Consider the following 459920-nt stretch of genomic DNA (forward strand, 5'->3'; position numbering starts at 1 on the left):
CAGATTCAGACACCGAACGCGATCATTTTTTGGAGTCGCCATCCGTCAAACGGCACAATCATTTGATGTGGCTGGATTTGCCGAACGAAGCGGCGTATTTCGAAGAACGCATGAGCGGCGGGAAAAGCTTGTACAACCCGTCGGAACTTGCGGAAATCAGCCGCCTCTTGGTGGAGCTCAACGATGCCGTGGCTGAAGCGAAAGCAGCCGGGCGGATCCCAGCGGACGAGTTGAAAACCGTCGGTGTCATTTCGTTCTACGGCGAACAAGTGAAGCGGCTGCAGCGCATGATCGACCAGGAATTGCGCTTGCCGCATTTATTGGTCCGCACCGGCACGGTCGACCGGTTCCAAGGCAGCGAAATGGAGATCATTCTCTTAAGCATGGTGCGCAATAACCAGAATGAACGCGGCGATATCGGGTTTGCAAAAGATTACCGCCGGTTGAACGTCGCGTTGTCGCGCGCCAAGCAATTGCTCGTGATGGTCGGCAGTTCCGATATGTTCACGAAGCGTGCGAAACAGGAACAGACGAAACGGATGTATCGGCACGTACTCGATGTGGCCGAACAAAATCAAGGCGTAAAAGTGCTGCAGAAGGGGTGAGCAAATGGACAAACTGATCAACAGGCTGCGCGCGGAAGTGGCATCGAACAAAGAAGTGACGATCATCCAAGAACTTTCGTGGCATGTGCCGCTGGTTGCTTATGAAGTGTCGTTTGAACGCGTCAAGCGGCTCAAGATGGACATTCTGATGAAGATGCTCTTGCTGGCGTTCCAGGAAGCGGACATCCGCTGCCCGGCAGCGCTTGCGGAGATGCTGTTTGTTGAAGAGCTGTTCATCCGCGATTTGATCGATAAAATGCACAGCACGCAGCTGATCCACCTCGATGCAACAGGCTACCGCCTGACCGACAAAGGCCGTAGCCACTTGGAGGAAGGCATTTTTGAAGAAGCGATGGAAGACGGCGAGACAATCGTCTCCTTTAACGCCGTGCACGATGAGTATCAGGTAGTGGAAGAACTGTTTGAAGAAAAGGCAGATGATTTGCCCGCTTACCGCTATGCAAGGGATCAGAAAGCTGAAACGGTCCGCATCCATGAAGTGCTTAAGCAAGAAAAAAATAGCGCAGAAGAGGGTTATCAAGTGATCGTTACGGGTATTTCAACTTGTGATGAACTGGGGGTGGAATATATTCCTTGCCTCGAGTTTCAATTATATGACCGGAAACAGGATCTCTTCTACGCCCGTGTCTGGAACACAAGGCTTGGCACTTGGGACGAGGCGCTTCAGCTGGAAATCGAAGAAAAGGAACTCATCGAATGGCGGGAAGCGATGAAACATGCGGCAACGCCCTAGAAATGTGCTTTTAGCTTTGAATTCCTAATAAATGGGAGTACAATGGAGTTTGTTTCTTTTAACGGGCAGGCATGTTGATACTGCTTTCAGATAAATGATGAAAAGGTGTAATGCAAATGAATAAGAATAATAAGATGAAAATGAATACATTCATGCCCGTATTTCTCGTGGCGGTGGCCATGTTGTGGGCAAAAACCTATATTACGCAAAAGACCCAATTCACGCTGGGAGTGGAAGGGACGCTGCAGGAATTCCTGCTGGCGATCAATCCTCTTGGATCGGCGCTGCTCTTGCTAAGTTTCTCGCTGTTCTTCAAAGGAACGCGGAAATACTGGGCACTGTTGATTATCTACCTCGGCATGTCGATCCTGCTGTATGCAAACGTCGTCTATTACCGGTTCTTCAGCGATTTCATCACTTTGCCGACATTATTCCAAACACAGAATTTCGGCGATTTGGGCGGCAGCGTCCTGACCTTGATCCAGCCGCTGGATTTCCTGTTCTTTGTAGATGTGGTGTTGCTTGGCGCACTGGTCATTTCCAAGCGGATGGAGAAAGACATGCGTACGGTCAAGAAGAGAATGGCCCTGCCATTGATCGCGGCAGCGTTATTGATTTCCTTCTTTAACTTGTCGCTTGCGGAATCAGACCGTCCGGACTTATTGACGCGCGGTTTTGACCGCGCATACATCGTCAAATATTTGGGGATGTACAATTATGCGCTGTATGACACGGTGGAGAGCGCGAAAGCCTCTTCCCAACGGGTCATGGCGGACAGCGACGACAATACGGAAGTGTTGAACTACACGAAATCCAATTACGCGAAACCGAATGAAGCCTATTTCGGTGCAGCGGAAGGCATGAACGTCGTCTATTTGCATCTGGAATCTTTCCAGACCTTCCTGATGGATTATGAACTCGACGGGGAAGAAGTTACGCCGTTCCTGAATTCGATGATGGATGACCCGAACACATTGTACTTCGATAATTTCTTCCACCAAACGGCGCAAGGCAAGACTTCGGATGCCGAATTCATGCTGGAGAACTCGCTGTTCGGATTGCCGAAAGGCTCTGCGTTCATCACCAAAGGCCAGAATACGTATCAATCGGCGCCAGCGATCCTGAAAGACCAAGGTTACACCTCGGCTGTATTCCACGGCAATAACGGGACTTTCTGGAACCGCTCTGAAATCTATAAAGCGTTCGGCTATGACCATTTCTTCGATATCGAATCGTATCCGAATACGACAGCCGCCGACATGGCAGAATATGGCTTGATGGACAAACCGTTCTTCGAGCAGTCGGCCCCGATCTTGGAGTCGCTGCCGGAGCCGTTCTACACGAAATTCATCACCGTGGCGCATCATTTCCCTTATAAAATGGACCAGCAACTGGCGACCATCGAAAAAGGGACGACAGGGGATGCGAGCGTCGATAATTATTTCCAGACGGCGCGCTATGCAGACGAAGCGATCAAGCAGTTTTTCGAACAGCTTGAAGCGTCGGGCCTCGCGGACAATACGATGATCGTCATGTACGGCGACCATTACGGCATTTCCGATAACCATAACGAAGCGATGTCTGAAGTGTTGTCAAAAGACATCACGCCGGTTGAAAACGCCAAGCTTCAGCGCGTGCCGTTGTTCATCCACGTGCCGGGAATGGAAGGCGGCATCAACCATACGTATGGCGGCCAGATCGACCTGTTGCCGACCGTGATGCATCTGCTCGGGGTGGAAACGCAGAAATACGTCCATTTCGGCACCGATTTATTGTCGGAAGAACATGAAGAACTGGTCATGTTCCGAAACGGCGATTACGTCAGCCCCGGTGCCTATTCAATCGGTGAAACATTCTATGACCCCGAAACCGGCTTGCCGCTGGAAGGTGAACAAGAGCTCGAACAAGCGGAAACCTTGAAGCAGCACGGAACATATGAATTGCAGTTGTCGGACGGAGTGGTCAATGGCGACCTGTTAAGGTTCTATACGCCGAAAGGATTCACGCCGATCGACCCGTCGGATTATTACTACCAATCTTCGACAGATATAAATGAATAAGAAAAAAGATGCCCGCTAACCGAAAATCCGGTTGGCGGGCATCTTTTTTTAGAAAACAAATAATATATTGCATACGTCAGAATAGTATGATAAATTTAACGAAATAATAAATGAAGTGTAAACTTCAAAAAAACTTAAAAAGATGCCTAAACTTTAAGGGTGAGACTATGAACATTAAGGAATTAATCAACAGCCATTTTAATAAGTTATCGAAATCACAAAAAAAGGTGGCAGCCCATGTGCTGGATCATCCGCGGCAAGTCGCACTGAAATCAGCGCAGGAACTGGGTGCAGAGATACAAGTCAGCGAAACGACAGTGATCCGCTTTTGCTATAGCCTGCAGCTAGGTGGATATAAAGAGTTGCAGAAAATAATCCGTGAGCAGTTATTGAACCAGGAAAGCAGCCTGGCTGCTTATCGGCAATCGAAGGTGGAACTTCAAGAAGGGCCGCATTTTCTCTCACAGGTGATGGAACAGGACAGGCATATGATTGCACAAACGATGGCCGGAATTCAGGAAGAGGAATATGACAAAGCGATTGAACGCCTCTCTTCTGCAAAGACGATTTACGTCTTGGGCATGCGGTCTTCTTTTGCTGCAGCCAGTTGGCTGTCTTATGCACTGACACTTGTCAGGCCGGATGTACGGCTGATTCGGCCAGAGTCGGAAGACGTTATCCAAACGGTCAGTGGAATGGATGAAGACACGGTATTGGTCGTTATTTCGTTTCACCGTTACTTGAAAGAACCTATTCACATTGCGGAGCTGGCAAAAAAGCAGCAGAGCTTTATCGTCGGCATCAGTGATTCGCAAATAGCACCGATCCATGCAATAGCTGATGTTTTGTTTCCGGTCTATTCGCCGAATAAATCCACTTTGGATGCGACAGCTTCTTTATTCTCATTCATGAATGCAGTGGTTGCGGGCTTGATTGTAGAAGAAAAAGACGGCTTCGAAAAAAGGCAGGAACGCTATCGTGAATTGAATAGCGATTTCTTATTTACAGAAGGGACGGAAATGAAATGAAAGAAGTCATCGATGAAATAAAGCCTAAAGTAGAAGAAGTATTCGACCATCTTCATAGCCATCCCGAAATCAGCTGGAAAGAAGTCGAGACGACCAAGTATTTGAAGGATTTGCTGGAACGGGAAGGAATCGCAGTGGAAACTTTTGAAGATTCGACCGGACTGGTCGCTGTAGTAGGGGAAGGAAATCCTTGCATTGGGCTGCGGGCGGACATCGATGCGCTTTGGCAGGAAGTTGATGGTGAATATAAAGCCAATCATTCCTGCGGCCATGATGCCCATATGACATTAGCCATCGGCACATTCCTTGCGCTGAAAAAAATAGGGGTACCTTCACACGGCCGCCTGAAATTGATTTTCCAGCCAGCTGAAGAAAAAGGAACGGGTGCTTTGTCTTTCGTTGAAAAAGGGATTGTCGATGATGTGGATTATTTGTACGGCGTGCATTTGCGCCCTGCCCAGGAAGTTCAGGATGGCTATGCCTCACCGGCGATTTTGCATGGCTCCGCGAAAATGCTGTCTGGCCGCATCATCGGAACGGATGCCCATGGCGCCCGCCCTCACGAAGGGCAGAATGCTATTGAAGTGATGGCGCTGCTGGTCCAATCGATTCGTTCGATCCATGTAGATCCGATGGTCCCGCATTCAGCTAAAATGACCATGTTCCAGTCAGGTGGGGAATCGGCCAATGTCATTCCAGGAACAGCCACATTCAGCATTGACATCCGTGCCCAGACGAATGAGGTGATGGGCCAATTGTTCGTGAAAGTGAAACAGGCAATCGAGTCGATTGCAGAACTCACAGGCGTGGAAATCCCGATCGAAGTCAAAGCGGAAATAGCGGCTGCACAAGTGGATGCTACGGCGGTAGAAATCATGTCGCAAGCGATCGGGGAAACTTTAGGGACAGAATATCTAGAACCTCCGATCGTCACGCCAGGCGGTGAAGACTTTCATTTCTATACGTTAAAGAGGCCGGCAGTGAAGGCGACGATGTTAGGTTTAGGCTGCGGGTTGACTCCAGGGCTTCATCACCCGGCTATGACATTCAACCAGGAAAGCCTATTTGGCGGAATTGAAATTCTTGCCCGGACTATCCAGCATACTTTCAAGCGCTTGGAACAAGAGGGGTGATTCAGGTGGAAAAGAAGTTTACGATACGGAAATTGGAAACAAACGACGATATGCGGCTCATCCAAATTCTAGAACGTGAAGTTTGGGATATGGATCCGGTTCCAACGCATCAAACCTTTACTGCTTCCAAAAACGGCGGCATTCTCGTCGGCGCTTTCCATGAAGAAAAGTTAATTGGCTATAGTTATGGATTTGCAGGATTTAAAGAGGGGAAAGCCTATTTATGTTCTCATATGATGGGCATCCATCCTGATTTCCAATCTAGCGGAATCGGCAGAATGCTGAAGGAAGAGCAACGGAAAGCAGCCAAGGAAATCGGATATGATTTGATCCAATGGACGTTCGATCCGCTGGAGAGCCGCAATGCCTATTTGAATACAACCCGGCTTAACGGAATATGCTCGACGTATTTGGAGAATTGCTACGGGAAAATGGATGATGGGCTGAACAGAGGCCTCCCGACTGATCGCCTTCAAATCGAATGGTGGATTTCAAGTGTCCATGTCGAAAATAAATGGCGCCCTGAAGGCATGCATTTCGAAAACCCTTATCGTACGCATCTGTCGGAACTTGGCCATCCGGCCCTTGAAGTGGATGGCAACGAACTGGAAGGTCGTGCGGAAGCATATGAAGTGCCTGTTCCTAAAGCTTTCCAAACGATCAAGAAAGAAGAGCCGGATTTGGCGCTGGACTGGCGTTTGAAAATCCGGGAAATTTTCCAAACGCTATTCGCCAGAGGCTATGCCCTTATAGGGGTCCGGAAAACTGAAGATGCTGTCCAATATTATCAGTTCATCCCGAAAGAGATGATGTCATTAGAAAAAACAGAAAGAGGAGAAGCCGTATGAAAATCATGGAAGTGAATGTGCGAAAACTTAAAATGGTACTGAAACATCCTTTCACCACAAGTTTCGGGACGTTCCAGGAAAAAGAATTTCTTGTCGTCGAAGTGAAAGATGAAAAAGGCAATTCAGGATGGGGGGAATCGGTTGCTTTCCATTCACCCTGGTATAGCGAGGAAACGGTTGAGACCAATCTCCATATCATCCGTGATTTCCTTGTGCCGATCGTCTTGGAGAATGACATCATTCATCCAGAAGAAGTGAATGGGCTGTTTGCGCATTTGCGAAAAAACAATATGGCGAAATCGGCAGTTGAGGGTGCGGTTTGGGATTTGTACGCGAAACGGGAACAGATTCCACTTGCCCAAGCATTGGGTGGCCAGCTTGAGAAAATCGAAGTCGGTATCAGCATCGGCATTAATGAGAATATGCAGGAGCTTATCGAAACAGTCCGCGGATTTGTGGAGGAGGGCTATAAGCGCATCAAAGTGAAAATCAAGCCGGGCTTTGACGTTGGCGTGATGCGGGAATTGCGCAAACAATTTCCAGATGTCCCGATGATGGCTGATGCCAATTCAGCATATCGCCTTGAAGACACGGAATTGCTGAAAGAACTTGATGAATTCGGCTTAACGATGATTGAGCAGCCGCTCGCATCAGACGACATTATCGACCATGCAAAACTGCAGTCACAATTGAAGACACCGATTTGTCTGGATGAAAGCATACATTCACTCGAAGATACAAGAAAAGCCATTGAATTGGGCAGTACGAAAATCATCAATATTAAAATCGGCCGTGTCGGCGGCTTGACGGAAGCGAAGAAGATCCATGATTATTGCCTCGAAAAAAATGTGCCGGTATGGTGTGGCGGAATGCTGGAGTCTGGAATCGGGCGCGCACATAATGTTGCGCTGACGACTTTGCCGAACTTTGTATTGCCGGGCGATACGGCGGGATCTTCAAGATATTGGGAACAGGATATCATCTTGCCCGAAGTGACGGTGGAGGACGGTTATATCACCGTGCCGAAAGGAAATGGCATCGGATACGAAGTCGACCGCCAGGCATTGGAACGCTACACGGTAGACAAATGGCATTTCTCGAAACAGGAAGAACCGGTCCAATAAAGTAGGAATAACATTATGAAAAAGCGGGGGGAAGAATGATGAAGAAGAGTTTTCAAATTGGTGCTGCGTTCATCGGCGTTATTGTGGGAGCAGGATTTGCATCTGGCCAGGAAGTATTGCAGTTTTTCACTAGTTTTGGCGCGTGGGGTATTTTAGGGTCGGTCATTGCAGCCGGATTGTTCGCATTTCTGGGCATGAATTTGACTCAACTCGGAAGCCGGTTGCAGACGAAATCCCATGAAAGTGTGGTTTATCATATTTGCGGAAAGTATTTTGGAACTGCAGTCGACTTTATCATTACATTCTTCCTTTTCGGTGTAACGGTGGTCATGTTCTCGGGATCAGGCGCAATTTTTGAACAGCAATTCGGCATTCCAAGCCTTGTCGGCAATATTCTAATGGCTGTTTTGGTCATCGGTACGGTTTTGCTGAATGTGAACATAGTGATTTCACTCATCAGTATGTTTACGCCGATCTTGCTTTTGGTCGTCATCGCATTGACGATTTATTCGCTGGCGATGTTCGACTTTTCGACGGCTGATTTCGGTGCAGCGGCCGGAAGCCAGGCAGCTCCACATTGGCTGCTTGGCGCTTGCCTATACGTTTCTTATAACCTAGCTGCAGGCGCAGCAATGATGACGGTTATGGGAGGCACGGTGAAAGATGAGAAAGTTGCAGGATGGGGCGGCCTGATCGGAGGACTCGGGCTTGGGCTGTTGATTCTCCTGATCAATGTCACTATGCTGACGCAATTAAAAGCAATTGCAGCCGTGCCGATGCCGACATTGTTCCTCGCGAACAATATCAGTCCGGTGATGGGCGTTCTCATGTCGGTCATCCTCTTGGGCATGATTTACAATACAGCCGTTGGAATGCTATATGCTTTCACGGCGAGATTGGTAAAACCGGGCACTCAAAAATTCAAAGCATCTGTTGGCATCTTTGGAGTGGTGGCATTTGCTTCAAGCTTTGTCGGCTTTGTAACCTTGGTTGGCACAGTCTATCCTGTAATGGGTTATTTGGGCTTTGTGCTAATTGCGGCAATCGTGATTGCTTGGTTCCGGACAAAAAAAGCGGCAAAACAGAAAAAGGCAGCAAAAGTATTGAGTTTTTAACATAAGCCATCAGCATGACAAGCAAGTTTTGCCTTAGCAAGGACGTCAAAGCCAGAATGGACATCACTTTCCAGTGATATCCATTCTGGCTTTTTAAAGCTGTTTTCAGCTGGCAGTGATGATGGAATAAAAGTATGGGATAGCTTGATTGCGAAAAAATTACCCAAATCTTATCGCAGGAGGGATAATGGGGAAAGCAGAGTTGCGTTTCTATTAAAGGAGGATGCACATGGCACAGAAACTGACGATTTTCGGAGCAATCGCTGTGTTTTTCTACGTTTTCCACGTCTTGCTTGGCGGATGGCTGTGGGAAGGTTACCGCCATCTGCATCAGCCGATCAGCGATTTGACGGCTCAAGGGGCGCCGGACCGCGGGATGTTGACGGCCATTACGTTTTTGTACGGTATCTGTTCGATTGTGTTCGCGGCGAGTGGCTATCTAGTCTTTAAACGCTTTGCGCCGAAAATTTCACGCGCAGGCATGCTGGTTTTTCTGGCGATGCATATCGTGTCGATTACGTATGGCTTGTTTCCTCAAAATGCCCCGGGAGCACCGTTGAGCTTTACCGGCGTGATGCATTTGGCGGTAACGGCATTGATCGTCCCGCTGACGATTCTGGCACCGCTGCTGATCGGGATTGGGTTGAGAAAAGACCATGATTTCAAAGTATACGGACAGTATTCCATCGCAACAGGATTGTTCATCTTGATTGCCGGGGGAACGACCGCAATCTTTTTCGCCCAGGGCTGGCCGTATTTCGGGCTGGTTGAACGGCTCAATATTGGTGCGCTGCAGCTATGGATGCTCGTTAGTTCCCTTCTGCTTTTTACTATGAAACAATAAAGGTACCTGGAATCTAAAATCAAAGGAGCGACAGGATATGTTCTCGTTTTTCAAGAAGAAATGCGCGGTGTGCAAACAAAAAGCGCGGGAGCCACGGAAATACTATAACGATTGTGATGAAGCGGTCGTCGTCTGTGCGCAATGCGCCATATACGCCGAACGGCGCGCGTTCCGGAAACGCAGTGCCTAAACGGAAAGCCTGCCGGGTCATCGGCAGGTTTTTTCTATATAAAAGGAGTTATATTTTCCGTTATAATTAAAAGAAACCGTGTATACAGAAAGGGACACTCATGAACCATAAAATTGAACTTAAATCCGAAAATCTCCACTCTTCGTTCAATAAAGAATACAAACCGATTTTGACAATCCAATCAGGTGATACGATCGAAACGCGGACACCGGATATCCAATGGGGCTACTCAGCGCATCAGGATGAAGAACGGGTCATTTACAGTTCGCGCGAAAACGAAGAACAGCTCGGCCATCCGCTCATCGGCCCGATTGCCATTGAAGGCGCAAAGCCTGGAATGGTGATCGAAGTGCGCATTAACCAAAATGTGCCTGGCTGGTACGGGCGCAATTGGGCGGGCGGTACGCCGGCTTGGCAAAACGAAAAGCTCGGCATCGTGGACAGCGAACGCCTCCAAGTGGACTGGACGCTGGATCGTGAGCAGATGACCGGCAACTGCACAATGTCCGGCAGGCAATTCAGCGTCGCCTTGTCGCCGTTTCTTGGGCTCATCGGCCTGGCGCCTGGAGAGGCGGGAACGCACCGCACTTCGCCGCCGTACCGGACGGGCGGCAATATCGATTGCAAGGAACTGGTCGAAGGCAGCTCGCTGTTTTTGCCGGTCGAAGTGGAAGGGGCGCTCTTGTCGTTCGGCGATGGTCATGCGCTACAAGGCGATGGCGAGAACTCCGGAACGGCAATCGAATGTCCGATGGATCTCGTCAATTTGACAGTCGTGCTCCATGAAGAAATGGAACTTGCCATGCCGAAAGCTAAAACGCCCGACGGCTGGGTGACATTCGGTTTCGATGTAGACTTGAACGAAGCCGCAGCGACGGCTCTCGACGAAATGGTCGGCTTGATCCAGCAGTTTCATTCGCTATCAAAAACGGAAGCGGTGGCGCTCGCGAGCGTCGCTGTCGACATGCACGTCACACAGATTGTCAACGGCGTCAAGGGGGTGCACGCCATTTTGCCGCACGGTGCGATTCGTTAAACAATAAAAAATGCCAGGGAAGAGGAGTTGCCTCTTTCCTGGCATTTTTCTATTAGACGACGCCGACCAATACGGAGACAGCGAGCAAGACGATGCTGAAGCCCCACATAATCGGAAGGGAGTAGCGGATATGGCGGCCCATCTCGAGCCCTGCCAAGCCAAGTGCGAGCCAAAGGGCAGGTGAGAACGGGCTGACGAATGTGCCGATGATATTGCCGATGATCATGGCGTAGGCAGCTGTCAGCGAGGACACGCCGGCGCCTGTGACGACTTGTTCGACAATCGGGAACAAGGCGAAATAATAAGCGTCGGTACTGAGCAATAAATCGAACGGCACGCCGAAGAATCCGATGATCAAGTGCAGGTAAGGAATGACGAATGCCGGCAGGATCGTGACCAAATCACTGGCGATCGAATCGAGCATCAAAGTGCCTTCCAGGATGCCGAGGAACGAACCGGCAGCCAAAATGATTGCCGCCATGAGAAGCGCATTCGGCGCATGGTCTTTGATGCGATCCATTTGGTCTTTCATGTCCGGGTAGTTGAGCGGCAAGGCGATGCTGACGCCGATCATAAAGGCAAGGCCTGCTGGAATGACGCCCCATACGAGCACGCCGATGACGGCCAGCGCCAAGAGAGTGTTTGCCCATAAGAGCTTCGGCCGGCGAAGGGCGGCGGCTTTTTGTGACTTTTCGTCTTGAGCCGTCATATCGAGCGGGTCAGCTTCTTCGAAGATTTCCTTGTTAAAATCACCGCGTCTTGCGATGAGTCGCTTTTCACGCATTGCGAGCAAAACAGCCAGGGCGATCAATAGGATGAGCCCGATCACTTGGACTTTGATCAACGGGCGCCATAATTCGGTTACGTCCATGCCAAGAACGGCAGCGGTGCGGCCGAGCGGTCCAGCCCACGGCAGCATGTTCATGATGCTCGCCGAAGTACCGACCAGCAATAGCAGGAGGTAAGGGTTCATTTTCAAGCGCTTATAGAGCGGAAGCAGTGCTGGGATGGTGATCAGGAAAGTGGATGCGCCCGATCCATCAAGTTGGGCAACCGCGGCGATGACGACGGTGCCGACAGCGACAGCGATGACGTTTCCTTTCGAGACAGCGATCATTTTATTGATCAATGGGTCGAACAAACCGACATCTTGCATGATGCCGAAGAAGAGAATCGCGAAGATGAACATGATGACGACGCTGATGACCGATTCGACGCCGCTATTGAAGAAGTCGCCGATTTCCGCGAAGCTGAATCCTGCGACAAAGGCAGCCACAATCGGCACAAGCACAAGTGCGACGATTGGCGTGATTTTATTGCTGATAAGAAGTGCCACAATGATGATAATCGTAAATAAGGCAATAATGCTTAACATACTGGATTCCCCCTAGGTGCAAAATAGCGCGGAGGATTATTTTGTAAACGCATACATATTGGCGCAAAAAATAAATCCCCCGGTTCAAGTTATAAATAACAACTTATCACAGAGGGATTTGAAAAATAAGATTATTCACTTAAGGCGACTAAAGAGCGTTTTGGGGGTTTTGTTCATTTTGTCCACGGGACGTAACGCCGTTCAGGACGGCCGATTTCCCCGTAATTCAATTGCGCTTTCGCATCACCGCTTGCGACCAGATGCTCCAGGTAGCGCCTTGCGGTGGAGCGGCTGATGCCGACAGCTTTGCCGGCTTCCATGGCGTTGGCCCCTTCAGGTGGAGAAGCGTTCAAAAAGTCGCGGACGCCGTCCAAAGTCAATTGGTCGATGCCTTTCGGAAGCTCTTCGCCATTGTCTTCTGTTTGGGCCATTTGTGCAGCGGTCACGCCGAACAGGCGGTCGAGCTCGCTTTGCTGCCAGTCTCGCGGCTCAGTGAGCAACAACCGCTGATCACGGAAGCGTTCCAAGGCTTGCGCAAACCGCCCGAAGTCGACAGGTTTCAATAAATAATCGAATATGCCGCCGCGAACGGTTGCTGCAATCGTTTCAATTTCATTGGCGGCAGTCACCATGATGATGGCGATTTGAGGATACTTAGTGCGGATTTCCCAAAACAGTTCCAGCCCGAGCGGTCGGGGATGAAGACATCGAGCAGGATCAGATCCGGAAGCGGCGCTGCCTTCTCTAAATAGGCCATGGCTTCATCTCCTGATTTGGCAATCGAGGCAGCTGCATACCCAGCGACTTGCCCGGCGAGTTCGGCGTTGATGCCGGCCACGCGGAAATCGTCTTCGATAATCAATACGTGAAGTGGTGTGTTCATGGGTGTATTCCTTCTTTCGGTAAAGTCAGTACAAAACAAGCGCCTCCGAGTTCACTTTCTTCGATCAGCACTTCGCCGCCAGCCGCTTTGGCGAGGCGATTCGTCGTACTCAAGCCGAAGCCACGGCCAGCAGTACTTTTCGATGATGTGCCTTCATTAAAGATACCGCTCGCAATGGCCGGGGAGATCCCGGAACCGGAATCATCGATTTCAAAAATGATGTCATCTCCGATATCGGTAAATGTCAGGGAGATGAGCCGCTCTGATATTGGCTGTTGCTTGACGGCTTCAAAGGCATTATCGAGCAAGTTGCCGATGGCGGTCAAGAGGGCTTGTCGCTGCGGTTCAGCTACAGCTTGCTGGAGGCTGCTATCCTCGCCGATTGTCAGCTGCACTTGCTGTTCACGTGCTTGATGGATCTTGCCGAGCAACAAGCCGCTGATGAGCGGGTCTTTCACTTTGCCGATCAACTGTCGCGACCATTCGAGCTGGATATGATGTTCGGTCCGGATGAATTCAAGGGCGTCTTTTCTTTTGTCCAAATGAAGCAATCCGGAAATCGTATAGAGTTTATTCGAAAATTCGTGAGTTTGGGCGCGCAGCGCATTGGCGTATTGTTTTACTTGGGCAAGTTCTTTCGCCAACTGGTCGATTTCCGTTTTGTAGCGGAAAGTCGAAACCGCCCCGACCAATGCCCCTTCGAAATGGATCGGGCTTGAGTTGACGTAGACCGGATGCTCGCCGTAAAGCCGTTCCTGGTCGAAATGGCTCGTGCCGCTCGCCAAAATTTCAGGCAGATCGGAAGAAGGCAGCACTTCGGTGACCGGTTGGCCGATCAATGACTGTTCGTCTTTCTCATTTCCGAACAATAATTGCTTGGCCTGGTGATTGAGCAAAGTGATGTGGCCCAGGCGATTAACGGCGATGATGCCTTCATGGGTCGATTGCAGAATGGTTTCTTTTTGGAATAGCAGATGGGCAATTTCTTCGGGCTCAAGGCCGTGAAGTTTGCGCTTGATATACGAAGCAATGGCGATTGCCATCAAGAAAGCGACAGCGCCGATGATGAGCAGCATAAGCCAGACTTCCTGCGTATAATCGCCGATCAAGCTCTGGACGTCGGTCGAAAGAAAGCCGACTGAGACGACACCGATAATTTGCCCGTCGGAATAGATGGGCACTTTCGCGCGCAGCGAATCACCGAGGGTGCCGGCTGCTTTCGAGACATAGGATTGGCCTTTATTAAGAGCCCGTTCGTTGTCTTCGCCGACCATCCGCCCGCCGATCTGTTCGGGATTCGGATGGGAATAGCGGATTTCTTCGCGGTTCCCCACCACGATGAATTCCGCTTCGGTTGCTTGCTGCACGGGGGTGACGAGCGGCTGGATGACGGCTGCCGGGTCTGGTGCATCGAATGCTTCGATGATATCGGGGTTAAGGGCGATGGCTTCTGCGACACTGAGCGCTTGTTCCCCGAGCTGGTCTTCGGTCACGGTGCGCACAAAATAATTCGAAAACAAGCCGATCACCAAGAGAACCGCTGCGATCAACAGCGCAATCAAGGCGACCATTTTAGTTTTTAATGAAAGCGCACGGCCCGGTTCATCGTTCCAGCTGCGCTTCTTGGCTGTCTTTTGTAGAAACATGTAGCAGGCTCCTTGTGGATAATTTCTGTAGACATCATACCATAGCGGGCAAGGCGTAGAGGGTGCAGTTCCATCAACCGGGCATGCAAAAAGCCTTGCCGGATGAATGGGCAAGGCTTCGGTAGATTTTACATTTTGATTGTGACGCGTTTGGTCAATAATCGCATCAACGAGAAAAGAAGCAGGACTAGGATGGACGATCCGAGTGCTGTCAGCCAAAAATTTGCTTCGAGCGGGTCGTATGGCAGCCATTCCATTGCATCGGCCGTATTCGGTTTCCATAGATAATCATTCAAGCCAAAGATGATGAATGATAAGGCGATAAAGCCGAAGCCGGCAATCCAGCCAAAGCGGTAATAGCCGATACTGATGATCCAACCGGCTAAATAGAAAGTCAGAGTATTTAGGAACAGCGCAATCGCAGCAGCAAACCAGCCGCCTGTCGTCTCGAAAGCAGAGGCTGTATCCAACTCGACAGGCAGTGAGATCGATTCAGCAAGCAAGTGTTGAAGACCGTTGATGACGAGTGGAACCAAGGTAGCGAATGCAGACAACGCGAGTGCTGCCAGGGCAGTGCCGAGATAAGAATCTTTGCGGCTGACGCCTTGCTGGATGTGGCGGCTCATGAATACATAAGCGGACATGATGCCGACGACCAACATGAAAATATTCACAGAATACTGGGAAAAGACGAAGAAACCTTCAATTTGATTGGTGTCGCCATTCAACCAAAACACTCTTATCACATGGATCGTCAAAAGAATGGAGAAAAACCACAAACTCCATTTGAACATATCGGAAAAGACAGCGGCTGCAACTCTTCTATAGCGCGGGGATGTCATATTATATTGCCTCCTCGGTTAAATGAATAAACAAATCTTGAAGTGAAACCGGCCCGATTTCAAGCCCTAGCGCACGTGCTTCTTGTCGTTTGGCATCGTCGAGTTCGCCATAGACCATGACGGATTTGGTCCCGCCCAACTGCTGTTCGTTCAAGCGTTTCATATCAGATGTGAATGCCTCGACTTGCTCGGCAGATCCCGTGATGGACGCGCCGTGTGCTGACACGGTTTCATAGGGCTCGTTCAATAACAATTTGCCTTGGTCGATAATGACGACATGGTCGAATAAATAATCCATTTCCGACACCAGATGGGTGGAGAGGATGAATGTGCGCGGATGCTCCGCTTGATCATTCAGCAATTCCTTGTAGAAAATTTCGCGTGCCGGTGCGTCCATGCCGAGATAGGCTTCATCGAAAATGGTCAGTGGCGCGCGGCTGGCAAGGCCGATCACGACGTTCATCGCCGATTGCATCCCTTTGGACAGTTTATTGACCGGCTTGTTAAGCGGCAGTTTAAAGCGTTTGAGCAACTGATCGGCAAACTCCTGGTCGAAGTTCGGGCGGTAATAGGCAGCTCCTTCGACTAGCTTTTTCACTTTCTCGGTTTCTTCCTTATAGTCCTTATCGTAAATGAACGCCACTTGCTCCATCTTCTCGGGATTTTCGAACACCGGGGAGCCGTCGACAAGCACTTCGCCAGCCGTCGGTTCACGGAAAGCGGCGATCAACGACAACAAGGAGGTCTTGCCGGCGCCGTTTCGGCCGATGAGGCCATGGATTTTGCCTGCTTCCAATGTCAGTGTTACATCTTCCAAGGCTTCAAATTTTTTGAATTTCAATGTTACGTGATTGAGCTGGACTGAGGCTGCCATCATGCATCACGCCCCTTCGTGGATTTGATCAATTCGATGATTTCTGCTTCCGTAATGCCGAGTTTTTCCGCTTCCTGGACCAGGCCAGTGACATAATTATCGACAAATGCCTTTTTCCGCTGCTGGACTAAAGTTTTCTTTGCGCCTTCTGCTACAAACATGCCAATCCCTCGTTTCTTAAAAAGTATGCCTTCGTCGACGAGCTGGGTGATGCCTTTGGAGACGGTTGCGTGATTGATTTTGTAAAAATTGACCAATTGATTTGTCGATGGAGCTTGGTCGCCTTCTTTCAATTGATCGTTGACGATCTGGTCTTCGATCAATTCGCGAATCTGTAAAAACAGAGGCTTCGCTGAATCGGATGGGTTGACCATGAAAACACCTCCTTGGGTGATTGGGTAATATGGTTATATACTTGTGTGTATAACCATATAACGGTGAACGGATTTTGTCAATGAAGTTGCCGGAAAAATTTCGGGCATAAAAAAGAAGCCGCACTAGAGGCGGCTTTTAAAGGGAAGGAGTGAATTCAACTAAGGAATGTTCAACGACCTCAAGGAATCGATCGATGTCTTGGGTGCTTGTTTCCCGGTGGAATGAAATGCGGATGAATTTTTTCGCGGCGTCGCTTTCCACTCCCATCGCAAGCATCGCGGACATCGCTTCGCCATAGCCGATCTTGCAGGCGGTGCCGGTGGAGATGGCGATCTGTGCGCGGTTGCAGGCGAGCATCATCCATTGCCCTTCGACATGAGGCAAAACAAGTCCGTGAATGAACGGGGATTTTGACTTTATGTCGCCTGTCGCCGTCACGCCATCCGGCAAGTGTTCAAGCAAATATTCCTGAAGCTTGCGCGCGTGTTCAAAGCTTTCAGGCTGTTCCGCGACAGCGTGTTTTGCGGCGATGGTCGCGGAGACGATGCCCGGCACGTCGATTGTACCGGCACGGAAACCGCCTTGGTGAGTCGTGCCTTCATACACCGATTGCCAGTGGATCGATGGGTCAAGGTAGGCGATGCCAACGCCTTTGGGGCCGCCGATTTTATGTGCTGAACAAACAGCCGAAGCGACGCCCCATAAGCCGATATCGACCGGCAGCTTCCCGAAGCCCTGGACGATATCCGAGTGAAGCGGCACGCCGAAGCGGCGGGCGATTTGTGCGCATTGTTCGACCGGCTGCACGGCGCCCATCTCGGAGTTGACGAGCTGCATGACGACGAGCGCCGTTTGTTCGTTGACCGATTGTTCGTAGATTTCCATGTCGACAAGCCCGAACCGGTCGACCGGAACGTAGTTAATCTCATAGCCTTCACGTTCGAGTTCATGAAGCGCCGATAGCACGGAAGCGTGTTCGAGTTGCGTCGACACGATCGACCGGCAATGGCCAGGACGCCCTTTCAATAACGAGCGGATGGCGAGCTGGTTCGCTTCTGATGCGTTGCCGGTGAAATATATGCCGTCTTGCCGCACGTTGAGAAACTGTCCCCATAATTTCCGGCACGAGGCGAGATAGTCTGCTGCGAGAGATCCTGCATCATGCAAACTTTGCGTATTGCCGAATGCGTTTGTAGCCGTTTCCACATAAGCATCGATCGCTTCTTTACTCATCGGGGCGGTTGCCGCTGAATCCAGGTAGATCATCATTTTCCATCAACTTCTTTCCGTTGCTGACTTTATTCTTGTAATCACTTTATCTTTATGTCATTAATAGTGTCAAGACACTTGTAAAGAAGGTGTAAAGTTTGTTCGATGTTTGCATCATCGGGGGAGGCGTCGCTGGGCTTATGCTCGCGCGCTCGCTCCCTGATTCTTATTCCATCGCTGTCGTCACGAAAGAACATGCCGGGACGGGAAATACGAGCCTCGCACAAGGCGGAATCGCCGCGAGCTTGAGTTTCGATGACCGGCCGGAATCCCATGCCACGGACACTTTGCTCGCATCGGCAAATCATGCAGATGCCGAGCGCGTCGAAATTCTGGCCACTGAAGGTTCTGCCATCATGAAGCATCTAATGGCGCAAGGATTGCCTTTCGATACCGATGAGTTCGGAATGCCGAAGCTTGGGATGGAAGGCGCCCACAGCATGCGCCGGATTGTGCATACAGGGGGTGACCAGACCGGCAAGCTGCTCATGCGGTATCTAATGGAGGAAACGTCCGGAAAAATCACGCGTTTCGCTTTTCATCAAGCATTGGAATTAAGGATGGAGAGCAGCCGCTGCACCGGCGTGCTCGTTTCGGATCTGTCTGGAAAACGTTCGGTCGTTCAAGCACGCCACGTCGTCCTCGCGACAGGCGGCATCGGCCAATTGTACAGCGAAACTTCCAATTCATCCGTTGCGACAGGCGACGGGTTATCGTTGGCATATCACGCAGGCGCCGTACTAGAAGATCTCGAGTTCGTCCAATTCCATCCAACCATCCTGACGCTCGAAGGCAAGTCGCGCGGGCTTATTTCGGAAGCGGTGCGCGGGGAAGGTGCTTTATTGGTAAATGGAGACGGCAAGCGCATCATGGAAGGCATCCACCCGTTCATAGAACTTGCGCCGCGTGATATTGTGGCGAGGGCGATTGAGCGGCATTGGCAAGCCGAAGGGCCGGTCTTTCTCGATGCCAGGCAATTGGCTGATTTCAACCAGCGTTTTCCGTCGATTTATAAAAACTGCCGGAATCACGCAGTCGACCCTACAGAAGAGTTGTTGCCGGTCCGGCCAGGTGCCCATTTCCATATGGGTGGCGTGAGGACGGATAGTTACGGTCGGACGTCGGTTCCGGGGCTGTATGCCGTCGGGGAAGTTGCATCGACCGGCGTCCACGGCGCCAACCGCCTGGCGAGCAATTCCTTGTTGGAAGGGCTGGTATTTGCCAAGCGTCTTGCACAGTGGATTGGCGAAGAGCCCGGGCATAGAAAAGAGGCTGGCTTAGTGGAAAGTGATGCGCCCTCGCCTTTTGCATCTTTCGAGAAGGTTGAAGAAGGCAAGCTGCGACAGGAAATGACGGAAGTGGCTGGGATCCTGAGAGAACCGCGAGCCTTGAAGAGATTCCTCGCGGAGCATCCTTTAAAGACATATAGGATCCAGGATTATCCGGATGATCTCATTGCCCTTATCCATCGCCAAACCGCAAGGAGTCTTATCGCATCCGCTGCGTTATTGCGGGAAGAGAGCAGGGGCGGCCATTACCGGATCGATGCACCTGAACCGAAAGCCGAGTGGTCCGGGCAAGTCATCGGGCTCTCGACTAGCGGCGTTCATCTGTCCATGCGAAAAACTGAACTCAAGGAGATTATGCTATGAATCGTTTGAAAGCAGAACAAGCATTAAAGCAATTTTTACTTGAAGACATCGGAGACCGCGACGTGTCCTCCGTGTTATTTGATCGAACGGATACAGGCGAAGCAATTGTCCGCATGAAAGAAAGCGGCGTCGTAGCCGGGCTTGAGTGCTACAAATGGGGCTATCGCCTGCTTGACGAGTCAGTGCAAGTGGAGTTATTGAAACAAGACGGCGAGCGGGTGGAGGCAGGCGAGGCAATCGTGAAAATCACGGGGCCTGTCGCATCGCTTCTTGCAGGCGAACGGGTGCTGTTGAATCTGGTCCAGCGCATGAGCGCGGTGGCAACATTGACCGCGAAATGTGTGGCAGCGCTCGATTCAGAGCACACGCGCATCGTCGATACCCGCAAAACGACGCCCGGACTGCGCATGTTCGAAAAATACGCGGTCCGTGCAGGCGGCGGTTTCAATCACCGGATTGGCCTATACGATGCCGTCATGCTGAAAGACAATCACATCGCGGCGGCCGGATCGATTGCGGAAGCAGTGAAAAAAGTACGCGGCTCGCTCGGCCATATGACGATGATCGAGGTGGAAGTCGAAACGGAACAGCAGTTGATGGAGGCGATTGATGCACATCCCGATACGATCATGTTCGACAACCAAACTCCAGATATCATTCGGCGCTGGGTACAGCTTGTTCCGGAGACAATCCGCACGGAAGCGTCCGGGGGCATCGACCTCGAGAAATTGGCACGTTACCGCGACACCGGTGTCGATGTCATTTCCATCGGCGCCTTGACCCATAGCGTGTCGAATCTCGACATCAGCATGAATCTATCCATATCCCCTAAGGAGGTACTTGCCTAATGGCTTCATTGCTCGAAGAACTGCAAATGGCGGATGCCATGCCAAAAAGTTATTTAACAGCGTCCACGGAAGAATTGCATGAGCGCGCGAAACTTGCACGGGTAGCGCTCGGCGACCGGTTATACATTCTGGGCCATCATTACCAGAAAGACGAAGTGATCAAATATGCCGATGTGACCGGCGACTCGCTACAATTGTCGCAAATCGCAGGGAGGCAGACGGCGGACTACATCTTGTTCTGCGGCGTCCATTTCATGGCGGAGACCGCGGATATCCTGACCGAACCGCATCAAGCGGTCATCTTGCCGGATATGCGTGCGGGCTGTTCGATGGCGGATATGGCCAATATCGACCAAACCGAACGCGCCTGGGCAGAGCTGCAGGAACTTTTCGGCGACACGATCATCCCGCTCACTTACGTCAATTCGACAGCGGCCATCAAGGCGTTTGTCGGCCGCAACGGGGGGGCGACGGTGACTTCCTCGAACGCACAGGAAATGGTCGAATGGGCATTATCCCAAAAGCAGCGCATGCTGTTTTTGCCAGACCAGCATCTCGGGCGCAATACCGCCGTAAAGCTCGGCATCCCGCTCGAGCACATGGCGGTTTGGGACCCGATCAAGCAAAAGCTTGAACGTGCTTGTGCGATAGAAGACGTGCAAGTGATTCTCTGGAAAGGGCATTGCTCAGTACATATGAACTTCCTGCCGAAACACGTCGACAATTTGCGCGAAAAAGAACCGGACCGCAATATCCTTGTACATCCCGAATGCACCTATGAAGTCGTCAGCGCCTCCGATTTCGCCGGCTCGACGAAATACATCATCGATATGATCGAAGCGTCCGAACCCGGCTCGAAATGGGCGATCGGCACGGAGATGAATCTCGTCAACCGGCTCATCCAGGATTTCCCGGACCGCGACATCGTTTCCTTGAATCCGTATATGTGCCCGTGCTTGACGATGAACCGGATCGACTTGCCGCATTTCACGTGGATCTTGGAAGAACTGGTGGAAGGGCGTGTCCTCAACCGCATCCAAGTGGATGAACAAACGGCAGTTGAAGCAAAGATGGCTCTGGAGAAAATGTTGTGACAAGAAATCCCGCTGCCCATTTCCAGGGCATCGGGATTTTATGTGTCTTCAATAGATTGAATCTTGAAACAATTATACTTACAATTGAAGAGTGGGAAAATAAAAGAATGAGGTGCTTCTTTTTAACGACTTATTGTTAATGAGGCCAGTATCGTAAAAGACCGAAATGGAGTGGATGATGTGTCGAGCAAACTTACATTCATGCCGATCAGCCATACCGGCTGGGGCGCATTGGAACAATTAACGGACGAAGCGGAACGGCTGAATGCGAGCAATGTCCTCATCGTCACCGACCCGTTTCTCGAAGAATTGGGGATGACGAAAAAAATCGTCGAACCGCTTGAAGCAAAAGGGTGGAAAACAAGCATCTATACAGAAGTCGTGCCGGAGCCGCCGCTTGAAGTCGGGGAAAAACTGGTCGCCTATACGAAGGAAAATAAATTTGATTTGGTCATCGGACTTGGTGGCGGAAGCGCACTCGACCTTGCGAAATTAGCAGGCGTCCTCGCGACGCATGAAGGAAATGTGGCTGACTACTTGAATCTGACGGGTGAACGGGCGCTAGTCGATAAAGGCATCCCAAGAATTTTAATTCCGACGACTTCCGGAACGGGTTCCGAAGTGACCAATATTGCTGTATTGTCGCTGGAATCCTCAAAAGACGTAGTCACTCATGATTATTTATTGCCGGACGTGGCGATTGTCGACCCAGAATTGACGGTTTCCTTGCCGCCGAAAGTGACGGCTGCGACAGGTATCGACGCGTTGACGCATGCAGTGGAGGCGTATGTGTCGAAGAACGCCAATCCGGTGACAGACGGCCTGGCGTTGCAGGCCATCCGCTTGATCAGCGGGTCGATACGCACAGCAGTAGAAGACGGGGAAAACAAAGAAGCGCGCACGAATATGAGCTACGGCAGTTATTTGGCAGGATTGGCCTTCTTCAATGCCGGCGTTGCCGGTGTGCACGCCTTGGCGTATCCGCTTGGCGGCCAGTTCCATATCTCGCACGGTGAATCCAATGCCGTCTTGCTTCCGTATGTCATGGGCTATATCCGCCCGAGCTGTGAGAAGAGAATGAAGGACATCGTCGAGGCGATGGGCGTCAACGTCACGCAATTGGATGACCAACAAGCTTCCTATGCATGCGTCGAGGAGTTGAAAAAACTCGTCGCCGACGTGAATATTCCCGTGTCGCTGAAAGGCTTCGACATTGGGGAAGACGCCTTGGACAGTTTGGCAGACGACGGCATCAAGCAAACAAGAATCTTGGCGAGAAGCCCGATGCCGCTTGAGAGAGAAGATATTTACGCAATCTACCATGCCGCCTATTCAGGAGAAGTCGCTGAAAAGAAGATGGTGTGATATGAAAAAGTTAGGAAGCTTTAATTGAAAAGAAGGGTTCATAGTACAAAAGAATTCTTCAAGTATCAGATATGAATCTCTGCTTATGTCAGTGAAGTGGAAGCCGGCGACTCCTGCGGGAACAGCACGAGCCGAAGACCCTGCAGGAGCGTCAGCGACGAAGCGGCTGAGGCCGTGCCCGCGGAAAGCGTCCGGCTGGAACGAAACATAAAAAGCTGAAGCAGGAAACCATTCAGGTTCCCGCTTCAGCTTTTGTGTTTCTATAGAAGAAAGTGAGATTTACAGTTTAGCAAACTCCGGGTCAGCGACTTTCACCAATTGCTTGCCGAGGTTGCTGCCTTCGAACAAGCCAAGGAATGCTTCCGGTGTTTTCTCGAAGCCTTCTACGATCGTTTCCTCGTATTTCAGTTTCCCTTCTTGTAGCCATTTGCCGAGCTCTTTTGCGCCGGTTTTGAAATCATGCGCGTAATCGCCGAGCGTGAAGCCTTTCATCATCGAGCTCGTCGTGATGAATTTCCACTGGATGCGCGGGCCGATATCCCCTTCTGGGTTGTTGTAAGCCGAGATGGCACCGCATAAGACGACGCGTGCGTTGCGGTTGATTTCAAAAATGACCGCGTCCGATACCTCGCCGCCGACATTGTCGAAATAGACGTCAACGCCGTTCGGGACGGCTTTTTTGAATGCTTCTTTGAAGTTATCGTCTTTATAGTTTACGGCTTCGTCGAATCCAAGTTCGTTGATCAGGTAGTCGATCTTATTCTGTGAACCGGCGATGCCGACGACGTGTGCGCCTTTCAGTTTGGCGATCTGCCCGACGACTGAACCGACAGCTCCTGCTGCGCCTGAGACAACGACCGTTTCGCCTTGTTGCGGCTTGCCGATATCGAGCAGGCCGAAGTAGGCTGTGAGGCCAGTCAAGCCGAGTATCCCGAGACGAGTCGTGATCGGTGCAATGGATGGATCAACCTTCTGCACTGATTTCGCATCCGCGACATTATACTGTGCCCAATCCAATGTGCCAGTGACGATATCGCCTTGTTTGAAAGCATCGGAATTTGACTCGATGACTTCAGCCAGCACGCCGCCGGTAATGGCTTTGTTCAATTCGAACGGTGCCACATAGGATTTCTGGTCTTTCATGCGTCCGCGCATATACGGGTCAACGGAAAGGTATAAAGTTTTCAGCAATAATTCATCCGTACCGATTGTCGGGATATTTTTTTCGACAAAATTAAAGTCGCTGTCAGTGGGCGTGCCTTCTGGGCGGTTCGCCAATTGGATTTCTCTATATGTGTTTGGTGTCATGTAAATTCCTCCTTGGAATAAGTTTGCATAGAAGAGCGTACCACTCCCAAAGAAAGGAAGTAAAATTTCCAGCTCGCCAAGCTCGTATTGTTGTAGTTGTCCTAACGCTATGATATTTTAATATAACTAACTTTAATTCAAGGGAAGAGGTCATTAAATGAATCCGCAATACAAGCCATTATTCGAAGAAATCACCTTGCCGAACGGCGTTGTCCTGTCTGACCGTTTAGGCGTCGCGCCGATGACGACATATTCAGGAAATCCGGACGGCACTGTCTCGGATGCAGAACTTTCGTATTACCAGCGCCGCGCAGGTCTCGGCAGCCTGTTCGTCTCCGCCTGCATCGCCGTTTCAGAAAACGGCATCGCCTTCCCGAACCAATTTGTCGCATTCAAAGACGACGTTATGCCGCGCTTGAAGCAGCTCGCGTCGGAAATGAAATCACAAGGCAGCAAAGCCATCCTGCAAATGCAGCACGGCGGTCGCCAAGGCCAGCCGGACTTAATCCAAGCGGGTGAAACGGTCGCACCAAGCGCCATCGCGGAATCTGCGGACAAGCCGACACCGCGCGCGTTGACGGGAGAAGAAATCACGGACATCATCCGCGATTTCGGTGAAACGACGCGCCGCGCGATCGAAGCCGGATTTGACGGTGTGGAAATCCACGGCGCCAACACATATTTAATCCAGCAATTCGTCTCAGCCACTTATAATCAGCGTGAAGACGAGTGGGGCGGCAGCTTAGAGAACCGCTTGAAGTTCGGTGTCGCGGTATTGGACGAAGTGAAACAAGTCGCTGCGAAACATGCAGACGACAGCTTCATCATCGGCTACCGTTTGTCACCGGAGGAAAACAATGCCGATTCGGTCGGCTATACGATTGAAGAAACGAAACAATTGGTCGAATTGTTGATCGAAGGCGGCATCCATTATATCCACGTATCGCTTATGGAATTCAAAAAAGCGCCGCGCGGCATGGAAGACGGGGACAGCATCGTCCAAATTCTGTCGAAACAAATCAACGGCCGCGTCGCATTTGTCGTAGTCGGCGGCGTCACGCAGCCTGAACATGCGGTAGCCGCACTTGAAGAAGGCGCGGACATCGTCGTCATGGGCCGTCAAGCACTGGTCGATCCGGAATGGACCGAGAAAGTGAAGCAAGGAAATGAAGCAGACATCAACGAAACGATCCCGCAAGAACTGGTCGGCAAACTCGACATCCCGGAAATGATGTGGAACGCCATCACTTCTTACGGCATGGTCAAAGTTGACGCGAAAGTATAAAGAATAGCAAGCTCCCAGGCCGGATATGGCCTGGGAGCTTTTTGATTCGACAAAAGACGTGGATCTTCCATATTTGTTAGACTTAAATGAAGAATACGTATACGAGGAGTGATTGTGTGTCACTGATTCCAGCTGAACACTTGAAGCAACTCTTTTCGGTTGAGGCAAAGTTTTATCATGTCGAAATAGAGGACGAAAAGATTCTCATGCGCCGTGAAGCACGCATCAGGCGAAACGGCGTTTCTACGACTCGAGCAGACGCAGTGATCGTCATGATCAACCCATCCAATTGCGCGCAAGCTGGCGAAACTTTAAAGAGCCCGCATGACGCGGAGTGGATCTCCACCAAACCGAATCCGACGCAATACCAGTTGATGAACTTGATGGAGCGGCAGGAATGGAATTTGATCACGCTCATCAATTTATCGGATATTTGCGAAGGGAATATCGGGAGCTTCAAAATCATTGAAAACAAGTTCAAGAGAACGGGTATCTCCCACTCGCTATTCCAAGAAGACAATGTGCAAGAGCGTCAAGCTTTACTGGCGTCTGCAGATCATCTCATTTTTGCCTGGGGCTCGTCGACTGTCGCCAAAAGGCTCGCTGCACAGTTCGGCTTGTTCCAAGAGGGCAGCCCAGAAAAGTCGTATGTACACGCGAAAGCATTGTTGGCAGTTGAAAATGGTTTCCCGCGTCACCCGAAACCCGCGACGGTTGCGGACCGGATCGTCTGGTTAGATAAGATGGAAGCCTTGCTTCAATAATTGGAATAAGTTCATTATTTGAAAAATGCATATGCTATTATCATTTTTTGTTCTATTAAAAGGAGGCGGCAGGATGGACTACCGGATCAAAGAGCAAACAGGATTCTCACCCAGAGTCGGTGAACTTGTCTCGATGCTCAATTATACGCGCGCGGTTACATTGGCGGATGTGGAAGGTTTGTCGACCGAAGAGCTCGATTATTTGGCTGACGGACATTCGAATTCGATTGGGGCGCTATTGATGCACATGTCGGCGATTGAATTTGTCCACCAGGTCATTGCATTCGAAAATCGTGACTTGCCGGAGCGAGAACTGGAGCAATGGATTGTCCCGCTTGAACTGGGTGACAAAGCGAGAAGCGAAATCCGCAACCAGCCGCTTGATTATTACCTGGATGCATTAAACAAGGTCAGGGACAAGATGCTGTCGCTATTGGAAAGTGTCGACGATAGTTGGTTGTACGAAGAAGGAGAGTATTATAACGGAGTTGTCTACAATAAGTATTATCTCTGGTTTCATGTCGTGGAAGATGAAACAAGCCATCGTGGGCAGATCCGCATCCTTAAGCGAATGCTTAAATAATCGCACCAAAAAAGCTCAAGGCATACGATGCCTTGAGCTTTTTCTATGCGTCCGTCATGACGATGCTTGTGCTTTTACCTGTTCCAAAAAGCCGGTGGCATAGCGGATAAACTCTTTGACTGCGTCGGTTTGATGTCGGTCTTTATGCCATACCAATCCGACGGTGCGCGTACAGATGGGCTGGGAGATCCTCAATTCTTTTACTGCGAGAGAAGGCAGGCGCTTGCTTCGGATGAGGGACGGGCTGAAAGCGACGCCGAGCCCTTTGGAGACCAGTTCATAGGTGACGCCTGTTTCATCTCCTTCAAACGCAAAGTCGGGATAGAAACCGGCTTCTCCACAAAATTGCTCGGTCATGTCCCGAAACCCGTAGCCCGGAGGCATGACGATAAAAGGATCATTTTTCACTTCAATCAATTCGATGTCTTCGCGATCTGCAAGTGGATGGCTGGACGGGACGGCGAGGAAAATTTCTTCTTCGATGATCGGGCGCCATTCCAAATCCTCTCCTTCAAGCGGAAAGGTGGAAATGGCGACATCGATTTCGCCGCTTTCAAGCTGGTTTTTCAAACGCTCCGCAAAAGCCTGGTATTGGCGGAAGCGGGCATTCGGGTAGACATCCAGAAATCCAGCGAGCAGTTCAGGCAAGATGGTCGGAATGGTCACGGCGACAGAGACGAGGTTGTTTTGCTTTTCTGCCAAAAACGCCAATTCCTTTTCGCCTTTTTGAATTTCTCGGAAAACATTTTCGACAACTTGTAAATACGCTTCACCGAGCGGGTTTAATTGGATTTTTCGGCCGGAGCGATTGAATAGTTCGTAGCCTAAGCGCTGTTCGAGTTTGGAAATGGTTTTGCTGAGGGCAGGTTGTGAAACATTCAAAGCGTGGGCGGCTTTCGTTAAATGCTGGTGTTTGGCTACTTCCTGGAAATAGCGCATTTGCAATAAATCCATGGGGCGGGCTCCTTTCGCTGGAGGCATGTTCTATCTGTCAGTTTAGCCTACCCCGAAGCCATTCCGCAAATCGATTCAAGAAAGCTTACAAACCAAAAAAACCGCAGTTCCGAAGAACCACGGTCCAAGTTTATACGAGTGAGCCGCCTTCATCCAAGTAACGCTGGATGCCTTCCGCCGCGCGGTAGGAAAGCGCGCCGAGCGTTCCGGTCGGATTGAAGGAGCTATTGTGCGGGAAAGCGGAAGCGCCGACGACGAAGACGTTGTCAGCGTCCCACATCTGCAAATATGTGTTAACGGCAGAGGTTTCAGGGTCTGTCCCCATGATGACGCCGCCTGTATTGTGCGTATTGGTGTCTTTATTGACGTTGAAATCGCTTTGGGTGTCGTTTGTATCGATGATATCCGCACCGATTTCTTCTGCAATTTCATGTGTTTTTTGCGAAATGTATTTCACTAGTTCACGGTCGTGTTCTGTGTAATCATATGTCATGCGCAGCAAAGGTTTGCCGTACGCATCTTTATAAGTCGGATCCAAATCCAGGTAGTTGTAGCGGTAAGGCATGCTGGCACCTTGTGATTTAACTGGGAAGAAGCTATTGCTGTATTTGATCGACTGGCTCTTGAACTCTGCACCCCAGGCAGGCGTGCCTTTTGGAACGACGTTATTGGCAATCGGCCGGTTGCCGTATTGCGTGACGCGGATACCTGCACCGTGGATGAATTTTAGGTCAGAATGGTCGAAATTGTCGCCCGCGTATTCGGGGATTTCGATTCCCAAAGCACCGGCGCCGCCGTATAGATTGAATTCCTGGTCTTCGAAGAACATCATCGAAGAAGCCGAGCTGACTTGATAGGCATAGTTTTTACCGATCACGCCGGTATTGGATTTTGAGTCGTACGGTTTTCCGAGGCCTGAATTCAATAATAAGCGGACGTTATTGAAGACGTAGCTAGTCACGACCACAACTTCTGCTGGCTGTTCAAACTCTTCGCCGGTGATCATGTCGATGTAGAGGACACCGGTCGCTTTTGTTCCGTCGTTCAAGATTTCGGTGACATTGGAATAGGTGCGTAAATCCAGTTGTCCGGTATCTTTGGCGACGGGGATGACGGTCACGGCAGGATCTGCTTTCGCGCCGTATTCACAGCCGAAGTTTTCGCAAAATGCGCAGTACTGGCAGGCGCCGCGAGAAATGCCATCCGGGTTTTCGTACGCTTCCGATAAATTGGCGGACGGCAAGACGTATGGTGTATAGCCGAGATTTTTCGTCGCTTCTTCAAACATTTTCATGATGGGCGTCTTGAGCATTGGGCCGGTCGGATAAGGGTTCGAGCGTTTGCCGTAGGATTCCACTGTCTCGCCGGAAATCCCCGCCATTTTTTCGAACGTGTCGTAATACGGCTCCATCTCATCATAAGTCAGTCCCCAATCCTGGATCGGGTAATCGGCGCCGAGTTTGTCGGGACCGTATTTTTCATCGGTCATCGATTTGATTTCGAAGTCATACGGCAAGAAACGGTAAGTTTGGCCGTTCCAATGCGACCCGGCGCCGCCCACGCCGTCACCGACGATGAACGTGCCATAATCACGCATCGGCAAAGCACGCATCTTTTCGTTATTGCGATGCGTGATGGTTTCTTTTGATAGATCCTGCATCAATTCTTCACGGTGCTGATAGCGCAGTTCGTCGTGCGCCATCAAATAATCGCTCGTCTTGCGGTCTTTCCCGCGTTCGAGCCCGACGACCGGGATGCCGGCTTTCGTCAATTCTGCCGAGACAATCCCGCCAGCCCAGCCCATGCCGACCACGACGACGGGTACTTTAGGCAATTTTGTAGCCATGTTCATTCATCCTTTCTTTCCTCAATGCCCCATATGGCTGTTCAAGCCTTGTGGCGGCAATTCCACAAATTTATCCTGTTGAATTTCTTTGACGTACGCCATGCGGGAGCCTGGGTATTTTCGCATCGCCCAACCCTCCATATTTTTATTGCCGCCATATAACGGGTCGGCATAGACGCCTTCGATCGTCAAAGTTCGCAGCAAGCTGAAGAACAGGGGCGATTTGACGCTTGAAATATCGGGCACTTTTCCGTCGCTGAAATCCGTCAAGACCTGATCCTGCTGTTCAGGTTCAAGGTCGATGAATGGATTGTCGTATTGTTTCTGGCTATAGGCATCGAGTGCTTTCAAGCCAAGGAGGAATAAATCTTTGCGCAGGATGCGAATTTGGCTGCCCTGTGTTTCTTCTGCCTCAAAGAAAGGCGCAGCCATATATTCCTTGGAATTGATTCCCCATGGGCTTGCAAGCTGGTGATCGATGTAGATGGCCGCGTTCAATTCCATCGCGCCGGGGCCATTATCGTCTTTCGGATAAATGCGTTCGGCTACTGCTTGGGTCAATCGGTATTGATCGGGAGTGAAGAATTGGAGCGCTTCTGCCGGGTTGACCGTCAACTGCTTGGCAGGGGCGACGTCATGCGTAGCGACTTGTTCTTTGCCGCCGAGCAGGCTGCCGAGCGCGCCGCCTAATACGACACCGCCTACCGTGAGTCCCGAATTCCTCAGAAACTCGCGCCGTGTCGATCCTTTTTTTGTCGGGGATTTAGCGTCTTCCGCCATGGTAAAACCTCCTGTATCGTGTGGAATAAGTATGAATGAGAAACTGTTGGTTCTAGAAAGAACGGAGGATTTTAGAAAAATCCCACGTTCGAAAAACCGGTTTATACAGTCGTAAAACTAGCACAATGAATGATTATACGCTTAGGGACACGAAAAAAATAATACTTGTTTTCACATATTTAAATAACCTAATGGTTATATTAAAGAATAAAAAAAAGACCGCTCCCAAAAAGAGCGGCGCTGCTATCAAGAAAAGATGGCATGGAAATTATTGCTTAATGAAAACAAGGCAGTGCTGAATAATAAAGCAAAAATGAACAGCCAGTATTTCGTTCCGCTCCAAAAGAACACAATCATTGCTATTCCGACGCCAGTTCCAGCTAATGCGAACCAAGGGAAGGGGCTATAGAAGAGGGAAAGGAAGTAACTGAAGTCCAGTGCGATGAAAATCCCAAGAAGAACTTGGTTGATCATTCTCAATTCCTCGTCATTATATTTCGTCATGTTTATTTCACCTGCCTACAAAAATATTGATAACCTTAAATATATGATTTACAAATCATTAATTAAGAGTATAATGACTTTTTGAAAGCCGAGTCAATCTATATTTTTTCACGCAGCCTTGAGCCGAATGCAAAAATCAAAGAACCTTCCATATAGGCTCGATGGCAAAACTTGCGTGCACATACAAGCACGATGGCAGGCGAAAACTACAGATAGGAGGAGAGAGGATGCCAAATATCGGAGTCCCAGGACTGATTTTAATTTTAGTGATCGCGTTGATCGTTTTCGGGCCGGCGAAGCTTCCGCAACTAGGGCGCGCTGTCGGAGAAACTTTAAGAGAATTTAAAAGCTCAACGAAAGAATTGATGAGCGATGACGATGCGACTGACAAAACCAATGACACAAAAGAAACGAAAAAGGATTGAAGCCAAAAGCTTGAGCTTTAGAGCAGACCATTCAGTGCTTTTGCTTCGTCTTTATTAGGTGGTACAGGAAATGGAACAGGAATTCACGCTTATCGAACATTTAACAGATCTCAGGAAACGGCTGATCATCACCGTGATGGCGTTTATCGCCTCACTCGCCGCGGGATTTGCGAGCGCTGCACACATCTTGAATTTCATCAAGCTGCAGCCGACTGCGGTGAATGTTGATTGGAACGTTTTTGGCTTTACCGACGGTATCATGATTTATTTTAAATGCGCCTTGGTCCTGGCGGTGTTGTTGACATTGCCGGTGGCGTTGCATCAAACTTGGCTATTCGTCAAACCTGCCTTATCGGAAATGGAGGCCAAAGGGACCTATGTTTATATCCCGGCATCGTTCCTATTGTTTCTGCTCGGGGTGAGCTTCAGCTATTTCATCATGTTCCCCATGATGCTGAACTTCATGTCGGATATCAATCAGTCCATCGGAGCCACGGAAACCTATGGGATGAGCCAATATTTCACCTTCCTATTCAATTTGGTCATTCCGGTCGGGCTGGTGTTCGAGATGCCGCTCATCGTCATGTTTTTGACGAAGCTTGGCATCGTTACGCCGCAATCGCTGCGGAAAATGCGCAAAATCGCTTACTTCGTTTTGGTGGTGGTCGGAGTGTTGATTTCACCACCCGATTTTCTATCGGATGTGCTGATCATTGTGCCGTTGTTTGCGCTATTTGAAATCAGCATCATCATTTCAGCCATCACGATGAAGCGCTCAACGAAAAACAAATTGGAACAGAAAGCATGACGCTAGCGAAAGGGGGAGGACCATCGTGCCCAATATAGGAATCCCGGGATTGGTTTTGATCTTGATCATCGCCTTGATCGTCTTTGGTCCAGCTAAACTGCCGCAGCTAGGAAAAGCGGCAGGGCAGACTTTGAAGGAATTCAAAAGTTCGACAAAAGGCATCATCGATGAGGTCTCAGATGAATTCAAGATGGATGATGCAAGCAATCAAGACGTAAAAAGAAATGACGGCAAGAAAAACTAAACTTGACCCAAAAGCACGCTCCCTGCAAAGCCATCAAGCAGGAGAGCGTGCTTTTTTCCGTTGAAGAATTCGTTCTTGACTTATTCGGGGGAGATGCTAAGATTTAAAGCAATTGCAAAAAGCAACGACGAATAGGTTGAATGATGAATGAGTAGGCTCATTGCGCGCAGCACAAAGAGACTGGACGGAAGGTGGAAGTCCAGGCAGCAATCGGGGTGAATTACGCCATCTGCAGTTTCGACGGTCAATTGAGTGGATGTTCCAAAGCGGAAGGTCAACTAGGGTGGTAACGCGGAGAAAACCTTCGTCCCTTTTTTAGGGGATGAGTGGTTTTCTTTTTTTATTTTCACAATACAGGAGGAACTGGACATGTTTCATATTAAAGCGATTTTATCACCGGGTACGAAAGAAGCGGCGGCACTCGTCGCACTGGTCGTCGCGATCATCAGCGTCAGCATCATCGGATTTGAAGCGGCTCCGCATGTGCCGATCTTAATAGCGATTTTGTTGCTGATGTGCTACGGGCTGGCTAAAAAATTATCGTACCGCGAACTGGAGCGGGGGTTGATCGAAGGCGCGGGCGCAGGAATGGGCGCCGTGTTCTTGTTCTTCTTCATCGGCATCCTCATCAGCAGCTGGATGATGAGCGGGACGATCCCGACTTTGATCTATGCCGGGTTCAGCCTGGTGACGCCTGTGTTTTTCTTTGCGGTGGTCTTTGTCGTCACGGCGATCATCGGGCTGTCTGTCGGCAGTTCCTTGACGACCGTGGCGACGGTAGGTGTTGCTTTGATCGGCATCGCCGGAGCGCTTGATTTGTCGCTGGCCATCACGGCAGGCGCAATCGTCTCGGGCGCCTTTTTCGGGGACAAGATGTCGCCGTTATCGGATACGACCAACTTGGCGGCTTCCATTGTCGGCGTGGATCTCTTCGAACACATCCGCAATATGGGGTGGACAACGATTCCTGCTTTTATTCTGACACTGATTTTCTTCGGTGTGTTATCGCCTTCAGTTACCTTGGACCATACCGAGGACATTGCCCTGTTCAAGGAAGGCTTGCTTGAGACCGGCTTGATTCATTGGTACGCCATGGCGCCTCTCGTCATCTTGATCGCCTTGACGGTATTCAAAGTACCTGCGGTTTTGACTTTGGCCGCAAGTTCGGTGGTAGCGCTTATCGTTTCCTTGTTCCACCAGAGCTTGCAAGTCTCGTCGATGCTCGGCATCCTGTTCGGCGGCTACGAATCATCGACCGGCATTGATGAAATCGATGCGCTGCTTTCGCGTGGCGGCATGGAAAGCATGTTCTTCACCATCGCTCTGGTGCTACTCGCGCTCAGCATGGGCGGATTATTATTCAAACTCGGCATCATCCAAAGTTTGCTGGCGAAAATCGAAAGCCTGCTGAAGAAAGTGTCTTCTGTCATCGTCGCATCCGCCTTGACGGCGATCGGCACGAACATCCTCGTCGGGGAACAATACTTATCGATCTTGCTGACGGGACAAGCGTTCAGTGAATCTTACGGAAAAGTCGGACTGGCCGGAAAGAACTTGAGCCGCGTCATGGAAGATGCTGGGACAGTCGTCAATCCGCTCGTGCCGTGGAGCGTCTGCGGGATTTTCATCGCCTCGGTGTTGGATGTTTCGACATTGGAATATTTGCCGTTTGCGTTCTTCTGCTTGCTGTCGCCTCTTTTGACGGTGTTGCTTGGGGTGAGCGGGAAAACCTTGACGTATATTAAAAAATCTCCAGTAAAGTGAATGCTAAGCAAGCCAAAAGGGCTGTCGCCAAGTCATCTTCATGATCTTAGCGACAGCCCTTTTTCTATATTTCTACTGGTTAAGGATTCCCTTGCTAGCCTGGGAATCGGTTTTGTGCTTGCTGAAAACGCCGTACAAGCCGAGTGCTATTTGGATGAAACTGAGGATGAAAAAGAACACGAGCGGCAAATACCAGTCGCCCAGCAATACAATCGGCAACGCCGCGCTCAGCGATAACAGGATTCCTAAACTAATAGTAGCGACAAAACATGTCCGCGTTTTCTTAGTGAATCCGCAAACTGCTGCCACAGCGTTTCCGATTCCGAAGACAACCATTCCATAAATAGCTAAAGCAGGCCAACTAGTAAAAGGCATGACGCCGACCCACTCGGGCGGGAACTCCACGAACATCCCCATGAACGGCAGCATGGAAATCCCCATAAAAAACGCGCCTAACGACATTGCTAGATTAAATGCAGCGACCAGTTTTGTCAGCAAGATCTTTTCCTCCTTTGGTTTCGAAGAATGAACAAGTTGCTCTGAAATTTACTGTTACTAAAAAGCGAAGGAAGTCAGGACTATTCTTCCTCCTGGTATTCCATTACATCGCCTGGCTGGCAGTCGAGCACTTTGCAGATGGCTTCAAGCGTCGAGAAACGGATCGCTTTCGCTTTGCCGTTTTTCAAGATGGACAAATTGGGCATGGTGACGCCGACTTTTTCGGATAGCTCGGTCATGCTCATTTTGCGCTTAGCAAGCATGACGTCGAGATTTATGATGATTGGCATGGTATCACCTCAGACCGTAAGATCGTTTTCTGATTTGATGTCGATGGCGTGTGTCAGCAGCTTCTGCAAAACTGCTGCGAAAACGGCGATGACAAGTGCACCGAAGCCGATTGCTGCGCCCATGAGAATAAGTCCCGGGGCATCATCAATTTCTGCGATGATGTAAAACAACGGCATCGCGAGAACGTAAATGCCGGTAATCACCAGCGCACACCGTTTGATGTTTTTGATCGCCGTCACTGAGCGCACAGAGAAGGCGATATTGTCATCGATAAAGCTCAATAATTTATAAGTCTGGTACAGCGCGACGAAATACGCAACCGCCGTTGCATAAAGCAAGGCGACAAACACATATTGCAAAAACGCCAGCTGATCCGGTCCGTCCTGGATAATGCTCGAAAGCGGCAGCACCACGAAGATGCACAACGCGATGACCGGCAGCGCCATGAGAAACAGCACCACTTTCAAAAACAAAGTCTCCCGTTTCATAAAACACACCTCTTTGCTTGTTAATATTTAAAGTATAGTGACTTATTTATTGATTATCAATAAAAAATTGTCGTTTAGCGATATTAAAATTTTGAAAGGAAAGGCTGAACAGAGGTATTTCTAATCAGTTTCTAACAAGTTATGCTTGTTGATTAAAGAAAATCATCTTAATTGCAAATTCCCTAGTCTTTTATTATCAGAATATTGAAATATTTATTGAAAAAGAGTACACTGAAACTGTTTAGCTCTATGGAATTTGTCGCACGCCATCCGAATTCAAGGAGTAAAAAAGGAGGAGTCGCAGTGACTAAGTTCGAAGAAAAACAGCCTTCTGTATCTGTCGACAAGCTGATGTGGATGTACGAGCAGATGGTCAAGATCCGCTATTACGAAGACCAGATGGTGGACGCGTATACGGAAGGCAAGTCACCGGTGTTCAATATCGGTGAAGGCCCCGTACCCGGTGAGATGCATCTCGCAACCGGGCAGGAACCAGCCGCCGCCGGCATGATGGTGCATTTGACGAAAGACGATACGGTAACCGCGCCGCACCGTCCGCATCATCACGCCATCGCCAAAGGTGTCGACTTGAAGAAAATGACGGCGGAGATTTTCGGAAAAGAATCAGGTCTCGGAAAAGGCAAAGGCGGGCATATGCATTTGTTCGATCCGGAAGTGAAATTCTCATGCGGCGGCATCGTGGCAGCCGGCATTCCGCATGCGGTCGGTGCGGCTATGGCCAATAAAATGAAGGGAAAAGACTGGGTCGCCGTCGCATTCATCGGTGAAGGCGCAGCGAATGCTGGAGCGTTCCATGAATCGCTGAACCTCGCGGCCTTGTGGAACTTGCCACTGATTGTCGTCGTCGAAGACAATTCATATGGCATTTCGGTTCCGAAGAAATCATCGACTTCGGTTGAATCGAACGACCTGCGCGCGTCGGCATATGGCGTGGCGGGTGCTTACGTAAAAGACAATGACCCTGTCGCAATGTATAAAGCGTCTGAAGAAGCGGTCAACCGGGCACGCAACGGACAGGGCCCGACAATCATCGAAATCGAAACTTTCCGTTTCCTCGGCCATTTTCAGGGCGATCCCGAGTTATACCGGGACAAGGAAGAAGTGCCGGGACTGCGGGCGCGCGACCCGATCATGAAACTGCGCCAGCAGCTCTTGGATGCGGAACATGTGAATGAACCGGAACTGGAAGAAATCGAAACACGCGCCAAAAAAGAAGTCGATGACGCGTACCAATTTGCACGCGACAGCGATTATCCGAAACCTGAAGCCGCATTGGATGACGTCTTTACATCTTAATCCGAAAAGGAGAGATTCCGAAATGGAGACAGCGAAAAAAAGAATGCTGACGGGCAATAAAGCGATGGCGGAAGCGATTGCCCAGGAGATGGAGAACGACAAAAACGTATTTGTGCTCGGTGAAGATATCGGAAAATACGGCGGCATTTTCGGTTCCACGCAAGGCTTGATGGAGAAATTCGGTCCGGAGCGTGTGCTCGATACGCCAATTTCCGAGACGGCGTTTATCGGTGCGGCGATCGGTGCAGCGGCAGAAGGCATGCGGCCGATTGCAGAATTGATGTTCGTCGATTTCTTCGGCGTCTGTATGGATCAGATCTACAACCATATGGCGAAGATTCCGTATATGTCCGGCGGCAATGTACGCTTGCCGATGGTGCTCATGACTTCGGTCGGCGGCGGTTATAGCGACGCCGCGCAGCATTCCCAGACTCTATATGCAACGTTTGCCCATATGCCCGGAATGAAAGTGGTCGCACCAAGCACGCCGTATGATTTAAAAGGCATGATGACATCTGCGATCCGTGATGACAATCCGGTTGTTTTTATGTTCCATAAATCGCTTCAGGGCCTAGGGTGGATGGACCAGCTCGATTATGCAGTCGGCCATGTGCCGGAAGAATCGTATACCGTGCCGCTCGACAAAGCGAATGTCATGCGGGAAGGGAAAGACGTGACGATCGTCGGTATCCAGATGATGACGCATTTCGCGATGGAAGCGGCAGAACGTCTCGCACAAGACGGCATCGAAGCGGAAGTCATCGACCTGCGTTCCTTGGCGCCGATCGATAAAGACACCATCATCAACTCAGTGAAGAAAACGCATCGACTGGTCGTCGTTGATGAAGATTACCGCTCGTACGGCATGACCGCAGAAATTGCGGCCATCGTCTCGGAAGAAGCGCTCTATGAACTCGAAGCGCCAATCAAGCGCTTGGCAATTCCGGATGTGCCGATTCCGTACAGCCATGTACTCGAAGATTTTGTCTTGCCAGGCCCGACTAAAATTGTCGAGACAGTCAAACAGATGATGGATGAAGCGTAAGAGGAGGCGATTGGATGCATGATGTGACTTTGCCGAAGCTATCTGAAGATACCGATGAGAGCTTGATTGTCCTGTGGTTCGTGGATGAGGGCGATTACGTCAAAGAAGGCGCCGTGCTGTGTGAAGTGCAAACGGAAAAAGCGGTGTCGGAAATTCGTGCGGAAACGAGTGGAACGGTGAAGAAAATCCATGTGAAGCGCGGAGATTCCGCTAAAGCCGGCACGTTGCTTGCAGTCATCGATCCGAAAGGACAAGCTGCCGAGAGCACGGGGGCTTCTGAAAAAGTCCACCTCGAACAGGCGGAGGAAAACAAAGCGTCACAAGAGACAGCGAGCTTTACCCGTGTATCGCCGAGACTTCGTCATCTGGCGAAAGAACTGGGCGTTAAACTTGAAGACGTCAAAGGCTCTGGAAAGGGCGGGGCAATTACCGAACAGGACATCCGTGATGAAGCGGGATTATGAATAAAGAAAAGGCGCAACCGGTTTGAGCGGTTGCGCCTTTTTTGTTGATGAATAAATTATTCATCTTCCTTAGAATGCAATAATGACAACATTTGCCCCTTATTACTCGGCAATGGATAAATACTGGTGCAGCTTGAAAAGTGCTTGCTCTCATTGGATGAATAGACTTAGTCCATCAATTCAGGATAAACGGTTTCCGCAACTAACTGCACGGCTTCACCGATGCGCGGCCCAGGGCGGGAAGTAATGTCGGAATCGATGAAATGCACTTCCTCGTTTTCGATGGCGTCCACATCCGACCAGCTGTCGCGCGCTTCGATATCACCGACGGCATCTTCGACATAAGAAACGGTCGTCAAGATGACTTCCGGATCGCGGGTGATGACTTCTTCTTCGGAAATATTCGGCCAGCCTTCCAAGTCTTCAAAGGCGTTCGTCACGTTTGCGTGATCCAAAATCTCCTGCATGAATGTCGATTTGCCGGTTGTGTAGATTTCAGGGGACGGGCTGATTTCCACATACACTTCTTTTGGTTCTTCGACCGCGGCGAGGCGCTCCTGGACATCTTCGATTTGCGTTTGGATGCCTTCGATCACTTCAGCGCCTTTGTCTTCCTTGGCAAGAACAGCGGCGATTTGTTCGATATCGCCGTAGACTTCGTCGAATGAAGTGGCCGATTCGATAACGAATACCGGAATATCGGCATCTTCCAGTTGCGCTAGGGCAGCCGGTGCCTCGCCGGTTGAATAAGCCAAAACGACATCCGGGTCGAGCTGGATGATTTTCTCGGCATTGAATTCAACCGAATCACTGACGCGCTCGATGTCCTGCGCCGCTTCCGGGTAGTTGTCATAGTCGGTTACGCCGACCAATTGGTCTCCGGCACCCAAGGCGAAGACGATCTCGGTATTGCTTGGGATGAGCGAGACGATCGTTTCAGGCGCTTGTTCAAATTCGAGTTCTTCGCCGCGGTCATCGGTGACGGTGTACGGTGCGTCGCTTGCCGTTTCAGGTGAGGTTTGTTCGGTTGTTTCTTCCGTTGCGGGCGCTTCGGCAGCATCATCTTGGCAAGCGCCGAGTGTTAAAGCGAGTGGAATGCTGAGTAAGAGAAATGATTTGATTTTCACGAGTGAGTCTCCTTTTTCTTCATGTGTTTTGTTGGATAGGATTTGCTGACGAACGGGATTTCATTGACGCCGTGCTGCTTATTGGCATAGACGGCCATGACAAAAAAGACATTGGCGAGCAGGTTGGCGTAGTCCATCAAATGCTCCGGCACTTCGCGTTCAAGCGTCACATGGTGCAGGGCACGCACGGATTTTTTCGCTTCGCTGCGGCAGACGTGGAGAATGCACGCACCGTGCGTTCCTTGCGGCAAGACGAACTGGTCGATTTCTTCCTTCACTTCCGCCACGTAGCGGTCATACAAGTCACTGAGCTCGGCAAGATCTTGTTCAGAAATCGCCAGTTTCCCGCGCACCGAACCGTTCAAGTGGTAAACCATCGGCTGCAAGTAACGCAGATCATTGATGATTTGCGGGATATCGTTGACCGCGATGGCTTCACCGATCCGCGTCGTCAAGGAATCGGTGCGGATCTCGAAATCGACCGTTGAAGCGCTTTCCCTCATGAATGGGTAGCACAGATAGCGCATGTCTTTTTTCATCTTTTCACCTCCTGCATAGAATGCGTAAATATCAGCAGACGTATCGCTTTCAAAAAGAGACAAAAAAAGCCACTCTCAACGAAGAGAGTGGCACGATTGCGAATATCCAGCACAAGGCTGTCCATAGGAAAAAGTTGCCGTAGATCCTCTTATCTTCCGAAGAGCAAAAATACGTTCAGAAAAAGGTAGGTCTCCTGGCTTGTGCATCGCTTTACTCTAAGGCCTTCCCGGGTCTCCCCAGTGGCATCTCTTATTTCATACGCACTTACAGTTGCGGAAACAGCTCCGGATTTTCACCGGATTCCCTGTTAAGCTGACGAATCAGCACCTTTTCCCTGCATGATTATTTACTTAGTTTCAGTGTAGCATTTTTGGCATGAGTTTAGGAGAGGGGAATGAAAATGTTTAAAACTTGAATAATAATGGAGAAACTGTCGTGGAGGCCGCTTTGGGCATGGCTCCGTACATAGGCGAATGGATCATAATCAGTATTTCACTAGGAGTTGAAAAACGTTCGTAAAAGTCATCGAGAACCAGCGAACGTTCGTAAAGTGTTTTGGTATGTTTACGAACATTTTTTGCGCTTTATTAAGCTGTTTTGAGAGCGTTCGGAAAAGTGTACTTTTACGAACGCTTTTCTCGTCGTTGATTAGATACAAAGATAATTTTAAACTATTCTAAATAACCAAATAATGTTAATGTGAAAAGAAGAGGAAATAATTTTTCGATTCATTTTTATTATGAGAAAGAAGCGACGTTCGATTAAAAATTGAAAAAGAAGTGGGCGATGAAATGAAAAAGTGGGTTGGGATTTTACTTGTACTGAGTTCTATTCTGGTTTATTGGCTTTGGCCGAAAGCAAGCATCGAAAAACCAATTGTTGTATCTGCGCAAGTCATAGAGTCTACTAATACAATGAGTGTTTCCTATATTACTACAAAACAAGATGATGCCCATTTAATGGAGGTCACTGTGAACGGAAAAGGCTTTTATCCTCCATCTCAGACCAATGGTGAAACAGAAGAAGAAAATATGCAAATTATCAGGGACCTGATTGCGCAAAATGGATATCAGTTGCGTGAAGCGACAATTGAGTTGAGCGATGAGGAACTGGCTTATCTCATGCCTGAAAATTCGAGTCGCACTTTTTTGGCGAATGTTTCTTTTGAAGATTATTCCCCTATAGAAGCTGATGGCATTCTGTTACTGGAAGAGGAAGCAGCAGAAGGGAAATTAGAACAGGATCAATTGCATTATATATTTACGGCGCCAGAACCAATGGCTATTTCTACAATTGGCCATTACAGTTCATCTGCCACTGTCTCCTGGTCGCGTGACGGTAGAGAAGTGAAACTGCCACTTGCAATGGAAAAGGGAGACACGCTGGATATTCATTTTCATGGACCCTATCAGATGGGGGAAACGGACGGACTTCTGCTCGAAATTCAAACAACAGACGACAATTACTATACAAGACACCTAAGAGAAACAGTTCAGCTGCCAGATGGATACTTAAAACAACTTGTAAATGAACAACGATAGTTGTAATATAGCATCGCAGTTTACATACCTTAAGTCATCGGTAGTCCGATATATTTAGGATTTGCAACAAATAAAAAGCATTAATTTAGGGAAATTGAATGTAACTTAGGTGCAGTTAAGTTACATTCGTGTTTTAATATACTGACTTTTCTTGAAATAAGGTAAAAAAATTAAAGGAAAAAAGTTCCAAGTTAGAGGAGGAAAAGAATAGTGAAAAAAACACTGGTAATTGTACTCATTTTTACTTTGCTGTCAGCGTGTAATTTAATTGAGTCTACACCTAGTATCGAAAAACTAAACAAGGCACCAGAAAATGTGCAAGAACTATTAGATCCGGCTGTTCCTCTTCAATCGATAAATAAGAATGGAGAAATGGCTTATCTTATTTATGAATCAAAGGATGAGGTAACTGCTTCTCTTGAAAAACAAGGAGACAAGTTAAACATAAAACTAAAAGCTGTACCAAAAGATGGTGACAATATTAAACAGCATGTATTCAAGTTGAAGATTGACAAGGAGACGGAAATGATCGACGTACTCATAAACGGCAAATCAACTCCGATGGCTGTAATTACGGGTCCATAAAAACTTGGTTCTATTACAACTGAATGTAACTTAATGTGAATTAAGTTACATTCACTTCCGAAGAAAATCAATCTTAAAATATAAAGAGGATGCTCTAGAAGAGTAAGTAGTTCAGTTTTGGAGTACAAAATGACAAAATGTACTTCAAAATGGACTACTTTTTTCATTTTAACTTACATACCAAATTACATACAAAATGATTTATAAAATGCAATTGAAAATGATAATTGAATGAAAATTTGTGATTTTGTGGTATTATGATAATATAACTTATAGAAAAAATTGCTTATTCAACTAACGGGCAGGATAATGAGAAAAGGTTTTTTGATAGAAATAAGAAATTAGATGGTAAATTAGTTAAAAAGGCTGTGTTATAAATGAAAGTTTCTTTGATTGCTGCGATGGATAAGAATAGAGTGATTGGCAAAGAGAATGACATTCCTTGGAGGATTCCCAAGGACTGGGAATATGTTAAAAATACTACAAAGGGACATCCGATAATATTAGGTAGGAAGAACCTTGAATCAATCGGAAGAGCCTTACCTGACAGAAGAAATATTATTCTGACGAGAGATAAGGGGTTTACCTTTAATGGTTGTGAAATTGTTCATTCAATAGAAGATGTTTTTGAGTTATGTAAAAACGAAGAAGAAATTTTTATTTTCGGAGGAGAACAGATTTATAATTTGTTTTTCCCTTATGTTGAGAAAATGTACATCACAAAAATACATCATGAATTCGAAGGAGATACTTTTTTTCCAGAAGTGAATTATGAGGAATGGAATGAGGTATTTGCCCAAAAAGGGATAAAGAATGATAAAAATCCGTATAACTACTATTTTCATGTATATGAAAGAAAAAACTTATTGAGTTAACGGGTGCGTTAATTGAAGAAGAACAGTAAAGATAAAGCACAAGAGCTTGGGATTACTCCAAGCTCTTTTTGTCATTTGAAATAAATTATATCTTTCCAATCAAATTGTTTATCTGTAATCCCTAATCTTTGAGCAGGTGTCAAAACCTTTTTATCCGCTGATTTAAAAGGGCGACAAAAGTTGTAGTAAGTTCTTAGAATTGTAATCGCAAATTGAGCATACTTCGGATTGAAGTTAGCGTAAATATAGCTCTTCTTATCACCACGAGCTGTTGTTAATGGTCTTTCAAGAGATGATATATAACGTCTTATCTGTTGAATAAAGCTATTGGTCGAATGGTCATTAACATTTAATAGCATCTTTGCGATTTCGTTTGGTTCCAGAGCAGATAAATCCGTTCTACAATCAACTGAATAAAATCCTTTATCCTTAGTGGCTAATGGATGTTTGATAGGGTTATCGGCATATTTGCGATATCTTTCTCCATCTTTACTAATAGCCTCTTCGTGGAATTGATGACTTGTTAGTAATTCAGTTAGATAATGAGATGCCAAAGTCCGTAGAAACTTTGTTTTGAATCCTCTGATATCTCCCCAATCGAGCAGTTCTGCTTTTGCTTGTCCGAATTCTTTTAAGCATTGTTTTCTGCTTTTCGTCTTGTTAACTTGGCAAATAAAATGATGTGCATCGCTCAACCTTAATTCTTTCGTGAATACTCTATAAAAGGCGTTTCTAATAGAGAAGTCATCATCACTAATCATTCGCCATTCGTCGGCATTAACCATTTGTTTAATTAACCAATAGTGAGCAGTTGTAGTATAAGGAGCATCAACATTTAAACCATCGACAAATCTACTCCTATTAGTAATTTTCCCTAATTCGTGAAGATAAGCATTCCTATTTTCGCTATCGTTAGCGGATGGTTCTTGTGGATAATAAGACCAATCTAACCTATCATTTTTACGACTAAAAGTATTGAGATGGTCTTCTTTGAATTTTCTTGTATCTTCATTTAATTCATCCATTGAAATATTCCAATCATAGGCAACATCAGAACGGAACACATATCTTGATAAGACCTCAGCAGATACAACTATATACGTTTGCATATTAAGGTCTTCAAACCCCGTATATTTCTTTGAACCTTGTCCTTTCTTACGGACGTTATTTAGGTAGTAGTGCATCTTGTCCGTATTAAGCCACATCTCGTTAAATTTCTTTGTTTGAAGGGGTTGTGTCTCATATCGTTCTAAAAACTCCAAACAACGCCTATACAGCCACTCCAGCTTATGATAGTAGGTTCCAACTCCAATTCCTAAAATATCACAAGTACGACTGACTGAAACCCTTCCAACAACCATCTTAGCGAACATTGGAAGAATGGTGTTCTTTTGTTGGTGATAAGTAGTGGTTTCTTCTCTTTTTGGTAGAACATTAGTGAACTTCTTACACGCCTTACATTGATAGCGTTGAGATTTGCCCCTACTTTTCCCCCTTTTGTAAAATTGCTTCGGCTCATTGAATGGGGTTGATTCTTCTTCCGAGCAGCCTTCTTTATGAAATTGATAATCTGGCTCAACATCTTGGATGCTATTGATTTCTATAAGGCGTTTAATTTCTTCAACAACAGACCAATTAGATAAAGGGGTTACTGTACAGTTTTGCGATACACCTCTGCCAATAGGATTGTCATTGCAGTACATACCTTTATGACCTTTATCTTTGGAACTACCAGTCATTTTATATCGACTTGGTTTCCCTTTTACATCTTTGAATTTGTGCTGTTCTTTCCCAAAATTACAACAAAACGGATTGATGCAGTAATTATATTGAATGGGATATTCAGAACCGTTCCATTTAAAAGACGTTGGCAAGAACAACATTTTGTTATACCTTGTTGCAAATCGTTTTGGAGTTAATAAATCATATTGTTTAGCCCTATCTTTTAATTCTTCGTTTGAAATCGGAATTTTAACATCTACAATTTCATCTTCCTTCGTGGCTAATCTTTTAAGCTTGGTCATTGTCTATCAACCCACTCTATCTTTGATACCCATTTTTTCAACAATCCGCTTATTACTTCGCTTGTTGGCAATCCATTCAATAAACTTCTTATCGTCTAAAATGTTCAATAAGAATTCATCCACTGCTTCGCTTTCAGTACGCTCTGCATATTCAGCGTATTGCTTAACTATCACCCTTACTTGCTCTGATATTTCCCAATCCACAGACTTAGCGTTCTTATTTTTTGGCTCAAGAAATTGCATAGGAAAATGCACCCCTTTTTGCTTAGTAAATTGTAACCATTTTAACACACCAATTTGCATTCCTACAATAATTATTTCACGTTCGCATTTTTATATACATTTTAACTTACATTTTGTGGTGTAAATTAACAACAAACGTTGATTTAACAATAAAAAACGAGTATCAAATTCAGTTGCAATTTGATACTCATTTAGGTTTACATTTTCACTTTTTGTACTCCAAAACTGAACTACTTACTAGAAGAGAGCATCCTCTTTATATAAACCCATTAATTTTCCACAACATCGATCAAGTCAGTATGTATTTCTATAAAGTAATTTTCCAATAAAGTTTCTATTTTCCCATTCTCTGCGTAATACGCATTGTCCGCGGACTCTACCTTACTGTAAAAATTCTCTTCCTCAATTTCATTCTCTTCCAGAGCTTGGTACAGTTGCCACAAGTGCTCAAGGTAAGTCTTTTCAACGACGGCATAATCAGCAGCGCCGATTTTTTCCAGGATGTTTACAAGTTCTTCCCGATACTGTTGGATCCCAACTTCCTTGATATAATCTCCCAGCCAATGGAGGAGCATTTCATGTCCGCCACTTTCGAGCTCTGAATAATAATGATATACAACCCACGCTTCATTGACTCTCTTGCTTTCAAACGGGAAATCCTTTTCGCTAATCACACGAATAACAGCATTCCATATATCATCATTGGTCATCAATTCTTTTCTATTCATTTTCAGCTTCACAATCGTCCCTCCAAATGTATGCAGTGAGCAGTTCTTTGCAGATATTTGAATCAATACTCAGTTCGCCATTCTCCAGGAAAATCCTCTTAAGACCTTCTTTGAAAAATGAAGAGTTTCAATTATCATCAAAAGTAATTTATAGAGCTGACGATTGAGTTTTTCTAAATTCTGAATGTAACATAATCCTAATTAAGTTACATTCAATCTCCCAATTTCATTCGCTTTGTTAGAAAATCCATCGAAATCATTTTCAAACGAACATATGATACATTCAAAAGGCGGTGCCATAAGGTTTGAAAACTCGAATTTCAATAGTATTTGGGTTTACCTATCAAGCGTTATGGAAAGAAAAAAAGCTTGTAAATCCGGTATTGGAATTATTTAAGCCGTTATTAACCAGATTCGTATTTGCAGCGAAACGATTGCTGCTTATGAGGTGATTCCACGGACACTACATGGTTGAGGCAGGATGTGTGATACTAAATATCACTCAAGACCATAAGAAGGAGATTATTGAATGTTATTTAGAGGCTTTAATTTTCAAGATCGCTCACCACAACATCATAAACCTAAACAAAGTCAGTTTTATGTGGAAACCAACTGCATTGTGTATCTCTTTGAACAGTTTTTACCTAAATTTCAGTTTGATGATGTAAATAGTGTCCGATTTGAGTGTTACCCAAATGCCGAATTGGCTTGTCAACCTGTCATCATGGATGGATTACTACCTGTAACGATCCCCTACGATGTAAGTGATTTTTACCAGCTATCCGATTTAGAGAAAAAGAAAAAGACACTTGATCTAATGATGGATGGACTACAGGTTATCTGTAAAGACAGGGGTTGGAATGAAGAGCCATTTTTATATGCGTATCAAAAGGTAGTCGAAAATAATTACACATTCAAAAAAACGTATAAAAACCCCAAATCAAGTCCTAATCGTAAATTGAGAGCGAAAATCGAAATAGAGGTTGGGATATATGACTGTACGGCTTCATTAGTGATTGAAGATAAGCAACAAAAGCATATCTATTCAGAAGTCCTTTATCAAACAGAGCCAATATTCGACTTGCTCTATCCATTATTAGGAGATATTAAATGGATGAGTAATGATGAAGTCAGAGTTCATGAAAGAAAACCATGCGAATATCAGTTTAAAACAGCTTATTTACAGTGAAGAAAAAAGCGCAAATTCATATGTTAGAACTTCGACAAAAATATTTTACCGATGATCGATAGAGTCCTTAATCGTCAAAAGGAAAAGTGTACTTTTTAGAACGGAGAGCAAAATAGATGATGCAAAGTAAAGTCTCGCGAAACATAATGAAAACTTAGGTTTTTGGCTATGAATAGTAGTTCGAAGCTACCATTCTGCGATGATATATTCACCCCACCCAGTCTCTTGAATTTCTTCTGATGAAGGATCTATGGTTTCCTTAATATTTATATTTAATTGTGCGTGCAATGGATGGTACCATTCGCTATCACACTCTGAGCACTGTACCCAATATCGGTTCGTACCTTTAGCTTTCACGATAGTAGCCCATCCTTGATCGCAAACCTTGCACCAAGCAACTTTGTTTTTGAATTTTTCATTCAACTAAATCTTCCTTTCTCAACCAGTCAAATTACTTATATGGTCTCCATTAATTATACAAGAATGCCTTATTTAATATTCTGCTTTAACAATATAAAAGAGTAGTTTACATATCATGTGTTTTATCGGAAGTTGTATGAACACAAAATGGAGAAAAGCGGCCAATCAAAGCGTCTCTTTTCTCCAGTTTTTTCGTCAAGGTATATTTACGAGCAGATTTATTCTGACATAAAAAAGATAAGAGATATTAGAAAATTTTGATATAATATTAAAAGGGAGAAATATCCCTGCTAATTTATGTAAGTTAGGCTTAGGAAACAATACGGAGGAGGACATTCAGATGATGGAAGAAACGCGCATGCCGCCTGAAGCAGCCATATTTGGAACAGCAAACGGCGTATTTTTCATGGCGATATTCGGCACATTATGGGCATACACTGGCATTATGGGTTTGCAATGGCCGGGAGGAACGCAAACAGCATTGCTTATCATTGCACTATTAATCGGAATCGCTTTGTGCACAACGGGCTTTCTGCTGCTGCGATCGGGAAGGAAGTTTTCTGGCACCAGCGCTGGTTCAAAGTCCGGAAAAAAACAGCGCAATGCATTTAATCTTATTTTCGCTGCTGAAGGGATTGCCATCGCAATTGCCATCTTTGTTTGTAACGCGACACAAATTACGCAACTCATTCCAATTATCGTGGCGTTGATTGTTGGTGTGCACTTTTTCCCATTGGCTTCACTTTTCGGCGTTCGTGTTTATCATCTGACGGGGGGACTGATTTGTGCAATCGCTCTCGTCGCCTGGATTTTTATTCCGGAGAGAATTTCGATTGGCGGATATGAAGCAAATGCATACATGACGGTAGTTGGCCTGGGGTCTGCACTGGTCCTATGGCTCACGTCTTTGCAGATTGTCCGTATCGGCAGGGGAATTGTTCAGAATGCAGAAGCACGTTAATTCGAACAAAATTGGAGTTAAGAGATGGAGCCCGAAAAGCTTCTTCTCTATATTGATAAGCTCTTTTCTATGTATGAATTGTACTAAATCCAGTTACATATAATTGCTTATCTGAAGGAAAGAAGTGATGGAATAAGCTTCTTTCCTTTCGTTCGTGTAAGTGTACTTTTACGAACGCTTTCTAGACCAAGGATTCATATGCTTGTAAAATTCACAGAATAGTGAATGGCGCCTGTTGACTATTCCGTTTGCGGTAGAGTTATACTGAAAAGGAAAGAACTATCGGAGGTGTCTTATGTATAGTATTGGAAAAGTAGCAAAAGAATTTAACCTGACTGTTCGGACATTGCGCTATTACGATGAAATCGATTTATTGACACCTTCCCGAATTGCAGATTCAGGTTATCGTTATTATTCAAAAGAAGATATTCTAGTTCTGCAGCGAGTTATTGCCTTAAAGAAACTAGGATTTCAATTGGAACAGGTTAAATCTATTTTGAATGAAAATGACTGGGAGGATATTTTTGAAGAGCAATTGATTATTATTGCAAAAGAAAAAGCACACCTTGATTATTTGGAAAAAATGCTTAGGTTAACCCAGCAACTATCTTTTATTGAACAAGACATAAATTGGACCAACCTATTCCATTACATAGGACAAACGGAAGAAGATCAAGTTAAGCAAATGGCTTATTTGAAAGAATTCTTTAGTGAAAAAGAGAGGGAGGTTTTTAACAATCCCCTATTTCATATGGGTGAGAAGGAATCTATGGAAATAGTTTACTTATTGAGAATAGCCAGGGAACAGAAATATGAAAATCCAAGCTCGATGAAATCTCAGACCTTGGCTAGAAAACTTGTTTTGTTTCTTGATGAGGCGTTTAACGGTGATAAAGAACTAATCGAAAAGTATTGGAGGCTACAAAAGGAAGCACCAGAAAAAGGCGGATTAATTTTGGTGGAAGAAAACGTAATTGAATATATTGATAAAATTATCGATTTTTACGAAGCAAATGAGTTTAAAAATGAGGAGTGAATTGAACAAAGGAAACGAGCGGAAGCCCTAAAGGCTGAGAGGAAAAAGTCGGAAGAAATTTTTATATCGGCAAGCAAACAAAGGAGGAAAGACATGATAAATACATCGAAGAACTCTTACTTAATTTATATAACCATAGTCATTCTTGTAGTATCCTCTATATGGATTATTCTATCGAATAACGGGCGTATCATCGTCAGTGCAGACTTTGATGATTCGCTTTTACTGTGGCATCACTGGTTAATAGTCGGGTTACCTTTTATTATTTTATATTTGTTACCATATAAAAACCCAAAAATCCTCTCCTTACAAGAGGAAGAAAAACAGACTCTAAAATCACAAACGCATTATCTATTGATTGCTGCTCTTTTTTATTTTCTCGCTCTAATTATAACGCCTGCTGAACATGTTTTTGACTTTTTTTATATTTACAAACTTGTTTTTCTGCTTTTTGTTCCTCTTATAATTTTCAAATGGAAACCAAAAATAAAACTTCACAGACATTCTGCAAAAAAACAGTGGAAATTTGCCCTCATACCCGTTGTCGTATGGATATTTATGTATTTTTTCAGTCCATGGAGTTCTTCAGAGTCGAATACATACGAAATGAATTTTCTTATTTTATTGACCGGTGCTTTAGTTTCTTTTTTGCTTAACAGTGTTCTGGAAGAATTATTTTATCGTGTTTGGTTACAAACTCGATTGGAGATTTTTTTAGGAACATGGCCGGCCATTTGTGTAACTGCTTTGTTATGGGCTGTTTGGCACGTGACTATACAGAGCGCAGGCAGTTTTGATGTGACATTAGCAAATTCCATTGCTAATCATGGACTCATGGGATTATTTTTGGGGCTTTTATGGTCAAAATATCGAAATTTTTGGGTTCTCATCATTGTTCATGGATTAACAAATTTCCCTCTGGAGATTATTAGTAGACTGCTAGGGAACTAATCCCCATTTAAACACGAACATCTAATTTTATTGCGAATTAGATGTTCGTGTTTAATTAAATTGTTTAATATACCAGCTTGAAACTACTACTTTTTTCAGAAAACACACTTATTCTAACGTTAAGTTCATTCGTCTGATTTCAACCCCTTCTTCGAGGAGCAAGATGTCGGCTGATTCATCAGAAATCCATTCAATATCTATGGTCGTGTTCTCTTTGCCTTCCGGGTCAATATTGATACTGCTCATTCTATTTCTTGATTGATCCTCATTTTTTCCGTAGTAGGCTTTATGCGCTTTCCCGTCTATTTCCGCTTCAACTAGTTCAATTCGCCATTCTTCATTTGGAGAGACACTGATCAATTCCTTCCTCGGATCTGATGATTCACTAGACTCTTCTGTCGTAAACGCAAAATAGCCAAAGTATCCGAATACAGCTAATACAATGACGCCTAAACAGCCGATCAACCATTTCATGTTAATTCCACTCCTTTCGTTCCCAATAAATACGTACAAACACTGAAAAAGTTACAAAAAAACCGGACTCTTTTAGGGGGCCGGCGGAGCCATATGCTGGCTCCAATCAATTTTGACAAACTTATTGAACTCTTTCACAAAGGTCAAGGTCACGGCATCCGTTGGACCATTACACTGCATGGCAATGGTGATTTCAAGCATGTTTTGATTTTCTGTTTCTTTATCATAGTAATCTTCACGGTATAAGAAGGACACGCTATCGGCATCTTGCTCAATCGAACCCGATTCACGAAGACCGGAAATCATCGGACGCTTGTCTTGTTCGCTCCTTACTCTTCTATAACGTGCACCAAGCATCGATGTTGCTTCGAGCATCGTCATTTTGTCGTGTTTCGGCTGATATTCGATCAATTCGGTCACGAGTTCTGCTGTAGAAGAAGCATATGGCTCCAAATAGACAAGTAGCGTATTGTCGATAAATTCTACACCTCGGCGGTGATAATCGAACAGTACCACTTTTTCGGCTCTTTGTAACAGACGTTCGTCAATCACAATACTCGGTACTGGTTTGCGAAATGAAAATAAATCTGTCATCAAATGCTTGGAATTTTACCAAGTGATCACTCATGGGAAATCTGCTTCAATAAACAGGGTGATATTATTACCAAATGTAAAAAAGTTTATTTCTGTCATGTATATACGTTCAGTATTACTCCGATATGTGGAAATATGAAAGGTGAAAAGTCATGTATAGTAGCTGGACAAGTTGAATCTGAATCGTAAATCCAAAACAAATCTAGTTTACGTATCATGGTGTTATCGGAAGAGAAAAAGAAGCCGGGATGCGTATAATACTGCTTCCTAGCTTCCTTTATTTTATAGAAGGTTTTGTAATTGTATGGACCACTCTACAGGATCTTACGTAAAGTTTTATGAAATTGGTGTAATGAAGTCTAGACTCCAAGCGAACTAAGTTACTTGGTCACCATCATATACTTTGGAAATCTTTGGTTCATACTCTGAAACCACAATAAAAAATTCATCTCGGGTACTGTATAAATGAACTTCCGGCTTATCCCAGATTCCATCATAGATTGGAGCATTTCGATACTTTTTTAAGTCACTCCAATTTAGAATTTTGAAGAAGAATGGATCTTTTTTTGAAAAATTTGCAGGAGTATTAACATCATTAACCCACAAGTCTGGACGACCTGCATGTGTATCGTAGGTGAAATTCCAAACGGCAAATTCTGAAGTGCAAAATTGATCATAAGTTATCTTTATTTTATTTCCATAGTCATCGATTATGACAAGTTCTAAAAAAGTTGGGCTTTTATATATACTATATAAAATAATCTGTGAAGGATCTGTTCCTCTTAGCCATTCGATTCCTTTAGGCTGCCAAAATTGAAGTTTTTCTTTTACGGTATCCTTCATCCTATCTTCACCCCATTCGTATATTTCTAATAATATCTAATTTTATCTGTCACTCCAGATGTAGTGGATGGAAAAGACAGGGTTGGAGTACTTGTAGAGGTAGATTTTGGATAGTAAGTTAAAGTGCCTCCTGAATAACGCTTTAATCGAACACCGTCACCAGCAAGTTGATATGGACCTGGCATACGGTTAAAGTCATATAGCGCTTGATTTGTACCACCTGTTTTATTGTAGTTATTCACCCTCGGAGAAGTTTGAGTAGTTTTTATAGCTGAAGATTTTATACTATTCCATGTTTGTCTAGCTATACCACCACACTGGATAGTAATATCATTATTAGAACTGTCGTATGTGTGCTGAACCACCAGACTCTCATCAATGCTATAAATCCCACAATCAATTGGAGAGGCTTTTCCAGTTGAACTAAATCCTAACAACATAGTTGAAGCTATTAATGTAAATAATGAAATAAAAAACCAGCGCTTATAGTTTAATTTACTCATTAAACAACACCTGCCTTCTCATATTTTAACAAATTATATATTATTAAGAATATTTTTTAAATATATTTTCTGAAAAAAAAGAAAAATCAAATACCTTAATCACTTGCTCATCAGGGCTGTGATAGGGTTTCCAACTTGACTGGGAATGTTTTTCAAGTTGTTCCGAAGAGTTCTCTTCGTTTTAGTTAACATATGACACCTTATCGGAAGTTATAAAAATATAAAAGGCAAGAAAAGGCTCGTTATAGCGAATTCTCTTGACCTCAGTATTTACGTTTGTATCGACTAAACAATCACTGCATAGAACTTTTTGTGTTGCATAAGCTTACGTTATTTTTGCCATTTTAGATTGACGTTGCAGGATGTATTAGGGGAGTGTTAGTAAAGAAGTAGAAATGTAAATTAGCACATTTAAGTTTCAGTAATTTACAGGAAGAAAACTAGCGAAATGAATGGAACAAACGGCATAGCTTTTTAGAAAAGAAATGCCGACAGTAAGCTTGATGGATGGACTGCAAGAACATGCCACCTTATCATTTTTGGATTGGTTCATTGAAGAACAAATGGAAGAAAAAAAGATGTTCCGTGATATGATCATTCGCATAAAAGGCATCGAAGAAGGTGGCGAGTATTTCCTGAAAATGGACGACGAGTTTGCTGCAAGAAAACCGGAAGAATAATACGAAAGAAAAAAGCACAAGGCTGATTGTGTGCTTTTTTGTGTGAATTATAAATTTTTCATTATTCCTCTTCACTTAAGGAATGATCATTTTCTAACCAATCCACAATTAACTCTAGGATGATTTCTTGTGGTTCACTGACAGTGATCTGAGCTTCAATGTCGCCGGACTGACTACCATATACGCCAAAATACGCGTGGTTTCCGCCTGGAATTTCAATGAAATCCGTTGTTTCTGGCAAGTTTGGGCTGTTTTTCTTAATTTTTTCAGGCGTACTTAAGCCATCTTCTGAACCGCTTATGGATAAAGCGGGTAAGTTGGATTCGCTTAAATAGTCATTGCTTGCTGCGTATGCCCCAAGCAAGATGAGCCCGTTTACGCGAGCTAAATGTTGATCGAAATACATAGCGGCTGCTGCGCCTCCCATGGAATGTCCCGACATATACCACTCGATGCTGTGGTTACTTCCTATCATTTCATCAGCTTTTGATACGGCTAAAATTGATAAATTCAATCTGACGGAAGGTATGGCGACTGTGATGTTTTGGTTCGATAATTCTTGTGCTAAATAGCCATACGCTTCAGGTTCGACTTTTGCACCGGGATAGAGGATCAGCCCTTTTTCTGCATTTTCTGCTCGATAGATACACCACCCGTCCTCGGGTTCTATAACTTCCTCCATTTCGATTTGATCCGCATCTATCACTTCAAACGTATTTTGAGACCAAATAAAAAAGATAGTGAAGCTCAGAATTACGACTAAAGCTAGTGTGAAAAGCGAGATGAACAAGGTTTTTTTGTTTAGAATTTTTTCATCACCGTTACCGAATTATTCCTAATCTAATCGAGTAGAAAGATAGAGACAATCCACTGATTAACATTTTAAATAATTTTCCTTTCTGGGTTTTTGGGAAGTGTTACTTTAAGTTTTGTTAAATTAACACTTCATACAGCTTAAGTGTAACCATTAGAGGGTTCTCCATAGAAAAATTAAAATGAATCATCAAAAGTATCGATCTTAATGTGAATTATGACATTTAACTGATCAAACGTGATGTTTGCATACTAAAACGTCTATTGATAAAAAAACAGGTAAGTAATGATGAATCCTTGGTGAATATACAACAATTTACTAACAAAAGGTAATATGAAAAAGCAGCCTCATGAAAATGGGTAGTGTTCTTAACTTTTCTAATGATAGATGAATTATGATTTATAATATAATTTTTAAATTGATGCTTTATTTGAACTAAGGATAAAGCTTTTCCCTTCTTCAACTAACGCGATGATTGGAGATGTACGATGGACTGTGTCATTTGTGGAAAACAAGTAGTAAATGAAAACAATCGGTTGCAAAAGAAAGTGAAAGATTATTTGAGAACAACCAGCGAACTAGATGTAAAGCATCTATGGATTAAGCAATGGAAAATCTGTTATGACTGTAGTGAATTGTATACGAATGATAATCTTGTAGATAATTCTGAAGTTCTACAAAAAATAGAGGAGCAAAAACAGCGCAAGAAACAACTAGGAAAAGCTAAAAGAAAACAAGGGCCTGTGGGAGAAGCGCGTGCTTATTACATTGAGAGATATATTGATTATGCTACGTGTAAGGCGGAAGAAAATGGTCGTTATATAGCTAAACCAGCTCGCTTAATAAATAGTCAACAATACGATGAGGCGTATATTACCTATGTGAAAAGCAGCGCATCTACCGCTGTGTTGATTGTGCGAGATATGGCAGAGGATATAGACACAAAAGGAAAATGGATTGACGTAAGGCATTTGGAGAAACGATTTTTGTCTCATCATGAGGGGGATTTTTCTTTTATCATTGTAGAATTATTTTCTAGAAAACAAAAACCAACTTATCCGAAGAAAATGGCAGTAGAGACTGATTCGGAGTATAAAAATCGGATAGCGTACATCACGTGGCAAACCGCAACGGCTGATATACACAATCAGCGAACTCAAGGGATAAAGGGTGATATATATATTGTGTTGCCCAGTTTAAAGAACGAACATGAGAACATGTATGATAAGCACTATATCACGTGGGATAGTAGGCACCATCACTTCAAGCGTGTTAGAGAAAGTAATCAATATGTAAATATTTTAAAGCCACCTAAATGGGGATACGATATCGTTGCTACAAAAAAGATAAATCATCAACAGCTGCGTTATATTGAGAAAAACTTGTTTCAAATCATTAGCAAAACCCATAAAAAAAGTGGCATTACTCTTTCCATGTTCAGCCCGCAAAAGAAAAAAGAAACTGCATCCAAATTGAAAAAGGGGCTAAAGAAAGAAAGCAATTAAAATCGCGCTTTTCCCTTTTAACAGGAGGTTGATGATTTCTATGTTGAAAATAATAAGTATCATTCTATTGTTTTCACCTGCCGTACTGATCTATACAGAAACGACGAGCGTACTAGTTGCCATAATCCCATTTGTTCTAGGCGCGTTGCTTTACACGTACGTCCTTAGCAAAAAACGTACCCAGCACCATCCAAGTCGATTAGCTAACAATCATTGAGCCAGCTTATTATAAGTTGGTTTTTTATTTTTGAATTTAATTCAGTCAGGAAGCTAGAAGATTCTATGGTGATGCAGTGCCAAAGATTGTTGCATGGCTGCACCGATGCGCAGCATAGGGCGGGAAGTGATAACAGGGTCGATAAGATGAACTTCGCTGTCTTGGATAACTTCGAATTCAAAGCAGCTATTGCGGGCTCGAATGTCCCTGACGGCAGCTGGGGGTAGTTCATTTTGCTGCGGAGTATAAATTCAGATTCCCTTTACGTACAAGTTTTTTCCGCTTTTCATCCGCCAGGACTAGTCGCTTCAAGACAAACGAGTTTAGTTAAAGTGCAAGACAGGAAAACTACTATTGAATCCATGAAATGAGTCATCAATCAATAGTGCGTTTAATCAATCGGTTGAAGGGGGAAGGGAATTGAAAATCGCCATCTTATCTGATATTCACGAAGGGCTCAATCGCAAAAAGACTGGAGCTGATATTGTCGGGTTGCTGAAAGAGTCGCTGGCCCAGCATGCGCCGGATGTCTTTATCATCAGCGGTGATGTGACAGCGGGATCGGAAAAAAGTTTGGCACTGCTGAAGCGGCTGCAAACTGAATTGCCGGATCTTCAAATTTTATTTGTCCATGGCAACCACGATCTATACTACGAGGATTCTACTAATGCGTATGAAAAACTGCTGGAATTCGATGGCAATCTGGGAAATGGCCCGGTTCATTTGAATGAGGAATGGATCGTGATCGGTGATGGCGGCTGGTACGATTATACATTCGGCATAGAAGGGTTTACGGAACAGGAGTTTTCAACAGGCCGTTTCAATGATTTTACCTGGCCAGACAAAGTCTATGCACATTGGCCAGAGAATGATGTAGCTATAACCGATAAGTATTTGACGAAACTGGAGAACTGGCTGTCATGGCATCAAGAAAAGAATATCATTTTGGTCAGCCATTTTGTGCCGTTTGCCCACTTTGTCCAAGTGAAAAACGACCTTTCCTGGGATTTTTTTAACGCGATGATGGGGAGCAAGGAAATCGGGGGATTGGCTGAAAAGTATGCGGTCAAAAAAATGATTTTTGGCCACATCCATACCCGCTATCATGAAGAATACAGGGGCATCGACTGCATCTGCAACCCGCTTGGTTATTATCCTCATGAATGGAGCGGCAATTCGGCACGGGAAGAAATCAATTCGGCATTGAAAATCATCGAAATCTGATGGATCTCCCTCCTACTCACGTTTAATGGTCTCTATCCCCAAGGTATAGGCAAGCAAAAGCTTAATGGAAAGGCAGGTATATTACTAATGGACATTTACACAATTGGCCATTCCAGCCATTCGCAGGATTTTTTTGATAAGATGCTGAAGAAAGCCGGAATCGAGCTTTTGGCAGATGTGCGGGCGTTTCCGGGCAGCCGGAAATGGCCTCAGTTTTCAAAGGATGAGTTTCCGGTATGGCTTGAAGCAGAAGGAATTGGTTATGAACATTTTTCGAAACTCGGCGGCAGGCGCCGGAAGTCGAAGGAGGTTGAAGAAGACAGGAATGCCGGCTGGCGCAACCAGTCTTTTCATAATTATGCGGATTATACATTGACGGAAGAATTTCAGCAGGGCATCACAGAATTACTCGAAAAAGCTTCAGTCAAACGGGTTGCCTATTGCTGTTCAGAGCGCCATCCATCGCGTTGCCACAGGCTGCTCATCAGCAATTACTTAGCAGCGAATGGCCACCGGGTTTTTCACATTATCGATGGTAAAAAAGGGGCGGTGGACATCGTCGAGCACGAAGTGGGGATGTGGGGAGCCGAAGCCGTTGTAAACGACAAGGGCGTAGTAACTTATCCGCCAACTGGATGAAGAGAAACTCCAACCAGCGAAACTCAACTTTCCATGGTTTCTAGAAAGCGTCTTCTGTCATGACTGGGCTCAACAGAAGGCCTGCTAAACCAAATCAAAACTTAACCGACCTATATTCGCAACAAGTTTTCCGATGCAGCAATGGCATAGCCAGCAAGACAATATCCGCTCGTGTATTTTGGAAAGGTCATCCTGTTCCTGGATGATCTTTTTTGTTCCGGATAAATCGATTCAGTGAGTATATATGCAGCATACTTTTATTGAAAAACAGGTTTATGTGTCAGGAATTATCTGCAGCGACATAAGTAAAGGGGGGGGAAGAGAAGTCTGGTTATAGCTAACTTTTCCCCTTTTTTATTTATATATATTTGGGCAAACCGATCAAATGGCTTTTGCAAAGGTTTCTAATTTTATTAACTTTATGTAATTTTTACTAAATAATATTGACGCTATAGAGGGGGTTCTGTAAAGTTAAATATGCGAGAAGAAAAAACTGTAAATTAGAATAATTAAGTACCAGTAATTTACAGAAGAAAACTCAGCAAATCAGCATTCCCTAGCTAAACGCTTTTACAAAAAGGAGGACGACAATAAGATGGACAACAGCTTATGGAACAAATCAGCAAAGGCTTTACTATCGGTAGGGTTGGTCGCGAGTCTTTGGGTGCCGGCTTCGCAAACGGCGGTGCAGGCAGCTGCCCCGGCAAGTGATCTTTTCATTTCTGAATACATTGAAGGCAGCAGCTTCAATAAAGCGATCGAAATTTATAACGGGACCGGTGCTTCCGTTGAATTGAGCCCTTATTCAGTCTCGCTGTACACAAATGGCAGCACGTACGCACAGAGCGAAATGACGCTTTCCGGTACTGTCGCAAACGGTGATACGGTAGTTATTTATCATAGCGGTGCAGATTCAGCGATTCAAGGCAAGGGAGATTTGCAAAATAACAGCGTGGTTAATTTTAACGGCGATGACGCATTGGTACTTGAAAAATCCGGATCTCCTATCGATTCGATCGGCCAAGTAGGTTCACGCATTGAAAACATGAAAGATGTGACACTGGTCCGCAATCCGGATATCCTGTCCGGCGACAGCGCAGTGAATGATGCATTTGATCCTTCGGCTGAATGGACAGCTTATCCTGCAGATACATTTACATACTTAGGAAGCCATACGGTAGAGGAGACGGATGAAACGCCAATCCCAGATCCAGATCCAACTCCTGTGCCATCTGGTTATTATGAAACAGCCGCTGGTTTGCAAGGATCTGCTTTGAAAGCGGAACTTCATGAAATCATTGATGACCACACGCAACTCAGCTATTCACAAGTATGGGATGCATTGAAAATAACAGATGAAGACCCGAATAATCCGAACAACGTGCTGTTATTGTATACGGGCGAGTCGCGTTCGAAATCTTTGAACGGCGGCAATGTCGGCGATTGGAACCGCGAGCACACATGGGCGAAGTCTCACGGCGATTTTGGAACGGCAAGAGGTGCGGGAACGGATATCCACCATTTGCGCCCGACCGATGTGCAAGTGAACGGGCTGCGCGGCAATTTGGACTTTGACTACGGCGGCAGTGCCGTCAGTGGCTGCGATGGCTGTCTGCGAACAGCGACTTCCTGGGAGCCGCCGGATGAAGTGAAAGGCGATGTTGCCCGGATGCTGTTCTATATGGCGGTCCGTTATGAATCAGGTGATGGCGTAGATCTGGAATTGAATGACCTGGTGAATAATGGCTCGACGCCTTATCACGGCAAAATCTCCGTATTGCTTGAATGGCATGAGCAAGATCCTGTCAGCGCTTGGGAGCAGCAACGCAATGAAAAGATCGAAGACATCCAAGGCAACCGCAACCCGTTCGTCGACCATCCGGAATGGGCGGAATCGATCTGGTAGGCAGTTGTTCGTATATATGAAAAACAAAGCGTAACGATGGCGTTAAACGATTCAGCAATAAAGTTGGGCAGTGAAAAGTCGCCAAAAGCGCATGCCGCAAAAATCCCCGCAGCTTCCTAAGAACAAGGAGTGCGGGGATTTTTGATATCTGGCATCATTCTTTTCTTTTAAATTCCAAGAGTATGGGGGTGGCATTCAATAAAATCGAGATGACCGTCAAGACCCACAGCACGATCGACATGACCGGCACCACGTCCGAGAGTGCAGACCAATCTTCTGCCCGCACCCAATCGGCGACCATGCTGTAGTCTGCCGCAACGGTCAAGGCGGTCAACGATAGACCCGCCGCCATCGCCAGTTTATAATCCTTGCCCGTTGTATATAGATAAAGGTTTACACCAGTCGCAGCGATTGCGGCCAGTCCGAATATGAACCACATCGTTTCGCCTCCAATTGTATAGGGGATTCACATGAATAGAGACTGTATGAGATTATCATTGGTTTCGTAAAGCCCTTGATATATAAATTAATAAATGAATAATTTACTGAAAATACCGATTTTGAAACTTCATGCATTTGAAAACGTATTACAAACAAATACGAAAACAACAAACAAGCGTAATGAAAGGGGATGGTTTCATGCATTGGATGATGTGGATTTTCTGGGGATTCTTTGGGGCTTTGTTTATCGGCAGTTATATAGTGGATAAAGTGACCAAGAAGAAATACAGCATGGATAAAAATGCGAATACTGCAAACCAGGATTCTGCTGCCGCGGATGCGATTCGGCAAGCAGGGCGCAATAACCACGAAAGCGGCATGTTCTAAGAGATTGGCAGCGGGTTCTGTTTGCGCCGAGGTGTAAGTTCCGGATGAGCGGGTACAGTATACAAAATGCACGATGAGGAGGAATGCTGTATGGCTAGAAAAGGAACGGCGGGACGCACGCCTGAAAAGCAAGTCGGGGCTCGCGAATCTGCGATCGATAAAGCGATCAACAAGACAAAAGAAGCCTTGGACGGAGATAACGAAGCGACGGATTACAGTGAAGAAAAAGGCAGAGATGAGCAAGAAGATGCAAAAGAATATTCGAAGCATGTCTCCAAAGAAGATGAACGCGACGTGCCAGATAACCGAAACTAAAAAACGGAGCTTGAGTGAATTCACTCAAGCTCCGTTTTTCTATTAGGACGGATTAGTCGACCACAGGCCGGCGCTTTTGACGAAGACGCGGGGGTGCAGTTTCAAACTTGCGACAATCAAATCAGCCAAATCTTCCGGATGCATGACGCGTTCTGCGTCGCCGGTGATCAGGTTGGACTCGTGGGCCAAGTCCGTGACGACTGTGCTCGGCGTCAACGCCGTGACCCGGATGTTGTGCTTGCGTACTTCGAGTGCAAGCGATTCGGTCAAGCCCATGACAGCGAATTTGGAAGAGCTGTAAGCGCTTGTAACCGGTGCGCCTTTTTGTCCGGCAGTAGACGAGATGTTGATGATATCGCCTGCACTTTGCTCGATCATGCCTGGAAGCACGGCACGTGTTGCGTTATAAACGCCCATCAAATTGACGTCGACAATGTTTTTCCATTCTTCCGGTGACAATTCCAAAAAGCCGCCGAATTTCCCGGTACCTGCGTTGTTAATGAGGATATCGATATCGCCAAGTTCGTTTTTGAGTTTCTCGATTGCTTGTTCAATCGCAGCGAGATCCGTAACGTCGGCAGAGGCAGTTGCCACTTTGACATTCGCATCTTGCAGTTCAACGGACACTTTGTCGAGGTTTTCCTGCTTCAAGCCGATCAACCCGACATTGACGCCTTCATTAGCTAGGGCGATGGCTGTCGCACGGCCGATGCCGCGTCCTCCACCTGTAATGATTGCTGTTTTTCCTTTAATTGATTGCATCATAACACTCCTTAAATTCGGGTAAGTAAAAGCCTTTCCATTAGTAAATACTTTCTTATTATCTGCGATTTGATTCGGAAATGCATGCAAGGCGTCTTGGCGGGAAATGAAAAACAGCCCGGGAAATCCCGGGCTGTTCGCGTGATCAATATTTATACGATTGGCCGCCGTCGATCGGGATGACGGAAGCGTTGATGAATTTCGCTGCATCGGATAACAGGAAAGCGACGAGGTTGCCGACTTCTTCCGGCTTGCCGAAACGTTTCATCGGGTTGACGCTGACAAATTCCTTGCCGGCTGCTTCCCAATCATCTCCAGCCATTTGCTTCAAGGAGCCTTCGACCATCGGGGTCATGATGGCGCCCGGTGCGATGGCGTTGATGCTGATGCCATACTGGCCGTATTCGATGCCGGAGTTGCGCGTCAAACCGACAACGCCGTGCTTGCTCGCCGCATAGCCGGACTGGTTGCCGACGCCGCGGATGCCGCCGACCGATGCGGTGTTGACGATCGATCCGTAGCCCTGTGCTTTCATCACTTTCAACACATGCTTCATGCCGTAGAATACGCCGTTCAAGTTGACGCTGACGACTTTCTCGAATTCATCAGAACCGTAGTCTTCCGTCAAGTTCTGTTTGCCTTCGATGCCGGCGTTATTGAAGAAGCCGTCGATTTTGCCGAAGGTATCGAGCGTGAATTGCACATAGTTTTTCACTTGTTCTTCATCGGTTACGTTCGCCTCGACGATTTCAATGGAAGCGTCTTTCGAATGTGCCAAGATTGCTTTGCGGCTTTCTTCGAGTGATTCTTTGTTCATGTCGACAAGGACGAGCTTGCCGCCTTGAGCTGCGATCGAGTCGGCAGCGGCGCGGCCAAGGCCGGATCCACCGCCGGTGATGATGACGACTTTGTCTTGGTAACTAATCATGGAAACATCTCTCCTTTTCATGGGTATGCTAAACTGAAAATAGGCTACTCTTCAACTATATGCCCATATAGGAAGAGGCTCAATCAGTAGAATTCCCGGATGTGTCGAGTAATTCGACAGATCCTTGAAAAGTGTCGAGTTTGAGGGGGATGGGCGATGAAAAGCAAGAAAGAGAAATTGTCTCCGCAGGCGGAACGGACCAAACAGCATATCAAAGAAGCGTTTGTCGAGCTGATCAATGAAAAAGGGTTCAGCCATGTCTCGGTGACGGATATTGTCCAAAAGGCGCAGTACAATCGCGCGACATTCTACTTGTACTATTCGGATAAGCCCCATCTCGCAGAAGAGCTGCGCGGAGAAATGTTCGAGCAGATCAAGCGGACCAGCACTGAGCGTTACGAGCCCGGAGCGGATATCCTGACAAATGCGATGGATGCGGATTCCTTCGAATTGGTGAGTTTTGTGTATGACAACCGTGCATTTTTCAATTTATATCTTTTGGAAGATACTATACCGGGGCTGAACGGGGAATTGGCGCGAGCGATTTTTGAAATGCTGGAAGAACGGTTCCGGCTTACGGCGATCGGCGATCACGACATTAATTCGACGTCCTTCAAATTGTATATGGCCCATGGGACGGCAGGGCTCCTATTGGACTGGGCTAAAACCGGTTATGAAAAATCGCCGATAGAAATAACCGGAACCTTAATTGCTATTTTTCGCTCCTTTGCTTCAGGTTTTCGCGTAAATTGAAGGCCAGCTTGCCGAATTTCGGGAAGCTGGCCTTTTAATATGGAGTTGGAATGCTGGTAAGAACGCATTTTATGTTTTTAATTAAGAAGGAAAATGATACGGAGCAAATGATTATAGCTCTCTCAGGAAGCAAACGATGCATTCCTACGGTCCCGTTTCTGGGACTAAATCCATATTCTCGGCGATTTGGACGTCAGTGACGCCAATATAGTTTAAACTAGAATCAATGTTCAGATTATTAGGAGGAATTCAATGGTACAAAACACGGAAACAAAAGAACCGAAGAAAAAGAGCAAGATAAAAGTGCCTCATATTTTCGTCATTCTCTTCATCATGATTGCACTGGCCTCGCTTGCGAGCTACGTCATCCCGGCTGGGCAGTTCGAGCGCCAGGCGAATGACAGCGGCGCGGAAGTCATCGTGCCGGGGACTTTCGAATATGCGGAATCATCTCCAGTGACATTCTTTGAATTCATGTTCGCGATACCGGACGGCTTTATCCAGACAGCCGAAATCATTTTCGGGATCATCATGATCGGCGGCATGTTCGCGGTCATCGAACGCACAGGGGTCATCGCGCTCGGCGTCAATAAACTCGCCAGCAAGTTTGCGGACAAAGGCTTGTGGATCATCCCGACCTTGATGCTGCCGTTTGCGTTGTTCACCACTTTCACAGGGCAAGTTGAAATGTCGCTCATCTATTTGCCGGCGATTTTGCCGCTCGTCCTGAAGCTCGGCTTTGACCGCATCACGGCAGCGGCCATCGTGCTCGTGTCGACCATTGCCGGCTTCTCTGTGGCGTTAGCGATTCCAGCGAACCTCGGGGTAGCGCAGGAAATTGCGGAGCTGCCGCTGTATTCGGGCATCGGGTTTAGAATCGTATTATTGGCCATCGTCATGCTGGCAGGCATGGCGTACGTCTGGCGCTATGCAAAGAAAGTACATAATAACCCGGAATTGAGCATCGTCTTTGATGAAAACGAAGCAGCGCCGGAAGTGGAAGAACTGTCGCCGCAAAAAGCGACCAAGCGCCAAGTACGGACCGCTTTCACTTTGCTTGCGGCATTCGGTGTCTTGCTTTTCGGCCTCTTGAATTACGGTTGGTATTTCCGCGAATTGACCGGACTGTACGCATTGATCGGCATCACGGCCGGGCTTGTGGCAGGGCTGAAACCTTCCGAGATCGCCGACGCGTTCAATGAAGGCTTCAAAAAGATCCTGCTCGGAGCGATTGTCGTCGGAATCGCCCGCGGCATCGCGGTCGTTCTTGATGCCGGCGATATCATGGATACGATCATCTTTGCGCTCGGCGAATTCGTCAGCATCATGCCGGATTCATTGACGGCGGTATTCATGCTGATTGTCCAGGCCGCACTCAATTTCCTCATTCCATCGGGAAGCGGGCAGGCGATGGTGACGATGCCGATCATGACCGGCTTATCAGACATCAGCGGCGTCACCCGCCAGACGGCGGTCTTGGCATTCCTGCTAGGTGATGGCTTCACGAATATTTTCTACCCGACCTCCGGATACTTCATGGCGACGCTCACTGTCGGCGGCATCCGCTGGGAGAAATGGCTGAAGTTCATTTTCCCGTTGTTAATCGTTTGGTATTCTGTCGCCGTTGTGGCGCTTGTGATTGCCCAGTTTATCGAATACGGCCCGATGTAATTCAAGACCGTCTCCCATGCTGTTTTACTGGCGCCGGGTGACGGTTTTTTTCACTCCAGCGAAATTAACTGAAACTAATATAGCCGAAGTTCCGTATTCATACTATTCAGCCATTCGTTTGCTTTGAAGGATTAACCGACGAGCTGAAAGGGAATCTGACAGGTAAAGAAGTTCGTGCCACGGCCAATGACATTAACGGAAGAGGAGAATGAAAATGGAAATCCTAAAACGATTCAGAGACATTATGACAAGCAATATCCATGCGATGCTCGACAAGGCGGAAGACCCGGAGAAAATGATCGACCAGTATTTGCGCGATTTGAATAGCGACCTCGGCAAAGTGAAATCCGAGACAGCCGCCATCATGGCTGCCGAGAAACGCGAGCGCCGGGAACTCGATGAGTTGAAGAAAGAGATGGACGATATGCAGCGCTACGCAGTCAAAGCGCTCGAAGCGGGCAATGAGGACGATGCCCGGAAATTCCTCCAGCGCAAAGCGGAACTTTCGGAACGCGTGACGGACAAGGAGACAGCGGTCGAACTTGCAGCGACGAACACGCAGCAGATGCGCCAAATGCACGATAAACTCGAGAGCGATATCGGCGAACTCGAATCGCGCCGCCAGGAACTGAAGGGCAAAGCGGCGGTCGCGAAGACGCAGCAGCGCATGAACGATTTCGCGTCCAGTGTCGGAGGGGCAGGCGAACGCATCTCGGCATTCGAGGCGATGGAGAAAAAAATCAACCAGCAATTGGATGAATCGGCAGCGATGGCTGAACTCAATAAAAGTTCCGAAACGAGCATCAAGGACTTGGCGAAAAAATACGATGACGGCCCGAACGTCGACGAGGAATTGGCATCATTGAAAAATGGCATCAATGTGGACGCGGAACTCGAAGCGCTGAAGAGCCAAGTGAATAAGGGCGAGTGATGTCCGAGAGCTGGACACGATCCTGAAGCACGAAGGGAGGAAACGCGTTTGCTCATCCATTATAAATGCCCGAATTGCGGCGCCGATATGGCGTTCGACAGCGACTCGGGCCATTTAAGCTGCCCAAGCTGCGGCCATGAAGAAAACATCGAGACCTTTCCCGAACAGAATATCGAACGGAAATTCGATGAAGGCGAAGCGAAGGAATATCATTGCGAAAACTGCGGGGCGGTCATCCTGACAGAAGCGGAGACGACCGCGACCCATTGCAGCTTCTGCGGCGCACCGGTCGTATTGGCAGACCGGTTGACCGGGGATCTGGCACCCGCCAAGGTCATACCGTTCACCGTTAGCAAAGACGAAGCAATCGCAGCATTCAAGAAATGGACGCGCGGCGGGCGTTTGACGCCGCGCGGCTTCATGAGCGGCGACCGCATCAAGAAAATGACCGGCATGTATGTGCCGTTCTGGCTTTACGATATCGAAGGCGAAGCCCATATCCAGGCGATCGGCACGCAAGTCCGTACCTATCAAAGCGGCGATACGATTTACACGGAAACGAATTTTTATGACGTGTTCCGTGAAATTGATTTAAGCTATTTGAAAGTGCCGGCGGATGCTTCCGAAAAGATGGACGACTTGCTGATGGACAAGCTGGAGCCTTACGATTACAGCGAATTGAAAGATTTCCGCATGCCGTATTTGGCGGGTTACTTAGCCGAGAAATACGATTTCGATGACGAGCAATTGTTCTCGCGCGTCGAATCGAAAATCGTCCCGTATATCGATGCGTATATCAGCACGACCATTTCGGGCTATTCGTCCGTCAGCTACACGAACAAGCAGATCAATGCACAAAAAAAGAAAGTCTATTACACCTTGTTCCCGGTGTGGATGGTGTATTACGATTTCGACAATAAAGAACATACCTTTGCGATGAACGGCCAGACCGGGAAAGTGGTCGGCAAGCCGCCGATCAGCAACGGCAAAGTCGCGCTTTGGTTCACCGGCATCGCCGCCTCAAGCTTTGTTGCCATGAAAGCCATCGCCTTTGCGGTAGGGGGTGTGTTGTGGTGAAAAAGTTTACATGTAAACGGGCGTGGCTGCCAGTGTTGGCTTTGCTGCTGTTGTTCATTGGCGGCTTGCCCGTTTCAGCACAGACCGGTGATTTGATCTACGACGAAGCCGGCTTGCTCAGTGGCGAAGAAGCGCAGGAACTGGAAGCCTTGGCGAAAGAATATGGTGCGGAACAAAACGTCGAATTCCTGTTTCTCTCGACCGATAGTACGGAAGGACAGTCCATTGAAGGTTATATGGGGGATTTCTTCGATGAGCGCGCCGACAGCACAGGCCGCGAAGATGCGGTGCTCCTCACGATCGATATCGGCGGGCGCGAAGTGTATCTTGCCGGATTCGGCACGGCCGAGAGGACATTGGATTCAGAGCGGATCGATCTCGTGCTTGACCGGATCATCCCGGAGATGCGCTCGGGCGATTACGCCGGTGCATTCGAAGAAACCGTGATTACTTCTAGCGAATACATGGAATACCGGCCGGGCGTCAACCCGGAAAGCATTTTTTTGAAGACCTGGTTTCATTTAGTTGTGGCTTTGCTCCTCGCAGGCATCATTGTCGGAACGATGCTCTATAATGCAGGTGGCAGGGTGACGACGACCCCAGGCACATACGTCGACCGCGACCATACGCGCGTGCGTAGCCATAGCGACCGTTTCCGCAATAAAACCGTGACACGGCGCAAGATTCCAAAGAATAAAGATGGCGGCGGCTTCGGCGGCGGAGGCGGCATGACCGGGGGCGGGCGTTCATTCAGCGGCGGCGGCCGCAGCTTCTAGGCAATCGAACAAAGGAAGGACTGAAGAACATGGCATTTTTCGGCAATCAATTTTCAGATGTGGTGGAATGGGAAGAATTTCGTGACGATATGATTTTTTGGAAATGGACGAATAAGGAAATCAAGAAAGGCAGCCGCTTGATCATCCGGCCAGGCCAGGACGCGATATTCCTCAATAACGGCAAGATAGAAGGGATCTTCGAACAAGAAGGCGAATACGACATCGTTTCCGACATCGTGCCGTTTCTGTCGACCTTGAAAGGTTTCCGCTTCGGCTTCAACAGTGGTATGCGGGTCGAAGTGCTGTTCGTCAATACGAAGGAATTCACTGTCAAATGGGGCACGAAAAGCCCGATCAATATACCCGCACCGCAGCTTCCGGGCGGCATGCCGATCCGTGCGAACGGGACTTTCCATTTCAAAGTGAACGATTATGTCAATTTGATCGATAAAGTCGCGGGCGTGAAACAAAGCTATTTGGTTGAAGACGTGCAGATCCGTATCACGGCACGGCTCGACCAATTATTGATGAAATGGATCACGCGCGAAGGCAAGGACATGTTCAATCTGCAGTCGAATGCCCATGAGATCGGCCAGGGTATCCAGGATGACCTGAACATGGAAATCATGGACGATGGCATGAAAGTGACCGGCTTCCAAGTGATGAGCTTCAACTACCCGAAAGAAATCCAGGACATGATCAACAAGAACGCCTCGCACGGCATGGTCGGCGATGTTTCGAGGTACCAACAAATATCTGTTGCAGATGCGATGGGCAAGTCTTCCGGATCGAATACCGCGTCTGACATGGCGGGCATGATGATGGGCATGAATATCGCTAAGGAAATGATGGGCGATCAAAAAGAATCATCGAATGCGAGCGGCCAAACGAGCGGCCAGCCATCAGCGGGCGGAGAAGAACAGCAAGGCCCGAACTTCTGCCCGAATTGCGGCGAGAAAGTGAGCGGCGCCAAGTTCTGCCCAAATTGCGGGCAGAAGTTGGTGAAATAGAACGAAAAAACAGGAAGAGAGCAGGTCGCTCCCTTCCTGTTTTTTTATGGGCTAATTGCGGATTCCGTTGAACAACAGCGCGAGCCAGCCGTCGATTTCCCCTACCAGATCGAAGTCGCCATCGAAAATCGCCCAGTCATAGAGTGTTCCGCGCATGCTGCGGGATACCAGTAGCGCGAGCCGGCCGGATGATGCGCAGCTGGTCAATTCCCCTTTTTCCTGCCCTTCGGAAACGAGTTGTTCGAGAATCGCATAGAGCGGCCGTTCCGTATCGGACAAGTAATTATCGACAGAAGGGGTGAGTGCATAGGCGTAAAGCGATCGGATGCCATCCCGCCCAAGCTCATCCCGCAAATATCCCATCTGAGCGATCGCGAGCTTGCGGATCTTTTGTTCGGCCGGCAAACTGTCGGGCAGGCTGTCCTGGAAGTCGCGATAGAATTGGTCGATTTCCTTGAATTTTTCAAGGAAGATATCGTATTTGGATGTAAAATGCCCATAGAACGCCCCTTTAGATGTTTCACTTTTCCGGACGATCTCATCGACCGACACCCGGTCAAATCCCTTGTCGCTGAACAAGTCCAGCGCCGTGCGCAGGATGCGTTTTCTCGTTTCGAGCGCTTTTTCATGTCGGCTCATCATAATGGCCACCTTTCTCTAAGTCAGATTGTATGCGTGCATCCAAATGCGACTGAATTGTTTGAAAACAATTGACAAAGTTCTGTTGAATTGAATAGACTATAGTCTATAGATTATAGACTGCGGTCTATGGAATTGACAAGATGAGAGAGGATGTTGATGATTTTGACAGCGGAACTGACATTGATCGATCTCTTAAACGCCCAATGCGAAAAACGCAGCGAGCAGCCGTTCCTGGTTTTCGAAGACAATAAAGAGCAAGTGACGGAATACAGCTATGGGGAATTTTTGGAGCGTGTGGAAAAATTCAGCGGCGCGCTATACGAACGCGGCATACGTAAAGGCGACAAAGTAACACTCCATCTGCCGAATTCCGCGGAATTCGTCGTGTGCTGGTTCGCGATCGCAAAGCTCGGGGCCATCATGGTGCCGACCAATATCTTGTCGACCGGTGCGGAAATGGATTATTTAATCGGCCATTCGGAATCGGTCATGCTCATCACGGAATCGGAATACATCGAGAAGTTCAAATCCATCCAAGGGAATCTCCCGAAGCTGCGGCAGATTATCCTCGCGCGTACGGATGAAGATGGAGAATTTGAAAGCGTTAACAAAATGATTGGAGCGTTCTCGGGCAAAACGCCGGAAGTGGAACTCCAGCCGGAAGACGTGGCAGCGATCCTGTACACATCCGGGACAACATCGAAACCGAAAGGCTGCCTCATCACCCATGCCAATTACATCTACACTGGGCAGGCTGTGGCGGAACATATCGGCTTTACGGAACAGGACCGGGCGCTTGTCGTCCTGCCGCTGTTCCACGGGAACGGCCAATATTACATGATCATGCCGAGCTTAGTAGCGGGTGGCAGCGTCGCCATCACTGAGCGCTTCAGTGCAAGCCGCTACGGCCGCCAAGTACAACGGTTAGGGGCCACACTCGGTTCGCTGTTTGCGGCACCGATCCGCATGATCCTCGCACAGCCCTACGATGAAGCAGAACGCAACAATAAACTGCGGGCCGTCATCTTCGCCCAGTCCGTTACAGCAGCGGAACTGAAGGCGTTTGAAGAACGGTATAACACTTCGCTTTACCAGATTTACGGCATGACGGAAACGATTGCGCCGCCTTTGATGAATCCATTGCAAGGAGCTAAAGACAATACGGGCATCGGCAAGCCGATTGCAGGTTCGCGAATTAAGCTGATCGATGAAGAGGGCAACGAAGTGCCGGACGGGGAGCCGGGCGAAATTTTGCTCGAAGGCATCCCTGGCAAGACGATCATGAAAGGCTATTTCAACAATCCGGAAGCAACCAGCCGAACATTGCAGAATGGCTGGCTCCATACAGGGGACAAGGCGCGTAAATCGGAGGACGGGTTCTATTATTTCGTCGACCGCCAAAAAGACATGATCAAACGTGCCGGCGAAAATGTTGCGGCGAGTGAAGTGGAAAATGTCATCATGGAGCACCCGGCTGTCTATGAAGCGATTGTCATCGGGATCCCGGATGCGATGCATGATGAAGCCCTGAAAGCATTCGTTATCCTGAAGCAGGGGCAAACGGCAACGGAGCAAGAAGTGATCGACTACTGCAAAGGCCAGCTGGCAAAGTTCAAAGTGCCATCAGCCATTGAGTTTGTCGAAGATTTCCCGCGTACGTCCGTCGGCAAAATCCAAAAGCATAAATTGAAAGAGATCGAATTGAAGAAACTGGATGAATAGAAAGGAAGACGGCTATATGGAAGACACATTAACCAATCAAGTGGCGCTCATTACCGGCAGCGCGCGCGGCATCGGCTTTGCCTGCGCGAAAGCACTCGCGAAACGTGGAGCCTCCATTGTTTTGACCGATATTCTGGATTGCGATGAAGCAAAACAGCAGCTCGAATCGGAATTTCCCGGCATCCGCGTGTTGGCGCTGCAAGTCGACGTCCGTGACCGGGCGCAAGTCGAACAGGCGATTCACGAAACGGTGGAGGAATTCGGCGGGATCGACATCGTCGTCAATAACGCCGGCACCGTGTCGCGCCTGAGCTTGAAAGATATGACGGACGATGATTGGAGCCGTGATATCGACACGAATTTGCGTGGCACGTTCTTGTTCACGCAAGCAGCGATCTATCCGCATATGGTCAATCAGGGAAGCGGGCGCATCATCAACATCAGCTCGATTTCGGGCATGATGGGCGGGGCGGTTTCCTACGGCGAAGACGGCGAACGGCAAGGGCGCTCGGGCCCTGCCTATGCGGCGTCAAAAGGCGGCATCATCGCCTTCACGAAATGGGTCGCGAAAGAAGTGGGCGAGTTCGGCATCACGGTCAATAGCGTCGCGCCAGGGCCGGTGGAGACCGCCATCACGAAAGGCGTCAATTATCCGCTTGAACTGCAATCGATCAAGCGCCCGGGGCAGCCGGAAGATATCGGGGAAGCGGTCGCCTATTTGGCATCACCCGCTGCGGGATACGTAACAGGCGAAGTATTGAAAGTATGCGGCGGGGCAGGAATCGGCGCATAAAAAAGGTTCCAGGGAACGCGTCCCTGGAACCTTTTTCTATTACTTCGTGCTGGTGAACCCGCCGTCGATGCGGATGACATCACCATTGATATATTGTGCTTTCGACGTAAGCAGGAATGCCACGAGTTCCGCGACTTCGTCTGCTGTGCCGAGGCGCTTTTGCGGGATGCCCGTTTCAGCGTTTTTCTTCATTTCCGGGTTGGCGTCGAAATACGCTTTGACCATCGGTGTTTCGGTTGGGCCCGGTGCGACGGCATTGACGCGCAAACCGTCTTTCGCGTATTCGGCGACGAGCGATTTCGTCATGCCGACGATGCCGTGCTTCGTCGCTGAATAGGTAACGACCGTATCCTGGCCGATGACGCCGGCGCTTGATGCGGTGTTGACGATCGAACCACCGCCGTTTTTCACCATCACTTCCGCTACGTAGCGGAGGCCGTATAAAGCGCCGAGCAAATTGATGCCGACGATCTGTTCGATTTCTTTTATGTCGGTTTCGAGGAAGTATTTGCCGCTTCCTGAAATGCCTGCGTTATTGAAGAAATAATCGATTGAGCCGAAATGCTCGACCGTTTTATCGACGTAGTTTTTGACTTCTTCTGCCTGGGAGACGTCCGCTTTGATGAAGATAGCATCCGGCCCGAGATCCTTCACTTTTTGGACAGTGTCATTGCCGCCTTTTTCGCTGATGTCGACGACCGCGATATTGATGCCTTCCTGTGCCAGGCGCAGCGCTGTCGATTGCCCGAGCCCGCTTCCGCCACCTGTGACGATTGCTGTTTTTGCCAATGAAATCTCCTCCTTATGCTAATTGCTTCATTTCTCTGTTTACCCGCTATGCGTGCTGGATAATCAATAAGGGTGGAGAGGCGGAAGCGGAAGATTCAAAGCCCCTCCTCAATCAACTGGCGCAAGCCTTCGTAAATCTCGACGATTTCAGCCTGTTTCATGCGCACGAGGCCGCTTGAGGAAGGGGCAACAAAGTCGATGACTCCGGGAATGACCGGATCCGGCTGTTTGCCCCAATGCGTCGATTTCTTGCCGCTGAACTGGAGGTAAACGCCTTTGCCGACAAAACAGACGGCTTTTGGCCGGTAGCGTTCAATTTTACGTTTTAATTGTTCGGCGCCTTCTTTGTATTCTTGCTTTGTGATATCTGCTGCCGCTTTGGTGGGGCGGGGACGATATTGGTCAAGCCGTAGCCGAGTTCGAGCAAATCATGGTTTTCCTCGGGGGCATATTTTCTGGGCGTCAATCCGGATTCAAATAGGATTTTCCAGAAACGATTGTTCGGGTTGGCGTAATGGTAGCCGGTTTCGCTTGAGCGGATGCTCGGGTTGAATCCGACGAACAGGATGTCGAGATGGTCCTTCAGGTGATCGGATATCGGTGTGAGTTCCAACAGAAAGCTCCTTTCGAATAAATGCATTTACAGGTTATTAGCGTATCAAAAAAATATAATATATTCTGCACTGAACCATCGTATAATAGAAGAAAATGGCAATGATGAATTCATCTTGCTCAAAGGAGCTGTGTCATGCAGGAGTTTTCTTATGAGTTGAAAGAACAGCAATATGTAGCGTTTAATCTCTATCACTCGAAACATTCGCAAGCGGTCAAACGCTCATTGGCAATTCAACGCTTTGTCGTTCCAATTGTTTATTTGATGATGCCGTTCGTGATGGGACCGATTTTCGATTGGTCGATCTGGGGACTGATGATTCCTTTTGTCATGTTCGCGATTTTGTGGATTGTTTTTTTTCCGCCTTATTTCTATTGGAATATTAAGCGCATAAGCCGGAAAATGATCAGAGAAGGAAAAAATGAAGGATTGCTCGGCGTCCATAAGCTGTTAATCGATTCACAAGGGATCCGGGAAGTGACGAAAAACGGGGAAGCCCAGGTGCACTGGTCAGGAATCGAAAAATATGGGGAAGATGCGGACAATTTGTATTTGTACAATAGCGCGATGTCTGCGCTGATTGTGCCAAAACAAGCGGTACCGGAGTTGGACTTACTACTTGAGCTATTGGCTGAAAAAGTCTCGGCAACTGCAGGAGGCTGACTGCTGACTGGACGAAAAAACCGAACCGCATTGAACGGTTCGGTTTTTTCTATTCGATTGTATGCTCGATTTTTGCCGGATAAGTCGTGCCTTCTGTCGGTGTCAACCATACTTCCAACGTGTAGGTGCCAGGTTCGAGATTGGCTTCCGACACTTGGATTTCGTATTGGAGCTCTTCGCCCTGGCGCAGGATTTCCTCGCCGAGCGCCTGGGTATACATGCTGACGGATGACATGCGGAACACTTCATTGCCTTGTTCGTCGGTCAATGTGAAATCATAGCGCTGCCCGCTCGTGAAGTTGAATGTTACCGCTTCTTGCGTATCGTTTTTGACCGTATAGCGATACGTTCCATTGCCGGTTTCTTCTATGGTCGATGTCACTTCGCCTTCGATGATCTCACCCCCTGGAGCCGGATCTTCCGGTTGATTATCGCTTTCGGTGCCGCATGCCGCGAGCACCATAGCGGCGAATAATGCCATTAGCCAACTGAGTGCGGCCTTTTGCCTCATCGGGTTCGCCCCCTTCTTTGTCTATGGAGTAGACCGCAAGAGGCCATGAAAAGTTACACAAATGAGAGCATTTCACTGTTCGTGGGCCTTCTTGCTATCCTATACTAGCACTATACCCTGAAGGGGGGCGTTCTAATGCCCGGATTATTCAATGATTTCCGTGAGGCACTAACGGCAAAGGCGAAATGCCTGGGAATGAGCACTTTCACTGTCGCCAAATATATGGCGATCGGCTTGATTCCTTTATACATCATTTATTTGTTCATGAATTGAGGCGCACGGCAAAAGCCCTGGAAGGGGTCTTTTTTTAGTTCCAATTATTGGTACATTGACTATATTTTCAGAATATTATAACATTAAATAACTAAGGCTCAGGCAGAAAGGGAGATTCATGAGCAATCAAAGGAGGAATGGAAAATGAACATTACAACATCGCTGACCATGAATGCGACGCGCCAGCCCGATTTACCCGCATTGAATTTTGAAGGGACATCCTATACGTATGAGGAATTGAACGCCGAAGTGAATCGCTTGGCGAATGGCTTGGTGCGTGAAGGGGTTTCGAAAGGCGATAAAGTGGCGTTGTTCATGAAGAACTCGGATGCTTATGTGATTGCGTTTTTTGCCGCATTGAAAGCAGGCGGCGTTGTGGTCCCGGTCAATTACAGGCTGAGTGCCGAGGAAGCGGGTTATCTATTCGCCCAGTCGGATGCAGCCTATGTGTTTTGCGATCAAGAATTCGAAAACTTGGTTGCGGAAGCGAAGGAATTGGACGACCTGCTGCACCAGGTGATCGTCTATCCGAAAGCACAACAAGAGGCACATCTCAGTTGGGGCGAGGTACTGGACGATGACCGCTCGGAGCCAAACGTCGAAATTTTACCGGAAGACGATGCGGAAATCCTTTATACATCGGGAACGACCGGCCCGCCTAAGGGAGCGCTTTTCGACCACCAGCGCATCGTCAATGTCAGCACTTCGTTCATTCTCGGGACAGGCGTCAATCATGATGACCGCTTGCTTCATGCTGCGCCGTTTTTCCATCCTTCCCAGCTCAATTTATTTCTCGTGACGGGGGTCATGCTCGGTGTCCCGCACACCATTCTGCGTGAATTCGCGGCCAGGGAAGTGTTGGAGGCTATCCAACGGGATGGCTGTACGGTATTTTTCGGGCTTCCGGATATGTACCATGCATTGATGGAGGCGCCTGATAACGCATACGACCTGGGCACGGTCCAGAAATGCATGTACGGGACCGATCCGATGCCGAATGGCCTGGTCGCGCGGGCAATGAAATTTTTCGGGCATGGGCAATTCTATAATCTCTGCTTTCTTACAGAAGGCGGCCCAGGTGGCGTCTATTTGCTGCCAAGCGAGCACGCCCATAAAGAGGGAGCTGGCGGCAAGTCGATGTATATGACACACGTTCGTGTGGTCGATGAGGAAATGAACGACGTTAAGCCGGGCCAAGTCGGCGAATTCATAATGCGCGGCGAGACGATCATGAAATCGTATTACAATATGCCGGAAGAAACCGAGGAAGCGTTCCGCGACGGCTGGTTGTTGACGGGCGATCTTGCGACGATCGATGAAGACGGCTATATTACACTGGTCGACCGCAAATCCGACCGCATCATTTCTGCAGGGAATAATATTTATTCGATCGAAATCGAACAAGTGTTGAATCGCCATCCGCAAGTCCAGGAAGCGGCGACCGTCGGCATTCCGGAAGAAGAATGGGGCGAAATCGTCGGTGTCGTCATCGTCCCGAAAGACGGTGCGCCGATCGACGAAGCAGCGCTTTCCGAATACTTGCTCGAGCATTTGCCCCAGCATAAAGCGCCGAAAAAATTCCGGTTTGCAGATGAATTGCCGCGCAATGCTTCAGGCAAGATTCTGAAATACCAATTGCGCGAACTGCATATCAGCGAATATACATGGTTCCGCCATACGTTTATCGAACGCTGAAAAATGGCGCCCTGATGCTCCGGGGCGCCATTTCTCTGTGTTATGATGGAACAGGATTCGAATAGAACATGGCAGGAGGATTTTTCATATGGACAATAACGATATTCTGATCCGGCTGCGTTATGCGCTGGACTTGAAAAATAGCGATGTCAAGGAAATTTTCGCACTCGGTGGCGAAAAAGTGGATGCGGTCGATGTGCCGTTGATTTTAACAAAAACGCCGGAACCCGACGATGAAGGGGCTGAGGACAATATCCCTTTAACGAACGACCAATTGGAGCGCTTCTTGAACGGGCTCATCACCTTTAACCGGGGCCCGAAACCCGGCGACTCCGGCCCGCCCGAAGTAAGCGGCGAGCACGTCAATAACCTGGTGTTGAAAAAACTGCGCATCGCCTTGGAATTGACGAGCGAAGACTTGCTCGACTTGTGGAAACTGGCCGGAATCAACGTCTCTAAAGGCGAACTCGGTGCCTTTCTCCGGAAAGAGGGCCATAAAAACTACAAGGAGCTGGGCGACCAGCTCATGCGCAATTTACTTAAAGGCATCACGCTCAATTATCGTCCATAGCACAAAGCCGCAGCATCCGATTCGGGGTGCTGCGGCTTTTGCGTTTCGCGCTTATTCGCCACCGCTCGTATAGCGGTTGTCGCCCATCGTGTAATTCGAGCTGTCGCCAGGCTTGGCGTCGAGATGCGTCGGCTTGTCATAATAGGCAGAAGCTCTGCGCCGGCGGTCGACGATAAAGCCAAGTCCCACCACAATAGCAATCGGAACCAGGAAATAGAACATATAATTCCTCCTTTTTAGTGGGGTGTTCGCAAATGAAACAAGTGAGCGAGATGGATGGTTCATTAATGATTTCATCACCAAGCAGCCGCCTCCCGCTTTGGGCTGGCCTCTTACCATAAGCCAAGAAGAACACTTGTCTCATTGCGTCGGCTCGCCCTTGTGCGCGGTTCGGCTTTAAGATTTCATTGGATATTATATGCAAAGAAATGTCACTGTTAGGTGTCTTCATCCGCTGGTGGCGACGCTTAGCTGGACTTGATAATTACAGAGAAATTTCGTGTGCTGTTCAATTCGAATTTATGAAGATGATTATAATAATTCACGCTTACTTCAATGTGTGATGAATTTCATTTCCTCTCTAAAACTAGAGATGGAGCGGAAAGGGGCGACTCTGGAGGGATCAGGACGAGCTGAAGACCCTGGACTGAGCGTTAGCGAGGGAAGCGGCTGAAGCCGGCCCCCTCAGAAAGCGTCCCCTTGAAGCGCAATCTTCATCCTTTACATTTCCAATACAATCTGTTGAAGTTTTATTTTTTATTTCAACCGATACAGAAAAAAAGCGCACCGCAAAGGGAGCGCTTTTTTTATATCATGTAATGGATGCTTCGTAGATGTCTTTGATGGACTTCTCGAGCGTCGTATTGAACTCTTCATCCGTCTGGCCAGCACTCAAGCCTTCTGACAAGGCGCGTGAGAAGCTGGCGATCAAGCCTTTGTTTTCCGAAAGCTTCTGGTTCGCTTCTTCGCGCGGATAGCCGCCCGACAATGCCACGACGCGCACGACGCGAGGGTGGTCGATCAATTCCTTATAGAAATTCGCCAGCGTCGGGATCGTCAATTTCAACATGACGTACTCATCGTCGCTGAGTTTATCGAGGTGGCTGAGGATTTCGTCGTTCAGCATGGCCTCGATGCGCTCTTTGTCTGCACTGTTGATGTCGACTTCCGGCTCGATGATTGGCACGAGCCCTGCGGCGATGACTTCTTTCGCCACTTCAAATTGCTGGTCGACAACTTGCTTGATGCCTTCTGCATTCGGTTCTTTGATGACCGAGCGCATTTTGGTGCCGAAGACATTGCGTTCGACCGCACGCTTCAACAGCTCGCCAAGATTCGGGTTCGGCTTCATCAACTGGACGCCGTTCTGTTCGTCAGCCAGGCCTTTATCGATTTTCAGGAATGGCACGACACCTTTCGCTTCCCATAAATAATCGCTTGTGTATTTGCCATAGACTTCGCGGTCCATCGTCTGTTCAAACAGGATGGCCCCGAGTACATAATCCGACGTAAATGCAGGCGCGGTCATGACGCGCGTTCTCATTTCGTGGATCAGGTCGAACATTTCCTCTTCATTGGAGTAAGCATCTTCATTCACGCCGTAAAGTTTTAGCGCTTTTGGCGTACTGCCGCCGCTTTGGTCCAATGCAGCGATAAAGCCCTTGCCGTTTTTCACTAACTCGAATTGTTTTGAATTCATCGTCTCAGCTCCTTGGATAAAGAAATTTTGACTGCATTAATCCTGTTCCCTGCTAAGTGTACCAATAATCGGATTTTTCATCAAAAATGAAACAATCCGCACTATGTCTCAGCGGTGGTCGGCCAGGCTTTCGCGCTGGGCCGCTTCAAAATCAAAGGTGACGCCCGTCAATTGCTCGGACACGGCCCATAGTTTCTGGGCAAGCGCTTCGTCAACAGCTGTCGGGTGGGGCGTATCGAGTGCGGGATAGCCTTTCCTGCGGCCTTTTCCGGCAGGTCCGATGTATTCGCCGCCTGCGAGATCCGGTTCTGTTGCGGCGTGGACCGTGGCGAGTGCGCCCATGTCCGGGGGCTGTAAAAAGCGGTTGGCGAAATCCCTCAGCAACACCGGTGCATCGTATTTGCCGATCTTGAAGATATTGGTGGCGGAAACGCCGGGATGGCAGGCGACGCTGATCGTCTGGATGTGGTGCTTTTTCAGCCGTCGGTCGAGTTCCATCGCAAACAGCATATTGGCAAGCTTGCTTTGGTTATAGAACTTTTTCGGGCGGTAGCCTTTCGAGCCGTCAAGATTATCGAAATCGATCGTGCCCCGGTTATGCGCGAGGCTGCCGAGCGTGATGACGCGCGAGCCCGGAGTTTTCGCGAGCAAGGGCAGTAGGTGGGCGGTCAGCGCGAAATGGCCGAGGTAATTGCTGCCGAACTGCAATTCGAATCCATCTTTCGTTTTTCCGTAAGGCGGCATCATGATCCCGGCATTATTGACCAAGAGGTCGATGGAGTGGAAATGTTTTTTGTAGCTGTCCGCAAAATGGCGGACGCTTGCGAGATCGGCCAAATCGAGCTTCAAGACAGCGACCGTCGCTTCGGGGTGGTAATCGAGGATCTCCCGTTTGGCGTTTTCGCCTTTGACCAAATCCCGGACCGCCAGGAGGATCGAAAAGCCCCGGCCAGCGAGCATATTGGCAGCTTCCCATCCGATTCCGCTATTGCCGCCTGTGATGACAGCGATTTTATGATCGACATTCTGCAAGAAATCATCTCCTTTTTAAAAACCATTTTGACTGCGCGAGCCTTCTATTTCTATCTAGTTTACCCCATTTGAAAAATGAAACCGCATACATTCGGGAAAAATCGAAAATCCGGCAAAATGGTCAATTAATTGTCTAAATTTTTACACAACAAAGGCCTCTGATGTGTTAGAGTAATTCAATAATCAAAATGAAGAGGGTGAATCAGATGGCAAAAAACATCACAGAGCTGGAAAGGGAAGTCGTCGCTAAAGAGGTGACCGTGGCCGATATTATGGTCGCCAATCAGGCGCTGAAGGATGTCATCATCCGGACGCCCTTGCAGCGCAACGAGATTCTTTCGGCACGCTATGGCTGTAATGTCTTTTTGAAGCGCGAAGACCAGCAAGTGGTGCGTTCCTTCAAATTGCGTGGCGCCTATAATTTCATCCGCAGCATGAGCGAGTCCGAACGGTCCAATGGCGTTGTCTGTGCGAGTGCCGGAAACCATGCACAAGGCGTCGCTTATTCCTGCCAGGCGCTCGGCATCGAAGGGAAGATTTTCATGCCGCTCACGACACCGAGCCAGAAAGTCTCACAAGTGAAACGGTTCGGCGGAGAGTACGTCGAAGTCATCTTGACCGGCGACAGCTTCGACGATGCCTTTGCGGCGGCGATGGAAGTCTGTTCGGAAGAAGGCAAGACTTTCGTCCATCCGTTCAATACGGAAGCGGTGATCGCAGGGCAAGGGACGGTCGCGGTTGAAGTGCTCAACGATATGCAGGAACCGGTCGATTATATGTTCTGTGCGATCGGCGGCGGGGGATTGGCTTCTGGCGTCGGTACGTATTTAAAAGGTATTTCTCCCGGGACGAAGCTGATCGGCGTCGAACCCGAAGGCGCGGCGAGCATGAAAGCTTCCCTAAAGGAAGGCCAAGTGACGCGGCTCGATACGATCGATACCTTCGTCGACGGGGCAGCGGTCAAGCAAGTCGGCGATCTATCGATGGCGATTTGCCAAAAAGTGCTCGACGACATCGTTCCGGTCCCGGAAGGCAAAGTGTGCACGACGATCCTTGAACTGTATAACGAAAATGCCATCGTCGCAGAACCGGCGGGCGCCTTATCGGTGGCGGCACTCGATTTCTACCGCGAGGAGATCCGCGGGAAAAATGTCGTCTGCGTCGTCAGCGGCGGCAACAACGACATCGAGCGTATGCAGGAAATCAAGGAGAAATCCTTGATTTATGAAGGCTTGAAGCATTATTTCATCGTAACGTTCCCACAGCGTGCGGGAGCGCTCCGGAAGTTCATGGGCGATGTGCTCGGCGAACAGGATGACATTACGCATTTCGAATACACCAAACGAAATAACCGGGAACACGGCCCGGTCCTGGTGGGGATCGAATTGAAAGACCCGGCAGATTATGGGCCACTCGTTGAGCGCATGGCGCAAAACGGCTTCCCGTATAAGGACATCAATAACGATTCCCTGCTATTCAATTTGCTGATCTGATGGCTGTGCTTTCTGCCGTGCATGTGGGGCAGGGAACACAGTTTTTTCAAACCTGGCGAATTATTAAGCTTTTTGATTCACTTAGACTAAAAGAAATCATTTCCTATCAATAATAAACAGAAAGATGATAATAAAATATTAATTTAAATATTCAGTAATTTAGGGTTTACAAGAAATGTGAAATATTGTAGGCTGATACTATCACTTTATATTATACAAAATATCAATTGCCATCTTTATTAGCGCTTTATGGGAAGATGGCATCAATAAAATTGAATGGCTACTTCCGGATAAGGCAGGGAACCAGGATTGCCGGTTCTGTGCAGCTGGAAACTTAAGCTTTGGTTGAATGTGACAGACTATAGTGCTGTGCGCAGCGCCGGAAATATTCTCCTCTGGATAGAGGAGTCTGTTCCGGTGCTTTTTTAGTACGGAATAAAGGGAGAGAAGGTTATGGAAGAAAGGGGAGGGCTTGTCGAGCCGTTGGGGAACGCTTGGCAAGAACCAGAAACATCAATGAAGGGCCGCCCTGGGTTCAGCGGCGGGACTGGGGGAACGATTCGTTTTCTTGGATACGATAGCGGGGGGCGTGCGGTCAATCAAGTGGAGCTCTGGCTGACTCGGGAAGAACTGCCTGTATTTATCGAGGCACTGGTCACCCACCCGATGCCACTGCCGACGGATTACCTGCAGACGGCTGAACCCCGGGACGATGGATTTTGTGTCCGGATCCGTTCCCATGAATCACCGAAAGTATTCGTTTCAAGGCTGAGTTCGGCGATTGGCTGTCTCGAGCAGCCGGCGTAAACAATCCAAATCAAGTGGAAGGCGGTAGTTTAAATGGATAATCGGAGTGACCTGATCAAACTGGGTGATGAAGACATTTACCTGATTCTATACTTGTGGAAAGTAAAAGGCTGTGAAACAAAAGAATTGGCACAGCGCTTCCATATCAGCGCCGATTCTGTGGATGATTTGCTGTCAGGGCATGCGAGGAGAGATTGCTACAGGGACTTCAACCGGATTGAAAAATATTTGGTGGAAACTTACTGAGCGGTAAATTTATGATGGGGAGTGTTCAATATGGGGAACCGCAACGAGATGAAGAAAATCAGCGCTGCTTTTGCAGCCCGCTATGAGCGCTTTATAAAAGGCTATCAGCAGTATAAAGCGGAACACATCCGGCAGCATACTGATGGGGAGGTCGAACGCTATGACAACAGCACACGAACTGAACAGGCTCAGCGATGAGGCCGTCTACAGCATCTTGTATTTCTATCATATTGAAGGATTTCCCGCCGAACACTTAGGCATGAAATATGGCGTCAGCAGTTTGACGATCGAAGGCATCGCCAAAGGCCGATACCGCCCGAAATGCCATGAAAATTTCATGATCGTCGAAGGCATTTTGGAACGCCGCTCGGTGAAGCGGGCCGAAAGCCTCTAAACCTGAAATGAAAACCGAAAAAGCCGGAAGCCCATTCAAACGGGTTTCCGGCTTTTATCTTGCTCACTCAAGTGCTTTGTCCGTCAGGTATCCGTAGCCTTGCGCTTCCATCTCTTCGAGCGGCACAAAACGCAATGCCGCACTGTTCATGCAATAGCGCAAACCGCCAGCTTCTTCCGGCCCGTCTTCAAAGACATGCCCCAGATGGCTGTCTCCCGTGCGGCTCCTGATTTCGGTCCGCATGCCGAACAGGGAAAGGTCGTCGTGTTCGGTCACGACTGCCGGATCGATCGGCTTCGTAAAGCTTGGCCAGCCGGTTCCTGAATCGTATTTGTCCTTGGAAGAAAAGAGCGGTTCGCCTGTGACGATGTCGACATAGATGCCGGGTTCGTAAAAGCCGTCGTATTCATTATCGAAAGCGCTCTCTGTCCCAGCTTCCTGGGTGACGCGGTATTGCTCATCGGTCAGCATTTCCCGAATTTTGTCTTCGTCCGGTTTTGGGTAATCAGCCGGATCGACTAATTGCGGCACTTCCTGATCTTCTAAGCTCGTAAAGTCAACATGGCAATAACCGTCAGGATTTTTCTCCAAATAATCTTGATGGTAATTCTCCGCGAGATAGTAATTCGTCAGCGGCTCGACTTCTGTGACAATGGGTTTCTCGTATTTTTGTTGCTCGTCGGTGATTTCCTTCTCGATTGTGCTTACAGCCGAAGGGTCGTCATAGAAAATGGCTGTCCGGTATTGGTTGCCGCGGTCATTGCCCTGCTGGTCGACGAGTGTCGGGTCGATGATGAGGAAATAGCGGTCGAGCAATTCCTCTAGCGACACACGCTCGGGGTCATAGCGCAAATGGACGGTCTCGGCATAGCCGGTATCGCCTGTCAGCACTTCTTCGTATGTCGGGTTTTCGATCGTTCCGCCTGCATAGCCCGACGTCACGTCATAGACACCGTAAATGCGGGCCATATAGGCTTCGACGCCCCAGAAGCAGCCACCCGCGAACCAGATGTCTTCCAGGTTTTCCGTATCAAATTCCAGCCCTTCGTTCGGGTTATCCGGGAAACGTGATTCCGTTGCAGAAGAGACGGTGGTCGAGTCGGTAACGGCTTCGCTTGAACAGCCCGCCAGCAGCAATAGCAAGAGCCCAGGCAGAAAATATTTTTTCATCAGGGATTCCGCCTTTCTAGTGAATCGAGTTCATCAATTCGAGTATGTCGTAGTTGGTCACGTGGCCGGTGTGTTGTTCGATAATCTTGCCGTCAGTATCGATCCATATAGAACTGGGGTAAGCTTCCAGTTGGTATTGGTTGAAGGTTTTTCCGCCTTCATCTAGGAGGACGATGAAATCGCCGTCATGGTCGATGGTTGAGAACCAGGCTTTGAATTCTTTGGGGTTCCGTTCGGCATAGGTCCCAGGGGAGACAATTGTGAGGACGATGAAATCTTCATCGCTTTCGATAAGCTCTTCCATTTCGTTCAATCCCGAGAGGCAGATGGAGCACCAGGAGGCCCAGAATAGAAGGTAGACTTTCTCGCCCCGGTAATCGTCGAGGTGGTGGACGGTGCCATTGAGGTCAGGCAATACAAAATCAGGTGCCGTGGGGCCGCGGTTTTCGGATAAAGCCTCGGAACAGGAAGTGAAGGCGAGCAGGACGGCAGCCAACATCAGCAACTGGAGCGGTAACTTCATAGTGATCATCCTTCCAGTGGGATCAGCAAGAGCTTGGCGTTTTCTTGCGTGATTTACTATCTATTTGAGCTATTCCCTAATTAAGGGCCCTTGAATCCTGGAACTGTAAGGATGTGGAATACTTAGCGGCAAAGTTGGGTAAACTGACGGTAAGTAAAAGTATAGGGGCGGTTAGATGGAGAGAGAAACGAAATTATCGGGATTTGCTTTTATTGTGCTTCTGGTCGGGCTTGGGCTGGCAGCGTCGTTCATAGTCCTGTTTGCGCAACTGGCCGATGAAATGCTCGATCAGGAATTGGCCGTATTCGACGCGGTCACCATCCGGTTGCTGGAAGTGGTCGGGAGCAGCGGAATGGATACAGCCATGTTCATCATCACCGAGCTTGGGTCGGTGTGGTTTCTTGTCTTGATGTCGCTTGGCGTTTTATGGATCCTCGGTGTCAGGATGCGCGACAAATGGGGCGTCTTGTTCTATTTAGTGGCAGTCGGTGGCGGCTCGTTGTTGACTCTTTTATTGAAGCATTTCTTCAGCAGGGAGCGGCCGGGCATCAATGAAGCGATCGATGCGGTCGGCTATAGTTTCCCGAGCGGCCATTCGATGGGGTCGCTCATCTTCTACGGTTTCCTCATTTACCTAGTTATCCGGACGAGGCAGAAACCATGGCTGCAATGGACGTCCGTTTTTGGCCTTGGCGCGCTGATCGTGCTGATCGGCATCAGCCGGATTTATCTGGGGGCGCATTTTCCGAGCGATGTCTTGGCGGGCTATATCGCCGGCACTATCTGGCTTGTGCTGAGCCTGGTGGCGCTCGAATGGATCCAATGGCAACAGCGAAGCCCGGTGCCGCCTGTTACAGCCTTGCGGAAAGTATTGGCGCCCCTCTACCGGGCGGTCATCGATAAATTATAAACACGAAGCTGCCGGTATTGCCGGCGGCTTTTTTCTCGTGCATGAGCCGGTATAATATTGTCTTAATGAGCAAGTAAATTGAATATGAAGATAGGCGGCCGGTGTCCTTTTGCTGATGGCCTTACTATCGTTCCTTATTGCCATCTTAATTTCATTCCCTTGACAGCGCAACTGATAATGACTGAAAAATCAAACAATTATGTAGCGTTTTTCTTCGAAAGGGCGTATGATCGAAGAAAAGGAGGTGCCCTTGAGATGACCGATATCGTTGGGCTATTGCCCATGCTCATTTTCGGCGGGATAGCTGTTGTCATCATCGGGATGGTATTCTCATTCAAGAATTGGACACATTAACGGAAGATGTGGGGAGCGGTTCTCGGAAAATCCTGCACAGGGAAAGATGGGTGCGGGATTTTTCCATGTTTTTAAAAGGGATTTCCGCATCTTTGCCGAATGACAAGCTAGTAAACAGGATTTCAAGGGGCGAGGGTGAGGGAATGGGTGAAATGAAGTCGGGGGCATTGATCATCGGCGGGGGCGTATTATTATTGGTGCTCCTGGGGCTATATATGCTGCAAGGCAAAGGGACATTTCTGATCGCGGGCTATAATACGATGCCGAAAGAAGAAAAAGCGAAATACGACGGCCCGGCGATGGCCCGGTTTATCGGGAAATTATTGATCGCTTTGGCATTCAGCATGCTTTTTTGGCTCGCTGGCGCGTTGCTTGAAAAAAGTTGGATGTTCTACATCGGCGTGGCCTTATTCCTTGGATTCACCGGTGCGGCGTTGATTTATATGAATACGGGCGGCCGTTTTCTGAAACAGCCTTCTGGGGATGGGCACGAAAAAAACAAGTGATACGGGGGTAGCCCGTGTCACTTGTCAGACTGTCGAGAAAGGTGAGAAATTGTATTTTCCGAAGCTTATCGCTCGCTTTCCGTGGGCTCGCGCCCAAGCCTCCTCAGTCGCTTCGAAACCCTTGTGCTCCCACATCTGCGTGGCAGATGCGTCGCAAATGAATGCGCTCAGCACAGCTTCGCTCATTCATTCCTTGCGGGGTCTCGGTCGTCTCGCTGATCCACAGGAGTCGAGCGAACGCTTCTCCAAATACTTAGACATATCATTGTATTTTTGAATGTAAAAAAAACGATCCCATTCTCATTCGTAATGGATCAATAGACTTCTTCAACACTCTTACAAGTGATACGGGGGTAGCCCGTATCACTTGTTTTTTGGATGGATGGAGCGGCCGCTGCGGCCAAGCGCATAATAGATGCCGTGCTGCAGGCTCTGTAAGGTTTCGAATTTCGACAGGTCCTGCATCGTACGGGTTATGATCATGGCGAGTTCCGGCGAGACGCCGACAAGAATTGTCTCAGTGCCGAGCAAGCGCGCCGCTGCTGCCAATTTATCGATCAATTGGACAGTATGCTCAGAGATCTCCCGGTTCAGTCCCGTCAAGTCGAGAAGCAGGAACTCTGCTTTATGCCTCGGCAACTCATTCAAGGTGTTATCGATCAAATCTTCTGCCCGGTCTTCGTCGTAGCTTCCGATCATCGGGACGACGATGATCCCTTCAAGCACCGGGATGACAGGAGAGGAGAGCTCGCGCACCAGTTTTTGGAGCTTTTTGGTCTTTTCATCCACCATTTCCTCGAGTTGTCGGATTTGCTTGTCCTGTTGCCGCCTTGAAAGTTCCCGGATGTTTTGCTGCACGGTGACTTCTGATGGATAATATTCGACGATGCTATAAGGGTGTTCTTCGTTTTGGTAGCGGATGGTCCGGTACCAGAAGTTTTGCCCGAATAAGCCGGTCAAGACGCCGGCGTAATGGGAGGGGACGAAAATGCCTTTCGTGCCTTTATGGTTTAATTGATTCATTTTGAACTCCCAATCATCCTGTATGTGCATCGTGAATGTATACTGTTCAATATCCATCTCGACAATTTCGACTTTCCCCCAGCCCGCGGGTGCATATGTATTGGAGATCCAATCGACGACATTGCTGGCATCGATATTCTTCAGTTCGCGGAACCCTTCCCCAACAACGATTCCTTGCCTGAACCCCGTAGTCTCCAGCACGAGGTCGGTTGCCTCGGTGCCGGTGATTTCCCGGATTGTGTCGAAAAAGGTTTCCATGGCAGAAGTCCAGAAAAAGACGACATCGCCGCCATCGAAAAGCACTTCCCCCGTTTCCAGATCCCATTTCAGCTCGGCTGCGCCGACTGTGATTTCTTTTTTCATCGCTGTATCCTCCGCTTCATTCTATCTCCGCTTCGCCGTTTGCCGGCTGTTACTCCAGTATTCCCTGGGTGAGGAGAAAATATGCATGGAATGAAAAGAGCTTTGCGGTGAAAAAGAAAAAAGCCCGGAATTCCTAATTCCGGGCTTTTCTCTCGTCAAGAAAAGATATTGCGGAAACGCTGGAATCTTCCATTAGGTAACCATGGCAAAGCATGAGCCGCTCGCGAAGGCTATCCGAGACGCGGGGCGCATCGTATGCACAAACGGATATGGATTTGCGCTGAGGCATGGATCGGTCGACTTCCGTTTCGTACTCGATGATCTTATGATCGATGTCTTGCTGGCTGGCCCATTCGATATGGCCCCAAGTCCGGCATTGACGGCCGTCTGCCGCGAAGGCGCCGAGGATGCTTTCGAAATACTCCAGGATGGCGTCGGGGTGGAAATTTCCTTTCCGCCAATAGAAATCGAAATTATTGACATAATGAATCAAGCCCAATTCTTCAGCACTCAATAACTGCTGGAGCTTTTTATGGATCTGCGGATAGATCCGCGGGTTCTCGACAAAGAGCACGCGGTCGCCGTTGCGGATGCCGTTTAATATATAAGTTACGGCATTTTCAATATACAAATCGGCCTGTTCGCTTAAGTAAAGGATATGCGCATAGTCGAGGACGCGCAAAGACTCGGTAAAATCGCTCATTTTTTGGTTCATTTTTTCCCTCCGTGTAACGCATTTTCCAACTAGTGATGAAATTCGTCTTCAGCTGGAAGTGAATAGCTGGAAGTGAAAAAAATGACAGCACTCGTGTATTTCCCATTAGTATATACTACATCACGCCTTTCCGTCTGTTTTAAGGTTTTTGCGACATTTAATGTTTGATTGGCCGGCTTTTAAGGGAATCAATGCAGGCAAGGGAGGCGAAAAGCCATGAGTATTTTCAGCCAACAAGCATTGGCCGGCAAGCACATACTGGTCACGGGAGCGACTGGGGGCATCGGCTGGGAAACAGCCAAAACACTGGCGCAGATGGGCGCGACACTTACGGTTAGCGGCCGTGACCCGGATAAATTAACGCAATTGGCAAGCGAATTATCGCCGTTGATAGACACAAGCTCCTTGTACGTCCATGCAGCGGATTTAACGGATCCACAGGAACGGGAGCAACTGGTGGAAAGCGCGGAAGAGCGTCTCGGCTTTATCGGCGGATTGGTGAACTCTGCCGGCGCAGCTGGCGGAAAACAAGTGGAGGAACTGGACCAGGAATTTCTGGAGCGGTTGATGAACATCAATTACACCTCTACCTTTATGCTGACGCAGTTGGTGTACCGGCGCATGATGGAAGAAGGCCGAGGGGACATCGTCAATCTCGCTTCTCTTTCGGGGCTTCGCGGCACGGCCGGAAACACGGCTTATGCGGCAAGCAAATTCGCGGTGGTCGGTTGGACGCAATCCATGGCCTTGGAGGCGATTGAGCATGGCATCCGCGTCAATGCAGTATGCCCGGGATATGTCGATACGGAAATGGCGAGGGCCAGCATCCAGAGAAAAGCGGAGCGCAAAGGGATTCCATTTGCGCAGGCGATGGAAGAAGCGGAGGCAGGGATCCCCTCGCACCGGCTGTCAACTCCTCAGGAAGTCGCCCGAACGATTGCATTCCTGCTAACAGATGCCGCACCGAATATCGTCGGGGAATCGGTGAAGATTTCCGGCGGCAGCGTCATGAGATGAAAAAAGCTGGGCTCAGATTTCTGAGCCCAGCTTTTTCATTGTTCGATATAGTCCAGGGCATTGTCTTCGATCACGGTATCCGAAATACGCAATTGATCGAGCGCATCGCCGATATAAGGCTCACAATCCGCGCTATCGATTTTTTCACCGCTTTCGATCGAATAGCATTCACCAGAACCGGGGGGGCGAGGTCAGGTCCGGCTTGAAGTACACATCGCCTTTCCGGAACGAGCCGTCGCGGAAAACGACGGGCTTTTCGGTGCCCGACAGCAATGAAGTGCCGAGCATGAAGCCTTGGTCGATACCCGCAAGTTCCAGGATCGTCGGTGCCAAGTCAATCTGCCCGCCAACGGTCTCGATTGTTTTACCTTCTGATAAGTTCGGTGGCTTGATCCATAGCGGTACCGTCCGGAACAATTCGAATTGCTCTGTCGTTCCATCGGCATCGAGCTTGCTTGCCATCTCACGGCCTTTTTCGGTCAATCCGCTGTCGTGGTCACCATAGAAAATGACCAGTGAATCGTCCCACATATCTCGCTGTTTCAATTCATCGACGAGTACTTCGACCGCCCCGTCAACATAATGGATGGTATGGTAATAATTCCGCAGTAGTTCATCTTCATAGCCCGGCAGCGCCAACTCTTTTTTATCTTCAGGAATCGTAAAGGGAATATGGCTGCTCAAGGCGATCATGAAGGCATAATACGGTTCCTGCAGCTTTTGGATGTGATCGACCGAAGTCCTGAAGAAATCTTCGTCATTGATCGCCATGCCGATTTTTTCCGTATCGGGGTAGTCCTTTTCGCTGAAAAAGCGGGAAAAGCCGATGTTTTCATAGACCGTATTGCGGTTCCAAAAACTTGCTTCATAGGCGTGCATGGCGGCTGTATCGTAGCCGCCTGTGCGCAGGGCTTCCGGAAGCGGCGCGAATGTGCTGTCCGGAAAGCGGGTGTAGACAGATCCTGTGCGCAGCGGATGCAACGAAGTATTGATGGAAAATTCTGCATCCGATGTGCGCCCTTCATGGGTTTGATGGTGGAAGGAAGAGAAGTAAAGCATTTCCTCTTCAAGCCTATTCAAGTAAGGCGTCACTTCTTCTCCGCCGATTTCCTGGCCGATGACGGAGTTCTGCAGTGATTCCAATTGCACGAGGATGATGTTCGGCTGCTCGCCGCTGTTTTTCGTGCGAAGGTCTGCGGCCGCTTCCTGGAGAAGGGCTTTATCCTGATCGGATGGCTCGGGTTCGCGGAAAATGGAAACGATACCTTTTCCGAAATCATAGCCATGGTAGCCCCAAAATCCAAGCTCATAGTATTCGCGCATATTGCTCGCAGCGTCCCCGGTAAGCCAGCGTTCGCCTTTTGCGATGCTCGCAAGGAGCGGGGCGAAAAATACCAACAACCCAAGCGCGGCCAGTACCGCCGCCAATTTGCGGTTTATTTGCGGCCGTTCTGCTACGCGTTTTTTAAGGGCGAAAATGAAGGCAAGATACAAAAGGAAGTCAGCGAAAAAGAAAAAGTCCGTCCAGCGGATCAAGCTTAAAAACCCGCCGCCGACATCGTTCATTTGCGTCATCGAGGGAATCAATTGGACGGATAATAAATCACCGAAATAACGGTAATACCATACATCCGAAATCAACAGGACGCTATGGAGCGCCAAGAGCGATAGCAAAATCCAGCGGCGTTTGCGGGAATCGATCAGCAAAGTCCAGCTTGAGAGGATCAATGCGCTCGAGAAGCTGATCAGGAAAAATCCGAGACTGAACGGGGTATCGGTATACAGGCTGAAGAGGAATAATTTAAATGCGGAAAAGGCCAAATAGACCCAGTAATCGATTATTTTCATGGAAGTTCTCCTTTTCTGGCGGTAAGGGCCTTTCCTATTCACTACCTGTAAAAAGCCTTCCGGAAACATCGGCGGAAAAAAAGAGGCTGTCCCAACAGCCCGTTTCTGGGGATTGTTGGGACAGCCTGTCCTTTTAGATCCAGCCGCGTGCTTCCATCGCCTGGGCGATTCGTTCAACAGCGACCAAATAAGCGGCTTCGCGCATCGTGCAGCCTTTTTGTTCTTTCATCTCGTAGACATCATCGAAAGCGTCGGTCATTTCGGTGTGGAGCCGCTCGTTCACTTCCTGTTCGGTCCAGCGCAGATGGGTCGTATTCTGTACCCATTCGAAATAGGATACCGTGACGCCGCCCGCATTGCATAGAATATCCGGAATGACGGTGACGCCGTTCTTTTCCATCGCGGCGTTGCCATCCGGCGTGGTTGGGCCATTCGCCGCCTCTGCCACGATCTTGGCGCGGATGGTCGGGCCGGTGGCTGAAGTGATCTGGTTTTCGAGCGCGGCAGGCACGACGATGTCCACATCGGCAGCGAATAGCTCTTCATTGCTGAGTGATTCGAAGCCGTTATATCCGGCAACCGTGCCGGTCGTTTGGGCATAGCCGATCAATTCTTCGATCGGCAGCCCGTCTTTATGGTAAACGCCACCGCCCGCGTCGACGATGCCGAGCACTTTCACGCCGCGCTCATGCAATAGTTTGGCAGTGATCGATCCGACATTCCCGAAGCCTTGCACGACTGCGGTCATGCCTTCAAGTTCGAGCCCCAATTTCTTGGCAGCATCTTCGATGGTGAAGACGACGCCGCGGCCGGTCGCTTCCACGCGGCCTTCCGATCCTCCGAGGATCAACGGCTTGCCGGTAATCGTGCCGGGCACGTTTTTCCCTTTCAGGCGGGAGAATTCATCGATCATCCACCCCATGATCTGCGGTGTCGTATTGACGTCCGGCGCCGGGATATCTTTTTCAGGCCCCATGATCGGTTCGAGTTCGCGGATGAAGCCACGGGATAATTCCTCGAGTTCCCGTTCGGATAGTTCTTTCGGATTGACGATGATTCCGCCTTTGCCGCCGCCGTAAGGGATTCCGAGAATGGCCGCTTTCATCGACATCCAAATCGACAAAGCCGCCACTTCGTCTTCCGTCACGCCAGGGTGAAACCGGACGCCGCCTTTTGTCGGGCCGAGCACGTCCAGATGCTGCGAGCGATAGCCCTCGAATTCGCGATAGGTCCCGTCATCCATGCGCACCGGAATCGACACTTTCAAGATGCGCTTCGGTTTTTTCAGGATTTCGTATACTCCTTGCGGCAATTCGAGTTCCTGCGTCGCCACTTCAAGCATGCGCTGGACGATTTCAAGCGGGTTCGAAAGTTCGACCCCGTTCTTCACTTCTTTCGCAGGCATCTCCTGCTTCAAATCTTCTGCTACTTCTTCCTGGCGATGTTCCTGCTGTGTCATCCTATTCTCCTCCTTGGCTGTTTTCCTTCTATACTCTATATCTTCCTATTCAACATGGCGCTTAAACATCCAGAAGGGGAGGAGGGGGAATCAATCGAGTTCTGTGCCGTATAAAAACCAAGGAGACGGCAAATCAAACGGATGCCCGTCCGGCAATTTGCTGGCTTGTGCACGCGTCAAGTCGATCCATACAAAAGCGCCTTCCCTGGAATCATGGCGGATCTTTTCAAACGGTGCGCGCAAGGTTTCCCATAGGCCTGGCTGGTCGAATAAATCTTCCCATGGGTAGATGGTGTGGAGATAATCGTATTTCTTTACATCGTGCTTAGTGATGACGATCCGGTCGCGTGCCGGGTTTTCATGAAAATCCCATTGTGCAAGTGCCTCGCCGGAAAACAGGTCAGGGGTTGCGGGAAATGGATAATAGCATTCCAGCGGGAAGACCCGCCCTGAGCGGATATAAACTGCCTCGAGCCAGCGCATCTTTTCATCATGGCTGTCTATTTTTCGCCAAGGCGCAGCGCCGGTTTCGAAAATCTCCACGGTTCCGGTGATGGCGGAAAATAATTCAGCTTGGCGGGATAGGCCGATTTTTTCCAACACGCGCTGTGCCGGCAAATTGAACTCTTGTGTGTTCGCGCCGACAAAGCGGATACCGGGATGTTCCAATGCCGCATCACGGACATGGGCCATCAGGCGCGAAGATAAGCTTTGGCCGCGAAAGCGCACGTCGCTCCGCATACGCCCGAGCATGGCGTAGCTGCCGGCAAAAATGGTGTAACCTCCGATGCTTGCGAGCTGTCCGTCCTGGAACAAACCGAATATGCGGTTAGGCCCTGTCGAAATCCGGTCGAATACACGGATGACATAATCATCGTCGATGCCGGTGTCCATATCCTGTAAAGCCTGAAAGTCGTCACCGGTCAATTGGCGGATCGTTTCGTTCATCTATCGTCACTCCTTAAGGGTCATGGTTGCATCATAATTTTAGAGGATTCAAGGGCCCAGCACAAAGCGTGAACTGCCAGGAACGGGAATTTTTTTAAAGCTGGCGCTTGCTAGGCTCTGTGAGCGGCATTTTCTGGGTATGAAGATGAGCAGGGGAAAGGGCACGGGGCGGCGAACTAAATTGGAAGAGCGATTATTTCCCGTAAAGCAAGAGATTGAAGGTTCCGGGATCGATAAGGAGGGAAGGCAGTGGAAAACTGGAAAGCGGTGGAGTTGGTCAAGGATCTATTGTTTGGCCTGGGGCTTTATGCATTGATTACGGTCGCCGGTCTATTGGTATCGATGGCGGTTTCCGGAAACTCCGATATGTTGTTATTGAACGATGAAGTGCGCGGTGAAATGGCGATGCAAACCCTATTGTGGATGATCGTCCCTGCTTTTTTGCTGTCATTGGGCCTGTCCTGGCTGAGAAGGATCCGGATGAAGAATGCGGCACTTCGCATCAGCATTGTCTGGGCGGTCCTTATGTTGTTCTTGTATTCGGTAGCTGCATTATGGAGCGGAATTTTCACTGTGCTCATCGCTTCCGTATCCTTTTATCTGTTTTTGGCTGCCGTATTCCTTGGGCCGATCGTGTACGCGTTCATGAAAAAATTGCCTGCCTGGAAATAGGTGCGGGAGTTTAATGCCGAAAATGGAAGGGAAAAGAGGACAACACGGAAAGTTCAAGAGGGGGCGAAGAGGTGGCGATCCATCCGCAAATCATTTTCAATGGAAATTGCAAAGAAGTGCTGGCTTACTATGAAGGGGTATTCGGGATAACCGATGTGTCCGTCATTCATTACGGGGATAATCCGGGGTCGAAACTGGATGAGGACCTGAAGGAATTGATCCTGGAGGCGGCACTCCCGCTTTACGGCAATTATTTGCTGTTATCGGATGCGATGCCTGGGAAGCCTGCTACATTTGGCAGTAATTTTCACGTGTCAGTCCGTTCCGAAGAACTGGGGGAAATGAAAGCTGATTTCAATAAATTGGCGGAAAGCGGGAAAGTGATTTTTGAATTCGAGGAAAGTTATTGGAGCGAAGCATACGGGGTTGTACAGGATAAGTTCGGCGTCCAATGGCAATTCGATTACCGTAAATCCGAAGCCGGAAGCGCGAAGGAAAACCCAGGAGAATAAAGGAAAACCCTTCGCTGAGGCGAAGGGTTTTCTTTGTGTAGATGGGTTCATGCCCGTATCATGGCAGCGAGCACATCGTAAATGAGGCCTGCAGGAAGCAGCTCTCCTAAGGAGGCGAATCCTCCAATGAAACGGTTGTAGAGGGTGATGGCAAAATAGAAGCCGATGAACAACAGCGCCGACACAATCAGTAAAATCACAAATGTTCTCGTCATCGGGAGTTCCTCCATTTCCATTGTTGCAAAGCTTTCTCAGGAATCGACCGGCAAACTGCCCACTAGAAAAACAATAAATTCAGCAAAATGGTCAACACGATCGACAGGATAATTGAAATCAGTATGCTTCCCATACAGGAAACGCGCATGAAAAGACCACCTTTCTATAACGCGATGGAAAACGGAGTGGCTAATAAAAAATGTGCCTGAACAAACTGGTGAGGCTTGCAGATAGTTTACCCGAAAAACGGGGAAGGCTAACCTCTTGAAGCACGTCCATAACAGGCCTTTTCCCTTCTTCATTCAAACCGAAGGATGCCATCGTTTTGTCGAATATTGTCATAATTTCTTGCTTTCTTAAAAAAACGGATGCTATTTTTAAGGTTTTTTGTTACAATCGTGTTACGAATAGATGTCCGGAGGGTAACATGGCTAATTACAACCAGTTTTCAGATAGTAATCCGCATAATGAATCCAATCGAATCGAGGCGGAAAAAAGCGCAGAATCCGGTGCTGAACCGCCTAATTTTCGACACCATAAAAAAGATCCAGGAAGCCGCAAGCTTTGGCTGAAGGCCGGTGGCGGCATTTTACTGTTGTTCATCCTGTGGAATGTATATTCCTTTGCCAGTTATGTGGCGCCATGGAATGAGGGGCGTTCGGCGGCGACTACAGAACAGGATGAAATCCAACAGTATATTTTCCAGAGCGAGAAAAGCGAGGAAGTGCTCAAAGAAGTCAGCAATTCGCTCATTCGCCTGTATGACCACAATTCGCTCACGGAACTCCATATCAATGAGATGGAGAAAAAGCTGGAGCAATTGTCCGAAGAACTCGACACGGACGATCCGCGTCTTGCCCGATTGGAATCCTATCATTTTGCCCAAATCGAGTTGACGCGTGAAATGACAAAGACTTTGCAGAAAAACCAGGTCGAGGAAGTCCATGAGAAACTGGATGAAATCCTGGACCGCCAAAAAGAGCAGGCAGATGACAAAGCCGAAATCCTGATCTCCTTGATGGAAGAGGAAGATATCACATATGAACAAAAGGCAGATGGGTCGATTGCCTACGAATAAGCAATATCATTCAGAAGTTGAAAAGCTCCCCCGAAATCCCAATGGGTTTCGGGGGAGCTTTTTCATGGTGTGCACCCAACCCCAGTTTTCATCTGGCCAGGGTAAAGGAAAAATGGCAAATTGAGAAAAAAGCCCTGTAATTCCAAAAGCTGAAAAAGGGTATAGGGATAGAAACATTCATATCCAAGGAGGGCTTTAATGGATACCCAACGATATAAAGTGAAAGCCGGCGAGAAAGTGGATCTCTCAGACTGGCCGACACAAGAAGATAATCGAATGGAACCCGGGCAAATCGAACAGCAATTGAAGGAAACAATCGAAGAATTGAAAACATGGCATATCCGGCTTCATGCAGAAGAAGAAAAAGGCATTGTGGTGGCCCTTCAGGCAATGGACGCAGCCGGAAAAGATGAAGCGATCACCTATTTGTTCTCGAACTTGACTGCACAAGGGCTGAAAGTGACGACACTCGGGAAACCGACGGAAGAGGAATTGAAGCATGATTATTTATGGCGCCTGCACGATGCCTTGCCGGAGCGGGGGCAAATCGGCATTCTAAACCGTTCCCATTACGAAGAAGTGATTGCGCCGCGCGTCCATGATTTACTTGAAGAAGAGCCCTTGCCCGACCAGTTAATCGACGGGGAAGTATGGAACCGGCGATACCGGCAAATCAACGAATTTGAACGGTATATGGTCGAGAACGGTTTTCCGTTTGTCAAATTCTTCTTTAATCTTTCGAAAGAAGTGCAAACTTCGCGCCTTCTCGAGCGGATGAAGAATCCCGAGAAAAATTGGGAGTTTTCCTTCAGCGATGTCGAAGAGCGGGAACATTGGGAAGATTACCAGGAGATTTTCGGCGATATGCTGACCCATACTTCTACGGACTATGCTCCCTGGTATATATTGCCGGCGGACGATGAAATGTATTCCCGTTTGATCATCGCCCGGGTGATGGTCGAAATGCTGGAAGAAATCAACCCGGAATTGCCTGAAATCAGCGGTGAACAAAGAGGGAAACTCGATCATTATATCGACAAGCTGGAAAAGGAAGCGAAATGATGAAACCCGAAGCGGCACATGCTGCTTCGGGTTCCTTTTTTTGACTGTGCTTCATTGAAACAATAAGTAATCATTTTCAGAAATGAATTCGTAGCTTAAATCGACAAACAGGAAGCATTCGTCCGATAGCGGATAGCTGAATGTACGGATCATTTCCCCGGTTTCGATATCGGCGTAGATGTCCGACAGCCTTCCTTTATGGCTCGCTTTCATAAGCATCATATTCTCCAGGAAATACGGGCGGAAAGCCCAGTGGGAGCCGATTTGCTGAGGCTCGCTTTGCCAGTTTCCGACTGTTTTCCGGAAGTTGGAGGAAACTTGCTCCCCGTCGCTATTGCAGATGTAGATGCGGAAACTTTCCCTTTCGAACAGCGGCAGCACTTCCTGGATGAACAGGTCGGCATAGTCGGGGCTTTGCCATTTGCCCATCAAGCGCTTGAGTTTTTCTTCGGAACGGGCGGTATAGGCCAAACGTTCGCTGACCATCGCTTTTTCGCGGTGGACGAATTCTTTTACTTTGTCGCCTACATGAATGGACAAGGCCCCCGTTGTCAAAAGGGTAGGGTCGGGATGGGCCAAATAATAGCCTTGGTAGTAATGCCCGCCATGTTTCCAGGCGAAATACAGTTGGTGGTTATCTTCAATATATTCGTATAGCAGGCGTGCGCCGATGCGATGGGCAAGCATCGAGATGGAATGGATAATGTCCTGGAATGCATCGGGCTGGTGATGGCGGCTGATGCTCATATCGATTTTTAGGATATGCGGCCGCAATTGGCGAATGCGGTCGATGTTCGAGCTTTTCGCCCCCACGTGGTCAACGGCGATCTGGATGCCGTAGGTTTTGAAATACAAGAGCAAGTGGTTAAGTGTATCGAAATCATCGTTGAAGTCGTGTTCGGTAATTTCAAGGACAATGCGTTCGAGCGGAAACCCGCGTTTCCGGTACTCGAGCAAGGTCTTGAGGAAATCTTCACCGTCCCCTGCCATCAGCTGGCGTGCGTTGCGGTTGATGAACAACAGGCAGTCCTTATTTTCGAGCAGCAATTGATCCAACGCCATCTCGAGCAGCCTTTGGTCCACTTCGGTTTTGAACTCGTCCGGAACTTCCGGGTCGTTGAAGAAATCGCCGAGTGATTTGGTGCCATCCTGTTCTATGTAGCGGCCGAGCAATTCATAGCCGATGACGTCGTGTTTGACGGCACTGACGATCGGCTGGAAGGCCGGCATGATTTTATCCATATTGTCGATGATGTCTAACGGATCCATAGTATCTCTCCTCGCCATGCACTGTCTTCTTCTATTTTAGTCTTAATGTTTCCGGCATTCAATTGCAGCTTTTGAAACGCCGTGCAATCGAGGGATATTCCGTGAATAATAAGAAAATGAAAATCCAGCCAGAAGTACTTGCTTTTCTATGATGCCTCCCCCTATAATGTGAATCGCTGCCTTGCCTCATCGCCTTCAACGGAATGCAGGCATCGCTCATTACCATTAGATGAACGGAGAATACAAAATGGAGAAATTTTACCGCCTCGGGGCAATTTTCATTGCTTCCATTGTTATGGCGATCGCTTTTAATATGTTTCTATTGCCACACGAAATTCTATCAGGGGGCGTCACGGGCGTTGCCATGATCTTCGGTTTGATGACGCCGGTCAACTCGGGGATATGGCTGATTTTGCTGAACTTGCCGATTCTGATCGTCGGATGGATGAAGCTCGGCAAGACATTCATCGCCAACAGCATTTTTTCAGTAGCTGTCACGTCGATTGCCATGCTGTACATCCCGATCGTCCAAGTGACCGAAGATGCATTATTGTCATCGGTATTCGGGGGCGTCATTTCAGGCGCGGCAGTCGGGATCATCATCCGCTTTTACGGCTCGACCGGCGGCTTTGACGTCATCGGCCTGTTGTTGACCATGAAACGCGACATTCCGCTCGGTTTCATGGTATTCACCTTGAACAGCGGCGTCGTCTTCATCTCGGGCTTTATCTTCAATTGGGAGCTCGCGATGTACACGATGGCCTCGATCTACATTACGGGCATCGTCGTCGACCGCATCCACACGCGTCATATCAAGCTCAGCTTGATGGTGGTGACGGCCAAAGGCGACGAAGTGAAGAAAAAGCTATTGTCGAATTTGTACCGGGGCATTACAGTTACGGACGGGGAAGGCGCTTATACAGGCGCCAAGGTGAAAGTGCTGCATAGCGTCATCACCCGCTATGAGCTGGCATTTGTCCGGCCCTTGATCCGGGAAATCGACCCGAATGCCTTCGTCAGTATCACCGAGACGATGGAAGTGGTCGGGAATTTCCGGCGGGACGAAAACTATAAGAAAAATCCGATGTAACGGAAAAAGCCGTCGGGAAAAGTGCCTTGGCACTTTTCCCGACGGCTTTTCTTTTGTTAGCTGATGGCCTTAGAGCCAGGCGGTTATTCCGCTTCCTCGACAAAAACACGGTACACCACTTGATAGAACAAAGTGCTGCCTTGTCCTGGATAAATTTCGCGGTGCTGGAAGTTGCGCCGCTTCAAGGCATTCGAAAGCAAGAAATGATCGATCTTCCGGAATGCTTCCGCAGCCGCTTCGTGCTTTTTAGAACTGCGCAATTGAACCGATAACCCATCTTCGGCCTCTTCGAATGCCACTTCGGGAAGCAGCGGGAACTTCCGTTCTCTATGGATCAGGTTAAAGGCGAGATCGATGGTTTCGTTATCGATGAAATCGGGCTGGCGGATCATCAGCGAATATGTTGCAGGGCCTCCGTCCGGCCAGTGTGCGTGATGGAGTGTTTCCGGCGGATACAGGGAATAATCCGTGAAGCCGGGGGGGCAATAGCCATGCTGCGGAATCTCCTGGACCGCTTTTGACAAGGCAGTCAACAGACGAAGGCGTTCATGGAAATCCTCGGATCCGATGTTCCCGCGCCCGTCGATAACGAAATAGTATTGTTTCGGGATATGCACGGCATGCGCTTCGGCAGCGGGCGTGTATAATTTTTGTTCCTCCACTTTCCAGTCCTGCATCATCAACTCACTCCTCTATTCACGGAATTCCAGTTCCGGCATCCAAGTGGCAAGGTGGGCTTTCGTATTGGCGTTCCATTCCTCGTTGATATCTTTCAATAATAGAACTTCATAATCCCTAAAGCCGTCGTGCTGGACGAAGGTCGGGGTGAAGGCGGGGTTTGTGATGTCGATGCTGGAGCCTTCTGCAGTTTCTAGCTTGTCGATTTCCAGATGGACGATGCCGCCGATCCGCCGTTCGACGCCTTTTTGCCCGGACAGGAAATTGCCGAGCGAATAGAAGACGAAACTGCGGCGGCCATCTGCAGTATCGATCCATGCAGGCGGCTGCAGGACGTGGGGGTGATGGCCCAGAATGATGTCTGCGCCGTTTTCAGCGGCGAAACGGGCAAGTTCCGCTTGCTCTTGTGTCGGCATCATTTCATATTCATTGCCGAAATGGAGGCTCAACACCGATACATCGGAATGCTTGCGCGCATGCGCCAAATCCTGTCGGATCAACTCCCGGTCGATGCGGTTGACCAAATATGGCCGGCCGACAGGCGTCGGGATGCCATTGGTGCCATAGGTATAGGATAAAAACGACAACGTGATGCCGTTGCGTTCGAGTACCGGAATGTCGGCGCGTTGTTGTGCGGACAGGTGAGAGCCGCTTGACACCATGCCGATATCCCGCCAATGGGAAATGGCGTTCTCGATTGCCTGTACGCCGCGATCCATGGTATGGTTGTTTGCCATGGAAACGACATCGATCCCGGCATTCTTCATGGCATCGCCGAGTTCGGATGGGCTATTGAACGAAGGGTAACTCGATACCCCGATTTCGCTGCCGCCGATTATGCTTTCGGAGTTGGCGACGGTGATATCGGAGGATTCAAGGAAGGGCTGGATTGGCGCGAACATGGCGTCAAAATCATACCCACTGCCGGTTCTGGCATCTTCGTAAAGCGGTTCGTGGATGAGCACATCTCCGATTGCCGACAAACTCACCCGGTGGTTTCTCGCTACTCGCTCAGGCATCACTGCAAGCGGCATAGTGCGCACAGTAAATTCATGCGGGTTGGATTCAGCAGCGGACGGCTGTTCGCTGCTTGCAGCCAAAGCGCCAACAGCAAGCAAGCACACAATAAACCATTTTTGAAAAGTCGCCATGAGTCCATTCCTTTCGGTTGTCCCGCCCCGAACAGCAGGGCAGGACAGCTTGTATTCGCCAGATTAATTGATTTTAGAATACTATAGCAGGGAGGAAATCACTAGGCTTTTTGTGGTTTTGATGTGAGAAATAGCCTACTTTTTCTAAGGGGCAAGAAACGGATAACCTACAGGCGCAAAAAATTCACATAATGATAAAGAAATAGATGATAACCATGATAATCATGATCGACAGCATCGTGGAAATCAGGCTGATGCGCAGGTTTGATGAATAGAATGTTTCCTGGATGATTTGCTGGCGTTTTTCCCGGTAGGTGCGGGTGGCAGTGAAAATGATGACCAGGCCAAAAATACATGCGAAAATGCCGAGGATGACCGTGAACAAATCGACAAACGGGTTGCGTACGGCACCCATCGTGAAATGCAGGCTCGTCGCGAGGAAGCCGACGCCAACGATGGAGATGGCCGTACGGATCCAGGCGAGATAAGTGCGCTCATTTGCCAGATGCTGCTGTGTATAAGTGAGCTGGTTTTTTTCTTTACGGTAGGATTGCCGTGACAAGTTATATACCCCCTTCGACCAAGTGGCCGGTGCTTTCTTCTAGTTTACCCGAAACGTATGTGTTCTAATTAGAAAATGAACAAGAACTGGATAACCGAAAACATATTCGGGGTATACATAAATCATCACGAATAAATGGGGAATATCGATGGAATTATTGCTGACGATCCTGATCCTGCTGATTGCGCTCCTCGTCTCCAATGTAGTAAGCCACTATGTGCCGCAAGTGCCGGCAGCGCTTATCCAAGTGGCGCTCGGGACGATCATCGTGCTGGTCTTCGAGGATTTTACATTTGAATTGGAAGCCGAATGGTTTCTGCTGTTGTTCATCGCACCGCTCCTGTTCAACGATGGGCGGCATTTTCCGCGTGAGGAGTTATGGCGCATGCGCGGGCCGATCTTCGGCAACGCCGTCATCCTGGTGTTGCTGACGACATTGATCGGCGGTTATTTCATCCATTGGCTCATTGATGACATTCCGCTTGCGGCAGCATTCGCACTCTCTGCCATCCTGTCGCCGACGGATCCTGTCGCAGTGAACGGCATCTCACAGCGCGTCCGCATCCCCGGCAATGTGTTGAGCCTGGTGCGGGGAGAATCGTTGATCAATGACGCATCGGGGCTTGTGGCATTCAATTATGCAGTCGCTGCGGTCGTCACCGGAACCTTCTCGCTATACTCCGCCATCTTTAATTTTTCCTATAAATTTTTGGCGGGTGCGCTGTTGGGTGCCGTGATCGCTTTGCTGTTTGTCGGCATCCGCTTACTGTTCCGCAAGCAAGGAATCAACGACGTCACGTTCCACTCGCTTTTGCAGATCATGACGCCTTTCATCATCTTTGTCGTCGCGGAGGAATTATTGGGTGCATCCGGCGTCATCGCCGTCGTTGTCGGGGGAATTGTCCATTCGCTCGTACAGGAAGACACCGAAGCGCTCGTGGCGGAAGAGCAAATGCTAACGGAGAACATCTGGACGATCATCACTTTCGTTCTGAACGGCATCATCTTCCTGTTGCTCGGCCTCAATATCCCGGAAGCGATGGGCGGCGCGTTGGAGAACCCGAATATGGATGAAAGCGTCCTGCTGTCGTATGTATTGGCGATTACCGCCATGCTGCTGGGCATCCGCTTTATCTGGGCTTATTTGTTCTCCCAGTATGAATACCGCTTCGGGAAAATGGAAGACGCCGCAAAGCCGAGCCTGAAGCTGACATTATTCGTCAGCCTGACGGGGGTGCGCGGAACGGTGACGATGGTCGGGATCCTGTCCTTGCCGATGATCATCGAAGGCGGCTACATCTTCCCGCAGCGATCACTGCTGCTGTTCCTCGCGGCCGGGACCATCCTGTTGACATTGCTGCTTGCGACCGCATGCTTGCCGCTGCTCAGCAAGGGCAAATTGGCAGGAGACGAAGAAGATGCCTCAATCGATCTCGAAGAAGCGAGGCGCCGGCTACTGCTCGCTTCGATCGCCCGCATCAAATCCGAACTGACCGAAGCGAATGAAACGGCCGCCTACGAATTGATGGATGAATACCGGTTGCGTTTCCAGCAAGTGCAGCCGGAAGGCGAGGAAGCGAAAGAAGCCAATAAAAAATACCAGCGGCGCATGAAAGAAGTGCGGCTGCGGGCATTGAAAGCCGAACGCCGTTTCATTGAGAAACTGAAGAAAACAGAAGGCATGGAGCGGGAGGTCTACAAGGCGTTCGAGCATTCATTGAACCGCCGTGAGGAAGCGATCGCCCATAACGCCCGTTCCACACTGATTTATTTGCAGGGGAAATTAATCCGGGCATGGCGCAGGTTCAGGGGGGAGAATTGGCAAGACGAGGAAATCCGGCTCGTCGAATACCAAGTCGGCCGTGAAGTCCAATTGAAGGCGCTTGAAGCGGCCCTCGGAAATTTGGAAGCCTATCATCAAAAGGCCTCACGCAAAGACGTCGTCGAAGCGGTGTTGACCGAGTACAGGAAAATGATCAGCCGGTTGAGAAAGCCCGAAACCTTATATGATGAACGCTATGAGATGCAGAAAGAGGAATTGCGCATCAATGTCATGGACATGGGGCGCGCCAAAATCTACGATATGTACGACGCCGGCGAAATCACCCGGCAGCAGGCGAAAGAATTAAGGAAATACATCAACTACATCGAAAGCGTCACTTTATACGATCCGACGGAATGAAAAGCAGTAGCTGAGGCTTCTGCTTTTTTATTTAGATTGAAAAATCTGTCACTTCTGTAAATGACATGCTTTCTTCCGAATAAAAAGCGAACAAAATTTTAAAAATCTATTGAATCGTCCGTTATATAGCGTAGACTAGGTTTATGGATTGCGATTTAAATGAATAATCGTTGTCAGTTCCGAAGAAAGCGAGGAAAAGAGATGGAGAAAGTAGAATTGAAAAATGTCATCAAGGATTGGCGTTTGCATGCCATTGCATTCATTTTGGTCGCCATTACCGAAGCGATCGGCCAGTTCAGCATTGCGGTAGGGCCAGGGGTCATCCTATTATTGCCGATGCTATATGCGTTCTTTCTGGGGCTTGGCTTATATTTCACGCCGCTCATTTCGGAGAAAAACGCCAAAAATGCAGAACCGCTCATCATTTTGGGGGTGACTTTGCTCATTGCCAAAATCGGTGTCACGATCGGGCCGCAGATTGAAGCGATCATTGCAGCAGGCCCTGCGCTCCTATTGCAGGAACTTGGCAATTTGGGGACGATTTTCCTGGCGCTGCCGCTGGCGGTGCTGCTTGGGTTCCGTCGTGAAAGCATCGGCATGACCCATTCGATTGCGCGTGAGCCGAACGTCGGGCTGATTGTCAATAAATTCGGTTTTTCCTCACCGGAAGGCCGGGGCGTCATGGCGGTCTATATTTTTGGCACCGTGTTCGGGGCCGTTTTTCTTGGGTTGATTTCGGGCTTGCTCGCGACCGCGACGCCGCTTCATCCACTGTCGTTCGCCATGGCATCCGGTGTCGGAAGCGGATCGATGATGGCTGCGGCGAGCGGGTCCTTGATCGGCGCATATCCCGAACTTGAAGAACAGATCGTCGCGTTTGCGGGTGCGAGTAATTTGCTGTCGCTATCCACCGGATTGTATTTCAGTATCTTCATCGGCTTGCCGCTGGCGGAAAAATTGTACAGCCTCATGATGAGAAGATCGGAACGGAAAGCTGCGAAAGGAGGCGGGCCGAATGCTTAAAAGCGTAATCGAATGGACGTGGGTATTGGCCATATTCGGCGTCGCTGCCTTGATCGGCAACTGGTTCGGCATGGAAGTCTTGCCATGGGAGGCGATTCCGGGAATGCTCGTCCTGATTGCAGTGAGCCTTGTCGGTTTGATGCTGGAGAAGGCTTTGCCATTCAGCATGCCGGCAGTCGGCTATATCGGCATACTCGCCATCATCATTTCCTTGCCGTGGTTCCCGGGTTCGGATTATGTCGTTGCTTGGACAAGCCAGATCGGCATCTTGGCGCTTGCCACGCCGATCCTTGCCTATGCCGGCATCTCGGTCGGATCGAACTGGGCAGACTTCCGCAAGCTGGGTTTCCGGAGCTTTTTGGTCGCCATCGCGGTCTTTCTCGGGACATTTATCGGGTCAGCTCTGATCGCTGAAGTGATCTTGCGCTGGCAAGGCATTATATAAAGAGAGAAATCCCCCGCCACCCATTCCGGTGCGGGGGATTTCCCGATGATCGGCAAAAGAAATGGCCCGGTGCAGTCGCCTGCATCGGGCCTTCAAAAAATTTGGGGGGTGAAGGGGAAGCTCACTATACGCTTCTGTTTAGTAGTTACCACATGTCGCTCAAGGCTAAACATCTTGCCGCAACTTTTTGAAACTTGTACATTCTATATATACTTAGTTTCTAAACGATTGCATTTTTATTGAGGGGGAATTGGATGAAAATCATCGTAGCGCCGGATTCTTTTAAAGGCAGCATTTCCGCTAGGGAAGCTGCCCGCGCAATGGCAGAAGGGATACTGGATGCCGCTCCAGGTAGCGAGGTCATTCAATTGCCGTCCGCTGACGGCGGTGAGGGCACGATGGCGATTCTGGTCGCAGCGACAAACGGCCACATTGTCACAAAACAGGTCGCGGGCCCATTCGGAAAGCCGGTCGCTGCCAGTTTCGGAGTGCTTGGAAACGGCAAGACGTGCGTGATTGAAATCGCAGAGGCTTCGGGATTGACTTTGCTGTCAGAAGCAGAGCGCAATCCGGAGCGGGCATCGACGGAAGGAACAGGGGAATTGATCCGCCACGCGCTCGACGCCGGGTATCGGGAATTCATCATCGGGCTAGGGGGCAGCGCGACGAATGACGGGGGCACAGGCTTGCTCCGCGCGCTCGGCATGCGGTTTCTCGATGCTGCAGGTGAGATGCTGCCGCCGGGGGCTGCGGCGTTGGATGAACTGTGCGCGATAGATACAGACTCTTTTGACCCGCGCATCCAGGCTTGCCGCTTTGTCATCGCCAGCGATGTCGACAATCCGCTGGTCGGCCCAAAAGGCGCTTCGCATGTATTCGGGCCGCAAAAAGGCGCCACCGATGAAATGGCGGAGGCGCTGGATCGGAAGTTAAGCCATTACGCCGATATTGTCGAGAAAGAGACGGGAGTGTCTTTGCGCGATTTTCCGGGTGCGGGGGCAGCTGGGGGCGCTGGCGGCGCGTTATTAGCTTTTTTCCCGGCTGTCATGAAGCGAGGCATTGACGTGGTTCTTAAAGCTTCTGGATTTTCGGAAAGCGTGGCGTCGAGTGATTTGATTTTCACGGGTGAAGGAAAATCAGACCGACAGACTTTATCCGGAAAAGCGGCTTTCGGCATCGCACAAGCGGCCGCCGATCACGGCAAGCCGGTCATCTTATTGTCGGGCACGATCGACCCGGAGTGCCGCGGGGACTTGGAGCGCTTTTTCAATGAAGTGCATGCAGTCGCAGGAGGGGAGATTACGGTCAAACAATCGATGGACAATGCGTATGCCCATTTGCGCGAACGGGCAAAAGAGGTCTTTACCGCTTATGTGCACCATCATCCACAGCGGAGTTAAACGCCACAGGCAAATTTCATTCGGAACAGGTGTAGCGACACGCGAAAAAGGGTAGACATCATTAACTGCCAAAATGCTGGCCACACACTGAAACGAAATGAAAATAAGGGGGAATTGCCCGTGGTGACGCCAATTACCAGAAGCAAGCTTCGAAAAGAGGCCGGCATCTTATATTCGGACATGATGGCTTTTTACAAGCGTTTTTCCAAGTGCCATGAATCAGGGAAATCGGATTTGCGGCGCATGAAATTGAATTTAGATAGGCTGGATCCAACTTCAACCGGAGAACGGGTCGAAGCGATCCGCTTCCTGGAATTCTTTCTGGCAACCCATCTCGGGCAAATCGATTCCGCACATGAACAAGAGCGCATCCGGTTGCTCGGCCGTGCGAAAGAGTATGCGATCCGCGATTCCAGAAAACGGCGGGCGCTGAGGAAATGGCGACGCGAAGTGGAAGAAAGCAGCGAACAGGCTGTTTAAGAAAAGGGAGCCATGGGAGGCTCTTTTTTTCTTGCCTGAAATTCCATCCTCCAATGCAAAAGGAAACGAGCTATAATGAAGCTGTTGTATAACTTTGAATGGAGGCCGAACGATGGCTAATGAAAGAACGCAAGCAGGCGGCGAAACGCTTGAAAGCTATATCGAGTCGCCGGAGAAATTGCAGGGCTTGTATAAGCGCACTTTATGGATTGTCATGCTATCGCAAATTTTCGGGGGAGCGGGCCTGGCTGCAGGAATTACGGTCGGCGCTTTGCTCGCGCGGGATATGCTCGGCACAGAAAGCTACGCGGGGCTCCCGGTTTTCCTCTTTACGCTCGGATCTGCAGGGGCTGCGCTCATCGTCGGGCGCCTGTCGCAGCGCTTTGGGCGCAGGACAGGATTGGCTGCCGGTTTTCTAGCGGGAGGCGCCGGTTCGATTGGCGTCGTGTTTGCCGCGATCTCGGGCAATGTCTGGCTGTTGTTCCTGTCGCTTGTCATTTATGGTGCGGGAACGGCGACGAATCTACAAGCGCGTTATGCTGGAACGGACCTGGCAAGCGCAAAGCAACGCGGCACGGCCGTCAGCGTAGCGCTGGTGGCCACGACGTTCGGGGCATTTGCCGGGCCGAATCTCGTCGGTGTCATGGGAAGTTTCGCTGAATCGATCGGAGTGCCTGCGCTTGCCGGCCCCTTCATTTTAGCGGGAGCTGCTTACATACTTGCGGGCATCGTGTTATTTGTGCTATTGCGCCCGGATCCGCTCATGGTGTCGCGATTTATCAGCGACCAGCAAAAACGGGATCAAGCCGCATCCGGAGAAGAGCGGATGGCGGGCCCTGCGGTCAATAGCCGCGGTGTCTTCCTCGGGGCTACGGTGATGATCATCACCCAAATCGTCATGGTCGCGATCATGACGATGACGCCGGTGCATATGGGCCATCATGGCCATAGCCTCAATGCAATCGGCATGGTGATCGGCATCCATGTCGCAGCGATGTATCTCCCTTCGCTGGTCACGGGTGTGCTGGTCGATAAAGCGGGGCGCGTGGCGATAGTCGTCGCGGCAGGGTTGACCTTGCTGTCAGCGGGGCTTGTCGCAGCGTTCGCTCCAGGGGATTCACTATTTGTGCTGATCCTCGCACTGGCGTTGCTTGGGCTCGGCTGGAACTTCGGCTTGATCAGCGGCACGACATTGATCGTCGACTCGACGAAACCGAAAGCGCGTGCGAAAACGCAAGGGACAGTCGATGTATTGATCGCCCTTGCCGGAGCGACTGGCGGCGGGATGTCGGGAATGGTCGTAGCCGGCACCAGTTTTGCGGTGCTGTCACTTGCCGGCGGGATCCTGTCGTTGTTGTTGGTCCCGGTCGTCATTTGGTTTTGGCGCAATCAAGAAACCAGTATTTCATAAGGGGCGGAGGCTTAAATGCCTCCGCTTTTTTCATTCTCATGGAATTTTAATGTTCTCCTCAGCAGGCACTCAGTCCGCACGGATATGCTAGAACTATCATAAAACGAGAAAGGGTGTTTGAAGATGAAGAAGATGACAGCAGGAATGGCTGCAGTGATATTACTGGCAGGTTGCGGAACAGGACAAGAGACGAGCGAAACGGCCACAGCAGATGCTGGGAATGCGGAGCAGCAGAAAGCGGATACAGCGAATGGAAACGGCAACGCAACAGAGGGTGAGTTAGCAGCGGACAGCGCAGAAACTGCAATGCAAGACGAGGGAGCGCCTTCAGCAGCAAACGGCGAGATCCGCGAATTCGACTTGGAGCTGGAGTTCACCGATGGCCGTGAATGGGATTTTGACTATAACCGCAACAAAGCGTTGATTGAACGCGATTCAGGAGACCGGTTATCCGGCCAGGATGCTCAAGATGAATTTGGCCGGCTTTTCAAGTCTGTCCAGTTTTCAACGTCAAGCCCACTTGAAGACATCAAACGTGAAGTGTTGGAAGCAGTCAATGCGGAACAGCCGGATGTCCGGGATTTTGAACTGGATGTGAAATTCGATTCGGGCGAAGAAATGGAAATCGATCACGATGTGCGAAATGGGGTAAATTCCGGGGAAGTCGGTGAATTCTCTCTCGAACTGCAATTTACAGATGGCGGTGAAGCGAGCTATGAATTCGAAAGCGATGGACGGGAAGCGGAAATCGAGCGCCGGGACGGATCGGAAATCGAAGGGGCAAATGCAATGAAAGAGATGGAACAGTTGATCGGCCAAGTCACGATCACGATGGGCCGTTCCATCGACGACATGAAAACCGAAGTTCTCCAGGCATTGTCGATCGATGCTGCTGAAGTAAGGGATCTCGAACTCGAAATTGATTACAGGGGCGGCGAAGAAATCAAGTTCTCCCATGACGCGGAATAGAAACCATGAGCCTTCTTCTGAAGGCTCTTTCTTTATGATTTAAATAAGAAGTGCAGTAAAATCAAGAAAACGACCGTTTAACTTTCGGTAAAGCCTATGCTTTCATTTACACGGTAAAACAAAGGAGGCGGCCTTGATGGGGATGTTTATGGCGATTTTAGGCGGGATCGGATTATTTGTGCTGGGGATGCAAATGATGACAGGTGCCTTGAAAGAGCTGGCTGGCGGATTCATCAAAGAATGGATGAATCGCTTTGCGGGCGGCACCGGACGCGCTATTTTTTCAGGCGCTTTCATCACGGCCGTCATCCAATCGTCCACCGCCGTCACGCTTTTGACCATCGGTTTCGTCAGTGCCGGCCTGCTCAGCTTCGCGCAATCGGTCGGCATCATCATGGGGGCGAATATCGGAAGCACAAGTACTGGTTGGCTGGTTTCGCTGCTCGGCTTCAAGGTGGACCTGCAAGGCTGGGCGCTCCCGATTGTCGGATTCGGGGTGTTATTGAAAACCTTCCTGGCCGAGCGAAACGCGACTTATGGTTCGGTTATCGCAGGATTCGGGTTGTTGTTTCTTGGCATCGGTGTCTTGCAGGAAGGGATGGTGGAGTTGCAGCAGGCTGTGTCGTTTGCCGGGCTGACGAATATTTTCCTGCTCGTGTTGATCGGTACCGTGATGACCATCATCATGCAATCTTCGAGTGCTGCTGTCGCGACTACACTGACGGCTTTGTTTTCAGGGGTCATTGAATTCGAACAGGCAGCGTATCTCGTCATCGGCCAGAATATCGGCACGACGCTCACTGCCATCCTTGCCGCGATCGGCGCGGGGACAGCGGCGAAGCGTGCGGGTTTGACGCATGTGCTGTTCAATATCGGGACCGCCATATTGGCGCTGATCTTAACGCCTCAATTATTGCATGCGACCGCCGCGATCACCGAATTCCTGCTTGATGAATTCGATGCTGCATTCGGCATCGCCATTTACCATACTTAGTTCAATGTGCTCGGTGTTTTGGTCTTTGCGGTGCTGCTTCGCCCGTTTATCCGTTTTATCGAAAAAATAGTTCCCGAAAAAGGCAATCCGTTCGTCCGGCATCTTAGCCCACAAGTTGCCAAGCTTCCGGAAGTTGCGCTCGAAGCCGTACACCAGGCGATTCAATTGGTGTTATCGGAATTGATGCAGCTCATGCGGATGGTATTGCAGGACGGGACGGTGGACCGGCGCAAAGTGGATACCTTGCACGGGGCAGCGATGGAAATTCGCACGTTCCTCGACCAAATCCAATCCATGCCCCAGGAAGCTTTCCAGCGTCATGTGCAGATCCTGCACACACTCGACCATGTCGACCGCCTGCTGCAGGTAATCGAAGAACCGATCGGGCGGGAAGCTTACCAGGTCCATCCAGGATTTACCGGCAGATGGCTGCCGCTGCTCGATAAAGCGCAGGCGGAAATGGCCGAAGACGAACAATTGCCCGAACTTGCCCAGGAGTTCGGTGCCGCTTCCGGTGAAATGGCCGCCGAGCGGAAAGCGCGGCGCAATGAATATTATGTCCGTGCTGCCAAAAATGAAGCAGAGCTTGCAACGGTCCTGAAAAAAGTCGATGCTTTATTGTGGTTCGACCGCCTCATCTATCATGCTTGGCGCGCCGTTGCCCGGCTCGAAAAAGCCCAACGCACATGACGAAACCCCTCACCAATTCTTTGGTGAGGGGTTTCGTCCGTACATTCATCTAGTTCAAAAATTGCGTATCGGTCAATTCGCTGAAGTCGGGTTTTTCTTTCAGGAATTTCAAGTCGAATGACGAATCGCCGAAGGCCTGGATTTCCTCGCCGTCGATGTCCGTGCTGAAGAACATATTGTCCCAAGCACCGTCGATCACAGATTTTTCAAGCTCCTGTCCGGTAATGTCGTCGATGGTGGAAATGACGATTTCCTTGGATTCTTCAGGATTTTCTTCAATAAAGGCAGTAGCTTCTTCGTGTGCATCGACAATGGCCTGGACAGTTTCAGGATCTGACTCGATCAATTCGCTGGAAGTCACGAGGACAGATGCCGGAAGTGAAGTGCCGAAGGAAATCTCATCCGGTTCGATGATCACTTTGGCGCCGGTATTTTGCGCAAGGACGGATGCCCAAGGTTCAGGGGCGACCGCAACGTCGATCTTGCCGGTTTCGAACATGGCCTCGTATTGTGCCGGCTTGCCGGTCTGGTGGATCATTTCCCCACCGATGCGGTTGGAAGTGATGCCGTTTTCTTTCATATACGTTTCGAACTGGACATCATGTGTGCAGCCGACACGCGGTGTGATGAACGTGCTGCCGGGGATGTCCTCGATAGATTCGATGCCGCTGCCGTCACGCGCCATGACGACCGTTCCGCCGCTTGCGCCGCCGGCAATCATGCGTACATCCGCGCCATTCGTGTAGTTGTTCATTGCAGGCCCGGGACCGACTAGCCCGCCGTCGATATCGCCGGTTTTCAGGGCCGTCATGAAGTCGGAGCCGTCAGCGAATGTGACGTATTCGACATTGGTGCCTTCAGGCAAATTACTTTCATAGAATTGCTGGTCTTTTGCGACCATTGCCGTGGCGTGGTCAAGGTTCGGGAAATAGCCGAGTACGATGGTTTCTTCGGAATCGCCTGTTGCGGCACCTGATGCTCCGCAAGCTGACAGGATGCCTGCAGCCGCAAGTGTCGTTAATAAAATCCCAGATTTTTTCATATAATAACTCCTCCTCGAATGGTTTTTGTTTTAGGATTCCAGTCCCCAGCGTTTCAGGACGTTTTTTTCGATGCGTTGGAAAATCAATTGGTCGACCACTGCGCCGACAACACCGATGATGATCATGACGCCGATGACGAGTGCCATATTGCCGAAATCGGAAGCGTAGCGCAATGTGTAGCCAAGCCCAGGCCCGGCACTGAGAAGCTCTCCGGCCATCAGCGCGCGCCAGGCGAATGCCCAAGCTAGCCGTGCGCCAGTTACCAGGTAAGGCACTGATGCAGGGATGATGACTTTCCAGAACAGGTCGATGCCATTCGATCCCATCGTGCGGGCGGCCTTGATGTAGAGCGGATTGACATTTTTGATCCCTGTTCGGACATTGAGCGTCATGACGAATGTGCCGCCGAGGATGACGACGAATATGATGGCGCCTTCGCCGAGGCCAAACCACATCATCGCAAGCGGTAGCCAGATGATGCTCGGAACGCTTTGCAAGGCGAGCACCATTGAGCCAATCGTGTCATCGGCTGTTTTCGAACGTGCCAGCAGAATGCCAAGTGCCGTGCCGATCAATAAGGAAACGGCAAGTCCGATCAAGAGCCGGCGGAAACTCGCGACCAAATCATAAACCAGTGTCAGGTCGGCGAACCCAGCGACCAGCGCATCCCATACGCTGAACGGGGAAGGCAGGATTGTTTCATGCCATAATTCGAAATGGGAACCGAGGCCCCAGAATAGGATCAGTCCAGTGAAAAACAAGAGGCGCTTAACTGCGGGCTTCATAGGCAAGCTCCTCGTTTATGACTTTGTCGATTTCGCCTTTCAACAGCCCCATGATACGTTCTTCGAGTGCAGCGACTTGCTGCTTGTGTTCATCGCGGGGGCGCGGAATATCGACGTCGATGTCGGCGATGACGGTACCGGGCCGCGTGCCCATGACCACGATGCGGTCCGATAGCTTGATCGATTCTGAAATGCTGTGCGTGACGAAGACGATCGTTTTTTGTGTATCGATCCAAATTTTCTCCAGCTGCCCGTGCAGCCGGCTGCGTGTCTGTTCATCGAGCGCGCCGAACGGTTCATCCATCAAGAGCACGGCCGGGTCCATCGCCAGCGAACGCGCAATCGAGACGCGCTGCTGCATGCCGCCAGACAGTTCATGCGGATAATGGCCAGCGTAATTGCTGAGCTGGACCATCTGGAGGAAATGGCGTGCGCGTTCTGAAGCTTGCTTTTTGTCCATGTCCTTGCGAAGCGGGAAAACGACATTCTCCGTAACGGTCATCCAGGGGAATAGGGCCGCTTCCTGAAAGACCATGCCGCGGTCTTTACCGGGCTTTTGGACGTTCTTTCCATCGACAGTGATCCCGCCGGACGAAGCGGACGTGAGACCGGCAATCATCGACAATAAAGTCGACTTGCCGCACCCCGAAGGGCCGAGAATCGAGACGAATTGGCCTTTCGGGATTTCAAGGTTTATATCTTTCAAGACGGTATTGGCATTGCCGTCTTTATCGCTGTAAATTTTGTTGATGTGCTGAATTTCAATAAACAAAATAATTCACCGGTTATAAAACCTACCTTTCCAATAGGATATCATTTAATAAAGTATAGTAGTTTTATAGGAATTGTCAATAATTGTTGATGAAAAATTCGGTCCAATAAAAAAAGAGAGGCGGCTGCCTCTCTTTTTAATCCGGATTTATTCAAATAGGTTCATGCTCAAATAACGTTCGCCGGTATCCGGCGCGATGCATAACACTTTCTTTCCGGCACCGAGCCGTTTCGCGATTTCGATTGCCGCATAGATGGTTGCGCCTGCAGAAGGGCCGACAAAAACGCCTTCTTCCCGGGCGGCCCGCCGGAACATATCAATGGCGTTTTCATCTTCGATCGCCATGATTTCATCGTAAATCGCCGTATTCAAGGTGTCCGGCACAAACCCGGGGCTCGTACCGACCAGTTTGTGCTTGCCTGGCTTGCCACCTGACAGGACAGGGGATCCTTTCGGTTCGACGACCGTTATATGGAGATTCGGCAACTGCTCTTTTAAAGTCTCGCCGGTACCGGTGATGGTGCCGCCGGTTCCTGCCGATGCGACGAATGCATCGAGCTGTCCGCCCATTTGCTCGAGGATCTCGAGCGCGGTCGTCCCACGGTGGGCGTCCGGGTTGGCCGGGTTTTCGAATTGTTGGGGGATGAAGCTTCCAGGAATCGTTTCGCGCAATTCCAGCGCTTTTTGGATCGCGCCCGGCATCTTGTCATCGCTTGGCGTCAAAACGACTTCCGAACCGAACGCTTTCAGCAAATTGATGCGCTCCTGTGTAGCGTTGTCCGGCAGCACCAGGATCGATCGGTAGCCTTTAGCCGCGGCGACCATCGCGAGGCCGATGCCGGTATTGCCGCTGGTCGGTTCGATGATCGTCGATCCCGCCTTCAAGGCACCGGATTCTTCTGCTTGCTTGATCATATTATAAGCTGCCCGATCCTTGACGCTTTTGGTCGGGTTGAACATTTCGAGTTTTACATAGACCTCCGCTGCGCCTTCAGGGACGAGGCGGTTCAATTTAACGACGGGCGTATCGCCGATCAGGTCTGTAATGGAATCAAAGGGTTTCATCGATTAAACAACCTTTCTCTATCGGGTATATTGGGTATTATCTTCTATTGTAGTACAAAGCATAGGTCTGTGCCATTCGCTTGTTTGGGAGAGTGATGAAAGGCAGCTGTATAGCTTAATTATAGAAGGAAATGAATTGGCTCCAGCAGGCGGGATAGGGCGCACGGGATGAAATCTTCGACAAAATGCCGAAGAGTAGCGTACTATTTTGATAACGGTAAATCGTTCGAATCATGCAATGGAAAGTAGGGACAGATGTGAAAAAACAAATAGTGATCATCGGGCTTGGGCGCTTCGGAAGCAGTGTCTGCAAAGAGCTTTATGGAATGGGGCACGATATCATGGCGATCGATTCCAATCCGGAAACGGTCAGCACGATGTCCGATTATGCGAGCCACACCGCGACAGCCGATGCGACGGATGAAGGCAGTTTGAAATCGCTCGGCGTCCGAAATTTCGAGTACGCTATCGTCGCAATCGGTGATGATTTGCAGGCGAGTGTTTTATGCACGCTGATGTTGAAGGAATTGGGCGTCCCGAAGGTTTGGGTTAAAGCGCGCGATCAGCAGCATCAAAAGATCCTGGAACGCATCGGGGCTGACCGTGTCATCCAGCCGGAATATGAAATGGGCGTCCGGACGGCGCATCACATCGATTCCGAGAAAGTCGTCGATTATATCAATCTGTCGGATAACTACAGCATCATCGAACTGGCAGCGTCCGATAAAGTAATCGGCAAAACGCTCGGGTCATTGAATATCCGGAAAGATTACGGTTGCATGATCTTGGCGATCAAGCACGGCGAAGATGTCAATATTGCGCCATTGCTCGAAGACTCGGTCAAGGAAGGCGATATCTTGATTGCGATGGGGCATAAAGATGACCTTAAACGTTTTGAAGACAAAGGGCTGTAGACGGCAGCCCTAACGATAGGAAAAGGCGGTGGCTGAATGAAAGTACGGATTGACTGGACGTATAAATCACCGAAAAACAAAGTTGTGCAATTTCTTTCCGAAGAGCTCGAAGCGAACGAAGCGCTGATGGTGGCGCAGGATCTGGAACGCACAGGGCGGACCAAACGCCTTCAATTCGCCGACCGGCATAACAGCAACTGGAGCATCAAGGAACTGAATAACTATGTCAAGGAAGTCGAGACGGAGCCGCATGACGTCATCGCCTATTACGATGGGGGCTTTGACCGCCATTCGAAACGGGCAGGGCTCGGCTGCGCAATTTATTTCAAGCAAAATGGCAAGGACTATCGCCTGCGGAAAAACGCCGTCATCGATGAAATCGATTCGAATAACGAGGCCGAGTACGCGGCGCTGTCGATGGCTGTGCAGGAAATCGAATTGCTGGGTGTCCATCATCTCCCTGTCCGCTTTATCGGCGATTCGAGGACGCTGGTCAACCAGATGAGCGGTGAATGGGCCGTGCCGGAAGAAAGCCTGGCGCGGTGGGCAGACCGTATCGACCAGCGTCTGGAGAAAATCGGCATTCACCCCGAATACGAATTCGTCCCGAGAAAAGAAAATGCCGAAGCTGACCGTTTGGCCACACAAGCGCTGGGTGAAACGGTTGTGGAAAGTTTGATTGACCTGAACGCAGATAAATGAATAGATGAAGAAGAGTTGCCGGGGATGATCCCTGGCAACTTTTTTCGTTTCATGTAAGTTTGTATCACTTTCTGTGACAAATCACTCAAATTTATCAGAATAGTTAGATATCTGTTGAAATTTATATGTGGAGGGTGTATAAATGAGGTGTACAAAAGTTATACAAAAACTATATGGAAAGAGGTTGGACACATGAAGAAACTATCTGTCTCTCTTGTCGCAATGCTGGTGCTGTTTTCCCTTCTCGGCTCTTTGGTCATGGCGGATGAACACGGCGATATGGCAAAAGTACGGGTGTTGCACGCTTCACCTGATGCCCCTGCGGTAGATGTATATGTCAACGGTGATTTAACGCTCGAAGAAGTACCGTTCAAGACGGATTCCGGTTACCTGGAAGTCCCGGCGGGCACACATGATGTAGAAGTGTTTGCTGCAGGTACGGAGTATGCAGCAGGGGAAGGCGTCTTGCAGGCTGACCTGGAAGTGGAAGCTGGAAAAGCTTACACAGTTGCTGCCGCAAACCTCTTGGAATCCATCGAATTTGTAGTAGCTGAAGACTCCATGGAAGTAACGGAAGGCCAAGCGAAAATCCGTGTCGGCCATTTGTCTCCGGATGCACCGGCGGTTGATGTCGGGATCATCGGCGGAGATGCGTTGTTCAGCGGAGCAGAGTTCCTGGGAATCACAGATTATGCAGAAGTAGCTCCTGACACGTACGACTTGGAAATCCGCTTGCCGGATGGCACGCAAGTTTTGCCGCTCGAAGGAACTGAACTTGCTGCAGATACTGTCTACTCGGTCTTTGCAGTCAACACAGTCGATTCACTTGAAGTGATCGCTCTTGTCGATTACGAAGCAGCTGCATCACCGGATGGAATGCCGACAACTGGGCTTGGTACGCCTGAACAATCCCAGTCCATGTGGTTGTTGATCGGCGGCGCGTTGGTCTTGGTAGCTGCTAGCGGGTTTGTGTGGAGAAAACGATTTCAATAAATTCGCATTGCCCCTCGCTCTAGTGTTTCTTGCGGGATGTACGGCTGCCCCGCAAGATGAAGTGAGCTTGCGCAGTGAGGAAGCCGGCTTTGCGGTTAAGGCAGAACCGGCCATGTCAGAACAACCGACAAAAGCAGAGAAGGCAAAAGGCGCCGAGAAAGAGAAACCGGCGGCAAAGTCGGAGCGAGCGGCCAACCCGATCAATGAGTTGAACCAGCCCGGCATCTCGCCAGAAAAGCTATCGATTCCATCCATTGGGGTGGAAGCGGAGATTCTGCATCTTGGCGTGACCGACACGGGGGAAATGGCGGTGCCGGATAACGGCGAGGAACTGAGCTGGTTTTCGCCGGGTTACCGGCCCGGCCAAAGAGGCCGCTCGGTCATAGCGGGACATGTCGATGATCTGGACGGGCCGGCTGTGTTTTGGGACTTGACGGAGCTCGAGCCGGGAGCTGAAATTCTTGTCTCAGGCGAGGATCGCGAACTGCGGTTCAAGGTCCATACGATGGAGTCGGTGCCGCTCGATTTGGCGGATATCGAGTCGGTCTTCGGTTATCATTCATCGCCCCAACTGGTACTGATTACCTGCTCGGGGACTTACGATTATGACCGGGGCACGAGGGAAGAACGCTTGATCGTTTATGCCTCGCTTATGCAAGAATAAGAAAGCGTCTCTTCGGAGGCGCTTTTTTTTTGTATGATTTTGAAGCCCTTCTCATTGAAAAGTCCCGAGAAGAGGTGGAACCGTCACATTTTCGCAACAATACCCAAAGCAGCGTCCCACTCAGAGACTACTTCCGCATAGCTGCATGATATAATTGGAGGGAACTTTTTTATGGTTACATCAGATTATTTAAGGAGTCGTCTATCGCCCTATGAAGGAATCACTGAAGCGGATCGTGGAGAGTGCGCGGTTCAATACATTTATCACTGTTCTGATTTTAATCAATGCACTGTTGGTCGGCTTGGAGACCTATCCGGAGATTGCGGAGAACTACGGTTCATGGCTGTTGGCTTTGGACATCATCATTCTGGCCTTTTTCGCTTTGGAGATCCTCGCCAAGCTGTTCGTTTACCGGGCAAAATTCTTCGGCAACGCATGGAATAATTTCGATTTCATCATCGTCGTCGGGAGCCTTATCCTCTATAACTCTCCATTCATCAGCGTGTTGCGGATTTTCCGTGTGCTGCGGGTATTGCGGACCGTATCGACCATTCCGTCGCTGCGCCGCGTCGTAACGGCTTTATTCATGGCCATTCCGACCATCACGAGCGTCATCTTGCTCATGTCGATCATCTTTTACGTCTACGCGGTCATCGGCACCTTTTTTTATGCAGATATTGAACCGGAGTATTTTGGCGACCTTGGGCTTTCGCTCATCTCGCTGTTCCAGATTTTCACTTTGGAGTCTTGGGCGAGCGGGATTTTTCGCCCGGTCTTTGCGGCGGAGCCATGGTCTTGGCTGTATTTCATCTCCTTTATCGTCATCTCGACTTTTCTGATGATCAACTTGATCGTCGGGGAAATCGTCAATAACGCGCAGAAGATTTCGGATGAAATCGATAAGGAAGCGGCTGAACTCGAAGGAATCAAAGAAGACACTTCGGAAATTGAAGATTTGAGGAAAGAAGTCGGTGAACTGAAAAGCATGATCCAGACACTCGTCGACCGGAAATAACCGTAAACAAAAGAAGCTGCCCGGAATTGGGCAGCTTCTTTTTGTATGAATCAAACTTTTGGCAGCTGGTTGACGAGTGTGATGAATTCGCGGGAGACATAAGGCACGTAACGGTTTTTAGCCATGATGATGCCGAGCCGCCACGGAAAGGTCTGTGTCAAGGAGACGGTTTTGAACGGGCCGTCCTGGACGCGGTCACAGATGAGCTTTGGCATCAACGTGACGCCCAGGTTTTTCTCGACCATGCCGACGATGAAATCCCATTGGGAGCTTTCATAGGCGATTTTCGGCTCGAACCCTTCACTGCGGCAGAATTCGACGGTCCGCCCATTGAGCGTGAATTCCTTGCTGAGCAAAAGAAACGGGTCGTTTTTGAAATCGATCAGGTCCCTTGTCTCCCGATCGGCGAGCGGATGGTCTTCATGGACGAGGAGCTTGATCTCTTGGTCGACGAACGGAACCACATCGAAACGTTCGGCATCGACAGGCAACATGACAAATCCCAGATCTACATCGCCGTCGGCCACTTTTTCCTCCACTTTCTTGGCGCCATCTTCGACCAGGATGACGGTCACATCGGGATAGCGGGATTGGAATTCCGCGATGATCGTCGGGAAAAACAAGGTGCTGATGACCGGCGGCAGGCCGATTTTGATCTTGCCTTTATTTAAATTCATGACATCATACAGCGAAGAGGAGAGGTCTTCGAGGCTGTTGACGATTTTTTGCGCCTGGATATAGACGACTTCCCCTGCATCGGTCAACCGTACTTTCCGCGAGGAGCGGTCGAATAGAGAGACGTCCATTTCCTGTTCCAGGTTCTTGACCATCTTGCTGAGTGTCGGCTGGGTGACATGTAAGGCTTGTGCGGCTTTTGTGAAGCTTTGGTGCTTGGCTACTTCAATAAAATAGCTGAGTTGTCGGATGTCCAATTAAATACTCCTTATCTATAACTAATATCTATGAAAGCTATTATAAATATTCATTTTACCTATCAATTTCTTCGTTGTATAGTATTAAAAGGTTTCGGGACTAAATATTTAGATAATTCATCACGATTTTCGGAGAGAAAAGTAAGCGTTTCCAATTTGTTCGAAAAATCGTAACACATTTAAAAGGGGATTTATCATGTTAAGTATGATCGGAATGATCGGTGGGCTTATCCTGTTGATCGTATTGACAATGAAGGGCGTCAACTTATTGATCGCAGGCCCATTGTCGGCACTGTTCGTCGCGGTTCTCAGTGGTTTGCCGCTGTTTCCGCAATTGGTAGGGGAAGGGGAAGCCAATTTATTATCGAACTATATGGGCGGCTTCTCCGGGTTCATCACTTCGTGGTTCCCGATGTTCTTGCTCGGGGCCATCTTCGGTAAAGTCATGGAAGATACAGGAGCGGCAGACAGCGTCTCCAAATGGCTGGTCGGGAAATTTGGCTTGTCAAAAGCGGTCTTGGCGATCGTCATTGCCTGTGCCGTATTGACTTACGGCGGGGTCAGCTTGTTTGTCGTGGCGTTTTCGGTGTACCCGATGGCACTCAGTTTGTTCAAGCAAGCGGATTTGCCACGCCGGTTCATTCCTGCAGCTTTAGCGCTTGGTTCTGTAACATTCACGATGACTTCTGCCGGATCTCCGGAGATCCAGAACTGGATCCCGATCGAGTATTTGAACACGAGCCCATATGCGGGCTGGGAAGTCAGCATCATCGTGGCGGTCTTCATGGCACTATTCGGCTATTGGTGGCTGAAGCGCATGATCAACAAAGCCGTGAATAAAGGCGAACGTTTTGAATCACGGGCATCGGATCCGCAAATGACGGACAGAGCATTGCCGCACCCGGTCACGGGCTTGATTCCATTATTGGTCGTTTTGGCGGTATCGTTCATTTTCCATGATTCGCTCGGCACTTCTGCCTTGATCCTGGCATTGCTTGGCGGTGTCATCACAACTTACCTATTGAATATGAAATATTTCACGAACCTCGGAAAAGCGCTCACGGATGGAACGATCGGCGCTTTGATCGCCATCGGAAACACGGCAGCAGTCGTCGGTTTCGGCGGCGTGGCAAAAGCAGTGCCGGCTTTCCAGGTGGCAGTCGATGCCATGACAAGCATTCCGGGAAGCCCGCTCATCGGGGGCGCGGTAGCGGTCAGTGTCATCGCCGGCCTTACAGGGTCCGCTTCCGGCGGGCAGGTCATCGCACTGCCATTGATTGCGCCTCATTACATTGACATGGGCGTCAATACAGAAGCCCTTCACCGGACCATTGCGATTTCTTCGGGGGCGCTTGATTCATTGCCGCATAACGGCTATGTCGTCACGACCATCCAAGGGATTTGCGGCGAGACCCATAAAGCAGCATACGGCGCCATGGGGGCAGTGACGGTGATCGTTCCATTGATCGGATTGGCGATCGCGATCGTGCTGTTCAGCTTCGGGCTAGGCATTTAATTTTTCACTTGGAGGGACTTTATCATGGTAGATAACAAAGTGGTATTGATCACCGGCGCCGCAAGCGGCATCGGCTATGAAATCAGCGTGGACTTTGCCAAAGACGGCGCAAAGATCGTGCTGACCGATATTAACGAGGAAGCGGTGCAACAAGCAGCGGATGAGTTGAAAGGGCAGGGATTTGATTGCATTGGCATCAAATGTGATGTCACGAGCGAAGAGGAAATCAAAGCAGCCATCGATAAAACTGTGGAAACGTTCGGTTCTCTCGATGTGCTGATCAATAATGCAGGAATGCAACACGTCTCGCCAATCGAAGAATTCCCGACCGAGAAATATGAATTGCTGGTCAAGATCATGCTCGTGGCACCGTTCGTAGCGACCAAGCACGCGTTTCCGATCATGAAGGAGCAAGGATCGGGGCGCATCATCAATATGGCGTCGATCAACGGGCTAGTCGGATTTGCAGGCAAAGCCGCTTATAACAGCGCCAAGCACGGCGTCATCGGCTTGACGAAAGTCGCGGCATTAGAAGGCGCAGAGCATGGCATCACTGTCAATGCGATGTGCCCGGGATACGTCGATACACCGCTCGTGCGCAATCAGCTAGGCGATCTGGCGAAAACCCGTAATGTCTCGCTGGAAAAAGTCCTGGAAGAAGTCATCTATCCGTTGGTTCCGCAGAAACGCTTGTTGTCGGTGCAGGAAATCTCCGATTACACGATGTTCCTCGCGAGCGATAAAGCCCGAGGCATCACCGGCCAGGCAGCGGTCCTTGATGGCGGCTATACGGCACAATAAAAGCACGGCGCAAAATGCGCCGTGCTTTCTTTATTTTATTATCTATTATAATGAAGCTCAATCATCGAGAAAGTTTTCGGCGATGCCGAGGAACAGGCGGGGCTGTTCCACGTTCGGGCATGGCCAGAACGCTTGAATTCCATGAAGCTGGCGTGCGGGATGGACTGAGCGGTCTCCCGGCCTCTATCAGGCGGGTTCAATTCATCGTAACGGCCGCTGATGGCCAAGGTTTCTGCAGAGATCTTGGCGAGCTCCGGGCGCAAGTCGAAGCGCTCCAGGGCATTTGACGCGATGCCTTGCTGTTCCAAGCTCAATTGGGGGCTGTTTTGCGCCGTTTTTGCCTGCCATTTCTTGACGGCTGTCAAGCGATGGAACATATAAGCTTGCGCTTTATCCAATTTGTCTTGGATGGATAAGCCGTTGAATTCTTCTGCACGGCGTTCGAACAATTCGGCCATGGACGATTGCTCGCCGTATGATTTGGTAGCGACCAAAAGTAATTTGCGAACGCGGTCAGGGCGTCTTGCGGCTAGCCCTTGCGCGATATAACTCCCCATGGATATACCAATCACATCAACTGATTCCAGCCCCAAATGGTCCAATAGGGCAGCGGCATCTTCAATATGGTCATCAAGCGTATAGGAATCGGGTTTTGCCGAATGGCCATGGCCCCTGGAGTCCAGGGCGATAATGCGGCGCTTTGTGCGGAAAAAGCCAATCTCGCGGTAGAACATGGCGGAGCTGCTGGTCAGTCCATGGAACAGCAGCAGTGGCCGGCCGCTTCCGATGTCTTCATAATACAGGCTGATGTCGTTTCTGGTGAATATAGGCATTGGTTTCGTCCTCTCATCTCTATCTGTTCTTTTACTATACCTCAATAACACAAGCGCAAACGGAAAGCCGTCTGCGCTTGTCAGGTCTTATCCAATTTCTGCTTGCGGCTATGCCATTTATCGATAAAGCTGAAAATCGCGGCGAGCAGCAGGAACATGCTCAGTGTCGCATACCAGGGGAATTCCGAGATGGCTTTGCCGAACGCAGTATATAAAATAGCGGGCGCAATCAAGCCCAATGCGGAATAGTACATGTATTCGCGGCGTGTGTTGGTCATTTCCATCAAATAGAACGACAGCAAGTGAAAATGGACAAAGGGCATCACCCGCAAGATCATCACTTGCGAGACGCTCAGGTTGCGGTCCGGAAACCACTTGTCCTTCAAGGCAGCGAGCTTGGCGCGGAAACGCGGGAACTCATTGATCAGCATATAGGAAACATAGCTCATCAAAGTCAATCCGATGAAGGACAGCAGGGCGCCTTGGAAAAAACCGAAAAGATATCCGCCGGCGATGCATACGGCGATGACCGGAAGGAACAGGAGCGGCCGGATCAAATGAAGCAAAACGAATAGTAAAGGCGCCCAAAATCCAGCATGCCCGATGAAGTTTTCAATTGCTTGCTCGAACTCCGCCAAATCCACCCGTCTCCCCGCCTTTCGCGTTCTATTACTAATAAGGAAGAATAAGCGAAAAGAAGTGGAAAAGCAAGAATTTGTTTGATTCACACCGGATTAGGGGTATGAAAAATTATCGGCATAAAAATAATTTTTATCGAATACCGAGATCGGACACCATCATGAAAAGGGAGAGGGTTTTATGAAAAGAAGCTTGAAAATAGCCAGTGCCTTCATCGGAATCGTTGTTGGTGCTGGCTTTGCCTCGGGGCAAGAAATTTTACAATATTTTACAAGTTTTGGTTATTGGGGCTTAGGCGGCGTCTTGATCGCTACCGCATTATTCGGCTATATCGGGATGATTTTGACGCGCCTTGGAAGCCGGATGCAAACGACTTCACATGAAGAAGTGGTTTATCGCATCAGCGGAAAATGGCTTGGGAAAGTGATCGACTATACATTGATTTTGACCTTATTCGGTATCTTAGTCGTCATGATTGCCGGCGCAGGATCGATCTTTTCCCAACAATTCGGCCTGGCCCCTGCATTCGGGCGCAGCATCATGATTGTGCTGGTCATCGTGACCATCATGATGAATGTCAAGAAAGTCATCACGGTCATTTCCAGCATTACGCCGTTCCTGATTTTGATGGTGGTGGGAATCGCCATCTACAGCGTAATCACGATGGACAGCAGTTTCAGCGCGCTCGACCCCGTAGCTAAAGAACAGTTATCCGCTACACCGAACTGGCTATTATCGCCATTAACTATGTGTCGCTCGCCATCGCACTCGGGCGTCGATGTCGCTCGTCATGGGCGGTGCCGAAAAAGACGAGAAAGTGGCTGCCCGCGGCGGATTGATCGTGGTGTTGGCTTCGGCGTCTTGATCTTGCTCAGCTATGTCGCGATATTCGCAAAAGTGGATGTCGTCGGTGGAGCGGATTTGCCGATGCTTGCCATCGGGGATGATATCTCGCCGATTCTTGGCATCATCATGGCGGTTGTCATCTTCGCGATGATCTATAATACGGCTGTCAGCATGCTGCTATCGTTCTCTGCACGGTTCACGGAAATCGGCACGAAGAAGTTCCGGATTTTCGTCATCATCGCCGGTTGATCGCTTTTGCGCTCAGCTTCGTCGGCTTCACGGCTTTGGTCAATTATCTGTACCCGGCCGTCGGCTATCTTGGCTTACTGTTGATCGGTGCCTTGATCTTGGCGGATATCCGCAAAGTCGGAAAAAACGATAAAGCTAAGCGCGACGAGAAAGCAACAAACTGACAAAAGGCCTTCTGCCAAGCAGAAGGCCTTTTTTGGTATAGTGAAGTAAGAAACCAGACAATGGATGGAGGAGGAGCGGAATGAAGATTTTAATTGCCGGGGCAGGAGCGATGGCGTGTTTGACTGGAGGCAAATTGAAGGCGAGCGGGGAAGAAGTACGTTTATACAACCGCTTGAATAGCCATGTCGAAACGATCAATAAGCAAGGTTTGCGGATCGTCGAAAAGGACAATTCAGTTACGCAAATCGAACTGGAAGTCGTACAGGATGTGAAGGCCGATGAGCAAGTGGATGTCCTGCTCGTCCTATTGAAAGCGCAAGCGAATGAAGCGGTGCTCGGAAAGCTGCGCGGTAAACTCGCTGAGGATACGATTATCGTCACGATGCAAAATGGCATCGGCAACGCCGAGACCATCCAGCAGCTGTTTCCGAAAAATACTGTCATCTCCGGAACACTCGGGCACGGGGCGAGCGTTGAACACGATGGCACGATTCTCCATAGGGGCTGGGGCACGAACTACTTGGGCGGTATCGAAGAAGGGAGGGCGGGCAAAACACTGGAAGCTTTCGCTGAAAAACTCAATAAAGCGGGCATGAAGACGGCAGTGTCGCCCGACGTCCATGCGGTCATTTGGAATAAGCTATTCGTCAATGCGGCATATAACTCCATCACAGCCCTGACCCGCCTGAAAAACGGGGACATCATCAATACGCAGGAAGGGGAAGGCTTGCTGCGCACGGTCACAGAAGAAGCGGTGCTCGTCGCCCGTGCGGAAGGCGTGGATGCGGACGCAGAAGCGGTCATCGAAGAATGCCTGAGAATGGGCCGCCAGGATATCGGCAGCAATAAGTCCTCGATGCTCATGGATATCCTGAAGAAACGCCAGACCGAAATCGAGGCCATCAACGGCGGCATTGTGAAATTGGGGAAAAAACACGGCATCGAAACGCCGGTCAATGCCAGCTTAGCGGCATTGATCCGGATTATCGAACAGAACTACAAGCTGCGCGTCGGCGAACCAAATGTACAAAAATAAGCCAGTTGCCGGACCCGGCAACTGGCTTTTCCTGTTAAGGCAAATATTTCTTGATGATGGGTTGCATGCGGAAGCCGAATAGGCCGGCGAAAACAGCGAGCAACACGTCTTTTGGAAGAGGCACCATCATCCAAGCCCATGCCATCCCGTAAGTGAAGCCTTCCGGCGCGGCAAACCATAGTTTATAAGCGGCGTACATCCAATTGGTGCCGAACACATAATTGACGGCTGTCGCGACAAGGGCGGCGACGATAAACCCTTTTTTGGAAGGCATCTTTTCCGCAATCCAGCCTGCTGCAAAAGCGGTGAAGATATAGGATAGGATAAAACCGAATGTCGGCGATATCAATGTATCCATCCCACCCGAAAACTTGGCAAAGACCGGCACGCCGGCAAGGCCGATTGCGGCATAGACGATCATCGAAGCAGCGCCTAGGCGCTTGCCGAGCAGGATGCCGGCGAGAATCGCGAAGAAGGTCTGCAAGGTGATCGGTACCCCGCCGACAATCAGGAAGGAAGAAATATTGGCACCGATGGCCATGAGCGCTGCGAACATGGCGATATGCACGAGTGTTAAGGTGCGCGAATGATTGCTGGATCTGGTGATTGAAGTTGTCATAAAAACCCTCCACTTATTATGTACTAAAATTGAGTATAGAGAATGCCGTATTTTAAGTCAACTTATTCTTAGAAAAGGTTTACTTAAAAAAGTTCTGTGTTTCTTTTCCTATTTTCCGTATCATGATAGGAAATGAACAAATCTTCAGGAAAGCAGGGGAAAATACGATGGAGTGGTGGAAAAAGGCAGTAGTATATCAAATTTACCCAAGAAGTTTCATGGACTCAGATGGCGATGGGATAGGCGATCTCCAAGGAATCATCAGCAAGCTGGATTATTTGAAGGAACTCGGTGTCGATGTGTTATGGCTATCGCCCATCTACGATTCCCCGAACGACGATAATGGCTACGATATCCGCGACTACCGGAAAATCATGCAGGAGTTCGGGACGATGGACGACTTCGACCGGATGCTTGACGGCATTCACGAGCGCGGCATGCGCCTGGTCATGGATTTGGTCGTCAACCATACTTCTGACGAGCACCGGTGGTTTACGGAACGTCCGGATTATTATATCTGGAAGGGCCAGCCGAACAATTGGCGGTCGTTCTTCAGCGGTTCGGCTTGGCAATTCGATGAAACAAGGCAGCAATATTACCTTCATCTGTTCTCCAGGAAACAGCCGGACTTGAACTGGGAAAACGAAGAGCTGCGACATGAAGTGTATAAGATGATGCGCTGGTGGCTCGACAAAGGCGTCGATGGTTTCCGCATGGACGTCATCAATATGATTTCGAAAGACCAATCCTTTCCCGACGGTATCGATGGCGATGGCACGCCGCATTTCTTCAATGGGCCGCGCGTCCATGAGTTTTTGCAGGAGATGAACAAAAACGTGCTATCCGATTACGACATCGTCACAGTCGGGGAAATGCCAGGTGCTGGGACAGAAGATGCCAAGCTATACACGGGGCCAGGACGCAACGAGCTGAACATGATCTTCACTTTCGAACATATGAACCTCGACCAGGGCCCGGGCGGAAAGTGGGAGCTCCAGCCATTGCGCCTTACGGATCTAAAGGAGAACCTGGAGAAATGGCAAGTGGAACTCTACGGAAATGGCTGGAACAGCTTGTATTGGAACAACCACGACCAGCCACGCATCGTCTCCCGTTTCGGGAATGATGGAGAGTACCGGAAGCAATCGGCAAAGATGCTCGCCACGTGCCTTCATTTCCTGCAAGGGACACCGTATATCTACCAAGGGGAAGAGCTTGGCATGACCAATGTGGCGTTCGCATCGATCGATGAGTATCGGGACATCGAGACCTTGAATATGTATAAGGAAAAGCGCGCGCAGGGCATGCAGCACGAGAATCTTATGGAGGCGATTCACGCGAAAGGCCGTGATAATGCCAGGACGCCGATGCAGTGGGATGCTTCCGAAAACGCAGGTTTCACAAAAGGCAACCCATGGATTCCGGTCAACCCGAATTATCCCGAAATCAATGCAGGAAACCGGGAGGAAACGGATTCCGTGTTCCGTTATTACCAAAAATTAATCGCGCTTAGAAAAGAAGTCGAAGTCATCACAGAGGGCGATTTCAAGTTGCTGTTCCGCGAGGATGAAGAGGTTTTTGCCTACACACGCCAAACGGCAGATGAGCAATTGACGGTTTACTGCAATTTTTCGGCTACGCCGCGTGAATTGCCGGTGCCAAAAGGCTGCGTGCTGATCGGGAATTATCCGCCTCAAGAAAACCAGGGGGCAGTGCAGCTCAGGCCATATGAAGCGTTATGTTTTTTTGACGGCAATAAAAATGGAGGAATGGATCGGGGGAAGGATGGGGAGAATGGATAAAGTAATCGGTGTAGACATCGGGGGAACAAAAATCCGCATGGGGGTCATCAATGAAAAGGGGCAAATACTCGCAGAGCGGCAAGTGAAAACGGAGTTTCCGCTCTATCCTTATTTAGAACGCCAGGTATTATCATTTTTGGGGGAGCATCCCGATGTTTCCGCCATCGGTGTCGGGACGCATGGATTTGTCGACTCGAAAGCTGGGCGCATCGTCTTTGCCGGTGACATGCTGCCGGGATGGACGGGGACGGAGGTTAAAGCGCCGCTCGAACAGGCGACGGGGAGAAGTGTGGAAGTGGAGAACGATGCCAATTGCGCGGCGCTTGCCGAAGCGAAATTCGGGGCTGCCGAGGGGCTTGGGCGTGTCGTCTGCATTACGCTCGGCACTGGGCTTGGGGGCGGCATCATCTGGGACGGCAAGCTCTTGAGCGGCGGCCCGCACGGCGGGGCTGCAGAACTTGGCCATATGATCCTGTATCCGCACGGTGCACGTTGCGCTTGCGGCCGGCATGGCTGCGCCGAGCAATATCTCTCGGGCACGGCACTCGTTCGCCGCATCAAGGAAGCAGGGCTCACAGTGACGCCGACCGAATTATTCGAACTGGCGGAAACAGATGCCCAGGCACAAAAGCTGGTCACCGAATTCACTGAAGACTTGGCGATCTACATCAGCAGCCTGCAGGCCATCTTCGACATGGACATGCTCATCATCGGCGGCGGTGTCTCGGAATCGGCTTCGTCATGGAGCGGTGAATTGAAGCGCCAATTGGCGAAAGTGCTGTTGAACCCATTGCCGGTGGAAGTGGCGCGTTTTGAAAATGATGCCGGCATGCTCGGGGCTGCCCTGCTCGTTTTAAATAAATGAAGACAATGATTTAATTTGTCCTGCAGCCCGCGCACGCCTTAATCAAAAGGCTGGTGCAGGCCTGTAGGGCGCCGGTTGCCAGCGGTTTATTTGCGCGATATAAAAATAATTAAAATATTTTAAAAATAGGTTGTGCAAACGTTTTCACTATGATAATCTGTTAATAATTATTCGTTGGAAACGCTTACCAAAGAGTTTCCGATTTTTTTGGTCATATTGTGCAATCGTTTGCACAACCATTCGAAGGGGGAATTCATTATGAAGGAATTGAAGTTCAGCAAGGGGTTGTTGGCATCTGTATTGCTGTCAGCCGGCGCACTCGCAGCGTGCAGTTCAGGGGATGACGGAGCGACTGCAGAAGACGGAGATCAAGTAACGGTCGATATCTTCCAATTCAAAGTGGAATTCAAAGACCAGTTTGAAGCTGTCGTCGCTCAGTACGAAGAAGAAAATCCGGACGTCAACATCGAAATTACGACAGTCGGTGGCGGGGAAGATTATGGCGCTGCACTCCGGTCCCGTTTTGCTTCAGGCAATGAGCCGGCCATTTTCAATATCGGCGGGCCACAGGACGTAGCGGACTGGAAAGACAATTTGACGGACCTATCCGATACAGGAGCAGCGGATGCGGCGCTTGAAGGCACGCTCGACGGGGTAACGGTCGAATCGGAAGTGCTCGGATTGCCGTATAACCAGGAAGGCTACGGATTTATCTACAATACACGTTTGTTTGAGGAAGCGGGAATCGATGCCGCCTCCATTACGGATTATGCAAGCTTGGAAGAAGCGGTGAAGACACTTGATTCGAAAAAAGACGAACTTGGCCTTGAATCTGTCTTCGCATTGCCAGGAAAAGAGACGTGGGTAACGGGGCTTCATTTGTCGAACACGTTTCTCGCGCCTGAATTCGATAATAATGTCTTGACGGCATACGATGCAGATACGGTGGAATTTGAATACGGCGAGGGCTTCAAAAAAATCCTCGATCTACAGAACGAGTATTCGAAGCAGCCGACCGTGAGCCTCGATTATTCGCAGCAAGTGGAAGAATTGTTCTCGCTTGAACGCGTGGCAATCATCCAGCAAGGAAACTGGGTATACGGTTCGATTGCAGGAATCGACCAGGAACTTGCGGATTCAGGCATCGGCATGATGCCGATCCCGGTTGAAGGTTTGGAAGACGGCGGATTGCCGGTCGGCGTGCCGATGTATTGGGGCGTCAACTCGAACCAAGATGAAGAAGTCGTCACGGCCTCAAAAGATTTCCTCGATTGGCTCTACACGTCCGATACTGGAAAAACGGCCGTTTTGGAAGACTTTAAATTCATCCCGGCATACGAAGGATACGACACATCCAAAATCACCGATCCGATGTCCAAAGCGATTTATGATGCTTCAGAAGCCGGTGAAACAATCGGCTGGGTCTTCATGGGCTATCCGACCGGCTGGGGCGAAGATGAACTCGGCGCGAACATCCAGAAATATTTGAGCGATGAAGCGAGCTGGGACGAAGTGGTCGATTCAGCGAAAGCGGCATGGGAATCAAGCCGCGGGGAGTAATTTGTCCATCAAAACATAGCAGCCATTGTGCTGCTTTGTTTTGTTTCAGGGCTTAACTAGAAAGAGAGGCTAAACTATGCGTACAAAGGATTTATCCTATTGGTTGTTTTTAGCGCCTGTTTTGCTGGCGCTGGCACTTGTCGTGATTGTGCCGATGCTGCTTGGGCTTTTCTACTCATTCACGGCATGGAACGGCATCCAGACCGGCGAATTCGTCGGCTTCCAGAATTACCTGAATTTGTTCACGGATGAGCGCTTCCTTGACTCGCTTTGGTTTACGACGAAATTCTCGGTCGTATCCGTCATTTTGATCAATTTCATCGGGCTATCGCTCGCATTGATCGTCACGTCGAAAATCAAGACAAGCAGCTTGCTGCGCACGACCTTTTTCATGCCGAACTTGATCGGCGGATTGATCCTCGGGTTCATCTGGCAGTTCATTTTCCTGAAAGTGTTCGCGAGTGTCGGCGAAGCGGTCGGCATGGATAGCTTGCAGGCTTGGCTGTCGACGACTGAAACCGGGTTTTGGGGCTTGGTCATATTGATGAGCTGGCAGATGGCGGGGTACATCATGGTCATCTATATCGCTTATTTGGAAGGCTTGCCAAAGGAATTGATTGAAGCGGCTGAAATCGACGGGGCATCGACGGCTCAGCGCTTCCGCTACATTATCTTCCCACTCGTCGCACCGGCCTTCACTGTCAGCATGTTCCTGACTTTGTCGAATACCTTCAAGCTGTACGACCAGAACTTGTCGCTGACAGCTGGCGGCCCGTACAATTCGACGGAAATGGTCGCCATGGAGATTTTCAAGACAGCGTTCGTGCAAAATGCGTTCGCCTACGCGCAGGCAAAAGCGATCATTTTCTTCCTGATCGTCGCTGTCATTTCACTGGTACAAGTGTATATCAATAAACGCCGGGAGGTCGAAATGTAATGCGCAACCGCTGGAATATTAAAGTCGAGGTGCTTGGCGTTTTGCTGGCGATTCTCTGGCTATTGCCTTTTTACTTGATGTTCGTCAATTCATTCAAGTCGAAAAAAGAGATTTTCCTCGATACGACGAGCCCTCCGGAAGCCTGGAGCTTCGATAACTACATCACGGCATTCCAGGAACTCGATTTTCTTACAACCTTGTTCAATTCCTTATTGATCACCGTCGTCAGTGTCGTCTTGATCGTCCTGTTCTCGGCGATGGCAGCTTACGCGTTATCGCGTGCGAAAAGCAAGATATCCACAATTCTCTTTTTCCTGTTCGTCTCGGCGATGCTCATCCCGTTCCAATCGGTCATGATCCCGCTCGTCACGGTATTCGGCCAGTTTGATATGCTCAACCGCGGCGGGTTGATTTTCATGTATATCGGTTTCGGTGCGAGCCTGTCGATTTTCCTGTATCATGGTGCTTTGAATAATATCCCGAAATCGCTCGATGAAGCGGCAAAAATCGACGGGGCGAACCGTTGGCAAGTGTTTTGGCATATCATTTTCCCGATCCTCAAGCCGATCACTGTCACGGTCGCCATACTCAATATCATCTGGATCTGGAACGATTATCTCCTGCCGTCGCTTGTCATCAACACGACCGGCAGTGAAACGATTCCGCTGAAGATGTTCTTCTTCTTCGGCGAATATACGAAACAATGGCATTTGGCGCTCGCTGGCCTTACGCTCGCGATCATTCCTGTCATCATCTTTTATTTCTTTGCCCAACGCTCGATCATCAAAGGTGTCTCGGATGGCGCTGTAAAATAAAAGGGGGCAATCGTTATGGCGATTACAATCAAAGACGTCGCGAAACTGGCCGAAGTCTCGCCGGCGACGGTTTCCAGGGTTATTGCGGACCATCCGAAGATCACCCCGAAAACAAAGCGCAAAGTACGGCAAGCCATGGAAGTGCTGGGGTATTACCCGAACTTCCAGGCGCGCAATTTGGTGGTTCAAAAAAGCAAAGCGATCGGCGTCATCATGGAAAACTCCACGACGCTCGCTTTCCAGAACCCGTTCTTCCCGGAAGTGTTGCGCGGCATTTCTGTCAGTGCCCATCAAAGCCAATATGGCCTGTATCTATCGACTGGCGCGACGGAGCAGGAAATCTATGAAGAAGTGGTGGCGATGACACAAGGGAAACGCGTCGACGGCATCATCCTGCTGTATTCGAAAATAGATGATAAAGTCATGGATTACCTGCTCGCAAACGGCATTCCGTTTTCCGTGGTGGGCCGGCCCTACACGCGCCCGGAGGCCATTTCCTATGTCGATAACGACAATGTTGCCATCGCGAAACAAGTGGTTGGCTATTTGGTTTCACTTGGGCACCGGGATATATCGTTTGTCGGCGGTGCCTCCGATTTCATCGTCTCTGCAGACCGCTTGAGCGGTTATCGGCAAGCGCTCGATCAAGCGGGGATTCCGTTCTCTCCGGATTATGTCGTCACACAGGAGGAAATGGAAGGCCACGAGCAGCAGGCAATCCGCAACTTGATGGAGCGAAAAAATCCGCCGACGGCCATCGTCACGCACGATGATTTGGTCGCCTATGAAGTGATCAGTTATCTGGAAGATTTGGATATTGCCGTGCCGGCCGATGTGTCGATTGTCGGGTTCAACAACCATACTTTGTCTAGCCATTTGAAACCGCCCCTCAGTACGGTGGACATCTCGATTTTCGACCTTGGAGTGGAAGCGGCGAACCTGGTGTTGGAAAAAATAAACGATGGCAAAGCAGCTCCCCGGAACATCATTGTCCCGGCGACATTGATCGAAAGGGGCTCTTGCCAAAGTCTTTGAAAGGAAACGATTATGAACAGAACATGGTGGAAAGAAGCCGTGGCGTATCAAGTGTATCCGCGCAGTTTCAATGACTCGAACGGGGACGGCATTGGGGATATCAACGGCGTCACGGAAAAACTGGATTATTTGAAGGAACTGGGGATCGATGTCATCTGGATCTGCCCGATGTATAAATCGCCGAATGACGATAATGGTTATGACATTAGCGATTACCAGGAAATCATGGATGAACTCGGGACGATGGCCGATTTCGACCGCTTGCTCGAAGAAGTGCATGCACGCGGCATGAAATTGATCATCGACCTGGTCATCAACCATACGAGCGATGAGCATCCATGGTTTTTGGAATCACGCTCATCACTCGACAACCCGAAACGCGACTGGTATATTTGGCGCGACCGCCCGACCAATTGGGAAAGCATCTTCGGCGGGCCGGCATGGGAATTCGACGAGAAGACCGGGCAATATTATTTGCACATCTTCTCGAAAAAACAGCCGGACTTGAACTGGGAAAACAAGGAAGTTCGTCAAGCGCTTTACAAAATGGTCAATTGGTGGCTCGATAAAGGCATCGACGGGTTCCGCGTCGATGCCATCAGCCACATCAAGAAAGACTTCAGCGATTTGCCGATCGAAGAAGGCAAACCGTGGGTACCGGCATGGGAAAAAATGATGAATGTCGATGGCATCCAGCCTTTGCTTGCGGAACTGCGCGATGAGACCTTTGCGAAATACGACATCATGACGGTCGGGGAAGCGAACGGCGTCTATGCGGAAGATATCGATGAGTGGATCAGCGAAGAAGACGGCAAATTCAATATGGTGTTCCAATTCGAGGATCTGACACTGTGGGACAGCGATGTCAAACAAGGCATCAACGTCAATGACCTGAAAACCGTCTTGACGCGCTGGCAAAAAGCGGTCGATGGCGTCGGCTGGAATGCGTTGTTCATCGAAAACCACGATAAGCCGCGCGTCGTCTCGACTTGGGGCAATGATGGTGAATACTGGCGTGAAAGTGCGACAGCGCTCGCTTGCATGTATTTCTTCATGCAAGGGACGCCGTTCATCTATCAAGGCCAGGAAATCGGCATGACCAATGCGCCGTTCGAGGAAATCCATCATTATGACGATGTCCATACGCATAATCTGTATTTCTACAATTTGGCGGAAGGCATGGAACATGAGGCGATCATGACCTTATTGAAATCGACGAGCCGTGACCATTCCCGTACGCCGATGCAATGGAACGGGAGAGAGAATGCCGGATTCACGACAGGCTCTCCATGGCTGCAGATGAACCCGAACTTCGAATGGCTCAATGTCGAAAGCCAGATGCAAGATTCGGCATCCGTGTTGTCGTTCTATAAGCAAATGATTTTCTTGCGGAAAAGCATGGATGTGCTGGTCTATGGAACCTACGATTTGATCGAGACCGACTGCGAGGATGTTTACGCTTATACGCGCACGCAAGGCGACGAACAGGTGCTCATCCTGTCGAATCTCGGAAGCACGACCTGCGCCTGGCTGGAACCGGAAGGCGCAGAACTGCTGCTGGCCAATTACGAAGACCGCGATATGCATCAATTAAAACCATATGAAGCTCGTGTGTATAAGCTCGCTTAAAGCTTGCGGAACCGAAATATCCTATTGAAAAACGCTTTTCCCGATCGGCCAGAAGGCTGTTCGGGAAAAGCGTTTTTTTAGAATCCTGGTTTTTTCAGGAGCTTGAAGATATTGTTCTTGTATTCTTCGACGCCCGGCTGGTCGAATGGGTTGATGCCGAGAAGATACGCGCTGTATGCGCAGCTCAGCATATAGAAATACAGCAAATGGCCGATCTGGGATTCGTCAATGCGGTCCACGGTCAAGCTCACTTGCGGCACGCCGCCCGACAAATGGGCATTCGATGTGCCTTTATGGGCGATATGGTTGAATTCCTGCAAGGACAAGCCGGCAATGTAATTCAATTCGTCTCCGTCTTCAGGCGTTTCGAAAATCTCCAGATCTTGCTGTGCTTCTTTCACCAGCAGGAAGGTTTCAAACAGGTTGCGCTGCCCGTCCTGGATGAATTGGCCGAGCGAGTGCAAGTCAGTCGTGAACACGACCGATGCCGGGAAGATGCCTTTTCCTTCTTTTCCTTCGCTTTCACCGAATAATTGTTTCCACCATTCCTGGACGAACGATAGCTTCGGCTCGAAGATGGCGTTCACTTCTGTCGTATAGCCCTGGATGTACAAGTGATGGCGGATCGCCGCGTATTGCATCGCAGGATTCTGGTCAGGGCCTGCCTCACGGTAAGCTGCTTCCGCTTCTTTTGCGCCCTCTACAAGATCACGGATCGAATGCCCGGCAGCGGCAATCGGCAACAGCCCGACTGCCGTGAAGACGGAGTAGCGCCCGCCGACATCATCCGGCACGATAAAGCGTTCATAGCCTTTCGTTTCGGCCAATTGGCGAAGCGCCCCTTTTTCAGCGTCGGTCGTCACGATGATCCGTTCCGCCGCCCCGTCGCCATAACGTTTTTCCATATAATTGCGCAGGAAACGGAACGCGATGGCCGGTTCCGTCGTTTTGCCGGATTTCGAGATGACATTGACGACGACTTCCTTGCCTTCTAAGTGTTCAAGCAATTGCTTCAAGTATTCACCGCTCACTTGATGTCCCGCAAACAGCACTTCCAATTGCTCGTCTTTCTGGAAATAAGGCGACAAGGCAGAAAGGACGGCTTTTGCCCCTAGATAGGAACCGCCGATCCCGATGACGACCAATACATCGGCCTTGTCACGGATCGCTTTAGCGGTGTCTTCGATTTTTTCAAGGAACTCCTGGGGCATGGAAGAAGGCCAATCGAGCCAGCCGAGGAAATCAGAGCCGTCCCCTTGTTTCGCATACAGACCCTCCTGGATTTGCTGCAAGCGTGTTTTCATTTTAAGATCTACCGCAGACTCGATGGCCTCGGAATATGTTAAGTCGATCATAAGCATCCTCCTATTCTATGATTACTGATTTTACCATAGTGCATGAAACGATAGCATCTAGAGCGATAAAAACTGCAAAGCTTCGAAATCGAGTGAATCGGGTTTGCTTCGGTGCCACTTATTGGTAAAATAAAGAGAAACTTCAATTAGCCTAGGTATTTCACTCGGTGAATGGAGCCGTACTGGCTATTTTTTTGCGTGCTGGTAATTTTCCGCTTGAATGCGTGAAGGTTTAGATGAAGCAAGGGCGTAAGCTAGAAAGTCACAGGAGGTTATCGAAATGAAACGATACATAACAATAGCAGTGGGGGCAGGGGCGCTTGCTTTGTCAGGATGCCAGCCGCAACCGACGCCTCAAGACCGTTTGGATGAGTACGTCGGCCACTGGAACGGACAGGATTTCACTGCCATGTATGAAGGGTATTTGACACAAAGCTCAAAAGAAGCCTTTCCCCAGGAAGCGTTCGATGAGCGTCAGCAGCAGTTGATTGAAGACCTCGGCATCGAGAATCTGGAAGTCAGCTATACAGCAGAGGAAGAGGCGGAGTGGGATGAAGCGGAACCGGCTGAGTTTCCGCTTACTATCAAGATGGAGACACTTGCCGGGCCGATTGCATTCGACGAAACGATTTCATTGATCCACGAAGAGCAGGAAGGCGGGGAGAATTGGTTTGTCGATTGGGACCCATCCTTGATCTTCAAGGATCTTGAAGAAGGCGACGGGATTGCAGTGCGGACCGAAGCAGCTGAACGGGGAGAGATTACGGACCGCGAAGGGCGAGGCTTGGCCATCAACGGCACGGGCTATAATCTCGGCGTAGTGCCGGAACGGCTCGAAGGGGACGGCGATATTGCAGAAGCCGCCGAACTTCTGGGGCTGTCGGTGGAATCGATAGAATCCAGCCTGGGTCAAAGCTGGGTTCAGCCGAATCAATTCGTGCCGTTGACAAAGGCTTCGAAATCGGCGGAACAATTGATCGCTGACGTGGAAGCGAGCGATGTCGTGACCTATCAGGAAACGGCGATGCGGGAATATCCATACGGCGAGGCATTCGGCCATTTAACCGGCTATCTCGGTTCGATTACGGCAGAGCAACTGGAACAACTGAAAGGCCAAGGCTACGGCCCGAATGACTTGATCGGCCGACAAGGCCTGGAAAGGCGCTTGGAAGAACGCCTGCGCGGCGAGAGCGGCGCGCGCATCCTGATCGAAAAGCAAGAAGAGGGAGCGGAAGATATCGTCCTCGCCGAACAGGAGCCGACAGCTGGAGAAGATGTGGAACTGACGATCGATGCGGAATTGCAGACGGCCGTCTATGATTCGATGCAAGGGGAACCGGGAAGCGCTGCCGCGGTGTCGCCTGAAAATGGCGAGACGCTGGCGCTCATCAGTTCCCCGGGATTCGATCCGAATGAATTCATCGCAGGAATCAGCGGAGAACGCTATGCGGAATTGTCGGAAGACCCGTTGAATCCGCTGTTCACGCGTTTTGCCGCAAGTTATGCACCGGGATCGACCATTAAACCGGTGACAGCAGCGATCGGCATGGAAGCAGGGACGCTCGACCCGCAGCAAGGGCTCGAAATCAACGGGCAGACGTGGCAAAAAGACAGCTCATGGGGCTCATACCGCGTATCCCGTTTGCATCCGGAAGCACCGAACCCGATCGATTTGAATAAGGCGCTTGTCTACTCGGACAATATCTATTTCGCAAGGCAAGCACTCGAGATGGGGAGGGAGACATTTATTGATGGACTGGCTGCCTACGGTTTCGGGGAGGAATTGCCGTTTGCCATCGAGCTGGAAAGTTCACAGATTTCCAACGACGGCACCCTTGGATCCGAAGGGCAGTTGGCGGATACATCGTTCGGCCAAGGCCAGATGCTCGCCAATATCCTGCATCTCGCTTCGGCTTACGAGCCTTTCCTCAACGGCGGCACAATCTATGAGCCGACGCTTTACGCCAGCGAAGAAGCCGGGCAAGTGTGGAAGGAAGGCTTGATCAGTGAAGGCAATGCGGCTGTGCTACAGGAAAGTCTGCGCAATGTCGTCACGGACGGCTATGCCAAATCAGCCGATATCGACGCTGTACCGATCGCCGGAAAAACAGGCACAGCTGAATTGAAAGGGGCTCTCGGCGAAGAGGGGCAAGAGAACGGGTTTTTCGTTTCTTATCACGCTGAGCAGCAAGACTTCATTTTGGCGATGATGATCGAGTCGATCGAAGATGATGGCGGCAGCGATTACGTCGCAGGATTTTCCGCAAGTGCCATGGAACAATATTACTTGAATAATTGACCGAAACCGTCCGCCTGCCGCGGGCGGCTTTTATTATGCAAGTAAAGAGGGATTTTACGGGGAAAGGCGTATACTATATAAAAAATAACGCTTGACTAGCCGATGTAAGCACATCAATTCCGCAATAGCAGAAAGAGGGGGATGAGCTTGAAAAAGACGTGGTGGAAAGAGTCTGTCGTCTATCAAATTTACCCGCGCAGCTTTTTCGATACGGACGGCGACGGCATCGGGGACTTGAACGGCATCCGGGCGCAGCTCGATTATCTTCAGGAGCTCGGTGTCGACATGATCTGGTTATGCCCGGTCTACCAATCGCCGAATGTCGATAATGGGTATGACGTCAGTGATTATCAGGCTATTATGGATGAAATGGGAACGATGGAGGAGTTTGACCGCCTGCTTGAGGACATCCACTCCCGTGGCATGAAGATCATGATGGATTTGGTGTTGAACCATACGAGCGACCAGCATCCGTGGTTTCTGGAATCCAAATCATCACTTGACAACCCGAAACGCGATTGGTATGTCTGGCGCGACAAGCCGACGAATTGGGAAAGCATATTCGGCGGGCCGGCCTGGACGTACGATCCAAAAACGAGACAATATTATTTTCATTTATTTTCCAAAAGCCAAGTCGATTTGAATTGGGAAAACCCAGAATTGCGTCGAGCGCTCTACGATATGATCCTTTGGTGGCTCGATAAAGGCATTGACGGTTTCCGTGTGGATGCGATTAACCATTTGAAGAAAGATTATACGGACATGCCCAATCCGGATGGGCTGAATTATGTGCCGGCCTGGGAGAAAATGACGAATGTCGAAGGGATACAGGAGTTACTGGCGGAATTGCGTCAGGAGACTTTTGCAAAATATGACGTTGTGACGGTCGGCGAAGCGAATAGCGTACGTTCACATGAAATCGGGGACTGGATCAGCGAGGCGGAGGGGAAATTCAATATGATCTTCCACTTGGAAGCGCATGAAGAGGCGTGGGATGAAGAAACAGAAGGGGGCGTCGATGTCGACGACTTGAGAATCGTCCTCGATCGCTGGCAGCGCAGTGCGCAAGGCATTGCCTGGAATTCCTTGTATCTGGAAAACCATGACCGCCCGCGTACCGTCTCGACTTGGGGGAATGACCGGGAGCATTGGCGGGAAAGCGCGACGGCGCTTGCCTGTATGTATTTCTTCATGCAAGGCACGCCGTTCATTTACCAAGGACAGGAGATCGGCATGACCAATGCGCCGTTTGATGACATCAGTATGTACCGGGATATCGAAACGAAAAATATATATCGCTATAACCGCCAAAAAGGCGTCCCTCACGAAGATTTGATGAAGACCATCAAGAAAGTCAGCCGCGATCACGCAAGGACGCCGATGCAATGGAGTGGCGGTGCAAATGCCGGATTCACAGGAGGCGAACCGTGGATTCCGGTGAACCCGAATTTCAATTGGCTCAATGTGGAAGCACAGCAGCAAGACCCCGAATCGGTGCTTGCTTTCTATAAAAAGATGCTGCGACTGCGAAAAGAGCACGAAGCGTTGGTTTACGGAAGCACCCATTTGGCGTTTCTGGAATGTCCGTTCGTCTATGCCTATACACGGGAGTATGGGGAAGAACGGTATCTGGTCATATCGCATCTCGATGATGACACCTGCCCTTGGTGGAGCCCGGTGGACGGCGAACTATTGCTGTCGAATTACGAGAGCCATCTGGACGGTAAATTGCAGCCATACGAAGCGCGTCTCTATCGGTTGAAATAAAAGCCGCCTACAGAGCGGCTTTTTTTATTTTCTGCATGAAAAGGCATATCGGTTTAGGTACAAAGATCTACTTCTGCCGTTTTCCCTGTTTTCCTTCAAGGATTTTCCCAATTACGCAATCCGTTTTTCTCTGCTAGATTTAAAGCATGGCAACAGCCGCAGGACAACAGGCGGGACGCCGCTTGCTGCAACGAGCCATAACCAAATCTATTCGGAAAAGGGGATTCGAAAGATGAAAAAATCGGCAAAATTCATTACAACAGCAATGCTGGCAGCGACGATGCTCGTACCGGCTATGGGGGTTTCGGCAAATGAAGCTCCGGATGCACAAAATGCGAACGCAAACGATAAAATCCGCGTGCTCGTCGACATGCCAGGGAAAAAAGAGCTTGAAAAAGCGAAAGACCAATATGGCGTCCACTGGGATTTCAATAGCGAGGGCTTCACAACCAATATGACGGAAAAGCAATACGAAGCCTTGAAGAAAAACAAGAACGTGACGATTGAAAAAGTTCCGGAATATACAGTGGAAACGACAACACTTGAACCGCAAGCGCGCTATAAAACAGCGGCAGCTTCCCAGTCCACGCCTTGGGGCATCAAAGCGGTCTATAACAATAGTTCCATCACGAAAACAAGCGGCGGATCAGGCGTCAACATTGCAGTGTTGGATACGGGCGTCAACACAAGCCACCCGGATCTCGCAGCGAATGTCGAGCAATGTAAAGACTTCACTATCGGCACAAGCATCCGCAACGGCTCCTGCACAGACCGTCAAGGCCACGGCACGCACGTAGCTGGATCGGCGCTAGCGAACGGCAATGGCGGCTTGTACGGCGTAGCGCCGCAAGCGGATCTTTGGGGATACAAAGTTCTTGGCGATGACGGGTCAGGCTCTGCCGATGACATCGCAACGGCTATCCGCCACGTAGCGGATCAGGCTTCTGCTTTGAACCAAAAAACTGTCATCAATATGTCTCTTGGGTCTTCAGCGGAAAGCAGCCTGATCACGAATGCGGTCAACTATGCTTACAATAAAGGCGTGCTTGTCATTGCGGCAGCAGGCAACGAAGGCCCGTACCAAGGATCGATCGGATTCCCAGGCGCATTGCAAAATGCAGTGGCAGTAGCAGCTCTTGAAAATGTACAGCAGAATGGCACATACCGCGTAGCGGATTTCTCATCCCGTGGATACAGCCAATATGCTGGCGACTATTCAATCGGGAAATATGATGTAGAAGTGTCAGCCCCAGGCGCAAGTGTTTACTCAGCTTGGTATGATGGAGGCTATGCAACCATCAGCGGTACATCGATGGCATCTCCTCACGCAGCAGGCCTTGCAGCCAAGATCTGGGCAGCAAACCCATCTGCATCGCACACGCAAGTCCGCGGCGATCTCCAAAGCCGCGCAGCTGACAACGACATCCTATCCGGTTATTATGCAGGATCTGGAGACGACTCCGCTTCTGGCTTCGGCTTCTACCGCCTGCCATAAGAGTTGGCCTAAAAACAAGCTTGGCTGTCACAGCCAGGCTTGTTTTTTTGTGTTATTATTTATATATTCTGACAAAGAAAGGTGAGTTTATGAACATCGGTTCTGTGATTAAATACTATCGGCTCAAACACAATCTCACACAGTCACAGCTCGCTGATGGCATCTGTTCGATATCGCATTTGAGCAAGATTGAATCCAATACCTATACGCCGCATGAGGAAACTTATGAAGCGCTGCTTTCCAAGATGGGCGTGCAATTGAAAAAAGAACTAGAGCACCAGAAGCGGCTTGAAAAGCAATTGGGGCGCTTTATAGATTGCGCGCTTCATTACGACTTAGATAATTTGCATAAAATTTACGAAGAGCTTTTAAATGAAGACGATTACTTGCAATCTACCGACTTGGTGAATCAATATGAACTGTATAAATTCCGCTATTATGTACTGGATTTACAATTGGATAAGGCTTCGAAACAACAAAAGTTGCTGGAAAAGTTAAAAGCTTCTTTTACAGCACCCGAGTTATGGATGAGCCGATTTTTTCAGGCGCTGTATTTCACTACTTTAGGCCAGCAAAAAGAAGCGATGGATTTGATGTACCAATTGGATCAAGGACTTCAAAGTATCCCGCAAAAACTTGAAGGGGAGTTTTACTATCAAAAAGCTAGAATTTTAATAGTGCATGACCGTCTAGAACTTTCTGCATACTTTGCGGAACGGGCGGTACGTGCTTATGAAATGCACCATAATTACATCCGCCTCCTGCATGCGCAGCTATTGCTAGCAATCAACTATACGAGACGGAATTTAAGCACTCAAGCCGCAAGCTTGTATGAAGTGGTGAAACGTAACGCCTACTTGACACATCAACACGAGTTATATCAATCGGTTCTCTATAATTATGCGGAATTGTTGAAAAATCAAAAACAGGGCAATCAAGCATTCGAGCTATTTTCGGAATTGAAAGATGTGGTGCAACCCGGCAGTTACATCCATAAAGCAGTAATCATAAATCTATTGGAACTCGAGGGAATAAGTGAAGAAGAAACGCTTCAGTTGATTGAACAATTGCGCATGCCCGGGACTCCGAAAGATGAAGAATACTTTAATATTTATAGCGATTATTATGGAAAACGAGAATTTTCCCAACAAGAACTTTTGAACTATAAAGAAGATAAAATGTTTCCATTTTTCAAAAAATATGGTTATATAAAAGACACCAAACATCTCTCTGAAGAGCTTGCGGCTCATTATAAAGAGCAGCAAGATTGGCAGAAAGCCTATTATTATCAAGCTCAATTTCTTGAAAGCGACGGTGAATGATATGGAAAAGAAAAAATTGTTGGCAGGCGCAGCATTGGCGCTAATTTTGACTTTGTCGGCCGGATTGCCTCAAATTACGGCAGGCGCAGAAAATGCTAATGGAAACGTGACAATCAACGGGCCACAAGTATTACCGCCAGTTTAATTAGGAGAAAAACGAAAAGCTTGCCAATTTGGCAAGCTTTTATTTTAGGGAAAACTCCAGGCTGCCGAAGCCATCCCATTCATCCCGCATACTCCAGTGTGTATCCGCGCTGTCTTCGGGTAAACTAAACAGAAAGAAGGGCAGGGATGGCCATGTATAAAAAACAGCAATACGTTTTCAAAGACGGGCGTCCGGTCTTGGCGACTGTCCGGACCTATACTGAAAACGACTTTCCTGGCTTGATCGAGGTCCAGCGTGAAAGCTTTCCGCCTCCGTTCCCGCCTGACTTACTGTGGAACAGGGAACAACTCGGTAATCATATCGCCCTTTATCCTGAAGGCGCCATCTGTGTGGAGATCGATGGCGAGATTGCAGGATCCATGACAGGGATGCTCACGAAATTCGATCCCGCCCATCCTTTTCATAGATGGGAAGACGTGACCGATTCGGGATCGATCAAGACGCATGATCCGGACGGCGAATCACTGTATGTCGTGGATATCGGCATCCAGCCGAAATTCCGTAAATTGAAACTTGGCAAACTATTGATGGAAGCGATGTATGAGCGGGTCGTCGCAGACGGTCTCGAGCGGCTTATCGGCGGCGGGCGGATGCCGGGGTATCACCGTGTTTCGGAGGAACTGGCGGCTGAACAATATATCGACCAAGTGCTGGCCGGTGAGCTGAGGGACCCGGTCATCAGCTTCTTGCTCAGCTGTGGCCGCATGCCCGTAGCGATAATTCCAGGTTATTTGGATGATGAAGAATCGCGTGATTATGCGTTATTGATGGAATGGAAAAATCCATTTCACCTTTAAACAGTTCAGATTATTCGGACATTTACTTTTTTGGAAGGCTTGTTTTTGCTATACTGGCAGAAACCAATGAGGCGCGGAGGGGATTATATGCAGCTGACCGTGCAGGATGTCCTGGATTATGGATTGCTGGAAGGGGCGGTCGTCCGTACCGCTAAAGAATTTGCCCACGCGCGGCCTGTGCACTGGGTGTCTGTCATGGAAATGCCCGTGGAGAATTTCGTGCGCCGCAATGAACTGGTGCTGACGACTGCGATGGGATGCAAAAATGATTTGGAAACTTTTCGCGGATTCGTCAAGGATATCATCGATTCAGGGGCAGCGGCACTCATGATCGCGATGGGGCGGCATGTTTACGAAATACCGAAAGAGGTTGCAGAACTGGCCGAAGCGCATGAGTTCCTGCTTGTTGAATTGCCGTGGGAGCTGCGCTTTTCGACGGTCATCGAAGAAGTGATGATCGATTTGAACGACTTGCACAGCCAAGAACGGCAGCGTTCAGAACAAGTGCAGCAGGACTTGTTGAAACTGATTTTAGCGGACGCGGAATTGGAGAAAATCGCTGCGTATATCCGCCGCGAGCTAGGAAGTGCGCTGCTCATTACGGATGGATATGGAGCCGTGCAAGCTTCAGCCGGTTTTTCGCGTACCAAGCTGGAAGCATGGGAACGGCAGGTCAGCAAAGGAACTTTCCCGATTTGCCAAGAGCCGCCTAAAGGAAACCGCGACCCGATGGTCCAGAAATTCCGCAGCGGTGAACTGGGCGGCCGGAAGCTCGTCCAAGTCCCGGTGCTCCAAGTATCGGAGGAAGCGCAGGGTTATCTATTCGTCGAACTGCCGGAAAATGCCGGTGATGGGCGTCTCGATGTCTTTTCGGTCCATGTACTTGAACATGCCGCAACGACCATTTCCTTATGGCGCTCCAGGCAGAATGCGGTCGAGGAGACCAAAGCGGCTTTGCGAATGGATTTTGTCCGTGAGCTCGCCAACGGGGAATTCACGACCAAAGAGCAGGCGGCTTCCCGTGCCCGTGCGCTCGGTTATGACATGGAGCTCCCGTATATTGGCCTGGCGGGAAGCCCTGAGAATTTCAGGGAATTATTCGAGCGGCGAAAGCCTGACCATAGTTCGTATACAGAATGGTCGAAAAGCATGGTTGCCTATATTGAAGAAGAAATCCATTATGCGGCCCATGCCATGAAACGCACGGTGATGACAGGCTATGCAGATGGGTATTTGATCATCTTTCTGGAAAAGCCGCTTGAAAGCGGGCAGGAAAACCAAATCAATTTCCTGGATTTGATCGAACGGCGGCTTGGGAATTTATTGCCGGAAGTCGTTTTGTCCTGGGGTATAGGTGATTATGAGGAAGGATTCGAAGGGTTCAGTAACAGTTTCCGGCATGCGAAAGCGGCGCTGGAAATCGGGCGCAGGAAAAAAGGGGCGGGGCATCGGATGGATTACCGCGATACGCGGGCAGACCGCCTGCTGTTGCAACTGGCAAAAACGGAAGGGATGAAAGACATCATCCTGTCGACGATCCAGCCGCTTGTCGATTATGACCAGCAGCGGCAGATGGACCTGATCGGCACCTTTTCCGCGTACAACCATTATCAGGGCAATGTCAGCCAGACGGCGCGTGCCTTGAACTTGCATCGTCAATCCCTGCTTTACCGTTTGCGTAAAATCGAATCTTTGACAGGACTGTCGCTTGTCGACCCGGACGATTTGTTTCTATTGGAATTATGTGTCCGGACTTACCGCATCCGTGCTAATGAACCGAATAATGCTTGAATGAAAGCCTTCTAATCAAGAAGGCTTTTTTTATGTGGAAAATTGACTAAAGGGCTGCACGTATTTTCATACATTATGACGGATGCATAAAAAGAAGGCCGGCAGTTATAGTGAAAACAAGAATAATAAATTGATTATTCCGACTTTTAATCCGTGAACACGAGGAGGGGATTTCCCATGTCGTTTGGAACAGCAGAGTATCAGGGGCGTATCAGAAAAACGAAGCAGCGGATGGCAGAAAAAGGAATTGAAGTGCTGCTCATTACCGATCCTGCCAACATGAATTATTTATCGGGATATGATGCCTGGTCGTTTTACGTACACCAGATGCTTATCGTCATTGAAGATGAGGACCAGCCGTTGTGGGTCGGGCGCATCATGGATGCAAACGGGGCGAAAATCACGACCTGGCTTTATCACGATAATATCATTGCTTACCCCGAAATCTACGTCCAGACGGAATTGCGCCACCCGATGGATTTCGTGGCGGAAATCCTGGCACAAATCGGCCAGGACCGGCGTTCGATCGGAGTGGAAATGGATAGTTATTACTTTACGGCGAAATGTTTTGCCAGCCTGCAAAAAGGCTTGCCGAACGCCCGTTTCCACGATGCTACCTCCTTGGTCAATTGGGTAAGGCTGGTGAAATCCGATACTGAAATCGAGTACATGAAACGGGCGGCGCGTTTTTCGGAAAAAGCGATGGCTGCAGGCATTGAAATGATTGGCGAAGGTGTCCGGGAATGCGACGTCGCAGCAAGGATATTGGAAGTGCAGGTGAAAGGCACTAAAGAGCACGGCGGCGACTATCCGTCGATCATGCCGCTTTTGCCGACAGGTGAGCGGACAGCAGCCCCCCACCTGACGTGGACCGACAAGCGCTATAAACAAGGGGAATCGGTCACGTTGGAGTTGTCAGGCTGTTATAAACGTTATCATTCGCCCCTGGCCCGGACAGTGTTTATCGGGACGCCCGATGCGGAGCTTCAGCATCTTGCCGATGTGACGACAGAAGGAATCAATGAATGCCTGGCGATGATCAAGCCGGGCATTTACCTGGAAGAAATCTGCGCTACGTGGACAAAGACGATCGCCCGTTATGGGTTCGAAAAAGAAGCGCGCATAGGCTATCCGGTAGGCTTGAATTACCCGCCGGATTGGGGCGAGCATACCGCGAGCATTCGGATGGGCGACCGCACGATACTTGAGCCGAACATGGCTTTCCATATGATTCCCGCCATGTGGTTCGATGATTCGGGATTCGAAGTGAGCGAAACTTTCCGCGTAACGGAAACCGGCTGTGAAACGTTAGCGAACATGCCGCGCGGCTTATTCACCAAAGGCCATTTAATCGGCTATCAAGGCGGAGCCTGATCCTCGGCCGCGAAAAACTGAAAACTTGAAAAAATTTGAGGAGTGATTTCATGACTAACAACAAAATCCATCAATCAACACAAGCGGTCTGGGGCGGGGAAAAAGATTATCTGGTACACGGGGCATCGCAAGTGCCAGTCGTCTTGAGCGTCGCCTATACGTACGACGATATGGACGAATGGTACGATGTGGCAATCGGCAAGAAAAAAGGGCATATCTACGGCCGCAACACGAACCCGACAGTCCAAGCGTTCGAAGACAAAGTGAAATTGCTGGAAGGGGCGGAATCGGCGACGAGCTTCTCGACGGGCATGGCGGCCATCAGCAATACGCTTGCGACCTTCCTTATGCCGGGTGACCGCATCGTGTCGATCAAGGATACGTATGGCGGGACGAACAAGATTTTCACGGAATTCCTGCCGCGCCAGCAAATTGACGTAGCGCTCGTCGATACGGGAGACCACGAGGCGATCGAAGCCGAACTCCAAAAAGGCTGCAAGATCCTTTATTTGGAGACACCGACCAACCCGACTGTCAAGATCACGGACATTGCGCGCATGGCAAAAGCAGGCCACGAAGCAGGCGCACTCGTCATCATCGACAACACGTTCGGCACGCCAATCAACCAGAATCCTTTGGAACACGGCGTCGATCTCGTCCTCCACAGCGCAACGAAATTCCTCGGGGGACACGCCGATGCGCTCGGAGGTGTGTTGGTCGGATCGCATGAACTGGTCGAACAAGTCTATCACTACCGCGAAATCAATGGCGCGACGATGGACCCGATGGCGGCTTACCTGCTGCTGCGCGGCATGAAGACTTTGCATTTGCGCATCCGCGAACAAAGCAAGAACGCCATGGCGCTCGCCAAATACTTGCAGACAAAGGACATCGTCGAAGACGTCTTCTATCCGGGGCTCGAGACGCATCCGAACCACGATATCGCAAAACGCCAGATGAAAGGCTTCGGCGGCATGCTGAGCTTCTCGGTCAAAGGCGGCGTCGACACAGTGCGTGACTTGCTGCCGAAACTCGAATACGCAAACCGTGCGGCAAATCTCGGTGCGGTCGAAACGACAGTGGGACCGGCGCGCACGACAAGCCATGTGGAGTGCACGCCGGAAGAACGCGCAGCGATGGGCATCCCGGAAGGCCTGATCCGCGTTTCTTGCGGCATCGAGGAAATCGAAGACATCATCAACGATTTCGAGCAAGCGTTCCAGCATGTCGAAACGGTGATGAACGTTTAATCGGAAAGCCAGGTGAATAAGATGCAGGACAAAGATGAACTTTTGCGGGAAGCGGAACGGATGGGCGAAAGGCTCAGCGAATGGCGGCGGACGATGCACCAATTCCCGGAGTTGAGTTTCCAGGAATTCGAGACTGCGGATTTTATCACCTCGGTATTGGAACCGATCGAAGGCGTTGCGGTCGAACGGGGAATAGGCCTAGAAACGAGCGTGACCGCAACGGTCGGAACCGGCGAGGGCCCGGTAATGGCATTGCGCGCCGATATCGATGCTTTGCCGATCGAGGAAGCGAACACGTGCGATTACCGCTCGAAAGCCCCTGGGGTCATGCATGCCTGCGGACACGATGCGCATGCCGCCATCCTGCTCGGCGCTGTCTCGCTTCTTGCGGAATACTACCGGGACAAACCATTAGGCGGAACGGTCAAATTCATTTTCCAGCCGGCGGAAGAAATGATTGATGAACAGTCCATGTCCGGCTCCCCGTATTTGCTGCAAGCGGGCGCTTATAAGGGAGCGAAGCTGGCAATCGCGCTTCACATGTGCCCGTGGCTACCAGTCGGTGCTGTTCAAATGCACGATGGCATCAGCATGGCGAACGTCGATGTCTTTCATGGCACCATCCAGGGGACCGGCGGCCACGGTGCGTATCCGGAGCTCGGCAGCGACCCGACCTGGATGCTCGGCCTCATTTTGCAGGCACTGCACGGCATCGTGCCGCGGAAAATTTCCGCGCTCGAACCCGCGGTTGTCAGCGTCGGGCAGATCCATGCTGGAACCGCAAGCAATATCATCCCGCATGAGGTCCAAGTGGAAGGAACGGTCAGGAGCTATTCAAGCACAGCGCGGGATTTGCTTGAGGCGGAAATCCGCGAGGCCTTCGCGCTTGCCGATCAGCTTGGCGGCGGTCATTCCTTTCATTACCAGCGGGGGGAACCCGCATTGGTCAATGATAGAAGCGTCAACGAACGGATCGCAGCAGCTATCCGTAAAACAGATCCATCTGTAAGGTTCACTCACCAGGCGTTCGGCATGGGAGGCGAAGATTTCGGTTATGTCACGCAGCAGCTGCCGGGGGCGATGTTTTTCCTCGGCTGCGCGGTGGATGACGGAATCGAGCGGGATTTGCATACGCCGCATTTCGATATCGATGAGCGCAGCCTGCCGCTCGGAGCCGCCATATTAGCCAATGCAGCAATCGGCTTTTTCGAACAACCGGACGGGCACGGAGAAGAGGAGGAACAGCATGACACATAAACTGGCATTTATCGGCTTCGGCGTAGTCGGCCAAGGGCTCGCGGAAATCCTGCACAATAAACGGCAAAGCCTGCAAGAGCGGGAAGGCTTCGAAGCGAAAGTAGTCGCGATATCCGATTTCAAGAAAGGCTCGCTGTACCATCCGGATGGGCTCGACCTCGAAGCGGTTCTGGACGCGGTACAAAAGACCGGAAGCCTGGACAGCTATCCGAAAACGGAAGGGCTCATCACGGGCTGGGACAGTTTGGAGACGATCAGGCAATCGAACGCTGACACGGTGGTGGAAGTGTCCTATACGGATGTCAAAACCGGGCAGCCGGCAATCGACCATTGCCGCGCAGCTTTTCAAAGCGGCAAAAATGTCGTCATGACCAATAAAGGGCCGGTTGCGCTCGCTTACCGGGAGCTCTCGGCGCTAGCGAATGAACACCATGTCTCCTGGGGCTTTGAAGGAACGGTCATGAGCGGGACGCCTGCACTGCGAATGCCGAAACTTGCACTTGCCGGAAATGATATCACCGAAATTCGCGGCATTTTGAACGGCACGACCAATTTCATGCTCATGCGCATGGATGAAGGGGAAAGCTATGAATCGGCACTCAAGGAAGCACAAAAGCTTGGTTATGCGGAAGCGGATCCGACGAGTGATGTAGAAGGCCTTGATGCACGCTATAAGATCGTCATTCTCGCTCAGCATGTCATGGGCATGCCCCTATCCGTCGAAGAAGTGGAATGCTCAGGCATCTCCAACATGACGCCGGCACTTATCGAAGAAGCACGCATGGAAGGCAAGCGCTGGAAGCTCATCGCTTCGGCTACGAAGGAAGGCGGGCGCGTCAAAGCGAAAGTCGCGGCTGAAAAAGTGCCGTTGGATGACCCGCTCGCTTCCATTTCCGGCGCGCTCAATGCCATCACCTATGAGACCGATTTGTTGGGACCGGTCACACTGAGTGGCGCAGGAGCGGGGAAAACGGAAACGGGATTTTCCTTGCTCATCGACTTATTGGCGATCGCAAAGGCAAGAGAAGCGGTGCGGTCATGAAAGGAGGGGAAAAGATGGCGACACATGTCGAAGGACGGAAAATGTTTTTGGCAGGTGAATGGGTAGACGGAACACAATGGATCGACGTCATCGATCCTCAGGATGGGGCGCTTATCGACCGGGTCCCGGCCGCGACAAAGGAAGACATGGAAGCATGCATCCGAAAGGCACAGGAAGGCGCCAGAATCGCTGCCCGGATGCCGGTAGTCGACCGTATGCGGATTATCGGGAAAGCAGCGGATTATATCAGTTCAAACACAGAGCACTATGCGCGCACCATCGCCAAGGAAAGCAGCAAAACCATTCGCGAAGCCCGGAAAGAAGTGGGGCGCGCTGTTGAAACTTTGCGTTTGAGCGCAGAAGAAGCGAGGCGCATCACAGGGGAGACGATCCCGTTCGACCAATCGCCTGGCGGCATCGGCAAAGTCGGCTATTACCGGCGCTTTCCGCTCGGCATTATCGGGGCGATCACGCCATTTAACGACCCATTGAACTTGGTGGCGCATAAAGTCGGCCCGGCGATCGCGTCGGGCAACGCCATCATCGTCAAGCCAGCGACCGTCACGCCGCTCAGTGCCCTGCTATTGGCGCAAGCCTTTTCTCATGCAGGTTTGCCGGAGAAAATCCTCTCCGTCATCACCGGAAGAGGCGGTGAAATCGGGGATGTGTTGGTCGAACACCCAGCCGTCCGGATGATCAGCTTTACAGGAGGGGCCGAGACCGGGATTGAGATCATCAAAAAAGCAGGCTTGAAAAAAGTGGGCATGGAACTCGGGTCGAATTCGCCCGTCATCGTCCTTAAAGACGCCGATTTGGAAGAAGCGGTGGCATCATCTGTATCAGGTGCGTTTTGGGCAGCCGGGCAAAACTGCCTCGGCGTCCAGCGGGTCTATATCGAAGACCGTGTATTCGATTCATTCAAACAGCAATTCATTGAACAAACCGAACGGTATATCGTCGGTGATAAACAATCTGAACTGACGGATATGGGGCCCTTGATTACTGAAAATGAGGCCAAGCGCGTCGAAGGGCTGGTCCAGGAAGCGCTGGATAAAGGCGCGACGCTTGAAACGGGAGGCGAACGGGACGGTGCATTCTACCCGCCGACAGTGCTCAGCGATGTGCCGGGAGACTGCACGCTTGCGGCAGAAGAGATCTTCGGGCCGGTGGTCTTGCTCTATAGCGTCAAAAATCTTGACGAAGCGATTGAACAGGCCAATGCGGTCGACTATGGGCTGCATGCTGGAATCTTTACCAAAAATCTCAATCATGCACACCGGGCCATTGAGGAACTCGAAGTGGGCGGCGTCATGATCAACGATAGCAGCGATTTCCGCATCGATGCCATGCCATTCGGGGGTGTCAAACAGTCGGGGCTCGGCAGGGAAGGCGTCAAATTCGCAATCCAGGAAATGACGGACACGAAAGTCATTTGCTTTAAATTAGCATAACTGGGCAAAAGCACACCGCTTCCACAGGGTGTGCTTTTTATTGTTATTGCGCACTATGTAAATTTATGCACTGAATTGTTCGCATGTGGTGAGAAAAGCTTTTGGGGCGTATGAAAGCGTATACATGCATAAGATGTGTGACAAATTGTGAAATATTATTATTAATTATCGTTTTATTCATTGAATTCTGAAAAATGTCATCTATAATTAAGAGAAACTCAAATCAGCCGGGAACCTGCTTCCTGCTGCTTGCTAGTTGAGCCAAGCGGGCATACAAAGTTTGTGCATGCCCATAAATCCACTTAGCCGAGACATAGAAAGGATAGGATATCATGAAAAAAGATTTGCGCATCAAGAGTAAAGTGTTCAGCGAAGGGGCGATGAAGGCGCCGAACCGTGCCATGCTGCGGGCGGTCGGGGTAACGGATGAAGGCTTCGAGCAGCCGATGGTCGGCATCGCGAGTACATGGAGCGAAGTGACACCGTGTAATATACATATCGATGAATTGGCAAGAGCCGCAAAAAGAGGGGCAAAAGAAGCGGGGGCTGTGCCGTTCATCTTCAACACCATCACCGTTTCAGACGGGATCTCGATGGGAACCGAAGGCATGAAGTATTCACTATCGAGCCGCGATGTCATTGCGGATTCCATCGAAACGGTCGTCGGTGCGGAAAGCCTGGACGGTCTTGTCGCAATCGGCGGCTGCGATAAAAACATCCCGGGCTGTTTGATAGCCATCGCCAATTCCGAAGTGCCGGCAGTGTTCGTCTATGGCGGGACCATCTCAGCCGGGCGCTACAATGGCCAGGACATCGACATCGTTTCCGTCTTTGAAGGCGTCGGCCAGCATAATAATGGCACGATTGACGACTCGGCACTCCGTAAGATCGAATGCAGCGCATGCCCTGGCGCAGGATCGTGCGGCGGCATGTATACAGCGAACACGATGGCGTCAGCGGCTGAAGCGATGGGCATGAGCTTACCGGGGAGTTCGTCAAATCCGGCAGTGTCCGAATACAAGGAAGCGGACTGTGAAGCTGCAGGCAAAGCGGTGCATAATTTGCTCGAGCTTGGCATCTACCCGAAAGACATCATGACGAAAGAAGCGTTCGAAAACGCCATTACGGTCGTCATGGCGCTTGGCGGTTCGACCAATGCCATTCTTCACTTGCTTGCGATCGCACACGCAGCGGAAGTGGATTTGACGATCGACGATTTCAACCGCCTCCAAAAAACGGTTCCGCATATTGCGGACCTGAAACCGAGCGGCAAATACGTCATGCAGGACCTTCACCGTGTCGGGGGCGTCCAGGCGGTCATGAAAATGCTCTTGGAAGCCGGTTATTTGCATGGGGATTGCATGACCGTTACCGGAAAAACCGTCGCCGAGAATTTGCAGGAAGCCCCGAACCTGACAGAAGGGCAAGATGTGATCATGCCGTTCGACAATCCGAAACGAAAAGACGGCCCGTTGATCGTCCTGAAAGGCAATCTATCCCCGACAGGCGCCGTTGCGAAAGTATCCGGCGTCAAAGTCAACCGCCATACAGGCCCGGCACGCGTCTTCGATAATGAAAAAGAAGCGACTGCAGCGGTCATGGCAAATGAAATCAATGACGGCGACGTTCTCGTCATCCGCTACGTCGGCCCGAAAGGCGGCCCGGGCATGCCGGAAATGCTGTCGATTTCAGCGATTCTCGTCGGAAAAGGCATGGGCGAATCCGTCGCGCTATTGACTGATGGAAGGTTCTCAGGCGGCACGCACGGCCTCGTCGTCGGCCACATCTCGCCGGAAGCGCAATCGGGCGGACCGATCGCTTTGCTCCGAGAAGGCGATATGGTGACGATCGACTCGGACCTGCAGGAAATCTCCATGGACGTATCGGAAGAAGAACTGGAAAAACGCAGAAGCGAATGGACAGCGCCGCCGCTTTACCGCAAAGGCGTGCTTGGAAAATACGCACATAATGTTTCCTGCTCTTCCAAAGGAGCGGTTACGGATTATTTAAATAGATAAAATCTGCAAGGAGGAACCAGCATGAGTTATCTGGAAGAACTCAAGCAGGCATTGGCTGCTGATCGGGTGACCACGAATAGCGCCGTTCTCGACCAGCATAGCCGGGACGAGTCGTACCATACACCGGCCCGTCCTGATGCCGTCATCTTTCCATTATCGTCTGAAGAAGTAAGCCGGGTCATGAAAATTGCCGGCAAGCATGAAATCCCCATCGTTCCATTCGGACTCGGCACTAGCCTTGAAGGACATGTCATTCCATACGCGGGCGGAATTACGATGGATTTCTCATTGATGGATAAAGTGCTGGAAATAAAGCCGGAAGATTTTCTCGTCCGTGTGGAGCCTGGCGTGACCCGATCGAAGCTGAACCAGGAATTGAAAAAGCACGGCCTGTTCTTTTCTGTAGACCCTGGAGCCGATGCAACACTCGGGGGCATGGCGGCGACGAATGCGAGCGGGACGACTTCTGTCCGCTATGGCGTCATGCGCGACCAAGTCCGGGATCTTGAAGTGGTGCTTGCTAACGGCGAAATCATCCATACCGGTAATTTGGCGGTCAAATCATCTTCGGGCTATAACTTGAACGGCTTATTCGTTGGTTCGGAAGGCACGCTCGGCGCATTTACGGAACTTACCTTGCAAGTTTATGGGATACCGGAAATGACCATCGCGGGACGGGCGGACTTTACCTCCATAGATGAAGCCGTCTCGGCGGTGGTGGCGATCCAGTCTGCAGGCATCCAGGTCGCGCGCATCGAATTGGTGGACGCGGCATCGATCGCCCAAGTCAATGCATACAGCCATACCGATTACCCTGAAGTTCCGACTTTATTTCTCGAGTTTCATGGCAATGAAGCAGGGCTCATGCAAGACGTCGATTTTGCCCGTGATATTTTATCCGATAATGGATGCAGCAATTTCAAATTCGAAAAAGATTCACTGGCTAGAGCCCAATTATGGGATGCCCGCCACAATTTAGCTTATGCAGCGATGCGGGCGAATCCAGGCAAAAAAATGATGGTGACGGATGTCTGCCTGCCGATTTCACAATTGGCGGGCGGCATCCACGCTGCACAGGAAGCACTGCGCGCCGAAGGGCTTGAAGGGGGCATTCTCGGGCATGTAGGAGATGGCAATTACCATGCACTGTTGATGATTGATGGCGAAAATCCAGTGGAAATGGCGAAAGCGGAAGCATTTAACCGGGCGATTGTTGAATATGCTTTGTCAAAAGGCGGTTCATGTACCGGTGAACACGGAGTCGGCATCGGCAAGGCGAAGTATCAGCAACTTGAACATGGCAATGCGTATAGTGTCATGCAGGCCCTGAAAAAAACCTTGGACCCGCAAAATCTCTTGAATCCTGGAAAGCTGTTTTATGAAACCGGCAATTCTGCAGCAATGCAATAAACAATAAACAAAGGGGGAAACAAGATGGCGATGAAGAAAATGGGGTTTGCAACAGTATTGGTTGGAGGCGCGCTTGCTTTAACGGCTTGTGGAAATTCAGATAGTGACACATCCGGCGGTGATTCGGAAGAAACATTTAATCTGCAGGCGGGGCATTCATTGCCTGAAGACCATCCGTATCATCTCGGCTTTTTGGAAATGGCTGAAAACGTGGAAGAACGCACGGATGGCCGTGTAACAATCGAGGTGTTCGCCAACAGTGAAATCGGTGCGGAACGCGAATTGACTGAAGGCATGGGACTTGGCACGGTCGACCTGGTCGTTTCTTCTACAGCGCCGGTCACTAACTTTGTTCCTGAACTCGGCGTATTGGATGTGCCATTCCTGTTTAACGACCGGGACTCTGCGGTAGAAATTCTCGAAGGGGAAATCGGCGATGAATTGTTTGCGAAGCTTGAGGAAAACGGCATCGTCGGTTTGTCATGGGGGGAAAACGGCTACCGCCATGTAACGAATGCCGTACGACCGATCAATACGCCAGCCGATTTGGAAGGCTTGAAGATCCGTACGCAGGAAAACGAAATCCATTTAGCAGCTTTTGAGGAATTAGGGGCGCAACCGACACCGATGGCCTGGACTGAAGCGATCACGGCACTCCAGCAAGGCGTTGTGGATGCCCAGGAAAATCCGGCAATCGTGGCGGACCAGTTCAGCTTGTATGACGCGAACCAGAAATACATGAGCTTGACGGGCCACGTCTACTCAGTTGCGATTTACATGATGAGCCAGCAGACATATGACCGGCTTCCGGAAGACCTGCGCGATATCGTCATGGAAGAAGGGCAGAAAGTAGGCTCCATGGAGCGTGACTTGATTGTTGAAATGGAGCAGGAATCTTTGCAGAACCTGAAAGATGCCGGCATGGAAATCATTGAGGAAATCGATACTGCCCCGTTCCAGGAAGCAGTGCGCCCAGTTTACGGCCAGATCGAGCACCAGGACCTGCTGAATCGTATTCTGGACGCGCAGTAATGGACAGTCCCTTTTAAAAGTGGTATTTGCTGGCTACCAGGACGGCGTAGACAAATTATAGGAGAAACTTAAAAAAGAGAGAGCGCCCTCTCTCTTTTTTCTATCGGGGGAAATCGATGATGAAATGGATCGGTTATTTGAATTCAGTGATTAAGCATTTCTTGAATCTGCTTATGGCAGTATTAGTGACAGTTGTGTTTTTGCAGGTTATTTTCCGTTTTGTGCTTGGTTCGCCACTCGCCTGGACAGAAGAAGTGGCCCGTTACAGTTTGATTTGGCTGACGTTTTTAGGTGCGGCTTATGCCATGTCGCTAAAAGCGCATATCGGCATGGAATTTTTCGTCAACCTCTTCCGTACACCTGGCAAGAAAGCGCTCTACATCATCGCTTCAATTGCGAGCCTCATGTTCTTTTTGCTTATGGTGGTTGAAGGATATAATTTAGCGATGCAAGGCATGGCACAGTCTTCACCGGTCTTGCGAATACCGATGGGGATGATTTACATGATCATACCGGTCAGCGGTGCCGTGTTGATCATCAACATGGCTGCACAATTCACACAAGATTTTAAAGACGGGGGTGTGTGAAAATGGCCCTCTTATTGTTTGTGCTGTTAATCGCATTGTTTCTGATTAACGTGCCGATTGCAGTGGCACTCGGACTGGCTTCGGCTTTGGTTTTTTATTTAGAAGGCAATGTATCGATTATTGTCATCATCCAACGCATGTTCAACTCAGTGGATTCCTTTCCATTGATGGCGATTCCATTTTTCATCCTGGCAGGTAAATTGATGGAAAGCGGCGGGATTTCAAACCGCCTCATTCATTTGGCCAATGTCATCTTTGGCCGCGTCAAAGGCGGTCTCGGGATCGTTTCCATTGTAGCCTGTGCATTCTTCGCGGCAATTTCAGGTTCAGCCGCCGCCACGACAGCTGCGGTCGGGGCGCTGATGATTCCCGCAATGGTCAATAAAGGTTACGATAAAAGCTTTTCGACGGCGATTCAAGCGGCCGGCGGCACCATCGGGATCATGATTCCGCCGAGTGTTCCGCTCGTATTGTATGGCGTGGCGGCCGGTGTGTCGGTTGGCGACCTGTTCATCGCTGGAATTGTGCCAGGGCTCATAGTCATGTTGTCTCTGATTTTACTCGTCTATTTCGTTTCCTTGAAAAAAGGCTACGGCGGAGGCGAGAAGTTCGGGGTGAAAGATTTTTTCAAGGCATTTTTGGATGCATTTCTCGCCTTATTGATGCCAGTCATCATTCTCGGCGGCATCTATGGAGGCATTTTCACCCCGACTGAAGCAGCTGTAGTTGCGGTGGTCTACGGTCTTGTCATCGGTTTATTCGTCTACCGTGAAATCAAATTCACGGATCTTGCAGCGATTTTCTCTTCTTCTGTCGTGACGACTGCGGTCATCATGTTCATTATCGCCGGGGCTTCTGTTTTCGGCTATTATTTGACGCGCCAGCGCATTCCGGCTGAATTGACGGAAATGATGCTGAGTTTGACGGACAATTGGATCGTCGCTTTATTGATCATCAACTTAGTGCTGTTGCTTTGCGGGGTTTTCCTCGAGACATCTGCGGCGATCATCATCCTGACGCCGATTCTTGCGCCGATTGCAACTGCCCTCGGCATCGACTTGGTGCATTTCGGCATTATCATGGTCGTCAACCTTGGCATCGGATTCATCACGCCGCCGGTAGGCGTTAACTTATTTGTGGCGGCGAATATCGCGGGCACTAAATTCGAAAGCCTGCTCCGGGCGATTGTACCTTTCATTCTCATCATGGTGATTGACGTAATCATTTTGTCCTTTATCCCGGAAATCAGTTTGTTCTTGTTAGGAGATTAAGTGAGGAGGAAACTCATGGCGACTTATAAGATAGCGGTATTGCCGGGCGATGGCATCGGCCCGGACGTCACGAAAGAAGCGGTTCGCGTACTGGAATTGATCCGCGAAGTGGATCCCGGATTCGACGTCCATTTTACCGAATTCAACTGGAACAGTGAATATTATTTGGAACACGGCACCATGATGCCTGAAGACGGCCTTGAACAATTAAAGGCGTTCGACGCGATTTTGTTCGGTGCCATCGGTGATGCACGTGTCGCTGATGAAATCAGCATTTGGCAATTGATCATGCCGATCCGCAAAAACTTCCGTCAATATGTCAATATGCGGCCGATTAAACGGCTAGTGGGAATTGAGTCGCCTTTGAAGAATGATGCACCTGTCGATTTTGTCGTCTTCCGTGAAAATGCGGAAGGGGAATATTCGAACGTCGGCGGGCGCTTGTATACCGAACAACCGCAGGAGATGGCGATACAAAACACAGTCATCACCCGTGCCGGTGTCGAGCGCATCACCCGCTATGCATACGAATATGCCCGGGCCACAGGCCGGAAGAAAGTGACAAGCGCCACGAAGTCCAACGCCATCATCCATTCCATGAAATTGTGGGATGAAGCGGTCGCTGCGGTAGCAGGGGAATATGGGGGCATCGAACATGAAAGTTATTTCATCGATGCGCTCGCCGCCTATTTCGTTGAACGCCCCGAATCATTCGAGGTGGTGGTCGCCTCGAACCTTTTCGGGGATATTTTGACGGATTTGGGTGCGGCCATTGTCGGGGGTCTCGGTGTTACGCCTTCCGGCAATATTAACCCGGAACGCGATTTTCCATCGATGTTTGAAGCGATTCACGGTTCAGCGCCCGACATTGCAGGCAAAGGCATCGCCAATCCGATCGCCCAGATCTGGTCGGCAGCATTGATGGTCGACCATCTCGGCAGGCCGGAATTGGCAAAGGCCATCGTATCGGCGATCGAACAAGTGCTGGGCGAAGGAAAGGTCCGTACCCCGGATCTTGGGGGAGACGCCACGACCGAACAGCTCGGTGGGGCGATTGCGCAAGCGGTGAAAGAGCAACTTACAGTGAAAGGAGGGCGTTAAATGGAGATTCGGTTGGATGGCAAAACAGCAATCATTACCGGGGCTGGCGGCGGCATGGGTAAAGCGGCAGTGGAACGTTTTCTGGAAAGCGGGGCAAACGTTGCTGCGCTCGATATCCGCACCGAGTCATTAGGGGAGTTGAAAAAGCGGTATCAGGAAAAATTGCTGGTCATTGACAGCAACTTAACGGAACAGGCAAGCGTAGAAGCTGCTTTTAAAGAAATAAACGAGGCCTATGGGCGCATCGACATATTGGCGAATGTGGCCGGGATCGCCCAATCAGCCACGGACATCGAAGAAGTTTCCCTGGAAATGTGGGAGCGGATTTTTTCCATCAATACCAAGGCGGTCTTCCTCACTTCCCGGGCAGCCGTTCCATATATGAAACGTCAGGGGTCAGGGGCAATCTTGAACGTAGCATCGATTTCAGTCGAACGCCCGCGTCCGGGATTGAATGCTTACATTGCATCCAAAGGGGCAACGGTATCGTTGACGAAAGCCCTGGCAATCGAACTGGCCCCGCATCACATTCGCGTCAATTGCGTCAACCCTGGGCCGTCCGATACTCAGATGCTTGGAGAATTTACGGCAGCAGGAGCCGACGTGGAGTCGATGAAAGAAAATACTTTCCGGAAAAGCGTACCGCTTGGCGACTTGATCCAGCCGCAGGACATAGCCAATGCCCTCCTGTACATGAGTTCGGATTTAGCGAGAATGATGACTGGAAGCGTCGTCAATGTCGACGGCGGACGAGGCATCTAATGAAAGGAAGAGAGCGCATGGATAACAAGAAAATGTATGTGGCAGGCGAGTGGCAGGACAGCGTCAACCTGGAATGGTTCGAAACGAAAGATCCATCGACCGGAACAGTGCTGGCGCAAGTGCCAAGGGGCAAAGCGGAAGACATCGACCGTGCCGTGGCCGCTGCGAGAACTTGCTTTGAATCGGAAGCTTGGCAGCAATTCCATCCGGCTGAACGTGGGCGGATCATGCAAAAAATCGCCGCAGCATTGCGGGAAGACCTGGAATCGATTGCGCTTCTTGAGACGCATGACACCGGGAAACCGTTGACGCAAGGAAGGAAAGATGTGGAGGCGGCAGCTCAATATTTCGAATACTACGCGGGAATGGCGGATAAGATTTTCGGCGAAACGATTCCTGTGCAGCCTGGCATACTCGATTACACGCTGCGCGAGCCGATCGGTGTGACCGCCCACATCGTGCCATGGAATTACCCGCTGCAGATCATTGCGCGTTCAGCGGCCGCAGCAATTGCGACAGGCAATACAGTGGTCGCAAAACCAGCGGAAGACACACCGCTGACAGCATTGAAACTGGCGGAGATCATTGACCAAACCACATTGCCGAAAGGCGTGTTCAATGTCGTGACAGGCTACGGGTCCGAAGCGGGAGCAGCACTTTGCGAGCACCCCGACATTGACCATATTACATTCACTGGATCGGTCCAGACAGGTTCCGCCGTAATGGCGGCAGCTGCGAGAAACGTCAAACCGGTCACATTGGAACTCGGCGGCAAATCGCCGAATGTCCTCTTTGAGGATTGCGACCAGGAAGAAGCACTCGATTGGGTTTCGCGTTCGATCATCCAAAATGCCGGGCAGACCTGCTCGGCCGGATCGAGGCTATTAATCCACCAGTCGATCAAAGAGGAATTTCTACATAAACTGGCTGAACGTCTAGAAAGCGTGAGCGTCGGCAAAGGGGAAGACGATTTGGATCTTGGCCCTGTCCTGAATGAAAAACAATACGAACGCATTCAGGGGTTCATGGAAACAGCGAGAAACGAAGGCGCGAAATTCCGCTGCGGTGGCCATAGGGAACAAGGTGATGGACTGTCCGGCGGATATTTTTTCCAGCCAACCATCATTGAAGGTTTATCGCCCGAAAGCCATGTTTCGCAGGAAGAGATCTTCGCGCCGGTCATGGCGGTTTTTGCTTTTGAGACAGAAGAAGAAGCCATCCGGCTCGCGAATGGGACGGAATACGGCCTCGTTGCCGGGATCTGGACAAAAGACGCTTCCCGGGCACATCGAGTCGCTTCCAAAATCCGCGCTGGCCAGGTCTTCATCAATAATTACGGAGCCGGCGGTGGCGTGCAGATGCCGTTCGGCGGGTACAAAAAAAGCGGTTTCGGCCGTGAAAAAGGGCTCGAAGCCTTGCGCAATTACACGGTCCTGAAAAATGTCGCATTGAAATATTAGCATTGGAAAAGGGCTGCCCTCATTTGAGGGCAGCCCTTTGTTTATTTAGGTAACAATCGTGTGTTTTGACTTAAATATTAACCCGTAACGAACGGGGAATCATTTCCATTGAAAGTGTTTGCTTTCATTGCCGCGGTAATAGTTCCACTGGGTGCTTTAAACTTAAGCAACGTAAACCCTACCTTCTTTTACGTCCTTGCGATCCTGTAATCGCGCCAGTGTGAATAAGTATCTTCAAAAACATTGCGTAGAATGCCAGTCATCAAAATTTGCATGTTACCTCGTAGTTAACTTTGAATACTATCTCACATTTTGGGGTATACGTCAAGGATAGGACCGATGTGCGAATACACCACCTTATAAAATGAGGAATTTGTTGTATAATGATAGTCATTACTGTGGAAGAAGGGGATTTTTGTGGAAACGCGTTATGCAGATGATAGCTTGGCATTACATACCGATCTATACCAGATCAATATGGCGGAAACCTATTGGGCGGATGGGATGCACGAACGGAAAGCGGTGTTTGAATTATTTTTCCGGAAATTGCCATTCGGCAATGGTTATGCCACATTTGCGGGGCTTCAGCGAGTGCTTGATTATTTGAAGAACTTCCATTTTTCGGAAAGTGATATTGCTTATTTACGCGATGAACTTGGCTACAGGGAAGATTTTCTTGATTATTTAAGGGGAGTCCGTTTCACGGGAGACGTGTACTCAGTTGTCGAAGGTGAGCTTGTTTTCCAAAATGAACCATTGATCCGCATCGAAGCGCCCCTATTGGAAGCGCAATTGGTCGAGACGGCGCTTTTGAATATCGTCAATTACCAAACTTTGATCGCCACCAAAGCAAGCCGTATCAAACAAGTCGTGGGTACAGAACGCGTCATGGAATTCGGCACTCGCCGCGCACAGGAAATGGATGCGGCGATTTGGGGCACGCGGGCTGCATACATCGGCGGCTTGGAATCGACGAGCAACACACGGGCCGCCAAATTATTCGGCATACCGGCAGCTGGTACGCATGCCCATTCCATGATCCAGGCCTATAAAGACGAGTACGAGGCGTTTCATGCCTATGCGAAACGCCATCGTGAATGCGTCTTTTTGGTCGACACCTACGACACATTGAAATCCGGCTTGCCAATCGCCATCCAAGTCGCGCAGGAACTTGGCGACAAGATCAATTTCCGCGGCATTCGCTTAGATAGCGGGGATATTGCCTTTTTATCCAAGGAAGCGCGGAAAATGCTTGATGAGGCAGGGTTCACTGAAACCGAGGTGGTCGTGTCGAACGACCTGGATGAATACACCATCCTCAACCTGAAAGCTCAAGGTGCCCGCGTCGACGCGTGGGGCATCGGGACGAAGCTCATCACTGCCTATGACCAGCCGGCACTTGGTGCGGTGTACAAACTCGTCTCGATCGAAAACAGTTCGGGAGGGATGGAAGACACCATCAAGATCTCGGGCAATGCAGAAAAAGTGACCACCCCGGGATTGAAAAACGTTTACCGGATTATAGATAGGGAAAACGGGAAATCAGAAGGTGATTATATCACGATGCACGATGAAAACCCGGCTTCTGAAGAACGCTTGAAAATGTTTCACCCTGTCCATACATTCGTGTCGAAGTTCATCACCAACTTCGATGCCGTGAACATCCACCAGCAAGTTATCAAAGCGGGAGACGTCATTTATGAAAGCCCGCCGTTGGCAGAAATACAGAAATATGCAACCGGGACACTCGACTTGCTGTGGGATGAATACAAACGGTCGCTTAACCCGGAGGAATACCCGGTTGATTTGAGCGAGAAATGCTGGAACAACAAAATGCGGAATATCCAGGAAGTGCGGGAATCGATTAAGGATTTCACGAACAAATAAGGAGGATCTACATGCCGACATTACAACAGCAGATTATCAACGAACTGAAGGTACAACCTTCAATCAATCCACAGGAAGAGATAAAACGCACCGTCGAATTCCTGAAAGAGTACTTAAAGCAGCATTCATTTCTAAAGGGGTTTGTGCTCGGCATCTCAGGAGGCCAGGATTCAACACTTGCCGGCAAGCTGGCCCAGATGGCAGTCGATGAATTGAACGAGGAAGAAGGGGGCGACACTTACGGATTTTACGGCGTGCGCCTGCCATACGGCGTACAATTCGACGAACATGATGCCCAAGATGCCATCGATTTTATCCGGCCGACTAAAATCTATACTATCAATATTAAAGAAGCGGTCGATGCAAGCGACCGCGCATTAGAGGCGGAAGGCATCAAGTTGACGGATTTCGCAAAAGGCAACGAAAAAGCACGCGAACGCATGAAAGCGCAGTATTCCGTTGCCGCCATGCATGATGCAGTCGTTCTCGGAACCGATCATGCGGCTGAGGCGATTACCGGTTTTTACACGAAATACGGTGATGGCGCAGCTGATTTGGTCCCGTTGTTCCGGTTGAATAAGCGTCAGGGCCGTGAAATGCTGAAGGCGCTCGGCTCGCCGGAACACTTGTATACGAAAGTCCCGACAGCCGATTTGGAAGAGGACAAGCCGGCCATTCCGGATGAAATTGCACTCGGCATCACCTATGACCAAATCGACGATTATTTGGAAGGCAAGGAGATTCCGGCAGAGGCGCGTGAGAAGCTCGAAGGCTATTACCTAAAAACTCAGCATAAGCGCAATTTACCGATAACGATTTTCGATGATTTCTGGAAAAAATAATTAAGCAGGCCAACAAGGCGGGAAAAGCACATGCTTTTCCCGTTTTTCCATTTGGGGCATAATTTTGGGGAAGGCTAGTGCAAGGCATGCCGTGTTGGCTAAGTTGAGTTATCGCCAGGAATCCGATATGATGGCAATAAGATTGTGATAATTCAAAACTTTTTTCACTTACTATGGGAGGAACCGATATGAAAGCGACAGAGCAATTAGGGAAAGTCATAGGGAATATCGAAAAAGTGATTATCGGTAAACGCGAAATCGCCGAGTTGAGTTTAGTCGCTTTATTGTCGCATGGCCATGTTTTGCTGGAAGATGTCCCGGGCGTCGGCAAGACGATGCTTGTCCGGGCGCTGGCAAAATCGGTCGGAGCGGATTTCAAGCGCATCCAGTTCACGCCGGATCTCTTGCCTTCGGATGTGGTGGGCGTTTCTATCTATAATCCGAAAGACATGCAATTTCATTTCCGCCCTGGCCCGATCATGGGCAATATCGTCTTGGCAGATGAAATCAACCGGACCTCACCCAAAACACAGTCTGCATTATTGGAAGCAATGGAAGAGGCGTCCGTCACAACAGATGGCGTGACGATGCAGATCCCCAAACCGTTTTTCGTCATGGCGACCCAAAACCCGATCGAGTACGAAGGAACTTATCCATTGCCGGAAGCGCAATTGGACCGCTTTTTGCTGAGAGTGAAAATGGGCTACCCGACGCGGGAAGAAGAAATCGAGGTATTGACCCGCTCCCAGTCGATTCCGCCCATCGAAGAACTGGAATCCGTGCTGACGCTGGAAGAATTACTCAAGCTGCAGGAGGAAGTGCGGACGATTCGCGTGGATGACACGATCCGCACTTATATTGTGGAACTCGCGACCCAAACACGCCGTGATCCATACGTCTATCTAGGGGTCAGCCCGCGTGGCTCGATTGCCTTGATGAAAGCGGCACAAGCCTATGCCATGCTGAAAGGCCGTGACTATGTCACTCCGGACGATGTTCAGTATTTGGCGAAATTCGTCTTCGGCCATCGCATCATGCTTCGTTCGGAAGCGCGCTACGACGGTATTACAGCTGAAGAACTGACAGAGCGCATCATCGCTAAGACGCGTGTCCCTGTACAAAGGCTTGTGAATCAATGAAGCGGGGCAAACAAATTTTGGGTTCTTCGGGCAGGATGATATTTGTGCTCATCCTGCTTTTTTTGACTTTTTCATTCGCCATGTTCCAAGGCGGTTTTGTCAGTTGGTTTATTTTCTATGTATCCATTCCTTTCATCCTCTACTCCGTCTTATTGTCATTCTATCCATTGCGGAATTTGCGCGCAGAACGGGTAGTCCACACGCCGCGAGTACGGAGCGGCCATCGCTTTTCAGCCACGATCACCGTTCGGCGAACGTTTCCGTTTCCTTTGCTTTACACCGTGCTCGAGGAACAGGCGCAATCTGCGCGGCTTAAAGTCCGCATGGCTGAAGTTGGCAGGCAGTTGTTGCTTCCGGGCTTTCGGCGCGAATTTTCCTGGAGCTATGAAATTGGGGAAATGCCAAGGGGGGAGCATGTTTTAGAAGGCGTCATGGTAGAAACTTCCGATTTTTTTGGGTGGGTGAAAAAACGCCAGCTATTGCCGGTCCGGCAGTCTATACTGGTTTACCCGAACACCGCTGAAATGATGTACCGCCCGATTGGCTCCAGTTTTGACCAGGGCTCGATCGCAGCCCCATTTACTTTAGTGAAAGACACTACAATGGCAAGCGGGATCCGTGATTACCAGCCGGGAGACCGGGTGTCATGGATTCACTGGAAATCGTTTGCGCGTACTCAGACGATGCGCACGAAAGAGTTCGAAGACCGTCAATCACAGGACTTATTTTTGCTCGATGACCGTTCTCCTTCTGCCGTTTTCGAAACGCAAGTCGAATTGATTGCCTCGATTCTTACTTCTGTAGTGGCGTCCCATGCGAGTGTCGCCTATCTATCCGCCGGCACGCCGCGTGCTTTTTTCCCGCTGATTCAAAATGATGAGCAATTGCAGCGGGCCCTCTATCATTTGGCGAAAGTACAAGATGATTTGGACCGGCCGATCGAAGCAGTCGTCGGTCAGGACTTGAAACAAATCCGCGTGTCGAGCTTAGTCTATGTGACGGGTTCGTTGTCGCGGGAGATGGTCGATGAAATCCGTCGGAACGTAACGGGCTTAAGCCAATGCCTATGTTTGGTCGCGATAGAAAAAGGCCAGTCACTCACACCGGAAGATGAAAGAACCCATCAATATGCAAGGTCCAGAGGTTTCCGCGTGAAGCTGATCGGGCCTGAGAATTTCGCTTCGGCGTTTATGGAGGCGAACCATTCATGACATCCATCAGAAAAAACAAGATATTTATGGGCTTATTGTATATATTGGTGTTTTTCCTGTTGTCGGAATGGCTCCGTCCGGTCATCGAATTAACCGAAACAGGCCATCACCGCCTGTTCTTGATCTTTGTGGCACTTGGCCTTGTCATGGCGTTCTTTGACATTCCGTGGTGGGTCACCGGTCCTTTGAAATTATTGTATATCTTATGGTTTATCGTCTATGTATACACGGGCAAACCATTTTTTACGGTGGAAAGCATAGTGTTTATTATGGAGCAGGTGAGCACCAGCTTGTCGGCGCTCTTCAGCCAAGAATGGCAGGCGACGACTGATGTATTCCGTACCGTCCTGTTCTTTGCGCTGTTGTGGATGGCCATTTACCTTATTCATTATTGGGTCAGTTTCCGGCTGAGCATTTTCCTGTTCTATCTGCTGACGGTGATTTTCGTTGCCGTGCTGGATACATTCAGCCCGTACTCTGGCGATGCAGCGATTGTCCGCATTATGGTCATCGGCTTATTGCTGGCGGGTTTATTGCATTTGGCCAGGTGGATGGAGCGGTACGGAGCGGCGGCGAAAAAGGATAGATTGTTGGTCTTTTCGATTCCTTTATTATTGCTGTTGGTCGCATCGACGGCTCTTGCATTTTATCTGCCGAAAGCCGCACCGATTTGGCCGGATCCTGTTCCGTATATCACTTCCTATTCCGGAAAGGGCGGTGCCGGGGAAGGGGGCGTTGGTCGCATCGGCTACGGCGTCGATGATTCACAGCTTGGCGGCTCGTTCGTTTCTGATGACACAACTGTCTTCAGGGCGGAAGTCGAAGAAGGCCAATACTGGAAAGTTGAAGTCAAAGATGTCTATACGACAAAGGGCTGGGAGCTTTCAGAAGAAGATGCGCAGGAACAGCTTTACCGCAATGGCGATGAGGTCGCCACCGACTTCCCGCCTGAAGGTGAAGAACGCTCTTCTGCCCTTGTGGACATGGAACTGCCATTCCCGTTTGTTCTCTATCCTTACGGCACTGCTTCTTTCTTAATGGAAGAAACGCTCGATTATCGTTACGATCCGGTCCAACAGCGCTTTGACACTTTGCAGGAAAACGCGACTTTTGAACCTGATGTCTATGAAGTGTTCTACAGCGAGCCCTCCTATAGCCTGACAGCATTGCGTGAAACCGATACGGAACAACTGTCTGAATTGCCGCCGGAATACGATCGATACTTGCAATTGCCTGATGAATTGCCTGAAAGGGTAAGGGAATTGGCGCAACAAATAGCCGCTGGTTCAGACACGGTTTATGGGCAAGCGCAGGCAGTCGAACGTTACTTCAGTACCAATGGCTTTGAATACAGCCAAAGTGACATCGCGGTTCCAGCAGAAGACCAGGACTATGTCGATCAATTCCTTTTTGAAACGCAGCGCGGCTATTGCGATAACTTCTCAACCTCGATGGTCGTTTTACTGCGGTCGCTGGATATTCCAGCACGCTGGGTGAAAGGTTTTAATGAAGGCGAAGTCATCGATACAGTGGATGGCTACGACGTATACGAAGTCACGAACAACAATGCGCACTCATGGGTAGAAGCGTATATGCCAGGGGTGGGTTGGATGATGTTTGAGCCGACCATCGGCTTTACAGGCGCCTCATCCATTGATTTCGATTTGGAAATCGATACGTCCGAACCGGAAGAAGAGGAGATGCCTGACCGTCCTGAACCTGAACCCGAAGCCCAGCCTGAACAACCGGACGCAGGAGCAGGGGCAGATGCAGGCCCGACAGCGGGTGAGCGTTTTCTTGCTTTTGTCTCCGAACATGCAGGAAAGCTCATTGCAGCCACATTCGCCTTGTTGTTGCTAGCATTCATGCTATTCAAGGTCCGCAAAAAATGGATGCCGAAAGTGTTGATTCCGTACTACCGTAGAAAAGAGGCAGACGCGGAAACATTCGAAAAAGCCTATCTGCGGCTCTTGAAACAATTGGAACTTTATGGAATAAAACGGGGGCCAGGCCAGACGTTGCGCTCATATGCCGAATACGTCGATTCATTCTTTGGCACGAAAGAGATGACGGAATTGACGGCGGCGTATGAAAAATCCGTTTACGGCGGGGATACGAAATCAATCGATTGGCCGGAACTGAAGGAAAGTTGGGAAAATTTAATCAATCGGACAAGCGGTTGATTTTGAAAACGCAAGCCTGTACAATTGAGAAAATTATAGAATACAGTGCCCTCATATATGTCCGATGATACGGTTCGGATGTCTCTACCAAGTCACCGGAAATGACTTGACTATGAAGGCGGATGACGCATGCTTATTTGCATGCGCATTCGTCTTTTTAACGTAGAGGACAAGAACGCGAGGAGTGATTTTTCGCGTTCTTTTTTATATTGTGGCCTGAATCGAATAGAAGAGGTGAAGGATTTGCCAGTCAGCCCTATGTTGAAGGAACAGAAAAAAATCGTCGTCTTGGATTTCGGCAGCCAATACAATCAATTGATCACGCGCCGCATCCGTGAAATCGGTGTCTATAGCGAACTCCACCCACATACGATTACCGCGACTGAAATCAAGGAAATGAATGCCACGGGGATCATCTTCTCAGGCGGGCCAAACTCCGTCTATGACGAAAATGCGTTTTCCATCGATCCTGAAATTTTCGAGATGGGACTGCCGATACTCGGCATCTGCTACGGCATGCAATTGATGGCGCTTCGCATGGAAGGGAAAGTCGAAAAAGCTTCCAACCGCGAGTACGGGAAAGCCGAATTGACCTTGACGAAAGAAAGCTCCATTTTCAAAGATGTGCCAGAAGAGCAAATCGTCTGGATGAGCCACGGCGACCTAGTGACAGCAGCTCCTCCTGGATTTGACGTCATCGCGACAAGCCCGGGCTGCCCGATTGCAGCCATGGCAAACGAAGAGCGTAAACTTTACGGCGTCCAGTACCATCCGGAAGTCCGCCATTCGGTTTACGGAAACGAAATGCTGCGCCAGTTTGTCTTCGATGTATGTGGCATGAAAGACGAATGGTCGATGGAAAATTACATTGAATTGGAAATCGCAAAAATCCGCGAGCAAGTGGGCGATAAAAAAGTCCTTTGCGCACTAAGCGGCGGCGTTGATTCTTCAGTTGTAGCCGTTTTGATCCACAAAGCGATCGGCGATCAATTGACATGCATGTTCGTAGACCACGGCTTGCTCCGTAAAGGGGAAGCGGAAAGCGTCATGAAAACTTTCGCCGACGGTTTCCATATGAACGTCATCAAGATCGATGCCCGCGAGCGCTTCCTGAAAAAACTTGAAGGCGTCAGCGACCCCGAACAGAAACGCAAAATCATCGGCAATGAATTCATCTATGTATTCGACGATGAAGCAGAGAAACTAAAAGGCATGGACTTCCTTGCCCAAGGCACACTCTATACCGATATTATCGAAAGCGGTACGACGACTGCCCAAACGATCAAATCCCACCACAACGTGGGCGGCTTGCCTGAAGACATGCAATTTGAATTGATCGAACCCCTGAATACCTTATTCAAAGACGAAGTTCGCGCGCTCGGCACCGAGCTTGGCATGCCGGATGAAATTGTTTGGCGCCAGCCATTCCCAGGCCCTGGCCTCGGGATCCGTATCATGGGAGCGGTCACGGAAGAAAAACTTGAAATCGTCCGAGAATCGGATTGGATCTTGCGCGATGAAATCAAGAAAGCCGGCCTTGATCGTGACATCTGGCAATACTTTACGGTACTTCCCGATATCCGCAGCGTAGGTGTCATGGGTGATGCCCGTACTTACGATTACGCAATCGGGATTCGTGCAGTCACTTCGATTGACGGCATGACATCGGATTGGGCACGTATTCCATGGGATGTGCTCGAGAAAATCAGTGTCCGTCTCGTCAATGAAGTAGATCACATCAACCGCGTATTATACGATATTACGAGCAAGCCACCTGCAACAATCGAGTGGGAATAAAAATAAACGGCTGTAATTAGCAGCCGTTTTTCCTTTTTTTACGAACTTTCATTCAAAAAAAGGTATAAATGTTCGTGTTTACCCTTGTTTTTGGATACCTATCATGGTATTGTATAGATGAAATTAAATAAGCTTGTCGTATAAATTCAGGGATATGGCCTGAAAGTCTCTACCGGTTCACCGTAAATGAACCGACTACGATTTTGGTCCGCCGCATAAAGCGGGGGATCCTCTGTTTTCGGGCAGGGATAATCGGACGCATACGGCAAATCGCTGTATGCGTTTTTTCGTAGACTTATACAAAAGCGTACGGAGGAATTATGCATGAAGAAGTATTTTCAATTTGAAGAACTGGGAACGAACTATCGTCAGGAATTTATCGGCGGTTTAACCACCTTTTTGGCGATGGCTTATATCTTGGTCGTCAACCCGCTAACACTCACGATGGACTCGATTCCCGATTTGGATCCAGCCCTTCGCATGGATTACGGAGCAGTATTTATGGCCACGGCTTTAGCAGCCGCTATCGGCAGCCTATTGATGGGAATCGTCGCTAAATACCCGCTTGCTTTAGCACCGGGGATGGGGCTCAACGCTTTCTTCTCCTACACAGTTGTGCTTACGTACGGAGTGCCTTGGCAAACTGCATTGACTGGTGTATTGGTTTCAGGATTGATTTTCATTCTGCTTACTTTGACGGGCATCCGTGAAACGATCATCAACGCCATCCCGGCTCAGCTGAAATATGCAGTCGGCGCCGGCATCGGGCTTTATATCACGTTTATTGGTTTGCAGAATGCCGGGATCGTTGTAGGCAATCCCGACACGCTTGTTGGGCTTGGCGATTTGACGGACGGTTCAGCTTTGCTCGCGATATTCGGTTTGTTCATCACTGTCATCATGATGGTGCGTGGCGTGAAGGGCGGGATATTCTTTGGCATCTTAATTGCTGCAGTGGTCGGGATGATCTTCCAAGTCGTCAGCTTGCCGACGGCAGTGATCGATTTGAATGTTCCAAGTCTTGCGCCGACATTCGGTGTGGCGCTTGAACCAATCTTCAATGATCCTGGTTCATTGATGACCATTCAATTTCTTGTCATCGTCCTGACATTTTTGTTTGTTGACTTTTTTGACACTGCGGGAACTTTGGTGGCGGTAGCGAATCAAGCCGGCTTGATGAAAGATAACAAATTGCCTCGCGCAGGCAAAGCTTTGCTTTCAGATTCCATTGCGACAGTGAGCGGAGCGATCTTCGGAACATCGACAACGACCTCATACATTGAGTCGACGTCTGGTGTAGCTGCTGGAGCGCGTTCCGGTTTTGCTTCTGTAGTGACGGGCATCCTATTCTTGGTTGCGATTCTTTTTTACCCGTTGCTATCGGTGATTACTAGCGCAGTCACAGCCCCAGCGTTGATCATCGTGGGAGTCCTGATGGTTTCGGCGCTTGGCCAGATTGAATGGGGCAAGTTTGAAATCGCTGTTCCAGCATTTCTTACAATGATTGCGATGCCGCTCGGTTATAGTATCGCTACCGGCATCGCGATCGGATTCATTTTCTATCCCATTACAATGATGGTCGCGGGAAGAAGAAAAGAAATCCATCCGATCATGTATGGACTGTTTGTTATCTTTGTTTTGTATTTTATATTTCTTGCTTAAAGAGGAGCTGTCGACTTACGTCGGCGGCTTTTTTTATGTCTATAAAAAATCTTTTACTATATAGTAGAAAACCTATTAAAATGAACTGGTAATGAGTGGTTCATTTTTGATTATCTTTCTATGATGGATACTTCGTTATTAACAATTGGAGAAGGAGGGAAGTATTTGTATGAAAGGAAGCGAACTCCTTTCAAAACTGTAATAATTTTTTGGTTGAATATTAAGAATATTGCGTTATAATAAGGGGAGTAAAAGTTTCTCGGAAAAGCTTGACGGTTTTTTTCTAGCGTGCTATATTAGTCAAGTCGCCAAGAGAGGCGCACAACATGAACCTTGAAAACTGAACAGCAAAACGTCAACGAATATGTTTCGAGCGCTTAGCGCGAGAAACCATATTTGCGAGAGTCGCCCTTGGGCGATCGGAGCAAAAGAACTACTGATCAGCGTATGCAGATCAAAGCGAATCGCGCGTCTTTCGAGACGGCGATGCGCCAGCAACTATTGAGCAATCAATACTACTCTATAATGGAGAGTTTGATCCTGGCTCAGGACGAACGCTGGCGGCGTGCCTAATACATGCAAGTCGAGCGGAACCATTGGAGCTTGCTCCTTTGGTTTAGCGGCGGACGGGTGAGTAACACGTGGGCAACCTGCCCTGCAGATCGGGATAACTCCGGGAAACCGGTGCTAATACCGAATAGTTTGCGGCCTCTCATGAGGCTGTACGGAAAGACGGTTTCGGCTGTCACTGCAGGATGGGCCCGCGGCGCATTAGCTAGTTGGTGGGGTAACGGCCCACCAAGGCGACGATGCGTAGCCGACCTGAGAGGGTGATCGGCCACACTGGGACTGAGACACGGCCCAGACTCCTACGGGAGGCAGCAGTAGGGAATCTTCCGCAATGGACGAAAGTCTGACGGAGCAACGCCGCGTGAGTGAAGAAGGTTTTCGGATCGTAAAACTCTGTTGTGAGGGAAGAACAAGTACCAAGTAACTACTGGTACCTTGACGGTACCTCACCAGAAAGCCACGGCTAACTACGTGCCAGCAGCCGCGGTAATACGTAGGTGGCAAGCGTTGTCCGGAATTATTGGGCGTAAAGCGCGCGCAGGCGGTCCTTTAAGTCTGATGTGAAAGCCCACGGCTCAACCGTGGAGGGTCATTGGAAACTGGGGGACTTGAGTGCAGAAGAGGAAAGTGGAATTCCACGTGTAGCGGTGAAATGCGTAGAGATGTGGAGGAACACCAGTGGCGAAGGCGACTTTCTGGTCTGTAACTGACGCTGAGGCGCGAAAGCGTGGGGAGCAAACAGGATTAGATACCCTGGTAGTCCACGCCGTAAACGATGAGTGCTAAGTGTTAGGGGGTTTCCGCCCCTTAGTGCTGCAGCTAACGCATTAAGCACTCCGCCTGGGGAGTACGGCCGCAAGGCTGAAACTCAAAGGAATTGACGGGGGCCCGCACAAGCGGTGGAGCATGTGGTTTAATTCGAAGCAACGCGAAGAACCTTACCAGGTCTTGACATCCCGCTGACCGCCTTGGAGACAAGGCTTTCCCTTCGGGGACAGCGGTGACAGGTGGTGCATGGTTGTCGTCAGCTCGTGTCGTGAGATGTTGGGTTAAGTCCCGCAACGAGCGCAACCCTTGATCTTAGTTGCCAGCATTCAGTTGGGCACTCTAAGGTGACTGCCGGTGACAAACCGGAGGAAGGTGGGGATGACGTCAAATCATCATGCCCCTTATGACCTGGGCTACACACGTGCTACAATGGACGGTACAAAGGGTCGCAAACCCGCGAGGGGGAGCCAATCCCAGAAAACCGTTCTCAGTTCGGATTGCAGGCTGCAACTCGCCTGCATGAAGCCGGAATCGCTAGTAATCGCGGATCAGCATGCCGCGGTGAATACGTTCCCGGGCCTTGTACACACCGCCCGTCACACCACGAGAGTTTGTAACACCCGAAGTCGGTGGGGTAACCCTAGTGGAGCCAGCCGCCGAAGGTGGGACAGATGATTGGGGTGAAGTCGTAACAAGGTAGCCGTATCGGAAGGTGCGGCTGGATCACCTCCTTTCTAAGGATAATATCGGAACCGAACTTCGTTCGGGTTGACGTTTTGCGTTCAGTTTTGAAGGTTCACTCCGCAAGGATTGGCTTTCAGACTTGTTCTTTGAAAACTGGATAGATCGACATTGATTAAGAAACAAGCATCAAGTAGCGTGATCGCCTCAAGCGATCAACTTATTGTTTGACCATCAGTGGTTAAGTTAATAAGGGCGCACGGTGGATGCCTTGGCACTAGGAGCCGAAGAAGGACGGCACTAACACCGATATGCCTCGGGGAGCTGTAAGTGAGCTGTGATCCGGGGATTTCCGAATGGGGAAACCCACTGTTCGTAATGGGGCAGTATCCATGTGTGAATTCATAGCACATGAGAAGGCAGACTCAGGGAACTGAAACATCTAAGTACCTGAAGGAAGAGAAAGCAAATGCGATTCCCCAAGTAGCGGCGAGCGAAACGGGAACAGCCCAAACCAGAAGGCTTGCCTTCTGGGGTTGTAGGACACTCTATACGGAGTTACAAAGGAATGGATTAGGCGAAGCGACCTGGAACGGTCCGCGAGACAGGGTAAGAGCCCCGTAGCTGAAAGTGCATTCCCTCCAGAGTGGATCCTGAGTACGGCGGAACACGTGAAATTCCGTCGGAATCCGGGAGGACCATCTCCCAAGGCTAAATACTCCCTAGTGACCGATAGTGAACCAGTACCGTGAGGGAAAGGTGAAAAGCACCCCGGAAGGGGAGTGAAAGAGATCCTGAAACCGTGTGCCTACAAGTAGTTAGAGCCCGTTAATGGGTGATAGCGTGCCTTTTGTAGAATGAACCGGCGAGTTACGATTGCATGCAAGGTTAAGGTGAGAAGCCGGAGCCGCAGCGAAAGCGAGTCTGAACAGGGCGAATGAGTATGCAGTTGTAGACCCGAAACCAGGTGATCTACCCATGTCCAGGGTGAAGGTAAGGTAACACTTACTGGAGGCCCGAACCCACGCACGTTGAAAAGTGCGGGGATGAGGTGTGGGTAGCGGAGAAATTCCAATCGAACCTGGAGATAGCTGGTTCTCTCCGAAATAGCTTTAGGGCTAGCCTCAAGATAGAGAATCCTGGAGGTAGAGCACTGTTTGGACTAGGGGCCCATCCCGGGTTACCGAATTCAGACAAACTCCGAATGCCAGTGATTTATGCTTGGGAGTCAGACTGCGAGTGATAAGATCCGTAGTCAAGAGGGAAACAGCCCAGACCACCAGCTAAGGTCCCCAAATATCCGTTAAGTGGAAAAGGATGTGGCGTTGCTTAGACAACCAGGATGTTGGCTTAGAAGCAGCCATCATTTAAAGAGTGCGTAATAGCTCACTGGTCGAGTGACACTGCGCCGAAAATGTACCGGGGCTAAACGGATTACCGAAGCTGTGGATGGACATCTGAGATGTCCGTGGTAGGAGAGCGTTCTAAGGGCGGTGAAGTCAGACCGGAAGGACTGGTGGAGCGCTTAGAAGTGAGAATGCCGGTATGAGTAACGAAAGACGGGTGAGAATCCCGTCCACCGAATGCCTAAGGTTTCCTGAGGAAGGCTCGTCCGCTCAGGGTTAGTCGGGACCTAAGTCGAGGCCGATAGGCGTAGACGATGGACAACAGGTTGATATTCCTGTACCACCTCCCCGCCGTTTGAGTAATGGGGGGACGCAGAAGGATAGGGTGAGCGTGCCGTTGGTTGTGCACGTCCAAGTTGTGAGATGAGAAACGAGGCAAATCCCGTTTCTGTATACATCAAGCAGTGATGGCAAGAGGTTTAACCTCAGAGTCCCTGATTTCACACTGCCAAGAAAAGCCTCTAGCGAGGCGGGAGGTGCCCGTACCGCAAACCGACACAGGTAGGCGAGAAGAGAATTCTAAGGTGAGCGAGTGAACTCTCGTTAAGGAACTCGGCAAAATGACCCCGTAACTTCGGGAGAAGGGGTGCTCTGGTAGGGTGAATAGCCCGAGAGAGCCGCAGTGAATAGGCCCAGGCGACTGTTTAGCAAAAACACAGGTCTCTGCAAAACCGTAAGGTGACGTATAGGGGCTGACGCCTGCCCGGTGCTGGAAGGTTAAGGGGAGTGCTTAGCGCAAGCGAAGGTGCGAACCGAAGCCCCAGTAAACGGCGGCCGTAACTATAACGGTCCTAAGGTAGCGAAATTCCTTGTCGGGTAAGTTCCGACCCGCACGAAAGGCGTAACGATCTGGGCACTGTCTCAACGAGAGACTCGGTGAAATTATAGTACCTGTGAAGATGCAGGTTACCCGCGACAGGACGGAAAGACCCCGTGGAGCTTTACTGTAGCCTGATATTGAATTTTGGTGCAACTTGTACAGGATAGGTAGGAGCCAGAGAACCCGGAGCGCCAGCTTCGGGGGAGGCGTCGGTGGGATACTACCCTGGTTGTATTGAACTTCTAACCCACAAGCCTAAGCGGCTTGGGAGACAGTGTCAGGCGGGCAGTTTGACTGGGGCGGTCGCCTCCTAAAGAGTAACGGAGGCGCTCAAAGGTTCCCTCAGAATGGTTGGAAATCATTCGCAGAGTGTAAAGGCACAAGGGAGCTTGACTGCGAGACGGACAGGTCGAGCAGGGTCGAAAGACGGACTTAGTGATCCGGTGGTTCCGCATGGAAGGGCCATCGCTCAACGGATAAAAGCTACCCCGGGGATAACAGGCTTATCTCCCCCAAGAGTCCACATCGACGGGGAGGTTTGGCACCTCGATGTCGGCTCATCGCATCCTGGGGCTGTAGTCGGTCCCAAGGGTTGGGCTGTTCGCCCATTAAAGCGGTACGCGAGCTGGGTTCAGAACGTCGTGAGACAGTTCGGTCCCTATCCGTCGCGGGCGCAGGAAATTTGAGAGGAGCTGTCCTTAGTACGAGAGGACCGGGATGGACACACCGCTGGTGTACCAGTTGTTCTGCCAAGAGCATCGCTGGGTAGCTATGTGTGGCCGGGATAAGTGCTGAAAGCATCTAAGCACGAAGCCCCCCTCAAGATGAGATTTCCCATTGCGCAAGCAAGTAAGATCCCTCAAAGACGATGAGGTAGATAGGTTCGGGGTGGAAGCGTGGCGACACGTGCAGCTGACGAATACTAATCGATCGAGGACTTAACCAACAAACTGAAACGCACGTTTCCCACAATGTCGATTTATCCAGTTTTGAGCGAACAAGCTCAAAAAAGTCCAGTGATGATGGCAAAGAGGCCACACCCGTTCCCATCCCGAACACGGAAGTTAAGCTCTTTTGCGCCGATGGTAGTTGGGGGTCTCCCCCTGTGAGAGTAGGACGTCGCTGGGCAAGCAGCAAAGCCGTTACCGGTTCAATCCGGTAGCGGCTTTTTCTTTGGTAAATTTTATATTTCCCCTGAAACAAGGTCTATTCCCTCTTGCATTCATACTTTGATTGACCTAATATGAAATTTAATTGCAAAGGAAAGGGTGCAGAAATTGGATATTAATCCGTGGTTAATGGTTCTAATAATATTTTCAATCAATATAGTCTATGTGACTTTCTTTACTGTCCGGATGATTATGACGCTTAAAGGTTTCCGGTATCTAGCAGCGCTTGTCAGTATGATTGAAGTAGTTATTTATATAGTAGGGCTTGGGCTGGTATTGGATAACCTGGATCAGATCCAGAACTTGATCGCTTATGCGATTGGCTATGGCTCAGGCGTCGTCATTGGTTCTAAAATAGAGGAGAAAATGGCTCTTGGATATATAACGGTTAATGTTATAAGTAACGATGAAAGTGATTATCTCCCACGGAAGTTGCGTGAACAAGGTTACGGTGTAACAGATTGGGATGCGAACGGCAGAGATGGAGGCAGACAGGCTATGCAAATCTTGACTCCGCGAAAAATGGAATTGAAATTATATAAGACGATTCAAGAGATGGATCCTAAAGCGTTTATTATTGCTTATGAACCGAAAACGATCCATGGGGGATTCTGGGTGAAACAAGTAAAAAGAGGTAGGTTATTTAAATGAGCAAAAAGACTATTTGGTTCGAAGTGCAGGAACACGAGACGATGGAAGACTGCCTGAATCGAATGCAAAAAGAAGGTTATATAGCTGTCGGGCGTAAAGAAGAACCTTTATTCGAAGAAATTAATGGAGAACCGGTGCCAGTGCGCCAAATTATTAAGTTTAAAGGGAATAAAATTGAAAAATAGAAGATGATGGGTAAAAAACACGAACGTTAAAAGATCTTTTTTGTTTATCGTTCGACTTTATCATTGACGCATATGATCCATCTTGTTATGATTAATAAGGAAACCCCATATATGCAGAAGAATTGGCTTCTGCGTCTCTACCAGGACACCGTAAATGTCCGGACTATGCGGGAAAGCAACTTATGGTACTTGTAACGGAGGATGTGCTTTTTTATGCCATCATTTAATATTTCGTTGAATCAAAGTCCTTAAGTAAACTGCTTTTCACGTCATGTGAGCAGTTTATTTGAGGGCTTTTTACATTTGAAAGAGAGGTTATTGAATGAATCCGCGAATCGGCATTATTATGGGAAGCTCAAGTGATTGGGAAACAATGAAACATGCTTGCGACGTTCTGGATGAGTTGGAGATCAGCTATGAGAAAAAAGTGGTTTCAGCACATCGGACACCGGATTTAATGTTCAGTTATGCAGAAGAAGCTCGCGGTAAAGGTTTGCATGTGATCATTGCGGGAGCTGGCGGTGCTGCTCACCTGCCAGGAATGGTTGCAGCCAAAACAACATTGCCGGTCATCGGCGTGCCAGTGCAATCGAAGGCATTGAACGGGCTGGATTCGTTATTGTCAATCGTTCAGATGCCTGGCGGTGTGCCTGTTGCAACTGTTGCCATCGGAAAAGCGGGCGCGATCAATGCGGGGCTCTTAGCTGCGCAAATTCTTGGAACAGTGGATAATGAAGTAGCGCAAGCTTTGGAAGACAGACGCAAACATACTGCGCAAACCGTTTTGGAAAGTTCAGGTGATTTGGTATGACGAGAACGATTTTACCTGGACAAACAATCGGCATCATCGGTGGAGGGCAATTAGGCCGCATGATGGCGTTGGCTGCAAAGGAAGCGGGTTTTAAAATTGCGGTTTTAGATCCGGGTATGGATTCCCCAACCGGGCAAGTCGCAGATATCCAGATCGTGGCCCCGTTCAATGATTCGGAAGCATTGGAAGAATTGGCAGAAGTAAGTGATGTCATCACCTATGAGTTTGAAAACATCGACGTGGAGGGGCTCCGTCACCTGACTGAAATCGCTTATGTGCCTCAAGGCGCTGAGTTGATCGGTGTTACGCAAAACCGGATTTTCGAGAAGCAGGCGATTCGCAAAGCAGGCGTGCCGGTAGCGGATTATATAGAAGCTTCTACGTTTGCCGAGTTGAACGAGCGCATCGACGTTTTGAATTATCCATTTGTTGTCAAAACCGCAAGAGGCGGATATGACGGCAAAGGCCAACAAATTGTCGAGAATGCGGATCAGTTAACAGAGGCGGAAGCCCTGTTCCAAAACGGGGATTGCGTGGCAGAAGCGTTTGTCGATTTCACAATGGAAATATCCGTTGTTATCCAACGCAATACATTAGGTGAAACAGCAATATTGCCGATTGGGGAAAATGTCCATAAAAACCATATTCTTCATCAAACGATCGTTCCAGCAAGAGTAAGTGAAGAGACGTTAACAAAAGCGAAACAGGCGGCGGAAGCGATCGCGGAGCATCTACAAATGATTGGAACGCTTGCAGTTGAAATGTTCGTGTTGCCAGATGGGGAGATCCTGGTCAACGAATTGGCACCGCGTCCGCATAATTCAGGGCATTATTCAATTGAAGCGACGAATATCTCGCAGTTCCACCAGCATATCCGTGCGATTTGCGGTTGGCCGCTGCGGCAGCCGAAGCTTTGGAATCCGGCTGTCATGATCAATGTGTTGGGTGAGCATGTGGCGCCGCTCACGACGAAAATCGCTCATTACCCGGACTGGTCGATTCATTTATATGGCAAGGACGAAGCCAAACATAAACGCAAGATGGGCCATGTGACCATTTTGACAGAAGATCTGAACCAAACATTAAAAGAAATCGAAGCATCCGGCATTTGGCCGGAATAATTGGAGGATATAGATTATGATCGCACGTTATACACGCCCGGAAATGGGTGCCATTTGGACAGAAGAAAACAAATACCAGGCTTGGTTGGAAGTGGAGATCCTTGCATGTGAAGCTTGGGCTGAAATTGGGGATATCCCGAAAGAGGACGTTGCAAAAATCCGCGAGAATGCTGGGTTTTCAGTCGATCGCATCTTGGAAATCGAAGAAGAGACTCGCCACGATGTGGTGGCTTTCACGCGTGCGGTGTCCGAGACACTTGGGGAAGAGCGCAAATGGGTCCATTACGGGTTAACATCAACGGATGTTGTCGATACGGCACTTTCTTATCTATTGAAACAGGCGAACGAGATCTTGCGTAAGGATTTGACGAACTTCATTGATATTTTAGCGGTGAAAGCGAAAGAACATAAAATGACGGTTATGATGGGCCGTACGCACGGTGTACACGCAGAGCCGACGACATTCGGTTTGAAATTGGCGCTTTGGCACGAGGAAATGAAGCGTAACTTGGAACGTTTTGAAGCGGCAGCGAAATCGATTGAAACAGGAAAAATGTCTGGTGCGGTTGGAACGTATGCGAACATCGATCCTTTTGTTGAAGAATATGTATGCAAAAACTTAGGGATTGCTGCATCACGCATTTCCACACAGACTTTGCAGCGCGACCGCCACGCACAGTATATGAGCACGCTCGCTTTGATCGCATCATCCATCGAGAAATTCGCGACAGAAATCCGCGGCTTGCAAAAGTCCGAAACACGCGAAGTGGAAGAGTTTTTCGCGAAAGGGCAAAAAGGATCATCGGCAATGCCGCATAAACGCAACCCGATCGGTTCTGAAAACATGACGGGCCTTGCGCGTCTTATCCGCGGCTATATGATGACGGCTTATGAGAACGTATCGTTGTGGCACGAGCGCGACATCTCGCATTCATCCGCTGAACGCGTCATCTTGCCGGATGCAACGATTGCATTGAACTATATGCTCAACCGTTTCGGCAATATCGTCAAGAACTTGACGGTGTTCCCGGAGAATATGAAGCGCAATATGGATTCTACATTGGGTCTTATCTATTCACAGCGCGTCTTATTGACATTGATCGATAAAGGCATGGCACGTGAAGCGGCTTATGATACCGTGCAGCCGTGTGCAATGGAAGCTTGGGAAACGCAGACTTCGTTCCGCAAAATCGTCGAAGCGAATGACACGATCACCTCACAGCTGACAAAAGAAGAGCTGGATGATTGCTTTGATTACAACCACCACTTACAGCAAGTCGATATGATCTTCAACCGTCTCGAATTAAATTAAACGGAGGCATCAAATCATGGAAAAAGCTCAGCTATTGTACGAAGGAAAAGCGAAGCGCCTGTATAAAACAGACGAGCAAGGCATTCTTTGGGTAGAATACAAAGATTCCGCCACAGCGTTCAACGGAGAGAAGAAAGAAGAGATTTCAGGTAAAGGGCGCTTGAACAATCAAATCACCACTTTGCTGTTTGAGAAATTAAAAGAAGCTGGGATCGCTTCCCATTTTGTGAAGCAGCTGTCTGAAAGCGAGCAATTGGTGCGCGAAGTGAGCATCGTACCGATCGAAGTCGTCGTCCGCAATATCGTTGCGGGAAGCATGGCGAAACGCCTTGGCATCGAAGAAGGCAATGCGATCGAAAAGCCGGTCGTCGAGTTTTACTTGAAAGACGATGAGCTGGGCGATCCGTTGATCACGGATGATCATGTCGCCATGCTCGAACTTGCGACGGAACAGGAAGTCGCTGTACTGAAAGACAAAGCGCGGAAGATCAATGATGTGTTGATCGGCTTTTTCCAGGATATTGGTGTAGATTTAGTCGATTTCAAAATTGAATTCGGCCGTGATGAAAACGGGGAAATTCTTTTGGCTGACGAAATTTCACCTGATACATGCAGATTATGGGATAAAGAAACGAAACAAAAACTCGATAAAGACGTATTTCGCCGGAATCTCGGTAACTTGACCGATGCTTATGAACTCATTTTATCTCGACTGGGAGGACAAAACTGATGAAAAAAGTAAAAGTGTATGTGACCTTGCGTGAAAGTGTACTCGACCCACAAGGATCTGCTGTAATGGGATCACTCCATAAAATGGGGTATGAAGAGGTACAGGATGTCCGGATCGGCAAATATTTGGAGCTGGTCATCGGAGACAGTGAACGTGATGTCGATGCTTTGGTCGACGAACTCTGTAACCGGATGCTTGCGAATACGGTGATTGAAGATTACAGGTACGAAATCGAGGAGGTTGTCTCGCAATGAAATTCGCAGTGATTGTTTTCCCAGGGTCGAATTGTGACTTGGATATGTATCATGCCATCAAGGATGAACTCGGTGAAGAAGCGGAATACGTCTGGCATGACACGCACGACTTAAGTGGGTATGACGGCATCTTGCTTCCGGGCGGCTTCTCTTACGGGGATTATCTGCGTGCAGGTGCCATCGCCCGTTTTTCAGGTGTCATGGACGAAGTTCGAAAAGCAGCCGAAGCCGGCAAACCGGTTCTCGGTGTCTGCAACGGATTCCAAATCCTCACTGAAGCAGGGTTGCTTCCAGGCATGTTGATGCGCAATAAAGATTTGAAATTCACTTGCCGCACAGTCAGCTTGAAAGTAGAGAACGCCCATACTTTGTTTACGAATGAATACAAAGAAGGCGAAGAAATCCGCATCCCGGTCGCACACGGGGAAGGCAATTATTACTGCGACGATGCGACCTACCAGCATTTGAAAGATAATAACCAAATCGTTTTCACATATGCCGAAGATTTCAACGGCAGCCGCAACAATATTGCGGGCATCATCAACGACCGCGGAAATGTGCTCGGCATGATGCCGCATCCGGAACGCGCCGTGTCCGACTTGATCGGTGGAACCGACGGCTTGCCATTATTCAGATCAATTGTCAAACAGTGGAGGGAATCACATGTCAGTCACGCTTGAGCCGAACACACAGCAGATTAAAGAGCAGAAAATCTACCAGCAGATGGGCTTGTCAGACGCTGAATTCAAAATGGTGGAAGACATCCTCGGCAGAACGCCGAATTATACGGAGACCGGTTTGTTCTCTGTTATGTGGTCTGAACATTGTTCTTATAAAAACTCCAAGCCGGTATTGTCTAAATTCCCTACCAAAGGCGACCATGTCTTGCAAGGTCCAGGAGAAGGCGCGGGCATCGTCGATATCGGCGACGGCCAGGCAGCTGTATTCAAAATGGAATCCCATAACCACCCTTCGGCTATCGAACCTTACCAAGGCGCAGCGACAGGGGTCGGCGGCATCATCCGCGATGTTTTCTCGATGGGCGCACGTCCGATCGCGCTATTGAACTCGCTGCGCTTTGGCGAACTTGAAACGCCGCGTGTGAAATATCTGTTCGAAGAAGTGGTTGCTGGCATCGCCGGCTACGGCAATTGCATCGGCATCCCGACAGTCGGTGGCGAAGTGCAATTCGATGCTTCTTACGACGGCAACCCACTCGTCAATGCGATGTGCGTCGGCTTGATCGATCATAAGGACATCCAAAAAGGCGTCGCTAAAGGAACCGGCAACCCAGTCATGTACGTCGGCGCAAAAACTGGCCGCGACGGCATCCACGGTGCGACCTTCGCTTCAGAAGAATTGACGGACGCATCCGACGAGAAACGCCCGGCTGTTCAAGTGGGCGATCCGTTCATGGAGAAATTGCTTCTTGAAGCTTGCCTTGAACTCGTGAAATCCGATGCACTGATCGGAATCCAGGACATGGGTGCAGCAGGGCTTACTTCGTCTTCAGCGGAAATGGCGTCCAAAGCCGGATCCGGCATCGAAATGGATTTGGATCACGTCCCGCAGCGCGAAACGGGCATGACGGCTTACGAAATGATGCTGTCGGAATCACAGGAACGCATGCTGATCGTCGTCAAACAAGGACGTGAACCGGAAATCGTCGAGTTGTTCGAAAAATACGGCCTTGATGCCGTGACAGTCGGACGGGTAACGGACGATTCGACTTTGCGCTTGAAGCATAAAGGTGAAATCGTCGCAGAAGTTCCGGTCGATGCACTGGCGGAAGATGCGCCGGTCTATCATCAGAAATCGAACGTTCCTGAATATTACCGTGAATTCCAAAGCTTGCCGAACGAAGAGCCAAAAGTGGAAGATCATCAGGCGGCATTGCTTTCACTCTTGCAGCAGCCGACGATCGCTTCAAAAGAATGGGTTTATAACCAATACGATCACCAAGTACGCACCAGCACAGTCGTATCTCCAGGTTCTGATGCAGCGGTCATCCGTGTACGCGGCACGAACAAAGGGCTCGCGATGACGACGGATTGCAATTCACGCTATATCTACTTGGATCCGGAAACAGGCGGCAAGATCGCTGTTGCGGAAGCGGCGAGAAATGTCGTCGTCTCAGGCGGGCGCCCGCTTGCGATCACGGATTGCCTGAACTTCGGGAATCCGGAAAAGCCGGAGATTTTCTGGCAGCTCGAAAAAGCGGCGGATGGCATGTCTGCAGCTTGTCTTCAATTGAATGCCCCGGTAATCGGCGGAAACGTCTCTTTATATAATGAAACAAGCGGCACTGCAATTTATCCGACACCGACGATCGGGCTTGTCGGGCTGGTCGAAGACTTGAAGCATGTGACGACACAAGATGCCAAGAAACAAGGCGATTTCGTTTATCTTGTCGGCGGCACCATGACAGAGTTCGGCGGCAGCGAATTGCAGAAGATGGTAGAAGGCCGCATTTTCGGTAAAGCACCATCTATCGATTTGGACGTCGAAGCACAGCGCCAATCGCAGATTCTTTCAGCGATTCAGCAAGGCTTGGTCCAATCCGCTCACGATACGGCAGAAGGCGGCGTGGCAGTGGCCTTGGCTGAGAAAACATTCGGTAACGGGCTTGGTGTCGAAGTGACATTGACAGGCTCGAAAACGACAGCGCTCTTCAGCGAAACGCAATCACGCTTTTTGCTCACGGTGTCACCTGAGCAAGCGGAAGCATTCGAGAAAACAGTTACAGATGCACGGAAAATCGGTGAAGTCACGGGTGATCGCATGATCGTCAAAGGGGAAGACGGAGCCGTCTGGATCGATGAATCGGTCGAAACGCTCCGCTCCGCCTGGAAAGGGGCTATACCATGCTTGCTGAAATCAGAGGCTTAAACGAAGAATGCGGGATCTTTGGCATTTGGGGCCACACCAACGCAGCGCAACTCACGTATTATGGGCTTCATGCTTTGCAGCACCGCGGCCAAGAAGGCGCAGGAATCGTTTCGACTGATGGAGAGGCGTTACGGGCATTAAAAGGCGAAGGCATGGTCAGTGAAGTGTTCACTCCAGAGAAATTGGAGCAGATCACCGGCACTGCAGCAATCGGCCATGTCCGCTATGCAACAGCAGGCGGCAGCGGCATCGAAAATGTCCAGCCTTTGCTGTTCAATTCGACAACGGGCAGCCTGGCGATTTCGCATAACGGAAATCTCGTCAACGCGACGCAATTAAAAGGGCATTTGGAGCGTCAAGGCAGCATCTTCCAAACAACATCCGATACGGAAGTGCTCGCACACTTAATCAAGCGCAGCGGTTACGAAAGCTTTGAAGAAAAAGCGAAAAATGCCTTGTCTTTATTGAAAGGCGCATTTGCATGCTTGATCTTGACGGAAGAAGCCATGTTCGTGGCGCTCGACCCGAACGGTTTACGCCCCTTATCCATTGGGAAAATGGGCGATGCTTGGGTGGTCGCTTCTGAAACGTGCGCATTCGATATCGTCGGGGCGGAATTTGCCCATTCGGTCGAACCGGGTGAATTCCTGATCATCAATGACGACGGCATGCGCAAGGAACGTTTTGCATATCCGGAAGAGCGCTCGATCTGCACGATGGAGTATGTCTATTTCTCCCGTCCGGACTCGGATATCGATGGCATCAATATCCACTCGGCGAGAAAACGGCTCGGCAAGCAATTGGCGAAAGAAGTCCACATCGAAGCGGACGTCGTGACGGGTGTACCCGATTCCAGCATTTCCGCAGCGATCGGGTTTTCTGAGCAAAGCGGCATTCCGTATGAACTCGGGTTGATCAAAAACCGTTATGTCGGCCGGACGTTTATCCAGCCTTCACAGGAAATGCGCGAACGCGGCGTTAAGATGAAGCTATCACCTGTGCGCCAAGTCGTTAACGGCAAACGCGTCGTCATGGTCGATGATTCGATCGTCCGCGGCACGACATCCCGCCGCATCGTCGCTTTATTAAAAGAAGCCGGCGCGACGGAAGTTCACGTCGTCATCAGTTCGCCGCCGATCAAAAACCCTTGTTTTTATGGCATTGACATCAGCACATCCGGCGAATTGATCGCCGCCAACAATACAGTGGAAGAAATGCGTGAAATCATCGGTGCCGATTCGCTGACGTTTTTGTCGGTCGATGGCATGGTCCAAAACATCGGGCGCACCGACCCAGGCTCGAAATGCGGCCATTGCTTGGCATGCTTCACTGGCGAATATCCGACCAATATTTACCCGGATACCGTTTTGCCGCATGAAAAAGAAAAAGTGAAATAGGGGGAACCGAAGTGTCTAAAGCGTATGAAAAAGCAGGCGTCAATATCGAAGCGGGCTATGAGGCCGTCAAGCGGATGAAATCCCATGTCGAGCGCACCGCACGCACAGGAATGCTCGGTGCATTCGGCGGATTCGGCGGCATGTTCGATTTGTCCGAGCTGAATTTGAAACAACCGGTTCTCGTCTCCGGAACAGACGGTGTCGGCACGAAGCTGAAACTGGCCTTCATGGCTGATAAGCACGATACGATCGGTGTCGATTGCGTCGCAATGTGCGTCAACGACATCGTCGCACAAGGTGCGGAACCTTTGTTTTTCCTCGATTATATCGCTTGCGGCAAAGCGGTTCCCGAAAAGATCGAACAAATCGTCAAAGGCGTCGCGGATGGGTGCGTAGATGCAGGCGCGGTGTTGATCGGCGGAGAAACGGCTGAAATGCCGGGGCTTTACGATGAGAATGAATACGACATCGCCGGTTTTGCGGTCGGCGCTGCCGAAAAAGCGGATATCGTCACAGGGGAGCGCATCCAAGCGGGAGATGTCTTGGTAGGGATTGCTTCAAGCGGCATCCACTCGAACGGTTATTCGCTCGTGCGCCATATTTTACTCGGCGATGAGCAAGGCTCATTGGACGGGAAAGTGGTCGGCTTTGAAGAGCTCGGCACGCTCGAATCCTTGCTGCTCGAGCCGACGAAAATTTACGCCAAGACGGTGCAGTCGATCCGCAAGCAAGCGGACGTTCACGGCATGGCACATATTACGGGCGGCGGATTTATCGAAAACTTGCCGCGCATGATGCCCGAGGGACTTGGTGTTGAAATCAAGCTTGGCTCCTGGCCGGTGCTTCCGGTGTTCGACCTGTTGAAAGCAAAAGGCGAACTGGCAGACCGTGATTTGTATTCCGTGTTCAATATGGGCATTGGATTTGCGGTGGCCGTTTCTGAAGCGGATGCACAAAAAGCGATCCAGGCAGCAGAAGCGAGTGGAGACAAAGCCTATGTGATCGGTAAAGTGACAGAGATCGAGGGCGTCCAGTTCCGAGGCAGTCAGGACGGGACTTTACATGAAGAATAGAACAAAAATGGCCGTTTTCGCTTCTGGAAACGGCTCTAATTTTCAAGCGCTTTACGAAGCAACTCAAGACGGAAGGCTGGATGCGGACATCGTATTGGTTGTAACCGATAAACCGTCTGCGTTTGTGTTGGAACGGGCGGAGCAGGCAGGAGTTCCGGCGTTTTCGTTTACACCGCGTGAATATGCGTCCAAACAGGCATATGAATCGATGCTGGTGGAAGAATTGGATAAAGCGGGTGTCGAGTGGCTCGTGCTGGCCGGGTTTATGCGGTTGATCGGACCTGCCTTGCTCGAAGCTTATGAAAACCGCATCGTCAATATCCACCCATCGGTACTGCCGGCGTTTCCTGGAAAAGATGCCATCGGCCAGACGCTTGATGCTGGCGCGGAAGAAGCTGGCGTCACGGTGCATTTTGTCGACGAAGGCATGGATACGGGAGCGATCATTGCACAGCGTTCATTCGCTGTAGACGGCGCGGACCGCGAGACAGTCGAACGGAAAATCCATGAAATCGAGCATCAATTATACCCTGAGAGTTTGCAGCAATTATTCAGCCGGCAGCAGTCGGTCTAGGAGGTCCATGAATGAAAAGAAGAGCATTGATGAGCGTATCGGACAAATCCGGCATTTTGGAGTTTGCCCGTGAATTAGTGAAGATGGACGTGGAAATCTTGTCTACAGGAGGCACGCGCAAGCATTTGGAAGACAATGGCGTTCCGACCACAGCAGTCGATGAAGTGACCGGATTCCCTGAAATTTTAGGTGGGCGCGTGAAGACTTTGCATCCGCTGATCCATGGCGGTTTGCTGGCGAAACACGACGACAGCGAACACCAGCAGCAAATGAACGATAACGGCATCGCGCCGATCGAGTTTGTGTGCGTCAATTTATACCCGTTCCGCGAGACGATTTCAAAGCCTGATGTGACAGTTGAGGATGCGATTGAAAATATCGATATCGGCGGCCCGACAATGCTGCGCTCCGCGGCGAAAAACCATGCGTATGTAACGGTTATTGTCGATTCCGGCGATTACGAAGCGGTGCTTACTGAATTGCGCGAGCAGCAAACAACGAGCCCTGAACTGCGCCGGAAACTTGCAGCGAAAGTATTCCGCCATACCGCGGCATATGATGCCTATATTTCCAATTATTTGACTGAACTGACGGAGGAACAGTATCCGGAACAACTGACGCTTACATATGAGTTGTCCCAAGCGCTTCGCTACGGGGAGAACCCTCACCAGAAAGCTGCCTTCTATAAGAGCGCCCTCGGTTCGGATTTCTCAATCGCGCACGCTACGCAATTGCACGGCAAAGAGCTTTCCTATAACAATATCCAAGATGCCAATGCCGCACTTCAGATCATCAAGGAATTCACCATGCCGGCAAGTGTCGCGGTGAAACATATGAACCCGTGCGGCGTCGGTACAGGCGAAACGCTTGCGCAATCTTTCAAAAAAGCCTATGAAGCGGACTCGACTTCCATCTTCGGTGGCATTGTCGCCTTGAACCGTGAAGTCGACCTCGAGACAGCTGAGCAATTGTCGCAGATCTTCCTCGAGATTGTCATCGCGCCTTCGTTTACCAAAGAGGCACTCGAAGAGCTCGGCAAAAAGAAGAACATCCGCTTGTTGACGGTGCCGTTTGAAACGAAACGCCGCGACAAATGGAATACGGTGACCGTTGAAGGCGGACTTCTCGTCCAGGAGCCGGATACATTCGGCTACGGGGATGCAGATATCCGCGTGGTAACGGAAAGACAGCCGACTGAACAAGAACTCGAAGCTTTGAAACTGGGCTGGAGCGTCGTCAAACACGTGAAGTCGAATGCCATCGTCGTATGCGACGGGTCGATGACTTTAGGCGTCGGGGCAGGGCAGATGAACCGCGTCGGGGCAGCTGCCATCGCACTCGAACAGGCAGCGGATAAAGCGCAAGGCGCAGCGATGGCATCGGACGCGTTCTTCCCGATGGCCGATACGGTGGAAGCAGCAGCGAAAGCCGGCATCAAAGCGATCATCCAGCCGGGCGGTTCGAAAAAAGACCAGGAATCGATCGATGCGGCGAATGCGCACGGCATCGCGATGGTCTTTACGGGCGTCCGCCATTTCAAACATTAATCGGGAGGTGCAAGGTATGAACGTATTGGTCATCGGTAAAGGCGGGCGCGAACACGCACTTGCTCATCAATTCGCCATCTCGCCATCGGTCGCACAAGTTTATGTGGCGCCGGGCAATGATGGCATGGAACAAGATGCACAGCTGGTCGACATCAGCGAGACGGATTTTGCTGCTTTGGCGCAGTTTGCCAAGGACAACGACATCGCTTTTACGTTCGTGGGGCCAGAACAACCGCTTTCTGAAGGCATCGTCGATTTCTTTGAAGCGCGTGGTTTGAAGATTTTCGGGCCGAACAAAGCGGCTGCGCGTATCGAAGGCAGCAAGGCATTCGCCAAGGAATTGATGAAAAATTACGATATCCCGACCGCATCTTATGAAAGCTTTTCAGACACTGCGGAAGCTATAGAATACATCAAGCAGCAAGGCGCACCGATCGTCATCAAGGCGGACGGTCTCGCAGCCGGCAAAGGTGTTGTCGTCGCACAAAGTGAACAAGAAGCGATCGATGCGGTGAAGGATATGCTCGACGGCCAGAAATTCGGCGATTCGGGGTCGACCGTTGTCATCGAGGAATTCCTGGACGGCGAGGAATTCTCCTTCATGTCCTTCGTCCAGGACGGCAAGATCTATCCAATGGCCATCTCACAAGACCATAAGCGCGCGTTTGACGGCGATAAGGGGCCGAATACGGGCGGTATGGGCGCATATTCCCCGGTACCGCAGATTTCGGAATCGGTGGTGGATGAGACTTTCGAAAAAATCGTCCGCCCGACGGTAGAAGCGATGAGCAGTGAAGGCACTCCGTTCAATGGCATCTTGTACGCCGGTATCATCCTGACGGCTAGCGGCCCGAAAGTGATCGAATTCAATGCGCGTTTCGGGGACCCGGAAACACAAGTGGTATTGCCGCGTATGAAGACCGATTTCGGCGCATTTATTTCAGCCATCCTGGACGGCCGTGACATGGAACTTGAATGGGACATGCGCCCGGTGCTCGGTGTGGTCATCGCTGCGGACGGCTATCCGGGAACTGTAGAAAAAGGCGCGGTTCTGCCCGATCTCAATGAATTGCAGAGGGTAACCATTACCCATGCCGGAACGAAAAAAGCCGGTGGCCGCTTTACGGCAAACGGCGGGCGTGTGCTGCTTGTTGCAGGAAGCGGGGAGACTTTGGGAGACGCCCAGTCTGCGGTTTACGAAGCACTCGGGAAATTGGCCTGGGACGGTTTCTTTTATCGCACGGATATCGGCTGGCGTGCAATCTAATTGAATCATTGTTATAATAGAATGGCACAATTTCATCGTGAAACTGTGCCATTTATTTATGCGGCGCCTTGCCGCAGAGGATTTTCACAAGCCCACTTTTACCTCTATTATCAAACTCCAATTTTTACCCATCACTACCCCGGAACTAACAAAACCAGCAGGGCATTCAAACTCGGAAGGAGCAAAAATGATGAACTGGTATGAAAAACTGAATCAATATTTCCCGGTGGAGGAAATGAAATCGAAAGAACATATGGATACGTTGCTGAAGGAAAAAGGCAGTGTCTATTACAAAGACGAGGGCCCGTATCATGTCTTGATGTATGCGGAATTCCCAAGCTTCTCGTTTGTCGATTATTTGTTTGTGTCAAAAGAATCACGCGGCATGGGCATCGGCAAGAAAACTTTGCAAATGCTCAAGGATAAAAACAAGCCCATCATTTTGGAAGTGGAACCGGTCGATTACGAAGACTCCGATTCTGAAAAACGCTTGCGTTTCTATGCACGTGAAGGCTTTGAGCACGCCTCATCGATCGGCTATTGCCGACGTTCACTGGCAACTGGCGAAGAGAATGCCATGGAGATCCTTTACTGGGCACCGAATGGTGAAACCGAAGAAGAGATTTTTGAAGCGATGAAGAAAATGTATGAAGACATCCATACGTATAAAGATGAGCATTTCTACGGCGAGTCGTATGACCCGGTTTCCGATGTCTTGACGAGAAAAGAACAAGACCAGCAGGATATCCTGAAACCTTTCAGCGATCCGGTCAATAAATAAGCGGAAATCCACGTCCAAAAGACGTGGATTTTTTATGTCCGATGAAAGGAAAGAGACGAGCATTTTCACGTACTTCCCTGTAAAGAATTGCATAATTATGCTAGTATACGATATATGGATATTGAAAAGAGAGCAGGTGCCTTCGGATGGTAAACCCTTTATGGAGAAATACAGAAATACGGAAACAACTGAAGATCGTGTCGAAAGAATTGTCCCCCGATCTCGTACTGACGAATGCGACATATCTGCACGGGATATTTAAAAAATGGATGAACGGAAATATATGGATAAGTGGAGACCGTATCATCTATGCGGGCCAGGATATGCCGAAAATTGATGACTCGACAGAAGTCGTGGATGTCAGCGGCAAGTGGGTCGTGCCGGGCTATATTGAGCCGCATGTCCATCCCTATCAATTGTACAATCCGCAGCAATTTGCCGATTACGCGGCGCAAGGCGGAACGACAGGGTTCATCTCTGACAACTTGCCATTATTTTTATCATTGGTAAACGAGAAAGCGTTTACATTGCTTGACCGGATGGCGGAGCTGCCGTTCACATTTTACTGGTGGACACGATTCGATTCGCAGACGGAACTTGTCGGTGAAGACCAGAAATTTACGTCCAAAGCAGTCGGCGAATGGCTTGAGCGCCCCGATGTCATCCTTGGCGGGGAATTGACGGGCTGGCCGAAATTATTGGCTGGGGATGACCAGATGCTTTACTGGATCCAAAAAGCGAAAATCAGCCTGAAGAAAATCGAAGGGCATTTCCCGGGAGCTTCCGAGAAGACCTTGGCGCGCATGAAGCTGCTGGGGGCTGACGGGGACCATGAAGCGATGACTGTCGATGAAGTGGAGAAGCGCTTATTGCATGGTTATGGCGTGACGCTGCGCCATTCTTCCATCCGACCGGATTTGCCAAAGCTATTGTCAGGGATCGTCAAGCGTGAATTGAATGTGTTCGATAAACTGATGATGACAACAGACGGTTCGACGCCGGCCTTCCATAAGGATGGCGTAATGGATTTGTGCATACAGATCGCGCTCGATGCCGGAGTACCGGCGATCGATGCCTATATGATGGCTTCGTATAATGTAGCACGCTATTATAACCTGACGAGCTTACACGGATTGATCGCGACCGGACGCTATGCGAATTTGAACATTCTCGATTCGGTCGATAATCCGGTGCCGAGCGGCGTCATTTCAAAAGGGGTCTGGCTCAAGCGGGACGGCGAGAAAACGCGTTCGCTGGACGATGTGGATTGGTCGGTGTTGCCGGAACTGGACCTCGATTTCGAATTGACGGATGACGATTTCCAGTTCTCGATGCCGTTCGGCGTGGAAATGGTCAATGATGTCATCACCAAACCTTACTCGGTGAGTGTCGACACGAACGTTGATCGCTTATCGAAAGAACATGGCGAAAGTTTCCTTATGCTTATCGACCGTCACGGCAAATGGCGTGTCAATACCTTGATCAAAGGATTCGCTCCTGGAGTCGACGGGTTTGCTTCCTCTTATACCAATACCGGGGATGTCGTATTGATCGGCAAAAGCCGCAAAGACATGTGGAAAGCGTTTGAAGAAGTGAAGCGCCTGAAAGGGGGCATCGTCTTGACCGAAGATGGCGAGACGGTTTGTGAATTGCCGCTTCCTATCGGGGGCATCATGTCGGACTTGCAGATGGAACCCTTGATGGAGCAGGAAACGGATTTGAAGAATGCATTGAAAGAGCGCGGCTACGAGCATGGTGACGCTGTCTATACTTTATTGTTCTTGATGGCGACGCATTTGCCATACGTCCGTATCACCCAAAAGGGGATTTATGATGTCATGAACAAAACGATTCTCTTCCCGGCGTTCATGAGGGGCCAGGGATGAAAAAATGGCTGATCTTGCTTGTGTTGCTGATCGTTGCAGCTGGCTTGATATTTTGGCTGATGGGAAGGGAAGATGCTGGGGAACCAGAAACGCCCGAAACTCCACAAGAGCCTGAAGAGACGGAAGTGCCGGAGGAAGTGCTCACCGCTGCCCCGTTCACCGGCATGCAAGGCGACGGCCCTTACGACAGCCGGGCAGTGATGGCGGTTATCAACAACCATCCGGCAGCACGCCCGCAAACAGGATTGGTCGAGGCGGATATGGTGTTTGAAATAATTGCCGAATACAATATCACGCGCTTTCTGGCGCTTTACCAAAGCCAGTTCCCGGTGAATATCGGGCCGGTGCGCAGTGCGCGTGACTATTTCGTCGAACTGGCCGACGCGTACGATGCCTTTTTCGTGACGCATGGCTATAGCCCGGAAGCGAAGCGGTTGCTCGACTCGGGAGTGGTCGATCAGATCAACGGAATGCAGTATGACGGGACATTGTTCAAGCGCTCATTGGATCGTGTGGCGCCTCATAATTCCTATATCACATATGAAAACGTCGAACTGGCAATGGAGATGACCGGCGCTTCAACCAATTACAGCATGAAAGCACCTTATGCTTTCTCTGTACCGGGCAGTAATGATAAACTAGGGGAACAAGCTGCTTCTATAGAAGTAACCTACGGCGGCGATCCGTTGTTTGCGAGCACCTATACCTATGATGCTGGGTCGCAGCTGTACGCGCGGGCATCCGGCGGGGTCGCGACGGCGGATAAGGAAACGTCGCAGCCAATCGAAGTCGCCAATGTGCTGGTCATAGAGACGGCGCATGAAACGATCGATGCCAAAGGCCGCCAGGAGATCGATTTGACTTCCGGCGGGCAGGCATTATTGTTCCGTGAAGGTACCGTGCAGGAAAGTACATGGCGCACAGAAAGCGGCATGCTTGTGCCGGTTGGGAAAAACGGGATAGCCGAATTGACGCAAGGCAAGACCTGGATCCATATCATTCCGGAATCACCGGGAATTGGCCAGGCGGTTCAGTATAGCCCGTAGAAGCGGGATCAATCGAAGAGCAAGGAAAGGACGTTGAATGTGCATGCAAGTGGATAAGATTAGAGGGCCGCAGACCGACCAATTGATCGAAGCGGTGCTGGCATTGGAAAACAAAGAACAAGCCTATCGATTTTTTGATGATTTGTGCACGATCAGTGAAATCCAATCCTTATCGCAGCGCTTTGAAGTAGCCCATATGCTGCGTTTGAAAAAAACCTACGAAAAGATCAAGAACGAGACCGGCGCGAGCACCGCGACCATTTCCCGCGTGCGTCGCTGCTTGAATTACGGCAACGATGCATACGAGGAGATGCTCGATGTGCTTTATCCGGAAGAAAAAACGATGGAGCTACCGAAAGACTGATCAGCGAACCTTGCTGGTCATTTTTTTTATCCGCTGGATCCTTTAATTGCGGATGGGTGGGAACAGAGTGTTGGCCGATCTTTTGTTATAATGGAAAGATGAAAACCAAAGTACAGTTAGGAGAATACATGTGGACTTTCAAACATGGCGGCATGTCTTTAAATTAGACCCTGCGAAAGAGATTTCAGATGGACATTTGGAACGAATTTGCGAATCCGGGACCGATGCCATCTTGATTGGCGGAAGTGATGATGTCACACTCGACAATGTCCTGGAATTGATGGCCCGCGTGCGCCGCTATTCGGTGCCGGTCGCACTCGAAGTGTCGACGGTCGAATCGGTGACGCCGGGCTTCGATTATTATTTTATCCCGACAGTGCTCAACAGCAGCGACCCGAAATGGATCAAAGGGCTCCATCACGAAGCGATCCGCGAATATGGCGAGATCATGGATTGGACGGAGATCGTGCCGGAAGGCTATTGCATCTTGAACCCAGACTGTAAAGCAGCACAATTGACCAGGGCGGACGCTTCCTTGACGGAAGAGGATGTACTTGGATATGCGCGCATGGCGGAGCATTTTTTCAAGCTGCCGGTCTTTTATCTGGAATACAGCGGCAGGTTCGGCGATCTGGAACTTGTAAAAAAAACCGCATCGGTGCTGTCTGAGACACGGCTGTTTTACGGCGGCGGCATCGATTCGGCAGAGCGCGCAAAGGAAATGGCGGCGCTCAGCGATACGGTCGTTGTCGGCAATATCATATATGAAGATTTAAACAAAGCGCTTGCGACCGTCAAGGCAGTTGCGGAAACGGCTGGGCAATCGCTATAATGATAGGAACAAATGTTCGAGGTGATGCACAATGGAAATAATCACGAAAAACTTGCTGCGGGGGATGAACCCCGAGCAGGAAGAAGCAGTCAAAACAACAGAAGGCCCGTTATTGATCATGGCAGGGGCAGGTTCCGGGAAAACCCGCGTATTGACGCACCGGATCGCATACTTGGTGCTCGAGAAACAAGTGTACCCGTCCAATATTCTGGCCATCACGTTCACCAATAAAGCGGCGCGCGAAATGCGCAGCCGGATCGACGGGCTGCTTGGCCACGGCACAGGCGACCGCATGTGGGTGTCGACATTCCACTCGATGTGCGTGCGCATCCTGCGCCGCAATATCGACCGCCTGGGCTTCTCGAAAAGCTTCTCGATTTTGGATACGACCGACCAATTGACGGTCATCAAGAATGTCTTGAAGCAGCAAAACCTGGATCCCAAAAAATACGACCCGCGTACGATGCTGAACGCCATTTCCTCGGCGAAAAACGAATGCATCGATGCAGAAACCTTCGCAGCCAACGCCAACCAATTCAACCCGTATGAAAAAACGGTCGCGGAAGTGTTCACAGGCTATCAGAAGCGATTGCAGAAAAACCAATCGCTCGATTTCGACGACTTGATCATGGTGACCTTGAAGTTGTTCGAAACGGTGCCGGACGTGCTGGAATATTATCAGGATAAATTCCATTATATCCACGTCGATGAGTATCAGGATACGAATAACGCCCAGTATCAACTGGTGCAATTATTGGCGAGGAAATTCAAGAACATTTGCGTCGTCGGTGATTCCGACCAGTCGATCTATCGCTGGCGCGGCGCGGACATCACCAACATCCTGTCGTTCGAAAAGGATTATCCGGACGCCAAAGTGATCATGCTCGAACAGAATTACCGTTCGACCAAACGGATCTTGCAAGCGGCAAACGATGTCATTCAGAAAAACACGAGCCGCTACCCGAAAGAATTGCGCACCGACAATGACGAAGGACCGGCGATCACGCTCCATAAAGCGGGAGATGAGCGCCAGGAAGCCCAGTACATCGTCCAGACCATCCAGAACCTCATGCAGGAAGAAGGATACAAAACCTCTGATTTCGCCATCCTCTACCGCACCAATGCCCAATCGCGCATTCTGGAGGAAATGTTCGTCAAATCGAATATGAGCTATACGATCGTCGGCGGCACGAAATTCTATGACCGCAAGGAAATCAAGGATTTGCTCGCGTACTTGCGTTTGATTGCCAACAATGAAGACGACCTGTCGCTTGCACGCATCATCAATGAACCGAAACGGGGCATCGGCGCGACCTCATTCGAGAAGATGGCACGCTTTGCGATCGAGCAGGACCGCACCATCATGGATTCCTTGCAGGAAGCGGATTTCATGGGCTTGACCGCGAAAACCGCACAAACCGCCCTCGAGTTCCGGGCGATGATCGCGGGATTCACGGAAATGCAGGAATTCTTATCGGTGACGGAATTGGTCGAAGAAGTGCTGAAGAAATCCGGTTATCGCCAGATGCTCCAGAACGACAAGACCATTGAAGGCGAAAGCCGTCTCGAGAACCTGGATGAATTCCTAACGGTGACGCAGGCATTTGAAAAGCAAAGCGATGACAAGTCCTTGGTCGCGTTCCTGACTGATCTGGCATTGATTGCGGATATCGATTCATTGGATGAAGAAGAACAACAGGGCGATGGGCCGATCATCCTCATGACGATGCACGCAGCGAAAGGCCTGGAGTTCCCGGTCGTCTTTATCGCGGGCCTGGAAGAAAACGTCTTCCCGCATTCCCGTTCGAACAATGACGAGGAAGAACTGGAAGAAGAACGCCGGCTTGCCTATGTCGGCATCACGCGTGCCGAGAAACGCCTGTATTTGACGCATGCCTCATCACGGACGATTTTCGGCAAGAGCAATTTCAATCTGCCGTCGCGTTTCATCTCTGAAATCTCGGAAGATCTCATTGAGCAAACCTTTGCCAACCACCGTGCAGGCGCGGCCACGAGCTATAAGCAGGCGCCGAAGCGGAAAGCGGTCATGAAGCCTTCCTACCAAGTATCCGGAGGCGACCGCCTGGGCTGGAAAACAGGCGACCGCGCGAAGCATAAAAAATGGGGCGTGGGCACTGTCGTTAACGTCAAGGGCGAGGGCGAACAGACGGAACTCGATATCGCTTTCCCGAGCCCGACAGGCATTAAGCGGCTGCTTGCGAAATTTGCGCCGATCGAAAAAGAATGATCTGGAGGAACTTGAATGGACCGCATCAAAGCTGAAGAACGTGTAACCGAATTGAACGACCTGCTTCGCAACTACGGGCATGCGTATTACGTGCTCGACAAACCGAGCGTGCCGGATGCCGTGTACGATCAATTGCTCAATGAATTGATCGAGCTGGAAAACCTATATCCGGATTTGATTTTCCCGGACTCGCCAACACAGCGGGTCGGCGGCAGCCCCTTGTCGAATTTCGAGAAAGTCCGCCACGAGCGGCCGATGCTCAGTTTGTCGAACGTCTTCAATGAAGAAGATTTGCGTGATTTCGACAAACGCGTGCGCAGTGGTGCCGGGGACTCGGTGGAATATGTATGCGAACTGAAAATCGACGGCCTTGCCGTTTCGCTTCATTATGAAAACGGCAAATTCGTGCGCGGCTTGACGCGCGGCGATGGCCGAACCGGGGAAGACATCACAGCTAACCTCCGTACAGTCCGTTCAATTCCCCTTAAATTGAACGAACCGGTGTCGATTGAAGTGCGCGGTGAAGTGTTCATGCCGAAAAAATCCTTCCATGCACTCAACGAAGATCGCGAGGAGCGGGGCGAGGAATTATTCGCCAATCCGCGCAATGCAGCGGCCGGTTCTTTGCGCCAATTGGATTCGAAAATTGCCGCCAAGCGCAACCTGGATGTGTTCATTTACGGCATCGGTGGCGACGGGGAAACATACGGGTTGAACGACCATGACGAGTCGCTGCGTTATTTAACGGAGCTCGGCTTTAAGACGAATGGCGAACGGAAATTATGCAGCTCGGTCGACGACGTGCTGCAATACATTGAGCAATGGACGGATGGGCGCAATGGGTTAAGCTATGAAATCGATGGCATCGTCATCAAAGTCAACCGTTTCCTGCACCAGCAAGACCTTGGATTTACGGCGAAAAGCCCAAAATGGGCAACTGCCTATAAATTCCCGGCGGAAGAAGTGATGACGACGGTGCGCGATATCGAGCTGAGCGTCGGTCGGACCGGTGTCGTTACCCCGACAGCGATTCTCGAACCAGTCGCTGTTGCCGGTACGACGGTCCAGCGCGCATCTCTCCATAACGAAGACTTGATCCGCGAGCGCGATATCCGCATCAATGATAAAGTCATTATCCGAAAAGCGGGCGATATCATTCCGGAAGTCGTCAAGGCACTGGTTGAAATGCGCTCCGGCGATGAACTGCCATTTGAAATGCCGACGGAATGCCCGGCTTGCGGCAGTGAACTCGTCCGTATTGAAGGGGAAGTAGCGCTTCGCTGCGTCAATCCGAAATGCCCGGCGCAAATCGTCGAAGGCATGATCCATTTCGTTTCGCGCAATGCCATGAATATTGATGGGCTTGGCGAGAAAGTGATTGAGCAATTATACCGCGAAGGGCTGATTCATGATATTTCGGACCTTTACGCATTGACCAAAGAGCAATTATTGGAACTCGAGCGAATGGGCGATAAATCCGCCAGCAACTTGATCGAAGCGATAGAAGCTTCCAAGAGCAATTCGATGGAACGGCTATTGTTCGGCCTCGGTATCCGCCATGTCGGCGAGCGCGGTGCACGGATTTTATCCGAGCATTTTGGCTCGATGGACCAATTGATGAAGGCGAGCCTTGAGGAATTGATTGCGATCCATGAAATCGGCGACAAGATGGCAGATGCTGTCGTCACGTATTTTGAAAAAGAAGAAGTTGCGGCGCTTGTGGAACGTTTGCGCGAGCGCGGCGTCAATTTATCTTATACAGGCACGATCGTCCGCGTGGAAGAAGGCGCCAATGCCTTTGCCGGCAAGAAAATCGTGCTGACCGGAAAACTCGAGAACATGACCCGCCAGGAAGCCGGCGCCCGGATCGAAGCGCTCGGCGGCAAATTGACAGGCAGCGTCAGCAAGAAGACCGATCTGCTGATCGCGGGCGAAGAAGCTGGATCCAAACTCGACAAGGCGCAGGATCTCGGCGTGGAAGTGTGGAATGAAGAACGCCTGCTGATGGAATTGAACGAATAAGGAGATTAGCATATGAAACGCATTTGGTTGATCCCGATCAGCATTCTGCTGCTGTCAGGATGTGTCCCTTCCGGAAATGATGAGGCGGAAGTGATCAATACAGAAGAAGAAGAGGCGGAAACCGCCATCATTCCGAGCATGCAGCTCGATGATCAATATTACCGGACGCTATTGCCTTATAAGCAAAGCGCTACCCGCGGGAAAATCGTCAGCCGGCTAAATTCACGATACGATATCAAGGAAGCGGAACACGGCTTATTGCGCTTGTCGCAGCAACAATTCTCGCCGGATGATTATTATTTCCAAGAAGGCCAGAAAATCACCGATGAAGAAGCTACGCTTTGGCTCCAGCGTGAAAGCAAGGACAATCCGCAAGGGCTGAACCCGCAAGACGGCAGGAGCCAAGCGGAGGCAAAAGACGGCGAACGGCCTGACCCCGAATTGCTTGCGCACATCCTCGAGCAAAACTACCTCGTCAAAACCGAGGAAGACAAGATCCGCCTCGGCGGAGTGTCCATCGGGCTTGCAATGAACACGGTTTATTATAGTTCGGAGGATAATATCCCTTACGAGGAATCCATTCCCCGGGAAGAAATCGAGACGGAAGGCAAGAAGATGGCGGATGAAATCGTCAAGCGCTTGAGGGAAAAGGAAGGAATGGGGGATGTGCCGATCCTTGTGGCTTTATTTGCGCAAAATAGCCGCAATGCGATGACGCCAGGCACTTATTTCTCTTACGGGGCTGCCCCGAAAGGCGAGACGGAAGTGGCGAACTGGAACGAAATTGATGAAGAGTACGTGGTGTTCCCGACTTCCGGGACGAATGAGCAATATCGCGACATCGATACCGCATTCCGCAACTTCAAGCAGGATGTGGAAGTCTACTTCTCGAATTTCACCAGCGTAATCGGAAAAGGCTTTTATCAAGGCGGCCAACTGCAGGAAATGAAAATCGAAATCCCGATCCAGTTTTATGGTTCGGCTGAAGTGATCGGTTTTACGCAATATGTCACCGGCTTGATTTTGGATCATTTCCCGGACGACATCCAGATTGAAGTGAACGTCACGTCAACTAACGGAGCGGAAGCACTCATTTTGCGGAAAGCCGGGGAAGCGGAACCGGTTGTCCACATTTACGAATGATTAAGCAATTTAAGGGGCAGCCAGCTGGCTGTCTCTATTCATTTTTTTAGAAAAATGGTATGATAGACCGTATGTTTATTGAATCCGGAGGTGTAGAAAATGGCGAAAATGACAAAAGAAGAAGTAATCGAAGTGGCCCACTTGGCGCGTTTGGCAATTACCGATGAGGAAGCGGTGCATTTTGCGGACCAATTGGAAGCGATCACCAATGCGATGGAATTGCTGAATGAATTGGACACGGAAAATGTGGAACCGACGACGCATGTATTGCCGCTCGTTAATGTGATGCGCGAAGACAAGTCGATCGAAGGCTTGCCGCGTGAATTGGTAATGAAAAACGTGAAAGAGCACGAAGGCGGACAAGTGCGTGTGCCGACCATTCTGGACTGATTGTGAGGAGGGAAAAAGATGAAGTTAGCTGATAAAACTGCAAATGAATTGCAGGAATTACTACATAGTAAAGAATTGACGATTGCGGAGTTGACGCAAGCGACATTCAAGCGCATTAAGGAATTGGACCCGAAAGTCGATGCCTTTTTGGCGTTGAATGAAGAGCAGGCGACAAAACAAGCGGCTGAAATGGATCAAACGGATGCAACGGAACGCGGCCCGCTTTTCGGTTTGCCAATCGGCGTAAAAGACAATATCGTCACAGAAGGACTCGAGACGACGGCATCAAGCTTGATCCTGAAAGGCTTTAACCCGATCTATAATGCCACGGTCGTGGATAAATTGCGCGAAGCCGGCATGATCATCGTCGGGAAATTGAACATGGATGAATTCGCGATGGGTTCCTCCAATGAAAACTCTTACTATAAAAATACGAAAAACCCGTGGAACTTAGAAACCGTTCCTGGCGGTTCGTCGGGCGGTTCAGCTGCGGCTGTTGCAGCGGGTGAAGTTCCATTTACACTCGGTTCCGATACCGGCGGTTCGATCCGCCAGCCGGCTGCGTTCTGCGGTGTTGTCGGCATGAAGCCGACATACGGCCGTGTATCCCGTTTCGGGTTGATTGCCTATGCGTCATCGTTCGACCAGATCGGGCCGATCACACGTACCGTTAAAGACAATGCGCTTCTTTTGAATGCCATTTCCGGTCACGATGAAAAAGACTCGACGTCTGCAAATGTTGAAGTGCCTGATTTCACAGCAGCACTCACTGGCGATATCAACGGCCTTCGCATCGGCGTGCCGAAAGAATATTTCGCAGAAGGCGTCAGCGAAGCTTCGAAACAAGCCGTGAAAGATGCGCTGAAAGTATTGGAAGAAAAAGGCGCGACATGGGAAGAGATTTCCTTGCCGCATTCCAAATACGCGCTTTCCACTTATTACATCTTGGCTTCATCTGAAGCATCATCGAATTTGTCCCGTTTCGACGGTATCCGCTACGGCTATCGCACGGAAAAAGCCGGAAGCCTCTTAGAGTTCTACATGAACACACGCGCTGAAGGCTTCGGCGACGAAGTGAAGCGCCGCATCATGCTCGGCACTTACGCACTCAGCTCGGGCTATTACGACGCTTACTATAAAAAAGCGCAAAAAGTGCGTACTTTGATCAAGCAGGATTTCGATAAAGCGTTCGAAAACTTCGATGTCATCGTCGGGCCGACAACGCCGACACCGGCATTCAAGATCGGCGAAATCATCGATGACCCGTTGACGATGTATGCGAACGATATCTTGACGATCCCTGTCAACTTGGCAGGCGTTCCAGCCATTTCAGTCCCATGCGGCTTCGAAAACGGATTGCCGCTCGGACTTCAGATCATCGGCAATTATTTTGATGAAGAAACCGTCTACCGCGTCGCGGATGCTTTTGAGCAGGCGACCGAGTTCCATAAAGAAACACCGCAAACATGGGAGGGAGCAGCACAATGAATTTCGAAACGATCATCGGGCTTGAAGTCCACGTCGAACTGAAGACGGAATCCAAAATGTTCTCGCCTTCCCCGGCTCATTTCGGTGCGGAGCCGAATACCAATACAAACGTAATCGACCTTGGCTACCCTGGGGTATTGCCGGTCGTTAATAAAACGGCGGTCGATTGGGCGATGAAAGCAGCACTTGCGTTGAACTGCGAAATTTCACGCCATACCAAATTCGACCGCAAAAACTATTTCTACCCGGATAACCCGAAAGCATACCAGATTTCGCAATTCGATGAGCCGATCGGCGAACACGGCTGGCTGGAAATTGAAGTGAACGGCGAGAAAAAACGCATCGGCATCACGCGCCTCCATATGGAAGAAGATGCCGGAAAACTGACGCATACAGGCAATGGCCATTCCCTTGTCGACTTTAACCGCCAAGGCACGCCTTTGATCGAAATCGTCTCGGAGCCGGATATCCGCACGCCGGAAGAAGCGTATGCGTATTTAGAAAAAATCAAATCGATCATCCAATACACAGGCGTTTCCGATGTGCGCATGGAAGAAGGCTCGCTTCGTTGCGACGCCAATATCTCCTTGCGCCCATACGGCCGCGATGAATTCGGCACGAAAACTGAGCTGAAGAACTTGAACTCGTTCAACTTCGTCAAAAAAGGCTTGGAGCACGAACAAATTCGCCAAGAGCAAGTATTGCTTGCAGGCGGCATCATCGAGCAGGAAACACGCCGCTACGATGAATCGACTGGCAAAACTGTGCTCATGCGCATCAAGGAAGGTTCGGACGATTACCGTTATTTCCCGGAACCGGACCTAGTCGATATCGTCATCGACGATGCATGGCTCGAGCGCGTGCGCGCAGAAATTCCAGAACTTCCGGATGCCCGTAAAGCCCGTTACGTATCAGAACTTGGCTTGTCGTCTTACGATGCCATGGTGCTGACTTTGCAGAAGCCGATTTCGGATTTCTTCGAAGCAACTGTCAAAGCCGGAGCCGATGCGAAACTCACGTCGAACTGGATGATGGGCGAAGTGTCCGCTTACCTCAATGCCCAGAATAAGGAGCTTGAGGATACGCAACTGACGCCGCAAGGACTTGCCGGCATGATCAAATTGATCGGCGAAGGCACGATCTCCTCGAAGATCGCCAAGAAAGTCTTCAAGGAATTGATCGAAAAAGGCGGCGACGCGAACAAGATTGTCAAAGCGCAAGGCTTGGTACAGATCTCGGACGAAAAGGTATTGCTTGAATACGTCAGCAATACCTTGGATGCCAACCCGCAATCGATCGAAGATTACAAGAACGGGAAAGACCGCGCAATCGGCTTCCTCGTCGGGCAAATCATGAAAGCGACAAAAGGGCAGGCCAATCCGCCGCTCTTGAACAAAATCCTCCTCGAGGAAATCGCGAAACGTTAATCAGCAAAAGGATGGCTCACTTAGCCATCCTTTTTTTGTGGATTATTTTAGTCAAGTGGATTGGGGAAGTTCGTAGTTTAATGAGGAATATTATTGCTTGAGATTCCGCTTCAAGGGGACGCTTTCCCTGACAGGGAGGTTTATAGTGAAAGTAAGTGATAGGGGGAGACTCCGCTCCAAGGGGCACGCTTGCCGAGGGGCGGGTGTTGAGCCAAGGTGGCAAAGGGCGCGCCACCATTGTCTCGCCAGCCCGCGCGGCCCCTTTCCGCTTCAACTCTAAGTATAGTGGGGAAATGAAATTCACTGTCACTAAAATTAATATGAATAGTTTTGGACAGCTTTGTAATTGCGTAAAGAATAGCTAGTGAACCATCTTTTCCGCTATCAACTCTAGCTAGGCGTCTTCACCAGCGGACGATTATAATAAAAAAAGACGCGTCCTCGCATGCAACATCCAATGAAATCCAAAAGCCGAACCGCGCAAACGGGCGAGCCGATGCAATAAGACAAGTGTTCTTCTTGGCTTATTGCAAGAGGCCAGCCCAAAGCGGGAGGCGGTTATCTCGTGATAAAATGTATTATGAATTATCCATCTCGCTCTCACGTCTAACTTGCTGCTCCACATTCTGCATTATAAAACAGCAACCGACTGCGAAATGTAGCGTTAATTGGAACAATTCCACAGCTTTTTGCTTAAAAGTTTGCCGCCAAGGGAAAAGAACAGGTAAACTGTTTTGTAAGGAGACGTGATAGAATGATGACGGAGCTGGAATATTTTGAGCATGCCATCTCACTGGAGAAATATATGGCGCAGATGGAATCCAACCAGGAAAAAACCTACGCGATCTATGAAAAATTCGAGTTGCCGGACGATCCGGAATTTATCGATATGTTGAAACAGCAGCAATTGAACATCTTGGCGATTACCGAGGATTGGTGCGGCGATGCGATGATGGTCAACCCGATTCTCCGGAAATTGGCGGAAGCGGCGGATCTCGAAGTCCGCTGCGTTTACCGCGACGACAATCCGGAACTCATGGACCGTTATTTAACGAATGGCGGCAAGTCGATCCCGAAATACATTTTTCTGTCCGAAAGCGGAGAAGTGAAAGGGTCGTGGGGGCCACGGTCACCAAAAGTCCAGCAGATGGTCGATGAAAAGAAAGCAAGACTGCCGGAAAAAGAAGATCCTCAATACGAGCTACACTGGAAAACGGTAATCGGGGAGATTTCGGATCGTTTCACATCCGACCCGGAGCTTTGGCAAGAGACGTATGTAGACATTCGCAAGAGCTTGCAAAAAAGCTTGGCTTAACACTATACAGACAGCCGGCTGCAGAATGTCCCGTCCGCGGGAACTTTCTGCAGCCCTGTCATGTCCTGTTTTTATAGAATGGTCCAGAAAGGCTGAATCCGATGAAACGAGCACGCATAATTTATAACCCGACATCCGGCAGGGAATTGTTCCGCCGCCACCTCCCGGAAGTATTGGAAAAGATGGAAATTGCAGGATACGAAACCTCCTGCCATGCGACGACATGTGAAGGGGACGCCGTGAAAGCGGCGGAATACGCCGTGGAGCGCAAATTCGACCTGGTAGTGGCAGTCGGCGGGGACGGGACGCTGAATGAAGTCGTCTCCGGCATTGCCAAATATCCGGAACGCCCAAAAGTGGGCTTGATTCCGATGGGCACGACCAATGACTTCGCGCGGGCTGTGCGCATCCCACGCGATATTAACCGCGCAGTTGACATCATCATCAAAGGTGAATCGATCCCTGTCGATATCGGGGTTATGAACGATGACCGTTATTTCGTCAATATTGCCGGCGGCGGGCGCCTGACGGAACTGACTTATGAAGTCCCGAGCAAGCTCAAGACGGTGCTCGGCCAATTGGCGTATTATTTGAAAGGCATCGAGATGATTCCGTCGATCCGTTCGTCACGGGTCCGCATTGAATACGACGGGCAAGTGTTTGACGACAAAGCGATGATGTTTTTGATCGGCTTGACCAATTCCGTCGGCGGTTTTGAAAAGCTGGCGCCGGATGCCAGCATCAATGATGGAAAATTCACTTTGCTGATCCTGAAAGAGTTAAACATGGCGGAATTTATCCGTGTGGCGTCTCTTGCGCTTCGCGGAGAGCATTTATCCGACCCGCACGTGCTGTATGTGAAAGCGAGCAAGATCTCGGTGACGTCCAATGAACGCGTATTGCTGAATCTTGACGGGGAGTTCGGCGGCATTTTGCCGGCCACTTTCGAAAACCTGGCTCGCCATATTGAAATGTTTGTGCCGCTTGAGTACATCAAGGAAAAAGACCGCAAATAAAAGCGATCTGCCCAATCCCTATAGGGATTGGGCAGATCGCTTTTTGAATAGCTTAATATTCCAGCAATTCGATGGCTTCGTCCTGGTCTGCCGCAAGCTTCGGCAAATCTTCGATCGGTTCCCAGCGGTACTGAACGACAAGGCCGTTATCGCGCCCTTCGCTTTTGATCGTATGCTCAAACTCGTCGACTTTTTCGCCAGTGTATTCAAAATGGAAAATGTTGCGCTCGTATGCTTTGTCTTTATGGGCCGGATAGTAATTGTATTTGTGGATCTTCCCGACAAATTCCAGCACATCGCGCGGCAATCCGGTTTCTTCTTTCACTTCGCGGTACAAGGCATCGATCAATAATTCGCCTTCCCCGATCGTTCCGCCTGGCACTTGCAGCCCGACCTCGGGTTCGCCTTTATATTCGAATACAAGCAGTTCACGATTATTTTCTTCGCCTCTGGTGATATAGGCAAACACCTTTCTTCTTGTTTCCATATGAATCATCCTTTTCTTTTGTTCATTATAGAATACTAAAAATTCAGCAAAATTTCAATGGGGATGTATTCATTTTGTCACAGCTTATTCAAACATCGGGCGGAAACGGATGCCTGGGAGAAGTTTATGGCAAGGGCTTTGAGGTACAATAAAACATATAACGGGCTATGGCCCATGTAAAGGGGACGAGAATTTTGGGATTTGAAGATGTGGCGTTTCAAAGCCGTATATTGACCTTAATGACCCTATCTTTCCACATTATCTATGCAACGATCGGTGTCGGGGTCCCGCTCATGATCATGATCGCCCAATGGGTCGGGATCAGGAAAAATGATGAGCATTACATCCTCCTGGCGCGGCGTTGGGCGAGAGGGTTCGTCATTACGGTCGCGGTCGGCGTCGTGACCGGTACCGCCATCGGGCTGCAATTATCATTATTATGGCCGAACTTTATGCAGATGGCGGGGAATGTCATTGCGCTTCCGCTGTTCATGGAAGTTTTTGCCTTTTTCTTTGAAGCGATTTTCCTCGGGATCTATTTGTATACGTGGGACCGTTTTGAAGACCAGCGCAAACATTTTCTATTGCTGGTTCCGGTCGCACTCGGGGCGGCTGCTTCCTCTGTATTCATCACTATCGTCAATTCGTTCATGAATGCGCCGCAAGGCTTTGATGTGCTGAACGGCGAGCTGGTCAATGTGAGCCCATTGCTTGCGATGTTCAGCCCGGCCGTGCCGACGAAAGTCGCGCACGTCCTGTCGACCGCGTTCATGACGAGCGCATTCGTCTTGGCCTCAATCGCGGCTTTCCGCCTGCTGCGCGGATCGAATCATATCTACCACAAAAAAGCATTGTTCCTGACAATGAAGCTCGCGCTGGTCTTTTCGGTTGCGACCGCCATCATCGGCGACTTTTCAGGAAAATACTTGGCCGAGTACCAGCCGGAGAAGCTGGCAGCTGCGGAATGGCATTTTGAAACGGGACCGGAAGCTGAACTTGTGCTGTTCGGCGTGTTGGACGGCGAAGAGCCAAAATACGCCATCCGCATTCCATACGCGCTAAGCATCTTGGCGCACGGTGTACCGAGCGGTGAAGTCATCGGCTTGAATGATTTCCCAGAAGATGAAATTCCGCCGCTGTGGATCCATTACCTGTTCGATACGATGGTCACGCTCGGCATGTGGCTTGCGTTCTTCTCCTTCGTCTACGTCGTCGGCGCATGGCGCGGCTGGTCCATTGTCACGAGAAAATGGTTCCGCTGGCTGACTGTGCTGAGTGGGCCACTGGCGATGCTCGCGATACAGGCTGGCTGGTGGTTCACGGAAGTCGGCAGGCAGCCGTGGATCTTGCGCGGCTATATGAAGACGAGTGAAGGGGCGACGGCAAGCGGACAAGTCGATTTGATGATCGTCATGTTCGCCGGCCTTTATGTCATTCTCGGAATCGGGACGGTCGTCGTCTTGTCACGCATGTACAAACGCAATCCGGTCGAGAAAGAATTGGCACAGCGTGAATCCGTAAAAGGCGGTGATGAATCATGACACTCGAAATTATTGGGATTTCCGTCCTTTGGCTGTTTTTGTTCCTCTACGTCATCGTGGCGTCGATTGATTTCGGCGCTGGATTCTTTAACGCCTACAGTGCGTTTTCCGACAAGCAGCATATCCTGACAGGCATTATCCAGCGCTATCTGTCACCGGTGTGGGAAGTGACGAACGTCTTTTTCGTTTTCTTCTTCGTCGGCATCATCGGGTTCTTCCCGCAGACGGCGTTCTATTACGGCACGACATTGCTCGTTCCGGCAAGCATCGCGCTCATCTTGCTGGCCATACGCGGTTCTTACTATGCGTTTGCGACATACGGCGCGAAGATCAATCACCGCGGTTATATATACATGTACGGCTTGTCCGGCCTATTGCTTCCGGCGGCATTGTCCCCGGTGCTGGCCATTTCAGAAGGCGGCTTCATGCGTCTTGAGGACGGGCAGCCATCACTTGATTACTGGGCGCTTTTCACGAGCCCACTCATGTGGAGCATCGTCGTCTTGAGCATTGCCGCAGTATTGTATATTTCCTCCGTGTTCCTGACTTGGTACGCCTGGAAAGCGGGAGACGAGAAAGCGACGCAGCTCGTCCGCAAATATGCGCTGATCTGGGCCGGCCCGACGATTATCACGGCGACGGGCATCATCTTTGAACTGCGCGGGCATAGCCCGGAACATTACGCGAACTTGCTCGATCTGTGGTGGATGTTCGCGCTATCGTTCCTGTTGTTCCTCGGCACCGTCTATTTGATCTGGAAGAAACGCAATTACGGCTTGGCGTTTATCTTGCTTGTCGGCCAGTTCTTTACCGCGTTCTTCGCTTACGGCGCGTCCCATTACCCGTATCTGTTGTATCCGCATTTGACGATTTACGACAGCTTTACGAATGAATCGATGGCGATCGCCTTGATCATCGCCTTTATTGCAGGGCTCGGGCTATTGCTGCCATCGCTTTACCTATTATTCCGCTTGTTCCTGTTCGACAAAGATTACGTCAAAGGGAAATCGGATTACCATGCCTGAAGGAGGCTGTGACAGATGAATGATTTTTTCATTTTCTATGCGCCGTTTCTGGTGATCATCCTGGCGATTGCCGTCGGTTTCTGGATCTCGCTGAAAGATGGCCCGGTAACGAAAGATAAGAAATAAAACTGTGGCGGGAATTTCCCGCCGCAGTTTTTTACTGCTTAAAAAGCGGATATGTTACAATGAGTCAATGTGAAATGGAGTGAACGTAATGAAACCAGTAACGAAAAATGACCGCTTATCGGTCTATGTTGAAGACTTGACGCATGACGGTGCCGGCGTCGCCAAAGTGGACGGCTATCCGCTGTTCATCAAGGATGCATTGCCTGGAGAGACCGTGACAGTGCATGTGCTGAAAACCTTAAAATCATATGGATTTGCCAAACTCGTCTCGATTGAAGAGAAATCCGCAGACCGTATCGACGCGCCGTGCCCGGTGTTTGAGATTTGCGGCGGCTGTCAATTGCAGCATCTGTCCTACGAAGGGCAATTGAAGTACAAAGAAAAAGTCGTGCGCGATGCGATGGCGCGTCTCGGCAAATTACCCGATGTGCCGGTCCATCCGGTCAAAGGCATGGACAACCCGTGGCGCTACCGCAACAAATCGCAGATCCCGTTCAGCCAACAAGATGGCCGTGTGGTCGCGGGCTTTTACCAACCGCGCTCACACCGCATTGCGGATACCGATATCTGCCTGATCCAAACGCCGGAAGCGGACACGTTGATGGCATCACTCAAGCGCAATCTGCAGGACATGGGCATCGAACCGTACGAAGAAAAGACACATCGCGGCATGCTGCGCCATGTCGTCCTGCGCAAAGGGCGCGAGACGGACGAATTGATGGTCGTGTTGGTGACGAAGAAACAGAAATTCCCCCAAGCCGAGCGTGCCGTCGAAGCGATCCGCGCAGCATTGCCGGACGTGACGTCGATCATGCAGAACGTCAATCCTGAAAAAACCAATGTCATTTTCGGGAACGAAACCATCAACCTATGGGGCAAAGACATCATTGAAGACCGGATCGGCGATGTGCGCTTCGAGATCTCTGCGCGTTCGTTCTATCAGGTCAACCCGGAACAGACGGAAGTCCTGTACGGGCAGGCGCTTGATTACGCGGGGCTGACTGGAAGCGAAACGGTGATCGATGCGTATTGCGGCATCGGCACGATTTCGCTATTCCTTGCACAGCGCGCAAAATTCGTCATGGGCGTCGAGATCGTCCCGCAGGCGATCGAAGACGCCAAGCGCAATGCCGATTTGAACGGCTTCACCAATACCTTATTCGAAGCTGGCCCTGCTGAAGAAGTCATTCCGCGCTGGTATAAAGAGGGCAAAGAAGCCGATGTGCTTGTCGTCGACCCGCCGCGCAAGGGCTGTGACGAAGCGCTTCTCCAGACGATGCTCGAACAAAGACCCGAGCGCATCGTCTATGTTTCCTGCAACCCCGCGACATTGGCGCGTGATCTGCGCATTTTGGAAGACGGCGGCTACCGGACGCAGGAAGTGCAGCCGGTCGATATGTTCCCGCAGACGACGCACGTTGAATGTGTCGCTTGGCTAACGAGAAGCTGATCCATTTCCAGCATGAATCATTTATGAAATGAACTATAAGTTGATGTTCTTACCCCAATGCTCGTTCTTTGAACAGCATTGGTTTTTTTATGCAAGTGGAGGTTGAAAGTGAAATCATGGACTTTAGGAGAAAGGAAAATCTTGCAGCGCAGGGAAGTAGTCAAGCAACGATTGATGAAGCGCCGCACATGGAATTGCCAGCGCTTCACCTGAAGGAGGGCAAGGGCATGAAGATCGGCATTATCGTGATTCCCAGACTGGGCATACTTTATTAGTTGGCGAACGGATTCGTGAAAAATTGCAGGCTGATGGCCACGAAGTGCAGTTAAGGAGGATGCAAAACCTTGAGGAAGGCGAGACAAAAAAACCTGCAGCTGTACAATTGGATTCACTGCCGGAAACAGCAAGGTTCGATGCCTTGATTTTTGGGGCGTGGGTGCAGGCTTTTACACTATGTCCGGGATTTACAAAGTATGTTGAGCAGATTCCGGATCTCGGTTCAGAGAATGTCTCCTGTTTCTTGACACAGCAATTCCGTTATAAATGGATGGGCGGCAATAGGGCCATGGCGAAAATGAAGACATTGCTTGAAGCGAAAGGGGCAGTGGTCAATTCCACCGCCATCATCAATTGGTCCCATAAAAAAAGGGAACAGCAAATCGAGGAGTTGGCGGAACACTTCACTAGCCAATACAAAGCATAGTCAATGGCAAGAGAGCGGGCCAAGCATCAAGAAAGGGAGGCACGGGACACGGGAAGATGTGTGACATTTTGACTTAACATTATCGGAATGGAAATGACCGTCACGTTCCGTATCCGGCATTGCGTGTCCATGCAGGACAATGGGCGCGATATGTGGAAGTAGGAACCAGGAATTTTCGGGAGGAGGGCTAGCGATGTACGAACAAAAAACGAAACAACATGAAGGCAGTGTCATCGAATTCATCGAATCGGTCGAAAAGCCGTCAAAAAAAGAAGATGCTTACCGGCTGCTGGAGATTTTTGAACAAGCGACCGGCCATCCGGCGAAAATGTGGGGGACAGCATTATCGGTTTCGGCTCCTACCATTACCGCTACGCGACTGGCCATGAAGGCGATGCGCCGCTTGCCGGATTTTCCCCGCGCAAAGCGAAAATCAGCCTGTATTTGACAGGGGGTGCAGAAAAAGATCCGGATGCGCTCGATCGCCTGGGGAAATGCACGTCGGGTAAATCCTGCATCTACATCAATAAGCTTAGCGATATCGATCCGGAAGTGCTGAAAGAATTGATCCGAAATGCAGCTGCGTATTTGCAGGAGCGCTATCCTGGCAAAGCGTGAGTTGAAATTTGCCGAAACGGGGGCGGTACGAAAAATTATCGGCAGTTTTTCTGTTGGCAGGTTTTAGGGGCAGATCATTTCGGGTATAGAAATAGTGATACTATCTGCAAGGAGAGAAGAAGCACGATGGAACACATACCCGAGTCGAAATTCGAAGACAAACGGTCGATGGTCATTGATGAGCTTGTTTCGAACAATGTCTTCAAGATCAACGGCAGACAGCTCTATGAACTGTCCTTATATGAACTGTTAAAGGAATATACCGATAAAAGCCTAAGCTCATAAGCTCAGGCTTTTTTAGATACCAGCGGCCTTAAAAAGGGTTTATTTTGTACCATCTGGGAGGAACAGCCATGCACCATCAAAAATTGGAAGACTACCGGAAAAACAAGCTTGATGAAATGACGATTGGCGAATTGCAGAAAGAGATGGAAGCAGGAAACCTCACTTCGGAAGAACTCGTGCTTATGTATAAAGAGAATATCTCGCTGCGCGATAAAAATACCCGCGCCGTGCTCGAGATCAACCCGGATGCCTTACTTGCTGCCCAAGCATTGGATTTTGAGCGGAAGCATAAAGGGCCGCGCTCAAAACTGCACGGCATCCCGCTTCTCGTGAAAGACAATATGGACACCGCAGACAAAATGCATACCAGCGCCGGTTCACTCGCCATGGCGGACCATTACGCGCTGCGCGATGCGAAAGTGGTGGAAAAGCTGCGTGCAGCAGGGGCGGTCATCCTTGGGAAAACGAACATGACCGAGTGGGCGAATTTCATGAGCGATAAAATGACTAATGGCTATAGCTCGCGTGGGGGCCAAGTGAAAAACCCGTATGGTGCATTCGATGTCGGCGGATCGAGTTCAGGATCGGCGGCCGGAGTGGCATCGAACTTGGCTGCGGCTGCGGTCGGGACGGAAACTTCGGGGTCGATCATCAATCCTGCAGCACAGAACAGCCTGGTCGGCATCAAGCCGACGATCGGCCTGGTCAGCCGTACAGGAATCATTCCCTTGTCGCACACACAAGATACTGCCGGGCCGCTTGCGCGCACTGTGGAAGATGCGGTGGCGGTTTTCGAAGTCCTGATCGGCAAAGATGAAGAAGACAGCATTACGGCATTTGCCGATCAGTTCACAGATTACGATTGGGGCCGGCATTTGAAAAAAGATGGGCTATCCGGCGCACGATTCGGGATTGACCGCCAATTGTTTGAAGACATCCCGGGTGAACAAGCAGAACTATTCGAAAAAGCGGTCAGCAAGCTGAAGGAATTCGGGGCGGACGTGAAGGAGATCGACCTGGGCGCGGACCAGGAAGACCTCGGGTTTGCGGTCCTGCTCCATGAGTTCAAAGCGGACTTGAACGCCTACTTGGCACGTTCGAATCCTGAGCATCCGGTCCGTTCGATGGGCGATGTCATCGCATTCAATAATGAACATCCTGAAACGATGCTGAAATTCGGCCAGAATTTGCTTGAACAGGCAGATAGGATGAGCGGTAAACTAACGGAACGTGAATACGTCGAGGCACTTGAGCGCAACCGTTTTTTGGCTGCCGAGCAAGGCATGAACGAAACTTTCAGGGAAACAGGCGTCGATGCGCTTCTTTTGCCGAAAGATTTCGGATGCAATATCGGCGCGGCCGCTGGTTTTCCTTCGATTACCGTGCCCTATGGATTGACGGAATCAGGCGAACCGTTCGGCATCACGTTTGCGGGCCAGGCATTCGACGAACCGAAGCTGATCGAATATGCTTATGCGTTTGAACAAGCAACAGCGGGGCGGAGCCAACCATCATAAAAAATCCCCTTCCTTGGAGAAAATTCCGGGGAAGGGGATTTTTTCATTTGATCTGGCGCCACACTTGTTCCAGGTAAATCTGCAGTTCGGCATCATCCGTGCTCTGGCCTAAAGTGGTCAGCACGCTATTGACGATGGCTTTGCGCGGCTTTTCGGCCGCGAGTTCATCGGCGAGAAATGCAATTAATTGCTGCAAGTCAGGATCTTCCGCGGCAGCGGCAAGTGCTTTCAGTTGTTTGGCACTGTCGGTTAAAGTCTGCAGTTCCGCGCTTTCCTCCAATAGACGCTCGGATAAAAATCGCTTGCCGTCCTTTAACTGGATTTCAACGGCTTGTTTCATACGGAGCACGATATAGTCCGTCAGTTCATCGAGCGGCAATTGCTGGTCGGTGCCAAGGCGCCATACATGCATCAATTGCTGAAGCGCCCCGTTCGCCATCGCTGCATTCTCAAGCGCATATGGCCTGGCCTCTTCGCCGAACATATCGACAATTCGGTTGCTGAGCCACCTGAGTTCGGCAATATACTGGCTTTTTCCGAATGCTTTTAACTCCACGTCTTGTGAATAGAAAATGCTTTCATACAAGGAAAATAGATTTTTCTCATGGTTCATGCGGATGCGGACCGCCAATTGCCTGGCGAATAGATCCGCATCGGAAGGCGACTCCCCCAAAGCAGCGGCAATGCGTGCTGTCCGGATATCTTCACTGATCGATTCCATTAAGGCAATCAGGCATTCCGATTTCGAGGTGAAGTAATTATAGAACGTGCCTTTGGAAATTCCGGCTTCGTCCAGAATGTCTTGGATGGACGAGGCATTATAGCCTTTTTGGATAAACAGGCGATGGGCGGCATTGATGATTTGCTGTTTTTTAGGATTCATAATATCCCCTTTTTGGACTGGTAGTATAGAAAAAAGCATAACGTCAAAAGCCGGTGAAATCAATGTTTCGCGCTTATTTCGTTTTACTGGAACGTTTTCCTTGTAAAAATTATACCGTGAGTATAAAATATGTCGATAGAGTATAATCAGTCGAAACATTTCGGCGAGACGGAGGAAACGAAAGATGAAAGAAACGACAAAACCACCTTATGGAATAATCGCCATCCTGTTTACCGGGGCATTTGTGGCGATCTTCAACCAAACTTTGCTGAATATCGCCCTGCCGGAGATCATGATTGACTTATCTGTCGATGCTGCGACCGCCCAATGGCTTGTTACAGGTTATATGCTTGTCAACGGCATCCTGATTCCTGCCAGTGCTTATTTAATACAACGCTATTCAAATCGTGCCATTTTCATTGTGGCCATGTCCTTGTTTTCGCTAGGGACATTGTTCGCCGCTGTGGCGCCGGTTTTTTCAATACTGTTGATCGGCCGTATGGTGCAGGCTTCAGGCGCTGCCCTGATGATGCCGTTATTGATGAATGTCATGCTTGCCGCGTTCCCGATCGAGAAAAGGGGGCAAGCAATGGGGCTCTTCGGGATGGTCATGGTCGTAGCGCCGGCAATAGGCCCAACGCTCTCGGGGTTTATCGTCCAGACCTACTCATGGAGAATCCTGTTCCTCATCGTACTGCCAATAGCCTTGATCCCGTTGCTCCTCGGGATTTTCAAATTGAAAAACCTGACATTCCAAAACCGCGAGTTGTCGCTTGACCCATTATCGCTTGTACTGTCGAGCCTCGGTTTTGGCGGGATTCTGTACGGCTTCAGTTCAGCGGGATCGCTTGGATGGGAAAACCCGGCTGTCTATTTGACGATCGCGGTCGGAATCATTTCATTGCTAATCTTCACCTTCCGCCAATTAAAATTGGAGGAACCGTTATTGGAGCTCCGTGTTTACAAGCACCCGATGTTCGCGTTGTCTTCCATCATTTCGGTCACTTTGTCGATGGCAATGTTCTCTGCGATGATCCTTATGCCAATCTATATCCAGACGATCAAGGGCATCTCTCCGATCCAGTCCGGCTTGATGATGTTGCCGGGCGCGCTCGTCATGGGTGTCATGTCGCCGGTGACCGGCCGCTTGTTCGACCGGTTCGGCGCGAAAGTGTTGGCATTGCCGGGTCTCGCGATTGTCGTCTTCACCACCTTTTTGTTCAGCAATTTGTCGATGGAGACTGGATATTATGAAATCATGGCCATCTATACCTTGCGCATGTTCGGGATCTCGATGGTCATGATGCCGGTCATGACGAATGGGCTCAACCAATTGCCGATGAAATCCTATCCACACGGTACGGCGATCAATAATACCTTGCAGCAAGTCTCAGGCGCGATCGGTTCCGCATTCCTGGTCACGCTTATGAACACGCGGACGGAATCGGCTGCACGCGAGCTCATCGCTTCAGGCGTCCCGGAGCAGGCAGCTACGATTTCCGCCATGCTTGAAGGCATTAATTATTCCTTCACGGTTTCGACGGTTATCGCATTAGCTGCATTCCTGCTTGCGTTCTTCATCAAAAAGCCTGGGCAGGCTGTAGGGAAAATACAGAAAGAACAAAAAGACCGAGTTTATAAACAACGTTACGCTGATTGAAAATAGGGCGGCTCCCTGAAAAAAGGGCCGTCTTTTCATTTGCCTAAAAAGGCGTCCCGTTGCGGAATATGGTACACTTAAGGCATTGAAAAGAAGGTGGAATGGCACATGAAATTTATTGAAGAGCTAAGTCCTGTATGGCAGGAAAAATGGAAACAGACCGGTTTTGCCGAGGCGATGCCGATCCAGGAGCAGATGGTTCCTGAAATGCTCGCAGGCAACGATATCGTAGCCGAATCCCCGACCGGATCCGGGAAAACCTTGGCATATATTTTGCCGATCCTGGAGCGTGTCAACCCGAAAAAACCGAATACACAGGCGATGATCATCGCCCCGTCACAGGAACTCGCGATGCAAATCGTCAACGTCTTGCGCGAATGGACAGCCGGAACGGATGTCACGGTCACGCCGTTGATCGGCGGCGCCAACATCCAGCGGCAATTGGATAAATTGAAGAAAAAGCCGACGATCGTCGTCGGGACACCGGGACGTTTAAGTGAACTGGTGAAGACGAAAAAGCTCAAGATGCATGAAGTGCGCATCCTGGTGCTGGACGAGGGCGACCAATTGATGTCGCGCGAGCACCGTGGCGTCATGAAAGAACTGATCGAAAAAACCCAGCAGGACCGGCAATTGGTACTGGTATCGGCGACCGTCACCGAGGAAATCGAATTGGTGGCGGAGCGCTTGATGAAGCATCCGACACGCTTGCAAGTATCGGCTGAAGAGATGCCGAAACAGGGCAAGGTGACTCATTCGTTCATCAAAGTCGATGAACGCGACAAGACCGATCTGCTTCGCAGTTTGTCGCATATGGACGGCATCAAGGCCTTGGCTTTCGTCAACAACCTGGACCAGGTTTTGATGAAAGAAAGCAAATTGAAATTCCGCGATGCGAAAATCGCAACATTGCATTCCGAAATGAAAAAAGAAGAACGGAAGAAAGCATTGGATGACTTCCGTAAAGGAAACACAGCTGTATTGATCGCAACGGAAGTGGCGGCACGCGGGCTCGATATCGAGCAATTGACGCATGTCATCCACGTGGATGCGCCCATGACGCTGGAACAATATTTACACCGTTCCGGCAGAACCGGCCGTGCGGGGGCTGATGGGGAAGTGCTGACGCTTCTTGCCTATGCCGATGAGAAGCATTACAAGAAACTGACGAAGGAATTGCCGGGGAAACCGGTGCAGAAAGTCATGTATGGAGGCAACTTGATAGAAGGCAATAGCAAAACCATTTCAGCAAAGGGGAAAAAATGATGGGTTTTCAGGAAAAACTAGCGCAATACGCGGAATTGGCCGTCCGTGTCGGTGTCAACATCCAGCCAGGGCAGGAGCTGCTGATTGCGACGACGACAGACACCGTGGAATTCACGCGTTTGGTCGTCGAGAAAGCGTATGAAGCGGGGGCGAAGCAGGTCCATATTGCGTTCTCGGACCCGGTGGTGACAAGGACGCATTATGAATTGGCACCAGAGGCGTCATTCCGCGAATTCCCGGATTGGGTCGTCAAGCAGCGCGACGCCATCATCGACCAAAAAGGCGCGTTTTTGTGGATTGACGCGGAAGATCCGGACTTGCTTACCGGCATTCCGGCAAAACGGCTAAGCGACGCACAGAAATCCGCAGGGAAAGCATTGGAACGCTACCGGCAGGCGGTTGGTTCCGATAAGATTGCCTGGTCGATCGTCGCGATCCCATCGGAGAAATGGGCACAGAAAGTATTCCCGGGCGAACATGACCAGATGGCCGCTTTATGGCAAGCAATTTTCCAGACCGTGCGCATTGGGGACGGTGACGCAGTCGCACTGTGGAATGCACATATTTCCAGCCTGGAACGGAGGGCATCCGCATTGAACGAGCGGCGCTACAAAAAATTGCATTACCGTGCGCCAGGCACCGATTTAACAATCGGCTTGCCCCAGGGCCATATTTGGATGAGCGGGGCTTCCCGGACACCGGATGAAGTGCCGTTCATCGCCAATATACCCACTGAAGAAGTGTACACCGTCCCGGCGAAACTGGAAGTGGAAGGCATCGTGCGCAATACGAAGCCGCTCATCTACCAGGGCAATATCATCGATGGCTTCACATTGCAATTCGAAAATGGCCGCATTACGGAAGCACAAGCAGAAGTCGGGCAGGAGCTGCTGGATGAATTGATTTCAGCCGACGAAGGCGCGGCGTATCTCGGGGAAGTGGCACTTGTGCCGGTTAAATCGCCCATATCGGATTCTGGTATTTTGTTCTATAATACCTTGTTCGATGAAAATGCATCGAATCATTTGGCTATCGGCGATTCCTATCCGACTTGCCTCGAAGGCGGAAAAGACATGGACCGTCAACAATTGAAGGAATATGGATTGAATACGTCGATTGTCCATGAGGATTTCATGATCGGCTCAAGTGATATGGACATCGACGGTATTAGGGAAGACGGCAAGACCGAAGCGATTTTCCGAAAAGGAAATTGGGCATTCTAACGAGGTGAGCATATGAAAAAGACGATCAGCATGGTAGCGGCAGGGCTTTTGTTATTGGCTGGCAACCCGGCATCTGCAGAGCCGCAAACACCTGCCGTTTATGTGGCCATCGGCGATTCACTGGCGGCAGGCCAGACGCCGAACCGGTCAATCGACAGCGGCTATGCGGATTTGATTGCGCAGGAGTTGGGGCGCAACCAGCCGCTGGCGTTCTATTCGAAAGACTTGGCATTTCCTGGCTTCACGGCGGGCGACGTCCTGGACAGTATCGAATCGGACGAAGCCAAAGAACTGCTGGGTTCGGCGAATATCATTACGGTTTCTGCCGGAGCGAATGATTTGCTGCGCCTCGTGCAAGCAAACGCCGCTGAAGGCGCATTGAGTTTCGAGGAGATCCAGGCAGATTATGCATTGAACGCAGCCCGTGAAAATGTCAGGGAAATTCTTTCTGGGTTAGAAGAGTTGGCGCCATCAGCCGAAGTCTATGTCATGGGATATTATTTTGCGTATCCGCACGCAAGGGCCAGCCAAAAACAAGGGACGGCCGGGCAGCTGGAACAATTGAACGCCATTCTCAAGCAGGAAGCGGAACGGACAGGCGCAATATTTGTCGATGTAGCCGAGCGCTTCGGTGAGGATGCCGTGGAACTCGTTCCGAATTCAGGAGACGTCCATCCGAATATAGCTGGTTATCAGGAGATGGCAAACGCTTTCTTTGAACATTATGCAGGAGGCTTTGAAGTAGAAGATGCAGAGCTTCCGGAACCGGCGCCTGTAACTTTCGAAGAAATCCAGCAAATGCAGGGGCAGGAAGAGGGAGAGCCATCAGGTGAAGCCGAGGGGGCAGAAGAAGAGCCTGAAATGGAAGGTGCTTCAGATGATGATTCTGCCGCCAAGCCTTCCGATAGCAAAAAGCTTGATTTTCTAGCGATCCGCCAGGCATTGCTGCTTGTTTAAAAGTTCAAATCAACAATAAAAAGGCCGGAGAAAATGATTCATTTTCTCCGGCCTTTTATCGTTCAGCGGCTCTTTCGTGAGTCGCTGCGGTTGCGTGCATCGCTTTCATTGTCCGTATTGTTCTTTTTGCGGTTGTTCATCACTTTGCGGATGATCGGGTATGCAATCGGCCCGTATTTAATCGCAGATCTGACAAGTCTTCCAATCGCCATATTATATCGCTCCATTCATTTATCGTATTGAGGATTAGTATAGTTTTCCCGGTTTGGACTGATTTCAAACATCGGTAGGCGCCATGGCGTGGGCGATCAATATATCCTTATAGGAATGGACGCTTGAAATGGAAACGTATTCTGCATTACCGTGCCAGTCATCTCCGCTCGGCCCGAATTCGATGGCGCCTTGCCCGCCGGTTTTCTCGGCATAATAACGGGTATCGGCAGCACCGTGCTGCCCAAACAGTACAGGCTGTTCGGAGAGCGTCGATTCGACCGCTTTCATCAAGGTCTGGATATACGGGTGATCGTCCGTCGTCGTCAATGCAGGGGTCGAACCGCTCGCTTTATACTCCATGTCGAGCTCGAGCGTATCCGCCAGCTGTTCCATTTGCCGGATGATCTCGTCTTTATCCTGTCCTGGCATGAAGCGGATATCGTAGGACATCTTGCAGATTTCCGGCACCACGTTATAACGGTCGCCTGCGTTGATGATCGGCAAGTTGACGGATGGCTGCTCATAGTATTCCGTCGATTCTTTGCGGAACGGCAAATCCTTCATGCCGGCATGGAATTTCATCGCCGATTCGATGGCGTTAATGCCCTCCCATGGGCGCGATCCATGTGCTGGCTTGCCTTTAAACGTCAAGTCCATTCTTAGTATGCCTTTTGATTGCAAGCCGATCTTCAAATGGGTCGGCTCGCCACAAATGACGAAATCGCCGTAATGGCCTTGATCGACCAGCCATTTCGATGTATTGCGGCCGCCGATCTCTTCGTCGGTGACAATATGCAGGTGCACTTCGCGCGGCAAGGCGGAAGCATCGAGGTCAACAAATGCTTGCATCATGGCAGCGACGCCCGCTTTCATGTCGGCGGATCCGCGGCCATACAGTTTATCGCCTTCTTCAATAGGGGAAAATTGTTCTTTATGTCCCGGCACGACGTCAACGTGGCCGTTCCAGATGATCTTTTCGGCACCTTGCCCCTTAGATGCCGTCAACATCAAGTAGCCGTCGTTATCATGCACTTCCACTTCTTCGCCTTTCGCCTTGAGCCAGGCAGAGCAGAAAAGCAAGGCTTCGTTTGCGCCTTCTTTCGTATCGCTTTCGATCTTGATCAAATCCTTCAATAAATCAATCATAGAATCGGCAGTTTTCCAACTGCCTCCACCACCTTCCAGAAAGTTTGCTTGTTTTTAACTACCCTAATCCAGCCTGCTGAAACAGCCTTGCAAGCGAAGTGTGCGTTGTGTACAATACACATAATAGCGAAATAATTGTATACACCACAAGGGGAGCTTTGGCTGAGAGTGAACGATTAAGTTCTTACCCTTCGAACCTGTAAGTTAACGCTTGCGCAGGGATGTGGATGGAAAACCGGCCCGAGCGGCGCCAGGATCTGTCCTGGCGCCGTTTTTTATTATTGAAAAACGGTCCTTCTGGTGATGTGCAAATCCAAAAGGAGGCAGTTTGAATGAGGAATAAACGCGTGTTATTGATGGTCGAGATTGCGATTTTTGCAGCTCTCGGCTTTGTATTGGATTTTATCGCCTTTCGCATGCCGCAAGGCGGTTCGGTCAGCCTGGTCATGATCCCGATTGTGTTGATGGCTTTCCGCCGAGGGGTTGGGGCAGGGATTATCACGGGGCTTCTCGTCGGGTTGTTGCAGATCGTTACAGGTTTCATCTCGGTTGCGCCATTGTCGTTCGGCTTTGTCGTCATGCAAGTCGTTTTGGATTATTTATTGGCGTACGGCGTTGTCGGCTTAGCGGGGGTGATGCGCGGCCGTTACATGGAAGCCGTGCAGTCGAAGAAGACCGGGAAAGTCTTTGCCATGGTGGCGCTGGGCGTATTGATCGGCTCATTTCTCCGTTATACAGTCCACGTCATTACGGGTATCCTGTTTTTCGGCATGTTTGCTGAAGGCAATGTCTTTATCTATTCAGCGGTCTACAACGCAACCTATATGATTCCCGTAGCGCTTGTCGCGGCGATTGTTTGCTCTTTGCTGTTCATTACAGCGCCGCGGCTGACACAGCCGGATTCATGATCAAAACCGCCTAGCGATAGGCGGTTTTTTGATGGATAAAGAAAATAATGAGCGCTCTTTTTTGGTTATTTATGGGAAATGCTCGAAAGGTATGAGAGGCGAGAGCGACTTATTCTATGTTATAATGCTCAAATAGAATAGTTTGAAAGAAGGGTCAGTATGATAGCGACTAATGAAAAAGATATTGAAGGATTAAAAAAAGCCGGGCAAATGGTGGCGGAAATCCGCGAAACGATGAAAGCGGCCGTAAAACCGGGCATTACGACAAAAGAACTCGACGAACTTGGCGGCCGCCTGTTCAAAGAATGGGGCGGCGTCTCTGCCCCGAAATCGGAATATGATTTCCCCGGCTATACATGCATCAGCGTCAACGAAGAAGTGGCGCACGGGATTCCAGGGAAACGCGTCATCAACGACGGCGATATCGTCAATATCGATGTGTCGGGTTCGTTTGGCGATTATTTTGCGGATACCGGCATTTCTTTTGTGGTCGGGGAAGGCCATGAAGATAAAGAAAAGCTTTGCAAAGCAGCAGAATCCGCCTTTGAACGCGCGATGACAAAAGTGAAGGCTGGGGCGAAGCTGAACCAGATCGGTAAGGCAGTCGAGCGTGAAGCAAAAGATCAAGGCTTGTTCGTCATCAAGAACCTGACGGGCCATGGTGTCGGGAAATCGCTTCATGAAGCGCCGCAGCATATCCTCAATTATTACGATGCGTGGGAGACGACGATCTTGAAAGAAGGCATGGTGCTCGCAGTCGAGCCGTTTATTTCCCAAAAGGCCGAGCACATCATCGAGTCAGGGGATGGCTGGACCTTTATCACGCCGGACCAATCGCTTGTGGCGCAGATCGAGCATACCGTACTCGTCACAAAAGGCGAACCGGTTTTGCTGACGAAACTTGAAAAATAAAAGCATCGAATATAAAAAAACAACCATCAGCCGATGGTTGTTTTTTTATGGCGTCATACCTGTTTTTGCCGGCTTTTTCTTGATCAGCAGAATGCCGGTCAGTAAAACGCCGCTTAAGAACAAAGCTGCGGTACTGACCAATAATTCGTCCATGCCATGGCGAACGGCGATGGCAACGAACGCCCAGATGAAGACCAGGGTCAGCGGAATGTCCGAATGGTGGAAACGGATGTGAAGCGCCAATGCGGTCGCCACAGTCAGCATGATCACTGTCCATAACTGATCGCTCAAGCCCCAGCCGCTCCAATTATAGAAGGTCAGGACATAACTGATATTGGCGATGGTCGCGACACTGATCCAGCCAAGATTGACCGAAACCGGCAAGCGTTCCATAAAGCCCCGTTCGCCGTTTCCGTATTCCAGATACAAAGCGATCAGCGACAATAGATAGGCAATCATTGTAACGATCGACCAAATAAACAACTCATAATGCCAGCAGAGCAGCCAGGCGATATTGAAAACAGCGCTCAAGATGAAATATAATGACATTTTTGCTGAAGGGCGCTTGCCTTTTTTCAAGCGCAGCCAAAAACCGACGATCCAGATAGCCAATAAAATATATATAACGGACCAGATGGAGAACGCATAACCGGCCGGCGTAAAGAGGACCGGCACACGGTTGGAGATTTCACCGGTAGTCTGACCGTTGATCGGCAGTATATTCGCCAAGGCATTCATGGTGACGACGGCGATAAATGCCAATGTCATCAGCAGTACGCGAATCATATGAAATCCCTCCTCAAATATCAGTATAAACTCGCTAGCCCGCACGACCAACAAGAAAGTGCAGGAAGTTTTTGAAAAATGGCGATATCGTGAAAAGTACAGGACGGTCGCCGTTCCCGTTATGGGGAGAGAGATGTTATACTTATTCATGTATTTTGAAAATTCGTGATTGCAGGGGGAAAAAGATGGTGAATACATATCCGGAAGTATGGGATCTCGATCGTTTATTTTCAGGGGGCAGCGATTCAACCGAATTAAGGACGCACTTGGAGGCGACAGGCAATAAGCTGGCCGATTTCGAACAAGCCGCTGCCGCATTCGATGTCCCGAAGCAAACGGACGACGCAACACATTTGGCGGCGTTCTTGGAACAGACGAGTGATGTATCCGTAGATCTCCGCCAAGCCGGGGCGTTTATCGGCTGCTTGATGGCGCAAAACACCGAAGATAAAAAAGCGGCACTATTGCAAAGTGAACATGCATTGATGCGATCCCGTTTCCAAAGTGCTTTCTTGAAATTCAAACAGGCGCTCATGGAAACGGACCCGAATGTCTGGTCAAAGCTGCTTTCGACTGAGGACTTGAAGGAATTCGCCTTCGTCCTGGACGAATGGCGCAAAGAAGCGAAACGACTGCTGTCAGAGCAAGAAGAAGGGCTCATCACATCGCTCGGCATCGACGGCTATCACGCGTGGAGTGAATTATACGATTTGCTGATTGCCTCCGTATCGGTCCAAATGGAGGTGGACGGGGAAGAGAAGACGCTGTCGGTGGGGCAGGCGAATAATTTAAGCTCCCATCAAGATCGCCAGGTGCGCAAGGAAGCGTATGACAAGCTGGAAGCGGCATGGGGCGAAAAAGAAGAGTTGTTTGCGAAGACCTTGAACTCACTCGCGGGATTCCGGCTGCAGATGTACAACAAGCGCGGCGTCGACAATGTGCTAGAAGAGCCATTGCAGATGAACCGCATGAAGCAGGAAACTTTGGACGTCATGTGGCAAGCCATCAGCGAACATAAACAGCCGTTTGCGGATTACTTGGCACGCAAGGCGCAATTGCTTGGTAAAGACAAACTCGCCTGGTACGATGTCGACGCGCCGGTCGTGGAAAACTCCCAGTCTTTTGATTACGAACAAGGGTCGGAGTTCATCATCCGACATTTCGGGAAATTCGGCCCGGCATTGGAGAACTTTTCCCGCCATGCGCTGGAAAACGGATGGGTGGAAGCGGAAGACCGCGCGCATAAGATGCCGGGGGGCTTTTGCACTTCGCTTCCGAAAAGCGGGGAGTCGCGCATCTTCATGACTTATAGCGGATCGATGTCCAATGTTGCGACACTCGCCCATGAATTGGGGCATGCTTTTCATACCCATGCGCTGCAACCGATGCATGATTTGAACCGCAGCTATGCGATGAACGTCGCGGAAACGGCATCGACGTTTGCGGAAATGATTGTCGCGGACGCAGCGGTCAAGAACGCTGTGACCAAAGAAGAGAAAATTTCCTTGCTAGAAGACAAGATCCAGCGCAGTGTGGCATTCTTCATGAACATCCACGCCCGCTTCCTGTTCGAGACGAGGTTCTACGAAGAACGCAAGAGTGGCGTAGTTCCGGCGAGCCGTCTGAACGAATTGATGGAACAGGCCCAGGAGGAAGCGTTTGCCGGCAGCTTATCCGAAAGGCATCCGCATTTCTGGGCATCGAAATTGCATTTCTATATCACCGATGTGCCGTTTTACAATTTCCCTTACACATTCGGCTACCTGTTCTCGCTCAGCGTGTATGCGAAAGCGCTAGAAGAAGGGCAAGGGTTTGAAGAGAAATATATGGCCTTGCTCCGTGATACGGCGGTCATGAGCACAGAAGACTTGGCGATGAAGCATCTCGGGGAAGACATTACCGAAAAAGCCTTCTGGGAAAAAGGCATTGCCTTATGTACAAAAGATGTCGAGGAATTCATCAAATTGACTGCAGAAGAGGGATAAGATGAATCTGCTTTTTGAAGGAAAAACGTGTTATCTGCGCACACTTACCGTAGAAGATGCTGAAGACATGGTGCGGATCCTAATGAAGAACCGTGATTATTGGGCGATTTATGAGCCGCGGCATCGCGATAGTTATTTCACGGTGGCCGTCCAGCGCGAGAAGATCCGCGAGTCGATCTATCAGGCGCGGGAAAACCGGGAATACAGTTTTGGGATTTTCTCCCACGACAGCAATCAGCTGATCGGCCATATTTCCATTTACAGCATCAAACGCTTGCCGTTCCTCAGCGCACTGGTCGGCTACTCGATGGATGAAGAGTTCATCGGTCGCGGCATTGCCAGCGAAGCGGTCCGCTTGGTCACGGCTTTCGGTTTCGAGCAATTGCGCCTTCACCGGGTAGAAGCGTATGTGGCCCCGGATAATATCGGCTCACTGCGCGTGCTCGAAAAAGCGGGGTTCGAAAAGGAAGGCTTGCTTAAACAATTCCTGTTCATCAACGGGGAATGGAAAGACCATTATTATTACGCATTGCTCGAACAGGATTTTTGAAAGGGCAAGGCCGCCTATCGGAGATGGTGGAAGGATATGCGGAGATGGTTTGAAAATTGAGGAAGGGAGAGGGTGCCAGATGAATCCCGAGAAATTATTTGCCTATCACCAATGGGCGAGCCAAAAGGTGCTGCAATTGGTAGAAGACGCAGGTGAAGAGTATTACACAAAAGCGGGAAAAAGTTCATTCCCGTCAATCCGCGACACAGTCGCCCATGTCATCGGTGTCGAAAAAATGTGGTTCAAGCGGATGAATGGAGTCAAGAGCCCGGAATTCGAACACTTCGATGTCGATACGGTTGAGAAAGCGAAAAATGCCTTGCTTTTGCTTCATGCAGAGATGGAATTGTATTTTGCTTCGTTATCAAAGGAAAGTTGGCAAGAACAGCTGGATTACCGCAATATGAAAGGCGACGAATTCCGCCACAGCCGCGAAGAAATGCTGTTCACCATCGTCAACCATGCGAGCTACCACCGGGGGCAGATCACTTCGTTATTGCGCCAATTTGGTAAAGCCGGAATCCCGCTTGACTATATCTATTTCCAAAAAGAAAACCGCTGAGATTCCTCAGCGGTTTTTAGCTTGTCTAGAAAGTTAAGAAGTCGTATTTTCCGAAGCTAATCGCACGACTCCGCGGGCGGGAATCGAGCCTCCTCGTCACTAAAACCGTTGCTCAACTCTCACTGCGTTCGAGCATCGCAAATGAATTTGCTCAGCACAGCTTCGCTCATTCATTGCCTGGCGGGGTCTCTCAAACCCGTCGCTTCGCTGCTCCCGCAGGAAAGATAAGGCCGAACTACGTGAGACCTTATCTTTGCGAAGTAATGCGCAGCATTATTGAGCAGAAGGGTTTACGAGCGAACGCTTCTCCAAATACTAAGATAGGTCATTGATTATTGATTGTAGAAAAAATGGGTGCTTTTTAATTCATTGTGAATCATAGACTTCATCAGTACTCTTAAAAAAGCTGAGATTGCTCAGCGGTTTTCGTCTTTATTCCCGTCGATGACGACGTCGAGTTTTCCGGTTTTCGGGTCGATGACAAGGCCGTGGACGGGAACCGTTTTATCCATCAATGGGTGATGGCGGACCATGTCGACGCTGTGGCGCACGCTATCCGTTACGTTGTCGAAACCTTGCAGCCACTCGTCGAGGTTGACGCCTGAGAATTTCATCTGTTCGATCGTGCTTTCTTCAACGCCGCGGGCTTTCATCTTTTCGATGATGCCTTCCGGTTTTACTTTGGCCATACCGCAGTCATGGTGCCCGATAATATAAATCTCATCGGCATTCAATTCATAAACTGCGACGAACAAGCTGCGCATGATGCCGCCAAACGGATGGTTGATGACAGCGCCGGCGCTTTTGACGATCTTCACGTCGCCGTTCTTGAAGTTCATCGCTTTTGGCAATAGTTCAAGCAGGCGGGTATCCATGCAAGTCAAGATGACGATCCGCTTATCCGGGAGATTGGTGGTAATGAATTCCTCATAGTGTTTTTCTTCTACAAATTTTTCGTTGTAATCCAAAATCTCATTCAATAAAGACATCGTTTTTCCTCCTTGATGGTGGTTTGGGATTTAACGCGACATTTTCTCAAGCCGGTCGATCATGCCGAGCGACCGGCCGGTGCCGATCGCGACGGATTCCAGCGGGTCCGGCGCAATATGGACCGGTACGGAAATTTCCTGCGCCAGCCATTCCTGCAAGCCTTTCAATAAAGCGCCGCCGCCGGAAATGACGACACCTTGGTCGACCATATCGCCCGACAATTCAGCGGGGCAATTTTCCAGCGTGGCGCGGATGCATTCCAAGATGGCTGACAAGGATTCACTGAGCGCTTTTTGCATTTCATCGGAACTCAACTCGATCGTTTTCGGCAATCCGCTCAATACGTCACGGCCGCGGATGTTCATCTTTTTCGGTTCGTGAGGGATCGGCGCATAACCGATTTCTTTTTTGATCGTTTCGGCCGTTTTCTCGCCGATCAATAGATTATAATGCTTGCGGACGTATTGGATGATGTCTTCATCCATCCGGTCGCCGGCGATCTTGATCGTATTGGAGGACACCACACCGCCGAATGAAATGATGGCGACTTCTGTCGTGCCTCCTCCAATATCGACGATGACCGAAGCGACAGGTTCCGTAATCGGCAAGTCAGCGCCGATTGCTGCAGCGACCGTTTCTTCGATCAAGTGCACGGATTTAGCGCCGCTTTGTTTAACGGCATCATGGATGGCCCGGCGTTCGACCGCTGTGGCGCCAGACGGGGTGCAGACCATCACTTTCGGCTTGCGCAATGAACCGCCGAGCTGCTTCGCCGCTTTTTGCATGACCAGCTTCAAGAGTTCACGGGTCACATCAAAATCGGCGATGACGCCTTCTTTCATCGGGCGCACGATGCGGATGGAGTCCGGCGCTTTGCCGAGCATCGCTTTCGCTTCGTTACCGATGGCGATGACGGCTCCGCTGCGGGCGTCCAGGGCGACGATGGATGGTTCATTCAAGATGACGCCTTTTGACTTTGTATAGACAAGAATATTGGCGGTACCGAGATCGATCCCGATATCCGTTGCAGAAAACATGGATAGATTCCTCCTAATCGGTATAAGCACTGCTTATTCAAATTTTATCACTTTTCTGTGAGATGTGATAGAGGGAGGAGAAACAGAAAAAAGCTCTGCCCCGCATATGCGAGGCAGAGCCTTTTACTTAATGACGCTCTTTCGGAAGCGGATCGATATGCTCTGCATCATGGCTATGAAGCTCTTTGCCAAGGAAATGAAGCAGTGTGAAGAAGAACATGAAGATCACAGCCATAAATCCGAGGACAGCAGTAATACCGTATAGCATAGTGATAACCCCTCTCTAAACTGTAATAATCCTATTCAGTATACATGAAAACGCATGGAAAATTAAGTGTCGAATTATCGACCTTTAAAATGCCCAGTTGCCGCCTCGGAAGATCGGTTCGCGCGTGCCGTCTTCCAAAATTCCATCGATGTCCATATCGGCAGAGCCGACCATGAAATCGACATGCGTGATGCTTTGGTTCAAGCCATGCTCTTTCAATTCATCCGCTGACATCGTCTTGCCGCCTTCTAGACAGAACGCATAGGCACTGCCGATGGCGAAATGGTTGGACGCATTTTCATCGAATAAAGTATTGAAGAACAAAATGCCGGAATCCGAAATCGGCGATTGATGGGGCACTAATGCCACTTCGCCAAGGCGGTGGGAGCCTTCGTCCGTAGCGACCAATTCCTTGAGCACTTCTTCGCCTTGTTCAGCGGAGACATCGGTGATGCGGCCGCCTTCAAACGTGATTTTAAAGCCATCGATGATATTGCCGCCATAGCTGAGCGGTTTGGTGCTTGAAACGAAACCGTTGACATCGTCTTTATGTGGCACGGTAAAGACTTCTTCTGTCGGCATATTGGCCATGAAAGTATGGCCTTTTTCGTTGACGGAACCAGCGCCTGCCCACAGATGGCCTTTTGGCAGCGCGACTTCGAGGTCGGTGCCAGGTGCCTGGTAATGAAGCTTGGCGTATTTCTTGTCGTTCAAATAATCGGCTTTGGTGTGGAGCGTGCGGTCATGCTCCAGCCAAGCTTCGATCGGGTCTTTCGTATCTGCGCGGACAGCTTTGAAAATCGCTTCCCAAAGTGCATCCACTTGTTCGTTTTCTGGAAGGTCCGGGAATACTTTCTTCGCCCATTGCTCAGATGGCGCTGCTAGGACGCACCAGCTGATCTTATCGGATTGCACATACTGGCGGTATTTATTCAGCGCTTGCCCGGTCGCTTTTTGGGACGCAGAAATGCGTTTGGAATCGATGCCTTTTAGTAAGTCCGGGCTTTGCGAAACGACGCTGATGAAAGCTGCGCCTTGTTCGGCCAATTGCTCCCGTTCCTGGACTTTCCATTCCGGGAATTCCGCGAAAGAATCTTCCGGTGCTTTCTCGAAGCGCGTGCGCGAAATCACATCGTCGCTCCAGTCCACGAATACTTGTCTTGCACCTTCTTCATACGCTTTCTTGACAATCAAGCGGACAAACGGTGCTGCATCTATGGAAGCTGCAATATACAATTTTTGGTCAGGCTGGATATTGACGCCTACCTTTACCGCCAATTCAGCATAGCGGGATAATTTTTCATCAAATGTAGTCATTTCCAAAAACACTCCTCTCATCCTTTCTATAGTAGCAATATTCAAACACGTTGCGCAATAGCGGTGCGTGTGAAAGAAAAATGAGTTGTATTTTTTATTATAAAAGTTTATAATATAAACAAAAGTTTAAAAAGGGGGGGAGACCATGAACCGCAATGAACAGAAAATCCTTGCATTGATCGAACGCGACCCATATATGTCCCAACAGGAAATGGCGGATGCACTTGGGATTTCGCGGCCATCCTTAGCCAATTTGATCTCAGGGCTCATCAAGCAAGGGAAGATTCTCGGCCGCGCATACGTATTGCCTGAAGAAAATACAATTCTATGCATTGGCGGGGCGAACGTCGACCGGAAGTTTCATTTGAAAGCCCCTTCTGTCCACGGCACTTCAAACCCGGCCACGGTAACGCGAAGTGTCGGGGGAGTCGCGCGCAATATTGCTGAAAACCTGGGCCGTCTTGGGCATACAGTCCAATTGGTGTCGATTGCAGGAGACGACCCGGAATGGCGCTTCATCGAGGAAGTGTCCTCGCCTTACATGGACACGGCCATGACCAAAACACTTTCGCAAGGCGCAACGGGCAGCTACACAGCCGTACTGGAACCTGACGGCGAAATGGCCTTGGCACTGGCGGATATGGACATTTACAATGAATTGACCCCAGAGTACTTGGAAGCTCACCGCAGCATGTTGATGCGGGCGAAGCTATTGGTGGTCGACTTAAACTGCCCGAAACAAACCATCAAATATTTGCAAGATCTCGCATTTTCTTCCGGATTGCAGCTTGCGGTCATTCCCGTATCAGCGCCGAAAATGGAACGCCTTGGGGAAGACTTAAAAGGGGTTTCGTTCCTCATCTTGAACCGAGACGAAGCCGCGCTCAGGCTTGGCATCTCGATCCATGACGAAACCGATTGGAAGCGCGCGGTGGAATTGCTTCTTGAGCAAGGCGCAACAACAGCTGTCGTGACCGGCGGAAAAGACGGCGCCATGGCTGGTGACGCAAATGGGATAACGCATTTTCCAGCCATCAAAACAGCGCAAGTCGAAGATGTCACAGGAGCTGGGGACGCTTTCGCAGGAGGCTTTCTTCACGCCCACCTATCGGGCCATGATTTCCATAAAGCGGTGCGGATGGGCATGCTGAATGCAGCCAAGACGCTCGCGAGCAGCCAGACAGTACGTCCCGAATTAACCGAAACGGTGTTAACCAAAGAACTGGAGGAATTAAAATGACAAACATGATCAGCTATTCAACAGAGGTACAGGAAGCCATCGAAATGAAAAAACCGATCGTCGCCTTGGAGTCGACCATCATCTCCCACGGCATGCCGTATCCGCAAAACGTGGAAACCGCACGTGAGGTCGAACAGATTATCCGCGATAACGGGGCTGTTCCCGCAACGATCGCGTTGATGGACGGACAGATCAAAATTGGCTTGTCGGAGGAAGAACTGGAACTTCTGGGCAATTCCACGGACGTTGCGAAAGTATCGCGCCGTGACATCGGCCAATTGCTCGCGACGAAAAAAATCGGAGCGACGACGGTTGCTGCGACGATGATCTGCGCAGAGCTTGCCGGCATCCGCGTCTTCGCGACCGGCGGCATCGGCGGTGTCCACCGCGGGGCGGAAGCGACGATGGATATTTCGGCCGACTTGGAAGAGTTGTCGAATACAGGAGTTGCCGTCGTCTGTGCGGGTGCGAAATCGATTCTCGATATCGGGCTGACACTGGAATACCTCGAGACAAAAGGCGTGCCGGTCATCGGCTACCAAACGGATGAGATGCCTGCATTCTATACACGCCACAGCGGTTTCCCGTTGAGCTATGGTTCACAATCGACTGAAGAGCTTGCAGCTATCCTCAAAGCGCAATGGTCGCTTGGCTTGAAGGGCGGGGCTGTCATCGCCAACCCGATTCCACAAGAACATGCGCTTGATAAAGGCTTTATCGATGGCATCATTGAACAGGCCATGGCAGAAGCGAAAGCGAACGGCATCAACGGCAAAGAAGTGACGCCATTTTTGCTCGGCAAGGTGAAGGAATTGACGGAAGGCAAAAGCCTGGTCGCAAATATCGAACTCGTCAAGCACAATGCCAAAGTTGGCGCGGAACTCGCAGCTTCTTATAATGCACTTTGAGAACAAATTGTGAAAAAAGGCCCCTTGAGGGTCTTTTTTTTTATCGTATGCAGGCCGTTCGGTTTTCAGCTGCTCCTTTTCAGGGTAAGGAGAATCAAGGAGTTGAAGCTCATGAAAACGGATGTGTTCATCGGCGGAGGGGGGATAGGCGGGTTGACGCTCGCGTTGAAATTGGCTCGCCGTGGATTTGATGTCGTGCTGGCCGAGCGAATGGCTGTCCGCTCGCCGACCTATAAGGGAGAGCTATTGCAGCCGAAGAGCATGCAGATATTCGACGGCCTTGATGTATACGATGCGATTTGTGATCGCTCCAATGAAATCAAAGTACTGGATATGCTGGAACTCTCCAGCACCTTGAAAGTAAAAGATCAATCGTTCATGGATTACAGCGTTTTGCCTGGAAAATACAACGCCGCTTATATGATTCATCACGAAGAGCTGAAGACCATCATTCGCAAGTCGGCTTGTGAATACGACAACTTCCATTACCTGAAAGGAACTGCCTGTAAAGGATATACGGAAAATACGGCCATTCTTCAGAAAGGGGCCGAAAAATTCGAAGTGGAAGCCAAGTTTTTCTTCGGCGCAGAAGGCCGGTCATCGGTAACGAGAAAAGCGATGGAGATTGAAGTGAAGCAGACAACTTATAACCATCATTTCCTGACAGTGACGTTTCCGAGAGCGGAGAACTTCACGGACGGCAAGATCATTTCAACTTATAATCGCTTTCTCGGATTATTTCCGCTCCCTGACAATCAAGTACGCAGCGTCTACTTGATTCCGCCGGGGGATTACAAGACTTTGAAGGAAAAACCGATCAGCCATTTCCATAAGCTTTATACCGATTTGGCGCCGGCAGTGGATGGCTATGTGCAGCGTCTGGCAGACTGGAAAAAGATCCAGTTGATGATTCCTGTCATGTACCACGCCGAATCCTACGTAAAAGGCAATAAAGCGATCATTGGCGATGCGGCGCATGCCGTGCATCCGATGGCAGGGGAAGGCATGAACATGGCGATACAGGATGCCGATGTACTGGGCGAACTGGCTGCGGATATGTTGGCTGAGGAAAAGACGGATACGGCCAATCTGGCATGGTACGAGAAGGTGCGCTACCGCAGGGCAGACCATGTGATCCAGCTGAGCCATCTGGCGGCACTTGCGTATTCGTTCCCTTATCGCCCGGTCAGCTATTTGCGCCAGCGGACCTTTGAACGGATGGAAGAAGACCCGATACTTCATTTCAAGCAGATGCTGAATGTCTCAGGGCTCGGTTTGTGGAAAGAAAACGTCCGGGACCGCTTTATCCAGGGCGGATTCATGCCGGTACGCGCGAAGGAACTGACAGAAGGCACGAAAGAACTGAAATACTACAAACCGGAAGATGACTACCCGTGGAAAGTGGAGGGACTTATATGATCGATATAATGAAGATGGTAAAAGCAAGGACGTATATGAAACGCAATGAGCCCTTCCTGTACAGCTGGCATGCGTATGTTGGCTATGAATTGGATCTTTTCAAGGCATTTGAACGCCCGATGACCCAATTTGACGTGGCGGATGCACTGGGCCTGGATGAACAGTTGCTCGCTCAATGGGTAGCGGTGGGCGTCTCGATCGGGTATTTGAAAGAAGCGGGACGCAAACGCTATCAAGTGAAGAACCGGTGGAAATTGCCGAAATCCAAAGGCAATAATTCGTCTGGTGTCCTATTGAAGGAAATGATGGAGCTGCACATCCCGACGCTTCTGGAATACCCTGAAATGATGCGCAACCGGAGCCGTTTGCATTTCGATGAAGAAGAGCATGCAGCCACTGTAGCAGAAACGAGCCGCCTGCTGGAGGTGCTGGCGTATCCGAAGATGGCCAAGAGACTGAAGGAAAAAGATTGCCATCGCGTGCTCGATATCGGTTGCGGCGAAGGCGGCTACATAAAGAAATTGGGGCAGCGGTTCCCGAAGACTCAATTCACCGGGATCGAAATCAGCGAAGAAGTCGTCGAAAAAGCGGAGGAATTGACAGCTTCACAAGAGAATGTCACCATCGAACAAGCGGATTTATGGAATTACAAGCCGGAATCGCAGCAGGATATGGTCATGCTCAATAATGTGCTGCATTACATCCCGCTTGAAAAGCGCCAGGCCCTGTTCAAGGAAATCAGCGGCTGGATTGCCCCTAAAGGCATTTTTTCGGTCGTCACCCCGATCGCGGGCGGTCCGGACAGCCCGCCATTCGCCAACGTTTTCAATAGCTTCTTTTCATCATTCGACAATCTCTACAGGTTGCCAAAAAGAGAAGAACTCATCGAATGGGGGGAAGAATCCGGCCTAGAATTTTTCAGCCTCCGCACCGTCATCAAAGAAGGCGGCTGGTACATCGTGCAATATGAAAAGAAAAGCTGAAGCAGCCGTTTAGATTCGACAGGCATAAGCCGGATGGCCGAAGCGGCGCTCTATGCCGCACAGGCCAGCCGGCTTACGACCCGAGAGTCAGGCCACTGAAGCTAGCCAGAAAGAAAAGCTGAAGTAGCTGCTTTGACTCGACAGGCGCAAGCCGAGTTTCCTTAGACAAGAAAAAGCCCTGAAGCATTTGCTTCAGGGCTTTCCAGAGTGTTGAACAAGTCAATGAACAGCTATAAATTAGAGCGAAGATTGCTTTTCTACATTTTATAAATCAACGGTCTATCTAAGTATTTGGAGAAGCGCTTGATCGACTCCTGCGGGAATAGCGGGTTTGAGAGACCCCACAGGCCGCTATAGCGGCCGAGGAGGCTCGATTCCCGCCCGCGGAAAGCGATCAATAAGCTTCGGAAAATACGACTTCATAACTTTCTCGACAGCCTGAAAAGCCCTGAAGCATTTGCTTCAGGGCTTTCCTCATTTGCGCAATGAACCAAGTTCAGAGGCGATGGCCTGCATTTCATTTGGGCTGAAATTATCGCGGCCTTTAACCATCTCATAAATTTCACGCAAGTCTTCATACTCGGAAGTATTGAAATGCTCGGCTTTCATTGCATCCACGTTAACCATGCGCAGTTTCGTTTTTATTTCTTCAATCATGAAATCGACGTTCTCAGGTGATTGTTTGGATAAATCCATGATTCATTCCTGCCTTTCGGGTGGGTATGCTTTATCATTTCATTATTCAAACAGAATGTCAATTGCCAGAACGTGCCTGTTCTTTCTCTTCTTTGATCTTCGCCGTGATTCGTTTCGTCTCGTATACGATGACGCCGGATAGGCCGAGAAGGCCGATCAAGTTCGGGAACGCCATCAAGCCGTTCATGACATCCGAGAAAGTCCAGACGACATCAAGAGAGACTGTCGCGCCAACGAACACCATCGCAACGAAAGCGATGCGGTAGATAATCAACAAGCTTGGATTCTTGAACAAGTACTGGAAACATTTCTCTCCGTAGTAAGACCAGCCGATAATGGTCGAAGAAGCGAAGAAAATTAAGCCGATTGCTACGATATACGGGCCGACCCCGCCAAGGAACTGTTCGAATGCAGCCGTCGTGAGTGCAGCGCCTTCAAGGGTTTCATCCGAATAGAGGCCGGACATGACAATCGTGATGCCTGTGATCGAACAGATGATCAAAGTATCGAACAAGACTTGCGTCATCGAGACCAATGCCTGGCGGCCAGGCATATCGGTTTTCGCCGCCGCTGCCGCAATCGGTGCGGAACCAAGGCCTGCTTCGTTGGAGAAGACGCCCCGTGCCACACCATAGCGGATGGCTGCGCCAATCGCGCCGCCGACTGCAGCTTCACCTGTGAAGGCAGCGCTGAAAATCGTGCCGAGTGCAGTAGGGATAAGATCCATATTGAGAATCATGATGATGATTCCGGCAATGATATAGAATAAGGCCATGAATGGTACGAAGAAGGCTGTTACTTTACCGATTGTCTTGATGCCGCCGATAATGACGACCGCAGCGAAGACAGTCAGGATGATGCCGGTGATCCAAGTCGGAACGGAAAACGTATCGCGTACGACCGATGCGACGGAATTGGACTGTGTACCGTTTCCGATGCCGAATGCTGCGATTGCGCCGAAAATGGCGAATAGCACAGCGAGCCACTTTTGTTTCAATCCGTGCTCAAGATAGTACATCGGCCCGCCGGCCATTTGGCCTTTAGCATCCACGATCCGGTATTTTACGGCCAAAACGGCTTCGCCATATTTAGTCGCCATCCCGAAAAATGCTGAGAACCACATCCAGAACACAGCTCCTGGGCCCCGAGGATAACTGCTGTTGCTACCCCGACAATATTACCGGTTCCGACTGTCGCAGCCATTGCTGTCGACAATGCCTGGAAATGGGAAATATCGCCTTGTGATTCACTGTCCGGATTTTTGCTGAATGTCAGTTTCAATGCATAAGGCAACAAGCGCAATTGTAGAATCCCCAGCCTCACTGTCAGGAAAATCCCGGTACCCACCAGGAGAATCAATAGCGGCGGCCCCCATACATAGCCGCTGACGGTGCCTAAAAACTCTGTTAATGCTTCCATACTTTTTTCCCCCTTTTCGATGCTCTTTTTAGTTAGGAAAAATTCCTCCTGTAGAGTTAATATTCCGAAAGTTTCATATCATAGTCAAGTTATTTTTAAAAAATAATTTGCGAAGTGTTTAGATTAGGGGGGAAGAGGGAAAAATTCGAAGTATGATGGAAACTATATTTTATACTGGGAGGAATTTGGAATGAGCCAAAACAAATTGATGACAGGAATAGTAGTAGGCGCGGCAGTTGGCGCACTAGTTTCGCTTTTGGACCGCAACACGCGCGAAGATGTGATGAACAAATCGAGAAAAGCTAGCGAAAACGCAAAATATTATGCAAGTAATAAAGATGAGCTGAAATCGGCCTTTAAGGAACAGGCAGAACGTGCCCAAAATCTTTATGCCCGTATTTCTGAAGATGCTTCTTATGTGGGTAGCAAAGTCGAGCAAGTGAAAAAGCTGGTGCCGGAAGTGAAAGAAGTGGCACAGGATGCGAGAGGCGCTGTCATGGAAACAAAAGAAGCAGTGGTCGAGTCGAAAGAGGATGTCATGTCAGCGGTTAAAGAGGACAATCCATCGCCGAGTTCTTCACTGACGGACGACTCTTCTTCGACAAACGGCTCTTCTTCAAACAATACCGATTCACAGAACCAGAACCGCAACTGAGCAGGGGAAGTTTATGGCAACGCCGAGAAAACATGGCCAGTCCCAAGTACGGAAACCGACATATAACGTATTGACTGGCCGTGGATTTATAAAAGAATTAGGAATACGGATTAAAGACGTCGATGTGCAGGGACTCGGAGCGCAATTGGCGTTTTTTTTCCTATTATCGATTTTTCCGTTGCTCATTTTTCTCGTTACTTTGCTGCCTTATCTGAATCTGCCTAAGGAAGAAGTATACTTGTTCATGGAAAATGTCATTCCAGGAGAAGTGTATGCACTGATCGAGCAGACGTTAAATGAAATCTTGACGGATCAAAACAGTGGCCTGCTGTCATTCGGTGTGCTTGCGACCATTTGGTCAGCGAGCCTCGGCATGGATGCATTGATAAAATCATTGAATGCTACTTATGGCGTGAAGGAAAGCAGGCCTCTGTTGGTAGCGAGAGGCATGTCGGTTTTAATGACCGTTCTTTTGATTATCATGTTGGCCGTGGCACTGGCCTTGCCGGTATTCGGCCGCCAAATCGGCTTATTCTTTTTCGCATTCCTTGGACTTGAGGAAGGGTTTCTGGAATTATGGGGAATGATCCGCTTTACCATTCCGGCCCTGATTACGTTCATCGTATGCGCTGTGATCTATTGGCTCGCGCCGAATGTCCGGATCAGTTTCAAGACGGTGCTGCCGGGAGCAGCTTTCGCTTCTGTCGGCTGGCTGTTGTTATCATTTCTGTTCTCGATCTATATCAATAATTTCGGCAATTTCTCAGCTACTTACGGCAGCATCGGGGGGATCATCCTACTATTGCTGTGGCTGTATCTATCCGCGATGCTGTTGATTATCGGCGGGCAATTGAATGCGGTCATGCAGGGAAGAAGGCATTCCAAGAAGCGGCTCCATCAAAAGAAGACGGCGATTCCCGATAAATAAAGGGAACGCCGTCTTCTTTTGATTTTAGACATGGCGGTTAAGCATGCGCAATCCGTTTAAGATAACCAGAATCGTGCTGCCTTCGTGTCCCACTACTCCAAGAGGCAGAGAAATTGCCTGGAAGAAATTCGACAAGATCAGCACCAGGATGACTGCAACAGAGAAAAAGATGTTTTGCTTGATGATGAGCTGCATTTTCTTCGCCAGCCGGATCGAGTAGGAAATGCGCGATAAATCATTTTTCATTAAAATCACATCTGCGGTTTCTAAAGCGATATCGGTTCCTTCACCCATGGCGATGCCGGTCGTCGCTGTCGCAAGAGCTGGAGCGTCGTTTATGCCATCTCCTGTCATCGCGACGTATTTATATTTAGCCAATAGTTTTTTCAAGTGCTGGACTTTATCGCCAGGCAGGCATTCGGCGATGTATTCATCGACACCCGTCTCTTCCGCAATGGCTTTTGCGGTTTTACGGTTATCCCCAGTCAGCATGATGCAGTAAATGCCGCGGTCCTGAAGCTCTGCGATGGTGGTCTTTGTGATGTTGCGGACAGTGTCTTTCAGGGCCATGGCCGCGAGTATGCCCTGCCCATCCCTTACGAAGGTAACGGTTTTCCCTTGATTTGCTAAATGTTCGAGAATCCTGCCTTCAAAAGCATAAGCTTCTTGTTCACCGACAAAGCCCGGTTTGCCGACCAGGATCTCGTCGCCATTGAAATGCGTTTTCAGCCCATTCCCTGGGACATCCACGACTTGCAGATTGCGCAGCGGATTGAAACCTTGTTGAATGGCAAAATCCGTAATCGCTTTTGCGAGCGGGTGGTTGGACTGGGATTCAATTCCAGCGACGAGCGCCATCACTTGCTCGCGGTCTGCGCCATCGCGGATGATGAAATCCGTCACTTCGGGTTTACCGCGTGTCAATGTGCCAGTCTTATCGAATGCGATGGCTTTGATGACGCTCAAATTTTCTAAATGTACGCCCCCCTTAAAGATGACTCCACTCTTGGCCCCGTTTGAAATGGCAGCAAGCGTAGCAGGCATGATGGAAGCGACCAAAGCACAAGGCGATGCCACCACAAGCAGCACCATGGCCCGGTAAAAGGTTTCATTCCAGCTCCAGCCGACCAAGAAATGCGGAAGGAACAACATGAGTCCGAAAACCACTAAAACGATTTTTACGTATCGGCCTTCAAAACGTTCGATAAACTGCTGCGACGGGGACTTTTCGCTTTCAGCGGATTGCACGAGTTCGATAATTTTCTGGAACATCGTCTCAGAACTCGGTTTGGTCATGACCATCGTGATGGAACCGGACAAATTGACCGTTCCGGCAAACAGGTTATCGTGTTGGTATTTGGAGACCGGGATTGCTTCACCGCTGATGGCGGATTCATCGACAGCGGTTTGTCCGGAATGGACTTCACCGTCGACGGGAATGCGCTCGCCGGGCCTGACGGCGACAAGGTCTCCGGTATTCAATTCACCAATTGGCACGCGCACCGTCTCACCGGAAGCCTTCAATAGCCAGGCTTCGTCCGGCTGCATTTCCATGAGGGCGGACAGTTCCTTTCGGCTTTTGTTCATCGTGTAGGTTTCGAGTGCGCCGCTCAATGCAAAGATGAAGATGAGGATGGCGCCTTCTGTCCAGTAGCCGATAATCGAGGCGCCGACCGCTGCCAGAATCATCAGGAATTCGACATTCAATTCCTTGTCTTCAATGGTTTTTTTAATGCCATATTTAGCTTTGGCATAGCCGCCGATTGCAAATGCCAGCAAATAAATGATCACAGAGGGAAGGGCGATATCCTGCAATTCCAGGATGTAGGCAATGATGATCAAGATACCTGACAACACTGCTGCGATCAATTCAATATGAGGCCGAACTTTATTCCACATAGACATTCCTCCATCAACTCATCGGGTCACGGTTACTACAGCCAGTTTACCATAGCCAGCTGAAGATGGATGGGCTGTTATTCTTATTATATGACTTTTCAAAGTATTCTTGGATGAAGAAAACAAAAAGCCCCGAAGCTTCATAAAAAAAGCTTCAGGGCTTGGGCATCATTCGTTTTCTGTAGACGGTCGGTTCTTGAATTGCTGCATTTTATTATCCAAATCGTCGACCATGGCAATCAGCCGGTCGATATCCTCAAGTTCTGTGCTTTCCGGTTCGATGGCATCTAACACATCGAGGAACATGCTGAGCCGCTGTTTCATATAAGTCACTTGTTGTTCCTTATCTGTAATGGATTTCCCCATTGATTCCACCTCATTTCCATTGTATATGGTAGCCGATAAATGCAGGAATATCAATAGAGCAGCAATAACGGGGAATAGTTATATTTTATTAATTGAATATTTACATTATTCGGTCAATGTGATATAGTAGCATCAATCCTTTACGAGGGGAGGACTAGGCGAATCACCGAACCGTAAAGAACGCGATAGAAAAGAGGAGGCGATTCGAGCATTTAGGTGGCTACACCGACAGTGCGATTATGGAAACGAACTGTAAACATAAAACATAAAGGCTCAGCCCGCAATCTGCTATGCAGAAACGGTCTGAGCCTTTGCTATTTAAATCAATTCATAGCTTTCGACCACTTCGATCGAGTTCTCCACAGAACGGACCATCGAGCAGTTTTTGCGCGTCAATTCCATCACACGGGGCATTTTCGCTTCGTTGATATCACCTTTGATGCGGAAATGCAGATGGACTTTTGAAACGCGGTCCGCTTCTTCAGCGACACGGACGATTTCCTTTACTTCCACTTCGATGTCTTCTGCAGGCATCCGTTGTTTGTCCAGTACTTTGCGGATAATGCCTGCGCTGCAGATAGCCAGTGAAGAGACCAGCAACTGATAAGGGCGGAACCCGTATTCTTCATTGGTGGATACGTGGAGCTCGCCGAAAGGCAAATGCCCGGTAAATCCGTGTTCGTTCATGGAAAATTTCATTTTGTATCTCCTCCTTATGTTAAAATTGTAGCGGAAACTTCCAAAAATAGAAAAGAACGTGCTCGTTCGGGGAGGCATTATGAAATATTTCTTATCAAGCGAACGCGCCCGCTTTTGGATTTTGGTCGCCATTGTGTCGATCTCAGGATTTTCACAAGGCATGCTCCTGCCGCTCATCGCCGTTATTTTCGAGCAGGACGGTGTATCGTCTGCACTGAACGGCCTTAGTGCGACCGGCTTATACATAGGGATCATCGCTGTCGCTCCATTCATGGAACCGCAGCTGAGAAAGTTCGGGTTTAAACCGCTTATTCTCGTCGGCGGGGCGATGGTCATCCTCGCGCTGCTTTCGTTTCCATTATGGAAAAGCGTCTTGTTTTGGTTTGTCTTGCGCATTTTGATTGGAGTGGGTGACCAGGCGCTGCATTTTTCGACGCAGACTTGGATCACCAGCACTTCGCCTCACCATAAGCTTGGCCGCAATATCGCGATCTACGGCATGTCGTTCAGTGTCGGGTTCGGTGCAGGGCCGTTATTTGTGCCGCTTGTCGAAGTCTTCGAAGCATTGCCGTTCATCATTTCCGGTGTCCTCTGTTTGATTTCCTGGTCATTGGTGTTTTTCCTGCGCAATGATTTTCCGGAGCATTCGGCGAGTTCAATGGGCGCCAAAGGAACATTGCAGCGCTTCCGGACGGCTCTCGTTATTGGCTGGGTCGCCTTTTTGCCTCCGCTCGGCTATGGCTTTTTGGAAGCCTCACTCAGCGCAATTTATCCAGTTTATGCGTTGCGACAATCATTCGATATCAGCATGGTCTCCTATATTCTCGCCGCTTTTTCAATCGGGGCGATTGCGACACAATTGCCGCTTGGTGAACTCAGCGACCGAATTGGGCGGAAAAAGGTATTGATGATTGCGTTAAGCGGAGGGGGCTTATCGTTTTTGGTGGCGACGTTCTTCGAATCGAATGCCTGGCTCACGCTCGCTTTATTCGTGGTGGCCGGCATGTTCGTCGGTTCCACTTTTTCGCTTGGCATTTCCTATATGACCGACTTGATGCCGAAAGAATTGCTGCCGACGGGGAATTTATTGTGTGGCGTGGCATTCAGTGTCGGCAGTCTGATCGGTCCCGCAGCAGGGGGCTTGTTCCTGGAAGTCACGGAACAGCTCAGTTTCCTGCTGCTGATCACAGGCATCTTGCTGAGCTTGTTCACCATCATTGCGTTCAAGGGCCCCAAAAAACAAATCGCGTAATAAAAAAGTGTCCGGAAGCATTTGCTCCGGACACTTTTTCAATTCCTTATTTCAATACCAATAAACAGACCGCTTCAACTTGGGAAGTCTGCGGGAACATATCGATCGGCTGGATATATTCGACGCGGTAGATTTTCGTCAATTGCTGCAAATCTTTCGCAAGTGTCGACGGGTTGCAGGACGTATAGACAAAACGTTTCGGTTTTACTTTCAAGATGGTTTTCAATAGCGAGTCCGCAAGCCCGGTGCGTGGGGGATCTACTGTCAATACATCCGGAACATAACCTTCCTTGCGCCAAGTCTCAAGCCATTTTTCTGCTGTGCCCGTCACGTAAGTCGCCTGATGCCCTTGTTTTTTCGCGTTGGCTTTGGCATCGGCAATGCTTTCCGCGATGGTATCCATGCCGCGGATTTCACGGGCGGAATCTGCGAGCCATAGGCCGATCGTGCCGACGCCGCAATACGCATCGACGACGGATTCCTTGCCGGTCAGTTTCGCTGCGCGCTTGATTTCATCGTAGAGTTTGACGGTCTGTTCGGGATTCAATTGGAAAAACGCACGGGCAGACAAGTCAAACGATAATTCGCCGAGCTCTTCATGGATGGTCGGTTTGCCGAACAGCGTGCGCGTCGTTTCGCCGAATACGAGTGAGGTTTTCTCCGCATTGACGTTTTGGACGATGGACACCAGGTTCGAATCGATTGCGCTCAATCGTTCGACGAGGACTTTCTGTTTCGGGATGTCTTTGCGCGTCGTGATGAGCACAAGCTGGATTTCCCCGGTCTTGACTGCCGTACGGACGACGATGGTCCGGACCAGCCCTTTCATCGATTTGCCGTCGTAGATGGATAGGTTCAAGTCCTCGATGATGCGCTTCGCGGCATTGGTGATTTTTACTGTGTCCGGATGCTGGACGAGGCATTGTTCGATATCGAGCAGCTGCTGGGAGCCTTCCGCAAACAAGCCGGCCATCACTTTGCCGTCTTTTTTGCGCGTTTGGAACTGGCTCTTATTGCGGTAATGCCAAGGGTCGTCCATGCCGATTGTCTCGCGCACTTGGATATCCGTCCCGCGCAGGTAGCGGTCGAGCGATTGCAGCACCAAGTCACGTTTTTCGACGAGTTGCTGGCTATAGGACAGATGCTGCAATTGGCAGCCGCCGCATGTGTCAAAGATCGGGCACGGCGGCGTCTGGCGGTGGGGCGAGGGTTTGCGGATTTTCAATATCCGCGCCTGTGCGAAATTGTGTTTCACGATGGTCACTTGCGCGGTCACTTCTTCTCCAGGGAGCGCACCGGGAACAAAGACGACATTGCGCTTGAAAAAGCCGACGCCTTCTCCGTTGATGCCGAGTTTTTTAATGGTTAAGGGGAATTTCTGCCCCATTTCAATGATTGGTTTTTCAGTCATGCAGGTCACGTCCTTCAATTGGTCATCCCATCATTATACGCTCATTTGTATATGTCAGCCAGTGCTTCCGGCAAATTTGGGAACTCGAACTTAAACCCATGGTCTAAAAGAACGGCCGGCAGCGCCCACTGGCCTTCCAATACAAGCCTGCTTTTATCGCCGAGCGCCGCTTTCAACGCAAACGAAGGGGCGGGTATCCAGTGCGGCCGGCCAAGCGCCCGCCCGATCTCCTTGCCGAACGCCTTCATGCGCTGCGGGTTTGGCGCCGTGACATTGAATGGTCCAGTAAGGTCTTCCTGTTCGATAGCAAACAGGATCGCGCGCGCCGCATCGCGGACATGGATCCACGACAACCACTGCCTGCCGGTGCCGACTGTGCCGCCGGCGAATAGTTTATACGGCAGTGCCATCAAAGGCAATGCGCCTTCCTCTTTTCCGAGCAGGATGCCAAGACGTGCATATGCAGTTCGGACGCCGTCGATTTGTGCTTGTTCTGCCAAGCTTTCCCATGCCAATACCGTTTCAGCAAGAAAATCATGGCCGTATTCCTGGTCGGCTTCGGTGTAAGTTTTGTGTTCAGAAGCCGGATAAATCCCGACTGCGCTGGCATTGACGAGCACACTCGGTTTTTTTTCAAGTGCCGAGATGATGCGCAGCACTTCTTTCGTCGCCGATACACGGCTGTCGTAGATTTTCTTTTTTTGCTTATCGGTCCACAGGCCGTCGTTGATCGAAGTGCCAGCCAAATTGACCAGCGCATCAATGCCTTCAAGCTGCGCTTCCGGGCGCGCTCCATTAGACAGCCAGCGGACATATGTGATGCCTTGTTCTTTCGGTTTATCTGAACGTGTTAAAATAAACACTTCGTGGCCTTTTTCGAGAAGCAGTTCCGTCAAGGCAGTACCGAGAAACCCGGTGCCGCCTGTTATCGCTATTTTCATTTCCATCGCCTCCATTTCTATCCCATACCCAATTCGAGCGAAGCATATGCCAAGAGGGGGCGCAAAGTGTATAATGGTAGGAGAAGCGAGGGGAAATTGATGCCGATCATTACAAAAATAACCCGCGGAAAAAACAATCCGGAACGCTATAATATCTACCTGGAAGAAAAGTATGCGTTCAGTGTCGATGAATCCTTGATCATCCGCTACCAATTGACCAAAGGCAAGGAACTCGACCAGTGGACGATCGAAGAAATGAACTTTGAGGATGAAGTGCGAAAAGCATTCAATAAAGCCCTGCATTACCTCGGCTTCCGCATGCGCAGTGAAGGCGAAGTCCGCAAGAAATTGAAAGAAAAGGAATTCGGTGAAGCCGTCATCGACGAAGCGATCAAGAAGCTTTACGAACTGAACTTCCTTGATGACGAGCAGTTTTCAGAAGCGTTGCTCCGGACGCAAATTAAATCCGGTAAAAAAGGGCCGCGCGCTATCCAGCAGGATTTGCAAAAGAGAGGGATTGATAAGGCCATGCAAAAAGATGTCTTGAGCAATTATACGGAAGAAGAGCAGCTTGAAGTCGCTACGGGCCTTGCAGAAAAAATCGCAGCGAAAGAACAATCGAAAACCCCGAGCCAGGTCAAACAGAAAATCAATGATTCATTGATGAGAAAAGGCTATCCTTACGCGATCATTAAGCAAGCGATCGAAGGGCTCGAACTGGAGCGGGACGATGATCAATGGCTCGACAGTGTCCGGGAGCAAGGGGATAAATTATGGCGTAAGCACGAAAGTAAATTGTCAGGGAATGACCTGAGCCGGAAAGTGAAGCAAGGGCTATACCAGAAAGGCTTCCCGGGAGATGTGATCAGCCAGTACATCGAAGAAAAGGAGCTTGAAAATGAGTGAACACAAACCATATTCGCAAATGGATGAGACGGAATTACGCAATGAAATCGCCCGCTTGAAAGAAAAAGCGCGCAAAGCGGAACAGCTCGGCATCGTCAATGAATTCGCCGTGCTCGAACGCAAAGCCATCATGGCTGCATCGTTCTTATTGGACCCTAAAGATTTCAAGCCAGGGGAAATTTACCGCGTGGAAGGCGATCCGAATGTCTATTTCCAGATAGATTATCTAAAGGGAAATTTCGCCTGGGGTTATCGCATGGGCGGCGACAGGCATACGGAAGCGCTGCCGATTTCCATGCTCCGTCCATTAAAGGAGGGGAAGTGAGTCAATGAAAGAAGTCATTGAGCAGTTAATCATCGAATTGAGGGAAAAAAACCCGGAGCTGTCGGAAGACAAAGCCCGGACGTGGATTGAACTTTTAGTCTCCGATTTTGAATCGTCCTACGCGAAAGCGGGATACGATTACCAAGGTACTGCAGTCGTTGAAAAAGTCGTACGCCAATGGATCGAGAGCTACGGTGACAAAATCCATGAATTTGCAGGGAACAATCCGAAGTATGCCCACCTTTTGCAGGATTCATAGTACGAAAAAATGGCCAGGGATGGATACCCCGGCCATTTTTCTGTTCAGTTATGGCTGAAATCAAGTTTCTTCCTTAATTTGTCTTCGCTGAAAATCCACCCTGTATAGGAGTTCAGAATATTATGGTCTTCGTCCAGATGGGCAACTGCAACAAACGGGTAATAATCGTTGCTGCGGTAGCGCAAATCGATCAAACGCACTTCGTAGATCTCCCCATATTGGTTGATTTCCCAGCGGTAGAGCGGGGAAAACGACACGAAAGCATCGAGGTTCTTGTCTTTCATCGCCGTTTGGATCAAGTCGTTTTCAGGCATCGGCTTTTTCAGGAACTTATCGTATATATTGATCGAGCGCCCGTATGCCTGGCCGACGAAGTGGTGGCGGTCGGTGTCAGCGGCGATGCGCCATTGGAAATAGCGCATCGTCGGCGCGACGAACACGTCTTTTGTGCCTGGGATCGTATTGCGTATCGCTTGCTTGATCGCCGCTTGCAGCGCAAAGCGGGAGACATAATAGAAGAATAGGATAATATACAAAATGCTCATTGTCCAAACAGGATCGGCCCCGAACGCCCAGATCATGAGCGCTACGACATGCGCACCGAAAATGATCGGGTCAAAAGTATTGATGACGCCAAGTGCCACCCAATGATTGGAAAATGGACGGAGTGCCTGTGTGCCGTATGAGTTGAATATATCCACAAATACATGCAGAAATACGGCAAGGAAAGTCCATAGCCATAAATGAAGAAGATTGGCTTCCGGGAATAGAAGGTAAATGGCACTGGAGAGCAAAATAGGCCATGACAGTACGGCCGGCACGGAATGCGTAATGCCCCGGTGATGGCGGATATAGACGGCGTTGTCGCGCAGCTTCAAAACAGTATCGATGTCGGGGATTTGTGAGCCGATAATAGTGCCGGTCAGGACGGCAGTCCAAGTGACCGGATGGGCTGCGACGACCGGGTCGGCCATGGCCAGCCCGCCGAGCGCAATGCCCATGACGATATGAGTTCCTGTATCCATCGACGCATCCCCCTTTTTTTGCGAGCATTTATAATATCTTGTGTGCCCGCTATTTGATAAAATAAGCGTATTCCTTAAGTATACATACCCGCTTCAGGGCCGGAATAATCAGCATGAACGGAGGCAGAAAACATAAATATGGACAAGCAGCAATTTCAGCAGGACCTGATCGGCTGGTTCCAGAAAGAACAGCGTGATTTGCCTTGGCGCCGCACAGCCGACCCTTACCAAATCTGGATTTCCGAGGTCATGTTGCAGCAAACGAGAGTAGATACGGTTATCCCTTATTATAAACGCTTTGTCGAGAAATTTCCCACTGTTGAATCTTTGGCGCAAGCAGAAGAAGAAAGCTTACTGAAGTTATGGGAAGGACTCGGATATTATTCACGCGCCCGCAATCTCCAAGCGGGGGTGCGTGAAGTCGCCGAACAGTACGGAGGCATCGTGCCTTCGACGCGCAAGGAGATTTCTTCTTTGAAAGGCGTTGGGCCTTATACGGCAGGCGCAGTATTGAGCATTGCCTACGGTGTGCCGGAACATGCCGTTGACGGCAATGTCATGCGGGTACTCAGCCGAATTCTATTGATCGAAGAAGATATCGCCAAACCGAAAACGCGCAAAGTGTTCGAGCAGGCGGTAACGGAATTGATCAGCCACGAAGACCCGTCTTCATTCAACCAAGGATTGATGGAACTCGGTGCGCTCATCTGCACGCCGACTTCGCCGAAATGCCTACTATGCCCGGTCCGGGACCATTGCGAAGCATTCCATGCCGGCAAGGAAACGGAACTGCCGGTTAAAACGAAAGCGAAGAAAAACCGCAACGCCGATTTCGCTATGGTGGCGATTTGGAGCGGGAATAAGCTGTTGATGGAACAGCGCCCCGGAAAAGGTCTGCTTGCAGGCATGTGGCAATACCCGATGCTTGAGCTGACCGCACCGCTCGAAGCGGATGAAATCGGGGAATTATATGCAGAGGCATTGAACGGCTCGCTTTCCGATGTGGAGAAAATTACTGCTTTCAAACATGTCTTTTCTCATTTAACATGGAATGTGGATGGCTATTTGGCCAAAGCGGAAGAATTCACGCCGCCTGAAAACATGAAATGGGTGACGCCGGAACAATTGGAAAATTTGCCGATTGCCGCCCCCGTCCAAAAAATGAAAACAGCTTTAGAGCAAAGAGGAGATGTAGCGAAATGACAGAACAAAAAGTAGCGCTAGTGACAGGCAGCAGCCGTGGACTCGGCAAAGCGATGGCGATTGCGCTGGCGGACGCCGGCTATGACATCGTCGTCAACTACGCGCGCAGCAAATCAGCCGCGCTTGATACCGTAAAAGAAGTCGAAGCGAGAGGCAGAAAAGCCTTGCTCGTGCGTGCCAATGTCGGCGACGTCGAGAAACTGCGCGCCATGTTCGAAACCATCAAGGAAGAATTCGGGCGTTTGGATGTATTCGTGTCGAACGCGGCATCAGGCGTCTTGCGCCCGGTCATGGAACTGGAAGAATCGCACTGGGACTGGACGATGAACATCAACGCCAAAGCGATGCTGTTCGGCGCACAGGAAGCGGCGAAATTGATGGATAAGGGCGGCAAGATCATCGGCATCAGCTCGCTCGGGTCGATCCGTTATCTGGAAAACTACACGACGATTGGTGTTTCCAAAGCGGCTGTCGAGTCGATCACCCGTTATTTGGCAGTGGAACTCGCGCCGAAAAATATCGCGGTCAACACGGTTTCCGGCGGCGCGCTCGATACGGAAGCATTGAAGCATTTCCCGAACCGTGAGGAACTGCTAGGTGATGCACGCGACAACACGCCAGCCGGGCGCATGGTCGAAATCGATGACATGGTGAAAACGGCGATGTTCCTCATCTCCGACCATGCCGATATGATCCGCGGGCAGACGATCATCGTCGATGGAGGTCGGTCTATCGTCATGTGATTCTCGCAACTTTCGGCTTATTGCTGTATGTTTTCAGAATTGATTGATATAATGAACGGGAGATAACATATAGTGATAGTTAGACGAAAAGGTGGGATGGTGCATGGCGGTTCCTGCGGAGGGTGAAACAATCCAGATCCACAGTTACAAGCACAACGGACGCATCCACCGTGTCTGGCAGGAAACAACTGTACTGAAAGGGACGAACAATATTGTGATCGGCGCGAACGAACGTACGCTGGTGAGGGAATCGGACGGCAGGACATGGTTGACGCGAGAACCGTCGATCTGCTATTTCCATGCTGAACATTGGTTCAATATCATCTGCATGCTGCGTGACGACGGTGTCTATTATTATTGCAATATCAGCTCTCCGTTCGTCTATAATAATGGATCGTTGAAATACATCGATTATGACTTGGATGTAAAAGTGTTTCCGGATATGTCTTACACGCTGTTGGATGAAGACGAATACGAAGACCATAAGCGGCAAATGGGCTACCCAGAAGTCATCGATCAAATACTCTACCGAAATGTGGACAAGCTGATCAGCTGGATCAAGCAAAGAAGAGGCCCTTTTGCCCAGGACTTCATCGAAGTATGGACGAGCCGGTATGAATTTCATAAGCATAACCGGATTCATGATTGACATGGAAAACCTGTTGCCTGCCAACAGGTTTTTCATTTTGAATAGAATGGAGTGAACGAATTGGGCACTATGAAGCGGTATATGAAATTTGTCAAACCGTACTATTGGCAAATTGCCTTGACGATTTTCATCGGGATTTTTAAGTTCGCGATTCCATTATTTATCCCTTTGCTGATTAAAATTGTTATCGACGACATCATTGGCGCGGAGGCTCTGTCGCAGGCGGAAAAACTGGAACAATTGTATTTGTGGCTTGGAGGGACGGCGATCGTCTTCTTCCTGCTGCGCCCGCCGATCGAATACTTCCGGCAGTATTTCGCCCAATACGTCAGCAATAAAATACTCTATGACATCCGTGGCTATCTTTACAGCCACCTGCAACGGCTGAGTTTGCGCTATTACGCGAACACGCGGGCGGGGGAAATCATTTCACGGGTCATCAACGACGTCGAGCAGACGAAGAACTTCGTCATGATCGGTTTGATGAATGTCTGGCTCGATGTCGCGACCATCCTCATCGCCATCATCATCATGTTGACAATGGATGTGTCCTTGACGATTGTTGCGCTTTTGGCGTTTCCGTTCTATGCATTCAGCGTCAAATATTTCTTCGGACGATTGCGTGACCTGACGCGCCAGCGTTCCCAGGCGCTCGCCAACGTCCAAAGCTATCTGCACGAACGCGTCCAGGGCATGAGCATCATCAAAAGCTTTGCGCTCGAAAAGCATGAAGAGAAAATTTTCAACAACACAAATGATCAATTCCTGGAAAAGGCGATCGACCATACGAAATGGAATGCCAAAGCGTTCGCAGTCGTCAATACCATTACAGACGTCGCCCCCTTACTGGTCATCGGCTATGCCGGTTACCAGGTCATCCAGGGGAATCTGACGCTTGGGACGATGGTGGCGTTTATCGCTTATATCGAACGCTTGTATAATCCGCTGCGCCGCCTCGTCAACTCTTCCACAACACTCGTCCAATCACTCGCTTCAATGGACCGAGTCTTCGAGATGGTCGATGAGGAATATGACGTCACGGATAAACAAGGCGCGCGCGAGCTTGTGCGCGTCGATGGCAAGCTTGAATTCCATAACGTCTCGTTCCACTATAACGATGGGGGAAGCGAAGTGCTGTCGAACCTCAACTTCACGGTGCGCCCAGGAGAGACAGTAGCATTTGTCGGAATGAGCGGCGGGGGGAAATCGACGATCGTCTCGCTCATCCCAAGGTTCTACGATGTCACGGAAGGAACGATCCGCATGGATGGGCACGATGTGAGGGATGTGACGACCCATTCCTTGCGCGACCAGATCGGCCTTGTCCTGCAGGATTCGATCCTGTTCAGTGAATCGGTCAAGGAAAATATCCTGATGGGCAAACCGGATGCCACCGACGAAGAAGTCATCGCAGCGGCAAAAGCGGCGAATGCCCACGATTTCATTACCAACTTGCCCGAAGGATATGATACGAAAGTCGGCGAGCGCGGCGTCAAATTATCCGGCGGCCAAAAGCAGCGCATCGCCATTTCCCGCGTTTTCCTGAAAGACCCGGCGATCCTCATCTTGGACGAAGCAACATCCGCACTCGACCTGGAAAGCGAAGCGCTCATCCAGGATTCCTTGGAGCGCTTAGCGCACGACCGCACGACATTGATGGTTGCACACCGCTTGTCGACCATTACCCATGCTGACCAGATTTTGGTCATCGACAATGGCCAACTGGCTGAACAAGGCACACATGAAGAGCTGTTGCAAAAACGCGGCGTCTATTACAAACTATTCCAAGTGCAGAACATAGGTTAACTATTTCAAGCTCCCCAATTCCTGGGGAGCTTTTTTAATAGGAAAGAAGGCTTTCTCCAATCTCCCGAAAACTATTGCATTACTACTAATATTACGTATAATGGAAACACGGAGAATGTTCTGAATAATTTAAAATGAAAAAGGAGGATCTCTATGGACGAACGTAAAACCATCTTGGATGTGAAAGGGCTGCGCACTTCCTTTTTCACTGACGATGGAGAAGTACCGGCAGTCGACAACGTGGATTTCCATATCCGCCAAGGGGAAGTACTCGGCATCGTAGGGGAATCGGGCTGCGGCAAAAGTGTTACCTCATTGTCCATAATGGGGCTAGTACCAAGTCCTCCGGGAAAAATTGTCAGCGGGGAAATTTTATTCCAAGATAAGGATTTGACGAAACTATCCGATAAAGAAATGCGCCAGATCCGTGGCGACGATATAGCGATGATTTTCCAGGAGCCGATGACTTCGTTGAACCCTTTGTTCACTATCGGCAATCAATTGCGTGAAGCGTTGAAGATCCATAAAAAGGATTGGTCGAAAAGCCAGATCCAGGAACGCGCCGTCGAAATGATGAAATTGGTTGGCCTGCCGCGTGCAGAAGCCTTGCTAAACGAGTATCCGCATCAACTATCCGGAGGCATGCGCCAGCGCGTGATGATCGCGATGGCTTTGCTATGCGACCCGAAAGTGCTGATCGCCGACGAGCCGACCACGGCACTCGATGTGACGATCCAGGCGCAAATCCTCAAATTGATCAAGAATTTAAACGAACGGCTCGATACGGCTGTCCTATTGATTACCCATGACCTTGGGGTCGTCGCTGAAACGTGCGAACGTGTCGTCGTCATGTATGCCGGCAAAGTCGTCGAGGAAGGACCAGTACATACGATATTCAACGATCCACAGCATCCTTATACCCGCGGCCTTCTCGAAAGCGTGCCGGATATGCGCTTCAAGAAAGAGCGCCTGTATTCCATCCCAGGAAACGTGCCGAAACCGGGATCCATCAAGACCGGGTGCAAATACGCAGCACGTTGCGAATTCGCTTTCGATCGTTGCCGCATAGAAGACCCGGAACTTTACCAGACGGCAGAGGACCACAAGACGCGCTGTTTCCTATTCGATCCGAAGGAGGCCAAGTCGCATGACAGAACCATTGTTGAAAGTTGAAGGCTTGAAGAAATATTTTCCGATAAAAGGCGGAGTGCTTGGCCGCACGAAAGGGGAAGTCAAGGCAGTCGATAACATTTCCTTCTATGTAAACGAAGGCGAAACGCTCGGCATCGTCGGCGAATCGGGTTGCGGCAAATCGACGACGGGGCGCATGCTTATGCGTTTGCTCGATCCGACAGAAGGCAAAGTGACGTTCGACGGCAAGGAATTGACCAGTTTGTCAGCGTCTGAAATGCGCAAGGCCAGACGCGACATCCAGATGGTATTCCAGGATCCATATGCCTCATTGAATCCTCGCCATAGCATCGAGAAGATCCTGATGGAACCGTTGAACGTTCATAATATCGGCGATCCGAAAGAACGCAAGCGGAAAGTGCATGAGTTTCTCGAAATCGTTGGGCTCAGCAGCTACCATGCCAAACGTTACCCGCACCAATTCAGCGGCGGCCAGCGACAGCGCATCGGCATCGCCCGTGCGCTCATGACCAATCCGAAACTGATCATCGCCGATGAGCCGGTTTCGGCACTGGACGTGTCGATTCAAGCGCAGGTGCTTAACTTAATGCAAGACCTGCAACGGGATTTGAAATTGACCTACATATTCATTGCCCACGACCTCGGCGTCGTCCGCCATATCAGTGACCGTGTGGGCGTCATGTACTTGGGCAATATGGCGGAACTGGCGGATACGGAAAGCTTGTATGAAAAGCCGCTTCATCCATATACACAAGCACTGCTATCGGCAGTGCCTGTGCCGGATCCTGATTTTGTCCGCGAAGAAGTAGTGATCAAAGGAGATGTGCCGAGTCCGGCCAATCCGCCCTCAGGGTGCCGTTTCCATACACGCTGCCCATTCAAGATGGACATCTGTTCGCAGGAAGTTCCGCGTTTTGCGGAAGTTGAACCAGGTCATTCTGTGGCTTGCCACCTTTACGAGGAATGCAGGCCGCAATGATAATAAAAAAACAAAACGGAGGGGTTATTTTGGGGAAAAAGAAAATTGTATCACTCGCTTTCCTGGTGCTGCTTTTGCTGTCGACAGCGCTTTACGGCTGTTCAGGCGGTGATTCGGAGACAGGCGGAGAAAGCGGAGATTCAGAATCAGGCGGCGAAAAAGTCTTGATCTTCGGCCGTGGCGGCGACTCGGTTTCACTGGATCCGATCACGGTAACAGATGGAGAATCTTTCAAAGTAACGAAAAACATCTTTGATACATTGATCAATTTCGGCGAGCAAGACACAGAGATTGAAGCGGGACTTGCAAGCGACTGGGAAGCAGCAGAAGATGGCTTGACTTACACGTTCCAGTTGCAAGAAGGCGTCACGTTCCATGACGGGACGGACTTCAATGCAGAAGCAGTGGTCGCGAACTTTGAGCGCTGGGCTGCTGGGGATGCAGACCAATTCCCATACTATAAATCAATGTTTGGCGGATTCGGCGATGAAGAAGAACACGTCATCGAGTCTGTTGAAGCGACTGGCGATTACGAAGTCGTGATCAAATTGAAGCGCCCACAAGCACCATTCCTTAAAAACTTGGCGATGAGCCCGTTCGGCATCGCATCACCGACAGCATTTGAAGAAGCCGGCGAATCATTCGGCGACAACCCTGTCGGAACCGGCCCATTCAAATTCGTTGAATGGCAGCGCAACGACACGGTAACAATCGAGAAATTCGACGACTACTGGGTGGATGGAGAGCCGAAACTCGATCAAGTCGTGTTCCGTGCAATTCCGGATAACTCAGCTCGTTTGAATGCACTATTGTCAGGCGAGATTGATTTGGCTGATGGCATTACACCATCTGACGCTGGAACGATTGAAAATGATGAAAACCTTCAATTGTTCGAACGCCCATCGATGAACGTCGGCTACCTTGGCTTGACGACGACTCGTGAGCCATTCGACGATCCGAAAGTCCGCCAGGCGATGAACCATGCGATCGACCGCCAGGCAATTGTTGATTCATTCTTCGAAGGCCGTGCAGAAGTCGCGAAAAACCCGATGCCTCCGGTAATCAGCGGTTATAACGACAGCATCGAAGGCTACGAGTATGATCCGGAAAAAGCGAAAGAACTATTGGCTGAAGCAGGACTTGAAGATGGATTCGAAATGGAACTATGGGCAATGCCGGTTCCACGCCCTTATATGCCGGATGGCCAAAAAGTAGCGGAAGCAATCCAAAGTGATTTGGCAGAAGTCGGCATCACAGCTGAAATCGTTTCTTACGAGTGGGCAACCTACCTCGAAAAAGCTGCAGCGGGAGAAGCGGATGCATTCCTTCTTGGCTGGACAGGCGATAACGGCGATGCCGATAACTTCCTGTATGTATTGCTTGACCAAGACAACATCGGCTCAAACAACTATACGTACTACGAAAACCAGGAACTTCACGATATTTTGATCGAAGCTCAAACAGAAGTTGATGAAGATGCCCGTAATGAGCTCTATATGCAGGCTCAGGAAATCATCCACGAAGATGCTCCATGGGTACCGCTTGCGCACTCTACACCGCTTCTTGCCGGTGGGACGAACGTAATCGATTTCAAAGCGCATCCAACTGGCTCTGATAAACTTTCATCAGTGGATATGGAGTAGGCGTTTCTTTGGGGAGAGGTCATAGTGATTTCTCCCCCTTTTCAATACATAATGCAATTGAGATGGAGAGGTGAAGAAGATGCTTCACTATATCGGGCAGCGGCTTTTGCAATTGATCCCAGTCTTACTCGGAATGACGTTCATCGTTTTTATGATCATCCGGGCGATTCCAGGCGATCCTGCACAAGTCATCCTTGGGCAACAAGCATCCGAAGAAGCAATTAAAGCATTACGGACCAGTCTGGGGCTTGATAACCCCTGGTATATCCAATACTTCGATTACTTAAAAGGCCTGGTGACGGGAGACATGGGGGATTCACTGCGTACCCGTTCACCTGTATCGGAAGAAATCTGGCCATATCTAGCTGCAACATTTGAATTATCCCTATTCGCGATCATCATTGCCGTCGTTATCGGCATCAACGCCGGCATCATTTCGGCTTGGTTCCAGAATTCATGGTTCGACTATTTGGCGATGGTGCTAGCTTTGATCGGTGTTTCCATGCCGATTTTCTGGCTCGGGCTCATGAACCAGTGGATTTTCTCGATCGAGCTCGGCATCTTGCCGACCACTGGCCGTGAAAATGTCCGGGATCCGATCGATAACATCACGAATTTCTATGTGTTGGACACGCTCATTCAAGGTGATTTCAACCAATTGGCGACCGTCTTGAAGCATTTGGTCCTGCCAGGGACGGCGCTAGCCACCATCCCGATGGCGATCATCGCGCGTATGACACGTTCTTCCATGCTTGAAGTCATGCGTTCGGACTATGTGCGGACAGCCCGCGCGAAAGGCGTCAAAATGTTCTGGGTTGTCTACAAGCATGCATTGAAGAATGCCATCATCCCGGTCCTCACGATCATCGGTTTGCAGATGGGCTTGTTGCTTGGCGGTGCGATTCTGACAGAGACCATTTTCGGATGGCCAGGCATCGGGCGTTATATTTATGAAGCGATCGGATTCCGCGATTACCCGGTTATCCAATCCGGTATTCTAGTCGTTGCGTTTATTTTTGTCATGATCAATCTATTAGTCGACTTGCTTTACGGTCTGGTCGACCCAAGGATCAAATATGATTAGGAAGGGGGAGGAGCACATTGGCTGAAACAGCAGCAGCAGACAAGCAGGAAATGCAGAAAGTCGCCGGCCCGTGGAAAGAGGCATGGCGCGGATTCCGTAAAAGTAAAGTCGCGGTCGTCGGCATGGGCATCGTCATTTTCTTCATTCTTTTGGCGATCTTCGGGCCGTTGTTTACACCGCAGGGCATCAATGAACAAAATCTGTCCCAGCGGCTTCTGCCTCCTTCCAGCGATCATTGGATGGGCACAGACGACTTCGGCCGCGATATCTTGTCGCGTGTTGTATATGGGGCTCGCATCTCGCTATGGGTTGGATTCCTGGCGGTTGTTGGTTCGGTAATCGTCGGAAGCGTTCTCGGTATTTTAGCGGGGTATTACGGCCGGTGGGTCGACACCATCATTTCCCGGCTATTCGATATCATGCTGGCCTTCCCGAGCATACTTCTTGCGATCGCGGTTGTATCGGTTCTTGGACCGTCCCTGCGTAACGCATTGATTGCGATTGCCATCATCAACGTACCGAACTTCGGGCGCTTGATCCGGTCGAAAGTATTGAGCATCAAGGAAGACGAATACATCATGTCGGCAAAAGCGATCGGCATGAAAGATAACCGCATCTTGGTCTCGCATATTTTGCCGAATTCCATGGCACCGGTTATTGTCCAAGGCACGCTCGCGATTGCGACAGCGATCATTGAAGCAGCGGCACTTGGTTTCCTTGGTCTTGGTGCACAGGCACCTTCTCCGGAATGGGGCAAGATGCTGGCGGATTCCCGCTCGTACTTGACCAATGCACCTTGGACGATGATTTTCCCGGGTGTGGCGATCATGTTGACCGTACTTGGCTTTAACTTGATGGGAGACGGGCTGCGCGACGCACTCGACCCACGAATGAAATCATAAGAAAAACGCCCGGAAATTCTCCGGGCGTTTTTTATATGGCGTTTTCTATATCGCTGTCGACTTCTTCGCTATGATAATTGTGGTAGGCGATGATCAGTAAATCCAAGTGCTCCAACTGCTCTTCGTAGTCGAGCAAGGCAGATAGGACATGCATCAGATGATAGACCGAAAATTCATCTTCTTCGACTTCGGTCGATAAATTGATTTCCTTGACGAAAATCGACATGACTTCATTGCGCTTTAATACCGCATCCGGTCCTGAACTTTCACTATGTTCCGGACGGAGCTTCCCGATGTATTTCATATAAAGCTGCTCGTGATAGCTCGCCAAGCTCTCAAGGCGTTCCTGAACCATCATATGGAATTGTTCAGGAAGGTCCTTCAACTCATTTTCATAGCGGTTCAGGCGCCTGAGAACTTCCAGACTCTTTTTAGACGTAGTAATCATTTGCCTGTAGAGGACCAGCTTGCGGGCTTTCGTGTATTGCTGCTTTTTTGTGTAACTGCGTTCTTCTTTATAAAACGAATACCATTGATCCACTTTCGTCAATTTCTCGGTCAATTTGTCGATATCTTCTTTCACAGAGGAGTGATCGGAAGCGTGGCGGATCGAAATCCGGATCCACCGTATGACGTCTTCGCTGACCGAGTGGATCGATTGGAACAAACGCGTTTCGTATTTTGGGGGCAAGAAAATCATGTTGACGATGAAAGCCGACAAGATTCCCAATAACACCGTCAGGAAGCGCAAAGAAGCAAAAACCAGAAAGTCATCCGATTGTGAATCCATGATAATGATCAAAGTGACCAAAGTTAGGGGAACTGTATTTTCCAACTTTAATTTCAGCATGATGATGATGGCCAAAATGGCAGCAACACCGATCGTCAAATAATTGGGCCCGAGCGTCAACACAAAGATTACCGCAATCGAAGCCCCGATCAAGTTCCCATATACTTGGTCGAGCAATGTCAGGTATGACCGGTAAATCGAAGGCTGGATGGCGAAAATTGCCGCCACTCCAGCAAATACCGGCGTCGGAAGTTCCAGAAGCGTCGCCAGAAACAAGGCAAGGGATATAGCGATACCGGTTTTGAATATGCGCGCACCGAGTTTCATCGGCAAACACCTCCTTCAGGAAGGAATCTGTTTTTATAATTGGGCAAATGCATGCTCGACTGCCCGGATCGACGTATCGATATCTTCTTCTGTATGTTCAGTGGTCAAAAACCAGGCTTCGTATTTGGAAGGTGCCAGGTTGATGCCTTGTTCTAGCATCAATTTGAAGAAACGCCCGAAAGTTTCGCCATCCGTTGCTTCAGCTTGTTCGTAGTTTTTCACTTTTTGATCGGTGAAATAAATCGTCAAAGCACCTTTTAAACGATTGATGGTGATCGTGACGCCATGTTTTTCTGCAGCAGCCAAAATCCCTGCTTCCAGGCGTTCGCCCAGTTGCTCCATGCGTTCGTAAACGCCTTCTTCCTGCAGTACTTCCAGGCAAGCGATGCCAGCTTGGATTGAAGCAGGGTTGCCGGCCATCGTCCCTGCTTGATATGCGGGTCCGAGCGGGGCGACCGTTTCCATGATTTCGCGCTTGCCGCCGTATGCGCCGATCGGCAGGCCGCCGCCGATGATTTTTCCGAGCGCCGTCAAATCCGGTTCAAGGCCGAGCAAATTCTGCGCCCCGCCGTAATGGAAACGGAAAGCGGTGATGACTTCATCATAGACAATCAAAGCACCTTTCTCTTTCGCTAGCGCATGGATGTCTTCTAGAAACCCTTCTTCCGGTTCAACAATGCCGAAGTTTCCGACAATCGGCTCGACGAGGATGCAGGCAATTTCGTCTCCCCAGCGCTCTATCGCTTCTTTGAATGCTGCTGGATCGTTAAACGGAATCGTGATCACTTCTTCAGCGATCGATTTTGGGACGCCTGCAGAATCAGGAGTGCCGAGTGTAGCAGGGCCGGAGCCGGCAGCAACGAGCACCAGATCGGAATGGCCGTGGTAGCATCCGGCGAATTTCATGATTTTCGTCCGTCCTGTATAGGCGCGTGCCACGCGGATGGTTGTCATGACAGCTTCCGTGCCGCTATTGACGAAACGCACTTTATCCATCGCAGGCATTGCTTGTTTCAGCATTTTGGCGAATGTCACTTCATGCTTCGTCGGGGTGCCGAATAACACGCCGGTTTCCGCAGCATGCGCAATGGCTTTAGCGATATGCGGGTGGCCGTGTCCTGTGATGATCGGGCCGTAAGCCGCCAAATAATCGATGTATTTATTGCCGTCCACATCGTAAAAATAGGCACCTTTCCCATAATCCATTGCGATAGGCGAGCCGCCCCCTACCGCTTTATAAGAGCGGGAAGGGCTGTTGACCCCACCGACAATATGTTCTAACGCTTCTTGATGCAATTGTTCGGAAATCGAGTGATCCATAAAATGCCTCCTAAAATAATCTATTCCCTATTGTAGACAAAATCAGCCCCAAACGCCAAAGAAATTGAAAGTACTGAAACCGTCCGGTACGATAGAAGAAAGAAAAGGAGTGATGGATTTGTCTACACTAGAAGGATTGGCAGCACCTGGCTTCACATTGCAAAATGAACAGGGCAAAACAATTTCCCTTTCGGATTTTGCAGGGGAAAAATACGTCGTGCTTTATTTCTATCCGAAAGACATGACACCGGGCTGTACGACTCAAGCATGCGATTTCCGCGATGCCGAAAAAGATTTCTCAGAGCTTAATGCAGAGATTTTGGGTGTCAGTGCAGATTCCAAGGAACGCCATGAAAAATTCATCGAAAAGCACGGCTTGCCGTTTTCCTTGCTCGTGGACGAAGATCACCAAGTGTCCGAGGCCTACGGGGTTTGGAAACTGAAGAAAATGTACGGCAAAGAATTCTGGGGCATTGAACGCTCGACGTTCTTGATAGACCCGACAGGTACCGTCATCAAGGAATGGCGCAAAGTGAAAGTGAAAGAACATATCGAAGAAGTGCTGGAAACGTTAAAAGCAATCAGTGGTGACTGAGAGAGGGAGAGTCTGATGGAAGTCCTATTCACATTTGTGCCAAGAGAGAACCAGCAGGAACGGCTTCTAGCCGAATTTCCTGAAGTGAATTTTCGCTTTTTATACAAGAACAAATCATTTCTACCGACGGCTGATATTGTAGTCACTTATGGAGAAGATTTAACAGCAGAGGACATTGAAAGTGCGGAAAACCTGAAATGGATCATGGTGGCAAGTGCAGGCATCGAAAAAATGCCGCATGATGCCATTGAGGATAAAGGCATCATTGTCTCGAACGTTAAAGGAATCCATAAGACCCCGATGGCAGAATCCGTTCTGGCACATTTATTGGCGCTTAAACGTGCATTGCCGTTTATTTACAGGAACCAGCGCAACGGGGAATGGAACCGCAAAACTAAATCGTCCGAATTGGCTGGTTCAACAGCTGTCCTCCTCGGGCCGGGGGCGATCGGTTCAGAAATCGGGCGTCTACTACAAGCATTTGGCGTCCGTACAATTGGCTGTAATCGTTCAGGAAAGAAAGCCCCGCATATGGACGACATGGTTTCTTTCGAAAAGGTATTGGACGTTCTTCCAGAAGCGGATATTGTTATCTCCGTATTGCCAAGCACAGCGGAAACCTATCACTTATTAAAGAAAGAGCATTTCCGGGCAATGAAAGAGGATACGATTTTCATGAATTTCGGCCGTGGAGACTTGGTAGAAGATCAAGTGATGCTCGAAGCGCTGAAAACAGGAGAGATTGGCCATGCAGTATTGGACGTTTTCGAAGAAGAGCCGCTGCCGGCAGACCATCCATATTGGAAGATGGACAACGTCATCATCTCACCGCATGTTTCTAGCCATTCCGGAAAATACGTCGAACGCGCATTGGATGTTTTCATCCCGAATTTACATGCTTGGATTAAAGGCGATACATCACCATCAAATCCAGTAGATATGAAAAGGGGGTACTAAAGGTGAAAATCTATACGAAAACAGGAGATAAAGGCACAACTTCACTCGTATACGGAAGCCGAGTCAAAAAAAATGACCCGCGCGTCGAAGCCTACGGAACTTGCGACGAAGCAAATACGATGATCGGTCTCGGCGTAGGGCACTTGAACGGAGAATTTTTCGAACAAAAAGAAGCGCTTTGTGAAGTTTTCCACCAAATCCAGACAGTGCTTTTCCATGTCGGTGCAGAATTGGCGACTCCATCAGGAAAAGAAGTGAAATGGAAACTCAAGACTGAACACATCACTCAACTGGAAGCATGGATCGATGAATATGACGCAGAACTGCAACCGCTCAGCAATTTCATCTTGCCCGGCGGCCATCCCGCAGGAGCGGCATTCCATGTAGCCCGGACGATCGTACGCCGCGCCGAGCGTAATGTCATCGCCATAGGGGAAGACATCTCGCCTAACGCCCTGGCGTATTTGAACCGGCTTTCCGATTTTCTCTTTGTTGCTGCGCGGTTCGTCAATCAGCAACTAGGTTCTACAGAAAAAGGGCTTCACGCAGAATAACGGGAAATTGCAAGCAGCAGGGAATGAAGCCCTGCTGCTTTTGGTTAACTCAATTAATAAAATATCCAGGGTAATAAACAGAAAATTAGCGTCCTATAGCGATTTCTTGACACACTGCGGTTTTTTTAGGTACACTAATTATAACGATTACAATGTAAGAATATATACGAAGTGAGGTGCCCAGCGATGTCTGAAGCCCAATTGAAAGACGCACTCGATACGCTAAAATCTACAGGCGTCAGAATTACTCCACAGCGTCATGCGATTTTGGAATTTATGATTCATTCTACATCGCATCCGACAGCAGATGATATCTATCGTGCGCTTGAAAAAGCCTTTCCGAATATGAGTGTAGCCACTGTTTATAATAACTTGCGCGTTTTTAAGAAAGCAGGCTTGGTAAAAGAATTGACCTACGGGGATTCCTCAAGTCGCTTTGATTTTGTCACACACGATCATTATCATATGATCTGCAATGAATGTGGAAAAATTGTTGACTTCCATTACCCTGGATTGGATGAAGTGGAACACTTGGCGTCCCATGTAACTGGCTTCCAAGTGGACTACCACCGCTTGGAAATTTACGGAACATGCCGCGATTGTTATAGTGAATCAGCTAAAGCACAATAAAAGAATGCCCGCCGATTCGGCGGGCATTCTTTTATTATAGCTGCGGCTTTTTCTTATTATATTCCTCATTGAATTCTTTCCCTTCAAGGGAAGGATCCATCGTCAGCGGTTCATTGCAATGCATGCAGATATCTACACGTCCAAGCATTTTTGTATGGCGCTCGCAATTTGGACATTGAACAGGAACTGTTTTCATCGAGAGCAAACCGATCCAAGCATAAACACCTGTGCTTCCGATGATAGCTATAACACCAAGTAGCATAAAGATGACCATCACGATCGGTTGGTTACGGAAATAGATACCGACATACATAATCACGATGCCGATGAATATCAATGCCAGAGCAAAGGTCCGAATGCGGTTAATTTTATTTTTATAAGATTTCATGAGCGGTTCCTCCTTGCGTCCATCATACTATATCATAAATGTCCGTAAAAAGGGTTAAGCTAATTTTGTTAAAGGAATATAAGAGAAATATGTCGAAATAAAGAAAAACGCCTTAGAATATTTGCATGCCTAGCGTATAGGAGGCATCATAAACATACTAGATAGTTTGCAGGGAGTGACGACGGATGGAACAAATATTGAGACCGCTATATCAAGAACGGGCGAGCCAGGAAACTACGCTCGGTGTCATCCTTATAGAGAAGAGAGAAGACATCAGCCCAATTACAGACACATTCGATTCAATCCTTCTGATCATTACAAAAGAAAATGAAACCCCGGTCTTTACGAAACATTACACGTATATGGATAAGAAGGCAGCCATGCACATCATCACGGAAAAGCAATTGCATAAATGGCTTCTCCTGGGGACAAACCGTAAGATTGTCGACTGGCTCTTTAATGGTCGTGTCATATATGATCGCAATGAATTTATGGAAAAACTTAAGACCGAATTAAAAGAATATCCCTTCTACGGCAGAAAAATAAAAATGGGATTGGAGTTTGCTAAACTAATCCGGCGTTATCTAGAAGGTAAAATGTTCTTCGAAGAAAAAAATTATTTGGATGCTTATCATCACATGGTGGAGTCACTTCATCATCTGGCTCGATTATCGGTTCTCGAGAATGGTCTTCCACCTGAAGTGACAGTGTGGTCACAAGTAAAAAAGATGGAGCCAGCCATCTATAAATTATACGAAGAGCTTATCTCTAGCGATGAGCCGATCGATAAACGCTTGGAACTTTTGTTCTTAGCCAGCGAGTTTTTTATTCATTCCCGTACTCAAGATGGATCCCAGCATATTCGAGAAGTAATGGAGAAACAAAGTAGCTGGACGATTCAGGAATTACATGAACAAGAAGAGTTAAAAAATTATTCTTCGAATCTTGAAGTGTTGATAGAATTCTTAATCGAAAAAGATTTGGTTGCTATTAACGGCGTAAAGACAAAAAGTGAAGGTATTTTCCATCGCTATTATTCAGTTAAACGCTGAAAAATCTAATAAACCTAAAGCTGGCGGAGAAACAATCTCGTCAGCTTTCTTCATTAAAGCAAGTTGCCGACTTACTTTAAGCTGATGCAAGAGGAGAATGATAGATAAATAAAACCACGTTTTTTTCATTTTTTCGTTGACAATTATTCTAAGGATATATTATGATAATACACGTCGCTCCAACAGATTAAGTTTTTTACAATAATAAAAAAGACTTGACTCTTTTACCAAGCGATGCTAAATTATAGAAGTTGCTCTCGAAGCAGCAGTCAGATTTGAACCTTGAAAACTGAACAGCAAAACGTCAACAATACAGCCGCGAGTGATCGCGGCAAACTTACTGATCAGCGTATGCAGATCAAGCAAATCGCGCGTCTTTCGAGGCGGCGATGCGCCAGCAACTATTGAGCAATCAATACTACTCTATAATGGAGAGTTTGATCCTGGCTCAGGACGAACGCTGGCGGCGTGCCTAATACATGCAAGTCGAGCGGAACCATTGGAGCTTGCTCCTTTGGTTTAGCGGCGGACGGGTGAGTAACACGTGGGCAACCTGCCCTGCAGATCGGGATAACTCCGGGAAACCGGTGCTAATACCGAATAGTTTGCGGCCTCTCATGAGGCTGTACGGAAAGACGGTTTCGGCTGTCACTGCAGGATGGGCCCGCGGCGCATTAGCTAGTTGGTGGGGTAACGGCCCACCAAGGCGACGATGCGTAGCCGACCTGAGAGGGTGATCGGCCACACTGGGACTGAGACACGGCCCAGACTCCTACGGGAGGCAGCAGTAGGGAATCTTCCGCAATGGACGAAAGTCTGACGGAGCAACGCCGCGTGAGTGAAGAAGGTTTTCGGATCGTAAAACTCTGTTGTGAGGGAAGAACAAGTACCAAGTAACTACTGGTACCTTGACGGTACCTCACCAGAAAGCCACGGCTAACTACGTGCCAGCAGCCGCGGTAATACGTAGGTGGCAAGCGTTGTCCGGAATTATTGGGCGTAAAGCGCGCGCAGGCGGTCCTTTAAGTCTGATGTGAAAGCCCACGGCTCAACCGTGGAGGGTCATTGGAAACTGGGGGACTTGAGTGCAGAAGAGGAAAGTGGAATTCCACGTGTAGCGGTGAAATGCGTAGAGATGTGGAGGAACACCAGTGGCGAAGGCGACTTTCTGGTCTGTAACTGACGCTGAGGCGCGAAAGCGTGGGGAGCAAACAGGATTAGATACCCTGGTAGTCCACGCCGTAAACGATGAGTGCTAAGTGTTAGGGGGTTTCCGCCCCTTAGTGCTGCAGCTAACGCATTAAGCACTCCGCCTGGGGAGTACGGCCGCAAGGCTGAAACTCAAAGGAATTGACGGGGGCCCGCACAAGCGGTGGAGCATGTGGTTTAATTCGAAGCAACGCGAAGAACCTTACCAGGTCTTGACATCCCGCTGACCGCCTTGGAGACAAGGCTTTCCCTTCGGGGACAGCGGTGACAGGTGGTGCATGGTTGTCGTCAGCTCGTGTCGTGAGATGTTGGGTTAAGTCCCGCAACGAGCGCAACCCTTGATCTTAGTTGCCAGCATTCAGTTGGGCACTCTAAGGTGACTGCCGGTGACAAACCGGAGGAAGGTGGGGATGACGTCAAATCATCATGCCCCTTATGACCTGGGCTACACACGTGCTACAATGGACGGTACAAAGGGCTGCGAACCCGCGAGGGGGAGCCAATCCCAGAAAACCGTTCTCAGTTCGGATTGCAGGCTGCAACTCGCCTGCATGAAGCCGGAATCGCTAGTAATCGCGGATCAGCATGCCGCGGTGAATACGTTCCCGGGCCTTGTACACACCGCCCGTCACACCACGAGAGTTTGTAACACCCGAAGTCGGTGGGGTAACCCTTATGGGAGCCAGCCGCCGAAGGTGGGACAGATGATTGGGGTGAAGTCGTAACAAGGTAGCCGTATCGGAAGGTGCGGCTGGATCACCTCCTTTCTAAGGATTTTATCGGAACCGAACTTCGTTCGGGTTGACGTTTTGCGTTCAGTTTTGAAGGTTCAGGAATCATCGGCAATGATTTGTGTTTCTTCTATAATATATATTCTCAAGAGGGCCTATAGCTCAGCTGGTTAGAGCGCACGCCTGATAAGCGTGAGGTCGGTGGTTCGAGTCCACTTAGGCCCACCATATTTCCTCTTAGGGGCCTTAGCTCAGCTGGGAGAGCGCCTGCCTTGCACGCAGGAGGTCAGCGGTTCGATCCCGCTAGGCTCCACCAATACTTGTTCTTTGAAAACTGGATAGATCGACATTGATTAAGAAACAAGCATCAAGTAGCGTGATCGCCTCAAGCGATCAACTTATTGTTTGACCATCAGTGGTTAAGTTAATAAGGGCGCACGGTGGATGCCTTGGCACTAGGAGCCGAAGAAGGACGGCACTAACACCGATATGCCTCGGGGAGCTGTAAGTGAGCTGTGATCCGGGGATTTCCGAATGGGGAAACCCACTGTTCGTAATGGAGCAGTATCCATGTGTGAATTCATAGCACATGAGAAGGCAGACTCAGGGAACTGAAACATCTAAGTACCTGAAGGAAGAGAAAGCAAATGCGATTCCCCAAGTAGCGGCGAGCGAAACGGGAACAGCCCAAACCAGAAGGCTTGCCTTCTGGGGTTGTAGGACACTCTATACGGAGTTACAAAGGAATGGATTAGGCGAAGCGACCTGGAACGGTCCGCGAGACAGGGTAAGAGCCCCGTAGCTGAAAGTGCATTCCCTCCAGAGTGGATCCTGAGTACGGCGGAACACGTGAAATTCCGTCGGAATCCGGGAGGACCATCTCCCAAGGCTAAATACTCCCTAGTGACCGATAGTGAACCAGTACCGTGAGGGAAAGGTGAAAAGCACCCCGGAAGGGGAGTGAAAGAGATCCTGAAACCGTGTGCCTACAAGTAGTTAGAGCCCGTTAATGGGTGATAGCGTGCCTTTTGTAGAATGAACCGGCGAGTTACGATTGCATGCAAGGTTAAGGTGAGAAGCCGGAGCCGCAGCGAAAGCGAGTCTGAACAGGGCGAATGAGTATGCAGTTGTAGACCCGAAACCAGGTGATCTACCCATGTCCAGGGTGAAGGTAAGGTAACACTTACTGGAGGCCCGAACCCACGCACGTTGAAAAGTGCGGGGATGAGGTGTGGGTAGCGGAGAAATTCCAATCGAACCTGGAGATAGCTGGTTCTCTCCGAAATAGCTTTAGGGCTAGCCTCAAGATAGAGAATCCTGGAGGTAGAGCACTGTTTGGACTAGGGGCCCATCCCGGGTTACCGAATTCAGACAAACTCCGAATGCCAGTGATTTATGCTTGGGAGTCAGACTGCGAGTGATAAGATCCGTAGTCAAGAGGGAAACAGCCCAGACCACCAGCTAAGGTCCCCAAATATCCGTTAAGTGGAAAAGGATGTGGCGTTGCTTAGACAACCAGGATGTTGGCTTAGAAGCAGCCATCATTTAAAGAGTGCGTAATAGCTCACTGGTCGAGTGACACTGCGCCGAAAATGTACCGGGGCTAAACGGATTACCGAAGCTGTGGATGGACATCTGAGATGTCCGTGGTAGGAGAGCGTTCTAAGGGCGGTGAAGTCAGACCGGAAGGACTGGTGGAGCGCTTAGAAGTGAGAATGCCGGTATGAGTAACGAAAGACGGGTGAGAATCCCGTCCACCGAATGCCTAAGGTTTCCTGAGGAAGGCTCGTCCGCTCAGGGTTAGTCGGGACCTAAGTCGAGGCCGATAGGCGTAGACGATGGACAACAGGTTGATATTCCTGTACCACCTCCCCGCCGTTTGAGTAATGGGGGGACGCAGAAGGATAGGGTGAGCGTGCCGTTGGTTGTGCACGTCCAAGTTGTGAGATGAGAAACGAGGCAAATCCCGTTTCTGTATACATCAAGCAGTGATGGCAAGAGGTTTAACCTCAGAGTCCCTGATTTCACACTGCCAAGAAAAGCCTCTAGCGAGGCGGGAGGTGCCCGTACCGCAAACCGACACAGGTAGGCGAGAAGAGAATTCTAAGGTGAGCGAGTGAACTCTCGTTAAGGAACTCGGCAAAATGACCCCGTAACTTCGGGAGAAGGGGTGCTCTGGTAGGGTGAATAGCCCGAGAGAGCCGCAGTGAATAGGCCCAGGCGACTGTTTAGCAAAAACACAGGTCTCTGCAAAACCGTAAGGTGACGTATAGGGGCTGACGCCTGCCCGGTGCTGGAAGGTTAAGGGGAGTGCTTAGCGCAAGCGAAGGTGCGAACCGAAGCCCCAGTAAACGGCGGCCGTAACTATAACGGTCCTAAGGTAGCGAAATTCCTTGTCGGGTAAGTTCCGACCCGCACGAAAGGCGTAACGATCTGGGCACTGTCTCAACGAGAGACTCGGTGAAATTATAGTACCTGTGAAGATGCAGGTTACCCGCGACAGGACGGAAAGACCCCGTGGAGCTTTACTGTAGCCTGATATTGAATTTTGGTGCAACTTGTACAGGATAGGTAGGAGCCAGAGAACCCGGAGCGCCAGCTTCGGGGGAGGCGTCGGTGGGATACTACCCTGGTTGTATTGAACTTCTAACCCACAAGCCTAAGCGGCTTGGGAGACAGTGTCAGGCGGGCAGTTTGACTGGGGCGGTCGCCTCCTAAAGAGTAACGGAGGCGCTCAAAGGTTCCCTCAGAATGGTTGGAAATCATTCGCAGAGTGTAAAGGCACAAGGGAGCTTGACTGCGAGACGGACAGGTCGAGCAGGGTCGAAAGACGGACTTAGTGATCCGGTGGTTCCGCATGGAAGGGCCATCGCTCAACGGATAAAAGCTACCCCGGGGATAACAGGCTTATCTCCCCCAAGAGTCCACATCGACGGGGAGGTTTGGCACCTCGATGTCGGCTCATCGCATCCTGGGGCTGTAGTCGGTCCCAAGGGTTGGGCTGTTCGCCCATTAAAGCGGTACGCGAGCTGGGTTCAGAACGTCGTGAGACAGTTCGGTCCCTATCCGTCGCGGGCGCAGGAAATTTGAGAGGAGCTGTCCTTAGTACGAGAGGACCGGGATGGACACACCGCTGGTGTACCAGTTGTTCTGCCAAGAGCATCGCTGGGTAGCTATGTGTGGCCGGGATAAGTGCTGAAAGCATCTAAGCACGAAGCCCCCCTCAAGATGAGATTTCCCATTGCGCAAGCAAGTAAGATCCCTCAAAGACGATGAGGTAGATAGGTTCGGGGTGGAAGCGTGGCGACACGTGCAGCTGACGAATACTAATCGATCGAGGACTTAACCAACAAACTGAAACGCGTTTCCAATGTCGATTTATCCAGTTTTGAAAGAATAAGATAATATTTTTTAAAATAATACTTGAAAAAATCGGTATTATTGATATAATAAATCTTGTCTTTCAAATTAATACAGTCTAGTGATGATGGCAAAGAGGCCACACCCGTCCCCATCCCGAACACGGAAGTTAAGCTCTTTTGCGCCGATGGTAGTTGGGGGTTTCCCCCTGTGAGAGTAGGACGTCGCTAGGCTAGTTATTATTCCGAAGTAGCTCAGTGGTAGAGCACCGCACTGTTAATGCGATGGTCGTAGGTTCGAATCCTACCTTCGGAGCCAATTATGGAGAGCTGTCCGAGTGGCCGAAGGAGCATGATTGGAAATCATGTAGGCGGGCAACCGTCTCAAGGGTTCGAATCCCTTGCTCTCCGCCAGTATCTCAAGCTCAAAATTATGGCCCCTTGGTCAAGCGGTTAAGACACCGCCCTTTCACGGCGGTAACACGGGTTCGAATCCCGTAGGGGTCACCATTCATGGAGGATTAGCTCAGCTGGGAGAGCATCTGCCTTACAAGCAGAGGGTCGGCGGTTCGATCCCGTCATCCTCCACCATTTCTTTTATACATATAATCAATATAGAAGGAAACTTTAAGATTATCGCGGGGTGGAGCAGTTCGGTAGCTCGTTGGGCTCATAACCCAAAGGTCGCAGGTTCAAATCCTGCCCCCGCAACCAAATGGTCCCGTGGTGTAGCGGTTAACATGCCTGCCTGTCACGCAGGAGATCGCCGGTTCGATCCCGGTCGGGACCGCCATTTTTTAAATAATATGGGTCAGTAGCTCAGTTGGTAGAGCATTAGATTGAAGCTCTAAGTGTCGGCGGTTCGATTCCGTCCTGACCCACCATATTTTTTCTCCATGCCGGAGTAGCTCAACTGGTAGAGCAACTGACTTGTAATCAGTAGGTTGAGGGTTCAAGTCCTTTCTCCGGCACCATTCGGTGGGGTAGCGAAGTGGCTAAACGCGGCGGACTGTAAATCCGCTCCTTCGGGTTCGGCAGTTCGAATCTGCCCCCACCACCAGTTTTTAGGGGCATAGTTTAAAGGTAGAACAGAGGTCTCCAAAACCTCCGGTGTGGGTTCGATTCCTACTGCCCCTGCCAATTTACTTGAATATTAAGATGGCGGTCGTGGCGAAGTGGTTAACGCACCGGATTGTGATTCCGGCATTCGGGGGTTCAATTCCCCTCGTCCGCCCCTTGCTTTTCATCAAATTTCAAATTCAATGTACTAATAACGTGGCGGTCGTGGCGAAGTGGTTAACGCACCGGATTGTGATTCCGGCATTCGGGGGTTCAATTCCCCTCGTCCGCCCCAGTATTATTGGGGTATAGCCAAGCGGTAAGGCAACGGGTTTTGATCCCGTCATGCCCTGGTTCGAATCCAGGTACCCCAGCTTTTGCGGAAGTAGTTCAGTGGTAGAACGCCACCTTGCCAAGGTGGAGGTCGCGGGTTCGACCCCCGTCTTCCGCTCCATTATATCTAGGCGGCATAGCCAAGCGGTAAGGCATGGGTCTGCAACACCCTTACCACCGGTTCGAGTCCGGTTGCCGCCTCCAAAATATTTTGCCGGCGTGGCGGAATTGGCAGACGCGCGGGACTCAAAATCCCGTTCCTTCACGGGAGTGTCGGTTCGACCCCGACCGCCGGTATCATGCTCATCACTCTGCCAAGTGATGAAGAAAAACCCTGACTCTTATGTCAGGTTTTTTTTCTTTGGATAATTTAATAAAATTATTAGAATTGAGTTGGTGAAAGTTTTTTTAAAAAAAACAAAAAACCCCTTGCAAAGTAATCGATTTATTAATATAATAATTAATGTTCCTAAAGCAGTACTAGATGCTGCTGGATCTTACTTTGCCGGCGTGGCGGAATTGGCAGACGCGCGGGACTCAAAATCCCGTTCCTTCACGGGAGTGTCGGTTCGACCCCGACCGCCGGTATCATATTCATCACTCTGCCAAGTGATGTAAACTGTAAAGCCCTGACTTAGTCAGGGTTTTTTTTGTGCCTTAAAGTATGTAGTTTTCGAAATGCGTAATAGTTGCTATTGATCGTTCAATAAATTTATTTTTGTGTATTATATTTATTTCATGAATAGGGAAGCATATAAAATACTTATTATGGATGTGAAGTGATATTTTCTTCTTTATCTTGAGGAGAAGTAAATCTGATGGAATGGACAGATGTGCTAGATAAGGGATGTAGACTCTAGGGACGGGTCTATTCCTTAGAAATTTGAGAAAGGGAAAGGGGCAGCTTTCATTGGAAGTTGTCTTTTTCTATTTTTTGGCACTTGTTTGACGAAAAGAAAGGAAGTCTATACGGTGCGTGTTATAATAATCAAAATCATGATCTTGCAGGGGTGAGAGTATGACTGAAGAACGCTGGTTTGATGAAGAGATTATGGATATTCTTGATAAACAAGCCGTACGTTTAGGAGAAGGTTTGAGACAGGACGAAGCAATCCATAGGCTTGAAGTATGGGGGCATAATGAATTGCCTGAAGGAAAACGTGAGCCTGCCATTATAAAATTCCTTAAGCATTTCCACGATGTTTTGATTTATGTTCTGCTGGCAGCAGCAATTATTACAGTCGTTCTCGGACATTATATTGATACGATAGTCATTCTGGCTGTTGTGGTCATCAATGCAGCAATCGGTTATATTCAACAGAATAAGGCGGAAAAAGCGTTGGATAGTATCCGTGATATGTTGTCAATTAAGGCAGCAGTTCTGCGATCTGGCAAACGGATTGAAATCCTGGCGACTGAACTTGTGCCAGGAGATCTTGTTTACTTGAGGGCTGGCGATAAAGTGCCGGCAGATATGCGTCTTGCAGAGGAGGCGAATTTGCTGGTGGAAGAATCGTCTTTGACGGGCGAGTCGGAAGCTGTCGAAAAACAGACAGATAAGCTTCCAGCAGACACAGTACTCGGTGATCGCACTAATATGGTGTTTGCGGGAACATCTATCGCGTCAGGTTCAGGTATTGGTATTGTTACAGCTACAGGAGGATCTACTGAACTTGGGAAAATCAGCAGTGCGATGGAGTCTGTTGAGAAATTACAGACTCCTTTGTTGAAACAGACGGCTCAATTCGGGAAACGTATTTCGATGATTATTGTGCTATGCGCGATCGGTATGTTCTTTATCGGTTACTCGTTCCATGACTATGCTACAGCTGAATTATTGCTAGCAATTATCGGATTGACTGTGGCTGCGATTCCAGAAGGTTTGCCGGCGGTCCTATCGATTATTTTAGCGCTAGGGGTCCAGACCATGGCAGGCAAAAACGCCATAGTCCGGAATTTGCCATCAGTTGAAACTTTAGGGGCAGTAACAGTCATTTGTTCGGACAAGACAGGCACATTAACGAAAAATGAAATGACGGCAACTTCTGTGATTCTGTCAGACGGGGAAATCCAAGCTAGCGGTGTTGGCTACTCGCCTGAAGGGACATTGAAACTAAATGGCAAAAAGGTTTATTTAACGGATCATCCAAGATTAATGAAGTTTTTGTCCTGTGTCAAAACGGTCAATGATGCACATTTATTAAAAGATGCTAAAGGAAACTGGGCAGTCAGTGGAGGGGCTACAGAAGGATGCTTGCTGACACTTGTTGAAAAGGCTGATCAGAGTGTTGAAAAGTTGCCTGTGCTTTCGAAAATCCCATTCGATTCCTCCTATAAGTACATGGCGGCATTAGTTGAAGAACAGGGAAGTAAATGGATTTACGTTAAAGGGGCTCCTGAAAAGCTATTGAAGATGGTTCCAGAGAAAGAACATGTTGAATGGGAGGCGAAGATTGCCGAACATGCAAAACGCGGTGAACGGCTCCTGGGGGCGGCTGTAAAACAGGTGGATTATCATATTGATGAAATTGGGCACGAAGATATGGAGAGCGGTTTTGAATTTTTGGGGCTTGCAGGCATTATTGATCCGCCCAGGGAAGAAGTGATAGAGTCGATTGCACAATGTAAACAGGCAGGGATCCGCGTAAAAATGATTACAGGAGACCATAAGGAAACTGCAGTGGCGATTGGGTCCCAGCTTGGCATCGGGGATGGCCTGAAAGCGATTGAAGGCCGGGAACTGGATGGATTGAACAGCCGGGAACTAGAAGCGGCAGCGTTGGAATATGATATTTTTGCACGGACCAGCCCAACGAATAAATTACAATTGGTGGAGGCTCTTCAGGCCCAGGGACAGGTGTGTGCAATGACTGGAGACGGGGTTAATGACGCTCCCGCGTTGAAGCGGGCGGATATTGGCATTGCGATGGGGATTAAAGGAACTGAAGTGTCGAAGGAAGCGGCTGAGATGGTGCTGGTCGACGATAATTTCAGCACGATTGTCAATGCAGTGAAAGAAGGGCGCCGTGTATACGATAACTTGAAAAAAACCATTTTGTTCATTTTACCGACAAACGTGTCGGAAGGACTGCTCATTTTTGTCAGCATTCTTTTTGGCACCACGATTCCTTTAACCCCAGTACAAATCTTATGGGTCAACATGATTACGGCGGTAACGATCTCTTTGGCGATTGCGTTTGAAAAGCTGGAGCCTGGTACGATGGAGCGGCCGCCACGGAAAGCGCAAAGTCCCTTGCTTAGCGGATATTATATTTTCCGCATCGTTTTCGCGTCAACGATCATCGGCGGCGGTATTCTGTGGATGAACAGTGTGCTGGAATCTAGGGGCTATGAGCAGGGAATCCTGCAGACGATGACTCTGCAAGCATTGGTGATTTCGCAGCTGTTATATTTGTTCAATTGCAGGAGCGAGCGGCGATTTGCGTTGAATCGTGACTTCTTTTCCAATAAAGCGGCGTTTATCGTATCGGTGATTTTACTTGTAGTACAGCTCGCAGTCACGTATGTCCCGTTCATGAACATCTTGCTTGGGACGGAACCGATTGCGCTCGGGTATTGGGTCTGGCCGCTCTTGATCGGCCTGAGCGTATTTATTATCGTAGAGCTTGAAAAATGGCTAATGCGTTCGATGGAACGAGTTGGAAAACGATCGAAAACTAATCAAACCAAGCACGGGTGAAGGAGGAGTTATGAAAAAGATACATAGCGAAATCATTGAATTCAGGGGAAGCCATTATGATTATGGAATGATGCAAGGAATAGCGCTTAAAGAATCGATTACATTGCACAACCGCCGTGGGCAATGGAAAAGCAAGAGGCCACGCTTTGTTATCGATCCGGCAGAAGCGCAAGCGGCTTTCAACGAATACGCGCCTAAATTGTGGGATGAGCTGAAAGGCCTTGAAGACAGCCTCCAGCTGCCAATTGATGAGGTGCTGCGAGATTTCGGGGGTTACCGGATCGATGCGCCGCCGTCGGGCTGTTCAATTGTCACGGGTGAGGATTTCTTAGTGCGTAATTATGATTTTCATCCCCAAACGTATGAAGGCAGGTTCTGCTTATTCCAGCCAGAAGAGGGGAATGCCCTCATCGGCCCGAGCCAACGCATTTTGGGGCGTATGGATGGCATGAACGAACATGGATTGGCGATGGGCTATAACTTCATGCATCGGAAAAATCCGGGGGATGGCTTTGTCTGTTATATGATCGGGCGCATCATCCTCGAGAGCTGCGCAACTATAGAAGAGGCGGTTGATTTAGTTAAAGACATTCCGCATCGCGGGTCATTCAGCTACGTCGTGACCGATAAGGGCGGCGCGACAAAGGTCATCGAAGCAACGCCGCGTAAAGTCGCGGTGCGTGATGCCATTGCGTGCACGAATCATTTTGAAATCCAGCAACATGAGAACCGCAATTATTTAAAGGATTCTTACGAACGGCTATCGATTATCGAACAGAATGCAGAAGATGCTATGGAAGCGTATCGCGCTTATCGCTTGTTCAATGATACGGGTCGCGGCTTGTTTTCGAATCTTTATAAGAGTTGGGCTGGGACGATCCATACTTCGGTTTATCTGCCGAAAGAGCGGGAAGTGTGGTTTGCGCTTGGAGGGGATCAGGAGCCTGAAGTGTTCAATTTCGGGGAGTGGCTTGCAGGAAAGCCTGTCCGCAATCGATCCGTCCATGGGCAGATTGAGACCGGCATTGGCTTTGCTCATACGGATGCTTTATTCAAATAAAAAACGGCTGGAGCGTAAATGCTCTAGCCGTTTTTTTGTTGCAGTGAAGAAAGGTCGTCAAGATATGGAAACGGAAAATGAGTGTCGATTTTCCCGTTGATTCGTTTTGCCAGCAAGCGCTCGCCTTGCAGCCATTTTTGAAAATCGAACATGAGCGGCAAGCGGTCAGGTCCAATGGCGAAGCCGACTTCCAAGCTGTTTGGGAAATAGGAAGCCGTATGCAAAGTGCCGGACGCGGTGCTGTATTTTGTTGAAAACACGCCTTGGTCCGAGTCGTTCAATAATCGGAACGCTGCGTATGCGTCACTTGATGTTGTGGAATGTGCAAGTAGCGCTTTCTCGCGGCGTTTGGAGTCGTCAATCTGGTAACGGTTTTCTTCCGATAACACTTCGAAATGGTTGGTGGAAACTGCCGCTTCCCGGACGATGACATTGCGCGGGGAGGTTTCGGCGACGACCGAGCGTCCGCTCTTGTCCAGCAATACATAGCTGAATGACCGGCGGTGGGGCAGTTCCTTCAATAAATCGACCGCTTCTTCGATCGATGCGCAATGCTCAAGGATCAGGCGGCCGATCATATTGCAGATAAACCCGTCCGCTGAGTTGCGTCGGTTGATGAAGTTATAGCCCATTGCCAACCCTTTTTCGTTGAGCCCGTCGGTTCGTCCAGTGATTTGCATCGACGGCCCTATGGATGCATAGCCGCCGTCTGTCGGCTCGTACAAGGCGAACCGGCCTTCGTAGCCTTGCGGCGAACTGTCATAATTACGGACCAGGAAATCGGAGCGGCTGAGAATCGAGCAACCGCTTCGTGTATATTCGATATAATAGCCACCGAATTCGCGCAGGGCGTCGTAAAATGGCCATTTCAAGGCGTCAGCCAAACCTTCGATTTCTTCCCAGATGCGTGGGGCGAAGCGTTCGAGCATGTCGATGGCCTTCGTTTCATCGACCAATAATTGTTTGCTGTTTTCATTGCGCTGTATTTTTCGGTTCGGCAAAAGTAATGAATCTCTCAACAACTCCCCTTGATGGTAGCCGAAATCGTAATGGCTGCCGCGGAATTGAATGATGTCGCTATGGACTTTTTTCATGTGGCATCCCTCTTTTTTATCTCAGTATCAAAAGAATACTAGAGTTGTGGGGAGAATAAAAAGAATATGCCTGAAGCGCATGCTTCAGGCACTTACAGGACATAGCTTGTCGCTTCGCCGCCGTTGATCCCAGTGAACATATTGCCGGCGGCGGTCAATAGCTGAAGGGCATTATCGCGGTCCATTGAAGGGCGAAGATAGAATACATGTATCGCCTCTGTCGTGTGTTCCGTCACAGCAGTGCGCTTGGAATCGACATAAGGGCTGCCGAATGCGCCTTGTTCGTCGCGTGTGACAATGATTTTATCAAGTGTATTGTCGCGATTGTTCAAGCCTTCATAGCGGTCATCGGAAGTGCCAAGTGCGATTTCAATATCACCTTCGATTTTTTTTGCATCATAGAGACCGAGTGGGATTTCGTACTGAAGGGATAGGAAGCTGTTCATGTCGATCGCTGAGTTGACGGTAGCCAGATAGTTTTGCTTGCGTACTCTGCGGTACAAGGCTTCTGCAGAAGGGCGGTAGCGGTTTGGGTCGCCTCCAAGTGCTTTCCAGGCAAGCTTCCATTCGAGTAGGCCAGGGAAATCGGTCAATTCCTTATCATCCATATCGAAGAACAACTGCTCTTGGAACAGTTGTAGCCGCCCTTTTAACATTTGAGGTGAATCCAAAACGGTGATATTGTTATAATGAATAATGCCGATTTTAAAATCAGGCAGGATCTCTGTTATTTCAGTGTTTACGCGAAAGTCCACAGCAATCATCCTTTCCGTGACTAATAGCCTTATCTTACCATAAATTGGAGCAAGGAGTTATCGACATGAACTTGGATCAATTCCAACAACAACTGGTTGCGTATGCCGCGGAAATCGGAATTGATAAAATCGGCTTTGCTTCGGCCGAACCTTTTTTTAATTTAAAGCACCGTCTGATTCGCCAGCAGCAATTGAATTTCCAGTCCGGCTTTGAAGAATCGGATGTGGAGAAACGTACGCGTCCGGAATTGTTGATGGAGGAACCCGTGAGCATCATTGCGATTGCGATTGCCTATCCTTCGAAAATGGATGGTGCCAAGCAAGGGGTAAAAGGTGCACGTCGCGGGATCTTCTCTCGTTCTTCCTGGGGCAAGGATTACCACGCGGCACTTCGAGACCGATTGGCGCTGCTCGAATCCTTTATCGCGGCTCATTATCCGGACGCGCGCATGAAATCGATGGTCGACACCGGCGAATTGTCCGACCGCGCCGTAGCAGAACGGGCCGGTATCGGATGGAGTGCGAAAAACACAAATATCATCACACCGGAGTTCGGGTCGTATGTCTATTTGGGCGAGATGATTACGAACATCCCATTTGAGTACGACGAGCCGATGGAAGACCAATGCGGCGACTGCCGTTTGTGCATCGATACGTGCCCGACCGGCGCGATTGTTGAGGGCGGGCAGCTCAATGCCCAGCGATGCATTTCGTTTTTGACGCAGACGAAAGGCTTCCTGCCGGATGAATTCCGGTCGAAAATCGGCAACCGGATTTACGGCTGCGATACATGCCAGACGGTGTGCCCCAAAAATAAGCGCAAGGTGAACCGCATCCATCCGGAGTTCGATCCGGATCCGGAAATTGCGAAGCCGCTTTTAGAGCCGTTATTGACCATTTCCAACCGCGAGTTCAAGGAGAAATTCGGGCATGTGTCAGGTTCTTGGCGCGGCAAAAAACCGATCCAGCGCAATGCGATCTTGGCACTGGCCCATTTCAAGGAACAATCGGCAGTACCCACGTTGATCGAATTGATGAACACGGACCCGCGCCCGGTCATCCGCGGCACGGCCGCTTGGGCAATTGGCCGCATCGGGACGGATGGGGGAAGGCAAGCGCTTGAACATGCGCTGCAGCAGGAGAAAGATGAAGAAGTGCTGGATGAGATCGCCAAGGGGCTGGCTTTCTTTTCTGCAGAAACGAAAGGATAAGTGAAGAAATTTGGGAATACACATCGTGTTATATCAACCATTAATTCCGGCAAATACCGGAAACATCGCACGCTCATGTGCGGGAACAGGCGTCAGCCTTCATTTGATCAAGCCGCTCGGATTTTCGACGGACGATAAAATGCTCAAACGGGCGGGGCTCGATTATTGGGAGCACGTGGACATTCATTACCATGATGGCCTCGATGAATTGTTTACAGCCTATCCTGACGGCAAATACCATTACATCACGAAATTCGGCACGAAGACCTACAGCTCGTTCGATTTTTCGGATACGGAGGAAGATTATTTCTTCGTCTTCGGTCAGGAGACGAAAGGCTTGCCGAGGGAATTGATTGATGCGAACTTAGACCGTTGTTTGCGCATCCCGATGAATGAACATATCCGTTCACTCAATTTGTCGAACACGGCGGCGATCCTGATGTATGAAGCACTGCGCCAACAGGATTTCCCGAATTTGAAATGAACGACAAAAAAGGACGGCGCATGGGCGCTGTCCTTTTGCATTTCACGTTATTGTCTTTTGTCTGTGCCTGGTTTGTCATCGTATCCAGCAGTGAAGATAGCTACCAAAAACGATACACAAATCCCCAAGATTAAGATCAAGTTCATGAATGACGACCTCCTTGAAATTTGCATCTGTGTTTAGTATAGCGTACCATCGGGAAAAATGAAATATGGAACCCGCTCGAAAATATGGACATTTTCCGTCCATCCGAAAAACTTGAAACCTTTTTGGACGTGACGCGTATATAGGGGTAGGAACAAAAGGAAGGGATGAACCGATATGAGAATGAAGACATCCGTTGCACTGCTTTGGATTACAGGCCTTGCGGAGGCATTTCTGGCCATTCCGTTCATCGGGGGCGGATTTGTCATTTCTGCAGGCTACGCACCGCTCGGCATCATGTTCGTGTTACATGCGATTACGTTGTTTTTCTGCTTCAAGGAATATTCACCGAAGTTCGGCTCGATTCTGGGCATCATCACAAGTGCGCTCGCTTGGATTCCGTTGATCGGATGGGCGCTGCATTTGTTGACAGCGATCGTACTGTTGCTTTCAGCAGCCATGTCCGGGCGTTCAGCTAGAATCTAATGGAACAAGCATCGGGCAGCCGGTGCTTTTTTGCATGGCAAGCTTGAAGGCAGCCTGTTTCATTACCCGAAACTGCCTATGCGTCAGAACATAAACAATCCCCCGCACAATTTGTGAGGGGGATCTTTTTAATGCGGTGCGATGAGAATCTGGATCGTGAACAGCACAGCGAAAATATAGAGAATCGGGTGGACAGATTTCCATTTGCCCTTGAAGATTTTCATCAGCGGGTAAGAAATGAATCCGAGTGCGATGCCAGTTGCGATGCTTGAGGTGAGCGGCATGGCCAGTACGATCAAGAATGCGGGAAACGCTTCATCGAATTTTTCCCATTCGATTTGTTTGACTGCCCCGATCATCAAGCTGCCGACAATGATCAAAGCGGGAGCAGTGATGGCGGCGACTCCCGAAAGAGAGCCGACGAGCGGACCGAAAAAGGCAGCGGCAATGAACAGGATGGCGACGGTCAAAGTCGTGAGCCCTGTGCGTCCGCCAGCAGCGACGCCAGCAGAAGATTCGACATAAGCGCTGGTCGGGCTTGTGCCGACCATAGCGCCTGCACTGGCGGCGACCGAATCGGCAAGAAGCGCCTGGCGCACGCGCGGCATTTTATTGTCTTTCATGAGACCTGCTTGCTTTGCGACACCGATCATCGTGCCGGTCGTATCGAAAAGCGTGACGAGCAAAAACGAGAACACGACTCCGTATAGCCCGAATTCGGCGACGAGCAGGAATGCTTCAACTGGATTCCATACGATGATGCCTTCCGGAAGCGACGGCAACTTCATGAAGCCTTCCGTAAACTTCAATTGCCCGGTGAAAAAGGCAATGATGCCGGTTGCGATCATTCCGAAGAAAATCCCGCCATGAATGTTTAAGGACATGAAGATGAGCGTAATGGCAAGCCCTGCGAGCGTCAATGCGACAGGCGGCGAAGTCAAATCACCGAGCCCCACGAGATTCGCTTCATTGGCGACGATCAAGCCGCTAAGGCGCATGCCGATGAAGGCAATGAACAAGCCGATGCCTGCCGTAATGGCGTGTTTCAAGTTTTCCGGAATGGCTTCAATCAAGATTTTGCGCATCGAGGTCAAAGACAATGCGACAAACAGCAATCCCGAAACGAAGACTGCGGCAAAAGCAGTCGTATAGTCAATGGCGCCGTCAGAAGCGAGCACCATGGAAGTGAAATATGCGTTAAGCCCCATTCCGGGCGCGATGGCGATCGGGTAATTGGCGAGAAGTGCCATCCATAATGTACCGATGACTGCTGCGATGATGGTGGCAAGAAACACCTGGTCGAACGGAACGCCGGCAGCACCTAAAATCACCGGGTTGACGATGACAATATATGCCATCGTCAAAAATGTTGTCATACCGGCAGTGATCTCGGTTCTGACGTCAGTTCCGTGTTCTTTTAACTGAAACATGGAATATCCTCCTTATAAACACGAACGTTTTAAACAACATGTTTAATAATATTCGTTTTTAATATCGGATGCAAGAGCTTTTCGCAATCTGGTAGCGAATAGTCGAAATTCCTTTTGACTATTTGTACAATGAAAAAGAATAGGAGGAGAATTTTATGAATCTGACGATTGAATCAACAAAGACCTTACATAATGGAGTGAAAATGCCGCGTTTTGGCCTTGGCGTCTACAAGATGACCGATAAGGAAGCTGCGGTCGAGGCGATGGTAAAAGCGATCCAAACAGGCTATCAAGCGATCGATACCGCTTCCGTATATGAGAATGAAGCAGAGGTCGGCGAAGCAGTTCGTGCAGGCGGTGTGCCGCGCGAAAAACTGTTCATCACATCGAAAGTGTGGAATACCGACCAGGGCTATGACCAGACTTTGCGGGCGTTCGAAGCTTCATTGAAACGGCTGGATATGGATTATTTGGATCTGTATCTGACCCATTGGGCGATCCCTAACACGTTCGAGGAAACGTACCGGGCGATCGAGCGCTTGTATGACGAAAAGTTGATTCGTGCTGCCGGTGTATCGAATCACCAGCAGCATCATCTGGAGAAAATCTTGGCCAAGGCCAATACGAAGCCGGTGGTCAACCAGATCGAACTGCATCCGCAATTGACGCAGGAGCCGCTGCGCGAATTTTGCGCGGCACAAGACATTGCGGTCACTTCCTGGTCGCCGCTTGCGAGAGGGCGCCTGCTCGAAGATCCTGTGCTGTCTGAGATCGGGGAAAAGCACGGGAAATCCATTGCACAGACGATTATTCGCTGGCATCTCCAGAATGACTTGATCGTCATCCCGAAATCGGTGACGCCGTCGCGCATTGTTGAGAATGCCGATGTGTTTGATTTTGAATTAAGTGAAGAAGAGATGAAACAGATTTCAGCGCTTAACCAGGATTGGCGGAGTGGCACCCATCCGGACGAAATCAAGGTTTAATAAAAAAGGCCAGCGAACCCATTCGCTGGCCTTTTTGTTATTGTTTTGATTCGATATCGATTTGCTGCCCGGTGAATGGGTGAAGAAATGCGATGCGGAATGCGTGCAGGAAGTATTCGCCGTCTTCAGTCGGCGGCCCTCCGTACAATTCATCGCCGATGATCGGGTGCTTGACGTGTGACAGGTGCGCCCGGATTTGATGCGTGCGCCCGGTATCCAACGTCAAATGGAGCAGCGAGCGGCCGTCTGCCCGGTTGATGACCTGGTAATGGGTGACGGCGCTTTGCCCGTTCGGCGATACACGGCGTCGCGTCGCGTGGTGGCGGTCGCGGCCGAGCGGGAAATCGAGCGTCCCGGATTGCCCGCGGACGAGGCCTTTAACGAGCGCTTCGTATTCGCGCTGGACCAGCTTTTGTTCGACCATCCGGTCCATGACGTTTTTGGCGATCGGGTGTTTGGCCAATAGCAAGACGCCGGAAGTGCCCTGGTCCAGCCGGTGGATGTGCTCGATATACGAACCGCCGGATTGCTGGACGTAGGCGATCAATCCGTTGATGAATGTATCGTCCTGGTGGTTATCGTTCGGGTGGGTGGCGAGCCCTTTTGGTTTATTAGCGATGATGAAGTGTTCGTCTTCGAATAAAATTTCAGGTTCGATCGATGGGTTTGGCCGGTACGGCGACTCGGCTTCAGGTGTAGTAACGGTCAGTTCCGTCCCTTTATCGAGCGGTTCTTGCCAGCGCGGTTCTGTGCCATCGGCCAGGCGAACGCCTTTTTCCATGCGCAGTTCGTGTACGGTCTTTTTGCCGAGGCCCCATTCGGTTTTCAATAGGTCCGTGACGGTCATTCCCTGTTCCGGTATTTTGTAAGTCCAATTCATTATACAGTCCTCCATAAAAACGGGACCATGCGCGCGGCACATGATCCCGTTTCAGTTTATTTTTTTACAACTTCTGAGAAAAATTGTTCGATATTCTCTTTCGGCTGTGCGCCTGTCCAGCGGGCAACTTCCTGCCCATCTTCGTAATGGACAAGGGTCGGTGTCGCTTCAAGTGCATAGTCGGACCAGCCTTGCTCAAACTCGAGCAGGTTGTATTGAAGCACTTCAACGTCCATATCGTCGGCAACCGGCATCAAGACCGGAGTGGTCTGCTGGCAGTACTGGCATGTCGGGCTGAAGAAATAGACAGTCGTCGGATCGCCGCTTTGGATCTGTTCGTCCACTTCCTCCGGCAATGCGATGTTCTGGTAATTTTCGTCATCGAGCTGATCGATGGTGGCCGGGTTCAAATCGTCCGTGCCGTATGGGTTGTTTGCCAGTTTTTCATCCTGCGATTGATTGGTCAAGAAGACGATCAAAGCAAAGATGGCAAGAACAACGCCTGCGATAATCAGCAGTTTTTTCATCTTATTGTTCCTCCTTCAATGATTTCCACAGATATACACTCGTTCCGGCAATCAAGGCGAAGGCGATGAGCGCCAGGAACGGGATGGTGATGAATCCGAGGTAATTGATATATTCCCCTGTGCACGGGACTTGCCCGCATGACGGTGCGGAATCGGACAAAAACTTAAGTTTCTGTATACCGTAATGATACAGCGAAACAGAGCCGCCGACAACGGACAAGACGAGCGACGTCATTGCGATGCGCGGGTTTTTCTGCACATAGGCAACGCCGAGCACAAAGACGAGGGGATACATGAAGATGCGCTGCACCCAGCACAGTTCGCACGGGATATATCCGCGAACTTGGGAAAAATACAGCGAGCCAAGTGTCGCAACCAGGGACACCGCCCACATGAACAGTAAGCTGTTTTCTTGACGCTTCGTCATCTTTTGTCCCTCTTTTCCGGAAAGCTTTCCTTTTGAAGTATAATTCTTAACACCATACAAGTAAAATAATATCAACAACCGGGCGGATGGGCTATAATTAACTTTGAAACTTTTGTGAAGGAGCGCGGTAACGTGGCAGAACAATTCGATTTATCCCATTTTGAAAAAAGCATGATCATCCGTGAGATGAGCTATGCCGACATACCTGCCATTCTGGAAATGCAGCAGCTTTGCTTTCCGGGCATGGAACCTTGGAAAGAAGAACAGCTCAGAAGCCATTTAGGCGTTTTTGCGCAAGGGCAGATCGTCGCTGAACTTGACGGCAAAGTGATCGGTTCCTGCTCGAGCCTTTTGATCAATTTCGATGAATACGACGACCGCCATACGTGGGATGATGTCACGGACGGCGGCTATATAACGAACCATAACCAGGATGGCTATAATATGTACGGCATCGAGGTAATGGTGCATCCTGAATATCGCCGCATGCAGGTCGGGCAGCGTTTATATGAAGCACGCAAAGAATTGGCGCGTGAATTGAACCTGAAATCGATCATCATCGGCGGGCGCATCCCGAACTACCATAAATACGCAGATGAAATGTCGCCGCGCGAATATGTGGATGCGGTATCGCGCCATAAAATCTATGACCCGGTATTGACGTTCCAGCTGATGAACGGCTTCCAGCTGATGCGCATCAACCCCGGCTATTTGAAGGACGACAAGGCATCGGGAAAATACGCGACGCTCATGGAATGGAATAATGTCGATTATAAACCGATCTCGAAGCGCCATTTCAAGACAAGTTTGCCGGTGCGGATCTGTGTCGTCCAGTATTTGATGCGTGCCATCAATTCATTCGACGATTTGGCGAACCAGGTCGAGTACTTTGTCGACGTGGCATCGGATGCGCATTCGGATTTTGTCGTGTTCCCGGAAATCTTCACGACGCAATTGATGTCGTTCCTGAATGAACCATCGCCGAGCCAGGCCGTCCGCAAGCTGACGGAATTCACGCCGCAATACATCGAACTGTTCACCGATCTCGCCGTGCGCTATAACGTCAACATCATCGGCGGATCCCACTTCGTCAAGGAAGAGGACGACGAGATCTACAACATCGCGTATTTGTTCCGCCGCGACGGATCCATCGATAAACAATACAAAATCCACATCACGCCGAACGAACGCAAATGGTGGGGCATCTCGGCCGGCGATTCGGTGCGGGTATTCGATACGGATTGCGGCAAGATCGCCATCCAGATCTGCTACGATATCGAATTCCCGGAATTGGCCCGCATTGCCACCGATATGGGTGCCAACATCATCTTCTCGCCATTCTGCACGGAAGACCGCCAAGGCTATTTACGCGTGCGCTACTGTGCACAGGCCCGCGCAGTCGAGAACCAGATCTACACGGTCATCTCGGGAACGGTCGGCAACTTGCCGCAAACGGAAAACATGGACATCCAGTATGCCCAGTCCGGCATTTTCGCACCAAGCGATTTCGAATTCGCGCGCGATGGCATCGTCGGGGAAACCAATCCGAACTTGGAGATGGTGCTGATCGGCGATGTCGATCTCGAAATCCTTAGGCGCCAGCGCCAGGACGGCACCGTCAAGCAATTGAAGGACCGCCGCCACGACGTTTACCGCGTTGAATATAAACAAGATTAACTCCAGCCGCTCCGGATCGGGGCGGCTTTTTTGCGGAAAATTTGGTAAACTGGTAAGTAATTGGAGGGATGGACCATGACATGGAAACAGCGAATGCAAAAATGGCTCGGGCACGAGGGGCTGGATGCGGACACGAAACAGCAGCTGCAATTACTAGCGGAAGATGAACAATTGGCGGAAGATGCGTTCTATCAGGATTTGGTGTTCGGAACAGGGGGCATGCGCGGCGAAATCGGGCCGGGCACGAACCGCATGAACGTCTATACCGTCAGGAAAGCATCGAAAGGGATTGCCGATTACATCGAGAGCTTCGGGAAAGAAGCGATGGGACGCGGCGTGGCGATCGCTTTCGACAGCCGCCGCATGTCGCCGGAATTTGCCGAAGAAGCGGCGCGCACATTTGCGGCAGCGGGCATCCGTGCTTATGTGTATGAAGCGGCGCGCACGACACCGCAATTATCGTTCACGGTGCGCAAGTTGAATGCCTTCATGGGCATCGTCATCACCGCAAGCCACAACCCGCCGGAATACAACGGCTATAAAGTTTATGGGGAAGACGGCGCGCAATTGGATTTGGAGACGGCGGACCAGGTCATCGGATTTGTCAGCCGTGTCGAAGACGAACTGGCAATCCAAAACAAAGAGTTTGATTCGGGCTTGCTGGAAATTCTCGGCGAAGAGCTCGACCGCGCCTATATCGACCAAGTCCTGGCGGTGCAGGAAACAAGCGTTGAGCCGATCAGCGTCGTCTTCACCCCGCTGCATGGGGCGTCTGGCGCGACCGTTCGCCGAGTTTTTGATGAAGCCGGCTATAGCGGTGTCACTTACGTCGAAGAACAAATGGCGCCGGACGGTGAATTCCCGACGGTGGAGTCGCCGAACCCGGAAGAATCATCGGCATTCGACCTCGCCCGGAAATACGGCGAAGAGCAGACCGCAGACCTATTGATTGCCATCGACCCGGACGGCGACCGCGTTGGCGCGGCGGTTTGGACCGGGACGCAATACGAATTGCTGACGGGCAACCAAACCGGCGGCATCTTGCTGGAGTATTTATTGGGCCAGAAAAAAGCCAAAGGTGAACTGCCGGAAGATGGGCGTATCTTCAAGACCATCGTCACTTCCGGATTCGGGGAAGCGGTCGCTAGAAGCTACGGCGTAGAGAGCGAAGATGTGTTGACAGGCTTTAAATTCATCGGTGAGAAATTGCGTGAAAACGATGCCCGGCATGAATTCACGTTCCTGTTCGGCTACGAAGAAAGCTACGGCTATTTGATCCGCGATTTCGCACGCGATAAAGACGCGGTTCAAGCGACATTGCTATTGGTCGAAGCGGCTGCCTTCTATAAGAAGCAAGGCAAGAACCTGTACGGTGTCTTGAATGAATTGTACGAACGCCACGGCTTCTACCGTGAATTGCTCGTCTCCGTAACCAAAAAAGGCATCGAAGGGGCACGGGAAATCACCCAGCTACTCGACGGCTTGCGCGCGGCACCGCCCCAATCCATTGCCGGCATTGCAGTGGCAAAAATCGAAGACTACGACAGCCGGACACGGACACTTGTCGATATGGGTACGAGCGAAACGATCGTCTTGCCAAAATCGAATGTCCTGAAATACTTCCTATCGGATGGCTCGTGGGTTTGCGTGCGCCCGAGCGGCACCGAGCCGAAAGTGAAATACTATTTCGGCGTCAAAGCAGCCACCCAGCAGGAAAGCGACGAAAAACTTGAACTACTGAAAGAATCGTTTCTCGACATCGTTGCAAACCAATGAAAAAAGCTCCCCATAGAGGGAGCTTTTTCATTCGAAAGAATGAGGCAAGCGCCAGTGCTTGGCGGTACAATAGCAATTAGGAGGGATCAGCCCAATGGTGCCTGAACAGCATTCAGACGTCATCTTATTGAAAGAGATCGCAGAGTTGTTGAACGAAGAAACGAATATGGAGCGCATGCTCGGCGGGGCGATCGATAAGCTGCTGCAAAACTCCAATTTTGAAACGGCGTGGATCTTTTTCATCGATGAAAAAGGCAAGCACAGGCTCGTGGCACAAGCCAATTTGCCGGATGCCCTCGAGGAACGCGACTGCCGCCATTTGACGAAAGGCGGCTGCTGGTGTGTAAAACGCTATCATGACGGCGATTTGGATAAAGCCTCGAACATCATCGCCTGCCAGCGCATCGAAAACGCCAAAGCAGCGCACGGAAAAATCGGCAATATTTCGCATCACGCGACCGTGCCCCTGCAATCCGGCAAGGAAAGATTCGGCTTGCTCAACATCGCTGCGGCCGATACGGTGCGCTTTTCAAAAGACGAATTGGCTTTATTGGAATCGGTCGCTTTCCAGATAGGTTCCGCCATCAAGCGCATCGTCCTGACCAAACAAGAACAAGAGCTGGCACTCGTCAAAGAACGCAATCGGCTCGCGCGGGATTTGCACGATTCAGTCAATCAACTCTTGTTCTCAGTCACATTGACGGCAAGAGGCGGCATCGAAATGGCGGAAGACGAAGCGCAAAAAAGCACGTTCCGCGATATACAGCATCTCAGCCAGGAAGCGCTCAATGAAATGAGGGCATTGATCTGGCAATTGCGGCCGAAAGGGCTGGAGAGCGGTTTGATCGATGCCATCAAAGCCTACGGGGAAATGCTCGGGCTATCGATGGAAACGAAAGTGACCGGTGTCATCCAATTGCCGTCGCGAACGGAAGAAACTTTATTCCGCATCGCGCAGGAAGCGCTAAATAATGTGCGCAAGCATGCGGGCACGAGCGCTGCCCAAATTTACGTAACGGTCACACCGACAGATGTCTTATTGGTCATCAAAGACGAAGGGCTCGGCTTTTCCCTTGCACACGGCGCAATCCCGTCGATCGGCATACAAAGCATTCGCGACCGGGCGAAAGCAGAGGGCGGCACCGCTGACTGGTCCAGCGAATTAAGCAAAGGAACGGAAATCCTGGTCCGGATTCCGTATTAAAGGAGTGGCAAGATGAGAGTATTGATTGCGGATGATCATCACGTAGTTAGAAGAGGGTTGTTGTTTTTCCTGAAAACGCAAAAAGACATTGAAGTAGTCGGGGAGGCTGCAAATGGCATCGAAGCTGTCGAAATGGCAGGCGAGCTGCAGCCCGATATCGTCTTGATGGATCTGGTCATGCCGGAAATGGATGGCATCCAGGCCACAAGGAAAATCAAGGAGTCTTATCCGGATATGATCGTCTTGATGCTCACGAGCTTTTCCGACCGCGACCATATCCTGCCGGCGATCGAAGCGGGTGCTGCCGGTTATCAGCTGAAAGATATCGAGCCGGATGAATTGGTGGAATCGCTGCGCAGCTTGATGCGCGGGGAGAACACGCTGCATCCGAAAGCTTCGTCGGAGCTGGCGAAAGCGCCGGAAGACCCGCCGCCGCATGTGTTGCATCCCTTGACCCCAAGGGAAGCGGAAGTGCTCGCCGAATTGACCAAAGGGAAAAGCAACCGGGAAGTGGCGTCTGCTTTGTTCGTCACGGAGAAGACGGTGAAGACGCATATCTCCAATATCTTCATCAAGCTTGAAGTCCAGGACCGGACGCAAGCGGCGCTTTACGCCGTCAAGCACGGATTGACGGAATACGCCAATTGAATAGAACTAGAAAAAGACTGCCGGATTTTCCATCCGGCAGTCTTTTATCTTTTTTTGACAGGGCGGCTGCGGTATTCTTTCGTGCGCTGTTTCCATACCGCGCGTTCTGCCTGTTGTTTGGCGAGATCGCTTTTCCGTTCGATATAGTCGAGCTCACGCAGCAATTTCAAGTAGCTTGCATAGCGCTCTTCCGGCAATTCACCCGAAGCGAGTGCCGATTGGATGCGGCACCCGGGTTCTTGCTGGTGGCTGCAATCACGGAACCGGCATTCAGCAGCGAAGCTAGTGATGTCCTGGAAGCTTGTTTCCAGGCCGTCGGCAGAATCGGCCAGCTGGAATTCGCGCATGCCCGGCGTGTCGATCAATAAACCGCCGCCCGGCAGCAGCACGAGTTCGCGGTGGGTCGTCGTGTGCCGCCCTTTGCTGTCGTCTTCGCGGATGTCCTGTACCGCCATTTTCTCGCTATCGGTCAAGGCGTTGATGAGCGAGGATTTTCCGACACCGGACGAACCGAGCAGCGCGCCGGTTTTGCCGCCAGTTAAATAGCGACCAAAGGCTTCCATGCCAGCTCCGGTCAGAGCTGAAACGGCAAATGCGTCGACGCCGAACGCGGTAGCAGCGACTTCTTTCAAGTAAATTGCAGGGTCTTCGCATTGGTCGCTTTTCGTTAGCACGACGACCGGCATGGCACCGGAATCCCAAGCAGCGACGAGATACCGTTCAAGGCGCCGGACATTAAAGTCGTGATTGAGTGACATGACCAAGAAGACGTAGTCGAGATTGACGGCGATGGTCTGCATCTCGGACGTTTCCCCGGCTGCTTTTCGGGTGAAGCGCGAACTTCTTGGCAATAGCTGGTGGATGATGCCTTTGTCTTCGCCGGGCATTTGCTCTAGCGCCACCCAGTCCCCGACGCTTGGGAATTCGTCGCGGCTGTGGCTATGGCGATAATTTCCAGATAAAGTGGCTGGCCATTCACCAAAATCGGTCATGACGCGGTAACCGCTTTTGTGTTCGAGAATGACGCGGCCTGGGATTTTCTGTTCAGGCAATGATTGTGCGAATGATTCATTCCATCCGTACTGTTCGATAATTGACAATGTAGTTTCCTCCTATAAAAACGCATAATAAAAGACCATGGCAATCATGCTTGCCATGGTCCCCGCGCATAGGAAAGAAGCGTATCGTCAGCGATACACAGAGGGAGACATCACAGCAAACATCATTAAGTTACGGGTTGCACGAACTGAAATCGTCACCATAATGCCTCACCTCTTTCTATTAGTTAAGATAATGATAAAGGCAAATGAAGCTGCGGTCAATGTTTTTTTTGAGAGTATTTCGACAATGGTGTTTCTTCATGAACATTTATCCCGGAGGAGGATTCAACTACAGCGGATACGTCCAGAGTCCCGCAGCACCGGCGTTTGCCTAAATTGGAATAGGGGAACAGGAAAACAAACAACTGGTTTTAGGGGGGAAGTCATGAAGAAGGTTTATTACAATTGGCGTGAAAAATTATGGGTGACGCCAGCTTTTTACAGCATCCTCGCTGTCTTATTATCGATCGGTTTTTTCTATGTGGATCTATTGCTTGTCCGGCAATACCGTGAATTCATCCCCGATATCTTATTGACCAATGTGGAATTGGCCCAGACGATCATGGGTGCGCTCGCCGGTGCGCTATTGACGATGACGACTTTTACATTTTCCACGATTCTCGTCGTGCTGACGATGTATTCATCCCAGTTTTCCCCGAGGACCTTGAAGAACTTTGTGCATGACCGCCTGACCTGGCGGGTGCTCGGCGTCTTTTTGGGCGGTTTTATCTATAACACGCTGTCGTTATTGTTCATGCGCGATGCGCTTTATACGCATGACGTCATTTCGACATTTGTCGGGATTCTCATCGCGTTTCTATGCCTGTCGACGTTTGCGTATTTTATCCATCATATTGCAACGCATGTGCAGGTAGAGAAATTGATCGATGAGCTTGAAAAGGATGCTGAACGCATCATTGGCACGTATAGCGACAAACAGCAGCAGGAAATGGAACTGGAAACCCAGTGGAATCCCGATGGTTTTGCCGAAACAATCCTTGCCGGAACTGATGGATATATCCAATTCCTGTATTTTGACAAATTGACAGGGTATGCAGTAGAGCACGAGCTGGAAGTTGAAATTCTTCACGGCATCGGTTCGTATGTCCACGAGAATACACCATTGTTCCGTGTCTACCAACGCCAGCAAGAAGATCTCGATCTTCGGCGCTTTATCACAATCGGCACGGAGCGGACAACTGATCAGGACCTTGATTTCGCCATTCAGAAAATGGTTGAAGTGGCGCTGCGGGCAATCTCCCCGGGCATCAACGACCCGAATACGGCGAATGGCATCATCATCCGGGTTGGACGGCTGCTCGGAAAATTAAGCCATCTTGAAACCGGCACCCTCACGATCCGTGACGAAGAGCAAAAAGACCGAGTGCGCTATCCATTCTTCACATTCCCGCATTTTCTTTACCTGACGTTCCATCAATTGATCCATTACGGAAAAGAGGATGTATCGGTCGTGGCCGCTATCCTTGAATCACTGACAAACGCTGCGCAATTATCCAGTCCGTCGCATCACGAGGCCATTTGGGGAACACAGCTGTACGTTCTCGAGCACGTGGAGGAGGCATCTTTCAAACGGCTTGACCGCCGTTATATCCAAGGGAAGCTGGATAGGCTGGCACAAGCGATGGACCGCCGCCCGGTCTTGCTCAGCGATTACCGGCGTGACCGGGGACAGGACCAGCAGCTATAGGAACAGGAGGGAATTATGCAGAACCAGCAATTATTTGAAGGCATCGACATATTGAGGGACTTGACCGTCATGGAGTTTTTCATGTTTTTCCTTTATCTATTATTGATACTCATCGGAAAATGGATTGCCCAAGCCGTGCTGAAACGGATTTTAACGCATGATGGCTATCAGGAGCGGATTTACCCCATTCTCGAAGATGTTCTGAATTGGGTCGCTTTTTACGGCAGCATTTTGCTGTTCCTGTTCTATTTCTGGCAGGAGGAGTGGTTGACGACACCCTTTTATGAAACAGAAGGAGTCGGGGTCTCCGTGTTGTTGGTTGTCGTTGCCGTCATGATTGTCACGTTTTCGAGCCGTGTCGTCAAGGCATTCAATCGCTTTGTCATGCCTTATGTCTATGGCCAGTTCGATGTGGATCTGGGCATGAGCTATACGATCAACCGGCTCATTTATTATGCTGTGATGTTTATGGCCATTGCGGTCAGCTTCACGATCGTCGGGCTGGATCTGCGTGCAGTGGGCGTTGTCTTCAGTGTGCTCGGGATCGGCATCGGTTTCGGTGTCCGCAATATTGCCGCGAACTTTGTATCGGGCATTATCATTTTATTCGAACGGCCGATGGAAGTGGGGGAAATGGTCGAGATCGACAAGAAAATTGGGCGCATCACAAAAATCAAGCTGCGCTCGACGATTGTCGAAACTACGAAAGATGGGACCCTTGTCGTGCCGAACCAGTATTTTATCGAACAGATCGTCAAGAACCGTTCGGGAGCGAGGCTGTTCGCGCGGGTCGTGGTCAGTGTCGAGTACGGTTGCGATACGGAATTGGTGGGAGATTTATTGGTGCAGGCAGCGGAACGCGAGATCATGGAAATCGAAGGCGTGCCCGATGAAAAGCCCGACGCCCAGTTCATTGATTTCCGCAATTCCTCGATGGATTTCCAAGTGGAGGCGCGCGTGCTCAATGTCGAAATGAAAGACAAGCTCGAGAGCCGGATCCGCCATGGGATTGCCTCCTTATTCGTCGAACATGGGATCCGCCTCGCATCCTTGCCAGGCGAGCGGGCAGAATAAAAAAATCCAGACAAAAACGCCTGATGCTAACAGATCAGGCGTTTTTGCCGTTTATGGAGCTTGAATCCGGTTGAATTCGCCTCCCGCCGCTTCGACTCGGCGGGCCAGGGAGTTGTGCATTTCAAAAATCCTTCCACTGGAGAACTCGACCATGTGGCCATCACGGAAATAATAGGCGACCGATTCGATTGAGCTGGTTCCATTTTCTTTTTGAAGGCGTTCTTCCACTTTTTCAAACTCCTCCCATGTATACGTAGAGGAGTTGAAAGACAGGGGCGGATTATAGGTGAAGCCATCATGGGTCATATAGTAATAATCCCCGAGTGAAAAGGCGATCGACACGAGCCCCATGACGGCGACAGCGCCCGACAAGAGCCAGGATTTCAACGGCTGCTCGATCAGTGCTGCGATGAACAATGCGGCTGCCAGCAAGACAATGCCCGCACTGCCGAGCACGAGTGACCAGAACGACGTGCCCACGACTTCGGCTTCCTGTGTAATGGTGACGACTTTTGCCGGATAGAACACGGCAGCTGGAATAAATATAGCGGAAATGAGCAGTATGATGCCGAACGTAACCAAAATAATTTTTTTCTGGTCGTAAAAATCAACCATCTTCTTCGTCCTCCCCTATCGAGTAATCTGGCTCTATATGTACGAGGACGACGCAACTCGGTTTCACTTTCTGGATTTTCCGTTCGATTTCTTCGGTGATCCAATGGCTTTCGACCACATTCAAATAAGGCGCCACGCTGACGGTCAAATCGATGAACATGACATTCCCGTGGGTACGCCCTTTGAAATCACGCAATTCGAGTACGCCCGGCACGCGCCGGATCAAGACAGAAAGCGATTCGACGGATTCCTCATCGAACGCATCGGTCAAGGTCAACACCGACTCGCGAAAAATGTCCAAAGCCGTCTTGATGATGATCAACCCGACAAGAAATGCGGTGATCGAATCAATCAGCGGAGCGCCGAAGATGGCGCCGGTAATGCCGATTCCGGCGCCGATGCTGACAAGCGCATCCGAGCGGTTATCGTAAGCGGCGGCACGGACGGCTGAACTGTTGATTTCCTGGCCCAACTTCAAGTTATAGCGGTAAACGCCATACATGACAGCTGCCGAAAAAAAAGCGACCACAGCGGTCAGTGGGGAAGGGGATTCCGTAGCTGGGTTGAACACCGTCTTCACCGAATTCAGCAGGACTTGCAGGCCGATGACCGCCATGATGAACGAAGCCAAAAGGGAAGCGATCGTCTCTGCTTTCAAATGGCCGTAATGGTGGTTGTCATCCGGGGGCTTCTGGGAGATCCGCAAGCCGATCAGCACCGCGACCGAAGCGACGATGTCGGTGACATTGTTCAGGCCATCCGCCTTCAATGCTTCCGAGCCGCCCCAAAACCCGACGCCGAGTTTGATGGCACTTAAAAACAAGTAAGCTCCTATACTGAGCCAGGCGCCTTTTTCTCCTTTGCGAAGGTTATCGTATAATTCCATTGTCATTCATCTCCAGCTTGGATTGTGGGAAAACGGAAACGACCCTCCAGAGAGGGCCGTATTGTAAACATCTTATACAGGAAGATCATCAGCCGGTGCCTTTTGAACTTCTAAATAAAGGATATGATGGCCTTCGACTTCCTGGATACGGAATTCGTATCCTTGTTCAATGATTTTCTGGCCTTCGACTGCATCAAAATGCATATCCATGAACCATCCCCCAATAGTATCGATGTCTTCCTCGTCGATGTCAATCCCAAGAATGGCGTTTACGGTATGGAGCAATAATTTGGCATTGAAAATATAATGGTGCTCTCCCAACTTTTGGACATCGGGAGTTTCATTTATATCGAATTCATCCTGGATATCACCGACGATTTCTTCGAGTATGTCTTCGATGGTCACAAGTCCTGAAGTGCCCCCGTATTCATCGCGCAAAATGGCCATGTGGATACGCTCTCGCTGTGTTTTCAGCAACAATTCGCTGACCGGCATCGTTTCGATGACTTGAATGACGGGCTGGATGAAAGCGGAGACCGGCAACTCCTCAATTTCCGGTTTCTTTACATACGCACTTAACAGATGCTTCATATTGACGACCCCAAGGACATGGTCTTTATCGCCGTCCGTAACCGGATAGCGCGTGTATTGCTCGATGCCCTCCAGTGCAAATACCTCGCGCAAGTTCAAGTCATGGGTGATCGTGCTCATCTCCATGCGCGGCACCATGATTTCTTTGGCGATGCGCTCATCGAATTCGAAGATGCGGTTGACGTAATCGTATTCGGATGCATTGATTTCACCACTTTTCAGGCTATCGGATAACAGCAGTTTCAATTCTTCCTCGGTATGGCCCATTTCACGGGGGGATAATTTTTTAATGCCGAACAATGCCGAAATCATGCGGGCGATGGTACTGAACAGGAAAAGGGGCGGGGACAAAATCCAGTAAGCGACAACAAGCGGCCGGGCGAACGTCAAGATGGTGCGTTCCGGATTGCGGATAGCGAAAGTCTTCGGAAACAGCTCACCGAATACTACCAATAGTAAGCTTATCCCCAAAAAAGCGAGTAGAAAACTTATCCAGCCAGCACTTGCTGCCGGCAGACCGAGATTCACGGCAAAGGGCTGAAACGCTTCCTGGACGAGCGCATGGCCCACCCAACCGAGCCCAAGCACCGACAGGGCGATGCCTACTTGGCAGGCGAACAGGTACATATCGGCCTGGCCAGCGATTTTCATGGCCGCTTGTGCTTGCTTTTCATTATGGGCGCTGGATTCCCCGAGACGCGTCTTGCGGATATTAACAATGGCGTATTCGCACGCAGAGAAGAATGCGGCGGAACAAATCAACGCGGCAATCGCCGCTATTCGTATGGGAATGTCCAAATGACTCCTTTACGCCGGACCTGTTGGGAAAGGGCGCAAAGTTTGCACCTCCTGGGATCAGAATGGAAGGGATTTCAACGATTCTGGCAGATCGTGACACATGATCTCCGCCGGCCGTTGCGGATGTACTGAACAATTAATGTTCTTAAAAGTATACCACTTAAAAGATTTATTATTCAGTCAAAATCATTTACAAAGATTTAATATTGAAACATATAAGCAAACCGTTATGATAGAGAAGAATCCAAAAGAGAAAGGGAGATGGATAGTGAAGCGAAAAGAACGCTGGATGGAAATCCTGAAAGCCTCGACCAAGCTGGGCTTAACCTCGTTTGGCGGGCCGGCTGCCCATATCGGCTACTTCCGGGATGAATATGTACATAGAAGAAAATGGTTGGACGATAAAGCATACGCCGACTTGGTGGCATTATGCCAATTCTTGCCTGGGCCTGCCAGTTCCCAGGTCGGCATCTCGATCGGCATGCTGCGCGGTGGCATTATGGGAGGCTTTTTGTCATGGCTCGGGTTTACTTTGCCATCTGTAGTCGCCTTGATGATTTTTGCCATGCTGATCAGTAGCGGATCAGTCGACATCGCATGGCTGCAAGGCTTGAAGATCGTTGCAGTGGCGGTCGTCGCCCATGCGCTTCTCGGCATGGGGAAATCACTGACTCCGGATGTGCAGCGGTTGATGATCGCTTTTGGGGCAGCCATCGCCATTTTGCTGGTACCGACCGCCTGGGCACAGATCGTGGTCATTCTATTGACAGGCGTCATCGGGTTTCTCTTATACCGGAAAGAACAAGCGCCTGATGCCGTCAAGCTTGCCTTGACCTTCGGCAAAAAAACCGGAGTCGCCGCGTGGGGAATTTTCGGCGCGTTACTGATCGGTTTTCCGCTTGTTCGGCCGTTCATCGAATCGAGCGCATTTGCGATTTTCGATATTTTCTACCGCGTCGGCGCGATCGTCTTTGGCGGGGGCCATGTCGTCTTGCCGATGCTTGAGCGTGAAGTCGTGCCTGAATGGATGACGGCCGATGCCTTCATCGCCGGGTACGGAGCAGCACAGGCTGTCCCGGGACCCTTGTTTACTTTATCTGCTTATTTGGGGCAATTAATGAATGGTGCGGGAGGCGTATTGATTGCCGTCATCGCAATGTTCCTGCCGTCATTCCTCTTGGTTATCGGGACATTGCCGTTTTGGAGCGTCATCCGTACAAAGCCAGGCATTCAAGCGGCGTTGAAGGGAATCAATGCCGGGGTTGTCGGTATTTTGCTTGCGGCGCTATATGATCCGGTTTTCACTTCCGCCATTCAGGGGCCGGTCGATTTCGCCATTGCGATTGCGGCCTTCGGAATGTTAGTCTATTTGAAACTGGCTCCGTGGAAAGTCGTCTTGATTACGGCGCTTCTCGGCGCGCTGGCTTATGCTCTATAGGAATGGAGAGATGAGATTTGGACAGTGCAATGCAAAAAGACCAACAGGATCCATTGGCTAAATTCAAAGAACAGTTTTTTGTAGAACCAGGAACGATTTATATGGACGGGAATTCGCTCGGCCTGATGTCAAAGCGTGCTGAAACAAAGCTGATTGCGCTCATGGACAGCTGGAAACGATTCGGCATCGAGGGCTGGACAGAGGGCGAACACCCTTGGTTTACGCTGGCAGAGACACTGAGCGAGAAAGCGGCGCCCTTGTTCGGGGCGAAAGCACATGAAGTGATGGTGACCGGCTCGATCACGTCGAATATCCACCAGATGCTGTCGACGGTCTATGTGCCGACTGACGAGCGTTTTGTCATCTTGGTCGATGAATTGAACTTCCCATCTGACATTTATGCAGTAGAGAGCCATTTGCGTCTGCGCGGGCAAGATCCGGCAGTCGCGATGCGCAAAGTACCAAGCCGCGACGGCTATACGCTCGAACTTGAAGATGTGTTGGCGGAATTGAAAGAGGATGTCGCAGTCTTGTTATTGCCATCGGTCCTTTACCGGAGCGGGCAATTGCTGCCGCTCCGTGAGATTACAGAAGCCGCTCACGAAAAAGGCATCATCGCAGGATTCGATTTGGCCCACTCGGCAGGTGCCATGCCGCATAATTTGCATGAAGACGGCGTGGATTTCGCTGTCTGGTGCCATTACAAATACATGAATTCGGGGCCAGGCGGGACTGGAGGTTTGTATTTACACGAACGCCATCACGATTTGAACCCGGGGATAGCCGGCTGGTTCGGTTCGGACAAGGCAAAGCAATTCGATATGGACCATAGTTTCACGAAAGCGGATGGGGCCGGTGCTTACCAGGTCGGCACGCCGAATATCTTCAGCATGGCGCCGCTAATTGGCAGCCTGGAATTATTCGAAGAAGCAGGGATTGAAAAGATCCGCAAAAAATCGCTGGAATTGACGACTATGCTGCGCGAAAGGCTTGCGGCTCTCGTGCCTTCTCTGGTAGATGTCACACCAAAAGCGGACGGACAGCGCGGGGGCCATATCGCGCTTGCGCATAAGGAAGCGGCGCGCATCTGCAAAGCGTTGAAAAAAGCGGGAATTGTCCCGGATTTCCGCGCGCCGGATATCATCCGCCTTGCGCCGATCGCCTTCTACACGAGCTTTGAAGATGTCGAGAAAGTAGCGCTCACCTTGCAGGATATTATCGAGCACGAACTTTATAAAGAATTCAGCAACGAACGAAATGTGGTGGCGTAAATGGCAAAATCCATCATAGACATTTCGATGGCACTGGACAGTTCCACCCCGGAATGGCCAGGCGATACGCCGTTTTCCTACCGCTTATCGGTCACGAAAGAAGAAAGCGGTTCGGTGAATATCGGCGAACTCAAGTCGAGCACGCATATCGGCACCCACATCGATGCGCCGTTCCATTACGATGAGAATGGCTTGAAGACCGATGAGTTGCCGCTTGACGTATATTTGGCGACAGCCCAAGTAATGGACGTGTCGGATCAGCCGCAAGTGCAGCTGGAGAATCTGGATGAGCTTGCAAAAGGCGTTAGTGCCGTGCTGCTGAAAACGGACGCATGGCGAGACCGCACCAAGTTTCCTGAAGCTTGGCCGGTATTCGACCCGGCGATCGCCGAATGGATGAAGGGTCAGGGCGTCCGCCTGCTCGGTGTCGATGTGCCGTCAGTCGATCCTGAGACGAGCAAGGAACTGCCGATGCATCATGCGATGAACCGCAACCAGCGCTTCATCTTGGAGGGGATCGTGCTGGACGATGTTGCCCCAGGTGTCTACGAACTCGCTGCATTGCCTTTGAAGATCCGCGGCGGGGAAGGAAGCCCGGTACGTGCAGTATTATATAAAGAATAAAGAAAAAGCCGCCATTCGGTTTGGATGGCGGCTTTTTCAGGCCGTCGAGAAACTCATGGAACACGTATTTTCCGAAGCTTATTGCTCGCTTTCCGTGGGGCGGGCATCGAGCCTCCTCGTCACTTCGTTCCTGCGGGGTCTCTCAAACCCGCTAGTCCCACAGGAGTCGAGCAAACGCTTCTCCAAATACTCAGACAGGTCTTTGATTTTTAAATGTCGAAAAGGCCACCACTTTTTTGAATGATAGTAGATTACCGATTTATTCAACACTTTGAAAAAGCCGCCATTCGGTTTGAATGGCGGCTTTTGCTCTCTTTTTTTCATTGCGTAGGCTGTGACCTCAGAATCGGTTCCATTTGTTTGATGTTTATCGCGATGGCATCGCAAACCTCCTGGTATAAAGCCCATTTTTCGTCATTGTCGGTACTGCGGATTTCAGGGTTCGGGATATCCCAGCGGACTAATTTCTGCATCGGCAAATCGTCAGGTATATCCGCCTGTTCGAATTCAGCATCATGAAGGGCGATAATCAAATCCGCCTGTCTCACTTCATCCGGGTTGTATACGCGCTGCTCGACTGGGGGGATCTCCAAGATGATCTCTTTTAGCACTTCGATCGAAATGTCGTTGAAAGATGGTTGGTGCCATGCCGCGCTTCTGATGTCCCAGTCCGGCAGCATTAAGCGGCTCGCCCAAATTTCAGCCATCAGCCCGCGATGTTGATGTGATGATAGAAAATATACAGTATGTCTCGGCATGGCTGACCCCTTCTTCCTTTCTTTATTTTCCAGCTGGTTTAATTAGTATTCTTTACCCATGTGGAATGGAAAACAAACAGATAAATATATGATATTCAATTAATTATGTCAAAAATATGTCATAAAAATAAACATCCCCTTTAGGATGGGGATGCCCACATCCAAAGGGGATCATTTCACCACAAGAACGGTACAATTGGAATCTTTAATCAACTTGCTGCTCACTGAACCGACAAAAAACTTCTGCAAACCGGATTTTCCGCTATTGCCGACAATCAAAAGATCAATGTTCTGCTCATCTATGAACCCAGTGATGGTCTTGATGACCGGTCCTTCCAGTGCCAGAACCGAAGCTTCTGTGTTTTTGGCGTCGAGCTGCTGTTGAATGGAGTTGTGCATATGCTTCGAGTATTCCGAAGCGCGGGCAGTATCGACTTCGGGCGGGGTCCGGTAGCCTTCATCCCCGATTTCCGGGGGCATGAACTGTGCATACGAACTGTCGACGTTTGCGGAAGTCACCGGGGCGGAAGCATGCCCGACATCCATATAGCCTGTACGTTCCTGTGCCTCTTCATTGACATAGATGACCGTCAATTTGGAGTCTGGAAGAATCTTGGAAAGTTCCATGCCTTTGTCGAGTGCCAATCGGCTTCCTTCCGACCCATCATAAGCGATTGCGATATTCCTATACATTTCTTTCACCGCCTCCATTTACTGTTACTCTTTTGTTCCCCCAAATACGGCAACCGCAAACCTTCAGTACATCAAGGGCCATGGCGCGAGGCAGTAAGACTTTCGGCTGAATTGGATTTTTGATTCAAAATAGCTTGACAATTCAAAAAAACGAGTGGTACTCTTGGACTAACAAATATTTGGAAAAGGAGGTTTGGACAATGAAAAAGATTCAGAAGGCGTTAAAAATCAATTGCATAGCATTGCCAGGCTCTCCGATAATTTTCAATTGCTGATTATTTCGTGACTAGAAATATTCGGGTTGGGTCTGTGCATCCAGTCCTATTTTCAAGAGCGCATGCCTGAAAACAGGTATGCGCTCTTTTTGTGTGGTTTAAACAGCTTGGCTGCTTAAATAAATAATCGATATCAAGGGAGAGAAGCATTATGGAAAAGCGTCATGTGAAAAAAGCAATCATCAAGGAATCGCTTGAAGGCGATTAGCGAAACTGAAAAATGGAAAGAAGGCGTAATGTATGTTTGATGTTTTATGGAAATTGAAGTGGTTTTTTAAAGAAAATTGGCTGCGCTATACAATCGCAGTCGTGCTCTTATTTGTAGCGAATATTCTCGAAATCGTGCCGCCGTGGCTGATCGGTGTGGCGATCGACGCCATCGCCCAGCAGGAGTTGACGAGTGAATTGCTGTGGCAGTATATCGCCGCTTTACTGATAGCGATGGTGCTGGCGTACATCATCAATTTCATTTGGCAATACCAATTATTCGGCGGGGCGTATGTCATCGAGCGGCAATTGCGTTCAAGCTTAATGGGGCATTTCCTCAAGATGACACCGACATTTTACGAGAAGAACCGGACGGGGGACTTGATGGCCCGTTCAACCAATGATTTGAAGGCGATCTCCGAGACGGCAGGATTCGGGATCTTGACGCTGGTCGACTCGACTTTGTATATGGCCACGATTGTCGTGGCGATGGGCATGCTGGTGTCGTGGGAACTGACCTTTTTGGCGATTTTGCCGTTGCCGGTGCTGGCGATTGTCGTCCAGTTGCTCGGCAAGAAAATACATGAACGGTACACCTTGGCGCAAGATGCTTTCGGGGATATGAACGATAGCGTCCTGGAATCGGTCGGCGGCGTCCGTGTCGTCAGGGCATATGTGCAGGAACGTTCATCTGAAAAGGAATTCCAAGACATGACGCAGGACGTCTATGAAAAGAACATGGCGGTCGAGCGCATCGATGCCTTGTTCGCGCCGGTCACGAAAGTGCTGACGGGCATCAGCTATGTCATCGGCCTCGGCTACGGGGCATTCCTGGTTTCCGAAGGGACGATGACTTTGGGCGATTTGGTCGCCTTCAACGTCTATCTCGGCATGATTGTCTGGCCGATGTTTGCAATCGGTGAATTGATCAATATCCTGCAGCGCGGCAATGCATCGATCGACCGTGTCAATGAAACCTTGGATTACGCAGAAGACGTCGTCGACCCGAAAACGACAACAGAAACCGGGCATCCGGAGCGCATCGGCTTCCGCGATTTCGGTTTCACGTATCCGCAATCGACATCGATCAATTTGCAAGGCATCAATTTATCGATGAACAGCGGGCAAACGCTCGGCATCGTCGGCAAGACGGGTAGCGGCAAAACGACATTCGTCAAACAGCTGCTAAAGGAATACCCGACAGGCGAAGGATCTTTGACGATGAATGGCATCGAAATCAATGAACTGAGCAAGGCGCAATTGCGCGACTGGATCGGCTATGTCCCGCAGGATCATGTCCTGTTTTCGCGGACGATCCTGGAGAACATCCTGTTCGGGAAAGCGGATGCGACGGAAGAAGAAATTTCACAAGCCATCAAGCTGTCCCATTTCGAAAAGGATTTGGCGATGCTCCCGAACGGCCTTGAGACGCTGGTGGGCGAGAAAGGCGTCGCGTTATCCGGAGGGCAAAAACAGCGTATCTCGATTGCGCGGGCAATCATCAAAAATCCGGAAATCCTCATTTTGGATGATTCCTTATCGGCTGTCGACGCCAAGACGGAAGCCAAGATCATCGAGAACATCCAACGCGAGCGGTCAGGCAAGACGACGATCATCACGACGCACCGGTTGTCTGCTGTCAAACACGCCGATTGGATTGTCGTGCTGGATGACGGGCGTATCATCGAGGAAGGCACGCACGAAAAATTAGTGGCAAAACAAGGCTGGTATCATGAACAATTCCTCCGCCAGCAAATCGGGGAGGTGCAATAAGATGGGAACAGGAAAACGTTTAACAAAGTATGCATTGCAATTCAAGCGTGTCATCATTTGGGGCTTGGTGTTCCTTGCGGTCGCGGTAGCTGCCGATTTGGCGGCACCATTGATTGCCAAGGAAATCATCGATGAACACATCTCGGATGCCGGAGCAATCGAATTCGGGCCGATCGCACAGCTTCTGGCGCTGTTCTTCGGCTTGTCGGTCGTCACGGCAGTGTTCCGTTACCTGCAGTATATCTTGCTGCAAAAAGGCGCGAACCGTGTCATCCGTAAAATGCGGACCGATGTCTTTGAACATGTCCAGCGCTTGCCGATCAGCTATTTCGATAATTTGCCGGCAGGGAAAGTGGTCGCGCGCATCACCAACGACACCGAAGCGATCCGCGAGTTGTTCGTCACGGTGCTTGCGCAATTCGCGACAAGTTTCATGTATATGGCCGGGATCTATGCAGCATTGTTCTATCTGGACTGGCGCATGGCGGCGATCGCGTTCGTACTCGTGCCGCTGTTGTATGCATGGATGCTCATTTACCGGAAATATGCTTCGAATTTCAACCACATTGTCCGGGAAAAAGTCAGCGAGATGAATGCCATGATCAATGAATCGATCCAAGGCATGAGCATCATCCAGGCATTCCGCCGGGAGAAGCAGATGAAAGGCGAGTTTGAAGAGCTCAATGATAAGCATTTCAAATTCCAGCAGAAACTATTGGTGTTAGAGGCCGCCGCTTCGCACAATATGGTCGGCGTCTTGCGCTCGATGATTTTCGTGCTGTTCATCTGGTATTTCGGCAGTGCCTCGATGAGCGGCAATGAGGTCGTGACGGTCGGCGTCTTGTATGCATTTGTCGATTACATCATCCGCTTGTTCAATCCGATCAGCGGCATCGTCAACCAATTCAGCCGCCTGGAACAATCACTCGTGGCAGCTGAACGGGTGTTCCGCTTGCTTGACCGCCCAGGTGAACCGGTCAGCGACGACCGGGTCGAGCGCTATGCAGGCAATGTGAGCTTTGAACAGGTCTGGTTTGCGTATAAAGATGAGGAATACGTTTTGAAGGATCTATCATTTGAAGCGAAGCAAGGGGAGACTATCGCACTTGTCGGCCATACAGGATCAGGAAAAAGTTCGATCATGAACTTGCTGTTCCGTTTTTACGACACGACAAAAGGGCAGATTCTGATAGACGGCGTCAATGTCAAGGATTTGCCGAGGCAGGCTGTGCGTGAACATATGGGGATCGTTTTGCAAGACCCGTATTTATTCACGGGAACGATCGAATCCAATATCACGCTCGGGGACGAACGCGTCAGCCGTGAAAAAGCGCAAGCGGCACTGGCGGCAGTCGGCGGCGAGCGTGTCACGAAGCATTTGCCGAAAGGCATCGATGAGCCGGTCGTGGAAAAAGGCAGTACGCTTTCTTCCGGGCAGCGCCAGCTGGTGTCATTTGCACGGGCGTTGGCTTTCGATCCGGCGATTTTGATCCTGGACGAAGCGACATCGAATATCGATACGGAAACAGAAGAAATCATCCAGCATGCGATGGATGTATTGAAGAAAGGCCGGACGACGTTCATCATCGCCCACCGTCTGTCGACCATCAAGAATGCAGACCGCATCTTGGTGCTCGACCGTGGCGAAATCGCTGAATCCGGCACGCATGATGAATTGATGGAACACGGCGGCATCTACCGCCAGATGTATCGCATCCAATCAGGGATGGCCACTACCCAGAACGTTGGGTAAGGGGCCGCCCCTTTTTTCTTTTTCGGGACTGCAATTCGCGATTGTTGTGATTCATGCAGCTCTATCTTTATAATATAGCTAGGGCTCATGGCGAAAATGAAAAAAGTGCCGGAACCATCCCGGCACTTCAGTCGTATACATGATAGAGCATCAGCTCATGGACCATCTTCTTGATGGCTTCCTCGTCCTGCGGCGGAGCGGATTGCCAAATAATCGAACCGTCCGGATGATATTCGCCGCGAATGCGTTCATTGCGGTAAAAAAATGAGATATTCCAGCCGGGCAGCCGGCTGTCCTCGAACATCGGCTTGAATTTGAAATGCTGCAGCATCGGAATCCCCCTTTGGTCGTCTCTTTCCATTATAGGGCAAGCGGCGCAATAGACAAAGAAGAAATGAGTGACCTTAGTTGAATATTCTACTGACATTACTGCTGATGGCGTTCATTGGCGCCTTGATCGGCGGCATGACGAACCATTTGGCAATTAAAATGCTGTTCTGGCCATATGAAGCGAAATACATCGGCAAGTTCCGCCTGCCGTTTACGCCAGGTCTGATCCCGAAACGCCGGGATGAACTTTCGCGCCAGCTTGGCCGAACCGTTGTCGAACATTTACTGACGCCGGAAACGTTCAAGAAACGTTTTTTCAATGAGGCGATGCATAAAAAAACCGAGAATTGGCTCAATCGCCAATTAGATCATCATCTGTTTTCCTCGCCCCGCACGTTCAATGAATGGCTGGACCTCGCCAACCAACAGGGTCTCGACCGTAAAATCGAAGCGAAACTCGATGGCTTGGTGGACAGAAACCGTGACGCCGCCGAATCATATATTGCCGGAAAAACCGTCCGAGAACTGCTTCCCGAAACGTGGAAGCCGGAAATAGAGGATAAGATTTTCGCTGGTGTCAAATACACGATCGGCAGGGGGACGGATTACTTCGCCTCTCCAGCCGGACGCCAGACCGTGAAAAGTTTATTGGATGAATTCCTGGTATCGCGCGGCCGTTTCGGGACTGTGCTCCATAATCTGTTCGGCGATTCCCAGTCGATCACCAATAAGACCCAATCAGAGATCATCAAATTCCTCAACTCCCCGAAAACCTTCGAGCTGCTTGGCACATTGGCGTTTCGCGAATGGGAAAAGCTTCAGGACAAGCGGGCTGATGAACTCCTGAAAGAATTCGATGCCGAACCGATGATCCTCGCCATCAAACAATACGTCCGTGACCAGGCAAAGATCTCCGACAGGCTGGACGCATCGCTTGCAGAGACATGGCCTGGGGGGTTAGAATGGACAAGTGTCAATATTACGCCTCTCATCACGGATTTCGCATTCGAGATGGGAGAGCAGAAGTTAGAAGAGACCATCGTGAAAATCGACATGGAAAACATGGTCAAACAGCAAGTCGATTCTCTGCCGCTCAGCCGATTGGAAGAATTGGTGCTCGGGATTTCACGGAGAGAATTCAAGATGATCACGGTACTGGGCGCATTTCTGGGGGCTTTATCGGCATACTCCAGGGCTTGCTCGTCACGGTGCTGAATTTGGGGTAGAGGAGAGATTTACATGGCAGTAAACATTTATGACGACATCAACAAATTGGAATCCACATTCCGTTCAACAGAGGAATTCCAGAAACTCGAACAGGCAGTTGCGGAAGTAACAGCTGACAACGAAGCAAACGAATTGTTCAAGAAATTCCGCGATTTGCAAGTGACTTTGCAGCAAAAACAGCAGCAGGGCGAAGAAATCACGGAAGAAGAAATGATGGGCGCTCAAGCGACAGCACAAGCCGCTCAGGAAAACCCGAAAATCTTGTCTATGCTCGAAGCTGAAATGGGTCTTAGCCAGATGATCGAAGAAGTGAACCGCGTATTGATCAAGCCGGTTCAATCCCTTTACGAAAGCATGTAATTCAAGCAAAAAAAGGATTTACGGAAAAGACACCGAATACGTAAAGATGAATGCAAATTCATTTTTACGAAGGGGTGTCTTTTTCTTATGTATCAAACGATTATGCTGAAAAAAGATGGGCGTTTGGCCCATTTGGTATTGAACCGTCCGGATTCGATGAATGCAATGAACGCGAAGATGATGGGGGAGCTTGCGGACTGCTTCGAAAGCTTGAAACATGACGGATCCGTTCATGCGTTGATCATTCACGGCGCAGGGCGGGCATTTTCTGCCGGGGGGGACATCAAGGAAATGGTCGATCCCGACAACCCGATGGATATCGAGGCGGTCATGGAGGATGTCAGCCGTTTGGCAAAAGCGCTTTATACACTGCCGCAAGTGACCATTGCCGCCGTGCACGGTGCTTCCGCGGGTCTTGGCTTCAGCATGGCGCTTGCCTGTGATCATGTGGTGGCGGAAGAAAGCAGCAAGTTGGCCATGAATTTCATCGGCATCGGGCTCATTCCTGACGGTGGTGGCCATTTCTTCCTGAAAGAACGTGTCGGCGTGCCGCGCGCGAAGCAATTGATTTGGGCGGGGCAAGTGCTGAAAGCGCATGATGCTCTCGCCAAAGGCCTGATCGAAGAAGTGACGGCGGAAGGCAGGGGCTTGGAACAGGCGGAGAAATACGCGCATGAAGTACTTGCCTCTCCAGTCGCGGCGAAGCTGAAGTCTAAAGAAATCCTGCACGGCTTGAAGCTGGCCGAACTGGACGAAGTGCTCGCGGGTGAAGCTGCTGGGCAATCGGCGATGCGTAAAACGGCAGACCACCTCGAAGGCATACAAGCTTTCGTAGAAAAGCGCAAGCCTGCTTTTAAAGGAAAATGAAAAGAATGGCGGGTTTCCGCCATTCTTTTCAGAGTGTTGAACAAGTTTATGAACAGCTATAAATTGGAGCGAAAACTGTTTTTCTACATTTTCTAAATCAAAGGTCTATCTAAGTATTTGGAGAAGCGTTTGATCGGAAAACATTCTGCTCAATAATGCTACGCATTACTTCGCAAAGATAAGGTCTCCCGTAGGTCGATCTTATCTTTCCTGCGGGAATAGCGGGTTTGAGAGACCCCACAGGCAATGAATGAGCGAAGCTATGCTGAGCCTATTCATTTGCGACGCATCTGCTGGCAGATCTCTTTTGCGATGCCCGAACATAGTGAGGGTTGAGCAGATGTGGGAGCAAGCGGGTTTTCTGCGATGCTCGAACGTAGTGAGAGTTGAGCACAAGGGTTTTCGGTAGCGGCCGAGGAGGCTCGATTCCCGCCCGCGGAAAGCGATCAATAAGCTTTGGAAAATACGACTTCATAACTTTCTCGACAGCCTAAAAAGAATGGCGGGTTTCCGCCATTCTTTTTTTTAGCAAAAACGGTCCAAAAGAAAAAACACGGCGGCTGCCGTGTTTTTTAGGTATGGAACAATAGAAGTTTGCCAGCTGGAGATGCGAGCCGGTGGGTTTTTTCAGTCAACGCTTTTTCTTCGAGCAGCGCGAGCCCCTTTTTTTTCGCTTCATCGTCCGTCTCTGCGGTAAAAGTTTCTTCCTCGATCAATTTGCCGTTTTTTTCATATGCAGTCAGTTTATACGTTCTCATATTCGGCACCCCTTTCTGAACGATTATTCATTTTTCAGTATAAAGGGTTTAAGCGGAAATGTCCTGCAAATTTGAAACATTTCGGCTTTGCTGCCGTATATAAAGGAGGAAAGGGGACGTGAACGATGACTTTATCAATTAGAAATGCAACGAAACAGTTTGGCGATTTTACAGCTGTAGACGATATCTCCCTTGACGTAGCTGAAGGGCAGATGCACGGTTTTCTCGGCGCGAACGGGGCAGGCAAGACGACGACGTTCCGCATGGCGCTGGGACTCCTTACGCCGACACAAGGCGAGGTGCTATGGCAAGGACAGCGCATCAGTTACGCAGACAGCCCGGATATCGGCTATTTGCCGGAGGAGCGCGGATTATACCCAAAGATGAAAGTGCAGGACCAGCTCGTCTATTTGGCAAGGCTGCGGCGCATGGATAAAAAACAAGCGGAACAAGGCACAAAGGATTGGCTGGAGCGCTTTGAAGTGCCTCATTATGCCAATAAGAAAGTGGAAGAATTATCGAAAGGCAACCAGCAGAAAATCCAATTGATTGCTTCTCTCCTACATAACCCCAAACTATTGATTTTAGACGAGCCGTTTTCCGGACTCGATCCCGTCAATGTGGAAATGCTGAAAAAAGCGATACTCGATTTTCAAAAGCAAGGGGCGACGATCGTGTTTTCCAGCCACCGCATGGACCATGTCGAGGAATTATGCGACGACATGAGCATTCTAGACAAAGGTAAATTGGTCGTTCACGGATCGATTCGCGAAGTGAAACGCACGTTCGGCAAGCAAAATGTCCGTATTCACACAGATGCCGACATCACGGCGTTAAGCGAATTGCCGGGCGTTGAAAAATTCACCGCTCAGCGAAGTGGCGGCGTATTCCGCATTGGCGATGAAACGGTCGGCCAAGATCTGCTTGCCCGTGCCTTAGAGCTTGGCCCGGTGCGCCAGTTTGCATTGGAAGAACCAAGCCTCGAAGAGATTTTCATCGAAAAGGTGGGCGGTATCCATGCATAGTTTCTGGATCATTTTCAAACAGGCATTCAAAACGAAAGCGATGACGAAATCGTTCATGGTTACGACGCTGGTCGTTGTCGCATCATTTTTCCTGCTGGCCAATTTGCCATCGATCATCGAGTCATTCGATGGAGATGGCAGTTCACAGCAAACGCTACAAGTCTTAGATGAAACAGGACAGTATACAGCAGCCTTGCAAGCGCAACTCGATCAGCAAGAAAGTAACATTCAATTGGAAGCGAGTGCGCTTTCTGAAGAACAATTGAGGTCGGATGTAGAAGCAGGCGAGATGGACGCTTACCTGGTTGTTGAGGGGGATGATGGGGTCGTTGCCCGTTATGTAGCGGAGTCTGCAACTGAATCCGCTCAAGCCGCTGAACTGGAAAATGCGCTCCAGAGCCTCCAGACGGCACGGGTTGCCGAGCAGCTGGAGCTCGAAGAAACGGAGCTTGCCCAATTGTTTGCACCGGTCGAAATGGAGCGTGAAGCACTTGCTGAATCTTCCAAATCCCAGGAAGAATTAAGCCAAGCACGCGGCCTTGTCTATATTCTGATCATGGTCATCTATATTGCGGTCATTTATTACCCGAACATGATCGCCATGGAAGTGGCGAACGAGAAGTCGTCGCGCGTCATGGAAATCTTGATTTCCAGCGTGTCACCGGTCAAGCACATGTTTGCGAAAATTGCGGGCATCGGCACGCTCGGTATTTTGCAGATGATGATTTTTGCGTTGGCTGGGTATTTGGCAATCCAAAGTTCAGGCTCGGACCTGACCGAAGGCGTATTTAGCGTGATGGGTTTTTCCGAAGTGAAATTCAGCACCTTCTTCTACGCCATCCTGTTCTTTTTGCTGGGCTATTTCCTATACGCCGTGCTCGCTGCTCTGCTCGGTTCGCTCGTCAGCCGGACAGAAGACGTCCAGCAATTGATGCTGCCAATGATGATCTTGATCATCATTGCCTCATTCATCGCATTTTCAGGCATTTCCATGCCGGACGCAGGGTATGTGACAGTCGCTTCCTATATCCCGTTTTTTGCGCCGCTCGTCATGTTCCTGCGTGTCGGACTGCTCGACATCCCTCTATGGGAGCCGCTCTTGTCGATTGCGATCATGTTGTTGACGATTGGCCTTCTCGGCTGGTTCGGTGCACGCGTCTATCGAGGCGGCGTGTTGATGTACGGCTCATCCCAGTCGTTGAAAGATATCCGCCGGGCGATCAAGCTGGGCAATGAAAAATAATGAAGAGGCTGCTTGCGGGAAGTTTCCGCAGGCAGTTTTTTTTCATTTGCGGAAATGGTAAGATAGGAACAAATATTCGTGTTTGAAAAGGGGAGCAATATGGCAAGTATCCGATTTATCCACAGCGCTGATTTGCATCTCGGAAGCCCGTTCAGCGGTATGAAAGGGCTGGGCACCGAACAGTGGAAACAGCTTCAGCACAGCACGTTGAAAGCTTTTGAACGGTTGATTTCCTATACGCTGGAAACGCATCCTGATTTTCTATTGATTGTCGGGGACATCTACGACGGGGAAGATCGCAACTTGCGCGCACAGCACCGGTTCCAGCAAGGCATGGAGCAATTGCACGATGCGGGCATTCCGGTTTTCTTGAGCCATGGCAACCATGATCATTTAAGCGGGGGGGCGGCTAGTTTTGAACTGCCGCCGAATGTTCACGTATTTCAGGACAGCGTAGAAAACATCTCACTAGAAGTGAGTGGACAAACGGTGAGCATTGCAGGGTTCAGCTATGGCCGCCGTCATGTAACAGAATCGATGATTGAACATTATCCCGACAAAGAAACGGGCATTGTCCAGATCGGCATGCTTCACGGCTCCGAGGAAAGCGACACGGAACACGCTGTATACGCGCCGTTCCGCAAAGAGCAATTGCTGGCCAAAAACTATGATTATTGGGCGCTTGGCCATATCCATAAGCGGCAGCAGTTATCGGCTGACCCGCCGATTGTCTATCCCGGAAACCTGCAAGGGCGCCATCGGAAAGAGTCCGGCCCGAAAGGCTTTTACGATGTTGTGTTAACGGATGGCCATGCTGAACTGGAGTTCATTGCGGCGGAAGCGGTGCGTTTTGAGCGAATCGCCATCGATTGCAGCGGTGTCCAGCACATGAATGAATTATTCAGCATCATCAAGGAACAGCTTGAAACGCAGGATGCCGAGGCGCTCGTCTGTGATCTCGAATTGCAAAGCCCGGACGATTCCACTCTTCTCATGCTGGAGGATATCCCGCAGGCAGAGCTTGTGTATGCAATGCGTGAAGCGCTCAGCGAACAACAACGCTTTGTCCATATTTCAAGTGTGCAGCTCGACAAAGGAAATCTAACGGCGGAATTATCGCCATTCGGTAAACAGCTCGCAGACCGCCTGCAAGATTGGGAGGCAGGCGACTGGAAAGAAGCTTTGAAGGAGCTTTACAACCATCCGAAAAGCGGGCGTTTCCTGCCGCAGTTGAACGACGGGCTGCAGAGCGAATTGCAGATGGAAGCGGTAGCGAAAATCCGTAAGATGATGGCATTGGAGGACCAGCGATGAAACTTGAAAAACTGATCATTTATGGTTTTGGGCGCCACGAGAATAGGACCATCAACCTGAACAAACCGATGGCCGTATTCTACGGAATGAACGAAGCAGGGAAGACGACTATCCAGCAATTCGTCTTGCAGATACTTTTCGGCTTTTCAGCACGCAGCCAGCCGCATAAACGCTATGAACCGAAAGCAGGGGGCAAATACGGTGGCCAGCTGCAGCTGAGCGACCCCGTTCATGGCCGTGTCGTGATCGAGCGGACAGCCGGTAAATCAGCAGGTGACGTGACGCTCTGGTTTGAAGACGGGCGCCGCGGGGGCGAGGCTGAGCTTTCGGAGCTGTTAAGGGGATATGACCGGGCGTCCTATGAAGCAATCTATTCGTTCTCTGTCCATGAGCTCCAGGATCTCGACCAAATGACCGAACAGGAGCTGACGCGCACGCTGTTATCCTCCGGGACAGCCGGTGTCGACCATGCCGGGAGGATGGAAAGCCAGCTTGAGCGTGAAATGGGGGAGCTATTCAAGAAAGGCGGAAAATTGCCGCTTATCAACCGTTTGACCGAAGAGCTTCGGGAGCTGGAGGCAGAATTGCGCGATTATAAACTGCGCGCAGACACCTTCCGGCCGGCCACCGAGCGGCTGGAACAGATCAAGCAGCGTTTAGGTGAACTGGACCGGGCTGAGAACATAATCGTTCAAGGTATCAAGGAAGCAGAGAAATGGCAGCAAGCGGCCCCGTTATTGGCACGCAAACAACAACTCGAGCGCTTGGCGGAAAACGGGCCGGTGAATTTCCCGGAATCGGGCATTCGCCAGTATGAACGACTGCTCGACCAAAAGAATGAATTACAGGCCGAATCCGCTTTCCTTGAAAATGAGCTGGCCCGGCTCAAACCTGTCGGCGATCTGCCTGAAACGGATTCGCTAGCGGACCTGCTAGGGCGCGAAGCTGAATGGCACCAGATGGATTCTTCATTGAAAGTGAAAGAAGAAGAACGCAGCCGATTGCAGGACGATCTCGGCCGCTTGCTGAAATTATGTGGCATGACACAAGAACAGGCTCTATCCGCGGATGCCTCGCTTGAGCAGGAAGAGCGATTGAAAAGCATATTGCAGGCGCTCCAGAGCGCCGAACAAGAACAAGCTTTCAGGCAGCGCCGATTGGCGGAAGAGCGGGAACGGCTGTCGGAAGCCGAACACGCATTGAAGCAATACCTTGAAGCGGAGCCACCCGAAGAACAGCGGCAGCGCGCGGAACGATGGGCCGATATTGAGCCGCAGCTGGCGCTGGCCAAAGCGCAGCGAAAACGGCAAGCGGGAACGGCTGCCAATAACCGCCTCGCCCAATTCCTGCTGGGGGCCATCGGGGTTGTCGGCCTGGCCATTGCTGCAGTTTCCGCAGATGCGTTCACGGGTGTGCTTGCGGCCATGGCGCTCGGCGCATCGGCATGGCTCTGGTGGCGCGACAGGAAATCACCGGACGGCTCGGCTCATGATGAACTAGTGGAACGTTATGCCGGGAAGGAAGCGGAATATGAAGCTTTGCTTACGAAGCTAGCGGAATACGATAAGGGGCTAGATGAACGATTCGACGCGATCGAGTCGAGCAAGCGGAAAATCGCAGCGCTGCCGCAGACAAACAGTAGCCCGGAACTGCAGGAATACCGGAGCTTGCTGCGATCGCTCGGCTTTCCGGAGGAAACCTCGCGCGCTACCGTATTGACGGTATTCGACAAATTGCGTGATGTGCACACAGCAGCTAGCCGGCTGGAGCGCATCAGTGGAGAAATCGGGAAATTGGAAAATGAACGGGAGGCGTGGCTTGACCAGGCGCAACGAGCATGCGGCAAGCCAGCGAGCGCGAGCAATGTCATCAGCGTACTTCGGGCGGAATGGGAAACGCGCCAGCAGAAACTCCAGAACGCCGGGAAAATCCGCGAGAAAAAGCGGCAGCTGGAAGAGCAGTCCAGGAAATGCGGCGAGCGCTTGGCGAAACTTTCCGAAGCCTTGGAAGAGCTGTTTACAAGAGCGGCAGTGGCAGACGAGGATTCGTTTTACCGCGCAGCCAAACGGTCGGAACAAGCAAATTCCGCACAGGAACAATTGCGGGTGATCCAGTCGCAGCTGTCTGTCATCGGGGAAGTGGAAAAACCCGCTGCGCTTGCCGATGGACGGGTGGATGCCGAACAATTTCTGGGCCGTTTGCAACGACAATTGGACGAACTGCGGGAGGAACGCCAGTCATTATGGGAAGAACAAGCGGAAAAACTCCAGTTGACGAGGCATTTATTATCGGATGAAGGGCATGCGCTGAAACTTCAGGAATTGGAAATGAAAAAGGCGGAGTTCCAGGACGCGGCGAAGGAATGGGCCGTCAACCGTGCGATCGTCGAAGTATTTAAACAGACGATGGATGAATTGAAAGAGACGAAGTTGCCTGCGGTGTTAAGGCGTTCGGAATCGTACTTCACGCAATTGACGGGCGGGGACTATGTCCGCTTGTTGCTAAGCCGTGAAGGAAACTTCGAAGCGCTGCGGAAAGACGGCTTGCGTTTTCGCGTCATCGAGCTTAGCCAAGCGACAAAAGAGCAGGCATATCTGGCATTGCGCTTTGCACTGGCTTCTTCTTTGAAGGAATCCCATCCGTTTCCGATTATCATGGATGACCCGTTCGTCCATTTTGATCGCCGAAGAAGACGGCAAGTGATAAAATTAGTGGAAGAGCTGCAGGCAAATCACCAGTTCATATATTTCACATGCCACGAAGAGATGCGTGAGGCTTGGCCAAGTGCACAACAAATCGACGTGGCGAATCCTGAAAGGAGCATCCAAGCATGACAAAAGGAATTACAACCCGCGCTGTCGGGGAGACAGTCGATGATTTTCTGCTGATCAAACAGTCGGTCAAAGGCGTCACGACGACCGGGAACCCGTTCATGTCACTCGTTCTGCAGGATAAGAGCGGAGACATCGAGGCAAAGCTATGGGACACGAAAGACGAACACGAACGGATGTATGCGGCAGAAACGATTGTCAGAGTCGGCGGGGAAATCCATAATTACCGCGGCAAGAACCAGCTGCGCATCAAAAGCATCCGTCCGGCAAAACCGGAGGAAAATTTGACGATCGCCGAGTTTTTGCCTTCGGCGGCGCAAAGTACAGACCAATTGCACGAAGAAGTGACAAAGTTCCTGTTCGAGATGGAAAATCCTCAAATCCAGCGCATCACGCGTCACATCCTGAAGAAATACCAGCAGCAATTCCTGACCTTCCCGGCCGCCACGCGCAATCACCACGATTACGTGTCGGGCCTTGCGGATCATGTCGTGTCAATGCTCAAGCTCGGCAAAGCGATTTGCGAAGTGTATCCGAGCCTAAATAAGGATTTGCTGTATTCGGGAATCATCCTCCATGATATCGGGAAAGTCTTTGAACTATCAGGGCCGGTCGCGACGACTTATACCGTAGAAGGCAATTTGCTCGGCCATATCTCGATCATGGTGACCGAAATCGCAAAAGCGGCGGAAGAGCTCGGCATCGAAGGGGAAGAGGTCATGGTCCTTCAACATATCGTCTTGTCGCATCACGGCAAGGAGGAATGGGGCAGCCCGAAAAAGCCGATGATCAAAGAGGCGGAAATCCTCCATTATATCGACAATATCGATGCGAAGATGATGATGCTCGACCGCGTGCTCGGCAAGACGAAAGAAGGCGAGTTTTCGGAACGCGTCTTCGCGCTCGACAACCGCTCATTCTACAAGCCGAAACTATAAAACAAGCCAAAAAACCCCCGACAAAGATGTCGGGGGTTTTGCTGTGCTTATTCAGCCGGAGTTTCTTCTTCAGTTGGGGCTCCTTCTTCTGGAGCCGGTTCCGTGTTGAGGATTTCATCCAATGCGCCTTCAAGTTCTTCGTCTTTGATGTCGATGTTCGCTTCTTCCATCAACGCCGCGACTTTCGGCAGCAAGGTGGACTGATCCGCTTTGGACATGGCGATTTCAGAACGCAAAGCTTCACGCTGTTCTTCAAGCGGCTTTTGCCCTTCGACTTCCCGTTTTTCCGTCACTTGGATAATGTGGAAACCATGCTGGGATTGGACCGGCTCGCTGATTTCATCGACTTCAAGTGAATAAGCCGCATCTTCGAATTCAGGAACCATCGCGCCTGTGCCGAACCAGTCAAGGGCGCCACCGTTAGCGGCAGATCCTGGGTCAGTGGAATATTCTTCCGCCAGCTCAGCGAAATCACCACCATCATCAAGTTTCTTTTTCACTTCGTTGGCTGTTTCTTCATCCGCAACGAGGATGTGGCGCGCATTCAGTTCCGTTCCTTGGCGTTCGTAGCGTTCTTCAATTTCTTCATCCGTCACTTCAACGTCTTCTGTCAATGCTTTTTCCTGAAGCAAGTTCAAGCGGATGACTTTTTTATAACTTTCTTCTGTATGGTTGTTCTGAGCGAGGAATTGTTCGAAGTTTTCGCCCATTTCTTCTTTATTGCTTTCAAGTTCCGCTTCGACTTCTTCATCCGATACTTCGTAGTTTGCACCTAGTACTTTTTCGATCATCAGGATTTGGATGGCTTGGTCGCCGACGGAGGTTTTCATCTCTTGGTAAAGTTCTTCTTTCGTTACGTCTCCTGCGTCGGAAGTAACGAGCACTTCGCTGTCGGAACCGTTGTCGCTGCATGCGGAAAGCGCAAGAACCGCTGCCGCGATGGAAAGGGTAAAGGCTGATTTCTTCATGAATGTTCGCTCCTAACTTTCTTTCAATCTAAGTTGAGTTTATAGGTGTGGACTGTTGATTTTCCGCAAAAGGATGATAGCCGCGAGCGTATTGCCACGTGCTGTTTTTGCGTTGATTTTCAATAGATGCCGTAGTTACTATATCATAAACGAATGAAAAAATAAAAAGTTCCAAAAAATTGCGAATCCGTCAAAGAGTAGGGGATTATGATTGCTTCCATAGAAAAAGCACTTGCTTTGGCAAGTGCTTACGGGGTGAATTCAACCCCGACATATAATGAAACAAGCAGGATTAGAATCAGTATGTTAATGGTACGAAAAATCTTTTCATGGTTTTCTTCGGGAATTTCCCGGGATGTAACAAGTGCTAATGTCATCCGATTGATCTGGAACAGATAAAATACGGAGAACATTACGACGAATGCGACTATCATGAGTTTCCTCCCCTCTGACCTTAACTTCCATTATAGCAAAACGGGAAGAAAAAAGCAGGTCAGGCAATTGGCTGCGGCACCAGGATCTCGAATCCCGTATCTGTCTCTTCGATAAGTGCATGCCGCGGCGAGCGCGCCAGGTTACGGATATAGATTAAATCCGTCACGGACAAAGCGCTATGGTATGCGAGCAAAATGGCGAAATAATGGCTGTAGGCCGGCCAAATGATGCTCAGTGCAATAATGGCCGTGTTGATGACTGCAAACGGCGCCAGAAGGGCCAACATGAAGCGTGATTTCCGTACCGGTTCTTTGATGTACAAAGAAATTGTCGGGCATAGCTTCAATTGTTTGCGCATGCTGATTTGCAGACATTTCCGGCTTCCGAGCAATGGCACTAGATGCAAAAGTTTATGGACAGGGTAGATCGAGAGCATCCCGGCCATGAACAGCAAAAAGTTCTGATCAGACAAAGGGTCTGCGTATAGGATGGCCAGCAGCATATAATAGCTGGTGAAAACCCCGGCGCCGATCAGCGCGGAAATGAAGAACAGGCGGTCAGAGCCATATTGTTTTTTGACGTTGATTGTTTTCCAGCAATGCATATGCGTATCTCCCATTGATGTAAAGTGTTGATGAACCGATACATACAATACAACGTTTCCTGGGGGAATGCAAGCTTCTGCGGCGAAATTTCCCGAGCTATTTTCAGGCGTTTTTATTCTCGGTCAGGACATGGTTTTCCTCGTTGAAACGGTTCTCAATATTCTTGAACGAGGCCTCGAAAATTTCCATAAAATCGTCGCCGTATATATTGCGGATGATGGCCATGACATCCATGAATTCAGGGAACTTGCCGTATAGATTGCGCAGCGGAATAGAGCCGTCGACGACGGAATGAGGCGTATCGTGGTAACGCTCGATCATCTCCTGCATCAATTCTTCACCTTTTTGGGTCAGTTCCACATATGTATTGCGTTTATCGGTATCGCGTTTTGAGAAGGACAGCAATTGGCGTTCCTCAAGTTTTTTCGAAAAATTGAATGCCGTCGAGACGTGCATGACCCCGAATTTTGCCACATCGGAAATGGAGGCTCCCTTCAAATGGTAGGAAATCCATAAAATGTGATGCTCATTAATATTCAAGTCATAAGGTTTTATCCACATCTGCCAATCTTTCTCCACAGCTTTCCATAAAGCTTTCGATAATTGCCCAATTCTTTGGCTGTACAGCATGGCTTCTTTCATTGTATATTCTTTGTCATTCACGCGAGCACCAACTTTCACCGGAAATATTTTCTTTATTATAGCAATAAAGCAAACTGAATTAAAGTGAGAATAGTAAAATAATTTGGTCAAAAAAAAAACAACTTGACCGATGAGGGTCAAGCTGTCTCTGAATCGTCGTCCTGCGCTTTTTTCGGATCGATTGCTGTCGGTTTGTCTTTTTTCTTTTCTTCTTCATCTTTGTCTTTGCTGATGGAGGCCTGAAGCTGCTCGATGGAGTTTTGAATTGCTTTGATCTCGAGTTGCAGGTGCTCTTTTGCCGGAGCCGTGCCTTCCTGCCATGACTGGAGGGAAGCTTTCAAGCCATCCACCGCTTCCGGAACTTGTGTTTTCGATTCTTCGGTCAAGTGGTTAATCGACTCTTTTAATTCATTGATGCGGGCTTTCAGCTCGTTCATCGATTCTTTCCATTCCGAGCCGCTCGATTTGATGGAAGTGCGCAATTCCTCACCGGATTTCGGCGCGGAAAGAATGGCTGTTACAGCACCGGCAATGAGACCGGCCCCAAGGCCTGCAAAAAAATTCGAAACTTTCATAAGTGTAAGCGCTCCTTTCGTATCTATCTTTCTTTTCCTTTATTTCACTTAATTAAAACATGGAATGAATGGCTATTCAATAAAAAATGCCTTTCCCTGTGAAAGGGAAAGGCATTTCAGGTATCAGCGAGCCTGCGCGGCTGTAGAACTTTGGAAGTTCGAGCGCTTCATGAGCCCCGTGACGATCGGGAACATGACTGCAAAGGCAACACCGTTCATGACGGTTGCCGGCACGACGACTGTTGCGAGCAAGAGTGTGAACGGGATGTCAGCGCCTAACATGAAGATGGCAGCTGATAGGAAAATAGTTCCTGACAGAACCGTCCCGATAGCAGCGAGCGCAATGCCGACCGGCAGCTTGGCCGCATGCTTTTTCAATAACGACACAAGCGCAAAAAAGACGAATGCGGTAACGAATTTATCGACAATGTTCGGGAAAAAGCCTCCCGGAAAGCTTGAAAACAATCCGGAAATGATGCCGGTCGTGACAGCGAGCAAAAAGACGCTTTTCACGTCACGGAATAGAAGTATTCCAATAAACATCATCGTCAGCATAAAGTCGGGTTTCATCCCGCCATTGATGCCTGGGATCATTACGTACAATGTCGCACCGACGCTGACAAGCAGCGCCATTAACACAAGGTTTTTCGTATTCATTTCTCATCTCTCCTCAGCTCATTCTAGTTTCTTTTTCCCGGGCGTGCCCTCATGGCCGCCGGCGAAAAACGTATTACGATCTTATCTCGTGCAGCACAGAAAATCAAGCCTCAGAGGCTAGCTTGGTTTTCACTTGCTCGGCAAGTTCCTGGATCTTCTCTGTGGTGAACTCTTTTTCCTTGGTCATCCATTTGGCGCCGAACCCATCGCTTGAGCCGTAGCGCGGGATGAAATGCAGATGGAAATGGAACACGCTTTGCCCGGCTTTCGGGCCGTTGTTGTTCAACAAGTTCATGCCTTCCGGTTCGAAGGTCTCTTTGATGGCGCTGGCGATCTTCGGCGCGACACTGAACAATTGAGCAGCTTCGTCCGGCGTCATGTCATAGACATACGGGCGGTGGGTTTTCGGGATTAAGAGCGTATGTCCTTTCGATAAAGGCATGATGTCCATAAAGGCATAGACATGCTCATCTTCGTACACTTTGACGCTCGGAATTTCCCCTGCAATGATTTTGCAAAAAATGCAATCGCTCATAAACTCATCCTTCCTGTAATGGGTTGGCCGTTCTTTTTTCAGTTTACCATATTCGGCAGCCTAGTCATCCTTCATTTCAGCTTGTCCCCGTCATCTGCATGCAGCGTCGCGTTTACTGAAAGAATTCGCTACGCAGTTTTGATACAATGGTAAATGAAGAAAGAGGTGTTGAAAGTGGCAATATTGGAAGTTGAAAATTTAACGGGCGGCTATACGAGAAAGCCTGTATTAAAAGATGTGAGTTTTTCGATAAAAAAAGGTGAATTGGTCGGACTGATCGGCTTGAACGGGGCAGGGAAGAGCACGACCATCAAGCATATCATCGGCATCATGCAGCCGAAATCCGGGGCGATCCGCCTTAACGGGCGAACATTCGAGGAAGGCATCGACGCTTACCGTTCCGCTTTTTCCTATATTCCGGAAACACCGGTGCTGTACGAGGAATTGACATTGCGCGAACATCTTGAACTGACAGCGATGGCTTACGGCCTGGAGCAAGAAGTCTTTGAACAGCGTTCCGCCGCTTTGTTGAAGGAATTCCGCATGGAAAAGCGGCTGAAATGGTTTCCATCCCATTTCTCGAAAGGGATGCGCCAGAAAGTCATGATCATGAGTGCCTTTCTCGTCGATCCGGATTTGTACATCATCGATGAACCGTTCGTCGGGCTCGACCCGCTCGGCATCAAGTCGCTGCTCGACCAGATGGAGCAGCAAAAGCGCAGCGGCGCATCAGTGCTCATGTCGACCCATATCCTGTCGACCGCAGAACGCTATTGCGACCGCATTATCCTTCTGCACAACGGGCGCGTGCGGGCAATCGGCACGATGCCGGAGTTGCGCCAGGCATTCGGCATGCCCGATGCCTCACTCGATGACTTGTATATCGCGATGACCGAGGATGACGACAATGAAGAACCTGCATGAAGTATGGGACAAGCGGCTCCGTCGCTATACGATGGAAGTCCAGAATTATTTAAAATTCATCGTCACCGGCCATATTGCCGTCGTCATGCTGTTCGTGATCGGTGCGGCCGGGTATGCCTATAGCGAATGGGTGCAAAATGTCCCGCCCGAATTTCCGGCAGCGCTATTGATGGCAGTATTGTTCGGGGCGCTATTGTCCTACAGCCCGCCGGTAACTTTATTGAAACAGGCGGACGGGGTGTATTTACTGCCTCTTGAAAGCCGGCTTGATGAATATTTGAAACCGGCACTTCGCTGGACGTATGTGTCGCAGCTCTATTTGCCGATTGTCGTATTTATCGTCTCCTTGCCGCTCATCAACGCATTATACGGCTTGCCTTCGTCTTATTTGATAGGCTTTCCGATTCTATTGCTGCTTGTGAAATGGTGGAATGTCAGGAGCGAATTCCATTGGCGAAAAGCAAGCGATGGCCATAAGGTCTGGCCGGAGCGCGCGGTCCGCTTCCTGCTCGTTGCCGGGTTTGTATGGTCGTATGTCGACGGATGGATTGTTGTTTCGGCGGTGTTTTTGTTCGCGATGATTTTCTACGGGAAATGGCTGGGGCGCCGCGCTGCGGGAAAAGCATTCCCTTATGGCCATTTCATCGAATTGGAAGAGAACCGTATGCTGCGCTTTTACCAGTTCGCCAATTATTTCACTGACGTCCCGCATTTGAAAGGAAAGGTCAGGGAACGCAGATGGCTCAACCCGATTTACCGGTTGATCAAGAGCAAAGCGTCCAATGCCCATTTATATCTAGTGAGCCGGACCTTCATCCGCTCGGATGAGCTGTTCTTTTTATGGGTGCGTTTGACACTGATCATCCTGGCCGGTGCTTGGCTCATCCCATTCCAAATCGCTATCGCTTTATTTGCCGGGGCCTTGGCGTTCGCTTCCACGATCCAATTATGGCAAGGCCTGAACCAGTCCCAGCATTTCCGCATGGACCAATTATTCCCGCTTAGCACGCATAGCCGTGAAAAAGCGGTATGGAAATGGGTGATCGCAGTCCAGTTGATCCAGGCTGTATCAGCATTGATCCTGCTGTTGGCATTGGGGCAGTTTGTGACAGCGCTACTTATCGCGGCAGTCATAGCCGTCGTTTCGATCGTAACGCTTGCGGGCGCCAGAAGAAAATCTGAACAGCTGAACAAACGAAAATAATTAAAAAGAGGGCTGGAGAAAATGAAAATTTCTCCAGCCCTTTTGCTATGTTGTTTATTCGTGGCAAGTGACGGCGGCTTTGCCGAGTGTCTTCGCGGCAATGAGCATCGCCTCTTCCTTAAAGTCGAATTTCGGGTGGTGATGCGGGTAGACTTCGCCGTCTGGCATCGCGCCCGTGAAGAAGAACGTGCCCGGGATTTCCTCGAGGTAATAGGCGAAATCCTCGCCGCCCATTTGCGGCGGGCAATTGAAGACTTCCTCTACGCCCGGCACATCTTTAGCGAGGTCCCTCAGGAATTCCGTCTCCTTTTCGTGGTTGACGACCGGCGGGTAGCCCCGGTGGAATTTGAAGTCGATATCGCTATTGGTCGAGATGGCCGTGCCTTTGGCGATGCGTTCCATCTCTTTTTCAACGAGGGTACGCGTTCCTTCGGTGAAGGATCTGACCGTCCCGTTAAGTTTTGATTGATCGGCAATGATATTGAACGGGTTTTCTGCAATGAATGATGCGATCGTAAGTACTGCAGACTCGAGCGGATCCACGCGGCGAGCGACAAGCTGCTGCAGGCTAGTGACAAGTTGTGCCCCCGTCACGACGGCATCGACGGTTTCATGTGGCATGGCGCCGTGGCCGCCGCGGCCTTGGACAGTGATCTCAAAGCGGTCCGCCGCGGCCATGATCGGGCCAGTCCGGTAATCGATCCGCCCGAATGGCGTCGTCGACCATAGATGGGTGCCGAAGATTACATCGACACCATCAAGCGCCCCGTCTTCGATCATCGGCTTCGCGCCGCCTGGGGCAAGCTCTTCTGCGTGCTGGTGAATGAGCACGTAGGTGCCAGGAAGTTCATCGCGCAGGCCGTGGAGGATTTTGCCGAGAACGAGCAATGTCGCTGTATGGCCGTCATGTCCGCACGCGTGTACAACGTTCGGCACAGTGGATTTATAGCTCGTTTCTTTCTGGTCCTGGATCGGCAAGGCGTCAAAATCGGCACGCAAGGCAACTGTCTTGCCGGGCTTGCCGCCACGGATCGTCGCGATGACGCCATTGCCTCCCACGCCAAAGCGGATATCGACACCGAGATCTTCATAAAAATCGCGGATATATTTAGCAGTCTTGGTTTCATGGAATGACGGCTCCGGATTCATGTGCAAGTAGCGGCGGATTTCCACCATTTCGGGGTAGGCGTTATCGAGCTCAGCAAAGATCTTCTCAATCATTGGATCATATCCTTCCTAATGTTCTGCATTTTCTCTAGTTTAACATAACAAAAAACAGAACGGGGAAGCCCCGTCCTGTCAGTAAGTGAAATTCAGATAGGAAGCGATGAAATAAAGCAGCACAACCAAAATGGACGGTATGCTATATGCCCATGTGGAAGCGGTCTTCGGCCGGTAAAGCGAAAACATGACCAGCACGCTCATGACGAGCACGGCGCTGGCGATGATGGAATTGGCGCCCGATACTTCAGCGATAATCGAACCTTCTACATAGATCGGGTCCGACAGAGCCAGGATGACCATATTGAAGATATTGCTGCCGAGTACAGCGCCGACCGCCATGTTGACATTGGATAGGCGGAGCGCGACAAAAACAGAGATCGCTTCTGGCAGGGAAGTGGCCGCAGCCACCAGGAAACTGCCGACAAAGCTCGAGCCGATTCCTGTTACAACAGCTATTTCATCACCGGTGATGGAAAGGGCGGTTCCTGCCGCCATGATGATCAAGGCCACAATGGCGAAACGGAAGCCCGCGTGTTTCGGCGATAGATGGGCGCTCGGGTTTTTCGGTGCTTTGGCATCGACGGGCTCATCATCCATATCAATGGTATCCAAGTTCGGCAATTTATTGATGATCAGCATACCGATTACATACGTGATGCCGATTGCCAGTGAATCGAGGCCGATCCCAAGGACCGTGACATCGGTGCGCAGCCATAATGCCAAGAGCAACAGCACAGTCAGAAAGATACCGAGCAAAGAAGAGTAAGTGTGGTCCTTGGATGCCCGCTCGAGCATGCGCCGGCGGTTCAGCAGCAAATCGAATCCAGCCAAGATAAATAAATTGAACAAATTCGAGCCGATCATATTGCCGACTGCGATATCGGCGTTTCCGATGGCGGCTGCCGAGAAACTTGTGGAAATTTCCGGTAAACTCGTGGCGCCTGCAAGCAGTAGCGTACCGACCATCATGCCGCCCATTGCTGACTTTTCACTGATGACATCCGCATACTGGGACAGTTTAATGGCGGCGAATACGGTAACTGCTGCAGCCAGCAAAAAATAAATGAATACCAATGGATATTCCTCCTATACGGGTTTCTTCTATAAAAATAAACAGCAAAACAGCCGGACTGGCCGGCCGTCGATCACTCGTCTTCTTCAGGTTTTGCTTTGTACATGGTGACGTAAGATGAACCGGAGAAGATATTGGCGCGAGGTGCTGTTGACTCTTCTTGCGGTTTCTCCGAATGCGCTTTGGCAAAAGCTTGAGATTCTTTCCATTTCTCGTAGAATGCCGGTGATTCCCATTCAGTCAATACGACGTACGTATCGGAATCGAGCGGGCGCAACACGCGGAAAGCGACATAGCCAGGCTCGTTTTCGATGGCGCCGGCACGGTTCTTGAAGCGGTGCTCAAAAACAGGGCGGCCTTCGTCGGCAACCGGGATATTATTCATGACGAAAAATCCTTTTTCACGGAATTCACCGGTGCCATCGACCACTTCAAAGCGGCGGGGGGTCTGGAAAATGGATTTGCCTTCGGTTTCATGCAATAACAAAGTCGTGTTTTCGCCTTGCATCAGCACCATCGTTTCGTCTGCATGCTTTTCGCGCATTTTTTTCATGAATTCGTATGTTCCTGTCGTCATGTAAATATTCATTGAAAATCCTCCTAATCATCGGGATACATTTTGAATTACTATCTCACTTTTCCCTAAAATCAGGCGCTTGAAACAGATGGTGTCGAATCGGTGAAGGCAATCGGGTCTAATTTATGACAATTGCCGCCGGATTCTATACAATAGGGGGCGGAGCGTCTATAGTATAGACGGATAATGACGGATAAACTATAGCCGCAAAGACTGAAGGGATGAATAATTCATGACTTTTAACGATACGTACCTACGCGCAGCGCGCGGAGAAAAAACCGATCATGTGCCAGTATGGTATATGCGCCAGGCTGGGCGTTCACAGCCGGAATACCGCAAGATCAAAGAAAAATATTCCTTGGAGGAAATCACGCATCAGCCGGAACTTTGTGCTTATGTGACGAAACTGCCGGTCGATCAATACGATGTCGATGCAGCGATTCTTTACAAAGATATCGTGACACCGCTTCCAGCGATCGGCGTGGACGTCAAGATCAAGGCTGGCGTCGGGCCGGTCATCAGCAATCCGATCCGCACAAAAGCGGATATCGACCGCCTCGGGGAGATCAATCCCGAACAGGATGTCGACTATGTCCTGAAAACGATCAAATTGCTGACGGAGGAGCAGTTGAATGTGCCGCTCATCGGTTTTGCCGGCGCCCCGTTCACCTTGGCGAGCTATATGATCGAAGGCGGCCCTTCGAGAAGCTATAACAAAACAAAGGCAATGATGGTATCAGAGCCTGAAATGTGGTTTGCGCTTATGGATAAATTGGCAGACACGATCATTCCTTATGTGAAAGCGCAAATCCACGCCGGCGCGAAAGCGATCCAAATATTCGATTCCTGGGTCGGTGCATTGAATGTGGAAGATTACCGTATCTTCATCAAGCCGGTCATGGACCGCATCTTCAAGGAAATCGGCGAAGAAGGCGTACCGATGACGATCTTTGGCGTCGGCGCAAGCCATCTGGCGAAAGAATGGCATGACCTGCCGGTGGATGTTGTCGGTCTGGATTGGCGTTTGCCGATCGCTGAAGCACGCGAAAAAGGCTTGACGAAAGCCTTGATGGGCAATTTCGATCCGTCTTATTTGCTGGCGGATTGGTCGGTCATCGAAGAACGCACGAAAAAAATCCTGGATATGGGCATGCAGGATGATGGCTATATCTTCAACCTTGGGCACGGTGTATTCCCGGAAGTACAGCCGGATACGCTTAAGCGCCTGACGGCATTTGTCCATGAATACAGCTCAGCATACAAAAAACAGAACTAACAAATCTTTGACGAGGTGATTGAGATGAAAAAGACAATGGGATTATTGGTAATGGCGTATGGCACGCCTTATTCAGAAGATGATATCGAGCGCTACTACACGCATATCCGCCACGGCCGCAAGCCAAGCGAAGAAGCCTTGCAGGATTTGAAAGACCGCTACAAAGCAATCGGCGGCATTTCACCACTGGCGAAAATCACCGAAGACCAGGCAAACGGCTTGTGCAAGCGCCTGAATGAATTGCAGGACGAGATTGAGTTCAAGATGTATCTCGGCTTGAAGCATATCGAGCCCTTCGTGGAAGACGGTGTGGAAGAGATGAAGAAAGACGGCATCGAAGAAGCGGTTTCAATCGTTCTTGCGCCACATTTTTCGACATTCTCGGTTAAATCCTATAATGGCCGTGCCAAAGAAACCGCCGATAAACTCGGCATCAAGCTGACTTCCGTAGAAAGCTGGTACACAGAGCCGAAATTCATCCAGTTCTGGAGCGAGAAAGTGAGCGCGGCATTCGCTGAAATGTCAGAAGAAGAACGTGCGAAAGCCTGCCTGATCGTATCTGCGCATTCCTTGCCGGAGAAAATTATCGCAAACGGTGACCCGTATCCGGATCAATTGAAAGAAACAGCGGATTTGATTGCTGAAGCGGCAGGCGTCGAAAATTACGAAATCGGCTGGCAAAGCGCTGGGCAGACGCCTGAGCCTTGGATCGGGCCGGACGTCCAGGATTTGACGCGCGACTTACATGAGGAGAAAGGCTATGACTCCTTCGTCTACACGCCGGTCGGCTTTATTACAGATCATTTGGAAGTCCTGTACGATAACGATTACGAATGCAAAGTTGTCTGCGATGAAATAGGCGCAACCTACCGCCGTCCGGAAATGCCGAATGTAGACCCGTTGTTTATCGATGGAATGGCCAACGTCGTCTTGAACAAATTGAACGAAAACTGATCAATCCGGGAGCGGTGAGCGATTGTGGATCATGCAAATGTGAAAGTGGCCATTATTGGAGGCGGCATAACAGGATTATCCGCTGCATTTTACGTGCAGAAATTGGCGGCTGAGCAAAAACAGCCACTCGATCTCACCGTCATCGACTCCGCCCATCGCCTTGGCGGCAAGATACACACCAGCAGCCAGGATGGGTTTCTGATTGAACGGGGGCCCGATGCTTTCGTTTCAAGAAAAGACCACGAAATCCGCGCGCTTGCCGAAGAACTGGGCATCTCACAAAAAATCGTTTCGAGTGCGCCCGGAGATGTCCATATCGCGGCAAATGGCAAGCTTCATCCCTTGCCGCGAGGCACTGTCATGGGCATCCCCCTGAGCTTGAAAAGCCTATGGGCAGCCTCGAGCTGTTCGATCGGCGGCAGGCTGCGCGCGATGGCGGATCTATTCTTGCCGGATACTGATAAAACAGCCAATACGCCGCTTGGCAGTTACCTGCGGCGTCGTTTCGGCAATGAATATGTAGAAAATATGATCGAACCGATGTTTTCGGGCGTTTATGCCGGAGACATCGACCGCTTGAGCATCGACTCGGCATTTCCGGAAGCGCTGAAGGCCCAAGGGAGCCTGATGCGCAGCTTGAAACGCCAGCCCCTGAGCGAGCAGCGGGAATTCAGCGGACTCTTTGAAACCTTTGAAGGGGGCTTGGAGACGCTCGTCCAGGCCATTGAGCAAAGGCTCAACTGCCGGATTGCGAAAGGCGTGAAAGCACAAACCATCTCGCATTCAGGCCAGCAACGCATTGTGCTTGGCTTGAGCGATGGCGAAACGCTGGAAGCGGATCATGTCATTTTAGCGATTCCCCATCGCCAGGCAGCCGCTTTGTTCGAGCCCCATGGAATCGCCAAAAGCCTGACAGCCATCCCGCAGACCTCCATCGCTACCGTCACGATGATTTTTCCCGAACAGAGCGAATGGCCAGGGCGAGGGGGTACGGGTTTCACGGTGGCGCGCAATAACGATTCGTCCATCTCAGCTTGTTCGATCAGCCACCTCAAATGGCCGGCGCTCATTCCCGAAAACCGGATCATGGTCCGGTCTTTCATTGGGCGGGTCGGCGATGAGGCGGTCGTGGAACTGCCGGATGCAGAAATTGGCGAATTGGTGATGGCCGATTTGAATAGGTGGCTCGGTCTTGAGCAGCCACCGGAACGGATGGTCATCTCGAGATGGAAAGACGCCATGCCCCAATATTTGGCCGGCCATGAAACGAAGGTCAGCACTGCACGGAGCGAAATCAGCCGCATGTTTCCTGGCGTCCAGATTGCCGGCGGATCCTATGCAGGTTTTGGTTTGCCGCTTTGTGTCAAACAAGGGCAACAGGCAGCTGAAGCTGTTTTCAACAGGAATAAGGAGGAAATGACATGAAGAAATGGATCGCTCTTATGCTGCTGATGCTGCTTTTGGCAGCATGCGGCGAAGAAGGTTCATCGGCTGGCACGGGCGAGATGCTTCAGGAAGTGGAAGTTGAGTTCAATACAGGCGAAACAGCCGAGCCTGGCGAAGAAGTGCTGCTATCGGCTACCGTTACACAAGGGGCCGAAGCGGTCGAAGATGCCGATGAAGTGGTCTTTGAGGTATGGCGATCAGGGAATCGCGAGGACAGCGAGATGTTAGAAGGGGCCCATACACAAGACGGGATTTATGAACATGCATGGGCGGCAGAAGAAGAAGGGCTGTATTTCATCCAAGCCCATACAACAGCCCGCCGCATGCATGTTATGCCAAAAATGGAATTAACCGTAGGCAACCCGGATCCGGAGACGATCGTGCCTGATGACAGTGAAGATGCAGATGCCATGGAAAAGATGGGGCATTGAAATTCGGATCTGTACCATTCGGATAAGGTGTTGTGCAACAGCTGGAATGAACGCATAAAAAAACGGCCGGAGAATCTCTCCGGCCGTTTTGCCTGTTCAGATATCGTTGCAGGTCTGGCAGTGATTGCCGTAGCACTCATGCTGCTCTTCGATTTTCTCTCCGCAAGTGGCACACTGTTTCGGGGGCAAGTTCTTGAAGAATTCGACTACGTTTTCAATCATTTCTACCAGCTCCTTTTGTTATAGTACTGTTAGTGATAAACACAGTGTATTATAACAGTTTCGATCCGTCAACCCTCAACCGTGATTATTTTTAAAAATTCCGTTAAAATAAAGACAGTCACCAGTAAAAAAGGAGAGAGAGCATGTATTTCGTAGATAATAAAGGCATTACAGACCCGCGCATCAACTTAGCGATCGAGGAATACTTATTGAAAACGATGGATGTCGAGCAAAATCCATTCTTGCTGTTCTATATCAATGAACCGTCCATCATCATCGGCAAAAACCAGAACACGGCAGAAGAGATCAACACCGATTACGTCGATTCGAATGGCATTCACGTCGTGCGCCGGCTTTCGGGCGGTGGGGCGGTCTATCATGACCACGGCAATTTGAATTTCAGTTTCATCACGAAAGACGACGGCAATAGCTTCCGTGATTTCCGCAAGTTCACGGAACCAGTCGTCAAGGCTTTGCAGGACATGGGAGTCAACGCCGAGCTTTCGGGCCGGAACGATCTTCTGGCGGAAGGGCGCAAGATTTCAGGCAACGCCCAGTTCGCGACAAGAGGCCGCATGTATAGCCACGGTACGCTGCTATTCGATACGAAAATGGATGAAGTCGTTTCGGCTCTGAAAGTAAGCAAGGAAAAGATCGAGTCGAAAGGCATTAAATCGATCCGCAGCCGTGTGGCGAATATTTCGGAATTCCTCGACCAGGATATGTCGGTCGAACAATTCCGTGAAGCGTTGCTGCATTCCATTTTTGACGGCCAGGATAATGTCCGCTTCTGGGAACTGACGGATGAAGATTGGGAAAATATCCATGAATTGTCCAAGGAACGCTACGCGAATTGGGAATGGAATTATGGGAAGTCGCCAAAGTTCAACATTAAGCATTCCCATCGCTTCCCAGTCGGCGGCATCGATGTCCGCCTTCAAGTAGAGAAAGGGATCGTGCAGGAAGCGAATATTTACGGCGACTTTTTCGGGGTCGGCGATGTAGCGGAAATCGAGCAGGCCATCACCGGCGTGAAATACGAACGCGCTGCGCTTGCCGAAGCGATCGAAGGGATCGACATCCCGAAATTGCTCGGGGGAATCACGACAGAAGATTTCCTCAAGTTGATTTATTAAGATTTTTTGTGGAGCCTGCTTTCGAGCAGGCTCTTTTGTTAGAATAGAAAGAAACGAGAGGGGGAAGAGATATGGGTGAACAGCGGATATTCATTGTAGAGGATGATACAAAGATCGCTTCGCTATTATCCGATACCTTGCAAAAATACCATTACCAAGTGGAAACCGCGAAAGACTTCGACCGCATCTTGGAGGAGTTCGCTGCCTTCGACCCCCATTTGATTCTTTTGGATATCAATTTGCCTTCTTATGACGGGTATTATTGGTGCCGGCAGTTGAGGCAGCAGACGACTTGCCCGATCCTGTTCATTTCCGCCAGGTCAGGCGAGATGGACCAAGTATTTGCGCTTGAAAATGGCGGCGATGATTTCATTACGAAACCTTTCCATTATGAAATCGTCCTTGCAAAAATAAGAAGCCATTTAAGAAGGGCTTATGGGGAATATGCGCCGAAACAAGAAGAACGCACGGTTCGTGCAGGACGGCTTGTGTTGTACATGGAGCGGCTGGAATTGCATTGCCGGGAAACGGAAATCCCGCTCCAGAAAAAAGAAAGCACCATTTTAGAACTATTGATGGATGCGTATCCGAAAGTGGTGACGCGCGAGCAATTGCTCGAAGAACTGTGGGATGACCAGGCATTTGTCGATGAAAACACCTTGAACGTCAATATGGCCCGTGTGCGCAAGAAACTGACGGATTATGGCATCCAAAGTTTCATTGAGACGGTGCGCGGCGCCGGCTACCGTCTTGTGCTCGGCAGGGAGGAGCAATGATGCTGCGGTTATTCATGCGTGAACATGCCGCATTTATCGTGTTCCAGTTCTTACTTGTCGGCTTCATCCTCATGCTTTACTGGCTCGATGGATTCCGCAATGTGGAGACCGCGGTCTATTCGTTCATCATCAGCTTATTGCTGCTTGGCAGTTTTCTCGGCGTCCGTTTTGCGATGCGCTACCGGTATTACGAGCGGTTGCTCAGCGACCCGCCGAATATGGAACATGCTTTGCAGCGGGAGGGGCGTTCGCCGGAACAAAAGCAGACGGAACAGTATATGCAGAAACTGTACCGCCTCTATCAATACGAAGTTCAGTCACTGTACGCGGGCCAGACGCGCCACCTGCAATTCATCAATCAATGGGTGCACCAGATGAAGACGCCGCTATCGGTCATGCATTTGTTATTGCAGGAGCCCGAAGAACTGGATAAGGCAAGCATCCGCGAAGAAGTGGACCGTCTGCGCGCAGGGCTGGACACAGTCCTGATGAACGCCCGCCTCGATACATTCGAGCAGGACATGCAAATCGAGCAGGCATCGCTGCGTGGCATGGTCTCCGAGATGGTGACGGAAAACAAGCGCTTGTTCATCTCGCGCCGTGTCTATCCGGAAATCGATATCGACGAACGCTATCAAGTGGCGACAGACCGCAAATGGATGAAGTTCATCATCGGCCAATTGCTGACGAATGCGGTGAAATATACATTCGAAGAAAACAAGAAACTGTACATCCGGGCGAGCTGCCTAGAAGGCACGATTACCTTGTCGGTGCAAGATGAAGGCATCGGCATCCCGCCCTCGGATTTGCCGCGCGTCACCAAAGCCTTCTTCACAGGAGAGAACGGGCGCCTGAGTGGCGAGTCGACCGGCATGGGGCTGTATCTGGCCCAGGAAGTATGCAACCGGCTTGGCCATGAACTGGAAATCACTTCATCGAAAGGCCAAGGGACGACCGTATCGATCGTCTTTCCGTATCAGGAACAGAATGTAGGGGGAACAACATGACAGTAGTGAAAATCGATGAAGTGACTAAAGTCTATGAAGGAAAAGTGACGCATCGTGCATTGAACCAATTAAGCTTCGAGGTGGAAAAAGGGGAATTTTTAGCCGTGATGGGCCCTTCCGGAAGCGGCAAGACGACGCTATTGAACTTGATTTCAACCATCGATTCATTGACTTCGGGCACTATCCTCATCAACGGCATCAATCCGCATTCCTTGGATAAGGACGAACTGCCGCTATTCCGCCGGCGCCAGCTCGGGTTTGTGTTCCAGGATTTCAACTTGCTGCAGATGCTGACCGTCGAGGAAAACCTGGTACTGCCGCTGACGCTTGACGGCATGCCGGTGAAGGAAATGGAAAGCCGCGTCCAGGAATTGGCGGCGCGGCTTCATTTGCAACCGTTCCTCCATAAGAAGCCGAATGAAATTTCCGGCGGGGAAGCGCAGCGCACGGCAATCGGGCGCGCGCTCATCCACCGCCCGGCGCTTATACTCGCGGACGAACCGACCGGCAATCTCGATTCAAAAGCATCCAAGGATGTGCTCGAGCTATTGAGCGGCTTGAGCCGTGAAGAAGGGACGACGATCATCATGGTGACGCACGACCCGATCGCGGCGAGCTATTGCGACCGGGTGCTGTTCATCAAAGACGGCGAATTCTTCAATGAAATCTACGGCGACGAGCGCCGCCAGACATTCTACCAAAAGATCCTCAACGTGTTATCTCTATTGGGAGGCTCCGTCAATGACCTTTCGCCAACTCGCCTTCCGTAACGTTTTCAGGAATTTGAGAAGCTACGCAGCTTTCCTGTTGGCCAGCGTCTTTTCGGTCATGGTGTTTTTCATTTATTCGATGTTCATCTTCCATCCGTTATTCGAGGAAGAAGGATTCCGCGTACTGGCCGTGCGCGGCATGTTCATCGCGGAAATCGTGCTGTATATTTTTACGCTGTTCTTCCTGTTCTATTCCTTGAGCGCGTTTTTGCAGGCACGGACGAAAGAATTCGGCGTCTTGATGCATCTCGGGATGAGCAAGAAGCAGCTTAACAAATTGGTGTTTTTCGAGACGATGATCCTCGGGGCTTGTCGACAGCGGCAGGCATTATCTTCGGTTTCGCGTTCACGAAATTCTTTTTCATGATCGGGCGCGAAATCATGCAATTAGAGGCATTGCCGCTGTATTTCTCCTGGAAACCGTTTGTGCTGACTGTTGGCGCTTTTGCCAGTTTATTTATCATTATCTCGCTTATCAGCGTGTCTTTTATCCGCACGAAACGCGTCGTCGATTTGCTGGAGGGCTTTTGGAAGGCCGATGAGGAAGCGGCATATTCACCGGCCTTGTCGGCGTTCGGATTGGTGCTGCTCGGGATCGCCTATTTCCTCGCGGCGACGGTTTCCGACCGGACCGTTTACATCATGGTGTTCATCGTCCCGCCACTCGCGACGATCGGCACGTATTTGTTTTTCACGCATTCGATCCACACCTTCCTTCAATTGTATAAGAAGCGACGCAGTATCTATTGGCATAAAACGCGACTCGTGTCGCTTGCGGAAGCAGCGGTCAAATTAAAGGACAGCGCTCAAATGTTCTTTATCGTGACCATTGTCTCGACGGTCGCTTTCCTGACGGTCGGCACGCTTGCCTCATTCACTTCCTATACAGCGGAGTTCCGGCAAAGCAACCCGCTCGGCTTGATTTACGTTTCTTTTGAAGGCAATACACTCGAACAGCAGCAACTCGGCCAGTTGGAGCGCGAACTCGAACAACAACAGCTCGCTTATACGCTCGTGCCTTTGGAAGTGAAGCGGCAGACCTCGAGCGCCAGCGGAAATGACGTCGACATCATGGCCTTGTCCGAGTTCAACCGGCTCGCCGTGGCGCTCGGCCATAACCCGGCAACGCTTCAAGCGGGCGAAGCGATGTTCGTGCCGTTTTCACAGGAATCGCTCCGTGAGCTGCAAAGAAGTTACGCCGAAACGGAATTGCTGGAAAGCGGGGTGGAGCTGACCATCGATCAGACCTACCCGCAAGTGCTGTTTCCGGCACATACCTTGAACGCCAATACGATCATCTTAAATAATGAGGATTTCAGCAAAGTCGACGAACCATTGATGGGTTATCCGCCAGGCGCATCGGATTTCCGCTACTATGCCTTCCATGTGCCGGATTGGACAGAAACCGTCTCGATCGGCGAAACCGTCCGCTACCCGGTCAGCGAGGCGATGGTCAGCGGGAATTTCACTGGCCTCAATTATTATTTCGAGAATCCGGGATACGAGTACCGCTGGTTCAAATCATCCTTTGCGCTATTATTGTTCATTGGCTTGATGGTGGCGGCGGTGTTCCTGCTGGCAGCCGGCAGCTTCATTTATTTTAAATTGTATACAGGGCTTGAGCGCGACCGCAGGCAATATCAATTGATGGTGCGCCTTGGGATGACGGAGCGAGAACTCGGCAAAATCGTCAACCGCCAGCTTGTGCCGCTGTTCTTCCTGCCATGGGCACTGGCCCTGCTTCACAGTGCTTTTGCGTTCATCTCGCTCCAAGTCGTGTGGGATGAGTTTGCGGAGCTATCGATTTTATCAGAGATGGCGATAGTGCTCGGCGGCTTTACGCTCATGCAGATTCTCTATTTCTACCTGATCCGTTGGCGCTATATCGCCCATTTGAAAGCGTATTGAGTGGAAGTGGCCGCTGGAATAATCCAGCGGCTTTTTTGCTGGGGATTTTTGGTGGGCAGTTGTATTGTCTGAAGATTTATTTTATAATGAAAACAGTAAATATGAATGAGTATTCATTCAACAGAAAGAGGGATAATCAATGAATTTGGCAGAACGTGTTCACGAAATTGCACAACAGGAAGCTGGCAGAATTGCCTATACGTTCATGGGCAAAGATACGAGTTATGGGGAATTCGATCAATCGGTATCGAAATTCGCTGGGGCATTGCGGGAACTCGGCGTGGAAAAAGGGGACCACGTCGCATTTCTTTTGAGCAATACGCCGCATTTCCTTATTTCTCTCTACGCCACGTTGCGCCTGGGCGCGACGGCTGTGCCTGTCAACCCGATCTACAGCCCGGATGAAATCGCTTACATTGTCAATAACAGCGATGCAAAAGTGGTCATAGCACTTGACGCTTTGCTGCCGCTTGTGGAAAAAGCGCATCAGGCGTTGCCGGCGGTGGAAACGTACGTCATTTGCGAGACCGACCCATCGACTCCTGAAAAGATGGCGCAGCTGCCAGAAGCCGTCAAAGGGAAAGTCCGTTCATTCACACAGCTTCTGTCAACTGCCGATGCTTTTGCTGGAACTGCTGATATTGCAAAAGATGACAATGCTGTCATTCTTTATACGTCTGGGACGACGGGCAAGCCAAAAGGCGCGATGCTGACGCATGGCAATCTCTACTCCAACGCACGGGATGTCGCGGAGTATCTTCAAATCACGCCGGATGACCGAGTAGTGGCAACGCTGCCTGTATTCCACGTATTCGCGCTTACAGTCGTCGTCAATGCTCCGCTTATGCAAGGCGCAACCATCGTTCTTGTGCCGCGCTTTACGCCGCAGGACGTTTTCGCAGCGACAAAGGCAACACAAGCGACCGTCTTTGCGGGCGTCCCGACAATGTTCAATTTCATGTACCAGCTGCCAGAAGTGGACCCGGCCGATTTCGCTTCTGTGCGCTTAGCGATTTCCGGCGGGTCGGCCATGCCTGTCGCGTTGCTGCATAATTTCGAAGACAAGTTCAATGTGCGGATCTCTGAAGGCTACGGCTTATCGGAAGCTTCACCAGTTACCTGCTTCAACCCAATCGACCGCGAAAGAAAAGCCGGATCCATCGGCACCTCGATCATTAATGTCGAGAACAAAGTGGTCAATGAACTCGGCGATGAAGTGCCGGTCGGCGAAGTGGGCGAATTGATCGTCCGCGGACCGAACGTCATGAAAGGTTATTACAAAATGCCGGAAGAAACGCAAGCCACGATCAAAGACGGCTGGCTTTACACAGGAGATCTCGCGAAGGTCGATGAGGAAGGCTATTTCTACATCGTTGACCGCAAAAAAGACATGATCATCGTCGGCGGCTATAACGTCTATCCGCGAGAAGTGGAAGAAGTGCTATTTGCCCATCCTTCGATTGTTGAAGCGGCAGTGGTCGGATTGCCGGACGCTGACTTCGGAGAATCGGTCAATGCCTATGTGGTGTTGAAAGACGATTCTGTTTCCATCGAAGAGCTTCAGGCGTATTGCGCGGAGCATTTAGCAAAATATAAAGTGCCGCGCCATTTAGAGGTCCTGGATGAACTGCCGAAAAACACGACCGGCAAGATCCTGCGCCGTTCGTTGAAAGACCAAGCCGTAAAAAAATGATGATGCACCGCTTTCCGCATTCAGTGGAAAGCGGTTTTATTTGATTAGGGAGGTGCGGCAGAAACGGTTTCCGGACAACTGCAATTGAAAAGACAGATAATTATCTATATAGTGAAAGGGCAACTGTTACGAAAAACGAAATAATTATCCAGGAGGCTGAGCGTGTGTCGAAAAAAGCTGTTGAAATAGAAGATTTACTCAAATTAGTATCCGTGACCGACCCGAAGATTTCACCCGACGGGAAACGGGCGGTTTTCGTCCAAACAAAGATGGACGAAGAAGAAAATACATATCATTCACATCTATACCATGTTTCCCTGGAAACTGGTGATGCCACTCCATGGACCTATGGCAAAAGCCGCAACAGCCAACCGGCATGGTCAGCGGATGGGCGCCACGTCGCGTTTCTCTCCGACCGCAATGACAAGAATCAATTGTATATCCTTCCGGCAGACGGCGGGGAAGCCCGCGCTGTCACCGATTTCGAAAAAGGCGTGAGCAGTTTCCGCTGGTCGCCCTGCAATAAGAAAGTCTGGGTCAATGCGCTGGCGCAAGACGGCAAGACCATCACTGATAAAGAAGCAGAAGAAGAGGATGGCAAGAAAAAGCCTGAACCGTATCGCGCAACGGCCATGAAATACAAAATGGATGGCAATGGGCTGATCGAGCAGGACTGCCACCGCCAAATCGGGTCTGTGGACCTGGAAACAGGGGCAGTGGAGCAGTTGACGGAAGGTCCATATCATTTCAGCTTGGAAGCCATTTCCCACGACGGCAAAAGAGTGGTATATGGCTCGGCCAAAGAAGAAAACCAGGATTTCATTTTCCGCCAGTCGCTCTATATGCGCGACCTGGATACTGGGGAAGAAACCGCCATCATCGAACAAGATGGCTATTACGGAGATGCCGCATTTTCCTTCGACGATGCACGCTTGGCGTTTGTCGGCCACTCACGCACTTACGAAAATGCCACGCAAGCCGAACTCTATGTATACGATACGGCAAATCAAACGACGCAATGCCTGACAGAAGGCATCGATGCCCCGATCGGTGATTATGTGGTGGCGGACCATCAACAAGGCGCGCAGGCGCCCGGCGTCGTCTGGACGAAAGATGACCATTTATATTTCCAGGTGTCGACGGAAGGCGATGTGCGCCTGTATTTCGCCTCGCTTGATGGCGCGGTATATCCGGCTTCTCCTGAAGATGAGCATGTCTATGGCTATGATATCGCTAGAGACGGCAGTTTCGCGCTGGCCGCGATCAGTGACCCGGTGTCTCCTGGAGAACTTTACAAACTCGCCATCTCGACTGGAGAGCGCGAAGCACTGACTGCCTGCAATGCAAATTATCTCGAGCAAACGGAAATGATTGCACCGTCTTCCGTCTCGCATACAACGGAAGACGGCTTTAGTGTACATGGCTGGCTCATGAAGCCACGCGGATTCGAAGCAGGTAAAAAATATCCGCTCGTGGTCAATATCCACGGCGGGCCGCACGCGATGTATGCCAATACGTTCGTCCATGAAATGCAGCTGCTTGCTGCAAGCGGCTATGGTGTCCTGTATGTCAATCCGCGCGGCAGCCACGGCTATGGCCAAAGCTTTGTCGACGCGGTACGCGGCGATTACGGCGGTGGGGATTACCGCGATATCATGGGGGCGCTCGACGGTGTGCTCGGCGAAAACGAATGGGTGGATACGGAGCGGCTCGGTGTGACCGGCGGCAGCTACGGCGGATTCATGACCAACTGGATTGTCGCGCATACGGATCGCTTCAAAGCGGCGGTGACCCAGCGTTCGATCTGCAATTGGATTTCCTTTTTCGGGGTTTCGGACATCGGCTATTATTTCAGCGACTGGCAGCACGGGGCATCCATGGATGACGTCGATAAGCTGTGGGAGCATTCCCCGCTGAAATACGCGAAAGATATCCAAACGCCACTGCTTATTTTGCATTCGGAAAACGACCACCGCTGCCCGATCGAGCAAGCGGAGCAATTGTTCATCACCTTGAAGAGCATGCATAAGGAAACCGAATTCGTCCGTTTCCCGGAAGCCGACCATAATCTGTCGCGCACCGGCAAACCGAATTTGCGTTTTGCACGCTTGCAGGAAATTACCGGCTGGATGGAGCGGCTCTAATTATAGAAGAAAAGCCAGGCAGAGAGTTTTCTCCGCCTGGCCTTTTTGGGTTAGCGCCCCTTGAATTCCGGTTTGCGTTTCTCGCCGAATGCGAGTAACGCCTCGACACGGTCTTCTGTCGGGATCGTGATTTCGTATGCTTTGCGTTCGATTTGAAGCCCTGTCTGCATATCGGCATTCATGCCGTTTTTGATGGCAAATTTGGCCTGTTGCAATGCAATCGGCCCGTTGGCAAGGATCGAATCCGCAAATTCACCCGTCACTTGCGCCAAGTCCTCGCTCGGAGCAATACGGGTGACGAGCCCGTAATCAAGTGCCTCCGAAGATTTCAAGCGGCGCGCAGTCAAGATCAATTCCATTGCTTTCGCTTCACCGATCAACCTCGGCAAACGCTGCGTGCCGCCCGCGCCCGGGATGATCGCGAGGCTTGTTTCGGTCAACCCGAGCAGTGTATGATCCACTGCGATGCGGAAGTCGCACGCCAAGGCGAGCTCCATGCCGCCGCCGAACGCGTAGCCATTGATCATGGCAATGGTCGGCTGCGGCAAGTTTTCGATGGTCGTGAACACTTCGCCGATTTTGTAGATATTGCGCTTGACCTGGTCTTGCGTCAAGGTTTTCCGTTCCTTCAAATCGGCACCGACGCTGAACGCCTTGTCACCAGCGCCCGTGAAGACGACGGCCCGGATGTCCGGATTGATGCGGACCGCTTCAGCCACTTGGCCAAGTTCTGCGAGCATATCATAATTGAATGCATTCATTGCATCCGGCCGGTTCAATGTGACGAATGCCAAATGTCCTTTTTGTTCATAATGAATCGTTTCCATTTCCATCCCCCTTTGAGAATCCATCCATTTAAAACATACCACTTTTTGGACTAATCTGTCATCAAACTCTATAATGGGAACAATAGGGGGGAGCTCATTCATGAACCAGGTTACATATCTCCGTATATACCGCATCGTTTCCATGGCGATCCGCTTTTATGTGCAAGTGGCGCTTTTCCAAAGGCGCAATAGGGGCAAGTGGACTCCAGTCGTTGAACAGCGCTGGAATGAGCTCGTGACCCGGCAGGCAAAAGAATACAAAGAATTGGCGCTAAAGCTGGGCGGCTTGATGATCAAATTGGGCCAATTCCTGTCGACCCGTGCGGACATCATGCCGCCGAGCTTTTTGGCTGAACTCGAGGGATTGACGGACCGTGTGCCGTCCGTGCCGCGAAAAGACATCATCGAAGTGCTCGAGCAGGAATGGAATGTCGGGCACGGCAATTACCTGGATGAATTATCGGATCAAGCGATCGCTTCTGCCTCGATCGGCGAAGTATTCAGAGGCCGCTTGAAAAACGGCACCGAAGTCGCTGTCAAAGTCCAGCGCCCGGGAACGGACCGCATCATCCGCGCCGATTTCCAGGCGATGCGCATCGTTATCTGGCTCGCCAAGAAATTCACCCCGTTCACGAAGCAAGTCGACTTCGACCAATTATATGTCGAGATGACCGAGACGATCGGCGCTGAACTGAACTTCGTCCGTGAACTTCAGAACGGCCGCGCTTTTGCGGACCGATTCGCGGAAATGAACGGCGTCCATATCCCGGTCTATTATGATGAATACACGACACGCCGCGTATTGGTCATGGAATGGATTGAAGGTGCTAGGATCACCGATATCAGCTTTATCGAAGAACACGGGCTCGACCGCCATGAAATTTCCGAACGGCTGTTCATCCTGTTCTTGGAACAAGTGCTCTATGGCGGCCAGTTCCACGCCGACCCACACGGCGGCAATATCCTGTTGAAGCCTGACGGCACCATCGTGCTGATCGATTTCGGCATGATAGGCACCATCTCTGAGCGCGATTCCCAAGCGATCCTATTGATTGCGGAAGGCATCCTGTTCAAAAACTACGGGCAGGTGCTCGACGGCTTGGAGGATTTGCGATTCCTCTTGCCGAATGCAGACCGCGATTTACTGGCGGATGCCGTCGAGCGGCTCGTCGCCGCTTACGAATCGAATGAATTGATGCAGATGGACAGCTTCGTCGTCGAACGCTTATTGAAAGACATGCAGGACATTGTCCGTACGCAGCCTGTGCAGCTGCCGGCGGAATTCGCCTTTTTCGGGCGGGCCACATCGATTTTCGTCGGCGTCTTGCACGTATTGGACCCGAATGTCGATCTCTTCGCCCTTGCGCGTCCGCGCGTCTTGGAATGGGCTTCGACCAAGCGGGAAGGGAAGGGGATTTTCGGGAAGGAAGACGTCTTCCGCTGGATCCTCAATTCGACAGGGCCGGCGCGGGCATTTCCGAAAAAGTTCATCAACTTCCTCGATGAACCGGAGCGCATCCGCCATTACTTGGAGAACAGGGAAGGCCGGGAACGCGAGCATCAGCGTAACCTGCAGAGCCGGATGTTCGCCGGTATTTTCTCGTTATTGTCGTTTTCGGGAATCTCATTATCCGTCTGGTTTTGGCATGAACCGTTCCTATGGGTTTCTTCGGTATTTTTCGTCGGCTCCCTTTGGGCATTCCTGGCCATCAGGTAACAAAAAATCGCCTATCGCATTGCAGCTCAATCCCTGCAATGCGATAAGGCGATCTTTTTAGTGACGGCGCTTTGGCGATTTTTTCAGTATGGGAAAAACCATTAAAACCCGCCCCCCCTTGCAATTTCCCCATTCCCGGTTAAAATGAATATAAGAACGCTTGTTCCTATCAATTAGGGGGGTGAGGAAATGCCCCTGATTTCCAGGGCGGAAATGGCTGTGTTTGAGAAGCGGGTGCAATTGCCGATGGTACTCCTCATCTTGGAGCGGGATCGCGAGTGGATCAGGAAAAGCCCTTTCAAACTGAAAGCCCCTTATATAGAACTGCTGGACCGGGCAATCGGGAGGGCGAGGGCCGATCTGGCCGAAACCATTGAATGGATGAGGGCGAATGGCATGAAGGTGAGGCGGGGAAAGAAAGACGACAATTTCTCGGAATATGTATTTTGTCATGGCGGCTATGAAGACCACCGCCGCTATTTGAATATCCGTCTGAAAAATGCCGTTGAAGAATTATTGAGGCTTTATCTGGTTGCAGCCGCTAAAACGCTTTAATCGAGCGGCTGTTGGCTGCGCGGCGGGAACGCCCGTTTCGTCACGTAGTTCATCCGGTGGTTGTGGACGCGCTGGGCTTTCTTGAAATAGCGGCGCAAAGACCCGGTGAATGAGTGTTGGTTCCGAAGCGCAATGGGCGAGATGTCCACAGGAACCGAAACACCATTGCTGAGCGATACCAGGCTGCCCCGCCCGCTGTCATCCGCTGCGATCAAGTCGATGGCATCGAAATTGAACCAGATGGAGTCCTTGTTTTTCGGAGAGTGTGTAGGAAAGAAAATCAATGGATTGCCGTAATACTCACCGACAATGATTGGCGGCTTATGCTTAACGCCGATCGCTTTTTGTGCGTAGAGTGTGGCGCTGGCCAGGGAGCCGCGATAGAAAGAGCACGATTTCGCCACGATTTTATAGACCGATTCCTCCACCAGGAATTCGCTGCGGTCTTCGATGACCCTTGTCAAGAGCCGGTGGCCGTCCATATACGGAAGCAACGCATATGTATTGCTGCAGATCGTATAAGATACGGGATATTGATTCTTCTTACCCATGAACATTTACCCCCTAAATTTACTTTACATATCTCATTATAATAAAAAATGGAAAATACACAATAATTATTTTTCGAAAAAATTATTTTTTCGATCTCGTTGTAATTTTCAAAAAACTCTTGCTTCTTTCTTGCGCTTTCGTGTATACTAATGAAAAGCATTCGGGGTGAAGAAGAATGGAAAACTATTATTCTTATGCTGACTTCATGAAAGCGATGGCTCAAACGAAAAAGATCACGGAAGCGGAAAAGCTGCTGAATGAGATCTACCTGGATCTGTTCTTGAAGCATGTTCACCGCGAACAGCAGGAAGCACAATTGCTGGCACTTATCGACGAAGCCCTGGATCATAACGACCGTAAATCTTTCGACACATATACTGCACAGCTGCAAGAGCTGAAGCGGGAAGAAGAATAACAGGACCGCCCGGGAAACCCCGGGCGGTTTTTCTGTGCCTGAAATTAACGAAGTTAGCTTACCGGAGTGCAAAATCCACCTTCCCAACAGGCGATTAATTGGATGCCTCCCCGAAAAAAACATACGTTCGCTTTTTGTTAGGGGAATTTTAGGGCATATGTTAAAGTAGAAGTAGTGAAAACACGGGAGGACATGTCCATGAAAAAGGAATTCAATTTGCAAGCTCCTTATGAACCGGCGGGCGACCAACCGGAAGCCATCGCCCAATTGACCCAAGGCATCATTGACGGCAAGCGGTTCCAGACCTTGCTCGGTGCGACCGGTACGGGGAAAACCTATACGATGTCAAACGTCATCCAACAAGTGAAAAAGCCGACATTGGTCATGGCGCACAATAAGACATTGGCTGGGCAGCTCTATAGCGAATTCAAAGAGTTTTTTCCGGATAACGCTGTAGAGTATTTCGTCAGTTATTACGATTATTATCAACCTGAGGCCTATGTGCCCCAATCAGATACCTTCATAGAAAAAGATGCAAGCATCAATGACGAGATCGATAAGCTGCGCCACTCAGCGACCAGCTCATTGTTCGAGCGCGATGACGTCATCGTCATCGCATCCGTTTCCTGCATCTATGGCCTCGGTTCCCCGAAGGAATACCGGGAACTCGTCGTCTCATTGCGCAAGGGGATGGAGATCGAACGCAACCAGCTGCTGCGAAAATTGGTCGACGTGCAATATGAGCGCAACGACATCAATTTCATCCGCGGGACATTCCGCGTACGCGGTGACGTGGTCGAAATCTTCCCGGCTTCGCGCGATGAACGATGCTTGCGTGTGGAGTTTTTTGGCGATGAAATCGACCGCATCCGGGAAGTCGATGCCTTGACAGGGGAAATCATCGGCGATCGTGAACACGTCGCTATTTTCCCGGCGTCCCACTTTGTTACGCGTGAGGACAAGATGGTCAGAGCCATCGAAAATATCGAAGCGGAACTGGAAGAACGCCTGAAGGAAATGCGGGCGGAAGATAAATTGCTCGAAGCGCAGCGGCTCGAGCAGCGTACGCGCTACGATTTGGAAATGATGCGCGAGATGGGCTTCTGCTCAGGCATCGAAAACTATTCGCGCCATTTGACGCTGCGTCCGGCAGGCGCGCAACCTTATACATTGATCGATTATTTCCCGGACGATTTCCTGCTGGTCGTCGACGAGAGCCACGTCACCTTGCCGCAAGTCCGCGGCATGTTCAATGGTGACCAGGCACGCAAAAAAGTGCTCGTCGACCACGGCTTCCGTTTGCCGTCTGCAATGGATAACCGCCCGTTGACATTCGATGAGTTCGAAGAGCATATCCACCAGGCGGTATTCGTCTCGGCGACACCGGGCCCTTATGAACTCGAACACACGCCGGAAATGGTGGAGCAGATCATCCGTCCGACGGGCTTGCTTGACCCCGAGATCGAAGTGCGCCCGATCGAAGGGCAAATCGATGACTTGATGGATGAAATCCAACAGCGCAAAGAGCGCGGGGAACGTGTATTGGTCACGACCTTGACGAAGAAGATGGCGGAGGATTTGACGAATTACCTGAAAGAAGCAGGGATCAAAGTCAATTACCTGCATTCCGAAATCAAGACGCTCGAGCGCATCGAGATCATCCGCGAATTGCGGATGGGCGTCTACGATGTGCTGGTCGGCATCAACTTGCTGCGTGAAGGGCTCGATATCCCTGAAGTATCATTGGTGACGATTCTTGATGCCGATAAGGAAGGGTTCCTCCGTTCTGAACGCTCCTTGATCCAGACGATGGGGCGTGCTGCACGTAACGAAAACGGAAGGGTCATCATGTATGCGGACCGGATAACCGATTCGATGCAGAAAGCGATGGATGAAACGACCCGCCGCCGCACGATCCAGGCGGCTTATAATGAAGAGCACGGCATCACGCCGGTAACCGTAAAGAAACAAATCCGCGACGTCATCCGCGCGACAGAAGCGGCGGAAGAAGCGGAAGAGTATGTCAGCAAGGCGGTCGAAGGCAAGAAACTCAAAAAAGAGGACCGCATGAAGCTCATTACTTTGCTCGAGAAAGAAATGAAAGAAGCGGCGAAAGCGCTCGATTTCGAACGCGCGGCAGAGCTGCGTGATACGGTATTGGAATTGAAAGCGGAAGGATGATAGCACTTGAAAAACCAAGAGATACGCATACAAGGCGCACGTGCGCATAATTTAAAGAATATCGATGTCAAGATCCCGCGCGATAAATTGGTCGTCATGACCGGTTTATCAGGATCCGGGAAATCTTCATTGGCATTCGATACGATCTATGCGGAGGGCCAACGCCGCTACGTCGAATCCCTGTCGTCTTATGCACGGCAATTTCTTGGCCAGATGGACAAGCCGGATGTCGATTTGATCGAAGGCTTGTCCCCAGCGATTTCGATCGACCAGAAGACGACAAGCAAAAACCCGAGATCGACCGTAGCGACTGTTACGGAAATCTACGATTATATACGGCTCATGTATGCCCGCATCGGCAAGCCGATCTGCCCGAACCATGGCATCGAGATTTCATCGCAAACTATCGAACAGATGGTCGACCGCCTATTGGAGTATCCGGAACGGACGCGCATGCAAGTACTGGCGCCGGTGGTTTCGGGCCGCAAAGGCACGCATGTGAAACTGCTGGAGGATATTAAGAAGCAGGGCTATGTGAGGGTCCGCGTCGATGGCGAACTGATCGATTTGGATGACGACATTTCGCTCGATAAAAATAAAAAACATTCCATTGAAGTGGTCATTGACCGTGTCATCATGAAGGAAGGGATCGCCCCGCGCCTGAGCGACTCGCTGGAGTCGGCTTTGCGCCTCGGTGAAGGGCGCGTGCTTGTGGATGTCATGGACGAGGAAGAATTGCTGTTCAGCGAACATCACGCCTGCCCGATCTGCGGATTCTCGATCGGTGAATTGGAGCCGCGCATGTTTTCATTCAACTCGCCTTTCGGGGCATGCCCTGAATGCGACGGGCTTGGCATGAAATTGGAAGTCGACCCTGACCTGGTCATTCCGGACTGGGACGCCACCCTCGCAGATCATGCCATCGCCCCTTGGCGCCCGACAAGTTCCCAATACTACCCGCAATTGCTGCAGGCGGTATGCCGCCATTTCGGCATCGATATGGACGTGCCGATGAAAGAACTGCCTGAAGACCAGGTGAACATCATCTTGCACGGTTCCGATAATGAGAAAATCCGTTTCCGTTACGAAAATGATTACGGGAAAATCCGGGATAGCCATATCTTTTTCGAAGGCGTGTTGGCGAACGTCGACCGCCGCTACCGGGAGACGAGCTCCGATTATATACGGGACATGATGGAAAAATTCATGGGTGAGCAAGCTTGCCCTACATGCCATGGCTATCGATTGAAGCCGGAATCATTGGCAGTCAAAGTCAATGACCTCCATATCGGGCAAGTGGTTGAATTTTCGATTACGGAAGCGCAAGCGTTTTTCGACAGTTTGACGCTATCGGAGAAAGACCGCCAGATTGCGAATATGATCCTCCGCGAAATCCAGGAGCGCGTCGGCTTCCTGATCAACGTCGGCCTGGATTACCTGACCCTGAACCGCGCATCGGGTACCTTGTCAGGCGGCGAAGCGCAGCGCATCCGCCTGGCGACGCAGATCGGCTCGCGGCTGACGGGTGTTTTATACATCCTTGATGAACCGTCGATCGGTTTGCATCAGCGCGACAATGACCGCCTCATCAGCACATTGAAAAATATGCGCGATATCGGCAATACGCTCATCGTGGTCGAACACGACGAAGACACGATGATGGCAGCCGATTACCTGATCGACGTCGGTCCAGGAGCCGGCGTTCACGGCGGGGAAATCATCGCGGCCGGGACGCCTGAAAAAGTCATGAAAAACAAAAAATCGCTGACTGGACAATATTTGAGCGGTAAGAAATTCATTCCACTCCCCGGCGAACGCAGAAAACCGGACGGCCGGAAAATTTCCATCCGCGGGGCGGCGGAAAACAATTTGAAAAATGTCGACGTCGACATCCCGATTGGCGTCTTCACCGCCGTGACAGGGGTGTCGGGCTCGGGGAAAAGTACATTGGTCAACGAAATCCTCTATAAATCATTGGCACATAAGCTCAACCGCGCGCGCATCAAGCCGGGACAGCACCAATCCATAGAAGGAATCGAAGAACTGGAAAAAGTCATCGATATCGACCAGTCGCCGATCGGGCGCACGCCACGCTCCAACCCGGCGACCTATACAGGCGTGTTCGATGACATCCGGGATGTCTATGCCACGACCAATGAAGCGAAAGTGCGCGGCTATAAAAAGGGTCGCTTCAGCTTTAACGTCAAAGGCGGCCGCTGCGAAGCCTGCCGCGGAGACGGCATCATCAAAATCGAAATGCATTTCCTGCCGGATGTCTATGTCCCTTGTGAAGTCTGTCATGGCAAACGCTATAACCGTGAAACACTGGAAGTGAAATACAAGGATAAAAACATTGCCGACGTATTGGAAATGACAGCGGAAGATGCGTATTCATTCTTTGAAAATATCCCGAAAATCAACCGGAAGCTGAAGACCATCGTCGATGTCGGGTTGGGGTACGTCACACTCGGCCAGCCGGCGACGACCTTGTCAGGAGGGGAAGCGCAGCGCGTCAAACTCGCTTCCGAATTGCATAAGCGCTCGAACGGCAAATCGTTCTATATATTGGACGAGCCGACAACGGGCCTTCATGCCGATGATATTTTCCGCTTATTGAAAGTGCTGCAACGGCTTGTCGAGAATGGGGATACGGTCCTGACGATCGAACACAACCTCGACGTCATCAAAACGGCTGATTACCTGATCGATCTAGGGCCAGAAGGCGGAGACAAGGGCGGAACCATCGTGGCGACGGGAACGCCGGAAGATATCGCCGACACCAGCGGCTCTTACACCGGCCGGTACCTGAAGCCGATCCTCGAACGGGACCGTGCGCGCATGAAAGAGCTTGTCGGCAAGGCAAGCGCCAAGAAAACAAAAGCGAAGTGAAACTTTCCGTCCGTCTAAACGTACATTAAAGTAGAATAGGAATTTCTGCGAAGGCGGAAATCCGAAGAGGAGGCCAAACGATATGCAAAGTGAAAAAGAACGCATTTTGGACATGGTTGAAAATGGCACGATCTCGGCACGTGAAGCGGTTGAGCTGTTGAAAGCGATCGACAGTGGGGAGACGGGCAATGCATCGAAGGATTATGGCCGTGAAACCTACCGCAGCCCGCGCGGAAAGCGTGGCTTCTTCCGGCCTGAAGACATGTTCAAGAAGTTTACGAAAGACTTTTCGAAGGATTTTTCCAAGAATATGTCCAAGGATTTCAATGAACTTGGCGACCGGATGATGCATTTCATGCAGACGTCCGCCGATAAGTTGAAGACGATGGAATTCGACTCGCCATTCGGGGAAGCCGCACGGTTTGAACACACTTTCACGGAAGAAAGTGCGGAACTCCATACGGTCATTGCCGACATCGCCAACGGGCAATTGGAAGTGTTCCCATCCCAGGACGGTTCGATTCGTGCAGAATGCAGCGTCAAGGCATTCCGTGCAGAGTCCCCGGAACAAGCGAAGCAGGATTTTCTCGAGAAATTCGTATTCATTGCGGATGACCGCAAATTGCGCATCATCAGCGACATGAAAACGACTCAAGTGAATGTCGTCCTGTATGTTCCGGCTGCGGCATTTGAACAAATTGTCGTCCGTCTTTTCAATGGCGGATTCACGATGAAGCGCCTCGACTCCGCCTTGATCAAAGTCAAGACCGCAAACGGCAAGATCGATTTGAAGACGATCCAATTCGAGGAAGCCGAGCTTGAGACGGCAAACGGTCCGATCCAGATGATGGAAGTAAAAGGCCGTGAAGTCGAAGCGGAAACCTTGAATGGGCGCATTTATATCGATGGGGATATCGAAGACATCGATGCGAAGTCGTTGAACGGCAATGTCGTCGCGACAACGCGCAGCAAGGAAGCGAAAAAGCTTGAAGCGAAAACCTTGGCAGGCAATGTAGAGATTTACATTCCCCAGCATTTGGCGCTGAGAGGAGAAGTTTCTTCAAACTTGGGCCGTATGGATGTCATGCTGCCGGACATCAACAGCAGCCATGAACAAGGCCAATTCATGCAGAAGAAAATGCATTTCACGAAAAGCGGGGATGTCGAGTCTGCTGCAGGGCCGTTGCTCGTCTACGGAGAAACCAAAACCGGTTCGATCCTCGTCCGTTATTTGACAATCGACTGAACAAAGCAAAAAAAGCCCAGCGGAGAATTTTCTCCACTGGGCTTTTTGCGTTAAATTTCCATGCACGTAATGGCGAAGCTAATGGCGCGGGCACAACGCATGCGATATTCATCGGATTGCAGCAAAGCCGATTCGTGCTTATGGGTCATAAACCCACATTCGACAAGCACGGCAGGCATGCTGGTATCCCTCAGCATGGCGAAATCCGCCGTTTTCAATCCGCGGTCTTTCCGGCCGGTCGATAGGATCAGTGAATTCTGTAGCAGCTGGCCGAATTTTCGCGTGCGTGCAGGCGCTGCCGGATAAATGAAGCTCTCGATTCCCTGTGCGGGGCCGAAGTTGTGTCCTGCTGCGTTGGCATGGATCGATACCAAAAGCTTGGCACCGGAGCGATTGGCAAAACCGGCCCTTTCCTTCAAAGGCACATCGCGGTCTTGCTGATGGCTGAACAATACCGTATACCCATCTGCCGACAAGCGCTTTTTCACTTCTTCAGCGACTGCATTGTTGAAATGGAATTCGCGCATCCTGCCGTCGGGTGTCCGTTTTCCGATCGTCCCTGGTCCGTGTCCCGCATCAATGATAATTTTCATTTGGCATTCCCCCTTCACTCCTTATATAGAAGGAAAGGGGGGGAAAGGGGACGAAATTCTTCAATTTCTTTTTTTCCATGTTAAAATAAATACAAACCGAATGCAGAATGAAGGAATTATTTAGGGAATTCATTTGCACTGCCGGGGGAATGAGGGAAAACTATGGGACAAGTAACAGTAAAACAAGTGATGGAAATGTTCGGCTTGAAACTGATCAGCGGCCAGGAAGGTATCGGGCGGCATATCGCGATCAGTGATATTTCAAGGCCGGGCTTGGAAATGGCGGGATATTTCACCCATTATCCAGCGAATCGCATGCAATTGCTCGGAAAAACGGAATTGTCGTTTTTCGCCATGTTGAAACCGGAGGAACGGCTCGACCGGATGATGAAGTTGTGTACGGATGATACGCCCGCAATCATCGTTTCCCATGGTGTCGAAGTGCCGGAGGAATTGGTCCGCGCCTCTTCGGAAAAACATGTGCCAGTGCTGGGGACGAATATGACGACCACCCGGTTCTCGAGTTTGCTGACAAACTTCCTGGAAAGCCGCCTGGCCCCGACGACAGCTGTACACGGGGTGTTGGTCGATATTTACGGAATCGGTGTGCTCATTACAGGGAAAAGCGGTGTCGGTAAAAGTGAAACCGCATTGGAACTTGTCAAGAAAGGCCATCGACTCGTGGCAGACGATTGCGTGGAGATCCGGCAAGAAGGCGAAAGCACGCTTGTCGGCCATCCGCCGAAGCTGATCGAATACTTGCTTGAGATCCGTGGTGTCGGCATCATCGACATTATGACCTTATTCGGGGCAAGCGCCGTTCGCAATTTCAAGCGTATTTCCTTGGTCATTGATCTTGAGTTATGGGACCCGGATAAAACATATGACCGTCTCGGCCTAGAGGAAGAAACGATGAAAATCATCGATACGGAATTGACGAAGCTGACGATTCCTGTTCGGCCAGGGCGCAACCTTTCCGTCATTATCGAAGTAGCCGCGATGAACTACCGCCTGAAACGGATGGGGGTCAACGCTGCCGAGGAATTTTCCAAGCGGCTTGATGATGTCATCGCGCAAGATACAAATTAAGGGAATGGGAAGGTGCACAATATGTATTCAGTTTTAGCCGCGATCGACCCGGTGGCGTTTTCGCTCGGGCCGATCGATGTCCGGTGGTATGGCGTCATCATCGCAACGGGGATCGTCATCGCATTTTTAGTAGGGCAAAAGGAAATGGTGAAGCGAGGGCTTCACCCCGATTATTTGACCGACCTCTTGATCTGGGCCGTGCCGCTCGCCATCGTCGGCGCTCGCATTTATTATGTAGTGTTCGAATGGGAGAATTATAAAGACCAGCCGGGCCAGATCATTGCGATTTGGAACGGGGGGATTGCAATCCACGGGGCGTTGATCGCGTCCGTCATCGTCGCGTATGTATTCACGAAACGCCGCAATACGCCGTTTTTGAAAGTGGCGGATATCTTGGCGCCAAGCATTTTGATCGGCCAGGCCATCGGGCGCTGGGGCAATTTCATCAACCAGGAAGCACATGGCGGGGAAGTATCGCGCCAGTTTCTGGAGAATCTGTTCATCCCCGACTGGATCATCAACCATATGTACATAGATGGTGCCTATTACCATCCGACTTTCCTCTATGAATCGATGTGGAGCTTGGTTGGGATCATCATTTTGCTCTTATTGCGCAAAGTCAATTTAGTGCGCGGGGAAATGTTCTTTTTCTATATGATCTGGTATTCAGTCGGCCGTTTCTTCATTGAAGGAATGCGCACCGACAGCCTGTACGTTATCGGCGAATTGCGTGCCGCACAGCTTGTATCGGTCATTGCAATCATCATCGGCCTTGCTTTCATCATTTACCGGCGGGTAGCTCTCAAAAACCCGCCGCGCTATTTGGATAAATAACTAGGAAAGAAGAGATTGAATGTCGACAGTGAAAAATGGCTTGAAAGCCGGATTAAAGACTACATGGTCACTCGGGAAAATCATTTTCCCGATCACCTTGCTCGTCACGATGCTGCAATTCACGCCGGTGCTGCCATTTATCATCGATTTGGTGGCGCCGGTCATGGGGATTTTCGGCCTCAGCGGCGAAGCGGCCGTGCCGCTCGTCCTTGGGAATGCGCTCAATCTATACGCCGGGATCGCGGGGATCCTCTCGCTCGAACTGACCGTGAAAGAAGTGTTCATCCTGGCGGTCATGTTATCGTTCTCGCATAACATCTTCATCGAAACCGGCGTCGCCTTGAAAGTGGGCGTCCGCTTATGGGTCGTCTTGGTGGTGCGTTTCGGGCTTGCGGCTTTATCGGGCATCCTGATCAATTTGTTCTGGTCAGGCGGTGGGGAAATTGCGCAATACGGCTTTGTGCCAGAAGCTGCCGCGGCGCCGGAAACATGGCTCGGCATTTTCTTATTGGGCTTGGAGAAAGCGAGTTTCGGCGTGCTTCAGCTGGCGATGATTGTCATTCCGCTCATGTTGATGATCCAACTATTGAAAGACCGCCAGTATCTGCAAAAAATCTCGAATATGATGGGGCCGCTCACACGGCTGATCGGCGTCGAAAAAAATACGTCGTTGACGCTCGCCTCCGGATTGATTTTCGGTTTGGCAATGGGCGCCGGGGTGATGATCCAGGCGGTCCAGGAAGATGGTGTCAGCCGCAAGGACGCAACGCTCGCCTTTATCTTCCTGGTGGCATGCCACGCAATCGTCGAGGATACATTGATTTTCATCCCGCTCGGCATCCCGATCTGGCCCTTGTTGTTGATTCGGGTCATCACTGCGCTCGCTTTAACGATCTTCATATCTTATCTATGGCGGCGGGCTGAAGACAATCGGAAGGAAGTGGTCACTCCATGAACAAAGATATAACGGCTTTATTGTTTGATTTTGACGGAACCTTGCTCGATACGAATGAATTGATCATCCAGACCTTCCTGTCGGTGCTCGGCGAACATTTCCCGGGTGAATATGGCCGGGAAGATGTCTTGCATTTTATCGGCCCTTCACTGGAACAGACCTTTACGGAAATCGCGCCGGGGAGAGTCAATGAACTAAGCGATCAATATCGCCGCTTGAACCGGACGCTCCATGATGAATTGGTCTCTGAATATGACGGGGTGGCGGAAACTTTGCGTACCTTGAAGTCCAGGGGCCTGAAGATGGCGATCGTCTCCACTAAACGCGAAGAAACGATCTTGCACGGCCTGAAGCTGATGGGCGTGCACGACGTGTTCGATGTCCTGGTCGCATTGGATCATGTGCAGAACCCGAAGCCGCACCCGGAACCGCTTGAATTGGCATTGCGCTTGTTGGAAGCGGATCAGCAAGAGGCCTTGATGATCGGCGATAATTCACATGATATCGAAGGCGGGAAAAATGCGGGGGTCCGGACGGCAGGTGTCGCGTGGACCGCTAAAGGAGAAGAATTTTTGGCCAGTTTCGAGCCGGATTTCATGCTGCAGCACATTTCCGATTTGCTTGAATTGACGAAAGTGGGCATTAAATGAGGCGCACGGAAAAGTATCCTGTAGAAGGGGCGAATTCGCTTTGGCATATCTACAAAACCGTCCCGTTCTGGAAAGTCGCGAAAAATTTCCTGGTCATCCAGACGGCGCGTTACACACCGTTTCTGCCGGTGAAAAACTGGCTGTATCGCCAGTTTCTCGGTATGAAAGTCGGCAAGGAAACTTCGTTTGCGCTGATGGTCATGCCAGACCTCATGTTCCCGGAACGCATACAAGTCGGGGCAAATACCGTCATCGGCTATAATACGACCATTCTTGCGCATGAATACTTGATTGAAGAGTACCGGCTCGGCGACGTCTTAATCGGCGACCGGGTCATGATCGGAGCAAACAGTACGATTTTGCCCGGCATCAAGATTGGGGACGGTGCCATCGTCTCCGCTGCCACGCTCGTCCATAGAGATGTACCGGCTGGAGCTTTTGTCGGCGGCAATCCGATGAAAATCATCTACACAGCCGAGGAAATGGCCGATCGACAAGCAAAATCCTGAAAGCTCAGCGCTTTCAGGATTTTTTATATCCTCCTTGCTTGACGGGCCGAAGTGGCTTGCGCTAAAATAAGAATCACTTTAACGATTCATCACTCTAGCGAACTAAAGTGAAATAACCGATAATAGGAAGTGTTCAACGATGACCATCGAAATGTTTGAAAAACCATTAGGCATGCGTGACGATTTTCCTTTAATTGCAAAGCAGAAAGCGAAATTGAGAAAACAAGGGACAGAATTAATCGAACGTGTAGGTTACGAACTGCTGCAGACGCCGACTTTGGAATATTACGAAACGATCGGAAAGGTTTCCGCCATTTCAGATGATGCCTTATTCAAGCTTCTCGACAGCCAAGGGAAGACGCTCGTCTTGCGGCCGGACATGACCTCCCCGATTGCACGGGTTGCGGCATCGAAATTATTGCGCGAGAAAATGCCCATCCGGCTCGGCTATTACTCCAATGTCTTCCGTGCGCAAAAGCGTGAAGGCGGCCGCCCAGCGGAATTTGAGCAGATGGGCGTCGAGTTGATCGGCGACGATTCGCTGTACGCGGATGCGGAAGTCATCAGCCTGGCTTGGGATATCCTGAAAGAAGTGGGTGTCGGTTCAGCCCGCATCGTCATCGGCCACACGCGGCTGCTTGAGCTGATCTTGGCGGATTTCGGGCTGGACGCGGAACAAAGCGGCAAAGTGCGCGAACTGTTTGTGGCGAAGAACGGCGTGGGAGTCGAACAATTGGCGCAAGAACTGCCGGTCCCTGAAGCCAAGCTGGCATCGTTTTTGAAATTGATGCAGGCGACTACTGTGGCAGATTGGAAGTTATGGATCAACGAAGAAAATGAAGAACAATGCGAGCTCTACCGCGACATGGAGCGCCTTGAACAGTTGCTCGGGCGCAATGGTCTTGGGGATGCAATCACGTTTGATATCTCCTTCAGCAGCCACATGACTTATTACACCGGATTGGTGTTCGAATTCTACGGGGCTGGCAGCGGATTTCCGCTCGGCAGCGGCGGGCGCTATGACGGCTTGATGGAGCAGTTCGGCTTGCAGGTCGGGGCAACCGGATTCGGTTTGCGGGTCGACCGTTTGCTGGAATCGGTAACGGCTGAAAAAACAGAGCAACCGCACACATTGATCTTATTCGATGAACAAAACGAGCAACACGCATTTGATAAAGCGCAACAAATAAGAAATGCGGGAAAGCGGGTGACCTTGCAGTATGCGCCGGCCGTCAAAGCGCTGGAATCGTTTACTGCCTTGTTCACCGAAGTCATCAGAGGGGAGGAGCTGCGAAATGGATGAATTGACGATTGCCATGCCGAAGGGCAGGATCTTTGAAGAAGCATACGAACTATTGGTCGGGGCGGGTTATGACCTGCCGAAAGAGCTTGACGACTCGCGCAAGCTGATCGTCGAAGCGCCGAATGAAAAATTCCGCTTCATCCTCGCGAAGCCGATGGATGTGCCGACCTATGTCGAGCACGGTGTAGCGGATATCGGCATTGCCGGAAAAGACGTCTTGCTTGAGCACGACCGGGACGTACACGAATTATTGGATCTCGGCATCAGCGCATGCTATATCGCGACCGCGGGATTGCCGAACACGGAAATGGATGAAGTGACGCCGCGCATCGCGACGAAATATCCAGCGGTGGCTTCGCATTATTACCGCAGCAAAGGCGAGCAAGTCGAGATCATCGAATTGAACGGTTCGATCGAATTGGCGCCGCTCATCGGCTTGTCCGACCGGATTGTGGATATCGTGTCGACGGGGCGTACCTTGAAGGATAACGGGCTGGTTGAATATGAAAAAATTGCCGACATCACATCGCGCCTCATCGCGAATCCGGTCAGCTACCGCTTGAAGCAACAACGCATTACGGAAATGGTCGATAAACTGCGGGAGCAGGTGGGACGATGAACATCCAACGCCTGACAGACGGGGTGTCGATCCGGCGCCAATTAGCCGACGGCACGGAACAGCAATTGCAAGCGGTGAAAGAAATCATTGAAGCGGTGCGGACCGATGGGGATGCGGCGTTGTTGCGCTTTGCGAAAAAATGGGACAAAGCGGAGTTGTCTGCATTAAAGGTGACGCCGGAAGAAATCCGGCAGGCAGTGGAGCGTTTCGACCCGCAGCTGCTCGCCGATCTGAAAGAAGCTGCGGACAATATCCGCAACTATCATGAAGGGCAACAGCAGCAAGGCTACCACCAAGACCGTGCGGACGGCTCGTATGTCGCGCAGCGCGTCACAGCGATCGAATCGGCGGGATTATATGTTCCGGGCGGCACGGCGGCTTATCCATCCTCCGTCTTGATGAACGTCATTCCGGCACAAGTGGCCGGAGTCGGCCGGATCGTCGTCGTATCACCTCCCGATCATGAAGGGAAGTTGTCGGACGGCGTTCTGGTGGCGGCGCATATCCTTGGGATTGAGGAATTATATAAAACAGGCGGGGCACAAGCAATTGCGGCGCTCGCTTACGGTACGCAATCGATCCAGCCGGTCGATAAGATCACAGGCCCCGGCAATATCTTTGTGGCGCTCGCCAAACGTGAAGTGAACGGCGACGTCGCGATCGACATGATCGCAGGGCCGAGCGAAATCGCCATCATTGCCGACGACAGTGCGTATGCGGATGAAGTGGCGGCGGATTTATTGTCACAAGCAGAACACGATCCACTCGCAAGTGCTGTATTATTGACAGAGAGCCGTGCGCTTGCCGAGCAAGTTGCGGCACAAGTGAAAAGCCAATTGGCCACTTTGCCGCGCGAAGCGATCGCTGCAGCGTCCATCCGCGACCATGGCGCCATTTATTTGGCGGATAGCCGCGCTGAGTTGATTCGTGCTGCCAATCAATTGGCGCCGGAGCATTTGGAGATCATGACAGAAGATGCGGAAGCTTTGGCGGAAGAGATCGACCACGCGGGCGCGATCTTCATCGGCCGTTATTCATCGGAACCGATCGGGGATTATTTTGCCGGCACGAATCATGTGCTGCCGACCAATAGCACGGCGCGCTTTTCAAGTGCCTTGTCCGTCTATGACTTTGTCAAACGGACGAGCATCGTTCATTACAGCGAGCAGGCATGGCGCGACAACCAAGAGAAAATCGCAAGGCTCGCAAGGCTGGAAGGCCTCGAAGCACACGCACGTGCAGTCGAATCACGCGCTTGGAAAAAGGAGAGTCAATCATGAGGAAATCGGATATCACACGAAAAACCAATGAAACGGAAATTGCCGTCAGCTTCTCGCTCGATGGAAAGGGGCAGGCGGATATCAATACCGGGGTGCCATTCATGGACCATATGCTGGATCTTTTCATCAAGCATGGCCAGTTTGACGGGCGTATCCACGCAAACGGCGACACCCATATCGATGACCACCATACGACAGAAGACATCGGTATCGTCCTTGGCCAGGCAGTGCTCGAGGCGCTCGGCGATAAAAAAGGCTTGCGCCGATATGGCAATGCATTCGTGCCGATGGACGATGCGCTCGCGCAAGTGGTCATCGATTGTTCGAACCGCCCTCATCTGGAGTTCCGCGGAGATATCCCGAACGCCAAAGTCGGTGCATTCGATACGGAACTGGTCCATGAATTCCTGTGGAAGTTCGCCTTGGAATCGCGCATGAATGTCCATGTCATCATCCATTACGGACGCAATACGCACCACATCATCGAAGCGGTCTTCAAGGCGCTTGCCCGCGCGCTGGACGAGGCGACAATGATCGACCCGCGTGTCGAAGGCGTGCCGTCGACAAAGGGGCTCCTAACATGATCGTCGGCATCATCGATTACGGCATGGGCAATTTATTCAGCGTCGAACAGGCTTTGAAAAAACTCGATTGCACCGTCATCACGTCAGACGATGCGGAAGTATTGGCTGGAGCGGATGCGATCTTGCTGCCGGGCGTCGGCGCATTTCCGGATGCCATGAAGCGCTTGGATGAAAAAGGCCTGGCCGGATTCATCCGTTCGCTTCCGGAGCGGAAGATCCCGTTGCTTGGCATTTGCCTCGGCATGCAATTATTTTATGAAGACAGTGAAGAAGGCCGGCCGGTCAAGGGGCTTGGCCTACTGAAGGGCCATATCCGACGCTTCCCGAAAGGCACTTACCGCATTCCGCATATGGGGTGGAATCGATTAGACTTCACGCAACAGCCGTATTGGCTTGAAGGTTTATTGGAAGATACACATGTCTATTTTGTCCACTCGTTCTTGGCAACGGAAACAGACGACGCACAGGTCTTCGCGACAGCCGAATACGGCGGGCTTGAAGTGCCGGGTGTTGTCGGTGGCGGATTGATTACCGGAATGCAATTCCATCCGGAAAAATCCGGCGAGTTCGGGCATTATCTATTGGCGCAGTGGATTGCAAATGTCAGGGGGGATTTCCATGAGTGAATTTCAAATTTATCCGGCAATCGACTTAAGGGGCGGGAAATGCGTCCGCTTGTTCCAAGGAGATTACTGCCAAGAGACGGTCTATGCGGATTCGCCTGTTGAAATGGCGAAAAGTTTTGTGGAAGCCGGGGCCAAATGGATTCATATGGTCGATTTGGACGGTGCGAAAGATGGCAGCCGCATCAACGACCAAGTGGTCATCGAAGCGGCGAAACTCGATGCGAACATCCAAGTGGGCGGCGGCATCCGCAGCCGTGAAGACATCAACCATTATTTATCGAACGGCGTTGCCCGCGTCATTATCGGCAGTTTGGCTGTAAGGGAGCCGGAGCTGGTCGCATCGTTCATCGAAGAGTTCGGCGCAGAGCGGATCGTCATCGGCATCGATGCGAAAGATGGCATGGCGGCGACAGAAGGATGGATCGAAACATCCCATAAGCCGGCACCTGAAGTGGCCGCTTATTTTGCTTCAAAAGGGGCGAAGCACTTCATCTATACCGATATTTCGACAGATGGCACGCTTGCCGGGCCGAATATCGAGGCCAACCGGAAATTGGTTGCCGATGACCACTCGCAAGTCATCGTATCCGGCGGCATCGGAACGCTCGATGACGTGAAACGAGTGAAACAAGCGGCAGCCGACAGCCCAATTGCAGGGCTCATCATCGGCAAAGCCTTGTACGAAAACCGCTTCACGCTCAAGGAGGCGCTGACATGCTGACAAAACGCATCATCCCGTGCCTCGATGTCAAAGAAGGGCGCGTCGTCAAAGGCGTGAGCTTTGTGGAACTTCGGGATGCGGGAGATCCTGTGGAACTCGCCAAATTCTACGACGAACAAGGCGCGGATGAGTTGGTCTTTTTAGACATTTCCGCTTCCCACGAAGGCAAAGAAACGATGGTCGAAGTGGTGCGCATCGTAGCGACAGAACTGTCGATTCCCTTTACAGTAGGCGGGGGCATCCGGACGCTGGACGACATGAAACGCATGCTGCGCGCAGGCGCGGATAAAGTCTCACTGAATACGGCAGCGCTCGACCGGCCGGAACTGATCAAAGAAGGCGCGGATTTCTTCGGGTCGCAGTGCATCGTCGTCGCCATCGATGCGAAACGCAATGGCGATAGCTGGGACGTCTACACGCACGGCGGCCGCAACCGGACCGAATGGGACGCTATTGAGTGGGCGAAACGGGCGGTCGCTTTAGGTGCTGGGGAATTGCTGTTGACCAGCATGGACAGCGACGGGCAAAAAGACGGATTCGACATCGCGCTCACCAAAGCGGTACGTGACGCCGTGGAAGTGCCAGTCATCGCAAGCGGCGGCGCGGGGAACCGTGATCATTTCAAGGAAGTATTCGAACAAGCGGATGCGGATGCCGCGCTTGCGGCGTCGATTTTCCATTATAAAGAAACGAGCGTCAAAGAAGTGAAACAGTATCTGCAGGGAGAAGGAGTGAATGTCCGGTGACAAACTTGAAATACGATGAAAACGGCTTAGTGCCTGTCATATTGCAAGATGCATCTACAAAACAAGTGCTGACTTTGGCCTATGCCAACGAGGAAGCGGTCAAACGCACAATCGATACGAAAGAGACCTGGCTGTACTCAAGAAGCCGCCAAGAATTATGGAATAAAGGCGCGACGAGCGGCCATACGCAGCGCGTCCAATCCGTCCAGATCGATTGCGACGGCGATTCCCTGATCTACGAAGTGATCCCGAACGGGCCTGCCTGCCACACTGGCGAGACGAGCTGCTTCCATGAAACCTTGGCAGGGGAACGCGCTGCATCGGCACTGGACATGATCACGGAACTCGGTGCTTTAATTAAGCAGCGCGAAAGCGAGATGCCGGAAGGAGCGTATACGACCTATCTGTTTGAAGAGGGTGTCGATAAAATCTGCAAGAAAGTCGGGGAAGAAGCGGCGGAAGTCATCATCGCCGCCAAAAACCGAGACGCACGTGAGCTGGCGACGGAAAGTGCAGACCTGCTGTATCACCTGCTCGTCTTGCTACAGGAGCAGAAAGTCGATTTCAAAGACGTGACGGGTGTGCTCGAAGAACGCCACGCCGCGAAAAAGGACAAGTAAATAATAGGGAAATATGCTATAATAACAGCACATTTAGGGAAAGGAACGATTCAGGTCGTTCCTTTTCTTGTTACGGAGGCATATTTTGGAGAAAAACAAAAGGAAAAATTTCGACAATGTCGTATCATTCATTCCGACAGGGGAATTTTATTATCAAAAGGCGCTTAAGGAATTGCAGCGTGAACAATATGATAAGGCGTATAAGTATTTGCAGCGCGCGAAGGAACTGACTCCCGACGATCCGCTCATCTTGATGCATTACGGGGTGGTCTTGATGGAGCGGCAGGAATTCGAGCTGGCGATGGATGAGTTGCGCACTGCCCACAAGCTCGATCCGGAAGAACCGAATATTTTATTCTTTTTGGCTGAAGCCCATGCGCATCTCGGCTTGTTTTTCGATGCCCGGAAATATGCCAAGGCCTATCTCGAAAAGGATACAAGCGGAAGCTACGCGGCGGAAGCGATGGAGATTATCGATTTTGCCGAACAGGAAGACTGGCAATTGTTCGACGATGAAGGAGAAGCCCATAACAGCGAGTACTATTATTTACAGGAAAAAGCACGCAGGTTAATGGAACAAGGCAAATTTCCGGAAGCGATTGAATTATTGGAAGAAGTGATCGAGGAAAAACCCGATTTTTGGGGCGCCTATAACAACCTGGCGCTTGCATATTTTTATATTGGGGAAACGGAAATGGCGAAATCGCTGCTTCACGAAGTACTCCGCAGAAATACTGGCAACCTGCATGCCTTATGCAATCTGGCAGTATTTCATTATTACGAGAAAAATGATGAATTGGAGGATATCCTCGACTTGCTGAAGAAAATCCAGCCTTATGTGTTTGAGCATCGCTATAAACTGGGGGCGACGTTCGCATTGGTCGGGAAATACAAGGAAGCGTACCGGTGGCTGAAAAGCTTGCAAAAACGCGGGTTCGACGGGGACCCGGCATTCTATTTCTGGCTGTCGCACGCCGCGTACCATTCCGGCCACGAAGAAACTGCCAAGCAGGCATGGGAGCAATTGAAACGGATGGACCCGGCAAAAGAAGGGTACGAGCCGTGGGGAGAGCAGGCGGTGATGCCGCATGTCGATGCCCTCGAGCACGACCGGGATTTCCTGGCCCGCAAACTCGACCATCCGCATTTAAGTGAGCGAATCTATGGCTTGTTCCTGCTCGGGAAATCTTCGCATAAACAGGAGATCATCTCACATCCGAATTGGCTGAAATCCGAGCAACCTTCCGTACTGGAAACGTATATGCTCGGCTATGCGCTTGGCCATCCGTTCCGCGAATCGGTCAAGGAAGAGAAAGCATTTTTACGCGCGATGGAAACAGCGGAGCGCTTGTATTACCAAAAAGGGATGGTCGACCAAGAGAATGACGGCGTCTTCCAGTTATGGTTCATGTTGGCGGAGCAAGCTTTTGATGCGCATTATGCATTCCGCAACCCTGCAGCTCTTGCCGCTGCCGTCAGTTATATGGTTGAATCGGCGGAAAAACGGGAAACGACAAAAAAAGCGGTTGCCGCTAAATTCGGGACTTCTGCCGCAACGATGTCCAAATATGTCGATGAATTAAGCGGTTTTTTGCCGGACTTCGACAGCTAGGCATAAAAGTTGAAGGCGGCAGTTTATTGCTTTACGATTTAGCTAGTGATAACGAGGAGGGCCTACGATGACAGAAACGACGAATATTTATGATGTGTTAATTATCGGTGCAGGGCCGGCTGGCATGACAGCGGCGGTCTATACATCCCGAGCCAATCTTTCAACGCTCATGCTAGAGCGCGGGATTCCAGGCGGACAGATGGCCAACACCGAAGAAATTGAAAACTATCCAGGGTTTGACCATATTCTCGGCCCTGACCTATCGACGAAAATGTTTGAACATGCGAAAAAATTCGGCGCTGAGTATGCATACGGCGACGTCACCGAGATCATTGACGGCGACGAATTCAAAACCGTCAAAGCGGGGACAAAAGAATACAAAGCCCGCGCCATCATCTTGACGACCGGGGCCGAGTACAAGAAAATGGGCATCCCGGGCGAAAGCGAACTTGGCGGACGCGGCGTCAGCTATTGCGCAGTGTGCGATGGCGCCTTCTTTAAAGGAAAAGAATTAGTGGTCGTCGGCGGCGGTGACTCTGCAGTCGAAGAAGGCGTTTATCTGACGCGATTTGCGGACAAAGTGACCATCGTCCACCGAAGAGATGAATTGCGCGCCCAAAAGATCTTGCAGGATCGCGCTTTCGCGAATGACAAGATCGACTTTATCTGGGACACGACAGTGAAAGAAATCCACGAAAAAGACGGCAAGGTCGGAAGCGTCACATTGGTATCGACAAAAGACGATTCCGAACGGGAATTCGAAACGGATGGCGTGTTCGTCTACATCGGAATGTTGCCGTTGACGAAACCATTTGAATCGCTGGGCATCTTGAATGACCTGGGCTATATCGAAACGAATGAAGAAATGGAAACATCGGTGCCTGGAATTTTCGCGGCAGGAGATGTACGGGATAAAACTTTGCGCCAAGTCGTCACCGCGACAGGCGACGGCAGCATCGCCGCGCAAAGCGTCCAGCATTACGTGGAAGAGCTTTCAGAGAAAATCGCTTCCAAAGCGCAAGCTTAACGAGTTCTTAATCACCCTGTAACAGCATTGTCATGCAAAAGAGGTATAGTGGGTATAGTAAATCAACCCCCTTTTTATATAGTTATTTTTGATAGGCTGCTTTCCGGATGCTCCGGGGAGTGGCCTCTTTTTTTGCATTCTTTTGCATGACACGCCAGGATAGATGTATAATGGAAATAGTTTATATTAGATGCGGAGTGGCAAATGTGCAGCGAATCGCGAATTTATTGCTAATAGAGAATGGCAAAGTATTATTGATGAAAAAGCCGCGCAGGGGCTGGTACGTGGCTCCTGGCGGCAAAATGGAAAGCGGCGAATCGGTTTACGAAGCGGCCATCCGCGAGTTTAGGGAAGAAACCGATGCAGAACCGCTGGACGTCCATTTAAAGGGCGTCTACACCATGATGATCCAGGAAGGCGGGGAAACCGTGGATGAATGGATGCTGTTTACGTTCCGGGCAAAACGTCTTCACGGGACGCCGTTCGAAGAAACACGTGAAGGGGTTCTCGAATGGCACCCGGTAGAGAGCCTGCATACCCTCCCGATGGCGGAGGGGGACCGGACGAACCTATTGTTTGCGGCTTCTCAGGAAGGGGTCCAATATGGGACTTTCTATTATACGCCGGAGTTCGAACTGCTAAAGGAGAACATCCAATCATCGAGCGAAGAGGTGAACCGCCGACATGGATAAACATAACGAAGAAACCGAATTGATCATCATCACCGGCATGTCCGGTGCAGGAAAGACAGTGGCCATCCAGAGTTTTGAAGACCTCGGTTTTTTCACCATCGATAATCTTCCGCCCGCGCTTCTTCCGACATTCATCAAGTTGATGCGGGATTCAGGCAAGTCGATGAAACGCGTCGCAGCGGTCATGGATCTCCGCGGCGGTGATTTTTTCGCCAGTCTCGTTGATGCCATCGATGATTTATCGAAGGAACCGGAAGTGGCGATCACCATCCTGTTCCTCGATGCGGAAAACCAGACGCTCGTCAGCCGCTATAAAGAAACACGGCGCTCCCATCCGCTGTCGCCAGGCGGGCTGGTCCTCGGGGGCATCAAAAAAGAGCGTGATATGTTGAAAGACCTGCAGGGGCGGGCCCATTATATGTACAATACATCCGAAATGAGCCCACGCCAGCTGAAAGAGAAAATCACCTCGGATTTCGCTTCGAAAACAAGCAATGTCTTTACGGTCAACCTGATGTCTTTCGGCTTCAAGCATGGCATGCCGATCGATGCGGACCTGGTTTTCGATGTGCGCTTCCTGCCGAATCCTTATTATATAGAAGAATTGAATCCACAATCAGGTTTGGATCAGCCTGTTTCTGATTACGTCTTGAAGTGGCAGGAGACGCAGACATTGGTGAAAAAGCTGGAGGATCTGTTCGATTTCATGATTCCCCAGTATAAACAGGAAGGCAAAGCGCAATTGGTCATCGCTTTCGGCTGCACCGGCGGCCAGCATCGGTCGGTGACGCTTGCTGAGTATTTCGGGAAATATCTATCGAAAAACAATAAAGTCAGCATTACGCATAGAGATGTGAAAATCAGAAAGGGTTGAGCACATGGAAAAAAGTCTCCAGCAAAAACGAGTTGTAATCATCGGGGGCGGGACCGGTCTGTCCACTTTGCTGAGGGGCTTGAAAACTTTTCCGCTCGATTTGACGGCGATTGTCACGGTGGCAGATGATGGCGGGAGCTCGGGGCGTCTTCGGGATGACCTGGATATCCCGCCGCCAGGAGACATCCGCAACGTCATGGCTGCATTATCCGACGCGGAACCGCTCGTTGCCGAAATGTTCCAATACCGATTCAAGCATTCGCTTGATTTGGAAGGCCATTCGCTGGGGAATCTGATGCTTGCGGCTTTGACCGACTTGACAGGTGATTTCTCGCACGCGGTGCGGGAAATGAGCCGCGTCTTGAATGTCAACGGCACGGTTCTTCCTGCCGCCAATCAATTGGTGACCTTGAACGCAGAGCTTGAGGACGGGACCATCATCAAAGGGGAATCCAAGATCCCTGCTTATATGCAGCCGATCAAGCGGGTCTTCCTTGAACCGGCAGCCGTCAAGACTTTGCCCGATACGATACAGGCGATCCAATCGGCCGATGTCATCGTCATCGGGCCGGGTTCCTTGTACACGAGTATCTTGCCGAATTTGCTCGTGAAAGATATCAAGAAAGCGCTGCTCGAAGCAAAAGCACGAAAAATCTATATTTGCAACCTGATGACCCAAGCAGGGGAAACATACGGCTATACGGCTTCGGATCACGTGAAAGCCCTTTATGACCATGTAGGCGTAGATTTCCTCGATGCCATTTTGATCGATAAAGTCCAAATGCCTCAAGGCGTGGCTGAAAGATACAAAAAAGAAAAAGCGTGGCCGGTGGAATACGATGAAGAACGCCTGAAAAAACTTGGGCTTGAAGTATATCGCCATGATATTGCGAATATTTTCGGGGAAGCTGTCCGGCATGAACCGATGAAAGTGGCGAAATGGCTTTTTGAATATGCCAGCAGCGAATCACAGGCATCGCGGCGACGATATTCTTAAAGCCTGAAAGGGGGGGCATAATTGTCTTTTGCATCAGAAACAAAAAAAGAAATGACCCAGATCGACGTGGATGACTGCTGCGGCAAGGCAGAACTTTCTGCGATGATCCGCATGAACGGCACATTGTCATTTTCCAACCGCCAGTTGAGCCTGGACATCCAAACGGAAAACGCAGCCATCGCGAGAAGGATCTATACGTTGCTGAAACGTTTTTATAAAGCTTACCCAGTGGAATTGCTGGTACGTAAAAAGATGCGCTTAAAAAAGAACAACATCTATATTTGCCGTTTGAGGGAAGGCGCGAAGCTGGTGCTTGAGGATCTGCTGATTTTGTCGGAAGGATTCCAGTTCCAACAGGAAATCTCGCCTGAGCTGATTTCGACGACGTGCTGCAAACGTTCTTATTTGCGCGGGGCTTTCCTCGCGGGAGGTTCGGTCAATAACCCGGAAACATCCTCCTATCACCTGGAAGTCTACTCTTCCTATAAAGATCACGCTGAAGCGCTGGTCATCCTGATGAACCATTTCCAGTTGAACGCGAAAATGATCGAACGGAAAAAAGGGTTTGTGACATACTTGAAGGAAGCGGAGAAAATTTCCGATTTCCTGAGCTTGACTGGCGCCCATTCGGCACTGTTGAAATTCGAAGATGTCCGGATACTCCGCGATATGCGCAATAGCGTCAATCGTTTGGTCAATTGCGAAACGGCCAATTTGAATAAGACGATCGATGCGGCGCTGCGGCAAATCGAGAATATCCGCTTTATCGACCAGGTCATCGGCATCGACCAATTGCCCGACCGCCTGAAAGAGATAGCCCGCTTGCGTGTCGAGTACCAGGATGTCACACTGAAGGAACTGGGCGAGATGGTATCGACAGGAAAAGTGAGCAAGTCAGGCGTCAACCACAGGCTCCGGAAAATCGATGAGATTGCCGAGTCGTTAAGAAAAGGCGAAACGATCAGCCGGTAAACCGGCTGCTCTTTTCTATAGATTGCGTGAGAGTCAAGTTTTCGGAGGAGGATATGCATGGTAGAAAAACAAGTGGAAGTGCAATTGAAATCAGGATTACAAGCGAGACAGGCGGCATTGTTCGTACAGGAAGCCAATCGCTATAGTTCGGATGTTTACTTGGAAAAAGGCGATAAGAAAGTCAATGCCAAGAGCATCATGGGCATCATGAGCCTGGCTGTCAGCAAAGGCACGAACGTCACGATTTCGGCAGACGGCGCCGATGAGGAATCAGCGGTCGATGCACTGGCGCAATTGATCGATAAAGAAGCTTAAGCCCGGGTGCGTTGAGCATCAAAAAAAGAGCTGCCCCGCATAGGGCAGCTCTTTTTGTTTGGTTTAATCTTCTTTTTCGTGGTTTTCCGGCAATTTATTGCGCGTGATGATTTGGTCGACAAGGCCATATTCAAGTGCACGTTCTGCAGTCATGAAGTTGTCGCGGTCTGTATCGCGTGAAATCACTTCCAGTGGCTGGCCAGTACGTTCAGACAGGATCTGGTTCAGCTTTTCGCGCAAGAACAAGATGCGTTTTGCGGCGATTTCGATTTCAGTCGCTTGCCCTTGAGCCCCGCCAAGCGGTTGGTGAATCATGACTTCGGCGTTAGGCAAGGCGTAGCGTTTGCCTTTAGTGCCGGCAGCGAGAAGGAAAGCGCCCATGGATGCAGCCATGCCGATGCATACTGTCTGGACATCCGGTTTGATGAATTGCATTACATCATAGATCGCCATGCCGGCAGTGATGCTGCCGCCTGGGCTATTGATATAGATGGAGATATCCTTTTCAGGATCCTCCGCCTCAAGGAATAGCAACTGCGCAACGATGGAGTTCGCGACATTATCATCGATTCCGCTGCCGAGCATGATGACGCGGTCTTTCAATAGACGGGAATAGATATCATAAGCGCGTTCCCCTCTGCTTGTCTGTTCGATTACTGTAGGGATTAAATTCATGGATAATTTCCTCCTTTGGGTAAATGTAAGTGCTGCTGAAACGCCGTTCAGCCGTACATTCATCATACACATCATGGTCAATGAAGGTCAAATCTAACGAATTGAAAATAGGCGCTTGAAATAAGAGGAAAGCTTTTGTATAATAGAAAAGTCGCAAACAACATTTGCCCTCGTAGTGTAAAGGATAACACGTAAGATTCCGGTTCTTGAGATGGGGGTTCGATTCCCTCCGAGGGTGTAAAAAAGGAAAGACCGCATAGCCTGCCACAGGCTGTGCGGTTTTTTCGTTGAATCTTAAAAACATTTGAAACGTCGAATCATAGAGAATTGGTTTCATGGCATAGGCAGTAAGGGAAAACAAAAAATATTATTGCAAAAGAAAGGGGACGGAACATGAAAAAATTACTGATACCATTGCTGCTAGTGATTGGCCTGATCGTCATCGCCATTGCCATATTCGGTTCAAGCTATAATAACTTTGTCCAATTGGAAGAAGACGTCAATCAATCGTACGCACAACTTGAAAGCCAATTGCAGCGCAGGCTCGATCTGATCCCGAACCTGGTCGAGACGGTGAAAGGCTTCGCCGACCAGGAACAAGAGGTCATCGAAAGTGTCACGGAAGCCCGTTCGAGTATGGCAAACGCCGGTTCGGTTGAAGAACAGGCCGAAGCAGATGCTGAACTGAGCGGGGCGCTCAGCCGCTTGCTCGTTGTCGTCGAGAACTATCCGGAAATCCGTTCGAGCGAGAACTTCCAGCAATTATCCGATGAACTTGCCGGCACGGAAAACCGGATCGCAGTCGCACGGCAGGACTATAACGGTTCGGTAACGGAATTCAACCGGGAAGTACGCAGCTTCCCTGGCAATATGGTGGCAGGAATCTTCGGATTTGACGAGAAGGAATATTTTGAAGCCGATGCGGGTGCGGAAGATGCGCCGGATGTGGATTTCGGGACTGACGGAGAATGATTCGAAAAATTTCTGTTTGGCTCTTGTTGCTGCTGACGTTCGCCAGTACCGCGCAGGCGGCAGAGTTTCCGGAATTGACTGATGATATTTACATCCAGGATATCGCCGGTGTCCTGAGCGAAGAGCAAGAAGCCGAGATCAAGAACTTGGGGGCCGGTCTCGAAGACGCGACAAGCGCTCAGATTGCCGTCATGGTAATCGATTCATTGGAAGGCGAGCCGATCGAAAGCTATGCCAATGAAGCCTTGCGCCATTATGGCGTTGGATCTGCTGAGGACAACAACGGCGTATTGGTCGTGCTGTCGATGACGGACCGCGAGATTTATATCGAAATCGGCTATGGCCTTGAAGGTGCACTTCCTGACGGCAAAGTTGGCCGTATCCTGGATGACTACGCTGTCCCGTATTTGCGTGAAGGCCAGCCAGACGAAGCAATTCTCAATACGTATCAAGCGCTGTATAATGAAGTCTCTGCAGAATACGATTGGGATGGAGAAGCGGTCAGCCCACAGCCGCTTAACGAAGTGACACCAAGCAGCGATGAAGGCGATGGGGGCATCATGCAACCGATCTTGACCTTCTTGATCGTACTTGTTCTACTGTTCCTGTTTACAGGAGGAGGCGGCGGCCGTGGACGTCGCGGCCGCGGCAGAACGATGAGGCGCGGCGGGTTTTTTGGGCCTGGCAGTTTTGGCGGCGGCTTCGGAGGCGGTTCCGGTGGTGGAGGATTCCGTGGCGGCGGGGGCGGCTCTTCAGGGGGCGGCGGAGCCGGGCGAGGTTTCTAAGGAGGAGGAATGGCATGTATACGCTTTACACACGGCCAAACTGTGGGCTTTGCGAAGAAGCGAAGTCTGCACTTACGCTTTTACAGGAAGATTACCCGATTGACTTTCGGGAGATCAATATTGAAGATGATGAACAATTGCACGAGCGATATATGCTGATGATTCCAGTTCTTGCAAAGCAAGAGAAAGTGCTGCTCTATGGAAATTTCGGCTACGGTGAACTTCTGGAAGCGTTAATTCTTTAACGCTTCTTTTTATTTGCATAAATCTAATAGCTCGGCTACAATGAATTTAGTGGGACGTAATTATATTAGGTGGGACAAAATTCGTCCAACAAAATTCGTCCAACAAAAGGGGTGGAGCGATGGATCCAGTTCTGCAAGCGCAAGTGCATTTATTGCCTGAACTGCCAAGTTTGCTGAAAAAGCGCTATAGCATCCTCGAGCTGATTCAAACCGAACAGCCCGTTGGCAGGCGTACGATCAGCGACATGACAGGCGTAGCCGAAAGGGAAATCCGTAAAGAGACCGACTTATTAAGGGATCAAGCTTTGATCGAAATGAGCAAGAGTGGCATGAGCCTCACGTCAATAGGGGGCGATGTCCTCGAGCAACTCCGTGAGCTAGTCAAGGAATTGGCCGGTACGGCCGAGCTTGAAGCCGGGCTTCAAGCGAAACTCGGCATCAGGCAAGCGGTCGTCCTCCCGGGAGACAGCGACCGGCTCACGTCTGTGAAAAATGCTATCGGCAGGCAAGCGGCTCGCATCGCAGAAGAAAAGTTCGAAAGCTGCCGGACAATCGCCGTTACAGGCGGCAGCACGATGGCAGCCGTTGCAGCTGAAATCCGGGCGGCAAAGAAAAATCCGGCCATGCAGTTTATTGCTGCACGGGGCGGGCTGGGTGAGGAAATGCTTCACCAAGCGAACACCATCGCTTCATCCTTTGCCGATAAAACAGGCGGAACTGTTCGCACGCTCTATCTGCCTGAGCATATGAGTGCAGAAGCGCTCGAAATGATGATGAAAGAACCGATCATCAAAGAAATGATGGAGCTCTATGACCAGACGGATCTTGTCATCCATGGAATCGGTGATGCAGAAGAGATGGCCATCAGGCGCCGCTCGTCTGTCACGGAAGTCGAAAAGATCAAGACAGGCGGAGCTGTCAGCGAAGCCTTCGGTTATTATTTCGACAAACTCGGAAAAATAGTTTACCGCATCCCGACAGCGGGGATTCAATTAGAGCAGGTCCAAAAAGCACCGGGCATCATGGCCGTCGCTGGAGGACGCACCAAAGCGCGCGCCATCGAATCTTATTTCCAGGCCGCGCCCGAACGAACCATCCTGATTACGGATGAAGGGGCAGCAAGGGCAATACTCAACCCAACAACAAAATTGGAGGAATTATAAATGACTTTAAAAATGGCAATCAATGGTTTCGGCCGCATCGGCCGTGTAGTATTCCGTGAAGCGATGAACAACAGTGAAGTGGAAGTAGTGGCAGTCAATGACCTTACCGATGCAGACATGCTGGCGCATCTATTGAAATACGATTCCGTGCACGGTGCTTTGGATGCAGACGTTTCCGCTAAAGACGGATCGATTTTCGTCAATGGCAAGGAAATCAAAGTGTTCGCTGAGAAAGACCCTGCGCAATTGCCTTGGAAAGAACACGGTATCGACATCGTCCTGGAATCGACTGGGATTTTCACGACTGAAGAGAAAGCTTCCAAGCATATCGAAGCAGGCGCTAAGAAAGTCATCCTTTCAGCCCCTGGCAAAAACGGCATGAAAATGCTTGTGATGGGCGTCAACGAAGAGACGTATAACCCGGATGAGCACCATGTTGTATCAAACGCGTCATGTACGACAAACGGCTTGTCCGGCATCTCGAAAGTATTGAACGATAAGTTCGGCATCAAGAAAGCGATGATGACAACAATCCACTCGTACACGAACGACCAAGCATTGCTCGATGCGCCTCACTCAGACTACCGCCGTGCGCGTGCAGCTGCTGAGTCGATGATCCCGACAACGACTGGCGCAGCGAAATCAGTCGCCAAAGTCTTGCCTGAACTTGAAGGCAAAATCGACGGCATGGCGATTCGCGTCCCGACACCGAACGTTTCATTGATCGACCTTGTCGCTGAACTTGAAACGGATGCATCTGTCGAAGAAGTCAACCAAGCACTTAAAGACGCGACGGAAAATGAGCTGAAAGGCTATCTGGCATACAGCGAACTTCCGCTGGTATCACGCGACTATAACGGCAACACTGCATCCGCTACGGTAGATGCTGCATCCACAATGGCTCTTGGCGGAAACATGGTCAAAGTCCTTGCATGGTATGACAACGAATCAGGCTACTCTGCACGCTGCGTCGACTTGGCTGTGCACATGTACAAAAAAGGGCTGTAACCTGAAAATCATAGCTTAATTACCAATGAACCTCTATAATTAAAGAGGGTAAAAGGGGTGGGGATTTTACCCCACCCCTTATTTTTTTGAATATAATTGGGAGGTATTTTCATGTTGCAGAAAATGACCATGAAAGACTTGGATTTGAAAGGGAAACGCGTATTTTGCCGTGTAGATTTCAACGTACCGATGGACGGCGGGAAAGTGACTGACGACACACGGATTCGTGCGGCGCTTCCGACCATCGAGTATTTGGTCGGACAAGGCGCAAAAGTGATCTTGGCAAGCCATCTGGGGCGCCCGAAAGGCGAAGTCAACGAAGACATGAGACTTGCCGCTGCAGGCGCCCGGTTGGCCGAATTGCTTGGCAGCGACGTGAAATGCCTGGAGGAATCCGTTGGGGAGACAGTCGAGCAGGAAATTGCTTCACTGGAGCCTGGCGACATTCTGCTGCTTGAAAATGTACGGTTCCATGCGGGTGAAGAGAAGAACGACCCGGAACTCGCAAAACAATTTGCAGCCCTGGCAGACGTTTTCGTCAATGATGCATTCGGCGCTGCGCACAGAGCGCATGCTTCCACGGCAGGAATCGCACAACATCTGCCTTCGGTATCCGGCCTGCTTCTTGAAAAAGAGCTGGATGTCCTCGGGAAAGCTCTATCGGAACCGGACCGCCCGTTTACCGCCATCATCGGCGGGGCAAAAGTGAAAGACAAAATCGGGGTCATCGACCATTTGCTCGATAAAGTCGACAATTTATTGATCGGCGGCGGCCTGTCCTATACCTTTATCAAGGCGCAGGGCCATGAAATCGGCAATTCGCTAGTTGAGGAAGATAAACTCGAGCTCGCCAAATCGTTCATCGACAAAGCGAAGGAAAAAGGCGTGAAGCTTTATTTGCCTATCGATGCAACAGTCGCGAACGAGTTCTCGAAAGATGCTGAAACAAAGACGGTGAAAATCGAAGAAATCCCTTCCGACTGGATGGGGCTCGATATCGGGCCGGAAACAGCGAAATTGTATGCTGAGGTTATCAACCAATCGAAGCTCATTATCTGGAACGGGCCGATGGGCGTGTTTGAAATGGAAGCTTTTGCTAACGGGACAAAATCCGTCGCTCAAGCGATGGCAGAAACGCCAGGCTATACAGTTATCGGCGGTGGCGATTCCGCAGCGGCAGTCGAGAAATTCCATGTAGCGGACAAGATGGACCACATTTCAACAGGCGGTGGAGCTTCACTGGAGTTTATGGAAGGTAAGGACCTGCCAGGCGTCACCGCATTAAGCGATAAATAAAGGGAGTGTTTTTGTGAGAAAACCGATCATTGCAGGAAACTGGAAAATGTATAAGACAGCATCACAAGCGAAGGAATTTGTGGAGCAAGTGAACGGCTTGGTGCCGGACGCGGAAAAGCTTGATTCCGTCATCTGTGCGCCCGCTCTATACCTCACGCAACTAGTCGATGCTGCTGGAAACAGCCCGTTGAAAATTGGCGCGCAGACGATGCACGAAAAAGGCGAAGGCGCATTCACCGGGGAAATCAGCCCTGTGCAATTGGCTGATATCGGTGTCGATTATGTCATTATCGGGCATTCGGAACGCCGCCAGTATTTCAACGAAACCGATGAAACAGTCAATGCAAAAGTGAAATCGGCGTTTTCGCATCAATTGACACCGATCCTGTGTGTCGGTGAAACGGATGAACAGCGTGAAGCCGGCCAAATGGAAAGTATCGTGGAAGCGCAAGTCGAGAAGGCTGTAGAAGGCTTGACCGACGCACAAATCGCAGAACTGGTCATCGCTTACGAGCCAATCTGGGCAATCGGAACAGGCAAAACAGCGACCGCTGAAGATGCCAACGAAGCTTGCGGCATCGTGCGCAAGAAAATCGCTTCACTTTACAGCGAAGACACGGCTGGAAAAGTCCGCATCCAATACGGCGGAAGCGTGAAACCCGCGAATATCCAGGAATTGCTTTCGATGGAGCATATCGACGGCGCATTAGTCGGCGGCGCGAGCTTGGAAGCGGACTCGTTCGTCAAGCTGTTGGAGGCGGGTTCGAATGCGTAAAACGGCACATCCGGCAGCATTGATCATCCTGGATGGCTTCGGCTGCCGCGAAGAAACCGCTGGAAATGCAGTTGCACAAGCGCATAAACCGAATTTCGACAGGTTGTGGAACGAATATCCCCACGAACTGCTGACAGCCTCCGGGGAGGCTGTCGGTTTGCCGGATGGACAAATGGGCAATTCCGAAGTGGGCCATTTGAATATCGGCGCAGGCCGCATCGTTTACCAAAATTTGACCCGTATCCATAAATCAATCAAAGACGGCGATTTCTTTGAAAATCCCGCATTTCTGGACGCTGTCATGAACGCCAAGGAAAACGGCAAAGCTTTGCACGTCATGGGTTTGCTAAGCGACGGCGGTGTCCACAGCCATTATGAGCACTTGTTCGCTTTATTGCGCCTCGCGAAACAGCAGGGCTTGAGTGAAGTGTATGTACATGGCTTTTTAGACGGCCGCGATGTCGGGCCGAAAACAGCACTCCATTATATAGAAGAAACCGAAAAACAAATGAAGGAAATCGGCATCGGCCGTTTCGCTTCCATCAGTGGGCGTTATTATGCAATGGACCGCGACAAGCGTTGGGAACGCGTCGAGCTTGCTTACCGCGCGATGGTCGACGGCATCGGCCCAAGCGCCAGTTCCGCTGCTGCAGGTGTCGAAGCATCCTACGCTGAAGGGATTGTGGATGAGTTCGTCCTGCCGTTTACGGTCGTGAAAGAAGGGGAAGCGCCTGCGGTCATCGAATCCGGAGACTCCGTCATTTTCTTCAATTTCCGGCCTGACCGCGCCATCCAATTGACGACGGTGTTGACGCGCCCGGACTTCGCCCATTTCCCGCTGAGCGTCCACCATCCGAAAGAACTGGTGTTTATCAGCTTCACGACCTATAGTGAAGAATTGGAGACACGCATTGCTTACGGCAACGTCAATTTGGTGAATACGATCGGGGAAGTGTTATCCGCGAACGGCATGACGCAATTGCGCATCGCCGAAACGGAAAAATACCCGCATGTCACTTTCTTCATGAGCGGTGGGCGGGAAGAAGTGTTCCCGGGAGAAGACCGCATTCTCGTATCGTCGCCTAAAGTGGCAACCTACGATTTGCAGCCTGAAATGAGCGCCTACGAAGTGACCGACCGTCTCGTCGAACAAATCGACGCCGGCGCACACGATGCGATCATCTTGAACTTCGCGAACCCGGACATGGTCGGCCATAGCGGCATGCTCGAGCCGACGATCAAGGCAATCGAAGTCGTGGACGAATGCCTCGGGCGCATTGTGGAAGCCCTCCACCGCCAAGGCGGCTCGGCGCTTATCACAGCCGACCACGGCAATGCCGATGAAGTGCTGACTGAAGACGGCTTGCCGATGACGGCGCACACGACTAACAAAGTGCCAGTCATTTTGACCAAGCACGGCGAAGTCTTGCGCAGCGGCGGCATTCTAGCGGACCTCGCACCAACAATCCTTAAGTTGCTCGATGTTGAGCAGCCAAAAGAGATGACTGGGAAACCGTTGTATTAAAAAGTATTCAAGAGCTGTATAAGTTGAATTAATTTGTTGAAATTTAAAATTCCTTGCAAATCAGGAAAGATAAAAGAGTGGAAGGTGGCGACTCCTGCGGGAGCAGTGACGGAGCAGAGCGACGGAGCGACATGAGCTGAAGACCCTGGACTGAGCGCAAGTGAAGGAAGCGGCTGAAGCCATGCCCGCGGAAAGCGTCCGCCTGGAACGATTTCAAAGCTATCTTTTCCAACTTATATAATTAAAAATCTTTACATTTCGAATAACTTATAAATGAAATTGAATAAACCATTTGAAAAGGGAGCTGTTGACATTGCCAATTATTACACACATCCAAGCACGTGAAGTACTCGATTCCAGAGGGAACCCGACTGTTGAAGTCGAAGTATTCACAGAAAGCGGCGCATTCGGCCGCGCGATCGTGCCATCTGGCGCATCTACCGGAGAACACGAAGCGGTTGAGCTTCGCGATGGCGACAAGAGCCGTTACCTCGGGAAAGGCGTCCTAAAAGCGGTCGATCATGTAAACAACGAAATTGCTGATGAGCTGGAAGAAAACTATTCGGTACTGGATCAAGTATCCATCGACCAAGCATTGATCGAGCTTGACGGCACTGAAAACAAAGGCCGCCTCGGTGCGAACGCGATTCTTGGCGTTTCCATGGCAGTTGCCCATGCAGCAGCAAACTATTTGGACCTGCCTCTTTACCAATACCTTGGCGGATTCAACGCCAAGCAATTGCCGGTGCCGATGATGAACATCCTAAATGGCGGCGAGCACGCGGATAACAATGTCGACATCCAGGAATTCATGGTAATGCCAGTAGGCGCTGAATCTTTCCGCCATGCTCTTCGCATGGGTGCAGAAATCTTTCACAACTTGAAGTCTGTACTGAAAGACAAAGGCTATAACACATCTGTAGGCGACGAAGGCGGATTCGCACCGAACCTGGGCTCGAACGAAGAAGCGCTCGAGACAATCATGACCGCAATCGAGAAAGCAGGTTTCAAGCCAGGACAAGACGTCTTGCTCGCGATGGACGTGGCTGCTTCTGAAATCTACGACAAAGAAAAAGGCGTCTACACATTGGCTGGCGACAACACGGTCAAGACTTCAGCTGAAATGGTCGACTGGTACGAAGAGTTGGCAAACAAATACCCGATCGTTTCCATTGAAGACGGATTGGACGAGAACGATTGGGACGGCTTTAAGCTCTTGACGGACCGTATCGGGGATAAAGTACAGCTGGTCGGCGATGACTTGTTCGTCACCAACACGAAGAAATTGGCGCAGGGCATCGAGCAAGGCATCGGCAACTCGATCCTCATCAAAGTGAACCAAATCGGTACATTGACAGAAACATTCGATGCGATCGAAATGGCGAAACGCGCTGGCTACACAGCGGTCATCTCCCACCGTTCAGGCGAGTCGGAAGATGTGACGATTGCGGATATCGCAGTTGCGACAAATGCTGGTCAAATCAAGACAGGCGCACCGTCACGTACGGACCGCGTAGCGAAATACAACCAATTGCTTCGCATCGAAGACCAATTGCATGACACAGCGAAATACTTGGGCGTAAAAACTTTCTATAACTTGAAGAAATAATAGCGAATAGCTGAGGACAAGCTGCCGGAGATTTTTTTCGGCAGCTTTTCTGTTAGAATGTGTGAGGAAGAAGAGCTTGCATAGTACGGGTTTTCTGAAGCTGATTTATGAATCATTGTAAAAAGCTTACGCTTCAGGGGCATGATTGTGGCTCGCAGGATGCGAGTCATGCAGCTGAAGCGACAGGACGTCGCGTTCTCAGCTGCCCGATAGTCGGGGCGGGCGTCGAGCCCTTATGGCTGCGCCATATAGGTCTCGCCTGTCCCGCGCAGCCCCTCCGGCGTCAGCCCCTTGCACTTCAGCTTTGAAAAATTTCTATAAAAACTGGGCTTTGCTCATAGACTTTCTTATAAATATCGGGTGTTAATCAGAACGGAGCAAAATAGCGCAGAACCCCTAACTGCTCCTGCAGCGCTTCGCACTGCATCGCAAAGAATTAGCCTCGTTCACGTCGGCTAATTCTTGCCTGCGGGAAAGCGAGACAGATGAGACCCTGGACTGAGCAAAGCGAGGGAAGCGGCTCAGCGCTCGCCCGCGGCAAATGTATAGGCGAAGTAAAGCTAAGCCTATACATTTGCGATGCTCGAGCTTCGCAAGAGTAGAGCAAGCTTTTGTTGCAGCTATTTTGCGGAGTGAAGTTTAAATGCAATATTACTTTCCGCTCTACTAGATAAAGCAAATGTTCCTCACCAACAGATTCAAAAAAGAATGAACAGAAAAAGATGAAATGGTCTAAACTATTTGTATTTTTTAGGGGCTCTATTGCTTGAGGTTTCAATTTTTGGTAAACTAGAGTTTGTTGTGAAGGTTCTTTTCAGGAGGTGGTATTTATGCATACATTGTTAATGACATTACTTCTTATCGTCTCGATCGCTTTGATTGTTGTCGTTCTATTGCAATCAGGGAAAAGTGCAGGCCTTTCAGGAGCCATCTCCGGTGGAGCAGAGCAACTTTTCGGCAAGCAAAAAGCCCGTGGGTTGGATCTTGTCCTTCACCGGGTGACGATCGTCCTTGCTGCCTTATTCTTTATTCTGGCTATCGCCGTAACGAAAGTATAATGTAGAGCACATCGCCTGACCATTTAGTGGTTGGGCGTTTTCTTTTAGGGGAAATTGGGCACAGGCCTATATAATAGAAAGTAAATTCAGTTGGAGGGAAAGTTTATGCGTATTTCACAACCGAAACCATTTTTCTTTGAGCAAGGGCCGCGTGCGGTTCTGTTATTGCACGGGTTTACCGGCAATTCGGCAGACGTCCGGATGCTCGGGCGATTTTTGGAAACGAAAGGCTATACGAGCATCGCGCCGCATTATTCGGGGCACGGTGTCGCGCCTGAGAAGCTGGTGGAAACCGGGCCTGAGGATTGGTGGAAAGACGTTGAACAGGCGTATCAGACACTGGTCGATAAAGGATATAAGGAAATCGCCGTGGCGGGCTTGTCGCTCGGCGGCGTATTCAGTTTGAAACTGGGGTATACAAAGCCTATCAAGGGCATTGTGACGATGTGCGCGCCAATGCACATGAAATCGACTGACCTGATGTATCAGGGCGTTTTGGAGTATGCCCGTGAATACAAGAAATATGAAGGAAAAGATGATAAGCTTATCGAAGAAGAGATGAAGAAGTTCGAGGAGAAGCCGATGGAAACACTCAAAGATTTGCGGGAGTTGATCGGCAAAGTACGGGACAATGTCGATCATGTCTACGCACCACTTTTCGTCGTCCAAGGCTCTCTCGACAAAGTCATTAACCCAGAATCTGCGAACATCATCCACGATGAAGCGGAGTCGACTGACAAGCGCATCAAATGGTACGAGAAATCGGGCCACGTCATTACGCTGGATCAGGAAAAAAAGCAATTGCATGAAGACATATACGAGTTTCTCGAATCGCTCGATTGGAGCGTGTGAGACGGTCTCAAAAGGAGGAGTTAGGATTGGGCAAGAATGAACGGTCATTGGATCAACGGTTATTGGCCTTTATGCGCGAAGAAGCATACAAGCCTTTAACGGTTAAGGAAATAGAAGAACAATTCGGCTTTGAAGACGCCGACGAATTTAAGCAATTGGTAAAGACCCTCGTCAAGCTCGAGGAAAAAGGCGAATTGGTGCGCTCGCGTTCGAACCGCTATGGTGTGCCGGAACGGATGAACTTGATGCGCGGAAAATTCATCGGGCACGCCAAAGGCTTCGGGTTTTTTGCGCCTGAAGAAGCTGGCCTCGACGATGTCTTTATCCCGCCGAATGAAGTGAACGGGGCGGTCAATGGCGATACGGTCATGATCCGTGTTTCGGAAGGGTCTTCCGGCGACCGTCGCGAAGGAACCGTCATCCGCATACTGGAACGCGGCACGACGAAAGTCGTCGGCACGTTCCAGGCGAACAAAGGCTTCGGCTTCGTCGTCACGGATGACAAGAAAATGAATATGGATATCTTTATCGCCAAAGACGACACGCTCGGTGCCGTCGATGGCCATAAAGTGGTGGTCGAAATCACCGGCTGGCCGGAAGGGCGTTTGTCTGCAACAGGCATGGTCACTCAAGTGCTCGGCCATAAAAACGACCCAGGCGTCGATATTTTATCGATCATCCACAAATACGGCATCGAAGTCGAATTCCCGCAGGATGTGCTGGATCAGGCAAATGCCGTGCCGGATCAAATCGACCCTGAAGACCTGAACGGCCGCCGGGATCTACGGAACGAACAGATCGTCACGATCGATGGCGCCGATGCCAAAGACTTGGATGACGCCGTACAAGTGAAGAAACTGGAAGACGGCACGTACAAGCTGGGCGTCCATATTGCGGACGTCAGCCATTATGTCACGGAAGGCTCGCCAATCGACCGGGAGGCTTATGATCGCGCGACCAGTATTTACTTGACGGACCGCGTTATCCCGATGATTCCGCATCGTTTGTCGAACGGCATCTGCTCGCTCAATCCGCAGGTCGACCGCTTGACCTTGTCTTGCGAAATGATTTTCAATGACAAAGGGGAAGTGCTGTCGCACGATATTTTCCAGAGCGTCATCAATACATCGGCCCGCATGACATATACCGATGTCTATGAAATCCTGGAAAAAGACAATCAGGCATTAAAAGAGCAATACAAGGAACTTGTGCCGATGTTTGAATTGATGAAGGAATTGGCAGAAGTCTTACGCCAGCGCCGCATGACCCGCGGGGCGATCGATTTTGATTTTAAGGAATCGAAAGTGATCGTGGACGAGGACGGCCATCCAGTCGATATCGTCGTCCGGGAACGGACCGTTGCGGAACGCTTGATCGAAGAGTTCATGCTTGCTGCGAACGAAACGGTCGCCGAGCATTTCCATCACATGAATGTCCCGTCATTATACCGGATCCACGAAGACCCGAAACCAGAGAAACTGCAGCGCTTTTTCGAGTTCATCACGAATTTCGGGATCGTTGTCAAAGGCTCCGGCAATGAGATCCACCCGAAGGCCTTGCAGGAAATCATCGATTCCATCGCCGACACGCCGGAAGAGCCGGTCGTTTCGACGATGATGCTGCGCTCCATGCAGCAGGCGAAATACTCTTCCGAAAGTCTCGGGCACTTCGGCTTGTCAACGGAATACTATACGCATTTCACGTCACCGATCCGCCGGTATCCCGATTTGATCATCCATCGCTTGATCCGCACGTATTTGATCGAGAAAGACTTGTCGAGAAAGACAATTCGCCACTGGGAAGCAGAAATGGATGATATCGCAGAACACACATCCGACCGGGAGAGACGTGCCGTCGAAGCGGAGCGGGATACGGATGCACTGAAGAAAACACAATACATGGCCGATAAAGTCGGCGAGGAATTCACGGGCATCGTATCATCTGTGACGAATTTCGGTATGTTCATCGAGCTGCCGAACACGATTGAAGGGCTTGTGCACGTGTCCAATTTGACTGATGATTATTACCAGTTCGACGAGCGCCAGATGATGATGATCGGCGAACGCACGAAACGCCAGTTCCGCATCGGCGACGAAGTCGAAGTGCGCGTAATCGGCGTCAAACCGGAAGAATCTTCCATCGACTTCGAAATCGTCGGCATGGCGCAAAATACGCGCCGCAGCTCACGCAAGGACAGCCCGAAAGTGATCCGTACCGGCCGAGGCGGCGACAAGCCGAAAGACGGCAAGAAACGGGGAGAAGAAGGCGAGAGACGTAAGCCGAAAAGCCAGAAGAAAAAGTTCTATGAAGGGGCTGCGAAAAAACAGCAGCGCCGCCGGAAAAAGAAATAAAAAAAGCGGCCAAGTGCCGCTTTTTTCCAACAGTTTGAGGTGAACAGAAATGGCCAAAGGAGAAGGCAAAGTAATTGCCCAGAACAAAAAAGCGGGTTTTGATTACGCAATCGAAGAAACGATCGAAGCGGGGATCGTCCTGCTCGGGACGGAAATTAAATCCGCACGGAACGGCAAAGTGCAGATCAAGGACGCATTCGTCCGCATCCGAAACGGGGAAGCCTGGATATCGAATATGCACATTTCGCCGTATGAGCAAGGCAACCAGTTCAACCATGAGCCGCTACGCTCGCGCAAGCTCTTGCTCCATAAAAAGCAGATCAACGAACTCGTCGGCAAATCGAAAGTCGAGGGGGCGGCAATCATCCCGCTCAAGATGTATTTGAAGGATGGATACGCCAAAGTGCTGCTCGGTGTCGGTAAAGGGAAGAAGAAATACGACAAGCGCGAGGACTTGAAGAAGAAAGACGCGAAGCGTGCCATCGACCGTGCGCTCAAAGAGAGAAGCCGTTAAACTTGAACCCTGACCTGTTTTGTCCTATACTATTATTAGTACACCGAAGCTAAACCACTTCCGTGTTCTCTTTTAATGAGGGGACGTTACGGATTCGACAGGGATGGTTCGAGCTTGGGTTGCGCGTCGGAGGATCGGCTCCGTCATCAACGTACCTTATAACAACTGGCAAAACTAACAACAACCTAGCATTCGCAGCGTAAGCTCGGATCTGCTTTATGTAACCATCGCCCATGTGGCTGCATAGAGCTCACTTTTAGTGGGATACGGCAGTCAGTGCCGTTTGAGCTGACTGCAAGAGATTCTCGAACTAGCCCTCATGACGCCTGCTTGTCGGCAGATTGAGCGGCGAAACTCCAATAGATAAGCTACACGCGTAGATGCTCAAGTAACGGAGTCTCTGGACGCGGGTTCGACTCCCGCCGTCTCCATATGGAGATTGCTGTTAAATACAGTGGTATCAAGGTTTTTGAAAGGTAGGGGTATTGTACGGGAGTTGAACTCCTTTGCAATATCCCTATTTTCTTCCCTACATATTTTATCGGATTTATATCATAGACCTTCTAATTCAAAGAATGAATTGGGAGGTTTTTTTGTGTTTAAAAGTAGAAAGCATGGAGTATTTGCTGTTGGTGAAGACATTATGGTATCAATTTCAGCTAGTGGAAAGGATAAGGAAAATGAAGGTTTAACTATAGTTGATGCACTCGAAACTGTGTATCAACAAATGAGAATTAGTGGTAATCGTCCACGAACCATCGAAAGCTATAAGTATATTTTTAATCAGTTCGTTGATATGACTGTATTAAAGTATGTTGAAGAAATCACTGTCGATTCAATCTATCATTATTTGGATGCTTTAAAAGTGTCAGCAAGTACCAAGTTGATACGTTTAAAATCTATTAAAGCCGTATTGAGTAAGTTCTTTGATAATGGTTGGATCAAGGAAAAGTTTTGGAATAACATTCATATTAAAATTGATAAAGAAGTTAAGAAAGGCACTAAGGAATCTGACATTGAAAAACTGCTAGCAGTCATTGACCAAAGTACATTTATTGGATTTCGTGATGCAGCGGCTATTAGACTAATGTATACCACTGGTATTCGGATACGGACATTAGGAGAATTGAGAGAACGTCACATTGACTTTGAAAACCTTCATTTGAATCTGGATGGATCAACGTTGAAGAATCACAAATACTTAAAACTCCCTATCGATGAAGAGGTAGCTGCTATATTAACATTATTGATAAAACTAAACGAAGGTATCCGAAACCATTACGGAACTGGCAATAAAAATGTTTTTATTACTCAAAATGGCTTGCCGATGAATTCCAGTAAGTCTTCCAATTGTGCTATTTCGAAGCAACTGAACAAATATTCTAAGCGGTTTAACCTGAAAAATATCAATGCACATGCAATCAGAAGAGGATATGCTAAGAATCTTCTTGAAAAGGGTGCTAGTGTAGCACTAATAAGTAAAGCCTTGGGACATTCGGATTTGGCTGTGACTACGCAGTATTTAGATTTAGATGTAGAAGAGGTAGCGACGGATTTAAGAAATTATTTATAACTCGTTGTCCTAAAACAGTAAAAACTTTAAAGTATCTATCTGTAACTCAGATAGGTATTTTTTTCTTTTTGATGAATGATAGTTTTATTAAACAATGACGTTAAAATTCCTTTTCTGAAAATATTTTAAGTAGCGTGTCCTAAAAGTAGATGTATTTGCAAGTGCACTTTTAGACACCAAACGGTGAATACAACTAATAAGGAGACACGTTATGGAAACATTATTTAAGAAAAGGGAAAAAATTACTGTTGTAGACTCTATCATGGGAAGCGGGAAAACAAGCTGGGCCATTCAGTTTATAAATGAGAGTCCAGAGATGAACAAGTTTATCTTTATAACACCCTATTTATCAGAAATCCAAAGAGTAATTAAGAATAGTAGTAAGACATTTATTCAGCCGGAACAGAAAGGGAAACGAAGCAAATTGGCATCCTTAAAGCAAGCTATAGTGAATGGACAAAATATAGCATCAACTCACGCATTATTTAAAAAATGTGACGCAGAACTGCTTCAACTGTTAGAGGCGGAAAATTATATATTGATTTTAGATGAAGTTATGGACGTAATTGATGAAATCAATATGACAAAAGATGATATAAAAATACTTCTAAATTCTGTAGATGATAGCGGAGATGCAATTGTTTCCGTAGGAAATAAAGGGAAAGTAATATGGAATGCTAAAAATTATGATTCCGGTAACTACCAATCGATAAGGAACATTGCAAATTCAGGGAATTTAGTTTTATTTGAGGAAAGCAAAATGTATTGGCTTTTTCCGACCGACGTATTTAAAGCTTTCAATGAAGTTTATATTCTGACTTATATGTTTAAAGGTCAAGTGCAGTCTTACTATTATCAGCTATTCAATATTAAATACACATTTCAATCAGTAGGGTTTGAGAAGGAAAGGGGTTACTATCTGAAGGAATATGGAGGAAGGATGACGGAGAACCGACAAGAACTTAAAAAACTTATAAGCATCTTTTACTCTACTCCTTCTAGCAACAGGGATATTAACAAAATTGGTGAGAAGTTCAATGCGTTTAGCAAAAGTTATTTAACGGATCATCTAAAAAATCTAAAGTATAGAGAGTTAATCAAAAACAACTGCTATAATTTTTATCGCCATAAAATGAACCGTTCAACTAAACTAGTCATTTGGACAACTTTTAAAGACTATCAAAAGATAATAATGCCAGCAGGATTAAAGAAAGGTTTTGTTCCCATAAATGCTAGGGCTACAAATGAGTATGCAGATGCTAACACATGTATTTACTTATCAAACCGTTATATGAATCCTATGATTAAACGCTTTTTCCAGTCACACGGAATTAAAGTCAATGAAGAAGCATTTGCATTATCGGAGTTATTGCAATGGTTATTTCGCAGTGCTATACGTAATGAAGAACCGATAAATGTATATATTCCATCTAGTCGAATGAGAATACTGTTAGAAAAATACCTAAATAATGAAATTTAATTGCATAAAAAAACTAGCAAATAAGCTTGTGAACGTTGATATATCAATGTTTCTAAAAGGTTTCCTTAAAGAGAAAAAATATAGCTACACACACTACGAGGGATCAAAAATCCCTCTTCATGTGAATAGCAAACATAAGAAAAGGATTAGCTATTAAATAGCAGTGAGGGAGTGAAACGAACTCACACGAAGCGTAGCGGAGTAAAGGAGGGGAGTAAAAGTGAAGATAGAAAAAGATTCAATTAACTACAGAAACTTAAAATCAATTCAAAGAAATCTTTCAGTAATTCTTGAGAGAAGCTATAGCGAAAAGGAAGCACTAAAATTATTGCTAGAGGTATGTAATAGAAATACTGATGTCCTGGCTAAACTTCTAAGTGGAAAATAAGATAGGTCAAAATTGTGCAAAATAAAATAATTGAATATTAGTTGTAAGTTGAAAAACTCAGTAATAGCAAGGGTTAGTACGGGGAATACAGAAGGTCATAATTATTTTATGCACAATTTCTTTACTAGAAAAATACCTTCTGTATTTTTGATCGTTGCTAAAATTATATCAACTCTATTTAAAAGAACCTTTAAAATTAGTTGTTAGTTGGCTTTAAGAGTAGACTCGTACTGTTTTACTTTGTTATAGAAGGTTGCTTTTTTCATGTCTACTAAATTCATAAAAGCTACAGCAGTAATTTCTCCTGCTTTCCATTCTTTGTACAACTTAACCCATTCTTTAGGCAATTCTACCATTGGTCTACCTAAGTGCTTGCCTTTAGATTTAGCAACAGCTATTCCCTCAGATTGACGCTGTTTAATGTTTTCACGTTCCTGTTCAGCCATAGACGTGTAAACCTCAATAATAATATTGTTAATCATATCTATAACCCAATCTTGACCTTCGGGAACATCTTGCATAGTTGTTGGTAAATCAATTATTTTTACTCGAATACCCTCAGACTTAAACTGTTCTAAATAGTATTTAATTTGCTGTTTGTTTCTTCCAAGACGGTCAATAGATTTAATAAAAAGAGTATCACCAGTTCGCATAGCTTTAAGAAGGTTTTGAAACCCGTCACGTTCTACATCTTTACCGCTAGCCTTATCACTGTAAATATATTTCTCGTCCGTTACATAGCCTTTTAAAGCCTCATACTGTCTATCTAAGTTCTGTTCTTTTGTCGATACTCGCATATAAGCAAAGTTGATTCCTGTCATTGTGGTAACCACCGTTTCTATTAGTAATTATTTTTATTAGTAGCTATTTTCTTCCTTCATTTCTCTAAAAGCGTCAATCTCGTTATCATGAATCCATGCCCACTGAGTTGAAAGTTCTTTTTCATCTTGATCCTCAATGTCAATAACGCAAAATTTGAGGATAGGAGTTTCTTTGTGCGACCATTCGGAAAGTGTTTCTTCACCAATCTGTTCAAGTGATTCATATAGATAATCAAAAAATAAGTACATAGGTTTTACAGTTTTCATTGTTGTATTCCTCTTTTCGTTTAGTTGTTGTTCACTCGATAAATTAAATATATACCTAGTGTATAAAAAGTTCAATTACTTTTTGGACGTTTAAAAAGGTTTATTTTAATTATTTAATGGACACTATTTTAATAGTATCTATACCGTCTAATATGGTGTACCTTATTGAACTTATTTTTTAAGGAACGTTTCTTTATATAGATTTCTTTATATATCAGCACTAGCACCAATTCACCAAGCAACATAGCAATGCAGATTCAGCCACTATCAGCATTAACTACTGATGAAGACGGTGGGGTTATGGATCAGCACCACACTCACGTACACATTTAGAACCCCTTAGACTACATTTGATAAGCGATAGGATAAGGACAAGAAAAGCAAGGACATAAACAATGACAGCACTACACACAGCCAAGCATAGATAAAGCAAGGCAAGGCAACAGTAAGATAGGACAAGGAAGGGAAAGAACAAAAAAGAAAGAAAGGAAAAGAAATAAAGAAAGGAAATAGCAGGAATCACTATGGCTACAACCGAAGACAGGAAAGGATTAGTAGAATTTCAGTGACTATAGGAAGGGGTACATAGGGGGAGGCACCCCTTGGATATGGTCGGTCTGTTGTGTGGAATTTATAAGCAATTTTTTTGGAACTTTTTTGACATATTTCTTTCTACTATGGGAATTGGTTTATTAGTTGAAAGTTTGAAAGGTTTTTATTTTATTCCATAAAAAAAAGCAGTTAAGTTATTTTAACTGCTTAAAGTTATAGAGAGATTAAAGAGAATCATCTATAAAATTTGCTTAAAGAGGTTCTACTACTCTGACTTGTTTCTTTCTTTCTTTTTTTAACTTGAACGTTCTTGTAACAGACTTACCATAGCAAGATATTAAAACTTTAGCTATGGTGCCTTCTTCAACTTCTGCTGCAAACCTAACAATTCCATTATCACTTATTAGAAGTATATCTTCATACTCTACAGGAATTTCATAAGAGACTATGTCTGTTCCAGTTACTACTTCTTCTTCCTCATCAGCAAGAACGGCCACAACTTCAATTTGAAAATTTTCATCTCTTGCTAATGTTTTAGAAGGAGAGAGATTTGTCACTATTTTTTTGCAGGGTTTTCCGCTATTAAATGCGACTAATTTTTCCCAATTTATAGTACCATCTTTATTACAAAAATCATTGATAAATTCTCCAGTGAAGCGGTTAACTGCCGCATCAAAAGCTGACTTATAAACGGGTAAATGCTTTTGTGGTTTATCCCCGATTAAGTGAATAATTTTGATATAGAATTCAGGATCTCCAGTCATCCTTTCCCAAAATACTTGACCTGCAAGTTCTCTTACACCATTTTTGTCTATAGACTGTTTTCTGCCATAACCATATCCTATAATAGGTTCAAAGACTAATTGTCTTTTTGCAAGTCTTGACCTAAGAGAACCGAAGTTTTCAATTTGTTTTTTTCTGCTAGAAGCGTTGAAGACGCTTGTTCCACTTTTAACAGCGATTGCTTCATATATACTTTCTACTTGTCTTGTAACATCTACTCCTTCAGCAGCGGAAACCTCTCCGCCAGAAACTCTTTCTGCTAAAACTTCAAAAAAAGCATCTCCGAAAATTCCTTCATCGCTACTAGACATATAAGCGGAAAGGATTTCTTTAATAATGCTACTTGCGTCCTCATATCCAGTTGCTTTATAAAGATAAGGATTTTTTCTTGCCAAAGCTTGTTTTAACTTTAAGGTGTTTATTTTTTCAATTCGTCTTCTATAAAAGGTTTCTAATAATTCATCAACTATTGCTTCATAACGTGCTGTATCTGTATTAACGTTCATTTACTCAACTCCCTAATAATATAAAAACGGTCTAATTCTATAGTAATACAGAATTGACCGTTTAGATAGAAGAATTATACTGTTTGTAAAGTTCTTAATGATTGTGCAATGGATTCGCCAATAATCCTTGCTAATCGAACAGGAACTGCATTTCCGATTTGAGTATATTGCTTAGCTAGGTTTCCGCTTACATGGTAGTCAGTAGGAAACTCTTGGATTGCAAGATACTCCTCAATACTTAAAGGTCTATTTTCTATTGGATGACCTAAATTAGTGCTTTTTTGCATTGGGGAAGTTAACAAAGTAGGAGAAGGACTATCTAAACGAATTCTTCTATAGAAACCTACTTTTCCTCCTCCAGAAGTGTAAGCACCTCCCATAGCTTCTTGTACTATCTCTGGAGGCAGGTCTCGCCAATTTCCACCACCCTGTGGAATCATTTGCATATATCGAAGTCTATCAGTAGAGTAATTTGGATAGTGGTGTTCTATGTTTTCCAACTCATTCATAATATGATTAAAAGTTCTCCAAGGAAATAAACCATCTGTACCGTACTGGTTATGTGTTGGTTCAGGAAAAGAGTAAGTTATATCTAAATCATTTCGAACACCGATAATAAAAACACGTTCTCTTTTTTGGGGAACTCCATAATTCGCAGCATTAACAATATTAGTAGTGACATTATAATTTCCAATTCTCTCTAATAAGAACTGTAAAGCACTTCCTGGCATTTCATCAGTATCTAACACAGGAAAGTCATTTCCTCTTTGGTTAATAGGCCGATGTCTTAAAGAAGCTGATAAAAATCCTTTTACATTTTCTAATACAAAAAAATTAGGTTGAAGTTCATTTACTAAATCTGCGAAATGAAGCATCGCTTGTCCTCTTGGATCTGCAAAAGCCTGTCTTTTTCCAGCTGTAGAAAAACTTTGACAAGGAGACCCTCCTACAACTAAATGAATTTCTTCATCTCTCTCCAAACCAGCTTCTTGTCTAACCCTCTCACCATCGTAATCCATAATATCACCTTGCCTAACATTATGGTGATTATTACTAATTAAAGTATTACAGTATACTTCTTCTAATTCCAACGCTAATTTAATATCAAAGCCAGCTTCTTGAATTCCTATATCTAAACCGCCTGCACCTGAAAAAAAGGATATTGCATTCATATATACACCTCATCTAAACATTTTAATGAATTAAGTATAGCATCTTGACTATCTTCGGTCCACTCTTAAAAACCTTAAATTTTATTATACCTTAGGAACGGAAGTTCCGTCACAATATGAAATTTTAGACTTCGTTATTATTTTAAAGATGAAATAGAGTAGGGAAAAATTTCTTAAGCTTCTGTTTAAATTACTATCGATGTAATATATACTATTATATAGAAGGTCTTTGAACCAAGTTCGTAGATATGTAATACTCCCTAATGAGTAAAACCTTGATATTATCAACTTTGCTAAAACTTATTTAAAAGTAGCTGAATTTCTGGACGCGGGTTCGACTCCCGCCGTCTCCATAGAAGTTTATGGAGTTAAAAAACGCCAAAATCCTTTGATAAGGGTTTTGGCGTTTTTTGTTTAGGGGAAAACGACAAGGGAACTGTAGTCATTGTTTCATATGTAAAATGCGTTCACATTAAAGCACCTTTAATATAATGGTTAATCGTTCTCGGTACTAATTTCAAAAAAACCGGCAGCTCTGTTTAAGAGCTGCCGGTTCGTATTTATTTCTTCGTATTGTCCACAAACGCCCCGTACTGTCTGCGCTGATGCTGCACGGACAGCCATTTCAAGGTAGTGAACTCTTCGAGTACCCATTCGCCGTTAAAGCGTCCGAGGCCGGAGTCTTTTTCGCCACCGAATGGCATATGTGCTTCGTCGTTGACAGGTTGATCGTTGACGTGGATCATGCCCGTGTGGATTTGGTGGGCAATGTTCGTTGCGTGTTCGATATTCGCCGAATGCACAGCGCCGCTCAATCCGAACGGATACTTATTGGCCTGTTCGATGACTTCCTCGTCGCTATCGAACGGAATGAGGATCGCGACAGGGCCGAAGATTTCATTTTCCGCAAGCGGCATGTCATTCGTGACGCCGGTCAAGACGGTCGGCTCGAGGACATTGCCATCTGCTTTGCCGCCGAGGCGGATCTTCGCGCCTTGTTCGACCGTGGCATCGATGTCTTTCAGGATGCGGTCGACTTGGTCGCGGTTGATCAGCGGACCGACTTGCGTATCCATATCTTCGGGATTGCCGTATTTCAAGTTGCCGGCACGTTCGATGAATTGCTCAGCAAAGTCATCGTAAAGGTCCTTATGGACAAAGATGCGGTTGACGGACATGCAGATCTGCCCTTGGTGATAGAATTTGCCAAAGAGGGCCGAGTCGACTGCCTGGTCGATATCGGCATCTTCAAGGACGATGAAATTATTATTGCCGCCAAGTTCCAAGGCGGTTTTCTTCAAAGCGCCCCCGGCCAGTTCGCCGATGTGTTTCCCGACTGGCGTCGAGCCGGTGAATGAAATAAGGCGAGGCGTTGGATGCGTGACGATGTCATCTCCAATTTCGGAGCCACGGCCAACCACTACGTTCAATAGCCCTTTAGGCAGGCCAGCTGCTTCGAAGAGGCTCGCGAACAACAACCCGCCAGTGACGGGCGTATCGGTTGCGGGTTTGATGACGACGGCATTGCCGGTGGCAAGTGCCGGTGCGATGGAACGCATCGCCAAATGGAACGGGAAGTTCCACGGGCTGATGATGCCGATGACGCCGATGGGGTTGCGGTAGACGCGGTTTTCCTTACCGGCTTGTTGCGACGGCATGATTTTCCCTTCCATGCGGAACGGGAACGTCGCCGCTTCTTTCAGGATGTTCAACGAGGCGCCGAACTCGACGGTCGCTTTGATTTTCGTGCTGCCGGCTTCTTTGATGAGCCAATCGATAATCAGTTCCTTATTTTCTTTCATGACTTCAATGGCTTTTTCCATGACAGCTTGTTTCGCTTGTGGCAATTCCTGCGACCAAGCGAGCTGTGCCGTTTCGGCCGCTTGGTAGGCAGCATCCAAATCGCTCTTATCGGCTGCCTGTGTCGTAACCAGTTCTTCGCCGGTGAACGGATTGGTGTTTTTCATGGTGCTGTCGCTAGACCCCGCCATCCATTCACCATTTATATATATCTTGGAAAAATCGGTATTCATATGAATCGTCTCCAATCTGATTAAGGCTGTTGTCTAGGGCGTATGAGGATTTCGTTGACATCGACATGGGCCGGTTGTTCTACGGCATAGGCGATGGCATTCGCGATATCTTTCGCCTGCAGCATTTCCATGGACATGCTCTTGAAGCTGTCGAGCACATCTTCATCGGTGATCGTATGGGTCAATTCCGTTTCCACCGCACCCGGCGATACAATCGTCACACGGATTTCATGAGATGGGTCGATTTCCTGGCGCAGCCCATCCGAAATCGCGCGGACTGCGTATTTTGTCCCGCTGTAGACAGCGCTGCCTTTTGAGACCTGGTGGCCGGCAACCGATGAGACATTGAGGATATGCCCGGATTTCTGTCGTTCCATAATCGGGAGTACAGCTGCGATGCCATAAAGGACCCCTTTGATGTTGACGTCGACCATCTTGTCCCATTCATCGATTTTCAGCTTGTTCATAAAGGACAATGGCATCAGGCCGGCGTTATTGACGAAAACATCGATTCGGCCGGTTTTATCGAGTGCCGCTTGTGCCAGTTGTTTCATTTCCTCTGCTGAGGTGACATCGGTCACTTTGTAATCCGCGTTTCCGCCTTCCGCTTCGATTTCCTTTTTCAGTTCTGCCAAGCGTTCTTCGCGCCGTGCAGCGAGCATGACATGATAGCCTTTTTCCGCCAATTCCTTTGCGGTCGCTTGGCCGATGCCGCTGCTTGCACCTGTGATAATTGCGGTTTTTTTCTCTGTCATATCTATTCAGCTCCAATTCTGGTTTGATTATGGGCGAAAATGTCCTGAAATAAAGACATCTTATTCCCTTACCCGCAACAGAGGATTCCTTAAACAATTGGCCGGCGCGGAGTGATGAATATTATGTCAGAAATATATTGGCTTAAAGGGCGGGGGGCTTTGATGAAAATGAAAAATAGGATTTTATGTAAAAACTTCACTTGGAAGTTATTGAAAAACTCAAATAAATAGAGTGGGCAATTGGTCTTAATTTCCATTGTTTCATCACCCATGGCAATGGGTATTTGATATTGAAGCCTAACAATCTGTTGATACATAATTCAGACAGTTGACAAGCTCTCTAATGTTCCGTACCGTAATAACTTGTGAAGAAATTCAAAGGAGGAGACTATATGAAGAAAGTAACAAACGTGTTTTGGATTGCGCTAGTTCTGATTGCGTTGGCAGTTGGATACGGTGCACTCGCTCCAGAACATTTTGCGGAAGTTACCGGCAATATAGAATCATTCCTGACGACTTCGTTCGGTTGGTATTATTTGTTGATCGTTTCGGTAATGGTGCTGTTTTGCCTGTACTTCCTCGTTAGCCCGATGGGGCAGATTCGTTTAGGGAAAGACACGGACAAACCGGAATATTCATTTGCAACGTGGATTGCGATGCTGTTTTCAGCAGGCATGGGCATCGGGCTCGTGTTCTGGGGTGCGGCAGAGCCGCTTTCGCATTTCGCGATCGACCCGGCGACAGCTGAGCCGGGCTCCCAGGAAGCGTTCCGGGAATCCATGCGGTTTACATTTTTCCATTGGGGCATCCATGCGTGGGCGATCTATGCGGTAGTTGCATTATCCTTGGCATATTTCCAATTCCGTAAAGGCGAACCGGGGCTTATTTCCTCGACACTTCGCCCATTGTTCGGCGACCGCATGAAAGGTCCATGGGGTGTGCTCGTCGACGTCATCGCCGTATTCGCCACAGCGGTCGGGGTCGCGACGACGCTCGGCTTCGGTGCCATCCAAATCAACGGTGGGCTCGCTTATTTGTTTGACGGCATTCCAGGCGACAGCCTTATCACGCAAATCATCATCATTGCAGTGGTCACGGTGCTATTCATGATTTCATCCTGGTCTGGCCTCAGTAAAGGGATCAAGTACCTTTCTAATACGAATATGGTACTGGCGGTCACCTTGTTGATTTTGGTCATCGTTCTCGGCCCAACCTTATTGATTTTCAATATGTTCACCGATTCACTCGGCAGTTATTTCCAGAACTTGATCAATATGAGTTTCCGTGCAGCTCCGATCAATGGGGAGAACCGCTCTTGGATCGATGGCTGGACCATCTTCTATTGGGCTTGGTGGATTTCGTGGTCGCCGTTCGTCGGGATTTTCATCGCTCGAGTCTCAAAAGGCCGCACCATCCGGGAATTCCTGTTCGGCGTCTTGCTCATTCCGACGTTCATCAGCTTTATCTGGTTCGCGGCATTCGGTACAACGGCCATCGATGTCCAAAGCAGCGGCGTCGACTTGACAGGCTTATTGACGGAAGAGACTTTGTTTGCGGTGTTTAATGAATTGCCGCTTGGCATGCTCTTGTCGATCGTCGCCGTGTTGCTCATTTCGACATTCTTCATCACGTCAGCCGACTCGGCCACATTCGTGCTAGGCATGCAGACTTCCAACGGATCGCTGGATCCAGCGAATGCCGTGAAGCTGACATGGGGGATTGCACAATCGACCATCGCGGTCATCCTGCTCTTTGCAGGAGGCCTCGGGTCCTTGCAGACGGCATTGATCATCGCGGCCTTCCCGTTCTCGTTCATCATGCTATTGATGATGGCGTCGTTCTATAAATCCTTGAACCTCGAGTACAAAGCAATCAAGCGCAAACGATAAGCAATAAAAAAGGGTGCCGGAAGTCCGGCGCCCTTTTTCTATGGAAAGTCGCGTATAATGGGTAATGGATATCGTGTTGAATGGAGGAATAGTTTTTGGAGAAACCACATATTATGCTGATTGACGGGATGGCGCTGTTATTCCGTTCGTATTTTGCAACAGCGGGCGTCGGGCAATTTTTCCGCACCGAGAGCGGCCTCGCCACAAACGGCGTGCAAGGGTTCGCGCGCCACGTGCTCACCGCAAAGTCATTGATGAAACCGAGCCATATTGCGGTATGCTGGGATATGGGCGCGCATACGTTCCGTACAGAAATGTTCGATGGCTATAAAGCAAACCGCCCGGAACCGCCTGAAGATATGCTGCATCAATTCGACCAGGCGCGGGAAGTGTCTGAGCTCCTCGGATGGAAAAATTACGGGGAGAAAGGCATCGAAGCGGATGACTTTATCGGCTCGTTTACGAAAAAATGGCCAGATGAGGCAGATTATACGATCATCACAGGCGATAAAGACATGCTTCAGTTATTGAACCCGTCTGTCAAGATCGCTTTCATGAAAAAAGGATTCCATGTCTATGACCTGTACACCGATCAGCGTTTCCGGGAAGAGTACGAGATCTTGCCTAAGCAATTTGCCGATGTGAAGGCGTTCATGGGAGATCCAAGTGACGGCTACCCAGGCGTCAAAGGCATTGGGCCGAAGACGGCGCTTCAATTGATCCAGCGCTACGGGTCGGTCGAAGGGGTGCTTGAACATATTGAGGAATTGAAGCCGGCGCAAAGAAGGAAAATCGAGGAAGACCGGGACATGCTCGCGCTATCGAAAAAGCTGGCGGTCATCAAAGATGACCTCCAGCTCGATGTGGCACTCGAGGAAATTGCCGTGCCCGATTATTCTTCTGATCTGGTGAGGATATGCGATGAGCGGGAATTCCGCTTGCTCGCAAGGCTTTTGGAAAAATCATTCACCTGACTTGGAAACCGGTGAAATCCGGATGAAACTCAATACGCCCTGGTTTTCACGTAACGACACCGCCCGCAGCTTGCTCGGGCGGTTTTTTTGTCCGTTGTCATGGATAAGCAGCAGCAAATCACCTTCAGTCTCCTCATAGCCGATGAGCGGCACCCAGTGATAGGCGAACGTCGTTGCTTGGCGCCAGCGCAGCGAAAAATAGCGATCGAACTTTACGGCAAGCGGATAGCCCGCGTCCAGTTGCCGTTTGATTTGTTCGAGGGAGCGGATCCGCTGGATGTCATATCTTGGGCCCACCAGTTTTCTCAATCGCCGGATCAGGCAAAAGGCGCTCAATCCAATCGGCGTTGCCCCAAGCAATTTATAAAGCGGCCCGATTCCCGGCGCTTGGCCTTCGTGATAGCGAAGGATGGAGGCGACTGTGACCGGCCCGCATGCAGAAGCACGATAAGGAGAGGGAACATCCCCGGCATATTGGCTCATGGCTTGAAAAGGCAGCAGCACTTTCATCTGGCTTCCTCCTTATGGGCGGTTCAGCGCAGCTTGGCTTCTTGTTCGTCGAGCAAAGCTTGCAAGGCGCTGCGGAAAGTCGTATAGACTTCCAGATCGACATGGATCCCGGCGTGGACGATTTCCCTGACGAAACGCGGGTTAAAGCCCACGTAAATCCCGCGCAAGCCCATCAGTTTCAATGCGCTGTTCAATTGTGTCAATTCGAGTGCGAGTTCATTGAAATCGAAAGACTGGACGTCTTGCATCGTTACGCCTGTAAAGTCGAAGACCACTTGTTCTGTATCGCGGTTGTTGTCGGCATAATCGAGCACTTTTGTCCGGATCGTCTCGAAACGGTCGCGGAAGATATATCCGGCAATGGGGACGAGAATGGTATTTGGGACAATCGACGGGATGATCGGTGCAGACATATTGTAAATGACGTCTTGGTAGTACGCCACAAGATCTTGCAATTCCTTGATTTCTTGTTGTGGATCCATTTCGGCACCTCTGTTTTTTAGTAGTCGTGATCGTTTCTGGCTTGTGTTTTTACGCGTTTTGTTCTTCCAGGAAGTGGATGACGGAATCAGGCGTTTTGGCGTGTGCGCTGTGTAGGTGCGCAAGTTTTTCGCCATCCTTGAAAATCAGCAGGCTAGGGATGCCCATCACTTCATATTGCTCTGCAATTTCCGGCAACTCGTCGCGGTTTACGTCAAACCATTGGTAGTTGTCGTATTGTTCGATGATCGGGTCGATGAACATATCCATGCGGGTGCAATCAGGGCACCAGCCGGCTTGGAACTTCACGATGACCGGCTGGCCGTTTTGGATTGTATCGTTAAATTGTTCAGTGGTTTTTAGGGATTTCATAAAAAAGCCTCCTTTAATAGTCTTTTTAATCTTACCCTTTTTTTGCTTTGTCTCCAAGCGCTTGAAGAAAAGCGGGAGAAAAATCTTCCGATTAAATATTGCGAAAATAGGAAAAATAATTTACACTAAGAACGAGAAGGAAAACATTTCTTTTTTTTACCCAGAAAATGAATGAGTGTTCATTCAAAAATAGGAGGGTTTGCTCGTGTCATACAAAATTAAAAAAGCGGCAGTGCTCGGTTCTGGCGTCATGGGATCGGGAATTGCAGCTCATCTAGCCAACATTGGAATTCCGGTCATGCTGCTCGATATTGTGCCGAAAGAAACGACGCAAGAAGAACAAGCGAAAGGGTTGACGCTCGAAGACAAAGCCGTCCGCAACCGGATTGCAGCGGGGGCCACTCAAAAGCTATTGAAACAAAAGCCTGCCCCGCTGACACAAAAGAAAAACTTGCAGCTAATTACCCCAGGCAACTTGGAAGACGATCTCGAGAAACTATCCGAAGTGGATTGGATCATCGAAGTCATCGTCGAAAACCTGGATATCAAGAAATCACTCTATGAAAAGGTGGATGCGGTCAGAAAGCCCGGCACCATCATTTCCTCCAATACATCAGGCATCAGCATCAATGCGATGTCAGAAGGGCGCTCGGAAGATTTCCAGAAGCATTTCCTCGGTACCCATTTCTTCAACCCGCCGCGCTATTTGAAACTGCTTGAAGTCATTCCGGCAGATACGACAGCTCCGGAAGTCGTCGAATTCATGCAGCAATTCGGCGAAGATCGCTTAGGCAAAGGCGTTGTTTTGGCAAAAGATACACCGAACTTCATCGCCAACCGCATTGGTACATACGGCTTGCTCGTCACCGTGCGTGAAATGCAAAACCGCGGCTATTCAGTCGGCGAAGTAGATTCCGTTACCGGCCCATTGATCGGCCGCCCGAAATCCGCTACATTCCGCACGCTGGACGTCGTCGGGCTCGACACGTTCATGCACGTAGCAAAAAACGTCTACGACCAAACCGAAGGCGAAGAACAGCAGGTGTTCAAAACGCCTGATTTCATGAAGAATATGGTGGAAAATGGCTGGATCGGCGCCAAAGCGAAGCAAGGCTTTTTCCAGAAAAAAGACAAGGAAATCCTCGAACTCGACCCCGAAACGATGGAATACCGCCCATCCCAAAAATTGAAAACGCCTTCACAGGAAATGGCTAAGCAACAAAAGGGCTTATCCGCAAAAATGAAGACGCTCGTGTATGCGGATGACCGCACAGGCGAATTGCTGTGGAGCATCCTCGCTCCGACACTCGTCTATTCCGCACAGCTTCACGGCGAGATTGCAGACGACATCGTCGCCATCGACAATGCCATGAAATGGGGCTTCGGCTGGGAGCAGGGGCCATTTGAAGTATGGGATGCAATCGGCGTTAAACAGTCAATAGAAAAAATGGCCGCACAAGGTTTGGAAGTGCCGGCATTTGCGCAAGCGCTAGTGGAAAAAGGATTCGATTCCTTCTATAAAGAAGAGAACGGTGACCTGTACTATTTCGACGGGACAGATTATCAGCCCGTTCCGGTCAATGAAAAAGTGATCGACTTGAAGCGTTACAAGAAAAAACACGGCGTCATCAAATCGAATTCCGGCGCTAGCCTGATCGACCTTGGAGACGGCATCGCATTGCTCGAATTCCATTCGCGTTCAAACGCAATCGGGCTCGACATCATGCAGATGATCAATTTCTCGGTAGACGAAGTCGAGAAAAACTACAAAGGGCTCGTCATCGGCAACCAAGGCAAGAACTTCTGTGTCGGCGCCAACCTCGGCATGATTTTGATGGAAGCGCAAGATGACAATATCTTTGAGCTGGATTTGACAATCCGCACCTTCCAGAACGCCATGCTGAAATTGAAATACAGCTCCAAACCGGTCGTTGCGGCACCATTCGGCATGACGCTCGGCGGCGGGGCGGAAGTGGTTCTTCCGGCGGCGCGCGTACAGGCATCCATGGAGACGTATATGGGCTTGGTTGAAGCAGGCGTCGGGCTTATCCCTGGCGGCGGCGGAAACAAGGAATTGTATATGAAACAGTTGAAAGGCTTGCCGAATCATGTCACGGCTGACTATGTCAACTTGGCAGCGGGCGTATTCGAATCGATCGCGACCGCGAAAGTGTCGACATCGGCAGACGAAGCACGCGAAAACAACTTCCTGAATTTCGTCGACGGCATCAGCGTCAATAGCGACCACTTGATCCACGATGCGAAGCAATTAGCCTTGTCGCTCCATGATAATGGCTACCAGGCGCCGAGACGGGAAAAAGTACCGGTTGCTGGGGAAGCGGGCTATGCCGCGATGCTGCTAGGGGCTGAAGGCATGCTATTGTCCGGCTATATCAGCGAACACGACATGAAAATCGCCAAGAAGCTGGCTTATGTGTTATCAGGCGGCAAGCTGCCATACGGCACGAAAGTCGATGAGCAGTATTTGCTCGATTTGGAACGCGAAGCCTTCCTGAGCCTCGTTGCTGAACCGAAATCACAGCAACGCATGCAGCATATGCTTGTCAAAGGGAAACCATTACGCAATTGATCGCCGATTAGATAGAGGAGGAAATGATATGCGCGAAGCAGTAATTGTGGCCGGAGCCAGAACGCCGGTCGGGAAAGCAAAAAAAGGTTCTCTCGCCTCGGTGCGCCCGGATGATTTCGGGGCACTTGTCGTACGGGAAACATTGAAGCGGGCTGGATATGACGGCCCGATAGACGATTTGATCATGGGCTGTGCGATGCCGGAAGCAGAGCAAGGGATGAACATCGCCCGCAATATCGGGGCACTTGCAGGGCTGCCGGATACGACGCCGGCCGTTACCGTCAACCGCTTTTGTTCATCAGGTTTGCAGTCGATCGCTTATGCCGCCGAACGGATCATGGTCGGCCACGCTGAAGCGATCGTTGCGGGCGGCGTTGAGTCGATGAGCATGGTACCGATGATGGGCAACGTGCTGCGTCCGAACGCCAAGATCGCCGAAACCGCCCCGCAATATTATATGAGCATGGGACATACGGCAGAACAAGTGGCGACGCAATACGGCGTCAGCCGGGAAGACCAGGATGCATTTGCGGTCCGGTCCCATGAAAATGCAGCTAGGGCTATCGAAAAAGGCCATTTTGTCGATGAAATCGTGCCGGTCGAAGTGATCCAGCGCTATGTCGATAGCCAGAATAAATACCAGGAAAAATCATTCATGTTCGAGATGGACGAAGGGGTGCGCCACGGCACCACCATCCAGACACTGAATAAACTGCGTGCGGCCTTCTCGGCACGCGGCACGGTAACAGCGGGCAACTCTTCCCAAACTTCTGACGGCGCAGGTTCAGTGCTCGTCATGGACCGTGAAAAAGCGGAAGCGCTAGGCCTCAAACCGATCGCGAAATTCCGTTCATTCGCAACGGGCGGCGTGCCCCCAGAGGTGATGGGCATCGGCCCGGTCGTCGCAATTCCGAAAGCCTTGAAACTTGCCGGCCTGACGAAAGACGATATCGATGTATGGGAACTGAACGAAGCCTTCGCTTCCCAGTCGCTCGGCGTCATCCGCGAGCTCGGCTTGGATATGGATAAGATCAATTTGAACGGCGGCGCCATCGCACTTGGCCATCCGCTCGGTGCGACAGGCTCGATTTTGACTTTGCGCATGCTCAGTGAATTGAAGCGACAGAACAAACAATTCGGCGTCGTCACAATGTGTATCGGCGGCGGCATGGGCGCAGCCGGCGTCTTTGAAATGCTGTAAAGAGAACTTTAGAAAGTGTGAAAGTAATAAAAACTTTTTCAGTCACAGCAATATAATATTCAAGGCATAAAAAGGAGAGCTATCTAGTAGTCTGGAGAAGAGACCGCTCGACTCCTGTGGACAAGTGAGACGGCCGAGACCCCGCAAGGCGCGAAGCGACTGAGGAGGCTTGGACGCGAGCCCACGGAGTCGTGCGGTAAGCTTCGGAAAACTATAAGTATTACAACTCTCTCTATAGTCAGAGCTTTCTTAAAGGGTTCAATCAAACGATAAATTGGGAGGAATGGAAAATGGAACAAGAAAAAACATTGATCAAAGGCGGAAGCTTCTTGATTGAAGATGCAGACCTATCGCGTGTGTTCACACCGGAAGATTTCACGGAAGAGCATAAGATGATCGCCAAAACGACAGAGGATTACGTCAACATGGAAGTTATGCCTTTGGTCGAAAAGTTGGAGAACCACGAATTCGAGCATTCCGTTAATCTCTTGAAAAAAGCGGGCGAACTGGGGCTCCTTGGTGCAGATGTTCCGGAACAATACGATGGCCTCGGGCTCGACAAAATCGCATCGGCATTGATCGCTGAGAAGATGTCCAAAGCGGGCGGCTTCTCGATCACACACGGCGCGCACGTCGGGATCGGATCGCTGCCAATCGTATTATTCGGTAACGAAGAACAGAAAAAGAAATACTTGCCGGTCCTTGCAACAGGCGAGAAAATCGCAGCTTACGCCTTGACGGAGCCAAGCTCAGGGTCGGATGCTTTGGGTGCGAAAACAGTCGCGAAACTGAACGAAGCGGGTACGCATTACGTGTTGAACGGCGAAAAGCAATGGATCACAAACGCAGGATTTGCCGATGTCTTTGTGGTCTATGCAAAAATCGACGGCGAACAATTCTCCGCATTTATCGTCGAGCGCGACTTCGGGGGCGTATCAGTTGGGCCGGAAGAAAAGAAAATGGGCATCAAATCGTCTTCCACGCGTACATTGATCTTGGAAGATGCGGAAGTGCCTGTAGAAAATCTTCTTGGTGAAGCAGGGCGCGGGCACATCATCGCCTTCAACATCCTGAACATCGGACGTTATAAATTGGGCGTCGGCACAATCGGCGCATCCAAGCGCGCAATGGAATTGACGATTCCTTACACGAACCAGCGCCAGCAATTCAAGACACCGATTTCTTCTTTCAACCTGACAAAAGAAAAATTGGCGACAATGGCCTCCAAACTGTATGCAGTTGAAAGTTCGGTTTACCGCACAGTCGGCTTGTTCGAAGACCGCATGAGCGGCTTCACTGATGAGCAGCAAGCGGACGGTAAGCTAGTTGCGGATTCGATTGCTGAATTTGCCATCGAATGTTCATTGAATAAGTTCTTCGGAACGGAAACTTTGGATTATATCGTCGATGAAGGGGTCCAGTTGCACGGCGGCTATGGCTTTATGCAGGAATATGAAATCGAGCGCATCTACCGCGATTCCCGCATCAACCGGATCTTCGAAGGAACGAACGAAATCAACCGGCTGCTCGTACCGGGCACATTGCTCCGCAAAGCGATGAAGGGCGAATTGCCGCTATTGCAGCATGCACAAGCTTTGCAGGAAGAATTGTTGATGATGATGCCTGAAGAGGTTGGCACAGAAGCTTTGGCGCAGGAAAAAGCATTGGTGAAAAACGCCAAGAAAATCGCTATCCTCGCTGCGGGACTTGCCGCACAGACTTACGGCAAGAAACTTGAAGCGGAACAAGAAGTGCTCGTGAACATCGCGGATATCGTCAGCAACGTCTTCGCGATGGAATCGGTCGTCTTGCGCACAGAAAAAGCCATCGCCGCAAGCGGCGAAGAAAAAGCGAAGCAGAAGCTTCTCTATACGCAGATCTTCTGCCAGGAAGCTTTGGAGGAAATCGAGAAAGACGCGAAAGAAACCTTGATCGCAGCGATCGATGGCGACAACCAGCGCATGATGCTATCTGCACTCCGCAAGTTGACGCGTTCAACGCCGTACAATTTGATCGCGAAAAAACGCGAAGCATCCGAGAAATTGATCAGTGTAGAAAAATACGTCGTGTAATCGATAACGCAGAACGGGAAGGGGAAACCCTTCCCTTTTTTTATTTAAGATACGCAAGAAAAGGAGATTTTATAATCTTTATATGAAGCATTTCTTCTAAGCAACAGAAACGTTGAGCTTTAATGAGCATTTAAGGTTTTTCCTTCGTTCAATACACAATACCGTATGGGAATGAAGACGGTGACTCCTGCGGAAATAACACGAGCTGAAGACCCTGGACTGAGCGCAAGCGACGAAGCGGCTGCATGACCCACATCCTGTGGGCTAGAGCACGTCCGTCGAAATGGACATCCGCTTTTTCATGCGCGACAACCCCATTTTTAATTCAATTTGCACAAACTCCCTTCCAGTCGACTGTCCCGGGGCATTTTGATATGCTTAATTTACAAGACAGGAGGAGATTGGATGATCCAGTATTACGCATACCCGAAATGCTCGACTTGCCAAAAAGGCAAGAAATGGCTCGAGGCGAATGGCGCGGAGTTCGACTATATCGACATCTCGCAAAACCCGCCATCCGCTGCACAGCTGAAAGAAATCCACGAAACGAGCGGCATCGAACTGAAGAAGTTTTTCAATACGAGCGGCAAGAAATACCGCGAGCTCGAATTGAAGGACAAGCTGCCGGAAATGCCAGCAGATGAACAATACGAATTGCTCGCATCTGACGGCATGCTCATCAAGCGCCCGCTCGCATGGGACGGATCGCAAGCGACGCTCGGCTTCAAGGAAGACACTTACGCAAATACATGGAGCTGACAAGTTTGTCATCTTGTTTTTCATCCTTGGTTGTGGCAAACTGAAATTGAGTCAATTACATATTTGGAGGGGTTTGGATGAGCACACCACAAGAGCTTCGCTATTCAAAAGAACACGAATGGGTCAAGGTCGAAGACGGCAAGGCACGGATCGGCATCACTCATTTCGCGCAAGATGAACTTGGAGACATCGTATTTGTCGAGCTTCCGCAAGTCGGCGACGAGCTGAAGAAAGACGAGCCATTCGGCAGCGTGGAGTCCGTTAAAACGGTATCGGAATTGTATGCGCCGATCAGCGGGAAAATCGTCGAAGTCAATACCGAGCTTGAAGACAGCCCGGAATTCGTCAACGAATCACCTTACGAAAAAGCGTGGATGGTCGTTGTGGAAGCCCCTTCCGAAGATGAGGTCAATGCATTGATGTCAGCTGACGAATACAAAGAAATGACAAATGAGTAAGTTCTGAAAGCGCCTCTTTTTGGCGCTTTTTTTTCATATATCGTTTCCTGGAGGGATTAGGCATGGAAAAAGTGATAGTGGTTGAAGGTATCAGCGACAAAACCCGGATAGCGCCATTGATTGCAGAACCCGTGACGATTCTTTGCACAAATGGTACAGTTAGTGCTACAAGACTCGAGGAAATGCTGCTGCCGTTCGAAGGGCAGGACATCATCATCCTGGTCGATGCGGACGCTTCCGGCGATAAACTGCGCAAGCTCATCAAGCGCGAGTTTCCGGAAGCCCGCCATTTCCATATCGACCGGAGTTATAAAGAAGTGGCGACAACGCCGCTACGGAAGCTTCTCGACGTGCTGATCGCGGCAGATGTGCGGGTCTTAAATCCAGTTGCAGGGAATGACTAGAATGAACGAATGGACACATAAAGAATGGCTCAAGGAAAAAAATACACAGCCTGTTTCAGCTTATTATCTGTACACGCCGATGTGTGGTACCTGCCAAGTGGCCAGCAAGATGCTTGGAGTAGTGGCGGAACTTATGCCAGAACTTCCGATGGGCAAAGCCAATTTGAATTATGTACAGGAAGTCGCGGAACTTTATGAAGTCGAAAGTGTGCCATGCCTGCTGATTTCACGGGACGGCAAAGTGACGGACAAGATCTATGCTTTCCAATCTGTGCCGCATTTGTATGAGAAATTGAAATCGGTTGACGAATACAGCCAGCCATGATAAATTTAATTTCTGAAATTAACTTAATAGCGTAACTCTTATAAAGAGAGGTGGAGGGAAGTGCCCGATGAAGCCCGGCAACCGTCATGAAAATGAAATGGTGCCAAGTCACTCAAAGTGGAAACTTTGAAAGATGAGAGAACGGTTTATTGTGTTTACACATGCGCCTTTCTGCTTATCTGAGCAGGAAGGCTTTTTTATTAGCAAAAGATTTAGGAGAGTGCCCAACCATGATTGAGTTAAAAGGATTGACGAAAGTATTCGACACCGGCAAAGCACGCTTGACGGCTGTCGACCATGTCGATTTGACAGTGCCGGCAGGCGAGATTTTTGGCATCATCGGCTATAGTGGAGCGGGGAAAAGTACTTTGATCCGCCTGCTGAATGGCCTGGAAAAGCCGAGCGAAGGTTCCGTTGAGATCAACGGCCAGAACATCACGGCGATTTCGGGACCTAAGCTCCGGAAAGCCCGCCAGAAGGTCAGCATGATCTTCCAGCATTTCAATTTGCTATGGTCACGGACAGTCCGTGAAAACATCGAATTCCCACTCGAGATCGCGGGAGTGGAAAAAGAAGAGCGCCGCAAACGTTCAGCGGAATTGATTGAATTGGTTGGCTTGGAAGGGCGCGAGAATGCGTACCCTTCTCAGCTATCCGGCGGGCAGAAGCAGCGCGTCGGTATCGCCCGGGCGCTCGCCAATGACCCGGAAGTCTTACTTTGCGATGAGGCGACATCGGCGCTCGACCCGCAAACGACCGATGCGATTTTGGATTTGCTGGTCGATATCAATAAACGCCTCGGCTTGACGATCGTGCTGATCACCCACGAAATGCACGTTATCCGGAAGATTTGCCACCGCGTAGCTGTTATGGAAGGCGGGCGCGTCGTCGAGCTTGGCGAAGTGCTGAATGTCTTCCAGCATCCAAAGGAAGACATCACGAAGCGCTTTGTCGCCCAAGTGACCGAGACGGAAGATTCGGCAGAGACTGTCCGTCATTTACGTGAACAATATCCGGAAGGGCAATTGGTCAAATTGATCTTCGTCGGGGACCAGGCAGAGCAGCCGATCCTGACCCAGCTGATCCGCGAGCATGCGGTGGAAGTCAATATCGTCCACGGCAATATCTCCCACACCCAGCGCGGGGCATACGGGACGCTGATCCTTCAATTGAAAGGCGCAGCGGATGAAACCGCGAAGGCGTTAGCCTTCCTCGGTGCCCATGATGTACAGACGGAGGTGATGGGCGATGCTTGAAACTTTATTCCCGAACGTTGACTGGCAGGATATGTGGGAAGCGACATTGGAAACGATTTACATGACGGCAATGTCCACACTTTTTACATTCATTATCGGGCTCGTGCTCGGGTCATTTTATTCCTGACCGCCCCCATCAATTATGGGCCAACAAGATCGTCAATTGGCTGACTGGCGCATTCGTCAATATTTTCCGTTCAATTCCGTTCATCATCCTGATCATCTTGTTGATCCCGTTCACGAAATTCATGATCGGGTCGATCCGGGGGCCGAATGCGGCGCTGCCGGCATTGATCATCGGCGCTGCCCCCTTCTATGCACGCATGGTATTGATTGCCTTGAAAGAAATTGACAAAGGCGTCATCGAGGCGGCTCGTTCGATGGGAGCGACGACTTGGACAATCATCCGTAAAGTCTTGTTGCCGGAATCCAAACCGGCATTGATCTCTGGAATCACCGTTACTGCCATTGCTTTAGTGGGCTACACGGCCATGGCAGGCATCATCGGGGCCGGTGGGCTTGGCACACTGGCATTCCTGGATGGCTTCCAAAGAAGCCGGGAAGATGTCACGCTGATGGCGACTATCGCAATCTTGGTCATCGTTTTCGCCGTTCAGTTTATCGGGGACTTTTTGACCGGGAAAGCGGATAAGCGCTGAACATCATTACGGTATGGCCGATTTATTTGAAACGGGCGATCATTGCCCTTGAGTTAAAAAACTACATCTTATAGAAGAAAAGGGGAATTTTGTAATGAAAAAATTAGTATTCGGTTCATTTGCAGCAGTACTGGCTTTGTCGGCTTGTGGCGCAGAAGAAGAAAGCGGCAATGGCGGGGCTCAGGAAGGGGAAACGAGCACATTGACGGTCGGGGCATCCAACGTGCCCCACGCCCAGATTCTGGAGGAAGCCAAACCGCTCCTTGAAGAGCAGGGTATCGAACTTGAAATCGAAACGTACCAGGATTATATCCTGCCGAACCAGGATCTTGAATCCGGTGACCTGGACGCTAACTATTTCCAGCACACACCTTATTTGGAATCGCAAATTGCCGACCATGGCTATGACTTCGTAAGTGCGGGCGGCATCCATATCGAGCCGATCGGCGTTTATTCTAAAGAGTATTCATCTTTGGAGGAACTTCCTGAAAATGCAACGATCCTCATGAGCAATTCAGTCGCTGACCATGGCCGTATTCTGGCGATGCTTGAAGCGGAAGGCTTGATTGCCTTGGAAGAAGGCGTTGAAAAAACGAGCGCGGAAGTTGACGATATCGTAGAAAACGAGAAAAACCTTCAATTCGATACAGAATACGAAGCGGCACTTCTTGTGCAAATGTACGAATCAGGTGAAGGTGATGCAGTATTGATCAACTCCAACTACGCGATCGATGCAGGATTGAACCCTATGGAAGACGCGATTGCGCTAGAGAGCTCTGATTCGCCTTATGCGAACATCATTGCTGTCCAAGCTGGAGACGAAGAAAATGAAAATATCCAAGCGCTTGTCGATGTATTGACCTCGCAGGAAATCCAAGACTTCATCCTTGAAGAGTGGAATGGCGCGATCGTTCCCGTTGAACAATAAGAAGTCGAATAGGCCACAGGCAGAGAAAGCATTTCCTGCCTTGTGGCTCATGCAGCCCGGTCGGAAGGGTTGATAATTATCAGCCGGTTCTTTCCTTATTAAGGAAAGAACCGGCTTTTTGTTGATGGTGTATTAAACAGAAGAGCGGAGCACTATCAATATTGGTTATTTTTTCGGAATAATAAAAATATTACGTGTTTTAATAAAAAGCTATTAGCTTTTCGAAAACTATGGTAATTTCACATAATAACCAATAAACAACTGTTTACACAGGGAGGACAAGATCATGAAATTTCAATTCGGTTTGCTGCCGCGGATTGTGCTGGCCATCGTGCTTGGCGTACTCATCGGCTCAGTGGCGCCAGAAGCGCTCGTGCGTGTCTTTGCTACGTTCACGGGAATTTTCGGCGGGTTCTTGAATTTTATCGTGCCATTAATCATTCTTGGATTTATTGCACCAGGCATTGCAAAGCTCGGAAAAGGATCCGGGAAATTATTGGGGCTTGCGACAGCTGTCGCCTACTTATCCACAATCGTGGCAGGCATTTTGGCATTTATCGTGGCATCCTCAATATTGCCGAATTTGATGGAAGGCGGGTCGCTCAACAATTTGGATGATCCGGCGAATGCGCTTGCTTCGAGTTTTATCGACTTGGAAATCCCACAATTGTTTGGGGTGATGAGCGCCTTGATCTTAGCATTCCTGCTCGGTATCGGCATGGCTTCTACAGGGAGCAAGACGATGGCGGCGTTCTTCGAAGAATTCCAAGAAATCATTGAAAAAGTTATTTCATACATCATAATTCCCCTATTGCCATTCCACATTTTCGGTATTTTTGCGAACATGGCTTACGGCGGGGCAGTAATGGAGATCCTTTCATTGTTCGCGGTGGTCTTCATCTTGATCATCATTTTGCATTGGACCATGCTCACTGGCCAGTACACCACGGCTGGTGTATTGAGAAAGAAAAACCCGTTCGCTTTGATCCGGACGATGCTTCCGGCATACTTTACGGCACTCGGCACACAGTCTTCAGCAGCTACCATTCCAGTCACTTTGCGCCAAGCACGTAAAACAGGCGTCAAAGAACGTGTGGCAGATTTCACGGTTCCATTGTTCGCAACGATCCATTTATCGGGCAGTACCATCACGCTCGTAACTTGTGCGATCGGCGTGATTTTATTGACTGGGCAGTCCCCCTCATTCGGCAGTTTCTTCCCGTTCATTCTCATGCTCGGCGTGACAATGATCGCAGCTCCCGGCGTTCCAGGCGGCGCGGTCATGGCAGCGATCGGGTTGCTGGAAGTAATGCTTGGCTTCGACGAGACGATGGTCGCTTTGATGATTGCCTTGTATATGGCGCAAGATAGTTTCGGGACTGCAGCCAATGTAACTGGAGACGGGGCCTTGGCGAATATCGTCGACCGTTTCACTCCATCACAAAAAGCATGAATTATGCCGGAATTCAATGAATTCCGGCTTTTTTCTGCTCTCTATACGGATAAAACGGGCTGTGCTATCATATGCTGGATATGAAAATCAGGAGGCACGAACATGAAAAAAATCACCATCCTCGGTATATCTGCTGCCTTGTTGCTTGCGGCATGTGGAACCGAACAATCGACTGATACAACTGAAACAACTTCTGGCTCCGCTACAATGGAGACGGGCAAAGAAAGCATCAAAAGCCAATTGATGCAATTTTACCTCTCCGTTTCAAAAGATATAAATAAAGTAGACGCGCAATTGAACGAGTTTGAAATTGCCCAATCCGAAGACGCCTTGCCAGCCGGAGAAGAACTTTCGGAAATGAAAGAAGCCGCTATGTCATCCGCTGAACAAGCGATGCAAGCAGTGGACTCGATCGAAGTCCCGGGCGCGCTAAGCGAACATCAGGAAGAAATCAGCGGTGCGCTGGACTCGATCACTGCATCTTACGGGATGAAGATTAAAGAACTTAAGACGGATGCGCCTGATTTCGGGGCGGCTGCTGATAAGTTTGCCGAAGCTGACGCTGCTTTAAATAAAGTACTGGAAGAAAACGGCTTGATTGCATCAAACCTTTACAACGAAGTAAGTCAATAAATTGGGGGAGCTGTCCGTAAAACGGGCGGCTTTTTCTATATATTCCCAAAAACTATGACGATATGTTCATTTTCAGATAAATTAGATTATTCAACTTGTTTAATCCATTGAAAGTCGGGTATACTTTAAAAAGTAAAATACGAAAACTCGAAAGGAATGGTTTATTATCGATTCTCAAGGTATTGAAAAGACGGAAAAAATGGAACAGGCATTCAGAGACGTACACGGGTACGGACTGAACGAATACCAAAATGACCCGCAAAAAATCCTTGAAGTTGAAAAGCGCCGCGAGCAGGATTATCGCCAAGGCCAGACGGTTGCGGCACAGATCGAGCGCCAAGCGCACCGCGAATAGCAATAGATAACCGATCCATATATACCCGATCATGAAATGAAGCTGCCGGACAGAGGAATCCCTCTGTCCGGTTTTTCTATGTCTGGCAAGTGGCAACCTAGTATTCGGAGTGCGCTTTATTGAAATGAATTCTCATTTAGCCCAACTTTATTGAAAATGAAGGGAATTAGCGGGGCACTCCGGTTATTGCGCATCGACAGCAGGAAATACGGATTTCAAAATGGTTTTTGTCGAAGAAATTGAGCCGGTTTTAACATTTGCTACTAAAGTGAATATAAGTTAAGATTAGAATGATACTAATTAAGAGTGCGAGGCATTCTTCAATAACATTATGGAGGTATTTACATGTCAACTTTGGTCATTAAAGATCTACACGTTGAAATCGAAGGAAAAGAGATTTTAAAAGGTGTAAACTTAACTCTCAATACAAGCGAAATCCATGCCATCATGGGGCCGAACGGTACAGGGAAATCCACCTTGGCGTCAGCTATCATGGGGCATCCAAAATATGAAGTGACACAAGGTACGATCGAATTGGACGGGGAAGACGTTTTGGCGATGGAAGTCGACGAACGTGCACGTGCAGGCCTCTTCTTGGCTATGCAATACCCAAGTGAAATTTCTGGCGTCACCAATGCCGACTTCATGCGCTCTGCGATGAACGCCCGCCGTGAAGAAGGCGACGAAGTTTCATTGATGAAATTCATCCGTGAACTGGACAGCAAGATGGAAACTCTTGCGATGGACCAGGACATGGCACAGCGTTACTTGAACGAAGGCTTCTCAGGCGGCGAGAAGAAACGCAACGAAATCCTTCAGATGATGATGATCAAACCGACATTCACCGTACTTGACGAAATCGACTCCGGTCTCGATATCGACGCATTGAAAGTCGTATCCGACGGCGTTAACCAAATGAAAGGCGAGAACTTCGGCTGCTTGATCATCACCCACTACCAACGCCTGTTGAACTACATCACGCCTGACCATGTCCATGTCATGATGCAAGGCCGCGTCGTAAAATCCGGAGGCCCTGAGCTTGCGCATAAACTGGAAGCGGAAGGCTATGACTGGATCAAGGCGGAACTCGGCATCGAAGACGAGACTGTCGGACAAGAAGCATAATTGGAAGGAGAGACTAACGTGACGGTTGAAACAAAATTAACGATGACCGAGCAGGATGTACGCTCCTTCTCGGCTTCGCACTCAGAACCAGAAGAATTTACGAATTTGCGCGTACAGGCTTTGGCTGCTGCCGAAGCGTTGCCGCTCCCAAAACCGGATAAAACGAAAATCATCAATTGGAATTTCACCGATTTCCCGGCACATACTGTAGAAAGCTCGACTTACTCTTCGTTGGACGAGTTGCCTGAACAAGTGAAATCAATTGTCGATTTGGAACAAAAAAACCTGTATATCCAGCACAACAATACGCCGGCTTTCGTCTCTTTGGACGAAAACCTGAAAAAACAAGGCGTCATTCTGACGGATATCCAAACAGCAATCCGTGAACACGGTGAATTGGTCGCTAAATACTTCATGACAGAAGCGGTCAAAGCGGAAGAGCACAAACTGACTGCACTTCATGCAGCATTGCTGAACGGCGGGATTTTCCTTTATGTCCCGAAAAATGTCGTCATCGAAGACCCGGTCCAAGCAGTCTTCCTTCACGACAACGACGAAGCGTCGCTGTTCAACCATGCATTGATCGTGGCGGACAAGAGCAGTGCTGTCACATATGTCGAGAACTATATTTCCACCGTGGCTAAAGCAAAAGGCCAGGCGAATATCGTTTCCGAAGTCTTTGCAGAAGACAACGCTCAAGTCACGTACGGCGCAGTGGATGTGCTCGCTGAAGGATTTACGGCTTACGTGAACCGCCGCGGAGTCGCACAGCGTGATGCACGCATCGAATGGGCGCTCGGGCTGATGAACGACAGCGATACAATTTCCGATAACACGACTTTCCTAATCGGCGACAATTCAGTCGGCGATACGAAAACAGTAGTAGTCGGCAGAGGTGCGCAAAAGCAGAACTTCACGACACAAGTCATCCATTGGGGCAAAAACTCCGATGGGCAGATCTTGAAGCATGGCGTCATGAAAGATTCGGCCTCCTCTATCTTCAATGGCATCGGCAAAATCGAACACGGCGCGACGAAAGCTAACGCAGAACAGGAATCACGCGTTCTCATGTTGAGCCCGAAAGCACGCGGCGATGCAAACCCGATCCTCTTGATCGATGAAGATGATGTGACAGCAGGGCATGCGGCGTCGGTCGGCCGCGTCGATCCGGTTCAATTGTATTATTTGATGAGCCGAGGCATTACAAAACAAGAAGCTGAACGTCTTGTTATTCACGGCTTCCTGGCACCGGTTGTAAACGTGTTGCCAATCGAAGGCGTTAAAAAGCAATTGACGGAGGTTATCGAAAGGAAAGTCCGCTAATGAATCCAGAGATCAAAAGCTATTTCCCGATACTCAAGCAGGAAATCAATGGACATCCACTCGTCTATTTAGACAGTGCGGCGACTTCACAGAAGCCGACACCGGTCATCGAGGCGCTGAAAGAATATTATGGGTCAGACAATTCCAATGTCCACCGCGGCGTCCACACGCTCGGCAACCGGGCGACAGAGAAATATGAAGGCGCCCGCGAGAAAGTGCAGCAATTCATCAATGCGAATTCGACACAGGAAATCGTTTTTCTGCGCGGCACAACGACCGCAATCAACTTGGTCGCCCAAAGTTATGGGCGTGCCAATGTGGAAGAAGGCGATGAGATTGTCATCACGTATATGGAACATCATTCGAACATCATTCCTTGGCAGCAGCTGGCAAAAGAACGCGGCGCTGTCCTGAAATACATCGAACTTGAAGAAGATGGGACCATCTCGCTTGAAAACGTCCGAGCGGCCATTACCGACCGGACGAAAATCGTGTCGATGGTTTACGTATCCAATGTGCTCGGCACGATGAACCCGGTGAAGGAAGTGGCGAAAATCGCCCACGAACATGGCGCGGTCATGGTTGTGGACGGAGCACAAGCTGCGCCTCACTTGAAAATCGATGTCCAGGATCTGGATTGCGACTTCTTCGCATTTTCCGGCCATAAAATGGTCGGCCCAACCGGAATCGGCGTCTTGTATGGCAAAAAGCAATTGCTTGAAGCCATGGAGCCTGTCGAGTTCGGCGGAGAGATGATCGACTTTGTCGGATTATACGATTCGACATGGAAAGAGCTGCCGTGGAAATTTGAAGGCGGTACACCGATCATTGCCGGGGCAGTCGGCCTGGCTGCAGCCATCGACTTCCTGGAGGAAATCGGGCTGGATGCAATCGAAAAACACGAGCACCATATGGCAGCCATCGCGATGGACAAGATGTCGGCGATTGAAGGGCTTGAGATCTATGGCCCGGAAGACCCGGCGAAACGTGCAGGGATCGTCACTTTCAATTTGAAAGAAGTCCATCCGCATGATGTGGCGACTGTGCTCGATATGAGCGGCATCGCTGTCCGCGCAGGCCACCACTGCGCACAGCCATTGATGAAATGGCTTAATGTGACAGCGACAGCACGCGCAAGCTTCTATCTGTACAATGACGAATCGGATATCGATCGCCTCGTGGAAGGCTTGCGTTCTGCAAAGGAGTATTTTAGCGATGTCTTTTAATAACTTAGATCAATTATATCGGCAAGTGATCATGGACCACTACAAGACGCCCCGCAACAAGGGGACGCTTGAACAGGACAGTGTCAATATCGAGATGAACAACCCGACTTGCGGCGACCGGATCCAATTGACGCTGCAAGTGGAAGATGGCATCGTCAAAGACGCCAAATTCGACGGGGAAGGCTGCTCGATTTCCATGGCATCTGCCTCCATGATGACGCAAGCCGTCAAAGGCAAAGACGTGGACACGGCATTGAAGCTGTCTGGAATCTTTTCGGACATGATGCTGGGCAAAGAGTACGACGATTCAGTGGACCTTGGGGATATTGAAGCATTGCAAGGTGTTTCCAAATTCCCGGCGCGTATCAAATGCGCGACCTTAGCGTGGAAAGCCATGGAAAAAGGTGTACACGACGAAGAAAAATCGTAACAGAGAACGGAGGAACGACGATGGCGAAAAAAATGCCGGAAATCGGAGATTATAAATATGGGTTCCATGACAAGGATGTCTCCATCTTCAGATCCAAACGCGGTCTGACGGAAGACATTGTCAGAGAAATTTCGAAGATCAAGGAAGAACCGGAATGGATGCTCGAGTCACGCTTGAAAGCGTTGAAACTATTCTATTCCATGCCAATGCCGCAATGGGGCGGAGATTTGAACTCACTGGATTTTGACGAAATCACGTATTACGTCAAACCTTCTGAAGCGAGCCAGACTTCATGGGATGAAGTTCCTGAAGAAATCAAGCGCACGTTTGACAAACTTGGAATTCCTGAAGCGGAACAGAAATACCTTGCGGGTGTTTCCGCTCAGTACGAATCCGAAGTGGTCTACCACAACATGAAAGAAGACCTTGAAGAGATGGGCATCATCTTTAAAGACACGGATGCGGCCCTTCGTGAAAACGAAGACCTCTTCAGAGAAAACTTCCAGACCGTCATTCCAGCAGCCGATAATAAGTTTGCCGCATTGAATACTGCGGTTTGGTCAGGCGGGTCATTCATTTACGTACCAAAAGGCATTAAAGTGGAATCCCCGCTTCAAGCCTATTTCCGTATCAATTCGGAAAACATGGGGCAATTCGAGCGTACCTTGATCATCGTTGATGAAGGCGCGAGCGTCCATTATGTAGAGGGCTGTACAGCACCGGTCTACACGACGAACTCACTGCACTCTGCTGTAGTTGAAATCATCGTGAAAAAAGATGCTTATTGCCGTTACACAACGATCCAAAACTGGGCAAACAATGTCTATAACTTGGTGACAAAGCGTGCTTTCGTTGACGCGAACGGCACGATGGAATGGATCGATGGCAACATCGGTTCAAAATTGACGATGAAATACCCTGCAGTCTTCCTTAAAGGCGAAGGGGCACGCGGCATGACATTGTCGATCGCCATCGCCGGCAAAGGCCAGCACCAGGACGCAGGCGCGAAAATGATCCATTTGGCGCCGAATACGTCATCATCAATCGTCTCCAAGTCGATTTCGAAGCAAGGCGGGAAAGTTTCTTACCGCGGAATCGTGCATTTCGGCCGCAAAGCGGACGGCGCACGTTCGAACATCGAATGCGATACATTGATCATGGATAACCAGTCGACATCCGACACAATTCCTTACAACGAGATCATGAACGACAACGTTTCGCTTGAACACGAAGCGAAAGTATCCAAGGTCTCTGAAGAGCAATTGTTCTACCTGATGAGCCGCGGCGTTTCTGAGCAGGAAGCGACAGAAATGATCGTCATGGGCTTCATCGAGCCATTCACAAAAGAATTGCCGATGGAGTACGCAGTGGAAATGAACCGTCTCATCAAGTTCGAGATGGAAGGTTCAATCGGTTAATCAATCCATCAATCCCCGGCATGAAAATGCCGGGGATTTTTTGCCGTTATGAAGCCCCTTATTTCGTGGACTGCAGATATTTCGTTTTAATGTTTTTTGAGAGGGTATACAAAAGGTGTAGGAAATATAAAAGGAGGTTTTTTCTGATGAGCCAGACTTTTGACGCCTTAAAAGAGAAAATCAGCAATGCCGATATGAGTGAAGCAAAAGAAATTATCACTCAAGTCAAGCAAGCGTACGATGACGGCAAGATTGATGAAAACGAAAAAAACGAATTAATGGACCTTGCAAAATCCAAGATCGGTGGAGGCGGGCTCGGAGGTTTATTCTGAGATTCTGAAACCTAATGAAAAAATAAGCTTTGGCATCCGTATAGGTTTGCCGAAGCTTATTTTTTCATGTTCGTTCATGCTGCCTGATTAGCCGCTTTGCCTGTAGCCATGACCGAATTGCATATAATGCCAACTCGAAGGGGGCCAATCATGCTTATTCGCTGAAACCTCCTGAATCACAAAGTCCTTTTGGTAGAAATAATGCAGGCAGAGAATGTTTAGTGGATACAGCATTTACTGCGCGAAGCCCAAAAAGGACGGCTGTTTTTTTCTATGCTATCATAAAATAATAACGAAAATGGAGGCAGGACGATGATTTATGTTGGATTGACGGGCTGGGGGACCATCCGGATGTCTATAGCCCCGGTTCGAAACAAAAGGATAAATTGATCGATTACAGTGCGCATTTTCCGATTGTGGAACTGGATTCCTCATTCTATGCAGTCCAGCCCGAGCGCAACATCAGCAAGTGGATTCGGGAGACGCCGGACAATTTTCAATTTGTCGTAAAGGCATATCAAGGCATGACAGGACATCAACGTGGTGAAAACCCGTTTTCCAGCCGCGAAGAAATGTTCGAAGCATATCGATTGTCTGTCAGGCCGCTTAAAGAAGCGGGGAAGTTGGCAATGGTGCTATTGCAATTTCCGCCTTGGTTCGACTGCCAGAAAGAACATGTCGATGAAATCCGCTCGATTATTTCGGAACTGCAGGAGTTTGACTTAGCTATCGAATTTCGCCATCAATCCTGGTATGCAAACGGCATGAAAGAAAAAACGCTGGAATTTCTCCATACGCATGGATTGATCCATTCGGTCTGCGATGAGCCGCAGGCGGGGGATGGGTCGATTCCGCTCGTCCCAGAGTCAAGCCGCAAAGATAAAGTACTGCTGCGCCTGCATGGGCGTAATGTCCATGGCTGGTTGAATCCAGGGAATGCCGAAAAGTGGCGGGAAGTCCGTTATCTGTATGATTACAACCGTACGGAATTGGAAGAGATCAGCGCCGCCGTGAAGCGCCTCGAACAGCAGGCAGAAATAGTCTATGTCATCTTCAACAATAATTCAGGCGGGCATGCAGCAGGCGATGCGAAAGAATTCCAGGAACTGAACAACTTGCGTTTCGAGGGACTGTCCCCGAAGCAGCTTGACCTGTTCGAAGGCGGGTTTTGATGATCTTCCTAATCCTTCTGCTGGCGGGACTGGCTTCAGGGATCGTCGGTGCACTCATCGGTCTTGGCGGGGGCGTCATCTTGGTGCCGGCGCTGCTGTTCCTAAGCTCTTCCGTCAGCACATTCCCGGACTTATCCCCTCAAGAAATTGTCGGGCTGTCGGTCGTCATGATGATCTTTACGGGCTTGTCGTCGACGCTTGCCTATATGAAAGTCAAAACTGTCGATTACCGGAGCGGCTTTATCTTCTTTCTTGGCAGCGCGCCAGGGACGATTGTGGGCGCTTTCGTCAACCGCAGCCTAGATATCCCCTCTTTTCAATTATACTTCGGCCTGCTGTTGGTATTCTTGTCGCTCCTTCTATTGTTGAGGGATCGCCTGAACGCGGTAAGCTGGTTTGTGAATAATGGCAAAAAGCAAAGCTTTTATGACCGCAAAGCCGATAAAGAATATGTTTACGGCTATCCCGTATGGTTTGCGCTTGCCCTGACCTTTTTCATCGGCTTCGCATCCGGGCTGTTCGGCATCGGTGGCGGTTCGATCCTGGTGCCTGCCATGATTTTGCTGTTTTTATTTCCCCCGCATGTCGCGGTTGGCACATCGATGCTGATGGTCTTTTTATCTGCCATCGTCAATTCCATCACGCATATCTCGCTCGGCAATGTGCCGTGGATCTATACGGTAGCCATCATCCCATCTGCATATATCGGTGCGAAAATCGGGGCGAAGCTGAACCGCAGCATTAAATCCGAGACGCTGGTTGTCGTGCTGCGGTTAGCGTTATTATTACTTGGCCTCCGTTCGATTTACGAAGGAATTTTCAGTTCATAATGAGGTGTTTGACATGAGTGAAACCATCCATATTTATCATACAAACGATTTGCATAGCCATTTTGCACATTGGCCCCGCATCCAATCCTTCCTGACGGAGCGCAGGCGCTGGCACGAGGAAGCGGGGGATATATGTTTAGTGCTTGATATCGGCGACCACGTTGACCGCTCCCATCCTTTCACCGAAGGAACGGCTGGTAAAGGCAATGTCCAGCTGCTCAATGAAGCGGGCTACGATGCCGTCACTATCGGCAATAATGAAGGCATCACCCTATCCAAAGCGGAGCTGGACGAATTATATGTGCAGGCTGATTTTTCCGTCGTGGTCGCTAATCTAGTGAATCTGGACGGCAGGCAACCGGAGTGGGCAAGCCCGAGCCAAATCATCGAGACGACAGATGGCACGAAAATCGGGCTGATCGCTGCAACAGCCGAATTCACCCCGTTTTATCGGCGCCTGGGCTGGGAAGTGACGAGTGGCCGGGAAGCCATCAAACGGGAAGCGGCCAAAATGCGCCACTCGGTCGATTTCCTCATCTGCATGTCCCATCTTGGAATCAGGGAGGATGAGCTGTTGGCAGCGGAATGTCCCGAACTCGACATCATCCTCGGGGCCCATACCCATCACCTCTTTCACCAAGGAAAAGAAATCGGTGGAACATTGCTCGGTGCTGCCGGAAAGTTCGGCTATTATATCGGCCATATTGAAATCGATATAGCGTCACGCAAGATGACGGCGGAAGTGGTCGAGACCGATCAGCTGCCTGAAGCCGATGAAGGGTTCAATGAACACTTGGTTGGCGTCGGCAAGCAACAAATGGCTGAAACCGTATTTTTTAACGAACATCATTTGAAAGCTGAATGGTTCAAGCCTTCTACGATGGCAGAGCTGTTTGGCGATGCACTGGTTTCCTTCGCATCGGCGGATTGCGGGTTGTTCAATGCCGGGATATTCATGGAGGATATGCCCCGGGGGAAATGACACGCTATGACTTCCACCGCATGCTGCCGCATCCGATCAATCCGTGCGTCATCGATCTTAGCGGTGCAGAGTTGAAGGAAATTTACCTTCAGTCATTGAATGAGGACTGGCCGCAGCTCGAACTGAAAGGGATGGGATTCCGGGGAGCGGTGTTCGGCCGCATGATCCATAATGGTTTGGCCATGCATGATCATCAATTGCTCGTCGGGGGGCAGCCTGCCGAACCGGATCGCGTTTACCGGTTAGCGACGCTCGACTTGTTCACGTTCGGCTATTTTTTCCCTGCCTTGAAACGTGCGCCGAAGAGCTATTTCATGCCGGAATTCCTGCGTGATGTCTTCAGTGATTATTTCCGCATGAAAACCGTTAAATAGAAGGAACATTCAAAATGGACTGTTAGTTGATTTTAAGGCCTTTTTGGGCTATGATTTTGTATGAATTAGATATCGATGGGTAGAGGCTGCAGCCTTCATCAGTAGAATGTGCGAGTTTGACCGCGTTGACCGCATTCGAAAGGGGAGCTTGCCGAAATTTCCGTCTCCGGGTCAAGGGGCGGCGATTGGGGGCATTTCGAACAGGGATGCCACTGTCATTTGCAGCAAATTGCAGATGGAGAGCTACAGGGTTGTTTGATGCTTGTGCACACAGACGAATTGTAGGAAGCCGGTTTATCCATTGGATAAGCCGGCTTTTTTGGTCTAGGCCTTACCATCAAAATGAATAGGAGGAATCTAATTATGGAAAATACGATCTTTTCGATACTGCCGCCGATTATCGCGATTGCGATGGTGCTGTTGACGCGGCGTGTATTGCTGTCGCTCGGTGTGGGCATTGTGGCAGCGGCGCTGATCTTGACCTCGTTCTCGCCGGTATCCGCGGTGAACGAATTGTTCACGTCGTTTGCGGTGATTTTTTGGGATGGGGGCTTTAATGCTTACAATGTGTTCATCATTTTGTTCTTATTGTTGCTCGGGGTCATTACCGCATTTGTCAGTTTGTCAGGGGGCAGCCACGCGTTTGCCGACTGGGCATCCGCCCGTGTGAAGACACGCCGCGGTGCAAAAATAGTGACTGTATTACTCGGCATCTTGATCTTCATCGACGATTATTTCAACGCTTTGGCGGTTGGGCAAGTCGCCCGGCCGATTACGGACCGCTATAAAGTTTCGCGTGCGAAGCTTGCCTATTTCATCGATTCGACCGCTGCCCCGATCTGTGTCGTGTCCCCCGTATCGAGCTGGGGAGCGGCGATCATCGGCATCATCGGGACAATCCTCGCTGGACAGACCTTCCTGGATTATTCTGCGCTGGAAGCGTTCCTCTGGATGGCACCGATGAACTTTTACGTCATCGCGGCACTGGCCATCGTGTTCTTCGTCGCCATCCGTGATGTGGACTTCGGGGAAATGAAAAAACATGAGCGTTTGGCGATTACGGAAGGCCAGTTATTCAATCCGGATAAAGTGATCCCCGGTGAAATGAAAGAAGATTTCCCGAGTCACTCGCATGGCCGCGTCCGTGATTTGCTGTTGCCGATCCTGCTATTGATTGCGGGAACGGTCTCGGCGATGATATGGACAGGATATGTAAACGCCGGGGAAGTATTCGATATTTGGCTCATCTTTGAAAACACCGATGTTCCATTGTCCTTGATCACAGGCGGAATCATCGGTGCCCTTGCAGCGATCATCCTTTATGCATTGCAGATCAAGCGCAACGAAGCGGCTGAAGCGCATTGGATCGCCAGAGGGATCTGGGCGGGCATCCAATCGATGGCTGGCGCTGTCTTCATTTTGATATTCGCCTGGTCGCTGACGTATTTGATCGGTGCTTTGGAGACCGGTACGTATCTTGCTGACGCCGTCGCGCGCGGCAATGTGCCGACAAGTGTCCTGCCGGTCCTGTTGTTCTTGCTTGCTGGCGTCATGGCTTTTTCCACGGGCACCTCATGGGGGTCTTTCGGGATCTTGCTGCCGATTGCCGGGACGATCATGATCCAGGCGGAACCTGAACTCTTGCTCGCTTCCTTGTCTGCAGTCTTGGCAGGGGCAGTGTTCGGGGACCATTGTTCACCGATCTCGGATACGACCATCCTGTCGTCGACGGGAGCAGGAAGCAACCATATGGACCACGTCGTGACACAGCTTCCTTATGCATTGACCTCTGCAGCGATTGCAGCAGTAGGGTATATCGTCATAGGGTTCACCGGATCCCTGCCGATCGCTCTGGGGCGGTAGCTATTGTACTCGCAATACTATTCGTTTTATGGTCTAAACGCACAACCCCAATGGAAAAGCATGGACATAACTAAGATTTGAAAGGCGGAGATAGTTTATCTCCGCCTTTTTATTATTACTATAATAGTTTTCTTCATAAATTTTCAGAAATTATCTTTACTTTAAACATGGTCCTAGTTATACTGAATTTATATTCTAAAATAATCTGAATATAAACAAACTTCCTATTTTTCTGTTAAAAAAATGGAAGTTACCAACAAAGGGGGAAGAGAAATGGAGCGTTCTACATGGGGAACGAGAGCCGGCTTCATCATGGCGGCGGTCGGTTCAGCAGTAGGGTTGGGGAATATTTGGCGATTCCCGTATGTAGCTTATGAAAATGGTGGGGGAGCATTTTTTATACCTTATTTATTCGCATTATTGACTGCCGGTATCCCGATATTGATCATGGAGTTCTCGATCGGTCACCGTTTTCGCGGCTCAGCCCCGCTATCCTTCTTTAGGATGAGCGGCAAGAAGGCTGAATGGATGGGCTGGTGGGCGATTTTTGTATCGTTCGTCATCTCCGTTTATTATGCGGTCATTATTGCGTGGGCAATGCGTTACACTTTATTCTCATTCAATCAGGCGTGGGGAGAGGACACGGAAGGCTTCTTATTCAATGACTTTCTCCAGTTGACTGTATCACCAGGCGAGACAGGGGGGATCGTCTGGGGGATATTCATTCCATTAGCGATCGTATGGATCATCACGCTTGGCATTTTGCTTGCCGGAGTGAAAAAAGGAATTGAAATGGCCAACCGGGTATTTATCCCGGCATTAGTCATTATTTTCCTGATTATTGTCATCCGGGCCGTCACACTTGATGGCGCAATGCTGGGGCTCGATGCGTTCTTCAAGCCTAACTTTGAAGCCATCATGGACCCGACTGTATGGGTTGCGGCCTATGGGCACATTTTCTTCAGTTTATCGATTGCTTTTGCGATTATGATCACTTATTCCAGTTATTTGCCGAAGAAATCCGATGTCACCAACAATGCGTTCATTACCGGGTTTGCGAACTCAAGTTTCGAGCTCCTTGCTGGTATCGGGGTGTTTGCGGTACTTGGTTTCATGGCGACGCAATCAGGCGTAGAAGTGGCAGATGTTGCATCTGCGGGCGTCGGGCTGGCATTCGTTGTGTTCCCGGCGATCATCAATGAATTTCCAGGGCTCAACGGCCTCTTTGGCTTCTTGTTCTTCCTGTCATTGACACTTGCAGGACTCACATCACTCATGTCGATTACAGAGACCTATGTTGCAGGGTTCACCGAGAAGTTCGGTATCTCGCGCCGCAAAGCAGTTGCATTCGGCGGCGGGCTTGCAGCCTTAATTTCGATTCTTTTTGCGACACAGGGCGGCTTGTTTTTCCTGGACATCATCGATTACTTCATCAATCAATTCGGTGTGGCAGCTCTTGGGCTGGTTGAAGTCATCATGGTCGTTTGGGTCTTGCGTAAAACTAAGCATTTGCAGGATCATGCCAATGCAATTTCCGATATCCGGCTTGGCGGCTGGTGGAAGTTCAGCCTCGGTGTCATCACTCCGATCGTTCTCGGATACATGATGTTCGGCTTGCTTCGTTTGAACATCTTCCAGCAATTCGAAACGGAAACCGGGAACTATGAAGGGTATTCCAATATGTTCACATTGTTCGGCGGTGTAGCCGTCGCAGCGGGCGCCCTGCTCTTCGGCATCTTGTTCTCGCTCGGCAAGTGGCATAAAAACTATCGTTATTATGATGAGCATTCCGAGCATCCGGTACGCGAAAAAGAATAAGGAGGGATCGACATGTCAGTTAGCGCGATTGTAGTCATGATTATCGGTATGATCCTCCTCTGGGGAGGGCTTGCAGCGAGCATTTTCCATGCTGTGAGATCGAGCAAAACAACCAAAGCAGAAGACTTAGGATGATATGGAAAACCTCTGGCAGGCGGCTGCCGGAGGTTTTTTTGTTTATCGATGGGATGATAGCGCAGCTTGTCCATCCAGCCTTGGTGTGATACATTTGAAGCAGGATTCACAGCAGAATGATGCAGGCTCAGGCTTTTGTCATTACTAGGTATGGATGGTGAGGATATTGATCACGATTGAAAAGTGGAACTACGAGGTGATCGAGGATCATCGCGGAGGGTTTCAGGAAGAAGCAATCCAGAACAGGTACAGCGATATTCTGGCCAAATATGATTACATCCTGGGCGACTGGGGATACGGACAGCTTCGCCTGAAGGGGTTTTTTGAGGATAGCAATAACAAGGCAAGCTATGATACGAAGATCAGCACGCTCCAGGATTATTTATACGAATACTGCAATTTCGGATGCTCTTATTTCGTCTTGAAAAAGGCTGGGAAAGCGCCGGAACCAGAAGTGCAGGAACAACCGGAACCCCCCGAGGCGGATTGAGCCGCCGGGGGTTTTCTTGTGCCCATATGATATGATAGAGAAGAAACGCATCAGCGAGCATCAGCAAAATGGAGGGACTCAATATGTATTTTATCGACCGTGGAAAAATCAAGAAAGCCATCACATACATGGATGCGCTTATCGCTCTGTATGAAGAGAACGGCGAGTGGAATTCACTGAAAGACCAATTGGCTCTGGAACGCCTTGCTTTGGGGGCGATCGAAGCGGTAATCGACGTCGGAAATTCCATGATCGATGGTTTTATCATGCGCGATCCGGGTAGTTACGAAGACATCATCGATATACTCGTGGATGAAAAAGTGATCACTGAAGGAATGGACCAGCCCTTGAAAGAGCTCGTCGGCCTGCGTAAGATGCTGGTGCGCGAATTCATTGCGGTCGACCACTCAGAGATTACACGGGTAATGGATGCCCATTTGGATAGTTTGAAACAATTCGGGCCGAAAGTGGCCCATTATCTTGAACACGAACTTGGCCCGGTCTCTGCGTTCATCCCGGAGAACAACAATGGAAAAAATTAAGCGCTACAAAGCCTATTGCCTGGATCTGGATGGAACGGTTTACCGGGGAGAGGCGCCGGTGGAAGCCGCTGCCCAATTTGTCAGCCGCTTGCAAGAACAGGGCATCGAAGCTTTTTACATTACGAATAACGCTTCCAAAACACTTGGGCAATTGCATGAAAAATTGTGGCGAGTCGGGGTCGTTGCGGATAAGTCACGCATCATGTCTTCGGCAGTTGCGGCAGCGAAATACATCAAACGCTGGTATCCCGGCCGCACCGTCTACTTGATCGGCTCGGAAGGCCTTCAGGAAGCGCTTGATGCGGAAGGGATCGCGTGTGTTGAAAAGCAGGCGGATATCGTTTTGATGGGACTCGATCCGCAAATCACTTATGCGAAACTTTCACGCGCTTGCCTTGAAGTCCAAAAGGGGGCAGTATTCTTGTCGACCAACCAGGACTTGGCATTCCCGTCGGAAGAAGGGTTTCTACCGGGAAACGGGGCCATAACGGCCGTGGTGTCAAAAGCGACAGATGTGGACCCGGTCTTCATCGGAAAGCCGGAAATCCATATGCTCGAAACCATCCAGCATGAATGGGGCTTCGAGAAAGAGGAAATGGTGATGATCGGGGATAATTACGATACCGATATCCAGGCGGGAATCCGCTTTGGTATCGACACGGTCCATGTGAATACTGGCGTGACCCCGATGGATGCGGTTATGCAAAAAGACCAGCCTGCAACACACATGCTTGAGAACCTGGGTTTTTGGGAGCATTAAAAAAAGCCGTCCAAAAGGCGGCTTAAAACAAAGGGTTTTCTTCAATGAACTCATATATTTTCTTGGTCAGCTCTTCAGGGCTGTCCGCTTCCACGATTTCTCCATTCACAAGTGCAAAGAGCGATTCGGCACATTGGCTGCAATAGCTTAAACAGCCATATTCGAGCACGTCCAGGTTCGGGTCCTGTTCTAATTTTGCAAAAGACTCTTCAGAACCATTGGCAAGATTGCTCATGCAAAATTCAATTATCGGGTTCATTCCAGCTCACCTCACTACTAGGAAATCCTATCGTGTTTCCTGCCAATCGTCAATTAATTGATTTTGTCCGGAAATGATTGTGAAAGTTATCACAATCAGCTATACTCATATTTGGAATCAATAGCAGAATGACGGGCTAAAGGAGAATTATATGAAGAAATTAGTCTTACTAGGTGGCGGCTACGGCAATATGCGGGTCTTGCTTCGGCTCTTGCCGAATAACTTCCCGCAGGACATGGAAATCATCCTGATTGACCGCACACCTTTCCACAGCATGAAAACTGAATTTTACGCCCTGGCTGCAGGAACCGAATCCGACCAGGAAGTGCGCGTCCCGTTCCCGGAGCACGAACGCCTGAAAATCGTCAATGGCGAAATACGGGAAATCGGGCTTGAGGAGAAATGCATCTTCTTAGAAGACGGACAGCGCATTGCGTACGATGAATTGATCATCGGACTCGGTTGCATCGACAAATACCACGGCGTTCCTGGGGCAGATGAATTCACGTACAGCATCCAGACCATCGGCAACTCGCGGAAAACCTATGAAGCCTTGCTTGGATTGAAGTCCGGCGCGACTGTAGGCGTCGTCGGTGCAGGGCTCAGCGGCATCGAACTCGCCAGTGAATTGCGCGAAAGCCGCAGTGATCTGAAGATCAAGCTATTTGACCGTAGCCCGCGAATTTTGCGCGACTTCCCGGAACGTCTCAGCAACTTCGTCAAGAAATGGTTCGAAAACAACAATGTCGATGTCGTCTCCAATTCGAATATCACGAAAGTGGAACCGAATCTTCTGTATAACCATGAGGAAACGATTCCAGTCGATGCAGTCGTCTGGACGGCAGGGATCCAGCCGGTCAAGCCGGTTCGTGATTTGAATCTGGAAAGCGACAACAGCGGGCGTGTCATCATCAACCAATACCACCAATTGCCGAACGATGAAAATGTCTATGTCGTAGGCGATTGTGCAGCACTTCCGATGGCGCCTTCTGCACAACTCGCAGAAGAACAAGCCGAACAGATCGTCAAAGTGCTGCGCACCAAATGGAAAGGCGAGCCATTGCCTGAAACGATGCCGGAGATCAAGCTGAAAGGCTTCCTCGGGTCGCTTGGGAAAAAACAAGGATTCGCCTACCTCGCCGACCGCACTGTCACCGGACGCATTGCGCGTTTGATGAAATCAGGCGTCTTGTGGATGTATAAATGGCATAATGGGTAAAGAAAAAAGCGCTCCCCGGAGCGCTTTTTTCTTTATTCTGCAGCGGAAAAGCCGTGTTTTTCGAGTTCTTGATAGACAGGCTTTAATTGGATATAACCTTCGCCAACGACTTCGCCTTCAATCAACACGAGCGGGTAGAAAAATTCATCTTCCAAGATGCGCTCCGCGTATTCCTGCCGTTTGGCATCTTGCAGCGGTTTCTCAATATCGATATAGCTTATTGAAAATGGCTGGCCTTTGTATTTTCTCGAAATGGCCGCCTCAAGCCATTCATACGTATCCTTGGACGACGGGGCATTTACACAGCTGGCGCAGATCTGGTCGGTACCGTAAACTTCGATGTTCGGGATTTTTGTCATGATTAATGGCCTCCTGGAAATTCATTATTGGCTTTTTATGCTTATTCACATTATAATGATTGTAATGAAAGGAGTCGATAGAAATGACTGAAGCTATGATGGAAGATCAAGTAATGGAAGTCTTAGATAAATTGCGGCCATTCCTTTTGCGCGACGGGGGAGACTGTGAATTGGTGGATGTAGAGGACGGGATCGTGAAGCTCCGCCTACTGGGCGCTTGCGGCAGCTGCCCAAGTTCAACCATCACATTGAAAGCGGGCATTGAACGCGCGCTTGTCGAGGAAGTTCCTGGCGTCGTTGAAGTGGAACAAGTCTTTTAATATCCAGGGGCCTTTCGCAGGTCCCTTTTTATGTCCGCCATACGGGTGGCAAAATGGAAAAGAAAGGGTGAACGTAGATGACACAAGTTGTAGAAATTACAGAAGCCGCTTCTTTCCAAGTGAAGGAAATGATGCGCCATAACGAAGAGGAAGGATCTTTTCTGCGTGTAGCTGTAAAAGGCGGCGGCTGCAGTGGCCTGACATATGGCATGGGTTTCGAGCAGGAAGCTTCTGATACGGACGATCAATATGAACAGCACGGTATCCGCATCTTGATCAATAAAGAAGATGCGCCGATCCTTCAAGGCACTATCGTGGATTATAAGCAATCCTTGATGGGCGGCGGGTTCACGATCGACAACCCGAATGCGATTGCTTCGTGTGGCTGCGGAACCAGCTTCCGCACCGCAAAAAAAGCAGGGACGCCTGAAAATTGCTGATGACTTGACCCGCTTTGTCAAAAAAGCGGGTTTTTTCAATTTTCCCTTTTATCGCGCATCTCATGTAAGGGCATTCAACTGTTGAAAAGCATTTGTAAAAGGGCTAATATAGAGGATAGGTGTTTACTGGAATCTGTTTCATTATTTCCGGTACATAAAATGACTTGAAGGTGGTTGCGATTGTGTTGAAAAGACCGTCAATATTAGTATTAGGTGCAGGCTATGGTGGATTGACCACTGTAGTGAACTTGCAGAAAGAATTTGGGACAGACGCTGCGGACATTACGCTCATCAACAAAAACGAATATCATTATGAAAGCACATGGCTACATGAAGCGGCAGCAGGTACATTGCTACCGGAACAAGTGCGCTACGATATCAAAGATGTCATCGATACCGGCAAAGTGAACTTTGTTCAAGCCACTGTCGAAGGCATCGACGTAGACAGCAAGAAAGTCACGACTGACAACGGGGAGTTCACATACGATTACCTGGTCATCGGACTTGGTTTTGAAGGGGAAACATTCGGAATCGAAGGCCTCGACACGTATGCGTTGTCGATCGCCAATGTAAAGGCTGCGCGTTACATCCGCGAGCACATCGAATTCCAATTTGCGACATGGTCCACTGAAGAAGTGAAGAACGACAGCCGCTTGACCATTGTTGTCGGTGGAGCCGGTTTCACAGGGATTGAATTCCTTGGGGAACTTGCGAACCGCGTACCTGAACTTTGTAAAGAGTATGACGTGCCGCGTGAAAAAGTACGGGTTATCTGTGTAGAAGCTGCACCGATGGTCTTGCCAGGATTCGATCCGGAATTGGTAGACTATGCAGTCGGCCATCTTCAAGCGAAAGGCATCGAATTTTCTATCGGAACGCCAGTAGTGGAAGCGACTCCTGAAGGCGTGAAGATCAAGAAGAACGATGATGAGTTTGAATTCATCCATGCCGGCACAGTCGTCTGGGCAGCGGGTGTCCGCGGCAATCGCTTGATCGAGGAAACATCGATCGAAAGCATGCGCGCACGCGTCAAAGTCGAAAAAGACATGCGTGCACCAGGTTATTCCGATGTATTCATCGTCGGGGACTGCGCATTGATGATCAACGAAGAAACGAATCGCCCATACCCGCCGACTGCACAAATTGCGATGCAGCAAGGCGAGCGCATTGCGAAAAACATCAAGGCGCTTGCAGGTGAAGGGTCGACAGAAGAATTTGTTCCTGACTTGAAAGGAACTGTCTGCTCACTTGGCGATGAAGATGCGATCGGCGTTGTCTTCGGCAAGAAAGTGACAGGCAAACGAGCGTCCTTCATGAAGAAAATGATCGACAACCGCGCCTTGTACATGATCGGTGGAGCCGGCCTTGTCTTGAAAAAAGGTAAATTTAACGTACTATAACAATGAAAGCCTCCCGGTACGGGGGGCTTTTTTTCACATCGCGAGGAGGAGGAGCCATGTCAAAAAGTAAAAGGGGAGATGTCTGGCTCGGCGCTGCAGGGCTGGTCGTCAATCAAAACAATGAGTGGCTCGTCGTCAAGAAGCGTTATGGCGGGCTGCATGGGAAATGGTCGCTGCCTGCAGGATTTGTCGAGAAAGACGAAACAATCGACCAAGCGGCCTTGAGGGAAGTGAAAGAAGAAACCGGCATTGACTGTGACTTGATCGGAATGATCGGTTTTCGTTCGGGAGTCATCAAAGGGAGAGTCAGCGATAACATGGGGGTGTTCTTACTGCGCCCGTTACAGGTAAACCAACCCATTCTGGCGCAGCAAGACGAGCTCTACGAAGCTGCATGGCGCTCCCCTGAAGACTTATCAAGTGATGGGGATGCTTCGGTGATGCTACATGAAATGGCTTCATACATAGTGGAGGAAGGGCTTGAGCCGATTGAGGATGTAGATCCCGGCCATATATTTGGCTACACCGATTATAAATTATTTTTCCGCCATAGGGAGTGAATGATAATTAACAGATAATTTTGAATAATAAAGGATAACAGAGAATAAATGAGAATAATCGAGAAAAGGCCATTTGTATCCGTTTACAAATGGCCTTTTTCATTTGCGGTGATTTGCGATACGTGATATATTACCAATTATCAGAATATTAAAACGACATAGGAGGTGTTTCGAATGACAGTCTTCAAGAAAAGAGCAACTGGCAACCATTGCCCATACTGCGCGGGCCAAGGATATTTCCAATTACGGTTGGGCGGCTCCGAAACGTGCTCCTGCTGTTCAGGATCCGGGAAAAACAAATAAACTGCAAAACATGAAAGAGCGGCTGCAATAGCCGCTCTTTTTTATGTGGAAGGAGCTTGTGTGACAAAGTCATGAATACTGTTTCTCCGCATTGAAAGGGCTTTGCCTTTCGGGTAAACTGAGGAAAGGAATAACGGAGGTTAGAGTCCATGAACAGTTCATTTACTATTGTCCAATTAATCATTTCCATCCTGCTTTTTTACGTGATGTTTTTCGGCATCGGCTTTTTACTGAACATGCTGCTGCGCATGACGTGGCTGATGGCGGTTGTATACCCTGTGGTCATTTTGCTCGTCATCGATGATGTTGGCGTGTTTGATTACTTTACGGCACCGGGCGAGTCCTTTTCGATGCTCGGGGAGACGATCCAATCCTTGACAGGCAGCGATATTGCCGTACTGACGGCCGGGTTCCTCGGCGCTGTCACTTCCGGGATCGTCATGAAAATATTGCGCAAGATGGGCTATCAAATGTTTTGATGCCGCTGATAGAAAAAGCCGGGCCGCGTTTGCGGACCGGCTTTTTCTATAGCATGCTGTAGAAGATAACGGACAGCGCGATTCCAGTCAGCGCCCCCATGAACACTTCACTCGGTTTATGGCCGAGCAGCGTCTTGAGTTCCTCGATTTTCTCTTCCTCTTTTTTCGATGGCCATTTGCGTGTTTCCTCCATGAAATTATTGAGATCCTGGCGCAAACGGTTAATGGTCAATGCCTGTTGCCCAGCCTGGAAACGCACGCCTGTCGCGTCATACATCGTAATTACCGCAAATAAGGCGGATACCGCGAATACGGTGGATGAAATGCCGGCCTCATAAGCGACAGCGGTTGTCAGAGAGGTAACAGCGGCAGAATGGGAACTCGGCATTCCGCCAGTTGAAGTGAAAAGACCCCAACTCAATTCACGCGTGACCGCATACTGAATCGGGATTTTAACGAACTGGGCGAAAAAAATCGCAAACAACGCGATCATCAATGGTGTATTGGATAAGAGTTCCATGTGGCAAGCAGCCCCTTTCCACTTAGATTCCGTACAAAAAGTATACCATATGGCTCTGCCTGCACCCCCTAGTCAAGCTATTCCGGAAGCCGAAGCAATGGTACACTGGAGAGGCAGCTAAAAGGAGGATTCTTATGGAAATCAATGTATTGAAACCAACCGAACAGAACGAAGCAGAAATTCTAATCGTCGGCTTGAGCCGCCATCCTGAAAATGCGGAAGGGTGGGAAACGGTAGAGGAGCGCTTTGACGGGAGGCTGGCCGGCTGGATCAAAGACGGCTTGTCATTCGATCCCCAGTCGCTGAGCATTTACCCTACTTTAAAAGGCGATATCCCGCGAGTCATGTTTGTCGGGATCGGTGACCGAAAAAAAATGACGGAAGACGATTTACGCCGTTCGTTCGGCATCGCAGGAAAGCAGTTGATTAAGGAAAAGATCCACTATGCAGCCATCCATGTAGCTTCATTCGAAAATGGGGAAGTGAACAGCGGACAAGTCGCGCACTTGGCAGCTGAAGGCATCCAAATGGGCGCATACCGTTTTGCCGATTATAAAACCGGTTCTAATGAAGTGGACCATCGTCTCGAATCGCTGGGCTTTCTGACAGACGAGCCGTCAGATGCGGTCCGTCAGGCGGCTTTCGTCGGGACGGTCCATGCAGAAGCGGTCAATGAAGCAAGGACGCTTGTCAATATGCCGGCGAATATCCTGACGCCGACAGCGATGGCGGAATATGCACAGGAACTTGGCGAAGCTTATGGATTTGAAACGGATATCCTCGGCCGAAGCGAAATCGAAGAACTTGGCATGGGCGCGCTGCTTGCGGTCAACCAAGGATCGGTCGAAGAACCGCGCTTGATTGTCATGAAATACAAGGCGACAGATAGTTTCGAATCACCGCTTGCACTGGTCGGAAAAGGCATCACATTTGACACAGGCGGCTATTCCCTCAAGCCGAAAGACGGCATCGTCGGCATGAAAGGGGATATGGGCGGAGCTGCGGCTGTGCTCGGCGCAATGCGGGTCATCGGCGAATTGAAACCGGCCAAAGACGTCGTCGCCATCATTGCATCCACCGACAATATGGTGTCCGGCAATGCCTTTAAGCCGGACGATGTCATCACATCGATGAGCGGCAAGACCATCGAAATCCTCAATACCGATGCGGAAGGGCGGCTAGTGTTGGCGGATGCGGTCACATATGCCAAGCAGCTCGGCGCGAGCCAGGTTGTGGATGTGGCGACCTTGACGGGGGGCGTCATCGTGGCGCTTGGCAAAGATAAGACAGGCGCGTTGACGAATGACGACGCATTTTATGGAAGCTTGCAGGATGTTTCGAAGAAAACGGGTGAGTTCATCTGGCAATTGCCGCTTACTGAAAACGACAAAAAGCGTTTGCGCAAAAGTGATGTTGCAGATTTGAACAATTCGCCGGGACGCGATGGCCATATGATTTTCGGTGGCGGCTTTGTCGGCGAATTCGTCGGGGATACGCCGTGGATCCACCTGGATATCGCCGGGACATCACATGCCGATGCGGCGCATGATTTGGGGCCTCAAGGCGGAACCGGTGCCATGGTCCGCACGCTTGCGTTGTTTGTGGAGAAGCTTGGAGATGACCTATAAAAAAACTGCAGCCGTATTGGCTGCAGTTTTTTATTCGTTTTCCAATTCTTCTTGCTGGTTGTTCCGGCGCTTCTCAATCGCAGACCCCATATCGTCGCGCACAGTTTCTTCCGCGACCTTGATGCCGGTCATATAAGCGGCACGGCCGATCAAATGGCCGGCAACGGGCTGCGTGATGAACAGGAAGGCAATGGCGATGACCATCTGCGTATTGAAGATGCCTTCATTAAACCAAAAATGGACAAATGTACCGAGCAGGATCGATAACACGCCGAGTGTCGAGCTCTTAGAGGCTGCGTGTGTCCGTGTATAGACATCCGGAAGCCTGACCAATCCAAGCGCGGTAACGGCGCTGAAAAGGACTCCAGTGCCGATTAAAAGGATGATTAAGATATCAACGAGGATCTCGATCGAAAATCTCCCCTCTCTCCAGGAATTTCGCGAAGGCGGCCGTTCCGATAAAGGACAGGATGCTCATCAATAGGATGACCTCCAGGAAGAACTCCGTTTCAATGATCAGCGATAGCAAAGCTACAATCGAGACCAGGCTGACCCCGATGGAATCGAGGGCTACCACACGGTCTGCAACTGTCGGCCCTTTGACTAGCCGGAACAGGAGCCCGGCGAAAGAAAAGCTGACAATCATCAAAGCGATCCAATAAAACATCATCATGACCGGCTCACCTCCAGTATGGCCCGTTCAAATGTATTCTTGATGGATGACACGGCCGAATCGATGTCTTCGAAATCCAGGGCATGGACATACAGGCGTTTCTGGTCTTCGGAAATGCCGATGACCAAGGTCCCTGGCGTTAATGTAATCAAGGCTGACAATAAAGTTACTTGCCAGTCGTCGCTGAGTTCCGTTTCCATTTCGAAAATGGCCGGTTTGATGTTCATATTCGGGCGGATGACGATGGAAAGAACCTGAATGCTCGACATGAACAGTTCACGAAGGAACAGCAAGAACAGCGAGATTAACGCCCAGACGCGCAGGATGTACAAGCGTTTCGAGAAGAACCGGCGCATCAGGATGATGACGCCAAGGCCGACCAAGAAGCCGATGACGAATCCGGAAGGAGTGAACGACACGGTCATGAACATCCAGACGAGCGCCAGGAAGAAATTCAATAGAACTTGTAAAGACATATTGACCTACTCCTTTAATACCGCATCAATATAGAGCGATGGATTCAGCAGCACTTCACCTGCGTCCGAAATGAACGGCATGAAGAGTTCCGCACCGGCGCCAAGCACAACAGTCAAGGCGACAAGGATCGCTGTTGGAACAAACAGCGACAGGTATTGTTTTCGGTCGATCGTGGCAATTCTGGCAGGTTCACCCCAGAATGCATAGATGAAGATACGTACGACACTGAGCAATACGAGCAAGCTGGTTGCAAGGATCACGAGGCTGCCCCAGAAATGGGTGCCTTCAAAGCCGCCTTGGACAATCAGCAACTTACCAGGGAATCCGCTAAGCGGCGGGATTCCGGCAAGGCCGAATGCCGCAACGAGGAAGGTCCAGCCGAAGACCGGATAGCTCTTGATCAAACCGCCCATCTTGCGCAAATCGCTCGTTCCGAAAATGACGGTCAATATCCCGACAAGCAGGAACAGCGCCGCTTTGATGAGCATATCGTGCACCAAGTAGAAAATGGAACCTTCAACACCTGCTGCGTTCATTTGCGAAATGCCGAACAAGATGACACCGACTGCGATGATGATGTTGTAAATGATGATTTTTTTCACATCAAAATACGCAAGGGCCCCGACACAACCTGCAAGGATCGTCAAAATCGCAATGATCGCCAGCAGCTCGTGTGTAAACCCGGTATTCATCGTGAAGAACAAGGTATAGGTTCTCATGATGGCGTAGACGCCGACTTTTGTCAGCAATGCGCCGAACAAGGCAAGAATCGCCATAGGCGGTGCGAAATAGGAACCTGGAAGCCAGAAGTACAGCGGGAAAATCGCCGCTTTGAAACCGAAAACGACCAGGAACAGGACGGCGATGACCGTCAGGATGCCGACCGCTTCAATCTGCGGGATCTTGACTGCCAAATCGGCCATATTGAGCGTCCCGGTGACGGAGTAAAGGTAAGCAACGGCTGAGACGAACAGTGCAGATGAAATGATGTTCACCAGCAAATACTTGATTGATTCGCGCAGCTGCGGTTTTTCGCCACCGTGGACGATCAATGCATAGGAAGCCATCAACAGCACTTCGATGAAGACGAACAAATTGAAAATATCGCCTGTCGTAAAGGCGCCATTGACTCCGGTCATCAAGAACAAGACAGCCGGATAATAGAACGACTGTTCACGTTTCACGCCGATCGTCGGGATACTGTAGAACAGCACGAATAACGTGACGATGGTGGAACTCAGTACCAAGAGTACGGAGAACATATCGGAAACCATGGAAATGCCGAACGGGGCAGGCCAGCTGCCGAGCGTAATGGCTTGGACTCCGTCAGTGGAAACTTTCGAAAACAATGCAATTGCCGAGACTAAGGTTGCTCCAACACCGGCAATCGCCACAATGCGCTGCATATGCAATTTTTTCGGGAACAGCATCAAAATAGCGGCAAAAATCAATGGGATAACTATCGGGAACAAGGCTAAGTTACTCATAATCTTCTGTACCTCTCAATAGCTCCATATTGTCTGTGCCGAGTTCCTGATAGGCGCGGTAAGCGAGTACCAGGAAGAACGACGTGACCGCGAATGAAATGACAATTGCAGTCAGGATCAGTGCCTGCGGAAGGGGGTCGGCATAATCGCTGACCGATACACCGTCCGCAACGACCGGCGGCGCGGTACCTCCGAGCCCGCCCATCGTCAACAGCAACAGGTGGGCGCCGTGGCTCAACAGGCCGGTGCCGATAATGATGCGAATCAAACTTTTCGATAGCATTAAATATACAGCTGCCATGAACAATAAGCCGATGGCAACCGACATGACTATTTCCATTATTCATCCTCTCCAATCGTTTGAATAATGGTCATCGTTACTCCTACAACAACCAAATAGACACCTAAATCGAATAGCATTGCCGAGTGCAGGGACGTTTTCCCGAATAGTGGCAAATTGAAATAATCATAGGCATGTGTGAAAAACGGGACATCAAAAATGATCGACGCGCTGGCGGTTGCAATCGCAATCAACAAGCCGACAGCGGTCAGCACGACATAATTAATCGGCAGAATCTTCTTGATGGTCGGGATGTCGAACGCAAGCATCAGCAGGACTATGGCACTCGCAGTCAACAATCCGCCGACAAACCCGCCGCCTGGCGTATAATGCCCGGCAAAGAAAATATGGACAGCAAACATCAAGATGATGAAGGTCACCACTTTCGTGGCGGTTTGAAGCATGACATCATTTGTTCTCATGCTGACCCTCCTTTTTCGTAAGGCGAAGGCGGATCATCGTGATAATCCCGATGCCCGCAATGCCGAGTACTGCAATTTCGAATAAGGTATCAAAGCCGCGGTAATCGACAAGAATGACGTTGACGATATTACCGCCGCCCGCTTCTGAGTAGACGGTTTCTTTGTAGAACTCGGAAATCGAAGGCAAGGCTTTCTGTGAATGGGCCGACAAGGCGACCAATGTCATCGTGACGCCGACACCCAGCGCGACGAGCGCGTTGCCGAAACGGAATTTCATGCGTTCTTCCTTGCGGCTGATTTGCGGCAAATGGTAGAACGCGAGCAAGAACAAGGCAACCGAAATGGTTTCAATGACCAGTTGCGTCAATGCCAAGTCAGGAGCGCGGAAGATGACGAACAACAGCGCCACTGAATAGCCGACAGCCCCGAGCGCAATGATGGCGGTCAAGCGGGATTTGGAGCCTAGAATCGTCAAGGTCGCGCCGACAAGTGCCAGCAGGATGACGATTTCATAAACGCCAATTGGCGCCAAATTATTGAAATCGATCTGGAATGCTTCGTTCAAGAACAAGGTCAGCAAAACGATGAATGCCATGAAACTGAACATATAGACGAGGTATGAACGGATAAACCCTGTCATATAAACCCGGGAGAAGCGGTTGGCCCCCCGGCGCTGAGCAGCATCATTTCATCATATAGACGGTTCAGTGAAACGGCATCCGGATACAAATCGTAAAGATGCTGCCATTTGCGCAGCGTCCAGAACATCAAGCCGCCGATCGCGAAGATGCCGAGCGTCATGAACAATTCGGTATTGAATCCATGCCACGCAGAAACGTGAATGTCCACATTTTGCGGTGAATCATAAAGGAACGGCTGGATTGCGGCAACGGCTGGTTTGACGAGCCAATCGCCGATCAAGTTCGGGATGAAGAAAATCAACACAACCAGTGCGGCAAGAAAGACCGGTGAAATAAGCATGCCGATTGGGGCTTCATGCGCTTGTTTCGGCAATTGTTCGGGCTGATGTTTGCCGGCAAATGTGTGGAACACAAAATACAAGCTGTAGATGAACGTAAAGACCGAGCCGATCCAGGCGATAATCGGGAACAATACCCACCAGACGTCCATCGAGAACAGGTTGAATTCCTGCAGCGACAGCATGGCAGTCAAGAACATTTCTTTACTCAGGAAGCCGTTGAAAGGCGGAAGGCCTGCCATCGAAAAAGAGCCGATTAACGCGACGGTGAAACTGACAGGCATCAAACTCATCAAGCCGCCGAGTTTGCGGATGTCGCGCGTCCCTGTTTCATGGTCGACGATACCGGCGATCATGAATAGGCTTCCTTTGAAAGTAGCATGGTTGATCAAGTGGAAAACTGCCGCAAATGCTGCATATTTCAGATAACTGTCGGCAGCGCCTTCTACGTGATATGCGGCGGCTGCGACACCTAAAAGCGACATGATCAGCCCGAGCTGGGAAACGGTCGAGAAGGCCAAGATGCCTTTCAAGTCTTTTTGCTTCAACGCAAAGAACGATGCCCATACCATCGTGAACAACCCGACGCCGGCGACGAGCCACATCCACACTTCAGACAAAGCGAAGACTGGGGTTAAACGGGCGACCAAGTAAATACCGGCTTTAACCATTGTCGCGGAGTGAAGGTAAGCACTGACAGGCGTCGGCGCTTCCATCGCGTCCGGCAGCCAGATATAGAATGGAAACTGTGCTGACTTCGTAAATGCGCCGAGCAGCACAAGAACCAATGCCCAGATGAAGAAATCATGCTGTGCGAGTTCCGGCGCCTGGGCGATCAATTCGCGGATCGAATATGTGGAGCCCATGATGCTGAGCAATACAAATCCACCAAGCATCATCAAGCCGCCGAAGACTGTGATCATCATCGACTTCAATGCGCCGAATCTGGAGCGGTCGCGCGTATACCAATAAGCGATCAACAGGAATGAGGAAATCGAAGTCAATTCCCAGAACAAGTACAGCGTAATCAGATGATCCGACTGCACGACGCCAAGCATGGCGCTCATGAAGATCAAGAGGTATACATAGAAGTTATGTAATTGTTCGCGGTGCTTGTCCAAATAGAAAATCGAATAAAGCACTACGAGTGCGCCGATTCCAGTGATCAGCAAAGTGAATAATAAACTCAATCCATCGAGATATGCGACAAAGGCGATATCGAGGGAAGGGATCCAGGAAAGTTCAGATACGTAAGTGCCGCCTTCCATCACGGAGGGAAGGCGAGTAGCGTAGTATATGAACAGCGCTGCCGGAACCAGCAAAACGAACCAGCCTGTATGAATCTGGCTAAGTCGCTTGAAAAGCAGCGGAATAAACAGCGCTGCAAGGATCGGTATGAAAATCAGAAATACGAGAGACAAGTGAATCCTCCTTCCAAAGTGGTACGTGATGAGTTTCTAATTAAAAAGTATAACGCATTCAGAGCGGTTTTGCACCGCCCACCCTCGCGTCCCATGGGGGGAGTTCAAAGAATCCAAGTGTTTTGTAATAGGAAGAAACTCCGAAATCTGACTATTGCGAATTTAAAAAAGCAATTAAAAAAAGCCTGTTGAAAGAGTGGGTTTTCCTTCAATAGGCAATTTTCACTTGGCATTAGGAATGTTTCAATTCCTGTTCCAAAAGCACATCCTCGAAATCCTGTCCAGGTTGTTTTTTTGTATACCATAGGAACAAAAAAGCCAGGACAAATAATGTGCCGGTTACGATAAAGACCGACGAAATCCCGATAAATCCGCTGACAATCCCCCCGAACATCGGGCCGACGATATTGCCGAGAAAACGGAAGCTCGTGTTATAGCCCATCACTTCCCCTTGGATATCGATCGGAGCTTCGCGGCGCATCAGTGCAGTCGTTGTCGGAATCATGCCGCCGACTGCGACCCCGAAGAACAAGCGCAGAATGATAAGTTGCCACAGTTCAGTGACAAAAGCTTGCGGTATGATAAACAGGAATGCGAGCAGCAACAATAAACCGAGAATCTTCTCATAGCCGACCGAATCCCCAAGCCGTCCCCACAGCCTGGCGAACAGCAAATTGCCGACCCCAGTCGCGCTGAACGTGACCCCTGCAAGAAAGGCCACTTGTGCAGTGCCTTCCGTCAATTCCGCCACATATAAAGACAATAAGGGCTGGATGCTGAAATTGCCGATCTGGATCAAGGCTGTGATGATCATGACATTCAGCAGCAAACGGTGGTGCAGGATACCGTGGATGACTGTGCTTCGTGCATAGACATGGGCATCTTTTCGTTTCGGCTTGCGGATTTCTTTCAGCCCGAAGACGACGAACAAGGCGGCGATGCCAATGATGGTGGCGGTGATGAGGAAGGTGTAAGTGAAACCGAACGCATCCGCCATCAGGCCACCAAGCACCGGGCCGAACAAGGTGCCCGATACACTGCCCATCTGGAGAGTCCCAAGCGTTTTGCCGGCCGTTTCCTTGGAAGTCTGGGAGCTCACGAAAGCGAGCGAAGTCGGAATGAAGCCCGTGACGATTCCCATGAACAAGCGGATCAGGAACAATCCGAGCACGGAATCGGCAGTGCCCATCAAAAAGATGCTAGTGGCGATCCCGAAACCGTTGATGATCAATATCGGCTTGAAACCATATTTGTCTGCGATGCGGCCCCAAACCGGGGACATGAACAGCGCGGCAACGAAAGTCACGCCGAATACCAGCCCCGACCAGCGCTGGACGTATTCATCTGAAAAATTACCGAGCGATTCGATGTAGAGCGATAAAAATGGCATGATCATCGTGGTGCTGCCGGCAACCAGGAAATTGGTGAACATGATGATGTAGAAATTTCTTTTTTGAGTATCCAGTTGGAACCCCTTCTTTCTGAAAACCAAAACTCTTCCTATATTATATAATAGTTCGTTACACGAAAAAAGCAGAACAAATTACCGCTGTATTCTGAATAATTCTATGCTAGAATAAAGCGGGGTGAATGGAAATGAAAAAAAGTTTATGGCTAGCGATGTTCCTACTTGCGGCACTGGCCTTGGCAGCTTGCGGAAATGCTGGAGAGCAACAGGAGACAAGCGGTAAGGAGCCTGCTGCAACAGAAGATGTGCAAGGCTATCCGCAGCTTGAACCAGGCTTAACCGAAGAAACGGTAGTCGATATGAATACATCAGAAGGTACGATCCGTATCCGCCTGTTCCCGGAAATCGCACCGAAAGCAGTGGAGAATTTCCTCGGGCATGCGGAATCCGGTTATTATGACGGCGTCACTTTCCATCGCGTTATCGAAGGTTTCATGTTGCAAGGTGGTGACCCGACAGGCACAGGAAGCGGCGGCGAAAGCATTTATGGCGAGCCGTTCGAAGATGAATTCAGTGACCGGCTATTCAACTTCCGCGGCGCCTTGTCGATGGCCAATGCAGGGCCGGGCACCAACGGCAGCCAATTCTTCATCGTACAGGCAAAAGAAATCAAGGAAGGCAGTGCCTCTGATTATCCCGAGGAAATCACTGCTGCGTACGAGGAAATGGGCGGAACGCCTTGGCTGGATGGGATGCATACCGTCTTTGGCCAAGTTGACGAAGGCATGGACGTCGTCGACCAAATCGCCGCAGTCGAAAAGGGCGCAGGAGATAAACCGTTAGAAGACATCGTCATCGAATCGATCGACATCATTGAGCAATAAGAAAAAGCTATCGCCTCGAGCGATAGCTTTTTCTCGTTTATCATTAAATATCAACGGAATGCGCTTGTGATTCGGCTGATGCCCTCTTCCAAAGTCTGCTTCGGGCATGCGATATTCATTCGGAGGAAACCGCGTCCGGCTGCTCCGTATTTCGAGCCTGGTTCAAGCGCCACTTTTCCTTTTTCAAGCAAGTGTGACATCGCTTCTTCTTCAGTTAAGCCAAGCGCCCGGTAATCGATCCATAATAGATACGTTGATTGCGGCTTGCGGATTTTCAATCCAGGGACTTCCCGTTCAAGCCGTTCCACCGCGTACTCGATATGATGAGCCAACACTTCAAGCAATTGATTGAGCCACGGTTCACCCTGCTCGTATGCGGCTTTCCATGCAACCGGCGCAAAGGCATTCAAAGAGCCGGTGCCGTGCGCTTGCATATGCCGTTCCAAACGCATGCGCTTGTCGGGATCGGCCGTTACGATCATGGCCGCCTGGATGCCGGCAAGGTTGAATGTTTTCGTCGGGGCGATGCACGTGAAGATTCGGTCCCGCTCACTGCCGGCAACCGAAAGAAGCGGGGTGTGGGTTTCACCTGCATGGATCAAGTCGCTATGGATTTCATCTGACAGGATCAAGACATCATGGCGTGCGCACAATTCGACCAATTTCTCCAGCTCCTCTGCCGCCCATAATTTGCCGCTTGGATTGTGGGGATTGCACAGGATGAATAAACGGGCTTTTTCGAGTTTGCTTTCAAAATCAGGCCAATCGATCGCGTATTCGCCATCTTGCTCTGTCAATTGTGAATACAACACGCTACGCCCCAGATTTTCGGGGATGGAAAAAAACGGCGGGTAGACAGGTGGCGTTACCAACACGTGATCGCCAGTGTCCGTAAAGACATCGATAATGCTTGCCATGGCAGGAATGACGCCTTGATGAAACAGCATCCAATCCGTTTCAACCCCTAAACCATGACGCTTTTCGAGCCAGTTCGCGGCAGCCGTTTTGCATTCTTCGCATATGTACGAATAGCCGAAAATCGGATGTTCCAATCGTTCTCGCAAAGCATCCGTCACTGGAGGCGGAGCCGGAAAGTCCATGTCGGCGACCCACATCGGCAAAATATCCGATGCATCATGGATTCCGTAGACTTTCTCCATCCGTCCCCATTTCACGGAACGGCTATTGCTGCGGTCATGCACTTGTTCGAACAAATTCAAAGCAATCTCCTCATTTCTTTTTGATTTCTATGCTATTATAGCTGGTAACGATACAGGAATGATAGGTGAAAACGAATGGATACGGTGGGCATGGATAAAAGAGCGCTGTGGATCATGGAGGGCTGGGACCCTTTCTCGGCCGGTACAGGAGGCAATTACAAGGCGGAAGCGACTGATGTAATCGGCAAGCTGCATGAAATTGATGACCCGTCAGAACTGGCGAAAGCGATTCAAGCGATCTATGAGTCAAGTTTCAAGCAATGGATCCCACTTGAGAAATGTGTGGAAGTTTCCTATAAACTATTGGCCGTAAAGTATGAAGAAAAACACATCATTTGAAAGGTAAACCAAAATAAAAAAGCTTCGGCTCATTGCCGAAGCTTTTTTATTTTGGTGTTTCCAGTCCATCAAGCAAGTTGGAAGCGGGTACTTCGAGTGCATTTGATAGCACCAGGATCGTCTGGACTGATGGTACTTCCTCGCCGCTTTCGTAGGATTCAAGGCGTGCTGTGCCGATGCGTGTCTTCAAAGACAAGTCGTCAAGCGACAGGTTGCGTTCTTCCCGCAGCATTTTCAATTGGGTGTGCAAATCTTTTTTCAAAGTCATACACTCCTTTTCTTAAAGACTTCCTTCTAGCTCCATCATACCATGTAAGAGCCTTTTCTTGCATAAAGAGTTGTGGCATTTTTCGAACAATGGCATCAAGAGAAAATATCGATGATGCCGTTGATGAACACGACGATAATCGCGATTGGCGCGACATAGCGCACAAGTACGCGCCATACTTCGACCCAGGTCTGTTGTTGCGTCAATTCGTCATGTGCATTTTTATTGGTCAACACATATCCGGCAAATAGGGAGATGAACAATGCGCCAAGCGGCAAGCCGATACGGCTCGTCAAGATGTCGACAAAGTCGAAGAACGTATAACCGAAGAATACCGGCTCACTCATAACGCCGAATGACAAAGCGCTCGGAATGCCGACCACAAAGATTGCAAGGCCAATGATGAATGCCAAACGGCGGCGGCGGTCGTATTTGTTCTTCACGGCGATCGAGACGGTGATCTCAAGCATCGAGATGGATGAAGTCAAAGTCGCGAACAATAACAGGATGAAGAAAATGATGATCAGGAATTGGCCCATGAACAATTGGTCGAAAATGGCCGGCAGGATAATGAAGACAAGGCCTGGTCCCTGATCCGGCAAGTAGTCAAGTGCAAATACCGCAGGGAAGATGATCAATCCGGCCATGATGGAAATAACGATGTTCAGAGTCACCACGCTGACAGCTGAACGCGTCAGATTCTCGGATTTCTTGAGGTAAGATGCATAAGTGATCATTCCGGCAACGCCGACACTCAAGGAGAAGAACGCTTGCCCGAGAGCGACAAGTGCCGTTTCGAAATTGAAGAACGACCAGTCGGGCACGAACATAAAGCGGACGCCTTCTATTGCCCCATCAAGTGTCAGCGAACGGATCATCAAGATAACGAAGAAAATCAGCAAGGCTGGCATCATGATTTTGCTGGCGCGTTCAATGCCGTCCTTGATGCCGCCTTGGACGATCCAAATAGTCAATGCCATGAACGCCGCTTGTGCGATCAGCACTTCCCATGGATTGCTGATGATGCCGCCGAACAACTCGGCGAAATCTGCATCGCCCAGTCCTGACAACTGCAAGGTGACTGCGCGTACCAGATACGATAGTACCCAACCGCCGACTACACTGTAGAAGGAAAGGATCAGGAAAGAAAAAATAAATCCGGACCAACCGATCAAATACCACGGTTTTCCGGGTGCTTGTTTTTTGAGTCCGCTGACGGCATCTGCTTGTCCGCGGCGCCCGATGACGAACTCAGCAAGCAAAATCGGCAAGCCGATCAAGACAGTGCTCAAGATGAACAGCAAAATAAAAACGCTGCCCCCGTTCGCTCCGGTTTCGTATGGGAACTTCCAGATCGCCCCGAGGCCGATTGCACTGCCGGCAGCTGCGAGTATGAAACCGATCTTGGACGTCCATTGTTCACGTGCTTTCATAATTGGTTCCTCCTAAATCGATTAGATTTCCCTATTTTACATGAGCCTTTCAGAAAAAAATAGAATTATTTAAAAATGGAGCGAATTTCTTTAGTATAATAGAAATAAAAGGAAATTCGTCAGAAAGAGAGTTGATGGGGAGATGGGGGAAAACAGCAATCCGGTAATCGGGAATGCCCGAGATGAAGGCCTGGAAATGGTTCATCTGGCAGAAGAGCTCAGGCGCTTCGCCTATCAAAACGGAATGGCAGCCAACCGGACGGATTCGTTCTTCCACCGGATCCAGGCCATGTCCGACCAGGAGGATGCAACCACCAATTTACAGTCGAGGCTCTACCGTGCTGCTGCATCGGAATTAGCGCGGAATCCCACTCTGCATAACGACGGCAGCTTGATTGGCTTTCAGGAAGACCGGGAAAGCCATTTGGCGCTGCAATCACTGCCGCTCAATGAACGAATGGCTGCGGTCCTGTATTTGGTCAACGGCTATGCATCATCATTTGCGGCACAGGTGCTTCAGCTCGAAGAACGGAAGCTAATGGAACTAATAGATAACGCAAATCAAAAATTAGCAGAAAGATTATCCATAGAGGACCCTCAAGAACTAACGCAGCGAATGCAATTCCTGGAGAAATCCATTAAGCGGATCAAGCTTCCAGAGAATGAAGCACCGACTGACGAAAGCCCGGCAGCTGATGAACTGCCACAAGAGCCAATTCCGAAAGTGAAAAAGCCGGCCATCTGGTTAATCGTGGCATCGATTGCCTTGCTTGCTGGAGTCGTCGGGAGTTCTTTTTTCTTCGACAGCTTCCGCCTGCCTACTGTATCGGAAGCGTCGGAAGGTCAGTTGACGCAGGAAATGGCAGATGAAATGGAGCAGCAATATGCAGAGGCGAGAGAAAACGCGAAACAACGCCTTGGCATGGAAGAGGGGGAATTTGCCGCGTTTGCCTATGTCGCAGATGCAGACGAAGAAAAAGACGAGCTATTCAACCGCAGCCAGCTGCAGCAGCACAAAGACGATGCGGAACGTTTCATGCAACAAACGGAAGAGCTCATCTGGATGATCGAGACGCCGAAAGGGATGGGGGAATCCTTGGCGAACTCTGGCCATATGCCAGTCGATGAAATGGACCGTTTCCTGGAGCTGTATTTCAAGAAAACAGATGAATTGCAGGATTATGCGGAAGGCATTCTAAAAAGCAATCAAGAACAGTTGCCCGCGGCCTCCGAGCATTACGGCGAGCCGCAGCTTTTGGCAAGCGAGATCCCGGATGCATCAGCTGAACTGGAACAATTGCTCGCTGCCTGGCCGGAATATGGGCTGCGCTTCCGCCTGGCAGACCCTGACAGGATGCATTTATTGACGAAAGATGTTAACGGGCTGCAACAGCTTCCACAATTCCAGACACACCCATTCGCCTTTGACTACCTACAGCTTTTCTGGGTGTATCCTTATTTTGATGAGCAGGGCTGGTTGGTGGAACCTTCCCATTTGGTCAATGTATTGGATACAATGCTGTCCCTGTTGGTCACGGAGCCAACCGACAGCGAGTTGAAAACCGGGATAGAAGTGATGTATGAACAAACAGTGTGGCAAATTACCAAAGGCGCAGAACATGAAATATACGAAAACGGCGCAGTCAAGCCGGAAATCCGCAAGCTCTGGAAGACGCTGGCTTCCTACGACCCGTTGGCCGCGGTTTTATTGCCCATAATCGATGAAATGGAAAGCAGCGGCTGGCGGCAATCCGCTTCTTTAGAAAATCTGGAATACGGGGACAGCCTAGATATGCTGCGGCTGGAACGACAAGGGAAGTTAAGTTCCACTTTGCCAAACGGTGATTTTCCATTGGAACCGGAGTTGGTGGACTTGGCGGATTTCAATTACGACCGTGTCAAGGAGCTGTATGGGCGTTTCAAGCAATCCCATGACATAAAATTGCTGGCCGGTGTGCAGCCTCTAGACATCTACTTCCTGTATTTCTACGCCAACCACGAAAAAGATCCTGAAACGATGTACCATCTGTTAGTAGATAGCGAACTCAAGCCAAGCCTGGAGCAGTACATGGCTGTTTGGGAACCGATTCCGGAGTTGACGGAAAAAGCACTATGGGTTGAAGTCCAGCAAGCAGCCATCCAGCGCATTTACAAGAAAGTGATGATCCAGCCGATGGTGGCATATAGAGAGCAGGATCTCGGGTTTCACAGGGCCAATCCCCTGCAGCCGGCTTTAGTAAATGAACAGGACCATACATGGCTCGTTCAATACGAGCAGCAAGAATTCTCTAAAGCGCCGGATCCGGAGTTACAGGAACAAGGCATGAAAGTTTATGAGTTGTTGGCTGATAAAGAAGAATTGCCAAAAGATACCTCGCCGCTCACCGTCACTTATGCTTTACTGCATGCGATAGATGAAGAAAACATTGAGGTCGCAAATAGTTTGCTTAGTGACGAAGCTGAGGAACAGGAAGTCGGGTTCTGGCGCAATTTTGCCAGCAGCCATCAAGTCGCCGGTTTCGAGAACTTAAACTCTATGGCGTTTATGGCAACGGATTTGAATATTCAAAATGAAATTGATGCCAGCATAGAAATTCTTTACGAAACGGACCGGATGCAAGAATGGTATGAGCATTTGCAGATGACGCTCACACCCGATGGCTGGCGGTTCATGCTATATCCTGGTTATTGATTTTACTCTTATATGCAACCTGTGCTATAATATACAGATGCCAATAGGTGTACAGTAATTAGATATAGACTAGGAGCGGTTAACTATGACAAAAACGTATCAAGCAGGAGATAAAGTCTCCGGCAAAGTAACAGGAATCCAGCCATACGGTGCATTCGTTGCACTGGACGACCAAACACAAGGGCTTGTCCACATTTCAGAAATCACGCACGGTTATGTGAAAGAAGTCAGCGAATACTTGTCTGTCGGACAGGAAGTAGACGTGAAAGTATTGGACGTCGACGATAAATCGAAAAAAATCAGCTTGTCGATCCGCGCGCTGCAAGAACAGCCGCCGGCAGCTCAAAGAAGCGAAAAGCCGCGTCAATCTCTTCAGTCACATGTAAACGAGAGCGATTCTGAAGGCTTTAACACGTTGAAAGACAAAATGCAGGAATGGATCAAACGTTCCGGTCAATAAAATCTTAAAAAACGCACAACCGACATTAAGTCGATTGTGCGTTTTTTTTGATTTTCCGCAGGCGGTATTGAAGGTTCTGGCGGCTCATGCCGAGTGCATGCGCCGCTTTTGTCACATTGCCCCCATAAAGGTCCATCGCTTTCTCCAGATAATACATTTCCGCTTCTTGCAAGTACTCCTCGAGCGGGAGCAGATCCTTATCGGAACTGATCAGGAAATCTTCAGGTTGCAGCGAGCCGCTTTGGGTTTTCAGCTTGAAATGGTGAGGGAGCATCGCGGCCGTCACGACTTCCTGCGTCGTGACGAGTGAAGTGATTTCATCCAGCAGCAATTCGAGTTCTTTCAAGTTCCCTGGCCACTCATAGTTAAGGAATAATTTTTCCACTTCGTCTGACAGGGAGCGGATGACCGACCCGACTTTCATCCGGTGCCGGGAGAAGTAATCCTCGACAAACGGCAGGATGTCCTCTTTCCTGCGGCGCAGCGGCTCGACTTTGATGGTCATTGCAGAGAAGAAATAATACAGGTCTTTCACCAGAGTATGGGATGAGATCAGCTCTACTGGATCATCGCCGACACTCGCGACAAAATAGCAATCGCCGGATGCATGGCGTTCGACCACTTCAAGCAATTGCATCTGCAAGGCACGCGGCAGCAAATCGATGCGTTCGCAATAAATTGTGCCATGCTTCATGCGCTCGATTTCCCTGTCCAACTCGTCAATTAGGCGGCTATCGGTGCCGTGGCAATACAGGATATGCATCGGCAGCTCCGAAGTGTGTGCCGAATGGATAGCCTCCGCGAGTAATTCTTTGCCGGTACCGGATTCGCCGACCAACAGTACCGGCAGTTTCGCAGTGGCGGCTTTCTCTGCTCGGGTGATGACATTTTTCATGCTCGCCGACACAGCGGTCAAGCTGGAGAACGTAATCGGCTCCTCGTATTTCTTCAAGGGTTGGTAGATGACGCGCTCCAATGTCGTCACATCCCGGGCGAGTTCAATTGCCCCGATCAACTCGCCATTTTCAAAGACCGGATAACTATCATTGATGGTCGTGATTTCTTGCCCTTTACGGTTCCAATACGTTTGCTTGACATTCAATATCGGGGTGCCACCGGTCAGCGCCTGCAGCAATGTGCTTTGCGTTTGGTCAAACCGGAACATCTCCAATAACGACCGGTCCGTCAATTCCTGGAAGTCGAATCCTTCGATTTCCTTCATTTTGCGGTTGTATAAAATGGTTTTCCCTTTGCTGTCGATGGCGTGTATCCCTACAGCCACATGGTCTCCAGCGAATTTATAGAAAGGGGCCAAGTCTATTTGCTGTTCGTTCATGGCCATCACCTCAAAATTATTTTGACTTTTTAGATTAAAATGCTTGAAAAACGCAACAATCTTTTGCATTATTATAAGTGGAAACAGATTAAGAGTGCAAATTTTTTTTGCGCTCGCTCAATTAGAAGGAGGATTCCCAATGATTCCCTACAAACATGAACCATTCACAGATTTCTCGATCGAGGAGAATCGCAAAGCATACTTGGAAGGCCTGAAGACGGTTGAAGGATACCTCGGCCAGGATTACCCGCTAATTATCGGTGGAGAACGCGTAACGACTGAAGACAAGATCGTTTCATTCAACCCGGCGGATAAAGAAGAAATTGTTGGGCGCGTCTCCAAATCAAATAAAGAGCTCGCAGAAAAAGCCATGCAAGAAGCGGACGCTGCATTCAAAACATGGAAAAAAGTTAAACCTGAAGTACGTGCGGACGTCTTGTTCAAAGCGGCAGCAATCGTGCGCCGCAGAAAACATGAATTCTCGGCCCTGCTTACGAAAGAAGCGGGCAAGCCTTGGAACGAAGCGGATGCCGATACAGCAGAAGCGATCGATTTCATGGAATACTATGCACGCCAAATGCTTCGCCTAAAAGACGGCATGCCGGTTGAAAGCCGTCCGGGCGAAGACAACCGTTACAACTACATCCCACTAGGCGTCGGCGTCGTCATCTCGCCGTGGAACTTCGCGTTCGCCATCATGGCAGGCACAACAGTCGCTGCAATGGTAGCTGGGAACACAGTCCTGTTGAAGCCGGCATCCACGACACCGGTTGTCGCTTACAAATTCATCGAAGTGTTGGAAGAAGCAGGCATGCCTAAAGGGGTCGTCAACTACATCCCAGGCCCTGGCGCTGAAGTCGGCGACTACTTGGTCGATCACCCGAATACACGCTTTATCTCATTTACAGGTTCGCGCCAAGTCGGATTGCGAATCGCTGAACGTTCGGCTAAAGTCAATGAAGGCCAAATTTGGATCAAGCGCTTGATCGCTGAAATGGGCGGCAAAGATACCATGGTCGTAGACAAAGAGGCTGACTTGGAACTTGCGGCGCAATCCATCGTCAAATCGGCGTTCGGCTTCAGCGGGCAGAAGTGTTCAGCTTGCTCTCGTGCAGTCATCGTCGAAGATGTATATGACGAAGTGCTCGAACGCGTAGTGGAATTGACAAACGAATTGACGATCGGCGATACAGTCGACCAATCGAAATTCATGGGCCCTGTCATCGATGGTGCTGCTTACAAGAAAATCATGGATTACATCGAAATCGGTAAAAAAGACGGCCGTTTGGTAGCCGGTGGGGACGGTGACGATTCGAAAGGATTCTTCGTCAACCCGACGGTTATCGCTGATTTGGATCCGACTTCCACAATCATGCAAGAAGAAATCTTCGGGCCGGTTGTCGGCTTCTCGAAAGCGAAAGACTTTGATGAAGCAATCGAAATCGCGAACAACACTGAATACGGTTTGACTGGCGCGGTTATTACTAACAACCGTGAACACCTTGAAAAAGCACGTGAAGAATTCCACGTAGGTAACTTGTATTTCAACCGCGGCTGTACTGGCGCGATTGTCGGATACCAGCCATTCGGCGGATTCAATATGTCCGGTACTGACTCAAAAGCGGGCGGGCCAGACTACTTGGTACTTCATATGCAAGCACAAACAACTTCCGAGATGTTTTAATTATTCGGTTAATGGTATAATGATGCACAAAAGGCAGACTCCGTGTCTGCCTTTTTTTAAAAAAGGCACCGTTAAGCGCATTCATCTATGACTAATACTTCACTGTCCCTAGGGCTCAGCGAGTCTTGCCTTAAATTTAAGGAGGAATTTGGAATGACACAAACACAGTCAATCATTGAAAAAACAGAACAGTACGGGGCAAAGAACTACCATCCACTGCCGATCGTCATCTCGAAAGCAGAAGGCGTTTGGGTAACTGACCCGGAAGGCAATAAATTCATGGACATGCTCTCTGCTTATTCAGCAGTGAACCAAGGCCACCGCCACCCGAAAATCATTCAAGCATTGAAAGACCAAGCGGACCGCGTAACCTTGACATCACGCGCTTTCCATAACGATCAATTGGCGCCATGGTACGAAATGATCTGCAAGATTTCTGGTAAAGAAATGGCCTTGCCGATGAACACAGGGGCGGAAGCGGTCGAAACGGCTATTAAAGCTGCCCGCCGTTGGGCATACGACGTCAAAGGTGTCGAAGATGGAAAAGCGGAAATCATTGCTTGTGAAGGTAACTTCCATGGCCGTACGATGACCGCTGTCTCGCTTTCATCAGACGCTGAATACCGCAGAGGCTTCGGTCCGATGCTACCAGGTATCAATATTGTCCCGTTTGGCGATTTGGAAGCATTGAAAAATGCGATTACACCCAATACGGCAGCCTTCCTGATCGAGCCGATCCAAGGCGAAGCAGGAATCATCATGCCGCCAAAAGGTTTCTTGAAAGCAGCACGCGAACTTTGCCGTGAAAACAACGTATTGTTCATCGCTGACGAAATCCAGTGCGGCCTTGCACGCACAGGCAAAATGTTCGCTTGCGAATGGGAAGATGTGGATCCGGATATGTACATTCTCGGAAAAGCGCTTGGGGGAGGCGTATTCCCGATTTCTTGCGTCGTTGCAGACCATGACGTACTCGGTGTCTTCAACCCGGGATCACATGGCTCCACGTTCGGCGGCAACCCGTTAGCGTGCGCCGTATCCATTGCTTCCATGCAGGTCATCCAAGACGAAAACCTCACGGAACGCTCGCAAGAACTTGGCACTTACTTCATGGATGAATTGAAGAAAATCGACCATCCTGTCATCAAAGAAGTCCGCGGACGCGGCTTGTTCATCGGAATGGAATTGACGGAAGCAGCGCGCCCTTATTGCGAACAGCTGAAAGAGCTCGGGCTTTTGTGCAAAGAAACACATGACACAGTCATCCGTTTTGCCCCACCATTGATCATCACGAAAGAGGAGCTGGACTGGGCACTCGAACGCATTCACCAAGTGTTCACAAAATAACAATGGTTGTGGCAAATGGAAGTTTGCCATGTTACACTAGATGCGGGTAATTACTAAAATACAAAGAGGCGAAATTAAACAATGGCTGAAAACTTGAACTTGTTGACGTCAACGCAGGATGTCATTAAAACTGCATTGGATAAACTTGGATACGAAGATTCGATGTATGAACTTCTGAAAGAACCGATGCGCTTCATGGAGGTTCGCATCCCTGTCCGCATGGATGATGGGAAAACGAAAGTGTTCACGGGATTCCGTGCCCAGCACAACGATGCTGTCGGCCCTACAAAAGGGGGAGTCCGCTTCCACCCGGATGTGAACCGCGATGAAGTTATCGCGCTTTCCATGTGGATGACATTGAAATGCGGAATCGTAGACTTGCCATACGGCGGCGGTAAAGGCGGCATCATTTGCGATCCGCGCGAAATGTCCATGCACGAAATCGAAAAGCTGAGCCGCGGTTATGTCCGCGCCATCAGCCAGATTGTCGGGCCGAACAAGGACATCCCCGCGCCGGATGTATTCACTAACTCGCAAATCATGGCCTGGATGTTCGACGAATACAGCAAGATTGACGAATTCAACTCACCAGGATTCATTACAGGTAAGCCGATTGTACTCGGCGGCTCACAAGGCCGTGACAAAGCAACTGCACAAGGTGTCACGATCGTGATCAATGAAGCGGCGAAAAAGCGCGGACTTGACATGAAAGGCGCGCGTGTCGTCATTCAAGGATTCGGCAACGCAGGCAGTTTCTTGGCGAAATTCCTTCACGATGCAGGAGCCAAAGTTGTCGGTATTTCCGATGCTTACGGCGCTCTTCACGACCCGGAAGGCTTGGATATCGATTATCTCCTCGACCGCCGCGACAGCTTCGGGACCGTTACGACGCTTTTCGACAATACCATCACCAATAAAGAATTGTTCGAAATCGATTGTGATATCCTGGTCCCTGCAGCAATCGCCAACCAAATCACAGAAGAAAACGCGCACGATATCAAAGCTTCCATTGTAGTGGAAGCAGCTAACGGGCCGACAACTGCTGAAGCGACGAAAATCTTGACGGATCGCGGAATCTTGCTAGTACCTGATGTACTCGCAAGTTCAGGCGGCGTTACCTTATCGTACTTCGAATGGGTGCAAAATAACCAAGGTTATTACTGGACGCAGGAAGAAGTCGACGAGAAGTTAGAAAAGAAATTGGTAGAGGCTTTTGAGAACGTATACAATGTAGCCACTAACCGGAACATCGACATGCGCCTTGCCGCGTATATGGTCGGTGCAAGAAGAACTGCAGAAGCCTCACGCTTCCGTGGATGGGTATAAGAAAACAACCGCTCGGCTGATGCCGAGCGGTTTTCTTATGCTCAATGTTTTGCTTTTTGAGGAATAGAAATTCATAATGAAAAACGAACATATTTCGGAGGAGGAGATTACATGAACGCATTTTCATTTTACAATCCTGTCAAATTGATTTTTGGCAAAGGGCAATTAGAAGCATTAAAAAATGAAGTTCCAAATTACGGAAAAAAAGTATTGGTCGTATATGGCGGAGGCAGCATCAAGAAAAACGGCCTTTATGACGAAGTGATGGCCACGCTAAATGAAATGGGCGTGGAAATCCACGAACTTTCAGGCGTAGAACCAAACCCGCGCCTTTCAACAGCCAAACGCGGCATTGAGATCTGCAAGCAAGAAAACATCGATATGCTGCTAGCGGTAGGTGGCGGTTCTGTCATCGACTGCACGAAACTCATCGCAGCAGGAGCGAAATACGATGGCGACGCATGGGATTTTGTTACACGCAAAGCAACACCTGCAGAAGTACTACCATTCGGAACAGTCTTGACATTGGCAGCAACAGGTTCCGAGATGAACGCCGGTTCCGTTATCACGAATGAAGAAACTGAAGAGAAATACGGATGGGGCAGCCCGTTGACCTTCCCGAAATTCTCTATTTTAGATCCAAGCTACACCAAGTCGGTTCCGCGCAACCATACGGTTTACGGAATAGTAGATATGATGTCCCACATGTTTGAGCAGTATTACCACAATGCAACAAACACGCCAGTACAAGACCAGATGATTGAAGGGGTATTGCGCGCGGTCATTGATACAGCTCCAAAGCTTATGGAAGACCTTGAAAGCTATGAGCACCGTGAAACGATCCTATTCGCAGGCACGATGGGACTCAACAACTTCCTGCAGATGGGCTATAACGGAGACTGGGCATCCCATAACATCGAACATGCCGTATCAGCGATCTATGATATTCCGCACGCAGGTGGCCTAGCGATTCTATTCCCGCAATGGATGCGCCATAATGTGCCGGTCAACCCAGCACGATTTGCACAGATGGCTACACGTGTGTTTGGCGTCGATCCATCAAACAAATCTGAAGAGCAGATCGCAAACGAAGGAATCGATCGCCTCGTCGAATTCTGGACATCGATCGGAGCGCCAAGCAGCCTGAAAGATTACGACATCGATGATTCCCGCTTTTCGGACATTGTCGACAAAACACTTGTCTACGGTGAATTCGGCAACTTCAATAAATTAAACGGGGAAGATGTAGAAAAAATCCTACAAGCTTCGCTATAATACAAAAAATCCCGATGCATCATGCATCGGGATTTTTTTATTCCGGTTTCTTCAATGATTCAGGCCGTTTGCTAACATGAACCCAATGTTTCTCACCATCGTCAGCGTCCAATGAGACAACTACATCATCGACGCTCGGCTGGCTCAAGATAAGTTCAGCCAAACGATTCTGTAACTCGTCAGCTTCTTTAACTGTTAAGTTAGGGTCAACCTCCACTAGAGTTTCAACATGAAGAAATTCACCTTCTTTTACTACTTCGAGCTCACGGATGTCTTTGACAGAAGGCCGTTCAGAAAGAAGGTTTGCAATATGGTTGACCATCTGTTCATCCGTTTCACCAATGACTCCACGTGCATTATCCAAAAAGATTTTGGTAACAACGTAGAACATCATCAAACCGATGGCAATCGATGCTGCGCCTTCAATTTGAAGAAAACCAGTGTAATGGGCAATCAAGACAGCAACTAATGCGAGGATACCGCCAGAAGTGGCAACTAAGTCTTCTAAGAAAACCAGTTTGGTAGCTGGTTTTGCACGGTTTAGATGGGTGAAACTTGTAGTAAGTGGAGCAAGTGCTCCGCCTTTCACACCAGCTTCATGCAGAACTTCTTTACCAGCTTTGTAAAGTACAAACAACTCAAGTAAAATTGCGATTGATAGAACAACAACACTGATGATGAAGCCTTCCGCTTCCATCGGGTGGACCATCTGATGCCAACCTTCACGGATAGTTTCATATGCCATGATTCCGACAATCAAAACTGCCGCAAGTAAGACTAAGTTTAACAGCCGGCCAAAACCATTCGGAAAACGTTTAGTCGGAGCTTTTTTCGATAATGCAGATCCAATAAAAACAAAATATTGGTTCGCTGCATCACCGATAGAGTGCATCGTTTCCGCGAACATCGCGACATTCCCGGTAAAAGTAAAGGCAACGCCTTTCATAATAGCAATAAACGTATTAATGAGTGCAGCATAAAGAGATGGTTTATTTCCACCCTTTAACAATCCAAAGAATTCGCCCAAAAAAATTCCCCCTTTAATTAATCATTTCGATATCTACTTGATTTACGCTACTAATAGAAGAAATCTCTCGATACAGGTCGATCGTTTCTTTTTCTTGTGCGTAAGACATGCGAATCGAAAGTTTGTAGCACAAAGTTTCAGTTTGCTGTTCAGAATGAAGAATCGACAAGTCTTCAATAGTCATGCCACTGAGTTTAAGCTCTTCCAACACTTCACTGATAGCGTCCTCTCCGGCGACATAAATAGTCAGTTTCGCTTCCGTCTGTCTCAGGCGCTTAGGGCCAAAATGGAAAAGGAGGGGAGGTATCACTTCAATGCCAATAAGCACTAATAAGACAGCGCTCAATGCTTCGATGTAAAAGCCGGCAGCGACCGCAATACCGATTCCGCCAGAACCCCAAATCATCGCTGCAGTTGTTAATCCCGAAATGGAGTCATTTCCTCGCTTCAATATAACACCGGCACCTAGAAACCCAATCCCTGAAACAATTTGTGCTGCAAGCCGGAGCGGATCCATTGTAATATTTACACCTTCGTTGCTGCTCGACTCTGCAATATAAGCAGATTCAATTGAAATAATGGTCAATAGACAGCTGAAGGTGGCAATGACCATACTTGTCTTCAAACCAACAGGCTTTCTTTTTAATTCCCTTTCCAACCCTATAACTAAACTTAAAAGAGCAGCAATCGTTAATTTCATAAATGTCTCGAATGAAGAGATTTCGAGCGCGCTGAAAAATTCCAAGATTACAACCTCCATTTCACTTTGCGGTTGAATGTGGAGCCGGCAAATGGCAAACTGAAAAGTAATGTCAAAATCTAATGCAGCAAGAGGTGCCAAATGGAAAAACCAACGATTCATCCTTATATACCCATTTTGATCGGAGTTATCTCAGTTGCGATGTCTGCAATCTTTGTTAAAATGACCACAGCTGATGCGGGCGTCACTGCCTTTTATCGAATGTTATTCTCTATTCTATTAATGTCTCCTGTATTCCTCTATAGCTACCTGCCCGAAATAAAGAAGCTAAATAGAAGAGACTGGGCATTTTCAGCAATTGCCGGGATCTTTTTGGCTTTTCATTTTATTCTCTGGTTTGAGTCACTTAACTACACTTCTGTAGCCAGTTCTACAGTTCTGGTGACATTGCAGCCTCTTTTTGCATTTGCTGGCACATACTTTTTCTTTAAAGAGCGCCTCTCTGTAAAAACCTTGATATCTGGGGCGGTCGCAATCACTGGAAGTGTTGTAATTGCATATGGTGACTTTCAGGTAAGTGGAAGTGCTTTGTTTGGTGACATATTGGCACTCGTTGCATGTGCGTTGATTACTGCGTATTTATTATTCGGGCAAGATGTTCGAAAGCGTTTATCTTTAATAACATATACATTCATTGTGTATGGTTTTAGTACGATAACGCTATTTTTCTATATTATTGCTAAAGGAGAGCCGTTTGCTCCTTATCCTAAGGAAGAATGGATGTGGTTTCTTCTACTAGCTCTAATCCCCAATCTTTTTGGACATACTTTATTTAATTGGGCAGTGAAGTGGGTAAGTACAAACGTAATTTCGATCGCTATTCTTTTTGAGCCAGTAGGGGCGGCAATCTTAGCGTATTTTATACTTGGAGAACTGGTCAGCGAATCACAAATTATTGGTGGAAGCATTGTAATAGCGGGTCTGTTGTTTTTTGTGACTGATTATAAAAGAATTAGAAAAATCTTTTTTCGAAAAAGTGCTTGATTTTTTTTAGTATGCGGTTTATAGTTGTAAATGTCCTCGAAACAAGCCGATAAAAATATTTTGAAATAGCATTGACATCGACTTGTAAAAAGGATATAGTAATCAAGTCGCCGAAACAAGGCGCACAACATGAACCTTGAAAACTGAACAGCAAAACGTCAACGAATATGTTTCGAGCGCTTAGCGCGAGAAACCATATTTGCGAGGGTCGCCCTTGGGCGATCGGAGCAAAAGAACTACTGATCAGCGTATGCAGATCAAGCAAATCGCGCGTCTTTCGAGGCGGCGATGCGCCAGCAACTATTGAGCAATCAATACTACTCTATAATGGAGAGTTTGATCCTGGCTCAGGACGAACGCTGGCGGCGTGCCTAATACATGCAAGTCGAGCGGAACCATTGGAGCTTGCTCCTTTGGTTTAGCGGCGGACGGGTGAGTAACACGTGGGCAACCTGCCCTGCAGATCGGGATAACTCCGGGAAACCGGTGCTAATACCGAATAGTTTGTGGCCTCTCATGAGGCTGCACGGAAAGACGGTTTCGGCTGTCACTGCAGGATGGGCCCGCGGCGCATTAGCTAGTTGGTGGGGTAACGGCCCACCAAGGCGACGATGCGTAGCCGACCTGAGAGGGTGATCGGCCACACTGGGACTGAGACACGGCCCAGACTCCTACGGGAGGCAGCAGTAGGGAATCTTCCGCAATGGACGAAAGTCTGACGGAGCAACGCCGCGTGAGTGAAGAAGGTTTTCG

Annotated in this window: 435 protein-coding genes, 20 tRNA genes, 7 rRNA genes, 1 other RNA gene, 11 pseudogenes and 7 riboswitches (2 of these 481 only partly in view); of the genes and pseudogenes, 341 read left to right on the forward strand and 133 right to left on the reverse strand. The window is 49.6% G+C overall.

The genetic code is table 11. The annotated features are described in order from the left end of the window. The 11 genes from BBI15_RS03970 to BBI15_RS04020 form a co-directional block, all read left to right on the forward strand. Positions 1-605 carry the 3' end of an AAA domain-containing protein gene (locus BBI15_RS03970; protein ID WP_068872402.1) on the forward strand. It extends 3160 nt beyond the left edge of the window, so only the last 605 of its 3765 coding nucleotides appear in the window; the start codon falls outside the window, past its left edge; its stop codon occupies positions 603-605. Between the two features lie 4 nt (positions 606-609). Continuing rightward, on the forward strand, positions 610-1359 hold the full coding sequence (locus BBI15_RS03975) for a hypothetical protein (RefSeq protein WP_068872404.1): 750 nt from the start codon (positions 610-612) through the stop codon (positions 1357-1359). A 116-nt stretch (positions 1360-1475) separates the two neighbouring features. Beyond that, entirely contained in the window at positions 1476-3419 is a 1944-nt protein-coding gene (gene ltaS, locus BBI15_RS03980) for a lipoteichoic acid synthase (RefSeq protein WP_418312491.1), read from the forward strand. Positions 3420-3586: 167 nt separating this feature from the next. Then, entirely contained in the window at positions 3587-4447 is an 861-nt protein-coding gene (locus BBI15_RS03985) for a MurR/RpiR family transcriptional regulator (RefSeq protein WP_068872408.1), read from the forward strand. Further along, positions 4444-5580 (forward strand): M20 peptidase aminoacylase family protein, encoded by a 1137-nt coding sequence (locus BBI15_RS03990; protein ID WP_068872409.1) that lies wholly within the window; start codon positions 4444-4446, stop codon positions 5578-5580. The genes BBI15_RS03985 and BBI15_RS03990 overlap by 4 nt, the downstream gene beginning before the upstream one ends. 5 nt (positions 5581-5585) lie before the next feature. Next, positions 5586-6428: a GNAT family N-acetyltransferase gene (locus BBI15_RS03995; protein ID WP_237150908.1), complete on the forward strand. Its 843-nt coding sequence runs from the start codon at positions 5586-5588 to the stop codon at positions 6426-6428. Then, entirely contained in the window at positions 6425-7552 is a 1128-nt protein-coding gene (gene menC / locus BBI15_RS04000) for an o-succinylbenzoate synthase (protein WP_068872410.1), read from the forward strand. Before BBI15_RS03995 ends, menC begins: the two co-directional genes overlap by 4 nt. 38 nt (positions 7553-7590) lie before the next feature. Next, entirely contained in the window at positions 7591-8667 is a 1077-nt protein-coding gene (locus tag BBI15_RS04005; protein ID WP_068872411.1) for a YkvI family membrane protein, read from the forward strand. Between the two features lie 229 nt (positions 8668-8896). Next, on the forward strand, positions 8897-9511 hold the full coding sequence (locus tag BBI15_RS04010; RefSeq protein ID WP_068872412.1) for a DUF998 domain-containing protein: 615 nt from the start codon (positions 8897-8899) through the stop codon (positions 9509-9511). A gap of 37 nt (positions 9512-9548) precedes the next feature. Next, positions 9549-9701, forward strand: a complete 153-nt coding sequence (locus BBI15_RS16510; protein WP_167358024.1) for a hypothetical protein — start codon at positions 9549-9551, stop codon at positions 9699-9701. Between the two features lie 100 nt (positions 9702-9801). Then, complete coding sequence (locus BBI15_RS04020) at positions 9802-10737, forward strand: acetamidase/formamidase family protein (protein WP_068872414.1); 936 nt, start codon at positions 9802-9804, stop codon at positions 10735-10737. Between the two features lie 52 nt (positions 10738-10789). Here BBI15_RS04020 and BBI15_RS04025 read toward each other — a convergent pair whose 3' ends face one another. From BBI15_RS04025 to BBI15_RS04055, 8 genes are all read right to left on the reverse strand, one after another. Next, positions 10790-12112, reverse strand: coding sequence for a CitMHS family transporter (locus BBI15_RS04025; protein ID WP_068872415.1), 1323 nt, complete (start codon positions 12110-12112; stop codon positions 10790-10792). Positions 12113-12285: 173 nt separating this feature from the next. Beyond that, positions 12286-12744: a response regulator gene (locus BBI15_RS04030; protein WP_157101621.1), complete on the reverse strand. Its 459-nt coding sequence runs from the start codon at positions 12742-12744 to the stop codon at positions 12286-12288. Further along, entirely contained in the window at positions 12738-12995 is a 258-nt protein-coding gene (locus BBI15_RS16230; RefSeq protein ID WP_084632745.1) for a response regulator, read from the reverse strand. Before BBI15_RS16230 ends, BBI15_RS04030 begins: the two co-directional genes overlap by 7 nt. Next, positions 12992-14641 (reverse strand): ATP-binding protein, encoded by a 1650-nt coding sequence (locus tag BBI15_RS04035; protein WP_068872416.1) that lies wholly within the window; start codon positions 14639-14641, stop codon positions 12992-12994. The genes BBI15_RS16230 and BBI15_RS04035 overlap by 4 nt, the downstream gene beginning before the upstream one ends. Before the next feature lie 128 nt (positions 14642-14769). Further along, the gene (locus BBI15_RS04040) at positions 14770-15483 is read right to left on the reverse strand and encodes a hypothetical protein (protein ID WP_068872417.1); all 714 of its coding nucleotides are present in this window, start codon (positions 15481-15483) and stop codon (positions 14770-14772) included. 1 nt (position 15484) lies between these two features. After that, entirely contained in the window at positions 15485-16360 is an 876-nt protein-coding gene (locus tag BBI15_RS04045; RefSeq protein ID WP_418312492.1) for an ATP-binding cassette domain-containing protein, read from the reverse strand. Then, on the reverse strand, positions 16357-16731 hold the full coding sequence (locus BBI15_RS04050; protein ID WP_068872418.1) for a GntR family transcriptional regulator: 375 nt from the start codon (positions 16729-16731) through the stop codon (positions 16357-16359). Before BBI15_RS04050 ends, BBI15_RS04045 begins: the two co-directional genes overlap by 4 nt. Before the next feature lie 136 nt (positions 16732-16867). Then, on the reverse strand, positions 16868-18001 hold the full coding sequence (locus BBI15_RS04055) for an IscS subfamily cysteine desulfurase (protein ID WP_068872419.1): 1134 nt from the start codon (positions 17999-18001) through the stop codon (positions 16868-16870). Positions 18002-18099: 98 nt separating this feature from the next. Between BBI15_RS04055 and nadB the strand changes: the two genes are divergently transcribed. From nadB to BBI15_RS04075, 4 genes are all read left to right on the forward strand, one after another. Further along, positions 18100-19653: an L-aspartate oxidase gene (gene nadB, locus BBI15_RS04060; RefSeq protein ID WP_068872420.1), complete on the forward strand. Its 1554-nt coding sequence runs from the start codon at positions 18100-18102 to the stop codon at positions 19651-19653. After that, the gene (nadC, locus tag BBI15_RS04065; protein WP_068872421.1) at positions 19650-20501 is read left to right on the forward strand and encodes a carboxylating nicotinate-nucleotide diphosphorylase; all 852 of its coding nucleotides are present in this window, start codon (positions 19650-19652) and stop codon (positions 20499-20501) included. The genes nadB and nadC overlap by 4 nt, the downstream gene beginning before the upstream one ends. Further along, positions 20501-21595 (forward strand): quinolinate synthase NadA, encoded by a 1095-nt coding sequence (gene nadA, locus BBI15_RS04070; RefSeq protein WP_068872422.1) that lies wholly within the window; start codon positions 20501-20503, stop codon positions 21593-21595. The genes nadC and nadA overlap by 1 nt, the downstream gene beginning before the upstream one ends. Before the next feature lie 180 nt (positions 21596-21775). Next, positions 21776-22960, forward strand: a complete 1185-nt coding sequence (locus tag BBI15_RS04075) for an iron-containing alcohol dehydrogenase (protein ID WP_068872423.1) — start codon at positions 21776-21778, stop codon at positions 22958-22960. 279 nt (positions 22961-23239) lie between these two features. On the opposite strand, the gene BBI15_RS04080 is transcribed toward BBI15_RS04075, so the two are convergent. Further along, a complete protein-coding gene (locus BBI15_RS04080; protein ID WP_068872424.1) occupies positions 23240-24268 on the reverse strand; it encodes an NADP-dependent oxidoreductase in 1029 nt (342 codons plus the stop codon). Between the two features lie 157 nt (positions 24269-24425). On the opposite strand from BBI15_RS04080, the gene BBI15_RS04085 reads away from it, so the two are divergent. The 3 genes from BBI15_RS04085 (at position 24426) to BBI15_RS04095 (ending at position 26900) form a co-directional block, all read left to right on the forward strand. Further along, complete coding sequence (locus BBI15_RS04085; RefSeq protein ID WP_068872425.1) at positions 24426-25553, forward strand: NADH-dependent flavin oxidoreductase; 1128 nt, start codon at positions 24426-24428, stop codon at positions 25551-25553. A gap of 116 nt (positions 25554-25669) precedes the next feature. After that, entirely contained in the window at positions 25670-26317 is a 648-nt protein-coding gene (locus BBI15_RS04090; RefSeq protein ID WP_068872426.1) for a DUF1643 domain-containing protein, read from the forward strand. Positions 26318-26390: 73 nt separating this feature from the next. After that, on the forward strand, positions 26391-26900 hold the full coding sequence (locus BBI15_RS04095) for a DinB family protein (RefSeq protein WP_068872427.1): 510 nt from the start codon (positions 26391-26393) through the stop codon (positions 26898-26900). Positions 26901-26954: 54 nt separating this feature from the next. Here the strand turns inward: BBI15_RS04095 and BBI15_RS04100 are convergent, their stop codons facing one another. The 4 genes from BBI15_RS04100 to BBI15_RS04115 form a co-directional block, all read right to left on the reverse strand. After that, positions 26955-27854, reverse strand: coding sequence for a LysR family transcriptional regulator (locus BBI15_RS04100; protein ID WP_068872428.1), 900 nt, complete (start codon positions 27852-27854; stop codon positions 26955-26957). A 130-nt stretch (positions 27855-27984) separates the two neighbouring features. Next, positions 27985-29700, reverse strand: a complete 1716-nt coding sequence (locus BBI15_RS04105; protein WP_068872429.1) for a GMC family oxidoreductase — start codon at positions 29698-29700, stop codon at positions 27985-27987. 21 nt (positions 29701-29721) lie between these two features. Beyond that, entirely contained in the window at positions 29722-30480 is a 759-nt protein-coding gene (locus BBI15_RS04110; RefSeq protein WP_068872430.1) for a gluconate 2-dehydrogenase subunit 3 family protein, read from the reverse strand. A gap of 246 nt (positions 30481-30726) precedes the next feature. Beyond that, on the reverse strand, positions 30727-30984 hold the full coding sequence (locus tag BBI15_RS04115; protein WP_068872431.1) for a hypothetical protein: 258 nt from the start codon (positions 30982-30984) through the stop codon (positions 30727-30729). Positions 30985-31211: 227 nt separating this feature from the next. Here BBI15_RS04115 and BBI15_RS04120 point away from each other — a divergent pair, with 227 nt between their 5' ends. From BBI15_RS04120 to nhaC, 4 genes are all read left to right on the forward strand, one after another. Beyond that, positions 31212-31409 (forward strand): twin-arginine translocase TatA/TatE family subunit, encoded by a 198-nt coding sequence (locus BBI15_RS04120; protein WP_068872432.1) that lies wholly within the window; start codon positions 31212-31214, stop codon positions 31407-31409. A gap of 70 nt (positions 31410-31479) precedes the next feature. Then, positions 31480-32217, forward strand: coding sequence for a twin-arginine translocase subunit TatC (gene tatC / locus BBI15_RS04125; RefSeq protein ID WP_068872433.1), 738 nt, complete (start codon positions 31480-31482; stop codon positions 32215-32217). Between the two features lie 22 nt (positions 32218-32239). Beyond that, positions 32240-32461 carry a twin-arginine translocase TatA/TatE family subunit gene (tatA, locus tag BBI15_RS04130; RefSeq protein ID WP_068872434.1) on the forward strand — a complete coding sequence of 74 codons (222 nt, stop codon included), beginning with the start codon at positions 32240-32242 and terminating at the stop codon, positions 32459-32461. 369 nt (positions 32462-32830) lie between these two features. Next, a complete protein-coding gene (nhaC, locus tag BBI15_RS04135) occupies positions 32831-34225 on the forward strand; it encodes a Na+/H+ antiporter NhaC (RefSeq protein WP_068872435.1) in 1395 nt (464 codons plus the stop codon). A 72-nt stretch (positions 34226-34297) separates the two neighbouring features. Here nhaC and BBI15_RS04140 read toward each other — a convergent pair whose 3' ends face one another. The 3 genes from BBI15_RS04140 to BBI15_RS04150 form a co-directional block, all read right to left on the reverse strand. Continuing rightward, positions 34298-34723, reverse strand: a complete 426-nt coding sequence (locus BBI15_RS04140) for a hypothetical protein (protein ID WP_068872436.1) — start codon at positions 34721-34723, stop codon at positions 34298-34300. A gap of 80 nt (positions 34724-34803) precedes the next feature. Further along, positions 34804-35013, reverse strand: a complete 210-nt coding sequence (locus BBI15_RS04145; protein WP_068872437.1) for a helix-turn-helix domain-containing protein — start codon at positions 35011-35013, stop codon at positions 34804-34806. Between the two features lie 9 nt (positions 35014-35022). Continuing rightward, positions 35023-35502: a DUF2975 domain-containing protein gene (locus BBI15_RS04150; RefSeq protein ID WP_068872438.1), complete on the reverse strand. Its 480-nt coding sequence runs from the start codon at positions 35500-35502 to the stop codon at positions 35023-35025. Between the two features lie 351 nt (positions 35503-35853). Between BBI15_RS04150 and BBI15_RS04155 the strand changes: the two genes are divergently transcribed. From BBI15_RS04155 to BBI15_RS04165, 3 genes are read left to right on the forward strand one after another with little or no spacing between them, the layout of a single operon-like run. Beyond that, on the forward strand, positions 35854-36819 hold the full coding sequence (locus BBI15_RS04155; protein ID WP_068872694.1) for a thiamine pyrophosphate-dependent dehydrogenase E1 component subunit alpha: 966 nt from the start codon (positions 35854-35856) through the stop codon (positions 36817-36819). A 22-nt stretch (positions 36820-36841) separates the two neighbouring features. Next, positions 36842-37864: an alpha-ketoacid dehydrogenase subunit beta gene (locus tag BBI15_RS04160; RefSeq protein WP_068872439.1), complete on the forward strand. Its 1023-nt coding sequence runs from the start codon at positions 36842-36844 to the stop codon at positions 37862-37864. Positions 37865-37878: 14 nt separating this feature from the next. Then, complete coding sequence (locus tag BBI15_RS04165; protein ID WP_068872440.1) at positions 37879-38328, forward strand: biotin/lipoyl-containing protein; 450 nt, start codon at positions 37879-37881, stop codon at positions 38326-38328. 167 nt (positions 38329-38495) lie between these two features. On the opposite strand, the gene BBI15_RS04170 is transcribed toward BBI15_RS04165, so the two are convergent. After that, positions 38496-39455 carry an ABC transporter substrate-binding protein gene (locus BBI15_RS04170; RefSeq protein WP_068872441.1) on the reverse strand — a complete coding sequence of 320 codons (960 nt, stop codon included), beginning with the start codon at positions 39453-39455 and terminating at the stop codon, positions 38496-38498. Next, complete coding sequence (locus BBI15_RS04175) at positions 39452-39994, reverse strand: hypothetical protein (protein ID WP_068872442.1); 543 nt, start codon at positions 39992-39994, stop codon at positions 39452-39454. Before BBI15_RS04175 ends, BBI15_RS04170 begins: the two co-directional genes overlap by 4 nt. A gap of 167 nt (positions 39995-40161) precedes the next feature. Continuing rightward, positions 40162-40341: riboswitch (cobalamin riboswitch) on the reverse strand. A 445-nt stretch (positions 40342-40786) separates the two neighbouring features. Between BBI15_RS04175 and BBI15_RS04180 the strand changes: the two genes are divergently transcribed. The 3 genes from BBI15_RS04180 to dfrG all read left to right on the forward strand — a co-directional run bounded on the left by BBI15_RS04180 (position 40787) and on the right by dfrG (position 42996). After that, on the forward strand, positions 40787-41536 hold the full coding sequence (locus BBI15_RS04180) for a hypothetical protein (RefSeq protein ID WP_068872443.1): 750 nt from the start codon (positions 40787-40789) through the stop codon (positions 41534-41536). Positions 41537-41746: 210 nt separating this feature from the next. After that, positions 41747-42121: a hypothetical protein gene (locus BBI15_RS04185; RefSeq protein ID WP_068872444.1), complete on the forward strand. Its 375-nt coding sequence runs from the start codon at positions 41747-41749 to the stop codon at positions 42119-42121. A 377-nt stretch (positions 42122-42498) separates the two neighbouring features. After that, entirely contained in the window at positions 42499-42996 is a 498-nt protein-coding gene (dfrG, locus tag BBI15_RS04190; RefSeq protein ID WP_000868795.1) for a trimethoprim-resistant dihydrofolate reductase DfrG, read from the forward strand. Positions 42997-43067: 71 nt separating this feature from the next. Here the strand turns inward: dfrG and BBI15_RS04195 are convergent, their stop codons facing one another. The 3 genes from BBI15_RS04195 to BBI15_RS04205 form a co-directional block, all read right to left on the reverse strand. After that, entirely contained in the window at positions 43068-45020 is a 1953-nt protein-coding gene (locus BBI15_RS04195; protein WP_000163792.1) for a hypothetical protein, read from the reverse strand. 6 nt (positions 45021-45026) lie between these two features. Further along, positions 45027-45311, reverse strand: a complete 285-nt coding sequence (locus tag BBI15_RS04200) for a hypothetical protein (RefSeq protein WP_000922261.1) — start codon at positions 45309-45311, stop codon at positions 45027-45029. A gap of 221 nt (positions 45312-45532) precedes the next feature. Next, positions 45533-46003: a hypothetical protein gene (locus tag BBI15_RS04205; protein ID WP_068872445.1), complete on the reverse strand. Its 471-nt coding sequence runs from the start codon at positions 46001-46003 to the stop codon at positions 45533-45535. Between the two features lie 517 nt (positions 46004-46520). Between BBI15_RS04205 and BBI15_RS04210 the strand changes: the two genes are divergently transcribed. The 4 genes from BBI15_RS04210 to BBI15_RS04230 all read left to right on the forward strand — a co-directional run bounded on the left by BBI15_RS04210 (position 46521) and on the right by BBI15_RS04230 (position 50548). Then, on the forward strand, positions 46521-47180 hold the full coding sequence (locus tag BBI15_RS04210) for a hypothetical protein (RefSeq protein ID WP_068872446.1): 660 nt from the start codon (positions 46521-46523) through the stop codon (positions 47178-47180). A 760-nt stretch (positions 47181-47940) separates the two neighbouring features. Continuing rightward, positions 47941-48561: a hypothetical protein gene (locus tag BBI15_RS04220; RefSeq protein ID WP_068872448.1), complete on the forward strand. Its 621-nt coding sequence runs from the start codon at positions 47941-47943 to the stop codon at positions 48559-48561. Between the two features lie 295 nt (positions 48562-48856). Continuing rightward, positions 48857-49597 (forward strand): MerR family transcriptional regulator, encoded by a 741-nt coding sequence (locus tag BBI15_RS04225; RefSeq protein ID WP_068872449.1) that lies wholly within the window; start codon positions 48857-48859, stop codon positions 49595-49597. Positions 49598-49690: 93 nt separating this feature from the next. After that, the gene (locus BBI15_RS04230; protein ID WP_068872450.1) at positions 49691-50548 is read left to right on the forward strand and encodes a CPBP family intramembrane glutamic endopeptidase; all 858 of its coding nucleotides are present in this window, start codon (positions 49691-49693) and stop codon (positions 50546-50548) included. Positions 50549-50656: 108 nt separating this feature from the next. On the opposite strand, the gene BBI15_RS04235 is transcribed toward BBI15_RS04230, so the two are convergent. The 5 genes and pseudogenes from BBI15_RS04235 to BBI15_RS16385 form a co-directional block, all read right to left on the reverse strand. Beyond that, positions 50657-51022, reverse strand: coding sequence for a hypothetical protein (locus BBI15_RS04235; RefSeq protein ID WP_068872451.1), 366 nt, complete (start codon positions 51020-51022; stop codon positions 50657-50659). 72 nt (positions 51023-51094) lie between these two features. Next, a pseudogene (locus tag BBI15_RS04240) lies at positions 51095-51361 on the reverse strand (DnaB-like helicase C-terminal domain-containing protein); the annotation flags it as partial. A 12-nt stretch (positions 51362-51373) separates the two neighbouring features. Then, a pseudogene (locus BBI15_RS16380) lies at positions 51374-51583 on the reverse strand (DHH family phosphoesterase); the annotation flags it as partial. 408 nt (positions 51584-51991) lie between these two features. Next, the gene (locus BBI15_RS04245) at positions 51992-52459 is read right to left on the reverse strand and encodes a hypothetical protein (protein ID WP_068872453.1); all 468 of its coding nucleotides are present in this window, start codon (positions 52457-52459) and stop codon (positions 51992-51994) included. 26 nt (positions 52460-52485) lie between these two features. Beyond that, positions 52486-52962 carry a hypothetical protein gene (locus BBI15_RS16385; protein ID WP_157101622.1) on the reverse strand — a complete coding sequence of 159 codons (477 nt, stop codon included), beginning with the start codon at positions 52960-52962 and terminating at the stop codon, positions 52486-52488. A 503-nt stretch (positions 52963-53465) separates the two neighbouring features. Between BBI15_RS16385 and BBI15_RS04250 the strand changes: the two genes are divergently transcribed. After that, entirely contained in the window at positions 53466-53642 is a 177-nt protein-coding gene (locus tag BBI15_RS04250) for a hypothetical protein (protein ID WP_232787169.1), read from the forward strand. 61 nt (positions 53643-53703) lie between these two features. Here BBI15_RS04250 and BBI15_RS04255 read toward each other — a convergent pair whose 3' ends face one another. Further along, the gene (locus tag BBI15_RS04255) at positions 53704-54324 is read right to left on the reverse strand and encodes an alpha/beta family hydrolase (protein ID WP_157101623.1); all 621 of its coding nucleotides are present in this window, start codon (positions 54322-54324) and stop codon (positions 53704-53706) included. 620 nt (positions 54325-54944) lie between these two features. On the opposite strand from BBI15_RS04255, the gene BBI15_RS04260 reads away from it, so the two are divergent. The 4 genes from BBI15_RS04260 to BBI15_RS04275 all read left to right on the forward strand — a co-directional run bounded on the left by BBI15_RS04260 (position 54945) and on the right by BBI15_RS04275 (position 59947). Further along, positions 54945-55961: a hypothetical protein gene (locus BBI15_RS04260; protein WP_068872455.1), complete on the forward strand. Its 1017-nt coding sequence runs from the start codon at positions 54945-54947 to the stop codon at positions 55959-55961. 637 nt (positions 55962-56598) lie between these two features. Next, complete coding sequence (locus tag BBI15_RS04265; protein WP_068872456.1) at positions 56599-57402, forward strand: metallophosphoesterase; 804 nt, start codon at positions 56599-56601, stop codon at positions 57400-57402. An 87-nt stretch (positions 57403-57489) separates the two neighbouring features. Further along, positions 57490-58041 carry a DUF488 domain-containing protein gene (locus BBI15_RS04270; protein WP_068872457.1) on the forward strand — a complete coding sequence of 184 codons (552 nt, stop codon included), beginning with the start codon at positions 57490-57492 and terminating at the stop codon, positions 58039-58041. 595 nt (positions 58042-58636) lie between these two features. Then, positions 58637-59947, forward strand: a complete 1311-nt coding sequence (locus BBI15_RS04275; RefSeq protein ID WP_068872458.1) for an endonuclease — start codon at positions 58637-58639, stop codon at positions 59945-59947. A gap of 154 nt (positions 59948-60101) precedes the next feature. Here BBI15_RS04275 and BBI15_RS04280 read toward each other — a convergent pair whose 3' ends face one another. Continuing rightward, positions 60102-60386 carry a hypothetical protein gene (locus BBI15_RS04280; RefSeq protein ID WP_068872459.1) on the reverse strand — a complete coding sequence of 95 codons (285 nt, stop codon included), beginning with the start codon at positions 60384-60386 and terminating at the stop codon, positions 60102-60104. Positions 60387-60586: 200 nt separating this feature from the next. On the opposite strand from BBI15_RS04280, the gene BBI15_RS04285 reads away from it, so the two are divergent. Continuing rightward, positions 60587-60775: a hypothetical protein gene (locus tag BBI15_RS04285; RefSeq protein WP_068872460.1), complete on the forward strand. Its 189-nt coding sequence runs from the start codon at positions 60587-60589 to the stop codon at positions 60773-60775. Positions 60776-60865: 90 nt separating this feature from the next. After that, entirely contained in the window at positions 60866-61090 is a 225-nt protein-coding gene (locus BBI15_RS04290) for a hypothetical protein (RefSeq protein WP_068872461.1), read from the forward strand. A 42-nt stretch (positions 61091-61132) separates the two neighbouring features. Here the strand turns inward: BBI15_RS04290 and BBI15_RS04295 are convergent, their stop codons facing one another. Together BBI15_RS04295 and BBI15_RS04300 are read right to left on the reverse strand one after the other, a co-directional pair. Continuing rightward, positions 61133-61852, reverse strand: a complete 720-nt coding sequence (locus tag BBI15_RS04295; protein WP_068872462.1) for a 3-ketoacyl-ACP reductase — start codon at positions 61850-61852, stop codon at positions 61133-61135. Between the two features lie 145 nt (positions 61853-61997). After that, positions 61998-62780 carry a glucose 1-dehydrogenase gene (locus BBI15_RS04300; protein WP_068872463.1) on the reverse strand — a complete coding sequence of 261 codons (783 nt, stop codon included), beginning with the start codon at positions 62778-62780 and terminating at the stop codon, positions 61998-62000. A 156-nt stretch (positions 62781-62936) separates the two neighbouring features. On the opposite strand from BBI15_RS04300, the gene BBI15_RS04305 reads away from it, so the two are divergent. The 6 genes from BBI15_RS04305 (at position 62937) to BBI15_RS04330 (ending at position 68998) form a co-directional block, all read left to right on the forward strand. Next, positions 62937-63533 (forward strand): TetR/AcrR family transcriptional regulator, encoded by a 597-nt coding sequence (locus BBI15_RS04305; protein WP_068872464.1) that lies wholly within the window; start codon positions 62937-62939, stop codon positions 63531-63533. Positions 63534-63785: 252 nt separating this feature from the next. Then, complete coding sequence (locus tag BBI15_RS04310; RefSeq protein ID WP_068872465.1) at positions 63786-65204, forward strand: YfcC family protein; 1419 nt, start codon at positions 63786-63788, stop codon at positions 65202-65204. Between the two features lie 214 nt (positions 65205-65418). Then, a complete protein-coding gene (locus BBI15_RS04315) occupies positions 65419-66135 on the forward strand; it encodes a PspA/IM30 family protein (RefSeq protein WP_068872466.1) in 717 nt (238 codons plus the stop codon). Positions 66136-66183: 48 nt separating this feature from the next. After that, positions 66184-67212 (forward strand): TFIIB-type zinc ribbon-containing protein, encoded by a 1029-nt coding sequence (locus BBI15_RS04320; RefSeq protein ID WP_068872467.1) that lies wholly within the window; start codon positions 66184-66186, stop codon positions 67210-67212. Next, positions 67209-67988: a TPM domain-containing protein gene (locus BBI15_RS04325; RefSeq protein ID WP_068872695.1), complete on the forward strand. Its 780-nt coding sequence runs from the start codon at positions 67209-67211 to the stop codon at positions 67986-67988. Before BBI15_RS04320 ends, BBI15_RS04325 begins: the two co-directional genes overlap by 4 nt. Positions 67989-68017: 29 nt before the next feature. Next, positions 68018-68998: an SPFH domain-containing protein gene (locus BBI15_RS04330; RefSeq protein ID WP_068872468.1), complete on the forward strand. Its 981-nt coding sequence runs from the start codon at positions 68018-68020 to the stop codon at positions 68996-68998. A gap of 51 nt (positions 68999-69049) precedes the next feature. Here BBI15_RS04330 and BBI15_RS04335 read toward each other — a convergent pair whose 3' ends face one another. Continuing rightward, positions 69050-69640 (reverse strand): TetR/AcrR family transcriptional regulator, encoded by a 591-nt coding sequence (locus BBI15_RS04335; protein ID WP_068872469.1) that lies wholly within the window; start codon positions 69638-69640, stop codon positions 69050-69052. Positions 69641-69790: 150 nt separating this feature from the next. On the opposite strand from BBI15_RS04335, the gene BBI15_RS04340 reads away from it, so the two are divergent. Then, positions 69791-71362, forward strand: coding sequence for a class I adenylate-forming enzyme family protein (locus BBI15_RS04340; RefSeq protein WP_237150909.1), 1572 nt, complete (start codon positions 69791-69793; stop codon positions 71360-71362). A 16-nt stretch (positions 71363-71378) separates the two neighbouring features. Further along, the gene (locus BBI15_RS04345; protein WP_068872470.1) at positions 71379-72155 is read left to right on the forward strand and encodes an SDR family NAD(P)-dependent oxidoreductase; all 777 of its coding nucleotides are present in this window, start codon (positions 71379-71381) and stop codon (positions 72153-72155) included. A 39-nt stretch (positions 72156-72194) separates the two neighbouring features. Here the strand turns inward: BBI15_RS04345 and BBI15_RS04350 are convergent, their stop codons facing one another. Then, complete coding sequence (locus BBI15_RS04350; RefSeq protein WP_068872471.1) at positions 72195-72944, reverse strand: SDR family NAD(P)-dependent oxidoreductase; 750 nt, start codon at positions 72942-72944, stop codon at positions 72195-72197. 95 nt (positions 72945-73039) lie between these two features. Beyond that, positions 73040-73584: pseudogene (gene mug / locus BBI15_RS04355) on the reverse strand (G/U mismatch-specific DNA glycosylase). Positions 73585-73692: 108 nt separating this feature from the next. Between mug and BBI15_RS04360 the strand changes: the two are divergent. Beyond that, complete coding sequence (locus BBI15_RS04360) at positions 73693-74220, forward strand: YcxB family protein (RefSeq protein WP_068872472.1); 528 nt, start codon at positions 73693-73695, stop codon at positions 74218-74220. Positions 74221-74269: 49 nt separating this feature from the next. Here the strand turns inward: BBI15_RS04360 and BBI15_RS04365 are convergent, their stop codons facing one another. After that, on the reverse strand, positions 74270-74731 hold the full coding sequence (locus BBI15_RS04365) for a BsuPI-related putative proteinase inhibitor (RefSeq protein ID WP_068872473.1): 462 nt from the start codon (positions 74729-74731) through the stop codon (positions 74270-74272). A gap of 135 nt (positions 74732-74866) precedes the next feature. Between BBI15_RS04365 and BBI15_RS16515 the strand changes: the two genes are divergently transcribed. The 3 genes from BBI15_RS16515 (at position 74867) to BBI15_RS04375 (ending at position 77270) form a co-directional block, all read left to right on the forward strand. Next, positions 74867-75004: a hypothetical protein gene (locus BBI15_RS16515; RefSeq protein ID WP_167358025.1), complete on the forward strand. Its 138-nt coding sequence runs from the start codon at positions 74867-74869 to the stop codon at positions 75002-75004. 144 nt (positions 75005-75148) lie between these two features. Continuing rightward, the gene (locus tag BBI15_RS04370; RefSeq protein ID WP_068872474.1) at positions 75149-76699 is read left to right on the forward strand and encodes a class I adenylate-forming enzyme family protein; all 1551 of its coding nucleotides are present in this window, start codon (positions 75149-75151) and stop codon (positions 76697-76699) included. Between the two features lie 88 nt (positions 76700-76787). Next, positions 76788-77270, forward strand: coding sequence for a YehS family protein (locus BBI15_RS04375; RefSeq protein ID WP_068872475.1), 483 nt, complete (start codon positions 76788-76790; stop codon positions 77268-77270). 51 nt (positions 77271-77321) lie between these two features. Here the strand turns inward: BBI15_RS04375 and BBI15_RS16520 are convergent, their stop codons facing one another. From BBI15_RS16520 to BBI15_RS04385, 3 genes are all read right to left on the reverse strand, one after another. Then, positions 77322-77492, reverse strand: coding sequence for a hypothetical protein (locus BBI15_RS16520; protein ID WP_167358026.1), 171 nt, complete (start codon positions 77490-77492; stop codon positions 77322-77324). A 589-nt stretch (positions 77493-78081) separates the two neighbouring features. Beyond that, entirely contained in the window at positions 78082-78969 is an 888-nt protein-coding gene (locus BBI15_RS04380) for a fructose bisphosphate aldolase (protein WP_068872476.1), read from the reverse strand. A 108-nt stretch (positions 78970-79077) separates the two neighbouring features. Then, a complete protein-coding gene (locus BBI15_RS04385; protein ID WP_068872477.1) occupies positions 79078-80001 on the reverse strand; it encodes an oxidoreductase in 924 nt (307 codons plus the stop codon). 206 nt (positions 80002-80207) lie between these two features. Here BBI15_RS04385 and ilvA point away from each other — a divergent pair, with 206 nt between their 5' ends. The 5 genes from ilvA to BBI15_RS04405 all read left to right on the forward strand — a co-directional run bounded on the left by ilvA (position 80208) and on the right by BBI15_RS04405 (position 82941). Further along, a complete protein-coding gene (gene ilvA / locus BBI15_RS04390; protein ID WP_068872478.1) occupies positions 80208-81494 on the forward strand; it encodes a threonine ammonia-lyase IlvA in 1287 nt (428 codons plus the stop codon). 453 nt (positions 81495-81947) lie between these two features. Continuing rightward, positions 81948-82301 (forward strand): hypothetical protein, encoded by a 354-nt coding sequence (locus BBI15_RS04395; RefSeq protein ID WP_068872479.1) that lies wholly within the window; start codon positions 81948-81950, stop codon positions 82299-82301. Positions 82302-82334: 33 nt separating this feature from the next. Next, a complete protein-coding gene (locus tag BBI15_RS04400; protein WP_068872480.1) occupies positions 82335-82547 on the forward strand; it encodes a hypothetical protein in 213 nt (70 codons plus the stop codon). Between the two features lie 30 nt (positions 82548-82577). Then, a complete protein-coding gene (locus tag BBI15_RS16390) occupies positions 82578-82745 on the forward strand; it encodes a hypothetical protein (protein WP_157101624.1) in 168 nt (55 codons plus the stop codon). Continuing rightward, entirely contained in the window at positions 82708-82941 is a 234-nt protein-coding gene (locus BBI15_RS04405) for a hypothetical protein (RefSeq protein ID WP_068872481.1), read from the forward strand. Before BBI15_RS16390 ends, BBI15_RS04405 begins: the two co-directional genes overlap by 38 nt. Positions 82942-83004: 63 nt before the next feature. Here BBI15_RS04405 and msrB read toward each other — a convergent pair whose 3' ends face one another. Together msrB and BBI15_RS04415 are read right to left on the reverse strand one after the other, a co-directional pair. Then, positions 83005-84111: a peptide-methionine (R)-S-oxide reductase MsrB gene (gene msrB, locus BBI15_RS04410; protein ID WP_068872482.1), complete on the reverse strand. Its 1107-nt coding sequence runs from the start codon at positions 84109-84111 to the stop codon at positions 83005-83007. Positions 84112-84127: 16 nt separating this feature from the next. Further along, entirely contained in the window at positions 84128-84634 is a 507-nt protein-coding gene (locus tag BBI15_RS04415; RefSeq protein ID WP_068872483.1) for a TlpA family protein disulfide reductase, read from the reverse strand. A 175-nt stretch (positions 84635-84809) separates the two neighbouring features. Between BBI15_RS04415 and BBI15_RS04420 the strand changes: the two genes are divergently transcribed. Next, on the forward strand, positions 84810-85544 hold the full coding sequence (locus BBI15_RS04420) for a phosphatase PAP2 family protein (RefSeq protein WP_068872484.1): 735 nt from the start codon (positions 84810-84812) through the stop codon (positions 85542-85544). A gap of 497 nt (positions 85545-86041) precedes the next feature. Next, positions 86042-86404 (forward strand): DUF3784 domain-containing protein, encoded by a 363-nt coding sequence (locus tag BBI15_RS04425; protein WP_068872485.1) that lies wholly within the window; start codon positions 86042-86044, stop codon positions 86402-86404. Between the two features lie 363 nt (positions 86405-86767). Here BBI15_RS04425 and BBI15_RS04430 read toward each other — a convergent pair whose 3' ends face one another. Together BBI15_RS04430 and BBI15_RS04435 are read right to left on the reverse strand one after the other, a co-directional pair. Next, a complete protein-coding gene (locus BBI15_RS04430) occupies positions 86768-87790 on the reverse strand; it encodes an STAS domain-containing protein (RefSeq protein ID WP_068872486.1) in 1023 nt (340 codons plus the stop codon). A gap of 133 nt (positions 87791-87923) precedes the next feature. Then, on the reverse strand, positions 87924-88505 hold the full coding sequence (locus tag BBI15_RS04435) for an MEDS domain-containing protein (RefSeq protein WP_068872487.1): 582 nt from the start codon (positions 88503-88505) through the stop codon (positions 87924-87926). Between the two features lie 216 nt (positions 88506-88721). On the opposite strand from BBI15_RS04435, the gene BBI15_RS04440 reads away from it, so the two are divergent. Continuing rightward, the gene (locus BBI15_RS04440) at positions 88722-89522 is read left to right on the forward strand and encodes an SDR family NAD(P)-dependent oxidoreductase (RefSeq protein WP_068872488.1); all 801 of its coding nucleotides are present in this window, start codon (positions 88722-88724) and stop codon (positions 89520-89522) included. Between the two features lie 168 nt (positions 89523-89690). Here the strand turns inward: BBI15_RS04440 and BBI15_RS04445 are convergent, their stop codons facing one another. The 3 genes from BBI15_RS04445 to BBI15_RS04455 all read right to left on the reverse strand — a co-directional run bounded on the left by BBI15_RS04445 (position 89691) and on the right by BBI15_RS04455 (position 93777). Then, positions 89691-91370, reverse strand: coding sequence for an LTA synthase family protein (locus BBI15_RS04445; protein WP_237150910.1), 1680 nt, complete (start codon positions 91368-91370; stop codon positions 89691-89693). 133 nt (positions 91371-91503) lie between these two features. After that, positions 91504-92829 (reverse strand): Glu/Leu/Phe/Val family dehydrogenase, encoded by a 1326-nt coding sequence (locus BBI15_RS04450; RefSeq protein WP_418312493.1) that lies wholly within the window; start codon positions 92827-92829, stop codon positions 91504-91506. Positions 92830-92919: 90 nt separating this feature from the next. Continuing rightward, a complete protein-coding gene (locus BBI15_RS04455) occupies positions 92920-93777 on the reverse strand; it encodes a GNAT family N-acetyltransferase (protein WP_068872489.1) in 858 nt (285 codons plus the stop codon). A 249-nt stretch (positions 93778-94026) separates the two neighbouring features. Between BBI15_RS04455 and BBI15_RS04460 the strand changes: the two genes are divergently transcribed. Together BBI15_RS04460 and BBI15_RS04465 are read left to right on the forward strand one after the other, a co-directional pair. Beyond that, positions 94027-94449 carry a hypothetical protein gene (locus BBI15_RS04460; protein ID WP_068872490.1) on the forward strand — a complete coding sequence of 141 codons (423 nt, stop codon included), beginning with the start codon at positions 94027-94029 and terminating at the stop codon, positions 94447-94449. A 71-nt stretch (positions 94450-94520) separates the two neighbouring features. After that, positions 94521-94961 carry a VOC family protein gene (locus BBI15_RS04465; RefSeq protein WP_068872491.1) on the forward strand — a complete coding sequence of 147 codons (441 nt, stop codon included), beginning with the start codon at positions 94521-94523 and terminating at the stop codon, positions 94959-94961. A gap of 47 nt (positions 94962-95008) precedes the next feature. On the opposite strand, the gene BBI15_RS04470 is transcribed toward BBI15_RS04465, so the two are convergent. After that, positions 95009-95176, reverse strand: a complete 168-nt coding sequence (locus BBI15_RS04470; protein WP_157101626.1) for a hypothetical protein — start codon at positions 95174-95176, stop codon at positions 95009-95011. Between the two features lie 428 nt (positions 95177-95604). Here BBI15_RS04470 and BBI15_RS04475 point away from each other — a divergent pair, with 428 nt between their 5' ends. Both BBI15_RS04475 and BBI15_RS04480 read left to right on the forward strand, forming a co-directional pair. Continuing rightward, the gene (locus BBI15_RS04475; protein ID WP_068872493.1) at positions 95605-96255 is read left to right on the forward strand and encodes a hypothetical protein; all 651 of its coding nucleotides are present in this window, start codon (positions 95605-95607) and stop codon (positions 96253-96255) included. A 198-nt stretch (positions 96256-96453) separates the two neighbouring features. Beyond that, on the forward strand, positions 96454-97317 hold the full coding sequence (locus BBI15_RS04480; RefSeq protein WP_068872494.1) for a PPK2 family polyphosphate kinase: 864 nt from the start codon (positions 96454-96456) through the stop codon (positions 97315-97317). A 51-nt stretch (positions 97318-97368) separates the two neighbouring features. Here the strand turns inward: BBI15_RS04480 and BBI15_RS04485 are convergent, their stop codons facing one another. Continuing rightward, positions 97369-98586, reverse strand: a complete 1218-nt coding sequence (locus BBI15_RS04485; protein ID WP_068872495.1) for an EAL domain-containing protein — start codon at positions 98584-98586, stop codon at positions 97369-97371. Between the two features lie 247 nt (positions 98587-98833). Here BBI15_RS04485 and BBI15_RS04490 point away from each other — a divergent pair, with 247 nt between their 5' ends. Continuing rightward, positions 98834-99676 carry a YitT family protein gene (locus BBI15_RS04490; RefSeq protein WP_068872496.1) on the forward strand — a complete coding sequence of 281 codons (843 nt, stop codon included), beginning with the start codon at positions 98834-98836 and terminating at the stop codon, positions 99674-99676. Between the two features lie 83 nt (positions 99677-99759). Here the strand turns inward: BBI15_RS04490 and BBI15_RS04495 are convergent, their stop codons facing one another. The 3 genes from BBI15_RS04495 to BBI15_RS04505 all read right to left on the reverse strand — a co-directional run bounded on the left by BBI15_RS04495 (position 99760) and on the right by BBI15_RS04505 (position 102067). Continuing rightward, positions 99760-100356 (reverse strand): hypothetical protein, encoded by a 597-nt coding sequence (locus BBI15_RS04495; protein ID WP_068872497.1) that lies wholly within the window; start codon positions 100354-100356, stop codon positions 99760-99762. A gap of 12 nt (positions 100357-100368) precedes the next feature. Beyond that, the gene (locus tag BBI15_RS04500; RefSeq protein ID WP_068872498.1) at positions 100369-101505 is read right to left on the reverse strand and encodes a CapA family protein; all 1137 of its coding nucleotides are present in this window, start codon (positions 101503-101505) and stop codon (positions 100369-100371) included. Positions 101506-101689: 184 nt separating this feature from the next. After that, positions 101690-102067 (reverse strand): YidH family protein, encoded by a 378-nt coding sequence (locus BBI15_RS04505; RefSeq protein ID WP_068872499.1) that lies wholly within the window; start codon positions 102065-102067, stop codon positions 101690-101692. A 148-nt stretch (positions 102068-102215) separates the two neighbouring features. Here BBI15_RS04505 and BBI15_RS04510 point away from each other — a divergent pair, with 148 nt between their 5' ends. The 9 genes from BBI15_RS04510 (at position 102216) to BBI15_RS16240 (ending at position 111661) form a co-directional block, all read left to right on the forward strand. Then, the gene (locus tag BBI15_RS04510; RefSeq protein WP_068872500.1) at positions 102216-104249 is read left to right on the forward strand and encodes a Na+/H+ antiporter; all 2034 of its coding nucleotides are present in this window, start codon (positions 102216-102218) and stop codon (positions 104247-104249) included. A 201-nt stretch (positions 104250-104450) separates the two neighbouring features. Further along, the gene (locus BBI15_RS04515) at positions 104451-105272 is read left to right on the forward strand and encodes a DUF3100 domain-containing protein (protein ID WP_068872501.1); all 822 of its coding nucleotides are present in this window, start codon (positions 104451-104453) and stop codon (positions 105270-105272) included. After that, positions 105265-105717 carry a hypothetical protein gene (locus BBI15_RS04520; protein ID WP_068872502.1) on the forward strand — a complete coding sequence of 151 codons (453 nt, stop codon included), beginning with the start codon at positions 105265-105267 and terminating at the stop codon, positions 105715-105717. The genes BBI15_RS04515 and BBI15_RS04520 overlap by 8 nt, the downstream gene beginning before the upstream one ends. Before the next feature lie 254 nt (positions 105718-105971). Continuing rightward, the gene (locus BBI15_RS04525) at positions 105972-107117 is read left to right on the forward strand and encodes a glycerate kinase (RefSeq protein WP_068872503.1); all 1146 of its coding nucleotides are present in this window, start codon (positions 105972-105974) and stop codon (positions 107115-107117) included. Between the two features lie 120 nt (positions 107118-107237). Next, positions 107238-107597 carry a hypothetical protein gene (locus BBI15_RS04530; RefSeq protein WP_068872504.1) on the forward strand — a complete coding sequence of 120 codons (360 nt, stop codon included), beginning with the start codon at positions 107238-107240 and terminating at the stop codon, positions 107595-107597. Between the two features lie 112 nt (positions 107598-107709). Further along, on the forward strand, positions 107710-109008 hold the full coding sequence (locus BBI15_RS04535; protein ID WP_068872505.1) for an MFS transporter: 1299 nt from the start codon (positions 107710-107712) through the stop codon (positions 109006-109008). Between the two features lie 123 nt (positions 109009-109131). After that, complete coding sequence (locus tag BBI15_RS04540) at positions 109132-109977, forward strand: YusW family protein (protein ID WP_068872506.1); 846 nt, start codon at positions 109132-109134, stop codon at positions 109975-109977. Between the two features lie 136 nt (positions 109978-110113). Beyond that, a complete protein-coding gene (locus BBI15_RS16235; protein ID WP_084632755.1) occupies positions 110114-110971 on the forward strand; it encodes a Na/Pi cotransporter family protein in 858 nt (285 codons plus the stop codon). Between the two features lie 18 nt (positions 110972-110989). Beyond that, a complete protein-coding gene (locus tag BBI15_RS16240; RefSeq protein ID WP_084632756.1) occupies positions 110990-111661 on the forward strand; it encodes a Na/Pi cotransporter family protein in 672 nt (223 codons plus the stop codon). Positions 111662-111710: 49 nt separating this feature from the next. On the opposite strand, the gene BBI15_RS04550 is transcribed toward BBI15_RS16240, so the two are convergent. The 4 genes from BBI15_RS04550 to cysK form a co-directional block, all read right to left on the reverse strand. Continuing rightward, positions 111711-112703, reverse strand: coding sequence for an ABC transporter substrate-binding protein (locus tag BBI15_RS04550; protein WP_068872507.1), 993 nt, complete (start codon positions 112701-112703; stop codon positions 111711-111713). A 30-nt stretch (positions 112704-112733) separates the two neighbouring features. After that, positions 112734-113489 (reverse strand): ABC transporter permease, encoded by a 756-nt coding sequence (locus BBI15_RS04555; protein WP_068872508.1) that lies wholly within the window; start codon positions 113487-113489, stop codon positions 112734-112736. After that, the gene (locus tag BBI15_RS04560) at positions 113473-114261 is read right to left on the reverse strand and encodes an ABC transporter ATP-binding protein (RefSeq protein WP_068872509.1); all 789 of its coding nucleotides are present in this window, start codon (positions 114259-114261) and stop codon (positions 113473-113475) included. Before BBI15_RS04560 ends, BBI15_RS04555 begins: the two co-directional genes overlap by 17 nt. Positions 114262-114408: 147 nt before the next feature. Next, positions 114409-115326 carry a cysteine synthase A gene (cysK, locus tag BBI15_RS04565; protein ID WP_068872510.1) on the reverse strand — a complete coding sequence of 306 codons (918 nt, stop codon included), beginning with the start codon at positions 115324-115326 and terminating at the stop codon, positions 114409-114411. 233 nt (positions 115327-115559) lie between these two features. On the opposite strand from cysK, the gene BBI15_RS04570 reads away from it, so the two are divergent. From BBI15_RS04570 to BBI15_RS04590, 5 genes are all read left to right on the forward strand, one after another. Further along, a complete protein-coding gene (locus BBI15_RS04570; protein WP_157101627.1) occupies positions 115560-116240 on the forward strand; it encodes a potassium channel family protein in 681 nt (226 codons plus the stop codon). 36 nt (positions 116241-116276) lie between these two features. Further along, positions 116277-116942 (forward strand): reverse transcriptase-like protein, encoded by a 666-nt coding sequence (locus tag BBI15_RS04575; RefSeq protein ID WP_068868521.1) that lies wholly within the window; start codon positions 116277-116279, stop codon positions 116940-116942. 192 nt (positions 116943-117134) lie between these two features. After that, positions 117135-117935, forward strand: a complete 801-nt coding sequence (locus BBI15_RS04580; protein ID WP_068868522.1) for a DUF4397 domain-containing protein — start codon at positions 117135-117137, stop codon at positions 117933-117935. Positions 117936-117996: 61 nt separating this feature from the next. Further along, positions 117997-118599 carry a class F sortase gene (locus BBI15_RS04585; RefSeq protein ID WP_237150932.1) on the forward strand — a complete coding sequence of 201 codons (603 nt, stop codon included), beginning with the start codon at positions 117997-117999 and terminating at the stop codon, positions 118597-118599. Between the two features lie 211 nt (positions 118600-118810). After that, a complete protein-coding gene (locus tag BBI15_RS04590) occupies positions 118811-119614 on the forward strand; it encodes an ion transporter (protein WP_068868524.1) in 804 nt (267 codons plus the stop codon). Positions 119615-119664: 50 nt separating this feature from the next. On the opposite strand, the gene BBI15_RS04595 is transcribed toward BBI15_RS04590, so the two are convergent. Next, on the reverse strand, positions 119665-120546 hold the full coding sequence (locus BBI15_RS04595; protein WP_068868525.1) for a LysR family transcriptional regulator: 882 nt from the start codon (positions 120544-120546) through the stop codon (positions 119665-119667). Positions 120547-120742: 196 nt separating this feature from the next. Between BBI15_RS04595 and BBI15_RS04600 the strand changes: the two genes are divergently transcribed. After that, positions 120743-122062, forward strand: a complete 1320-nt coding sequence (locus BBI15_RS04600) for a GntP family permease (RefSeq protein ID WP_068868526.1) — start codon at positions 120743-120745, stop codon at positions 122060-122062. A gap of 24 nt (positions 122063-122086) precedes the next feature. Next, entirely contained in the window at positions 122087-122863 is a 777-nt protein-coding gene (locus BBI15_RS04605; protein ID WP_068868527.1) for a 3-hydroxybutyrate dehydrogenase, read from the forward strand. A 38-nt stretch (positions 122864-122901) separates the two neighbouring features. Here BBI15_RS04605 and BBI15_RS04610 read toward each other — a convergent pair whose 3' ends face one another. Both BBI15_RS04610 and BBI15_RS04615 read right to left on the reverse strand, forming a co-directional pair. Continuing rightward, positions 122902-123696 (reverse strand): alpha/beta fold hydrolase, encoded by a 795-nt coding sequence (locus BBI15_RS04610; protein WP_237150911.1) that lies wholly within the window; start codon positions 123694-123696, stop codon positions 122902-122904. Between the two features lie 80 nt (positions 123697-123776). Then, entirely contained in the window at positions 123777-124340 is a 564-nt protein-coding gene (locus tag BBI15_RS04615) for a TVP38/TMEM64 family protein (RefSeq protein WP_335645703.1), read from the reverse strand. Positions 124341-124515: 175 nt separating this feature from the next. Here BBI15_RS04615 and BBI15_RS04620 point away from each other — a divergent pair. Both BBI15_RS04620 and BBI15_RS04625 read left to right on the forward strand, forming a co-directional pair. Next, positions 124516-125594: pseudogene (locus BBI15_RS04620) on the forward strand (YkvI family membrane protein). A gap of 80 nt (positions 125595-125674) precedes the next feature. Continuing rightward, positions 125675-126631, forward strand: a complete 957-nt coding sequence (locus BBI15_RS04625) for a ketopantoate reductase family protein (protein ID WP_068868530.1) — start codon at positions 125675-125677, stop codon at positions 126629-126631. A 34-nt stretch (positions 126632-126665) separates the two neighbouring features. On the opposite strand, the gene BBI15_RS04630 is transcribed toward BBI15_RS04625, so the two are convergent. Further along, complete coding sequence (locus BBI15_RS04630; RefSeq protein ID WP_068868531.1) at positions 126666-127250, reverse strand: biotin transporter BioY; 585 nt, start codon at positions 127248-127250, stop codon at positions 126666-126668. Positions 127251-127417: 167 nt separating this feature from the next. Between BBI15_RS04630 and BBI15_RS04635 the strand changes: the two genes are divergently transcribed. The 7 genes from BBI15_RS04635 (at position 127418) to BBI15_RS04665 (ending at position 135893) form a co-directional block, all read left to right on the forward strand. Next, on the forward strand, positions 127418-129052 hold the full coding sequence (locus BBI15_RS04635) for a glycoside hydrolase family 13 protein (protein ID WP_068868532.1): 1635 nt from the start codon (positions 127418-127420) through the stop codon (positions 129050-129052). Further along, entirely contained in the window at positions 129045-129917 is an 873-nt protein-coding gene (locus BBI15_RS04640; protein ID WP_068868533.1) for an ROK family protein, read from the forward strand. The genes BBI15_RS04635 and BBI15_RS04640 overlap by 8 nt, the downstream gene beginning before the upstream one ends. Positions 129918-130175: 258 nt before the next feature. Beyond that, a complete protein-coding gene (locus BBI15_RS04645) occupies positions 130176-131477 on the forward strand; it encodes an ABC transporter substrate-binding protein (RefSeq protein ID WP_068868534.1) in 1302 nt (433 codons plus the stop codon). Positions 131478-131553: 76 nt separating this feature from the next. Beyond that, entirely contained in the window at positions 131554-132414 is an 861-nt protein-coding gene (locus BBI15_RS04650; protein WP_068868535.1) for a carbohydrate ABC transporter permease, read from the forward strand. Beyond that, positions 132414-133229, forward strand: coding sequence for a carbohydrate ABC transporter permease (locus BBI15_RS04655; RefSeq protein ID WP_068868536.1), 816 nt, complete (start codon positions 132414-132416; stop codon positions 133227-133229). The genes BBI15_RS04650 and BBI15_RS04655 overlap by 1 nt, the downstream gene beginning before the upstream one ends. 15 nt (positions 133230-133244) lie before the next feature. Further along, on the forward strand, positions 133245-134264 hold the full coding sequence (locus tag BBI15_RS04660; RefSeq protein WP_068868537.1) for a LacI family DNA-binding transcriptional regulator: 1020 nt from the start codon (positions 133245-133247) through the stop codon (positions 134262-134264). A gap of 12 nt (positions 134265-134276) precedes the next feature. After that, on the forward strand, positions 134277-135893 hold the full coding sequence (locus tag BBI15_RS04665; protein ID WP_068868538.1) for a glycoside hydrolase family 13 protein: 1617 nt from the start codon (positions 134277-134279) through the stop codon (positions 135891-135893). A gap of 77 nt (positions 135894-135970) precedes the next feature. Here BBI15_RS04665 and BBI15_RS04670 read toward each other — a convergent pair whose 3' ends face one another. Further along, positions 135971-137254, reverse strand: coding sequence for a glucose-6-phosphate isomerase (locus tag BBI15_RS04670; protein ID WP_084632760.1), 1284 nt, complete (start codon positions 137252-137254; stop codon positions 135971-135973). 274 nt (positions 137255-137528) lie between these two features. On the opposite strand from BBI15_RS04670, the gene BBI15_RS04675 reads away from it, so the two are divergent. The 57 genes from BBI15_RS04675 to BBI15_RS04950 all read left to right on the forward strand — a co-directional run bounded on the left by BBI15_RS04675 (position 137529) and on the right by BBI15_RS04950 (position 208804). Then, a complete protein-coding gene (locus BBI15_RS04675) occupies positions 137529-139547 on the forward strand; it encodes a penicillin-binding transpeptidase domain-containing protein (RefSeq protein ID WP_068868540.1) in 2019 nt (672 codons plus the stop codon). A gap of 147 nt (positions 139548-139694) precedes the next feature. Then, on the forward strand, positions 139695-141314 hold the full coding sequence (locus BBI15_RS04680) for an alpha-glucosidase (protein WP_068868541.1): 1620 nt from the start codon (positions 139695-139697) through the stop codon (positions 141312-141314). 232 nt (positions 141315-141546) lie between these two features. After that, a complete protein-coding gene (locus BBI15_RS04685) occupies positions 141547-142809 on the forward strand; it encodes a S8 family peptidase (protein WP_068868542.1) in 1263 nt (420 codons plus the stop codon). Positions 142810-142898: 89 nt separating this feature from the next. Next, entirely contained in the window at positions 142899-144131 is a 1233-nt protein-coding gene (locus BBI15_RS04690; protein WP_237150912.1) for a helix-turn-helix domain-containing protein, read from the forward strand. Position 144132: 1 nt separating this feature from the next. Further along, complete coding sequence (locus BBI15_RS16395; protein WP_157101628.1) at positions 144133-144276, forward strand: hypothetical protein; 144 nt, start codon at positions 144133-144135, stop codon at positions 144274-144276. Positions 144277-144428: 152 nt separating this feature from the next. Further along, positions 144429-145094 (forward strand): GNAT family N-acetyltransferase, encoded by a 666-nt coding sequence (locus tag BBI15_RS04695; RefSeq protein ID WP_068872513.1) that lies wholly within the window; start codon positions 144429-144431, stop codon positions 145092-145094. A gap of 87 nt (positions 145095-145181) precedes the next feature. Next, positions 145182-146885: a PucR family transcriptional regulator gene (locus BBI15_RS04700; RefSeq protein ID WP_068868543.1), complete on the forward strand. Its 1704-nt coding sequence runs from the start codon at positions 145182-145184 to the stop codon at positions 146883-146885. 177 nt (positions 146886-147062) lie between these two features. Continuing rightward, a complete protein-coding gene (locus BBI15_RS04705; protein ID WP_068868544.1) occupies positions 147063-148259 on the forward strand; it encodes a M24 family metallopeptidase in 1197 nt (398 codons plus the stop codon). Between the two features lie 50 nt (positions 148260-148309). Further along, positions 148310-149509 carry a cystathionine gamma-synthase family protein gene (locus tag BBI15_RS04710; protein WP_068868545.1) on the forward strand — a complete coding sequence of 400 codons (1200 nt, stop codon included), beginning with the start codon at positions 148310-148312 and terminating at the stop codon, positions 149507-149509. 21 nt (positions 149510-149530) lie between these two features. Continuing rightward, complete coding sequence (locus tag BBI15_RS04715; RefSeq protein WP_068868546.1) at positions 149531-150766, forward strand: M20 metallopeptidase family protein; 1236 nt, start codon at positions 149531-149533, stop codon at positions 150764-150766. Beyond that, complete coding sequence (locus tag BBI15_RS04720; protein WP_068868547.1) at positions 150756-151808, forward strand: homoserine dehydrogenase; 1053 nt, start codon at positions 150756-150758, stop codon at positions 151806-151808. Before BBI15_RS04715 ends, BBI15_RS04720 begins: the two co-directional genes overlap by 11 nt. Before the next feature lie 14 nt (positions 151809-151822). Beyond that, a complete protein-coding gene (locus tag BBI15_RS04725; protein ID WP_068868548.1) occupies positions 151823-153259 on the forward strand; it encodes an aldehyde dehydrogenase family protein in 1437 nt (478 codons plus the stop codon). A 332-nt stretch (positions 153260-153591) separates the two neighbouring features. Continuing rightward, positions 153592-155277, forward strand: coding sequence for a dihydroxy-acid dehydratase (gene ilvD / locus BBI15_RS04730; RefSeq protein ID WP_068868549.1), 1686 nt, complete (start codon positions 153592-153594; stop codon positions 155275-155277). Positions 155278-155298: 21 nt separating this feature from the next. Continuing rightward, a complete protein-coding gene (locus BBI15_RS04735; RefSeq protein ID WP_068868550.1) occupies positions 155299-156687 on the forward strand; it encodes an FAD-binding oxidoreductase in 1389 nt (462 codons plus the stop codon). A gap of 24 nt (positions 156688-156711) precedes the next feature. Further along, entirely contained in the window at positions 156712-157719 is a 1008-nt protein-coding gene (locus tag BBI15_RS04740) for a TRAP transporter substrate-binding protein (RefSeq protein WP_208599444.1), read from the forward strand. Positions 157720-157835: 116 nt separating this feature from the next. Then, positions 157836-158306, forward strand: a complete 471-nt coding sequence (locus BBI15_RS04745) for a TRAP transporter small permease (RefSeq protein WP_068868551.1) — start codon at positions 157836-157838, stop codon at positions 158304-158306. A 2-nt stretch (positions 158307-158308) separates the two neighbouring features. Beyond that, complete coding sequence (locus BBI15_RS04750) at positions 158309-159577, forward strand: TRAP transporter large permease (protein ID WP_068868552.1); 1269 nt, start codon at positions 158309-158311, stop codon at positions 159575-159577. A gap of 15 nt (positions 159578-159592) precedes the next feature. Continuing rightward, positions 159593-160678 carry a tartrate dehydrogenase gene (locus BBI15_RS04755; protein ID WP_068868553.1) on the forward strand — a complete coding sequence of 362 codons (1086 nt, stop codon included), beginning with the start codon at positions 159593-159595 and terminating at the stop codon, positions 160676-160678. After that, positions 160679-161440 carry a glucose 1-dehydrogenase gene (locus BBI15_RS04760; RefSeq protein ID WP_068868554.1) on the forward strand — a complete coding sequence of 254 codons (762 nt, stop codon included), beginning with the start codon at positions 160679-160681 and terminating at the stop codon, positions 161438-161440. A 17-nt stretch (positions 161441-161457) separates the two neighbouring features. Further along, positions 161458-162900 carry an aldehyde dehydrogenase family protein gene (locus BBI15_RS04765; RefSeq protein WP_068868555.1) on the forward strand — a complete coding sequence of 481 codons (1443 nt, stop codon included), beginning with the start codon at positions 161458-161460 and terminating at the stop codon, positions 162898-162900. A gap of 417 nt (positions 162901-163317) precedes the next feature. Next, positions 163318-164787, forward strand: coding sequence for a nicotinate phosphoribosyltransferase (locus tag BBI15_RS04770; RefSeq protein WP_068868556.1), 1470 nt, complete (start codon positions 163318-163320; stop codon positions 164785-164787). An 11-nt stretch (positions 164788-164798) separates the two neighbouring features. Next, the gene (gene nadE / locus BBI15_RS04775) at positions 164799-165629 is read left to right on the forward strand and encodes an ammonia-dependent NAD(+) synthetase (protein WP_068868557.1); all 831 of its coding nucleotides are present in this window, start codon (positions 164799-164801) and stop codon (positions 165627-165629) included. Between the two features lie 188 nt (positions 165630-165817). Continuing rightward, on the forward strand, positions 165818-166768 hold the full coding sequence (locus BBI15_RS04780; RefSeq protein WP_068868558.1) for an AAA family ATPase: 951 nt from the start codon (positions 165818-165820) through the stop codon (positions 166766-166768). Between the two features lie 35 nt (positions 166769-166803). Next, a complete protein-coding gene (locus BBI15_RS04785) occupies positions 166804-167979 on the forward strand; it encodes a DUF58 domain-containing protein (protein WP_237150933.1) in 1176 nt (391 codons plus the stop codon). Continuing rightward, on the forward strand, positions 167976-170162 hold the full coding sequence (locus tag BBI15_RS04790) for a transglutaminase TgpA family protein (RefSeq protein ID WP_068868560.1): 2187 nt from the start codon (positions 167976-167978) through the stop codon (positions 170160-170162). Before BBI15_RS04785 ends, BBI15_RS04790 begins: the two co-directional genes overlap by 4 nt. A gap of 31 nt (positions 170163-170193) precedes the next feature. Further along, a riboswitch (purine riboswitch) is annotated at positions 170194-170295 on the forward strand. A 125-nt stretch (positions 170296-170420) separates the two neighbouring features. Then, positions 170421-171959, forward strand: coding sequence for a glutamine-hydrolyzing GMP synthase (guaA, locus tag BBI15_RS04795; protein ID WP_068868561.1), 1539 nt, complete (start codon positions 170421-170423; stop codon positions 171957-171959). 116 nt (positions 171960-172075) lie between these two features. Beyond that, positions 172076-172177: riboswitch (purine riboswitch) on the forward strand. Between the two features lie 106 nt (positions 172178-172283). Further along, positions 172284-173621, forward strand: coding sequence for an NCS2 family permease (locus tag BBI15_RS04800; protein ID WP_068868562.1), 1338 nt, complete (start codon positions 172284-172286; stop codon positions 173619-173621). A gap of 522 nt (positions 173622-174143) precedes the next feature. Then, a 16S ribosomal RNA gene (locus tag BBI15_RS04805) occupies positions 174144-175693 on the forward strand. A gap of 186 nt (positions 175694-175879) precedes the next feature. Further along, a 23S ribosomal RNA gene (locus BBI15_RS04810) occupies positions 175880-178812 on the forward strand. A 66-nt stretch (positions 178813-178878) separates the two neighbouring features. Continuing rightward, positions 178879-178994, forward strand: a 5S ribosomal RNA gene (gene rrf, locus BBI15_RS04815). The 16S, 23S and 5S rRNA genes sit together here, the layout of an rRNA operon. A 170-nt stretch (positions 178995-179164) precedes the next feature. Further along, positions 179165-179686 carry a DUF2179 domain-containing protein gene (locus tag BBI15_RS04820; protein WP_068872515.1) on the forward strand — a complete coding sequence of 174 codons (522 nt, stop codon included), beginning with the start codon at positions 179165-179167 and terminating at the stop codon, positions 179684-179686. Beyond that, positions 179683-179871 (forward strand): NETI motif-containing protein, encoded by a 189-nt coding sequence (locus BBI15_RS04825; RefSeq protein WP_068868563.1) that lies wholly within the window; start codon positions 179683-179685, stop codon positions 179869-179871. The genes BBI15_RS04820 and BBI15_RS04825 overlap by 4 nt, the downstream gene beginning before the upstream one ends. Positions 179872-179956: 85 nt before the next feature. Continuing rightward, a riboswitch (purine riboswitch) is annotated at positions 179957-180057 on the forward strand. 136 nt (positions 180058-180193) lie between these two features. After that, entirely contained in the window at positions 180194-180682 is a 489-nt protein-coding gene (gene purE, locus BBI15_RS04830; RefSeq protein WP_068868564.1) for a 5-(carboxyamino)imidazole ribonucleotide mutase, read from the forward strand. Next, entirely contained in the window at positions 180679-181803 is a 1125-nt protein-coding gene (gene purK, locus BBI15_RS04835) for a 5-(carboxyamino)imidazole ribonucleotide synthase (protein WP_068868565.1), read from the forward strand. Before purE ends, purK begins: the two co-directional genes overlap by 4 nt. Positions 181804-181819: 16 nt before the next feature. Then, entirely contained in the window at positions 181820-183115 is a 1296-nt protein-coding gene (purB, locus tag BBI15_RS04840) for an adenylosuccinate lyase (RefSeq protein WP_068868566.1), read from the forward strand. A 16-nt stretch (positions 183116-183131) separates the two neighbouring features. After that, a complete protein-coding gene (purC, locus tag BBI15_RS04845) occupies positions 183132-183845 on the forward strand; it encodes a phosphoribosylaminoimidazolesuccinocarboxamide synthase (protein ID WP_068868567.1) in 714 nt (237 codons plus the stop codon). Further along, entirely contained in the window at positions 183845-184099 is a 255-nt protein-coding gene (gene purS, locus BBI15_RS04850; RefSeq protein WP_068868568.1) for a phosphoribosylformylglycinamidine synthase subunit PurS, read from the forward strand. Before purC ends, purS begins: the two co-directional genes overlap by 1 nt. Continuing rightward, complete coding sequence (gene purQ / locus BBI15_RS04855) at positions 184096-184779, forward strand: phosphoribosylformylglycinamidine synthase subunit PurQ (RefSeq protein WP_068868569.1); 684 nt, start codon at positions 184096-184098, stop codon at positions 184777-184779. Before purS ends, purQ begins: the two co-directional genes overlap by 4 nt. Beyond that, positions 184763-186988, forward strand: a complete 2226-nt coding sequence (gene purL / locus BBI15_RS04860) for a phosphoribosylformylglycinamidine synthase subunit PurL (RefSeq protein WP_068868570.1) — start codon at positions 184763-184765, stop codon at positions 186986-186988. The genes purQ and purL overlap by 17 nt, the downstream gene beginning before the upstream one ends. Continuing rightward, positions 186964-188385 (forward strand): amidophosphoribosyltransferase, encoded by a 1422-nt coding sequence (purF, locus tag BBI15_RS04865; protein WP_068868571.1) that lies wholly within the window; start codon positions 186964-186966, stop codon positions 188383-188385. The genes purL and purF overlap by 25 nt, the downstream gene beginning before the upstream one ends. A gap of 11 nt (positions 188386-188396) precedes the next feature. Beyond that, positions 188397-189458, forward strand: coding sequence for a phosphoribosylformylglycinamidine cyclo-ligase (gene purM, locus BBI15_RS04870; protein ID WP_068868572.1), 1062 nt, complete (start codon positions 188397-188399; stop codon positions 189456-189458). Next, positions 189448-190032 carry a phosphoribosylglycinamide formyltransferase gene (gene purN, locus BBI15_RS04875; protein WP_068868573.1) on the forward strand — a complete coding sequence of 195 codons (585 nt, stop codon included), beginning with the start codon at positions 189448-189450 and terminating at the stop codon, positions 190030-190032. The genes purM and purN overlap by 11 nt, the downstream gene beginning before the upstream one ends. 11 nt (positions 190033-190043) lie before the next feature. After that, positions 190044-191579, forward strand: coding sequence for a bifunctional phosphoribosylaminoimidazolecarboxamide formyltransferase/IMP cyclohydrolase (gene purH / locus BBI15_RS04880; protein ID WP_068868574.1), 1536 nt, complete (start codon positions 190044-190046; stop codon positions 191577-191579). A 16-nt stretch (positions 191580-191595) separates the two neighbouring features. Beyond that, positions 191596-192846 carry a phosphoribosylamine--glycine ligase gene (gene purD / locus BBI15_RS04885; RefSeq protein ID WP_068868575.1) on the forward strand — a complete coding sequence of 417 codons (1251 nt, stop codon included), beginning with the start codon at positions 191596-191598 and terminating at the stop codon, positions 192844-192846. Between the two features lie 190 nt (positions 192847-193036). Further along, positions 193037-193627 (forward strand): GNAT family N-acetyltransferase, encoded by a 591-nt coding sequence (locus tag BBI15_RS04890; protein ID WP_068868576.1) that lies wholly within the window; start codon positions 193037-193039, stop codon positions 193625-193627. A gap of 146 nt (positions 193628-193773) precedes the next feature. Continuing rightward, positions 193774-195513, forward strand: a complete 1740-nt coding sequence (locus BBI15_RS04895; protein WP_068868577.1) for an adenine deaminase C-terminal domain-containing protein — start codon at positions 193774-193776, stop codon at positions 195511-195513. Then, entirely contained in the window at positions 195510-196559 is a 1050-nt protein-coding gene (locus tag BBI15_RS04900) for a DUF3048 domain-containing protein (RefSeq protein ID WP_068868578.1), read from the forward strand. Before BBI15_RS04895 ends, BBI15_RS04900 begins: the two co-directional genes overlap by 4 nt. A 43-nt stretch (positions 196560-196602) precedes the next feature. Continuing rightward, entirely contained in the window at positions 196603-196923 is a 321-nt protein-coding gene (locus BBI15_RS04905; protein WP_068872516.1) for a YerC/YecD family TrpR-related protein, read from the forward strand. A gap of 130 nt (positions 196924-197053) precedes the next feature. Beyond that, a complete protein-coding gene (pcrB, locus tag BBI15_RS04910) occupies positions 197054-197755 on the forward strand; it encodes a heptaprenylglyceryl phosphate synthase (protein ID WP_068868579.1) in 702 nt (233 codons plus the stop codon). Between the two features lie 31 nt (positions 197756-197786). Beyond that, complete coding sequence (gene pcrA, locus BBI15_RS04915; protein WP_068868580.1) at positions 197787-200003, forward strand: DNA helicase PcrA; 2217 nt, start codon at positions 197787-197789, stop codon at positions 200001-200003. Between the two features lie 15 nt (positions 200004-200018). After that, the gene (ligA, locus tag BBI15_RS04920) at positions 200019-202025 is read left to right on the forward strand and encodes an NAD-dependent DNA ligase LigA (protein WP_068868581.1); all 2007 of its coding nucleotides are present in this window, start codon (positions 200019-200021) and stop codon (positions 202023-202025) included. A gap of 12 nt (positions 202026-202037) precedes the next feature. Further along, on the forward strand, positions 202038-203168 hold the full coding sequence (locus BBI15_RS04925; protein WP_068868582.1) for a CamS family sex pheromone protein: 1131 nt from the start codon (positions 202038-202040) through the stop codon (positions 203166-203168). A gap of 99 nt (positions 203169-203267) precedes the next feature. Then, a complete protein-coding gene (gene gatC, locus BBI15_RS04930; RefSeq protein ID WP_058381395.1) occupies positions 203268-203558 on the forward strand; it encodes an Asp-tRNA(Asn)/Glu-tRNA(Gln) amidotransferase subunit GatC in 291 nt (96 codons plus the stop codon). A gap of 18 nt (positions 203559-203576) precedes the next feature. Further along, complete coding sequence (gene gatA, locus BBI15_RS04935; RefSeq protein WP_068868583.1) at positions 203577-205046, forward strand: Asp-tRNA(Asn)/Glu-tRNA(Gln) amidotransferase subunit GatA; 1470 nt, start codon at positions 203577-203579, stop codon at positions 205044-205046. Beyond that, positions 205043-206473, forward strand: a complete 1431-nt coding sequence (gatB, locus tag BBI15_RS04940) for an Asp-tRNA(Asn)/Glu-tRNA(Gln) amidotransferase subunit GatB (RefSeq protein WP_068868584.1) — start codon at positions 205043-205045, stop codon at positions 206471-206473. Before gatA ends, gatB begins: the two co-directional genes overlap by 4 nt. Before the next feature lie 754 nt (positions 206474-207227). Then, a complete protein-coding gene (locus BBI15_RS04945) occupies positions 207228-207788 on the forward strand; it encodes a thioredoxin family protein (protein WP_068868585.1) in 561 nt (186 codons plus the stop codon). 101 nt (positions 207789-207889) lie between these two features. Beyond that, a complete protein-coding gene (locus BBI15_RS04950) occupies positions 207890-208804 on the forward strand; it encodes a diacylglycerol kinase (protein ID WP_068868586.1) in 915 nt (304 codons plus the stop codon). Between the two features lie 52 nt (positions 208805-208856). Here BBI15_RS04950 and BBI15_RS04955 read toward each other — a convergent pair whose 3' ends face one another. After that, positions 208857-209291 carry an NUDIX hydrolase gene (locus tag BBI15_RS04955; RefSeq protein WP_068868587.1) on the reverse strand — a complete coding sequence of 145 codons (435 nt, stop codon included), beginning with the start codon at positions 209289-209291 and terminating at the stop codon, positions 208857-208859. Between the two features lie 194 nt (positions 209292-209485). Between BBI15_RS04955 and BBI15_RS04960 the strand changes: the two genes are divergently transcribed. From BBI15_RS04960 to BBI15_RS04985, 8 genes and pseudogenes are all read left to right on the forward strand, one after another. After that, complete coding sequence (locus BBI15_RS04960) at positions 209486-210832, forward strand: cytochrome ubiquinol oxidase subunit I (RefSeq protein ID WP_068868588.1); 1347 nt, start codon at positions 209486-209488, stop codon at positions 210830-210832. After that, a complete protein-coding gene (locus BBI15_RS04965) occupies positions 210829-211857 on the forward strand; it encodes a cytochrome d ubiquinol oxidase subunit II (protein ID WP_068868589.1) in 1029 nt (342 codons plus the stop codon). The genes BBI15_RS04960 and BBI15_RS04965 overlap by 4 nt, the downstream gene beginning before the upstream one ends. Positions 211858-211872: 15 nt before the next feature. Beyond that, positions 211873-211983 carry a cytochrome bd oxidase small subunit CydS family protein gene (gene cydS / locus BBI15_RS16800; RefSeq protein WP_374703198.1) on the forward strand — a complete coding sequence of 37 codons (111 nt, stop codon included), beginning with the start codon at positions 211873-211875 and terminating at the stop codon, positions 211981-211983. A gap of 88 nt (positions 211984-212071) precedes the next feature. Continuing rightward, positions 212072-213433 carry a 23S rRNA (uracil(1939)-C(5))-methyltransferase RlmD gene (gene rlmD, locus BBI15_RS04970; protein ID WP_068868590.1) on the forward strand — a complete coding sequence of 454 codons (1362 nt, stop codon included), beginning with the start codon at positions 212072-212074 and terminating at the stop codon, positions 213431-213433. A 334-nt stretch (positions 213434-213767) separates the two neighbouring features. Beyond that, complete coding sequence (locus BBI15_RS04975) at positions 213768-214136, forward strand: hypothetical protein (RefSeq protein WP_084632762.1); 369 nt, start codon at positions 213768-213770, stop codon at positions 214134-214136. A gap of 193 nt (positions 214137-214329) precedes the next feature. Then, positions 214330-214754 (forward strand): annotated as a pseudogene (locus BBI15_RS04980) (DUF1801 domain-containing protein). 126 nt (positions 214755-214880) lie between these two features. After that, positions 214881-215039, forward strand: coding sequence for a Fur-regulated basic protein FbpA (fbpA, locus tag BBI15_RS16245; RefSeq protein WP_084632764.1), 159 nt, complete (start codon positions 214881-214883; stop codon positions 215037-215039). A gap of 68 nt (positions 215040-215107) precedes the next feature. After that, a complete protein-coding gene (locus BBI15_RS04985; RefSeq protein WP_068868591.1) occupies positions 215108-216556 on the forward strand; it encodes an amidase family protein in 1449 nt (482 codons plus the stop codon). Between the two features lie 43 nt (positions 216557-216599). Here BBI15_RS04985 and BBI15_RS04990 read toward each other — a convergent pair whose 3' ends face one another. After that, positions 216600-217439 carry a TetR/AcrR family transcriptional regulator gene (locus tag BBI15_RS04990; protein WP_068868592.1) on the reverse strand — a complete coding sequence of 280 codons (840 nt, stop codon included), beginning with the start codon at positions 217437-217439 and terminating at the stop codon, positions 216600-216602. A 184-nt stretch (positions 217440-217623) separates the two neighbouring features. On the opposite strand from BBI15_RS04990, the gene BBI15_RS04995 reads away from it, so the two are divergent. The 4 genes from BBI15_RS04995 (at position 217624) to BBI15_RS05010 (ending at position 222545) form a co-directional block, all read left to right on the forward strand. Beyond that, positions 217624-219099 (forward strand): MDR family MFS transporter, encoded by a 1476-nt coding sequence (locus BBI15_RS04995; protein ID WP_068868593.1) that lies wholly within the window; start codon positions 217624-217626, stop codon positions 219097-219099. Between the two features lie 108 nt (positions 219100-219207). Next, positions 219208-220365: a DEAD/DEAH box helicase gene (locus tag BBI15_RS05000; RefSeq protein WP_068868594.1), complete on the forward strand. Its 1158-nt coding sequence runs from the start codon at positions 219208-219210 to the stop codon at positions 220363-220365. Continuing rightward, a complete protein-coding gene (locus tag BBI15_RS05005) occupies positions 220365-221588 on the forward strand; it encodes an aminopeptidase (protein ID WP_068868595.1) in 1224 nt (407 codons plus the stop codon). Before BBI15_RS05000 ends, BBI15_RS05005 begins: the two co-directional genes overlap by 1 nt. A 12-nt stretch (positions 221589-221600) precedes the next feature. Then, positions 221601-222545 (forward strand): SGNH/GDSL hydrolase family protein, encoded by a 945-nt coding sequence (locus BBI15_RS05010; protein ID WP_068868596.1) that lies wholly within the window; start codon positions 221601-221603, stop codon positions 222543-222545. A 62-nt stretch (positions 222546-222607) separates the two neighbouring features. On the opposite strand, the gene BBI15_RS16525 is transcribed toward BBI15_RS05010, so the two are convergent. Together BBI15_RS16525 and BBI15_RS05015 are read right to left on the reverse strand one after the other, a co-directional pair. After that, entirely contained in the window at positions 222608-222757 is a 150-nt protein-coding gene (locus tag BBI15_RS16525) for a hypothetical protein (RefSeq protein WP_167358027.1), read from the reverse strand. 64 nt (positions 222758-222821) lie between these two features. Next, positions 222822-223904 carry a M20 family metallopeptidase gene (locus tag BBI15_RS05015; protein ID WP_068868597.1) on the reverse strand — a complete coding sequence of 361 codons (1083 nt, stop codon included), beginning with the start codon at positions 223902-223904 and terminating at the stop codon, positions 222822-222824. A gap of 139 nt (positions 223905-224043) precedes the next feature. After that, positions 224044-224143: riboswitch (TPP riboswitch) on the forward strand. 93 nt (positions 224144-224236) lie between these two features. Between BBI15_RS05015 and thiT the strand changes: the two genes are divergently transcribed. Further along, positions 224237-224812, forward strand: a complete 576-nt coding sequence (gene thiT / locus BBI15_RS05020) for an energy-coupled thiamine transporter ThiT (RefSeq protein WP_068868598.1) — start codon at positions 224237-224239, stop codon at positions 224810-224812. Positions 224813-224971: 159 nt separating this feature from the next. After that, complete coding sequence (gene map, locus BBI15_RS05025) at positions 224972-225724, forward strand: type I methionyl aminopeptidase (protein ID WP_068868599.1); 753 nt, start codon at positions 224972-224974, stop codon at positions 225722-225724. Positions 225725-225769: 45 nt separating this feature from the next. Here the strand turns inward: map and BBI15_RS05030 are convergent, their stop codons facing one another. Next, positions 225770-226510, reverse strand: a complete 741-nt coding sequence (locus BBI15_RS05030; RefSeq protein WP_068868600.1) for a tryptophan-rich sensory protein — start codon at positions 226508-226510, stop codon at positions 225770-225772. A 185-nt stretch (positions 226511-226695) separates the two neighbouring features. On the opposite strand from BBI15_RS05030, the gene BBI15_RS05035 reads away from it, so the two are divergent. The 3 genes from BBI15_RS05035 to BBI15_RS05045 all read left to right on the forward strand — a co-directional run bounded on the left by BBI15_RS05035 (position 226696) and on the right by BBI15_RS05045 (position 229607). After that, entirely contained in the window at positions 226696-228495 is a 1800-nt protein-coding gene (locus BBI15_RS05035) for a M3 family oligoendopeptidase (protein ID WP_068868601.1), read from the forward strand. 1 nt (position 228496) lies between these two features. After that, positions 228497-229045, forward strand: a complete 549-nt coding sequence (locus BBI15_RS05040; protein WP_068868602.1) for a GNAT family N-acetyltransferase — start codon at positions 228497-228499, stop codon at positions 229043-229045. 79 nt (positions 229046-229124) lie between these two features. Next, entirely contained in the window at positions 229125-229607 is a 483-nt protein-coding gene (locus tag BBI15_RS05045) for a DinB family protein (protein ID WP_068868603.1), read from the forward strand. Between the two features lie 416 nt (positions 229608-230023). Here the strand turns inward: BBI15_RS05045 and BBI15_RS05050 are convergent, their stop codons facing one another. The 4 genes from BBI15_RS05050 to BBI15_RS05060 form a co-directional block, all read right to left on the reverse strand. After that, positions 230024-230596 carry a beta-class carbonic anhydrase gene (locus tag BBI15_RS05050; RefSeq protein ID WP_058381371.1) on the reverse strand — a complete coding sequence of 191 codons (573 nt, stop codon included), beginning with the start codon at positions 230594-230596 and terminating at the stop codon, positions 230024-230026. Positions 230597-230626: 30 nt separating this feature from the next. Further along, positions 230627-231634 (reverse strand): rod-share determining protein MreBH, encoded by a 1008-nt coding sequence (gene mreBH, locus BBI15_RS05055; RefSeq protein WP_068868604.1) that lies wholly within the window; start codon positions 231632-231634, stop codon positions 230627-230629. 127 nt (positions 231635-231761) lie between these two features. Further along, the gene (locus BBI15_RS16530) at positions 231762-231902 is read right to left on the reverse strand and encodes a hypothetical protein (protein ID WP_167358028.1); all 141 of its coding nucleotides are present in this window, start codon (positions 231900-231902) and stop codon (positions 231762-231764) included. A gap of 84 nt (positions 231903-231986) precedes the next feature. Beyond that, complete coding sequence (locus tag BBI15_RS05060; protein ID WP_068868605.1) at positions 231987-233219, reverse strand: aminopeptidase; 1233 nt, start codon at positions 233217-233219, stop codon at positions 231987-231989. A gap of 145 nt (positions 233220-233364) precedes the next feature. Here BBI15_RS05060 and BBI15_RS05065 point away from each other — a divergent pair, with 145 nt between their 5' ends. The 4 genes from BBI15_RS05065 (at position 233365) to BBI15_RS05080 (ending at position 237769) form a co-directional block, all read left to right on the forward strand. Beyond that, complete coding sequence (locus BBI15_RS05065; RefSeq protein WP_068868606.1) at positions 233365-234459, forward strand: carbohydrate kinase; 1095 nt, start codon at positions 233365-233367, stop codon at positions 234457-234459. Next, positions 234456-235367, forward strand: coding sequence for a pseudouridine-5'-phosphate glycosidase (locus tag BBI15_RS05070; protein ID WP_068868607.1), 912 nt, complete (start codon positions 234456-234458; stop codon positions 235365-235367). Before BBI15_RS05065 ends, BBI15_RS05070 begins: the two co-directional genes overlap by 4 nt. A 111-nt stretch (positions 235368-235478) precedes the next feature. Continuing rightward, complete coding sequence (locus BBI15_RS05075; RefSeq protein WP_068868608.1) at positions 235479-236786, forward strand: FAD-dependent oxidoreductase; 1308 nt, start codon at positions 235479-235481, stop codon at positions 236784-236786. Then, positions 236783-237769: a class I SAM-dependent methyltransferase gene (locus BBI15_RS05080; protein WP_068868609.1), complete on the forward strand. Its 987-nt coding sequence runs from the start codon at positions 236783-236785 to the stop codon at positions 237767-237769. Before BBI15_RS05075 ends, BBI15_RS05080 begins: the two co-directional genes overlap by 4 nt. A 474-nt stretch (positions 237770-238243) precedes the next feature. On the opposite strand, the gene BBI15_RS05085 is transcribed toward BBI15_RS05080, so the two are convergent. Then, positions 238244-238465 carry a DUF1128 domain-containing protein gene (locus BBI15_RS05085; RefSeq protein WP_068868610.1) on the reverse strand — a complete coding sequence of 74 codons (222 nt, stop codon included), beginning with the start codon at positions 238463-238465 and terminating at the stop codon, positions 238244-238246. Positions 238466-238523: 58 nt separating this feature from the next. Continuing rightward, positions 238524-239884, reverse strand: a pseudogene (locus tag BBI15_RS05090) (alanine/glycine:cation symporter family protein). 190 nt (positions 239885-240074) lie between these two features. Between BBI15_RS05090 and BBI15_RS05095 the strand changes: the two are divergent. Beyond that, positions 240075-240539: a YtxH domain-containing protein gene (locus BBI15_RS05095; protein WP_068868611.1), complete on the forward strand. Its 465-nt coding sequence runs from the start codon at positions 240075-240077 to the stop codon at positions 240537-240539. A 13-nt stretch (positions 240540-240552) separates the two neighbouring features. Next, positions 240553-241467: a YihY/virulence factor BrkB family protein gene (locus BBI15_RS05100; RefSeq protein WP_068868612.1), complete on the forward strand. Its 915-nt coding sequence runs from the start codon at positions 240553-240555 to the stop codon at positions 241465-241467. 24 nt (positions 241468-241491) lie between these two features. Here the strand turns inward: BBI15_RS05100 and BBI15_RS05105 are convergent, their stop codons facing one another. From BBI15_RS05105 to BBI15_RS05115, 3 genes are all read right to left on the reverse strand, one after another. Beyond that, positions 241492-243372 (reverse strand): heavy metal translocating P-type ATPase, encoded by a 1881-nt coding sequence (locus tag BBI15_RS05105; RefSeq protein ID WP_068868613.1) that lies wholly within the window; start codon positions 243370-243372, stop codon positions 241492-241494. 162 nt (positions 243373-243534) lie between these two features. Beyond that, on the reverse strand, positions 243535-243732 hold the full coding sequence (locus tag BBI15_RS05110; RefSeq protein WP_058381359.1) for an SE1561 family protein: 198 nt from the start codon (positions 243730-243732) through the stop codon (positions 243535-243537). 318 nt (positions 243733-244050) lie between these two features. After that, entirely contained in the window at positions 244051-244431 is a 381-nt protein-coding gene (locus BBI15_RS05115; RefSeq protein ID WP_068868614.1) for an OsmC family protein, read from the reverse strand. A gap of 79 nt (positions 244432-244510) precedes the next feature. Here BBI15_RS05115 and BBI15_RS05120 point away from each other — a divergent pair, with 79 nt between their 5' ends. Next, positions 244511-245683 (forward strand): MFS transporter, encoded by a 1173-nt coding sequence (locus tag BBI15_RS05120; RefSeq protein ID WP_068868615.1) that lies wholly within the window; start codon positions 244511-244513, stop codon positions 245681-245683. Between the two features lie 46 nt (positions 245684-245729). On the opposite strand, the gene rlmD (BBI15_RS05125) is transcribed toward BBI15_RS05120, so the two are convergent. Both rlmD (BBI15_RS05125) and BBI15_RS05130 read right to left on the reverse strand, forming a co-directional pair. Further along, complete coding sequence (gene rlmD / locus BBI15_RS05125) at positions 245730-247094, reverse strand: 23S rRNA (uracil(1939)-C(5))-methyltransferase RlmD (protein WP_068868616.1); 1365 nt, start codon at positions 247092-247094, stop codon at positions 245730-245732. A gap of 41 nt (positions 247095-247135) precedes the next feature. Continuing rightward, positions 247136-248035 (reverse strand): TIGR01777 family oxidoreductase, encoded by a 900-nt coding sequence (locus BBI15_RS05130; protein WP_068868617.1) that lies wholly within the window; start codon positions 248033-248035, stop codon positions 247136-247138. Between the two features lie 99 nt (positions 248036-248134). Here BBI15_RS05130 and recX point away from each other — a divergent pair, with 99 nt between their 5' ends. The 3 genes from recX to BBI15_RS05145 are packed head-to-tail and all read left to right on the forward strand — an operon-like array spanning position 248135 to position 249525. Beyond that, the gene (recX, locus tag BBI15_RS05135) at positions 248135-248941 is read left to right on the forward strand and encodes a recombination regulator RecX (RefSeq protein WP_068868618.1); all 807 of its coding nucleotides are present in this window, start codon (positions 248135-248137) and stop codon (positions 248939-248941) included. Next, positions 248934-249266 (forward strand): YfhH family protein, encoded by a 333-nt coding sequence (locus tag BBI15_RS05140; protein WP_068868619.1) that lies wholly within the window; start codon positions 248934-248936, stop codon positions 249264-249266. Before recX ends, BBI15_RS05140 begins: the two co-directional genes overlap by 8 nt. Before the next feature lie 4 nt (positions 249267-249270). Next, positions 249271-249525: a YfhJ family protein gene (locus BBI15_RS05145; protein WP_068868620.1), complete on the forward strand. Its 255-nt coding sequence runs from the start codon at positions 249271-249273 to the stop codon at positions 249523-249525. Positions 249526-249569: 44 nt separating this feature from the next. Here the strand turns inward: BBI15_RS05145 and BBI15_RS05150 are convergent, their stop codons facing one another. Further along, positions 249570-250550, reverse strand: a complete 981-nt coding sequence (locus BBI15_RS05150) for a metal-dependent hydrolase (RefSeq protein ID WP_068868621.1) — start codon at positions 250548-250550, stop codon at positions 249570-249572. 138 nt (positions 250551-250688) lie between these two features. On the opposite strand from BBI15_RS05150, the gene mutY reads away from it, so the two are divergent. From mutY to nikC, 9 genes are all read left to right on the forward strand, one after another. After that, positions 250689-251753 (forward strand): A/G-specific adenine glycosylase, encoded by a 1065-nt coding sequence (gene mutY / locus BBI15_RS05155; protein WP_068868622.1) that lies wholly within the window; start codon positions 250689-250691, stop codon positions 251751-251753. Further along, positions 251750-252496: an enoyl-[acyl-carrier-protein] reductase FabL gene (gene fabL / locus BBI15_RS05160; protein WP_068868623.1), complete on the forward strand. Its 747-nt coding sequence runs from the start codon at positions 251750-251752 to the stop codon at positions 252494-252496. Before mutY ends, fabL begins: the two co-directional genes overlap by 4 nt. A gap of 103 nt (positions 252497-252599) precedes the next feature. Continuing rightward, entirely contained in the window at positions 252600-253145 is a 546-nt protein-coding gene (ntdP, locus tag BBI15_RS05165; RefSeq protein WP_068489119.1) for a nucleoside tri-diphosphate phosphatase, read from the forward strand. Between the two features lie 81 nt (positions 253146-253226). After that, positions 253227-254951: an ABC transporter ATP-binding protein gene (locus BBI15_RS05170; RefSeq protein ID WP_208599445.1), complete on the forward strand. Its 1725-nt coding sequence runs from the start codon at positions 253227-253229 to the stop codon at positions 254949-254951. A gap of 153 nt (positions 254952-255104) precedes the next feature. After that, on the forward strand, positions 255105-256124 hold the full coding sequence (locus BBI15_RS05175) for an ABC transporter ATP-binding protein (RefSeq protein ID WP_068868625.1): 1020 nt from the start codon (positions 255105-255107) through the stop codon (positions 256122-256124). Continuing rightward, positions 256099-257082: an ABC transporter ATP-binding protein gene (locus tag BBI15_RS05180; RefSeq protein ID WP_068868626.1), complete on the forward strand. Its 984-nt coding sequence runs from the start codon at positions 256099-256101 to the stop codon at positions 257080-257082. Before BBI15_RS05175 ends, BBI15_RS05180 begins: the two co-directional genes overlap by 26 nt. 29 nt (positions 257083-257111) lie before the next feature. Next, positions 257112-258725 carry an ABC transporter substrate-binding protein gene (locus BBI15_RS05185; protein ID WP_068868627.1) on the forward strand — a complete coding sequence of 538 codons (1614 nt, stop codon included), beginning with the start codon at positions 257112-257114 and terminating at the stop codon, positions 258723-258725. A gap of 79 nt (positions 258726-258804) precedes the next feature. Beyond that, positions 258805-259809 carry an ABC transporter permease gene (locus tag BBI15_RS05190; protein WP_068868628.1) on the forward strand — a complete coding sequence of 335 codons (1005 nt, stop codon included), beginning with the start codon at positions 258805-258807 and terminating at the stop codon, positions 259807-259809. Positions 259810-259859: 50 nt separating this feature from the next. Beyond that, positions 259860-260711, forward strand: coding sequence for a nickel transporter permease (gene nikC / locus BBI15_RS05195; protein WP_208599456.1), 852 nt, complete (start codon positions 259860-259862; stop codon positions 260709-260711). A 31-nt stretch (positions 260712-260742) separates the two neighbouring features. Here the strand turns inward: nikC and BBI15_RS05200 are convergent, their stop codons facing one another. After that, the gene (locus BBI15_RS05200; RefSeq protein WP_068868630.1) at positions 260743-261828 is read right to left on the reverse strand and encodes an FUSC family protein; all 1086 of its coding nucleotides are present in this window, start codon (positions 261826-261828) and stop codon (positions 260743-260745) included. A gap of 33 nt (positions 261829-261861) precedes the next feature. Then, a complete protein-coding gene (locus tag BBI15_RS05205) occupies positions 261862-263148 on the reverse strand; it encodes a glutamate-1-semialdehyde 2,1-aminomutase (protein ID WP_068868631.1) in 1287 nt (428 codons plus the stop codon). A gap of 118 nt (positions 263149-263266) precedes the next feature. On the opposite strand from BBI15_RS05205, the gene bcp reads away from it, so the two are divergent. The 4 genes from bcp to perR all read left to right on the forward strand — a co-directional run bounded on the left by bcp (position 263267) and on the right by perR (position 265884). Then, positions 263267-263743: a thioredoxin-dependent thiol peroxidase gene (bcp, locus tag BBI15_RS05210; RefSeq protein WP_068872517.1), complete on the forward strand. Its 477-nt coding sequence runs from the start codon at positions 263267-263269 to the stop codon at positions 263741-263743. Between the two features lie 15 nt (positions 263744-263758). Continuing rightward, a complete protein-coding gene (locus tag BBI15_RS05215) occupies positions 263759-264700 on the forward strand; it encodes a D-2-hydroxyacid dehydrogenase (protein ID WP_068868632.1) in 942 nt (313 codons plus the stop codon). A gap of 2 nt (positions 264701-264702) precedes the next feature. Further along, positions 264703-265254 carry a cob(I)yrinic acid a,c-diamide adenosyltransferase gene (locus BBI15_RS05220; protein WP_068868633.1) on the forward strand — a complete coding sequence of 184 codons (552 nt, stop codon included), beginning with the start codon at positions 264703-264705 and terminating at the stop codon, positions 265252-265254. Between the two features lie 186 nt (positions 265255-265440). Continuing rightward, complete coding sequence (perR, locus tag BBI15_RS05225; RefSeq protein ID WP_058381335.1) at positions 265441-265884, forward strand: peroxide-responsive transcriptional repressor PerR; 444 nt, start codon at positions 265441-265443, stop codon at positions 265882-265884. Positions 265885-265918: 34 nt separating this feature from the next. On the opposite strand, the gene BBI15_RS05230 is transcribed toward perR, so the two are convergent. Beyond that, entirely contained in the window at positions 265919-266272 is a 354-nt protein-coding gene (locus tag BBI15_RS05230) for a YgzB family protein (RefSeq protein WP_068868634.1), read from the reverse strand. 185 nt (positions 266273-266457) lie between these two features. Here BBI15_RS05230 and BBI15_RS05235 point away from each other — a divergent pair, with 185 nt between their 5' ends. The 25 genes from BBI15_RS05235 to BBI15_RS05355 all read left to right on the forward strand — a co-directional run bounded on the left by BBI15_RS05235 (position 266458) and on the right by BBI15_RS05355 (position 278775). Continuing rightward, complete coding sequence (locus tag BBI15_RS05235; RefSeq protein WP_068868635.1) at positions 266458-267324, forward strand: nucleotidyltransferase-like protein; 867 nt, start codon at positions 266458-266460, stop codon at positions 267322-267324. A gap of 425 nt (positions 267325-267749) precedes the next feature. After that, positions 267750-269300 (forward strand): 16S ribosomal RNA (locus BBI15_RS05240). A gap of 115 nt (positions 269301-269415) precedes the next feature. Beyond that, positions 269416-269492, forward strand: a tRNA-Ile gene (locus BBI15_RS05245). A 12-nt stretch (positions 269493-269504) separates the two neighbouring features. Continuing rightward, positions 269505-269580, forward strand: a tRNA-Ala gene (locus tag BBI15_RS05250). A gap of 101 nt (positions 269581-269681) precedes the next feature. Next, positions 269682-272614 (forward strand): 23S ribosomal RNA (locus BBI15_RS05255). Positions 272615-272741: 127 nt separating this feature from the next. After that, a 5S ribosomal RNA gene (gene rrf, locus BBI15_RS05260) occupies positions 272742-272857 on the forward strand. Positions 272858-272867: 10 nt separating this feature from the next. Continuing rightward, positions 272868-272942: transfer RNA gene (locus tag BBI15_RS05265), tRNA-Asn, on the forward strand. Positions 272943-272947: 5 nt separating this feature from the next. Then, positions 272948-273037, forward strand: a tRNA-Ser gene (locus BBI15_RS05270). 21 nt (positions 273038-273058) lie between these two features. Further along, positions 273059-273133, forward strand: a tRNA-Glu gene (locus BBI15_RS05275). A gap of 5 nt (positions 273134-273138) precedes the next feature. Beyond that, positions 273139-273214 (forward strand) — tRNA-Val (locus BBI15_RS05280). A gap of 46 nt (positions 273215-273260) precedes the next feature. After that, a tRNA-Met gene (locus BBI15_RS05285) sits at positions 273261-273337 on the forward strand. Positions 273338-273340: 3 nt separating this feature from the next. After that, a tRNA-Asp gene (locus BBI15_RS05290) sits at positions 273341-273416 on the forward strand. A gap of 15 nt (positions 273417-273431) precedes the next feature. Further along, positions 273432-273507, forward strand: a tRNA-Phe gene (locus tag BBI15_RS05295). A gap of 14 nt (positions 273508-273521) precedes the next feature. Next, positions 273522-273597, forward strand: a tRNA-Thr gene (locus BBI15_RS05300). Between the two features lie 3 nt (positions 273598-273600). After that, a tRNA-Tyr gene (locus BBI15_RS05305) sits at positions 273601-273683 on the forward strand. Positions 273684-273689: 6 nt separating this feature from the next. After that, positions 273690-273763: transfer RNA gene (locus BBI15_RS05310), tRNA-Trp, on the forward strand. 21 nt (positions 273764-273784) lie between these two features. Beyond that, positions 273785-273857 (forward strand) — tRNA-His (locus BBI15_RS05315). Between the two features lie 44 nt (positions 273858-273901). Then, a tRNA-His gene (locus BBI15_RS05320) sits at positions 273902-273977 on the forward strand. Between the two features lie 7 nt (positions 273978-273984). After that, positions 273985-274056, forward strand: a tRNA-Gln gene (locus BBI15_RS05325). 5 nt (positions 274057-274061) lie between these two features. Then, positions 274062-274136, forward strand: a tRNA-Gly gene (locus BBI15_RS05330). Between the two features lie 9 nt (positions 274137-274145). Further along, positions 274146-274219: transfer RNA gene (locus BBI15_RS05335), tRNA-Cys, on the forward strand. Positions 274220-274228: 9 nt separating this feature from the next. After that, a tRNA-Leu gene (locus BBI15_RS05340) sits at positions 274229-274312 on the forward strand. 207 nt (positions 274313-274519) lie between these two features. Continuing rightward, positions 274520-274603, forward strand: a tRNA-Leu gene (locus BBI15_RS05345). 430 nt (positions 274604-275033) lie between these two features. Next, on the forward strand, positions 275034-277715 hold the full coding sequence (locus BBI15_RS05350) for a cation-transporting P-type ATPase (protein ID WP_068868636.1): 2682 nt from the start codon (positions 275034-275036) through the stop codon (positions 277713-277715). Positions 277716-277725: 10 nt separating this feature from the next. After that, positions 277726-278775 carry a C45 family autoproteolytic acyltransferase/hydrolase gene (locus BBI15_RS05355; protein ID WP_068868637.1) on the forward strand — a complete coding sequence of 350 codons (1050 nt, stop codon included), beginning with the start codon at positions 277726-277728 and terminating at the stop codon, positions 278773-278775. 23 nt (positions 278776-278798) lie between these two features. On the opposite strand, the gene BBI15_RS05360 is transcribed toward BBI15_RS05355, so the two are convergent. Together BBI15_RS05360 and BBI15_RS05365 are read right to left on the reverse strand one after the other, a co-directional pair. After that, complete coding sequence (locus BBI15_RS05360; RefSeq protein WP_068868638.1) at positions 278799-279869, reverse strand: C45 family autoproteolytic acyltransferase/hydrolase; 1071 nt, start codon at positions 279867-279869, stop codon at positions 278799-278801. Between the two features lie 92 nt (positions 279870-279961). Beyond that, positions 279962-280633 (reverse strand): B3/B4 domain-containing protein, encoded by a 672-nt coding sequence (locus BBI15_RS05365; protein ID WP_068868639.1) that lies wholly within the window; start codon positions 280631-280633, stop codon positions 279962-279964. Between the two features lie 56 nt (positions 280634-280689). Between BBI15_RS05365 and queG the strand changes: the two genes are divergently transcribed. The 3 genes from queG (at position 280690) to BBI15_RS05380 (ending at position 282949) form a co-directional block, all read left to right on the forward strand. Further along, positions 280690-281835, forward strand: coding sequence for a tRNA epoxyqueuosine(34) reductase QueG (gene queG, locus BBI15_RS05370; RefSeq protein ID WP_068868640.1), 1146 nt, complete (start codon positions 280690-280692; stop codon positions 281833-281835). A 10-nt stretch (positions 281836-281845) separates the two neighbouring features. Beyond that, positions 281846-282319: a tRNA (uridine(34)/cytosine(34)/5-carboxymethylaminomethyluridine(34)-2'-O)-methyltransferase TrmL gene (gene trmL / locus BBI15_RS05375; protein WP_068868641.1), complete on the forward strand. Its 474-nt coding sequence runs from the start codon at positions 281846-281848 to the stop codon at positions 282317-282319. A gap of 321 nt (positions 282320-282640) precedes the next feature. Next, positions 282641-282949, forward strand: a complete 309-nt coding sequence (locus BBI15_RS05380) for a hypothetical protein (RefSeq protein ID WP_084632765.1) — start codon at positions 282641-282643, stop codon at positions 282947-282949. A gap of 128 nt (positions 282950-283077) precedes the next feature. Here the strand turns inward: BBI15_RS05380 and BBI15_RS05385 are convergent, their stop codons facing one another. Further along, a complete protein-coding gene (locus BBI15_RS05385; RefSeq protein ID WP_068868642.1) occupies positions 283078-284379 on the reverse strand; it encodes an NCS2 family permease in 1302 nt (433 codons plus the stop codon). A 155-nt stretch (positions 284380-284534) separates the two neighbouring features. Between BBI15_RS05385 and BBI15_RS05390 the strand changes: the two genes are divergently transcribed. Continuing rightward, positions 284535-285365, forward strand: coding sequence for an aldo/keto reductase (locus tag BBI15_RS05390; RefSeq protein WP_068868643.1), 831 nt, complete (start codon positions 284535-284537; stop codon positions 285363-285365). Positions 285366-285402: 37 nt separating this feature from the next. Here the strand turns inward: BBI15_RS05390 and BBI15_RS05395 are convergent, their stop codons facing one another. The 3 genes from BBI15_RS05395 to BBI15_RS05405 are packed head-to-tail and all read right to left on the reverse strand — an operon-like array spanning position 285403 to position 287199. Next, the gene (locus tag BBI15_RS05395; protein WP_068868644.1) at positions 285403-286245 is read right to left on the reverse strand and encodes an RluA family pseudouridine synthase; all 843 of its coding nucleotides are present in this window, start codon (positions 286243-286245) and stop codon (positions 285403-285405) included. A 56-nt stretch (positions 286246-286301) separates the two neighbouring features. Next, positions 286302-286772, reverse strand: a complete 471-nt coding sequence (locus tag BBI15_RS05400) for a thioredoxin family protein (RefSeq protein WP_068868645.1) — start codon at positions 286770-286772, stop codon at positions 286302-286304. 1 nt (position 286773) lies between these two features. After that, positions 286774-287199 (reverse strand): disulfide oxidoreductase, encoded by a 426-nt coding sequence (locus BBI15_RS05405; RefSeq protein ID WP_068868646.1) that lies wholly within the window; start codon positions 287197-287199, stop codon positions 286774-286776. Positions 287200-287331: 132 nt separating this feature from the next. On the opposite strand from BBI15_RS05405, the gene BBI15_RS05410 reads away from it, so the two are divergent. From BBI15_RS05410 to BBI15_RS05425, 4 genes are all read left to right on the forward strand, one after another. Beyond that, positions 287332-288876, forward strand: coding sequence for a carbon-nitrogen hydrolase family protein (locus BBI15_RS05410; RefSeq protein ID WP_068868647.1), 1545 nt, complete (start codon positions 287332-287334; stop codon positions 288874-288876). A gap of 75 nt (positions 288877-288951) precedes the next feature. Further along, a complete protein-coding gene (locus tag BBI15_RS05415) occupies positions 288952-290652 on the forward strand; it encodes a phospho-sugar mutase (protein WP_068868648.1) in 1701 nt (566 codons plus the stop codon). A gap of 94 nt (positions 290653-290746) precedes the next feature. Beyond that, positions 290747-291856 carry a GAF domain-containing sensor histidine kinase gene (locus tag BBI15_RS05420; protein ID WP_068868649.1) on the forward strand — a complete coding sequence of 370 codons (1110 nt, stop codon included), beginning with the start codon at positions 290747-290749 and terminating at the stop codon, positions 291854-291856. A gap of 12 nt (positions 291857-291868) precedes the next feature. Continuing rightward, complete coding sequence (locus tag BBI15_RS05425) at positions 291869-292504, forward strand: response regulator transcription factor (protein WP_068868650.1); 636 nt, start codon at positions 291869-291871, stop codon at positions 292502-292504. Positions 292505-292548: 44 nt separating this feature from the next. Here BBI15_RS05425 and rsgA read toward each other — a convergent pair whose 3' ends face one another. After that, a complete protein-coding gene (gene rsgA, locus BBI15_RS05430; RefSeq protein WP_068868651.1) occupies positions 292549-293604 on the reverse strand; it encodes a ribosome small subunit-dependent GTPase A in 1056 nt (351 codons plus the stop codon). 385 nt (positions 293605-293989) lie between these two features. Between rsgA and BBI15_RS05435 the strand changes: the two genes are divergently transcribed. Then, complete coding sequence (locus BBI15_RS05435; RefSeq protein WP_068868652.1) at positions 293990-295312, forward strand: DUF2254 domain-containing protein; 1323 nt, start codon at positions 293990-293992, stop codon at positions 295310-295312. A gap of 15 nt (positions 295313-295327) precedes the next feature. Next, entirely contained in the window at positions 295328-296386 is a 1059-nt protein-coding gene (locus tag BBI15_RS05440; protein WP_068868653.1) for a mechanosensitive ion channel family protein, read from the forward strand. A gap of 51 nt (positions 296387-296437) precedes the next feature. Here BBI15_RS05440 and BBI15_RS05445 read toward each other — a convergent pair whose 3' ends face one another. The 3 genes from BBI15_RS05445 to BBI15_RS05455 all read right to left on the reverse strand — a co-directional run bounded on the left by BBI15_RS05445 (position 296438) and on the right by BBI15_RS05455 (position 299276). After that, entirely contained in the window at positions 296438-297001 is a 564-nt protein-coding gene (locus BBI15_RS05445) for a hypothetical protein (RefSeq protein WP_068868654.1), read from the reverse strand. Then, positions 296994-297887, reverse strand: a complete 894-nt coding sequence (locus BBI15_RS05450; RefSeq protein ID WP_068868655.1) for a cation diffusion facilitator family transporter — start codon at positions 297885-297887, stop codon at positions 296994-296996. The genes BBI15_RS05445 and BBI15_RS05450 overlap by 8 nt, the downstream gene beginning before the upstream one ends. A 72-nt stretch (positions 297888-297959) precedes the next feature. Further along, complete coding sequence (locus tag BBI15_RS05455) at positions 297960-299276, reverse strand: hemolysin family protein (RefSeq protein ID WP_237150914.1); 1317 nt, start codon at positions 299274-299276, stop codon at positions 297960-297962. Positions 299277-299505: 229 nt separating this feature from the next. Between BBI15_RS05455 and chrA the strand changes: the two genes are divergently transcribed. Genes chrA through kynB form a run of 3 tightly spaced genes read left to right on the forward strand, consistent with a single transcriptional unit; the run spans position 299506 to position 302609 of the window. After that, positions 299506-300714 (forward strand): chromate efflux transporter, encoded by a 1209-nt coding sequence (gene chrA, locus BBI15_RS05460; protein ID WP_208599447.1) that lies wholly within the window; start codon positions 299506-299508, stop codon positions 300712-300714. Positions 300715-300743: 29 nt separating this feature from the next. Then, positions 300744-301985: a kynureninase gene (gene kynU / locus BBI15_RS05465; protein WP_157101688.1), complete on the forward strand. Its 1242-nt coding sequence runs from the start codon at positions 300744-300746 to the stop codon at positions 301983-301985. Then, a complete protein-coding gene (gene kynB / locus BBI15_RS05470) occupies positions 301986-302609 on the forward strand; it encodes an arylformamidase (RefSeq protein WP_068868658.1) in 624 nt (207 codons plus the stop codon). It abuts the gene before it with no gap. A gap of 320 nt (positions 302610-302929) precedes the next feature. On the opposite strand, the gene BBI15_RS05480 is transcribed toward kynB, so the two are convergent. Continuing rightward, positions 302930-303367 carry a low molecular weight phosphatase family protein gene (locus BBI15_RS05480; RefSeq protein ID WP_068868660.1) on the reverse strand — a complete coding sequence of 146 codons (438 nt, stop codon included), beginning with the start codon at positions 303365-303367 and terminating at the stop codon, positions 302930-302932. 171 nt (positions 303368-303538) lie between these two features. After that, on the reverse strand, positions 303539-304060 hold the full coding sequence (locus tag BBI15_RS05485) for a universal stress protein (protein WP_068872520.1): 522 nt from the start codon (positions 304058-304060) through the stop codon (positions 303539-303541). Between the two features lie 515 nt (positions 304061-304575). Here BBI15_RS05485 and BBI15_RS05490 point away from each other — a divergent pair. Both BBI15_RS05490 and BBI15_RS05495 read left to right on the forward strand, forming a co-directional pair. Continuing rightward, entirely contained in the window at positions 304576-306315 is a 1740-nt protein-coding gene (locus tag BBI15_RS05490) for an ABC transporter ATP-binding protein (RefSeq protein WP_068868661.1), read from the forward strand. Between the two features lies 1 nt (position 306316). Beyond that, complete coding sequence (locus BBI15_RS05495; RefSeq protein ID WP_068868662.1) at positions 306317-308068, forward strand: ABC transporter ATP-binding protein; 1752 nt, start codon at positions 306317-306319, stop codon at positions 308066-308068. A 127-nt stretch (positions 308069-308195) separates the two neighbouring features. Here BBI15_RS05495 and BBI15_RS05500 read toward each other — a convergent pair whose 3' ends face one another. Continuing rightward, positions 308196-308399, reverse strand: coding sequence for a YheE family protein (locus tag BBI15_RS05500; protein WP_068868663.1), 204 nt, complete (start codon positions 308397-308399; stop codon positions 308196-308198). A 77-nt stretch (positions 308400-308476) separates the two neighbouring features. On the opposite strand from BBI15_RS05500, the gene BBI15_RS05505 reads away from it, so the two are divergent. The 3 genes from BBI15_RS05505 to BBI15_RS05515 all read left to right on the forward strand — a co-directional run bounded on the left by BBI15_RS05505 (position 308477) and on the right by BBI15_RS05515 (position 310852). Beyond that, the gene (locus BBI15_RS05505) at positions 308477-309613 is read left to right on the forward strand and encodes a DUF445 domain-containing protein (protein WP_237150915.1); all 1137 of its coding nucleotides are present in this window, start codon (positions 308477-308479) and stop codon (positions 309611-309613) included. A 24-nt stretch (positions 309614-309637) separates the two neighbouring features. Continuing rightward, positions 309638-309985, forward strand: a complete 348-nt coding sequence (locus BBI15_RS05510) for a YlbF family regulator (protein WP_058381305.1) — start codon at positions 309638-309640, stop codon at positions 309983-309985. A gap of 87 nt (positions 309986-310072) precedes the next feature. After that, positions 310073-310852: an enoyl-CoA hydratase gene (locus tag BBI15_RS05515; RefSeq protein WP_068868664.1), complete on the forward strand. Its 780-nt coding sequence runs from the start codon at positions 310073-310075 to the stop codon at positions 310850-310852. Positions 310853-311424: 572 nt separating this feature from the next. On the opposite strand, the gene BBI15_RS05520 is transcribed toward BBI15_RS05515, so the two are convergent. Then, positions 311425-311610 carry a YhzD family protein gene (locus tag BBI15_RS05520; RefSeq protein ID WP_068868665.1) on the reverse strand — a complete coding sequence of 62 codons (186 nt, stop codon included), beginning with the start codon at positions 311608-311610 and terminating at the stop codon, positions 311425-311427. 125 nt (positions 311611-311735) lie between these two features. Here BBI15_RS05520 and BBI15_RS05525 point away from each other — a divergent pair, with 125 nt between their 5' ends. From BBI15_RS05525 to yhaM, 5 genes are all read left to right on the forward strand, one after another. Then, positions 311736-312635, forward strand: a complete 900-nt coding sequence (locus tag BBI15_RS05525; RefSeq protein ID WP_068868666.1) for an ABC transporter ATP-binding protein — start codon at positions 311736-311738, stop codon at positions 312633-312635. Continuing rightward, complete coding sequence (locus BBI15_RS05530; RefSeq protein ID WP_068868667.1) at positions 312628-313878, forward strand: ABC transporter permease; 1251 nt, start codon at positions 312628-312630, stop codon at positions 313876-313878. Before BBI15_RS05525 ends, BBI15_RS05530 begins: the two co-directional genes overlap by 8 nt. Positions 313879-313977: 99 nt before the next feature. After that, complete coding sequence (locus tag BBI15_RS05535; protein ID WP_068868668.1) at positions 313978-315192, forward strand: metallophosphoesterase family protein; 1215 nt, start codon at positions 313978-313980, stop codon at positions 315190-315192. Beyond that, positions 315189-318026, forward strand: coding sequence for an ATP-binding protein (locus tag BBI15_RS05540; protein WP_068868669.1), 2838 nt, complete (start codon positions 315189-315191; stop codon positions 318024-318026). Before BBI15_RS05535 ends, BBI15_RS05540 begins: the two co-directional genes overlap by 4 nt. Further along, positions 318023-318961, forward strand: a complete 939-nt coding sequence (gene yhaM, locus BBI15_RS05545; protein WP_068868670.1) for a 3'-5' exoribonuclease YhaM — start codon at positions 318023-318025, stop codon at positions 318959-318961. Before BBI15_RS05540 ends, yhaM begins: the two co-directional genes overlap by 4 nt. Before the next feature lie 47 nt (positions 318962-319008). On the opposite strand, the gene BBI15_RS05550 is transcribed toward yhaM, so the two are convergent. The 7 genes from BBI15_RS05550 to BBI15_RS05580 all read right to left on the reverse strand — a co-directional run bounded on the left by BBI15_RS05550 (position 319009) and on the right by BBI15_RS05580 (position 323378). Next, positions 319009-319929 carry a peptidylprolyl isomerase gene (locus BBI15_RS05550; RefSeq protein WP_068868671.1) on the reverse strand — a complete coding sequence of 307 codons (921 nt, stop codon included), beginning with the start codon at positions 319927-319929 and terminating at the stop codon, positions 319009-319011. 248 nt (positions 319930-320177) lie between these two features. Further along, positions 320178-320363, reverse strand: coding sequence for a hypothetical protein (locus BBI15_RS16615; protein ID WP_068868672.1), 186 nt, complete (start codon positions 320361-320363; stop codon positions 320178-320180). Positions 320364-320422: 59 nt separating this feature from the next. Continuing rightward, the gene (locus tag BBI15_RS05560; RefSeq protein ID WP_068868673.1) at positions 320423-320968 is read right to left on the reverse strand and encodes a DUF3267 domain-containing protein; all 546 of its coding nucleotides are present in this window, start codon (positions 320966-320968) and stop codon (positions 320423-320425) included. 103 nt (positions 320969-321071) lie between these two features. Beyond that, positions 321072-321632, reverse strand: coding sequence for an HTH-type transcriptional regulator Hpr (locus BBI15_RS05565; protein WP_068872521.1), 561 nt, complete (start codon positions 321630-321632; stop codon positions 321072-321074). Positions 321633-321748: 116 nt separating this feature from the next. Further along, the gene (locus tag BBI15_RS05570; RefSeq protein ID WP_068868674.1) at positions 321749-322186 is read right to left on the reverse strand and encodes a YtxH domain-containing protein; all 438 of its coding nucleotides are present in this window, start codon (positions 322184-322186) and stop codon (positions 321749-321751) included. A gap of 123 nt (positions 322187-322309) precedes the next feature. Next, positions 322310-322843 (reverse strand): tryptophan transporter, encoded by a 534-nt coding sequence (locus BBI15_RS05575; protein WP_068868675.1) that lies wholly within the window; start codon positions 322841-322843, stop codon positions 322310-322312. A 103-nt stretch (positions 322844-322946) separates the two neighbouring features. Continuing rightward, entirely contained in the window at positions 322947-323378 is a 432-nt protein-coding gene (locus BBI15_RS05580) for an HIT family protein (RefSeq protein ID WP_068868676.1), read from the reverse strand. A 174-nt stretch (positions 323379-323552) separates the two neighbouring features. Here BBI15_RS05580 and BBI15_RS05585 point away from each other — a divergent pair, with 174 nt between their 5' ends. Next, positions 323553-324302, forward strand: coding sequence for an ABC transporter ATP-binding protein (locus tag BBI15_RS05585; protein ID WP_068868677.1), 750 nt, complete (start codon positions 323553-323555; stop codon positions 324300-324302). Further along, on the forward strand, positions 324286-325506 hold the full coding sequence (locus tag BBI15_RS05590; RefSeq protein WP_068868678.1) for an ABC transporter permease: 1221 nt from the start codon (positions 324286-324288) through the stop codon (positions 325504-325506). Before BBI15_RS05585 ends, BBI15_RS05590 begins: the two co-directional genes overlap by 17 nt. A 54-nt stretch (positions 325507-325560) precedes the next feature. On the opposite strand, the gene BBI15_RS05595 is transcribed toward BBI15_RS05590, so the two are convergent. From BBI15_RS05595 to BBI15_RS05605, 3 genes are all read right to left on the reverse strand, one after another. Further along, on the reverse strand, positions 325561-326727 hold the full coding sequence (locus BBI15_RS05595) for a M20 metallopeptidase family protein (RefSeq protein WP_068868679.1): 1167 nt from the start codon (positions 326725-326727) through the stop codon (positions 325561-325563). Between the two features lie 78 nt (positions 326728-326805). Further along, positions 326806-327804: a sodium:calcium antiporter gene (locus BBI15_RS05600; RefSeq protein ID WP_068868680.1), complete on the reverse strand. Its 999-nt coding sequence runs from the start codon at positions 327802-327804 to the stop codon at positions 326806-326808. A gap of 71 nt (positions 327805-327875) precedes the next feature. Further along, a complete protein-coding gene (locus BBI15_RS05605; protein ID WP_068868681.1) occupies positions 327876-328391 on the reverse strand; it encodes an antibiotic biosynthesis monooxygenase family protein in 516 nt (171 codons plus the stop codon). Between the two features lie 220 nt (positions 328392-328611). Here BBI15_RS05605 and hemE point away from each other — a divergent pair, with 220 nt between their 5' ends. From hemE to BBI15_RS05625, 4 genes are read left to right on the forward strand one after another with little or no spacing between them, the layout of a single operon-like run. Next, a complete protein-coding gene (gene hemE, locus BBI15_RS05610) occupies positions 328612-329655 on the forward strand; it encodes a uroporphyrinogen decarboxylase (protein WP_068868682.1) in 1044 nt (347 codons plus the stop codon). A gap of 24 nt (positions 329656-329679) precedes the next feature. Beyond that, positions 329680-330609, forward strand: a complete 930-nt coding sequence (gene hemH / locus BBI15_RS05615) for a ferrochelatase (protein ID WP_068868683.1) — start codon at positions 329680-329682, stop codon at positions 330607-330609. A 24-nt stretch (positions 330610-330633) separates the two neighbouring features. After that, on the forward strand, positions 330634-332034 hold the full coding sequence (hemG, locus tag BBI15_RS05620; RefSeq protein WP_237150916.1) for a protoporphyrinogen oxidase: 1401 nt from the start codon (positions 330634-330636) through the stop codon (positions 332032-332034). Further along, positions 332031-332486: a FixH family protein gene (locus tag BBI15_RS05625; RefSeq protein ID WP_068868685.1), complete on the forward strand. Its 456-nt coding sequence runs from the start codon at positions 332031-332033 to the stop codon at positions 332484-332486. The genes hemG and BBI15_RS05625 overlap by 4 nt, the downstream gene beginning before the upstream one ends. 96 nt (positions 332487-332582) lie before the next feature. On the opposite strand, the gene yhfH is transcribed toward BBI15_RS05625, so the two are convergent. After that, positions 332583-332708 carry a protein YhfH gene (gene yhfH / locus BBI15_RS05630; protein ID WP_068868686.1) on the reverse strand — a complete coding sequence of 42 codons (126 nt, stop codon included), beginning with the start codon at positions 332706-332708 and terminating at the stop codon, positions 332583-332585. Positions 332709-332851: 143 nt separating this feature from the next. Between yhfH and BBI15_RS05635 the strand changes: the two genes are divergently transcribed. The 8 genes from BBI15_RS05635 to BBI15_RS05665 all read left to right on the forward strand — a co-directional run bounded on the left by BBI15_RS05635 (position 332852) and on the right by BBI15_RS05665 (position 342142). Next, a complete protein-coding gene (locus BBI15_RS05635) occupies positions 332852-333844 on the forward strand; it encodes a lipoate--protein ligase (protein ID WP_068868687.1) in 993 nt (330 codons plus the stop codon). 71 nt (positions 333845-333915) lie between these two features. Next, positions 333916-334620 (forward strand): response regulator transcription factor, encoded by a 705-nt coding sequence (locus BBI15_RS05640; protein WP_068868688.1) that lies wholly within the window; start codon positions 333916-333918, stop codon positions 334618-334620. After that, entirely contained in the window at positions 334617-335627 is a 1011-nt protein-coding gene (locus tag BBI15_RS05645; RefSeq protein ID WP_208599448.1) for a sensor histidine kinase, read from the forward strand. Before BBI15_RS05640 ends, BBI15_RS05645 begins: the two co-directional genes overlap by 4 nt. After that, on the forward strand, positions 335624-336397 hold the full coding sequence (locus BBI15_RS05650; protein ID WP_068868690.1) for an ABC transporter ATP-binding protein: 774 nt from the start codon (positions 335624-335626) through the stop codon (positions 336395-336397). Before BBI15_RS05645 ends, BBI15_RS05650 begins: the two co-directional genes overlap by 4 nt. Continuing rightward, positions 336369-336764, forward strand: a complete 396-nt coding sequence (locus tag BBI15_RS16620; RefSeq protein WP_237150917.1) for an FtsX-like permease family protein — start codon at positions 336369-336371, stop codon at positions 336762-336764. Before BBI15_RS05650 ends, BBI15_RS16620 begins: the two co-directional genes overlap by 29 nt. Beyond that, complete coding sequence (locus BBI15_RS05655) at positions 336707-338305, forward strand: FtsX-like permease family protein (RefSeq protein ID WP_237150918.1); 1599 nt, start codon at positions 336707-336709, stop codon at positions 338303-338305. The genes BBI15_RS16620 and BBI15_RS05655 overlap by 58 nt, the downstream gene beginning before the upstream one ends. Before the next feature lie 139 nt (positions 338306-338444). Then, a complete protein-coding gene (locus BBI15_RS05660) occupies positions 338445-339998 on the forward strand; it encodes a fatty acid--CoA ligase family protein (RefSeq protein WP_068868691.1) in 1554 nt (517 codons plus the stop codon). A gap of 164 nt (positions 339999-340162) precedes the next feature. Continuing rightward, on the forward strand, positions 340163-342142 hold the full coding sequence (locus tag BBI15_RS05665) for a S9 family peptidase (protein WP_068868692.1): 1980 nt from the start codon (positions 340163-340165) through the stop codon (positions 342140-342142). Positions 342143-342192: 50 nt separating this feature from the next. Here the strand turns inward: BBI15_RS05665 and BBI15_RS05670 are convergent, their stop codons facing one another. Then, complete coding sequence (locus BBI15_RS05670; RefSeq protein ID WP_068868693.1) at positions 342193-342969, reverse strand: enoyl-CoA hydratase-related protein; 777 nt, start codon at positions 342967-342969, stop codon at positions 342193-342195. A gap of 100 nt (positions 342970-343069) precedes the next feature. Between BBI15_RS05670 and BBI15_RS05675 the strand changes: the two genes are divergently transcribed. Continuing rightward, a complete protein-coding gene (locus BBI15_RS05675) occupies positions 343070-344686 on the forward strand; it encodes an ABC1 kinase family protein (protein ID WP_068868694.1) in 1617 nt (538 codons plus the stop codon). Positions 344687-344875: 189 nt separating this feature from the next. Then, positions 344876-345241 (forward strand): YhjD family protein, encoded by a 366-nt coding sequence (locus BBI15_RS05680; RefSeq protein WP_068868695.1) that lies wholly within the window; start codon positions 344876-344878, stop codon positions 345239-345241. On the opposite strand, the gene BBI15_RS05685 is transcribed toward BBI15_RS05680, so the two are convergent. Continuing rightward, positions 345238-345792 (reverse strand): competence protein ComK, encoded by a 555-nt coding sequence (locus tag BBI15_RS05685; protein WP_068868696.1) that lies wholly within the window; start codon positions 345790-345792, stop codon positions 345238-345240. The genes BBI15_RS05680 and BBI15_RS05685 overlap by 4 nt on opposite strands. A 176-nt stretch (positions 345793-345968) precedes the next feature. On the opposite strand from BBI15_RS05685, the gene BBI15_RS05690 reads away from it, so the two are divergent. The 4 genes from BBI15_RS05690 (at position 345969) to BBI15_RS05705 (ending at position 352524) form a co-directional block, all read left to right on the forward strand. Beyond that, positions 345969-346208: an IDEAL domain-containing protein gene (locus BBI15_RS05690; protein ID WP_068868697.1), complete on the forward strand. Its 240-nt coding sequence runs from the start codon at positions 345969-345971 to the stop codon at positions 346206-346208. Between the two features lie 198 nt (positions 346209-346406). Further along, positions 346407-348389, forward strand: a complete 1983-nt coding sequence (gene uvrB, locus BBI15_RS05695) for an excinuclease ABC subunit UvrB (protein WP_068868698.1) — start codon at positions 346407-346409, stop codon at positions 348387-348389. Positions 348390-348395: 6 nt separating this feature from the next. Next, entirely contained in the window at positions 348396-351278 is a 2883-nt protein-coding gene (gene uvrA, locus BBI15_RS05700) for an excinuclease ABC subunit UvrA (RefSeq protein WP_068868699.1), read from the forward strand. Between the two features lie 82 nt (positions 351279-351360). Further along, positions 351361-352524, forward strand: a complete 1164-nt coding sequence (locus BBI15_RS05705) for a DUF4097 family beta strand repeat-containing protein (RefSeq protein WP_068868700.1) — start codon at positions 351361-351363, stop codon at positions 352522-352524. A gap of 50 nt (positions 352525-352574) precedes the next feature. Here the strand turns inward: BBI15_RS05705 and BBI15_RS05710 are convergent, their stop codons facing one another. After that, the gene (locus BBI15_RS05710; RefSeq protein ID WP_068868701.1) at positions 352575-353117 is read right to left on the reverse strand and encodes an N-acetylmuramoyl-L-alanine amidase family protein; all 543 of its coding nucleotides are present in this window, start codon (positions 353115-353117) and stop codon (positions 352575-352577) included. A 162-nt stretch (positions 353118-353279) separates the two neighbouring features. Here BBI15_RS05710 and hprK point away from each other — a divergent pair, with 162 nt between their 5' ends. From hprK to BBI15_RS05810, 20 genes are all read left to right on the forward strand, one after another. Further along, positions 353280-354206, forward strand: coding sequence for an HPr(Ser) kinase/phosphatase (hprK, locus tag BBI15_RS05715; RefSeq protein WP_068868702.1), 927 nt, complete (start codon positions 353280-353282; stop codon positions 354204-354206). 21 nt (positions 354207-354227) lie between these two features. Further along, a complete protein-coding gene (gene lgt, locus BBI15_RS05720) occupies positions 354228-355040 on the forward strand; it encodes a prolipoprotein diacylglyceryl transferase (protein ID WP_068868703.1) in 813 nt (270 codons plus the stop codon). A gap of 19 nt (positions 355041-355059) precedes the next feature. Continuing rightward, a complete protein-coding gene (locus tag BBI15_RS05725; RefSeq protein WP_068868704.1) occupies positions 355060-355995 on the forward strand; it encodes a nucleoside recognition domain-containing protein in 936 nt (311 codons plus the stop codon). Further along, positions 355992-356645 (forward strand): pyrophosphatase PpaX, encoded by a 654-nt coding sequence (gene ppaX, locus BBI15_RS05730; RefSeq protein ID WP_068868705.1) that lies wholly within the window; start codon positions 355992-355994, stop codon positions 356643-356645. The genes BBI15_RS05725 and ppaX overlap by 4 nt, the downstream gene beginning before the upstream one ends. Then, on the forward strand, positions 356642-357154 hold the full coding sequence (locus BBI15_RS05735; RefSeq protein WP_068868706.1) for an acyltransferase: 513 nt from the start codon (positions 356642-356644) through the stop codon (positions 357152-357154). Before ppaX ends, BBI15_RS05735 begins: the two co-directional genes overlap by 4 nt. Positions 357155-357293: 139 nt before the next feature. Further along, complete coding sequence (gene hisZ / locus BBI15_RS05740) at positions 357294-358457, forward strand: ATP phosphoribosyltransferase regulatory subunit (protein ID WP_068868707.1); 1164 nt, start codon at positions 357294-357296, stop codon at positions 358455-358457. Beyond that, the gene (hisG, locus tag BBI15_RS05745; RefSeq protein WP_068868708.1) at positions 358450-359076 is read left to right on the forward strand and encodes an ATP phosphoribosyltransferase; all 627 of its coding nucleotides are present in this window, start codon (positions 358450-358452) and stop codon (positions 359074-359076) included. Before hisZ ends, hisG begins: the two co-directional genes overlap by 8 nt. After that, positions 359073-360356, forward strand: a complete 1284-nt coding sequence (gene hisD / locus BBI15_RS05750; protein WP_068868709.1) for a histidinol dehydrogenase — start codon at positions 359073-359075, stop codon at positions 360354-360356. Before hisG ends, hisD begins: the two co-directional genes overlap by 4 nt. Beyond that, positions 360353-360940 carry an imidazoleglycerol-phosphate dehydratase HisB gene (hisB, locus tag BBI15_RS05755; RefSeq protein ID WP_411362416.1) on the forward strand — a complete coding sequence of 196 codons (588 nt, stop codon included), beginning with the start codon at positions 360353-360355 and terminating at the stop codon, positions 360938-360940. Before hisD ends, hisB begins: the two co-directional genes overlap by 4 nt. Beyond that, positions 360937-361566 carry an imidazole glycerol phosphate synthase subunit HisH gene (hisH, locus tag BBI15_RS05760; protein ID WP_068868710.1) on the forward strand — a complete coding sequence of 210 codons (630 nt, stop codon included), beginning with the start codon at positions 360937-360939 and terminating at the stop codon, positions 361564-361566. The genes hisB and hisH overlap by 4 nt, the downstream gene beginning before the upstream one ends. Beyond that, complete coding sequence (hisA, locus tag BBI15_RS05765) at positions 361559-362287, forward strand: 1-(5-phosphoribosyl)-5-[(5-phosphoribosylamino)methylideneamino]imidazole-4-carboxamide isomerase (RefSeq protein WP_068868711.1); 729 nt, start codon at positions 361559-361561, stop codon at positions 362285-362287. Before hisH ends, hisA begins: the two co-directional genes overlap by 8 nt. Further along, positions 362281-363033, forward strand: a complete 753-nt coding sequence (gene hisF / locus BBI15_RS05770; protein ID WP_068868712.1) for an imidazole glycerol phosphate synthase subunit HisF — start codon at positions 362281-362283, stop codon at positions 363031-363033. The genes hisA and hisF overlap by 7 nt, the downstream gene beginning before the upstream one ends. Then, positions 363030-363653 (forward strand): bifunctional phosphoribosyl-AMP cyclohydrolase/phosphoribosyl-ATP diphosphatase HisIE, encoded by a 624-nt coding sequence (gene hisIE / locus BBI15_RS05775; protein WP_068868713.1) that lies wholly within the window; start codon positions 363030-363032, stop codon positions 363651-363653. Before hisF ends, hisIE begins: the two co-directional genes overlap by 4 nt. Positions 363654-363738: 85 nt before the next feature. Further along, complete coding sequence (locus BBI15_RS05780) at positions 363739-365265, forward strand: tetratricopeptide repeat protein (protein ID WP_335645704.1); 1527 nt, start codon at positions 363739-363741, stop codon at positions 365263-365265. 67 nt (positions 365266-365332) lie between these two features. Continuing rightward, positions 365333-366292, forward strand: coding sequence for a thioredoxin-disulfide reductase (gene trxB, locus BBI15_RS05785; protein WP_068868714.1), 960 nt, complete (start codon positions 365333-365335; stop codon positions 366290-366292). A 206-nt stretch (positions 366293-366498) separates the two neighbouring features. After that, positions 366499-366984: an NUDIX domain-containing protein gene (locus BBI15_RS05790; protein ID WP_068868715.1), complete on the forward strand. Its 486-nt coding sequence runs from the start codon at positions 366499-366501 to the stop codon at positions 366982-366984. Further along, positions 366977-367858: an RNase adapter RapZ gene (rapZ, locus tag BBI15_RS05795; RefSeq protein ID WP_068868716.1), complete on the forward strand. Its 882-nt coding sequence runs from the start codon at positions 366977-366979 to the stop codon at positions 367856-367858. The genes BBI15_RS05790 and rapZ overlap by 8 nt, the downstream gene beginning before the upstream one ends. Positions 367859-367862: 4 nt before the next feature. Next, a complete protein-coding gene (locus BBI15_RS05800) occupies positions 367863-368855 on the forward strand; it encodes a gluconeogenesis factor YvcK family protein (protein WP_068868717.1) in 993 nt (330 codons plus the stop codon). Between the two features lie 21 nt (positions 368856-368876). Continuing rightward, on the forward strand, positions 368877-369827 hold the full coding sequence (gene whiA / locus BBI15_RS05805) for a DNA-binding protein WhiA (RefSeq protein ID WP_068868718.1): 951 nt from the start codon (positions 368877-368879) through the stop codon (positions 369825-369827). Between the two features lie 57 nt (positions 369828-369884). Continuing rightward, positions 369885-370142 (forward strand): HPr family phosphocarrier protein, encoded by a 258-nt coding sequence (locus BBI15_RS05810; RefSeq protein ID WP_058381251.1) that lies wholly within the window; start codon positions 369885-369887, stop codon positions 370140-370142. A gap of 63 nt (positions 370143-370205) precedes the next feature. On the opposite strand, the gene clpP is transcribed toward BBI15_RS05810, so the two are convergent. After that, a complete protein-coding gene (gene clpP, locus BBI15_RS05815; protein ID WP_068868719.1) occupies positions 370206-370817 on the reverse strand; it encodes an ATP-dependent Clp endopeptidase proteolytic subunit ClpP in 612 nt (203 codons plus the stop codon). Between the two features lie 166 nt (positions 370818-370983). Here clpP and BBI15_RS05820 point away from each other — a divergent pair. The 18 genes from BBI15_RS05820 to BBI15_RS16400 all read left to right on the forward strand — a co-directional run bounded on the left by BBI15_RS05820 (position 370984) and on the right by BBI15_RS16400 (position 388411). After that, positions 370984-371055 (forward strand) — tRNA-Arg (locus BBI15_RS05820). 155 nt (positions 371056-371210) lie between these two features. Continuing rightward, complete coding sequence (locus tag BBI15_RS05825; RefSeq protein WP_068868720.1) at positions 371211-371789, forward strand: LemA family protein; 579 nt, start codon at positions 371211-371213, stop codon at positions 371787-371789. Then, positions 371786-372574, forward strand: coding sequence for a TPM domain-containing protein (locus tag BBI15_RS05830; RefSeq protein WP_068868721.1), 789 nt, complete (start codon positions 371786-371788; stop codon positions 372572-372574). The genes BBI15_RS05825 and BBI15_RS05830 overlap by 4 nt, the downstream gene beginning before the upstream one ends. A gap of 14 nt (positions 372575-372588) precedes the next feature. Continuing rightward, a complete protein-coding gene (locus tag BBI15_RS05835; RefSeq protein ID WP_068868722.1) occupies positions 372589-372819 on the forward strand; it encodes a glutaredoxin family protein in 231 nt (76 codons plus the stop codon). A gap of 119 nt (positions 372820-372938) precedes the next feature. Continuing rightward, positions 372939-373982, forward strand: coding sequence for a sugar-binding transcriptional regulator (locus tag BBI15_RS05840; RefSeq protein ID WP_068868723.1), 1044 nt, complete (start codon positions 372939-372941; stop codon positions 373980-373982). Further along, a complete protein-coding gene (gene gap, locus BBI15_RS05845) occupies positions 373983-374990 on the forward strand; it encodes a type I glyceraldehyde-3-phosphate dehydrogenase (protein WP_068868724.1) in 1008 nt (335 codons plus the stop codon). It abuts the gene before it with no gap. 114 nt (positions 374991-375104) lie between these two features. Further along, entirely contained in the window at positions 375105-376286 is a 1182-nt protein-coding gene (locus BBI15_RS05850) for a phosphoglycerate kinase (protein ID WP_208599457.1), read from the forward strand. Between the two features lie 13 nt (positions 376287-376299). After that, positions 376300-377061 carry a triose-phosphate isomerase gene (tpiA, locus tag BBI15_RS05855; RefSeq protein ID WP_068868726.1) on the forward strand — a complete coding sequence of 254 codons (762 nt, stop codon included), beginning with the start codon at positions 376300-376302 and terminating at the stop codon, positions 377059-377061. Further along, entirely contained in the window at positions 377054-378586 is a 1533-nt protein-coding gene (gene gpmI, locus BBI15_RS05860) for a 2,3-bisphosphoglycerate-independent phosphoglycerate mutase (RefSeq protein WP_068868727.1), read from the forward strand. Before tpiA ends, gpmI begins: the two co-directional genes overlap by 8 nt. Before the next feature lie 313 nt (positions 378587-378899). Continuing rightward, complete coding sequence (gene eno / locus BBI15_RS05865; protein ID WP_068868728.1) at positions 378900-380195, forward strand: phosphopyruvate hydratase; 1296 nt, start codon at positions 378900-378902, stop codon at positions 380193-380195. 830 nt (positions 380196-381025) lie between these two features. Then, complete coding sequence (gene secG, locus BBI15_RS05870; RefSeq protein WP_058381240.1) at positions 381026-381253, forward strand: preprotein translocase subunit SecG; 228 nt, start codon at positions 381026-381028, stop codon at positions 381251-381253. Positions 381254-381358: 105 nt separating this feature from the next. Continuing rightward, the gene (locus BBI15_RS05875) at positions 381359-382105 is read left to right on the forward strand and encodes an alpha/beta hydrolase (protein ID WP_068868729.1); all 747 of its coding nucleotides are present in this window, start codon (positions 381359-381361) and stop codon (positions 382103-382105) included. 26 nt (positions 382106-382131) lie between these two features. Further along, the gene (rnr, locus tag BBI15_RS05880) at positions 382132-384456 is read left to right on the forward strand and encodes a ribonuclease R (protein WP_084632767.1); all 2325 of its coding nucleotides are present in this window, start codon (positions 382132-382134) and stop codon (positions 384454-384456) included. Positions 384457-384505: 49 nt separating this feature from the next. Beyond that, entirely contained in the window at positions 384506-384970 is a 465-nt protein-coding gene (gene smpB / locus BBI15_RS05885; RefSeq protein ID WP_068868730.1) for an SsrA-binding protein SmpB, read from the forward strand. 79 nt (positions 384971-385049) lie between these two features. Continuing rightward, positions 385050-385404: a transfer-messenger RNA gene (gene ssrA / locus BBI15_RS05890) on the forward strand. A gap of 161 nt (positions 385405-385565) precedes the next feature. Further along, positions 385566-386543, forward strand: coding sequence for a tyrosine-type recombinase/integrase (locus BBI15_RS05895; RefSeq protein ID WP_237150919.1), 978 nt, complete (start codon positions 385566-385568; stop codon positions 386541-386543). Positions 386544-386754: 211 nt separating this feature from the next. Beyond that, positions 386755-388023 carry a hypothetical protein gene (locus BBI15_RS05900; protein WP_068868731.1) on the forward strand — a complete coding sequence of 423 codons (1269 nt, stop codon included), beginning with the start codon at positions 386755-386757 and terminating at the stop codon, positions 388021-388023. A 220-nt stretch (positions 388024-388243) separates the two neighbouring features. Then, entirely contained in the window at positions 388244-388411 is a 168-nt protein-coding gene (locus BBI15_RS16400) for a hypothetical protein (protein WP_157101631.1), read from the forward strand. 203 nt (positions 388412-388614) lie between these two features. Here the strand turns inward: BBI15_RS16400 and BBI15_RS05905 are convergent, their stop codons facing one another. The 6 genes from BBI15_RS05905 to BBI15_RS05930 form a co-directional block, all read right to left on the reverse strand. Continuing rightward, complete coding sequence (locus BBI15_RS05905) at positions 388615-389232, reverse strand: recombinase family protein (RefSeq protein WP_068868732.1); 618 nt, start codon at positions 389230-389232, stop codon at positions 388615-388617. 36 nt (positions 389233-389268) lie between these two features. Then, positions 389269-389499 carry a hypothetical protein gene (locus BBI15_RS05910; protein ID WP_068868733.1) on the reverse strand — a complete coding sequence of 77 codons (231 nt, stop codon included), beginning with the start codon at positions 389497-389499 and terminating at the stop codon, positions 389269-389271. A gap of 803 nt (positions 389500-390302) precedes the next feature. Further along, positions 390303-391340 carry a PmeII family type II restriction endonuclease gene (locus tag BBI15_RS05915; protein WP_068868734.1) on the reverse strand — a complete coding sequence of 346 codons (1038 nt, stop codon included), beginning with the start codon at positions 391338-391340 and terminating at the stop codon, positions 390303-390305. Positions 391341-391414: 74 nt separating this feature from the next. Continuing rightward, entirely contained in the window at positions 391415-392512 is a 1098-nt protein-coding gene (locus BBI15_RS05920; RefSeq protein WP_068868735.1) for a DNA cytosine methyltransferase, read from the reverse strand. Positions 392513-393072: 560 nt separating this feature from the next. Then, the gene (locus BBI15_RS05925) at positions 393073-394545 is read right to left on the reverse strand and encodes an aldehyde dehydrogenase family protein (RefSeq protein WP_068868736.1); all 1473 of its coding nucleotides are present in this window, start codon (positions 394543-394545) and stop codon (positions 393073-393075) included. Between the two features lie 20 nt (positions 394546-394565). Then, positions 394566-395300, reverse strand: a complete 735-nt coding sequence (locus BBI15_RS05930) for an SDR family oxidoreductase (protein ID WP_068868737.1) — start codon at positions 395298-395300, stop codon at positions 394566-394568. A gap of 392 nt (positions 395301-395692) precedes the next feature. Here BBI15_RS05930 and BBI15_RS05940 point away from each other — a divergent pair, with 392 nt between their 5' ends. Both BBI15_RS05940 and BBI15_RS05945 read left to right on the forward strand, forming a co-directional pair. Next, positions 395693-397189, forward strand: a complete 1497-nt coding sequence (locus BBI15_RS05940) for a glycine betaine uptake BCCT transporter (protein WP_068868739.1) — start codon at positions 395693-395695, stop codon at positions 397187-397189. Positions 397190-397284: 95 nt separating this feature from the next. Continuing rightward, positions 397285-398163 (forward strand): 5'-3' exonuclease, encoded by an 879-nt coding sequence (locus tag BBI15_RS05945; RefSeq protein ID WP_068868740.1) that lies wholly within the window; start codon positions 397285-397287, stop codon positions 398161-398163. Here BBI15_RS05945 and BBI15_RS05950 read toward each other — a convergent pair. Genes BBI15_RS05950 through BBI15_RS05960 form a run of 3 tightly spaced genes read right to left on the reverse strand, consistent with a single transcriptional unit; the run spans position 398152 to position 399525 of the window. Then, positions 398152-398673: a C39 family peptidase gene (locus BBI15_RS05950; RefSeq protein WP_068868741.1), complete on the reverse strand. Its 522-nt coding sequence runs from the start codon at positions 398671-398673 to the stop codon at positions 398152-398154. The genes BBI15_RS05945 and BBI15_RS05950 overlap by 12 nt on opposite strands. Positions 398674-398696: 23 nt before the next feature. After that, a complete protein-coding gene (locus BBI15_RS05955; protein WP_068868742.1) occupies positions 398697-399155 on the reverse strand; it encodes an STAS domain-containing protein in 459 nt (152 codons plus the stop codon). A 49-nt stretch (positions 399156-399204) separates the two neighbouring features. Beyond that, complete coding sequence (locus BBI15_RS05960; protein ID WP_068868743.1) at positions 399205-399525, reverse strand: thioredoxin family protein; 321 nt, start codon at positions 399523-399525, stop codon at positions 399205-399207. A gap of 205 nt (positions 399526-399730) precedes the next feature. On the opposite strand from BBI15_RS05960, the gene BBI15_RS05965 reads away from it, so the two are divergent. From BBI15_RS05965 to BBI15_RS06090, 29 genes and pseudogenes are all read left to right on the forward strand, one after another. Next, positions 399731-402115 (forward strand): 3-hydroxyacyl-CoA dehydrogenase/enoyl-CoA hydratase family protein, encoded by a 2385-nt coding sequence (locus BBI15_RS05965; RefSeq protein WP_068868744.1) that lies wholly within the window; start codon positions 399731-399733, stop codon positions 402113-402115. A 28-nt stretch (positions 402116-402143) separates the two neighbouring features. Further along, the gene (locus tag BBI15_RS05970; protein WP_068868745.1) at positions 402144-403316 is read left to right on the forward strand and encodes an acetyl-CoA C-acetyltransferase; all 1173 of its coding nucleotides are present in this window, start codon (positions 402144-402146) and stop codon (positions 403314-403316) included. 290 nt (positions 403317-403606) lie between these two features. Further along, positions 403607-405388 carry an acyl-CoA dehydrogenase family protein gene (locus BBI15_RS05975; RefSeq protein ID WP_068868746.1) on the forward strand — a complete coding sequence of 594 codons (1782 nt, stop codon included), beginning with the start codon at positions 403607-403609 and terminating at the stop codon, positions 405386-405388. 405 nt (positions 405389-405793) lie between these two features. Beyond that, a complete protein-coding gene (locus BBI15_RS05980) occupies positions 405794-406147 on the forward strand; it encodes an arsenate reductase family protein (RefSeq protein WP_068868747.1) in 354 nt (117 codons plus the stop codon). Between the two features lie 77 nt (positions 406148-406224). Then, positions 406225-406605, forward strand: coding sequence for a glycine cleavage system protein GcvH (gene gcvH / locus BBI15_RS05985; RefSeq protein ID WP_068868748.1), 381 nt, complete (start codon positions 406225-406227; stop codon positions 406603-406605). Positions 406606-406667: 62 nt separating this feature from the next. After that, a complete protein-coding gene (locus BBI15_RS05990; RefSeq protein WP_068868749.1) occupies positions 406668-407009 on the forward strand; it encodes a ribonuclease M5 in 342 nt (113 codons plus the stop codon). Between the two features lies 1 nt (position 407010). Further along, a complete protein-coding gene (locus tag BBI15_RS05995; RefSeq protein ID WP_068868750.1) occupies positions 407011-407334 on the forward strand; it encodes a thioredoxin family protein in 324 nt (107 codons plus the stop codon). 35 nt (positions 407335-407369) lie between these two features. Then, positions 407370-407474: riboswitch (SAM riboswitch) on the forward strand. A gap of 90 nt (positions 407475-407564) precedes the next feature. Beyond that, positions 407565-408590 carry a methionine ABC transporter ATP-binding protein gene (locus BBI15_RS06000; protein ID WP_068868751.1) on the forward strand — a complete coding sequence of 342 codons (1026 nt, stop codon included), beginning with the start codon at positions 407565-407567 and terminating at the stop codon, positions 408588-408590. Beyond that, positions 408583-409249, forward strand: a pseudogene (locus BBI15_RS06005) (methionine ABC transporter permease). The gene BBI15_RS06000 and the pseudogene BBI15_RS06005 overlap by 8 nt, the downstream one beginning before the upstream one ends. A 94-nt stretch (positions 409250-409343) precedes the next feature. Then, positions 409344-410177, forward strand: coding sequence for a MetQ/NlpA family ABC transporter substrate-binding protein (locus tag BBI15_RS06010; RefSeq protein ID WP_068868752.1), 834 nt, complete (start codon positions 409344-409346; stop codon positions 410175-410177). A 286-nt stretch (positions 410178-410463) separates the two neighbouring features. After that, entirely contained in the window at positions 410464-411630 is a 1167-nt protein-coding gene (locus BBI15_RS06015) for a dicarboxylate/amino acid:cation symporter (protein ID WP_068868753.1), read from the forward strand. A gap of 102 nt (positions 411631-411732) precedes the next feature. After that, positions 411733-412263, forward strand: a complete 531-nt coding sequence (locus BBI15_RS06020) for a hypothetical protein (RefSeq protein WP_068868754.1) — start codon at positions 411733-411735, stop codon at positions 412261-412263. 199 nt (positions 412264-412462) lie between these two features. Next, positions 412463-412618 carry a YuzK family famiily protein gene (locus tag BBI15_RS16535; protein ID WP_167358029.1) on the forward strand — a complete coding sequence of 52 codons (156 nt, stop codon included), beginning with the start codon at positions 412463-412465 and terminating at the stop codon, positions 412616-412618. Positions 412619-412963: 345 nt separating this feature from the next. After that, complete coding sequence (gene sufC / locus BBI15_RS06025; RefSeq protein WP_068868755.1) at positions 412964-413743, forward strand: Fe-S cluster assembly ATPase SufC; 780 nt, start codon at positions 412964-412966, stop codon at positions 413741-413743. An 18-nt stretch (positions 413744-413761) separates the two neighbouring features. Further along, entirely contained in the window at positions 413762-415066 is a 1305-nt protein-coding gene (gene sufD, locus BBI15_RS06030) for a Fe-S cluster assembly protein SufD (protein ID WP_068868756.1), read from the forward strand. After that, positions 415066-416292, forward strand: a complete 1227-nt coding sequence (locus tag BBI15_RS06035) for a cysteine desulfurase (RefSeq protein ID WP_068868757.1) — start codon at positions 415066-415068, stop codon at positions 416290-416292. Before sufD ends, BBI15_RS06035 begins: the two co-directional genes overlap by 1 nt. Beyond that, entirely contained in the window at positions 416282-416722 is a 441-nt protein-coding gene (sufU, locus tag BBI15_RS06040; RefSeq protein WP_068868758.1) for a Fe-S cluster assembly sulfur transfer protein SufU, read from the forward strand. The genes BBI15_RS06035 and sufU overlap by 11 nt, the downstream gene beginning before the upstream one ends. Positions 416723-416742: 20 nt before the next feature. Then, on the forward strand, positions 416743-418140 hold the full coding sequence (gene sufB, locus BBI15_RS06045) for a Fe-S cluster assembly protein SufB (RefSeq protein ID WP_068868759.1): 1398 nt from the start codon (positions 416743-416745) through the stop codon (positions 418138-418140). Between the two features lie 146 nt (positions 418141-418286). Next, on the forward strand, positions 418287-418472 hold the full coding sequence (locus tag BBI15_RS06050; RefSeq protein WP_068868760.1) for a hypothetical protein: 186 nt from the start codon (positions 418287-418289) through the stop codon (positions 418470-418472). A 312-nt stretch (positions 418473-418784) separates the two neighbouring features. After that, positions 418785-419644: pseudogene (locus tag BBI15_RS06055) on the forward strand (DUF72 domain-containing protein). Then, positions 419644-420474: a sulfite exporter TauE/SafE family protein gene (locus BBI15_RS06060; protein WP_068868761.1), complete on the forward strand. Its 831-nt coding sequence runs from the start codon at positions 419644-419646 to the stop codon at positions 420472-420474. The pseudogene BBI15_RS06055 and the gene BBI15_RS06060 overlap by 1 nt, the downstream one beginning before the upstream one ends. 13 nt (positions 420475-420487) lie before the next feature. Then, positions 420488-421456: a bifunctional metallophosphatase/5'-nucleotidase gene (locus BBI15_RS06065; protein ID WP_335645705.1), complete on the forward strand. Its 969-nt coding sequence runs from the start codon at positions 420488-420490 to the stop codon at positions 421454-421456. Continuing rightward, positions 421453-421830 carry a bifunctional UDP-sugar hydrolase/5'-nucleotidase gene (locus BBI15_RS16775; RefSeq protein ID WP_335645706.1) on the forward strand — a complete coding sequence of 126 codons (378 nt, stop codon included), beginning with the start codon at positions 421453-421455 and terminating at the stop codon, positions 421828-421830. The genes BBI15_RS06065 and BBI15_RS16775 overlap by 4 nt, the downstream gene beginning before the upstream one ends. A gap of 72 nt (positions 421831-421902) precedes the next feature. Continuing rightward, a riboswitch (Lysine riboswitch) is annotated at positions 421903-422084 on the forward strand. Positions 422085-422193: 109 nt separating this feature from the next. After that, a pseudogene (locus tag BBI15_RS06070) lies at positions 422194-423767 on the forward strand (Na+/H+ antiporter NhaC family protein). A gap of 199 nt (positions 423768-423966) precedes the next feature. Continuing rightward, on the forward strand, positions 423967-425511 hold the full coding sequence (locus tag BBI15_RS06075; protein ID WP_068868762.1) for a sodium-dependent transporter: 1545 nt from the start codon (positions 423967-423969) through the stop codon (positions 425509-425511). A 12-nt stretch (positions 425512-425523) separates the two neighbouring features. Further along, positions 425524-425646 (forward strand): MetS family NSS transporter small subunit, encoded by a 123-nt coding sequence (locus BBI15_RS16405; protein ID WP_157101632.1) that lies wholly within the window; start codon positions 425524-425526, stop codon positions 425644-425646. Between the two features lie 166 nt (positions 425647-425812). Further along, on the forward strand, positions 425813-426136 hold the full coding sequence (locus BBI15_RS06080) for a YutD family protein (RefSeq protein WP_068868763.1): 324 nt from the start codon (positions 425813-425815) through the stop codon (positions 426134-426136). An 83-nt stretch (positions 426137-426219) separates the two neighbouring features. Beyond that, positions 426220-426678 carry a DUF86 domain-containing protein gene (locus BBI15_RS06085; protein ID WP_068868764.1) on the forward strand — a complete coding sequence of 153 codons (459 nt, stop codon included), beginning with the start codon at positions 426220-426222 and terminating at the stop codon, positions 426676-426678. Beyond that, positions 426665-427438 carry a TIGR01457 family HAD-type hydrolase gene (locus tag BBI15_RS06090; RefSeq protein ID WP_084632771.1) on the forward strand — a complete coding sequence of 258 codons (774 nt, stop codon included), beginning with the start codon at positions 426665-426667 and terminating at the stop codon, positions 427436-427438. The genes BBI15_RS06085 and BBI15_RS06090 overlap by 14 nt, the downstream gene beginning before the upstream one ends. A gap of 22 nt (positions 427439-427460) precedes the next feature. On the opposite strand, the gene BBI15_RS06095 is transcribed toward BBI15_RS06090, so the two are convergent. Further along, a complete protein-coding gene (locus BBI15_RS06095; protein ID WP_068868765.1) occupies positions 427461-427697 on the reverse strand; it encodes a YuzB family protein in 237 nt (78 codons plus the stop codon). 151 nt (positions 427698-427848) lie between these two features. Here BBI15_RS06095 and BBI15_RS06100 point away from each other — a divergent pair, with 151 nt between their 5' ends. Then, positions 427849-428916 (forward strand): NAD(P)/FAD-dependent oxidoreductase, encoded by a 1068-nt coding sequence (locus BBI15_RS06100; RefSeq protein ID WP_068868766.1) that lies wholly within the window; start codon positions 427849-427851, stop codon positions 428914-428916. A 32-nt stretch (positions 428917-428948) separates the two neighbouring features. Here the strand turns inward: BBI15_RS06100 and BBI15_RS06105 are convergent, their stop codons facing one another. Beyond that, positions 428949-429275, reverse strand: a complete 327-nt coding sequence (locus tag BBI15_RS06105; RefSeq protein WP_068868767.1) for a YuzD family protein — start codon at positions 429273-429275, stop codon at positions 428949-428951. 27 nt (positions 429276-429302) lie between these two features. Between BBI15_RS06105 and BBI15_RS06110 the strand changes: the two are divergent. The 6 genes and pseudogenes from BBI15_RS06110 (at position 429303) to BBI15_RS06130 (ending at position 432777) form a co-directional block, all read left to right on the forward strand. Further along, a pseudogene (locus BBI15_RS06110) lies at positions 429303-429595 on the forward strand (NifU family protein). Between the two features lie 77 nt (positions 429596-429672). After that, positions 429673-430035: a HesB/IscA family protein gene (locus BBI15_RS06115; RefSeq protein ID WP_068868768.1), complete on the forward strand. Its 363-nt coding sequence runs from the start codon at positions 429673-429675 to the stop codon at positions 430033-430035. Between the two features lie 185 nt (positions 430036-430220). Continuing rightward, positions 430221-431435 (forward strand): NAD(P)/FAD-dependent oxidoreductase, encoded by a 1215-nt coding sequence (locus BBI15_RS06120; RefSeq protein ID WP_068872527.1) that lies wholly within the window; start codon positions 430221-430223, stop codon positions 431433-431435. 56 nt (positions 431436-431491) lie between these two features. Continuing rightward, on the forward strand, positions 431492-431995 hold the full coding sequence (locus BBI15_RS06125) for an NUDIX domain-containing protein (RefSeq protein WP_068868769.1): 504 nt from the start codon (positions 431492-431494) through the stop codon (positions 431993-431995). Between the two features lie 174 nt (positions 431996-432169). After that, entirely contained in the window at positions 432170-432298 is a 129-nt protein-coding gene (locus tag BBI15_RS16540) for a YuiA family protein (RefSeq protein WP_167358030.1), read from the forward strand. Between the two features lie 149 nt (positions 432299-432447). Then, the gene (locus tag BBI15_RS06130) at positions 432448-432777 is read left to right on the forward strand and encodes a YuiB family protein (RefSeq protein ID WP_068868770.1); all 330 of its coding nucleotides are present in this window, start codon (positions 432448-432450) and stop codon (positions 432775-432777) included. A 46-nt stretch (positions 432778-432823) separates the two neighbouring features. On the opposite strand, the gene BBI15_RS06135 is transcribed toward BBI15_RS06130, so the two are convergent. Further along, entirely contained in the window at positions 432824-433297 is a 474-nt protein-coding gene (locus BBI15_RS06135; RefSeq protein WP_068868771.1) for a divergent PAP2 family protein, read from the reverse strand. A gap of 134 nt (positions 433298-433431) precedes the next feature. On the opposite strand from BBI15_RS06135, the gene BBI15_RS06140 reads away from it, so the two are divergent. Beyond that, entirely contained in the window at positions 433432-434925 is a 1494-nt protein-coding gene (locus tag BBI15_RS06140) for a leucyl aminopeptidase (protein WP_068868772.1), read from the forward strand. 30 nt (positions 434926-434955) lie between these two features. On the opposite strand, the gene mnhG is transcribed toward BBI15_RS06140, so the two are convergent. The 8 genes and pseudogenes from mnhG to BBI15_RS06180 all read right to left on the reverse strand — a co-directional run bounded on the left by mnhG (position 434956) and on the right by BBI15_RS06180 (position 442189). After that, positions 434956-435336, reverse strand: coding sequence for a monovalent cation/H(+) antiporter subunit G (mnhG, locus tag BBI15_RS06145; RefSeq protein ID WP_084632773.1), 381 nt, complete (start codon positions 435334-435336; stop codon positions 434956-434958). Further along, positions 435320-435598 carry a Na(+)/H(+) antiporter subunit F1 gene (locus BBI15_RS06150; RefSeq protein ID WP_068868774.1) on the reverse strand — a complete coding sequence of 93 codons (279 nt, stop codon included), beginning with the start codon at positions 435596-435598 and terminating at the stop codon, positions 435320-435322. The genes mnhG and BBI15_RS06150 overlap by 17 nt, the downstream gene beginning before the upstream one ends. Continuing rightward, the gene (locus BBI15_RS06155) at positions 435595-436074 is read right to left on the reverse strand and encodes a Na+/H+ antiporter subunit E (protein ID WP_068868775.1); all 480 of its coding nucleotides are present in this window, start codon (positions 436072-436074) and stop codon (positions 435595-435597) included. The genes BBI15_RS06150 and BBI15_RS06155 overlap by 4 nt, the downstream gene beginning before the upstream one ends. 6 nt (positions 436075-436080) lie before the next feature. Further along, positions 436081-437562 (reverse strand): Na+/H+ antiporter subunit D, encoded by a 1482-nt coding sequence (locus tag BBI15_RS06160; RefSeq protein WP_068868776.1) that lies wholly within the window; start codon positions 437560-437562, stop codon positions 436081-436083. Next, positions 437555-437902, reverse strand: a complete 348-nt coding sequence (locus BBI15_RS06165) for a Na(+)/H(+) antiporter subunit C (protein ID WP_068461472.1) — start codon at positions 437900-437902, stop codon at positions 437555-437557. Before BBI15_RS06165 ends, BBI15_RS06160 begins: the two co-directional genes overlap by 8 nt. Further along, positions 437902-438324 (reverse strand): Na(+)/H(+) antiporter subunit B, encoded by a 423-nt coding sequence (locus BBI15_RS06170; protein WP_068868777.1) that lies wholly within the window; start codon positions 438322-438324, stop codon positions 437902-437904. The genes BBI15_RS06165 and BBI15_RS06170 overlap by 1 nt, the downstream gene beginning before the upstream one ends. Next, positions 438311-440724 (reverse strand): annotated as a pseudogene (locus tag BBI15_RS06175) (Na+/H+ antiporter subunit A). The gene BBI15_RS06170 and the pseudogene BBI15_RS06175 overlap by 14 nt, the downstream one beginning before the upstream one ends. A 232-nt stretch (positions 440725-440956) precedes the next feature. Then, positions 440957-442189, reverse strand: coding sequence for an MFS transporter (locus BBI15_RS06180; protein WP_068872528.1), 1233 nt, complete (start codon positions 442187-442189; stop codon positions 440957-440959). A gap of 131 nt (positions 442190-442320) precedes the next feature. Here BBI15_RS06180 and BBI15_RS06185 point away from each other — a divergent pair, with 131 nt between their 5' ends. Continuing rightward, on the forward strand, positions 442321-443016 hold the full coding sequence (locus tag BBI15_RS06185; RefSeq protein WP_068872529.1) for a peptidylprolyl isomerase: 696 nt from the start codon (positions 442321-442323) through the stop codon (positions 443014-443016). Between the two features lie 50 nt (positions 443017-443066). Here BBI15_RS06185 and BBI15_RS06190 read toward each other — a convergent pair whose 3' ends face one another. After that, a complete protein-coding gene (locus BBI15_RS06190) occupies positions 443067-444236 on the reverse strand; it encodes a MalY/PatB family protein (protein WP_068868778.1) in 1170 nt (389 codons plus the stop codon). Positions 444237-444326: 90 nt separating this feature from the next. Here BBI15_RS06190 and BBI15_RS06195 point away from each other — a divergent pair, with 90 nt between their 5' ends. Next, positions 444327-444575: a DUF1871 family protein gene (locus BBI15_RS06195; RefSeq protein WP_237150920.1), complete on the forward strand. Its 249-nt coding sequence runs from the start codon at positions 444327-444329 to the stop codon at positions 444573-444575. A gap of 46 nt (positions 444576-444621) precedes the next feature. On the opposite strand, the gene BBI15_RS06200 is transcribed toward BBI15_RS06195, so the two are convergent. Both BBI15_RS06200 and BBI15_RS06205 read right to left on the reverse strand, forming a co-directional pair. Beyond that, complete coding sequence (locus tag BBI15_RS06200) at positions 444622-444837, reverse strand: helix-turn-helix domain-containing protein (RefSeq protein WP_175578541.1); 216 nt, start codon at positions 444835-444837, stop codon at positions 444622-444624. A 101-nt stretch (positions 444838-444938) separates the two neighbouring features. Further along, positions 444939-446276 carry a sodium-dependent transporter gene (locus BBI15_RS06205; protein ID WP_068868781.1) on the reverse strand — a complete coding sequence of 446 codons (1338 nt, stop codon included), beginning with the start codon at positions 446274-446276 and terminating at the stop codon, positions 444939-444941. Between the two features lie 142 nt (positions 446277-446418). Between BBI15_RS06205 and BBI15_RS06210 the strand changes: the two genes are divergently transcribed. Both BBI15_RS06210 and yugI read left to right on the forward strand, forming a co-directional pair. Continuing rightward, entirely contained in the window at positions 446419-448968 is a 2550-nt protein-coding gene (locus BBI15_RS06210) for a hypothetical protein (protein ID WP_068868782.1), read from the forward strand. An 85-nt stretch (positions 448969-449053) separates the two neighbouring features. Continuing rightward, positions 449054-449428 carry a S1 domain-containing post-transcriptional regulator GSP13 gene (yugI, locus tag BBI15_RS06215; RefSeq protein ID WP_068868783.1) on the forward strand — a complete coding sequence of 125 codons (375 nt, stop codon included), beginning with the start codon at positions 449054-449056 and terminating at the stop codon, positions 449426-449428. Positions 449429-449453: 25 nt separating this feature from the next. Here yugI and BBI15_RS06220 read toward each other — a convergent pair whose 3' ends face one another. After that, the gene (locus BBI15_RS06220; RefSeq protein ID WP_068868784.1) at positions 449454-450764 is read right to left on the reverse strand and encodes a sigma 54-interacting transcriptional regulator; all 1311 of its coding nucleotides are present in this window, start codon (positions 450762-450764) and stop codon (positions 449454-449456) included. A gap of 139 nt (positions 450765-450903) precedes the next feature. On the opposite strand from BBI15_RS06220, the gene pruA reads away from it, so the two are divergent. The 4 genes from pruA (at position 450904) to BBI15_RS06240 (ending at position 456396) form a co-directional block, all read left to right on the forward strand. Beyond that, a complete protein-coding gene (gene pruA, locus BBI15_RS06225) occupies positions 450904-452448 on the forward strand; it encodes an L-glutamate gamma-semialdehyde dehydrogenase (protein ID WP_068868785.1) in 1545 nt (514 codons plus the stop codon). A gap of 153 nt (positions 452449-452601) precedes the next feature. After that, on the forward strand, positions 452602-453795 hold the full coding sequence (locus BBI15_RS06230; RefSeq protein WP_068868786.1) for an ornithine--oxo-acid transaminase: 1194 nt from the start codon (positions 452602-452604) through the stop codon (positions 453793-453795). Between the two features lie 81 nt (positions 453796-453876). Then, a complete protein-coding gene (locus BBI15_RS06235) occupies positions 453877-455121 on the forward strand; it encodes a Glu/Leu/Phe/Val family dehydrogenase (RefSeq protein WP_068868787.1) in 1245 nt (414 codons plus the stop codon). Positions 455122-455232: 111 nt separating this feature from the next. Continuing rightward, positions 455233-456396, forward strand: a complete 1164-nt coding sequence (locus tag BBI15_RS06240) for an iron-containing alcohol dehydrogenase (protein WP_068868788.1) — start codon at positions 455233-455235, stop codon at positions 456394-456396. Between the two features lie 37 nt (positions 456397-456433). Here BBI15_RS06240 and BBI15_RS06245 read toward each other — a convergent pair whose 3' ends face one another. Together BBI15_RS06245 and BBI15_RS06250 are read right to left on the reverse strand one after the other, a co-directional pair. Further along, complete coding sequence (locus BBI15_RS06245; RefSeq protein WP_068868789.1) at positions 456434-457423, reverse strand: cation diffusion facilitator family transporter; 990 nt, start codon at positions 457421-457423, stop codon at positions 456434-456436. Positions 457424-457436: 13 nt separating this feature from the next. Further along, positions 457437-458123 carry an MgtC/SapB family protein gene (locus tag BBI15_RS06250; protein ID WP_405314067.1) on the reverse strand — a complete coding sequence of 229 codons (687 nt, stop codon included), beginning with the start codon at positions 458121-458123 and terminating at the stop codon, positions 457437-457439. 141 nt (positions 458124-458264) lie between these two features. Between BBI15_RS06250 and BBI15_RS06255 the strand changes: the two genes are divergently transcribed. Together BBI15_RS06255 and BBI15_RS06260 are read left to right on the forward strand one after the other, a co-directional pair. Beyond that, the gene (locus BBI15_RS06255) at positions 458265-459167 is read left to right on the forward strand and encodes a DMT family transporter (RefSeq protein WP_068868790.1); all 903 of its coding nucleotides are present in this window, start codon (positions 458265-458267) and stop codon (positions 459165-459167) included. Positions 459168-459491: 324 nt separating this feature from the next. Then, positions 459492-459920: ribosomal RNA gene (locus tag BBI15_RS06260) — 16S ribosomal RNA — on the forward strand; it runs 1122 nt beyond the window's last position.

The sequence above is a fragment of the Planococcus plakortidis genome, assembly GCF_001687605.2.
Classification (GTDB): Bacteria; Bacillota; Bacilli; order Bacillales_A; family Planococcaceae; genus Planococcus; species Planococcus plakortidis.

What these genes read in the sequence shown, in the direction of transcription:
- BBI15_RS03975 (WP_068872404.1), top strand. Translation starts at nt 610, where the DNA reads ATGGACAAACTGATCAACAGGCTGCGCGCGGAAGTGGCATCGAACAAA.
- ltaS (WP_418312491.1), top strand. Translation starts at nt 1,476, where the DNA reads ATGAATAAGAATAATAAGATGAAAATGAATACATTCATGCCCGTATTT.
- BBI15_RS03985 (WP_068872408.1), top strand. Translation starts at nt 3,587, where the DNA reads ATGAACATTAAGGAATTAATCAACAGCCATTTTAATAAGTTATCGAAA.
- BBI15_RS03990 (WP_068872409.1), top strand. Translation starts at nt 4,444, where the DNA reads ATGAAAGAAGTCATCGATGAAATAAAGCCTAAAGTAGAAGAAGTATTC.
- menC (WP_068872410.1), top strand. Translation starts at nt 6,425, where the DNA reads ATGAAAATCATGGAAGTGAATGTGCGAAAACTTAAAATGGTACTGAAA.
- BBI15_RS04005 (WP_068872411.1), top strand. Translation starts at nt 7,591, where the DNA reads ATGAAGAAGAGTTTTCAAATTGGTGCTGCGTTCATCGGCGTTATTGTG.
- BBI15_RS04010 (WP_068872412.1), top strand. Translation starts at nt 8,897, where the DNA reads ATGGCACAGAAACTGACGATTTTCGGAGCAATCGCTGTGTTTTTCTAC.
- BBI15_RS16510 (WP_167358024.1), top strand. Translation starts at nt 9,549, where the DNA reads ATGTTCTCGTTTTTCAAGAAGAAATGCGCGGTGTGCAAACAAAAAGCG.
- BBI15_RS04020 (WP_068872414.1), top strand. Translation starts at nt 9,802, where the DNA reads ATGAACCATAAAATTGAACTTAAATCCGAAAATCTCCACTCTTCGTTC.
- BBI15_RS04025 (WP_068872415.1), bottom strand. Translation starts at nt 12,112, where the DNA reads ATGTTAAGCATTATTGCCTTATTTACGATTATCATCATTGTGGCACTT.
- BBI15_RS04030 (WP_157101621.1), bottom strand. Translation starts at nt 12,744, where the DNA reads ATGGTGACTGCCGCCAATGAAATTGAAACGATTGCAGCAACCGTTCGC.
- BBI15_RS16230 (WP_084632745.1), bottom strand. Translation starts at nt 12,995, where the DNA reads ATGAACACACCACTTCACGTATTGATTATCGAAGACGATTTCCGCGTG.
- BBI15_RS04035 (WP_068872416.1), bottom strand. Translation starts at nt 14,641, where the DNA reads ATGTTTCTACAAAAGACAGCCAAGAAGCGCAGCTGGAACGATGAACCG.
- BBI15_RS04040 (WP_068872417.1), bottom strand. Translation starts at nt 15,483, where the DNA reads ATGACATCCCCGCGCTATAGAAGAGTTGCAGCCGCTGTCTTTTCCGAT.
- BBI15_RS04045 (WP_418312492.1), bottom strand. Translation starts at nt 16,360, where the DNA reads ATGATGGCAGCCTCAGTCCAGCTCAATCACGTAACATTGAAATTCAAA.
- BBI15_RS04050 (WP_068872418.1), bottom strand. Translation starts at nt 16,731, where the DNA reads ATGGTCAACCCATCCGATTCAGCGAAGCCTCTGTTTTTACAGATTCGC.
- BBI15_RS04055 (WP_068872419.1), bottom strand. Translation starts at nt 18,001, where the DNA reads ATGATGATCTACCTGGATTCAGCGGCAACCGCCCCGATGAGTAAAGAA.
- nadC (WP_068872421.1), top strand. Translation starts at nt 19,650, where the DNA reads ATGAATCGTTTGAAAGCAGAACAAGCATTAAAGCAATTTTTACTTGAA.
- nadA (WP_068872422.1), top strand. Translation starts at nt 20,501, where the DNA reads ATGGCTTCATTGCTCGAAGAACTGCAAATGGCGGATGCCATGCCAAAA.
- BBI15_RS04080 (WP_068872424.1), bottom strand. Translation starts at nt 24,268, where the DNA reads ATGACACCAAACACATATAGAGAAATCCAATTGGCGAACCGCCCAGAA.
- BBI15_RS04085 (WP_068872425.1), top strand. Translation starts at nt 24,426, where the DNA reads ATGAATCCGCAATACAAGCCATTATTCGAAGAAATCACCTTGCCGAAC.
- BBI15_RS04095 (WP_068872427.1), top strand. Translation starts at nt 26,391, where the DNA reads ATGGACTACCGGATCAAAGAGCAAACAGGATTCTCACCCAGAGTCGGT.
- BBI15_RS04100 (WP_068872428.1), bottom strand. Translation starts at nt 27,854, where the DNA reads ATGGATTTATTGCAAATGCGCTATTTCCAGGAAGTAGCCAAACACCAG.
- BBI15_RS04105 (WP_068872429.1), bottom strand. Translation starts at nt 29,700, where the DNA reads ATGGCTACAAAATTGCCTAAAGTACCCGTCGTCGTGGTCGGCATGGGC.
- BBI15_RS04110 (WP_068872430.1), bottom strand. Translation starts at nt 30,480, where the DNA reads ATGGCGGAAGACGCTAAATCCCCGACAAAAAAAGGATCGACACGGCGC.
- BBI15_RS04115 (WP_068872431.1), bottom strand. Translation starts at nt 30,984, where the DNA reads ATGACGAAATATAATGACGAGGAATTGAGAATGATCAACCAAGTTCTT.
- BBI15_RS04120 (WP_068872432.1), top strand. Translation starts at nt 31,212, where the DNA reads ATGCCAAATATCGGAGTCCCAGGACTGATTTTAATTTTAGTGATCGCG.
- tatC (WP_068872433.1), top strand. Translation starts at nt 31,480, where the DNA reads ATGGAACAGGAATTCACGCTTATCGAACATTTAACAGATCTCAGGAAA.
- nhaC (WP_068872435.1), top strand. Translation starts at nt 32,831, where the DNA reads ATGTTTCATATTAAAGCGATTTTATCACCGGGTACGAAAGAAGCGGCG.
- BBI15_RS04145 (WP_068872437.1), bottom strand. Translation starts at nt 35,013, where the DNA reads ATGCCAATCATCATAAATCTCGACGTCATGCTTGCTAAGCGCAAAATG.
- BBI15_RS04150 (WP_068872438.1), bottom strand. Translation starts at nt 35,502, where the DNA reads ATGAAACGGGAGACTTTGTTTTTGAAAGTGGTGCTGTTTCTCATGGCG.
- BBI15_RS04155 (WP_068872694.1), top strand. Translation starts at nt 35,854, where the DNA reads ATGTGGATGTACGAGCAGATGGTCAAGATCCGCTATTACGAAGACCAG.
- BBI15_RS04160 (WP_068872439.1), top strand. Translation starts at nt 36,842, where the DNA reads ATGGAGACAGCGAAAAAAAGAATGCTGACGGGCAATAAAGCGATGGCG.
- BBI15_RS04165 (WP_068872440.1), top strand. Translation starts at nt 37,879, where the DNA reads ATGCATGATGTGACTTTGCCGAAGCTATCTGAAGATACCGATGAGAGC.
- BBI15_RS04175 (WP_068872442.1), bottom strand. Translation starts at nt 39,994, where the DNA reads ATGAAAAAAGACATGCGCTATCTGTGCTACCCATTCATGAGGGAAAGC.
- BBI15_RS04180 (WP_068872443.1), top strand. Translation starts at nt 40,787, where the DNA reads ATGAAAAAGTGGGTTGGGATTTTACTTGTACTGAGTTCTATTCTGGTT.
- dfrG (WP_000868795.1), top strand. Translation starts at nt 42,499, where the DNA reads ATGAAAGTTTCTTTGATTGCTGCGATGGATAAGAATAGAGTGATTGGC.
- BBI15_RS04195 (WP_000163792.1), bottom strand. Translation starts at nt 45,020, where the DNA reads ATGACCAAGCTTAAAAGATTAGCCACGAAGGAAGATGAAATTGTAGAT.
- BBI15_RS04210 (WP_068872446.1), top strand. Translation starts at nt 46,521, where the DNA reads ATGTTATTTAGAGGCTTTAATTTTCAAGATCGCTCACCACAACATCAT.
- BBI15_RS04220 (WP_068872448.1), top strand. Translation starts at nt 47,941, where the DNA reads ATGATGGAAGAAACGCGCATGCCGCCTGAAGCAGCCATATTTGGAACA.
- BBI15_RS04225 (WP_068872449.1), top strand. Translation starts at nt 48,857, where the DNA reads ATGTATAGTATTGGAAAAGTAGCAAAAGAATTTAACCTGACTGTTCGG.
- BBI15_RS04230 (WP_068872450.1), top strand. Translation starts at nt 49,691, where the DNA reads ATGATAAATACATCGAAGAACTCTTACTTAATTTATATAACCATAGTC.
- BBI15_RS04235 (WP_068872451.1), bottom strand. Translation starts at nt 51,022, where the DNA reads ATGAAATGGTTGATCGGCTGTTTAGGCGTCATTGTATTAGCTGTATTC.
- BBI15_RS04245 (WP_068872453.1), bottom strand. Translation starts at nt 52,459, where the DNA reads ATGAAGGATACCGTAAAAGAAAAACTTCAATTTTGGCAGCCTAAAGGA.
- BBI15_RS16385 (WP_157101622.1), bottom strand. Translation starts at nt 52,962, where the DNA reads ATGAGTAAATTAAACTATAAGCGCTGGTTTTTTATTTCATTATTTACA.
- BBI15_RS04250 (WP_232787169.1), top strand. Translation starts at nt 53,466, where the DNA reads ATGGATGGACTGCAAGAACATGCCACCTTATCATTTTTGGATTGGTTC.
- BBI15_RS04255 (WP_157101623.1), bottom strand. Translation starts at nt 54,324, where the DNA reads ATGGAGGAAGTTATAGAACCCGAGGACGGGTGGTGTATCTATCGAGCA.
- BBI15_RS04260 (WP_068872455.1), top strand. Translation starts at nt 54,945, where the DNA reads ATGGACTGTGTCATTTGTGGAAAACAAGTAGTAAATGAAAACAATCGG.
- BBI15_RS04270 (WP_068872457.1), top strand. Translation starts at nt 57,490, where the DNA reads ATGGACATTTACACAATTGGCCATTCCAGCCATTCGCAGGATTTTTTT.
- BBI15_RS04275 (WP_068872458.1), top strand. Translation starts at nt 58,637, where the DNA reads ATGGACAACAGCTTATGGAACAAATCAGCAAAGGCTTTACTATCGGTA.
- BBI15_RS04280 (WP_068872459.1), bottom strand. Translation starts at nt 60,386, where the DNA reads ATGTGGTTCATATTCGGACTGGCCGCAATCGCTGCGACTGGTGTAAAC.
- BBI15_RS04285 (WP_068872460.1), top strand. Translation starts at nt 60,587, where the DNA reads ATGCATTGGATGATGTGGATTTTCTGGGGATTCTTTGGGGCTTTGTTT.
- BBI15_RS04290 (WP_068872461.1), top strand. Translation starts at nt 60,866, where the DNA reads ATGGCTAGAAAAGGAACGGCGGGACGCACGCCTGAAAAGCAAGTCGGG.
- BBI15_RS04295 (WP_068872462.1), bottom strand. Translation starts at nt 61,852, where the DNA reads ATGCAATCAATTAAAGGAAAAACAGCAATCATTACAGGTGGAGGACGC.
- BBI15_RS04300 (WP_068872463.1), bottom strand. Translation starts at nt 62,780, where the DNA reads ATGATTAGTTACCAAGACAAAGTCGTCATCATCACCGGCGGTGGATCC.
- BBI15_RS04305 (WP_068872464.1), top strand. Translation starts at nt 62,937, where the DNA reads ATGAAAAGCAAGAAAGAGAAATTGTCTCCGCAGGCGGAACGGACCAAA.
- BBI15_RS04310 (WP_068872465.1), top strand. Translation starts at nt 63,786, where the DNA reads ATGGTACAAAACACGGAAACAAAAGAACCGAAGAAAAAGAGCAAGATA.
- BBI15_RS04315 (WP_068872466.1), top strand. Translation starts at nt 65,419, where the DNA reads ATGGAAATCCTAAAACGATTCAGAGACATTATGACAAGCAATATCCAT.
- BBI15_RS04330 (WP_068872468.1), top strand. Translation starts at nt 68,018, where the DNA reads ATGGCATTTTTCGGCAATCAATTTTCAGATGTGGTGGAATGGGAAGAA.
- BBI15_RS04335 (WP_068872469.1), bottom strand. Translation starts at nt 69,640, where the DNA reads ATGATGAGCCGACATGAAAAAGCGCTCGAAACGAGAAAACGCATCCTG.
- BBI15_RS04340 (WP_237150909.1), top strand. Translation starts at nt 69,791, where the DNA reads ATGTTGATGATTTTGACAGCGGAACTGACATTGATCGATCTCTTAAAC.
- BBI15_RS04345 (WP_068872470.1), top strand. Translation starts at nt 71,379, where the DNA reads ATGGAAGACACATTAACCAATCAAGTGGCGCTCATTACCGGCAGCGCG.
- BBI15_RS04360 (WP_068872472.1), top strand. Translation starts at nt 73,693, where the DNA reads ATGCAGGAGTTTTCTTATGAGTTGAAAGAACAGCAATATGTAGCGTTT.
- BBI15_RS04365 (WP_068872473.1), bottom strand. Translation starts at nt 74,731, where the DNA reads ATGAGGCAAAAGGCCGCACTCAGTTGGCTAATGGCATTATTCGCCGCT.
- BBI15_RS16515 (WP_167358025.1), top strand. Translation starts at nt 74,867, where the DNA reads ATGCCCGGATTATTCAATGATTTCCGTGAGGCACTAACGGCAAAGGCG.
- BBI15_RS04370 (WP_068872474.1), top strand. Translation starts at nt 75,149, where the DNA reads ATGAACATTACAACATCGCTGACCATGAATGCGACGCGCCAGCCCGAT.
- BBI15_RS04375 (WP_068872475.1), top strand. Translation starts at nt 76,788, where the DNA reads ATGGACAATAACGATATTCTGATCCGGCTGCGTTATGCGCTGGACTTG.
- BBI15_RS16520 (WP_167358026.1), bottom strand. Translation starts at nt 77,492, where the DNA reads ATGTTCTATTTCCTGGTTCCGATTGCTATTGTGGTGGGACTTGGCTTT.
- BBI15_RS04380 (WP_068872476.1), bottom strand. Translation starts at nt 78,969, where the DNA reads ATGAATTCAAAACAATTCGAGTTAGTGAAAAACGGCAAGGGCTTTATC.
- ilvA (WP_068872478.1), top strand. Translation starts at nt 80,208, where the DNA reads ATGGCAAAAAACATCACAGAGCTGGAAAGGGAAGTCGTCGCTAAAGAG.
- BBI15_RS04395 (WP_068872479.1), top strand. Translation starts at nt 81,948, where the DNA reads ATGGAAGAAAGGGGAGGGCTTGTCGAGCCGTTGGGGAACGCTTGGCAA.
- BBI15_RS04400 (WP_068872480.1), top strand. Translation starts at nt 82,335, where the DNA reads ATGGATAATCGGAGTGACCTGATCAAACTGGGTGATGAAGACATTTAC.
- BBI15_RS16390 (WP_157101624.1), top strand. Translation starts at nt 82,578, where the DNA reads ATGGGGAACCGCAACGAGATGAAGAAAATCAGCGCTGCTTTTGCAGCC.
- BBI15_RS04405 (WP_068872481.1), top strand. Translation starts at nt 82,708, where the DNA reads ATGACAACAGCACACGAACTGAACAGGCTCAGCGATGAGGCCGTCTAC.
- msrB (WP_068872482.1), bottom strand. Translation starts at nt 84,111, where the DNA reads ATGAAAAAATATTTTCTGCCTGGGCTCTTGCTATTGCTGCTGGCGGGC.
- BBI15_RS04415 (WP_068872483.1), bottom strand. Translation starts at nt 84,634, where the DNA reads ATGAAGTTACCGCTCCAGTTGCTGATGTTGGCTGCCGTCCTGCTCGCC.
- BBI15_RS04420 (WP_068872484.1), top strand. Translation starts at nt 84,810, where the DNA reads ATGGAGAGAGAAACGAAATTATCGGGATTTGCTTTTATTGTGCTTCTG.
- BBI15_RS04425 (WP_068872485.1), top strand. Translation starts at nt 86,042, where the DNA reads ATGGGTGAAATGAAGTCGGGGGCATTGATCATCGGCGGGGGCGTATTA.
- BBI15_RS04430 (WP_068872486.1), bottom strand. Translation starts at nt 87,790, where the DNA reads ATGAAAAAAGAAATCACAGTCGGCGCAGCCGAGCTGAAATGGGATCTG.
- BBI15_RS04435 (WP_068872487.1), bottom strand. Translation starts at nt 88,505, where the DNA reads ATGAACCAAAAAATGAGCGATTTTACCGAGTCTTTGCGCGTCCTCGAC.
- BBI15_RS04440 (WP_068872488.1), top strand. Translation starts at nt 88,722, where the DNA reads ATGAGTATTTTCAGCCAACAAGCATTGGCCGGCAAGCACATACTGGTC.
- BBI15_RS04445 (WP_237150910.1), bottom strand. Translation starts at nt 91,370, where the DNA reads ATGAAAATAATCGATTACTGGGTCTATTTGGCCTTTTCCGCATTTAAA.
- BBI15_RS04450 (WP_418312493.1), bottom strand. Translation starts at nt 92,829, where the DNA reads ATGACACAGCAGGAACATCGCCAGGAAGAAGTAGCAGAAGATTTGAAG.
- BBI15_RS04455 (WP_068872489.1), bottom strand. Translation starts at nt 93,777, where the DNA reads ATGAACGAAACGATCCGCCAATTGACCGGTGACGACTTTCAGGCTTTA.
- BBI15_RS04470 (WP_157101626.1), bottom strand. Translation starts at nt 95,176, where the DNA reads ATGACGAGAACATTTGTGATTTTACTGATTGTGTCGGCGCTGTTGTTC.
- BBI15_RS04475 (WP_068872493.1), top strand. Translation starts at nt 95,605, where the DNA reads ATGGCTAATTACAACCAGTTTTCAGATAGTAATCCGCATAATGAATCC.
- BBI15_RS04480 (WP_068872494.1), top strand. Translation starts at nt 96,454, where the DNA reads ATGGATACCCAACGATATAAAGTGAAAGCCGGCGAGAAAGTGGATCTC.
- BBI15_RS04485 (WP_068872495.1), bottom strand. Translation starts at nt 98,586, where the DNA reads ATGGATCCGTTAGACATCATCGACAATATGGATAAAATCATGCCGGCC.
- BBI15_RS04490 (WP_068872496.1), top strand. Translation starts at nt 98,834, where the DNA reads ATGGAGAAATTTTACCGCCTCGGGGCAATTTTCATTGCTTCCATTGTT.
- BBI15_RS04495 (WP_068872497.1), bottom strand. Translation starts at nt 100,356, where the DNA reads ATGATGCAGGACTGGAAAGTGGAGGAACAAAAATTATACACGCCCGCT.
- BBI15_RS04500 (WP_068872498.1), bottom strand. Translation starts at nt 101,505, where the DNA reads ATGGCGACTTTTCAAAAATGGTTTATTGTGTGCTTGCTTGCTGTTGGC.
- BBI15_RS04510 (WP_068872500.1), top strand. Translation starts at nt 102,216, where the DNA reads ATGGAATTATTGCTGACGATCCTGATCCTGCTGATTGCGCTCCTCGTC.
- BBI15_RS04515 (WP_068872501.1), top strand. Translation starts at nt 104,451, where the DNA reads ATGGAGAAAGTAGAATTGAAAAATGTCATCAAGGATTGGCGTTTGCAT.
- BBI15_RS04520 (WP_068872502.1), top strand. Translation starts at nt 105,265, where the DNA reads ATGCTTAAAAGCGTAATCGAATGGACGTGGGTATTGGCCATATTCGGC.
- BBI15_RS04525 (WP_068872503.1), top strand. Translation starts at nt 105,972, where the DNA reads ATGAAAATCATCGTAGCGCCGGATTCTTTTAAAGGCAGCATTTCCGCT.
- BBI15_RS04535 (WP_068872505.1), top strand. Translation starts at nt 107,710, where the DNA reads ATGGCTAATGAAAGAACGCAAGCAGGCGGCGAAACGCTTGAAAGCTAT.
- BBI15_RS04540 (WP_068872506.1), top strand. Translation starts at nt 109,132, where the DNA reads ATGAAGAAGATGACAGCAGGAATGGCTGCAGTGATATTACTGGCAGGT.
- BBI15_RS16235 (WP_084632755.1), top strand. Translation starts at nt 110,114, where the DNA reads ATGGGGATGTTTATGGCGATTTTAGGCGGGATCGGATTATTTGTGCTG.
- BBI15_RS04550 (WP_068872507.1), bottom strand. Translation starts at nt 112,703, where the DNA reads ATGAAAAAATCTGGGATTTTATTAACGACACTTGCGGCTGCAGGCATC.
- BBI15_RS04555 (WP_068872508.1), bottom strand. Translation starts at nt 113,489, where the DNA reads ATGAAGCCCGCAGTTAAGCGCCTCTTGTTTTTCACTGGACTGATCCTA.
- cysK (WP_068872510.1), bottom strand. Translation starts at nt 115,326, where the DNA reads ATGAAACCCTTTGATTCCATTACAGACCTGATCGGCGATACGCCCGTC.
- BBI15_RS04570 (WP_157101627.1), top strand. Translation starts at nt 115,560, where the DNA reads ATGCAATGGAAAGTAGGGACAGATGTGAAAAAACAAATAGTGATCATC.
- BBI15_RS04575 (WP_068868521.1), top strand. Translation starts at nt 116,277, where the DNA reads ATGAAAGTACGGATTGACTGGACGTATAAATCACCGAAAAACAAAGTT.
- BBI15_RS04580 (WP_068868522.1), top strand. Translation starts at nt 117,135, where the DNA reads ATGAAGAAACTATCTGTCTCTCTTGTCGCAATGCTGGTGCTGTTTTCC.
- BBI15_RS04590 (WP_068868524.1), top strand. Translation starts at nt 118,811, where the DNA reads ATGAAGGAATCACTGAAGCGGATCGTGGAGAGTGCGCGGTTCAATACA.
- BBI15_RS04600 (WP_068868526.1), top strand. Translation starts at nt 120,743, where the DNA reads ATGTTAAGTATGATCGGAATGATCGGTGGGCTTATCCTGTTGATCGTA.
- BBI15_RS04605 (WP_068868527.1), top strand. Translation starts at nt 122,087, where the DNA reads ATGGTAGATAACAAAGTGGTATTGATCACCGGCGCCGCAAGCGGCATC.
- BBI15_RS04610 (WP_237150911.1), bottom strand. Translation starts at nt 123,696, where the DNA reads ATGCCTATATTCACCAGAAACGACATCAGCCTGTATTATGAAGACATC.
- BBI15_RS04625 (WP_068868530.1), top strand. Translation starts at nt 125,675, where the DNA reads ATGAAGATTTTAATTGCCGGGGCAGGAGCGATGGCGTGTTTGACTGGA.
- BBI15_RS04630 (WP_068868531.1), bottom strand. Translation starts at nt 127,250, where the DNA reads ATGACAACTTCAATCACCAGATCCAGCAATCATTCGCGCACCTTAACA.
- BBI15_RS04635 (WP_068868532.1), top strand. Translation starts at nt 127,418, where the DNA reads ATGGAGTGGTGGAAAAAGGCAGTAGTATATCAAATTTACCCAAGAAGT.
- BBI15_RS04640 (WP_068868533.1), top strand. Translation starts at nt 129,045, where the DNA reads ATGGATAAAGTAATCGGTGTAGACATCGGGGGAACAAAAATCCGCATG.
- BBI15_RS04645 (WP_068868534.1), top strand. Translation starts at nt 130,176, where the DNA reads ATGAAGGAATTGAAGTTCAGCAAGGGGTTGTTGGCATCTGTATTGCTG.
- BBI15_RS04650 (WP_068868535.1), top strand. Translation starts at nt 131,554, where the DNA reads ATGCGTACAAAGGATTTATCCTATTGGTTGTTTTTAGCGCCTGTTTTG.
- BBI15_RS04655 (WP_068868536.1), top strand. Translation starts at nt 132,414, where the DNA reads ATGCGCAACCGCTGGAATATTAAAGTCGAGGTGCTTGGCGTTTTGCTG.
- BBI15_RS04660 (WP_068868537.1), top strand. Translation starts at nt 133,245, where the DNA reads ATGGCGATTACAATCAAAGACGTCGCGAAACTGGCCGAAGTCTCGCCG.
- BBI15_RS04665 (WP_068868538.1), top strand. Translation starts at nt 134,277, where the DNA reads ATGAACAGAACATGGTGGAAAGAAGCCGTGGCGTATCAAGTGTATCCG.
- BBI15_RS04670 (WP_084632760.1), bottom strand. Translation starts at nt 137,254, where the DNA reads ATGCTTATGATCGACTTAACATATTCCGAGGCCATCGAGTCTGCGGTA.
- BBI15_RS04675 (WP_068868540.1), top strand. Translation starts at nt 137,529, where the DNA reads ATGAAACGATACATAACAATAGCAGTGGGGGCAGGGGCGCTTGCTTTG.
- BBI15_RS04685 (WP_068868542.1), top strand. Translation starts at nt 141,547, where the DNA reads ATGAAAAAATCGGCAAAATTCATTACAACAGCAATGCTGGCAGCGACG.
- BBI15_RS04690 (WP_237150912.1), top strand. Translation starts at nt 142,899, where the DNA reads ATGAACATCGGTTCTGTGATTAAATACTATCGGCTCAAACACAATCTC.
- BBI15_RS16395 (WP_157101628.1), top strand. Translation starts at nt 144,133, where the DNA reads ATGGAAAAGAAAAAATTGTTGGCAGGCGCAGCATTGGCGCTAATTTTG.
- BBI15_RS04695 (WP_068872513.1), top strand. Translation starts at nt 144,429, where the DNA reads ATGTATAAAAAACAGCAATACGTTTTCAAAGACGGGCGTCCGGTCTTG.
- BBI15_RS04700 (WP_068868543.1), top strand. Translation starts at nt 145,182, where the DNA reads ATGCAGCTGACCGTGCAGGATGTCCTGGATTATGGATTGCTGGAAGGG.
- BBI15_RS04705 (WP_068868544.1), top strand. Translation starts at nt 147,063, where the DNA reads ATGTCGTTTGGAACAGCAGAGTATCAGGGGCGTATCAGAAAAACGAAG.
- BBI15_RS04710 (WP_068868545.1), top strand. Translation starts at nt 148,310, where the DNA reads ATGACTAACAACAAAATCCATCAATCAACACAAGCGGTCTGGGGCGGG.
- BBI15_RS04715 (WP_068868546.1), top strand. Translation starts at nt 149,531, where the DNA reads ATGCAGGACAAAGATGAACTTTTGCGGGAAGCGGAACGGATGGGCGAA.
- BBI15_RS04720 (WP_068868547.1), top strand. Translation starts at nt 150,756, where the DNA reads ATGACACATAAACTGGCATTTATCGGCTTCGGCGTAGTCGGCCAAGGG.
- BBI15_RS04725 (WP_068868548.1), top strand. Translation starts at nt 151,823, where the DNA reads ATGGCGACACATGTCGAAGGACGGAAAATGTTTTTGGCAGGTGAATGG.
- ilvD (WP_068868549.1), top strand. Translation starts at nt 153,592, where the DNA reads ATGAAAAAAGATTTGCGCATCAAGAGTAAAGTGTTCAGCGAAGGGGCG.
- BBI15_RS04735 (WP_068868550.1), top strand. Translation starts at nt 155,299, where the DNA reads ATGAGTTATCTGGAAGAACTCAAGCAGGCATTGGCTGCTGATCGGGTG.
- BBI15_RS04740 (WP_208599444.1), top strand. Translation starts at nt 156,712, where the DNA reads ATGGCGATGAAGAAAATGGGGTTTGCAACAGTATTGGTTGGAGGCGCG.
- BBI15_RS04745 (WP_068868551.1), top strand. Translation starts at nt 157,836, where the DNA reads ATGATGAAATGGATCGGTTATTTGAATTCAGTGATTAAGCATTTCTTG.
- BBI15_RS04750 (WP_068868552.1), top strand. Translation starts at nt 158,309, where the DNA reads ATGGCCCTCTTATTGTTTGTGCTGTTAATCGCATTGTTTCTGATTAAC.
- BBI15_RS04755 (WP_068868553.1), top strand. Translation starts at nt 159,593, where the DNA reads ATGGCGACTTATAAGATAGCGGTATTGCCGGGCGATGGCATCGGCCCG.
- BBI15_RS04760 (WP_068868554.1), top strand. Translation starts at nt 160,679, where the DNA reads ATGGAGATTCGGTTGGATGGCAAAACAGCAATCATTACCGGGGCTGGC.
- BBI15_RS04765 (WP_068868555.1), top strand. Translation starts at nt 161,458, where the DNA reads ATGGATAACAAGAAAATGTATGTGGCAGGCGAGTGGCAGGACAGCGTC.
- nadE (WP_068868557.1), top strand. Translation starts at nt 164,799, where the DNA reads ATGCCGACATTACAACAGCAGATTATCAACGAACTGAAGGTACAACCT.
- BBI15_RS04780 (WP_068868558.1), top strand. Translation starts at nt 165,818, where the DNA reads ATGAAAGCGACAGAGCAATTAGGGAAAGTCATAGGGAATATCGAAAAA.
- BBI15_RS04785 (WP_237150933.1), top strand. Translation starts at nt 166,804, where the DNA reads ATGATATTTGTGCTCATCCTGCTTTTTTTGACTTTTTCATTCGCCATG.
- BBI15_RS04790 (WP_068868560.1), top strand. Translation starts at nt 167,976, where the DNA reads ATGACATCCATCAGAAAAAACAAGATATTTATGGGCTTATTGTATATA.
- guaA (WP_068868561.1), top strand. Translation starts at nt 170,421, where the DNA reads ATGTTGAAGGAACAGAAAAAAATCGTCGTCTTGGATTTCGGCAGCCAA.
- BBI15_RS04800 (WP_068868562.1), top strand. Translation starts at nt 172,284, where the DNA reads ATGAAGAAGTATTTTCAATTTGAAGAACTGGGAACGAACTATCGTCAG.
- BBI15_RS04820 (WP_068872515.1), top strand. Translation starts at nt 179,165, where the DNA reads ATGGTTCTAATAATATTTTCAATCAATATAGTCTATGTGACTTTCTTT.
- BBI15_RS04825 (WP_068868563.1), top strand. Translation starts at nt 179,683, where the DNA reads ATGAGCAAAAAGACTATTTGGTTCGAAGTGCAGGAACACGAGACGATG.
- purE (WP_068868564.1), top strand. Translation starts at nt 180,194, where the DNA reads ATGAATCCGCGAATCGGCATTATTATGGGAAGCTCAAGTGATTGGGAA.
- purK (WP_068868565.1), top strand. Translation starts at nt 180,679, where the DNA reads ATGACGAGAACGATTTTACCTGGACAAACAATCGGCATCATCGGTGGA.
- purB (WP_068868566.1), top strand. Translation starts at nt 181,820, where the DNA reads ATGATCGCACGTTATACACGCCCGGAAATGGGTGCCATTTGGACAGAA.
- purC (WP_068868567.1), top strand. Translation starts at nt 183,132, where the DNA reads ATGGAAAAAGCTCAGCTATTGTACGAAGGAAAAGCGAAGCGCCTGTAT.
- purS (WP_068868568.1), top strand. Translation starts at nt 183,845, where the DNA reads ATGAAAAAAGTAAAAGTGTATGTGACCTTGCGTGAAAGTGTACTCGAC.
- purQ (WP_068868569.1), top strand. Translation starts at nt 184,096, where the DNA reads ATGAAATTCGCAGTGATTGTTTTCCCAGGGTCGAATTGTGACTTGGAT.
- purL (WP_068868570.1), top strand. Translation starts at nt 184,763, where the DNA reads ATGTCAGTCACGCTTGAGCCGAACACACAGCAGATTAAAGAGCAGAAA.
- purF (WP_068868571.1), top strand. Translation starts at nt 186,964, where the DNA reads ATGCTTGCTGAAATCAGAGGCTTAAACGAAGAATGCGGGATCTTTGGC.
- purN (WP_068868573.1), top strand. Translation starts at nt 189,448, where the DNA reads ATGAAGAATAGAACAAAAATGGCCGTTTTCGCTTCTGGAAACGGCTCT.
- purH (WP_068868574.1), top strand. Translation starts at nt 190,044, where the DNA reads ATGAAAAGAAGAGCATTGATGAGCGTATCGGACAAATCCGGCATTTTG.
- purD (WP_068868575.1), top strand. Translation starts at nt 191,596, where the DNA reads ATGAACGTATTGGTCATCGGTAAAGGCGGGCGCGAACACGCACTTGCT.
- BBI15_RS04890 (WP_068868576.1), top strand. Translation starts at nt 193,037, where the DNA reads ATGAACTGGTATGAAAAACTGAATCAATATTTCCCGGTGGAGGAAATG.
- BBI15_RS04895 (WP_068868577.1), top strand. Translation starts at nt 193,774, where the DNA reads ATGGTAAACCCTTTATGGAGAAATACAGAAATACGGAAACAACTGAAG.
- BBI15_RS04900 (WP_068868578.1), top strand. Translation starts at nt 195,510, where the DNA reads ATGAAAAAATGGCTGATCTTGCTTGTGTTGCTGATCGTTGCAGCTGGC.
- BBI15_RS04905 (WP_068872516.1), top strand. Translation starts at nt 196,603, where the DNA reads ATGCAAGTGGATAAGATTAGAGGGCCGCAGACCGACCAATTGATCGAA.
- pcrA (WP_068868580.1), top strand. Translation starts at nt 197,787, where the DNA reads ATGGAAATAATCACGAAAAACTTGCTGCGGGGGATGAACCCCGAGCAG.
- ligA (WP_068868581.1), top strand. Translation starts at nt 200,019, where the DNA reads ATGGACCGCATCAAAGCTGAAGAACGTGTAACCGAATTGAACGACCTG.
- BBI15_RS04925 (WP_068868582.1), top strand. Translation starts at nt 202,038, where the DNA reads ATGAAACGCATTTGGTTGATCCCGATCAGCATTCTGCTGCTGTCAGGA.
- gatC (WP_058381395.1), top strand. Translation starts at nt 203,268, where the DNA reads ATGGCGAAAATGACAAAAGAAGAAGTAATCGAAGTGGCCCACTTGGCG.
- gatA (WP_068868583.1), top strand. Translation starts at nt 203,577, where the DNA reads ATGAAGTTAGCTGATAAAACTGCAAATGAATTGCAGGAATTACTACAT.
- gatB (WP_068868584.1), top strand. Translation starts at nt 205,043, where the DNA reads ATGAATTTCGAAACGATCATCGGGCTTGAAGTCCACGTCGAACTGAAG.
- BBI15_RS04945 (WP_068868585.1), top strand. Translation starts at nt 207,228, where the DNA reads ATGATGACGGAGCTGGAATATTTTGAGCATGCCATCTCACTGGAGAAA.
- BBI15_RS04950 (WP_068868586.1), top strand. Translation starts at nt 207,890, where the DNA reads ATGAAACGAGCACGCATAATTTATAACCCGACATCCGGCAGGGAATTG.
- BBI15_RS04955 (WP_068868587.1), bottom strand. Translation starts at nt 209,291, where the DNA reads ATGGAAACAAGAAGAAAGGTGTTTGCCTATATCACCAGAGGCGAAGAA.
- BBI15_RS04965 (WP_068868589.1), top strand. Translation starts at nt 210,829, where the DNA reads ATGACACTCGAAATTATTGGGATTTCCGTCCTTTGGCTGTTTTTGTTC.
- cydS (WP_374703198.1), top strand. Translation starts at nt 211,873, where the DNA reads ATGAATGATTTTTTCATTTTCTATGCGCCGTTTCTGGTGATCATCCTG.
- rlmD (WP_068868590.1), top strand. Translation starts at nt 212,072, where the DNA reads ATGAAACCAGTAACGAAAAATGACCGCTTATCGGTCTATGTTGAAGAC.
- BBI15_RS04975 (WP_084632762.1), top strand. Translation starts at nt 213,768, where the DNA reads ATGCAAAACCTTGAGGAAGGCGAGACAAAAAAACCTGCAGCTGTACAA.
- fbpA (WP_084632764.1), top strand. Translation starts at nt 214,881, where the DNA reads ATGGAACACATACCCGAGTCGAAATTCGAAGACAAACGGTCGATGGTC.
- BBI15_RS04985 (WP_068868591.1), top strand. Translation starts at nt 215,108, where the DNA reads ATGCACCATCAAAAATTGGAAGACTACCGGAAAAACAAGCTTGATGAA.
- BBI15_RS04990 (WP_068868592.1), bottom strand. Translation starts at nt 217,439, where the DNA reads ATGAATCCTAAAAAACAGCAAATCATCAATGCCGCCCATCGCCTGTTT.
- BBI15_RS04995 (WP_068868593.1), top strand. Translation starts at nt 217,624, where the DNA reads ATGAAAGAAACGACAAAACCACCTTATGGAATAATCGCCATCCTGTTT.
- BBI15_RS05000 (WP_068868594.1), top strand. Translation starts at nt 219,208, where the DNA reads ATGAAATTTATTGAAGAGCTAAGTCCTGTATGGCAGGAAAAATGGAAA.
- BBI15_RS05005 (WP_068868595.1), top strand. Translation starts at nt 220,365, where the DNA reads ATGGGTTTTCAGGAAAAACTAGCGCAATACGCGGAATTGGCCGTCCGT.
- BBI15_RS05010 (WP_068868596.1), top strand. Translation starts at nt 221,601, where the DNA reads ATGAAAAAGACGATCAGCATGGTAGCGGCAGGGCTTTTGTTATTGGCT.
- BBI15_RS16525 (WP_167358027.1), bottom strand. Translation starts at nt 222,757, where the DNA reads ATGGCGATTGGAAGACTTGTCAGATCTGCGATTAAATACGGGCCGATT.
- BBI15_RS05015 (WP_068868597.1), bottom strand. Translation starts at nt 223,904, where the DNA reads ATGATTGATTTATTGAAGGATTTGATCAAGATCGAAAGCGATACGAAA.
- thiT (WP_068868598.1), top strand. Translation starts at nt 224,237, where the DNA reads ATGAGGAATAAACGCGTGTTATTGATGGTCGAGATTGCGATTTTTGCA.
- map (WP_068868599.1), top strand. Translation starts at nt 224,972, where the DNA reads ATGATAGCGACTAATGAAAAAGATATTGAAGGATTAAAAAAAGCCGGG.
- BBI15_RS05030 (WP_068868600.1), bottom strand. Translation starts at nt 226,510, where the DNA reads ATGATTCGCGTACTGCTGATGACATTGGCATTTATCGCCGTCGTCACC.
- BBI15_RS05035 (WP_068868601.1), top strand. Translation starts at nt 226,696, where the DNA reads ATGGTGAATACATATCCGGAAGTATGGGATCTCGATCGTTTATTTTCA.
- BBI15_RS05040 (WP_068868602.1), top strand. Translation starts at nt 228,497, where the DNA reads ATGAATCTGCTTTTTGAAGGAAAAACGTGTTATCTGCGCACACTTACC.
- BBI15_RS05045 (WP_068868603.1), top strand. Translation starts at nt 229,125, where the DNA reads ATGAATCCCGAGAAATTATTTGCCTATCACCAATGGGCGAGCCAAAAG.
- BBI15_RS05050 (WP_058381371.1), bottom strand. Translation starts at nt 230,596, where the DNA reads ATGTCTTTATTGAATGAGATTTTGGATTACAACGAAAAATTTGTAGAA.
- mreBH (WP_068868604.1), bottom strand. Translation starts at nt 231,634, where the DNA reads ATGTTTTCTGCAACGGATATCGGGATCGATCTCGGTACCGCCAATATT.
- BBI15_RS16530 (WP_167358028.1), bottom strand. Translation starts at nt 231,902, where the DNA reads ATGCTATACGGTATTACTGCTGTCCTCGGATTTATGGCTGTGATCTTC.
- BBI15_RS05060 (WP_068868605.1), bottom strand. Translation starts at nt 233,219, where the DNA reads ATGACTACATTTGATGAAAAATTATCCCGCTATGCTGAATTGGCGGTA.
- BBI15_RS05065 (WP_068868606.1), top strand. Translation starts at nt 233,365, where the DNA reads ATGAACCGCAATGAACAGAAAATCCTTGCATTGATCGAACGCGACCCA.
- BBI15_RS05070 (WP_068868607.1), top strand. Translation starts at nt 234,456, where the DNA reads ATGACAAACATGATCAGCTATTCAACAGAGGTACAGGAAGCCATCGAA.
- BBI15_RS05075 (WP_068868608.1), top strand. Translation starts at nt 235,479, where the DNA reads ATGAAAACGGATGTGTTCATCGGCGGAGGGGGGATAGGCGGGTTGACG.
- BBI15_RS05080 (WP_068868609.1), top strand. Translation starts at nt 236,783, where the DNA reads ATGATCGATATAATGAAGATGGTAAAAGCAAGGACGTATATGAAACGC.
- BBI15_RS05085 (WP_068868610.1), bottom strand. Translation starts at nt 238,465, where the DNA reads ATGGATTTATCCAAACAATCACCTGAGAACGTCGATTTCATGATTGAA.
- BBI15_RS05095 (WP_068868611.1), top strand. Translation starts at nt 240,075, where the DNA reads ATGAGCCAAAACAAATTGATGACAGGAATAGTAGTAGGCGCGGCAGTT.
- BBI15_RS05100 (WP_068868612.1), top strand. Translation starts at nt 240,553, where the DNA reads ATGGCAACGCCGAGAAAACATGGCCAGTCCCAAGTACGGAAACCGACA.
- BBI15_RS05105 (WP_068868613.1), bottom strand. Translation starts at nt 243,372, where the DNA reads ATGTCTATGTGGAATAAAGTTCGGCCTCATATTGAATTGATCGCAGCA.
- BBI15_RS05110 (WP_058381359.1), bottom strand. Translation starts at nt 243,732, where the DNA reads ATGGGGAAATCCATTACAGATAAGGAACAACAAGTGACTTATATGAAA.
- BBI15_RS05115 (WP_068868614.1), bottom strand. Translation starts at nt 244,431, where the DNA reads ATGAAATTTTCCATGAACGAACACGGATTTACCGGGCATTTGCCTTTC.
- BBI15_RS05120 (WP_068868615.1), top strand. Translation starts at nt 244,511, where the DNA reads ATGAAATATTTCTTATCAAGCGAACGCGCCCGCTTTTGGATTTTGGTC.
- rlmD (WP_068868616.1), bottom strand. Translation starts at nt 247,094, where the DNA reads ATGACTGAAAAACCAATCATTGAAATGGGGCAGAAATTCCCCTTAACC.
- BBI15_RS05130 (WP_068868617.1), bottom strand. Translation starts at nt 248,035, where the DNA reads ATGAAAATAGCGATAACAGGCGGCACCGGGTTTCTCGGTACTGCCTTG.
- recX (WP_068868618.1), top strand. Translation starts at nt 248,135, where the DNA reads ATGCCGATCATTACAAAAATAACCCGCGGAAAAAACAATCCGGAACGC.
- BBI15_RS05140 (WP_068868619.1), top strand. Translation starts at nt 248,934, where the DNA reads ATGAGTGAACACAAACCATATTCGCAAATGGATGAGACGGAATTACGC.
- BBI15_RS05145 (WP_068868620.1), top strand. Translation starts at nt 249,271, where the DNA reads ATGAAAGAAGTCATTGAGCAGTTAATCATCGAATTGAGGGAAAAAAAC.
- BBI15_RS05150 (WP_068868621.1), bottom strand. Translation starts at nt 250,550, where the DNA reads ATGGATACAGGAACTCATATCGTCATGGGCATTGCGCTCGGCGGGCTG.
- mutY (WP_068868622.1), top strand. Translation starts at nt 250,689, where the DNA reads ATGGACAAGCAGCAATTTCAGCAGGACCTGATCGGCTGGTTCCAGAAA.
- fabL (WP_068868623.1), top strand. Translation starts at nt 251,750, where the DNA reads ATGACAGAACAAAAAGTAGCGCTAGTGACAGGCAGCAGCCGTGGACTC.
- ntdP (WP_068489119.1), top strand. Translation starts at nt 252,600, where the DNA reads ATGGCGGTTCCTGCGGAGGGTGAAACAATCCAGATCCACAGTTACAAG.
- BBI15_RS05170 (WP_208599445.1), top strand. Translation starts at nt 253,227, where the DNA reads ATGAAATTTGTCAAACCGTACTATTGGCAAATTGCCTTGACGATTTTC.
- BBI15_RS05175 (WP_068868625.1), top strand. Translation starts at nt 255,105, where the DNA reads ATGGACGAACGTAAAACCATCTTGGATGTGAAAGGGCTGCGCACTTCC.
- BBI15_RS05180 (WP_068868626.1), top strand. Translation starts at nt 256,099, where the DNA reads ATGACAGAACCATTGTTGAAAGTTGAAGGCTTGAAGAAATATTTTCCG.
- BBI15_RS05190 (WP_068868628.1), top strand. Translation starts at nt 258,805, where the DNA reads ATGCTTCACTATATCGGGCAGCGGCTTTTGCAATTGATCCCAGTCTTA.
- nikC (WP_208599456.1), top strand. Translation starts at nt 259,860, where the DNA reads ATGCAGAAAGTCGCCGGCCCGTGGAAAGAGGCATGGCGCGGATTCCGT.
- BBI15_RS05200 (WP_068868630.1), bottom strand. Translation starts at nt 261,828, where the DNA reads ATGAAACTCGGTGCGCGCATATTCAAAACCGGTATCGCTATATCCCTT.
- BBI15_RS05205 (WP_068868631.1), bottom strand. Translation starts at nt 263,148, where the DNA reads ATGGATCACTCGATTTCCGAACAATTGCATCAAGAAGCGTTAGAACAT.
- BBI15_RS05215 (WP_068868632.1), top strand. Translation starts at nt 263,759, where the DNA reads ATGGAAGTCCTATTCACATTTGTGCCAAGAGAGAACCAGCAGGAACGG.
- perR (WP_058381335.1), top strand. Translation starts at nt 265,441, where the DNA reads ATGTCTGAAGCCCAATTGAAAGACGCACTCGATACGCTAAAATCTACA.
- BBI15_RS05230 (WP_068868634.1), bottom strand. Translation starts at nt 266,272, where the DNA reads ATGAAATCTTATAAAAATAAAATTAACCGCATTCGGACCTTTGCTCTG.
- BBI15_RS05235 (WP_068868635.1), top strand. Translation starts at nt 266,458, where the DNA reads ATGGAACAAATATTGAGACCGCTATATCAAGAACGGGCGAGCCAGGAA.
- BBI15_RS05350 (WP_068868636.1), top strand. Translation starts at nt 275,034, where the DNA reads ATGACTGAAGAACGCTGGTTTGATGAAGAGATTATGGATATTCTTGAT.
- BBI15_RS05355 (WP_068868637.1), top strand. Translation starts at nt 277,726, where the DNA reads ATGAAAAAGATACATAGCGAAATCATTGAATTCAGGGGAAGCCATTAT.
- BBI15_RS05360 (WP_068868638.1), bottom strand. Translation starts at nt 279,869, where the DNA reads ATGAAAAAAGTCCATAGCGACATCATTCAATTCCGCGGCAGCCATTAC.
- BBI15_RS05365 (WP_068868639.1), bottom strand. Translation starts at nt 280,633, where the DNA reads ATGATTGCTGTGGACTTTCGCGTAAACACTGAAATAACAGAGATCCTG.
- queG (WP_068868640.1), top strand. Translation starts at nt 280,690, where the DNA reads ATGAACTTGGATCAATTCCAACAACAACTGGTTGCGTATGCCGCGGAA.
- BBI15_RS05380 (WP_084632765.1), top strand. Translation starts at nt 282,641, where the DNA reads ATGAGAATGAAGACATCCGTTGCACTGCTTTGGATTACAGGCCTTGCG.
- BBI15_RS05385 (WP_068868642.1), bottom strand. Translation starts at nt 284,379, where the DNA reads ATGTTTCAGTTAAAAGAACACGGAACTGACGTCAGAACCGAGATCACT.
- BBI15_RS05390 (WP_068868643.1), top strand. Translation starts at nt 284,535, where the DNA reads ATGAATCTGACGATTGAATCAACAAAGACCTTACATAATGGAGTGAAA.
- BBI15_RS05395 (WP_068868644.1), bottom strand. Translation starts at nt 286,245, where the DNA reads ATGAATTGGACTTACAAAATACCGGAACAGGGAATGACCGTCACGGAC.
- BBI15_RS05400 (WP_068868645.1), bottom strand. Translation starts at nt 286,772, where the DNA reads ATGAAAAAACTGCTGATTATCGCAGGCGTTGTTCTTGCCATCTTTGCT.
- BBI15_RS05405 (WP_068868646.1), bottom strand. Translation starts at nt 287,199, where the DNA reads ATGACGAAGCGTCAAGAAAACAGCTTACTGTTCATGTGGGCGGTGTCC.
- BBI15_RS05415 (WP_068868648.1), top strand. Translation starts at nt 288,952, where the DNA reads ATGACATGGAAACAGCGAATGCAAAAATGGCTCGGGCACGAGGGGCTG.
- BBI15_RS05420 (WP_068868649.1), top strand. Translation starts at nt 290,747, where the DNA reads ATGGTGCCTGAACAGCATTCAGACGTCATCTTATTGAAAGAGATCGCA.
- BBI15_RS05425 (WP_068868650.1), top strand. Translation starts at nt 291,869, where the DNA reads ATGAGAGTATTGATTGCGGATGATCATCACGTAGTTAGAAGAGGGTTG.
- BBI15_RS05435 (WP_068868652.1), top strand. Translation starts at nt 293,990, where the DNA reads ATGAAGAAGGTTTATTACAATTGGCGTGAAAAATTATGGGTGACGCCA.
- BBI15_RS05440 (WP_068868653.1), top strand. Translation starts at nt 295,328, where the DNA reads ATGCAGAACCAGCAATTATTTGAAGGCATCGACATATTGAGGGACTTG.
- BBI15_RS05445 (WP_068868654.1), bottom strand. Translation starts at nt 297,001, where the DNA reads ATGGTTGATTTTTACGACCAGAAAAAAATTATTTTGGTTACGTTCGGC.
- BBI15_RS05450 (WP_068868655.1), bottom strand. Translation starts at nt 297,887, where the DNA reads ATGGAATTATACGATAACCTTCGCAAAGGAGAAAAAGGCGCCTGGCTC.
- chrA (WP_208599447.1), top strand. Translation starts at nt 299,506, where the DNA reads ATGATAGAGAAGAATCCAAAAGAGAAAGGGAGATGGATAGTGAAGCGA.
- kynU (WP_157101688.1), top strand. Translation starts at nt 300,744, where the DNA reads ATGCAAAAAGACCAACAGGATCCATTGGCTAAATTCAAAGAACAGTTT.
- kynB (WP_068868658.1), top strand. Translation starts at nt 301,986, where the DNA reads ATGGCAAAATCCATCATAGACATTTCGATGGCACTGGACAGTTCCACC.
- BBI15_RS05480 (WP_068868660.1), bottom strand. Translation starts at nt 303,367, where the DNA reads ATGCCGAGACATACTGTATATTTTCTATCATCACATCAACATCGCGGG.
- BBI15_RS05485 (WP_068872520.1), bottom strand. Translation starts at nt 304,060, where the DNA reads ATGTATAGGAATATCGCAATCGCTTATGATGGGTCGGAAGGAAGCCGA.
- BBI15_RS05490 (WP_068868661.1), top strand. Translation starts at nt 304,576, where the DNA reads ATGTTTGATGTTTTATGGAAATTGAAGTGGTTTTTTAAAGAAAATTGG.
- BBI15_RS05495 (WP_068868662.1), top strand. Translation starts at nt 306,317, where the DNA reads ATGGGAACAGGAAAACGTTTAACAAAGTATGCATTGCAATTCAAGCGT.
- BBI15_RS05500 (WP_068868663.1), bottom strand. Translation starts at nt 308,399, where the DNA reads ATGCTGCAGCATTTCAAATTCAAGCCGATGTTCGAGGACAGCCGGCTG.
- BBI15_RS05510 (WP_058381305.1), top strand. Translation starts at nt 309,638, where the DNA reads ATGGCAGTAAACATTTATGACGACATCAACAAATTGGAATCCACATTC.
- BBI15_RS05515 (WP_068868664.1), top strand. Translation starts at nt 310,073, where the DNA reads ATGTATCAAACGATTATGCTGAAAAAAGATGGGCGTTTGGCCCATTTG.
- BBI15_RS05520 (WP_068868665.1), bottom strand. Translation starts at nt 311,610, where the DNA reads ATGAGAACGTATAAACTGACTGCATATGAAAAAAACGGCAAATTGATC.
- BBI15_RS05525 (WP_068868666.1), top strand. Translation starts at nt 311,736, where the DNA reads ATGACTTTATCAATTAGAAATGCAACGAAACAGTTTGGCGATTTTACA.
- BBI15_RS05530 (WP_068868667.1), top strand. Translation starts at nt 312,628, where the DNA reads ATGCATAGTTTCTGGATCATTTTCAAACAGGCATTCAAAACGAAAGCG.
- BBI15_RS05535 (WP_068868668.1), top strand. Translation starts at nt 313,978, where the DNA reads ATGGCAAGTATCCGATTTATCCACAGCGCTGATTTGCATCTCGGAAGC.
- BBI15_RS05540 (WP_068868669.1), top strand. Translation starts at nt 315,189, where the DNA reads ATGAAACTTGAAAAACTGATCATTTATGGTTTTGGGCGCCACGAGAAT.
- yhaM (WP_068868670.1), top strand. Translation starts at nt 318,023, where the DNA reads ATGACAAAAGGAATTACAACCCGCGCTGTCGGGGAGACAGTCGATGAT.
- BBI15_RS05550 (WP_068868671.1), bottom strand. Translation starts at nt 319,929, where the DNA reads ATGAAGAAATCAGCCTTTACCCTTTCCATCGCGGCAGCGGTTCTTGCG.
- BBI15_RS16615 (WP_068868672.1), bottom strand. Translation starts at nt 320,363, where the DNA reads ATGATAGTCGCATTCGTCGTAATGTTCTCCGTATTTTATCTGTTCCAG.
- BBI15_RS05560 (WP_068868673.1), bottom strand. Translation starts at nt 320,968, where the DNA reads ATGCATTGCTGGAAAACAATCAACGTCAAAAAACAATATGGCTCTGAC.
- BBI15_RS05570 (WP_068868674.1), bottom strand. Translation starts at nt 322,186, where the DNA reads ATGAAAGTTTCGAATTTTTTTGCAGGCCTTGGGGCCGGTCTCATTGCC.
- BBI15_RS05575 (WP_068868675.1), bottom strand. Translation starts at nt 322,843, where the DNA reads ATGAATACGAAAAACCTTGTGTTAATGGCGCTGCTTGTCAGCGTCGGT.
- BBI15_RS05580 (WP_068868676.1), bottom strand. Translation starts at nt 323,378, where the DNA reads ATGAGCGATTGCATTTTTTGCAAAATCATTGCAGGGGAAATTCCGAGC.
- BBI15_RS05590 (WP_068868678.1), top strand. Translation starts at nt 324,286, where the DNA reads ATGAAGAACCTGCATGAAGTATGGGACAAGCGGCTCCGTCGCTATACG.
- BBI15_RS05595 (WP_068868679.1), bottom strand. Translation starts at nt 326,727, where the DNA reads ATGATTGAGAAGATCTTTGCTGAGCTCGATAACGCCTACCCCGAAATG.
- BBI15_RS05605 (WP_068868681.1), bottom strand. Translation starts at nt 328,391, where the DNA reads ATGAATATTTACATGACGACAGGAACATACGAATTCATGAAAAAAATG.
- hemE (WP_068868682.1), top strand. Translation starts at nt 328,612, where the DNA reads ATGACTTTTAACGATACGTACCTACGCGCAGCGCGCGGAGAAAAAACC.
- hemH (WP_068868683.1), top strand. Translation starts at nt 329,680, where the DNA reads ATGAAAAAGACAATGGGATTATTGGTAATGGCGTATGGCACGCCTTAT.
- BBI15_RS05625 (WP_068868685.1), top strand. Translation starts at nt 332,031, where the DNA reads ATGAAGAAATGGATCGCTCTTATGCTGCTGATGCTGCTTTTGGCAGCA.
- yhfH (WP_068868686.1), bottom strand. Translation starts at nt 332,708, where the DNA reads ATGATTGAAAACGTAGTCGAATTCTTCAAGAACTTGCCCCCGAAACAG.
- BBI15_RS05635 (WP_068868687.1), top strand. Translation starts at nt 332,852, where the DNA reads ATGTATTTCGTAGATAATAAAGGCATTACAGACCCGCGCATCAACTTA.
- BBI15_RS05640 (WP_068868688.1), top strand. Translation starts at nt 333,916, where the DNA reads ATGGGTGAACAGCGGATATTCATTGTAGAGGATGATACAAAGATCGCT.
- BBI15_RS05645 (WP_208599448.1), top strand. Translation starts at nt 334,617, where the DNA reads ATGATGCTGCGGTTATTCATGCGTGAACATGCCGCATTTATCGTGTTC.
- BBI15_RS05650 (WP_068868690.1), top strand. Translation starts at nt 335,624, where the DNA reads ATGACAGTAGTGAAAATCGATGAAGTGACTAAAGTCTATGAAGGAAAA.
- BBI15_RS16620 (WP_237150917.1), top strand. Translation starts at nt 336,369, where the DNA reads ATGACCTTTCGCCAACTCGCCTTCCGTAACGTTTTCAGGAATTTGAGA.
- BBI15_RS05660 (WP_068868691.1), top strand. Translation starts at nt 338,445, where the DNA reads ATGAATTTGGCAGAACGTGTTCACGAAATTGCACAACAGGAAGCTGGC.
- BBI15_RS05670 (WP_068868693.1), bottom strand. Translation starts at nt 342,969, where the DNA reads ATGGAAACGATTCATTATGAACAAAAAGGACATTTGGCATTCGTCACA.
- BBI15_RS05675 (WP_068868694.1), top strand. Translation starts at nt 343,070, where the DNA reads ATGAACCAGGTTACATATCTCCGTATATACCGCATCGTTTCCATGGCG.
- BBI15_RS05680 (WP_068868695.1), top strand. Translation starts at nt 344,876, where the DNA reads ATGCCCCTGATTTCCAGGGCGGAAATGGCTGTGTTTGAGAAGCGGGTG.
- BBI15_RS05685 (WP_068868696.1), bottom strand. Translation starts at nt 345,792, where the DNA reads ATGGGTAAGAAGAATCAATATCCCGTATCTTATACGATCTGCAGCAAT.
- BBI15_RS05690 (WP_068868697.1), top strand. Translation starts at nt 345,969, where the DNA reads ATGGAAAACTATTATTCTTATGCTGACTTCATGAAAGCGATGGCTCAA.
- uvrB (WP_068868698.1), top strand. Translation starts at nt 346,407, where the DNA reads ATGAAAAAGGAATTCAATTTGCAAGCTCCTTATGAACCGGCGGGCGAC.
- BBI15_RS05705 (WP_068868700.1), top strand. Translation starts at nt 351,361, where the DNA reads ATGCAAAGTGAAAAAGAACGCATTTTGGACATGGTTGAAAATGGCACG.
- BBI15_RS05710 (WP_068868701.1), bottom strand. Translation starts at nt 353,117, where the DNA reads ATGAAAATTATCATTGATGCGGGACACGGACCAGGGACGATCGGAAAA.
- hprK (WP_068868702.1), top strand. Translation starts at nt 353,280, where the DNA reads ATGGGACAAGTAACAGTAAAACAAGTGATGGAAATGTTCGGCTTGAAA.
- lgt (WP_068868703.1), top strand. Translation starts at nt 354,228, where the DNA reads ATGTATTCAGTTTTAGCCGCGATCGACCCGGTGGCGTTTTCGCTCGGG.
- BBI15_RS05725 (WP_068868704.1), top strand. Translation starts at nt 355,060, where the DNA reads ATGTCGACAGTGAAAAATGGCTTGAAAGCCGGATTAAAGACTACATGG.
- ppaX (WP_068868705.1), top strand. Translation starts at nt 355,992, where the DNA reads ATGAACAAAGATATAACGGCTTTATTGTTTGATTTTGACGGAACCTTG.
- BBI15_RS05735 (WP_068868706.1), top strand. Translation starts at nt 356,642, where the DNA reads ATGAGGCGCACGGAAAAGTATCCTGTAGAAGGGGCGAATTCGCTTTGG.
- hisZ (WP_068868707.1), top strand. Translation starts at nt 357,294, where the DNA reads ATGACCATCGAAATGTTTGAAAAACCATTAGGCATGCGTGACGATTTT.
- hisG (WP_068868708.1), top strand. Translation starts at nt 358,450, where the DNA reads ATGGATGAATTGACGATTGCCATGCCGAAGGGCAGGATCTTTGAAGAA.
- hisD (WP_068868709.1), top strand. Translation starts at nt 359,073, where the DNA reads ATGAACATCCAACGCCTGACAGACGGGGTGTCGATCCGGCGCCAATTA.
- hisB (WP_411362416.1), top strand. Translation starts at nt 360,353, where the DNA reads ATGAGGAAATCGGATATCACACGAAAAACCAATGAAACGGAAATTGCC.
- hisH (WP_068868710.1), top strand. Translation starts at nt 360,937, where the DNA reads ATGATCGTCGGCATCATCGATTACGGCATGGGCAATTTATTCAGCGTC.
- hisA (WP_068868711.1), top strand. Translation starts at nt 361,559, where the DNA reads ATGAGTGAATTTCAAATTTATCCGGCAATCGACTTAAGGGGCGGGAAA.
- hisF (WP_068868712.1), top strand. Translation starts at nt 362,281, where the DNA reads ATGCTGACAAAACGCATCATCCCGTGCCTCGATGTCAAAGAAGGGCGC.
- trxB (WP_068868714.1), top strand. Translation starts at nt 365,333, where the DNA reads ATGACAGAAACGACGAATATTTATGATGTGTTAATTATCGGTGCAGGG.
- rapZ (WP_068868716.1), top strand. Translation starts at nt 366,977, where the DNA reads ATGGATAAACATAACGAAGAAACCGAATTGATCATCATCACCGGCATG.
- BBI15_RS05800 (WP_068868717.1), top strand. Translation starts at nt 367,863, where the DNA reads ATGGAAAAAAGTCTCCAGCAAAAACGAGTTGTAATCATCGGGGGCGGG.
- BBI15_RS05810 (WP_058381251.1), top strand. Translation starts at nt 369,885, where the DNA reads ATGGTAGAAAAACAAGTGGAAGTGCAATTGAAATCAGGATTACAAGCG.
- clpP (WP_068868719.1), bottom strand. Translation starts at nt 370,817, where the DNA reads ATGAATTTAATCCCTACAGTAATCGAACAGACAAGCAGAGGGGAACGC.
- BBI15_RS05825 (WP_068868720.1), top strand. Translation starts at nt 371,211, where the DNA reads ATGAAAAAATTACTGATACCATTGCTGCTAGTGATTGGCCTGATCGTC.
- BBI15_RS05830 (WP_068868721.1), top strand. Translation starts at nt 371,786, where the DNA reads ATGATTCGAAAAATTTCTGTTTGGCTCTTGTTGCTGCTGACGTTCGCC.
- BBI15_RS05835 (WP_068868722.1), top strand. Translation starts at nt 372,589, where the DNA reads ATGTATACGCTTTACACACGGCCAAACTGTGGGCTTTGCGAAGAAGCG.
- BBI15_RS05840 (WP_068868723.1), top strand. Translation starts at nt 372,939, where the DNA reads ATGGATCCAGTTCTGCAAGCGCAAGTGCATTTATTGCCTGAACTGCCA.
- gap (WP_068868724.1), top strand. Translation starts at nt 373,983, where the DNA reads ATGACTTTAAAAATGGCAATCAATGGTTTCGGCCGCATCGGCCGTGTA.
- gpmI (WP_068868727.1), top strand. Translation starts at nt 377,054, where the DNA reads ATGCGTAAAACGGCACATCCGGCAGCATTGATCATCCTGGATGGCTTC.
- secG (WP_058381240.1), top strand. Translation starts at nt 381,026, where the DNA reads ATGCATACATTGTTAATGACATTACTTCTTATCGTCTCGATCGCTTTG.
- BBI15_RS05875 (WP_068868729.1), top strand. Translation starts at nt 381,359, where the DNA reads ATGCGTATTTCACAACCGAAACCATTTTTCTTTGAGCAAGGGCCGCGT.
- smpB (WP_068868730.1), top strand. Translation starts at nt 384,506, where the DNA reads ATGGCCAAAGGAGAAGGCAAAGTAATTGCCCAGAACAAAAAAGCGGGT.
- BBI15_RS05900 (WP_068868731.1), top strand. Translation starts at nt 386,755, where the DNA reads ATGGAAACATTATTTAAGAAAAGGGAAAAAATTACTGTTGTAGACTCT.
- BBI15_RS05905 (WP_068868732.1), bottom strand. Translation starts at nt 389,232, where the DNA reads ATGACAGGAATCAACTTTGCTTATATGCGAGTATCGACAAAAGAACAG.
- BBI15_RS05910 (WP_068868733.1), bottom strand. Translation starts at nt 389,499, where the DNA reads ATGAAAACTGTAAAACCTATGTACTTATTTTTTGATTATCTATATGAA.
- BBI15_RS05915 (WP_068868734.1), bottom strand. Translation starts at nt 391,340, where the DNA reads ATGAACGTTAATACAGATACAGCACGTTATGAAGCAATAGTTGATGAA.
- BBI15_RS05920 (WP_068868735.1), bottom strand. Translation starts at nt 392,512, where the DNA reads ATGAATGCAATATCCTTTTTTTCAGGTGCAGGCGGTTTAGATATAGGA.
- BBI15_RS05925 (WP_068868736.1), bottom strand. Translation starts at nt 394,545, where the DNA reads ATGAATACCGATTTTTCCAAGATATATATAAATGGTGAATGGATGGCG.
- BBI15_RS05930 (WP_068868737.1), bottom strand. Translation starts at nt 395,300, where the DNA reads ATGACAGAGAAAAAAACCGCAATTATCACAGGTGCAAGCAGCGGCATC.
- BBI15_RS05940 (WP_068868739.1), top strand. Translation starts at nt 395,693, where the DNA reads ATGAAGAAAGTAACAAACGTGTTTTGGATTGCGCTAGTTCTGATTGCG.
- BBI15_RS05950 (WP_068868741.1), bottom strand. Translation starts at nt 398,673, where the DNA reads ATGAAAGTGCTGCTGCCTTTTCAAGCCATGAGCCAATATGCCGGGGAT.
- BBI15_RS05955 (WP_068868742.1), bottom strand. Translation starts at nt 399,155, where the DNA reads ATGGATCCACAACAAGAAATCAAGGAATTGCAAGATCTTGTGGCGTAC.
- BBI15_RS05960 (WP_068868743.1), bottom strand. Translation starts at nt 399,525, where the DNA reads ATGAAATCCCTAAAAACCACTGAACAATTTAACGATACAATCCAAAAC.
- BBI15_RS05970 (WP_068868745.1), top strand. Translation starts at nt 402,144, where the DNA reads ATGCGCGAAGCAGTAATTGTGGCCGGAGCCAGAACGCCGGTCGGGAAA.
- BBI15_RS05975 (WP_068868746.1), top strand. Translation starts at nt 403,607, where the DNA reads ATGGAACAAGAAAAAACATTGATCAAAGGCGGAAGCTTCTTGATTGAA.
- BBI15_RS05980 (WP_068868747.1), top strand. Translation starts at nt 405,794, where the DNA reads ATGATCCAGTATTACGCATACCCGAAATGCTCGACTTGCCAAAAAGGC.
- gcvH (WP_068868748.1), top strand. Translation starts at nt 406,225, where the DNA reads ATGAGCACACCACAAGAGCTTCGCTATTCAAAAGAACACGAATGGGTC.
- BBI15_RS05990 (WP_068868749.1), top strand. Translation starts at nt 406,668, where the DNA reads ATGGAAAAAGTGATAGTGGTTGAAGGTATCAGCGACAAAACCCGGATA.
- BBI15_RS05995 (WP_068868750.1), top strand. Translation starts at nt 407,011, where the DNA reads ATGAACGAATGGACACATAAAGAATGGCTCAAGGAAAAAAATACACAG.
- BBI15_RS06000 (WP_068868751.1), top strand. Translation starts at nt 407,565, where the DNA reads ATGATTGAGTTAAAAGGATTGACGAAAGTATTCGACACCGGCAAAGCA.
- BBI15_RS06010 (WP_068868752.1), top strand. Translation starts at nt 409,344, where the DNA reads ATGAAAAAATTAGTATTCGGTTCATTTGCAGCAGTACTGGCTTTGTCG.
- BBI15_RS06015 (WP_068868753.1), top strand. Translation starts at nt 410,464, where the DNA reads ATGAAATTTCAATTCGGTTTGCTGCCGCGGATTGTGCTGGCCATCGTG.
- BBI15_RS06020 (WP_068868754.1), top strand. Translation starts at nt 411,733, where the DNA reads ATGAAAAAAATCACCATCCTCGGTATATCTGCTGCCTTGTTGCTTGCG.
- BBI15_RS16535 (WP_167358029.1), top strand. Translation starts at nt 412,463, where the DNA reads ATGGAACAGGCATTCAGAGACGTACACGGGTACGGACTGAACGAATAC.
- sufC (WP_068868755.1), top strand. Translation starts at nt 412,964, where the DNA reads ATGTCAACTTTGGTCATTAAAGATCTACACGTTGAAATCGAAGGAAAA.
- BBI15_RS06035 (WP_068868757.1), top strand. Translation starts at nt 415,066, where the DNA reads ATGAATCCAGAGATCAAAAGCTATTTCCCGATACTCAAGCAGGAAATC.
- sufU (WP_068868758.1), top strand. Translation starts at nt 416,282, where the DNA reads ATGTCTTTTAATAACTTAGATCAATTATATCGGCAAGTGATCATGGAC.
- sufB (WP_068868759.1), top strand. Translation starts at nt 416,743, where the DNA reads ATGGCGAAAAAAATGCCGGAAATCGGAGATTATAAATATGGGTTCCAT.
- BBI15_RS06050 (WP_068868760.1), top strand. Translation starts at nt 418,287, where the DNA reads ATGAGCCAGACTTTTGACGCCTTAAAAGAGAAAATCAGCAATGCCGAT.
- BBI15_RS06060 (WP_068868761.1), top strand. Translation starts at nt 419,644, where the DNA reads ATGATCTTCCTAATCCTTCTGCTGGCGGGACTGGCTTCAGGGATCGTC.
- BBI15_RS06065 (WP_335645705.1), top strand. Translation starts at nt 420,488, where the DNA reads ATGAGTGAAACCATCCATATTTATCATACAAACGATTTGCATAGCCAT.
- BBI15_RS16775 (WP_335645706.1), top strand. Translation starts at nt 421,453, where the DNA reads ATGACACGCTATGACTTCCACCGCATGCTGCCGCATCCGATCAATCCG.
- BBI15_RS06075 (WP_068868762.1), top strand. Translation starts at nt 423,967, where the DNA reads ATGGAGCGTTCTACATGGGGAACGAGAGCCGGCTTCATCATGGCGGCG.
- BBI15_RS16405 (WP_157101632.1), top strand. Translation starts at nt 425,524, where the DNA reads ATGTCAGTTAGCGCGATTGTAGTCATGATTATCGGTATGATCCTCCTC.
- BBI15_RS06085 (WP_068868764.1), top strand. Translation starts at nt 426,220, where the DNA reads ATGTATTTTATCGACCGTGGAAAAATCAAGAAAGCCATCACATACATG.
- BBI15_RS06090 (WP_084632771.1), top strand. Translation starts at nt 426,665, where the DNA reads ATGGAAAAAATTAAGCGCTACAAAGCCTATTGCCTGGATCTGGATGGA.
- BBI15_RS06095 (WP_068868765.1), bottom strand. Translation starts at nt 427,697, where the DNA reads ATGAACCCGATAATTGAATTTTGCATGAGCAATCTTGCCAATGGTTCT.
- BBI15_RS06100 (WP_068868766.1), top strand. Translation starts at nt 427,849, where the DNA reads ATGAAGAAATTAGTCTTACTAGGTGGCGGCTACGGCAATATGCGGGTC.
- BBI15_RS06105 (WP_068868767.1), bottom strand. Translation starts at nt 429,275, where the DNA reads ATGACAAAAATCCCGAACATCGAAGTTTACGGTACCGACCAGATCTGC.
- BBI15_RS06115 (WP_068868768.1), top strand. Translation starts at nt 429,673, where the DNA reads ATGACACAAGTTGTAGAAATTACAGAAGCCGCTTCTTTCCAAGTGAAG.
- BBI15_RS06125 (WP_068868769.1), top strand. Translation starts at nt 431,492, where the DNA reads ATGTCAAAAAGTAAAAGGGGAGATGTCTGGCTCGGCGCTGCAGGGCTG.
- BBI15_RS16540 (WP_167358030.1), top strand. Translation starts at nt 432,170, where the DNA reads ATGACAGTCTTCAAGAAAAGAGCAACTGGCAACCATTGCCCATACTGC.
- BBI15_RS06130 (WP_068868770.1), top strand. Translation starts at nt 432,448, where the DNA reads ATGAACAGTTCATTTACTATTGTCCAATTAATCATTTCCATCCTGCTT.
- BBI15_RS06135 (WP_068868771.1), bottom strand. Translation starts at nt 433,297, where the DNA reads ATGGAACTCTTATCCAATACACCATTGATGATCGCGTTGTTTGCGATT.
- BBI15_RS06140 (WP_068868772.1), top strand. Translation starts at nt 433,432, where the DNA reads ATGGAAATCAATGTATTGAAACCAACCGAACAGAACGAAGCAGAAATT.
- BBI15_RS06150 (WP_068868774.1), bottom strand. Translation starts at nt 435,598, where the DNA reads ATGATGATGTTTTATTGGATCGCTTTGATGATTGTCAGCTTTTCTTTC.
- BBI15_RS06155 (WP_068868775.1), bottom strand. Translation starts at nt 436,074, where the DNA reads ATGTCTTTACAAGTTCTATTGAATTTCTTCCTGGCGCTCGTCTGGATG.
- BBI15_RS06160 (WP_068868776.1), bottom strand. Translation starts at nt 437,562, where the DNA reads ATGAGTAACTTAGCCTTGTTCCCGATAGTTATCCCATTGATTTTTGCC.
- BBI15_RS06165 (WP_068461472.1), bottom strand. Translation starts at nt 437,902, where the DNA reads ATGGAAATAGTCATGTCGGTTGCCATCGGCTTATTGTTCATGGCAGCT.
- BBI15_RS06170 (WP_068868777.1), bottom strand. Translation starts at nt 438,324, where the DNA reads ATGAGAACAAATGATGTCATGCTTCAAACCGCCACGAAAGTGGTGACC.
- BBI15_RS06185 (WP_068872529.1), top strand. Translation starts at nt 442,321, where the DNA reads ATGAAAAAAAGTTTATGGCTAGCGATGTTCCTACTTGCGGCACTGGCC.
- BBI15_RS06195 (WP_237150920.1), top strand. Translation starts at nt 444,327, where the DNA reads ATGGATAAAAGAGCGCTGTGGATCATGGAGGGCTGGGACCCTTTCTCG.
- BBI15_RS06205 (WP_068868781.1), bottom strand. Translation starts at nt 446,276, where the DNA reads ATGAAAGCACGTGAACAATGGACGTCCAAGATCGGTTTCATACTCGCA.
- BBI15_RS06210 (WP_068868782.1), top strand. Translation starts at nt 446,419, where the DNA reads ATGGGGGAAAACAGCAATCCGGTAATCGGGAATGCCCGAGATGAAGGC.
- yugI (WP_068868783.1), top strand. Translation starts at nt 449,054, where the DNA reads ATGACAAAAACGTATCAAGCAGGAGATAAAGTCTCCGGCAAAGTAACA.
- BBI15_RS06220 (WP_068868784.1), bottom strand. Translation starts at nt 450,764, where the DNA reads ATGAACGAACAGCAAATAGACTTGGCCCCTTTCTATAAATTCGCTGGA.
- pruA (WP_068868785.1), top strand. Translation starts at nt 450,904, where the DNA reads ATGATTCCCTACAAACATGAACCATTCACAGATTTCTCGATCGAGGAG.
- BBI15_RS06230 (WP_068868786.1), top strand. Translation starts at nt 452,602, where the DNA reads ATGACACAAACACAGTCAATCATTGAAAAAACAGAACAGTACGGGGCA.
- BBI15_RS06235 (WP_068868787.1), top strand. Translation starts at nt 453,877, where the DNA reads ATGGCTGAAAACTTGAACTTGTTGACGTCAACGCAGGATGTCATTAAA.
- BBI15_RS06240 (WP_068868788.1), top strand. Translation starts at nt 455,233, where the DNA reads ATGAACGCATTTTCATTTTACAATCCTGTCAAATTGATTTTTGGCAAA.
- BBI15_RS06250 (WP_405314067.1), bottom strand. Translation starts at nt 458,123, where the DNA reads ATGAAATTAACGATTGCTGCTCTTTTAAGTTTAGTTATAGGGTTGGAA.
- BBI15_RS06255 (WP_068868790.1), top strand. Translation starts at nt 458,265, where the DNA reads ATGGAAAAACCAACGATTCATCCTTATATACCCATTTTGATCGGAGTT.